The organism is Agrobacterium sp. 22-209-1 (assembly GCF_053522485.1).
On sequence record NZ_JBNWCH010000003.1, the window covers coordinates 1 to 449,592 of the forward strand.

The 449,592-nt window shown below is 59.5% G+C and carries 431 protein-coding genes, 5 tRNA genes, 2 other RNA genes, 1 pseudogene and 1 riboswitch; of the genes and pseudogenes, 180 read left to right on the plus strand and 259 right to left on the minus strand.

Going from position 1 to position 449,592, the window contains the following annotated elements:
- Positions 1 to 52 precede the first annotated feature (52 nt).
- The 6 genes from ACQZ48_RS07820 to ACQZ48_RS07845 all read right to left on the minus strand — a co-directional run bounded on the left by ACQZ48_RS07820 (position 53) and on the right by ACQZ48_RS07845 (position 4,435).
- Complete coding sequence (locus tag ACQZ48_RS07820) at positions 53 to 1,315, minus strand: hypothetical protein (RefSeq protein WP_448728716.1); 1,263 nt, start codon at positions 1,313 to 1,315, stop codon at positions 53 to 55.
- Positions 1,316 to 1,325: 10 nt separating this feature from the next.
- Positions 1,326 to 1,754: a hypothetical protein gene (locus ACQZ48_RS07825; protein WP_155737575.1), complete on the minus strand. Its 429-nt coding sequence runs from the start codon at positions 1,752 to 1,754 to the stop codon at positions 1,326 to 1,328.
- A 159-nt stretch (positions 1,755 to 1,913) separates the two neighbouring features.
- A complete protein-coding gene (locus ACQZ48_RS07830; protein WP_448728717.1) occupies positions 1,914 to 2,261 on the minus strand; it encodes a hypothetical protein in 348 nt (115 codons plus the stop codon).
- Between the two features lie 516 nt (positions 2,262 to 2,777).
- Positions 2,778 to 2,942 (minus strand): BRO-N domain-containing protein, encoded by a 165-nt coding sequence (locus tag ACQZ48_RS07835; protein WP_419188638.1) that lies wholly within the window; start codon positions 2,940 to 2,942, stop codon positions 2,778 to 2,780.
- A 413-nt stretch (positions 2,943 to 3,355) separates the two neighbouring features.
- Positions 3,356 to 3,481: a Rha family transcriptional regulator gene (locus tag ACQZ48_RS07840; RefSeq protein ID WP_448728818.1), complete on the minus strand. Its 126-nt coding sequence runs from the start codon at positions 3,479 to 3,481 to the stop codon at positions 3,356 to 3,358.
- Between the two features lie 333 nt (positions 3,482 to 3,814).
- On the minus strand, positions 3,815 to 4,435 hold the full coding sequence (locus ACQZ48_RS07845) for a recombinase family protein (RefSeq protein ID WP_448728718.1): 621 nt from the start codon (positions 4,433 to 4,435) through the stop codon (positions 3,815 to 3,817).
- A gap of 219 nt (positions 4,436 to 4,654) precedes the next feature.
- On the opposite strand from ACQZ48_RS07845, the gene ACQZ48_RS07850 reads away from it, so the two are divergent.
- The 4 genes from ACQZ48_RS07850 (at position 4,655) to ACQZ48_RS07865 (ending at position 7,884) form a co-directional block, all read left to right on the plus strand.
- Complete coding sequence (locus ACQZ48_RS07850) at positions 4,655 to 5,452, plus strand: toll/interleukin-1 receptor domain-containing protein (protein WP_063951246.1); 798 nt, start codon at positions 4,655 to 4,657, stop codon at positions 5,450 to 5,452.
- A gap of 36 nt (positions 5,453 to 5,488) precedes the next feature.
- Complete coding sequence (locus ACQZ48_RS07855; protein ID WP_448728719.1) at positions 5,489 to 5,887, plus strand: hypothetical protein; 399 nt, start codon at positions 5,489 to 5,491, stop codon at positions 5,885 to 5,887.
- A gap of 71 nt (positions 5,888 to 5,958) precedes the next feature.
- A protein-coding gene (locus tag ACQZ48_RS07860) for an IS630 family transposase (RefSeq protein ID WP_246666550.1) occupies positions 5,959 to 6,902 on the plus strand; the annotation gives its coding sequence in 2 pieces (ribosomal slippage) (positions 5,959 to 6,295 and positions 6,295 to 6,902; 945 coding nt in all).
- Between the two features lie 355 nt (positions 6,903 to 7,257).
- On the plus strand, positions 7,258 to 7,884 hold the full coding sequence (locus ACQZ48_RS07865; protein ID WP_448728720.1) for a glutathione S-transferase family protein: 627 nt from the start codon (positions 7,258 to 7,260) through the stop codon (positions 7,882 to 7,884).
- 73 nt (positions 7,885 to 7,957) lie between these two features.
- Here ACQZ48_RS07865 and ACQZ48_RS07870 read toward each other — a convergent pair whose 3' ends face one another.
- From ACQZ48_RS07870 to recA, 3 genes are all read right to left on the minus strand, one after another.
- A complete protein-coding gene (locus ACQZ48_RS07870; RefSeq protein WP_077982013.1) occupies positions 7,958 to 8,341 on the minus strand; it encodes a VOC family protein in 384 nt (127 codons plus the stop codon).
- 87 nt (positions 8,342 to 8,428) lie between these two features.
- Entirely contained in the window at positions 8,429 to 11,092 is a 2,664-nt protein-coding gene (gene alaS, locus ACQZ48_RS07875; protein ID WP_137410615.1) for an alanine--tRNA ligase, read from the minus strand.
- 234 nt (positions 11,093 to 11,326) lie between these two features.
- Complete coding sequence (gene recA, locus ACQZ48_RS07880) at positions 11,327 to 12,415, minus strand: recombinase RecA (protein ID WP_077983798.1); 1,089 nt, start codon at positions 12,413 to 12,415, stop codon at positions 11,327 to 11,329.
- Positions 12,416 to 12,661: 246 nt separating this feature from the next.
- Between recA and ACQZ48_RS07885 the strand changes: the two genes are divergently transcribed.
- Both ACQZ48_RS07885 and ACQZ48_RS07890 read left to right on the plus strand, forming a co-directional pair.
- On the plus strand, positions 12,662 to 13,603 hold the full coding sequence (locus tag ACQZ48_RS07885; RefSeq protein WP_142911472.1) for a carbohydrate kinase family protein: 942 nt from the start codon (positions 12,662 to 12,664) through the stop codon (positions 13,601 to 13,603).
- A 29-nt stretch (positions 13,604 to 13,632) separates the two neighbouring features.
- Positions 13,633 to 14,556, plus strand: coding sequence for a pseudouridine-5'-phosphate glycosidase (locus tag ACQZ48_RS07890; RefSeq protein ID WP_080790430.1), 924 nt, complete (start codon positions 13,633 to 13,635; stop codon positions 14,554 to 14,556).
- A 281-nt stretch (positions 14,557 to 14,837) separates the two neighbouring features.
- Here ACQZ48_RS07890 and ACQZ48_RS07895 read toward each other — a convergent pair whose 3' ends face one another.
- A complete protein-coding gene (locus tag ACQZ48_RS07895) occupies positions 14,838 to 17,015 on the minus strand; it encodes an OmpA family protein (RefSeq protein ID WP_448728721.1) in 2,178 nt (725 codons plus the stop codon).
- A gap of 337 nt (positions 17,016 to 17,352) precedes the next feature.
- On the opposite strand from ACQZ48_RS07895, the gene ACQZ48_RS07900 reads away from it, so the two are divergent.
- From ACQZ48_RS07900 to ACQZ48_RS07920, 5 genes are all read left to right on the plus strand, one after another.
- The gene (locus ACQZ48_RS07900) at positions 17,353 to 18,126 is read left to right on the plus strand and encodes an ABC transporter substrate-binding protein (RefSeq protein ID WP_077983801.1); all 774 of its coding nucleotides are present in this window, start codon (positions 17,353 to 17,355) and stop codon (positions 18,124 to 18,126) included.
- Positions 18,127 to 18,238: 112 nt separating this feature from the next.
- Complete coding sequence (locus ACQZ48_RS07905; protein WP_077983802.1) at positions 18,239 to 19,042, plus strand: ABC transporter permease; 804 nt, start codon at positions 18,239 to 18,241, stop codon at positions 19,040 to 19,042.
- On the plus strand, positions 19,039 to 19,869 hold the full coding sequence (locus ACQZ48_RS07910; protein WP_077983803.1) for an ABC transporter permease: 831 nt from the start codon (positions 19,039 to 19,041) through the stop codon (positions 19,867 to 19,869). The genes ACQZ48_RS07905 and ACQZ48_RS07910 overlap by 4 nt, the downstream gene beginning before the upstream one ends.
- A 169-nt stretch (positions 19,870 to 20,038) precedes the next feature.
- Positions 20,039 to 20,305, plus strand: coding sequence for an usg protein (locus ACQZ48_RS07915; RefSeq protein WP_077983841.1), 267 nt, complete (start codon positions 20,039 to 20,041; stop codon positions 20,303 to 20,305).
- 84 nt (positions 20,306 to 20,389) lie between these two features.
- Entirely contained in the window at positions 20,390 to 21,214 is an 825-nt protein-coding gene (locus tag ACQZ48_RS07920) for a class I SAM-dependent DNA methyltransferase (RefSeq protein WP_173989391.1), read from the plus strand.
- 220 nt (positions 21,215 to 21,434) lie between these two features.
- On the opposite strand, the gene ACQZ48_RS07925 is transcribed toward ACQZ48_RS07920, so the two are convergent.
- The 3 genes from ACQZ48_RS07925 to ACQZ48_RS07935 all read right to left on the minus strand — a co-directional run bounded on the left by ACQZ48_RS07925 (position 21,435) and on the right by ACQZ48_RS07935 (position 23,224).
- Entirely contained in the window at positions 21,435 to 21,923 is a 489-nt protein-coding gene (locus tag ACQZ48_RS07925) for an Lrp/AsnC family transcriptional regulator (RefSeq protein ID WP_003507846.1), read from the minus strand.
- A 70-nt stretch (positions 21,924 to 21,993) separates the two neighbouring features.
- Entirely contained in the window at positions 21,994 to 22,638 is a 645-nt protein-coding gene (locus ACQZ48_RS07930; protein WP_162520293.1) for a uracil-DNA glycosylase family protein, read from the minus strand.
- Entirely contained in the window at positions 22,631 to 23,224 is a 594-nt protein-coding gene (locus ACQZ48_RS07935) for a thermonuclease family protein (RefSeq protein WP_142911478.1), read from the minus strand. The genes ACQZ48_RS07930 and ACQZ48_RS07935 overlap by 8 nt, the downstream gene beginning before the upstream one ends.
- A 108-nt stretch (positions 23,225 to 23,332) precedes the next feature.
- Between ACQZ48_RS07935 and pdhS2 the strand changes: the two genes are divergently transcribed.
- A complete protein-coding gene (gene pdhS2, locus ACQZ48_RS07940; RefSeq protein WP_077983806.1) occupies positions 23,333 to 24,868 on the plus strand; it encodes a two-component system sensor histidine kinase PdhS2 in 1,536 nt (511 codons plus the stop codon).
- Between the two features lie 15 nt (positions 24,869 to 24,883).
- On the opposite strand, the gene ACQZ48_RS07945 is transcribed toward pdhS2, so the two are convergent.
- Together ACQZ48_RS07945 and cobT are read right to left on the minus strand one after the other, a co-directional pair.
- Positions 24,884 to 25,288, minus strand: coding sequence for a diacylglycerol kinase (locus tag ACQZ48_RS07945; protein WP_448728722.1), 405 nt, complete (start codon positions 25,286 to 25,288; stop codon positions 24,884 to 24,886).
- Between the two features lie 8 nt (positions 25,289 to 25,296).
- Positions 25,297 to 26,331 carry a nicotinate-nucleotide--dimethylbenzimidazole phosphoribosyltransferase gene (gene cobT / locus ACQZ48_RS07950; RefSeq protein ID WP_448728723.1) on the minus strand — a complete coding sequence of 345 codons (1,035 nt, stop codon included), beginning with the start codon at positions 26,329 to 26,331 and terminating at the stop codon, positions 25,297 to 25,299.
- Positions 26,332 to 26,483: 152 nt separating this feature from the next.
- Between cobT and ACQZ48_RS07955 the strand changes: the two genes are divergently transcribed.
- The 3 genes from ACQZ48_RS07955 to ACQZ48_RS07965 are packed head-to-tail and all read left to right on the plus strand — an operon-like array spanning position 26,484 to position 28,184.
- Positions 26,484 to 27,269: an adenosylcobinamide-GDP ribazoletransferase gene (locus tag ACQZ48_RS07955; protein ID WP_321186475.1), complete on the plus strand. Its 786-nt coding sequence runs from the start codon at positions 26,484 to 26,486 to the stop codon at positions 27,267 to 27,269.
- A gap of 19 nt (positions 27,270 to 27,288) precedes the next feature.
- The gene (locus tag ACQZ48_RS07960; protein WP_137410623.1) at positions 27,289 to 27,480 is read left to right on the plus strand and encodes a DUF1289 domain-containing protein; all 192 of its coding nucleotides are present in this window, start codon (positions 27,289 to 27,291) and stop codon (positions 27,478 to 27,480) included.
- Positions 27,477 to 28,184: a TIGR02281 family clan AA aspartic protease gene (locus ACQZ48_RS07965; RefSeq protein ID WP_077983810.1), complete on the plus strand. Its 708-nt coding sequence runs from the start codon at positions 27,477 to 27,479 to the stop codon at positions 28,182 to 28,184. Before ACQZ48_RS07960 ends, ACQZ48_RS07965 begins: the two co-directional genes overlap by 4 nt.
- A gap of 264 nt (positions 28,185 to 28,448) precedes the next feature.
- Here ACQZ48_RS07965 and ACQZ48_RS07970 read toward each other — a convergent pair whose 3' ends face one another.
- Positions 28,449 to 29,051 carry a hypothetical protein gene (locus tag ACQZ48_RS07970; RefSeq protein ID WP_443388336.1) on the minus strand — a complete coding sequence of 201 codons (603 nt, stop codon included), beginning with the start codon at positions 29,049 to 29,051 and terminating at the stop codon, positions 28,449 to 28,451.
- 283 nt (positions 29,052 to 29,334) lie between these two features.
- Positions 29,335 to 29,485, plus strand: a riboswitch (FMN riboswitch).
- Positions 29,486 to 29,605: 120 nt separating this feature from the next.
- On the opposite strand from ACQZ48_RS07970, the gene ribB reads away from it, so the two are divergent.
- Positions 29,606 to 30,247: a 3,4-dihydroxy-2-butanone-4-phosphate synthase gene (ribB, locus tag ACQZ48_RS07975; protein ID WP_077983812.1), complete on the plus strand. Its 642-nt coding sequence runs from the start codon at positions 29,606 to 29,608 to the stop codon at positions 30,245 to 30,247.
- A gap of 196 nt (positions 30,248 to 30,443) precedes the next feature.
- Here the strand turns inward: ribB and ACQZ48_RS07980 are convergent, their stop codons facing one another.
- The 4 genes from ACQZ48_RS07980 to ACQZ48_RS07995 all read right to left on the minus strand — a co-directional run bounded on the left by ACQZ48_RS07980 (position 30,444) and on the right by ACQZ48_RS07995 (position 34,888).
- Positions 30,444 to 31,232, minus strand: coding sequence for an SDR family oxidoreductase (locus tag ACQZ48_RS07980; protein WP_065115987.1), 789 nt, complete (start codon positions 31,230 to 31,232; stop codon positions 30,444 to 30,446).
- A gap of 14 nt (positions 31,233 to 31,246) precedes the next feature.
- On the minus strand, positions 31,247 to 32,725 hold the full coding sequence (locus ACQZ48_RS07985) for a sugar ABC transporter ATP-binding protein (RefSeq protein ID WP_448728724.1): 1,479 nt from the start codon (positions 32,723 to 32,725) through the stop codon (positions 31,247 to 31,249).
- A 119-nt stretch (positions 32,726 to 32,844) separates the two neighbouring features.
- The gene (locus ACQZ48_RS07990) at positions 32,845 to 33,774 is read right to left on the minus strand and encodes a sugar ABC transporter substrate-binding protein (RefSeq protein WP_173989411.1); all 930 of its coding nucleotides are present in this window, start codon (positions 33,772 to 33,774) and stop codon (positions 32,845 to 32,847) included.
- A gap of 133 nt (positions 33,775 to 33,907) precedes the next feature.
- Complete coding sequence (locus ACQZ48_RS07995; RefSeq protein WP_077983816.1) at positions 33,908 to 34,888, minus strand: ABC transporter permease; 981 nt, start codon at positions 34,886 to 34,888, stop codon at positions 33,908 to 33,910.
- A 439-nt stretch (positions 34,889 to 35,327) separates the two neighbouring features.
- Between ACQZ48_RS07995 and ACQZ48_RS08000 the strand changes: the two genes are divergently transcribed.
- From ACQZ48_RS08000 to ACQZ48_RS08020, 5 genes are all read left to right on the plus strand, one after another.
- Positions 35,328 to 36,137, plus strand: a complete 810-nt coding sequence (locus tag ACQZ48_RS08000) for a transketolase (RefSeq protein ID WP_448728725.1) — start codon at positions 35,328 to 35,330, stop codon at positions 36,135 to 36,137.
- A complete protein-coding gene (locus ACQZ48_RS08005) occupies positions 36,137 to 37,093 on the plus strand; it encodes a transketolase family protein (protein ID WP_448728726.1) in 957 nt (318 codons plus the stop codon). Before ACQZ48_RS08000 ends, ACQZ48_RS08005 begins: the two co-directional genes overlap by 1 nt.
- Positions 37,094 to 37,207: 114 nt before the next feature.
- Positions 37,208 to 38,677, plus strand: a complete 1,470-nt coding sequence (locus tag ACQZ48_RS08010) for an FGGY family carbohydrate kinase (RefSeq protein WP_448728727.1) — start codon at positions 37,208 to 37,210, stop codon at positions 38,675 to 38,677.
- Between the two features lie 20 nt (positions 38,678 to 38,697).
- Positions 38,698 to 39,657, plus strand: a complete 960-nt coding sequence (locus ACQZ48_RS08015; RefSeq protein ID WP_162520294.1) for a sugar-binding transcriptional regulator — start codon at positions 38,698 to 38,700, stop codon at positions 39,655 to 39,657.
- Between the two features lie 24 nt (positions 39,658 to 39,681).
- Positions 39,682 to 40,467 carry an SDR family oxidoreductase gene (locus ACQZ48_RS08020; RefSeq protein WP_191217963.1) on the plus strand — a complete coding sequence of 262 codons (786 nt, stop codon included), beginning with the start codon at positions 39,682 to 39,684 and terminating at the stop codon, positions 40,465 to 40,467.
- 155 nt (positions 40,468 to 40,622) lie between these two features.
- On the opposite strand, the gene ACQZ48_RS08025 is transcribed toward ACQZ48_RS08020, so the two are convergent.
- The 5 genes from ACQZ48_RS08025 to ACQZ48_RS08045 all read right to left on the minus strand — a co-directional run bounded on the left by ACQZ48_RS08025 (position 40,623) and on the right by ACQZ48_RS08045 (position 47,006).
- Entirely contained in the window at positions 40,623 to 41,384 is a 762-nt protein-coding gene (locus ACQZ48_RS08025; RefSeq protein ID WP_077983822.1) for an ABC transporter permease, read from the minus strand.
- Positions 41,381 to 42,307 (minus strand): ABC transporter ATP-binding protein, encoded by a 927-nt coding sequence (locus ACQZ48_RS08030; protein WP_077983844.1) that lies wholly within the window; start codon positions 42,305 to 42,307, stop codon positions 41,381 to 41,383. The genes ACQZ48_RS08025 and ACQZ48_RS08030 overlap by 4 nt, the downstream gene beginning before the upstream one ends.
- A 106-nt stretch (positions 42,308 to 42,413) precedes the next feature.
- Positions 42,414 to 43,235, minus strand: coding sequence for a sulfite exporter TauE/SafE family protein (locus tag ACQZ48_RS08035; protein ID WP_137410627.1), 822 nt, complete (start codon positions 43,233 to 43,235; stop codon positions 42,414 to 42,416).
- 496 nt (positions 43,236 to 43,731) lie between these two features.
- The gene (locus ACQZ48_RS08040) at positions 43,732 to 45,015 is read right to left on the minus strand and encodes an extensin-like domain-containing protein (protein ID WP_191217962.1); all 1,284 of its coding nucleotides are present in this window, start codon (positions 45,013 to 45,015) and stop codon (positions 43,732 to 43,734) included.
- Between the two features lie 176 nt (positions 45,016 to 45,191).
- A complete protein-coding gene (locus ACQZ48_RS08045; protein WP_191217961.1) occupies positions 45,192 to 47,006 on the minus strand; it encodes a methyl-accepting chemotaxis protein in 1,815 nt (604 codons plus the stop codon).
- Positions 47,007 to 47,248: 242 nt separating this feature from the next.
- On the opposite strand from ACQZ48_RS08045, the gene ACQZ48_RS08050 reads away from it, so the two are divergent.
- Positions 47,249 to 47,563 (plus strand): DUF1883 domain-containing protein, encoded by a 315-nt coding sequence (locus ACQZ48_RS08050; RefSeq protein ID WP_080790415.1) that lies wholly within the window; start codon positions 47,249 to 47,251, stop codon positions 47,561 to 47,563.
- A gap of 112 nt (positions 47,564 to 47,675) precedes the next feature.
- Here ACQZ48_RS08050 and ACQZ48_RS08055 read toward each other — a convergent pair whose 3' ends face one another.
- On the minus strand, positions 47,676 to 48,992 hold the full coding sequence (locus ACQZ48_RS08055) for a replication-associated recombination protein A (protein WP_077983826.1): 1,317 nt from the start codon (positions 48,990 to 48,992) through the stop codon (positions 47,676 to 47,678).
- Entirely contained in the window at positions 48,989 to 50,395 is a 1,407-nt protein-coding gene (locus tag ACQZ48_RS08060; RefSeq protein ID WP_077983827.1) for a DegQ family serine endoprotease, read from the minus strand. Before ACQZ48_RS08060 ends, ACQZ48_RS08055 begins: the two co-directional genes overlap by 4 nt.
- Before the next feature lie 175 nt (positions 50,396 to 50,570).
- On the opposite strand from ACQZ48_RS08060, the gene ACQZ48_RS08065 reads away from it, so the two are divergent.
- Entirely contained in the window at positions 50,571 to 50,921 is a 351-nt protein-coding gene (locus tag ACQZ48_RS08065; RefSeq protein ID WP_077983828.1) for a lysozyme inhibitor LprI family protein, read from the plus strand.
- Between the two features lie 15 nt (positions 50,922 to 50,936).
- Here ACQZ48_RS08065 and ACQZ48_RS08070 read toward each other — a convergent pair whose 3' ends face one another.
- Positions 50,937 to 51,938 (minus strand): serine hydrolase domain-containing protein, encoded by a 1,002-nt coding sequence (locus ACQZ48_RS08070; RefSeq protein ID WP_191217960.1) that lies wholly within the window; start codon positions 51,936 to 51,938, stop codon positions 50,937 to 50,939.
- 230 nt (positions 51,939 to 52,168) lie between these two features.
- On the opposite strand from ACQZ48_RS08070, the gene ACQZ48_RS08075 reads away from it, so the two are divergent.
- Positions 52,169 to 52,648 carry a GNAT family N-acetyltransferase gene (locus ACQZ48_RS08075; protein WP_077983830.1) on the plus strand — a complete coding sequence of 160 codons (480 nt, stop codon included), beginning with the start codon at positions 52,169 to 52,171 and terminating at the stop codon, positions 52,646 to 52,648.
- A 64-nt stretch (positions 52,649 to 52,712) separates the two neighbouring features.
- Here the strand turns inward: ACQZ48_RS08075 and ilvD are convergent, their stop codons facing one another.
- Positions 52,713 to 54,548 (minus strand): dihydroxy-acid dehydratase, encoded by a 1,836-nt coding sequence (gene ilvD, locus ACQZ48_RS08080; RefSeq protein WP_077983831.1) that lies wholly within the window; start codon positions 54,546 to 54,548, stop codon positions 52,713 to 52,715.
- A gap of 313 nt (positions 54,549 to 54,861) precedes the next feature.
- Here ilvD and msrP point away from each other — a divergent pair, with 313 nt between their 5' ends.
- Together msrP and msrQ are read left to right on the plus strand one after the other, a co-directional pair.
- Positions 54,862 to 55,803, plus strand: a complete 942-nt coding sequence (gene msrP, locus ACQZ48_RS08085; protein WP_142911490.1) for a protein-methionine-sulfoxide reductase catalytic subunit MsrP — start codon at positions 54,862 to 54,864, stop codon at positions 55,801 to 55,803.
- 2 nt (positions 55,804 to 55,805) lie between these two features.
- A complete protein-coding gene (msrQ, locus tag ACQZ48_RS08090; RefSeq protein WP_137410635.1) occupies positions 55,806 to 56,459 on the plus strand; it encodes a protein-methionine-sulfoxide reductase heme-binding subunit MsrQ in 654 nt (217 codons plus the stop codon).
- Between the two features lie 305 nt (positions 56,460 to 56,764).
- On the opposite strand, the gene rplQ is transcribed toward msrQ, so the two are convergent.
- From rplQ to rpsL, 32 genes are all read right to left on the minus strand, one after another.
- A complete protein-coding gene (gene rplQ, locus ACQZ48_RS08095) occupies positions 56,765 to 57,190 on the minus strand; it encodes a 50S ribosomal protein L17 (RefSeq protein WP_003521014.1) in 426 nt (141 codons plus the stop codon).
- A gap of 118 nt (positions 57,191 to 57,308) precedes the next feature.
- On the minus strand, positions 57,309 to 58,319 hold the full coding sequence (locus ACQZ48_RS08100; protein ID WP_003495228.1) for a DNA-directed RNA polymerase subunit alpha: 1,011 nt from the start codon (positions 58,317 to 58,319) through the stop codon (positions 57,309 to 57,311).
- 195 nt (positions 58,320 to 58,514) lie between these two features.
- Entirely contained in the window at positions 58,515 to 58,904 is a 390-nt protein-coding gene (gene rpsK, locus ACQZ48_RS08105) for a 30S ribosomal protein S11 (protein WP_003495225.1), read from the minus strand.
- Positions 58,905 to 59,041: 137 nt separating this feature from the next.
- On the minus strand, positions 59,042 to 59,410 hold the full coding sequence (gene rpsM / locus ACQZ48_RS08110; RefSeq protein ID WP_035263425.1) for a 30S ribosomal protein S13: 369 nt from the start codon (positions 59,408 to 59,410) through the stop codon (positions 59,042 to 59,044).
- A gap of 302 nt (positions 59,411 to 59,712) precedes the next feature.
- The gene (locus tag ACQZ48_RS08115) at positions 59,713 to 60,303 is read right to left on the minus strand and encodes an adenylate kinase (RefSeq protein WP_077983834.1); all 591 of its coding nucleotides are present in this window, start codon (positions 60,301 to 60,303) and stop codon (positions 59,713 to 59,715) included.
- Positions 60,300 to 61,640: a preprotein translocase subunit SecY gene (secY, locus tag ACQZ48_RS08120; protein ID WP_077983846.1), complete on the minus strand. Its 1,341-nt coding sequence runs from the start codon at positions 61,638 to 61,640 to the stop codon at positions 60,300 to 60,302. Before secY ends, ACQZ48_RS08115 begins: the two co-directional genes overlap by 4 nt.
- Positions 61,585 to 61,752 (minus strand): hypothetical protein, encoded by a 168-nt coding sequence (locus ACQZ48_RS08125; RefSeq protein WP_165691255.1) that lies wholly within the window; start codon positions 61,750 to 61,752, stop codon positions 61,585 to 61,587. Before ACQZ48_RS08125 ends, secY begins: the two co-directional genes overlap by 56 nt.
- A 218-nt stretch (positions 61,753 to 61,970) precedes the next feature.
- The gene (gene rplO / locus ACQZ48_RS08130; RefSeq protein ID WP_077983835.1) at positions 61,971 to 62,450 is read right to left on the minus strand and encodes a 50S ribosomal protein L15; all 480 of its coding nucleotides are present in this window, start codon (positions 62,448 to 62,450) and stop codon (positions 61,971 to 61,973) included.
- A 16-nt stretch (positions 62,451 to 62,466) separates the two neighbouring features.
- The gene (gene rpmD / locus ACQZ48_RS08135; RefSeq protein ID WP_003495212.1) at positions 62,467 to 62,673 is read right to left on the minus strand and encodes a 50S ribosomal protein L30; all 207 of its coding nucleotides are present in this window, start codon (positions 62,671 to 62,673) and stop codon (positions 62,467 to 62,469) included.
- A gap of 11 nt (positions 62,674 to 62,684) precedes the next feature.
- A complete protein-coding gene (gene rpsE, locus ACQZ48_RS08140; RefSeq protein WP_003495208.1) occupies positions 62,685 to 63,254 on the minus strand; it encodes a 30S ribosomal protein S5 in 570 nt (189 codons plus the stop codon).
- Positions 63,255 to 63,373: 119 nt separating this feature from the next.
- Positions 63,374 to 63,736, minus strand: a complete 363-nt coding sequence (gene rplR, locus ACQZ48_RS08145) for a 50S ribosomal protein L18 (protein ID WP_003516127.1) — start codon at positions 63,734 to 63,736, stop codon at positions 63,374 to 63,376.
- A 12-nt stretch (positions 63,737 to 63,748) separates the two neighbouring features.
- Positions 63,749 to 64,282 carry a 50S ribosomal protein L6 gene (rplF, locus tag ACQZ48_RS08150; protein WP_003495204.1) on the minus strand — a complete coding sequence of 178 codons (534 nt, stop codon included), beginning with the start codon at positions 64,280 to 64,282 and terminating at the stop codon, positions 63,749 to 63,751.
- Between the two features lie 42 nt (positions 64,283 to 64,324).
- Positions 64,325 to 64,723, minus strand: coding sequence for a 30S ribosomal protein S8 (rpsH, locus tag ACQZ48_RS08155; RefSeq protein WP_004442588.1), 399 nt, complete (start codon positions 64,721 to 64,723; stop codon positions 64,325 to 64,327).
- A 12-nt stretch (positions 64,724 to 64,735) separates the two neighbouring features.
- Positions 64,736 to 65,041, minus strand: coding sequence for a 30S ribosomal protein S14 (rpsN, locus tag ACQZ48_RS08160; protein WP_003507785.1), 306 nt, complete (start codon positions 65,039 to 65,041; stop codon positions 64,736 to 64,738).
- A 33-nt stretch (positions 65,042 to 65,074) separates the two neighbouring features.
- Positions 65,075 to 65,629 (minus strand): 50S ribosomal protein L5, encoded by a 555-nt coding sequence (gene rplE, locus ACQZ48_RS08165; RefSeq protein WP_003495201.1) that lies wholly within the window; start codon positions 65,627 to 65,629, stop codon positions 65,075 to 65,077.
- Positions 65,622 to 65,930 (minus strand): 50S ribosomal protein L24, encoded by a 309-nt coding sequence (rplX, locus tag ACQZ48_RS08170; RefSeq protein WP_003495200.1) that lies wholly within the window; start codon positions 65,928 to 65,930, stop codon positions 65,622 to 65,624. Before rplX ends, rplE begins: the two co-directional genes overlap by 8 nt.
- Before the next feature lie 12 nt (positions 65,931 to 65,942).
- Positions 65,943 to 66,311: a 50S ribosomal protein L14 gene (rplN, locus tag ACQZ48_RS08175; RefSeq protein ID WP_003495199.1), complete on the minus strand. Its 369-nt coding sequence runs from the start codon at positions 66,309 to 66,311 to the stop codon at positions 65,943 to 65,945.
- Positions 66,312 to 66,545: 234 nt separating this feature from the next.
- Complete coding sequence (rpsQ, locus tag ACQZ48_RS08180) at positions 66,546 to 66,782, minus strand: 30S ribosomal protein S17 (protein ID WP_077983837.1); 237 nt, start codon at positions 66,780 to 66,782, stop codon at positions 66,546 to 66,548.
- 11 nt (positions 66,783 to 66,793) lie between these two features.
- A complete protein-coding gene (gene rpmC, locus ACQZ48_RS08185; protein WP_003495193.1) occupies positions 66,794 to 66,994 on the minus strand; it encodes a 50S ribosomal protein L29 in 201 nt (66 codons plus the stop codon).
- Positions 66,995 to 67,006: 12 nt separating this feature from the next.
- The gene (gene rplP, locus ACQZ48_RS08190) at positions 67,007 to 67,420 is read right to left on the minus strand and encodes a 50S ribosomal protein L16 (protein WP_003507774.1); all 414 of its coding nucleotides are present in this window, start codon (positions 67,418 to 67,420) and stop codon (positions 67,007 to 67,009) included.
- A gap of 38 nt (positions 67,421 to 67,458) precedes the next feature.
- Positions 67,459 to 68,190 (minus strand): 30S ribosomal protein S3, encoded by a 732-nt coding sequence (rpsC, locus tag ACQZ48_RS08195; RefSeq protein ID WP_004442600.1) that lies wholly within the window; start codon positions 68,188 to 68,190, stop codon positions 67,459 to 67,461.
- Positions 68,190 to 68,579 (minus strand): 50S ribosomal protein L22, encoded by a 390-nt coding sequence (rplV, locus tag ACQZ48_RS08200; protein WP_065113658.1) that lies wholly within the window; start codon positions 68,577 to 68,579, stop codon positions 68,190 to 68,192. The genes rpsC and rplV overlap by 1 nt, the downstream gene beginning before the upstream one ends.
- Positions 68,580 to 68,581: 2 nt before the next feature.
- On the minus strand, positions 68,582 to 68,860 hold the full coding sequence (rpsS, locus tag ACQZ48_RS08205; RefSeq protein ID WP_003507772.1) for a 30S ribosomal protein S19: 279 nt from the start codon (positions 68,858 to 68,860) through the stop codon (positions 68,582 to 68,584).
- Positions 68,861 to 68,875: 15 nt separating this feature from the next.
- A complete protein-coding gene (gene rplB, locus ACQZ48_RS08210) occupies positions 68,876 to 69,712 on the minus strand; it encodes a 50S ribosomal protein L2 (protein WP_077983838.1) in 837 nt (278 codons plus the stop codon).
- Positions 69,713 to 69,755: 43 nt separating this feature from the next.
- Positions 69,756 to 70,049, minus strand: coding sequence for a 50S ribosomal protein L23 (locus tag ACQZ48_RS08215; protein ID WP_063948592.1), 294 nt, complete (start codon positions 70,047 to 70,049; stop codon positions 69,756 to 69,758).
- Positions 70,046 to 70,666 (minus strand): 50S ribosomal protein L4, encoded by a 621-nt coding sequence (rplD, locus tag ACQZ48_RS08220; RefSeq protein ID WP_003495173.1) that lies wholly within the window; start codon positions 70,664 to 70,666, stop codon positions 70,046 to 70,048. Before rplD ends, ACQZ48_RS08215 begins: the two co-directional genes overlap by 4 nt.
- Before the next feature lie 12 nt (positions 70,667 to 70,678).
- Positions 70,679 to 71,320 carry a 50S ribosomal protein L3 gene (gene rplC / locus ACQZ48_RS08225; RefSeq protein WP_077983839.1) on the minus strand — a complete coding sequence of 214 codons (642 nt, stop codon included), beginning with the start codon at positions 71,318 to 71,320 and terminating at the stop codon, positions 70,679 to 70,681.
- 204 nt (positions 71,321 to 71,524) lie between these two features.
- Positions 71,525 to 71,833, minus strand: a complete 309-nt coding sequence (rpsJ, locus tag ACQZ48_RS08230; protein WP_003507767.1) for a 30S ribosomal protein S10 — start codon at positions 71,831 to 71,833, stop codon at positions 71,525 to 71,527.
- A gap of 311 nt (positions 71,834 to 72,144) precedes the next feature.
- Positions 72,145 to 73,320, minus strand: a complete 1,176-nt coding sequence (tuf, locus tag ACQZ48_RS08235; protein WP_065113659.1) for an elongation factor Tu — start codon at positions 73,318 to 73,320, stop codon at positions 72,145 to 72,147.
- 65 nt (positions 73,321 to 73,385) lie between these two features.
- Complete coding sequence (fusA, locus tag ACQZ48_RS08240) at positions 73,386 to 75,485, minus strand: elongation factor G (RefSeq protein ID WP_065113660.1); 2,100 nt, start codon at positions 75,483 to 75,485, stop codon at positions 73,386 to 73,388.
- Between the two features lie 34 nt (positions 75,486 to 75,519).
- Positions 75,520 to 75,990 (minus strand): 30S ribosomal protein S7, encoded by a 471-nt coding sequence (gene rpsG / locus ACQZ48_RS08245; protein ID WP_003507761.1) that lies wholly within the window; start codon positions 75,988 to 75,990, stop codon positions 75,520 to 75,522.
- Between the two features lie 77 nt (positions 75,991 to 76,067).
- Positions 76,068 to 76,439, minus strand: a complete 372-nt coding sequence (rpsL, locus tag ACQZ48_RS08250) for a 30S ribosomal protein S12 (protein WP_003507760.1) — start codon at positions 76,437 to 76,439, stop codon at positions 76,068 to 76,070.
- Positions 76,440 to 76,965: 526 nt separating this feature from the next.
- On the opposite strand from rpsL, the gene ACQZ48_RS08255 reads away from it, so the two are divergent.
- The 3 genes from ACQZ48_RS08255 to ACQZ48_RS08265 all read left to right on the plus strand — a co-directional run bounded on the left by ACQZ48_RS08255 (position 76,966) and on the right by ACQZ48_RS08265 (position 78,804).
- Positions 76,966 to 77,259, plus strand: a complete 294-nt coding sequence (locus tag ACQZ48_RS08255) for a transcriptional regulator (protein WP_065655890.1) — start codon at positions 76,966 to 76,968, stop codon at positions 77,257 to 77,259.
- Between the two features lie 10 nt (positions 77,260 to 77,269).
- A complete protein-coding gene (locus ACQZ48_RS08260) occupies positions 77,270 to 77,620 on the plus strand; it encodes a VOC family protein (protein WP_191218663.1) in 351 nt (116 codons plus the stop codon).
- 98 nt (positions 77,621 to 77,718) lie between these two features.
- Entirely contained in the window at positions 77,719 to 78,804 is a 1,086-nt protein-coding gene (locus tag ACQZ48_RS08265) for a helix-turn-helix domain-containing protein (protein WP_191218664.1), read from the plus strand.
- A gap of 143 nt (positions 78,805 to 78,947) precedes the next feature.
- Here ACQZ48_RS08265 and rpoC read toward each other — a convergent pair whose 3' ends face one another.
- The 11 genes from rpoC to tuf (ACQZ48_RS08320) all read right to left on the minus strand — a co-directional run bounded on the left by rpoC (position 78,948) and on the right by tuf (ACQZ48_RS08320) (position 93,804).
- A complete protein-coding gene (gene rpoC, locus ACQZ48_RS08270; RefSeq protein ID WP_077981785.1) occupies positions 78,948 to 83,156 on the minus strand; it encodes a DNA-directed RNA polymerase subunit beta' in 4,209 nt (1,402 codons plus the stop codon).
- Positions 83,157 to 83,336: 180 nt separating this feature from the next.
- Complete coding sequence (rpoB, locus tag ACQZ48_RS08275) at positions 83,337 to 87,473, minus strand: DNA-directed RNA polymerase subunit beta (RefSeq protein WP_080790399.1); 4,137 nt, start codon at positions 87,471 to 87,473, stop codon at positions 83,337 to 83,339.
- Between the two features lie 262 nt (positions 87,474 to 87,735).
- Entirely contained in the window at positions 87,736 to 88,113 is a 378-nt protein-coding gene (gene rplL, locus ACQZ48_RS08280) for a 50S ribosomal protein L7/L12 (protein WP_077981787.1), read from the minus strand.
- Between the two features lie 59 nt (positions 88,114 to 88,172).
- On the minus strand, positions 88,173 to 88,691 hold the full coding sequence (gene rplJ / locus ACQZ48_RS08285) for a 50S ribosomal protein L10 (RefSeq protein WP_004442637.1): 519 nt from the start codon (positions 88,689 to 88,691) through the stop codon (positions 88,173 to 88,175).
- Positions 88,692 to 89,047: 356 nt separating this feature from the next.
- Positions 89,048 to 89,743, minus strand: coding sequence for a 50S ribosomal protein L1 (gene rplA / locus ACQZ48_RS08290; RefSeq protein WP_077981788.1), 696 nt, complete (start codon positions 89,741 to 89,743; stop codon positions 89,048 to 89,050).
- A gap of 2 nt (positions 89,744 to 89,745) precedes the next feature.
- Positions 89,746 to 90,177, minus strand: coding sequence for a 50S ribosomal protein L11 (gene rplK / locus ACQZ48_RS08295; RefSeq protein ID WP_003523723.1), 432 nt, complete (start codon positions 90,175 to 90,177; stop codon positions 89,746 to 89,748).
- A 144-nt stretch (positions 90,178 to 90,321) separates the two neighbouring features.
- Complete coding sequence (nusG, locus tag ACQZ48_RS08300; RefSeq protein WP_003523721.1) at positions 90,322 to 90,852, minus strand: transcription termination/antitermination protein NusG; 531 nt, start codon at positions 90,850 to 90,852, stop codon at positions 90,322 to 90,324.
- 45 nt (positions 90,853 to 90,897) lie between these two features.
- Positions 90,898 to 91,098, minus strand: a complete 201-nt coding sequence (gene secE / locus ACQZ48_RS08305; RefSeq protein ID WP_042618546.1) for a preprotein translocase subunit SecE — start codon at positions 91,096 to 91,098, stop codon at positions 90,898 to 90,900.
- A 184-nt stretch (positions 91,099 to 91,282) separates the two neighbouring features.
- Positions 91,283 to 91,358 (minus strand) — tRNA-Trp (locus tag ACQZ48_RS08310).
- A 125-nt stretch (positions 91,359 to 91,483) separates the two neighbouring features.
- Complete coding sequence (locus ACQZ48_RS08315) at positions 91,484 to 92,377, minus strand: NAD-dependent epimerase/dehydratase family protein (RefSeq protein WP_077981789.1); 894 nt, start codon at positions 92,375 to 92,377, stop codon at positions 91,484 to 91,486.
- Between the two features lie 251 nt (positions 92,378 to 92,628).
- Entirely contained in the window at positions 92,629 to 93,804 is a 1,176-nt protein-coding gene (gene tuf / locus ACQZ48_RS08320; protein WP_065113659.1) for an elongation factor Tu, read from the minus strand.
- A gap of 400 nt (positions 93,805 to 94,204) precedes the next feature.
- Here tuf (ACQZ48_RS08320) and ACQZ48_RS08325 point away from each other — a divergent pair, with 400 nt between their 5' ends.
- A complete protein-coding gene (locus tag ACQZ48_RS08325; protein WP_077981759.1) occupies positions 94,205 to 94,837 on the plus strand; it encodes a TerC family protein in 633 nt (210 codons plus the stop codon).
- A gap of 462 nt (positions 94,838 to 95,299) precedes the next feature.
- On the opposite strand, the gene ACQZ48_RS08330 is transcribed toward ACQZ48_RS08325, so the two are convergent.
- From ACQZ48_RS08330 to ACQZ48_RS08340, 3 genes are all read right to left on the minus strand, one after another.
- Positions 95,300 to 95,668 (minus strand): MliC family protein, encoded by a 369-nt coding sequence (locus tag ACQZ48_RS08330; RefSeq protein WP_137410637.1) that lies wholly within the window; start codon positions 95,666 to 95,668, stop codon positions 95,300 to 95,302.
- 124 nt (positions 95,669 to 95,792) lie between these two features.
- Complete coding sequence (locus tag ACQZ48_RS08335; RefSeq protein ID WP_448728728.1) at positions 95,793 to 96,017, minus strand: hypothetical protein; 225 nt, start codon at positions 96,015 to 96,017, stop codon at positions 95,793 to 95,795.
- A 279-nt stretch (positions 96,018 to 96,296) separates the two neighbouring features.
- Positions 96,297 to 96,746, minus strand: a complete 450-nt coding sequence (locus ACQZ48_RS08340) for a hypothetical protein (protein ID WP_077981757.1) — start codon at positions 96,744 to 96,746, stop codon at positions 96,297 to 96,299.
- A 241-nt stretch (positions 96,747 to 96,987) separates the two neighbouring features.
- Between ACQZ48_RS08340 and ACQZ48_RS08345 the strand changes: the two genes are divergently transcribed.
- Both ACQZ48_RS08345 and ACQZ48_RS08350 read left to right on the plus strand, forming a co-directional pair.
- Complete coding sequence (locus tag ACQZ48_RS08345; RefSeq protein ID WP_077981756.1) at positions 96,988 to 97,308, plus strand: BA14K family protein; 321 nt, start codon at positions 96,988 to 96,990, stop codon at positions 97,306 to 97,308.
- Positions 97,309 to 97,436: 128 nt separating this feature from the next.
- The gene (locus ACQZ48_RS08350; RefSeq protein ID WP_269823588.1) at positions 97,437 to 97,631 is read left to right on the plus strand and encodes a hypothetical protein; all 195 of its coding nucleotides are present in this window, start codon (positions 97,437 to 97,439) and stop codon (positions 97,629 to 97,631) included.
- A gap of 190 nt (positions 97,632 to 97,821) precedes the next feature.
- Here the strand turns inward: ACQZ48_RS08350 and ACQZ48_RS08355 are convergent.
- Together ACQZ48_RS08355 and ACQZ48_RS08360 are read right to left on the minus strand one after the other, a co-directional pair.
- Positions 97,822 to 97,895, minus strand: a tRNA-Gly gene (locus ACQZ48_RS08355).
- Positions 97,896 to 97,920: 25 nt separating this feature from the next.
- A tRNA-Tyr gene (locus ACQZ48_RS08360) sits at positions 97,921 to 98,005 on the minus strand.
- Positions 98,006 to 98,214: 209 nt separating this feature from the next.
- Between ACQZ48_RS08360 and ACQZ48_RS08365 the strand changes: the two genes are divergently transcribed.
- The 4 genes from ACQZ48_RS08365 (at position 98,215) to ACQZ48_RS08380 (ending at position 101,501) form a co-directional block, all read left to right on the plus strand.
- Positions 98,215 to 99,102, plus strand: coding sequence for a TrmH family RNA methyltransferase (locus tag ACQZ48_RS08365; RefSeq protein WP_374638337.1), 888 nt, complete (start codon positions 98,215 to 98,217; stop codon positions 99,100 to 99,102).
- Positions 99,103 to 99,178: 76 nt separating this feature from the next.
- On the plus strand, positions 99,179 to 99,571 hold the full coding sequence (locus ACQZ48_RS08370; RefSeq protein ID WP_077981754.1) for an acyl-CoA thioesterase: 393 nt from the start codon (positions 99,179 to 99,181) through the stop codon (positions 99,569 to 99,571).
- A 113-nt stretch (positions 99,572 to 99,684) separates the two neighbouring features.
- On the plus strand, positions 99,685 to 100,089 hold the full coding sequence (locus tag ACQZ48_RS08375; RefSeq protein WP_077981753.1) for a DUF2946 family protein: 405 nt from the start codon (positions 99,685 to 99,687) through the stop codon (positions 100,087 to 100,089).
- A 47-nt stretch (positions 100,090 to 100,136) separates the two neighbouring features.
- Positions 100,137 to 101,501 carry a PepSY-associated TM helix domain-containing protein gene (locus ACQZ48_RS08380; RefSeq protein WP_077981752.1) on the plus strand — a complete coding sequence of 455 codons (1,365 nt, stop codon included), beginning with the start codon at positions 100,137 to 100,139 and terminating at the stop codon, positions 101,499 to 101,501.
- A 67-nt stretch (positions 101,502 to 101,568) separates the two neighbouring features.
- Here ACQZ48_RS08380 and ACQZ48_RS08385 read toward each other — a convergent pair whose 3' ends face one another.
- Together ACQZ48_RS08385 and ACQZ48_RS08390 are read right to left on the minus strand one after the other, a co-directional pair.
- Positions 101,569 to 102,045 (minus strand): nuclear transport factor 2 family protein, encoded by a 477-nt coding sequence (locus ACQZ48_RS08385; RefSeq protein WP_077981751.1) that lies wholly within the window; start codon positions 102,043 to 102,045, stop codon positions 101,569 to 101,571.
- Between the two features lie 12 nt (positions 102,046 to 102,057).
- A complete protein-coding gene (locus tag ACQZ48_RS08390; RefSeq protein ID WP_374638339.1) occupies positions 102,058 to 102,669 on the minus strand; it encodes an NAD(P)-dependent oxidoreductase in 612 nt (203 codons plus the stop codon).
- A gap of 157 nt (positions 102,670 to 102,826) precedes the next feature.
- Between ACQZ48_RS08390 and ACQZ48_RS08395 the strand changes: the two genes are divergently transcribed.
- The 3 genes from ACQZ48_RS08395 (at position 102,827) to ACQZ48_RS08405 (ending at position 107,339) form a co-directional block, all read left to right on the plus strand.
- Positions 102,827 to 103,210 (plus strand): winged helix-turn-helix transcriptional regulator, encoded by a 384-nt coding sequence (locus ACQZ48_RS08395; protein ID WP_077981749.1) that lies wholly within the window; start codon positions 102,827 to 102,829, stop codon positions 103,208 to 103,210.
- 126 nt (positions 103,211 to 103,336) lie between these two features.
- A complete protein-coding gene (gene uvrB / locus ACQZ48_RS08400; protein WP_448728729.1) occupies positions 103,337 to 106,315 on the plus strand; it encodes an excinuclease ABC subunit UvrB in 2,979 nt (992 codons plus the stop codon).
- A 55-nt stretch (positions 106,316 to 106,370) separates the two neighbouring features.
- Positions 106,371 to 107,339: an alpha/beta hydrolase gene (locus tag ACQZ48_RS08405; protein WP_448728730.1), complete on the plus strand. Its 969-nt coding sequence runs from the start codon at positions 106,371 to 106,373 to the stop codon at positions 107,337 to 107,339.
- Between the two features lie 34 nt (positions 107,340 to 107,373).
- Here ACQZ48_RS08405 and ACQZ48_RS08410 read toward each other — a convergent pair whose 3' ends face one another.
- A complete protein-coding gene (locus ACQZ48_RS08410; RefSeq protein ID WP_077981746.1) occupies positions 107,374 to 107,799 on the minus strand; it encodes a DUF1801 domain-containing protein in 426 nt (141 codons plus the stop codon).
- A 163-nt stretch (positions 107,800 to 107,962) separates the two neighbouring features.
- Here ACQZ48_RS08410 and ACQZ48_RS08415 point away from each other — a divergent pair, with 163 nt between their 5' ends.
- Together ACQZ48_RS08415 and ACQZ48_RS08420 are read left to right on the plus strand one after the other, a co-directional pair.
- Positions 107,963 to 108,418 (plus strand): PRC-barrel domain-containing protein, encoded by a 456-nt coding sequence (locus ACQZ48_RS08415; RefSeq protein WP_077981745.1) that lies wholly within the window; start codon positions 107,963 to 107,965, stop codon positions 108,416 to 108,418.
- A 159-nt stretch (positions 108,419 to 108,577) separates the two neighbouring features.
- A complete protein-coding gene (locus ACQZ48_RS08420; RefSeq protein ID WP_173989445.1) occupies positions 108,578 to 109,186 on the plus strand; it encodes a DUF922 domain-containing protein in 609 nt (202 codons plus the stop codon).
- Positions 109,187 to 109,205: 19 nt separating this feature from the next.
- Here ACQZ48_RS08420 and ACQZ48_RS08425 read toward each other — a convergent pair whose 3' ends face one another.
- Complete coding sequence (locus ACQZ48_RS08425; RefSeq protein ID WP_077981744.1) at positions 109,206 to 109,808, minus strand: J domain-containing protein; 603 nt, start codon at positions 109,806 to 109,808, stop codon at positions 109,206 to 109,208.
- A 394-nt stretch (positions 109,809 to 110,202) separates the two neighbouring features.
- Here ACQZ48_RS08425 and ACQZ48_RS08430 point away from each other — a divergent pair, with 394 nt between their 5' ends.
- Positions 110,203 to 110,556 carry a nuclear transport factor 2 family protein gene (locus ACQZ48_RS08430; RefSeq protein WP_173989447.1) on the plus strand — a complete coding sequence of 118 codons (354 nt, stop codon included), beginning with the start codon at positions 110,203 to 110,205 and terminating at the stop codon, positions 110,554 to 110,556.
- A gap of 90 nt (positions 110,557 to 110,646) precedes the next feature.
- On the opposite strand, the gene ACQZ48_RS08435 is transcribed toward ACQZ48_RS08430, so the two are convergent.
- Both ACQZ48_RS08435 and ACQZ48_RS08440 read right to left on the minus strand, forming a co-directional pair.
- Positions 110,647 to 111,216, minus strand: a complete 570-nt coding sequence (locus tag ACQZ48_RS08435) for a hypothetical protein (protein WP_077981742.1) — start codon at positions 111,214 to 111,216, stop codon at positions 110,647 to 110,649.
- 227 nt (positions 111,217 to 111,443) lie between these two features.
- Positions 111,444 to 111,519, minus strand: a tRNA-Thr gene (locus tag ACQZ48_RS08440).
- A gap of 213 nt (positions 111,520 to 111,732) precedes the next feature.
- Between ACQZ48_RS08440 and ACQZ48_RS08445 the strand changes: the two genes are divergently transcribed.
- A complete protein-coding gene (locus tag ACQZ48_RS08445; RefSeq protein WP_191218470.1) occupies positions 111,733 to 113,472 on the plus strand; it encodes a GGDEF domain-containing protein in 1,740 nt (579 codons plus the stop codon).
- 9 nt (positions 113,473 to 113,481) lie between these two features.
- On the opposite strand, the gene ACQZ48_RS08450 is transcribed toward ACQZ48_RS08445, so the two are convergent.
- The 5 genes from ACQZ48_RS08450 to ACQZ48_RS08470 all read right to left on the minus strand — a co-directional run bounded on the left by ACQZ48_RS08450 (position 113,482) and on the right by ACQZ48_RS08470 (position 120,144).
- The gene (locus ACQZ48_RS08450) at positions 113,482 to 114,591 is read right to left on the minus strand and encodes an endonuclease/exonuclease/phosphatase family protein (protein ID WP_089153204.1); all 1,110 of its coding nucleotides are present in this window, start codon (positions 114,589 to 114,591) and stop codon (positions 113,482 to 113,484) included.
- Between the two features lie 269 nt (positions 114,592 to 114,860).
- Positions 114,861 to 115,889 carry an ABC transporter ATP-binding protein gene (locus ACQZ48_RS08455; protein ID WP_374638346.1) on the minus strand — a complete coding sequence of 343 codons (1,029 nt, stop codon included), beginning with the start codon at positions 115,887 to 115,889 and terminating at the stop codon, positions 114,861 to 114,863.
- Positions 115,877 to 117,571 carry an ABC transporter permease gene (locus tag ACQZ48_RS08460; RefSeq protein ID WP_443388896.1) on the minus strand — a complete coding sequence of 565 codons (1,695 nt, stop codon included), beginning with the start codon at positions 117,569 to 117,571 and terminating at the stop codon, positions 115,877 to 115,879. The genes ACQZ48_RS08455 and ACQZ48_RS08460 overlap by 13 nt, the downstream gene beginning before the upstream one ends.
- A 9-nt stretch (positions 117,572 to 117,580) precedes the next feature.
- The gene (locus ACQZ48_RS08465; protein ID WP_137410650.1) at positions 117,581 to 118,564 is read right to left on the minus strand and encodes an ABC transporter substrate-binding protein; all 984 of its coding nucleotides are present in this window, start codon (positions 118,562 to 118,564) and stop codon (positions 117,581 to 117,583) included.
- Positions 118,565 to 118,899: 335 nt separating this feature from the next.
- Positions 118,900 to 120,144: an aminotransferase-like domain-containing protein gene (locus tag ACQZ48_RS08470; protein ID WP_137410652.1), complete on the minus strand. Its 1,245-nt coding sequence runs from the start codon at positions 120,142 to 120,144 to the stop codon at positions 118,900 to 118,902.
- A gap of 273 nt (positions 120,145 to 120,417) precedes the next feature.
- On the opposite strand from ACQZ48_RS08470, the gene ACQZ48_RS08475 reads away from it, so the two are divergent.
- Positions 120,418 to 120,870 (plus strand): RbsD/FucU family protein, encoded by a 453-nt coding sequence (locus ACQZ48_RS08475; RefSeq protein WP_443388899.1) that lies wholly within the window; start codon positions 120,418 to 120,420, stop codon positions 120,868 to 120,870.
- A gap of 106 nt (positions 120,871 to 120,976) precedes the next feature.
- Positions 120,977 to 122,008, plus strand: a complete 1,032-nt coding sequence (locus ACQZ48_RS08480) for an endonuclease/exonuclease/phosphatase family protein (RefSeq protein WP_077981735.1) — start codon at positions 120,977 to 120,979, stop codon at positions 122,006 to 122,008.
- A gap of 68 nt (positions 122,009 to 122,076) precedes the next feature.
- Here the strand turns inward: ACQZ48_RS08480 and ilvC are convergent, their stop codons facing one another.
- The 3 genes from ilvC to ACQZ48_RS08495 form a co-directional block, all read right to left on the minus strand.
- Positions 122,077 to 123,096 (minus strand): ketol-acid reductoisomerase, encoded by a 1,020-nt coding sequence (gene ilvC, locus ACQZ48_RS08485; RefSeq protein WP_077981734.1) that lies wholly within the window; start codon positions 123,094 to 123,096, stop codon positions 122,077 to 122,079.
- A gap of 49 nt (positions 123,097 to 123,145) precedes the next feature.
- Entirely contained in the window at positions 123,146 to 123,799 is a 654-nt protein-coding gene (locus ACQZ48_RS08490; RefSeq protein WP_077981733.1) for a TetR/AcrR family transcriptional regulator, read from the minus strand.
- A 403-nt stretch (positions 123,800 to 124,202) separates the two neighbouring features.
- A complete protein-coding gene (locus ACQZ48_RS08495; RefSeq protein WP_077981732.1) occupies positions 124,203 to 125,111 on the minus strand; it encodes an AraC family transcriptional regulator in 909 nt (302 codons plus the stop codon).
- 190 nt (positions 125,112 to 125,301) lie between these two features.
- On the opposite strand from ACQZ48_RS08495, the gene ACQZ48_RS08500 reads away from it, so the two are divergent.
- Positions 125,302 to 126,348: an NAD(P)-dependent alcohol dehydrogenase gene (locus ACQZ48_RS08500; protein ID WP_077981731.1), complete on the plus strand. Its 1,047-nt coding sequence runs from the start codon at positions 125,302 to 125,304 to the stop codon at positions 126,346 to 126,348.
- Positions 126,349 to 126,416: 68 nt separating this feature from the next.
- Here ACQZ48_RS08500 and ACQZ48_RS08505 read toward each other — a convergent pair whose 3' ends face one another.
- Positions 126,417 to 127,682 (minus strand): NAD(P)/FAD-dependent oxidoreductase, encoded by a 1,266-nt coding sequence (locus ACQZ48_RS08505; RefSeq protein ID WP_448728731.1) that lies wholly within the window; start codon positions 127,680 to 127,682, stop codon positions 126,417 to 126,419.
- A gap of 72 nt (positions 127,683 to 127,754) precedes the next feature.
- Positions 127,755 to 128,510 (minus strand): pyridoxine 5'-phosphate synthase, encoded by a 756-nt coding sequence (locus tag ACQZ48_RS08510; RefSeq protein WP_191218464.1) that lies wholly within the window; start codon positions 128,508 to 128,510, stop codon positions 127,755 to 127,757.
- A 235-nt stretch (positions 128,511 to 128,745) separates the two neighbouring features.
- Between ACQZ48_RS08510 and ACQZ48_RS08515 the strand changes: the two genes are divergently transcribed.
- On the plus strand, positions 128,746 to 129,444 hold the full coding sequence (locus ACQZ48_RS08515) for a MerR family transcriptional regulator (RefSeq protein ID WP_448728732.1): 699 nt from the start codon (positions 128,746 to 128,748) through the stop codon (positions 129,442 to 129,444).
- Here ACQZ48_RS08515 and ACQZ48_RS08520 read toward each other — a convergent pair whose 3' ends face one another.
- Positions 129,445 to 130,572, minus strand: coding sequence for an ATP-dependent DNA helicase (locus tag ACQZ48_RS08520; protein WP_077981728.1), 1,128 nt, complete (start codon positions 130,570 to 130,572; stop codon positions 129,445 to 129,447).
- Positions 130,573 to 130,696: 124 nt separating this feature from the next.
- Here ACQZ48_RS08520 and ACQZ48_RS08525 point away from each other — a divergent pair, with 124 nt between their 5' ends.
- Both ACQZ48_RS08525 and ACQZ48_RS08530 read left to right on the plus strand, forming a co-directional pair.
- Positions 130,697 to 131,983 (plus strand): SDR family oxidoreductase, encoded by a 1,287-nt coding sequence (locus tag ACQZ48_RS08525; protein WP_448728733.1) that lies wholly within the window; start codon positions 130,697 to 130,699, stop codon positions 131,981 to 131,983.
- Positions 131,983 to 132,465: a DUF2269 family protein gene (locus ACQZ48_RS08530; RefSeq protein ID WP_137410657.1), complete on the plus strand. Its 483-nt coding sequence runs from the start codon at positions 131,983 to 131,985 to the stop codon at positions 132,463 to 132,465. The genes ACQZ48_RS08525 and ACQZ48_RS08530 overlap by 1 nt, the downstream gene beginning before the upstream one ends.
- Before the next feature lie 6 nt (positions 132,466 to 132,471).
- Here ACQZ48_RS08530 and ACQZ48_RS08535 read toward each other — a convergent pair whose 3' ends face one another.
- Both ACQZ48_RS08535 and ACQZ48_RS08540 read right to left on the minus strand, forming a co-directional pair.
- Positions 132,472 to 132,954, minus strand: coding sequence for an SRPBCC family protein (locus tag ACQZ48_RS08535; protein WP_191218462.1), 483 nt, complete (start codon positions 132,952 to 132,954; stop codon positions 132,472 to 132,474).
- On the minus strand, positions 132,951 to 133,310 hold the full coding sequence (locus tag ACQZ48_RS08540) for an ArsR/SmtB family transcription factor (protein WP_191218461.1): 360 nt from the start codon (positions 133,308 to 133,310) through the stop codon (positions 132,951 to 132,953). Before ACQZ48_RS08540 ends, ACQZ48_RS08535 begins: the two co-directional genes overlap by 4 nt.
- A gap of 148 nt (positions 133,311 to 133,458) precedes the next feature.
- On the opposite strand from ACQZ48_RS08540, the gene ACQZ48_RS08545 reads away from it, so the two are divergent.
- Genes ACQZ48_RS08545 through ACQZ48_RS08555 form a run of 3 tightly spaced genes read left to right on the plus strand, consistent with a single transcriptional unit; the run spans position 133,459 to position 135,159 of the window.
- Complete coding sequence (locus ACQZ48_RS08545) at positions 133,459 to 133,833, plus strand: COG4315 family predicted lipoprotein (RefSeq protein WP_170985530.1); 375 nt, start codon at positions 133,459 to 133,461, stop codon at positions 133,831 to 133,833.
- Positions 133,817 to 134,374 carry an RNA polymerase sigma factor gene (locus ACQZ48_RS08550; RefSeq protein WP_165691108.1) on the plus strand — a complete coding sequence of 186 codons (558 nt, stop codon included), beginning with the start codon at positions 133,817 to 133,819 and terminating at the stop codon, positions 134,372 to 134,374. The genes ACQZ48_RS08545 and ACQZ48_RS08550 overlap by 17 nt, the downstream gene beginning before the upstream one ends.
- The gene (locus ACQZ48_RS08555) at positions 134,371 to 135,159 is read left to right on the plus strand and encodes an anti-sigma factor family protein (protein WP_191218460.1); all 789 of its coding nucleotides are present in this window, start codon (positions 134,371 to 134,373) and stop codon (positions 135,157 to 135,159) included. Before ACQZ48_RS08550 ends, ACQZ48_RS08555 begins: the two co-directional genes overlap by 4 nt.
- 6 nt (positions 135,160 to 135,165) lie before the next feature.
- Here ACQZ48_RS08555 and ACQZ48_RS08560 read toward each other — a convergent pair whose 3' ends face one another.
- The gene (locus ACQZ48_RS08560) at positions 135,166 to 135,759 is read right to left on the minus strand and encodes a LysE family translocator (RefSeq protein WP_191218459.1); all 594 of its coding nucleotides are present in this window, start codon (positions 135,757 to 135,759) and stop codon (positions 135,166 to 135,168) included.
- Positions 135,760 to 135,923: 164 nt separating this feature from the next.
- Between ACQZ48_RS08560 and ACQZ48_RS08565 the strand changes: the two genes are divergently transcribed.
- Positions 135,924 to 136,769 (plus strand): aldo/keto reductase, encoded by an 846-nt coding sequence (locus ACQZ48_RS08565; RefSeq protein WP_191218458.1) that lies wholly within the window; start codon positions 135,924 to 135,926, stop codon positions 136,767 to 136,769.
- Positions 136,770 to 136,909: 140 nt separating this feature from the next.
- Here ACQZ48_RS08565 and ACQZ48_RS08570 read toward each other — a convergent pair whose 3' ends face one another.
- From ACQZ48_RS08570 to ACQZ48_RS08585, 4 genes are all read right to left on the minus strand, one after another.
- On the minus strand, positions 136,910 to 137,443 hold the full coding sequence (locus ACQZ48_RS08570) for an SRPBCC family protein (RefSeq protein ID WP_077981720.1): 534 nt from the start codon (positions 137,441 to 137,443) through the stop codon (positions 136,910 to 136,912).
- Positions 137,436 to 137,804 (minus strand): ArsR/SmtB family transcription factor, encoded by a 369-nt coding sequence (locus ACQZ48_RS08575; protein ID WP_191218479.1) that lies wholly within the window; start codon positions 137,802 to 137,804, stop codon positions 137,436 to 137,438. The genes ACQZ48_RS08570 and ACQZ48_RS08575 overlap by 8 nt, the downstream gene beginning before the upstream one ends.
- A 243-nt stretch (positions 137,805 to 138,047) precedes the next feature.
- Positions 138,048 to 138,620, minus strand: coding sequence for an acetolactate synthase small subunit (gene ilvN / locus ACQZ48_RS08580; protein ID WP_003507555.1), 573 nt, complete (start codon positions 138,618 to 138,620; stop codon positions 138,048 to 138,050).
- Positions 138,621 to 138,639: 19 nt separating this feature from the next.
- Positions 138,640 to 140,433 (minus strand): acetolactate synthase 3 large subunit, encoded by a 1,794-nt coding sequence (locus ACQZ48_RS08585; protein ID WP_077981719.1) that lies wholly within the window; start codon positions 140,431 to 140,433, stop codon positions 138,640 to 138,642.
- Between the two features lie 382 nt (positions 140,434 to 140,815).
- Here ACQZ48_RS08585 and ACQZ48_RS08590 point away from each other — a divergent pair, with 382 nt between their 5' ends.
- Positions 140,816 to 142,825 carry an ATP-binding protein gene (locus ACQZ48_RS08590; protein ID WP_077981718.1) on the plus strand — a complete coding sequence of 670 codons (2,010 nt, stop codon included), beginning with the start codon at positions 140,816 to 140,818 and terminating at the stop codon, positions 142,823 to 142,825.
- A 7-nt stretch (positions 142,826 to 142,832) separates the two neighbouring features.
- On the opposite strand, the gene miaA is transcribed toward ACQZ48_RS08590, so the two are convergent.
- On the minus strand, positions 142,833 to 143,729 hold the full coding sequence (gene miaA / locus ACQZ48_RS08595; RefSeq protein WP_137410663.1) for a tRNA (adenosine(37)-N6)-dimethylallyltransferase MiaA: 897 nt from the start codon (positions 143,727 to 143,729) through the stop codon (positions 142,833 to 142,835).
- Between miaA and serB the strand changes: the two genes are divergently transcribed.
- Positions 143,728 to 144,618: a phosphoserine phosphatase SerB gene (gene serB, locus ACQZ48_RS08600; RefSeq protein ID WP_077981716.1), complete on the plus strand. Its 891-nt coding sequence runs from the start codon at positions 143,728 to 143,730 to the stop codon at positions 144,616 to 144,618. The genes miaA and serB overlap by 2 nt on opposite strands.
- Entirely contained in the window at positions 144,615 to 145,178 is a 564-nt protein-coding gene (locus ACQZ48_RS08605; RefSeq protein WP_448728734.1) for a GNAT family N-acetyltransferase, read from the plus strand. The genes serB and ACQZ48_RS08605 overlap by 4 nt, the downstream gene beginning before the upstream one ends.
- A 25-nt stretch (positions 145,179 to 145,203) precedes the next feature.
- On the opposite strand, the gene ACQZ48_RS08610 is transcribed toward ACQZ48_RS08605, so the two are convergent.
- The 8 genes from ACQZ48_RS08610 to ACQZ48_RS08645 all read right to left on the minus strand — a co-directional run bounded on the left by ACQZ48_RS08610 (position 145,204) and on the right by ACQZ48_RS08645 (position 152,732).
- A complete protein-coding gene (locus tag ACQZ48_RS08610) occupies positions 145,204 to 145,953 on the minus strand; it encodes an SDR family oxidoreductase (RefSeq protein WP_191218456.1) in 750 nt (249 codons plus the stop codon).
- A gap of 91 nt (positions 145,954 to 146,044) precedes the next feature.
- Complete coding sequence (locus ACQZ48_RS08615; RefSeq protein ID WP_191218455.1) at positions 146,045 to 147,589, minus strand: Do family serine endopeptidase; 1,545 nt, start codon at positions 147,587 to 147,589, stop codon at positions 146,045 to 146,047.
- Between the two features lie 212 nt (positions 147,590 to 147,801).
- On the minus strand, positions 147,802 to 148,689 hold the full coding sequence (locus ACQZ48_RS08620) for a DMT family transporter (protein ID WP_191218454.1): 888 nt from the start codon (positions 148,687 to 148,689) through the stop codon (positions 147,802 to 147,804).
- Positions 148,690 to 148,821: 132 nt separating this feature from the next.
- A complete protein-coding gene (gene hflC, locus ACQZ48_RS08625) occupies positions 148,822 to 149,745 on the minus strand; it encodes a protease modulator HflC (protein ID WP_077981712.1) in 924 nt (307 codons plus the stop codon).
- Position 149,746: 1 nt separating this feature from the next.
- Positions 149,747 to 150,862, minus strand: a complete 1,116-nt coding sequence (gene hflK / locus ACQZ48_RS08630; protein ID WP_191218453.1) for an FtsH protease activity modulator HflK — start codon at positions 150,860 to 150,862, stop codon at positions 149,747 to 149,749.
- A 143-nt stretch (positions 150,863 to 151,005) separates the two neighbouring features.
- Positions 151,006 to 151,533: a dihydrofolate reductase gene (locus ACQZ48_RS08635; RefSeq protein ID WP_137410668.1), complete on the minus strand. Its 528-nt coding sequence runs from the start codon at positions 151,531 to 151,533 to the stop codon at positions 151,006 to 151,008.
- Positions 151,530 to 152,324, minus strand: a complete 795-nt coding sequence (locus tag ACQZ48_RS08640; protein WP_077981709.1) for a thymidylate synthase — start codon at positions 152,322 to 152,324, stop codon at positions 151,530 to 151,532. Before ACQZ48_RS08640 ends, ACQZ48_RS08635 begins: the two co-directional genes overlap by 4 nt.
- A gap of 99 nt (positions 152,325 to 152,423) precedes the next feature.
- On the minus strand, positions 152,424 to 152,732 hold the full coding sequence (locus ACQZ48_RS08645) for a DUF2853 family protein (protein ID WP_003522365.1): 309 nt from the start codon (positions 152,730 to 152,732) through the stop codon (positions 152,424 to 152,426).
- Positions 152,733 to 152,874: 142 nt separating this feature from the next.
- Here ACQZ48_RS08645 and ssrA point away from each other — a divergent pair.
- From ssrA to ACQZ48_RS08665, 4 genes are all read left to right on the plus strand, one after another.
- Positions 152,875 to 153,249: a transfer-messenger RNA gene (gene ssrA, locus ACQZ48_RS08650) on the plus strand.
- A gap of 229 nt (positions 153,250 to 153,478) precedes the next feature.
- On the plus strand, positions 153,479 to 153,991 hold the full coding sequence (locus ACQZ48_RS08655) for an SspB family protein (protein WP_077981708.1): 513 nt from the start codon (positions 153,479 to 153,481) through the stop codon (positions 153,989 to 153,991).
- 44 nt (positions 153,992 to 154,035) lie between these two features.
- A complete protein-coding gene (locus tag ACQZ48_RS08660) occupies positions 154,036 to 154,239 on the plus strand; it encodes a DUF4169 family protein (protein ID WP_077981707.1) in 204 nt (67 codons plus the stop codon).
- A 113-nt stretch (positions 154,240 to 154,352) separates the two neighbouring features.
- Positions 154,353 to 154,562 carry a ribbon-helix-helix domain-containing protein gene (locus ACQZ48_RS08665; protein WP_003522362.1) on the plus strand — a complete coding sequence of 70 codons (210 nt, stop codon included), beginning with the start codon at positions 154,353 to 154,355 and terminating at the stop codon, positions 154,560 to 154,562.
- 365 nt (positions 154,563 to 154,927) lie between these two features.
- Here the strand turns inward: ACQZ48_RS08665 and ACQZ48_RS08670 are convergent, their stop codons facing one another.
- The 4 genes from ACQZ48_RS08670 to ACQZ48_RS08685 all read right to left on the minus strand — a co-directional run bounded on the left by ACQZ48_RS08670 (position 154,928) and on the right by ACQZ48_RS08685 (position 164,595).
- On the minus strand, positions 154,928 to 158,647 hold the full coding sequence (locus ACQZ48_RS08670; RefSeq protein WP_448728735.1) for an AsmA family protein: 3,720 nt from the start codon (positions 158,645 to 158,647) through the stop codon (positions 154,928 to 154,930).
- 91 nt (positions 158,648 to 158,738) lie between these two features.
- Entirely contained in the window at positions 158,739 to 160,151 is a 1,413-nt protein-coding gene (locus ACQZ48_RS08675) for an FAD-linked oxidase C-terminal domain-containing protein (RefSeq protein WP_191217574.1), read from the minus strand.
- 131 nt (positions 160,152 to 160,282) lie between these two features.
- The gene (locus ACQZ48_RS08680; protein ID WP_191217573.1) at positions 160,283 to 163,432 is read right to left on the minus strand and encodes an efflux RND transporter permease subunit; all 3,150 of its coding nucleotides are present in this window, start codon (positions 163,430 to 163,432) and stop codon (positions 160,283 to 160,285) included.
- Positions 163,429 to 164,595, minus strand: coding sequence for an efflux RND transporter periplasmic adaptor subunit (locus ACQZ48_RS08685; RefSeq protein ID WP_077981703.1), 1,167 nt, complete (start codon positions 164,593 to 164,595; stop codon positions 163,429 to 163,431). Before ACQZ48_RS08685 ends, ACQZ48_RS08680 begins: the two co-directional genes overlap by 4 nt.
- A 238-nt stretch (positions 164,596 to 164,833) precedes the next feature.
- Between ACQZ48_RS08685 and ACQZ48_RS08690 the strand changes: the two genes are divergently transcribed.
- From ACQZ48_RS08690 to ACQZ48_RS08700, 3 genes are all read left to right on the plus strand, one after another.
- The gene (locus tag ACQZ48_RS08690; protein ID WP_077981702.1) at positions 164,834 to 165,244 is read left to right on the plus strand and encodes a carboxymuconolactone decarboxylase family protein; all 411 of its coding nucleotides are present in this window, start codon (positions 164,834 to 164,836) and stop codon (positions 165,242 to 165,244) included.
- Between the two features lie 101 nt (positions 165,245 to 165,345).
- Positions 165,346 to 167,820 carry an ATP-dependent helicase gene (locus tag ACQZ48_RS08695; RefSeq protein WP_217004216.1) on the plus strand — a complete coding sequence of 825 codons (2,475 nt, stop codon included), beginning with the start codon at positions 165,346 to 165,348 and terminating at the stop codon, positions 167,818 to 167,820.
- Between the two features lie 104 nt (positions 167,821 to 167,924).
- Positions 167,925 to 168,737 carry a glycosyltransferase family 25 protein gene (locus tag ACQZ48_RS08700; RefSeq protein WP_137410674.1) on the plus strand — a complete coding sequence of 271 codons (813 nt, stop codon included), beginning with the start codon at positions 167,925 to 167,927 and terminating at the stop codon, positions 168,735 to 168,737.
- Between the two features lie 193 nt (positions 168,738 to 168,930).
- Here the strand turns inward: ACQZ48_RS08700 and betI are convergent, their stop codons facing one another.
- The gene (gene betI / locus ACQZ48_RS08705) at positions 168,931 to 169,524 is read right to left on the minus strand and encodes a choline-binding transcriptional repressor BetI (RefSeq protein WP_077981774.1); all 594 of its coding nucleotides are present in this window, start codon (positions 169,522 to 169,524) and stop codon (positions 168,931 to 168,933) included.
- Between the two features lie 98 nt (positions 169,525 to 169,622).
- Between betI and ACQZ48_RS08710 the strand changes: the two genes are divergently transcribed.
- The 4 genes from ACQZ48_RS08710 (at position 169,623) to ACQZ48_RS08725 (ending at position 172,422) form a co-directional block, all read left to right on the plus strand.
- Positions 169,623 to 170,561, plus strand: coding sequence for a choline ABC transporter substrate-binding protein (locus tag ACQZ48_RS08710; RefSeq protein ID WP_191217571.1), 939 nt, complete (start codon positions 169,623 to 169,625; stop codon positions 170,559 to 170,561).
- Positions 170,558 to 171,421, plus strand: coding sequence for an alpha/beta fold hydrolase (locus ACQZ48_RS08715; RefSeq protein WP_137410676.1), 864 nt, complete (start codon positions 170,558 to 170,560; stop codon positions 171,419 to 171,421). Before ACQZ48_RS08710 ends, ACQZ48_RS08715 begins: the two co-directional genes overlap by 4 nt.
- Before the next feature lie 96 nt (positions 171,422 to 171,517).
- Positions 171,518 to 172,000: a DMT family transporter gene (locus tag ACQZ48_RS08720; RefSeq protein WP_137410677.1), complete on the plus strand. Its 483-nt coding sequence runs from the start codon at positions 171,518 to 171,520 to the stop codon at positions 171,998 to 172,000.
- The gene (locus ACQZ48_RS08725; protein ID WP_191217570.1) at positions 171,997 to 172,422 is read left to right on the plus strand and encodes a DMT family transporter; all 426 of its coding nucleotides are present in this window, start codon (positions 171,997 to 171,999) and stop codon (positions 172,420 to 172,422) included. Before ACQZ48_RS08720 ends, ACQZ48_RS08725 begins: the two co-directional genes overlap by 4 nt.
- A 61-nt stretch (positions 172,423 to 172,483) precedes the next feature.
- On the opposite strand, the gene ACQZ48_RS08730 is transcribed toward ACQZ48_RS08725, so the two are convergent.
- Entirely contained in the window at positions 172,484 to 173,770 is a 1,287-nt protein-coding gene (locus ACQZ48_RS08730) for a DUF2778 domain-containing protein (protein WP_191217569.1), read from the minus strand.
- 458 nt (positions 173,771 to 174,228) lie between these two features.
- Between ACQZ48_RS08730 and pncA the strand changes: the two genes are divergently transcribed.
- The gene (pncA, locus tag ACQZ48_RS08735) at positions 174,229 to 174,855 is read left to right on the plus strand and encodes a bifunctional nicotinamidase/pyrazinamidase (RefSeq protein ID WP_191217568.1); all 627 of its coding nucleotides are present in this window, start codon (positions 174,229 to 174,231) and stop codon (positions 174,853 to 174,855) included.
- Positions 174,856 to 174,954: 99 nt separating this feature from the next.
- On the opposite strand, the gene ACQZ48_RS08740 is transcribed toward pncA, so the two are convergent.
- Positions 174,955 to 175,191 carry a DUF2164 domain-containing protein gene (locus tag ACQZ48_RS08740; RefSeq protein ID WP_077981696.1) on the minus strand — a complete coding sequence of 79 codons (237 nt, stop codon included), beginning with the start codon at positions 175,189 to 175,191 and terminating at the stop codon, positions 174,955 to 174,957.
- A gap of 182 nt (positions 175,192 to 175,373) precedes the next feature.
- On the opposite strand from ACQZ48_RS08740, the gene ACQZ48_RS08745 reads away from it, so the two are divergent.
- Both ACQZ48_RS08745 and ACQZ48_RS08750 read left to right on the plus strand, forming a co-directional pair.
- Entirely contained in the window at positions 175,374 to 176,096 is a 723-nt protein-coding gene (locus ACQZ48_RS08745) for an AzlC family ABC transporter permease (RefSeq protein ID WP_077981695.1), read from the plus strand.
- The gene (locus ACQZ48_RS08750) at positions 176,093 to 176,407 is read left to right on the plus strand and encodes an AzlD family protein (RefSeq protein WP_374638364.1); all 315 of its coding nucleotides are present in this window, start codon (positions 176,093 to 176,095) and stop codon (positions 176,405 to 176,407) included. The genes ACQZ48_RS08745 and ACQZ48_RS08750 overlap by 4 nt, the downstream gene beginning before the upstream one ends.
- Here the strand turns inward: ACQZ48_RS08750 and ACQZ48_RS08755 are convergent.
- Positions 176,404 to 178,245 (minus strand): aminopeptidase P family protein, encoded by a 1,842-nt coding sequence (locus tag ACQZ48_RS08755; RefSeq protein ID WP_448728736.1) that lies wholly within the window; start codon positions 178,243 to 178,245, stop codon positions 176,404 to 176,406. The genes ACQZ48_RS08750 and ACQZ48_RS08755 overlap by 4 nt on opposite strands.
- A gap of 293 nt (positions 178,246 to 178,538) precedes the next feature.
- On the opposite strand from ACQZ48_RS08755, the gene ACQZ48_RS08760 reads away from it, so the two are divergent.
- Complete coding sequence (locus ACQZ48_RS08760) at positions 178,539 to 178,712, plus strand: hypothetical protein (RefSeq protein ID WP_003522343.1); 174 nt, start codon at positions 178,539 to 178,541, stop codon at positions 178,710 to 178,712.
- 147 nt (positions 178,713 to 178,859) lie between these two features.
- On the opposite strand, the gene ACQZ48_RS08765 is transcribed toward ACQZ48_RS08760, so the two are convergent.
- The 3 genes from ACQZ48_RS08765 to ACQZ48_RS08775 form a co-directional block, all read right to left on the minus strand.
- A complete protein-coding gene (locus ACQZ48_RS08765) occupies positions 178,860 to 179,738 on the minus strand; it encodes a 50S ribosomal protein L11 methyltransferase (protein WP_448728737.1) in 879 nt (292 codons plus the stop codon).
- An 80-nt stretch (positions 179,739 to 179,818) separates the two neighbouring features.
- Positions 179,819 to 180,427, minus strand: coding sequence for a cytochrome oxidase assembly protein Sco (sco, locus tag ACQZ48_RS08770; RefSeq protein ID WP_077981691.1), 609 nt, complete (start codon positions 180,425 to 180,427; stop codon positions 179,819 to 179,821).
- A 141-nt stretch (positions 180,428 to 180,568) separates the two neighbouring features.
- Positions 180,569 to 180,727, minus strand: coding sequence for a hypothetical protein (locus ACQZ48_RS08775; RefSeq protein WP_244614207.1), 159 nt, complete (start codon positions 180,725 to 180,727; stop codon positions 180,569 to 180,571).
- Between the two features lie 225 nt (positions 180,728 to 180,952).
- Here ACQZ48_RS08775 and ACQZ48_RS08780 point away from each other — a divergent pair, with 225 nt between their 5' ends.
- On the plus strand, positions 180,953 to 181,420 hold the full coding sequence (locus tag ACQZ48_RS08780; protein ID WP_004430791.1) for a chemotaxis protein CheW: 468 nt from the start codon (positions 180,953 to 180,955) through the stop codon (positions 181,418 to 181,420).
- Positions 181,421 to 181,455: 35 nt separating this feature from the next.
- Here ACQZ48_RS08780 and ACQZ48_RS08785 read toward each other — a convergent pair whose 3' ends face one another.
- From ACQZ48_RS08785 to gcvA, 3 genes are read right to left on the minus strand one after another with little or no spacing between them, the layout of a single operon-like run.
- Positions 181,456 to 181,947, minus strand: coding sequence for a CreA family protein (locus ACQZ48_RS08785; RefSeq protein WP_077981689.1), 492 nt, complete (start codon positions 181,945 to 181,947; stop codon positions 181,456 to 181,458).
- 46 nt (positions 181,948 to 181,993) lie between these two features.
- Complete coding sequence (locus ACQZ48_RS08790; RefSeq protein WP_077981770.1) at positions 181,994 to 182,602, minus strand: 3'-5' exonuclease; 609 nt, start codon at positions 182,600 to 182,602, stop codon at positions 181,994 to 181,996.
- A 43-nt stretch (positions 182,603 to 182,645) separates the two neighbouring features.
- Positions 182,646 to 183,548, minus strand: a complete 903-nt coding sequence (gcvA, locus tag ACQZ48_RS08795) for a transcriptional regulator GcvA (RefSeq protein WP_191217562.1) — start codon at positions 183,546 to 183,548, stop codon at positions 182,646 to 182,648.
- 197 nt (positions 183,549 to 183,745) lie between these two features.
- Between gcvA and ACQZ48_RS08800 the strand changes: the two genes are divergently transcribed.
- Together ACQZ48_RS08800 and ACQZ48_RS08805 are read left to right on the plus strand one after the other, a co-directional pair.
- Complete coding sequence (locus ACQZ48_RS08800; protein WP_165691106.1) at positions 183,746 to 184,675, plus strand: DMT family transporter; 930 nt, start codon at positions 183,746 to 183,748, stop codon at positions 184,673 to 184,675.
- 194 nt (positions 184,676 to 184,869) lie between these two features.
- Positions 184,870 to 185,403 carry a GNAT family N-acetyltransferase gene (locus tag ACQZ48_RS08805; RefSeq protein ID WP_191217583.1) on the plus strand — a complete coding sequence of 178 codons (534 nt, stop codon included), beginning with the start codon at positions 184,870 to 184,872 and terminating at the stop codon, positions 185,401 to 185,403.
- 6 nt (positions 185,404 to 185,409) lie between these two features.
- Here ACQZ48_RS08805 and ACQZ48_RS08810 read toward each other — a convergent pair whose 3' ends face one another.
- The 9 genes from ACQZ48_RS08810 to ACQZ48_RS08850 form a co-directional block, all read right to left on the minus strand.
- Entirely contained in the window at positions 185,410 to 186,303 is an 894-nt protein-coding gene (locus tag ACQZ48_RS08810) for an aminoglycoside phosphotransferase family protein (RefSeq protein WP_191217561.1), read from the minus strand.
- Between the two features lie 64 nt (positions 186,304 to 186,367).
- A complete protein-coding gene (gene ligA / locus ACQZ48_RS08815) occupies positions 186,368 to 188,542 on the minus strand; it encodes an NAD-dependent DNA ligase LigA (protein WP_191217560.1) in 2,175 nt (724 codons plus the stop codon).
- A gap of 114 nt (positions 188,543 to 188,656) precedes the next feature.
- On the minus strand, positions 188,657 to 190,330 hold the full coding sequence (gene recN / locus ACQZ48_RS08820; RefSeq protein ID WP_191217559.1) for a DNA repair protein RecN: 1,674 nt from the start codon (positions 190,328 to 190,330) through the stop codon (positions 188,657 to 188,659).
- 15 nt (positions 190,331 to 190,345) lie between these two features.
- Positions 190,346 to 191,212: an outer membrane protein assembly factor BamD gene (locus ACQZ48_RS08825; protein ID WP_077981683.1), complete on the minus strand. Its 867-nt coding sequence runs from the start codon at positions 191,210 to 191,212 to the stop codon at positions 190,346 to 190,348.
- 233 nt (positions 191,213 to 191,445) lie between these two features.
- Positions 191,446 to 192,405: a UDP-3-O-acyl-N-acetylglucosamine deacetylase gene (lpxC, locus tag ACQZ48_RS08830; protein WP_077981682.1), complete on the minus strand. Its 960-nt coding sequence runs from the start codon at positions 192,403 to 192,405 to the stop codon at positions 191,446 to 191,448.
- A gap of 271 nt (positions 192,406 to 192,676) precedes the next feature.
- Entirely contained in the window at positions 192,677 to 194,425 is a 1,749-nt protein-coding gene (gene ftsZ / locus ACQZ48_RS08835; protein WP_077981681.1) for a cell division protein FtsZ, read from the minus strand.
- A gap of 91 nt (positions 194,426 to 194,516) precedes the next feature.
- Entirely contained in the window at positions 194,517 to 195,848 is a 1,332-nt protein-coding gene (ftsA, locus tag ACQZ48_RS08840; RefSeq protein ID WP_191217558.1) for a cell division protein FtsA, read from the minus strand.
- A complete protein-coding gene (locus ACQZ48_RS08845) occupies positions 195,845 to 196,777 on the minus strand; it encodes a cell division protein FtsQ/DivIB (RefSeq protein WP_162520299.1) in 933 nt (310 codons plus the stop codon). The genes ftsA and ACQZ48_RS08845 overlap by 4 nt, the downstream gene beginning before the upstream one ends.
- Positions 196,765 to 197,691: a D-alanine--D-alanine ligase gene (locus tag ACQZ48_RS08850; RefSeq protein ID WP_080790320.1), complete on the minus strand. Its 927-nt coding sequence runs from the start codon at positions 197,689 to 197,691 to the stop codon at positions 196,765 to 196,767. The genes ACQZ48_RS08845 and ACQZ48_RS08850 overlap by 13 nt, the downstream gene beginning before the upstream one ends.
- 543 nt (positions 197,692 to 198,234) lie before the next feature.
- On the opposite strand from ACQZ48_RS08850, the gene ACQZ48_RS08855 reads away from it, so the two are divergent.
- The gene (locus tag ACQZ48_RS08855; RefSeq protein WP_448728738.1) at positions 198,235 to 199,539 is read left to right on the plus strand and encodes an MFS transporter; all 1,305 of its coding nucleotides are present in this window, start codon (positions 198,235 to 198,237) and stop codon (positions 199,537 to 199,539) included.
- 70 nt (positions 199,540 to 199,609) lie between these two features.
- Here the strand turns inward: ACQZ48_RS08855 and ACQZ48_RS08860 are convergent, their stop codons facing one another.
- From ACQZ48_RS08860 to ACQZ48_RS08950, 19 genes are all read right to left on the minus strand, one after another.
- Positions 199,610 to 200,419 (minus strand): GGDEF domain-containing protein, encoded by an 810-nt coding sequence (locus tag ACQZ48_RS08860; protein ID WP_077981677.1) that lies wholly within the window; start codon positions 200,417 to 200,419, stop codon positions 199,610 to 199,612.
- Between the two features lie 200 nt (positions 200,420 to 200,619).
- On the minus strand, positions 200,620 to 201,585 hold the full coding sequence (gene murB / locus ACQZ48_RS08865) for a UDP-N-acetylmuramate dehydrogenase (protein ID WP_448728739.1): 966 nt from the start codon (positions 201,583 to 201,585) through the stop codon (positions 200,620 to 200,622).
- Positions 201,582 to 202,997, minus strand: a complete 1,416-nt coding sequence (gene murC / locus ACQZ48_RS08870; protein WP_448728740.1) for a UDP-N-acetylmuramate--L-alanine ligase — start codon at positions 202,995 to 202,997, stop codon at positions 201,582 to 201,584. Before murC ends, murB begins: the two co-directional genes overlap by 4 nt.
- Positions 202,994 to 204,130, minus strand: coding sequence for an undecaprenyldiphospho-muramoylpentapeptide beta-N-acetylglucosaminyltransferase (gene murG / locus ACQZ48_RS08875; protein WP_191217555.1), 1,137 nt, complete (start codon positions 204,128 to 204,130; stop codon positions 202,994 to 202,996). Before murG ends, murC begins: the two co-directional genes overlap by 4 nt.
- A gap of 6 nt (positions 204,131 to 204,136) precedes the next feature.
- Entirely contained in the window at positions 204,137 to 205,291 is a 1,155-nt protein-coding gene (ftsW, locus tag ACQZ48_RS08880) for a putative lipid II flippase FtsW (protein ID WP_077981673.1), read from the minus strand.
- A gap of 5 nt (positions 205,292 to 205,296) precedes the next feature.
- Complete coding sequence (murD, locus tag ACQZ48_RS08885) at positions 205,297 to 206,706, minus strand: UDP-N-acetylmuramoyl-L-alanine--D-glutamate ligase (RefSeq protein WP_191217553.1); 1,410 nt, start codon at positions 206,704 to 206,706, stop codon at positions 205,297 to 205,299.
- A gap of 3 nt (positions 206,707 to 206,709) precedes the next feature.
- On the minus strand, positions 206,710 to 207,810 hold the full coding sequence (mraY, locus tag ACQZ48_RS08890) for a phospho-N-acetylmuramoyl-pentapeptide-transferase (RefSeq protein WP_003522196.1): 1,101 nt from the start codon (positions 207,808 to 207,810) through the stop codon (positions 206,710 to 206,712).
- Between the two features lie 23 nt (positions 207,811 to 207,833).
- Positions 207,834 to 209,267 (minus strand): UDP-N-acetylmuramoylalanyl-D-glutamyl-2,6-diaminopimelate--D-alanyl-D-alanine ligase, encoded by a 1,434-nt coding sequence (locus ACQZ48_RS08895; RefSeq protein WP_077981671.1) that lies wholly within the window; start codon positions 209,265 to 209,267, stop codon positions 207,834 to 207,836.
- Positions 209,264 to 210,733 (minus strand): UDP-N-acetylmuramoyl-L-alanyl-D-glutamate--2,6-diaminopimelate ligase, encoded by a 1,470-nt coding sequence (locus tag ACQZ48_RS08900; RefSeq protein WP_191217552.1) that lies wholly within the window; start codon positions 210,731 to 210,733, stop codon positions 209,264 to 209,266. The genes ACQZ48_RS08895 and ACQZ48_RS08900 overlap by 4 nt, the downstream gene beginning before the upstream one ends.
- A gap of 57 nt (positions 210,734 to 210,790) precedes the next feature.
- The gene (locus ACQZ48_RS08905) at positions 210,791 to 212,533 is read right to left on the minus strand and encodes a peptidoglycan D,D-transpeptidase FtsI family protein (RefSeq protein ID WP_077981669.1); all 1,743 of its coding nucleotides are present in this window, start codon (positions 212,531 to 212,533) and stop codon (positions 210,791 to 210,793) included.
- The gene (gene ftsL / locus ACQZ48_RS08910) at positions 212,533 to 213,090 is read right to left on the minus strand and encodes a cell division protein FtsL (protein ID WP_077981668.1); all 558 of its coding nucleotides are present in this window, start codon (positions 213,088 to 213,090) and stop codon (positions 212,533 to 212,535) included. The genes ACQZ48_RS08905 and ftsL overlap by 1 nt, the downstream gene beginning before the upstream one ends.
- A gap of 1 nt (position 213,091) precedes the next feature.
- Entirely contained in the window at positions 213,092 to 214,117 is a 1,026-nt protein-coding gene (gene rsmH / locus ACQZ48_RS08915; protein WP_448728741.1) for a 16S rRNA (cytosine(1402)-N(4))-methyltransferase RsmH, read from the minus strand.
- A gap of 14 nt (positions 214,118 to 214,131) precedes the next feature.
- Positions 214,132 to 214,572, minus strand: a complete 441-nt coding sequence (gene mraZ, locus ACQZ48_RS08920; RefSeq protein WP_077981666.1) for a division/cell wall cluster transcriptional repressor MraZ — start codon at positions 214,570 to 214,572, stop codon at positions 214,132 to 214,134.
- Between the two features lie 401 nt (positions 214,573 to 214,973).
- Positions 214,974 to 215,376, minus strand: an RNA gene (rnpB, locus tag ACQZ48_RS08925) — RNase P RNA component class A.
- 56 nt (positions 215,377 to 215,432) lie between these two features.
- A complete protein-coding gene (locus tag ACQZ48_RS08930; protein WP_448728742.1) occupies positions 215,433 to 216,623 on the minus strand; it encodes an NAD(P)/FAD-dependent oxidoreductase in 1,191 nt (396 codons plus the stop codon).
- 59 nt (positions 216,624 to 216,682) lie between these two features.
- On the minus strand, positions 216,683 to 217,870 hold the full coding sequence (locus ACQZ48_RS08935; protein WP_448728743.1) for an FAD-dependent oxidoreductase: 1,188 nt from the start codon (positions 217,868 to 217,870) through the stop codon (positions 216,683 to 216,685).
- A gap of 92 nt (positions 217,871 to 217,962) precedes the next feature.
- The gene (locus ACQZ48_RS08940; protein ID WP_077981663.1) at positions 217,963 to 218,502 is read right to left on the minus strand and encodes a lytic transglycosylase domain-containing protein; all 540 of its coding nucleotides are present in this window, start codon (positions 218,500 to 218,502) and stop codon (positions 217,963 to 217,965) included.
- A gap of 248 nt (positions 218,503 to 218,750) precedes the next feature.
- Positions 218,751 to 219,530: an N-acetylmuramoyl-L-alanine amidase gene (locus tag ACQZ48_RS08945; protein WP_137410699.1), complete on the minus strand. Its 780-nt coding sequence runs from the start codon at positions 219,528 to 219,530 to the stop codon at positions 218,751 to 218,753.
- Entirely contained in the window at positions 219,527 to 220,267 is a 741-nt protein-coding gene (locus tag ACQZ48_RS08950) for a J domain-containing protein (RefSeq protein WP_004430712.1), read from the minus strand. Before ACQZ48_RS08950 ends, ACQZ48_RS08945 begins: the two co-directional genes overlap by 4 nt.
- Positions 220,268 to 220,586: 319 nt before the next feature.
- Between ACQZ48_RS08950 and ACQZ48_RS08955 the strand changes: the two genes are divergently transcribed.
- From ACQZ48_RS08955 to ACQZ48_RS08985, 7 genes are all read left to right on the plus strand, one after another.
- Complete coding sequence (locus ACQZ48_RS08955; RefSeq protein WP_077981767.1) at positions 220,587 to 221,798, plus strand: pyrophosphate--fructose-6-phosphate 1-phosphotransferase; 1,212 nt, start codon at positions 220,587 to 220,589, stop codon at positions 221,796 to 221,798.
- 52 nt (positions 221,799 to 221,850) lie between these two features.
- Entirely contained in the window at positions 221,851 to 222,486 is a 636-nt protein-coding gene (locus tag ACQZ48_RS08960; RefSeq protein WP_269826295.1) for a LysE family translocator, read from the plus strand.
- A 136-nt stretch (positions 222,487 to 222,622) separates the two neighbouring features.
- A complete protein-coding gene (locus ACQZ48_RS08965; protein ID WP_448728744.1) occupies positions 222,623 to 223,693 on the plus strand; it encodes a transglycosylase SLT domain-containing protein in 1,071 nt (356 codons plus the stop codon).
- Positions 223,694 to 223,854: 161 nt separating this feature from the next.
- Complete coding sequence (locus ACQZ48_RS08970) at positions 223,855 to 225,105, plus strand: BtaA family protein (protein ID WP_374638379.1); 1,251 nt, start codon at positions 223,855 to 223,857, stop codon at positions 225,103 to 225,105.
- Complete coding sequence (locus tag ACQZ48_RS08975) at positions 225,102 to 225,821, plus strand: class I SAM-dependent methyltransferase (RefSeq protein ID WP_448728745.1); 720 nt, start codon at positions 225,102 to 225,104, stop codon at positions 225,819 to 225,821. The genes ACQZ48_RS08970 and ACQZ48_RS08975 overlap by 4 nt, the downstream gene beginning before the upstream one ends.
- A gap of 234 nt (positions 225,822 to 226,055) precedes the next feature.
- Entirely contained in the window at positions 226,056 to 226,835 is a 780-nt protein-coding gene (locus ACQZ48_RS08980; RefSeq protein ID WP_448728746.1) for a glycoside hydrolase family 25 protein, read from the plus strand.
- A 122-nt stretch (positions 226,836 to 226,957) separates the two neighbouring features.
- Entirely contained in the window at positions 226,958 to 228,184 is a 1,227-nt protein-coding gene (locus ACQZ48_RS08985) for a lytic murein transglycosylase (RefSeq protein ID WP_448728747.1), read from the plus strand.
- 465 nt (positions 228,185 to 228,649) lie between these two features.
- Here the strand turns inward: ACQZ48_RS08985 and metF are convergent, their stop codons facing one another.
- The 3 genes from metF to ettA form a co-directional block, all read right to left on the minus strand.
- Positions 228,650 to 229,543, minus strand: a complete 894-nt coding sequence (metF, locus tag ACQZ48_RS08990; protein WP_448728748.1) for a methylenetetrahydrofolate reductase [NAD(P)H] — start codon at positions 229,541 to 229,543, stop codon at positions 228,650 to 228,652.
- Between the two features lies 1 nt (position 229,544).
- Positions 229,545 to 230,558, minus strand: coding sequence for an ArsR/SmtB family transcription factor (locus tag ACQZ48_RS08995; protein WP_077981657.1), 1,014 nt, complete (start codon positions 230,556 to 230,558; stop codon positions 229,545 to 229,547).
- A 160-nt stretch (positions 230,559 to 230,718) separates the two neighbouring features.
- On the minus strand, positions 230,719 to 232,368 hold the full coding sequence (gene ettA / locus ACQZ48_RS09000) for an energy-dependent translational throttle protein EttA (protein WP_077981656.1): 1,650 nt from the start codon (positions 232,366 to 232,368) through the stop codon (positions 230,719 to 230,721).
- A 147-nt stretch (positions 232,369 to 232,515) separates the two neighbouring features.
- On the opposite strand from ettA, the gene ACQZ48_RS09005 reads away from it, so the two are divergent.
- The 7 genes from ACQZ48_RS09005 (at position 232,516) to ACQZ48_RS09035 (ending at position 238,921) form a co-directional block, all read left to right on the plus strand.
- Positions 232,516 to 233,466 (plus strand): alpha/beta hydrolase, encoded by a 951-nt coding sequence (locus ACQZ48_RS09005; RefSeq protein WP_191217541.1) that lies wholly within the window; start codon positions 232,516 to 232,518, stop codon positions 233,464 to 233,466.
- Positions 233,467 to 233,567: 101 nt separating this feature from the next.
- On the plus strand, positions 233,568 to 234,770 hold the full coding sequence (caiB, locus tag ACQZ48_RS09010; protein ID WP_191217540.1) for a succinate--glutarate CoA-transferase: 1,203 nt from the start codon (positions 233,568 to 233,570) through the stop codon (positions 234,768 to 234,770).
- Complete coding sequence (locus tag ACQZ48_RS09015) at positions 234,767 to 236,434, plus strand: thiamine pyrophosphate-binding protein (RefSeq protein ID WP_191217539.1); 1,668 nt, start codon at positions 234,767 to 234,769, stop codon at positions 236,432 to 236,434. Before caiB ends, ACQZ48_RS09015 begins: the two co-directional genes overlap by 4 nt.
- 189 nt (positions 236,435 to 236,623) lie before the next feature.
- A complete protein-coding gene (locus ACQZ48_RS09020; RefSeq protein ID WP_191217538.1) occupies positions 236,624 to 237,388 on the plus strand; it encodes a HugZ family pyridoxamine 5'-phosphate oxidase in 765 nt (254 codons plus the stop codon).
- A gap of 292 nt (positions 237,389 to 237,680) precedes the next feature.
- On the plus strand, positions 237,681 to 238,001 hold the full coding sequence (locus ACQZ48_RS09025) for a DMT family transporter (protein WP_077981763.1): 321 nt from the start codon (positions 237,681 to 237,683) through the stop codon (positions 237,999 to 238,001).
- Between the two features lie 53 nt (positions 238,002 to 238,054).
- On the plus strand, positions 238,055 to 238,429 hold the full coding sequence (locus ACQZ48_RS09030) for a multidrug efflux SMR transporter (protein ID WP_321186467.1): 375 nt from the start codon (positions 238,055 to 238,057) through the stop codon (positions 238,427 to 238,429).
- A 75-nt stretch (positions 238,430 to 238,504) separates the two neighbouring features.
- Positions 238,505 to 238,921: a MarR family winged helix-turn-helix transcriptional regulator gene (locus ACQZ48_RS09035; RefSeq protein ID WP_077981651.1), complete on the plus strand. Its 417-nt coding sequence runs from the start codon at positions 238,505 to 238,507 to the stop codon at positions 238,919 to 238,921.
- A 112-nt stretch (positions 238,922 to 239,033) separates the two neighbouring features.
- Here the strand turns inward: ACQZ48_RS09035 and ACQZ48_RS09040 are convergent, their stop codons facing one another.
- The 3 genes from ACQZ48_RS09040 to ACQZ48_RS09050 all read right to left on the minus strand — a co-directional run bounded on the left by ACQZ48_RS09040 (position 239,034) and on the right by ACQZ48_RS09050 (position 240,691).
- On the minus strand, positions 239,034 to 239,375 hold the full coding sequence (locus ACQZ48_RS09040; protein ID WP_003494829.1) for a RidA family protein: 342 nt from the start codon (positions 239,373 to 239,375) through the stop codon (positions 239,034 to 239,036).
- A gap of 47 nt (positions 239,376 to 239,422) precedes the next feature.
- Positions 239,423 to 239,761 carry a protein tyrosine phosphatase family protein gene (locus tag ACQZ48_RS09045; protein ID WP_046798035.1) on the minus strand — a complete coding sequence of 113 codons (339 nt, stop codon included), beginning with the start codon at positions 239,759 to 239,761 and terminating at the stop codon, positions 239,423 to 239,425.
- A gap of 96 nt (positions 239,762 to 239,857) precedes the next feature.
- On the minus strand, positions 239,858 to 240,691 hold the full coding sequence (locus ACQZ48_RS09050; protein WP_191217536.1) for an aldose 1-epimerase family protein: 834 nt from the start codon (positions 240,689 to 240,691) through the stop codon (positions 239,858 to 239,860).
- Positions 240,692 to 240,846: 155 nt separating this feature from the next.
- Between ACQZ48_RS09050 and ACQZ48_RS09055 the strand changes: the two genes are divergently transcribed.
- On the plus strand, positions 240,847 to 242,235 hold the full coding sequence (locus tag ACQZ48_RS09055) for a L,D-transpeptidase family protein (protein ID WP_173989766.1): 1,389 nt from the start codon (positions 240,847 to 240,849) through the stop codon (positions 242,233 to 242,235).
- Positions 242,236 to 242,299: 64 nt separating this feature from the next.
- Here the strand turns inward: ACQZ48_RS09055 and ACQZ48_RS09060 are convergent, their stop codons facing one another.
- The 8 genes from ACQZ48_RS09060 to ACQZ48_RS09095 form a co-directional block, all read right to left on the minus strand.
- Complete coding sequence (locus ACQZ48_RS09060) at positions 242,300 to 243,505, minus strand: MFS transporter (RefSeq protein ID WP_191217535.1); 1,206 nt, start codon at positions 243,503 to 243,505, stop codon at positions 242,300 to 242,302.
- Between the two features lie 46 nt (positions 243,506 to 243,551).
- Positions 243,552 to 244,199, minus strand: coding sequence for a TetR/AcrR family transcriptional regulator (locus ACQZ48_RS09065; protein ID WP_191217534.1), 648 nt, complete (start codon positions 244,197 to 244,199; stop codon positions 243,552 to 243,554).
- A 144-nt stretch (positions 244,200 to 244,343) separates the two neighbouring features.
- The gene (locus tag ACQZ48_RS09070) at positions 244,344 to 245,060 is read right to left on the minus strand and encodes a ParA family protein (RefSeq protein ID WP_077981649.1); all 717 of its coding nucleotides are present in this window, start codon (positions 245,058 to 245,060) and stop codon (positions 244,344 to 244,346) included.
- Between the two features lie 381 nt (positions 245,061 to 245,441).
- On the minus strand, positions 245,442 to 246,587 hold the full coding sequence (locus tag ACQZ48_RS09075; protein WP_137410714.1) for an iron-containing alcohol dehydrogenase: 1,146 nt from the start codon (positions 246,585 to 246,587) through the stop codon (positions 245,442 to 245,444).
- Complete coding sequence (locus ACQZ48_RS09080) at positions 246,584 to 247,972, minus strand: aldehyde dehydrogenase family protein (protein WP_191217533.1); 1,389 nt, start codon at positions 247,970 to 247,972, stop codon at positions 246,584 to 246,586. The genes ACQZ48_RS09075 and ACQZ48_RS09080 overlap by 4 nt, the downstream gene beginning before the upstream one ends.
- An 18-nt stretch (positions 247,973 to 247,990) precedes the next feature.
- Positions 247,991 to 249,358: a glutamine synthetase family protein gene (locus ACQZ48_RS09085; protein WP_191217532.1), complete on the minus strand. Its 1,368-nt coding sequence runs from the start codon at positions 249,356 to 249,358 to the stop codon at positions 247,991 to 247,993.
- A gap of 63 nt (positions 249,359 to 249,421) precedes the next feature.
- The gene (locus ACQZ48_RS09090) at positions 249,422 to 250,936 is read right to left on the minus strand and encodes an amino acid permease (protein WP_077981645.1); all 1,515 of its coding nucleotides are present in this window, start codon (positions 250,934 to 250,936) and stop codon (positions 249,422 to 249,424) included.
- A 224-nt stretch (positions 250,937 to 251,160) separates the two neighbouring features.
- Positions 251,161 to 251,934, minus strand: coding sequence for an N-formylglutamate amidohydrolase (locus ACQZ48_RS09095; protein ID WP_191217530.1), 774 nt, complete (start codon positions 251,932 to 251,934; stop codon positions 251,161 to 251,163).
- Between the two features lie 175 nt (positions 251,935 to 252,109).
- Between ACQZ48_RS09095 and ACQZ48_RS09100 the strand changes: the two genes are divergently transcribed.
- The 6 genes from ACQZ48_RS09100 to ACQZ48_RS09125 all read left to right on the plus strand — a co-directional run bounded on the left by ACQZ48_RS09100 (position 252,110) and on the right by ACQZ48_RS09125 (position 258,337).
- Positions 252,110 to 252,988, plus strand: a complete 879-nt coding sequence (locus tag ACQZ48_RS09100) for a MurR/RpiR family transcriptional regulator (RefSeq protein ID WP_077981760.1) — start codon at positions 252,110 to 252,112, stop codon at positions 252,986 to 252,988.
- A 290-nt stretch (positions 252,989 to 253,278) separates the two neighbouring features.
- Complete coding sequence (locus ACQZ48_RS09105) at positions 253,279 to 254,385, plus strand: ABC transporter substrate-binding protein (RefSeq protein WP_191217529.1); 1,107 nt, start codon at positions 253,279 to 253,281, stop codon at positions 254,383 to 254,385.
- Between the two features lie 101 nt (positions 254,386 to 254,486).
- Positions 254,487 to 255,371, plus strand: coding sequence for an ABC transporter permease (locus ACQZ48_RS09110; RefSeq protein ID WP_077981642.1), 885 nt, complete (start codon positions 254,487 to 254,489; stop codon positions 255,369 to 255,371).
- Positions 255,368 to 256,150 (plus strand): ABC transporter permease, encoded by a 783-nt coding sequence (locus ACQZ48_RS09115; protein WP_448728749.1) that lies wholly within the window; start codon positions 255,368 to 255,370, stop codon positions 256,148 to 256,150. The genes ACQZ48_RS09110 and ACQZ48_RS09115 overlap by 4 nt, the downstream gene beginning before the upstream one ends.
- A 12-nt stretch (positions 256,151 to 256,162) precedes the next feature.
- Positions 256,163 to 257,221 (plus strand): ABC transporter ATP-binding protein, encoded by a 1,059-nt coding sequence (locus ACQZ48_RS09120; RefSeq protein ID WP_191217528.1) that lies wholly within the window; start codon positions 256,163 to 256,165, stop codon positions 257,219 to 257,221.
- Positions 257,222 to 257,293: 72 nt separating this feature from the next.
- The gene (locus tag ACQZ48_RS09125; protein ID WP_077981639.1) at positions 257,294 to 258,337 is read left to right on the plus strand and encodes a zinc-dependent alcohol dehydrogenase family protein; all 1,044 of its coding nucleotides are present in this window, start codon (positions 257,294 to 257,296) and stop codon (positions 258,335 to 258,337) included.
- A gap of 44 nt (positions 258,338 to 258,381) precedes the next feature.
- Here ACQZ48_RS09125 and ACQZ48_RS09130 read toward each other — a convergent pair whose 3' ends face one another.
- Positions 258,382 to 259,023 (minus strand): hypothetical protein, encoded by a 642-nt coding sequence (locus tag ACQZ48_RS09130; RefSeq protein WP_448728750.1) that lies wholly within the window; start codon positions 259,021 to 259,023, stop codon positions 258,382 to 258,384.
- 334 nt (positions 259,024 to 259,357) lie between these two features.
- On the opposite strand from ACQZ48_RS09130, the gene ACQZ48_RS09135 reads away from it, so the two are divergent.
- A complete protein-coding gene (locus ACQZ48_RS09135) occupies positions 259,358 to 260,134 on the plus strand; it encodes an AAA family ATPase (protein ID WP_269826278.1) in 777 nt (258 codons plus the stop codon).
- 78 nt (positions 260,135 to 260,212) lie between these two features.
- On the plus strand, positions 260,213 to 261,544 hold the full coding sequence (locus ACQZ48_RS09140; protein ID WP_269823683.1) for an MFS transporter: 1,332 nt from the start codon (positions 260,213 to 260,215) through the stop codon (positions 261,542 to 261,544).
- 70 nt (positions 261,545 to 261,614) lie between these two features.
- Here the strand turns inward: ACQZ48_RS09140 and metH are convergent, their stop codons facing one another.
- Positions 261,615 to 265,388, minus strand: a complete 3,774-nt coding sequence (metH, locus tag ACQZ48_RS09145) for a methionine synthase (RefSeq protein WP_448728751.1) — start codon at positions 265,386 to 265,388, stop codon at positions 261,615 to 261,617.
- A 192-nt stretch (positions 265,389 to 265,580) separates the two neighbouring features.
- Between metH and ACQZ48_RS09150 the strand changes: the two genes are divergently transcribed.
- Complete coding sequence (locus ACQZ48_RS09150; RefSeq protein WP_137410726.1) at positions 265,581 to 266,828, plus strand: AGE family epimerase/isomerase; 1,248 nt, start codon at positions 265,581 to 265,583, stop codon at positions 266,826 to 266,828.
- A gap of 97 nt (positions 266,829 to 266,925) precedes the next feature.
- Here the strand turns inward: ACQZ48_RS09150 and ACQZ48_RS09155 are convergent, their stop codons facing one another.
- A complete protein-coding gene (locus ACQZ48_RS09155) occupies positions 266,926 to 267,486 on the minus strand; it encodes a dual specificity protein phosphatase family protein (RefSeq protein ID WP_137410727.1) in 561 nt (186 codons plus the stop codon).
- A gap of 208 nt (positions 267,487 to 267,694) precedes the next feature.
- Positions 267,695 to 268,147, minus strand: a complete 453-nt coding sequence (locus ACQZ48_RS09160; RefSeq protein WP_077983095.1) for a hypothetical protein — start codon at positions 268,145 to 268,147, stop codon at positions 267,695 to 267,697.
- 437 nt (positions 268,148 to 268,584) lie between these two features.
- Between ACQZ48_RS09160 and ACQZ48_RS09165 the strand changes: the two genes are divergently transcribed.
- Both ACQZ48_RS09165 and ACQZ48_RS09170 read left to right on the plus strand, forming a co-directional pair.
- Entirely contained in the window at positions 268,585 to 269,217 is a 633-nt protein-coding gene (locus ACQZ48_RS09165) for an outer membrane protein (protein ID WP_077983094.1), read from the plus strand.
- A 211-nt stretch (positions 269,218 to 269,428) separates the two neighbouring features.
- Positions 269,429 to 269,800: a hypothetical protein gene (locus ACQZ48_RS09170; protein ID WP_173989803.1), complete on the plus strand. Its 372-nt coding sequence runs from the start codon at positions 269,429 to 269,431 to the stop codon at positions 269,798 to 269,800.
- A gap of 103 nt (positions 269,801 to 269,903) precedes the next feature.
- On the opposite strand, the gene ACQZ48_RS09175 is transcribed toward ACQZ48_RS09170, so the two are convergent.
- Together ACQZ48_RS09175 and ACQZ48_RS09180 are read right to left on the minus strand one after the other, a co-directional pair.
- Positions 269,904 to 270,410 (minus strand): hypothetical protein, encoded by a 507-nt coding sequence (locus tag ACQZ48_RS09175; protein ID WP_191217523.1) that lies wholly within the window; start codon positions 270,408 to 270,410, stop codon positions 269,904 to 269,906.
- 40 nt (positions 270,411 to 270,450) lie between these two features.
- Positions 270,451 to 270,526: transfer RNA gene (locus ACQZ48_RS09180), tRNA-Ile, on the minus strand.
- Positions 270,527 to 270,704: 178 nt separating this feature from the next.
- On the opposite strand from ACQZ48_RS09180, the gene ACQZ48_RS09185 reads away from it, so the two are divergent.
- Positions 270,705 to 271,448 carry an SIMPL domain-containing protein gene (locus ACQZ48_RS09185; RefSeq protein WP_137410729.1) on the plus strand — a complete coding sequence of 248 codons (744 nt, stop codon included), beginning with the start codon at positions 270,705 to 270,707 and terminating at the stop codon, positions 271,446 to 271,448.
- Between the two features lie 166 nt (positions 271,449 to 271,614).
- Here ACQZ48_RS09185 and ACQZ48_RS09190 read toward each other — a convergent pair whose 3' ends face one another.
- Together ACQZ48_RS09190 and ACQZ48_RS09195 are read right to left on the minus strand one after the other, a co-directional pair.
- Positions 271,615 to 271,950: a hypothetical protein gene (locus ACQZ48_RS09190; RefSeq protein WP_191217522.1), complete on the minus strand. Its 336-nt coding sequence runs from the start codon at positions 271,948 to 271,950 to the stop codon at positions 271,615 to 271,617.
- Positions 271,951 to 272,101: 151 nt separating this feature from the next.
- Positions 272,102 to 272,524 carry a secondary thiamine-phosphate synthase enzyme YjbQ gene (locus ACQZ48_RS09195; protein WP_142911705.1) on the minus strand — a complete coding sequence of 141 codons (423 nt, stop codon included), beginning with the start codon at positions 272,522 to 272,524 and terminating at the stop codon, positions 272,102 to 272,104.
- Positions 272,525 to 272,776: 252 nt separating this feature from the next.
- Between ACQZ48_RS09195 and ACQZ48_RS09200 the strand changes: the two genes are divergently transcribed.
- Entirely contained in the window at positions 272,777 to 275,329 is a 2,553-nt protein-coding gene (locus ACQZ48_RS09200) for an HWE histidine kinase domain-containing protein (protein WP_191217521.1), read from the plus strand.
- A 20-nt stretch (positions 275,330 to 275,349) separates the two neighbouring features.
- Here the strand turns inward: ACQZ48_RS09200 and ACQZ48_RS09205 are convergent, their stop codons facing one another.
- From ACQZ48_RS09205 to ACQZ48_RS09220, 4 genes are all read right to left on the minus strand, one after another.
- The gene (locus tag ACQZ48_RS09205; RefSeq protein WP_170985535.1) at positions 275,350 to 276,273 is read right to left on the minus strand and encodes a DUF930 domain-containing protein; all 924 of its coding nucleotides are present in this window, start codon (positions 276,271 to 276,273) and stop codon (positions 275,350 to 275,352) included.
- Positions 276,274 to 276,469: 196 nt separating this feature from the next.
- Positions 276,470 to 278,524 carry an RNA polymerase sigma factor RpoD gene (gene rpoD / locus ACQZ48_RS09210; RefSeq protein ID WP_077983090.1) on the minus strand — a complete coding sequence of 685 codons (2,055 nt, stop codon included), beginning with the start codon at positions 278,522 to 278,524 and terminating at the stop codon, positions 276,470 to 276,472.
- A 393-nt stretch (positions 278,525 to 278,917) separates the two neighbouring features.
- Positions 278,918 to 280,903 carry a DNA primase gene (gene dnaG / locus ACQZ48_RS09215; protein ID WP_137410734.1) on the minus strand — a complete coding sequence of 662 codons (1,986 nt, stop codon included), beginning with the start codon at positions 280,901 to 280,903 and terminating at the stop codon, positions 278,918 to 278,920.
- Positions 280,904 to 281,289: 386 nt separating this feature from the next.
- A complete protein-coding gene (locus tag ACQZ48_RS09220; protein ID WP_173989812.1) occupies positions 281,290 to 281,742 on the minus strand; it encodes a GatB/YqeY domain-containing protein in 453 nt (150 codons plus the stop codon).
- Between the two features lie 335 nt (positions 281,743 to 282,077).
- On the opposite strand from ACQZ48_RS09220, the gene carA reads away from it, so the two are divergent.
- Positions 282,078 to 283,283, plus strand: a complete 1,206-nt coding sequence (gene carA / locus ACQZ48_RS09225; RefSeq protein WP_077983104.1) for a glutamine-hydrolyzing carbamoyl-phosphate synthase small subunit — start codon at positions 282,078 to 282,080, stop codon at positions 283,281 to 283,283.
- Positions 283,284 to 283,320: 37 nt separating this feature from the next.
- Here carA and ACQZ48_RS09230 read toward each other — a convergent pair whose 3' ends face one another.
- The gene (locus ACQZ48_RS09230) at positions 283,321 to 284,718 is read right to left on the minus strand and encodes an MATE family efflux transporter (RefSeq protein ID WP_191217519.1); all 1,398 of its coding nucleotides are present in this window, start codon (positions 284,716 to 284,718) and stop codon (positions 283,321 to 283,323) included.
- 329 nt (positions 284,719 to 285,047) lie between these two features.
- Here ACQZ48_RS09230 and mcpU point away from each other — a divergent pair, with 329 nt between their 5' ends.
- Entirely contained in the window at positions 285,048 to 287,138 is a 2,091-nt protein-coding gene (gene mcpU / locus ACQZ48_RS09235) for a methyl-accepting chemotaxis protein McpU (protein ID WP_191217518.1), read from the plus strand.
- 122 nt (positions 287,139 to 287,260) lie between these two features.
- Positions 287,261 to 287,740, plus strand: coding sequence for a DUF2938 domain-containing protein (locus ACQZ48_RS09240; protein ID WP_137410737.1), 480 nt, complete (start codon positions 287,261 to 287,263; stop codon positions 287,738 to 287,740).
- Between the two features lie 40 nt (positions 287,741 to 287,780).
- Here ACQZ48_RS09240 and ypfJ read toward each other — a convergent pair whose 3' ends face one another.
- Both ypfJ and ACQZ48_RS09250 read right to left on the minus strand, forming a co-directional pair.
- Positions 287,781 to 288,689, minus strand: coding sequence for a KPN_02809 family neutral zinc metallopeptidase (gene ypfJ, locus ACQZ48_RS09245; protein ID WP_137410738.1), 909 nt, complete (start codon positions 288,687 to 288,689; stop codon positions 287,781 to 287,783).
- Positions 288,690 to 288,786: 97 nt separating this feature from the next.
- The gene (locus tag ACQZ48_RS09250; RefSeq protein ID WP_191217517.1) at positions 288,787 to 289,275 is read right to left on the minus strand and encodes a DUF2306 domain-containing protein; all 489 of its coding nucleotides are present in this window, start codon (positions 289,273 to 289,275) and stop codon (positions 288,787 to 288,789) included.
- A 92-nt stretch (positions 289,276 to 289,367) separates the two neighbouring features.
- Here ACQZ48_RS09250 and ACQZ48_RS09255 point away from each other — a divergent pair, with 92 nt between their 5' ends.
- The 3 genes from ACQZ48_RS09255 to ACQZ48_RS09265 all read left to right on the plus strand — a co-directional run bounded on the left by ACQZ48_RS09255 (position 289,368) and on the right by ACQZ48_RS09265 (position 294,323).
- Positions 289,368 to 290,189, plus strand: a complete 822-nt coding sequence (locus ACQZ48_RS09255) for a LytTR family DNA-binding domain-containing protein (protein ID WP_137410739.1) — start codon at positions 289,368 to 289,370, stop codon at positions 290,187 to 290,189.
- Between the two features lie 157 nt (positions 290,190 to 290,346).
- The gene (carB, locus tag ACQZ48_RS09260) at positions 290,347 to 293,835 is read left to right on the plus strand and encodes a carbamoyl-phosphate synthase large subunit (RefSeq protein WP_448728752.1); all 3,489 of its coding nucleotides are present in this window, start codon (positions 290,347 to 290,349) and stop codon (positions 293,833 to 293,835) included.
- A 299-nt stretch (positions 293,836 to 294,134) separates the two neighbouring features.
- The gene (locus tag ACQZ48_RS09265) at positions 294,135 to 294,323 is read left to right on the plus strand and encodes a type II toxin-antitoxin system antitoxin (protein ID WP_031233516.1); all 189 of its coding nucleotides are present in this window, start codon (positions 294,135 to 294,137) and stop codon (positions 294,321 to 294,323) included.
- A gap of 79 nt (positions 294,324 to 294,402) precedes the next feature.
- On the opposite strand, the gene ACQZ48_RS09270 is transcribed toward ACQZ48_RS09265, so the two are convergent.
- The 3 genes from ACQZ48_RS09270 to ACQZ48_RS09280 all read right to left on the minus strand — a co-directional run bounded on the left by ACQZ48_RS09270 (position 294,403) and on the right by ACQZ48_RS09280 (position 298,374).
- Positions 294,403 to 295,542: a GGDEF domain-containing protein gene (locus tag ACQZ48_RS09270; protein WP_077983082.1), complete on the minus strand. Its 1,140-nt coding sequence runs from the start codon at positions 295,540 to 295,542 to the stop codon at positions 294,403 to 294,405.
- A 151-nt stretch (positions 295,543 to 295,693) separates the two neighbouring features.
- A complete protein-coding gene (locus tag ACQZ48_RS09275) occupies positions 295,694 to 297,142 on the minus strand; it encodes a UdgX family uracil-DNA binding protein (protein ID WP_448728819.1) in 1,449 nt (482 codons plus the stop codon).
- On the minus strand, positions 297,142 to 298,374 hold the full coding sequence (locus tag ACQZ48_RS09280; protein ID WP_077983080.1) for a putative DNA modification/repair radical SAM protein: 1,233 nt from the start codon (positions 298,372 to 298,374) through the stop codon (positions 297,142 to 297,144). Before ACQZ48_RS09280 ends, ACQZ48_RS09275 begins: the two co-directional genes overlap by 1 nt.
- 221 nt (positions 298,375 to 298,595) lie before the next feature.
- Between ACQZ48_RS09280 and greA the strand changes: the two genes are divergently transcribed.
- Both greA and ACQZ48_RS09290 read left to right on the plus strand, forming a co-directional pair.
- On the plus strand, positions 298,596 to 299,072 hold the full coding sequence (gene greA / locus ACQZ48_RS09285) for a transcription elongation factor GreA (protein WP_003522847.1): 477 nt from the start codon (positions 298,596 to 298,598) through the stop codon (positions 299,070 to 299,072).
- Positions 299,073 to 299,162: 90 nt separating this feature from the next.
- Positions 299,163 to 300,218, plus strand: a complete 1,056-nt coding sequence (locus ACQZ48_RS09290) for a glycosyltransferase family 4 protein (protein WP_077983079.1) — start codon at positions 299,163 to 299,165, stop codon at positions 300,216 to 300,218.
- A 33-nt stretch (positions 300,219 to 300,251) separates the two neighbouring features.
- On the opposite strand, the gene ACQZ48_RS09295 is transcribed toward ACQZ48_RS09290, so the two are convergent.
- Positions 300,252 to 300,719: an Lrp/AsnC family transcriptional regulator gene (locus ACQZ48_RS09295; protein WP_004430414.1), complete on the minus strand. Its 468-nt coding sequence runs from the start codon at positions 300,717 to 300,719 to the stop codon at positions 300,252 to 300,254.
- Positions 300,720 to 300,969: 250 nt separating this feature from the next.
- Between ACQZ48_RS09295 and trxB the strand changes: the two genes are divergently transcribed.
- From trxB to ACQZ48_RS09315, 4 genes are all read left to right on the plus strand, one after another.
- On the plus strand, positions 300,970 to 301,944 hold the full coding sequence (gene trxB / locus ACQZ48_RS09300; protein WP_077983077.1) for a thioredoxin-disulfide reductase: 975 nt from the start codon (positions 300,970 to 300,972) through the stop codon (positions 301,942 to 301,944).
- A 24-nt stretch (positions 301,945 to 301,968) separates the two neighbouring features.
- Positions 301,969 to 302,865: a LysR family transcriptional regulator VtlR gene (locus ACQZ48_RS09305; protein WP_046798419.1), complete on the plus strand. Its 897-nt coding sequence runs from the start codon at positions 301,969 to 301,971 to the stop codon at positions 302,863 to 302,865.
- 600 nt (positions 302,866 to 303,465) lie between these two features.
- Positions 303,466 to 303,756: an ArsR/SmtB family transcription factor gene (locus ACQZ48_RS09310; protein WP_010972127.1), complete on the plus strand. Its 291-nt coding sequence runs from the start codon at positions 303,466 to 303,468 to the stop codon at positions 303,754 to 303,756.
- A 122-nt stretch (positions 303,757 to 303,878) separates the two neighbouring features.
- Positions 303,879 to 304,991 carry an alkene reductase gene (locus ACQZ48_RS09315; protein ID WP_191217514.1) on the plus strand — a complete coding sequence of 371 codons (1,113 nt, stop codon included), beginning with the start codon at positions 303,879 to 303,881 and terminating at the stop codon, positions 304,989 to 304,991.
- 54 nt (positions 304,992 to 305,045) lie between these two features.
- Here the strand turns inward: ACQZ48_RS09315 and ACQZ48_RS09320 are convergent, their stop codons facing one another.
- Positions 305,046 to 305,435 (minus strand): DUF6220 domain-containing protein, encoded by a 390-nt coding sequence (locus ACQZ48_RS09320; RefSeq protein ID WP_077983075.1) that lies wholly within the window; start codon positions 305,433 to 305,435, stop codon positions 305,046 to 305,048.
- Positions 305,435 to 306,472: an NAD-dependent epimerase/dehydratase family protein gene (locus ACQZ48_RS09325; protein WP_448728753.1), complete on the minus strand. Its 1,038-nt coding sequence runs from the start codon at positions 306,470 to 306,472 to the stop codon at positions 305,435 to 305,437. The genes ACQZ48_RS09320 and ACQZ48_RS09325 overlap by 1 nt, the downstream gene beginning before the upstream one ends.
- 88 nt (positions 306,473 to 306,560) lie before the next feature.
- Here ACQZ48_RS09325 and ACQZ48_RS09330 point away from each other — a divergent pair, with 88 nt between their 5' ends.
- Positions 306,561 to 307,505, plus strand: coding sequence for a LysR family transcriptional regulator (locus ACQZ48_RS09330; RefSeq protein ID WP_077983073.1), 945 nt, complete (start codon positions 306,561 to 306,563; stop codon positions 307,503 to 307,505).
- 58 nt (positions 307,506 to 307,563) lie between these two features.
- On the opposite strand, the gene ACQZ48_RS09335 is transcribed toward ACQZ48_RS09330, so the two are convergent.
- On the minus strand, positions 307,564 to 307,830 hold the full coding sequence (locus ACQZ48_RS09335; protein WP_077983072.1) for a DUF2188 domain-containing protein: 267 nt from the start codon (positions 307,828 to 307,830) through the stop codon (positions 307,564 to 307,566).
- A 194-nt stretch (positions 307,831 to 308,024) separates the two neighbouring features.
- Between ACQZ48_RS09335 and ACQZ48_RS09340 the strand changes: the two genes are divergently transcribed.
- A complete protein-coding gene (locus ACQZ48_RS09340; protein WP_448728754.1) occupies positions 308,025 to 309,131 on the plus strand; it encodes a calcium:proton antiporter in 1,107 nt (368 codons plus the stop codon).
- A gap of 58 nt (positions 309,132 to 309,189) precedes the next feature.
- Here the strand turns inward: ACQZ48_RS09340 and ACQZ48_RS09345 are convergent, their stop codons facing one another.
- Positions 309,190 to 310,392, minus strand: coding sequence for a pyridoxal phosphate-dependent aminotransferase (locus ACQZ48_RS09345; RefSeq protein WP_077983070.1), 1,203 nt, complete (start codon positions 310,390 to 310,392; stop codon positions 309,190 to 309,192).
- A 211-nt stretch (positions 310,393 to 310,603) separates the two neighbouring features.
- Here ACQZ48_RS09345 and ACQZ48_RS09350 point away from each other — a divergent pair, with 211 nt between their 5' ends.
- The 4 genes from ACQZ48_RS09350 (at position 310,604) to ACQZ48_RS09365 (ending at position 313,703) form a co-directional block, all read left to right on the plus strand.
- Positions 310,604 to 311,530 (plus strand): EAL domain-containing protein, encoded by a 927-nt coding sequence (locus tag ACQZ48_RS09350; protein WP_077983069.1) that lies wholly within the window; start codon positions 310,604 to 310,606, stop codon positions 311,528 to 311,530.
- A 146-nt stretch (positions 311,531 to 311,676) separates the two neighbouring features.
- Positions 311,677 to 311,988 carry a hypothetical protein gene (locus ACQZ48_RS09355; protein WP_077983068.1) on the plus strand — a complete coding sequence of 104 codons (312 nt, stop codon included), beginning with the start codon at positions 311,677 to 311,679 and terminating at the stop codon, positions 311,986 to 311,988.
- Between the two features lie 151 nt (positions 311,989 to 312,139).
- Entirely contained in the window at positions 312,140 to 313,042 is a 903-nt protein-coding gene (locus ACQZ48_RS09360) for a DMT family transporter (RefSeq protein WP_077983067.1), read from the plus strand.
- 445 nt (positions 313,043 to 313,487) lie between these two features.
- On the plus strand, positions 313,488 to 313,703 hold the full coding sequence (locus ACQZ48_RS09365) for a cold-shock protein (protein WP_003494703.1): 216 nt from the start codon (positions 313,488 to 313,490) through the stop codon (positions 313,701 to 313,703).
- Between the two features lie 152 nt (positions 313,704 to 313,855).
- Here the strand turns inward: ACQZ48_RS09365 and ACQZ48_RS09370 are convergent, their stop codons facing one another.
- On the minus strand, positions 313,856 to 314,500 hold the full coding sequence (locus ACQZ48_RS09370) for an MBL fold metallo-hydrolase (RefSeq protein WP_077983066.1): 645 nt from the start codon (positions 314,498 to 314,500) through the stop codon (positions 313,856 to 313,858).
- A gap of 231 nt (positions 314,501 to 314,731) precedes the next feature.
- Here ACQZ48_RS09370 and ACQZ48_RS09375 point away from each other — a divergent pair, with 231 nt between their 5' ends.
- The 4 genes from ACQZ48_RS09375 to ACQZ48_RS09390 all read left to right on the plus strand — a co-directional run bounded on the left by ACQZ48_RS09375 (position 314,732) and on the right by ACQZ48_RS09390 (position 318,199).
- Positions 314,732 to 315,331 (plus strand): DUF1236 domain-containing protein, encoded by a 600-nt coding sequence (locus tag ACQZ48_RS09375; RefSeq protein WP_191217512.1) that lies wholly within the window; start codon positions 314,732 to 314,734, stop codon positions 315,329 to 315,331.
- 240 nt (positions 315,332 to 315,571) lie between these two features.
- Positions 315,572 to 316,072, plus strand: coding sequence for a MarR family winged helix-turn-helix transcriptional regulator (locus ACQZ48_RS09380; RefSeq protein ID WP_077983063.1), 501 nt, complete (start codon positions 315,572 to 315,574; stop codon positions 316,070 to 316,072).
- A 2-nt stretch (positions 316,073 to 316,074) separates the two neighbouring features.
- On the plus strand, positions 316,075 to 316,788 hold the full coding sequence (locus tag ACQZ48_RS09385; protein WP_077983101.1) for a response regulator: 714 nt from the start codon (positions 316,075 to 316,077) through the stop codon (positions 316,786 to 316,788).
- A gap of 31 nt (positions 316,789 to 316,819) precedes the next feature.
- Positions 316,820 to 318,199, plus strand: coding sequence for an ATP-binding protein (locus tag ACQZ48_RS09390; protein WP_077983062.1), 1,380 nt, complete (start codon positions 316,820 to 316,822; stop codon positions 318,197 to 318,199).
- A 15-nt stretch (positions 318,200 to 318,214) separates the two neighbouring features.
- Here the strand turns inward: ACQZ48_RS09390 and ACQZ48_RS09395 are convergent, their stop codons facing one another.
- The 4 genes from ACQZ48_RS09395 to ACQZ48_RS09410 form a co-directional block, all read right to left on the minus strand.
- Positions 318,215 to 318,556, minus strand: a complete 342-nt coding sequence (locus ACQZ48_RS09395; protein ID WP_003522868.1) for a tRNA-binding protein — start codon at positions 318,554 to 318,556, stop codon at positions 318,215 to 318,217.
- A 12-nt stretch (positions 318,557 to 318,568) separates the two neighbouring features.
- Positions 318,569 to 319,387 carry a pyrroline-5-carboxylate reductase gene (proC, locus tag ACQZ48_RS09400; protein ID WP_269826260.1) on the minus strand — a complete coding sequence of 273 codons (819 nt, stop codon included), beginning with the start codon at positions 319,385 to 319,387 and terminating at the stop codon, positions 318,569 to 318,571.
- A gap of 1 nt (position 319,388) precedes the next feature.
- Positions 319,389 to 319,889 (minus strand): type III secretion system chaperone family protein, encoded by a 501-nt coding sequence (locus ACQZ48_RS09405; RefSeq protein ID WP_004442934.1) that lies wholly within the window; start codon positions 319,887 to 319,889, stop codon positions 319,389 to 319,391.
- 426 nt (positions 319,890 to 320,315) lie between these two features.
- Positions 320,316 to 320,579 carry an accessory factor UbiK family protein gene (locus tag ACQZ48_RS09410; RefSeq protein ID WP_077983100.1) on the minus strand — a complete coding sequence of 88 codons (264 nt, stop codon included), beginning with the start codon at positions 320,577 to 320,579 and terminating at the stop codon, positions 320,316 to 320,318.
- 310 nt (positions 320,580 to 320,889) lie between these two features.
- Here ACQZ48_RS09410 and lgt point away from each other — a divergent pair, with 310 nt between their 5' ends.
- From lgt to ACQZ48_RS09440, 6 genes are all read left to right on the plus strand, one after another.
- The gene (lgt, locus tag ACQZ48_RS09415) at positions 320,890 to 321,702 is read left to right on the plus strand and encodes a prolipoprotein diacylglyceryl transferase (RefSeq protein WP_162520317.1); all 813 of its coding nucleotides are present in this window, start codon (positions 320,890 to 320,892) and stop codon (positions 321,700 to 321,702) included.
- A gap of 15 nt (positions 321,703 to 321,717) precedes the next feature.
- A complete protein-coding gene (locus tag ACQZ48_RS09420; RefSeq protein WP_448728755.1) occupies positions 321,718 to 322,818 on the plus strand; it encodes a class I SAM-dependent methyltransferase in 1,101 nt (366 codons plus the stop codon).
- A gap of 150 nt (positions 322,819 to 322,968) precedes the next feature.
- Positions 322,969 to 323,763, plus strand: a complete 795-nt coding sequence (gene pgeF / locus ACQZ48_RS09425) for a peptidoglycan editing factor PgeF (protein ID WP_080790157.1) — start codon at positions 322,969 to 322,971, stop codon at positions 323,761 to 323,763.
- 1 nt (position 323,764) lies between these two features.
- Positions 323,765 to 324,916 carry a M24 family metallopeptidase gene (locus ACQZ48_RS09430; protein ID WP_080790155.1) on the plus strand — a complete coding sequence of 384 codons (1,152 nt, stop codon included), beginning with the start codon at positions 323,765 to 323,767 and terminating at the stop codon, positions 324,914 to 324,916.
- Positions 324,917 to 325,005: 89 nt separating this feature from the next.
- Positions 325,006 to 325,740: a hypothetical protein gene (locus tag ACQZ48_RS09435; RefSeq protein WP_448728756.1), complete on the plus strand. Its 735-nt coding sequence runs from the start codon at positions 325,006 to 325,008 to the stop codon at positions 325,738 to 325,740.
- 220 nt (positions 325,741 to 325,960) lie between these two features.
- The gene (locus ACQZ48_RS09440) at positions 325,961 to 326,893 is read left to right on the plus strand and encodes a ribose-phosphate pyrophosphokinase (RefSeq protein ID WP_010972147.1); all 933 of its coding nucleotides are present in this window, start codon (positions 325,961 to 325,963) and stop codon (positions 326,891 to 326,893) included.
- A gap of 250 nt (positions 326,894 to 327,143) precedes the next feature.
- On the opposite strand, the gene ACQZ48_RS09445 is transcribed toward ACQZ48_RS09440, so the two are convergent.
- The 4 genes from ACQZ48_RS09445 to ACQZ48_RS09460 are packed head-to-tail and all read right to left on the minus strand — an operon-like array spanning position 327,144 to position 330,612.
- A complete protein-coding gene (locus ACQZ48_RS09445) occupies positions 327,144 to 327,992 on the minus strand; it encodes a phosphatase PAP2 family protein (RefSeq protein ID WP_137410753.1) in 849 nt (282 codons plus the stop codon).
- Complete coding sequence (locus tag ACQZ48_RS09450) at positions 327,982 to 329,490, minus strand: ArnT family glycosyltransferase (protein ID WP_448728757.1); 1,509 nt, start codon at positions 329,488 to 329,490, stop codon at positions 327,982 to 327,984. Before ACQZ48_RS09450 ends, ACQZ48_RS09445 begins: the two co-directional genes overlap by 11 nt.
- Complete coding sequence (locus ACQZ48_RS09455; RefSeq protein WP_031233742.1) at positions 329,465 to 329,752, minus strand: lipid-A-disaccharide synthase N-terminal domain-containing protein; 288 nt, start codon at positions 329,750 to 329,752, stop codon at positions 329,465 to 329,467. The genes ACQZ48_RS09450 and ACQZ48_RS09455 overlap by 26 nt, the downstream gene beginning before the upstream one ends.
- Before the next feature lie 20 nt (positions 329,753 to 329,772).
- Positions 329,773 to 330,612 carry a glycosyltransferase family 2 protein gene (locus ACQZ48_RS09460; RefSeq protein ID WP_077983054.1) on the minus strand — a complete coding sequence of 280 codons (840 nt, stop codon included), beginning with the start codon at positions 330,610 to 330,612 and terminating at the stop codon, positions 329,773 to 329,775.
- Between the two features lie 197 nt (positions 330,613 to 330,809).
- Between ACQZ48_RS09460 and ACQZ48_RS09465 the strand changes: the two genes are divergently transcribed.
- On the plus strand, positions 330,810 to 333,074 hold the full coding sequence (locus ACQZ48_RS09465) for a methyl-accepting chemotaxis protein (RefSeq protein WP_191217507.1): 2,265 nt from the start codon (positions 330,810 to 330,812) through the stop codon (positions 333,072 to 333,074).
- Between the two features lie 132 nt (positions 333,075 to 333,206).
- Here ACQZ48_RS09465 and adh read toward each other — a convergent pair whose 3' ends face one another.
- The 3 genes from adh to ACQZ48_RS09480 form a co-directional block, all read right to left on the minus strand.
- Positions 333,207 to 334,724: an aldehyde dehydrogenase gene (gene adh, locus ACQZ48_RS09470; RefSeq protein WP_077981587.1), complete on the minus strand. Its 1,518-nt coding sequence runs from the start codon at positions 334,722 to 334,724 to the stop codon at positions 333,207 to 333,209.
- A 173-nt stretch (positions 334,725 to 334,897) separates the two neighbouring features.
- The gene (locus tag ACQZ48_RS09475) at positions 334,898 to 335,857 is read right to left on the minus strand and encodes a helix-turn-helix domain-containing protein (protein WP_077981636.1); all 960 of its coding nucleotides are present in this window, start codon (positions 335,855 to 335,857) and stop codon (positions 334,898 to 334,900) included.
- A gap of 107 nt (positions 335,858 to 335,964) precedes the next feature.
- Entirely contained in the window at positions 335,965 to 338,046 is a 2,082-nt protein-coding gene (locus ACQZ48_RS09480; protein ID WP_448728820.1) for a putative bifunctional diguanylate cyclase/phosphodiesterase, read from the minus strand.
- 302 nt (positions 338,047 to 338,348) lie between these two features.
- On the opposite strand from ACQZ48_RS09480, the gene ACQZ48_RS09485 reads away from it, so the two are divergent.
- The 5 genes from ACQZ48_RS09485 (at position 338,349) to ACQZ48_RS09505 (ending at position 343,649) form a co-directional block, all read left to right on the plus strand.
- On the plus strand, positions 338,349 to 338,957 hold the full coding sequence (locus ACQZ48_RS09485) for a 50S ribosomal protein L25/general stress protein Ctc (RefSeq protein WP_077981585.1): 609 nt from the start codon (positions 338,349 to 338,351) through the stop codon (positions 338,955 to 338,957).
- Positions 338,958 to 339,265: 308 nt separating this feature from the next.
- A complete protein-coding gene (locus ACQZ48_RS09490) occupies positions 339,266 to 341,653 on the plus strand; it encodes a putative bifunctional diguanylate cyclase/phosphodiesterase (RefSeq protein WP_191217505.1) in 2,388 nt (795 codons plus the stop codon).
- 17 nt (positions 341,654 to 341,670) lie between these two features.
- A complete protein-coding gene (locus tag ACQZ48_RS09495) occupies positions 341,671 to 342,384 on the plus strand; it encodes a transporter substrate-binding domain-containing protein (RefSeq protein WP_191217504.1) in 714 nt (237 codons plus the stop codon).
- Between the two features lie 88 nt (positions 342,385 to 342,472).
- Entirely contained in the window at positions 342,473 to 343,189 is a 717-nt protein-coding gene (gene pth / locus ACQZ48_RS09500; RefSeq protein ID WP_142911731.1) for an aminoacyl-tRNA hydrolase, read from the plus strand.
- A gap of 7 nt (positions 343,190 to 343,196) precedes the next feature.
- Positions 343,197 to 343,649, plus strand: a complete 453-nt coding sequence (locus ACQZ48_RS09505; protein ID WP_077981581.1) for a GNAT family N-acetyltransferase — start codon at positions 343,197 to 343,199, stop codon at positions 343,647 to 343,649.
- A gap of 3 nt (positions 343,650 to 343,652) precedes the next feature.
- On the opposite strand, the gene clpS is transcribed toward ACQZ48_RS09505, so the two are convergent.
- Positions 343,653 to 343,967, minus strand: coding sequence for an ATP-dependent Clp protease adapter ClpS (gene clpS / locus ACQZ48_RS09510; RefSeq protein WP_416172486.1), 315 nt, complete (start codon positions 343,965 to 343,967; stop codon positions 343,653 to 343,655).
- 237 nt (positions 343,968 to 344,204) lie between these two features.
- Between clpS and ychF the strand changes: the two genes are divergently transcribed.
- From ychF to ACQZ48_RS09525, 3 genes are all read left to right on the plus strand, one after another.
- Positions 344,205 to 345,308 carry a redox-regulated ATPase YchF gene (ychF, locus tag ACQZ48_RS09515; protein ID WP_035260423.1) on the plus strand — a complete coding sequence of 368 codons (1,104 nt, stop codon included), beginning with the start codon at positions 344,205 to 344,207 and terminating at the stop codon, positions 345,306 to 345,308.
- Between the two features lie 298 nt (positions 345,309 to 345,606).
- Positions 345,607 to 346,080, plus strand: coding sequence for a MaoC family dehydratase (locus ACQZ48_RS09520; protein WP_080790123.1), 474 nt, complete (start codon positions 345,607 to 345,609; stop codon positions 346,078 to 346,080).
- On the plus strand, positions 346,077 to 346,544 hold the full coding sequence (locus tag ACQZ48_RS09525) for a MaoC family dehydratase (protein ID WP_077981578.1): 468 nt from the start codon (positions 346,077 to 346,079) through the stop codon (positions 346,542 to 346,544). The genes ACQZ48_RS09520 and ACQZ48_RS09525 overlap by 4 nt, the downstream gene beginning before the upstream one ends.
- A 44-nt stretch (positions 346,545 to 346,588) precedes the next feature.
- On the opposite strand, the gene ACQZ48_RS09530 is transcribed toward ACQZ48_RS09525, so the two are convergent.
- From ACQZ48_RS09530 to petA, 4 genes are all read right to left on the minus strand, one after another.
- Positions 346,589 to 347,131, minus strand: coding sequence for an adenine phosphoribosyltransferase (locus ACQZ48_RS09530; RefSeq protein WP_077981577.1), 543 nt, complete (start codon positions 347,129 to 347,131; stop codon positions 346,589 to 346,591).
- A 240-nt stretch (positions 347,132 to 347,371) separates the two neighbouring features.
- On the minus strand, positions 347,372 to 348,283 hold the full coding sequence (locus ACQZ48_RS09535; protein ID WP_077981634.1) for a cytochrome c1: 912 nt from the start codon (positions 348,281 to 348,283) through the stop codon (positions 347,372 to 347,374).
- A gap of 22 nt (positions 348,284 to 348,305) precedes the next feature.
- Positions 348,306 to 349,628 (minus strand): cytochrome b, encoded by a 1,323-nt coding sequence (locus tag ACQZ48_RS09540; protein WP_077981576.1) that lies wholly within the window; start codon positions 349,626 to 349,628, stop codon positions 348,306 to 348,308.
- Between the two features lie 14 nt (positions 349,629 to 349,642).
- Positions 349,643 to 350,221, minus strand: a complete 579-nt coding sequence (petA, locus tag ACQZ48_RS09545; protein ID WP_035220195.1) for a ubiquinol-cytochrome c reductase iron-sulfur subunit — start codon at positions 350,219 to 350,221, stop codon at positions 349,643 to 349,645.
- Between the two features lie 309 nt (positions 350,222 to 350,530).
- On the opposite strand from petA, the gene ACQZ48_RS09550 reads away from it, so the two are divergent.
- Positions 350,531 to 351,463, plus strand: a complete 933-nt coding sequence (locus ACQZ48_RS09550) for an endonuclease/exonuclease/phosphatase family protein (protein WP_448728758.1) — start codon at positions 350,531 to 350,533, stop codon at positions 351,461 to 351,463.
- A gap of 9 nt (positions 351,464 to 351,472) precedes the next feature.
- Here ACQZ48_RS09550 and ACQZ48_RS09555 read toward each other — a convergent pair whose 3' ends face one another.
- Together ACQZ48_RS09555 and ACQZ48_RS09560 are read right to left on the minus strand one after the other, a co-directional pair.
- Positions 351,473 to 353,341 carry an ABC transporter ATP-binding protein gene (locus ACQZ48_RS09555; protein ID WP_191217579.1) on the minus strand — a complete coding sequence of 623 codons (1,869 nt, stop codon included), beginning with the start codon at positions 353,339 to 353,341 and terminating at the stop codon, positions 351,473 to 351,475.
- A 122-nt stretch (positions 353,342 to 353,463) separates the two neighbouring features.
- Positions 353,464 to 355,314 carry an ABC transporter ATP-binding protein gene (locus tag ACQZ48_RS09560; RefSeq protein ID WP_191217502.1) on the minus strand — a complete coding sequence of 617 codons (1,851 nt, stop codon included), beginning with the start codon at positions 355,312 to 355,314 and terminating at the stop codon, positions 353,464 to 353,466.
- 379 nt (positions 355,315 to 355,693) lie between these two features.
- Here ACQZ48_RS09560 and ACQZ48_RS09565 point away from each other — a divergent pair, with 379 nt between their 5' ends.
- Positions 355,694 to 356,155, plus strand: a complete 462-nt coding sequence (locus tag ACQZ48_RS09565; protein ID WP_191217501.1) for a tRNA (cytidine(34)-2'-O)-methyltransferase — start codon at positions 355,694 to 355,696, stop codon at positions 356,153 to 356,155.
- 173 nt (positions 356,156 to 356,328) lie between these two features.
- Positions 356,329 to 357,981 (plus strand): Na/Pi cotransporter family protein, encoded by a 1,653-nt coding sequence (locus tag ACQZ48_RS09570; RefSeq protein ID WP_077981573.1) that lies wholly within the window; start codon positions 356,329 to 356,331, stop codon positions 357,979 to 357,981.
- 103 nt (positions 357,982 to 358,084) lie between these two features.
- Here the strand turns inward: ACQZ48_RS09570 and ACQZ48_RS09575 are convergent, their stop codons facing one another.
- Positions 358,085 to 358,360, minus strand: a complete 276-nt coding sequence (locus tag ACQZ48_RS09575; protein WP_077981631.1) for a hypothetical protein — start codon at positions 358,358 to 358,360, stop codon at positions 358,085 to 358,087.
- Positions 358,361 to 358,489: 129 nt separating this feature from the next.
- On the opposite strand from ACQZ48_RS09575, the gene hemF reads away from it, so the two are divergent.
- The 3 genes from hemF (at position 358,490) to ACQZ48_RS09590 (ending at position 360,100) form a co-directional block, all read left to right on the plus strand.
- Positions 358,490 to 359,401, plus strand: coding sequence for an oxygen-dependent coproporphyrinogen oxidase (gene hemF / locus ACQZ48_RS09580; RefSeq protein ID WP_077981572.1), 912 nt, complete (start codon positions 358,490 to 358,492; stop codon positions 359,399 to 359,401).
- A 123-nt stretch (positions 359,402 to 359,524) separates the two neighbouring features.
- Positions 359,525 to 359,794 (plus strand): hypothetical protein, encoded by a 270-nt coding sequence (locus ACQZ48_RS09585; RefSeq protein ID WP_077981571.1) that lies wholly within the window; start codon positions 359,525 to 359,527, stop codon positions 359,792 to 359,794.
- Positions 359,795 to 359,914: 120 nt separating this feature from the next.
- Positions 359,915 to 360,100: a DUF1059 domain-containing protein gene (locus ACQZ48_RS09590; protein WP_004442982.1), complete on the plus strand. Its 186-nt coding sequence runs from the start codon at positions 359,915 to 359,917 to the stop codon at positions 360,098 to 360,100.
- A gap of 26 nt (positions 360,101 to 360,126) precedes the next feature.
- On the opposite strand, the gene ACQZ48_RS09595 is transcribed toward ACQZ48_RS09590, so the two are convergent.
- From ACQZ48_RS09595 to ACQZ48_RS09605, 3 genes are read right to left on the minus strand one after another with little or no spacing between them, the layout of a single operon-like run.
- Positions 360,127 to 361,383 carry a CCA tRNA nucleotidyltransferase gene (locus ACQZ48_RS09595; protein ID WP_448728759.1) on the minus strand — a complete coding sequence of 419 codons (1,257 nt, stop codon included), beginning with the start codon at positions 361,381 to 361,383 and terminating at the stop codon, positions 360,127 to 360,129.
- Positions 361,380 to 362,012 (minus strand): NUDIX hydrolase, encoded by a 633-nt coding sequence (locus ACQZ48_RS09600; protein ID WP_448728760.1) that lies wholly within the window; start codon positions 362,010 to 362,012, stop codon positions 361,380 to 361,382. The genes ACQZ48_RS09595 and ACQZ48_RS09600 overlap by 4 nt, the downstream gene beginning before the upstream one ends.
- On the minus strand, positions 362,009 to 362,638 hold the full coding sequence (locus ACQZ48_RS09605; RefSeq protein WP_443388087.1) for a DUF1285 domain-containing protein: 630 nt from the start codon (positions 362,636 to 362,638) through the stop codon (positions 362,009 to 362,011). Before ACQZ48_RS09605 ends, ACQZ48_RS09600 begins: the two co-directional genes overlap by 4 nt.
- A gap of 138 nt (positions 362,639 to 362,776) precedes the next feature.
- Between ACQZ48_RS09605 and ACQZ48_RS09610 the strand changes: the two genes are divergently transcribed.
- The 5 genes and pseudogenes from ACQZ48_RS09610 (at position 362,777) to ACQZ48_RS09630 (ending at position 370,234) form a co-directional block, all read left to right on the plus strand.
- Positions 362,777 to 363,787: an AAA family ATPase gene (locus ACQZ48_RS09610; RefSeq protein ID WP_077981567.1), complete on the plus strand. Its 1,011-nt coding sequence runs from the start codon at positions 362,777 to 362,779 to the stop codon at positions 363,785 to 363,787.
- Positions 363,788 to 363,825: 38 nt separating this feature from the next.
- The gene (locus tag ACQZ48_RS09615; protein WP_077981566.1) at positions 363,826 to 364,752 is read left to right on the plus strand and encodes a DUF58 domain-containing protein; all 927 of its coding nucleotides are present in this window, start codon (positions 363,826 to 363,828) and stop codon (positions 364,750 to 364,752) included.
- A complete protein-coding gene (locus ACQZ48_RS09620; protein ID WP_448728761.1) occupies positions 364,749 to 367,559 on the plus strand; it encodes a DUF4159 domain-containing protein in 2,811 nt (936 codons plus the stop codon). Before ACQZ48_RS09615 ends, ACQZ48_RS09620 begins: the two co-directional genes overlap by 4 nt.
- A 1-nt stretch (position 367,560) precedes the next feature.
- Positions 367,561 to 369,645, plus strand: a complete 2,085-nt coding sequence (locus ACQZ48_RS09625) for a hypothetical protein (protein WP_137410770.1) — start codon at positions 367,561 to 367,563, stop codon at positions 369,643 to 369,645.
- An 89-nt stretch (positions 369,646 to 369,734) separates the two neighbouring features.
- Positions 369,735 to 370,234 (plus strand): annotated as a pseudogene (locus tag ACQZ48_RS09630) (GNAT family N-acetyltransferase).
- Positions 370,235 to 370,252: 18 nt separating this feature from the next.
- Here ACQZ48_RS09630 and ACQZ48_RS09635 read toward each other — a convergent pair.
- Positions 370,253 to 371,206 (minus strand): LysR substrate-binding domain-containing protein, encoded by a 954-nt coding sequence (locus tag ACQZ48_RS09635; protein ID WP_137410772.1) that lies wholly within the window; start codon positions 371,204 to 371,206, stop codon positions 370,253 to 370,255.
- 88 nt (positions 371,207 to 371,294) lie between these two features.
- On the opposite strand from ACQZ48_RS09635, the gene ACQZ48_RS09640 reads away from it, so the two are divergent.
- Positions 371,295 to 372,260: an MBL fold metallo-hydrolase gene (locus tag ACQZ48_RS09640; RefSeq protein WP_448728762.1), complete on the plus strand. Its 966-nt coding sequence runs from the start codon at positions 371,295 to 371,297 to the stop codon at positions 372,258 to 372,260.
- 59 nt (positions 372,261 to 372,319) lie between these two features.
- Here ACQZ48_RS09640 and ACQZ48_RS09645 read toward each other — a convergent pair whose 3' ends face one another.
- On the minus strand, positions 372,320 to 373,633 hold the full coding sequence (locus ACQZ48_RS09645) for an MFS transporter (RefSeq protein ID WP_191217496.1): 1,314 nt from the start codon (positions 373,631 to 373,633) through the stop codon (positions 372,320 to 372,322).
- 124 nt (positions 373,634 to 373,757) lie between these two features.
- Positions 373,758 to 374,327 (minus strand): GNAT family N-acetyltransferase, encoded by a 570-nt coding sequence (locus tag ACQZ48_RS09650; protein WP_077981559.1) that lies wholly within the window; start codon positions 374,325 to 374,327, stop codon positions 373,758 to 373,760.
- Between the two features lie 295 nt (positions 374,328 to 374,622).
- Here ACQZ48_RS09650 and ACQZ48_RS09655 point away from each other — a divergent pair, with 295 nt between their 5' ends.
- Positions 374,623 to 375,615, plus strand: coding sequence for a glutathione S-transferase family protein (locus tag ACQZ48_RS09655; protein WP_077981558.1), 993 nt, complete (start codon positions 374,623 to 374,625; stop codon positions 375,613 to 375,615).
- Positions 375,616 to 375,630: 15 nt separating this feature from the next.
- Here the strand turns inward: ACQZ48_RS09655 and ACQZ48_RS09660 are convergent, their stop codons facing one another.
- Positions 375,631 to 376,107 carry an NUDIX domain-containing protein gene (locus ACQZ48_RS09660; protein ID WP_210256824.1) on the minus strand — a complete coding sequence of 159 codons (477 nt, stop codon included), beginning with the start codon at positions 376,105 to 376,107 and terminating at the stop codon, positions 375,631 to 375,633.
- An 81-nt stretch (positions 376,108 to 376,188) separates the two neighbouring features.
- Between ACQZ48_RS09660 and ACQZ48_RS09665 the strand changes: the two genes are divergently transcribed.
- Positions 376,189 to 377,154, plus strand: coding sequence for a metallophosphoesterase family protein (locus ACQZ48_RS09665; protein WP_137410777.1), 966 nt, complete (start codon positions 376,189 to 376,191; stop codon positions 377,152 to 377,154).
- A gap of 42 nt (positions 377,155 to 377,196) precedes the next feature.
- On the opposite strand, the gene leuA is transcribed toward ACQZ48_RS09665, so the two are convergent.
- The 4 genes from leuA to ACQZ48_RS09685 form a co-directional block, all read right to left on the minus strand.
- Positions 377,197 to 378,906, minus strand: coding sequence for a 2-isopropylmalate synthase (gene leuA, locus ACQZ48_RS09670; RefSeq protein ID WP_191217494.1), 1,710 nt, complete (start codon positions 378,904 to 378,906; stop codon positions 377,197 to 377,199).
- 317 nt (positions 378,907 to 379,223) lie between these two features.
- Entirely contained in the window at positions 379,224 to 379,466 is a 243-nt protein-coding gene (gene brnA / locus ACQZ48_RS09675; protein ID WP_020808480.1) for a type II toxin-antitoxin system BrnA family antitoxin, read from the minus strand.
- Positions 379,423 to 379,716, minus strand: a complete 294-nt coding sequence (locus ACQZ48_RS09680; RefSeq protein ID WP_142911745.1) for a BrnT family toxin — start codon at positions 379,714 to 379,716, stop codon at positions 379,423 to 379,425. The genes brnA and ACQZ48_RS09680 overlap by 44 nt, the downstream gene beginning before the upstream one ends.
- A 36-nt stretch (positions 379,717 to 379,752) precedes the next feature.
- Complete coding sequence (locus ACQZ48_RS09685; RefSeq protein WP_077981630.1) at positions 379,753 to 380,931, minus strand: benzoate/H(+) symporter BenE family transporter; 1,179 nt, start codon at positions 380,929 to 380,931, stop codon at positions 379,753 to 379,755.
- A 277-nt stretch (positions 380,932 to 381,208) separates the two neighbouring features.
- On the opposite strand from ACQZ48_RS09685, the gene ACQZ48_RS09690 reads away from it, so the two are divergent.
- Positions 381,209 to 382,291: an esterase-like activity of phytase family protein gene (locus ACQZ48_RS09690; protein ID WP_448728763.1), complete on the plus strand. Its 1,083-nt coding sequence runs from the start codon at positions 381,209 to 381,211 to the stop codon at positions 382,289 to 382,291.
- 73 nt (positions 382,292 to 382,364) lie between these two features.
- Here ACQZ48_RS09690 and ACQZ48_RS09695 read toward each other — a convergent pair whose 3' ends face one another.
- The 3 genes from ACQZ48_RS09695 to ACQZ48_RS09705 all read right to left on the minus strand — a co-directional run bounded on the left by ACQZ48_RS09695 (position 382,365) and on the right by ACQZ48_RS09705 (position 384,340).
- Positions 382,365 to 383,009, minus strand: coding sequence for an NrsF family protein (locus tag ACQZ48_RS09695; protein WP_269825205.1), 645 nt, complete (start codon positions 383,007 to 383,009; stop codon positions 382,365 to 382,367).
- On the minus strand, positions 383,006 to 383,521 hold the full coding sequence (locus ACQZ48_RS09700) for a sigma-70 family RNA polymerase sigma factor (protein WP_162520318.1): 516 nt from the start codon (positions 383,519 to 383,521) through the stop codon (positions 383,006 to 383,008). The genes ACQZ48_RS09695 and ACQZ48_RS09700 overlap by 4 nt, the downstream gene beginning before the upstream one ends.
- A gap of 237 nt (positions 383,522 to 383,758) precedes the next feature.
- Positions 383,759 to 384,340, minus strand: coding sequence for an ATP-dependent Clp protease proteolytic subunit (locus ACQZ48_RS09705; protein ID WP_077981551.1), 582 nt, complete (start codon positions 384,338 to 384,340; stop codon positions 383,759 to 383,761).
- 235 nt (positions 384,341 to 384,575) lie between these two features.
- Here ACQZ48_RS09705 and ACQZ48_RS09710 point away from each other — a divergent pair, with 235 nt between their 5' ends.
- Positions 384,576 to 385,166: a HupE/UreJ family protein gene (locus ACQZ48_RS09710; RefSeq protein WP_448728764.1), complete on the plus strand. Its 591-nt coding sequence runs from the start codon at positions 384,576 to 384,578 to the stop codon at positions 385,164 to 385,166.
- A gap of 100 nt (positions 385,167 to 385,266) precedes the next feature.
- Complete coding sequence (locus tag ACQZ48_RS09715) at positions 385,267 to 386,013, plus strand: DUF2076 domain-containing protein (protein WP_173989906.1); 747 nt, start codon at positions 385,267 to 385,269, stop codon at positions 386,011 to 386,013.
- A 24-nt stretch (positions 386,014 to 386,037) separates the two neighbouring features.
- Here the strand turns inward: ACQZ48_RS09715 and queF are convergent, their stop codons facing one another.
- The 4 genes from queF to ACQZ48_RS09735 form a co-directional block, all read right to left on the minus strand.
- Positions 386,038 to 386,502 carry a preQ(1) synthase gene (gene queF / locus ACQZ48_RS09720; protein ID WP_137410785.1) on the minus strand — a complete coding sequence of 155 codons (465 nt, stop codon included), beginning with the start codon at positions 386,500 to 386,502 and terminating at the stop codon, positions 386,038 to 386,040.
- 16 nt (positions 386,503 to 386,518) lie between these two features.
- A complete protein-coding gene (locus ACQZ48_RS09725) occupies positions 386,519 to 387,433 on the minus strand; it encodes a cation diffusion facilitator family transporter (protein WP_448728765.1) in 915 nt (304 codons plus the stop codon).
- A 156-nt stretch (positions 387,434 to 387,589) separates the two neighbouring features.
- Entirely contained in the window at positions 387,590 to 387,991 is a 402-nt protein-coding gene (locus ACQZ48_RS09730) for a glyoxalase superfamily protein (protein ID WP_191217491.1), read from the minus strand.
- A 67-nt stretch (positions 387,992 to 388,058) separates the two neighbouring features.
- Positions 388,059 to 389,165, minus strand: coding sequence for a branched-chain amino acid ABC transporter substrate-binding protein (locus tag ACQZ48_RS09735; RefSeq protein WP_077981545.1), 1,107 nt, complete (start codon positions 389,163 to 389,165; stop codon positions 388,059 to 388,061).
- 285 nt (positions 389,166 to 389,450) lie between these two features.
- Here ACQZ48_RS09735 and ACQZ48_RS09740 point away from each other — a divergent pair, with 285 nt between their 5' ends.
- The gene (locus ACQZ48_RS09740; protein WP_077981544.1) at positions 389,451 to 390,626 is read left to right on the plus strand and encodes a DUF3095 domain-containing protein; all 1,176 of its coding nucleotides are present in this window, start codon (positions 389,451 to 389,453) and stop codon (positions 390,624 to 390,626) included.
- Positions 390,627 to 390,756: 130 nt separating this feature from the next.
- On the opposite strand, the gene ACQZ48_RS09745 is transcribed toward ACQZ48_RS09740, so the two are convergent.
- The 4 genes from ACQZ48_RS09745 to ACQZ48_RS09760 form a co-directional block, all read right to left on the minus strand.
- The gene (locus ACQZ48_RS09745; RefSeq protein WP_006314636.1) at positions 390,757 to 391,077 is read right to left on the minus strand and encodes an ArsR/SmtB family transcription factor; all 321 of its coding nucleotides are present in this window, start codon (positions 391,075 to 391,077) and stop codon (positions 390,757 to 390,759) included.
- Positions 391,078 to 391,620: 543 nt separating this feature from the next.
- Positions 391,621 to 392,667 (minus strand): choline ABC transporter ATP-binding protein, encoded by a 1,047-nt coding sequence (choV, locus tag ACQZ48_RS09750; protein WP_191217489.1) that lies wholly within the window; start codon positions 392,665 to 392,667, stop codon positions 391,621 to 391,623.
- Positions 392,664 to 393,515: a choline ABC transporter permease subunit gene (choW, locus tag ACQZ48_RS09755; protein ID WP_077981628.1), complete on the minus strand. Its 852-nt coding sequence runs from the start codon at positions 393,513 to 393,515 to the stop codon at positions 392,664 to 392,666. The genes choV and choW overlap by 4 nt, the downstream gene beginning before the upstream one ends.
- A 285-nt stretch (positions 393,516 to 393,800) precedes the next feature.
- Entirely contained in the window at positions 393,801 to 394,703 is a 903-nt protein-coding gene (locus ACQZ48_RS09760; RefSeq protein ID WP_374635826.1) for a choline ABC transporter substrate-binding protein, read from the minus strand.
- An 8-nt stretch (positions 394,704 to 394,711) separates the two neighbouring features.
- On the opposite strand from ACQZ48_RS09760, the gene ACQZ48_RS09765 reads away from it, so the two are divergent.
- The 4 genes from ACQZ48_RS09765 (at position 394,712) to ACQZ48_RS09780 (ending at position 397,621) form a co-directional block, all read left to right on the plus strand.
- A complete protein-coding gene (locus ACQZ48_RS09765) occupies positions 394,712 to 395,062 on the plus strand; it encodes a hypothetical protein (RefSeq protein WP_191217585.1) in 351 nt (116 codons plus the stop codon).
- 25 nt (positions 395,063 to 395,087) lie between these two features.
- Entirely contained in the window at positions 395,088 to 395,669 is a 582-nt protein-coding gene (locus ACQZ48_RS09770) for a thymidine kinase (protein WP_077981541.1), read from the plus strand.
- A gap of 113 nt (positions 395,670 to 395,782) precedes the next feature.
- Positions 395,783 to 396,235 (plus strand): pseudoazurin, encoded by a 453-nt coding sequence (locus ACQZ48_RS09775; RefSeq protein WP_077981540.1) that lies wholly within the window; start codon positions 395,783 to 395,785, stop codon positions 396,233 to 396,235.
- 234 nt (positions 396,236 to 396,469) lie between these two features.
- Positions 396,470 to 397,621: a DUF2333 family protein gene (locus ACQZ48_RS09780; protein WP_191217488.1), complete on the plus strand. Its 1,152-nt coding sequence runs from the start codon at positions 396,470 to 396,472 to the stop codon at positions 397,619 to 397,621.
- 30 nt (positions 397,622 to 397,651) lie between these two features.
- On the opposite strand, the gene ACQZ48_RS09785 is transcribed toward ACQZ48_RS09780, so the two are convergent.
- Together ACQZ48_RS09785 and ACQZ48_RS09790 are read right to left on the minus strand one after the other, a co-directional pair.
- On the minus strand, positions 397,652 to 398,368 hold the full coding sequence (locus tag ACQZ48_RS09785; RefSeq protein ID WP_137410790.1) for a helix-turn-helix transcriptional regulator: 717 nt from the start codon (positions 398,366 to 398,368) through the stop codon (positions 397,652 to 397,654).
- A gap of 100 nt (positions 398,369 to 398,468) precedes the next feature.
- Positions 398,469 to 398,990 (minus strand): TIGR00645 family protein, encoded by a 522-nt coding sequence (locus ACQZ48_RS09790; RefSeq protein WP_077981537.1) that lies wholly within the window; start codon positions 398,988 to 398,990, stop codon positions 398,469 to 398,471.
- Positions 398,991 to 399,332: 342 nt separating this feature from the next.
- On the opposite strand from ACQZ48_RS09790, the gene ACQZ48_RS09795 reads away from it, so the two are divergent.
- Entirely contained in the window at positions 399,333 to 401,573 is a 2,241-nt protein-coding gene (locus ACQZ48_RS09795; RefSeq protein ID WP_374635820.1) for a TonB-dependent hemoglobin/transferrin/lactoferrin family receptor, read from the plus strand.
- Positions 401,574 to 401,629: 56 nt separating this feature from the next.
- Here the strand turns inward: ACQZ48_RS09795 and ACQZ48_RS09800 are convergent, their stop codons facing one another.
- Positions 401,630 to 402,553: an extensin family protein gene (locus ACQZ48_RS09800; RefSeq protein WP_374635818.1), complete on the minus strand. Its 924-nt coding sequence runs from the start codon at positions 402,551 to 402,553 to the stop codon at positions 401,630 to 401,632.
- A 282-nt stretch (positions 402,554 to 402,835) separates the two neighbouring features.
- Here ACQZ48_RS09800 and ACQZ48_RS09805 point away from each other — a divergent pair, with 282 nt between their 5' ends.
- Both ACQZ48_RS09805 and ACQZ48_RS09810 read left to right on the plus strand, forming a co-directional pair.
- Positions 402,836 to 405,025 carry an anthranilate synthase gene (locus tag ACQZ48_RS09805; RefSeq protein WP_448728766.1) on the plus strand — a complete coding sequence of 730 codons (2,190 nt, stop codon included), beginning with the start codon at positions 402,836 to 402,838 and terminating at the stop codon, positions 405,023 to 405,025.
- Positions 405,022 to 405,534: a GNAT family N-acetyltransferase gene (locus tag ACQZ48_RS09810; RefSeq protein ID WP_170985537.1), complete on the plus strand. Its 513-nt coding sequence runs from the start codon at positions 405,022 to 405,024 to the stop codon at positions 405,532 to 405,534. The genes ACQZ48_RS09805 and ACQZ48_RS09810 overlap by 4 nt, the downstream gene beginning before the upstream one ends.
- On the opposite strand, the gene ACQZ48_RS09815 is transcribed toward ACQZ48_RS09810, so the two are convergent.
- Positions 405,531 to 406,478, minus strand: coding sequence for an HD-GYP domain-containing protein (locus tag ACQZ48_RS09815; protein ID WP_443388120.1), 948 nt, complete (start codon positions 406,476 to 406,478; stop codon positions 405,531 to 405,533). The two genes, ACQZ48_RS09810 and ACQZ48_RS09815, sit on opposite strands and share 4 nt — an antisense overlap.
- Positions 406,479 to 406,749: 271 nt before the next feature.
- Between ACQZ48_RS09815 and ade the strand changes: the two genes are divergently transcribed.
- Positions 406,750 to 408,444, plus strand: coding sequence for an adenine deaminase (ade, locus tag ACQZ48_RS09820; RefSeq protein WP_137410793.1), 1,695 nt, complete (start codon positions 406,750 to 406,752; stop codon positions 408,442 to 408,444).
- Positions 408,445 to 408,510: 66 nt separating this feature from the next.
- On the opposite strand, the gene ACQZ48_RS09825 is transcribed toward ade, so the two are convergent.
- From ACQZ48_RS09825 to bglA, 3 genes are all read right to left on the minus strand, one after another.
- The gene (locus tag ACQZ48_RS09825; RefSeq protein ID WP_448728767.1) at positions 408,511 to 409,062 is read right to left on the minus strand and encodes a hypothetical protein; all 552 of its coding nucleotides are present in this window, start codon (positions 409,060 to 409,062) and stop codon (positions 408,511 to 408,513) included.
- A gap of 305 nt (positions 409,063 to 409,367) precedes the next feature.
- Positions 409,368 to 409,826: an aminoglycoside 6'-N-acetyltransferase gene (gene aac(6') / locus ACQZ48_RS09830; RefSeq protein WP_448728768.1), complete on the minus strand. Its 459-nt coding sequence runs from the start codon at positions 409,824 to 409,826 to the stop codon at positions 409,368 to 409,370.
- Positions 409,823 to 411,487 carry a beta-galactosidase BglA gene (gene bglA, locus ACQZ48_RS09835; RefSeq protein ID WP_173989928.1) on the minus strand — a complete coding sequence of 555 codons (1,665 nt, stop codon included), beginning with the start codon at positions 411,485 to 411,487 and terminating at the stop codon, positions 409,823 to 409,825. Before bglA ends, aac(6') begins: the two co-directional genes overlap by 4 nt.
- A 156-nt stretch (positions 411,488 to 411,643) precedes the next feature.
- On the opposite strand from bglA, the gene ACQZ48_RS09840 reads away from it, so the two are divergent.
- Both ACQZ48_RS09840 and ACQZ48_RS09845 read left to right on the plus strand, forming a co-directional pair.
- Positions 411,644 to 412,564 (plus strand): sugar kinase, encoded by a 921-nt coding sequence (locus tag ACQZ48_RS09840; protein WP_191217480.1) that lies wholly within the window; start codon positions 411,644 to 411,646, stop codon positions 412,562 to 412,564.
- Between the two features lie 258 nt (positions 412,565 to 412,822).
- Entirely contained in the window at positions 412,823 to 413,872 is a 1,050-nt protein-coding gene (locus ACQZ48_RS09845; RefSeq protein ID WP_077981528.1) for a bifunctional monoglucosyl/glucuronosyl diacylglycerol synthase, read from the plus strand.
- A gap of 168 nt (positions 413,873 to 414,040) precedes the next feature.
- Here the strand turns inward: ACQZ48_RS09845 and ACQZ48_RS09850 are convergent, their stop codons facing one another.
- The 4 genes from ACQZ48_RS09850 to ACQZ48_RS09865 all read right to left on the minus strand — a co-directional run bounded on the left by ACQZ48_RS09850 (position 414,041) and on the right by ACQZ48_RS09865 (position 417,827).
- Positions 414,041 to 414,649, minus strand: coding sequence for a DUF2026 family protein (locus ACQZ48_RS09850; protein ID WP_191217479.1), 609 nt, complete (start codon positions 414,647 to 414,649; stop codon positions 414,041 to 414,043).
- Between the two features lie 203 nt (positions 414,650 to 414,852).
- A complete protein-coding gene (gene der, locus ACQZ48_RS09855) occupies positions 414,853 to 416,283 on the minus strand; it encodes a ribosome biogenesis GTPase Der (RefSeq protein WP_004443070.1) in 1,431 nt (476 codons plus the stop codon).
- Between the two features lie 132 nt (positions 416,284 to 416,415).
- Positions 416,416 to 417,087 (minus strand): tetratricopeptide repeat protein, encoded by a 672-nt coding sequence (locus ACQZ48_RS09860; RefSeq protein WP_448728769.1) that lies wholly within the window; start codon positions 417,085 to 417,087, stop codon positions 416,416 to 416,418.
- Between the two features lie 155 nt (positions 417,088 to 417,242).
- A complete protein-coding gene (locus ACQZ48_RS09865; RefSeq protein ID WP_077981524.1) occupies positions 417,243 to 417,827 on the minus strand; it encodes an NnrU family protein in 585 nt (194 codons plus the stop codon).
- 149 nt (positions 417,828 to 417,976) lie between these two features.
- Between ACQZ48_RS09865 and ACQZ48_RS09870 the strand changes: the two genes are divergently transcribed.
- A complete protein-coding gene (locus tag ACQZ48_RS09870) occupies positions 417,977 to 418,960 on the plus strand; it encodes a polysaccharide deacetylase family protein (RefSeq protein WP_191217477.1) in 984 nt (327 codons plus the stop codon).
- Between the two features lie 50 nt (positions 418,961 to 419,010).
- On the opposite strand, the gene bacA is transcribed toward ACQZ48_RS09870, so the two are convergent.
- From bacA to ACQZ48_RS09890, 4 genes are all read right to left on the minus strand, one after another.
- Positions 419,011 to 420,285: a bacteroid development protein BacA gene (bacA, locus tag ACQZ48_RS09875; RefSeq protein ID WP_173989937.1), complete on the minus strand. Its 1,275-nt coding sequence runs from the start codon at positions 420,283 to 420,285 to the stop codon at positions 419,011 to 419,013.
- 182 nt (positions 420,286 to 420,467) lie between these two features.
- Positions 420,468 to 421,658, minus strand: a complete 1,191-nt coding sequence (locus tag ACQZ48_RS09880; protein WP_191217476.1) for an MFS transporter — start codon at positions 421,656 to 421,658, stop codon at positions 420,468 to 420,470.
- Positions 421,659 to 421,954: 296 nt separating this feature from the next.
- Positions 421,955 to 422,707 (minus strand): type I methionyl aminopeptidase, encoded by a 753-nt coding sequence (gene map / locus ACQZ48_RS09885; protein ID WP_077981520.1) that lies wholly within the window; start codon positions 422,705 to 422,707, stop codon positions 421,955 to 421,957.
- A gap of 54 nt (positions 422,708 to 422,761) precedes the next feature.
- Positions 422,762 to 423,823, minus strand: coding sequence for an LLM class flavin-dependent oxidoreductase (locus ACQZ48_RS09890; RefSeq protein ID WP_374635802.1), 1,062 nt, complete (start codon positions 423,821 to 423,823; stop codon positions 422,762 to 422,764).
- A 220-nt stretch (positions 423,824 to 424,043) separates the two neighbouring features.
- Here ACQZ48_RS09890 and ACQZ48_RS09895 point away from each other — a divergent pair, with 220 nt between their 5' ends.
- From ACQZ48_RS09895 to ACQZ48_RS09915, 5 genes are all read left to right on the plus strand, one after another.
- Positions 424,044 to 424,820 (plus strand): 3-hydroxybutyrate dehydrogenase, encoded by a 777-nt coding sequence (locus ACQZ48_RS09895; RefSeq protein WP_142911772.1) that lies wholly within the window; start codon positions 424,044 to 424,046, stop codon positions 424,818 to 424,820.
- A 139-nt stretch (positions 424,821 to 424,959) separates the two neighbouring features.
- Entirely contained in the window at positions 424,960 to 426,429 is a 1,470-nt protein-coding gene (gene xdhA / locus ACQZ48_RS09900; RefSeq protein WP_374635800.1) for a xanthine dehydrogenase small subunit, read from the plus strand.
- Positions 426,430 to 426,432: 3 nt separating this feature from the next.
- Positions 426,433 to 428,772 (plus strand): xanthine dehydrogenase molybdopterin binding subunit, encoded by a 2,340-nt coding sequence (gene xdhB / locus ACQZ48_RS09905; protein WP_448728770.1) that lies wholly within the window; start codon positions 426,433 to 426,435, stop codon positions 428,770 to 428,772.
- A gap of 193 nt (positions 428,773 to 428,965) precedes the next feature.
- On the plus strand, positions 428,966 to 429,820 hold the full coding sequence (xdhC, locus tag ACQZ48_RS09910) for a xanthine dehydrogenase accessory protein XdhC (RefSeq protein WP_448728771.1): 855 nt from the start codon (positions 428,966 to 428,968) through the stop codon (positions 429,818 to 429,820).
- 237 nt (positions 429,821 to 430,057) lie between these two features.
- Positions 430,058 to 430,987, plus strand: coding sequence for a LysR substrate-binding domain-containing protein (locus ACQZ48_RS09915; RefSeq protein ID WP_077981515.1), 930 nt, complete (start codon positions 430,058 to 430,060; stop codon positions 430,985 to 430,987).
- Here ACQZ48_RS09915 and ACQZ48_RS09920 read toward each other — a convergent pair.
- Positions 430,963 to 431,301, minus strand: a complete 339-nt coding sequence (locus tag ACQZ48_RS09920) for a hypothetical protein (RefSeq protein WP_162520310.1) — start codon at positions 431,299 to 431,301, stop codon at positions 430,963 to 430,965. The genes ACQZ48_RS09915 and ACQZ48_RS09920 overlap by 25 nt on opposite strands.
- A 507-nt stretch (positions 431,302 to 431,808) precedes the next feature.
- On the opposite strand from ACQZ48_RS09920, the gene puuD reads away from it, so the two are divergent.
- The 4 genes from puuD to ACQZ48_RS09940 all read left to right on the plus strand — a co-directional run bounded on the left by puuD (position 431,809) and on the right by ACQZ48_RS09940 (position 436,614).
- Positions 431,809 to 433,071, plus strand: a complete 1,263-nt coding sequence (puuD, locus tag ACQZ48_RS09925) for a urate hydroxylase PuuD (RefSeq protein ID WP_448728772.1) — start codon at positions 431,809 to 431,811, stop codon at positions 433,069 to 433,071.
- The gene (gene guaD, locus ACQZ48_RS09930) at positions 433,068 to 434,378 is read left to right on the plus strand and encodes a guanine deaminase (RefSeq protein WP_191218297.1); all 1,311 of its coding nucleotides are present in this window, start codon (positions 433,068 to 433,070) and stop codon (positions 434,376 to 434,378) included. Before puuD ends, guaD begins: the two co-directional genes overlap by 4 nt.
- Positions 434,379 to 434,650: 272 nt before the next feature.
- Entirely contained in the window at positions 434,651 to 435,400 is a 750-nt protein-coding gene (locus ACQZ48_RS09935; RefSeq protein WP_170985541.1) for a sulfite exporter TauE/SafE family protein, read from the plus strand.
- A gap of 80 nt (positions 435,401 to 435,480) precedes the next feature.
- Positions 435,481 to 436,614: an alpha-hydroxy acid oxidase gene (locus ACQZ48_RS09940; RefSeq protein ID WP_191218298.1), complete on the plus strand. Its 1,134-nt coding sequence runs from the start codon at positions 435,481 to 435,483 to the stop codon at positions 436,612 to 436,614.
- A gap of 182 nt (positions 436,615 to 436,796) precedes the next feature.
- Here the strand turns inward: ACQZ48_RS09940 and ACQZ48_RS09945 are convergent, their stop codons facing one another.
- Both ACQZ48_RS09945 and ACQZ48_RS09950 read right to left on the minus strand, forming a co-directional pair.
- The gene (locus tag ACQZ48_RS09945; RefSeq protein ID WP_137410809.1) at positions 436,797 to 437,141 is read right to left on the minus strand and encodes a DMT family transporter; all 345 of its coding nucleotides are present in this window, start codon (positions 437,139 to 437,141) and stop codon (positions 436,797 to 436,799) included.
- The gene (locus tag ACQZ48_RS09950) at positions 437,141 to 437,722 is read right to left on the minus strand and encodes a TetR/AcrR family transcriptional regulator (RefSeq protein WP_191218299.1); all 582 of its coding nucleotides are present in this window, start codon (positions 437,720 to 437,722) and stop codon (positions 437,141 to 437,143) included. Before ACQZ48_RS09950 ends, ACQZ48_RS09945 begins: the two co-directional genes overlap by 1 nt.
- Positions 437,723 to 437,911: 189 nt before the next feature.
- Here ACQZ48_RS09950 and ACQZ48_RS09955 point away from each other — a divergent pair, with 189 nt between their 5' ends.
- Positions 437,912 to 439,177, plus strand: a complete 1,266-nt coding sequence (locus ACQZ48_RS09955) for a D-alanyl-D-alanine carboxypeptidase (protein WP_162520319.1) — start codon at positions 437,912 to 437,914, stop codon at positions 439,175 to 439,177.
- A 3-nt stretch (positions 439,178 to 439,180) separates the two neighbouring features.
- On the opposite strand, the gene ACQZ48_RS09960 is transcribed toward ACQZ48_RS09955, so the two are convergent.
- The 9 genes from ACQZ48_RS09960 to ACQZ48_RS10000 form a co-directional block, all read right to left on the minus strand.
- Positions 439,181 to 439,924 (minus strand): metallophosphoesterase family protein, encoded by a 744-nt coding sequence (locus ACQZ48_RS09960; RefSeq protein WP_191218300.1) that lies wholly within the window; start codon positions 439,922 to 439,924, stop codon positions 439,181 to 439,183.
- Positions 439,925 to 439,929: 5 nt separating this feature from the next.
- Positions 439,930 to 440,286 (minus strand): hydroxyisourate hydrolase, encoded by a 357-nt coding sequence (uraH, locus tag ACQZ48_RS09965; protein ID WP_077981507.1) that lies wholly within the window; start codon positions 440,284 to 440,286, stop codon positions 439,930 to 439,932.
- Positions 440,283 to 440,783 (minus strand): ureidoglycolate lyase, encoded by a 501-nt coding sequence (locus ACQZ48_RS09970; protein WP_191218301.1) that lies wholly within the window; start codon positions 440,781 to 440,783, stop codon positions 440,283 to 440,285. The genes uraH and ACQZ48_RS09970 overlap by 4 nt, the downstream gene beginning before the upstream one ends.
- A 3-nt stretch (positions 440,784 to 440,786) precedes the next feature.
- Positions 440,787 to 441,149, minus strand: coding sequence for a HepT-like ribonuclease domain-containing protein (locus tag ACQZ48_RS09975; RefSeq protein WP_077981505.1), 363 nt, complete (start codon positions 441,147 to 441,149; stop codon positions 440,787 to 440,789).
- Positions 441,146 to 441,436: a nucleotidyltransferase family protein gene (locus ACQZ48_RS09980; protein WP_035220685.1), complete on the minus strand. Its 291-nt coding sequence runs from the start codon at positions 441,434 to 441,436 to the stop codon at positions 441,146 to 441,148. Before ACQZ48_RS09980 ends, ACQZ48_RS09975 begins: the two co-directional genes overlap by 4 nt.
- A gap of 53 nt (positions 441,437 to 441,489) precedes the next feature.
- Positions 441,490 to 441,987: a 2-oxo-4-hydroxy-4-carboxy-5-ureidoimidazoline decarboxylase gene (uraD, locus tag ACQZ48_RS09985; RefSeq protein ID WP_137410812.1), complete on the minus strand. Its 498-nt coding sequence runs from the start codon at positions 441,985 to 441,987 to the stop codon at positions 441,490 to 441,492.
- Positions 441,987 to 442,910 carry an allantoinase PuuE gene (gene puuE, locus ACQZ48_RS09990; RefSeq protein ID WP_077981503.1) on the minus strand — a complete coding sequence of 308 codons (924 nt, stop codon included), beginning with the start codon at positions 442,908 to 442,910 and terminating at the stop codon, positions 441,987 to 441,989. Before puuE ends, uraD begins: the two co-directional genes overlap by 1 nt.
- 204 nt (positions 442,911 to 443,114) lie before the next feature.
- Positions 443,115 to 443,822, minus strand: a complete 708-nt coding sequence (locus ACQZ48_RS09995) for a DUF1045 domain-containing protein (protein ID WP_077981502.1) — start codon at positions 443,820 to 443,822, stop codon at positions 443,115 to 443,117.
- Between the two features lie 96 nt (positions 443,823 to 443,918).
- The gene (locus ACQZ48_RS10000) at positions 443,919 to 445,127 is read right to left on the minus strand and encodes an NAD(P)/FAD-dependent oxidoreductase (protein WP_191218303.1); all 1,209 of its coding nucleotides are present in this window, start codon (positions 445,125 to 445,127) and stop codon (positions 443,919 to 443,921) included.
- Between ACQZ48_RS10000 and mnmD the strand changes: the two genes are divergently transcribed.
- Complete coding sequence (gene mnmD / locus ACQZ48_RS10005) at positions 445,126 to 445,881, plus strand: tRNA (5-methylaminomethyl-2-thiouridine)(34)-methyltransferase MnmD (protein WP_191218304.1); 756 nt, start codon at positions 445,126 to 445,128, stop codon at positions 445,879 to 445,881. The two genes, ACQZ48_RS10000 and mnmD, sit on opposite strands and share 2 nt — an antisense overlap.
- A gap of 9 nt (positions 445,882 to 445,890) precedes the next feature.
- On the opposite strand, the gene ACQZ48_RS10010 is transcribed toward mnmD, so the two are convergent.
- Positions 445,891 to 449,565: a response regulator gene (locus ACQZ48_RS10010; protein ID WP_191218305.1), complete on the minus strand. Its 3,675-nt coding sequence runs from the start codon at positions 449,563 to 449,565 to the stop codon at positions 445,891 to 445,893.
- Positions 449,566 to 449,592: the final 27 nt, after the last annotated feature.

The window sequence follows — 449,592 nt, forward strand, 5'->3', positions numbered from 1 at the left end:
TGAGTTCGTAGCGGCGGCGTGTCATCATAGCTCCTAATTCGGAAGCCTTGAATCACGCGGAACGCAATGCGCCAAGAGAATTTATGAGTTTACCGCCTAGGATGACTTTCTTCGCCTGCTGTGCTTGCGCTTTCGCGCCTGCTTTCAACAATGCGTTGCTCTTGGCCTGCTTTGCGGTGAAGTCCTGCTGCTCAAGGCCTCGCCGTTCAGCTTCAGTAATGGCACCCTTGTTATCGGGGTTATCCCAGAACTCTTGCAGCCTATCTTTGTCGAGATTTCCGTTCTCAGCCTGCATCCAGAAGTCTTGCTTGGCGTAGGTGGTTTCACGGTCGCGAATTTTCCCATACTGGTCATCGGCGGCAGCTAGAAGCTTGGCGACATCGGGACCTAGTGCAGCGCTGTCGAGCAGCGTTCCAATCTTCGTGCCGTCCGACCCCGTTCGGTCTTGCGTCGCGATTTCTTTGATGACTTCCAGATAGCGTTTCGCGTTTCCGGGTTCGCGCTCCATCCCCATTGTGAGGGACTGCATGACACCGACCATCGCCTTGTCTTGGTCCTTGTAGTCCACAAAGAGAAGGTCTTTGTTGGCGTCATAGGACTGGCGCAAGGCGGTGGCGATAGCGGATGGATCATTACCAGCGGCGATACCCGCCTTCACGGTGCCTAGCCAAGAGCCGTGAACGGTTTCCTGAACGCGGTCTTCAGTGGCCTTGGTCTTGTAGCTTAGCTGCTGCTCTCTCAGTTTCCCGGCGATGGGGCCGAAGACTGTGCTGAACTCCTGCGCAAAGAACGGGTTGTTCGGATTTGCCTCAATGGCCTTACGCTGGGCTTCGTTCAAGAAGGCGTCAATGTCGCCGTTCTCCTTGTCGAAACCGTTCTCATACTGAGAGATAACGTTCTGCGCCACCTGCTCAGCAACCGAGCGGCCAGCATGAGATGCGATGAGGCGCTGGCCCATAGTGGACTTCATGTCCGGGTCGTTCTTCATCATCTCAAGCTGTTCTTCTGCAGTACGCCCGCTGTAACGCTGAGCAAGCCGTGCCGGGAGAAGTTCATCGTCCTGTTGCTTCTCAGCCTGAGCGTACCGCTGAAGGGCCGGATTAAGGGAGCCAAGAGCGTCCGCTAGGTCGGCCAAGCGGTTGTCGATCGGTGCACGCTCTGGGCGCGCATACATGTCCACCGGGGCCGCGACAGGGCGCAAGCCGGGAGTTCTGGGCGGCTGGTAATTTGTCACCACGCGGCCTGTGTTCGCCGTTGCGCCAGCACGTGCTAGAATATCATCATTACCGGAGAGGCCGGGTAGTTTGGTTGCCATCGTGTTTCCTTCAGGCGTCTAGTTCGATTTCAGATGATTTGATCAAGGACCATTCACGACCTTTCGCACCGCTGCGGCGGTCGGCCACGTAGATGTTTTTCCGGCGCAGGTTCAGCGCGCAGCCATCAAGATATCGGACGGTGAGGCCACGGAAGGGCACCGGACGGATAAGTCGGGCAATGGTCACGAGATTGCCAGTCCAGCCATTGGCGGCGGGCATATGGGCGCGCACATAGGGAAACTGACCAGCACCATCCAAGTTGAGAAACCAGTTCGGAGAAACCCCAAGGACTATGAGGCGATGGAAATCGTCAGCGTTCAGGACAGCAGAGTGGCCACAACGAAGGCCGACACGAACAACTTCTGTGCCCTCATCATCGGTGAAGAGAACAATGGGGCGCTTGGCAGATGGATACTTTTCGTTCAGAGAGGTGTGCATAGAATGCCCATAGATTGACCGCTCACGGCCCCGCGGAGGGCCGCGTTAGATGGCGGTTGAGGTTTTGATTGAGGGTGAAGGCAGGCCGTTTTTCGAACGCCTACTTTTCTATGGGTGGCGGCTAATGATGCCTCACTCCGGTCAATCCCCTGACTCTATTCAGGAAACGGTCTTTTCTATCTTCCGCTGCCAAGCTGCATCGTCCAATGCCTGAAGGGACGGATATTCGCTAATGCGCTGCTGAAGAATTTCCACGAAGCACCACGTCAGTTCGAACGGGTACGTATTCGGCCACACAGCGGGAATGTCAGGCATCGGCCGCAAAGGTTGCCCGCCCTGCGCAAAGTAGCGCATGCCGTTGTCGAGGGCGTACAGCATACCTTCTGCCCGTTCTCTTGGATTGCCTTCAAGGGTCTTGAGACCTAATCCACCGCGATACGCAATCAGCATCTGGAACGTTACCCACGAAGTCCAGCGGAGGACAGTCGCTAATTCCTTCCGGCTCATGTCTACCTGCGGTCTGAAAACTGGGTTCGCAGGGCGGCTGCAATACTGGTGTGCTGTTGCCGGAAATGGCATTGACCTAGACATGCGCGATACCTGCGAATAATTTGCGCAGTGCGCGGATGCCATGAAACTCCAGTACAAGGTGAACGTGCCCGCACCAAAGCGCGACACCATCATGTAGGAACTCAGCATCCATGAAATAGCCGGGACGCGATGAGCTAGCATCATTCGTGCAAAACCAGAAATCACACAGGTAGGGGATATTTCGGGAAAGGGTGAGAAGGGGCGTTTTATCGGTCGTTGACATGACGGAAACTCGGTTGAAGGAAGCGTTATTGCCTGCCTTGAGTGCCCTATAGATCAGTCTGCGCAACAAGTAAATTTAATAAAAACAACCACTTATGGGTTATTGCCGCATGTGGTTAGGTCATCCAAATTGGTACTGTTTCCATTGCGAAATTTTTTATATGCCTACCAAAAATAATTCTCACCATTCCGGATATCGGCGCTGTCGGCTCAAGCAAGCATGTAGCCACCTGTCTTGCGGATGGCCGGAAGGACTTCGCGAATAACCCAGTCTTGGAAGGCGATAGCTTCGGCCTTATCTAACCGCATGATGATTTTGTAGAGACCGCTTTCGGAGTTGATCATTGCTTTCGAAGAGCGCTTCTGCTCACCCACAATCAGATTGCGGTGAGGATTACTATTTGCTTTTCGTCATCACCTAGTCGGTGAGTGTGTCGGGCCGCTCCGCCTTGGAGGGTAAGACCAAAGTTGGCTCGACCAACATAGCTCCGCTCGTCAGTGGTCAAGCTTGGTTTTGATAGGGGTATGTTTCCGATAAATACTGGTGTCATCCCGCGTCAGCCGCCCACACAGCTAACGGGATGGTTGACTTTGATACTCGCTACCATAGCGTCAGGTATTTTAGAGGGGCAGGCTGAAATGACGATTGTGAAGTGGGGAAGCTGGTCGCTATTCTTCGGTCTTTGGCTCTTAATTGCGCTGGCACGGTGGCAAGCGCTCATGGCGGCGGCTGTTTTTGCGTTTGTCGGCGGCTATGTGGCTGGGAAGGTGAGAGCTTAAGGGTTTCGCTATGTGGCAGCTTTCGGGCCAGTGAAGCCCATTATAAGGAGCGTGAATCCGTCCTCGGCCATTTCAGATGGGCGGTACGTTTGGCCCTTCTGGGCGTGTGTGTAGGGGGCTTGCTGAAAATCCAGTACACCCCACCATTGAGCTTATCGATGTCAGCACGTGGTCATCATGACGCTTGCCGAAAAGCTCATCCACATCACCATAAAAAGGATTGATTCATCCCGTCATTCATAGACGCAAAAACTAAAATCGCGATATGGCACCATATACGTACCTTAAAGGTGACGTTAAAAGGAAGTTCATCTGTCATTGTGAGGGAGAGTCCATAAGATCATCATGATAGAAACATCTTCAGAATTTCTTTCCTGAACTCCACCTATCATACCCCTTATCTACACCATAGATGGTCTATTCCTATAGTGGCGGGTAATTGACGGCTATCTAGTGGCGGGTAATTGTCATGCGGTCTCGCTAGACCGTTTCGCCAGACGCGCCAACGTTGAACGGCTACAACCAGTGGCCGCCGCTATCCTGCTCCATGTGAGACCATTGGCAAGCATCTCAATAATTGCAGCATTCCGCGCCGTGTCTTCTGGTCTTCCTTTGTACGCGCCCGACGCCTTGGCCTTAGCTATGCCTTGGGCCTGTCGCCTACGCCTGTCCTCATAATCCTTGCGTGCTATGGCCGCTAACATATCCAGCATCATGCCATTGATTGCGTCCAACATTCGGCTTTGAATGTCGTCCGTCCCAGCCGTGGCGAGGCTCCACGATGTCGGCAGGTCCAGAGCGACTACGCGAACACGGCGCGACCTAATTTGGTCTTTAAGCCTCTCCCAGTCGGCGGCATTCAGGCGGCTAAGGCGGTCAACCTGTTCAACAAGAATGGTATCGCCCGGTTGGCAATCAGATAGTAGGCGGAAAAGCTCAGGCCGCTTCAGTGACGCGCCGCTCTCATTCTCAATATAGTACGCCGCAATCTTTAGCCCACGCTCGTCAGCGAAGCTCTGAAGGTCTGCTCTAGCGCGGCTCGCATCCTGCTCTTGAGTTGATGCGCGAAGGTAGGCACGGACGAACATATTAGACCTCTGCGGTTCGTTTTAGATGGTGTCATATTCAATGGTTCGATTTAGGTTGTCAACCTGGTATTTTGACACCGCTTCTCTAATGGTTCGCGAAAGGCATACCCAAAAAATGTAGTTTCCCGTGAAAATTCTTATCGCAGCAACTTACGCATGAGGTAAGTACTATGTCGCGGGCATCTGAGTGCCTGCGCAAGCCGATTCCAGAGAGATCCAATGTCCTATATCTTCTTAAGCCATTCTCACGCAGACAAGCCTTTTGCTAGGAAGCTCGCTGCTGACCTACGTTCGCACGGGCATTCGGTTTGGATTGATGAGGCGGAGATTAATATTGGCGACTCATTAATTGAAAAGATCAGGGAGGGCTTGGATAAGGTCGACTATGTTTGCGCAGTACTTTCCAAGTCATCGGTTGGAAGCGCGTGGGTGCAACGGGAACTAGACCTAGCAAGCAACAGAGAAATCGATGAGAAGCGTGTAGTTGTGCTCCCTGTGCTCATTGAGGATGTTCAGCTACCGGGGTTCCTGAAGGGCAAATTTTATGGCGATTGTCGGACGGAGGAAAAGTATCCTGATGTGGTATTATCACTGGTGCGCGCTGTGGGCGGCTCACTAGTTGTTGGCACCGCAGATAAGGATGAAATTGCAGCATTGAAGGAGGCATTGGAGCACGCGCGCAGACAAGCTGCTGCAAACCAACAAGCGGCGCAAAGGGCCGAAAATGCGGCATTCCGGTCTAAGTCTGACAAGGTGAAAGCCGCTATCGCTCAGGCAAATAAGAAGTTTCCTACCCACGCAGCAATCAACAATACCTACGCCTTTGAGATCAACGGCGATGGGATTCCCATCACTCTCGATTATCTTTTTTGGGCAATCTCCAAATCCATACGAAGAGGCGCGCCACATCCATTGGATGCGCTTCTCACCATCACTAACCAATGGCCTGATGCTGAAAACATGCTTTCGGCTTACAAGGACATGATCGACCAAGACGTTGCCCAAAAACGCGTATAGGGGCAGGTGGCGCGACCGCGTGCAAGGGGTGCATTGTTGATGATAAATGAAGGCAACTTACCCGAATCCATGATCGAACGCGCAACCATGCTAGAGGGCATCTTGGTTGACCGGGCTACAGGCGGCAGCGGTGAAAACGCTCTCTATGAATACCTCCGCCGCGAGTTTATGCAGAATGATGAATTCAAGAACCTACTGCCGAGTTTCGTCCGCACCTACCGCAACCTCTCCGCTTTCTGGGGTTGGATTAAGTATGAGGAAGAGACGTACCAAGGTAGACGAAATCTCATAGGCAAAGCATTCACGCCTCTGATGGATCACCTTGAAGGAAATGCAACCGTCCCGGCTGACGCGTCTGTATCTGACACCCTCGCCACGTTTGACGGGGAAGGCGTCCATGCAGTTTGGGTGAAAGCTCTAGAGCAGATCCTGTGATCGATGAATCGATTGTGAAGTGACGGGGCGAGCGGAAGCTGATTCAACATCCACTGCGAAAGAGGTGGATGATGGGACGAGCACTGAGCGATGATCTTCGACTACGCGTGTTAAAAGCGTCTGCGGCGGGCATGTCTGCGCGCCAGTCGGCGGCGCGGTTCGGGGTTGGGATTTCGACGGCGATCCGGTGGATCGCACGAGCGAGTGACGGTGAACCTACGTCCCGGCCGCAAGGCTGGCGACGGCCATCGGTCCTTGATGCACATGAGACGTTTGTCGTGGCCATGATCGACGACCGGAAGGACGTGACGCTCGATGAAATGGTCGAGCGTCTGTCTGTTGAGCGGCAGGTAGGTATCAGCCGAAGCGCGCTCGGTGCCTGGCTGCGGGGCCGCGGCTGGACGTTTAAAAAAAGTCCGCACATGCATTGGAGCAAGACCGGCCGGACGTCCTGAAACGCCGGCGAGCCTGGTTTGAAGGGCAGCTCGACCTCGATCCGGAGAAGCTGATCTTTATAGACGAAACCGGTCTCTCGACGAAGATGGCGCGTCTGCGAGGGCGTGCCATTCGAGGTGAGCGTTGCCGAGCTGGCGTGCCACATGGCCACTGGAAAACAACGACATTCACCGGCGCGCTCCGCCTCACCGGCATGACCGCACCCTTCGTTTATGATGGAGCGATGAACGGCAATGTCTTCCTGGCCTATGTCGAGCAAGTGCTCTCGCCGACCCTTCAGACCGGCGACGTCGTCGTTATGGATAACCTGCCGGCCCACAAGGCAGCCGGGGTGCGCGACGCCATCGAGCGCGCCGGCGCTAAACTCATGTTCCTGCCACCCTATAGTCCCGACTTTAATCCCATCGAAAACGCATTCTCGAAATTGAAAGCTATGCTACGGGCTCGAGCGGAGCGGAAAATCGACGCCCTATGGGATGCCGTCGGCACATTGATCCCCCGATTCACATCGGAGGAATGCGCAAACTACTTCAGGGCTGCAGGCTATGACCCGGATTGAGCAGGATCTGCTCTAGATAGCGAACAAACATCATCGAGTGCCAGAGGCGCCGAAATAGGAGAAAGAAGTCCGGCGCAATACCAGGTTTCTTTTTTGTTCACGGCACCTTGATTAGCCGTTGCACTAGGCGCAAAATTTGATTCCGCGTGCTTAGGGCCAGCACAACAATAAAACTAAGATAAACAGCATCTACTTGCACATAACTTGCCCGGCACAGTCAACCATTCACAGTAACATCCATGCGGCCCCAGGGAACATGCGAGGGATGTTGCGGACATAAAATGCGAAGCGCAGGCATGAAATTCTGTTGGGTTTTACACGATGCTTCGACGATTTTGCTTGGGGAGGCAAAAGCATGAGTGAACTGATCTTCTACACCAATCCCATGTCGCGCGGGCGCATTGCGCGATGGATGCTCGAGGAAGTGGGCGTTACCTATAAGACCGAAATACTTGGTTTCGAAACCTCGATGAAATCGCCCGCCTACCGGCTGATAAACCCGATGGCGAAGGTGCCGGCGATCAAGCACGGCGATACCATCGTCACCGAGGCGGCGGCGATCTGCGCTTATCTGGCTGACGCCTTTCCGGGCGCAAACCTTGCCCCGACGCCGAAGGCGCGCGGCCTTTATTACCGCTGGATGTTTTTCGCCGCCGGCCCCCTGGAAATGGCGGCAAGCATGAAGGCCATGGGTTTTGAAGTGTCCAAGGAGAAGTTGCGCATGGCCGGCTGCGGCAGCTATGCGGATGTGATGAATACGCTCGAACGCGCGGTCAGTGAAAACCGCTTCATCGCCGGTGATCTCTTTACCGCCGCGGATGTCTATGTCGGCGCGCATGTCGGTTGGGGGCTGCATTTCGGCACGATCGAAAAACGCCCGGCGTTTCTGGAATACATGGCGCATCTCACTGACCGACCGGCCTTCAAGCGCGCCGCCCAGCTTGACGAAGAGGCAGCGAAGGACTTGCAGGCGACGGGATAATCGCCCCTGTTTCGCCAAAAACAAACCATGGCCCGTCCGAAAATCACCCACAGGGTCGATCTTCGCGGCGGGTCTATACGTCGGACAGGCGGAGTGGCTCTCCGATCTCGATTGCATGCCCGTCCGGATCATAAAAGCGGAATACCCTCTGTCCCCAGGCCTGTTTCTGAACGGGATGGATGAGCTCCACATACGGCGCGATATTTCGAAAAGCCGCATCCACATCTTCATGCTCAAAGTAAAGCAGCAGGTTTCGCCTGCCATAGGGCTCTTCCGTGCCTGACGTTATCTGCCAGACAGTCTCCTCGAGCGAGCGTCCCTCATGGATGGCGAAGCCGCCCTCAAAGAGAACGAAACTTCCGAAATCCTGCAATATTTTGAGGCCGAGCCGGTCGCGATAAAACGCTCTGGAGCGGTCTATGTCGCGCGCAAAAGGGATGGGATTTACAAAGCGCATTACCTTCCCCGTCTTCCGTGCTCGCGAGCCTCAGCCTAGAATTAAAAAAGGCGGGGTAAAAGCCCCGCCCTCTTCAATTTTCTCGCATCAGGCAGCCAGTGCCGCCGCCACCGCTTCGATGGCCTCCTGCGCCTTGGCGCCGTCAGGGCCGCCGGCCTGCGCCATATCAGGGCGTCCGCCGCCGCCCTTGCCGCCGAGGGCGGCGGAAGCGGTGCGGACGATATCAACAGCGCTGAAACGGCCCGTCAGATCTTCGGTCACGGCCGCAACAGCACTTGCCTTGCCGTCTTCGGAAACGGCAATCAGCAGCACGACGCCGGAGCCGAGATTAGCCTTGGCCTCATCGGCAAGCCCCTTCAAATCCTTGGCATCGATGCCGGACATGGATTTTGCCAGGAAGTTGACGCCCGCGACCTGCTTGACGTCGCTTGCGCCGGCATCCGCCGAGCCGCCGCCCATGGCGAGTTTGCGGCGGGCATCGGCAAGCTCACGCTCAAGCTTCTTGCGCTCGTCCAGCAGGCCTTCAACGCGCGACAGAACATCGCCCGGCTGAACTTTCAGCGATGAGGCCAGCGCTTTCACTCGCTCATCCTGTTCAGAAAGATAGGCAAGCGCGCCCTGCCCCGTGACAGCCTCGAGACGACGAACGCCAGCACCGACGGCGCTTTCACCGAGGATGCGGATGAGACCGATCTGGCCGGTCGCGCCCACATGCGTACCGCCGCAGAGTTCGACCGAATAAGGACGGTTGGCTTTTGCGCCATGCAGGCCAGTGCCCATCGAAACGACACGAACTTCATCACCGTATTTTTCGCCGAACAACGCCATAGCGCCCTCGGCAATAGCGTCATCGACGCTCATCAGACGGGTGACGACTGGCGAGTTCTGCAACACGATTTCGTTGGCCATTTCTTCAACGACCTTCAACTCCTCGGCCGACATCGGCTTCGGATGCGAGACGTCAAAGCGCAGGCGCTCGGGCGCGACCAGCGACCCTTTCTGCGCGACATGGGTGCCGAGCACTTCGCGCAGCGCCTCATGCAGCAGGTGAGTGGCGGAATGGTTGGCACGCAAGCGCGAGCGGCGGTCATGATCGACCGTCAGCTGAACGGCGTCGCCCACTTTCAGACCACCCTTGGAAACGGTGCCCATGTGGACGAAGAGGCCTTCGCCCCGCTTCTGGGTATCGGAAACGGCAAAGGCACCATTATCGCCGGTGATAACGCCGGTATCGCCCATCTGGCCGCCGGACTCGCCATAAAACGGCGTCTGGTTGACGACGACCTGAACGGCCTCACCATCCGCAGCGCTTTCGACAGCCTTGCCGTCCTTGACGATCGCCTGCACAACGCCCTCTGCCGTTTCCGTGTCGTAACCGAGAAACTCGGTGGCGCCGAGCTTTTCCTTGAGCTCGAACCAGATCGTTTCGGTGGCCTTGTCGCCGGAACCGGCCCAATGCGAGCGGGCTTCCGCCTTCTGACGCTCCATCGCATCCGTGAAGCCGGAAATATCGACGCCGATTTCGCGGGCGCGCAACGCGTCCTGCGTCAGATCGAGCGGGAAGCCGTAGGTGTCATAGAGCTTGAAGGCGGTTTCGCCATCCAGCATGTCGCCCTTGTGCAACGTCGAAGTGGCATCGGACAGCAGCGACAGGCCGCGCTCCAGCGTCTTGCGGAAACGGGTTTCCTCAAGCTTCAGCGTTTCGGAGATCAGCGCCTCGGCGCGAACCAGTTCCGGGTAGGCGCGGCCCATCTGCTGCACCAGCGACGGCAGCAACCTGTAGATCAGCGGCTCGCGCGCGCCGAGAAGTTCGGCGTGGCGCATGGCGCGGCGCATGATACGGCGCAGAACATAACCGCGCCCTTCATTGGACGGCAGCACGCCATCGGCAATGAGGAAGGCGGACGAGCGCAGATGGTCGGCGATGACGCGGTGGCTGGCGCGCTTTTCGCCTTCGGCGGGAACGCCGGTCGCTTCGACGGAAGCGGCGATCAGTGCACGGAACAGGTCCGTATCGTAATTGTCATGCTTGCCCTGCAGCAGCGCGGAAATACGCTCCAGCCCCATGCCGGTGTCGATCGACGGGCGCGGCAGGTCGATGCGCTCTTCCTTCGTCACCTGCTCATATTGCATGAAGACGAGGTTCCAGATTTCGATGAAGCGATCACCATCCTCATCCGGCGAGCCGGGCGGGCCGCCCCAGATATGATCGCCGTGATCATAGAAGATTTCCGAACAGGGGCCGCACGGACCGGTATCGCCCATCGCCCAGAAATTGTCGCTGGTCGGGATGCGGATGATGCGGTCGTCGGAGAAACCGGCAATCTTCTTCCAGAGGTTAAAGGCCTCGTCGTCGGTGTGATAGACCGTGACCAGCAGACGGTTGCGGTCGATGCCGTATTCCTTGGTGATCAGGTTCCAGGCATGCGTGATCGCCTCTTCCTTGAAATAATCGCCGAAGGAGAAATTGCCGAGCATTTCGAAGAAAGTGTGGTGGCGGGCAGTATAACCGACATTGTCGAGGTCATTATGCTTGCCGCCAGCGCGCACGCATTTCTGCGCGGATGCCGCGGTGGAATAGGGACGGCTTTCAAGACCGGTAAAGACGTTCTTGAACTGCACCATGCCGGCATTGGTGAACATCAGCGTCGGATCGTTGCGCGGCACCAGCGGGCTGGAGGGCACAATCTCGTGTCCGTTCTTCTTGAAGTAGTCGAGGAAGGTCGACCGAATTTCATTTACACCGCTCATGCCCACACACCGCTCACAACTGGAGTCCATCACCGCCATCGGCAACGATGGCTATATTGCAAAATCAATGGCTTTTATCGTCCGTATCCAGCCCTGTCCAGCCATGGAGACCGGTGAAGGCGCAGCGACAAACAAAAAGGGCCACACGACAGAAATCGCACGGCCCATTTTGTTCAATCAATTCACATCAAGACAGGCGAACCTGCATCGGATTCCTGAAACTCAACGACAGGATCAACCCTCGTCACCGTCGCCGTCATCGCCGGCATCAGGACCGCCATTCTGCAGGAAACGATCCGCAATCAGGCCGGCATTCTGGCGCAGCGCCAGTTCGATCTCGTTTGCCGTATCCGGATTGTCGCGCAGGAAGGTTTTGGCGTTTTCACGCCCCTGCCCCAGACGCTGGCTGTTATAAGAGAACCAGGCGCCGGATTTCTCGACGATACCGGCCTTAACACCGAGATCGACCAGCTCACCGGTCTTGGAAACGCCTTCGCCATACATGATGTCGAATTCCACCTGCTTGAAGGGCGGTGCCATCTTGTTCTTGACGACCTTGACGCGCGTCTGGTTGCCGACAACCTCTTCACGTTCCTTGACCGCGCCGATACGGCGGATGTCGAGACGCACCGAGGCGTAGAACTTGAGAGCGTTACCGCCGGTCGTCGTTTCCGGCGAACCGAACATGACGCCGATTTTCATACGGATCTGGTTGATGAAGATGACCATGCACTTCGACTTGGAGATCGAAGCCGTCAGCTTGCGCAGCGCCTGGCTCATCAGACGCGCCTGAAGACCCGGCAGGCTGTCGCCCATCTCGCCTTCGATTTCCGCCCGCGGCGTCAGCGCCGCAACGGAGTCGACCACAAGAACGTCCACCGCGCCGGAGCGCACCAGCGTATCGGTGATCTCAAGCGCCTGCTCGCCCGTATCCGGCTGCGAGATCAACAGGCTCTGCAAATCCACGCCAAGTTTGCGGGCATAGACCGGATCGAGCGCATGTTCGGCATCGACGAAGGCGCAGATGCCGCCCTTCTTCTGGGCTTCCGCGATTGTCTGCAGCGCCAGCGTCGTTTTACCCGAGCTTTCCGGACCGTAAATTTCAATGATGCGCCCCTTCGGCAGACCGCCGATGCCGAGCGCGATATCCAGGCTGAGCGAACCCGTCGAAACGGTCTCCACCTCAACCACATTTTCATTGGAACCGAGCTTCATGATCGATCCCTTGCCGAACGACCGTTCGATCTGGGAGAGCGCCGCTTCCAGTGCCTTGCTTTTATCCACCGATTTATCCTCTACGAGACGCAAAGAATTTTGTGCCATCCGAACCACCTTTAGGTTATTGAAGCCGCACAGGCAATGAAGCAGTATGGAAACGGTATGTACTCTATTTGTTCTCATTTCACAAGGCTGAGCCAGCATATTGAAAACAAATAGTGATAAGTCGTTTGTTCTGCTTTCGTTTTTCTGTGCGTGGCCCATAGCCGCAAACCGGAGGCGAGGTCAGGAAGACGTCAGTTTAGGCCGAATCGTCCGGTCTTTCCATCCGCCAGAGAGGGAAACGCAAGCGTGAAGAAAATACTCGTTCTGGGCGGCGCGCATATCGACAGACGCGGCATGATCGAGACTGAAACGGCGCCGGGCGCCAGCAACCCCGGCTCGTGGATGGAAGAGGCGGGCGGCGGCGGTTTCAACGCCGCGCGCAATCTTTCCCGGCTCGGCTTTCAGGTCCGCATTATCGCGCCGCGCGGCGGCGACGTGACGGGCGAAGCGGTGGCGGAGGCCGCACGTCAGGCGGGCGTGGAAGACACGCCGTTCACCTTCCTCGACCGGCGCACGCCAAGCTACACGGCCATTCTGGAGCGCGATGGCAACCTCGTCATCGCGCTTGCCGATATGGATCTCTACAAACTCTTCACCCCGCGCCGCCTCAAGATACGCGCCGTGCGCGAGGCAATAAGGACGAGCGATATCCTGCTTTGCGACGCCAACCTGCCCGAGGATACGCTGACGGCGCTTGGCCTCATCGCCCGCACCTGTGAGAAGCCGCTGGCGGCCATAGCCATTTCGCCGGCCAAGGCTGTGAAGCTGAAGGCGGCGCTCGGCGATATCGACATCCTCTTCATGAACGAAGCGGAAGCCCGCGCGCTGACCGGCGAGACGGCGGCCAATGTCCGTGACTGGCCGGACATTCTGCGCAAGGCCGGGCTTTCCGGCGGCGTCGTCACGCGCGGCGCAAGCGAAGTCGTGGCCTTCAACGGGACGGGAAAAGCAATCCTCCACCCACCCCTTATCCGCGAGGTGAAGGATGTCACCGGCGCCGGTGATGCCATGGCCTCCGGTTATCTCGCCGCCATTGCCGAGGGAGAAACAATCTCGGAGGCATTGAGACGGGGGGCTGCGGCAGCGGCTATCACCGTGCAATCGCCCTTCGCCACCTCGCAAGACCTATCAAAAGACAGTGTCGATGCCATGTTGGGGCTTGTTCCCCAGGCTGAAATGCTGGCATGAACCCGCTTTTAAAAACTGGAACAGATGAAATGACCCGCCCCATCTCCCCGCTCCTGCCCATCGTCTATTCTCAGGAAGTCGCCGCCGCCAAGCAGCGCGGCGCGCCGATCGTCGCGCTCGAATCGACCATCATCACCCACGGCATGCCTTACCCCGGCAATATCGAAATGGCGGAAAGCGTCGAACAGATCATCCGCGATCAGGGTGCGGTTCCGGCCACCATCGCCGTCATTCACGGCACCCTCCATATCGGCCTTGAGAAAGACCAGCTCGAGGCGCTGGCGAAGACCACCGACGCCATGAAGGTCTCGCGCGCCGATATCGCCTTTGCGATCGCCGAGCGCCGGACAGGCGCGACCACGGTTGCAGCGACCATGATCGCCGCCGCTCGCGCCGGCATTCGCGTTTTTGCCACCGGCGGCATCGGCGGCGTGCACAAGGGTGCTGAAGAGACCTTCGACATCTCCGCCGACCTGACCGAGCTTGCCAAGACCGGCGTGATCGTCGTGTGCGCTGGTGCCAAGGCTATCCTCGACATCCCGAAGACGCTTGAAGTCCTCGAAACCAACGGCGTGCCGGTCGTAACCTTCGGCTCGGAAGAATTCCCGGCTTTCTGGTCGCGCTCCTCTGGCCTGCCGAGCCCGCTCTCGCTCAACAGCCCCGCAGCCATTGCCAATTTCCAGGCGACCCGCGAACAGCTGGGTATCGATGGCGGAATGCTGGTGGCCAATCCCGTGCCGGAAGAGGATGAAATTCCGCGCGAGGAGATGGAAATCTACATCAACCGGGCCATATCCCACGCCGAACGCGACGAAGTGACCGGCAAGGAAGTTACCCCCTACCTGCTTGGCGACATCTTCCGCCTGACGGATGGCCGCAGCCTGGAAACCAATATCGCGCTGGTGCGCAACAATGCGCAGCTTGCTGCGGAAATCGCCGTGGCGTTGAACTGAGGCCATTTCTGCCCTCTTCGTTCCGTTTGACAGCAGAGAGGCTTCGTCAAAATAAAGAAGAGTCGCGAGCTTTTGACTTTCCGGAAGTCGCAGGTCGCAAACTTCCCCTCCGTCATGCTCGGGCCTGTCCCGGACATCTGCGACGCCTCGTCCGGTGAGACGTGATTGGATCCTCGGGACGAGCCCGAGGATGACGTCGAGTTGCAGGAAAGACCCGTCACGACAACAAAAAGGCCCGGAGAGCTTACGCCTTCCGGGCCCTTTTTTTTATCAGAACCCAATCAGTTCTGAGCGACCGGCTTCACCAGCGGCGTCACGCGGCGGATGGTGACGCGGCGGTTCTGCTGTTCCGGGCCGAGCGTCTGGACCTTCAGGTAGCGCTCGCCGTAGCCCTGTGTCGCGAGGTTTTCCGGCGGAATACCGTAGACATCGGTCAGCACATTGGCGACGGAGGCGGCGCGCTCGTCGGACAGAACGAGATTGCTTTCATCCGAACCGACGGCATCGGTATGACCTTCGATCAGGAAGGTTTCACCCGGATTTTTATCCAGCGCCTTGTTGATTGCATCCGCCACCTTGCGCAGCGAACGGGCTTGCGCCATCGGAATTTCGGCGCTGCCGGTGGCGAAGGTGATGGTATCGAGGTCGATACGGCGCACCTTGTCGCGGATACGGGCCGAATACCGCACTTCATCCAGCGAATAGACCCGCTCCACCGGCTCGACCGGCGGCTGTTCCAGGAAGCGATAATAATCGCGGTCCGGATCGCTCGAGGTGTCGATGATGTAGTCCGTCACGGGAATGCGCAGGCGCATCGGCGGCAGGTCGAGGCCCGGATCGCGATAGACGTAGTCGCGGTCGGGATCTTCCATCAGTTCCGGCGCATAGAACAGCACATATTCGCGGCCGCGATCGTCGATGCGCGAGCGCTGGATCACGTCGCCATAACGGTTGCGGATCGTCACCACCTGCGTTCCGTCACGGCGCTCCACGGTTTCGCGGACACGGCCGCCGGGCAGACGCTCGTAATAGGGCTCGCCACCATCGCGGATGAAGCGCTGGCTGTCGTCGCCGCGCACCACGACGCGGTCGCCGAATTGCAGGATGATCGGCGCATTGCGGTCGCGATCACGCGGGCGGCCTTCGCGTGGCTGCCATTCGCGCACGCCTTCCGGCCGCTCATATTGCGGGCGACGGTCGACACGCTCGCCCTGCTGCGAGGTGATGGCCTCCATCTTGACGGGCGGCGGCGGAGCCTTGCCTTCGGCCGCGCCGGCGCGCTGCGCCTCCGCGTCGGAGGTCGGAACCTTCACGTCACCCGCCTGTTCGCGTTCACGGCGGCGCTCCTCGCGGGTCTGGCGATTGCCGGAACGTTCCACTTCCTTGTCGCTGTCGAGAACGGCGGCGCCCTTGTCGACCGGCAGAATGACGGTATCGGCGGTCTTGGACGGGTCCTTGGCGATTGCCTTGGCCTTGTCCAGCTCTTCCTTCGTCATCGGCGGCGCTTCCGTTTGTGGAATAGCGACCTGATTGGGAACGGCTTCTCCGGCCGGCGCCTGTCCGGTCGTCGCACCGCTTGGCGGCGGCGTCGGTGTGCCCGGCAGTGGGGCTGCGGGTTCACCCTTAACCGGTGGCTGCTCTGAAGGCTGCTGGCCGGGAGCGGGGTTGGGCTGTGCTTCGGGCGCAGGCGGGCGTGCGGGCATGGGCGCCTCTGTCGGAACCGGTGCTTCTTTCGCAGCCGGCTCGGGCGCTGCGGGTTTCTTCTCGGGCACGGGTTTTTCGGCAGGTGCCGCTTTCTGCTCCGGTGCTTTTTCTTCTACCGGCTTCTTCTCGGGCGCGGGCTTGGCAGGCTGCTCGGAATTTTCAGGCCGCGCGGCAGGCTGCTGCTCGGCGGCCGGTTCCTTCGCTGGCTCCCTGCGCGGGCGCTCGGGTCGCTGCTCGCCCTCTGCGGCCGGCTGTTCAGCGCGGGCGGGCTTGCGCGGGCGTTCCTGCGGCTGCTGTTCGGCAGGCGCTGCTTCCGGGGCTGCTTCGCGCTGGCGGGCCGGGCGCTGTTCGCCCTCGCCCTGCGGTTCCTTCGCGCGCTCAGGCGTGCGGGGACGCTCCTGCGGCTGCTCGGCAGGTACCGGTTCGGGACGCGCCTCACGCTGCTGCGGTTCTGGAGGCGCCTCGCGCTTTGGCTCCGGCTCGCGCTGGGGCTCCGGGGCGCGTTCCTCACGCTTGGGCTCGGCCTGGGGCTGCGCCTCCTCCGCCTGCTGACGCTTCTTCTTGAGTTCCTCTTCCGGGTTTTCCTGTGCCGGCTCCGCCTGCGCCAGAATGATCTGTCCGGGCGCTACCTGCGAGATCGGCGCCTGCGCGCGGGACGCACCGGCAAAGCCCGCCGCTGCTGGCTCGACCGCGATCGCGAGAGACATGAGCGGAAAAACCACCCCGGTCAGCAATGTGTTTTTCTTCTTCAGCATCAGTGCTTCCTCATCTGCCGTCATTTATGGGTCGCAAATTATGCGACGTCGTGGGCCCGGCTTGGCACGCAGGCGCTGTTCAACGCCTAACACACGCTCCGGTTCCCATGATGACCAGATGCTTCTGTACCGGAAATGAACAGATCAAGGCCTTTTCGTGGAAGCTCTGCGGCACAAACGCGATCACTAATATTGCAGTTGCATTTTTTGACCAACCGGATGAATAATCCCAATCGCGCTCAGGCGGCAGGCGGTACACCGCTGCGCCCGGCGCCCATGGCGTCCGCACTGAAAACAACAACAGACCGCGGATGAACGACCAAAAGAGAGGATCGAAATGCCTATTTCCACCCGTCTGCTCGCAGCCGTATCGATTGCCGCCATCTCGCTGTTTTCGGGCGCTGCGCTTGCGCAGGACAAGATCGTCATCGGCACGGAAGGCGCCTACCCGCCCTTCAACAATCTCGAAGCCGACGGCACACTGACCGGCTTCGACATCGACATCGCCAAGGCTCTGTGCGAACAAATGAAGGCCGAGTGCACCTTCGTCACCAATGACTGGGACGGCATCATTCCCGCCCTTCAGGCCAAGAAGTTCGACGCCATCATCGCGTCCATGTCGATCACGCCCGAGCGTCTCGAGAAGGTCGACTTCTCCAAGAAATATTACAACACCCCGCCGGCCATCGCCGTGCCGAAGGATTCTCCGATCAAGTCCGTCGACGATCTGAAGGGCAAGGCGCTCGGCGCGCAAGGTTCCACCACCCACTCCAACTATGCAGAAAAGCATTTCCCGGATGCCGACGTGAAGATGTATCCGACCGCCGACGAATATAAGCTCGACATCGCCAATGGCCGTATCGACGCCGTCATCGACGATATCGTCGTGCTGTCGGAATGGCTGAAGACGGATGCGGGCGCCTGCTGCAAGATCCTGACGCCGCTTCCGGTCGATGTCGAGATCAACGGCAATGGTGCGGGCGTCGCCGTGCGCAAGGGTGACACGGCGCTTGCCGACAAGTTCACCGCCGCCATCGCCGCCATTCGTGCCAGCGGCAAGTATCAGGAGATCAACAAAAAGTACTTCGATTTCGACGTTTACGGCGAGTAAGCCCGTTCGGCCTGTTGAAATCTCGTGGCGGAAGGGTTGCCCTTCCGCCATTTTTGTTTGAAAACGTCACAATAACAATCACGGCGGCTTAAGACCGCAGGGGAAAATTGGCATGAGCGGAGCATTTTCCGCCATAGGTGCGTTCTGGACCTATGTCTCGACACTTCTCGATCCCTTTTGCGGGCCGGTCGGTCTCTTCTCGCTTTTCGGAAACGGCACTCTCGTCGCCTGCGGCGATGCGGGCTGGGGCGATGAAATCGCCTTCGGCGTCAAGGTCACCATCTCGTTGGCGCTTGCCACCCTGCCCGTGGGGCTGCTGATCGGTTTTCTCATCGCGCTCGCCGCACAATCGGAAGAAAAATCGCTGCGGTTGGCGACCGGCATCTACACCACCATCTTCCGCGGCCTGCCGGAACTGCTGACGCTCTTCATCGTTTATTACGGCATCCAGATGCTGCTGCAATCGGCGGCCGGTTATGTCGGCTTCACCGGTCCGATCGAGATCAACGCCTTCGTGGCCGGCATGGTGGCGCTCTCGGTGGTGTTTTCGTCCTATGCGTCTGAAGTGCTGCTCTCCGCCTTCAAGGCCATACCGAAGGGACAATATGAGGCGGGTGCGGCGCTGGGGCTTTCGCGGGGCCGCACAATGGTGCTCATCATCATTCCGCAACTTGTCCGCATCGCCCTGCCCGGCATGACCAATCTCTGGGTCATCCTGCTCAAAGACACGTCCTATGTGTCGATCATCGGCCTTGCCGATATCGTTCGCCAGACGGGCATCGCCGCCCGCGTCAGCAAGGAAGCCTTCTTCTTCTACAGCATCGCCTGCCTGCTCTACCTCATCCTCGCGCTGCTATCCTCCATTGGCATAGGCTTCATCGATCGCTGGTCGCGCAAGTCGGAGGCGAGCAGATGAGCCATATTCAGGAACTCATCCCGCCCCGCCCCGCACCGGCCGTCGCGGACAAGCCGCTCAATATTTCGCGCATCGTCGGCGTCGCCGTCATCACGCTCTGGCTGTTGCTCGCCGCCGCGCTGATCTTCGCCATGATCGAGGGCTGGGACTGGGACAAATTCCAGCGCTACGGACCGCGCTATATCGACGGTCTCATCACCACCATCACCCTCGTCGGCAGCTCGATCATTCTCGGCGCCATTCTTTCCGTGCCGATCGCCTTCGGCCGCATGTCGGAAAACCGCATCGTCGGCGCGCTGGCCTATGCCTATGTCTATGTCTTCCGCAGCACGCCGCTACTGGCGCAGCTTTTCCTGATCTATTACGGCCTCGGCAGTTTCCGCCAGGGGCTGGAAACCGTCGGCCTGTGGTGGTTCTTCCGGGAGGCCTGGTATTGCGGCCTGTTGTCGCTCACACTCAACACCGCCGCCTATCAGGCCGAAATCCTGCGCGGCGCGATCCGCAGCGTACCGCGCGGCCAGCATGAGGGCGCCGCCTCGCTCGGCCTGTCGAAACTCGTCACTTTCCGCAAGATCATCCTGCCGCAGGCGCTCATCGTGGCGCTGCGTCCCTATGGCAACGAGATCATCCTGATGATCAAGGGTTCGGCCGTGGTCTCGATCGTCACGGTCTTCGACCTGATGGGCCAGACCCGTTACGCCTTCTCCCGCACCTTCGACTATCAGGCCTACCTCTGGGCCGCGATCTTCTACCTGGCGATCGTCGAAACGCTGCGGCATGTCTGGGCATGGCTGGAAGCACGCCTGACCCGTCACCTCAAGCGCTAGCCGCAAAGTTGGCAGCACTCATCAGGAGAGGCTGCCAACACTCTGAAAAATATAACAAATTTGTGACGTATCCATGTCTTTGGCAAGCTTGGGTTAACCATGACGTGTTCCCATATTCGATACAGCGGCAACGCTGTGATCGGCAATCATGGAAACGGGAACCGCCGTCATGAACAAGGACATGGAAATGATGCTGAGGGGCTACGGCCTCACCACCGCCCAGATATTTTATCGCCTGCCGGATCATCCGCTGGTTCTCCAGACCTATGTCTGGCAGGACTATGATCTTGCCCCAGACTTCCCCGAAATGCATGGCTTCCTCCAATTCTGGAAGGAAAAGCTCGACGGACCGCTGCACTCCGTCCGCTACGTGCACCGGCAGGTAATCTCGGCGCAGGAATGGCGCGCGCTCAAAGGGGAGTTCATCATCCACTGAGCCGTCGCACCACATAAACATTGCGCCCGTCCCCGATGCGGCTTACAGCAAACCTCAACTGAAGATGCTGACGGATAAGGCACGATGACGAAGAACCAGAAAATCGACGAAGAGGCGCTTGCCGAGGCCTATAACCGTGCGCTCGCGCTTGAAAAAGCCGGCGATGTGGACGCGGCGGTCAAGGCCTATGAAGAGGTTCTGGCCATCGATCCGGACGATCACGGCGGCGCGGCCGTGCGCATCGCCGCCATGGGCCGGGGCGAAACCCCGCCGAAAGCGCCTGACGCCTATGTCGAAACCCTGTTCGACCAGCACGCCGAAGCTTTCGAGGACATTCTTGTCGAGCAGCTCGGTTACGCCGTGCCGATGATGGTGCGCCAGCGGCTGCAGACGCTGAACCTCGGTCCCTTCAAGCGCCTGCTCGATCTCGGCTGCGGCACCGGCCTCACCGGCGAAGCGTTGCGCGATATGGCAGACGACATCACCGGCATCGACATTTCCGAAAACATGGTCGAAATCGCCCACGAGAAAGACCTCTACGAGACGCTCTACGTCGCCGAAGCCGAGGATTTTCTTGAAGACAATGACGACGAACCTTTCGACATCATCACTGCCACCGATGTGCTGCCCTATCTCGGCGCGCTGGAGCCACTGTTTTTCGGCGCCGCCGAAAACCTCAACGCCCGTGGCCTGCTGATCTTCTCGTCGGAAACCCTGCCCGAAGATACCCTGGCCGGACGTCCCTATATGGTCGGCCCGCACCAGCGTTTCGCCCATGCGGAAACCTATGTTCGGGAAAGACTGGCCGCGACCGGTTTCGAGGTCGTTGAAGTGACCGACATCAACGTGCGCATGCAGGACGGCAATCCGACGCCCGGCCATCTGATTATCGCCAAGCTCAAAGGCTGAGGCAGCGTCGCGGCATCTTTCTTCTCTCCGCCGGGGAGAAGAAACAAGCGGCGGACGCTCGTTTCAACGCCACGTCTGCTTCTTTGCTGAATCAATATCTCATCAAGACCACCCAGCGGCTTGAAGAGATTCGATTTTCCGTCACCTAAACCCGCAAAACGAAAAATGCCCTCCCCGACTACCGGAAAGGGCATTGCTCCAAAACCGGATTGGCGGCGGATCACTCCTCGCCGGATTTTGGATTGTCCAGCAGCATGTAATCGAGCGGCAGCTCGGTCGTATATTTGATCTGCTCCATCGCGAAGGCGGAGGAGACATCGCGAATTTCGATCTTGGCGATCATGCGCTTATAGAAGGCGTCATAGGCCGCAATATCGGGCACTACCACGCGCAGCAGATAATCGACATCGCCGCTCATGCGGTAAAATTCGACGACTTCCGGAAACTCGGAAACCACCTCGGAGAAACGCTTCAGCCACTCAATGGAATGGGAGGCTGTGCGGATGGAAACAAATACCGTGACCTTGGTATTGACCTTGACCGGATCGAGCAAGGCCACGCGCCGGCGGATGACGCCGTCTTCCTCCATCTTCTGGATACGCCGCCAACAGGGCGTCGTGGAAAGACCGACCTTTTTCGCCAGATCGGCAACGGCCAGCGTGGAATCCTCTTGCAGAATGCGCAAAATCTTACGGTCAAGGCGATCCAATGCGTCTATCCTCCTGAATTAATTTCCTTTCAATACACTAATTTTCGCAAAAAAACAGAAAATTGTTTCACTAAAGCCGCATTTCCACATATTGCCGCAGAACTGGCAGCAGTTCCGACGTGAACCACGGGTTCTTCTTCAGCCAGCCGGTATTGCGCCAGCTTGGATGCGGCAAGGGAAGAATTCCGGGACCGGAATTCGCGTGGAGATAGCTGCGCCAGTCCTGCACCGTTTCCGTCATGGTCTTGCGCCGCCTTTCCCCCAGGTGAAACGCCTGCGCATATTGGCCGACAGCGAGGATCAGCTCCACCTGCGGCATCGCCGCCATTACCCGCTCACGCCATTGCGGCGCACATTCGCGCCGGGGCGGCAGGTCGCTGCCCTTCTCGTCATAACCGGGAAAACAAAAGCCCATGGGCACGATGGCGAAACGATCCGGATCGTAGAACGTCTGCCGATCGACGTTCAGCCACAGGCGCAGCCTGTCGCCCGAGGCGTCGTTGAACGGCAGCCCTGTTTCATGTACGCGAAGCCCCGGCGCCTGCCCTGCAATCAGGATGCGCGCCTTGGTCGACATGACGACCACCGGCCTGGGTTCGTGCGGCAGGCGATCGGCCATTCCCTTGAGCGGCTTGTCGCGACAGAGCCGACAGCGCGCGATTTCGCCGCGTAATCCGTCCAGCCCGTCATCACGCACCGGCGCCAGCTCAACCATGATCCCACCCCAGAAGATGACGGACAATTGTGAGAAAACCCCACGGCGGCGTTTCCAGATCCGCGCCGCGATGCTCCCGCCGCCATTGCGACGGTTTTTCGAATTCTCCCGCCCAGATTCCGCGTTCCCGCCTGCGCGCCGCCGCCTGCTCGCTGGAAAACTGGAAATAACCGGATGCGACGGCAAAACCCGCCGACACCATTTCCGACGAGACATCCCTGCCGCCGGCGGAACAATAAACCAGCCGCCGCCCGTAACTGTCCCTGGAACTGCCGGAACAGGAAAAGTCGGCCACCCCGGCCAGCCTTTGCAGAACACGACGCGCCTCCTCGCCGCACGGCCAGCTTTCGCTGCCACGCAGGCATGTCTGCGCAAGCTCGGGTGCATCGATGCCAAGCAGCCGGAAACGTTCCTCACCCATCGAGAGCGTATCGCCGTCGATCACGAAGAAGCGGCCGTTATAGGTCTCGCTGTTGATCTGGTCGAGCTTGGCGGCAATCAGAATGCCGAGAAAAACCGTGGCGACAAAAAGTCCGCCATCGCGAAATGCAGAAAAACGCCTGCTCTTGCCTCCATTTCGTCTCATGTAACAACAAACCCTTGTCAGAAATGGCAAACAAATCCTTTCCGAGCAGCATCTTCTTAAGATTTTGCGCGTAGTCTGCAAGGGTTCATGTCACCCTGCGTTGTAACAATGAGTAAAAGCGTCAGCACGTCCACCGACAAGATCATCGTCGACCGGTCGAAAAAACACCGCAACAAGGCGGTTTTCGACACGGTGAAGACGACGCGTGAACGCCTGCAACAAGGGGCCGGCGCAAGCGACGCCTATGAACGCGAAATGCTGACCATGCACATCGCCGAAACCCTGCAGGGCGCGATGATCATGCCGCTTTTCATCGTGCTCGCCTCCATCATCGGCCTTTACATCACCCGCGACATCAGTCTGATCATCTGGTCGTTGATGGCGCTGAGCTTCCACGCTTTCTCTCTGCTCTTGGCCAAGCGTGCGGCAAAACAGGAAATCACGGCCGACAATCTTAAGCGCTGGAAAAGCCTCTTCCTCGGCATGCAGATACTCATCGGCTGCGCCTGGGCGATGTTTGCGCTGACCGAACCGGTTCGCAACGACCCGACGCTCGTCCTTTTCTTCAAGGGCTCGACGCTGCTGATCGCGCTTTCGCTCACCGCCATGGCCAATTTCATGCTGCGGCGGGCGACCTTCATGACCTTTTTGCCGGTGCTTGCGGCTCTCTGCATGACTTCGGCAATCTCGCGCAATCCTTTCGATGTCGGTCTCGCGCTGATGTTCGGCATGGCCATCCTCTTCTGTCATCGCATCACCAGCCGGCTTTACCAGACCAGCATCAAGCTCCTGTCATCTCAGACGGAGAAAGACGACCTGATCGCCGAACTCGAAGTCGCCAATTCGATGTCCGACGAGGCGCGGCGACGTGCGGAAGAAGCCAATCTGGCGAAATCGCGCTTTCTCGCCTCCATGTCGCATGAGCTCAGAACCCCGCTCAACGCCATTCTCGGCTTCTCCGAGGTCATGTCTTCAGAGGTGCTCGGTCCGCTCAACAATCCGCTCTACAAGGAATATTCCGGCGATATCCACCGCTCCGGCCAGCATCTGCTCGACCTCATCAACGAAATCCTCGACCTGTCGCGCATTGAGGCCGGCCGTTACGATCTCAACGAGGAATCCATCTCCATGCTGGAAATCGCCGAGGACTGCATCGGCATGATCCAGCTGCGCGCCCGCGCCAAGAATATCCGGATTTCCCAGCAGTTCGAAAGCAGCCTGCCGCAGGTCTGGGCCGACGAGAAATCCATCCGTCAGGTCATTCTCAACCTGCTCTCCAATGCGGTGAAATTCACCCCGCAGGGCGGCGAGATTCTGGTGAAGGCCGGCTGGACGGCGGGCGGCGGGCAATATGTTTCGATCAGGGATAACGGCCCCGGCATTCCCGAAGATGAAATTCCGGTGGTGCTGTCCGCCTTCGGTCAAGGATCGATTGCGATCAAGAGCGCGGAACAGGGAACCGGCCTTGGCCTGCCCATCGTCCAGGCCATCCTCGCCAAGCATGATGGCCAGTTCATCCTGAAATCGAAGTTGCGCGAAGGCACCGAAGGGATCGCCATCCTGCCGGCAAAACGTGTGTTGCAGAGCCTGCCGGCCGTGGAAGAAACCCACGCCATCCAGCCGCGCCGGCGCTCCTTCGCTTGAGCCGCAAAGACGCTTTTAGAAGAACAGCATCGTCACCAGCGAATACAGCACGAAAAGTCCGTTCGCCAGCAACAGGCAGAAGACGGCAAAGGAGCCGAGATCCTTGGCGTGCCGTCCGACCGAGGAGATTTCCGGCGAAATGCGGTCCACCAGCTCCTCGATCGCCGTATTCAGCGCCTCAACCGAAAACAGGAGCAGCATCAGCACCGTGAAAACGAGAAGATGCGCGAACGGCGCGCCGGCCACCAGAAGCAGCGCGAGCCCCACGCCGAAGGCGAGAACTTCGTGCCGGAACGCCGCCTCCTGCCACAGCCGGCCAAGCCCCTGCACGGAATAGCGGGCGGCGGCAAAAAGATGCCGCCAGCCTTTTTCCTTGCGAAAGACGGGTTCCGGTTGCGGTTTTTGCGGCGTCGCGTCCATTTTTGACCTCAATGCTCGGTGGGCGGGCTGATGCGGGTGTCCACACCCGCCGCTTCGAACGTCGCCATGCCGGAATGGCAGGCGGCGGCGGCCTTGACGATACCGGCGGCAAGCGCTGCCCCCGTGCCTTCACCGAGACGCATACCAAGCGCCAGGAGCGGCGTCTTGCCGAGCTTTTCGACGGCGGCCAGATGGCCGGGCTCGCCCGAGACATGGCCGATCAGGCAATGGTCGAGCGCCGAAGGATTGGCAGCCTTGAGGAGAGCGGCAGCAGCCGTCGCCACATAACCGTCGATCAGGACGGGGATGCGCTGCACGCGCGCCGCAAGGATCGCACCGGCAATCGCCGCGATTTCGCGTCCGCCGAGACGGCGCATGATTTCGAGCGGATCGGACAGATGGTCCTTGTGGAACTCCACCGCGGCCTTCACGGCGGCGATCTTGCGGGCCATGACGTCGCCTTCCGAGCCGGTGCCGGGACCGGTCCATTCTTCCGCCGTGCCGCCATAAAGCGCAAGATTGATCGCAGCCGCAATCGTGGTGTTGCCAATGCCCATTTCACCGACGCAGAGCAGATCGGTGCCGCCGGCAATCGCTTCCATGCCGAAGGCCATGGTGGCGGCACAGTCGCGCTCCGAAAGCGCCGGTTCGCAGGTAATGTCGCCGGTCGGATAATCCAGCGCCAGATCGAAAATCTTCAGGCCAAGATCGTTTGCAACACAGATCTGGTTGATTGCCGCACCGCCTGCCGCAAAATTCTCCACCATCTGCTGGGTAACCGATGTCGGATAGGGCGTAACCCCATGCCGGGTGACGCCGTGGTTGCCGGCGAAAATCGCCACCAGCGGACGGGTGACGGCGGGCGAACGGCCGGACCATGCGGCGAGCCACATGGCGATTTCCTCCAGACGTCCGAGCGAACCGGCAGGCTTGGTCAGCTGCGCATTGCGCTCCTTGGCCGCCACAAGCGCATGGGTATCCGGGCCGGGAAGCTCGCGCAGCAGCGCGCGAAAATCGTCGAAGGGCAATCCGCTCATGCTCATGATATCTGTCTCTCTCATCGCCGGGTTGGCTTTCGCATCGGCTCATGCGTCCGGAACTTGTGTTTTCCGGCAAATCGGTCTTTGTTGCGCCTCTCATAATCGCGGATGCGCCGCGGAACAACCGGAAATGCAGCGACGGCAACGGAGAGAGCATGAAGGCCGGGGATTTTATAACAGATGTCATGCATTCCGTTGCCTTTCTCAGCCGCCTGCCGGTTCCCTCACGGTTTTTCGACAATACCGACGGCGTGTCGATGCGTCGCACTGCCCGCGCCTTTCCAGCCGCCGGCCTGCTGATCGCCCTGCCCGCCGCTTTCCTGGTGGTGGTTTTCGCCGGTTTCGACGCGTCACCGCAGCTCACGGGCTGGCTTGCCATCGGCCTGACAGCGCTCATCACAGGCGCATTGCATGAGGACGGGCTGGCCGACACGGCTGACGGTTTCGGCAGCGGCAAGGACAAGGCCCGCACCCTTGAGATCATGAAAGACAGCCGCATTGGCAGCTATGGCACCATCGCCATGGTCCTGTCCTTCGCGCTGCGCGCCACGGCACTCGCATCGCTGGTCGAGACCCTGCCGGGAAAAACCGCCGCCGCCTGCCTGATTGCCGCACTCGTCCTCAGCCGCGCCCCGATGGTGTGGCACTGGCAGTCCCTGCCCGCTGCCAAAACCTCCGGAATCGCTGCCGGCGCCGGCCAGCCGGGAACAAACGAGCGCAACATCGCGCTGGTGATCGGGCTGCTGCTTTTCACACTCTTCACGCTGCACGCCCTGCCTCTTCTGTCGATTGCCCTTGTGCTGGCGGCAGCCTTTCTGGCGGCGGCGTTTTTCGGCAGGCTCTGCGACAGCAAGATCGGCGGCCATACCGGCGACACCATCGGCGCCTGCCAGCAGATCACGGAGATCGTGATTCTCGTCGCCCTTGCCCTTGCAGCGTGACGGCCTGATATAAATCATCATGGAAACACCCTGCATTCATATCTGCCGCCTCGATGAAACCGTGAGCCTCTGCATCGGCTGCGGCCGTACGCTGGATGAAATCGGCGGCTGGGCGGGATATAGCGACGAGAAGAGGCGCGAAATCATGGCGTTGCTGCCGCAAAGACTGGCAAACCTGCCCAAGACCGCCAAGGAGACACATACCGCATGAACAGGCTGACCATCGTTCTCCTTCTGCTGGCCGTCGGCCTTGGCCTGCTTCTCATCAATCACGACGGCGGCCGAACGCTCGGTATCGACAATGATCAATTCGCCCACGTGCTTTATCTTCTGCCGATTGCCGGCCTGTTATCCGCCGGCATTCTGGCGGGAAGACGCGGCAGCCTCAGTACCGTCATCCGCCAGCTCGCTGTCTGGCTCGTCATCATTCTCGGCCTCGTCTCGCTCTATCTCTATCGCTACGATCTGCAATCCTTCGGCGACCGGCTGCTCGGCGGCCTGATGCCCGGTCGTGCCGTGGTAGTGACGACATCAGGCGGTGAACAGGAGATCGTGCTGCATAAATCGATGAGCGGCCATTTCGAGGCGAATGTCACCGTCGAGGGCAAGACGATCCATATGCTGGTCGATACCGGCGCAAGCTCGGTGGTCCTCGCCAATGCGGATGCGGCAGCAATCGGCATCGACACCACAAACCTCCGCTATACCGTACCTGTCATGACCGCGAATGGCCGCACGGCGGCTGCCCCCGTTACGCTCTCCGAAATCGGCATCGGCCCCATAGCCAGACGCAACATCCCCGCCCTCGTCGCGCAGGATGGCCAATTGGGCCAGAGCCTGCTCGGCATGAGCTTCTTGTCGACGCTCGGCTCACTGCAGATGCAGACCGATGAATTGCGTTTGCGGGATCGGTAAGCTTCTCTCGGAGAAGGCTCTTATCTTGCGATCAAACGCTTTCATCACAATATATGTGAAGTAACGAGGGAAAGGTTGGCCGACACTGACCGCTGAAACCGGCGGCTTACTCGCAAATTTTGTCACTTCGGCAAATCATTGACATGCCACACTGATCATGAGACAAGATTACATATTCAACGCGGGAGTTCTCAACATGATCGGTCCAGATCCTATCCTACTTTGATCTAAGCGTGCTTCCACTGTAAGAAGCGAAGCGTCGAACTATGGTTTCGGCGCTTTTTGTTTTTTTGAGATGCCCGGCGAACGGATTTTTCGCTTTAGTTTGTATCCCCTGTATTTTCGTTCCATCGTCTGCAAAAGATTCTCGCCGGTTTTCTTTGCCTCTTCCGCGTGTTCGTAGAGGCTGCGAATGGCACTTTCTCGACCCTCGAGTGAAATATTGGTGAAACTCTTCCGGTATATTCCATCTATCTTGGCGCGAATTTTATCCAGAACACCATAGAAATAGACGACATCGCCAATATACTCTCTTCCAGTGGCCGATATTGAATCGATATTCTTCAGATAGAAATGGGTGTGTCGTGCATCTGTAATGTGCGGAACGAAATCTTTGTTTTCCATGATACGCTCCCTGAAAGTCACATAGGAAATAGGCGCGGCAAGAAAGATCGCCATATCGGCTGTATTAAAGTCGATCTCAGCATAGAGAGACCTAATAAATTTCTCTTTTTCTCGGGACTTTTTCCAGAATCCTACCCCCACCGCTACAAACTGTCCAAGTATCCACAGTGTAAAAGCAGTGGACGCCGCGACCATCGCGGCGAGCAATTGCGGACTTTCAGATATTTGCTGCGTCGCTGACATGCAACAATCCTTTTAAATATAAATTATATTTACTTTTAATAAATGAAATATAAAAATCACAAACAAAATTAACAATATAAATATAACAATTCAAATGGCGGGCAACGGTTTTTTACACCAATATCGGGCTTGTTTCGACGGAAATATTGAGCAGGAACTCGACCTGAACCACGCTGAAATAAAATGCTCGCAGGAACCATTTTCCGAGAGATTTCTTTCTGTGCGATTCTTGTTCGACGAACCATCGCCCCTTGATTCCTCCCCATTGGATAAATTATGTTGGTTCCGTTCTCAGGGCGGGGTGCAATTCCCCACCGGCGGTATCGGGATTTTTCCCGGAGCCCGCGAGCGCTTCCGGTCTCCAAAGCCGGAAGGTCAGCAGATCCGGTGAGAGGCCGGAGCCGACGGTATAGTCCGGATGGAAGAGGACAAGGCATAGGACGCACGCGCGTGAGCGGGCTCCGCATTGCATTGTTCGCCCAAGGGATATTTGGCGCTTCTCTAAGCGCGAAAATGCCGCAAAACGGCATAACCCTTGAAAGGCTTGAAAGAAAATGACCATTGCTAGAATTGAAGACGCCATCGAAGCCATTTCCCGTGGCGAGATGGTGATTGTCGTTGACGACGAAGACCGCGAAAATGAAGGCGATATCATCGCCGCCTCCGACAGCATCACCCCACAACAGATCGCCTTCATGATGAACCATGCGCGCGGGTTGATCTGCGTCGCCATGCCGGGCGAGCGTCTCGATGCGCTCGACATTCCGCTGATGGTGTCGCGCAATACCGAATCCCTCAAGACGGCCTTCACCGTCTCGGTGGACTATATTCCAGGCACCACGACCGGCATTTCCGCCGCCGACCGGGCAAAGACTGTTCGCGCGCTGGTCTCCGAGGAATCGCGCCCGGAAGATTTCGCCCGTCCCGGCCACATCTTCCCGCTGCGTGCCAACCCTCAGGGCGTCCTTGGCCGCACCGGTCATACCGAAGCCGCCGTGGACCTCTGCCGCCTCGCCGGAAAATACCCCTCCGGCACCATCTGCGAAGTCGCCAATGACGACGGAACGATGGCCCGCCTGCCCCAGCTCAAGGTTTTCGCCGAACGCCACGGCCTGCTCGTCGTGACCATCAAGGACCTTGTCGCTTACCTCAAGGGCGAGGTTGTCGAGGAAGTGGCGCAGAAGCAGGTTGCGTGAGCTGCTGCTCGTGTTGTGAGTACGAAAACGCCCGGCGCAAGCCGGGCGTGAAATCGGTAACTGAAGTGCTGAAACCTCCCAGCTCCGTCATCCTCGGGCTTGACCCGAGGATGACGTGGAGTGTGGTGAACCGTCGGTTGGCACGGACGTCCATGTTTATCAGACCAGGAAGCTCAATACTTCCGCGTCGAAAACCCTACCAGCAGCAGAAACCGCCATCCACCAGCAGATCCACGCCCGTCACGAAACTAGCCGCATCTGACAGCAGGAAGATCGCCGGACCGACCATCTCATCCACGCCCGCCATGCGCTGCATTGGCGTTTGCTCTTCGAACAGCTTGGTCTGGTGCACCATTTCCGGCCGCGTATTCATCGGCGTCGCCGTGTAGCCCGGCGAGATGGTGTTGACGCGGATGCCGCGCCCCACCCACTCCATCGCCATGGATTTCGACATGTGGATGACGCCTGCCTTCGAGGCATTGTAATGGCACTGCATCAGCCCGCGATTGACGATGACGCCCGACATGGAGGCAATGTTGACGATTGCGCCGCGGCCGTTTTTCAGCATGGCATTGGCTTCCGCCTGGCAGGAGAGGAAAACGCCCTTCAGGTTGATATCCATCATCGTCTGGAACTGGCTTTCTTCCATCTCCTCGGCCGGATTGGCATTGGCGATGCCGGCCGCATTGACGGCGAGCGAAAGTGCGCCGAGTTCTGCCTCCGTGCGGGCAACCGCTTCAGTCAGCGCCTGCTTGCTGGTGACATCGGCAGCAATCTGGATCGACTTGCGCCCGGCCTTGGCGATGAAATCAGCCGTCTGCGCCAGACCGTCATCGGTACGGCGATCGAGCAGCGCGACATTGGCGCCCGACTGGGCAAGCCCCATGGCAATACGCTGGCCGATGCCCGAGCCGGCGCCGGTGACAAGCGCCACCTGACCGGAAAGATCGAACAATTTCGGCGCGTTGAGGGTGATGGTGGACATTTTTATTTCCTTCTTCAGATCGTCGCCAGTTCCATGACAGAGACATCGTTTGCTTCGTCGCGGTTGAGGATGCCGGCCTGTTTTCCCTGCGCGAGCACGAGAATGCGGTTCGAAACGCCCAGCACCTCTTCCAGATCGGAGCTGACGACGATGACGGCCACGCCGTCTTTCGCCAGACCGACAATGATATCGTAGATTCCCGCGCGCGCGCCGACATCGATGCCGCGCGTCGGCTCGTCCAGCACCACCACGCGCGGATTTCGGGCAAGCCATTTGGCGATGACCACCTTCTGCTGGTTGCCGCCGGAAAGATCGGAGGCAGGCTGTTCGCTACGGCCCTTGACCCCAAATCTGGCGATGGCCTCTCTTGTAAAGGCGCGCTTGATGCGCGGCGTGATCCAGCCGGTGCCGACACGGTCGAGATTGGCATAGATCAGGTTTTCACCGATCTCGTGCTCCACCACCAGCCCCTGCAACTTGCGGTCTTCCGGCACCATGACGATGCCCTTGGCGATAGCGTCTGCCGGGCTTTTCAGCGTCAGCACCTTTCCGTCAAGCAGGACCTCACCTGCAAAAGTCGGATCGGCACCGGAAATGGCCCGCACCAACTCGGTGCGTCCCGCGCCGATCAAACCGGCAATACCAAGGATTTCACCGGCGCGGACGCTGAAGCTGATGTCGCGGAAAGCATTGTCCGCGCCAGTCAACCGTTTCACTTCCAGCACCGTCTTGTCCTGCGGCTCCGGCAGCGCCGGGAACAGGCGTTCCAGCGAGCGGCCGACCATGCTTTCAACAATGGTGCGCACCGGCGTCGCGCTGTCGGCAAATTCATGCACCCGCTCGCCGTCGCGCAACACGACGATACGGTCGGTAATCTGTTTGATCTCTTCCATGCGGTGGGAAATATAGATGATGCCCACGCCCTCGGCGCGCAGCTTGCGCACCTGCTCGAACAGCGCCTGCGTTTCCGCACCGCCAAGCGCGGCCGTCGGCTCGTCGAGGATCAGGAGTTTAGCATCCAGCGCCAGCGCCTTGGCGATTTCGATCAGTTGCTGGTTCGCGGTCGAGAGACCCGCCACCTTGCGGGTTGCGGGAATGTGGAGGTTGAGGCGCGCCAGCTGCTGCTGGGCTCTGCGCACCATCTCGGCGCGGTCGACAACCCCGTTTTTCATCGGCCAGCGGCCAATGAAGACGTTTTCGGCGATGGAAAGCTCCGGCAGAAGCTTCAATTCCTGATGAATGAGGACGACACCCTTGTCGATCGCCTCGCGTGGCGACGACGGCGCAAAGGGCTCACCGAGCCACGTCATCTTGCCCTCGGACGGCTCACGCGAACCGGCGATGATGCCGGACAGCGTGGACTTGCCCGCACCGTTTTCACCCAGCAACGCGACCACCTCGCCCGGATAGACGTCGAGATCGACCGCTTTCAGAACCTCGAGCGGACCGTAACGTTTGCTGATGCCACGGAGCGAAAGAACCGGCTCGCGCATGACGGGACCTCCCAGGACATAATCGCAGTGGCGATACACCACGGCTCCGTGTCCGAAATTGCGTAAAGACAAACCAATGAATGCCCCGCGCATCCAGTCGGACGCGCGGGGCATAGGGATCAGGGATGGTTGGCGATGAAGCCTTCGACATTTTCCTTGGTGGTCAGCGTCGCATCGGAGAGCTGCACCGCCGGAACCTTCTCGCCGCCGACGATCTTGACCGCCATGTCAACAGCCATGCGGCCCATCTTCTGGGTCTGCTGTGTCGCAGTCACGTCGAACACGCCGTTCTTCAGCGCCTCAAGCGCGGCCGTGTCACCATCGAAGCCACCGACGACGATCTTCTGCGAAGGGTTGGCGACCTTGATCGCCTGTGCCGCGCCGAGCGCCAGACCGTCCGCCTGCGCAAAGACGATCGAGACATCAGGATTGGCCTGCAGCATGTTCTGCATGATCTGGAAGCCTTCGTCCTGGCTCCACATGTTGGACCACTGTTCGGCAACGATCTTCACGCCGGAATTGGCATTTACCGATTCCATGCAGCCCTTGGTGCGGTCGACTTCCGGTGTCGTGCCCTTCTGGCCGTGAATGATGACCATCTTGCCCGAACCGCCAGCCTGCTTGATGATGTAATCGCAAACCGCCTTGGCGGAAGCGACGGAATCGGTGGCGAGGAAGGTATCGCCCGGCGCGCCATCGGCATTGCGGTCGATATTGATGACCGGAACGCCGGCGGCTTTGGCAAGCTTCACCGGAACGGTCGCGGCGGCGGCACCGGCCGGGATATAGATCAGCGCATCGATATTCTGAGTCAGCAGATCCTGGATCTGGTTGACCTGCGTCGGGCCGTCGCCCTTGGCGTCGACGGTAACGACGGCAATGCCGCGCGTCTTGGCTTCGGCTTCGACGGCCTGCTTGATCTGGTTGAAGAAGTTCGCCTGCAGATTGGCGACGGCAAGGCCGATCTTCTTGACTTCTGCGGCATTGGCAGAGCCGAGCGACAGGGCGAGAAGGGCGGCGGATGTCAGCAGAATGCGTGAAAATTTCATGATTATTCCTCCATTTGTTGATTTTTGACCTTCGGGCAGATCAAACCTCCTCCCCTCCGGCCGTTTTTTCACGCCTCCCATGCCGGGAGGGTCGTTTATTGCGCGGACGGCTCAGCACCGTCCGCAGGCAAATTCAGCTTCTGCGGCGACGCAATGTTTCAGCACCCACGGCCAGCACGATGACCACACCGATGATGACCTGCTGGAGAAAGGGAGAGACGTTGAGCAGGTTGAGGCCGTTGCGCAGCACGCCGATGATCAGCACGCCGATCAGCGTTCCGCCGATGCCGCCCGCACCGCCCGAAAGCGAGGTTCCACCGATGACAACGGCCGCAATCGTATCCAGCTCGTAACCGAAGCCGCTGGAGGGCTGAACCGAGTCGAGACGTGCGGCAAGAACGATGCCGGCAAGACCGGCAAGAACCGCGCAGGCGACATAAACGCAAATCGTCACTAGCGGCACGTTGATGCCGGCAAGACGTGCCACTTCCGGATTACCGCCCACCGCATAGACGGTACGGCCCTCGGAGCGGAAACGCAGGAAAGCCCAGGAAACCAGCACCACGATCAGCATCAGTAGCACGGTCGCGGTCAGCACGCCGAAATGGCGCTCAATCGCCAGCATCATGAACCAGTCGGGAAACCCGACGATCTGCTGTCCGTCCGTGATCATGTTGGCGAGACCGCGCGCCACAGACATCATGGCCAGCGTGGCAATGAACGCCGGCACCCGAAAGGCCGTAACCAGAATACCGACAACAAGGCCGCAGGCGGCAGAGGCGATCAGCGCCAGCACGATGGCCATGCCCATCGGCATGCCCGCGACATTGGCCGTCCAGCCCATGATCATCATCGACAGCGCCAGCACCGAGCCGACGGACAGATCGATGCCGCCGAGCAGGATCACGAAGGTCATGCCAACGGCCATGATGCCGAGAACGGTGATCTGGTCGAGAATGTTGAGACCATTTCTGAGCGAGAGGAAATTCTCGCTGGCGAAGGTCAGAAACACGCAGAGCAGCAGCAGGCCCAAAAGAGGTCCGGTCGCGCCGCTCAGCCAGGCAAGCGGGCTCCTGGTATGCGTGACCCCCTCGTTGCGTTCAATCGCGGACATGGCTCCTCCCGGTGACTGCCTTGCACTTTTTAAACCGATTAGAATAATTATTCATGACCGGTGAAACATGCATAAGCCAGTTCCGCGAAGCTTGTCAATAGGGCGTTAATGGCAGAAGGGACCCTGCGGAGGATGGCAAGGCGGTCGACTTACGTTCCTGTCCTCATTCCTGTGCCAGTCACAGGAAACCAGCCGACGCGCGTCTACGCGGCGGAAGGAATCCTTTCGACCCCAGGACTTTGGCTGGCGGAATCCCTGTTACAAATACGGGGATGAGGACGCCGCGAATATCCTTCCGTAAGAAAAATTCTGCGACACCGGAACAGAGCGGCTCGACCGAAACAAGACAATCCACAATTCCGGCTTGACAGAAACGCCATCTCTGCAATTATATAAACATCTGTATAAATATTCACACGCATGTTTTGAAGAGGATTCCATGCAGCCCCAGGAGCTAGAGCGCATTGCGCGCCAGATTCGCCTTCGCGACGTACAGGCTGTTTTTGAAGCGGGTGCGGGCCATGTCGGCGGCGAAATGTCGGCTATCGACATCATGACAGCCCTTTATTTCCGCGTCCTGCGCATCTGGCCGGATGATCCGAAGAACCCTACCCGCGACCGTTTCGTGCTTTCCAAGGGCCATACGGCCTGTGCGCTTTATGTGACACTGGCCAAGCGCGGCTTCATTCCGGAAGAGGAAATCTCGACCTTCCTGCAGCCGAATTCGCGCCTCAACGGCCATCCGAACTGCAACAAGGTGCCGGGTGTGGAAACCAATACCGGCCCGCTCGGCCATGGATTGCCTGTTGCCGTCGGCATGGCCAAGGCGGCCAAGCTTTCCGGTGCGGACTATCACACCTATGTCATGACCGGCGACGGCGAGATGCAGGAAGGCTCCAACTGGGAAGCCATCATGTCCGCAGCGCAGTTCGGCCTGAACAATCTGACGCTGATCGTCGACCACAACCGCTTCCAGCAGGGTGCGGCGCTCTCGGAAACCAATGATGTCGCGCCGCTCCGCCCGAAGCTCGAGGCTTTCGGCTGGGAAGTGAGCGAAATCAACGGCAACGCCATGGCGGACGTCGTGCCGGCGCTGGAGCATCGCGGCGACCGCCCGCATTGCATCGTCGCCCACACCAACAAGGGTCACGGCATTTCCTTCATGCAGGACAGTGTCGACTGGCACCATAAGGTTCCGAGCAGGGAACAATATGAAATCGCCGTCAAAGAACTTTCGGAGACATTGTGATGAACGCGCCCGTAACCGCCGCCAAGCTGTATGACTGCCGCGACGCTTTCGCCGAGACACTGGAAGCGCTGGCTACCAACAATGACAAGGTCGTCGCCGTTTGCAACGATTCGGTCGGCTCTTCGAAGCTCGGCGGCTTCAAGTCGAAATTCCCCGAACGCCTCGTCAATGTCGGCATTGCTGAACAGAATATGGTCGGCGTTGGCGCCGGCCTCGCCAATGGCGGCCAGCTGCCCTTCGTCTGCGGCGCATCCTGCTTCCTCACCGGCCGCGCGCTGGAGCAAATCAAGGCGGACCTTGCCTATTCGAACGCCAATGTGAAGCTGGTCGGCATCTCCTCCGGCATGGCCTATGGCGAACTCGGCCCGACGCATCATTCCATCGAGGACTTCGCCTGGACCCGCGTTCTGCCGAACCTGCCGGTAATCGCCCCCTGTGACCGTATCGAAACGGCAGCCGCCGTCAAATGGGCGGCGGACTATGCCGGCCCCTGCTTCCTGCGCCTGTCGCGTGTCGGCGTGCCGGACCTGCTGCCGGAAGGTCACGTCTTCGAACTCGGCCGCGCCAACCTGTTGCGCGAGGGTTCCGACCTGACGCTGATTGCCAACGGCACGCTGACGCACCGTATCGTCAAGGCCGCCGACATTCTGGCCAGCCGCGGTGTCAAGGTGCGCGTACTGAACATGGCAACGGTGCGTCCCATTGATGAGGCGGCCATCGTAGCAGCAGCAAAGGAAACCGGCGCGATCCTGACGGCCGAGGAACATTCGATCTTCGGCGGCCTCGGTTCAGCCGTCGCCGAAGTCGTGGTCGATCATGCACCTGTGCCGATGAAGCGTCTCGGCGTTCCCGGCGTCTTCGCCCATACCGGTTCAGCCGAATGGCTGCTCGATGAATTCGGCATGGCACCGTCCGCCGTTGCCGATGCCGCTGAAGCGCTGATCAAGAGAAAATAAGGTCTCCTCCCAGAGTCGTCGCGTGTCTTCGGATGCGCGGCGACACCCTTTCTGCAATATCGTCGTTGAATCGCCGCAAGGCAGAAACGAAAAACTGCCGACGAAAGACCCATCATGCGCGCTATTTTGTCCATCGATCAGGGCACCACCAATTCCAAGGCCATTCTTGTTTCAGAAACCGGCGAATTGCTGGCGCGCGGCTCATCGCCCGTCGGCATCACCTATCCGCAGCCCGGCTGGGTGGAACAGGAGCCGCAGCGCATCTGGGCCTCGGTCTGCGAGGCAATCTCCGCCTGCCTTGCCGCCGCGCCCTCCGCCGTCGATGTCGCAGCCATCGCCATTTCCAACCAGCGCGAATCCGTGACCATCTGGGACGGCGAAACCGGCGAGCCGCTCGGACCAGTGCTCAGCTGGCAATGCCGCCGCACGGCGCAGGACTGCGCCGAACTGATCGAAAAGGGCCATTCCAAGCGTGTGATGGCGCTGACCGGCCTGCCGATTGACCCGATGTTTCCGGGCGCAAAAATGCGCTGGCTGCTGAAGCGCGCGCCGCAAGGCCGCCAGCTCCGCCTCGGCACCATCGATAGCTGGCTCATCCATCGTTTCACAGGGGGCAAGGTCCATGCCTGCGATGCCTCCAACGCCGCCCGCAGCCAGGTGCTCGATCTCAACCGCCAGGTCTGGAGCGAGGAGCTTTGCGAGCTCTTTGGCATCGACATCAACACACTGCCAGACCTGCGCGACAGCAGCGGCGATTTTGGCGTCACATCAGGCGTTCTCGGCATCAAGGACGGTACGCGGATCCTCGCCGCCATCGGTGACAGCCACGCCGCCCTCTTCGGCCATGGCGCATTTAACCCCGGCGACGGCAAGGTGACCTTCGGCACCGGTTCTTCCGTCATGACGACGCTTCCGCATTTCATCGCGCCCGAACGCGGCATCACGACGACCGTCGCATGGCGGCTGGGCGGCAAACCAACCTTCGCCTTCGAAGGCAATATTCTCGTCTCGGCCGCCTCCCTGCCCTGGATGACGGATATCCTCGGCCTGCCCGATGTCGCGGCCCTTGTCGAGCTTGCCGCCACTGCCGAGCCAAACGGCCCCGGTTTCGTGCCGGCCTTCGTGGGTCTCGGTGCGCCCTATTGGGATACGAATGCACGTGCGCTTTTCTCTCAGATCAATTTCAGCACCACCCGCGCCCAGATGGCCCGCGCCGTCACCGATTCCATCGCCTTTCAGGTCCACGACGTATTCGCCGCCATGCGCGCGCAATCGCCTTCGGGCTTTGGACGGCTGTTCGTGGATGGCGGGCCGAGCCAGAACCGTTTCCTGATGCAGTGCGTCGCCAATATGCTGGAACACCCGGTCATCCAGCGCGATGCGCCGGAAGCCTCCGCGCTGGGTGCGGCCTATCTCGCCGGCCTCGCCCTCGGTTTCTGGAGCGATCTTACGGCCATCGCCGCCCTTGCCAGCCAAGGCAACACGATCGCGCCGGCAAACGGCGAAAGCCGGCAGCGGCTTGGCATCTGGCGCGATGCGATTGCCCGCTCGACCTTGCCTGTAACCTCGGGTAATGGTGAATAAAAATTCACCCTGGAGGGCTTATGGGCAGGCTAAACGAACTTCGAATGATTTCCCGCGTGGCGCAGATGTATTTCAGCGAGCATAAACGTCAGGCGGAAATCGCCCAGCATCTCAACCTTTCCCAAGCCACCGTCTCGCGCATGCTGAAGCGTGCGGAGGCGGAAGGCATCGTCCGCACCAGCATCATTCCCCCGCCCGGCACCTATAGCGATCTGGAGGCGCAACTGCGCGAACGTTTCGACCTGCCGGAGGCCATCGTTGTCGATTGCAGCGAGGACCGTGACGGCGCCATCATGGCCCGCATCGGTGAAGCGGCGGCGCACTTTCTCGAGGTGACGCTGTCGCAGAACGAGATCATCGGCGTTTCCAGCTGGAGCCAGACGATCTTCAAGATGGTGGAAAACATCCACCCGCTTAAAGGCGCCAAGGCGCGTTATATCGTCCAGACGCTGGGCGGCATGGGCGATCCCTCGGTCCAGACTCATGCGACCCAGATCACCACCCGGCTGGCGCGGCTGACGGAGGCCGAACCAAAGCTGCTGCCAGTACCCGGCGTCGCCACTTCGCGGGAAGCCAAGCTTCTGATGCTCGCAGACCCCTTCGTGCGCGAAACCATCGATCTCTTCGGGTCCATCACTCTCGCCATCGTCGGCGTCGGCGCGGTGGAGCCATCGGAACTTCTCGCCCGCTCCGGCAACATCTTTTCCGCCAAGGAACTGGCCGATCTCGCCCAGGCAGGCGCCGTGGGCGACATATCTCTACGATTCTTCGACAGGCAAGGCAAACCGGTAAAGACGCCGCTCGATGACCGGGTCATCGGCCTGCCGCTGGAAAACCTCTCGAATGTCGACCGTGTCATTGCGCTCGCCGGCGGCTCGAAGAAGACAGAGGCCATTGCCGGGGCGCTCAGAACCGGTGTGATCGATGTGCTCGTCACCGACAAATTCACTGCCGAACGACTGGTCGGTCAGGAAACATAGCCAAGTTCCCATAAAGGAGGAGACATGAGGCGCTTTGAAGGTCAATCCGTATTCGTGACCGGAGGCAACAAGGGCATCGGTTACGGCATAGCCCGCCGTTTTGCCGATGAAGGCGCAAAAGTCGCCATCGCCTCAGTCGACAAGGACACGCATGACGCCGCCAGAAAACTGGCGGACGAAACCGGCACCGTTACCCATGGCGTCATCCTCGATGTGCGCGACGCGGCAGCGGTGCGCGAGGCCTATGGCGCCGCCGAAGAGGCGATCGGCCCGCTTTCCATTTCCGTCCAGAATGCCGGCGTCATCACCATTTCGAAAATCGAAGAGCTGACGCAGGAACAGTGGGACTTCAATCTTGACGTCAACACCAAGGGCGCGTTCCTCTGCTGCCAGGAAGCGATCCGCCGCTTCCGCGCAAGCGGCACCAAAGGCCGCCTCGTCAACACCGCCTCGGGCCAGGCGCGTCAGGGATTCATCTATACACCGCACTATGCCGCCTCAAAATTCGGCGTTGTGGGCCTGACGCAAAGTCTTGCCAAGGAGCTCGCGCCTGAGGGCATTACCGTCAACGCCATCTGCCCCGGCATCATCCACACCGAAATGTGGGACTATAACGACCGCGTCTGGGGCCGGATGCTGGGTGAGTACAAGCCCGGCGAGCTGATGGCCGAATGGGTGCGCAACATCCCCATGCGCCGCGCCGGAACGCCCGCCGAAGTGGCCGCACTGGTGGCGTTTCTGGCTTCCGACGATGCGGCTTATATCACCGGCCAGACGATCAATGTCGATGGTGGGTTGATTATGTCGTAAAGGGGCTTGCTAAAGCCTCTCCTCCGTCATCCTCGGGCTTGTCCGAGGATCTAATCACGTCCAATAAAATCAATCGGTTGCAGATCCTCGGGACAAGCCCGAGGATGACGTAGCGTGTGAGGGGAAGCTTTCCGCTATCTCTAACGATTGAGCCGTCAGTTGCGCAGCCTATACCCCGTCTTGAAGATCCAGCTAACAACACCGAGGCACAGCGCCAGAAACAGCGTGATCATCGCAAGGCTGATGGCGGGATTGACGTCGGCGATCTCATAAAAACTCCAGCGGAAACCGCTGATGAGATAAAGCACCGGATTGAAATGGCTGACCGTCTGCCAGAAGGGCGGCAGCATGTCGATGGAATAGAAGCTGCCGCCAAGGAAAGTCAAAGGCGGCACCACCAGCATGGGAATAAGGTTCAGCTGCTCGAAATTCGTCGCCCAGATGCCGATGATGAAGCCGAACAGGCTGAAACTGACAGCCGTCAGCACGAAAAACAGCACCATCATGAACGGATGAGCAATCGTGATATCCACGAAGAAGGTCGCCGTTATCAGAATGATCGTCCCGATCATCAGGCCCTTGGTCGCCGCCGCCCCGACATAGCCGGCGACAATTTCCGTCATCGATACGGGCGCGGACAATATCTCATAGACCGTGCCGGTGAATTTCGGGAAATAAATGCCGAAGGACCCGTTGCCGATACATTGCGTCAGCAACGTCAGCATGATGAGACCGGGCGTTATGAAGGCGCCATAGGAAACTCCGCCAACTTCCTGAATCCGCGAACCGATCGCGGTTCCGAAGACGATGAAATAAAGGGAGGTGGAAATGACGGGCGAGACCACGCTTTGCAGCAGGGTGCGACGCGTGCGCGCCATTTCGAACAGATAGATGGCCTTGATGGCTTCGAAGTTCATTTCTGGCCTCCCACCAGCGAAACGAAAATATCCTCAAGCGAACTCTGCCGCGTGGAAATATCCCTGAAATGGATGTTGGCGGCGAAAAGGGCATTCAGAACATCCGCGATGCGGACCTGCTCGCCATTATCCTCGATTTCATAGGTGATGGTGGAGCGGTCATCGGAAAGCGTCAGACCGAAGGGCGCAAGACTGTCAGGCAATTGCTCCACGGGCTGGGCAAGCTCCAGGAAAAGCTGCTTGCGGCCGAGTTTTTTCATCAGCGCCGTCTTTTCTTCCACCAGCAGCAATTCGCCGCCATTGATGACGCCCACCCGGTCGGCGATTTCTTCCGCCTCTTCGATGTAATGTGTGGTGAGGATGATGGTGACGCCTTTGGCGCGCAGCTCGGAAACCACATTCCACATGTCGCGGCGCAGCGCCACATCCACACCGGCCGTCGGCTCGTCAAGGAACAGAACCTTCGGCTCATGCGCCAGCGCCTTGGCGATCAGCACGCGCCGTTTCATACCGCCGGAAAGCTCCCGCAGCATATTGTCCTTCTTGTTCCAGAGCGACAAGGATTTCAGGATACGCTCGATCAGCTCCGGGTTCTTCTTCTGCCCGTGCAGGCCGCGCGAGAAGCTGACGGTGTTCCACACCGTCTCGAACTGGTCTGTTGTCAGCTCCTGCGGCACGAGGCCGATCAGGGCGCGGGTCTGGCGAAAATCCTTCACCACATCGTGCCCGCCGACAAGCACCGAACCTTCACCCGGATTGACGAGACCGCAGACAATCGAGATCAATGTCGTCTTGCCAGCACCGTTCGGACCGAGAAGAGCGAGGATTTCCCCCTGTTTGATATCGAGGCTGACACCTTTGAGCGCCTGAAAGCCGTTTGCGTAGGATTTTGTCAGATTCCGTATCGAAACAATGGCATTCATGGCGAATTCTTTCGAAAAAACCGAGTAAGATGATCGCCATATAGACCGCAGAGGTTGCAAATGCCACCCCAGCGGACCGAACACTGCGTTCGGCAGAGACGGAAAATCAGCTGTAGATGCTATAGAAAAACTGCGCTGCGACGAAGACCAGAAATACCCCGAAGGCCCGCTCCAGCTGCTTTTTGCTGAGCGCATGGGCGAGCCTAGCGCCATAGGGCGCAACGACAAGCGTGATGGGGATCAGCAACACCACGGCGATCCAGTTGATGAAACCGGTGGAAAACGGCGGCAGGCCCGCATCACCCCAGCCAGCCCAGATGTAACCCAGAAGCCCCGGCAGCGAAATCAGCACGCCGACACCGGAAGAGGTGGCGACCGCCTGATGGATCGTGCGTCCGTAAAGCGTCATGAAGGTATTGTTCATCACCCCGCCGCCCACGCCCATCAGGCCGGAAAAGAGCCCGATGCCGGTGCCAACAAGAAAACGGCCCGGATTTTTCGGCAGGTCGGAGCCGAGATGCCAGCTCGCCCGGTTGAAGATCATCCGGAAGGCGAGCACCAGCGCGATGAAGGCGAAGATCAGCCGCAGCGCGACGCTCGAGGCATGGGCAGCAACCACGGATGCGAGGATGGCGCCGAGCGGCACGGCGACAATCCAGCCCTTCAGCAGATCGACATCGACCGCGCCCTTTTGACGATGCGCCAGGAACGAACGAATGGAAGTGGGCACGATGATGGCAAGCGACGTGCCAAGCGACAGATGCATGCGCACCGCCTCCGGCACATCCAGCAGCCCAAAGACCTGGTAGAAGACGGGCACCAGCACCGCGCCGCCACCAATGCCGAATAGCCCCGCCAGAAGACCGGCGACCACACCCGCTGCCGCAAGCGCCGCAGCAAAGACCATCAGCTCTGAAACAGGGGGCATAAAGGCAGGCTCCCGAAGGCCGTTGTCACAAACATGTGACCCTCATAGCGTATCTGAAAGGTGCGGCAAGCCATGTTGGCCGCAGGTCAGTACGGTGCGATGTCTTTTGCCGCTATCCGCGCCGGATGGACCACTCTATGGGATCGTTTTCCCATTGCATGCCCTTGCAAAGACGCCGATATCCCCCCGATAAGGCTGTCTTTTTCAACCGGCCTTCGGGCCGGTCTTTTTTTGGGGTGTGACGGGCGATTATCGAGTTAGCGGGTAGAGAAGCATCCTCAACCGTCGTCATTACGGCCTTATCCAAAAATCCGCCGCCTATGTCATCGGCGGCAGCCCGATAACAAGCCGCACTCCGTATTCGACGTCATCCTCGGCCTTTTGCCAAGGATCTGCCAACATATCGCCAATAACGACGTTGCAGTTACTCGGTACAGGCCCGAGCATGACGGCGGAGACGCTTTCAAACTCAGCCGTTAACGTCCACCAGCGCGGCCTAATCGCAATGCCTGTAACCTGACTTGCGCGTGCGCAAGTCGAAATGAAAATGGTTCCAGTGGTTGGGATCGCTGCCCGGCCCGAGAACGGTCGAGAAATATTTGCAGCTGTCAGACCTCACCGCCTTCAGCAGCGCTTTTTCGCGGAAGGCGAAGAAGCTTTTCTTGCGAACATCGATTTCCTTGCCGTTCTTCAGCGTGATGGTGCCGATATCGATGGCATTACCGCGTGCATGTTCTGACCACGGGTTGCTGGAGCGCGAATTCATCTTGCGGCAGGAATAACCGCCCATCGGCGTGATACGGCCGACGCCCGAAAGATAACGGAAGCGGGAGGATGGCACGAGCTCGAACTTCACCCATTTGGCGAAGGCAAGCGTGACCTGGCAATTGAGCTTTACTGCCGGCCGGACGGCGACACCACTGGCGAGGCCACTGAGTTCGATCGGATAGTCGATACCGCAGGTCGGACCGTCAGCAATACGCGCGACATCACGGAAAGCGACGCCGAGACGGCGAAGTTCGGAGCGGCAGGCAACTTCGGAAGGCGGCATGACGCCGGGCGGCATGGACCGGTTGCTTTGCAGCCCGCCGCCCGCCATCGGATTATCAGGCATCAGCATGGCCACTTCTTCCACCGGCTGGCGACGGGAAGAGGAGCCGAGCGGCGGCGGTGGGACGAGCCGCGATTGGCTGGCCCGTTGCGTCTGGCGGGCCGGAGAGACGGCGACGGGATTATCCGTACCGATACCATCCACCACCGGCTGCGCTGAAGCGCCTTCGGCGATATCCGCATCCTGTTCTTCGGCAAGTCCGCGAACCGGCTCCACGCCCAGCATGGAATCCATATTCACGCCGCCTTCACCTTCGGCGATCTGGTTGCTGGCCATCTGCTGCGCCGGCATCGCCTGGCCCTGCATGGTCTGCGCCGGCGCAGTTGTATGGCCGCTGGCCGCCATGCGCGCCTGATGCTGGGAATCGAGTGTCGAATAACCCTTCCCGCCCTGCGGCGATTGCAACAGGGGGTCCTGCGAAGCGTAAGGCTCCGGCATCGGCTGTGAGACGGCGGCAGGATAATCGGTAGCCTGCCCGGCCCGCTCGGCCTGATACACCGCACCAGCCGGCGCGCTGTAACCTTGCTGCCGCGAGGAACGGATGGCGCTGACGCGCGTGGTGCCATCCACCTCCGCCGGCGGCACGAGGCCCTCCGCCGAACACGACACCATGACCGTGGAAATCATCAGCAACGTCACAAGACGACGCGGAAGGGAAACATACGCCATACGAGAACCTGTACCTTCAGCGGCCGCAATTCGCGGCAATACAGGATAAATTTTAAAGAAATGAGGTAAACGAAACCTTATTGGTTGCCGGAAATAACGAATGGCTGGTTCTGAAGGCTCAAAACAAAAAGGCGCGGCCAGGACCGCGCCTTTCAATCAGATCTAGATGCCTGACATTACGCGGCCCGCGAAACCTCCCGCCCCGCACCATGTCCAAGTTCGAAACGCGAAAGCAGCGAGCGCAGCTGGCGGCTTTCCTCGGCGAGCGTCTGGCTGGCCGCCGTCGTTTCTTCCACCATGGCGGCATTCTGCTGTGTCATCTGGTCCATGTGGTTGACGGAGGTGTTGATCTCCTGCAGGCCCGTTGCCTGCTCGCGCGCGGCCGTGGCGATGGAGTTCACATGGCCGTCGACACGATTGACCAGCGCCACGATCTCCTCCAGCGCATCGCCCGTCGAGCGCACGAGTGCGACACCGCCGCCGACTTCTTCGGCCGAACGGTTGATAAGGGTCTTGATTTCCTTCGCCGCATTGGCGGAGCGTTGCGCCAGTTCGCGAACCTCCTGCGCCACCACGGCAAAACCACGCCCGGCCTCACCGGCACGCGCCGCCTCCACACCGGCGTTCAGCGCCAGAAGATTGGTCTGAAAGGCTATTTCATCGATGACCGAGATGATCTGGCCGATGCGTTTCGAAGATTCCTCGATACGGCCCATGGCGTCGACGGCATTGCGCACGATCTCGCCCGAGCGGCCGGCGCTGGTTTTCGTGTCCTGCACCATCTGCCGGGCCTCGTTGGCACGCTCGGAAGCGGTACGCACCGTGGCGGTGATCTCGTCCAGAGCAGCCGCTGTCTCCTCCAGCGCCGCCGCCTGCTGTTCGGTCCGGCGGGAAAGATTGCCGGTCGCACCGCTGATGTCGGAGGCGCTGTCATTGACCACATGCCCGGTTCTGGCGATCGCCTCGATCGCACCGTGCAACGCACCGACGGCACGATTGAAGTCCATGCGCAGCTTTTCGTAATCCTCGCCAATATCTCTGAGTGAGACGGTCAGATCGCCATTGGCAAGCGCTTCGAGCGCATTGCCCAATTGCTCCATGGCATGCGCCTGCCGTTCGGATGCGGAGCGTAGAACCATCTCGTTACCATGCCGCTCCTCCTCCAGCGCCCGCTGCTGATCCGCCTCCCGCGCCTGCAGCGCGCTGCGCTCATTGACGCTGTCGCGCAGTACCAGCAGCGTCTTGGCAATCGCGCCGATTTCATTGCGACGGTCGGCGAACTGGATATCTGCCGCGCCGTCACCATCGGCGATCCGTCGCATGCTTTGGCGGATGAGGTCGATCGGCCGCGTTACGCTCCGCACGACGGCTGCTGCCACGCCAATAACCAGAAGACCCGCGGCGATGCACAGACCGCCGTTAAAATAGACCTCGCGCCAGAACACCGATTCAAGATCGTCAACATAAACACCGGTGCCGACAATCCAGCCCCAGGGAGCGAAACCGGCGACATGGGAAAATTTCTCGACCGGCTCCGGCGCACCGGGCTTCGGCCAGTAATAATCGACAAAGCCCTTGCCGCCCGCCTTGACCGTGTTCACGAACTCGACAAACAGCGCCTTGCCGTTCGGGTCCTTGTTGGCGGTAAGGTCCGTGCCATTCATCTCGGGCTTGATCGGATGCATCACCATTTTGGGATGCATGTCGTTGATCCAGAAATAGCCGCTGCCATTGCCATAGCGCATGGCCGCAATGGTCGTCTTGGCCTGCTGTTGTGCCGCCTCCCGCGACAGGCTTCCGCCCTGCTCCAGCCGGTAATATTGATCGAGAATGGCAACAGCGGTTTCGTTCATGGCCGCGAGGCCGGATTTCCGTTCGCGCTCCATTTCACTGTAACCCTCAAACAGGCTGAATGTCAGCGCCGCGACCAATATTGCCAGAAACAATGCGACCAGCGCATAAAGGCGCATAGATATCGTTACGTTTTTCATGTTCCCCCTCGACGTCGCTGATGCACTTCGACCAGCTGATGTTAAAGGGAAAAACTTTATTATTATTAAATACACCTATTATACGTCGGTATTATTCTTCTATCCTCATATTCCTTGGCGTTTTTATGCCGGACAGGCACAGCACGCGTGAATTTTCAAACCAGCTGGCGGCATTTAAAGACACCGTTAACCGTGTGACTCCTATCTTCTTTGACCGAAATTACTTTACAGGGAGGCGCGCGATGGCCCGGCCGAATTTTCGCTATACGCATTATGACCTGAAGGAATTGCGGGCAGGCACCATCCTTGAAATATCCCTGTCCGCCGTCAACAATGTCCGGCTGATGACGGGCGCCAATTTTCAGCGTTTCACCGAACTGCTCGATTTCAAATATCTCGGCGGCGTCGCGAAAAAATCGCCGATCCGCATCGCCGTTCCCGAGACATTGCACTGGCATCTGGTGATCGATGCCGAAGGCCATAGCGGCCTGGCGGAATCCTCGGTCAAGATGCTGCCCGCGCAGCCCCAGGCGGCGCCACATCGCAAGGCGTCCTGATCGCATTTACAAACAATCAGTTACGCCCATTTTCCGACTCAATCTACCAGCGACTTGAATCTCTTTCTCAAGATCGCCCGCGGCGCACTTTCCGGCCGGGACGCCGCAAACCCTAGCGCGTCGCGCGCTCGCGACGCAGCTTCGCCCACCAGTCGAGGCGCTTGCGGATTTCCCTTTCGAAGCCTCGATCCGGCGGATCGTAAAAGGTCGTGCGCCCCATCTTCTCCGGGAAGTAATCTTGCCCCGAAAAAGCATCCGGCTCATCATGGTCGTAACGGTAACCATCGCCATAACCCTCGCCCTTCATGAGCTTGGTTGGCGCGTTCAGAATATGTTTCGGCGGCACCAGCGAGCCGTTTTCCTTGGCCGCCCGCATGGCCGACTTGAAGGCGGTATAAACGGCGTTCGATTTCGGCGCGGTCGCGAGATAGACGCAAGCCTGCGCCAGCGCCAACTCACCCTCGGGTGAGCCGAGATAGTCATAGGCGTCCTTGGCGGCGTTGCAGACGGTCAAAGCCTGGGGATCGGCAAGGCCGATATCCTCAACGGCCATACGGACCAGCCGCCGCCCAAGATAAAGCGGGTCCTCGCCGGCATCGAACATGCGCGCGAGATAATAAAGTGCCGCATCCGGGTCCGAACCGCGCACCGACTTATGCAGCGCGGAGATGAGATTGTAATGGCCGTCCTGGCTCTTGTCGTAAACGGGCGCACGGCGCTGCACGATGCGCGTCAGCCCTTCGGTATCGAAGGTCTCGTCCTTGCGCGCCGCGCGCCAGACCTCCTCGGCAAGCGTCAGCACGGCGCGGCCATCGCCGTCGGCCATGCGGATCAGGCTGGCCCGTGCCTCTTCCGTCAACGGCAGGGACTTGCCCTCCGCCTCCTCGGCGCGCTTGAGAAGCTCGCTCAGGCTATCCTCGTCATGCGAGCGGAATGTCAACACACGCGCCCGCGACAACAGAGCGGCATTCAGTTCGAAAGACGGGTTTTCGGTGGTGGCGCCCACCAGAATAATGGTACCGTCCTCCATGACAGGCAGAAAACTGTCCTGCTGGGCGCGGTTGAAGCGATGAATCTCGTCTACGAAAAGCAGCGTCTGCCGGCCATTCATCCGCCGTGTGCGCGCCGCCTCGAAAACCTTCTTGAGATCGGCGACACCGGAAAAGATCGCCGAGATTTGCTCGAAAGCCAGCCCCGCTTCGCCGGAAAGCAACCGGGCAACCGTGGTCTTGCCGGTGCCGGGCGGCCCCCAGAAGATCATCGACCCCAGTGAGCCGCTATCGATCATGCGGCGCAGCACGCCCTCCTCGCCCGTCAGATGCGGCTGCCCGCTCACCTCCGCCAGCGTCTTGGGACGCAGACGATCGGCAAGAGGCCGCCGGTTGGCGACCTCGACGGGCACTTGCGGGGCGAAGAGATCGTCGCTCATCGCAGGAACTGCCGGATGCGCTGCCCGTCACGCAGGATTTCCACCCGCCAGAAGCCGGGATTGTCGTCCAGCGCCTTCTCGACAGCGGCGGTGGTGCCGATATCCGCGCCGTTCAGCGACAGGATCACGTCTTTCGGCTGGAAACCGACACGATAAGCCGGGGAACCGCGCTTCACATCGGTAATGACAACGCCGGTCACCTGCGACGGCATACGCAATTCATCGGCAAGCTTTGGCGAAAGATTGGCGACAGTCGCGCCGGCGAAGGGATTGCGCCCCTCAATCAGCCGTTCATCGCGCGGTGCGGTTTCCGGCGCGGTATCGAGCGCGATGGTCACCTTCTTCTCTTTCCCCTTGTCCATGACGGTCAGTTCGGCGGATTTGCCGATGCCGGCGGTCGTCAGGCGATAACCCAGCGCATCCGGATGCTCCACCTCGAAGCCGTTGACGGCGGTAACCACCTGCCCCGGCTCGATGCCCGCCTTCTCCGCCGGCCCACCCTTGATGACGCTGACGACCAGCGCGCCACGGGCGCGATGCAGACCAAGCGCCTCGGCGACATCCGATGTCACCGGATCGAAAGTTGCGCCGATATAGGGCCGCTGGAAGCTTGCATCGCCACGCTCGGCGGCAGCGACGAAAACCCGGACAAGATTGGCGGGAATGGCGAAACCGATGCCGTTCGAGCCGCCGCCCTTGGAGAAGATGGCCGTGTTGATGCCAATCAGCTCACCCGCCATGTTCATCAACGCACCGCCGGAGTTGCCGGGGTTGATGGAGGCGTCGGTCTGGATGAAGAAACCGAAATCGCCCTGCGTCACCTGGTTACGCGCAAGGCCGGAAACGATGCCGCTCGTCACCGTCTGGCCGACACCGAAGGGATTGCCGATGGCGAGCACCAGATCACCGACCTCGATCTTGTCAGAATTTCCGAGCGACAGTACCGGGAACTGTTCCTTCGCATCGATCTGCAGAACGGCGAGATCGACGCGATCATCCTTTAGCAGCACCTTTGACGAAAATTCACGCCCATCCGCCAGCGCCACCTTGATGTCATCGGCGCCGTCGATGACGTGATTGTTGGTCACCACGAGGCCGCCGGCGGTCACGATGACGCCGGAGCCGAGCGATGACTGCTTCTCCGTACGGTTCGGCATCTGCTGGCCGAAGAACTGTTCGAAGAAAGGATCACCAGCAAACGGCGACAGACGCCGTTGCACGACGCGTTCGGCATAAACATTCACCACCGCGCCTGCGGTGCGCTTGACCAGCGGCGCGAAAGAAAGCTGCATTTCCGTGTGGCTCGACGGCACGGTCCTGTTATCCTGCGCCGCAGCACCCACGGGCAGGAGAATGAGCGCGGCGAGAAAGCCGGTGGACAGATACTTCAACACGCTTCGCATGTGATTCCTCATCGTCATCAGTATGATGGAGTTATAACGTCAAAGCCTGTAAAGCAAAGAGCGGCAAGATGATGGCCGTCCTTTTCCAGGCATGATATCGGCGGGCGACATTGGAACCAACAGCGCCCCTTTTCGGTTTCACCGGCACCTGACTGCCCTTTAAAAGAGACGACCCATGCATCTGAAACCGATCCTCCTTGCCTGCGGCATCCTTTTCACATCCTCCCTCGTTTCACCGGCCAGCGCGGCAAGCTTCGATTGCGCCAAGCCCGATCTGGCGGCGGATGAAAAAGCGATCTGTGACAACCGCGCGCTGAACGACCAGGATGTGAAGATGGCCACCACCTTCGACATTCTGACCCAGTTGATGGCGATGGGCGCGCGTGACACTTTGCGCGACGAACAGAGCCAATGGCTGAAGCAACGCCAGGAATGCGCAGCCGATGTGGCTTGCCTGACGCGTTCTTACGAGGAACGTATGAAGCGCCTCGGGGAAGCCTTCCAGAGCATCAATCGACCGCTCTGACCGTTAAGCCTGCCCTCAGACCGCACGAATGATGTTTTCCAGGAGGCCATGCAGCTGGTCGCGATAGCCGGTTCTGGCGGAAGGAGCATCTTCCCGCGAGGTCATGACCACGGAAAGTCGTCTGGCGGGCACGATATAGAGCATCTGCCCGCCATAACCCCAGGCGTAATAGACAATCTCCCCCGCCATCTCCTTGATGAACCAGCAATACCCATAACCATCGCCATTGAAGACGGAATTGGTGCGCTGCTGCCAGGACTGGCTGATCCATTCCTGTGAGATGAGCCGCTCGCCATCAGGCGTTACGCCGCCAAGACGATAAAGCTCGCCAAAGGCCAGCAGGGAACGCGCCGTCATCGCCATCTGGTTGCCACCGAGATAGATGCCCTGCGGATCGCGCTCCCACCCGCCGATCGCGAACCCCTCAAGTGGCCGGAACCAGTCTCGGGCGAGAGAAAGCGTCGAGCGGCCGGAAGCCTTGGTCAATATCGCCGAGAGCAGATGTGTTGATGCCGTGGAATAGAGCATGCCGCCGCCGGGCTCCCCGGCAAAACCTGAACCCAGCGCCATCCTCACCCAGTTGCGGCTGGCGACCCAGCGGCCGTAATTCGGACCGGACATGCGCTCCAGACCGGATTGCATCGACAGGAGATGACCAATGGTGATCCGCTCCAGCCGCGGATCGGGGTTAGGCGGAAAATCTCCGCGCAGTACGGTCGCGACCGGCTGATCGGCGCCCGACAGAATCTTGCGGTCGATCGCCATGCCGACCAGCGCCGAGATGACCGATTTCGACGCCGACTTGATATTGGTGGAGCCGTTGAGGCTGGCACCGTGATAGGCGCGGCTTGCCACCTCTGCGCCATCGATGCTGACGATCACCGCCTTGAGGCTGGAAAGCGCCTCCGCCTGCCTCAGCAAAGGATCGAAACGGATATTGTTTCCGGCGTCCTGCGCCTGGGCAAGCCGAGCAAAAGGCAGCGACGCGATAAGGGTGAGTGCGGTTCGTCTTTTCATGATGCTGAGCTAGGAAGCAATACGGCGATGAAAAGAGGAAACGCCGCCAATCACTCCAATGTGACCTTACTTCAAGCGCCGGATTTGCAGACTGTCACTCGTAAATATCGCAGAATCCCCATGAAAACAATGTGTTGCCACGCATTCCGGAATCGAGATGCGAAGCGCTTGAATCAGTTTCTGATCTTGAGGACTATCGCCCTGCCATAAATACAAAAGACTGGAGAAAGATGCAGCAACTGAAATCGTCACGCCTTATCCTGCGATTTTTCAAAATGACGGACTCGCCACCGCTTGCCCGGTTGACGAACGACCCACTCATTTTGCGCAATCTGCTGCGCACGGCCTACCCTTTCGAACCTGATGATGCCCGGCGCCTCATCAGGCGCATTGCTGAGCGTCGGCTACCGGTATGGGCGGTGGATGATGGCAGGCTGCTCGGTCTCATCGGCCTTTCAGGCGAATTCGGCCTTTGGCTTGATCGTCGTGTTTGGGGAAAAGGCTACGGAGAAGAAGCCGGACGCCTCGTCATCGATTATGCTTTTCAGCACATGAGTATCGAAACCCTGCTAGCCAATCCCCTGTTTGACAACAGGGCGTCGCATCGCCTGCTGGAAAAGCTGGGCTTTGCCGCAACCGGCCGCGGAAATGCCTTTTGCACACAACGTGGGAAAATCGTGCCAATTCGACGTTATCGGCTCGATAAATAATGACAGGCATAAAAAGGCCGCCGTTTATCAGCGGCGGCTCTTTATTATCCCGCAAATCCGGAAATCACTCCGGCAGAATCCGCACAGCACCTTTGTCCGCGCTCGACGCAAAGGCCGCATAGGCCTTCAGTGCCGTCGTGACATTGCGCTTGCGTGGTGCTTCCGGCTTCCAGCCCTTTTCTTCCTGCTCGGCACGGCGCGATGCCAGTTCGGCATCCGGCACGCTGAGGTTGATCGTGCGGTTCGGAATGTCGATCTCGATCAGGTCACCCTGACGCACGAGGCCGATGGCGCCGCCCTGTGCCGCTTCCGGCGAGGCATGGCCGATGGAGAGGCCCGAAGTGCCGCCGGAGAAACGACCGTCGGTGATGAGCGCGCAGGCTTTGCCGAGGCCTTTGGATTTCAGGTAGCTGGTCGGATAGAGCATTTCCTGCATGCCCGGCCCGCCCTTCGGCCCTTCGTAACGGATGACAACGACGTCGCCCGCCTTGACCTCGTTGCCGAGAATGCCCTTCACGGCCGCGTCCTGGCTCTCGTAAACGACCGCCGGACCGGTGAATTTCAGAATGGATTCGTCCACACCCGCCGTCTTTACGATGCAGCCGTCGAGCGCGATGTTGCCATAAAGCACGGCGAGACCGCCATCCTTGGAGAAAGGCTTTTCGACCGAGCGGATGACGCCATTATCGCTGTCGGTATCCAGATCGTCCCAGCGCGAGGACTGGCTGAAGGCAACCTGCGTCGGTACGCCGCCGGGGGCAGCCTTGAAGAATTCCCGCACCGTCTCGCTGTTGGTGCGGGTAATGTCCCAGCGGTCGATGGCGTCGCCCAGCGTCGCTTCGTGCACCGTATAGGTATCGCGGTTGATGAGACCGCCGCGCTCCAGCTCACCGAGAATACGCATGATGCCGCCGGCGCGGTGTACGTCTTCCATGTGCACGTCCTGCTTGGCGGGCGCGACCTTGGAAAGGCAGGGAACCTTGCGGGAAAGACGGTCGATGTCTTCCATGCCGAAATCGACGCCGCCTTCATGGGCGGCCGCCAGAATATGCAGAACCGTGTTGGTGGAGCCGCCCATGGCGATATCAAGCGACATGGCGTTTTCGAACGCCGCCTTGTTGGCAATGGTGCGCGGCAGGACGGTTTCGTCCTCCTGCTCGTAGTAACGGCGCGCCAGATCGACGATCAGGTGGCCGGCCTCGACGAACAGGCGCTTGCGATCCGAGTGAGTGGCAAGTGTCGAGCCGTTGCCGGGCAGTGACAGGCCGAGAGCCTCGGTCAGACAGTTCATGGAATTGGCGGTGAACATGCCGGAACAGGAACCGCAGGTCGGGCAGGCGGAACGTTCGATGACCTTGACGTCTTCGTCAGAAATCTTGTCGTCGGCGGCAGCCACCATGGCGTCGACCAGATCAAGCGCGACCGTCTTGCCGTGCAGAACGACCTTGCCCGCTTCCATCGGGCCGCCGGACACGAAGACGGCGGGGATGTTGAGGCGCATGGCCGCATTCAGCATGCCGGGGGTGATCTTGTCGCAGTTGGAAATGCAAACCATGGCATCGGCGCAATGGGCATTGACCATATATTCAACCGAGTCAGCGATGATCTCGCGCGACGGCAGCGAGTAGAGCATGCCGTCATGGCCCATGGCGATACCGTCATCGACCGCGATGGTGTTGAATTCCTTGGCAACACCGCCGGCCGCCTCGATTTCGCGGGCAACCAGCTGGCCGAGATCTTTCAGATGCACATGGCCGGGCACGAACTGCGTGAAGGAATTGACCACCGCGATGATCGGCTTGCCGAAATCGCTGTCCTTCATGCCGGTGGCGCGCCAAAGGCCGCGCGCGCCCGCCATGTTGCGGCCGTGGGTTGTCGTTCTGGAGCGATAGGCTGGCATGGTGTTTTCCTCGATCTCTTGGGCAAAGACGCGTCTTCCGCAGCGCGGTCAAAACGGCCTCGGCCCTAATTTGCGGTTTTTCTAGCGCAAACCGTGAGCCCTGTCACTGTCACCTTGAGGCAAAACAGTACGGTTCGGTACGGTACGCTTTCTCTTCAGCGTGCTATCTGGCCGCGCCTTTCATCACAAATGCGCGATTTCCGCCGCTCCACCGTTGTTTTTCCGCAGATCGCTGAAACATAACTGTGCAGCGGCCGTATTGGCTATCATAGTCGATTTATCGCCGATGCACCCGGCTTTTGTGGAGGTTCCAATGCCCGCCTATCGTCCGCCCATCATCTCGGCAAATGAAATCACGCCGAAGAATATCTACCTGTCCAGACGTGGCTTCCTCGGCACGGCGGCGGGGCTGGCGGCAATCGGGCTGGCCGGGCGTGAGGCTGTTGCCGCGCCGCTTTCCGCAAAACCCGGCGCCTACAAGCTCGATGAGAAGCTCACCCCGCTCGACGCCGTCACCAGCTATAATAATTTCTACGAATTCGGCGTCGGAAAATCCGACCCGAAGGAAAATTCCGGCAAGTTCAAGCCGACCCCCTGGACTGTGAAGGTGGATGGCCTCGTTTCCAAACCGCAGGAATTCGGCATTGAAGACCTGATGAAATATCCTCTCGAAGAGCGCACCTATCGCATGCGCTGTGTCGAGGGCTGGTCGATGGTCATTCCGTGGATCGGCTTCCCGCTCGCCGCCCTTCTCGACAAGGTGGAGCCGCTTGGCAGCGCGAAATACGTGTCCTTCGAGACGGTTGTGCGGCCGGAGGAAATGCCCGGCCAGAGCGGCTTGTTCCAGCCTCTTTCATGGCCCTATGTCGAGGGCCTGCGTCTCGATGAAGCGCGCCATCCGCTCACCATCCTCGCCGTTGGGCTTTATGGCGAAACCCTGCCGAACCAGAACGGCGCGCCGATCCGCCTCGTGGTCCCGTGGAAATATGGTTTCAAGGGCATCAAATCCATCGTCCGTATTTCGCTTGTCGAGAAACAGCCGGAAACGACGTGGAAAAACTCCAATGCCCGCGAATATGGCTTCTACTCCAACGTCAATCCGCATGTGGACCATCCCCGCTGGAGCCAGGCGACGGAACAACGCATCGGCGAAGGCGGCTTTTTCGGCACGCAGAACCGCCCGACCCTGATGTTTAACGGTTACGACGAGGTCGCAAGCCTCTATGCCGGCATGGACCTGAAAGCGAATTACTGACCATGGCCTTAGCGCTGCCTCTTCCCTCGCTGCCGAAGCGTTACCAACCGGCAGCCATCTGGGCGCTGTATATCGCCGGCCTTTCTCCCGGTGTCTGGTATTTCTATCTCGCCGCAACCGGCGGCCTCGGCTTTAATCCGGTCAAGGAATTCGAGCACCTGCTCGGCATCTGGGCGCTGCGCTTCCTGTGTATCGGCTTACTGGTGACGCCGATGCGCGATCTCTTCAACATCAACCTCATCGCCTATCGTCGCGCTCTGGGGCTGATCGCCTTTTATTATGTGCTCGCCCATTTCACCGTCTATCTGGTGCTGGATCGCGGCTTGATCCTCAGCTCCATCGCAGGCGATATCCTGAAACGCCCCTATATCATGCTCGGCATGGCCGGCCTTCTCATGCTCATTCCTCTGGCGCTCACCTCCAACCGCTGGTCGATCCGCAAACTCGGCAGCCGCTGGAACACGCTGCACAAGCTTGTCTACCTCGTCCTCATCGTCGGCGTGCTGCATTTCGTGCTGGCGCGAAAATCAATCACGCTGGAGCCGGTGTTTTATATCACGACGATGGTGGTGCTGTTGGGGTATCGGCTGGTGCGGCCGACGATCATGGCTCGGAAACGCAGCAGGAAGGCCGCTGGCAGGCCTGTGCATCAATAGTGCAAAATTTAAGGCGGCTCATGGCGAATGGAGTTGCGTGGGGCCTGCCCCCCTCTGCCCTGCCGGGCATCTCCCCCTCAAGGGGGGAGATCCGCAAGACGCTCTACCGCCACTTCATCCGTAACGGTTGATATACTAGAGACTTTGCGGTGTCTCGATCTCCCCCCTTGAGGGGGAGATGCCCGGCAGGGCAGAGGGGGGTCAGCCACACGCACCGCCCTCAATGCAAAAAACCGCAAAACAAAAAAAGCCGGGCGATCTCTCGCCCGGCTTTTTAACTCGCGACGCCGGAAAGGCGTCAGATATTATGCAGCTTCGGCAGCAGCAGCTTCTGCAGCGACGCGAGCCTTGTCGGCTGCGCCCTTGGCGTCAACGTCGCGCTCGACGAATTCGATGACGGCGAGAGCGGCATTGTCGCCCTGGCGGAAGCCGGCTTTCATGATACGCAGGTAGCCGCCATTGCGGTTTGCGTAGCGAGCTGCGATCGCGTCGAACAGCTTGCGAACAGCGTCCTGATCCTTGATCTGCGAGATCGCCTGACGACGAGCGTGCAGGTCGCCCCGCTTGCCGAGGGTGACGAGCTTCTCAACGATCGGGCGAATTTCCTTCGCCTTCGGAAGCGTGGTGACGATCTGCTCATGGGTGATGAGCGAAGCAGCCATGTTGGCAAACATTGCCTTGCGGTGGCTGGCAGTTCTATTGAGCTTGCGGCCTGAATTACCGTGGCGCATTGCTATTCTCCTTCTACGCAGGTTCCTTCTCTAAGGCCTGCCGTTTCCTGGCACATGCAGATGACTTATCTGCTGTTTGACGGGGAAAGGCAGTCTTTGAGGTCTGCCTTCTTGTTTGTTAGTACTGGTCTTCGTAACGCTTTGCGAGATCTTCGATGTTCTCAGGCGGCCATGCCGGCACTTCCATACCGAGGTGCAGACCCATGGAAGCGAGAACTTCCTTGATTTCGTTAAGCGACTTGCGACCGAAGTTCGGCGTGCGAAGCATTTCGGCCTCGGTCTTCTGGATCAGGTCGCCGATATAAACGATGTTGTCGTTCTTCAGGCAATTTGCCGAACGAACGGACAGCTCGAGCTCGTCGACCTTCTTGAGAAGCGCCGGGTTGAACGCAAGTTCGGTAACCGATTCTTCTTCTGCTTCCTTCTGCGGCTCGTCAAAGTTGACGAAGACGCCCAGCTGGTCCTGAAGAATGCGAGCGGCGAAGGCAACGGCGTCTTCGCCGGAAACCGAACCGTTGGTCTCGATCGTCATGATCAGCTTGTCGTAGTCGAGAACCTGGCCTTCACGGGTGTTTTCCACCTTGTAGGACACTTTCTTGACCGGAGAATAGAGGCTGTCCACCGGAATGAGGCCGATAGGGGCATCTTCCGCACGGTTGCGCTCAGCCGGTACGTAACCCTTGCCGTTGTTGACGGTGAATTCCATGCGGATTTCAGCGCCATCGTCCAGCGTGCAGATCACGTGGTCGGGGTTCAGGATTTCGATGTCGCCAACCGTCTGGATGTCACCAGCGGTTACGGCACCCGGACCCTGCTTGCGCACGACCATGCGCTTGGAATCATCGCCGTCCATCTTGATGGCGATTTCCTTGATGTTGAGCACGATATCCGTCACATCTTCCCGAACACCGGGGATGGAGGAGAATTCGTGCAGGACACCGTCGATCTGCACGGCCGTTACAGCGGCGCCACGCAGAGAAGACAACAGAACGCGACGCAGCGCGTTGCCGAGGGTAAGACCGAAACCACGCTCCAGCGGCTCGGCAACCAGCGTTGCCTTGGTGCGGCTGGACGAGGTGAACTCGACCTTGTTCGGCTTGATAAGTTCCTGCCAGTTCTTCTGAATCATCTTTAAACCTTCCGTTCGCCGCCACCATCCAATCGTGACGGACCGAGCATGAAAACACCGAGAGGAACCAAATTCAGGGGTTCATCGGTGGGTTCTTGAGCGCAAGTCCGTCGATCGAAATCGACGCGCACACGCCAGATACACGAAAATTCCGCCAGACCGAAGGAAAGGCGGAATTTCCGAACCACGGTCGCGTCAGACGCGGCGCTTCTTGCGCGGACGGCAACCGTTGTGCGGGATCGGCGTGACGTCGCGAATGGAGGTGATCATGAAACCGGCAGCCTGCAGAGCGCGAAGTGCCGATTCACGGCCGGAACCCGGACCGCAAACTTCAACTTCAAGCGACTTCATGCCGTGTTCCTGAGCCTTCTTCGCGCAATCTTCAGCAGCGATCTGGGCAGCGAACGGAGTCGACTTGCGCGAACCCTTGAAGCCCTTGGCACCAGCAGACGACCAGGCAATAGCATTGCCCTGTGCGTCGGTGATGGTGATCATCGTGTTGTTGAAGGTCGAGTTGACGTGCGCGACGCCAGACGTGATATTTTTGCGTTCGCGACGACGGACGCGTGCGGCTTCCTTGGCCATTTTATACCTTTCATTGATCTCTTCACCGCCGTAACACCAGCGGCTACACCGGCGATCAGCCCTTCTGGAGCCTTACGCCAAACTCAGAAAGGCTGGCGCGGACTGCACCAGCCTCCCCTTTCCGGAGACCCGGAAAATTACTTCTTCTTACCAGCGATAGCCTTCGCCGGACCCTTGCGGGTGCGGGCGTTGGTGTGCGTGCGCTGACCGCGGACCGGAAGGCCACGACGGTGACGCAGGCCGCGGTAGCAACCGAGGTCCATCAGACGCTTGATGTTCATCGAGGTCTCACGACGCAGGTCGCCTTCGACCTGGTAGTCGCGGTCGATGGCTTCACGGATCTGAAGAACTTCAGCATCCGTCAGCTGATGAACGCGCTTCTCAGCCGGAAGACCGACCTTGTCCATGATTTCCTGCGCGAATTTCGGACCGATCCCGTGAATGTAGGTCAGCGCAATAACAACGCGCTTCGCAGTCGGGATGTTGACGCCAGCGATACGTGCCACGTCTCTTCTCCTTGGTTCCAGTTGCCATCCGGCAAGTGGTGATTCCATTTGAGCGGCCGAAAGACCGCCAGTTCAAATTGGTGTCCGTGACAAGTCAAAACGACTGAACCCGGATCTCCCTTCCCTAAGGGAAATCCGCGCCAGTCGCTTGGGATGTCGCGAGTTGGCGCGGTGTTTAACGGAATCAGCGCAAAAAAGCAACCGGCTCCGCCAAGATTCTTTTACGATCCAGAGGATCAGCCGCCTTTCGGAAATGGAAGATGGGCAAGAACGTAACGGCCCTCACCCATTCATTCTCTCGATCAGGCAGAGGCTTTCTCGAGAACGCGCTCGATGGCCTCAGTGACGGCATCGACATCAGCCATGCCATCCAGCGCCACAAGCTCGCCCTGCTCGCTGTAATAGGCAGACAGCGGCGCGGTCTTCTCGCGATATTCCGTAAGACGCTTGCGGAAAGCTTCCGGATTGTCATCCGAACGGACAGTGCCGCCAGCCGCGATGGTCTCAGCGACGCGGTTTTCGATTCGGCGAATCAACGCCTCTTCGTCCACCTTGAGTTCGATGACGGCGTCGAGAACCAGGTTCTTCTTGCGCATGTTGTCGGCAAGAGCCTTGGCCTGCGGAACGGTGCGCGGATAACCGTCGAGAATGAAACCCTTGGCACAGTCCGGTGCTTCGATGCGCTCGGAAACGATCTGATTGACGATATCGTCGGATACCAGCCCGCCGGCATCCATGACGGCCTTGGCGCGCTTGCCGATTTCGGTGCCCGCGCTGACCGCAGCGCGCAGCATGTCACCGGTGGAAAGCTGCGGGATCCCGTACTTGTCCGTCAGCCGCTTGGCCTGGGTTCCCTTGCCCGCACCCGGCGGACCCAAAAATATCAGTCTCATCGTCCCCTCTTTCCTCCACGCAACTTCGACTTCTTGATCAGGCCTTCATACTGCTGGGCGATCAGGTGACCCTGAATCTGCGCAACCGTATCCAGAGTTACACTGACAACGATCAAAAGCGAAGTACCACCAAGGGCTAATGGAATGCCCGTCCGTGCGATAAGTGTCTCAGGAAGGATACACACGAAGACCAGATAAATCGCGCCGACCACCGTGATGCGGGTCAGGACGTAATCAATGTACTCCGCGGTGCGCTCGCCCGGACGGATGCCCGGAATGAAGCCGCCATGCTTCTTGAGGTTATCTGCGGTGTCCTTCGGATTGAAGACGATCGCCGTATAGAAAAACGCGAAGAACGCGATCAGCAGGCCGTAGAGCGCCATGAACAACGGCTGTCCGTGCTGCAGCGACGCAATGATCGACGTCGCCCAGCCCGGCAGGTTGGTGTTTCCGGCAAAACCCGCAGCCGTTGCCGGCAAAAGCAGCAGCGACGATGCGAAGATCGCGGGAATGACGCCGGCGGTGTTGAGCTTCAGCGGCAAATGCGAGGTATCGCCCTGGAACATCCGGTTGCCGACCTGGCGCTTCGGATATTGGATCAACAGGCGGCGCTGCGCGCGCTCCACGAAGACGATAAGCGCGATGACGCCGATAGCGATGATGACGACCATCAGAATGAGAGGGGTCGACAGCGCGCCGGTGCGGCCAAGTTCCAGCGTGCCGGCCAGCGCCTTGGGCAGGCCCGCGGCAATGCCCGCGAAGATGATCAGCGAAATACCGTTACCGATACCGCGCGAGGTGATCTGTTCGCCGAGCCACATGAGGAACATCGTACCACCGAGCAGCGTGATGACGGTGGAGATGCGGAAGAACATGCCCGGATCCACCACGAGACCGTTGCCGCTTTCAAGCCCGACCGCAATACCATAGGCCTGCAGCGTGCCGAGCAGCACCGTACCGTAGCGCGTGTACTGGTTGATGATCTTGCGGCCGGCTTCGCCTTCCTTCTTCAACGCTTCGAGCGAGGGCACGACCGAGGTCATGAGCTGCACGATGATCGAAGCGGAGATGTAAGGCATGATGCCGAGGGCGAAAATCGCCATGCGCTCGACAGCGCCACCCGCAAACATGTTGAAAAGACCAAGAATACCGTTGGCCTGACCGCGGAAGGCCTGCGCATAGGCTTCGGGGTTCAGGCCCGGAAGCGGAATATGGGTGCCGAGACGGTAGACGAGAAGTGCGGCAAGAGTAAACCAGAGACGCTTTTTCAGATCCTCCGCCTTAGCGAAGGTCGAAAAATTCAGGTTCGAAGCCAGTTGTTCCGCTGCTGAAGCCATAAATTTCTCCGAATGACCCTTGCCAGCCAGCAACACCGGCCAATGCGGAAAGGTCTAAAAGATACTGGTCAAAACCGGGCTTCGGACGAATGCAGCTCTTGGCCGCCATCATGCCTCACCCTGTTTTTTATGTCCTATCCCCTCCCCTACGGAAGTTCAAGAACTGTGAGGCTCTCCCTGCGGCACTTTCTGCCGCAAGCGGGGCCAAGAAAGCACACCGCGAAGAGATTGCCCTGATGCTCTATAAATCGATTTAGATCGAAAGCAACAGTGGCCAGGGAGCGCAAACGCCCGGAGCGACATGCGCACCGGGCGTCTGAAGTTTATATATTACTCGGCGGCTTCCGCTGCAACAGCGAGAAGCTTGATCGAGCCGCCAGCCTTTTCGATCTTTTCGATCGCAGGCTTGGAAGCGCCGGCAACTTCGAAAGCGACCTTTGCCTTCAGCTCGCCGTCGGCGAGAATGCGTACGCCGTCCTTGGCGCGGCGGATAACGCCGGCAGCCTTGAGAGCAGCGGCATCGATCGTTGCGGAAGCGTCAAGCTTCTTGGCGTCGATGGCGGTCTGAATGCGGCCGAGCGACACAACAGCATATTCGGAACCGAAAATGTTGTTAAAGCCGCGCTTCGGCAGACGACGGTAGATGGGCATCTGACCGCCTTCGAAGCCGTTGATCGCGACGCCCGAACGAGCCTTCTGACCCTTCACACCGCGACCACCGGTCTTGCCCTTGCCGGAACCGATACCGCGACCTACGCGGATACGATCCTTGGAGGCGCCTTCGTTGTCTCTGATTTCATTGAGTTTCATGATAGGTTACTCCGTCTCACTTCTCGTCAACGACGCGAACGAGATGCTGGACCGCACGGATCATGCCGCGAACCGCAGGAGTGTCTTCCAGGGTGCGCTGACGATGCATCTTGTTGAGACCCAGACCGACCAGCGTCTGACGCTGGATTGCCGGGCGGCGAATAGGGCTGCCGATCTGTTCGACCGTAACAGTCTTCTTGGCTTCAGTAGTCTTCTTGGCCATGATCCAGCTCCTTATTCTTCAGAAGCGTTGCCGGAAGCGGCACGGCGAGCCTGAAGGGTCGCATACTTCAGACCGCGCTGTGCAGCGATGTCCTTCGGGTGAACCTGATGCTTCAGAGCGTCGAACGTAGCACGAACCATGTTGTACGGGTTCGACGAACCGGTCGACTTTGCAACAACGTCATGAACGCCGAGCGTTTCGAAAACGGCGCGCATCGGACCACCGGCGATGATACCGGTACCGGCCTTGGCCGAACGCAGCAGAACCTTGCCTGCGCCGTGACGGCCATTGACGTCGTGATGCAGCGTGCGGCCATCGCGCAGCGGAACGAAGATCAGATCGCGCTTTGCGCTTTCCGTTGCCTTGCGGATCGCTTCCGGAACTTCACGAGCCTTGCCGTGACCGAAGCCAACGCGGCCCTTCTGGTCGCCAACGACGACGAGAGCGGCGAAGCCGAAGCGACGGCCACCCTTAACAACCTTTGCAACGCGGTTGATCGCGACCAGCTTGTCGACGAATTCGCTATCGCGCTCTTCACGGTTCTGGCGGTCGTCGCGAGAACCTCTTTTTTCCTGTGCCATTGTCCTTGTCCTTTTTCTTTTACGGGTGGAACGGCAAACGAAAAGACCAGCGGCCTCGAGAACGAGATCCGCATGGTCCGGTGAAATTCCGCCCGGATCGATGCCCGGGCGGAAAAAACTTAGAAGTTCAGACCGCCTTCGCGGGCAGCTTCAGCCACGGCCTTGATGCGGCCATGATAAATGAACGCGCCACGGTCGAATACGACATCCTTGACGCCGGCCTTGACGCCACGCTCGGCAACCAGCTTGCCGACAACAGCCGCTGCTGCAACGTCGGCGCCGGTCTTGAGCGAACCGCGCAGATCAGCTTCGAGCGTGGAGGCAGACGCAAGCGTCTTGCCAGCAACGTCATCGATGATCTGGGCATAGATGTTCTTCGACGAGCGATGAACCGACAGGCGCGGACGGCCGTTGGCAACCGCCTTGATCTGGCGGCGCACACGGCTCGCGCGACGTGCAAGTGCTTCTTTCCTGCTAGCCATTTCGCGTGATCCTTACTTCTTCTTGCCTTCTTTGCGGACAATACGCTCTTCAGCGTACTTCACGCCCTTGCCCTTGTAGGGCTCGGGACCGCGGTATTCACGGATTTCCGCGGCTACCTGGCCAACCTGCTGCTTGTTGATGCCGGAAACGATGATTTCCGTCGGCTTCGGAACGGCAATGGTGATGCCGACCGGAGGCTCGTAAACAACGTCATGGGAAAAGCCGAGAGCCAGCTGCAGGTTCTTGCCCTGCATGGCGGCACGGTAACCAACGCCGTTGATTTCGAGCTTGCGCTCATAGCCGTCCTTAACACCCTTGAAGATGTTCTCGATCATCGTGCGGGACATGCCCCACTTCGAACGAGCTTCCTTGGTGCCGTTAGCCGGCGTTACGGAAACGCCGTTATCTTCGAGCTTCAGCTGAATGTCGTCGTTAGCGACGAAAAACAGTTCACCCTTCGGGCCCTTAGCAGTAACCTTCTGGCCGTCGACATTGGCCGTCACACCTGCTGGAACCGGAACGGGCTTTTTACCGATACGAGACATTATTCAATCCTGTCTGTTCGTTATGGAGATCCTGCTCGGGTCTTAGAAGACCGAGCAAAGAACCTCGCCACCAACGTTCTGTTCGCGAGCCTGGTGATCGGCCATCACGCCCTTCGGGGTCGAAAGGATGGTGATGCCGAGGCCGTTCGCGACCTGCGGAATGGACTTTACCGAGACATAAACCCGGCGGCCCGGCTTGGAAACGCGGCCGATCTCACGGATCACCGACGCACCTTCGTAGTACTTCAGCTCGATGGTGAACTCGGACTTGCCGTTTTCAAAATCGACCTTGGAATAACCGCGAATGTAGCCTTCAGACTGCAGCACGTCGAGAACGCGTGCGCGCAGGCTGGAAGCAGGCGTGCTTACCGAAGACTTACGGCGAGCAGCACCATTGCGGATGCGGGTGAGCATATCACCCAAAGGATCAGTCATGGTCATGTGCCCGTCTCCTTACCAGCTCGACTTGACAATGCCCGGCACCTTGCCGGAATTGCCCAGCTCACGAAGCGCGATACGCGACATCTTGAGCTTGCGATAGAACGCGCGCGGACGGCCCGTTACTTCGCAGCGGTTGCGGATACGCGTCTTCGAGCCGTCACGCGGCAGCGAAGCGAGCTTCAGAGTGGCCTTGAACCGGTCTTCGATCGGAAGGGACTGGTTCATCACGATCGCCTTGAGAGCAGCGCGCTTGGCAGCCTGCTGGGCGACCGACTTGCGGCGGCGCTTGTTCTTTTCAACTGCGCTTGTTTTCGCCATATCGGAGTTCCTTTTCTACGCTCGTCGTTACGGTTAGTGACGGAACGGGAAGTTGAACTCTGTCAGCAGAGCCCGAGCTTCGTCGTCCGACGTCGCCGTCGTGCAAACGATGATGTCCATGCCCCACATCTGATCAACCTTATCGTAGTTGATCTCAGGGAACACAATGTGTTCCTTGATGCCCATGGCGAAGTTGCCACGGCCGTCAAAGCTCTTCGGGTTCAGACCCCGGAAGTCGCGAACGCGCGGCAGCGCGATGTTGACCAGACGATCAAGGAATTCGTACATGCGGGCGCCACGAAGGGTAACCTTCGCACCGATCGGCATGCCTTCGCGAACCTTGAAACCAGCGATCGAGTTGCGAGCGCGGGTAACGACCGGCTTCTGGCCGGCAATCGCAGCCAGATCACCGGCAGCGATCGTGGGCTTCTTGGAATCGGCAGTCGCTTCGCCAACGCCCATGTTGATCACGATCTTTTCAAGCTTCGGGATCATCATGACGTTTGCGTAGGAGAACTTCTCCTGCATGGCGCCACGGATACGGGAAACGTATTCCGTCTTGAGACGCGGCTCGTACTTATCAGCCATCGATCACTTCTCCCGAACGCTTGGCCACGCGGACCTTCTTGCCATCCACAACAGAGAAGCCAACGCGGGTCGGCTTGCCATCCTTGTCGACGATGGCGATGTTGGAGATGTGCAAGGATGCTTCCTTGTTGATGATGCCGGCTTCCTGAGCCTGGGTCTGGCGCTGGTGACGCTTCACCATGTTCACGCCACGCACAACGGCACGGTCTTCTTTCGGCATTACCTGGATTACTTCGCCGGTACGGCCCTTGTCCTTACCGGTCAATACGACAACCTTGTCGCCTTTACGAATTTTCTGCATCGCATACGCTCCTTACAGTACTTCCGGAGCCAGCGAGATGATCTTCATGTGGTTCTTGGCGCGAAGTTCGCGCGGAACCGGTCCGAAGATACGGGTGCCGATGGGCTCTTTCTTGTTGTCGATAAGAACGGCTGCGTTATTATCGAAACGGATGACGCTGCCGTCAGCGCGGCGGATGTCCTTGGCGGTGCGCACGACAACCGCCTTCATCACGTCGCCCTTCTTGACGCGGCCGCGCGGAATAGCTTCCTTGATGGAAACGACAATAATGTCGCCAACAGAAGCATATTTGCGCTTCGAGCCGCCCAGCACCTTGATGCACATGACACGACGTGCGCCGGAATTATCCGCCACGTCGAGGTTTGTTTGCATCTGAATCATGTCAGGTCGCCTTCTTGTTGTTACCGGAACGGTTGGGCAAACTCTCCCGAGCGAGCCCCCTGCCCCAGCTTATGAATGTCTCTTTTTTTGCGCGGAAAAATCGTGACAGGGTGGTTTCCCGAAGGACCTTCCGTGCGCATCAAAGCAAAAGACGCCCGGGTCACGAGCGTCCTTGCGCTGCTTCATACAGGAATTCGCGCCAAGTGCAAGACACAAGGCGCGATTCTGATGAAATTAAGCCTGGGCGGAAACGACCGTCCAGCGCTTGTCCTTGGAGATCGGTGCGCATTCCTCGATGGAAACGACATCGCCGACCTTATACTGATTGTTTTCGTCGTGTGCCTTGTACTTCTTCGAACGACGAACGGTCTTTTGCATGAGCGGGTGAGCGAATCGACGCTCAACCCGGACCACGACAGTCTTCTCGTTCTTGTCGGACACAACGACGCCCTGCAGAATGCGTTTCGGCATATTATTCTTCCTTAGGCCTTGGCTTCTGCCGCCTTCTGGCGGGCAATGGTTTTGACGCGGGCGATGTCCTTGCGGACTTCGTTGATGCGCGAGGACTTCTCCAGCTGGCCAGTCGCCTTCTGGAAGCGCAGGTTGAACTGCTCCTTCTTCAGATCGGCGAGCTTGTCCTTGAGCTGGTCGGCGCTGAGGCCGCGAACTTCATCGGCTTTCATGTGCCTTGCTCCTTACTCTGCGATGCGCTGTACGAAGCGCGTCTTGACCGAGAGCTTGGCAGCTCCGAGACGAAGCGCCTCGCGGGCGATCTCCTCGGTAACACCGTCGATCTCGAACATCATACGACCGGGCTTGACCTTGCATGCCCAGTAATCGACCGAACCCTTGCCCTTACCCATACGAACTTCGGTCGGCTTTGCCGTAACCGGAACGTCGGGGAATACGCGGATCCACACGCGACCTGCGCGCTTCATGTAACGCGTGATCGCGCGGCGGGCCGCTTCGATCTCGCGTGCATTCACGCGGTTCGGTTCCTGCGACTTCAAGCCGAATTCACCGAATGCCAGGTCAAAGCCGCCCTTGGCGACGCCCTTGATGCGTCCCTTGAACTGCTTACGGTACTTAGTACGCTTTGGCTGCAACATTTTCTTACTTCTCCGAGCTTATCTTTCGCCAGCGTCAATCAAGCGTTTTCGCGACGACGATCGCCACGATCGCCACGCTCACGGCTTGCAGGGCCCTGTGCGTCGCCTTCGAGACCGCGACGCTCAGAAGCCATCGGATCGTGCTCAAGGATTTCGCCCTTGAAGATCCAGACCTTGATGCCGCAGATGCCGAATGCGGTTTCAGCTTCAGCTGTGCCGTAGTCGATGTCCGCACGCAGCGTGTGCAGCGGAACGCGACCTTCGCGGTACCATTCGGTACGAGCGATTTCAGCACCGCCGAGACGGCCGCCGCAGGTGATCTTGATGCCTTCGGCGCCAAGACGCATTGCGGACTGAACAGCACGCTTCATCGCACGGCGGAAAGCCACGCGGCGCTCGAGCTGCTGAGCGATCGACTGGGCAACCAGCGTCGCGTCGATTTCCGGCTTGCGCACTTCAACGATGTTGAGGTGCGTTTCGGAGTTGGTCATCTCGGAAAGCTTCTTGCGAAGCTTCTCGATGTCTGCACCCTTCTTGCCGATGATCAGACCCGGACGAGCCGAGTGGATCGTGACGCGGCACTTCTTGTGCGGACGCTCGATGACGACCTTTGCGATACCGGCCTGCTTGAGTTCCTTGATCAGGTAAGCCCGGATCTTGAGATCTTCATGCAGCAGCTTGCCGTATTCTGCGGTGTCAGCGTACCAGCGGCTGTCCCAGGTACGGTTGATGCCGAGGCGGAAGCCGATCGGATTGATTTTCTGACCCATTATGCGGCCTCCCCTTTTTCCTCGACTTCACGAACAACGATCGTGAGGTGAGAGAACGGCTTTTCGATGCGGGAAGCACGACCACGGCCACGAGCGTGGAAACGCTTCATGGTGATGGACTTGCCAACATAGGCCTCGGCGACGACGAGAGCGTCGACGTCGAGGTCGTGGTTGTTTTCCGCATTGGCAATTGCAGATTCCAGCGTCTTCTTGACGGTGCCTGCAATGCGCTTGCGGGAGAATTCGAGCTCGGCGAGAGCGCGATCAACCTTCTTGCCACGGATAAGAGCGGCAACCAGGTTCAGTTTCTGGGGGCTGACGCGGAGCGTACGGGCAACGGCCTGAGCCTCGTTGTCCTTCAGCCGGCGTTCGGTCTTAGCCTTCGCCATGATTACTTCCTCTTTGCCTTCTTGTCCGCGCCGTGACCGTAATAGGTACGGGTCGGAGAGAATTCACCGAACTTGTGTCCGACCATGTCTTCGTTGACCGAGACGGGCACATGCTTGCTGCCGTTGTAGACGCCAAACGTCAGACCGACGAACTGCGGCAGGATCGTGGAGCGACGGCTCCAGATCTTGATTACTTCATTACGTCCGCTCTCGCGCACCTTCTCAGCCTTGGTGAGAAGATAGCCGTCAACAAACGGACCTTTCCATACTGAACGAGCCATGAGTGACTACCTCTCTTACTTCTTACGCTGATGGCGCGAGCGCATGATGAACTTGTCGGTCGACTTGTTCGAACGGGTGCGCTTGCCCTTCGTGGGCTTGCCCCACGGAGTAACCGGGTGGCGACCACCCGACGTGCGACCTTCACCACCACCGTGCGGGTGGTCGACCGGGTTCATGACGACGCCGCGAACGTGCGGACGCTTGCCGCGCCAACGCGAACGACCGGCCTTACCGTCGTTGATGTTGCCGTGGTCCGCGTTCGAAACAGCACCGATCGATGCGAGGCAGGAGCCGTGCACCAGACGCTGTTCGCCCGAGTTGAGACGCAGGATGGCCATACCGGCATCGCGGCCGACGAGCTGGACATACGTACCGGCGGAGCGAGCGATCTGACCGCCCTTGCCCGGCTTCATCTCGACGTTGTGGATGATCGAACCGACCGGAATGTACTGAAGCGGCATGGTGTTGCCGGGCTTCACGTCCACTGCCTTGTCGGAGGCGATCACCTTGTCACCAGCAGCAAGACGCTGTGGCGCGAGAATGTAAGCCTGTTCGCCGTCGGTATACGTAACCAGCGCGATGAATGCGGTGCGGTTGGGGTCGTATTCCAAACGTTCAACGGTGCCTTCAACGTCAAACTTGCGACGCTTGAAGTCAACCAGACGGTAGGTCCGCTTGTGACCGCCACCCTGGAAACGGACGGTGATCCGGCCCTGGTTGTTACGGCCACCCTTGGAGCTGAGGCCCTGGGTGAGAGCCTTTACCGGCTTGCCCTTGTAGAGCGAAGCGCGGTCCACGATAACCAGCTGACGCTGGCTCGGCGTGGTCGGATTGAAACTTTTCAATGCCATATTCTTGTTCCCTTTTGGGTCTTTGCCCGCTTGGGCCTAACCTTTAGAGTCCGGTGGACACGTCGATGGATTGACCTTCGGCGAGCGTAACGACGGCTTTCTTGACGTCCTTCAGCTTACCGGCGAACCCACGGAAACGACGGGTCTTACCCTTGCGGATAAGCGTGTTCACAGCCGTGACTTTGACGCCGAAGAGAGCTTCCACGGCAGCCTTGATTTCAGGCTTGGAAGCATCCTTGGCGACGTTGAATACGACCTGGTTCTGTTCGGATACCAGCGTCGACTTTTCCGTGATCGAAGGAGATACGATCACATCGTAGTGGCGAAGATCCGTCATTTGAACCGCTCCTCCAGAGCCTCTACAGCAGCCTTGGAAAGCACCAGCTTGCCACGGCGCAGGATGTCGTAAACATTGATGCCCTGCACCGGCAGAACGTCCACATTCGGGATGTTCTGAGCAGCGAGCTTGAAGTTGCCATCAAGTTCGGCGCCGCCGATTACGAGAGCGTTGGTCAGGCCAAGCGAAGCGAAGCTGCCCAGCAGAGCCTTGGTCTTTGCTTCGGACGCGACGAGCTGATCGACGATGATCAGTTCTTCAGCCTTCAGCTTTGCAGACAGGGCGTGACGCAGGGCGAGCGCACGAACCTTCTTGGGAAGGTCATGGGCGTGGCTGCGAACGACCGGGCCGTGGGCCTTGCCGCCGCCGCGGAACTGCGGTGCGCGAGCCGAATGGTGACGAGCGCGGCCCGTACCCTTCTGCTTGTACATCTTCGCGCCGGTGCGGGAAACTTCCGACCGGTTCTTGGATTTGTGCGTTCCCTGCTGCTTCTTTGCAAGCTGCCAGCGAACCATGCGGGCCAGGATGTCCTGGCGGGGGTCGAGGCCGAAGATCTCATCCGACAGAGAAACCTTGCCGGCGTCTTTTCCCTCGAGGGTCTTGACGTTCAATTCCATGATAAGGCTCCCTTACTTCGCAGCCGACTTGACGGCGTCGCGGACGATGATCCAGGAACCCTTCGAGCCGGGAACTGCACCCTTCACGAGGATGAGGCCACGGTCTTCATCAGTCGAAACGACTTCAAGGTTCTGGGTCGTAACGCGGGTCTGGCCCATATGACCAGCCATGCGCTTGCCCTTCCAGACGCGGCCCGGATCCTGGTTGGAACCGGTCGAACCGTGTGCACGGTGCGAGATCGAGTTACCGTGCGAAGCGCGACCACCACCGAAGTTGTGACGCTTCATAGCACCGGCGAAACCCTTACCGATCGTGGTTCCGGTGACATCGACCAACTGGCCGGACTGAAAATGATTTGCGGTCAGTGTTGCACCGATGTCGATCAGGTTCTCGGGGGAAACCCGGAACTCGACGAGCTTTGCTTTCGGTTCGACATTGGCAGCGGCAAAGTGACCGCGAAGAGCCTTCGTCGTGTTCTTGACCTTGGACTGGCCGGCACCGAGCTGAACTGCGGTGTAGCCATTCTTGTCTTCCGTGCGCTGGGCAACGACTTGTACGTTATCCAGTCGCAATACTGTTACAGGGATATGTTCACCTGCGTCGTTGTAGACGCGTGTCATACCCACTTTCTGTGCAATCACACCTGAACGCATTGGTTCATCCTCTTGCGAGCCTTGAAGGGAAAACCCTCTCTGGCCTTTGTTAAGGAGTGCCCTTCGACATCTCACGATGTTTCCGGTCTCCGGTTTGGAAGTCGTTGGATTGCTCCACGTACCTTCCTTGTTATTGGCCCTCACCCAAGAGTGAGGTCCGGCCTTGTTATTTCAGCCCTCACCTTGGACGGTTCGGGCCGGGTCTTAGAGCTTGATTTCCACGTCAACGCCAGCAGCGAGGTCGAGCTTCATCAGAGCATCGACAGTCTGCGGGGTGGGATCAACGATATCCAGAAGACGCTTGTGCGTCCGCATTTCGAACTGTTCACGGCTCTTCTTGTCAACGTGAGGAGAGCGGTTGACGGTAAACTTTTCGATGCGGGTGGGGAGCGGAACCGGGCCGCGAACGCTGGCGCCGGTGCGCTTTGCGGTCGACACGATTTCACGGGTAGAGGCATCGAGGATCCGGTGATCGAACGCCTTGAGGCGGATACGGATATTCTGGCCGTTCATTCGTCTTGTCCTTGTTCTTTGTTATTCGTTTCCGCACGCGGAAACACATGAACTTCTATTGATCGTGGCGCCGCAGATTTTCAAAAATCGAGAGGGATGCGCGTCACACCCCAATCATTTCGGTAGTCTGTATTGCTAAAAAAACCGCGTTTCGCAATCGCTTACGAATCCAGCGGTGATTGTGAGTGCGCGTTTACGCGCTTTCACCGAATTTTTCAAGCACTAAAAATGCAACGCCGCCAGGCTTTTTACCAAAAGTCCGGCGGCGGTGTTGTTCACACCGCCGCCAGTCAGAATTTCAAAGGTCGAAATTACTCGACGATCGAGGCAACGATGCCGGCGCCGACGGTACGGCCGCCTTCGCGGATAGCGAAGCGCAGCTTTTCTTCCATCGCGATCGGAACGATCAGCTCGACGTCAACGGTGACGTTGTCGCCAGGCATAACCATTTCCGTGCCTTCAGGAAGCGTAACGATGCCCGTCACGTCCGTCGTGCGGAAGTAGAACTGCGGACGGTAGTTCGTGAAGAACGGCGTATGACGGCCGCCTTCTTCCTTCGTCAGGATGTAGGCTTCGGCCTTGAACTTCTTGTGCGGCTTGACCGAACCCGGCTTGCACAGGATCTGACCACGCTCGACGCCGTCACGGTTAACACCGCGAACCAGTGCGCCGATGTTGTCGCCGGCCTGGCCCTGGTCGAGCAGCTTGCGGAACATTTCAACGCCGGTAACCGTCGTCTTCGACGTCGGACGGATGCCGACGATTTCGACTTCTTCACCAACCTTGACGATACCGCGCTCAACGCGACCCGTCACAACCGTACCACGACCCGAGATCGAGAACACGTCTTCGATCGGCATCAGGAACGGCTGGTCGATCGGACGCTCAGGCGTCGGGATGTAGGCGTCAACCGCTGCCATCAGCTCGCGGATCGCGTCTTCACCGATCTTCTTGTCGCTGTCTTCAAGAGCAGCAAGCGCCGAACCCTTGATGATCGGAATATCGTCGCCCGGGAAGTCGTAGGACGACAGAAGTTCACGAACTTCAAGCTCGACGAGCTCCAGAAGCTCGGCGTCGTCAACCTGGTCGACCTTGTTCAGGAACACGACGATCGCAGGAACGCCAACCTGACGGGCAAGCAGGATGTGCTCGCGGGTCTGCGGCATCGGGCCGTCAGCAGCCGAGCAAACCAGGATCGCGCCGTCCATCTGCGCTGCACCCGTGATCATGTTCTTCACGTAGTCGGCGTGGCCGGGGCAGTCAACGTGAGCGTAGTGACGGTTCGGCGTCTCATACTCAACGTGCGCCGTCGAAATCGTGATACCACGCGCCTTTTCTTCAGGAGCGGCGTCGATCTGGTCATACGCCTTGAACTCGCCGAAGAACTTCGTGATTGCCGCCGTCAGCGACGTCTTGCCATGGTCAACGTGACCGATCGTGCCAATGTTGACGTGCGGCTTCGTCCGCTCAAACTTGCTCTTTGCCATTAGTGGCTCTCCATTCTTGTCCCTTGACGGGAATAATCTTCAAAATTCGGTGGGGCGTACCCCGATCACTTCTGACCGGAGTACTTAGCCTGGATTTCCTGCGCCACGTTCGACGGAACCGGCGAATAGTGGTCGAACGTCATCGAGTACTGCGCGCGACCCTGCGACATGGAGCGCAGGTTGTCGACGTACTTGAACATGTTCGCGAGCGGAACATGCGCGTTGATGACGACGGCGATACCACGGCTTTCCTGGCCCTGGATCTGACCACGACGGGAGTTCAGGTCGCCGATAACGTCGCCGACATAGTCTTCCGGCGTTACGACTTCGACCTTCATCATCGGCTCGAGAAGCTGTGCGCCAGCCTTCTTCGCTGCTTCACGGAAGCAAGCGCGCGATGCGATTTCGAAGGCGAGAACCGACGAGTCGACATCGTGGAATGCACCGTCAACCAGCGTCGCCTTGACGCCGAGCATCGGGAAGCCAGCCAGCGGACCGGAAGACAGAACGCTTTCGATACCCTTCTGAACGCCCGGGATGTATTCCTTCGGAACAGCACCGCCGACGATCTTCGACTCGAACTTGAAGTCTTCGCCTTCGGGGTTCGGTTCGAAGATGATCTTCACGCGGGCGAACTGGCCGGTACCACCGGACTGCTTCTTGTGCGTGTAGTCTTCTTCGTGCTGACGGGTGATCGTTTCGCGGTAGGCAACCTGCGGCGCGCCGACGGTAGCTTCAACCTTGAACTCGCGACGCATGCGGTCGACGATGATGTCGAGGTGAAGTTCGCCCATGCCGGCAATGATGGTCTGGCCGGATTCGTCGTCGGTCTTGACGCGGAAGGACGGATCTTCTGCAGCCAGACGGTTGAGCGCGAGGCCCATCTTTTCCTGGTCGCCCTTGGTCTTCGGCTCGATCGCGATCTGGATGACCGGCTCGGGGAATTCCATGCGCTCGAGGATAACCGGCTTCAGCGGATCGCAGAGCGTGTCACCCGTGGTGGTTTCCTTCAGACCGGCCAGAGCAACGATGTCGCCTGCATAGGCTTCTTCGATGTCTTCACGGCTGTTGGAGTGCATCTGCAGCATACGGCCGACGCGCTCGCGCTTGTCCTTGACCGTGTTCATGACCGACGTGCCCTTTTCGAGCTTGCCGGAGTAGATGCGTGCGAAGGTGAGCGAACCGACGAAGGGGTCGTTCATGATCTTGAAGGCCAGCATGGACAGCGGCTCGGAATCGTCAGCGTGACGCTCGATTTCGGCTTCCGTCTTGGCGTCGATGCCCTTGATCGCCGGAATATCCAGCGGCGAAGGCAGGTAGTCGACGACGGCGTCGAGCAGCGGCTGAACGCCCTTGTTCTTGAACGCGGTACCGCAGAACATCGGGTGGAACTTCACGTCGATGGTGCCGCGGCGAACCAGTTCACGAATCTTGTCGTTATCCGGATAGTTACCTTCGAGGTAGGCTTCCATCGCTTCTTCGTCGATCTCAACAACAGTTTCGATCAGCTTTTCGCGATATTCTTCAGCCTTGGCCTTCATGTCCTCGGGGATTTCGACGACGTCCCACTGAGCGCCGAGCGATTCGTCGCGCCATACGAGAGCATTCATTTCGACCAGGTCGATGACGCCCTTGAACTCGGTCTCAGCGCCGATCGGCAGCTGCATGACGACGGCGGTAGCGCCGAGACGGGTCTTGATCATTTCTACCGAGCGGTAGAAGTCAGCACCGGTCTTGTCCATCTTGTTGCAGAAGATCATGCGCGGAACATGATACTTCTCAGCCTGACGCCAGACGGTTTCCGTCTGCGGCTCAACACCGGCGTTGGCGTCGAGCAGAGCGATCGCGCCGTCGAGAACGCGCAGCGAACGCTCGACTTCGATGGTGAAGTCGACGTGGCCGGGGGTGTCGATGATGTTGAAGCGGCGGGTCTTGCCGTCACGGCCTTTCCAGAAGGTCGTGGTCGCAGCAGACGTGATGGTGATACCACGCTCCTGCTCCTGCTCCATCCAGTCCATCGTGGCTGCGCCATCGTGAACTTCGCCGATCTTGTGCGACTTACCGGTGTAATAAAGAATACGCTCGGTGGTCGTCGTCTTGCCGGCGTCGATATGCGCCATGATACCGAAATTGCGGTAGTCTTCGATTTTATATTCGCGAGCCATAATGGACTGCCTTTCGATATGCGACCGGTTAAGATTACCAGCGGTAATGCGAGAATGCGCGGTTGGCGTCGGCCATCTTGTGCGTGTCTTCGCGCTTCTTGACAGCGGAACCGCGGTTGTTCGCAGCGTCCATGAGTTCGCCGGAAAGGCGATCGACCATGGTCGTTTCGTTGCGCTTGCGGGCAGCCGTGATCAGCCAGCGGATAGCGAGGGCCTGACGGCGCTCGGGGCGAACGTCGACCGGGACCTGGTAGGTTGCACCACCAACGCGGCGCGAACGCACTTCAACGTGCGGAGCGACGTTGTCGAGGGCGGAGTGGAACACGCCGAGCGGCTCCTGCTTCGTCTTGCCCTGAACGACGTCGAATGCGCCGTAAACGATGCTTTCTGCGACCGACTTCTTGCCGTGAAGCATGATGGCGTTCATGAACTTGGTGACGACCAGATCGCCGAACTTCGGGTCCGGGTTGATCTCACGCTTTTCTGCACTATGGCGACGGGACATATTCTTTGTCTCTCAATGTTATTGACGCTAAACCACGCGGAGAACCTCGCGCAGCGCCGGAATTTGTTTAAACCGAATTACTTCGGACGCTTCGCACCGTACTTGGAGCGGCGCTGCTTGCGGTTCTTGACGCCCTGGGTATCGAGAACACCGCGGATGATGTGGTAACGCACACCCGGCAAGTCCTTTACGCGGCCGCCGCGGATCATGACCACGGAGTGTTCCTGAAGGTTGTGACCTTCGCCCGGAATGTAGCCGATAACTTCAAAGCCGTTGGTGAGACGGATCTTGGCAACCTTACGCAGAGCCGAGTTCGGCTTCTTCGGGGTCGTCGTGTAAACGCGGGTGCAAACGCCACGCTTCTGCGGGTTTTCCTGAAGAGCAGGAACCTTGTTGCGCTTTACCTGTGCCTGGCGAGGCTTGCGGATCAGCTGGTTTACGGTAGGCATATAACCATCCCTTGCAAAAACTACTTTAGCCACCCTCACGGGTGGCGGCTATGCCGTTGCCGGCGACGATGCACGCATATATCCTCATGCGCAAAACGTGGCCCGATCCGTTTTCACGGATGGACCACCAAGAGCAGAGGACACCGGATGAGGCGTCTTGCGTGCAACATTCGTGTCTTCTACGTGCAATGGAGACCCGTTTGAGATGATGTTCGGGAAAAAGCTTACCGAACGGCCAGCACCCACAGAGGCTCCGATGGCGGGCGTACTACTGTTTTAGCCAGCTTTCGTCAAGGGTGAATCCACATTTTGCGCCGCCACCCCTGGCCGCAAAGCCCAAGCCCGGGGCATTTCCAACGCCCTTTAACATAAGTCTGCGCAGAAGGCAGCGATTTTAACCTCCGCGCTTTGGCTTTTCATAAAATCCGTCTATTGATTCCCTCAGGGCGGGCCGGATCGGTCTCGCCACCCGCGGGACCGATTCCATCGGCCCGCATGACAGCAACGATAGATCAAGGAACGCGTCATGAGCACCCTCCCCGACAACGACAACGGACGCGACGAGCCGATGGTCTTCATCGTCATCGGCAAGGCATATGAGACCGACAACTCCGAGGGTATCGACATTCACGTCATCCTCAGGGCGCCGGACGACGATACCGCCGTGCGCGAAACGCTGAACGCGCTTTCCGAGGAAGGCTTCATCGAAGCCGATCTCGACCAGATCGGCATGCTGACCGATATCCCGGATGAAGAGCCGCACGCCTCCGCCTATCAGGGAGCTCTCGAAGGCGAAGTCGCCATCATCCGCTTCGCCTGAGGTTCAAGCCATGGCGGTCAGACGTGTCGTCGCCAATATAGCAACGCCAGAGCCCGCGCGGGCTCAGGCGTTCTACGGTGACATTCTCGGCATGCCCGTCGCCATGGATCATGGCTGGATCGTCACCCATGCGAGCCCGCTCGAAGCGCGGGCTCAGGTGAGTTTCGCACGCGAAGGTGGCGCCGGCACGGATGTGCCGGACCTCTCCATCGAGGTCGACGATTTCGACGAGGTCCACGCCCGAATCCTGACGGCCGAGTTGCCGATCGAATACGGCCCCGCAGTCGAGGCGTGGGGTGTACGGCGCCTGTTCGTGCGCGATCCCTTCGGCAAACTCATCAATATATTAAGTCACTCATAGATTATATACTTTGGATACAATAGTATTAATTCTTTATACATTGAACATCTGGCCCGCATCAGCCTAGAATAGTTCCGACGCAAATTTTCGGTGGCGGGTTGGATACTATATCGTCGGCAGACATCATCGATAACATTTATGAAGCGGCGCTTTTTCCTGACCGCTGGATGCAGGTTCTGGTAGCTGTTTGCCGCCATCTGAATTTCTGGGGCGGCGCGATTACCTGGGGCAAGGGAGAAGACCAGGTCTGGCTTTACACGCCCAGCTTTCAGGAACTGATGAAGGACTTCGTGGCGGGCGGCTGGAACCATCGCAATGATCGCCTCAGCCGCATCGCGCGGGAAGGCCAATTCTCTTTCGCGCAGGATTTGGACGTCTTCAACCATGAGGAATGGGCCGAGTTGCCGATCGTTCGTGACTTTCTCGTGCCCCGCGGTCTGGGCTACGGCGCAGCAACGCAGGTCGCTCCACCCGGCCATCCGGAAATGACAGTGCTGTTTGAACGCAGGCTCGACGCAGGCGTCATCACGCCTGAGACCATGGCTGCACTCGGCGGACTGAGGCCGCATATCGCCCGCAGCCTCACCCTCGCAACACAGTTGCAGCGTCAGAAGGCTGATGCGATGACCTTTGGTCTCAACGCCATTGGCGCGCCGGCCGCCGTGCTGCAGACGAGCGGCCGCATCCTCTCGGCCAACGATCTGTTCCTGTCATTACAGAAATGCTTTTCCGCCCGCACGCGCGACAGGATCTCCATTGCCGATGAGGGAGTGAACCGACTGCTCTACAAGGCACTCTCCGGGCAAGACGCCGGCTCCTTCCCTCTCCCCGCCAGCGCTGACGGCGCCTGCATTCTTCACCTCATACCGCTGCGCAAGAGCGCAATGGATTTTTCACCCAACGGCAACGCCATCGTGCTCGTATCGCAACCGACGGGTGCCATTGCCGATGCAAACACATTGCTGAAGGGTCTCTACGATCTCACCAATGGCGAAGCGCGGGTAGCGCTGGAAATCATGAAGGGGCTTTCGCTTCCAGCCGTGGCGAAGCAACTGAAAGTCTCCCACGAAACCGTTCGAAGCAACGCCAAGTCGATCTATGCAAAGACCGGCAGCACCGGCAAGACCGATCTCGTTCGCCGGCTTTCCGTTCTCACCCGCTATAACATCCCCGGGCAGGGCTAACCCATCGCGCCGGGATGAATATCCGAGTTCACTGACGAGGGATGACCAACCCCGAATTCCGCAAAACAAAAAACGCCCGGATTGCTCCGGGCGTCTTGCTCTGAATTTCGGAGGGGCTTCGCAAAGCCCCTGCCCTTCCCGCCTTATTCGGCGGCCGGAGCCTGGTCCGTCATGTCCTGCAGCATCTGGTTCGCAGAGCCTGCGCCCGTACCCTTGCGGCGTTCCTCGAGAATGAGGTCGTCGCGCGAGGTGGCGATGCGGCGGATCTGCGTCATGGTGCCGCCGGTACCGGCCGGGATGAGACGGCCGACGATGACGTTTTCCTTGAGGCCCTGCAGCGTGTCCGTCTTGCCGGCAATCGCAGCTTCCGTGAGAACCTTGGTGGTCTCCTGGAAGGATGCGGCCGAGATGAAGGACGGCGTCTGCAGCGAAGCCTTGGTGATGCCGAGCAGAACCGGCTCGCCATACGCAGGCTTCTTGCCCTCTTCGATCAGACGGTCGTTCATGTCTTCCATCTCGATACGGTCGACATTGTCGCCAACGATATACTGGCTGTCACCGGCATCGGTGATCTCAACCTTCTGCAGCATCTGGCGAACGATCACCTCGATGTGCTTGTCGTTGATCACAACGCCCTGCAGTCGGTAGACTTCCTGGATTTCGTTCACGAGGTAGGAAGCCAGAGCCTCCACACCCTTGATCGCCAGAATGTCGTGCGGTGCCGGGTTACCGTCGAGGATGTATTCACCCTTTTCGATATAGTCGCCTTCCTGAAGGTGGAAGGGCTTGCCCTTCGGGATCAGGTATTCGACTGGCTCGACGCCGTCTTCCGCAGGTTCGATCATCACGCGACGCTTGTTCTTGTAGTCGCGGCCGAGGCGGATCGTACCATCGATCTCTGCGATGATGGCGTGGTCCTTCGGACGACGGGCTTCGAACAGTTCGGCAACGCGCGGCAGACCACCGGTGATGTCCTTCGTCTTGGCGCTTTCCAGCGGCGAACGTGCAAGCACGTCGCCCTGGGAGACCTTCGCACCCGGCTCGACCGACAGGATGGCGTCAACCGAAAGCTGGAAGCGGGCTTCGCCACCACGGGCAAGCTTCGCAACAGCACCGGACGCGTCCTTGATGACGATCGCAGGCTTGAGATCCGAACCGCGCGGCGTCGAACGCCAGTCAATGACCTGACGCTTGGTGATGCCGGTGGATTCGTCGGTCGCTTCCAGAACGGAGAGGCCGTCAACGAGGTCTTCGAAGTGAACGGTACCTTCCACTTCCGTCATCATCGGACGGGTGTAGGGGTCCCACTCTGCAAGACGCTGGCCACGCTTTACCTTGTCGCCATCGTCCACGAAGATCTTCGAACCATAAGCGACACGCTGCGTGGAACGTTCCGCGCCGCGCTCGTCAAGGATCGTAACGGACATGTTACGGCCCATGGCGATGAGAACGCCTTCGGAGTTCCGCAGGATGTTGCGGTTCTTGATCTGGATCGTGCCTTCATACGACGCTTCGAGGAACGACTGGTCGACCACGTTTGCCGTACCGCCAAGGTGGAAGGTACGCATGGTGAGCTGCGTGCCCGGTTCACCGATCGACTGCGCGGCGATGACGCCAACGGCTTCGCCCATGTTGACAGGCGTACCGCGTGCAAGGTCACGACCGTAGCAGACGCCGCAGACGCCGATCTGCACTTCGCAGGTAAGCGCAGAGCGGATGCGGACGGACTGGATGCCGGCCTTTTCGATGGTCGCAACGTCCGCTTCGTCGATCAGAGTCCCAGCCTTGACGATGTTTTCGCCGGTGACCGGGTTGTCGATATCGTCCAGAGCCGTACGACCGAGGATACGTGCGCCGAGCGAAGCAACGACCTGACCGGCATCGACGATGGCCGTCATGGTGAGGCCCTTGTCGGTGCCGCAATCCCTGGAGTTGACGATGCAATCCTGCGCGACGTCGACGAGACGACGGGTCAGGTAACCGGAGTTCGCGGTCTTCAGGGCGGTGTCTGCGAGACCCTTACGGGCACCGTGGGTCGAGTTGAAGTACTCGTTAACGGTCAGGCCTTCCTTAAAGTTCGAGATGATCGGCGTCTCGATGATTTCACCCGACGGCTTCGCCATCAGGCCGCGCATGCCGCCCAGCTGACGCATCTGGTTCGGAGAACCACGAGCACCCGAGTGGGACATCATGTAGATGGAGTTCATCGGCTTCTGGCGGCCCGTTTCCGGATCGAACTCGACAGCCTTGATGCGTGCCATCATTTCTTCGGCGACCTTTTCGGTAGCCTTGCCCCAGGCGTCGACAACCTTGTTGTACTTTTCGCCCTGGGTGATGAGACCATCATTGTACTGCTGTTCGTATTCCTTCACGAGAGCTTCGGTGTCGCCAACGATCTTCACCTTGCTGTCCGGAATGACCATGTCGTCCTTGCCGAACGAAATGCCGGCGCGGCAGGCGTGGCTGAAGCCGAGCTGCATGATGCGGTCGCAGAAGATGACCGTGTCTTTCTGGCCGCAATGACGGTAGACCGTGTCGATCATCTTGGAGATGTTCTTCTTGGTCATTTCCTGGTTGCAGACGTCGAAAGGCACGTTGACGTTCTTCGGCAGAAGTTCGCCGATGAGCATACGGCCAGGGGTTGTCTCATGGATCTTCGAAACCGGCTTGCCATCGGCATCCACGGTCTTGAAGCGTCCACGAATCTTAGCATGCAACGTCACGACCTTGTTTTCAAGCGCGTGATGCAACTCACCGATGTCGGAGAAGGCCATGCCTTCGCCCGGCTCGTTCTGGTTCATGATCGACAGGTAATACAGGCCGAGAACCATGTCCTGCGAAGGAACGATGATCGGGTGGCCGTTTGCCGGATGCAGGATGTTGTTGGTCGACATCATCAGCACGCGCGCTTCCAGCTGGGCTTCCAGCGAAAGCGGAACGTGAACAGCCATCTGGTCACCGTCGAAGTCGGCGTTGAAGGCCGTGCAGACGAGCGGGTGCAGCTGGATGGCCTTGCCTTCGACCAGCATCGGTTCGAAAGCCTGGATGCCCAGACGGTGCAGCGTCGGTGCGCGGTTCAGGAGAACCGGATGTTCGCGGATCACCTCGTCGAGGATATCCCAGACCTCAGGCTTTTCCTTTTCAACCAGCTTCTTGGCCTGCTTGACGGTCGAGGAGTAACCCTTGGCGTCGAGGCGGGCGTAGATGAATGGCTTAAACAGTTCGAGAGCCATCTTCTTCGGCAGGCCGCACTGGTGCAGCTTCAGTTCCGGACCGGTCACGATGACCGAACGGCCGGAATAGTCGACGCGCTTGCCGAGAAGGTTCTGGCGGAAGCGGCCCTGCTTGCCCTTGAGCATGTCGGAGAGCGACTTCAGCGGACGCTTGTTGGCACCCGTGATGACGCGACCGCGACGACCGTTATCGAAGAGCGCATCGACGGATTCCTGCAACATACGCTTTTCGTTGCGGATGATGATGCCAGGCGCACGAAGCTCGATCAGGCGCTTCAGACGGTTGTTACGGTTGATGACGCGGCGATAGAGATCGTTGAGGTCGGACGTCGCGAAACGGCCGCCATCCAGCGGAACCAGCGGACGCAGGTCCGGCGGGATCACGGGAACGACCTTCATGATCATCCATTCCGGGCGGTTGCCGGATTCCATGAAGTTCTCGACGATCTTCAGGCGCTTCATCAGCTTCTTCTGCTTGAGATCGGACGTGGTCTCAGCAAGTTCGGCACGCAGGTCGCCGGCGATCTTTTCAAGGTTCATCGAAGCCAGCATCTCGTAGATGGCTTCAGCGCCGATCATGGCGGTGAACTGGTCTTCGCCGAACTCGTCGACGGCAATCATGTACTCTTCTTCAGACAGAAGCTGGTTCTGCTTGAGCGAGGTAAGGCCGGGTTCGGTGACGATGTAGTTCTCGAAATAGAGAACACGCTCGACATCCTTCAGCGTCATGTCGAGCAGGGTCGAGATACGCGAAGGAAGCGACTTCAGGAACCAGATGTGGGCAACCGGCGCTGCGAGCTCGATATGGCCCATGCGCTCACGGCGAACGCGCGACAGCGTCACTTCGACGCCGCACTTTTCGCAGATGATGCCCTTGTACTTCATGCGCTTGTACTTGCCGCACAGGCACTCATAGTCCTTGATCGGTCCGAAGATACGCGCGCAGAAAAGACCGTCACGCTCAGGCTTGAACGTACGGTAGTTGATGGTTTCCGGCTTCTTGATCTCGCCGTAGGACCACGACAGGATTTTTTCCGGCGAAGCGATCGAAATCCGGATGGAATCGAAATGCTGCGCAGGCACCTGAGGATTGAAAAGATTCATGACCTCTTGGTTCATGCCTTGTCTCCTTGAGAGGCTAGCTGCTGCCCCTGTTTGCATCCGGACCGGCTTCTTCCCGGGTCGCCGTCCAGAGCTTTAAATACGGATTAACCGCATAATGCGGCGAAAGTGTCCCGAACCGGTCAATACCGTCCGGGAAACCGGCAGGCGCCCTTGCAGGCGCCCGCCTCTATCGTCTTATTCCGCCGCGTCGGGCAGCTGGTCTTCGGGCTGGTTCTCGATCTTCGAGTTTTCCAGTTCGACCGAAAGACCCAGCGACCGCATTTCCTTGACGAGAACGTTGAAGCTCTCCGGAATACCGGCCTCGAAGGTGTCGTCGCCACGGACGATCGCTTCGTAGACCTTGGTGCGGCCCGCCACGTCGTCCGACTTGACGGTGAGCATTTCCTGCAGCGTGTAAGCCGCGCCGTATGCTTCCAGAGCCCAGACTTCCATTTCCCCGAAGCGCTGACCGCCGAACTGCGCCTTGCCGCCCAGCGGCTGCTGGGTAACGAGCGAGTAAGGACCGATCGAACGAGCGTGGATCTTGTCGTCAACAAGGTGGTTCAGCTTGATCATGTACATGTAGCCGACGGTGACCTTACGGTCGAACGGCTCACCGGTACGACCGTCATAAAGAACGGACTGACCGGATTCATGCAGACCTGCCTTCTTCAGCATCGCGGCGACGTCAGGCTCATGCGCGCCATCGAAGACCGGGGTCGCGATGGAAACACCGCGCTTGGCTTCTTCGGCAAGCTTGACAAGCGAGTCGTCATCGAAACTCTGAACCTCGTCATTGGCTTCAGACGCGTAGATTTCCGTCAGCTCGCTGCGAAGCTCGCTGATGTCCATCGTCTTGCGATACTCTTCGAGCATCTCGCCGATCTTCTTGCCCATGCCTGCGCATGCCCATGCGAGGTGGGTTTCGAGGATCTGGCCGACGTTCATGCGCGAAGGCACGCCGAGCGGGTTCAAGCAGATGTCGACATGCGTGCCGTCTTCGAGGAACGGCATGTCCTCGACCGGAACGATGCGCGACACAACGCCCTTGTTGCCGTGACGGCCGGCCATCTTGTCGCCCGGCTGGATCTTGCGCTTAACGGCAACGAAGACCTTGACCATCTTCATGACGCCCGGAGGCATTTCATCGCCACGCTGGACTTTTTCGACCTTGTCCATGAAGCGCTGTTCAAGGCGCGACTTGGATTCGTCGTACTGGCCGCGAAGCGCTTCCAGCTCGGACTGAGCCTTCTCGTCTTCGACAGCGAACATCCACCACTGCGAGCGGGGATATTCGGAGACGACGGCGTTGGAGAGCTCGACGCCCTTCTTGAAGCCCTTCGGACCGGCAATCGAAACCTGACCACGCAGCATGTCGATCAGACGGCCATAGACGTTACGGTCGAGGATCGCCTGCTCGTCGTCGCGGTCCTTCGCCAGACGCTCGATCTCTTCGCGCTCGATAGCCATCGCGCGCTCGTCCTTCTCCACACCGTGACGGTTGAAGACGCGGACTTCCACGACCGTACCGAACGTGCCCGGAGGCATGCGCATGGAGGTGTCGCGAACGTCGGAAGCCTTTTCACCGAAGATGGCGCGCAGAAGCTTTTCTTCCGGCGTCATCGGGCTTTCGCCCTTCGGCGTGATCTTGCCGACGAGGATGTCGCCCGGCTGAACTTCCGCACCGATGTACACGATACCGGCTTCGTCGAGGTTCTTCAGCGCTTCTTCCGAAACGTTCGGAATGTCGCGCGTGATTTCTTCCGGACCAAGCTTCGTGTCTCGCGCCATCACTTCGAATTCTTCGATGTGGATGGAGGTGAACACGTCGTCGGAAACGATACGCTCCGACATCAGGATCGAGTCTTCGTAGTTGTAGCCGTTCCAGGGCATGAACGCGACGAGCGCGTTGCGGCCGAGAGCCAGATCGCCGAGGTCGGTCGACGGACCGTCCGCGATGATATCGCCCTTGGAGATGATGTCGCCGACGGAAACCAGCGGACGCTGGTTGACGCAGGTGTTCTGGTTCGAACGCTGGAACTTCTGCAGACGATAGATGTCAACACCGGACTTGCCGGCATCGAGGTCTTCCGTGGCGCGGATAACGATACGGGTCGCATCCACCTGATCGACGACACCGCCGCGACGGGACGCAATGGCAGCGCCGGAGTCACGGGCGACGATCGGCTCCATGCCGGTACCGACGAACGGCGCCTCGGCGCGCAGAAGCGGAACGGCCTGACGCTGCATGTTCGAGCCCATGAGAGCGCGGTTGGCGTCGTCGTTTTCCAGGAACGGAATGAGCGCCGCTGCGACCGAAACGAGCTGCTTCGGCGAAACGTCCATCAGGTTGATGTTGTCACGCGGTGCGAGCATAACTTCGCCCGAGTGACGGCAGACGACGAACTCTTCCGAGAACGAACCGTCTTCATTGAGCGGCGCGTTGGCCTGCGCGACGTAATACTTGGCCTCTTCCATCGCGGAAAGGTAGATCACGTCATTGGTCACCTTACCTTCGACGATCTTGCGGTACGGGCTTTCGATGAAGCCGTACTTGTTGACGCGGGCGAAGGTTGCAAGCGAGTTGATCAGACCGATGTTCGGGCCTTCCGGCGTTTCGATCGGGCAAATACGGCCGTAATGGGTCGGGTGAACGTCGCGGACTTCGAAGCCTGCGCGCTCGCGGGTCAGACCACCCGGTCCAAGAGCAGAAAGACGGCGCTTGTGGGTGATTTCCGAAAGCGGGTTCACCTGGTCCATGAACTGCGAAAGCTGCGAGGAACCGAAGAATTCGCGAACAGCGGCGGCCGCCGGCTTCGCGTTGATCAGGTCCTGCGGCATCACGGTGTCGATTTCGATCGAGGACATACGTTCCTTGATCGCACGTTCCATCCGCAGAAGGCCCAGACGATACTGGTTTTCCATCAGTTCGCCGACAGAGCGAACACGGCGGTTGCCGAGGTTGTCGATGTCGTCGATTTCGCCCTTGCCGTCGCGCAGTTCGACCAGCATCTTGACAACCGCGAGGATGTCTTCCTTGCGCAGCGTGCGCACGGTGTCTTCCGCATCGAGGTCGAGGCGCATGTTCATCTTGACGCGGCCGACGGCCGACAGATCGTAACGCTCTGCATCGAAGAACAGCGAGTTGAACATCGCTTCCGCCGATTCCATGGTCGGCGGCTCACCCGGACGCATGACGCGGTAGATGTCGAACAGGGCTTCCTGACGGTTCTCGTTCTTGTCCGCAGACAGCGTGTTGCGGATATAGGCACCAACATTGACGTGGTCGATGTTGAGGACCGGAATCTCGTCGAAGCCCGACTGCAGGATGAGACCGAGGGTCTTCTCGTCGATTTCGTCGCCGGCTTCGAGATAGATTTCACCCGTCTCGTAGTTGACGATGTCTTCGGCCAGATAGTTGCCGTAAAGGTCTTCGTCGGTCGCCTTCAGCGCCTTCAGGCCCTTCTCCGTCAGCTGGCGGATCAGGCGCGGGGTCAGCTTCTTGCCGCCTTCGACCACGACTTCGCCGGTATCGGCGTCGATCATGTCGGTGATGACCTTGGCGTTCTTCAGCGTCTCGGGCTGGAAGGGAATGCGCCAGCCGTCGCCGTCGCGCTCATAGGAAGCCTTGGTGTAGAAGGTCGACAGAATGTCTTCGCCGTCCATGCCAAGCGCCATCAGCAGCGAGGTCACGGGGATCTTGCGGCGGCGGTCGATACGCGCATAGACGATGTCCTTGGCGTCGAACTCGATGTCGAGCCAGGAACCGCGATACGGGATGACGCGGGCAGCAAACAGCAGCTTGCCGGAAGAATGGCTCTTGCCCTTGTCGTGATCGAAGAACACGCCCGGCGAACGGTGCATCTGCGAAACGATGACGCGCTCGGTGCCGTTGACGATGAACGTACCGTTATTGGTCATGAGCGGCATATCGCCCATGTAGACGGACTGTTCCTTGATGTCCTTGATGGACTTCGCGCCCGTATCTTCATCGATATCGAACACGATGAGACGCAGAGTCACCTTGAGCGGCGCTGCATAGGTCAGATCGCGCTGACGGCATTCCTCGACGTCGAACTTCGGCGCTTCGAATTCGTAGGACACGAATTCAAGCATGGACGCGCCCGAGAAATCGGTGATCGGGAATACGGATTTGAATACGGCATTCAATCCCTCGTCGGGACGGCCACCCTTGGGCTCGTCAACCATGAGAAACTGGTCATACGAAGCCTTCTGAACCTCGATGAGGTTCGGCATTTCCGCTACTTCTGGAATTTTGCCGAAAAACTTGCGTACGCGCCTGCGACCGTTAAACGAAAGGGTCTGAGCCATCGTCGCTCCTTTAAAATTGCATCCGGGCCTGCAACGGACGGGAACCGATGGCCAGTCGATCCCGTCAAGCAATGGGTATCATCAATCTCGTTCCACATCCCGGATCGATCAGGCCGGATTGCCTAGATGAGCCGGTTCGGAACCATTCTCTTGAAGAACCCATTACCCAAAAGCCATTTTCACGCGGCTTTTGGGTAATGAGTTTTAAAAACGATGACGACGGAAAGGGACATAAAGCCCCTTCCCGCCAGCAATCGCAAGATTACTTAACGTCAACCTTGGCGCCTGCGTCCTCAAGCTTCTTCTTGAGATCAGCAGCTTCAGCCTTGGAAACAGCTTCCTTGACCGGCTTCGGAGCGCCTTCGACGAGGTCCTTGGCTTCCTTGAGGCCGAGGCCGGTGATGCCGCGAACTTCCTTGATGACGTTGATCTTGTTGGCGCCAGCGTCAACCAGGATAACGTCGAACTCGGTCTTTTCTTCTTCAACAGCAGCAGCAACGCCAGCACCGCCAGCAGCAGCAACAGCTACCGGAGCAGCAGCGGAAACGCCCCACTTTTCTTCAAGAAGCTTCGACAGTTCTGCAGCTTCCAGAACGGTCAGCGAGGAGAGGTCTTCTACGATCTTTGCGAGATCAGCCATTTTGATAGTTCCTTTTGTTCAGTTCGAACCAGTTTGAATATTTACAGCGAAAAACCGCCTTAAGCGGCTTCGTCCTTCTTGGCGTAAGCCGAGAACACGCGGGCAAGCTGGCTTGCCGGTGCTGCAACAACCGTTGCGACGCGAGTTGCCGGGGCATTGAGAAGGCCCAGCAGCTTTGCACGCAGCTCGTCGAGCGAAGGCAGGGTCGCAAGCGACTTGACTGCTTCGGCGTTGAGCGTGGTTGCGCCCATGGCGCCGCCCAAAACAACGACCTTGTCGTTGGTCTTGGCGAAATCCATGACGACTTTCGGAGCGATCATCGGGTCAGTGCTGTATGCAATCAGCGTCTGTCCCTTGAAGAGATTGGTCATCCCTTCCGACTCCGTACCCTGAAGAGCGATCTTGGCCAGGCGGTTCTTCGCGACCTTGACGGTGCCTCCGGCAGCGCGCATCTTCGAACGGAAGTCGTTCATCTGCGCAACGGTGACACCAGCATAGTGGGCCACGACAACCGAACCGGAAGCCTTGAAGACTTCGTTCAGCTCCGTGACGAATTCGCGTTTTTCCGCTCTTTCCACTGTCTGTCTCCAGTAGACGGGACCACATGATTGTGAACCCGTCGGGTTTGCCTTTGCCCCAAGGGACCTTTTTTACAAAGATCCCGAGCGACGCTCGAGGATCCTGTCCCCCGCTCTGTCGCCGCAAACGGCTTCAGGCACAGGCACACCAGGTTCGAACCGGACAGTCAGGCATCGAAAGATGCCTCAAATCCAGCCTCACCCGTCTCATGCAGGCTAAACGATTAAGGCCAAATCCCGAAAGACAAGGCCACCCGCAATCTCGGACAGGAGTTCCGGGTTTCCCCGGAAATCTCCGGCTCCCTGGGAGCCGGAAATTCTTTTATTCACACTCCCCTGGGGAGCGCGAGAATTTATTAAGCGGTGACCGACGAAGGGTCGATCTTGACGCCCGGACCCATGGTCGAGGAGATCGCCACGCGCTTGACGTAGTTACCCTTGGCGCCAGCCGGCTTTGCCTTGATGACGGCATCGGCAAAAGCCTTGATGTTTTCTTCAAGAGCCTTGGCGTCGAACGAAGCCTTGCCAACGCCAGCGTGTACGATACCGGCCTTTTCGACGCGGAATTCGACAGCGCCGCCCTTGGATGCCTTGACGGCACCGGCAACGTCCATGGTCACGGTTCCGACCTTCGGGTTCGGCATCATGCCACGCGGGCCGAGTACCTTGCCGAGACGGCCGACGAGCGGCATCATGTCCGGGGTCGCGATGCAGCGATCGAAGTCGATCTTGCCGCCCTGAACGATTTCAACCAGTTCCTCTGCACCAACAACGTCAGCACCAGCAGCCGTGGCTTCATCGGCCTTGGCGCCACGTGCGAAGACGGCGACGCGAACGTCACGGCCGGTGCCGTTCGGCAGGTTGACAACGCCACGAACCATCTGGTCCGCATGGCGCGGGTCAACGCCGAGGTTCATCGAAACTTCAACGGTTTCGTCGAACTTGGCGACTGCACGTTCCTTGACCATCGAAATGGCGTCGGTGAGAACGTAGAGCTTGTTGGAATCCACGCCTTCGCGGATCTTCTGAATGCGCTTTGCTACCTTGGCCATGATCAACCTACCACTTCCAGGCCCATGGCGCGGGCAGAGCCCTCAACCATCGCCATTGCGCCTTCGATGTCGGCTGCGTTCAGATCCTTCATCTTGGCTTCAGCAATCGTCTTGACCTGAGCCTTGGTGATGGAGCCGACCTTGGCGCCCTTGCCGGGCGTCTTGGAACCGGAGGTGATCTTAGCTTCCTTCTTCAGCCAATACGTCATCGGCGGCTGCTTCATGACGAAGGTGAAGGACTTGTCCTGGTAATAGGTGATGACGACCGGAATCGGCATACCCTTTTCCATTTCCTGCGTGGCGGCGTTGAACGCCTTGCAGAATTCCATGATGTTAATGCCACGCTGACCAAGTGCCGGACCGATCGGCGGGGACGGATTGGCCGCCCCGGCCTTTACCTGCAACTTGAGCTGGCCTGCAACTTTCTTAGCCATATCTCTCTGCCTTTCAATTCAAACCGGTTACCCGGCTTCTCTCAAGCCGGATTGCTCCGGCGGCTGCGGTTGCGTGGTGCGGCGCCCTGCCCCGGCTTAAAGAGCCAGTTAGCCTTCCACGCGCTTGGGGCTTCACCCCGCCAATCAGACCTTTTCGACCTGATTGTATTCCAGCTCGACCGGTGTCGCGCGGCCGAAAATCGAAACTTCCACCTTCAGGCGCGAACGCTCTTCGTCGACATCCTGCACCACGCCGTTGAACGACGCGAAAGGACCGTCGGAAACGCGAACCTGCTCGCCGATCTCGAACGAAACCGAAGACTTCGGACGCTCGACACCTTCCTGAACCTGACCGAGGATACGCTCGGCTTCATAATCGGGAATCGGAACAGGCTTGCTGTCCGAACCGAGGAAACCGGTAACCTTCGGCGTGTTCTTGATGAGGTGATAGGCCTCATCCGTCAGGTTGGCGCGCACAAGCACGTAACCTGGAAAAAACTTGCGCTCGCTATCGACTTTGCGGCCGCGACGCACCTCGACCACCTTTTCGGTCGGCACGAGGATTTTCTCGAAAAGATGATCCAGACCCTTCTGACGGGCTTTTTCCTCGATCGACTCCGCGACCTTCTTTTCAAAATTCGAATATGCGTGAACGATATACCAGCGCGCTGCCATTTTTATTCTCCGTTCGATCCTTCTACCGGGCCCTTGAGCGTGCCGTTACCGGCCCACACTCAGCACCAGGCTGAGCAGCCAGCCGATGAGCTGGTCCGCAGCAAAGAAGAACAGAGCCGCAAAAATGACCATCACCAGCACCATAGCCGTCGAAATCATGGTCTCGCGGCGCGACGGCCAAGTGATCTTTGACGCTTCGGCGCGAACCTGCTGCAGAAACGTAAACGGATTGGTTTTGGATGCCATTGACTGCCCACGCAATTACGGCGCGTAAAGCCGATACTGATCAGCCCCACGCACCGCGTGTCTGTTTTGACCCTACATAAACATCGATTCCACTTTTAACAAGAGGAAATCGACATTCGGCGAAATTCGCCGGTAAACCGGCCCCATCTGCCATGCAGCGAAAACCGCGCTTGCGAATGGAAAGTGGCAGGGGCAGAGGGGCTCGAACCCCCGACCTGCGGTTTTGGAGACCGCCGCTCTACCAACTGAGCTATACCCCTTCATCACCTGAACCGGCCGCGAAATCGCTTGGCCAATTCGGTATGCGCTCCTTTAAGGTGCAGGGGAAAGAATGGCAAGTGTGTTTTTTGTTTTTTCCACTCCGCCCCCGAAAATCGTGCACCCGTCAGGGTTTGACGTATTTCCGCCAGTCATGTTCTTCCCTGAAACCCAGAACTTCGCGAATCTTGCGGTTGGAGATCAATCCCTCATGGTCCCCGATATCGCGACGAAATTGCACGCCAGGGAAATATGTCCGCGCAAGCTCTCGCGTGGGAACCGTCGCCGTCGCACTATCATTGACGGCGTTGAAGACCTGATAGCCGAGACCGTCCTTCTCGACGCACAAATGACAGATCTGACCGAGATCACGCGCGTCGATGTAACCCCAGGCATTGCGTTTACGCGTCTCAGGACGGGCAAAGAAGTCGGGAAATTTCTCATATTCATGAGGTTCGATGACATTACCGATTCGCAGCGCGTAAATGTCGTATCCGCTTCGCTCTGCAAAGGCCCGCGCGGTCTTTTCATTCACCACTTTCGACAGTCCGTATGAATCCATCGGATCGACGTCGTAGTCCTCCTCAAGCGGGAAATGATGGAAATCTTTATCGCCTTCGGCAAAGCAGACGCCATAGGTGGTCTCGCTTGATGCGATGACGATCTTGCGAATACCAAGCTTCACCGCGGCTTCGATAACATTGTAGGTTCCCATCGTATTGATGCGGAACGTCTCGTTATCAGGCTTTATCAAAATGCGGGGAACGGCGGCAAAATGGATCACCGCGTCATAGGGCAGAACGCCCTTCCCGCCTTCAAGCTCGGCAAAGTTGCTATGCATCGACAAGGCATTAAAGACCTGCCCGCTGTCGCTGATATCGACGATGAGATTGGTCACGCCCGGCCTGTCGAGAGGCACGAGATCGATGTTGTGAACCTCATACCCTTTGTCGATAAGCCAAGGAATAACATGCCTTCCCGCCTTGCCGGAACCGCCGGTAAATAGAATGCGCTTTTTCATGATACTCCCCATTATCTCCCCGGCAATGACGTAGCAGCCCGGAGAGAAGAACGAAAGCTATTCTCTCCTCTGAGCCGTGCGGCACAAAACAAAAAACCCCGCTGTCTCCAGCGGGGTTTTCTCAAATCCCTTGCGGGAAAAGATTACTCGACGATCGAAGCCACGATGCCGGCGCCGCGTGCAAATCGCGCTTGCGCGCCATTTGCACATCTTAATTGCCGTCGGCAGGCTTACGGCATCGTTAGCGATCGTTATTCAACGATCGAGGCAACGATGCCGGCGCCGACGGTACGGCCGCCTTCGCGGATAGCGAAGCGCAGCTTTTCTTCCATCGCGATCGGAACGATCAGCTCGACGTCAACGGTGACGTTGTCGCCAGGCATAACCATTTCCGTGCCTTCAGGAAGCGTAACGATGCCCGTCACGTCCGTCGTGCGGAAGTAGAACTGCGGACGGTAGTTCGTGAAGAACGGCGTATGACGGCCGCCTTCTTCCTTCGTCAGGATGTAGGCTTCGGCCTTGAACTTCTTGTGCGGCTTGACCGAACCCGGCTTGCACAGGATCTGACCACGCTCGACGCCGTCACGGTTAACACCGCGAACCAGTGCGCCGATGTTGTCGCCGGCCTGGCCCTGGTCGAGCAGCTTGCGGAACATTTCAACGCCGGTAACCGTCGTCTTCGACGTCGGACGGATGCCGACGATTTCGACTTCTTCACCAACCTTGACGATACCGCGCTCAACGCGACCCGTCACAACCGTACCACGACCCGAGATCGAGAACACGTCTTCGATCGGCATCAGGAACGGCTGGTCGATCGGACGCTCAGGCGTCGGGATGTAGGCGTCAACCGCTGCCATCAGCTCGCGGATCGCGTCTTCACCGATCTTCTTGTCGCTGTCTTCAAGAGCAGCAAGCGCCGAACCCTTGATGATCGGAATATCGTCGCCCGGGAAGTCGTAGGACGACAGAAGTTCACGAACTTCAAGCTCGACGAGCTCCAGAAGCTCGGCGTCGTCAACCTGGTCGACCTTGTTCAGGAACACGACGATCGCAGGAACGCCAACCTGACGGGCAAGCAGGATGTGCTCGCGGGTCTGCGGCATCGGGCCGTCAGCAGCCGAGCAAACCAGGATCGCGCCGTCCATCTGCGCTGCACCCGTGATCATGTTCTTCACGTAGTCGGCGTGGCCGGGGCAGTCAACGTGAGCGTAGTGACGGTTCGGCGTCTCATACTCAACGTGCGCCGTCGAAATCGTGATACCACGCGCCTTTTCTTCAGGAGCGGCGTCGATCTGGTCATACGCCTTGAACTCGCCGAAGAACTTCGTGATTGCCGCCGTCAGCGACGTCTTGCCATGGTCAACGTGACCGATCGTGCCAATGTTGACGTGCGGCTTCGTCCGCTCAAACTTGCTCTTTGCCATGTGAATTGCTTCCTGTGAACGTGAAGTAGTTTCCCCGGCGCACCGGTTTGGTGTCGCCGTTTAAGGCTTTGTAAGCGAATGCGCAAGACTTAATTGTGAAAGCGTCTTCGCGCGCGCCCAAAGCGTGCCTTGAGGCCCGTATATGGTATCTGATCTGCGACATTCAAACCGTCGCGAGGACGAAGCCGACGCCGGCCCGGCGGCTCCCTTCTACGGAATAGTCGATCACTAAATAAGATATTTCCATCACAACTTCTTTACCTGCACCGGCATGATGGCTTAAGGACATGTCATCGCCGGGGAGAGACGGGCGACTGGAATCCGTCGCGGGCGCGCCATCCACGCCATACCTCGATCCGTCGCCTCCTTCGCGACCTCTGCACCGCCTCAGGACCATCCCATGGAAATCTTCACAGCCGCCGGCTTCACGGCATTCCTACAGGTTATCGCAATCGACCTCGTGCTGGCGGGCGACAACGCCATCGTCATCGGCCTTGCCGCAGCCGGTCTGCCCGCTCACCTTCGCCGCAAGGCGATCCTGGTGGGCATCATCGCCGCCACGGTTCTTCGCATCGGTTTTGCCGCCGTCACCGTGCAGCTTCTCGCCATTGTCGGCCTGCAATTGTTCGGTGGCCTGCTGCTTGCCTGGGTGTGCTGGAAGATGTGGGTCGAACTGCGTGAGGCCGCAGGTTCCATCGAAGACGAGGTGACGGACGAAGAGGCCGACCTGACCAAGGGTCATAAGACTTTTTTCCAGGCCGCGACCCAGATCGTCATCGCCGATGTTTCCATGTCGCTGGACAACGTCCTTGCCGTCGCCGGCGCTGCGCAGGAACATGTGACGGTGCTTATCATCGGCCTCGTCGTTTCAATTGCGCTCATGGGCCTTGCCGCCAACTTCGTCGCCAAGCTGCTGCACCGCTATCGCTGGATTTCCTATCTCGGCCTAATGGTCATCATCTATGTGGCCCTTAACATGCTGTATCACGGTACGCTCGAGGTTCTGCCCCATCTCCAGACCTATCTGAGTTGAAACAGCTACCAGAAACGCTTCTACAGAAGGCCCGGAAACACCCGTTTCCGGGCCTTTTCCATGACTTGCGTCCATGAAGCCGCCTCACTGTCGAGGGACAGGAAGAATCAATCGAAGCACTTGCTGCAACATCGGGAGAGAACAGGAAAATCGTGAATTTTCGCCGATGGATTCTGGCAATTGAGGTCAGGCACGGGCAAGCCTAGGGAGCTAATCAATAAGTCATAATAATAAAAAGAAAGGTAAAGCTGCCAATGGCTTATGACTGGAGCGGCGGACGTACCCGCCGCCTTCGCAGGGTGAGGCTCGGCGTTGTCGCCAGTTCTCTCATCCTGCTGGCGCTTCTTGCGTCGCTCGTTCTTGGCTGAACGCGCCGCGCGCGCACTTCCACGCTGACCGGCGGCATGGCAAGGTTGTCACAAACCGCCCTGCCGCCGCTCCTTTGCGGAAACGAGCAGACGTTTAGGATTTTTTGGTCTCGATGCAATGAACCGGCTGCTTCATCTGCGGATCGGCCATCAGATCGTAAAGATCCGCCTCATCACCCTTCGACCACCAGACATACATGCCGCCCTGATATTTCGCTCCCGAGCCGGAAATGACATTTGCGGCAACGGTGACGCCATCCTTCAGCCCCAGCCGAACGAGGCTGATCTCACCGGCATTGAAATAGACGGCCTCCACCTTGTCGGCAGCGCATTGGTAGACGGTCTCAACCTTTTCGACCGTCGTGTCTTTCGGAAGAGGAATCACCAGGTCTTCAGCCATGGCGCCGGTCGCAATCGACGTAGAGAAAACTGCAAGGCATGTCGCGGCAACGGATTTTTTCATGATGACCCTTTCCTGATTTCACCGAACCATAGGGGCACGCCAGCAAAGCCGAAATGGGGCGGACGTCTCTCAACACCTCAAATTTTTTGGGAATATCGGCCTCATAGGCGAACCTGGGGCTTTCTCACCAAACAAGCCTTGCGGCAGTTTCATTCAGGCCGGCAAGCCTGGTGGAAACTATCGAAACAGCCAATAAACCACGCCAAGGATCACCGTCCACATCAACAGCGATATGGCCAGCACGGTGAGATAGTTTCGAAATCGTCTGGTCATCAGCCCACATTGCCAGCGAACCGTCATCGGACAGCCGCAGCCGTTGAATTGCTGGCTGCGGATCAACCCGCAGCATCAGATCTTTCTATCAAGAGACTGAATCGCAAGCCATTCGCAGATTTTACCCGCCCGAAAACGGGGTTGCTCCCAACCACGGATTTCCCACCGTCAAGGAACGGACTGATCCGCGACAAGTCTTGATCGCGGACAAGATGCGATATCCGCATCTGCCGGCCAATGGCGGCAGGGAAAAGGCCCAAGGGAAACGATCACGACCCAACGACTAATGCGTTATCCGAAGCCGTGTCGGATAACGCGCCAATGCCGGCGGTACTTGGCCAGCCGCCCGCCTGTCTCAGCTCTTCAGGGCCGTGTTGCACAGGCTCCAGTAGCCGCCGCCCTTCTGGATCCATTTCAGATCGCCGAGCGTGCCGTCATTCTTGTTCTTGTGGTAGGAGTCGGCACAGGTTTTCAGGCGTGCCTTTGCGGGCGTCTCGCTTGAATATTTCTTATCGACAGCACGCGGAAAAGCGACGCCCTTCGGGGCCTTTGTCGTCGCTTTTTCGGGTTCTTTTTCGGTGGTGGCCGCGACCTGCTTGTCGTCGGCCGCATCCTCGGCTGCCGCCTCGCTGCCGCAGAACTTGGCGCGATAGTCGTTCCACTTGACGTCCTTGGCAGACCCGTCGGCTTTCGCCGCCTGATATTTCGCGCTGCACTCCTTCATGGTGAGTGCGGCTGCGGGGGAGACAAACGCCGCCGATGTCAGCAGCGCAAAGGATGAGAGAATGACAACCCTGTTAAACATTGAAGGCTCCCGTTTGCATGATTGCCGGGCGACTATCCGACCGGATTTTGCGCTTGTCAACGAGCCGTGCGGCACGGATACAAAGTCCGGTTGAACGGGCATAAAACGCGCTCATCGCGGACAGCGTTTTACCGATGAAGCCGACGTCGCAGAATCACGTCTTCGTGTGACGTCAAGCCTCCAGCGGAACGAATTTCCTAAGTTTTCGTTAGCATACCGAACGAATAACGAGGATTTATCGATGTTGAGGATGCCGAAGACCATCTCCGCGCTCGCTCTTGGCGTCGCGATATCTGCCGCTGCGGTCGTTCCCGCCAACGCGCTGAGCCTCATACCGCCGGCCTACAAAGTTCAGGCACAGGCTTCAGATGAGCGAGGCTATCCCGCCTCTGCCTTTGCAGCGGGCAAAGGTGAAGAGGCCGTGTCCAACGGCTACGCCTTGTCGCCAGCCGAGATCAACCATATAAAATGGTGTGCGGCGCGTTACACGTCCTACCACCCCACGGATAACAGCTATATGGCGCCTGCCGGGACACGAACGCAATGCCGCTCGCCCTATTGAAAAGACCGAGGCCTGGGCTGGATCTCCAGCCGGGCCGATGCGGGGAAGATAAAATTTACCTTAAATTCTATTGATCTGAACCTTTATCCCTGCAAGCCGTTCATGCAGCTGCCAACGGGGAAAACGCGATGTTATGGAATCTGGAAAAGCTGGAGCAGGAGCGACTTGACCTGATCGAGGTGATTTCCGCCCTGCGCCATGTTGAGCGCCTGTCGCAAACGGACCGGACCTCGGTCTTTGAGGAAATTACGGCCCATATGGGACGGTTGAGCGAGCTGGACGCGGAAAAACTGCGAATCCAGTCTGCCCTTGAGGCATACTGAAGACGATTGAGCATGGCCAAAACCCACAGATGCAGTCAGACCCCATCGCAAAGCGCAGGCGGAACGCCATCCCACAGTTGAAAAGTGTCAACAGTCGAAAAGTGCCCAAAGACGGGCGCATGTTTCCGCCGAAAAAACAGGGCGACGAAATAAGCGTAAAAGAAGATCGAGTGATGATGGGAAGAGTCGCTGGAGCGGGTAGCGGGAATCGAACCCGCGTATTCAGCTTGGAAGGCTGCTGCTCTACCATTGAGCTATACCCGCGGTGGTGATTTCGATCCGTGCAGAATGGTGGAGGGAGTTGGATTTGAACCAACGTAGGCGTAGCCAACGGATTTACAGTCCGTCCCCTTTAACCACTCGGGCATCCCTCCAGCTTTCTGCTAGGATCGAGCGACCAAGCTCTTCAGATTTCGCTGCGGCGAAGCGCCGTTGCGTCGTCTGTGGCGCGTATATGACGGCCTCGTTCGTTTCTGTCAACACGCCCATTCACGAATTTTCGGGAAAAAATTCAAACCTCTTTACCGCCCTGTGGATTATCGCGGGGGCTGGTGCGCGCCTCGTCCCGGAGATATAAGGCGCCATGAGCAAAGACGATCCCAAGAACAAATCCACCCGCGACACGCACTATGCCAACCTGCGCCGCGCCGTGCGCGACGCCAAGCGCGAGCGCGGCGAAATTCCCACCCCGCAGCAGCCGAAGCGCAAGAACCGCGGCGCAGACGACTGGAAGCCGCCGCAGCTTGCGCCCGACCAGGTGCATCTTTACGGCCTGCATACCGTGCGTGCGGCACTCGCCAATCCCGAACGGCAGATCGTCAAGCTCTCCGTCACCCAGAACGCCTTTGCGCGGCTGGATATCGGCGAGGCGGATGCCCAGCCCTTCCCGGTCGAGATGGTCTCGCCTCAGGATATCGACCGTGTGCTCGGCCCCGAGGCCATCCACCAGGGCGTGATGCTGGAAACCCGGCCGCTGCCGGTCAAGCGTCTCGGCGCGCTGAAGGACAGCCCGCTCATCCTCGTGCTCGATCAGGTCACCGATCCGCACAATGTCGGCGCGATCATGCGCTCGGCGGTCGCCTTCAACGCCGGCGCCGTCATCACCACCATGCGCCACAGCCCGACCGAGTCGGGCGTGCTGGCGAAATCGGCCTCCGGCGCGCTGGAACTCATTCCCTATATCCAGATCACCAATCTGGCCGATGCGCTAGGCGAACTTCACAAGCTCGGCTTCTTCTCCGTCGGCCTGGATTCCGAAGGCCCCGCCCCTATCGAGCGGACCTTCAGCGGTGATAAAATCGCGCTGGTGCTGGGCGCCGAGGGCAAGGGCCTGCGCCAGAAAACGCGCGAAACCGTCTCGGCACTCGCCCGGCTCGATATGCCCGGCGAGATCAAATCGCTCAACGTTTCGAATGCGGCAGCCATCGCCCTTTATGCAACGCAGCAATTTCTGGGCAAAGCGTCGTCCTGACGCTTTCCCTTCCTTGCGAAATCGCAAAGCGCAACGCATGCTGCGCCTTTGTCATTCGCACGGAGCACATCTCAACATGACCGACCAGACCATCAAACCGACCGGCGAGCTGACGCTCAGAACGCTCGCCATGCCGGCCGACGCCAATCCGGCCGGCGATATTTTCGGCGGCTGGGTCATGTCGCAGATGGACTTGGCGAGCGGCATCCGCGCCGCGGAGCGTTCCCGCTGTCGCGTGGTCACAGCGGCGGTCAAGGAAATGGCCTTCGAGCTGCCGGTGAAGATCGGCGATACCCTGTCGATCTATACCGATATCGCCCGCGTTGGCCGCACCTCCATCACGCTGACGGTGGAAGCCTGGGCGCAGCGGTCGCGTTATGACAAGCTGGAAAAAGTCACCGCCGGAACCTTCATCATGGTGGCGATGGACGAGAACGGACAACCCACTCCCATTCCGGCAGCGGAATGATTGGCGGAGCGGCGCTGGGTCCAGCGCCGCTCCGCATGCTCGGCAAGCGCGCCAGCACCCTGCCGTCATTGTGTCGCGGTGACATTTCTCCGCAAATGTGACATTGCGACTGCATGGGATTCATTCGCATGATCATGCAAGACAGAAGTTCGGCTGGCGCCATCGCCATGCTGGCGGTTTTGCTTTTCCTTTTGCAGGGTCTCGCCAACGGTCTGACCAGCGGCAACATGGCGATGGCCGCGCTCGCAGCGGATGAAGTCATCTGCTCCAGCCATATGCCGGAAGGCGGCTCCGGCAAACAGAACCCAGCCGGCAAGATAGCCGACGATTGCTGCGGCACGCTCTGCCGTCTGGCTTCGGCCACGGCCGCCGCTCTTCCGGTTATTCCCATCGAGCGCGCGGACAATATTCTCCCCGCGGTCGAAGTCGCCTTCCTGAACGTCGACGCGGCGTTGCCGCCATCGCCGCCCAATCTGGAATCGCGCCCACGCGCACCTCCCTCCGCTCCGCAGCGCTAGAACACTGTCCGGCCTGCCGGAAAATCAATTCTCTTGCGGAGACATCCATGTCCGTTACGACCTCTTTCGAGGGCGAGCGTGCGCCTGCGCATTCCTCGTCCATAAATCTTTACCGCGCCGTATGGCGCTGGCATTTTTATGCCGGTCTTCTCGTCCTGCCCTTCATGATATCGCTCGCCGTCACCGGTGCGCTTTATCTCTTCCGGGATGAGTTCGATAATCTCATCCATGCGGACCTGAAGCGTGTGGAGGTGGTGCAAAACGCGCCGAAAGCCCTGCCTTCCGAGATCGTGGCCGCAGCGCTTGCGGCCGTTCCCGGCACAGCCGTCAAATATACCACTCCCGCCGATCCGGGCGCGTCGACGGAAATCACCGTCAATACGGCGGATGGAAAGCGGGCCGTCTATGTCAACACCTATACCGGAGAGGTGGCCGGTTCCCTCCCGGATCGCGGCACCGTCATGTGGACGATCCGCTACCTCCACAGCCTGAAATATTTCGGTACCTATGCCCGCTATCTGATCGAAATCGCCGCCGGCTGGTCCATCCTTCTTGTCGCTACCGGCATCTATCTCTGGTGGCCGCGAAAGCAGACCGGCGGTGTCGTGACCGTGCGCGGCACACCGAAAAAAAGGGTATTCTGGCGCGATACCCATGCCGTCACCGGCATTTTCGTCGGTTTTTTCATCGTTTTCCTTGCGGTCACCGGCATGCCCTGGTCGGGCGTCTGGGGCGCCAAGGTCAATGAATGGGCGAATGGTAGCAACTTCGGATATCCGGCGGGCATTCGCACCGATGTTCCGATGTCGGGAGACCATCTCGACCACGTCGCGAAGACGAGCTGGTCGCTGGAGCAGGCGAAAATACCGGAATCCACCCATTCCGCCGCAGGCCAGCCAATCGGGATCGACGAGGCGATAGCACGTTTCGACGCGCTCGGCCTTGCCGCCGGTTACGCTGTCGCCCTGCCAGGAAAACCGACGGGCGTCTATAGCGGCTCCGTCTATCCCGACGATCTGGCGCAGCAACGTGTCATCCATCTCGATCAATATAGCGGCAAACCGCTGATCGATATGAGCTACGCCGATTACGGCCCGCTCGGCAAGGCGCTGGAATGGGGCATCAACGTGCATCTGGGCCAGCAATATGGCCTTGCCAACCAGATCGTACTTCTGGCGGCCTGTATCGGCATTGTGCTGCTTGCCGTGTCTGCCGGCGTCATGTGGTGGAAACGCCGTCCGAAAGGGTCACTCGGCGTGCCGCCTTTGCCGCAGGAAAAACGCGTCCTGTACGGTCTGCTCGCCATACTCGCCATCGGCGGCGTCATTTTCCCGCTGGTGGGCGCGAGCCTGCTGGCCATGCTGGTGCTGGATTTGATCGTACAGTCGCGCCAGAAACGACGTGCAATCTGAAAATGAAAACAGCCGGGCGAAAATCCCGGCTGTTCCCCTGCTATTGGCAATGCGACGGCGACGGCCCTCAGAACATCGTATTATTGTTCGCCGCTGTTTCCGGAACAGGCTGGATCACGTCCCAATGCTCGGTGATCTTGCCATCGGTGACGCGGAAGATATCGACGATGGCCCTGCCGCGATCGCCTTCATTTTCCGTCGAATGGATGTGCAGATAGACCAGATCGCCATCCGTGGCGCTACGCACGATCCGCGCTTTCGACTGCGGGTTTTCCTTGAAGAAGCCGGTAAAATAATTAACGAACGGCGCCTTGCCATCCGGCACCATCGGGTTGTGCTGCTTGTAGCTGTCGACAAGGACGGCAGCTCCCTTCTCCACTTCATGCTTGTTGAAGACCGTGTCGTAAAACTCGATCACCAGCTTGCGGTTGGCCTCTTCCTGCGCGAAATCCCGCGTTGCGGTTTGCGCCAGAACCGGTGCGGCCAGCAGCGCGGGTGCAAGGGCAAGGGTGGCGACGGCAAGACGACGTGTCACAAAATTCATGGGCGATACCTCTCAATAACCGACGGTGAAACGCTGGCGGGAATGCTGCGGCTTCTCGATTTCATCGACAAGCGCGATGGCGTAGTCTTCGAAGGAAATGCGGCTGCCCTCATCGTTGCTGAGGAGACTATCCCTGCCGATGCGGAATTTGCCGGTTCTTTCGCCCGGCACGAATTCGGCGGAGGGCGACAGGAAGGTCCAGTCGAGCTGCTTTTCCTGTTTCAGGCGGTCCAGGAACTCCGCCCCCTTTGTCGCTTCGGCCTTATAGGCAGCCGGGAAATCCGGCAGATCGACCACACGCTTTCCCGGTTCGATTTCAAGGCTGCCGGCGCCGCCGACGACGAGATAGCGCTGAACGCCGGAGGCGCGCACGGCCTCGATCAGCGTTGCCGGATCGCTGGCGGTGAAATGCACCGAACTGATCACGGCATCGTGACCTTTGAGCAGTCCCGAAAGCCCTGCCTGATCGAAAACATCGCCCTTCTTTGCCACCACATTCGGCAGGCTGGCGATCTTTTCTGGATTGCGGGCGATTGCCGTCACCTGATGTCCCCGGTCGGAAAGTTCCTTCAGGATACGGGACCCGGCATTGCCGGAAGCGCCGATGAGCGCGATTTTAGCCATGGCTTCTTTCCTCTGCTGTTATCGTCATTAGTCTAAATAATAGACCGTAGAGCAAAGCTATGGTATAGCGAAGTTTACCGCAAGAAGTCAGCCGCCGGTGATCTGGTCACACGGCGATGACCTTGAAGGCACAAAAAACGGGCAAGGGGTAAGGACAATGCCGGATACGCAGACCAGGGAAATCTTCACTTTCGAGCAGCCCTGCCCCATCCGCGACGTGCTGGACCGCATCGGCGATCAATGGAGTCTGCTGGTTCTCGAAGCCCTCCAGGGCGGCGTTCTGCGCTTCAACGAGCTGAACCGGAGGATCAACGATATTTCCAAGCAGATGCTGTCACGCACGCTGAAGCGGCTGGAGGAAGACGGCTTCATTCGCCGCACGCTCTATGCGCAGGTACCGCCGCGCGTGGAATATGAGTTGACCAATCTCGGCCGCTCGTTTCTGGTGCCTATGCAATTGCTGGTGCAATGGGCCGATGAGAACCATGTCCGCATCTGCAAGGCGCGTTTGGAATATTCGGAAAACGACAATGGCGGCTGAGGCACGTCTCCAGCCGCCCCGCAACGCATGCATCCGAATTTCGTTCCGCCGCTTCGTTTCCTTTTTGTACTCATTTTTTCACCGCCTCCCCTTCACTTTGCGAAGGACTCCCTCCATATTTCGCCCATGGCCAGATCACCGAAAAACTCCACCTCCTCGCCCTCCGGCTTCGAGGAAGCTCCGCAATCGTCATTCGAAGGTGCGCCGCTCAGCGGCAGCGTCGCCGATTGGGTGAAGCAGCTCGAGGCTGAAGCCGAGGCCGGCTCGGTGGAAACCCAGCGCGAAATCGCTTCGAAGGCGGGCAAGCACCGCAAGAAGATCGAGATCGAGGCGCGCAAGGAAGCGCAGAAAGCCGCGTCGAAGACGGCCAAAAACACCACGGCCTCCAAGACATCTCGCGGCGTATCGATCGGCGCATCGAGCGATCCGAAAACCCGCGCCGCCGCCGGTCTCAATCCGGTCGCCGGCATGGACGTATCGCTGGAGGACGCGGCCAACCTCGCGCCGGGCGCCGTCACCGCAACCGTGGATGCATTGTCGAAGCTGATCGAGAGCGGCAATCCGCTGTTCAAGGACGGCAAGCTGTGGACGCCGCATCGGCCGGCCCGCCCGCCGAAATCCGAAGGCGGCGTCGCCATCCGCATGGCCTCGGACTACCAGCCCGCCGGCGACCAGCCGACCGCCATTGCCGACCTCGTGGAAGGCATCAATTCGGGCGAACGCAGCCAGGTCCTGCTCGGCGTTACGGGCTCGGGCAAGACCTTCACCATGGCCAAGGTGATCGAGGCCACACAGCGCCCGGCTGTCATCCTTGCGCCCAACAAGACGCTGGCCGCACAGCTCTATTCGGAGTTCAAGAATTTCTTCCCCGACAATGCGGTGGAATATTTCGTCTCCTATTACGATTATTATCAGCCGGAAGCCTATGTGCCGCGCTCCGACACCTTCATCGAGAAGGAATCCTCGATCAACGAACAGATCGACCGGATGCGCCACTCCGCCACCCGCTCGCTGCTGGAGCGCGATGACTGCATCATCGTCGCCTCGGTTTCCTGCATCTACGGTATCGGCTCGGTGGAAACCTACACCGCCATGACCTTCCAGATGCAGGTGGGCGACCGGCTGGACCAGCGCCAGCTTCTGGCCGACCTCGTGGCCCAGCAATACAAACGCCGCGACATGGATTTCCAGCGCGGCTCCTTCCGCGTGCGCGGCGATACCATCGAAATCTTTCCCGCCCACCTAGAGGATGCCGCATGGCGCATCTCGATGTTTGGCGACGAGATCGATTCCATCACCGAATTCGACCCGCTGACCGGCCAGAAGACCGGCGATCTGCAATCGGTCAAGATTTACGCCAATTCCCACTATGTCACCCCGCGCCCGACGCTGAACGGTGCGATCAAGTCGATCAAGGAAGAGCTGAAGGTCCGCCTCGCCGAGCTTGAAAAGGCCGGACGCCTGCTGGAAGCCCAGCGGCTGGAGCAGCGCACCCGCTACGACATCGAGATGCTGGAAGCGACCGGCTCCTGCGCCGGCATCGAAAACTATTCGCGTTATCTCACCGGCCGCAACCCCGGAGAGCCGCCGCCGACGCTGTTCGAATATATCCCTGACAACGCGCTCCTCTTCATCGACGAAAGCCATGTCTCCGTCAGCCAGATCGGCGGCATGTATCGCGGCGACTTCAGACGCAAGGCGACGCTGGCCGAATATGGCTTCCGCCTGCCCTCCTGCATGGATAACCGCCCACTGCGCTTTGAGGAATGGGACGCGATGCGCCCGCTCACCGTCGCGGTTTCTGCTACCCCCGGCTCATGGGAGATGGAACAGTCCGGCGGCGTCTTTGCCGAACAGGTCATCCGTCCGACAGGCCTGATCGACCCGCCGGTGGAGGTGCGCTCCGCCCGCAGCCAGGTGGACGATGTTCTCGGCGAAATCCGTGAGACGGCGGCCAAGGGTTACCGCACGCTCTGCACCGTGTTGACCAAGCGCATGGCTGAGGACTTGACCGAATATCTACACGAGCAGGGCGTCCGCGTCCGTTACATGCACTCGGATATCGACACGCTGGAGCGCATCGAGATCATCCGCGACCTGCGCCTTGGCGCTTTCGACGTGCTTGTCGGTATCAACCTCTTGCGCGAGGGTCTCGATATCCCGGAATGCGGTTTCGTGGCCATCCTCGATGCCGACAAGGAAGGTTTCCTGCGCTCGGAAACCTCGCTGATCCAGACCATCGGCCGCGCCGCCCGCAACGTCGACGGCAAGGTCATCCTTTATGCCGACAACATCACCGGCTCGATGAAGCGGGCGATGGAGGAAACCGCCCGCCGCCGCGAGAAGCAGATGGCCTACAACGCCGAACACGGCATCACGCCGGAATCGGTCAAGGCGAAGATTTCCGATATTCTTGATTCTGTTTATGAGCGCGACCACGTAAGGGCCGATATTTCTGGCGTTTCCGGCAAGGGCTTCGCCGATGGCGGCCATCTGGTCGGCAACAATCTGCAGGCCCATCTCAACGCGCTGGAAAAATCCATGCGCGACGCCGCCGCCGATCTCGACTTCGAAAAAGCCGCCCGCCTGCGCGACGAAATCAAACGCCTCAAGGCCGCCGAACTGGCGACCATGGACGACCCGATGGCGAAGGAAGAGGCCAAATCGCTCGAGGGTGGCGGCAAGTCCCGGAAAAGCGGAACGAGCGCCCGCCACGAGTCGATCTCCCCCCTTGAGGGGGAGATGTCCGGCAGGACAGAGGGGGGTAACGCCGCGAACGAAAGCAGCAACTCCCTCTTCGCCAAACCCTCTCTGGATGAAATGGGCCCTGGCTCGGATGCGGGAAAACCGCTGTTCCGCAGGAACACGCTGGACGAGATGACGGTGGGAAGAACCGAAAAGCCCGTGCGCGGCGCGGTGCCCGACAAGCCCGAAACCGAGGCCGGAAAACGCTTCTCACCGCTTATGGAGGGCCAGCCGGAACGGACCACGGACGATCCAAGACCGCTGGTCCGCGGCAAGATCGGTGCGGGTTCCTATGAGGATGCCGGGGAGCAGAAGCGCAAGAGCCGAACCAAGGGCAAGACGGGCCGGCCGGGGCGGTAAGGTGTATGCGAAGGTTGCAAGGATGCAGTTAACGACGCTGGAAGTGGGAAGGAATATGCATCGACATTACCTTGCCGCATCGTTCCTTCTCCTGTTCAGTAACTCAGCGCTTGCCGGCCAGATCGAAGACGCCACCTTCCACAGTGCGGCCCTGAACGCGCCGCTTCCCGTCAATATCTACCGCCCGGATGGTGTACCGCCCGAAAACGGCTGGCCGGTGCTCTATCTGCTGCACGGCCATGATGGCGACCAGAACAGCTGGCGTGATCTCGGCAATATTGAAAAGACCCTCGACACGCTCATCGCAGCAGGCGCCATTCGCCCGCTGGTGGTCGTCATGCCCGGTGTCAAGAACAGCTGGTACGTCGATTCCGCCGCTGTCGGCGGCCCCGGTGACTACGAAGCCGCGCTGACGGGTAACCTGCGCCACCAGATCGAAAGAACCCTGCCCGTGCGCAAGGACCGTGAAGGCCGCGCCATTGCCGGTCTCTCCATGGGCGGTTTCGGCGCCCTGCATCTGGCCTATGGCCATGAGGACCTCTATGGCGCCGTCGCCAGCCTGTCCGGCGCCATCTGGCAGAACGTCCCCGTCTCCGATCTCGACAAGACGCCCACCGAATTGAAGCTCATTCAGGACAGCGCCTTTTTCCATCAGGTCGACCGCACCACAATCACCAGCGGCATCGTGCTGCCGTCCACCGGCGACCATTTCTCCGGGGCCTTCGGCACGCCTTTCGATGCGAGGCTCTTTAACGAGAAAAACGTCTTCACCCTCGTCGCCCAGCATGTCGCCGAAAACGAGGATCTGCCCGCCACCTATTTGACCGTCGGCGATGATGACGGCTTCTTCCTCTGGCGCGGCGCCATCGCCCTGCACGAGACTCTGCAGGCCGACAAGCGCAAATCCGAGCTGCGGGTGACCGATGGCGATCACGTCTGGTCGGTGTGGAAGGTTTCGATCATCGATGCACTGAAGTTTATCGATGGGGAGTGGGACAAGGCTGCGGATATCGCCGGGGATTGAGGCGCGACCCACCCTTTCAAAAGAGACAGACCGATCATCTCATGGGCCGCTTCTTCCCGCTCTTTTCCGCAAGGTTCAACGCCACCGCAGCCCGTATCAACCCCGCCAACGCCTCCTCATTCACGACATCCCCGTCGTGAAAATCAATCGCCCGCCGCGTATTGCCTTCCAGGCTGGAATTGAACAGGCTGGCCGGGTCTTCAAGCGAAGCGCCCTTCATAAATGTCATCTTCACGGCGCTCTTGTAAGTTTCACCCGTGCAGAGGATTCCGGCATGTGACCAGACCGGCACGCCGCGCCATTTCACTTCCTCAATCACCCCTGGATCGGCCTTCAGGATCACCGCACGGATGCGTGAGAGTAGATCGCCGCGCCAGTCGGCCAGTTCCGCAATTTTTCGGTCGATGAGGTCGGAGGCCGCGATCTCCTCCGCGTCTTTTTCCGTAACCTTTTTTGCCATGATGCCCTCCTGATTTCGCCGCGAGGCCACTCCCGACCTGCTGTGCCTCTGTTCCGGCTTTCAACATAGACGAAATTTTCCTGTCCTCCCATGAGGAACCAAATCCGCCTCCCATCGTTTCCTCCCCGAACGCAACGTTCAGCATACAAAGGGAAGAAACATCATGAAAATCAATGTCATCGCTCTCGCTGCGGCAGCAGCGCTCTCCTCTTCCGTGGCTTTTGCCCAGACGGCCACGACTGCTCCTGCTGCCGGCGCGGACGCCGCTTTGTCCGGCCCCGGTATTACCATGGGCACCAAGGCCAGCGCCCCGCTGAAGTTCGTCAACGTTCAGAAGACCGACCTTACCGCCTCCCAGCTCGATGGCATGGACATCTATAACGCCCAGAACGAAAACATCGGTGAAATCGAAGATGTCGTCATCGGCGACGGCAAGTCGGTGATCGGCCTTGTGGCCAGTGTCGGCGGCTTCCTCGGCATCGACAAGAGCTATGTGGTGCTCGACCCGGCTTCCGTCGCTGTTCACAACGACAACGGCACCTGGAAGGCCTATGTCGACACCACAAAGGAATCGCTTCAGAACGCTCCGAAGCTCGATTACGACAAGCTGGACGACTGATTACCCCTGCAGTCCGCAAGCTTGTCCCCCCGCGCCCTGTCGCGGGGGTTTTCATATGTGGCGAGTTATCGGAAAACCCGGTGCTCCCCGCCGGACGGCACTTGCCTGACGGCGCGCCTCTCGCCTATCTTCGGCGCGCCAATCACCAAGGATCGTTGCGTGCCCGCCAATAGCCTCTTTTCCTTTGCCATCAGCACCATCATCGCGCTCTGCGCCCTGCCGCTGTCAGCGCAGGCGGCCGACTGGAAACCGGCCGAGCAGATAAAAACCTATGCCATCAGCGGCAATACGGGCGGTGCGCTTTATCAGTCGATCGGCGAGCGCGGTCCGACCGCCGGTGTGCAGGCGATTGCCCACACGACCTTCAAGCTGACATGGCGGCGGGACTATCGTCCGCAGCCGGATGGCGCCTGCGTGCTGGCCACCGCGAGGCCCAATCTCACCATCATCTACACCTGGCCGAAAGCGCCCGCCAATCTGCCGCCCGCCGTCGCCGCCAGCTGGAGGAGCTTCATTTCCGGCGTGGAGACCCACGAACGCGTCCATGGTGACCACATTCTCGACATGGTGAAAAAGATCGAAGCCTTCAGCATCGGGCTGCGGGCGGAGAACGATCCAAAATGCCAGAAGGTGCGCGCCGTTCTGCAACAACGCCTGGGTGAGCTTTCCAACGAGCAGCGCCAGCGCGGCCGCGATTTCGACCGGGACGAGCTTTCTCCCGGCGGGCGGGTGCATCAACTCATCCTCGCCCTCGTCAACGGCCCCTGAACGGCCCCTGAACGGTCGTCTATTCGGCCGCCTCGCCTTTCAGCAAGGGCTCGGCCAGCGTCACGCTTTCCAGCTCGTAGGAATAACCTTCAAGCATCGTATAGGCCTGCTCGATCGCCTCGATCTGGATTTCGGCATTGCGGATGGCTTCGGCGATGGACTGGCTGCGGGCACGCAGCATGGAACTCAGCACATCGGTTTCCGGCTTGCGGCCCAGACGGTCCATATGTTTGCGAACCCGGGTACGATGCCGTTCCAGCTCGAGAATATGGAAACGGCTTTTCAGAATATCGTCGGTCAGCTTGCGGCGCATGGCGGCCACGGGGTCGAAACTGCCGGGTTCGCGCTCATCCAGAATGAATTCATTCACCAGCGTTTCCAGCATCAGCAGGCCCTTGAGGTCCTTGGCGTCGGCAAGCTGCGGATCATAGCCAGTATCGTCGAATACCTTGCGACGCACCGGATCCTTCAGCAGCTCATAGGCCGTCTGCAGGCGCGCGAATTGCTCGCCATCGCCACCGCTGTCGGGATGGGCGGCCTTGGCCACCTTGCGGTAGGCCGACTTGATCGCCGCCTCGTCGGCATCGCGCTCCACGCCAAGCAAAACATAGGGATCAATCACAAAAACACCTTCAAACGCAAACTGTTACCCGCACGCCAACACCGCTCCCGTCTGGCACGCGGGCGGATCATAGGCCAATTCCGCCCGGCGCGGCACCCCGCCCCTGCGGTTAAACCGGCAAAGCCCACACAAAGCCTCGCGGCACGCCGCATCGCAACGGACGGAAAAGCCCTTGATGCCGAAATTTGTCCGACCCAAGGCGACTATAATGACAGGCGGGACAAAATTGTGGAAAGCCGTGCAAAACATGCCGCACGGTTTTGCACAGCGCCTGCCGCAACCGGCCGGAAAACACCACCGGGAGAAGCGTAACAGGCGCGTTTTCAGGGGGTTATGGTGGAAAGACGCCAACGGGTGTAAGCTTGGCTTTTGGATTGGGAGGGAGGACGATCCGATGCCGCAAACGATTACCCAGACCGTCACGGACTACATCCATGCCATGGCCTATGCGGATGAGAGCCTGATGCGCGACGTTTTCGATCCGCGCGCCAGCATCGTCGGAACCTTCGAAGGCGAAATCGAATGGTTGTCCCTGGAGGATTTTGTCGACCAGTTGCGCAAAAGCGAACGCGGCCTGCCCGATCACGATCCCGCTTTTGAAATCATGGGCATCGACAAGGAAGGCGACAGCGCTTCTGTGAAGCTGACGACCCGTTTCGACGGTATGGATTTTTACGAATATCTCTCCCTGCTGGAACGCGACGGCAACTGGTTTATCGTGCACAAGCTCTATCACATAAAGCCGTAGGCCTCGTCGAAACCGCCACCCCGCATTGTGCGCTTGCGCATTCAACTTGCAGCAGCGGCTCGCGATCCGGTTATTCTGCCGCTGAATGAACTAGAACAGGTCGCTGTAGATCGCCGTTATCCAGAGGGCGTTAAAGAAGAGCCAGATAACACCGAGCCACATGATTTTGCGGCTGCTATCGGTTCTCATCGCCACGACAGCAATCAGCAGACCGCCGACTATCCTTGCCAGATACCATGGCCCAAGCTGTTCGAAATGCTCCCTGCCCTTGATGTAGGTGTCCACCAGATCGAAGACGAACGAGGCGGCAAACAGGGCAAAGAACGCATGTCGCCTGCGCACGAAAAAACTTTCCCGTTCGGACAATTCCTGAATGTGATCGGGATAAAGCAGCGTGGACATCAAAAAGAAAAGCGACGTGTAGACCAGAACGAAGATGTATATCCAGAAATTCCAGTTCTGGATGAGCCGCAGGGCAAACTCCCACCACCAGAAATGGACAGCTCCAAGAAGAAGGGCAATCGACCATACGATCTGCGCATGCATACGGTCGGTTTTCTGCGGCTCTTGCAGCCTTCTGGAAAGTCCGGACAACACCCTGGTAATGGCCAGACCGAGGATGAGGCTTACCAATATCCGCAAATGACCATATGCATCCATTGAAAGCGCCCGCTGTTGCTCAACTTATCCGCCGAACAATATGCTTAAACCTTCGGGCTTTACAACTCTGGCGGACGCCCCGCCCTTGCCGATCTCGCCTTATGGTGGGAAGGACCGGCCTCCTGAAGCGAAAGTCCCGCGGGACTGGCAGGACGGAAGCCGCAAAGCCCGCCCGTCACGCGGCGCGTTCAAGCAAATAGATTTCAAGATAAAGGGATTGATTTTACTGGTGCCCCCGGCAGGGTTCGAACCCGCGACCCCCTGATTACAAATCAGGTGCTCTACCAACTGAGCTACAAGGGCAAGCCAGTGCCTTGCCAACTATCAGATTCTGACTTGGTGTAAAGCAAAAACTGACGCCATGGCATCGACAGACCGCTTTTCCACACCGTTGCCAGCCGGTCTGTTTGCATGATCGCGATTGTAGCAAAGGGCCCGGAAAATAAGCGAAGTATTTACGCAGCGTCACTAGAATGGCGATGAAACATGACCATTCCAGTGAGAACAACGCATCATATGCGCGCGAGCATACAGAAAATCCAGCTGACAGGCACGATCATCATCGCCGTAAGCTCAATCCTGCTGGCAACCCTTGCCGCGCTGCCCAGCGTCTACAATTATATACGTTATCGCACCAATGCCGCGCAGCTCACCCGCTTTGAAACCGCTCTCCAGTCCGCATGGCTGGTATCGGCAGAGCGAGGCCCCGCCAATAATCTGATGGGCGCATCCGTGCCGGATGAGGGGCTGATCGAAGGGCTTGCGACCGCGCGCAAGGCAACGGACGACAAGCTGTCGGAGCTGGAGAATTCCTTCACCGAAGATATCAGAACGCAGCCCGAACTGGCGAAGTCACTTGCTGAAACCCGCCAGGCTCTCGAACAATCGCGAGAACTGGTCGATCAGGTCGCCGCGCTCTCCCCTGACATACGCAACCACGGCGCGATGTCCAACGCGATTTCATCGATGTTCAGGGCGGCGGACAGCGTCAACTTGCTGCGCGGCAGGGCCGCACGCGCCATCATCAAGGCAACGCCCGACGTGGCGATCGACATCGCACTGACGGGTACGGCGGGCGTGATGCGGGACCGGATCGGCCGCCTCGGCTCTTATGTCATCATGAGTCTCAAGGCGAACAGGCAGGAAAAGCTCCGTTATCGCGCCAAGTTCGACACCGAGATGCAGAGCCTGCTGTCGCTGAAAGCATCGCTGACCAATTATACCGCCGCCTATCTGTCGACGCCGCGACTGGACGCGGCATTGCGCGATCTTGAAACCCAATATTTCAGTCAGGCTTTGCTTTACGCGCAGAATACGATCGTGATGGCCGTGCCATCCGCCCAGCCAAGCGCTCTTGAATTCTCCAGAAACTATATTGCAGGCATGCGGTCGTCCGACACGTTGCGCGACCTCATTCTGTCCGAAACGCGCGCGCGGATCGAAAGGAAAAAGCACGAGGCCCTGATCTACGGCGGAACGTCGCTCTTTCTCGCCGGCATTGCTGTGCTGGTGCTGTTGCGGCTGACATCGGTTTACAAAACCGCGCTGTTCCGGCCGATGCAATCCGTTCAGGCGCAGATCGCCGCCATCGCCGGCGGTGATCTTTCCGAGGGCAATCATGAGGACAGGGTTGCTCCGGAAGTGAAGAAGATGTTCGAGGAACTGGATTTCCTGCGCGAACAGCTTCGCCAGAAGGGCGAAATGGAAAACCAGCAGCGTGCGCTGGCCGAACAGTTGCGCACCCTTTCCGAAACCGATGCGCTGACGGGCGTTTTCAACCGCCGCGCACTCGAAAAGGCGGTTCGCTCCATATTGACGGGCGAGGAGCAATGTCAGTCGCTCGGCGTGATGATTGTCGATATCGACCATTTCAAATCGATCAACGACCGTTACGGCCATGCCATGGGTGACATCGCGCTTCAGAAGACCGCGAGCCTGTTGCGCAGCGCTTTGCGCAAGGATGATATTCTTGCCCGATATGGCGGCGAGGAATTCGTCGTCGTGTTGCAGAATGTCAGCCACGCCACGGCGACGGCGACGGCCGACCGTCTTCGCCGCCTGATCGAATCCCAGACCATCGACGCGCAAAGCGGCCTGTCACTGACGGCAAGTTTCGGCGTGGTCTGGCAGGAAGCACGCGCGATCAACAGTTGGGACGAGTTGATCGCCATCGCCGACGACCGGCTTTACGAAGCCAAGCGTGCGGGCCGCAACCGGGTCTGGGCAACCTATTTTCCAAAGGTCGCGAACGGCTAGGAGCATCGCCTAGATCAAATCCAGCGTCATGACCACGGGGCAATGATCGGAAGCCTTCGGGCGATCCCAGCCGGTGCGGGGATAACGTTCGACCTCTTGTCCCGGCGGGAATATCGTCCGGAAAGGCTGTCCATTGCGAATGATGTCGGGAACATGTGTGGCGTTCGTCTCCGCCAAACGCGGGGACAGCCAGATATAGTCGAGCTGGCACAGATGCTGTTCCTGCGGCCCGCGTGAATGGTAGAGCGTCCAGCGATCCATGACGTCACGGCGCGTCATCGGATTGACCACGAAACCATCGGCGGTGAAGATATCGAGCGCGCTGCGCTCCTCCTCGACGGGCTCGAAGCTGTAGCCACTGCGCCTGTCGCCGGAAATCGCGACACGCTCTTGATAATCATTCATATCGCCGCAGATCGCGAAATTCTTGTTGCGGGTACTGCCCACGCCCCAGCGGTTTTCAATGATGCGGCGCACGGCCATGGCCTCCGCCTCGCGGATGGGCATGGTGGCGATGCGGGCGTCGACCGCATCGCGGGCATTGGTCATGGATTTGAAATGCGTGACGTAAAGCGTCAGCGGCTTGCCGCCGATCCGCAGATCGATTTCCAGGCAATCCCGTTTGAAAATCTTGTCGTCGATCTGGTTTGTGGCGGCAAGCGCGGGATTGAAGAGATCGAGATTGCGATAGGTGAGCGCGGCATGGCTCTTGATATCGACCACCTCGATCCTGTCGCCGTCGCGCGTCTCCTCGCGCATGACGACGGCCACATCGATGCCGCGGCCGTCATTGCCCTCAACCAGATATTTCTGCAGGTAGCCATTGCCGACCATACGATAGAGATAACCATATTCGAAGGCCTGCAACGCGGCCATGTTGTCCACTTCCTGCAGGCAGAGAATATCCGCATCCGCATCCGCAATGGCGAGCGCCGAAAGCTGGCGCGTATCGTCGGTGGAAGCCACCATCCGCGCGCTTTCCAGCGCCTGATAGGTCGCCTCATCCCTGATATCGAAGAGCTGGATCGCCCTGTCGCGCCGCGTCTGGTTGCGAAAACCGGTGAAATCGAAACGGGTGAGAAGATTTTCGATGTTGAAAGTGGCAAGCCGAAGCGACATGTTTCATTCCTATTGCTGGACGGAAAGCTTAGCCGCTCCCGTTCGACCTCGCCAGTGATTTGGGGCATGGCGCGCTTTACCGGATTAGCCAAAGCGCGACGTCGGTTTTGGTGAGCCGCGTGCCGATGCTCCCCCACGTCATTCCTGTGCTTGTCACAGGAATCCAGTCGACGCGCGTCTGCGCGGCGGGAGGACTCTTTTCAGCACAAGGACTTGGGCTGGCTGGATCCCTGTGACAAGCACAGGGATGAGGAAGGCATCCTTTTTAGTTAAAGCCGCCAGCCCACACGAATGGCAACCGGAAGGCTATCACCGACAGCAACCGCCTCGCGCGAATAGGCCCGGAGCGCCTGCCCATCCGGCAGATCGAGACGAAGGGCATACCGCTCCCCCTCGTAGAGAACCGAGGTGACGGTGCAATCGATACCCTCGGCATCCCGCAACACATCCTGCGGCCGCACGAGAATATCCGCCAGCGGTAATTGCGCGCCGCTCTCCATCGCGGCCCGAAGCCCGGCCCAGTCGAGATCGCGCGATGCTCCGTCCGGCACCGGCAGGCGGAGGATAGCACCCTGCCCCACCAGCGAGCCGACGAGCCTGCCTTCAGGCCGCGCATAAAGCTCCGCCGGCGGCGCAATCTGCAGCAGCTTGCCCTGCGACATGACGGCGACATCGGTTGCCAGCGCCATGGCTTCGGCCTGATCATGAGTGACATAGATCATCGTCGCGCCGGAACGGATGTGAAACTCGCGGAATGTCTCCTCCATCTCCTGCCGCAGATGCCGGTCGAGATTGGCGAGCGGCTCGTCGAGCAGCACCACGTCAGGCTCGGTAACGAGGCAGCGGGCAAGCGCCACACGCTGCCGCTGGCCGCCGGACAATTCGGCGGGACGGCGCTCCGCAAAACTCTCGAGGCGGACAGCGGATAGCGCCTGGCGCACCTTCTCGCGATATTTCTCGCCCGAAATACCACGCACCTTCAGGGGATAACCGGCATTGTCGGCAACCGACATATGCGGCCACAGCGCATAGGACTGGAACACCATCGCCATATTGCGACGCTCCGGCGGTACCATGCTGCCGGCATCGGCCAGCACCCGCTCGCCGAGCAGGATGGAACCGTCGGTCGGTTGTTCGAAACCGGCGATCATGCGCAGCACGGTCGTCTTGCCGCAGCCGGAAGGCCCGAGCAGAGCGAGAAAACCGCCTTCCCGCACGGTAAGCGAAACATCGTCGACGGCTGGCTTTGAACCGGCATCGAAACTTTTCGACAGGCGGTTGAGGATCAGTTTCGCCAAGGGACCACTCCTTTCGGCAGATAGCGCCCCAGAATTTCCAGCAGAGCCATGAGGAAAATCACCATGATGACGACGAGCACCGAAAGTGCGGAGGCAAGATCGAAGCTGCCGCTGTCATCGAGATTGTAGATGAGCACGCCGAGCGTCTGCGTGCCGGCGGACCACAGCAGCGCCGACACCGTCAACTCGTTGCAGGCGATCAGGAAGACGAGAATGACCGAAGCGCCCGCCGCAGGCCCGACCAGCGGCAGGATGATATCCTTCAACCGCCGCCAGAAACCGGCGCCGGAGAGCCTTGCTGCCTCTTCCAGCGATGGATCGAATTGCAGGAAGGCGCTGACCATGGGTTTCAGGCTGACGGCGAAGAAGGAGGAGAAATAGGCGAGCAGAATGATCCAGATCGTGCCGTAGAGCGTGATGCCGACAAGCGGGATGGGAGCGGCGAAAAGCAGCACGAAGGAGACGGAAATCACCACCCCCGGCAACGCATAGGGAATATCCACCAGCGCCGAGAGCAGGAACATGAAACGGCTTTTGCCACGCACCAGGAAATAAGCCGTCAGCACCGTCACCGCAAGGAGACATAAGGATGTCGCCGTCGCCAGAAACAGCGAATTGCGGAACGCCGTGCGGGTCACGCTCTGCCGATAGAGCAACTCCTCATAGGCATGCAGCGTCGCCGTCTTGAGGCTGAGCGGCACGCCATAGGCGGGCGCAAGCGAGCTTGCCACCAACGCCGTCAGCGGCGCCACCAGCATGAAGAACAGCACAAGCCACAGGGCAAGCTCCGCTGGCAACCGCCACAGCCCAAGCCGGAATGTCGCCGCCTTGCCGGAAAGACCGATGATGCGATAGTCCCTGCCCTTCATCGCCCGTTCCTGAAGCGCAAGCCCGGCGACGGAGATGATGGCGATCATGGTGGAGAGAATGGCGATATCGCCGAATGTGCTGGTGCCGAAACTGGCAAAACGGCTGTAAATCAAGGTCGGCAAAGTGAAGATCGAGGCGGGGATGCCAAGGATCGCCGGAATGCCGAAATTGCCGACATTGGAGACGAAGGAGATCGCCGCCCCGGCGATCAATCCCGGCGTCGACAGCGGCAGGATAATATCGAACAGCACCCGGTACGGCGAAGCGCCGGAAAGCTTGGCAGCCTCGATGCCGTCCTGCGGCAAAGCCAGCAGACCGGCGCGCAGCGACAGATAGACGAGCGGCGCATGCTGCACACCGAGCAGAAGCGCGATGCCCGTAACCGAATAAAGCGGCTGCGGCGACCCCATCGCCGGCGCAAGGCCGATCGCCTTCAACAGCGTGCTCGACGGGCCGGTCATGCCGATCCACGACAGCGCCGTCACCTGCGGCGGGATCATCATCGGCAGCATGAACAGGAAACTTAAGATCGACTTGCCGCGGATGTCGCAGAGCGTCAGCGCAAGCGCAAAGGCGCCGCCGATGGCAAGTGAAATCAGCATGCCGAAAAACGAAGTGGAGAGCGTATTCAGCGACGCGCCCCAAAGAGCGGGATCGGCCAGAAGCCGCCATATATCACCATTCAGCGACGAGATAACGCCGGTATAGGCGAGCCGCCCGAGCGGCAGGGCGCTCAGCGCGAAAACGACACTCACTACAAAAGGAAACAGCCAGCGCGGCTGGCTGCTTCCATAGGCATTGGAACGGGGCATGCCGCTATATCAGCCCTTGGAGCCGAAGATGTCGGAGAAAGTCTTCAGGTCCTGTTCGGAATTCTTCAGCGCATCGGCAGCGTTGAGCGGCAGAACCTTGATCTTGTCGCGAGCCGGGAAACCTTCCGGCATGCCGGCATCGGCACGAACCGGGATGTAACCGAGCTTGACGAAGCCCTGCTGGCCCTTTTCGGACAGCACGTAATCGACGAACTTCTTCGCCGCCTCCTCGTGTTTGGTGCCCTTGATGATCGCGACCGGCTCGGTGACGGCCGAAACGCCCTCTTCCGGGAAGACGAACTCGACAGGCGCGCCCTTGGCCTTTTCGCGGATCGGCATGTAATCGACGACCACGCCATAGGCCTTTTCACCCGATGCAACGGACTTCAGAACCGCACCGTTACCGCCGCCGGCAATGGCTTCATTGGCCTTCAGCTGCTTGTAATAGTCCCAGCCGAGACCGTTTGCGGCGGCAAGCGTCTGCGCATGGATCAGCGCTGCACCCGAGGTAAGCGGGCTCGGCATGGTGACGAGACCCTTGGCGTCCGCCTTGGCCAGATCCTTCCAGCTCGTCGGTTTCATCGCGGCGGCGGTGTTGTACATGATGCCGGTCGTAATAAGCTTGGTGGAATAATAGAAGCCGTCCGCATCATACAGCGAAGCATCGATATTCTTGGCTTCGGGAGACTTGTGGGCCAGAAGCTGGCCGGCCTGCTTCATGCGCTCCAGCGTCACGGTGTCGGCGATCAGAAGCACGTCGGCAACCGGATTGCCGGCATTGATCTCGGCCATCAGCTTGGCCATGATCTTCGGCGTTCCGTCACGCACCCATTCGACGTCGAGACCGGGGTTGGCAGCCTTGAAACCGTCAACGGTCGCCTGCGCGTCCTCGTTGGGCTGGCTGGTGTAGAGCACCAGATCGGCGGCATTGGCGGCGGTGGCGATGAAGCCGAGCGATACGATGGCGGTGAAAGCGGAAAGCAGCGTTTTCATGGGTCCAGTCCCTGTTGTTTCGTGGGACCGCTAAAACATGATTGCATAACATGTATGTGACAGGCAGGATTTTTGGGGTGTGATCTCTTGGGGCCGTCAGGATTGAGAGTAACATTGCCCCTCAATACTCGCGGTTTACCCCCCTCTGCCCTGCCGGGCATCTCCCCCTCAAGGGGGGAGATCGATCTGTGGCTAGGCCTCGCCCATCTCGACGCTTGAGAGGGGAGTAACGGTAGAGCGTCTTGCTGATCTCCCCCCTTGAGGGGGAGATGCCCGGCAGGGCAGAGGGGGGTAAGCCACACCCTCCACCTTTCAAGGCCTCATCGCCAGCCCCCTCAAATTGCCGCAAGCACCTCACCCGTCTCCGCCTGCGCCGTCGCGATCAACCGCCCGAGCCGCTTCATGCCTTCCTCGATCATCGCCTCATTGGCGCAGGAGAAGCTGATGCGCAGCGTGTTCGTGCCGGAGCCATCCGCAAAGAAGGCGCGACCGGGAACGAAGGCGACCTTTTCCGTGGCGATGGATTTTGCCAGCAGTGCGGCGCCATCCATGCCCTCAGGCAACGTCACCCAGATGAACATGCCGCCTTCCGGCTTGGTCCAGCTGGTGGTCTTCGGCATGTACTTCTCGAGTGCCGCCAGCATCGCATCACGTCGTGCGCTGTAAGCAGCTTTGATCTTGGCGACCTGTTTGTCGAAGCCGCGCGAGGCGACACGTTCGATGGCGATCTGGTTGATGGTCGAGGAATGCAGGTCGGCGGCCTGCTTCATCAGCACCAGCTTGCGGATGACAGGCGCGGAAGCGACGATGTAACCGACGCGAAGGCCAGGTGCGAGCGTCTTCGAAAAGCTGCCGCAATAGATGGTGCGGGTGTTCTCGATGCCGCCAGAGCGGGCGATATCAAGCGCCATGATCGGCGGAACAGCTTCACCATCGTAACGCAGCGACTGATAGGCGGCGTCTTCGATGACGGCGATATCCAACTCGTCAGCCAGTGCCAGAACCTTTTCGCGGCCCGCGAGATCGACGGTTTCGCCGGTCGGATTGGAGAAATCGGCCGAGAGATAGGCGAATTTCACCGCGCCGCCGAGCTTGGCCGCCGTTTCGCGGTAAGCCTCGGGCGTGCGGTTACCGCCGGGGTTCAGCTGGTCGTAATTAGGCTCATAGGCGTTGAAGGCGGAAAGCGCGCCGAGATAGGTCGGCCAGGTCACCAGCGCCGTATCCTTCGGCGACAGGAACAACTTGCCGAGATAATCGAGACCCTGCTGCGAACCGGAAACGATAAAGACGTTGTCGGCGGTGCATTCGATGCCGATCTTGTCCATCTCGCCCGCCAGCCATTCGCGCAGCGGCTTGTAACCCTCGCTTACCGAATATTGCAGCGCCGAGTTGACCTGCGAACCGGAAAAAATTTCCGCGTAAGCCTGCTGAAACTCCTCTGCGGGGAAAAGGGCCGGGTCCGGAATGCCGCCGGCAAAGGAGATGATATCAGGCTGTTCGAGCAGCTTCAGCAGCTCACGGATTTCAGACGCTTTCATGCGCGAAGAGCGCGTGGCGAAAATTTGTTCCCAATCAAGCATGGGTACGTTTCCTCTTGTGTCGTTTTTATGCGTGCATCTTTACAGAAATGTCGATATGTCAGCAATACTGACTTATCAGTTTTTCGAATTATTTCTGCCTCCCTGCACATTGCCCGCAACCGACCTGCATCGACGCCCAGATTTGCGGACAAAGCCAAATACACCCTTGCGCAAAGCTTCACAATCACACCTTTGCGATTGACGCGGCATGGTTTTCCGGTTGGATTGCGCGCGCGCCGCAACCCGGCGAGAGCATCATGGGAGTTTAACGACATGCTGAAAAATATCGACCCGGCGCTGAACGCCGATGTTCTGCACGCGCTGCGCGCCATGGGCCATGGCGATACGCTGGTGATCTCGGACACTAATTTCCCTTCCGATTCGGTGGCCCGCCAGACCACCGTCGGCAAGGTGCTGCATATCGACAACGTCTCGGCCGCCTGCGCCATGAAGGCTATCCTGTCCGTTCTACCGCTCGACACGCCGCTGCAGCCCTCGGTCGGCCGCATGGAAGTGATGGGCGCGCCCGATCAGCTGGAACCGGTACAGGCCGAAGTGCAGAAGGAAATCGACGCGGCGGAAGGAAAACCCGCCCCCATGTACGGGATCGAACGTTTTGCCTTCTACGAAAAAGCCAAGCAGGCCTATTGCGTCATCACCACTGGCGAGACCCGGTTCTATGGCTGCTTCCTGCTGACGAAGGGTGTCATCCCGCCGGCAAAATAAGCCGGAGGCAGGAAATTTCGCTAGCCGCCGACCTTCATGACAATTTCAAGTTGTTGTGGCAAAAACTTCCACTAGGCTTGAAAACCTAACCGGAGGTGTGCGGATCATGACCCAATATGTCCTGGCGTTCTGGAATGTCGAAAACCTGTTTGCGCCGGAGGGTTATCCGGCGCGCGAGCCGTGGATTGCCGAGCGGCTGAAGAACGATCTGAAAGGCTGGACCGAGGATCTGTTCAAGACCAAGGTCAAACAGCTCGGCATCATCATCCGGCAGATCGGCGGTGCCGGGCCAGATCTGCTCGGCGTCTGCGAGGTCGAGAACCGTTTCGTCCTGGAGACGCTGGCAGAACATCTCAACGATCTCATGCCTGAGCGCGCCTATCGCGTCGTGCACGCCGATTCCAGCAAGGACCAGCGCGGCATCGACACCGCCTTCATCTATGACAGCAAAAAGCTGCTGATCAACGAAAACGAGATTTTCAGCCATTTCGTGATGCGCCGCACCGGCACGCGCGACATTACCCAATGCACCTTCATCACCAAGGGCGGACGCCAGCTCATTGCGCTTTCCAATCACTGGCCGTCGCGCTCGGGTGGCGCGGTCGAAAGCGCCGGTTTTCGAATGACCGCCGGCGAAACGCTCGGCTACTGGCACCAGCGTATTCGCGAGGAAAAAGGAAACGACATCGCCGTTATCGCTTTCGGCGACTTCAACGACGACCCGTCCGATGCCTCGCTGCGCTATCACGCCAATTCCACCCGCGAGCGCGACGATGTCGAAAATTCGCAATCGGCCATGTTCTACAATCTTGCCTGGAATTATTTGCGCCAGCCCGTGGTGGATTCAGTCGGCACGGCAAGGACGATCTATGGCACGCTCTATTTCAATGGCGACGCCAATATCTTCGACCAGATCCTCGTTTCCCGATCACTTCTGAGCGGCAGCAGCGGCTTCAGCGTGCGTGAGGAAACCGCGAAAGTCGAAGCCATCGCCGCCATGGTCAGCCATAGCAAGAACGAGGGGCCTATCCGCTTCGGCCTGTCGAAGGGCGATGCGGTCAAAAACGTCAATCTCGGCGGATTTTCCGATCACTTTCCCGTTTCCGTTATCGTAGAGGAAGACGACGCCATCATGTGAGGGCACACCGAAAACAAAAGGCCGGAGCTTTCGCCCCGGCCTCCAAAGTTTCCACCAAGCAATGAAGCTTAGTTGACGGCCTTGTCCACCAGCTTGTTCTTGCCGATCCAGGGCATCATGCCGCGCAGCTTTGCGCCGACTTCTTCGATCTGGTGAACGTCGTTCATGCGGCGGATACCCTTGAAGCGGGCCGCACCCGAGCGGTATTCCTGCATCCAGTCCGAGGTGAACTTGCCGGTCTGGATGTCGTGCAGAACGCGCTTCATTTCAGCCTTGGTTTCAGCGGTGATGATGCGCGGACCGGTGACGTATTCGCCCCACTCGGCCGTGTTGGAGATCGAGTAGTTCATGTTGGCGATGCCGCCTTCATAGATCAGGTCGACGATCAGCTTCACTTCGTGCAGGCACTCGAAATAAGCCATTTCCGGGGCGTAACCGGCTTCGACCAGGGTTTCGAAACCGGCGCGGATGAGCTCTACGAGACCGCCGCACAGAACAACCTGTTCGCCGAAGAGGTCGGTTTCGCACTCTTCCTTGAAGTTGGTTTCGATGATGCCCGAACGGCCACCGCCAACGCCGCAGGCATAGGAGAGAGCGAGTTCAAGCGCGTTGCCGGAAGCGTTCTGGTGAACGGCAACGAGGCAGGGAACGCCGCCGCCCTTCTGGTATTCGCCGCGAACCGTGTGGCCGGGGCCCTTCGGTGCGATCATGACGACGTCGAGCGATGCCTTCGGCTCGATGAGGCCAAAGTGAACGTTAAGGCCGTGTGCGAAAGCAATCGCCGCGCCATCACGGATGTTGCCGGCAATGTCGGCCTTGTAGATGTCGGCCTGCAATTCGTCAGGCGTCGCCATCATCAGGAGGTCGCCCCACTTGGCGGCTTCGGCAACGGTCATGACCTTGAAGCCGTCGGCTTCGGCCTTCTTGACGGTCGGCGAACCGGCCTTCAGAGCGATGACGACGTTCTTGGCGCCGGAATCCTTGAGGTTCAGCGCATGTGCACGGCCCTGGGAGCCGTAACCGACGATGACGACATTCTTGGACTTGATGAGATTGAGATCGGCATCACGATCATAATAAACGCGCATTTGATGGTCCTTCCCTAATGCTTGTCTCTCAGTTGTCTGAACCGGAACCTCAGGCGAGTTTGCCGCTGAGTTCCGAATGTACCTTTTCCGTCCCGTAAAGCGTCAGAAAGGCGACGACCGCCTTTTTTGCCCGGGCGGAAAAATCCTTGTCCGGCGCCTCGCCCAGAAGCATGCGCACATGCAGATCCGAGACGATGAGGCCGTAAAAACTGCGATATGCCTCCTCGGCATCATCAAAACGCAGATAGCCGGAACGGCGACCCGCTTCGATCAGTCCACGCGCCCGCCGGTCGATCTGGCGACGGCCGCGTTCGAGCAGCAGATCGCCGAGCTTGGAGCCGTCACGGCTCGCCTGGCCAACGGCGAGGCGGTTCAGCGCCAGCGACACGTCGCCCGCCAGAACATCGAGCAGATCATGCGCGAATACCTCGAGATGATCGGCAAGCTGCGGCGCGGAGACGCGGTCTCCCGCCTTCTCGAAGGTACGAACCTTGCTCTGCTGGAAGGTGATCATCGCTGCCAGCAGGCCATCGCGATCGCCGAACCACTTGTAGAGGCTTTCCTTGGAACAGTTGGCTGCACGCGCCAGCCCGGATGTGGTGAGCGCTTTCTCGCCGCCCTCGACCAATAGACGCAATGCCTGGTCCAGAACGGCGTTCTGGCGCGGCGAAAATTCCTGCGCTGTGATCGGGTCGGAAGCCAAGTCTTTTCATCTCCAGGGGCTAGATTGATGTACCGTACGGTACGGTTCGAGCGTCATTTAAGCGGAGGCTGCGTTGGGGTCAAGCGGATTCTTCAGGGGAGGACGAGAATTGACGCGGTGCGGCGGAGTGTGAAAGGGAGCTTGCGGGGAACTTCAGGGGGTTATACGTTGGCTAGCAGATAGACGGCGCGTGGAGCTTTACCCCCCTCTGCCCTGCCGGGCATCTCCCCCTCAAGGGGGGAGATCGGCAAGGGTCCCTTTTGTCGCTTCATTCCCAAGCTTCGAGATGGGCGAGACCTTGCCGCAGATCGATCTCCCCCCCTTGAGGGGGAGATGCCCGGCAGGGCAGAGGGGGGTAACGCCGCGCTCCGTAGGCAATGGAAAACCTTCCCAAAGAACCAATCTACCCGGCCGCGCTGATCTCCCGCGATGCATCAATATCGCGCGACGGCGACAGCCCGTAAAAGCGGCTATATTCCCGACTGAACTGCGACGGGCTCTGGTAGCCGACGCGATGGCCGGCGGTGCCGGCATCCAGCCGCTCCAGCAGCATCAGCCGCCGCGCCTCATGCAGGCGAAGCTGCTTCTGATACTGAACCGGCGTCATGGCCGTGATCGTCTTGAAGTGATGGTGGAAGGACGAGACGCTCATGCCGACCTGTTCGGCCAGTTCTTCGATCCGTAACTGGCGCGCGAAATTCTCGCGCAGCCAGGCGATGGCGCGGGCGATGCGATTGCCATGGCTGCCGGACGCGATGACGTTCATCAGCTGCCCGCCGGCCGGTCCGGTCAGGATGCGATAAAGTATCTCCTGTTCGATCAGCGGCGCCATGGCGGCGATGTCGGCCGGACGATCAAGCAAACGCAGGAGCCGTATGGCGGCATCGAGAAGCTCCGGTGTTGCCCTGTTGACGACGATGCCGCGCTGCGCATTCGTCGGCTCCACCGCAGGATCGATCGGTACACGCCGCATGAGATCGACCAGCTTCTCACTATCGACGGCAAGCGAGATGCAGAAATGCGGCACTTCCCTGCTCGCCTCCACCACCCGCCATGCAACGGGCAGATCAAGCGAGGTCAGAAGATAATCCCCCGCGCCGTAGTTGATGGTGTCCGTTCCGAGTTGAACGCTTTTCGACCCCTGGATCACCATGGCGAGACAGGGACGATAGCTGCCGTGGCAGGGAGCGCTCGGCGTCGTGCGCCGGCTGATGCCCAGCGATTCTATCGCCGTGCGCACCTCGCCGTCCTCCGTGACGTGCCGCGCGGCGATGGAGGCGATCTCCCGATAGACATTGAACGGCAAGGACATGGGAAAATCCCTTAACTGAAGGAAGAGATATATTGGATGTTGCTTATCTAGAAAGCCACCCGACATCCGCAAAGAGCACACGGGGCATTTTTTGCAGGATCGTGCAAAAAGCTCGGAGGATCGCTCTAACGCCGCCTCACGCTTCCATCGCATATTCCGCCGTCCCCAACCCCTCGATAAGGATATTCAGATGGCCATTGCTAGAGGTTATGCTGCGACCGACGCGTCGAAGCCGCTTACCCCGTTCACCTTCGAACGCCGCGAGCCAAACGATGACGACGTCGTCATCGATATCAAATATGCCGGCATCTGCCACTCGGACATCCACACCGTCCGCAACGAATGGAAAAACGCCGTCTATCCGATCGTTCCCGGCCACGAAATCGCCGGCGTCGTCCGCGCCGTCGGCTCCAAGGTCACGAAGTTCAAGGTCGGCGACCATGTCGGCGTCGGATGTTTCGTCGATTCCTGCGTCGGCTGCGCCACGCGCGATCTCGACAACGAGCAATATATGCCCGGTCTCGTCGGAACCTATAACTCCGTCGATAGAGACGGCAAGACCGCGACCCAGGGCGGCTATTCCGACCATATCGTCGTCCGGGAAGACTACGTCCTTTCCATCCCGGAAAACCTTCCGCTGGATGCCTCTGCGCCGCTTCTCTGCGCCGGCATCACGCTCTATTCGCCGCTGCATCACTGGAATGCCGGCCCCGGCAAAAAGGTCGCCATCGTCGGCATGGGTGGTCTCGGCCATATGGGCGTGAAGATCGGTTCGGCTATGGGCGCGGATATCACCGTTCTCTCCCAGTCCCTGTCGAAGAAGGAAGACGGCCTGAAGCTCGGCGCGAAGGAATATTACGCCACCAGCGATGCCTCGACCTTCGAGAAGCTCGCCGGCACCTTCGACCTGATTCTCTGCACCGTTTCCGCCGAAATCGACTGGAACGCCTACCTCAACCTGCTGAAGGTCAACGGCACGATGGTTCTGCTCGGCGTGCCGGAACATGCGATCCCGGTCCACGCATTCTCGGTCATTCCTGGCCGTCGTTCGCTCGCCGGTTCGATGATCGGCTCGATCAAGGAAACCCAGGAAATGCTGGATTTCTGCGGCAAGCACAACATCGTCTCCGAGATCGAAAAGATCGACATCAAGGACGTCAATGAAGCCTATGAGCGCGTGCTGAAGAGCGACGTGCGTTACCGCTTCGTCATCGATATGGCCTCGCTCGACGCGTGATACGCCTAGAGACGACCAAATGAACAAGGGCGGGAAGTCATGCTTCCCGCCCTTGTTGTTTTCAGGCGTCAGGCCTCGTCCTTCAGCGTCTCTTTCTGGGTAATCAGCCGCGCACTGTGTTGGCCGCTCAGGTAAATCCACAGCCAGCTCCAGGCCACGGCCAGCCGCGAGCGCGTTCCGATCAGGAAGTAGATGTGGGCAAGCCCCCATATCCACCAGGCCAGCACGCCCTTCAGCTTGAACCGGCCAAAATCGATCACCGCCGCGCGTTTGCCGATGGTGGCGAGATTACCCTGATGGCTATAGCGGAAGGGCGATGGCGACGGCTTGCCCTCCAGCCGCGCCTTGATGACCTTTGCCACATAGGCGCCCTGCTGCTTTGCCGCGGGCGCGATGCCCGGCACCGGCTTGCCGTTTTCCTGATTGACGGCGGCGGTATCGCCGATGACGAAGATATCAGCATCGTCTTCGAGATGAAGCTGCGGCCCGACGATGACACGCCCTGCCCTGTCGCCGGCGGCATTCAGCCACTTGGCGGCCGGAGATGCCTGCACACCGGCGGCCCAGACGACGGTGCGGCACGGATAATGGGTCTCGCCCACCGTCACGCCCTCATCCGTGCAGGCCGTCACCGGCGTGCCGAGCAGAACCTCGACGCCAAGCCTCTCAAGCGCTTGCCTCGCATAGGTCGAAAGATCCTCCGTAAAGACCGGCAGAACGCGCGGTCCTGCCTCCACAAGCAGAACACGGGCCTTTGTCGTATCGACATTGCGGAATTCCGCCGGCAGCGCCCTGTGGGCGAGTTCGGCGATCATGCCCGCCATTTCCACGCCGGTCGGGCCGGCCCCGATAATGACGAAGGTCAGCAGCGCCTGCCGCTCCTCCTCACTGGTGGCAAGTTCGGCCCTTTCGAAGGCCAGAAGCAGGCGGCGGCGGATTGTCGTTGCATCTTCCAGCGTCTTGAGGCCGGGGGCCGAACGTTCCCACTCGTCACGGCCGAAATAGGCGTGACGTGCGCCGGTGGCCAACACCAGCGTATCGAAGCCGATCACCTGTCCGGAATTCAGCTGCACGGTCCGCGCCGCCCGGTCCACGCCGGTCACCTCCGCAAGCAGGGTCGTCACCTCCTTGCGGTCGCGGTAAAGATGGCGGATCGGCCAGGCGATCTCGGATGTCGCCAGCGCCGTCGTCGCAACCTGATACAGCAGGGGCTGAAACAGGTGGTGATTGCGACGGTCGATCAATGTGATGCGGACAGGGGCCCCCTCCAGCCCGTGCACCAGTTGTAAACCGCCGAAGCCTCCACCCACGACGACAACATGATGTTCTTGCATATGTCTCTGCCTTCCAAAATCTGCGCACGGAGCATGCGCAAGGCAAAGCATAGGCGAAAAATTTGACTTTGGTTATGAATTAGGCTGACCGCAGGCCTGACAAAAACGCCGGACAGTTTCAGCCATGCCATATTCCATGGCATCTGCCGTCAGCCCGTGGCCGATCGAAACCTCGGCGAGATAAGGGATACGTTCCATCAGCTTGGGCAGATTTGCCACGGTGAGGTCATGGCCGGCATTGACAGCAAGTCCGAGCGCTCTGGCATGATCCGCCGTCTGCCCGAGCTTCTCGACGAGCACATCAGCCTTTTGCGGATCGTCAAAGCAGCCGCCATATGGGCCGGTGTAAAGTTCGATACGCGCCGCCCCCGTCTCGGCCGCCAGTTCCACCGGCTCGCGCTCACCATCGCCATCGGCAAAAAGCGAGACGCGCATGCCGCCGGACTTCAGGCGTCCCACCACGTCTTTCAGGAAAACGCCGTGCTTGCGGAAATCCCAGCCGTGGTCGGACGTCGCCTGCGACGGGTCGTCAGGCACAAGCGTCACCTGTTCCGGCTGGGTTTCCTCGCAAAGAACGAGGAAATCCTCGGTCGGATAACCTTCGATGTTGAATTCCGCGCCGGGAAAACTGTCGTCGATCAGGGCGCGCAGCACCGGCAGATCGGAAAAGCGGATATGGCGCTGATCCGGTCGCGGGTGTACAGTCAGCCCGCTTGCCCCCGCCGCCAGTGCAATATGCCCGAAATGCGCGACATCCGGCCATGGAAGATCGCGACGGTTGCGTAACATCGCAATTGCGTTCAGATTGACAGAAAGTTTTGCGGGCATGGCATCGAGGCTCCGGTTCGGAATTGACATCCTGTTTCACGCAGGTTGAGGCCAATCGCAAGGAGGCCGGCAAAATTTTTATTACTGCGGGAACGAAAACAGACAATACACGTTACGGTTCTGATGTAGCGTTTGGCATGAGGTTTTGATCGAAAAACATGCCCGTCTTGGGGGAACAAGTAACGGGCACCTTAAAAAGGCAGGCACGCTGTCAAAGAGCGCGAAGGGGGAGACAATGCAGGATGGCCGGATGCCGTTCGAAAGTCACGGCGACGAGGACAAACCCAATCTAAGGATCAGCAGCTTTCTACCGGATATAAGCCTGCCCTCCTCCCTGCCCGCAGAACCCGTGCCCATCGCCGACATGGCCAACATCTTCGGGGTGACCCACCGAACGCTGCATTTTTACGAAGAAAAGGCGCTGCTGACCTCGAAGCGCATCGGCCAGATGCGGGTCTATACCCACCGCAACGTCCAGCGCATGGCCGTCATTAACGTCTGTCGCGAAGTCGGCATATCCGTCGCAGCGATTACCGAGATCATGGAAAAACTCGTCCGTTCGCTCTCGCAGGAAGAAGCCGACGACATATTTCACGCCGCGTTGCGGCAGCGGAAGAGGGAATTGACCGCCGAGCTTTCCACCCTCCAGCGCCAGGCCCAGCAGATCGAGGAACTGCTGGTCGCCGACACGGACGCGGACGGCATGGACGGCGCGGAACGGGCGCCGGCAAAGGACATCGCACTCACCGACACCGAACGAAAATGCCTGGAACTGATGGCGGAGGGTTACGCCCCGGTGAGGCTCGCCCGCGCTCTTGGTCTTTCGGGCAGCGATCTCCATGTTCTCGAGGCGACGATCATCGGCAAGTTCAATGCCAGCAACCGCTTTCAGGCGGTCGCCAAGGCGGTTCTGGTCGGCGTCATCCGCGCCTGATCAACGCACGATCGTCAGGGTCTCCGCCGCGCGGGTAATGGCGGTATAGAGCCACCTTTCGCGCGAGTCCCGGAACGCATAGCTCTCGTCGAAGAGAACCACATTGTTCCACTGCGAACCCTGCGCCTTGTGCACGGTCAGCGCATAGCCGAAATCGAATTCATCATAACGCTTGCGCGTGGACCACGGAATTTCCGTCTCCACATCCTCGAAGGCCGCCTTCAGCAATTTGATCTTGGCAGCACCACGATCCATATCGTCGTCTTCGGGCCGGATCATCAGGTTGATGCCGGGTTTCACCGTCTCGCGCGAAGAGCTCATTACCTGCCATAGCGAGCCGTTGAGCAGCCCCTTGGCGGGATCGTTCCGGAGGCAGACCAGCTTGTCGCCGGATTGCGGATAATCGGCGGTAAAGCCCTTCAGCTCGCGAAGCCGCTGATTGTAGCGACGGCGGGTGCGGTTGGTTCCGACCAGCACCTGATCGGCATCGAGCACCAGCGACTGCGTCACCTCTGACTTGGAGATCACCTGCGCAGAACCATAGTCACCGCGCATGATCTCCCGGCCTTCCCGCACATCCATGGCAAGATGGATGATGGGATTGTCCTTGGCCTGGCGGTGGATTTCCGACAGCAGATAATCCGGCTCCTGTTCGGTAAAGAAGCCGCCGCCCGAAACCGGCGGCAACTGGCCGGGATCGCCGAGCACGAGGATCGGGGTGCCGAAACTCATCAGATCCCTGCCGAGCTGCTCGTCCACCATCGAACATTCATCGATGATGATCAGCGCCGCCTTGGCGAGCGGGCTTTGCCGGTTGATGGAGAACATCGGCGCAATCGAGGTCTTGCCGGTTTCCTCGTCTTCGACAGTTTCTTCGCCGCGCGGGCGATAGATCAGCGAATGGATGGTGCGGGCGTTGGTGGCGCCACGCGAACGCAGCACCTGCGCCGCCTTGCCAGTGAAGGCTGCAAACAGCACCTCGCCATCGACATTTTCCGCAAAATGCTTGGCAAGCGTCGTCTTGCCCGTCCCGGCATAACCGAACAGCCGGAAAACCGGCGTCCGGCCTTCCTTCAGCCAGCGGGAAACAGCCTTCAGCGCTTCGTCCTGTTGCGGTGAAAATAACATGCGCCCTCATCGCAGGATTCGAGCCTGATGCGCAACAGAAAAAGAACGAAAGATGAATCGCCGTGTGAGAATGCGGCAATAAAACGCGGCTGGTTTTTAAGCCGCGGTCGCTAGTATCCCTCGTATGAAGATATTGATTCTCGGCGCAACAGGTTTCATCGGTTCGGAGGTTCTCAAAAGCCTGCACCTCCGCGGGCATGCCGTGACGGGGCTGGCGCGTTCGGTCACCCGCGCCCGCGACAAATGGCCTTTCGCCAACTGGGTGTCAGCCGATCTTTCCAGGATGACGCACGCGACAGATTGGTCATCGCTCGTCCATGACCAGGACGTCATTGTCAATTGTGCGGGCGCGCTGCAGGACGGCCTGTCGGATGACCTTGCCGCGACGCAGGAAAAGGCGATGCTGGCGCTCTATGAAGCAGCGGCGCAGGCGGGCGGCAGACGGATAATCCAGATATCGGCCCGCACGGCGGGGGCCGCATCCGGCCTGCCCTTCCTCGCCACTAAACGCCGCGCCGATGAGGCGCTCGCTGCCAGCGGTCTACCTCACGTCATTCTGCGCCCCGCGCTGGTGGTTGGGCGAAACGCGCACGGCGGCACGGCACTCGTGCGCGCGCTTGCAGGCTATCCCTTCGTGGTGCCGCTCGTCAATGGACAAATCGCCGTCCGGACGGTCGCGGTGGAGGATGTGGCAACCGTGGTATGCGCGGCGATCGACAGCGAAATTGCGCAGGACAGCGATCTCGAACTCGCCGCGAAGGAAACGCTGACATTGCAGGACGTGGTCGCCAGACACCGGCAATGGCTGGGTCTGCCCCATGCTCAGGTCATAAATCTTCCCGCCGCCTTCATGCGCCCCGTCGGCCTCGTGGCGGATGCCGCAGGCAGACTCGGCTGGCGGTCGCCGCTGCGTTCGACCGCCATGACGGTCATGTCGGAAGGCGTCGTGACGGAGAATGAGGCAGGACCGGCGACGGTGTCACTCAAGAACCTGGAACAGACGCTGGCCGGCCACCCTTCCGGCGTGCAGGACCTGTGGTTTGCCAGATTATATCTGCTGAAACCCCTGATCGTTCTCTGCCTTTCTTTATTCTGGCTGCTATCCGGCCTCATGCCGCTGCTGAATATCACCGGAGCAGCGGCGCATTTCCTGCCCTTTATGCCGCAGACACCGGCTGTCATCCTCACGCTCGCCACCTGCCTCATCGATATAGGCCTCGGCATCGCCGTCCTGCTTCGACCGCTCACCAGAAAGGCGCTTGTCGCCATGCTGCTGGTCACCGCCGCTTATCTGGCCGGCGGCAGCCTGCTGGAACCGACGCTTTGGCTCGATCCGCTCGGTCCTCTGGTCAAGGTTCTGCCTTCCATCGCCCTGACACTCGTTGCCCTCGCCACGCTGGATGAACGCTGATGACGCTTGAGGAACTGCTGCGGCTTGCCCATGTCATCGGCGCAACGGTGCTGTTCGGCACCGGTGCAGGCATCGCCTTTTTTATGGTGATGGCACGGCGGACGGCCAGCCCGGTGCTGATCGCCCATGTCTCAGGCACCGTCGTCATTGCCGATACGATCTTCACCGCCACCGCCGCGATCATCCAGCCGGTGACCGGCTATTTTCTCGCCCGCGTCATCGGCTGGCCGCTCACCGAAGGCTGGATCGCCCTTTCGCTTGGCCTCTACGTCTTCACCGGTATTTTCTGGTTGCCGGTGGTATGGATCCAGATCAGGCTGCGCAATATCGCCCGAGACTGCGCCGCAACGGGACAGGCCCTGCCGGCGCAATGGTTCCGCCTCTACCGCATCTGGTTCGCCTGCGGTTTCCCCGCCTTCTTCGCCGTTCTCGGTATCATCTGGCTGATGCTCACCAAGCCGGATATTCCCCTGTTCGGTTGATGCGGCTCAATGCGCGGCCTGCTTCTCGACAAGCTGCGCCAGTTGCTCCGCAACCGTGTTCCAGCCATCGAAGAACCCCATCTGCGCATGCCTGTCGCGGTCGGCAAGATTGTTGTGCATGGCATAGGCCACATATTCCATGCCATCAGGATGATCGCGAAATGTCATCACGGCGGTGAGGAACGGCTGGGCGGAGGGGCGAAAACCTGCGGTCAGCGCATCGGTGAAGATGAGACGCTGCTCATGATCCACCGCCAGAAAACAGCCGCTGACATGCTGGCCAAATTCCTTGCCGTCTTCGCTGTAGCGCGTCTCGAAAGCGCCGCCGGGATAAAGCTCCATACGGTCGACCCGGCACTGACCGGGATGCGGCACCCACCATTGTTCGAGGCTGGCCTTGTCCGTCCAGGCATTCCAGACGAGCCGGCGTGGCGCCCTGATGATGCGTGAAATCTTCAGGTCAAGATCGGGATTGAAAGTCTCGGTCATTGCTCATTCTCCCCTTTGCTGGACATCCTGTCCTGTTGCGCCATGACGAATTGTTCGAGCCGGTCGGTGCGGCCTTCCCAGATGGCGCGTTGTTGCGACAACCAGCCATCGAGCATGGAAAACCTCTGTTTCTCCAGCGCGCAGAACCGGACACGCCCCTGCTTGCGCGTCACGATCAGTCCTGCCTCCTCCAGCTGCCGAATATGTTTCATGAAGGAAGGCAGAGCCATATCGAAGGGTTCGGCCAGCGTTCCGACGCTCGCCTCCCCGCCGCCCAGCCGCAGGATAACCGCCCTTCGGGTCGGATCGGCAAGAGACTGGAAGATGTCGTCGAGCGCGCCTGAATAGTTTTCCATAAGGCTAACTATCATATCAAAATAGTTAGCTCAATGGATAAGTTTAAAAATCGCAAAAATTCGTTGCCGCAGGGAATAATCCGTGGGGCTGCGGTGTCTCTTGATGTGCTGGCGGCTTCAGCCCGCCCGAACCCAGGAGGATATATCCATGAAGATCCGCTTTATCGTTCCCGCCCTCGTTCTGGCTTTTGCCGGAACGGCCTATGCCGCCCCTATGGTCGAAACCGTCAAGACCGCCAAGGGCGATGTGCTGGCGGGCGAAAAAGGCATGACGCTCTACACTTTCAAGAACGACAAGAAGGGCGTATCCAATTGTTATGACAAATGCGCCACGAACTGGCCGCCATTTTTCGCAGCCGCCAGCGACAAGGCCGAGGGCGCCTATTCCCTCGTGAAGCGCAAGGACGGCAAAATGCAATGGGCGAAGGATGGCATGCCGCTTTATTACTGGGTCAAGGACATGAAAAAAGGCGACGCCACCGGCGACGGTGTGAACGGTGTATGGGATGCCGCAAAACCCTGACGGCATGAAGGACGAAAAGCGGGGGAGTAATTCCCCCGCAGCCGGTAGCTTCGAAACGGAGATGCTGGCGCTGATACCCATGCTGCGCCGTTATTCCCGCAGCCTTTCCCGTTCCGATGCCGATGGTGAGGACCTCTTGCAGGACTGCGTGGAAAAGGCGCTGGCCAATAAAAGGCAATGGCGTGGAACGGCTTTGAAAACATGGGCTTACACGATAATGACGAATCTTTATCGCAACCGCCACCGCGCCGAGAAACGCCACCCGTCCGAAAGCCTGGACGGCCATGAGAGCATCGCTGGCGCGGAGACGTTCTCCGACACGCTGGAGAACGACCGGCTGCACGGCGCACTCGCCCTTCTTTCGCCGGACATGCGCGCCGTGCTGATGCTGGTGACGGTGGAAGGCTACAGCTATCAGGAGGCGGCAGAGACATTGTCGATCCCGCTCGGCACCGTCATGTCCAGGCTTTCCCGTGCCCGCGAAACCCTGCGCCAGCATCTGGCGGCGGATAATATCATACCCCTGCGGAGACCACGATGAAACGGCCGGACGCCATAACCGAAGACGATCTGCACGCCTATGTCGACGGACTTCTTTCCGACGACGAACGCGCGGCTGTCGAGGCCTGGCTGGCTGAAAGACCGGAGGAGCAGGCCCGCGTGGAGGCATGGAAAAAACAGGCCGACATTTTGCGCAATGCCTTCGCCTCCTATGCCGCCGCACATCCGCATGACGCATCGCTACTCAGCCCGCAAAAGAAGGATCGCGCATGGCGGCTGAAACCGGCCCTCCTCCAGACGGCTGCGGCCTTGCTGATCTTCCTGGCGGGCGCTGCAGCCGGCAGACTGCTGCCCCCATCTTTTTCGACACCACAGGACGTGACGCTGGCGTCGCTGAGGACAGATATTCCGGCACAGGCGAAATCCGCCTATCTCATCTATGCAAGCGAGGTGCGCCACCCCGTCGAAGTCGGCGCCGGAGAACGCCAGCATCTTGCAACATGGCTCGGCAAACGGCTCGGTTATCCCTTTGCCATCCCCGACCTGTCGAAGATCGGATACGACCTCGTCGGCGGGCGTCTCATCCCCGTCAGCGGCAAGCCGGGCGCGATGCTGATGTATCAGGACAAGACCGGCCGCCGGGTGACCGTGCTGATCGGCCACAACGAGGAAAACCGCACCACCAGCTTCCGCATGGCCAGCGCCGATGGCGTCGAGACCTTCTACTGGATCGACAATGAGCTGGGTTATGCCGTTTCCGCCGAACTGACGCGCGACGAGGTGCAGGCAATCGCCGAGGAATGTTACCGGCAGTTTCCGACGTGAGGTCTGTTATTTCAGCATTGGCCAGAGGCTGATGACAAGCAGGACAGCCATGGTGATGTTGAACCATTTAAGCCGAACGGGAACCGACAGCCAGTCGCGCAGCACAGAGCCGAAACCGGCCCAGGTGGAAACACTGGGAAGATTGACGGCCGCAAAGGCAAGACCGACGATCAGGACCGTGAGGAAATATTGGGCCTCGTCCGTATAAGTCGCCATCGCCGTCACCGCCATTACCCAGGCTTTAGGGTTGACCCATTGAAAGACGGCAGCGGCAAGGAAACTCATCGGCTCGGAAGCGGCCGAACCTTCGCTGAGGCTGCGCGACATCGCGATCTTCCACGCAATCCAGACGAGATAGAGCCCGCCCGCGAATTTCAGCCCCGTGTACAACGCGGGCACGGAATGCAGCAACGCGCCGAGACCGAAGCCGACCCCGATCAACAGCGACAGAAACCCGGCGCCAATGCCCAGCATATGCGGGATGGTTCGGCGGAAACCGAAATTCACACCCGACGCAAACAGCATCATATTGTTGGGGCCGGGCGTGATGGAGGTGGTGAAGGCAAACAGCACCAGCGCGGCGAAAGTTTCTATGGTCATGATCTCTCCTTGAGCCAAAACCCTATCCGCCGCCCTGCCGTCAAACCATCCCGACGCGTCGATGGGCGAGGTCAAATTTTTTGATGGATCAATCACTTCCACCATGGGTTTGAGAAGTCGACACAAAGGACTATTGTCCAATTGGCAACCGCTGGAGCAAAACCATGCATGAGGATATTCCTTCCGTCACCCTGCCCTCTGGAAGAGAGGTTCCAGCCCTCGGCCTCGGCACCTGGAACATGGGCGAGACGAGGTCATCGGCAGACCAGGAGGTTGAAAGCATCCGCAAAGCACTCGATCTCGGCATGACGCTGGTCGATACCGCGGAAATGTATGCGGACGGCCGGTCGGAAGAAGTGGTCGGGACGGCAATCGCCGGCCGCCGCGACGAGGTCTTTCTCGTCACCAAGATCTATCCGTGGAACGCCAGCGCCAGAGGCACGGCGGAGGCCTGCGAGCGCAGCCTCGCAAGGCTCGGCACCGATCACATCGACCTCTACCTGCTGCACTGGCGCGGCGAACACCCGCTTGGCGAAACCGTGGCAGCGTTCGAAAGGCTGAAGAGCGACGGCAAGATCGGTAACTGGGGCGTCTCCAATTTTGATACCGACGACATGGAGGAGCTTTTCGCGGTTCCCGAGGGCAAAAACTGCGCCGCCAATCAGGTGCTCTACAACCTCTCCCGGCGCGGGCCGGAATTTTCCCTTCTGCCCTGGTGCCAGCAGCACGGCGTGCCGCTAATGGCCTATTCCCCCATCGAGCAGGGTCGTATCCTGAAGAACCACGAACTCATCCGCATCGCCAAGGCCTATCAGGCGACACCGGCGCAACTGGCTCTGGCCTTTCTTTTGGACAGGGACGGTGTCATCGCCATTCCCAAATCCGCCAGCGTGTCCCGTGTCGTGGAAAATCGCGGCGCCACCGATCTTGAAATAACCGAGGAAGACTGGACCGCCCTCGACGCCGCCTTCCCGCCGCCGACGCGCAAGACGGCGCTGGAAATGCTGTGACGCAACAGGGCCTTAGCAGGCATTTCGGAATCAGGCTCTGAAGCGGTTGAAACGGAATGTGAGAACCGGGAACCGCCAGCTTTCGAAACCGCAATAACGGCGCGGCAAGCCGCGCCGTCGGTCAAATAGTACCCGGGGCTTTATGACGGTATGCGGGGTTCGTATTCCTCTTTCAACGCCAGCCACGTATCCCAGAAAGGTGCCGGTTCCTTTTCCTGAAGACGGGCGGCGAGAATATCGAGATGCACATGCCAGCCGGCGCTGACATCGAGCTTGGTCTTCCTGCCAACCAGCCGGCGATGAGTAAGCGTCAGAAGCACATCCTTGCCCAGAGCCTGAAGCTCGATTGACACCTCTCCGCCCTCGCCCCAACTGAAGACAAGGCGATGCGGTGGAACGACGGTAATGATGCGGGACGCCATCTTTTCCTCTTCGGAAAAGCCTTCCGGGCGATGGCCCGGCGGGTCGGAAAGCTCATCGTTACGCCAGACGAGTTCGAACGGCGCATCTGGCGCAAGCCGCATTTCACCGGAAGCCAGCCAGCGGCGGCGAAGCTCGCTTTGTGTCAGATAGGCCCATACCCGCTCGATCGGCCCCGGTAGCAGCCGTTCGATCTTTAAGGTGGTCGGCTCGACGAGACGGCCATAGGTTTCAGGCATTGCAATATCAGCCATTGTCATTTCCTCCATCTGCAAGGATTTTTCCCTGATCTTCCTCCCTGAGCATCTGCTCAAGAATATCGAGGCGGCTGCCCCAGAACTGCCGGTAGAAATCCAGCCATTCATACGCTTCTTCCAGCCGTTCCGGCGCAAGGCGGCAGACATGGATACGCCCCCTCACCTCGCGGCGGATGAGACCCGCGTTTTCCAGCGCCTTGATGTGCTTTGAAGCCGCAGCGAGCGATATCTCGAACGGCTGAGCCAACTGGCTCACCGTTCGCTCGCCACGCGAAAGATCGCGCAACATCGTGCGTCGCGTTGCGTCGCCAAGGGCGTGAAAAACAGTGTCGAGATGTGAAGCGGATAATTCAACCATGTTGTTGAATATAGCGTCCCAGCCGAGAAAGTCAACCATATGGTTGAATATCAATCCGCGAAGCGAATTCCATAAAAAACCCGCGGCGAACCGCGGGTCAGACTGCTGACAAAGGTTGAATATCTCTCATCCGTCATCCTCACCCTTGAGGCGAGGATCCACAGCCGTTGAAGGCATGGATCCTCGGGTCAAGCCCGAGGATGACGTCGGTTTAGCGAGAAGCCTGTCGCAAGCTTGCGTCGCTCACATCCCCTGCGAACCGCGGTTCATCGCGGCAATACCCGTGCGGCAAATCTCGATCAGGCCGAGCGGCTTGATGATGGCCACGAACTGATCGATCTTCGAAGACTTGCCGGTGATCTCGAAGATGAAATGCTCCACCGTCGCATCCACCACCTTGGCCTGAAACGCATCGGCAAGCCGCAGCGCTTCGGCGCGGACTTCGCCCGTGCCGGCAACCTTGATCAGCGCCACTTCGCGCTCGATCGGCCGTTCCTGCCCGAGTTCGCGGGCACGGACGGTGAGATCGAGAACCCGGTGCACCGGAACGATGCGTTCCAGCTGCGCCTTGATCTGCTCCAGCACGATGGGCGTGCCGCGCGTGACGATGGTGATGCGCGACAGATGTGCCTCATGTTCCGTTTCCGAAACCGTCAGGCTTTCGATATTGTAGCCGCGGCCTGAAAACAGGCCGATGACCCGGGCGAGGACACCCGGCTCGTTGCTGACGAGAACCGACAGCGTGTGATTTTCGACGGCGGCCGTTTCCTTCTGGATGAAATAGGCCGAGCCGGTGGGTTGTAGGTGTGCGTTCATGTCCTTTTCCTCTCCCGGCTCAGACTAGCTGACGGCCCTTGGCATCAATGGCGTTGGCAACGGCTTCATCCGTCGCCTCATCCGGCAACAGCATCTCGTTATGGGCTTTACCAGACGGGATCATCGGGAAGCAATTGGCAAGATTGGCGACGCGGCAATCGAAGATGACAGGCTTGTTGACCGCAATCATCTCGGCAATCTTGTCGTCCAGTTCCTTCGGATCGTCGCAATACATGCCAACCGCGCCATAGGCTTCCGCCAGCTTGACGAAGTCAGGCATGGCTTCGGTATAGGAGTTGGACAGGCGGTTGCCGTGCAGCAGCTGCTGCCATTGCCGCACCATGCCCATATACTGGTTGTTGAGAATGAAGATCTTCACCGGCAGACCATACTGGATGGCGCAGGACATTTCCTGAATACACATCTGGATCGAGGCGTCACCGGCAATGTCGATGACCAATGCTTCGGGATGCGCGACCTGCACGCCGATGGCCGCCGGCAGGCCATAACCCATCGTGCCGAGGCCGCCCGAAGTCATCCAGTGGTTCGGCTCCTCGAAGCCGAAGAACTGCGCGGCCCACATCTGGTGCTGGCCAACTTCTGTGGTGATGTAGGTGTCGCGACCCTTCGACGCTTCGTAAAGCCGCTGCAAGGCATATTGCGGCATGATGACATCGTTGGAATTCTTATAGGCGAAGGAGTTGCGGGCACGCCAGCGCTCGATCTGTGACCACCACTCTGCGGTCTGCGTCTTCTCCGGCTTCTTCGGCAGAGCACGCCACAGGCGCACCATATCTTCCAGGACATGGCCGACATCGCCGATAACAGGCACATCGACACGAACGGTCTTGTTGATCGAAGACGGATCGATATCGATATGGATCTTCTTGGAATTCGGCGAAAACGCATTGATGCGTCCGGTAATACGGTCGTCGAAACGCGCGCCGATGCAGACCATGACATCGCAATCATGCATCGTCATATTGGCTTCGTAGGAACCGTGCATGCCCAGCATGCCGAGCCAGTTCTTGCCGGACGCCGGATAGGCGCCGAGGCCCATCAGCGTCGACGTGATCGGGAAACCGGTCAGCTCGACCAGTTCGCGCAGCAGGCGGGTTGCCTCCGGACCGGAATTGATGACGCCACCGCCGGTATAGAAAACCGGCTTCTTTGCCTTGGACATCAACTCGATGGCGGCATGGATGGCATTGAGGTCGCCCTGAACCTTCGGCTTGTAGCTCTTCTGCTGAACGGCGGCGGAAGGCGGCGTATAGGTGCCGGTGGCGAACTGGATGTCCTTCGGAATATCGACAACGACAGGCCCCGGGCGGCCAGTCTGCGCAATGCGGAAAGCCTCATGGATGATGCCGGCCAGCTCGTTGACGTCCTTGACCAGCCAGTTGTGCTTGGTGCAGGGGCGCGTGATGCCGACGGTATCGCATTCCTGGAACGCGTCCGAGCCTATGAGCGTGGTGGGAACCTGGCCGGACAGGCAGACGAGCGGGATGGAATCCATCAGCGCATCCTGCAGCGGGGTGACCGCATTCGTCGCGCCAGGGCCGGAGGTGACCAGCATGACGCCGACCTTGCCGGTGGAGCGGGCATACCCTTCGGCCGCGTGGCCGGCACCCTGCTCATGACGCACGAGAATGTGCTGAATGTCTTCCTGCTGGAAAATCTCGTCATAAATCGGAAGAACGGCACCGCCGGGATAACCGAAGATGTGCTCGACGCCGTTATCCTTCAGCGCCTGCAGAACGATCTCCGCACCGGTCATGCGATTGCTGTTTTCCGTATTGTCCTTATCCGTCATTGCCTGTTTCCATCCCGCTTTGGCTTTGGATATCGAGGAGCCCGAGGGCCTGTTTGAAGACATAAAAAAAGGCCCCTAGAGGAGCCTCGTTCAGCGCATGGGTGCTTTCGCCGGATGGTTACACCATCCTGCCCATGCGCCGTCCCACCACGATAAGTACGTTAAGATTTTTCATGGGCCGGAGTGTTAGCCACAAACGCCCCAGCCGTCAACGCATATTGCGGGAAAAAATCACCGCCGCCTTCTTTTATTGCCCGAAAGCGGACTTTGGCGAAATTTTCGAACGCGGCCAATACACCTGTTGTTAAGCATAATCTTTTAGTCTCGAGAGCGCAGATGCTGCCCGAACCAACGCGATCATCCGCATGTACCGGGAAAAAATGTGAATAACGACACGTCTCATAACGCGTCCCGCATGGACGAAAACGAACGGCGATCCGGCGAGCAGCCGGCAAACCGCATGCTCGGCCGCGTCATCGCCTGCAACGGTGCGCAGGCCACAATTGCGGCCGAAACCGAACCGGGCACCACCGATGCGTCGCAGCTCTGGTCTGTCGGCCGCCTGATATCCATCGAAATGGGAACGAGCCGTGTCGCGGCCCTCGTCTTTGCCATGCGCACCGGTGAAGAATACTGGGCGGCGGACAGGCCGAACAGGCTGCTGATCGACGTTGAGCTGGTGGGCGAGGTCTATCGCACCGAGGACGGCAGCGAGCGCTTTTCCACCGGCATCTCCCGTTACCCTTATCTCGGCGCGGTGGCGCATCGCATCCGCACCAGCGATCTTGCCAAGATTTACGACAGCGGCAAGCGTGATGGCTGCGTCATCGGCAGGCTGACTCAGGACGATACGATCAACGCCACCATCAGCATTCCGCAGATGCTCGCCAAACATTTCGCCGTCGTCGGATCGACGGGCGTGGGCAAGACCACCGCCGTTTCGCTGCTTCTGAACAAGGCAATCGAGACCGACCCGAAACTACGCGTTCTCATTCTCGATCCGCATAATGAATTCGCGGCCGCTTTTCCCGATCATGCCGTCGTCATCGATACCGACACGCTGGACCTTCCCTTCTGGCTGATGCGCCTTGAAGAATTTGCGGAAGTGATTTTCCGCGGACGTAAACCCATGCCGGAAGAAATGGATGTCCTTCGCGACCTCGTTCCGGAAGCGAAAAAAGCGTTTCGCGGCACCGAGGGTTCCGCCGTGCGCCGCACATCTGACAAGAGCGCGATCACACCGGATACGCCGGTGCCCTACCGCATCGCCGATCTTCTCGCCCTCATCGACGAGCGTATCGGTCGACTGGAAGGGCGCAGCGAAAAACCCGCGCTGCGCTCTCTGAAAGGCCGTATCCTCTCGGCCATCAACGACACACGCTATAATTTCATGTTCTCCAGCAATACGATCAGCGACACCATTCTGGAGACGGTGGCGCATATTTTCCGTATTCCCGGGGAAGGCAAGCCGATTTCAGTATTCCAGCTTTCCGGCATCCCCTCCGAAGTGGTGAATTCGGTGGTCTCCGTCCTCTGCCGCATGTCCTTCGAACTGGCGGTGCTGGCGCGCGGCTCGCTGCATATGCTTGTCGTCTGCGAGGAAGCGCACCGTTATGTGCCCGCCGACCCCGAGCGCGGCTTTTTCCCTACCCGGCAATCCATCGCCCAGATCGCCAAGGAAGGCCGCAAATACGGCATTTCGCTCGGCGTCATCAGCCAGCGGCCAAGCGAGCTGGACCAGACTATCCTGTCGCAATGCTCGACCGTGTTCGCCATGCGGCTGTCGAACGAGATCGACCAGAAGATCATTCTCTCCGCCGTGCCGAACGCCTCGACCTCGACCACGAGCTTTCTCTCTTCCATCGGCAATGGCGAAGCCATCGCCTTCGGCGAGGCCGTGAATGTGCCGATGCGCATGCGTTTCGACCGCGTTGCCACCGCGAAATTGCCGAAAGCGAGCGGCACCATCAACCATACGAACCATGAAACCCCTGACACGGTCGATCTGAACAATATCGTCACCCGCATGCGCGCCACGCCGAAACCCGTCATCACCGGTTTCCAGCAAAGCGTCGAAGCGGCTTTCTCCGATCTCCCCGAACCGGCCCCGCCAAGCCGGGCAACGGACGAGATCGACAGCTGGAAGCGTGAACTGGGAACGCCCGCAGCTGAGGGGTATGAGCCCTATCGCCCGGACATGCTGCCCGGGCGGGCGCTGTCTGCGCCGCCCTCAAACGCTTCGACGGACCCCACTTCCGGCGCAGTCAACGAGTTGCGCAAGGCGGGTTTCCAGATGCAGGCGCAGAATGGCCCGTCGCCCGGTGAGACGCGCCCTTCGCTGCGCGAAAGCCTGTTGAAGAAGCCGCTCGGCAGCCTCTACCGCAAGGACTAGGCCCGTTTCAGGGCTGAATTCGCGTCCAGTCGTCGCCCATCTGGTTACGGAACCAGGTCATCTGCCGTTTGGCATATTGCCGGGTCGCGGCCGCCGACTTTTCGATCACCTCCGCCTGGCTCATGCGTCCCGCCAGCATATCGGCTATCTGAGAAACGCCGATCGCCTTCATCGCCGTTGCATCCGGTGCAAGATCAAGCGCGAGAAGCGCCTGCACCTCCTCCACCGCACCGCTGTCCATCATCGCCTCGAAACGGCGGTTGATGCGCTCATGCAGCACCGGCCTCTCCGGCAGAACGACGAATTTCTGCGCCCGGTCGGGATCGACGATCATCGGGCCGCTGGCGCGTTGAAAATCCCGGATCGACTTTCCGGTCGCCTTGATAACCTCCAGCGCTCGGACGATACGCTGGCCGTCTCCCGGCTGCAGCAAATCCGCCATGGCCGGATCGCGGCTCACCAATTCGGCGTGCAGCTTTGCCGCCCCCTCTTCGATCAACCGAGAGCGCAGCCCCTCGCGAATGTCGTCGGGAATGGCCGGCATCTCGGAGAGGCCGCCGGTCAGCGCCTTGAAATAGAGCCCCGTACCGCCGACGATGACGGGGAAACGCCCCTCACCCCGCAAATTCGCAAGCAGGCCGGAAATATCGCGCAGCCATTCACCGGTTGAATAGGGGCTACTAGCAGGCACATGGCCATAGAGACAGTGTGGCACGCCCTCCATTTCGTCGTCGGAAGGCCGGGCGGTCAGCACCCGCAAGGTGTCGTAAACCTGCATGCTGTCGGCATTGATGACCACACCGTTCCGCTCCCGCGCCAGACGAAGCGCAAGCGCGGACTTGCCGCTTGCCGTCGGGCCGGTTATCAGGATCGCATCAAAATTCTCATCAAGGTTTTTCATCATGGCTCTCGTTGCCACGCTTATCGCCAATCCGTCAAATCCCGTTCTGACACCGGCCCTCGGCGAAGCGGCCGCGAAGGCCGTCAACGCATCGGGCCTCTACTGGCTAGCCGATGGCATTGCCTGCGATATCGCCCTGCCCTCCGGCACCGCCGCCGAACAGGCACGCAGCGCTCTTGCCGCCGCGCTTGCCGGAAAACCGATCGATATCGCCATCCAGGAACAGGATCAGCGGCGCAAGAAGCTTTTGATCGCCGACATGGATTCGACCATGATCGGCCAGGAATGCATTGACGAGCTGGCCGCCGAAGTCGGGCTGAAGGAAAAAGTTTCCGCTATTACCGCCCGCGCCATGAATGGCGAGATCGCCTTCGAACCCGCATTGCGGGAACGTGTGGCGCTGCTGAAGGGCCTGCCTGTCTCGGTTATCGATGACGTCATCGAAAAGCGCATCACGCTGACACCGGGCGGCAGGGAACTGATCGCCACCATGAAGGCGAAAGGTTATTATACCGCCCTCGTTTCCGGCGGCTTCACCGTTTTCACCGGTCGCGTCGCCGCCATGCTCGGTTTTGACGAGAACCGCGCCAATCTGCTGGGCGAAGCCAATGGCGAACTTGATGGCACTGTTGCCGAACCCATTCTCGGCAAACAGGCCAAGGTGGATGCGCTGAACGACATTGCCGCAAAGCTTGGCATTTCCCCTGATGAGGCGATGGCGGTCGGCGATGGCGCCAACGATCTCGGCATGCTGCATGTGGCGGGTTCAGGCGTTGCCCTCCACGCCAAGCCGGCCGTCGCCGCCGAAGCGCAGATGCGTATCGACCATGGCGACTTGACAGCGCTCCTCTACATCCAGGGCTATCGCAAGACGGATTTTGTCATTCCATGATCATTCGTGAGACACAAAGGCTCATTCTGCGCGAGTGGAAGGAGAGCGACCGCGACCTGTTCCGCGAAATCAATGCGGATGAAAAGGTCATGGAATTTTTCCCCTTCCGCCGCAGCCATGCGGAAGCCGACGCGGTGCTGGAAACCATCAACGGCATGATCCGCGGCAGCGGTTATGGTTTTTATGCGATGGAACTGCGCGAAACCGGCGAGGTCATGGGCTTCTGTGGCATATCGCCCGTCATGAACCTCGATCCGCCCTTCCCGCTCGGCACCATGGAAATCGGCTGGCGGCTCGCCACCCGCTTCTGGGGGCACGGTTATGTCACCGAAGCCGCGCAATCGCTGCTCGTCATGGCATTCGATGAAAAGGAGACGCCGGAAATCGTCTCCTTTGCCGTCCACGATAATCACCGTTCGACGGCAGTGATGAAGCGCATTGGCCTGAAGCGCGACCCATCGCGCGATTTCGACCATCCGCGCGTGCCGGAAGAAACGCATCCGCATCTGCGACCGCACGTCACCTACGCGCTGACGCTGGAGGAATGGCGGGCGCGATAGGACGCCTGCCCGCCAGTTCCGAAGGTCACTTCACCGCCGCATTGCCGCCATCGGCAAACAGCGCCGCTCCGGCGACGAAGCTTGCCATCGGGCTCGCGAGGAAAAGAGCGGCCTGCGCGATTTCCTCCGGCTCGGCAATGCGCTTCATCGCATGCAGCCCGGCGGCCCAGTCCTTTTGCGCCTGATCACCGGCCATGGGCGTGTCGACACCGCCGGGCAACAGCGCATTGGCGCGAATGCCGCTCACGGCATAATCGGCGGTAATGCCTTTCACCAGACCCATCAGACCCGACTTCGCAGCGCCATAGGCGGACATGCCGGGGATGCCGACGCTGGTTCCGACGAAGCTTGAGGTGAAGACGATGGATCCGCCGCCTCGCCGCAACATCGCGGGAATCTGATAGCGCGCCCCCAGAAAGGCGGACGTCAGGTTGACGTTGAGGACATAGGCCCATTCGTCAGGCGAAATCTCCGCCATCGGCTTCGCCGCACCAACGCCGCCCGCATTGTTGACGGCGATATCGACCCCGCCGAACACGCTTGTAGCCGCATCTGTCAGCCGCGCATGGGTTTCCGCAACACCGGCGTCACCGACAACGGCGTGTACACGGCCACCGGCTCCACTGATCTCGCCAGCAACCTCATCCAGCGCCTTCTCGCCACGCGCATTGATGACGACGGCAGCGCCGTGAGCGGCAAACAGCGTCGCCGTCGCGCGACCGATGCCGGATGACGCGCCGATGATGATGGCAACTTTATTGTCGAGTAGTTTCATATCCTTGGCCTCCGTTGAATGGAGGCCAAGGGATAGGGAGATGACGAGGTTGCAGCCACCCGATTCCTGCCGGAGCGGGTGAAAAAGCGGCTTATTCCAGCGGCAGCGCCACGACACGCAGATTGCCCTGCGCATCCGCCACCATCATATGCGCATTTTTGCGGCCTTCGGATTTCAGCCCGTTGACACGGACCAGCACATCGCCCGGAACTTCCATGAAATCCTGACCGACTTCAACGATCACGTCGCCGGCCTTCATGCCCTTCTGTTCGGCCGGGGAACCGGGATCGACGCTGGCCACCAGCACGCCTTCCACGCTTTCGGCAATGCCCTTTTCGGTACGCAACTCGTTGCTCAGCACCACGAGGTTCATGCCGAGCACGCTCTGCGGCGCTTCACGAACTTCCGGCGTCTGGTCCTGTGCCTGATCGTCGCCACCGTCATTGTCTTCGGGCACAACCATGCCACCGTCGCCGTCTTCGCTCTGCTGGTCGTCGGTCGAGGCCTTTTCGTCGGCCGTATCCTGCAATTGACCAAGCTTGACCTTCACGGTCTCTTCCTTGCCGTCGCGATAGACAACAACATCGACTTCCTTGCCAACCGGGCTTTCTGCCACGATGCGCAGGAGATCACGCATCTCATTGATGTCCTTGCCGTCGAATTTCAGGACAACATCGCCAGCCTGGATTGGGCCGTTCTCCACCGGTCCGCCCTTGGCTACGCCTGAAATAAGCGCACCCTTGGCGCTATCCATGCCAAGGCTCGCGGCCACATCATCAGTGACCGGCTGAACGCGAACGCCGAGCCAGCCGCGGCGGGTCTCGCCGAATTCGATGAGCTGCTGCACGATATTCTGCGCAAGCTCCGTCGGCACCGCAAAGCCGATACCGATCGAACCGCCGCTCGGCGATATAATCGCCGTATTGATGCCGATGACCTCGCCCTTCATGTTGAAAAGCGGACCGCCGGAATTGCCCTTGTTGATCGCCGCATCCGTCTGGATGAAATTGTCATAGGGGCCGGCATTGATGTTGCGGCCGCGTGCGGAAATGACGCCCACGGTCAATGAGCCGCCAAGCCCGAAGGGGTTGCCGACGGCCATCACCCAGTCGCCGATACGCATGCTGCGCGAATCACCGAACTTGACGGCTTTCAAAGGCGCTTTCGGCTCCACTTTCAAGACGGAAAGGTCGGTCTTGGTGTCGGTGCCAACCAGCGTCGCCTTGAGTTTCGAACCATTCGGGAAAATCACCTCAATGGCATCGGCGCCTTCGATGACGTGGTTGTTGGTGACGACATAACCGGCCGGGTCGATCACGAAACCGGACCCGAGCGAACTGACCTTTTCGCCGCCCTCGGGCTTCTGGCTGTCGAAATAGTCCTTGAAGAATTCCTGGAAGGGCGAGCCCTCCGGCAGACGCGGCGGAACCGGGCCTTTGCCCGTGGTCTTGACGTTCTGCGATGTGGAAATATTCACCACCGCATCGAGCAGCGGCTCGGCGAGATCGGCCACCGATTCCGGCCCGTGGCTCTGCGCTCTTGCCGCAACCGGCGCCGAAAGGCTGCCCGCCACAAGCGCGATGCCCGCAACGGCGGCGATGCTGCTGCGAAAAGGCGAAAGAAGGGTCACGGCCATAAGCGTCCTCGCGTTTCAAATAGTCTTGCCCTGCATATATCGTCAAAGCATAAGGCGGAATGATGAAGTGTAAAAATACCTTTTCGTGAACAGGCAATTGATTCCGGAACCTCTTCGCGCGCCTCAAAGCCGTACAGAAAAGCGTGAGCGAGGCAAACACCTATTGTCAATTGTGATCATTTCCAGGAGAGAACACTGAAAATATGGGAACACTATCGCTCGGACGACGCTTTCCGGCTCGCCATCACCCCAACAACACCACTTGCGAGAACAAGAACGTAACCCAGCCACGACACCAGTGTCGGCTGCGCGGAGAAGAATAGGTAGCCGAATAATAAACTCCAGAACAGTTGGGTATATTGAACCGGCGCGATGAAAGAGGACTGCGCCATTCGAATCGAAAGCGTCAGGCATAGTCTTCCCACTGCAAGCAAAGCACCTGCCCCAACATAGAACAGCCACTCAATCGGTGTCGGTGCAATAAAGCGTTCGGGTAAAAGGGCTCCGGTGATGAGAACCAGGATGACGACAGGCAGCATGGTATCTGCCAGCGGCGTTGACTGGGCCCTCCACCGCCTCACCATAACTGTCGATGCGGATTGCGCCAAAGCGGCAGCAAAGGCCATGATAACGGCCAGGCTGTCCATCACGCCACTCGGCTGAAGAACGATCAGGACACCTGCAAGACCCAGAAAAGCAGAAAACCATTGAAGGCTGATGGGACGCTCTCTCAAAAACACCAAAGCCAGCAATATCGTGATGATAGGGCTCGTAAAGCGGATCGAATAAACGTCCGCAATCGACATACGCGAAATCGCATATAGTGTCAGCCATATCATGCCAGCGGACATGACACCCCGCGTGGACACCACTGCCCATCCCTTTGCCGAGTGAATCTTAAAGCCTCCCAACGGCTTGGAAAGCAACAAGCTGAAAATGACGGCAAAAACACCGGAGAAAAAAAGCACTTGAGGAAGAGAGTGTGAACTGCTGAGAGTTTTGGAAACAGCGTCCATCAATGAAAAGGCTGCGAAGCCAAGTACGGCGAAAACAAGGGCGACTGAGTAACTGTCTATATCATGCTGAAGCGCGCGCAGCATCTTCCGTTCTTCCAGATTGTGAAAACCGAAGATTAGTGTCGTTGACCCACAATTTTATGAATTTCAGAGTGCACACGCTCAAAAAGAAAGGGCCGGTAAAAACCGGCCCCTCCAAAATCAGTTGATCCGTTATCAGTTCGCCGGCGCTGGCGCAGGGGCGGCGGGAGCGGCAGGTGCCGCACCGTCGATATTGTTGAAATAACGGAAGAAGGTCGAATCCGGGGACAGGACCAGCGTCGTGCCGGTGCCGTTCAACGCATTGGCGTAGGCAGACATGGAGCGATAGAACTCGAAGAAGCTAGGATCGCGCTGGAAAGCCTCGCCGAACACCTTGTTGCGTTCGGCATCGCCTTCACCGCGCAGCACTTCGGACTGACGGCGGGCGTCCGACTCGAATTCGACGACCTGGCGGTCGGCGATGGCACGGCGGCGCTGTGCTTCTTCGTTACCGCGGGCACGGATCAGTTCGGCTTCAGCCAGACGTTCCGACTTCATGCGCTCGAAGGTCTGCTGCGAGACTTCCTGCGTGAGGTCCGTGCGACGGATGCGGACATCGACGATGCTGATGCCGAGCGATTCCGCATCGGGGCGCAGATCGTCACGCACTTCCTGCATCATCGATGCACGCGCATCCGAAAGCGCCGATTCGAAGCCGCGCAGACCGTAGACCCGGCGCAGCGACGCATCGAGACGGGTGCGCAGGCGCGATTCCGCCGACATCTGGTCACCCGAGACCGTCTGCCGGAAGCGGCGTGCATCCGTGATGCGATAGACCACAAAGGCGTCAACCTCGTAGAATTTGCCGCCGGAAACCTGAACACGGATATTGTCGTGATCGAAGCGCAGCGCCCGGTTCTCGACATATTGCACCCGGTCGGCATCCATGAAGGCGAAGGGCAGCTTGAAATACAGGCCAGGTGACGTTTTCACGTCCTGGATTTGACCGAAGCGGACGACGATGGCCTGCTGGCGCTCGTTGACCACGAAGATCGACGAATAACCGAGGAAAAGCAGGACGGCGAGACCGACAAGAACGGCCGTAAGACGGTTACCCATATCAGTTGCCTCCCTGCTGTGCTGCGCCCGGATTGTTGCGCATGATCTCGTTCAGAGGCAGATAAGGCACCACGCCCTGTTTCTCGTCGATGATGATCTTGTTGGAACCCTTCAGAACCTGCTCCATCGTTTCCAGGAACATACGCTGACGGGTCACGTCAGGCGCCGTGCGATACTGGTCGTAGATGGAAATGAAGCGCTGCGCCTCACCCTGTGCCTCGTTGACGACGCGCGATTTGTAAGCGTTCGCCTCTTCGAGGATCTGCGCGGCCTGACCGCGGGCGGCACCAAGCTTCTGGTTGGCGTATTGGTTGGCTTCCTGAACGAAACGGTCTTCGTCCTGTTCGGCACGCTGCACTTCGTCGAAGGCATCGGCCACTTCGCGCGGCGGCGCCGCATCTTCAATGGCCACGGCATTGATGGAGATGCCGGCACCATAACCGTCCATGGTGGACTGGATGATGCTGCGCACGTCAGAAGCGATTGCCTGGCGGTTGTCGCGGAAAATGTCCTGTGCCGGACGACGACCGACGACTTCACGCATGGCGCTCTCGGAAACCTGCTGCAGCGTTTCGGCCGGGCTGTCGACGTTGAAGAGATAGGATTTCGGATCTGAAACCGTATAGAGCACTGAGAACTGCACGTTGACGATGTTCTGGTCGCCCGTCAGCATCACGCCGCTCGACGAAGACGACGAGGCGCGCGAGCCGATATTCTGCTGCTGTTCCGTGACCTTGACGATTTCCACCGTCTCGATCGGCCACAGATGGAAATGCAGGCCGGGCATCGAGATTTCGTCCTTGGGACGTCCGAAACGCAGTTCCACACCGCGCTCATCCGGCTGGACGGTATAGATGGACTGGATGCCGAGAAAAACCAGCACGACGAGAACCACAATGGCGATTGCCCCGCCGTTGAAGCCGCCGGGCAACACATTCTTGAAACGGTCTTGGCTGCGCCGGATGATCTCTTCGAGATCGGGCGGGCCGCCATTGCCGCCGCCGCCGCGAGGCCGGTTAGGCCCCTGCCCCCAAGGGCCGCCGCCGCCGCCCTGGTTGTTTCCTCCACCGCCGCCGCCCCAAGGGCCGCCGCCGCCATTCTGATTGCTCCAGGGCATCAATACCTCTTTATAAAAGCCTCTCCCGGTTCCGTTCGAAAGCGATTGCTCGCGTGCGGCGGGAATATGGACCCGTTATAGGAAGGAGAAGCGTCCGTTTCAACGCAGAGGTGGTAACTAAATACCCGATCCGGGTAAATAGTTCACTTTGCCGCGGCTCTTCGCACATAAGTGGTAAACAGAACCGGATAATTGTCCTTTTCCCCCGCAGGAGCGGGGATTTCCTCGGTTTTCTCAAAAACGGCGGGATCGATTTCCGGAAAAAAAGTGTCGCCATCGAGTTTTACCGCCACATGGGTGACGGAAAGTTGATCGGCAAAGGGCATGGCCTGACGGTAAATCTCACCGCCGCCGGCGACAAAAACCTCGTCCACGCCCAGTTCCGAAGCCTTCGTCTTTGCAAGCCTGACGGCCTCATCCAGCGACGAGACGACATCGACACCTTGTGGTCGGTAATCGGCATTACGGCTGACGATGATATGCGGGCGGCCCGGCAATGGACGCTCGCCGACGGATAAAAACGTCTTGCGCCCCATGATGAGCGGCTTGCCCATCGTCGTCGCCTTGAAGCGCTTGAGGTCGGTGGAGAGTTTCCACGGCATGTCGAGGTCGCGGCCAATGACGCCGTTTTCGGATACCGCGACGATGATGGTGACGCGCGGCTCGCTCATACCGCGATCGGCGCCTTGATGCTTGAATCGGCCTCGTAGTTTTCCAGCGTAAAGTCCTCGAACTTAAAGGCGAAAAGGTCCTTCACATCCGGATTGAGTCGCATCGTCGGCAACGCCTTGGGCGTACGCGTCATCTGCAGCCTCGCCTGTTCGAAATGATTGGCATAGATATGCGCATCGCCGAGCGTATGGACGAAATCGCCCGGCTTCAGGCCGGTGACCTGCGCCACCATCAGCGTCAGCAGCGCATAGGACGCGATGTTGAACGGCACGCCGAGAAAAATGTCGGCCGAACGCTGATAAAGCTGGCAGGACAGCTTTCCATCGGAAACATAGAACTGGAACAGGCAATGGCAGGGCGGCAGCGCCATGTCGTCCACCAACGCCGGGTTCCAGGCCGAAACGATGTGACGGCGGGAGTTCGGATTGGTTTTCAGAGCCTCGATCAGAAGCGCGATCTGGTCGATATGGCGCCCGTCAGGCGCCGGCCAGGAGCGCCACTGCGCGCCATAGACCGGGCCGAGATCGCCGTTTTCGTCAGCCCATTCATCCCAGATGGAAACGCCGTTTTCCTTGAGATAGGCGATATTGGTGTCGCCCTTCAGGAACCACAGCAGTTCATGGATGATGGAGCGCAGATGCAGTTTCTTGGTGGTGAGAACCGGAAAACCTTGCGCAAGATCAAAACGCATCTGGTAACCGAACACCGAGCGCGTGCCCGTGCCGGTGCGGTCTCCACGGTCGGAGCCCGTTTCCATGACGTGCCGGAGAAGATCGAGATATTGTTTCATGCGTTCTGCCGCCGATTCCCTGATATCGAGGGAATATAATAGCACAGGGCGGCAGAACCAATCATCGGGGAAACGCTTATCCCCGCCTTTCACGAAAAATCAGAGGGATTGCAGTTTCCCGAGTTCCTTGGCGACCAGATAATAAAAGGTCACGCGCGACTTGGAGCGGTCCGCAGCCATGGCCTTGGCGACAGCATCGATTGCCTGATCGGCCGTACCGTCGGTCACGCCGAGCTTCTTGCCGCACCAGCTCGCCTTCACCCGTGCAAGCTCTTCCGGATCGGAAGCGGACACCAGCGAGGAATCCCGATTGCGCAGGGCAATGCCGAGATGCTTGACGATCTTGCCGACCACGGCTTCGTCGGCTGCTGCGTCGTATTTCTTCACATCTGCGAGATAGTCAGTCATGTCCACTCCTTCGTGTGTCCCCGGCGCCACGTTGCTTCTGCTGACCGGTTGCATGGAGAATGGGACAGCAATCTCTCGTCGTCAAGAATTGTCTAAAGTGCGGGCGGCAATCACGAAACCTTTTCATGGAATTGTCATCACCCCCCTTTTCTCAGGCGGTCGAAACGCCTATATGAACCTTGCCGGGGCAACCCGGCTATGGCGATAAACGGTCGGTGTAATAAACCTATTGGACCCGGGGGCGGTACCCGGCGCCTCCACCAAAAACCGGCGGACTTTCATGAAATGAAGGCCGGCTTTTGATGGGGGCGAAATAGGATCGACAAGGGCGTAAAGATCGAACTTTTGCTCGGCATGATACCGCCGTTATCGGGTCACAAGTGTAGTTGCAAACGACAACAACGCTAAGGAATATGCTCTCGCTGCCTAATGGCGGTGCGGGAATTCCGCTCTAAAGTCCTTACGGTTAGCCCCGTAAGGCGGGGTTCGGAGGTACCTGGCAACAGAAACCTCCACCTTCTCCATTTTGCCTGAATTGGTTATATGATAGCTGACTTGCGAACGGCGTCGGCTTTTCCGTTGCTGCCGTTCGGGACATTGCGTATACTTGGGTAACGCGTAAGCGTCAGGATCGGAAATGGTCCCGACTCAATGATTACGCGAAGATTCAAAGTGTTACAGCGTCCTTGGCGCGCAGGCCGCGCCGCACATGAAAAGACGTTCGAATAAGGGAAAGACAGGACCGCATGGGGCAGGATCATATCCGTTACGACATTCTCGCACAGGATGCCCTTCGCGGCGTTATTCGTAAGGTTTTGGGTGAAGTGGCCGCAACCGGCCGTCTGCCCGGCGACCACCACTTCTTCATCACCTTTCTGACCGGTGCGCCGGGCGTGCGGATTTCCCAGCACCTCAAGGCGAAATATGCCGAGCAGATGACTATCGTTATCCAGCATCAGTTCTGGGACCTGAAAGTCACCGAAACCGGCTTCGAAATCGGCCTGTCCTTCTCGGATACGCCGGAAAAACTGGTCGTTCCCTATAACGCCATTCGCGGTTTCTACGATCCTTCCGTCAATTTCGAGCTCGAATTCGACGTGCCTCTGGCCGAAGAGGCGGAAATCGAAGACGCGGAGATCACCGCTTATCCCGTTTCCCATGAAGCAAAGCCCGCTGCCGCTTCCGAGACGCCCAAATCCGGCGAGGAAAAGAAGGAAGGCTCGGTCGTTTCGCTGGATGCCTTCCGCAAAAAGCAATAACGGCTTTTACGCCGAGCTTACGAAACCCGAGGAGACATATCCCCATGGCGGCCGATATCGTCAATCTGCGACAGTTTCGGAAACAGAAAGCCCGTAGCGAAAAAGAAAAGCAGGCGGAACAGAACCGCCTGTCCTTCGGCCGCACCAAGACCGAAAAAAATCTCACCTCGGCCCTGAACGAAAAGGCCGAAAGGGCGCTCGATCAGGGGCGGCTCGAAAAAAACGATGACGGGACCGGCAAAGACTGACAGGTCGGCCGACCGTCGCGGATTTCGGGACTATCGGACAAGAATCGAAAAACAGGGACTTGCCGGGGAGACATGATTGAGACCTCCAACCGGTTTCACCGGAGACCGATCTGATGATCCGCAAGCACTCCGCGACGTTGCACGGTCACCGCACCAGCATTTCACTCGAGGACGCCTTCTGGGACGAGCTGAAAACCATTGCGGAAAGACGCAAGATCAGTTTCGCGGCGCTGCTCGCCGAAATAGACGACAACCGCTCCGCCGACAGCAATTTGTCCTCGTCACTGCGGGTTTATGTGCTGAACTGGCTGAAAACCCGCTGAGGTTTTCCGGCGTGAGTAAAGACACGCAATCGATCACGACCTGTGGATGCCTCTATCCGGATTTGTCCCCCGGGACTACAAAAATTACTGCCAAAAACTCGTAACGCCGTGAAAGCATTCATTAAACATTGGCGGCCTAGTGTGCGCTGCAAGGCATTTCCCGTATTGCGTAGCCTTGCATTCAAATACCGTTTTTCCAGACTTTTCTCATCCACCACGAAGCCTTCCCGGGTTCCCGCCGTAAGGGAGCGAGTTTGCCGAGAAATTCTCGACTCATGCTCGAGGATGATGCAACGTTCCGGGATCGGTTTCCCCACTTTCTCAATGTGAAGGCAGATAGCCTTCCCCTTCCCCTGCCCACAAGCTTACGGCGTGGCGGGAGCGTTTTCAGGCGCCAGTTGCCGGATCGCGTTTTCCGTCGGAGGTACCACCAGAACCGGCGCGGATTGCCGCTCGGGCGTCGGCTGTGGCTCCTGTTCCTGTTGCTGCTGTTGCTGTTGTAACCGCTCCTGCTGCTCCTTTTCCTGACGCAGACGTTCTTCGGCCGCAGCCTTCAAACGTGCCTCTTCTTCGGCCTTGGCCCTGGCCTCCGCCTCGGCCCGTTCTTTCTCGGCCTGCCGCTCGGCCGCCTGAGAGCGATAAAGCGCCACTTCGCGGCGCAGGCGCTGCTTTTCGAGAACGCTGGCCTGCATGGCCTCCACCCGGCGGCGCTCCTTTTCGAAAGCCCGGAGAGAAAGATAATTGCTGAGCGCCGCAACATCGGTCGTCAAAGCAGGGGCTGCAAGCGGACCGTTATAATTCAAGCGCACCGAAGGCTCGGCCCCCGCAACCGTTTCTGTGCCAGGATTGAACAGGAGATCGAGGTCGCCGTTCACCGTCGAAGCCGCAAGATCGACGGTCGCATCGGCCGTCAGCGTTACCGGATCGATCCCCGCACGCAAATTCTTGAAATGAAGCGCGCCGCCATTCAGCGAGAACGGCAAGGCCACATCGCCAAGCCCGATTTCACCCTGCCATAGGTTTTGGTCCACCAGCGGCCGCACCTTGGGCGCGTCGATCGGCTGCTGCAAACCATCGGCCGCCTGCAGGATCGGCGGCAAGGCTCCGGGATTAAGCCCCTTCACCACGAGCCCGCTGGCCCTGATTTCACCCGAGCCACCCGCCGATCTCAGCATTTCACCAACGCTTTTGCCGGTCGATTCGGCTGTGAGATCAATAGCAACCCGGCCTGTCGCAACAGGACCGTTGGCATTGGCCCACAGGATCGGCTCCGGATTTGCGTCGGTCACCGCGATCTTCGTGCGGAAAATGCCCGCACCCTCGCCCGTCGACATGGCAAGCCGTCCCGTAAGTTTGCCGCCCATGAAGGTGCCGGCAACATCGTCGAGCGAGAGGCTGCCCGCATCATGCGTGACCTTGGCCGAAACACCCGTGATCGTGCCGAAGGGGCCGGCCTCGAAGCTTTCCGCTTTCAAGGCAAGCGAAGCCTTGAGCTGCGGGAAAGCGGCCATGGCCAGCGGTTTGGCGTTGAGCGCCCCGGTTTCCGGATCGATCACCGGCCCATAGATCGCGTCACCCAGCCAGGCGAGATCGGCCGTTCTGACCGCAAGATCGCCGGTGACGGGATAGGGCGCGGCGCGCTGGAAAGAGAGGTTGCCCGAGAACGGATTTCCGCCGGCCTGCCCGCCTATAGAGGAAAGCACGATCTTTTGCCCATCCACCGCCACTTTGGCATTTGCCTTCAACGCCAAGCCGCCACCAAGCTGCGGCAGACCGACGGCGTTCATGATGAGATAGGGCTCGATGTCAGCGCTTTCGAGCGCCACGTCGGCGCTGCCCTCACCGAAATTGGCGGACGAAACGGCAAATGAACCGTTCATCGAAAAATGCGTGCGCTCCGTCGAGAAGCGCAGTTCCGTCTGGGCGGGCGAGCCGAGCGTACCGTTGAGCTTGATGGATAGAAGGCCCTCGCCATCCGCATCGAAGGGCAGCGGATCGAGCCCCGCCTGCCCGAACAGAATAGCCGTCGACTGGTTCTTCAGAACCGCTTCCAGCGACATGGCGGTATCATCGGTGATCGACAGGAAATCCGGCATCTTGGCCACAGCCGACAGCCGGCTGCCATTGACGGTGCCGGAAACGGCGACATTGGCGCCGCCTTTTTCGCTATTGACCGAAACATCCATTGAGAGATCGGAATTGGCGTACCAAGGCGCGCTCGCCGCCAGACGGCTGAGGAATGGATGGTTCGGCAATTTCTGCTGCAGCATGGTGAAGAACGGCTGCATATCCGCCGCATGCAGGTTCACCGTGCCCTTGCCCGCATATTTCAGCAGCGAGCCCTGCAGCTCGCCCTTTGCCCTGACCTCCGCACCGGCGATGTCTCCGGCCGTCATGTTTTCCAGCGAGAGAACGCCCCCCGCCATGGTGAAGGCGGTCTCGACATGATTGGCGGTTACACCAGCCATGTTGAACCGGTCAGCCTTGAATTTCGCCGTAATGCGGTGGTCGAGAACGGAACTGCCGACCTGATCGCCAAGCGCCAGACTGCCGAGCGCCTTCAGCGCATCGAGATCAATTTCGTTGCCGGCAAGATCAATGGAAAGATTGGAGGTCTTGCCGTCGGAGCGGCGCTCCAGCGCGCCCCTCAGCGACGCATCGCCGACTGCAAGCTCCAGATTGTCGAAACGCTGGTTGAGCGTGGTCAGCGAGACATCGGCGGAAAAACCGGCGGCATTGAGCTGGCGGATCGCCGGATCGACGGAACCGGAAAGCCAATTCGCCAGACCCGAAGGCTGGTTGGAGGCAAGCAGCAGATTGCCGTTGAAAGCGGGGCCGCCGAGAAGCGTCAACGATCCCTTGGCCTCGAGCTGCGTCCGGCCCGGCAGGGTTGCCACGGCATTCACAACCTGCCAGCCGCTGCCGTCCGGGCGCACATCCAGCCTGATGTCGCGAATGGTTGTGTCATCGGAAACCAGCGCCGGAAGGCTGATGCTGGCCTTGCCCGGCACCGGCGGCACCGGAATGCGGGCCACCATGGCCGCAAAGGCCTCGATGCGCTGTCGCACCGAGACGGTGGGCTGGCGTGAGGTCTTGCCCGTCTGCAAGACCGGCGGCGCGAAACGGGCGACATCGATCTGCTGGCCATCGGCCGTCAGCAGGAATTCCGGCTTGGCGCCGGTATCGAGCATCGCCTCACCGGTCACGACATAGGGATTCTCGCTGCCGCCGAGTTCCATACGGTAGTTCGGTATGCGCACGCTTTCATTGGTCAGTTCGAAATTGCCGCGGGTGCGCGGCGAGGAAAACAGCGATTGTCCGGCCTGCTGCTTTTGCTTTTCGTCCTCGCGGAAACTGAAGGAGAAAGAGCCGCTATAGGCTGGTTTTCCCGCCGTTGCGGCAATCGCGCCGTCGAGATCGACCTCGACCGGATGTTCGTCTGGCGACAGCCTTACCCTGAGCCCCATTCGGCCGGCGGCATAATCCGGCTCGCTGCTGGAGAGCGAGAAAGAACCCGGATGCCCGTCGACGGCGGCGCGTCCCTCCGCCTTCCACGGCCCGGCCAGCGAATTGGCGGACATATCGGCGTTGAGGCCGGTTACGACACGGTTGCGGCCGGATTGCTCGTCGATGAATTCTATCTGCCCGCCTTCGATCTGTACGCTTTCCAGAACCACGGTGCGGGCGGGAATTTCCGCCCGGCTGCCACGCATCCAGTCCAGCGTGCCGTCTTTCAGCAGCCTTATCTTGGCCTTGGGTTCCTCGATCCGCATATCGAAGATACGCGCCTCGCCGGAAAGGAAAGGCGCAAGCTCCGCATCCATGGAAAAACGGGCCACCTGAATGAGCGGCGATCCATCCGCATCCGTTCCGGCGCGCACATCATGCAATGTTACCGAAGGGAAAGGCAGGATACGGGCTTCGACGCGCCCATGGACCACCACCTTCTTGCCGAGAATACGGCTTGCCTGGTCCTCGAAATCGCGGCGGAAATCCGTCCAGTCGACGAAATAGGGAATAAGCAGCGCCGAAAAAAGCACCACGGCCAGCAGTCCGCCCAGAAAAACCAGAATACGTCCGAGCACTGACCTGCATCTCCCTTCGCGAACGCTGCAAACCTATCCTTTTTTGCCTTAACGGCAAGCAGCCATTTGTACCAATCAAATATGAGAATGATCAGACAAGACGGAACAACTTGCCCGGATTGAAGATATTATCGGGATCGAGCGACGTTTTGATGGCACGCATCAGATCCAGTGCATTTCCCGCTTCTTCGGCCAGAAAACTCATCTTACCCTGGCCGATGCCGTGTTCTCCGGTGCAGGTGCCGTCCATGGCGATGGCGCGGCGGTTGAGGCGGGCGACAAAGGCCTCGGTTTTCGCCACGCTTTCCGCGTCCTTGCCATCAAAGAGGATGAGGACGTGGAAGTTCCCGTCGCCCGCATGGCCGACGATCGGCGCCAGAAAGCCGTTTTCCTTGATATCCTGCTGCGTTTCCACCACGCAGTCCGCCAGCCGCGAAATCGGCACGCAGACATCGGTGGACAGCCCATCGAGCTGCGGCGCAAGCGCGCGGGAAGCCCAGTAAGCATCGTGCCGCGCCTTCCAGAGCTTGTTGCGCTCGGCCGCATCGCTCGTCCAGCGGAAATCGACGCCGCCGCATTCGGCGGCGATCTCGGCGAACTGCTGCGATTGCAGCGCCGCCGTCTCTTCGGTGCCGTGGAACTCCACGAACAGCGTCGGTTTTTCCGCGTAGTTCAGGCCGGAATAGGCATTGCAGGCCCGCACCTGCACTTCATCAAGGAGTTCGATGCGCGCAACCGGAACACCCATCTGGATCGTCATGATAACGGCGTCACAGGCCGCCTGAATACTGTCGAAGGTGCAGACGCCACCGGCGATCTTTTCCGGGATGCCCTGCAACCGCAGCGTAACCGAGGTCAGAACCCCAAGCGTGCCCTCGGCGCCGACGAAAAGCCGCGTCAGATCGTAACCCGCAGACGACTTGCGGGCGCGCCGTGCCGTGCGGATTTCCTCGCCATTGGCAACAACGGCGGTAACGGCCAGCACATTGTCCTTCATCGTGCCGTAACGCACCGCATTGGTGCCCGACGCCCGCGTCGAGGCCATGCCGCCGATAGAGGCATTGGCACCCGGATCGATCGGAAAGAACAGGCCGGTATCACGCAGATAGACGTTAAGATCCTCGCGCGTCACACCCGGCTCCACCGTCACGTCAAGATCTTCGGCATTCACCTCAATGATGCGATTCATCCGGCTGAAATCGATGCATATTCCGCCATCGGGCGCATTGACCTGCCCTTCCAGCGAAGAGCCAGTTCCGAAAGGAATGACCGGCACCTTATAGTGCGCGCAGGCTTTCACCACGGCCTTCACGTCATCGGCGTTCTCGGCAAAAACGACACCATCAGGCGCCTGCAAGGTCAGATAGGTGGTGGTATGGCCATGCTGCTCGCGAAACGCCTGCCCGGTCTGGAGCTTGTCACCCAGCTGCTGCTTCAGTACCGCCAGTGCCAGGGCAATGCCCTCGTCGTTGCGTTTTCCCGCCACCACATCTTTCAGCGCCATCGTCCGTCTCCACCGCAACATCTGCCCGTAACGGATTCGATCCGTTACGAAATTTCGTCAGGTGGTATGGGATAAGGTTAAGGCTTTGTCCAGCATCGCAATTGCGCCGGACGGTAATTGGCGGCACCCATTTACTCCGCAGCAAGCAGCGGCTTGTCCTCTTCCAGCGCCTTCCGACGTGCTGCAAGTTCCAGTTCGCGGTGGAGGCGGATTTCCTCATCCGCCTGCGGTTTGGCGAAACGGGCAATCAGCAGGTAGGATACCGGGGTGATGTAAAGCGTCACCAGCGTCGCAAAACCCAGACCGCCGACGATGACCCAGCCGAGTGCGATGCGCGCTTCCGCCCCCGCACCCTGCGCCAGCACCAGCGGCACGCCACCCAAAATGGTCGCGATCATTGTCATCATGACCGGGCGCAGGCGGATGCTGGTGGCTTTTTCGATGGCTTCGCGCACGGTGGCGCCCTGGTCTCGCAGATGGTTGGCGAATTCGACGATGAGAATGCCGTTCTTGGCCATGACGCCGACGAGCAGCACGAGACCGATCTGACTATAGACGTTGAGGCTCGATCCGGTGACCAGCAGCGCGATGACAGCGCAGGCAAGACCCAGCGGCACCGTGGACATGATGATGATCGAACTCAGCACACTTTCGAACTGCGCGGCCAGTACGAGGAAGATGATGGCGATAGCGAAACCGAAGGTCAGCAGCATGCCGCTCGAATTTTCCTCCAGCGTCGCCGCCTCACCGAGCGGCAGCAGACGCGCGCCTGGCGGCATCACGGATTGCGCAAGTTCGTTGACTTTTTGCAGCGCCTCGCCAAGCGAAACGCCGTCCTTCAGGTTGGCGGTAAAGCCGACGGAAGGAAGCTGCTGCTCGCGGTTGAGCTGCGGCGCAACCGCATTTTCCTTCAGCGTGGCGATCACCGACATCGGCACGATCTTGCCGTCGCCGGTTTTCAGAAAGACGTTTTCGAGATCGGTAGGGTCGTTGATCGGCCGCGTGGAAGACAGGAGGCGCACGGGGATCGCGTCGCCATCCACGAAGACATCCACAATCGAACGGCCTTCCAGCAGAGATTGCATCGCCCGTGACAGGCCGGTGATGTCGATGCCGAGATCGGACGCGCGCTCGCGGTCGATGGAGACGGATATCTGCGCCTGATTGGGCTCATTGTCGAAACGCGGCGTTACGAAAAGGCCGCTCTCTTCCATCGAAAGCAACAGCTTCTGCGTCGCCTCTGTCAGCGCTGCGTAATTGCTGCCGACCATCGCCATCTGCAGGCCGTTGCCGGCACCACGAATGCGCAGGCTGTTCGGCTGCATGGCATTGCCGCGCAAAGCCGGAACCCCGTTGGCGGCGGAGGTCACGTCAGCGGCAATCTGGTTCTGCGTACGCTCACGATCGGCCCAGGGCGCCAGCGTCAACACCATGAAACCGGTATTGGAGGAACCGTTCATGCCGGTGATCGAATAGATATTGCGGATTTCCCCACTATCGCGCAGCGGCTGCAGATTTTCCTCGATCCGCTGCAACTGGTCGCGTGTATATTCGAGACTGACGCCCTGCGGCGCCGTGACCCGCATCATGATCGAAGAGCGGTCCTCGCGCGGCGTCAATTCGTTCTGGATCATGCCGAAGGCGATCCACGACAGGGCGGAAAAACCAAGCGCCACGACGATGACGATCAGCGGATTGTTGAGGCAGGCCGCAAGGGTCATCCGGTAGGTGGAGGCAAAGACATTGCCGAACCATGCCAAAGGCCCCGTCGGTTCCTTCAACCCCTCTTTCAGCATGCGTGAGGCGAGCATCGGACAGAGCGTCAGCGCCACGATGGAGGAAAGGCCGACGGCGAAGGCCAGGACGAAACCGAATTCGCGGAAAAGGCCGCCAAGCTGACCGGGCAGAAACGACAGCGGAATGAAGACGGCGGCAAGCGTCGCCGTCGTTGCCAGAACGGCAAAGAACACCTCCTGCGTGCCCAGAACGGCGGCGGCACGCGGCCCCATGCCTTCCGTCCGACGGCGCACAATATTTTCCAGCACCACAATGGCGTCGTCCACCACCAGACCCGTCGCCAGAACGATGGCGAGAAGTGTCAGGATATTGACCGAGAAACCAACCATATAGATGGCGACGATAGTGCCGATCAGCGCCACCGGCATGGTGATCGCGGGAATGAGCGTTGCGCGCCAGTCACGCAGGAAGAGATAAAGCACCACCACGACAATGATCGCCGAGAGCCCGAGCGCCAGCTCGACTTCATGCAAGGCGCCCTGGATGAAAACGGCGTCATCGCTGGTGACGACGATGCGCGTGCCTTCAGGCAGGTTAGGCGTCATGGCGTCGACGGCCGCCTTGACACCGGATGAAATATTGAGCGTGTTGGACTGCGCCTGGCGGATGACGCCGAGGCCGACGCCCTGCACGCCGTTGGAACGCAAAGAGGTGGACTGGTCGTCCGCCCCTAGCATAACGGTTGCGACATCCCTGAGGCGGATATTGTTCTTGATGAGAAGATTGGAGAAGTCTTCAGGCGTCGTCAGGCTGGCCGTGGCGCGCACGACGATGTCCTGCGTCGTGCTTTTCAGCGATCCCGCCGGCACATCGAGGGCGGCGCTGGCAAGCGCGTTGGAAACATCCGTCACAGTCAGACCCCGGCTCGCCAATGCCGCCTGATTGAGATCCACCCGGAAAACCTTTTCCTGATCGCCGTAAAGCTCCACATCCGCCACGCCATCGACAGCGGCCAGACGGTCGATGATCTCGTCATCCACCAGCTTGGTCAGGTCTTCCATGCTGAGCGTGGACGAGGTGACGGCGAGACGCATGATCGGCTGGCTGTCGGAATCGGCCTTGATGATCTGCGGTTCGTCGGCATCGTCCGGCAACTGGTTGGTGACGCGGCCGATGGCGTCGCGCACATCGTTGGCGGCGACGGCCAGATCGACATTGTCGCCGAATTCCATCGTCACCCGGCTGGTGCCGAATTGCGAATTGGAAGAGATGGACTTCACGCCACTGACCCGCGCCACCGCACCTTCAATGGTCTGCGTCACTTCCTGATCGATAGTCTCGGGCGCCGCCCCCTCATAGGTGGTCCTGACACTGATGATTGGCCGGTCGACATCCGGCAATTCGCGGACTTCGACGCCAACCAGAGCTGCGAGACCGGCAACGACCAGCAGCGTGTTGAGAACCGCTGCCAGGATCGGCCGGCGCACGAACAATGCCGTGAAGGTGAGCTTGGAATCCTTAACCGGGGGCGGCTGCGTCGTCATTGGCTGGCAACCTCCTCGGGCTTGGGCTGATTACCGACGCGGACCGCGCCCCCTTCGCGCACACGCTGCAGGCCCTCGATCACGACAGGCTCACCATCCGCCAGCTCCGCCTTGACCAGAACGGCATCAGGATTGCGCTGCACGATCTGCACCCGCACCTTGTTCGATTTATTATCGGCCACACGCCAGACATAGGAGCCTTGCGCATCCCACTGCACGGCCAGCGGGTCGACCGAGGCATAGGTTTCCCCGGCAAACCGCATGGTGACGCCGAAGGACATGCCTGCCCTCAGCTCGTCCTTCTCATTGCCGAACTTCGCCCGGATGCGGATTGTGCGGCTCGCCTCGTCGACGCGGTTGTCGACGGCCTCGACCTCACCCTTGAAGGTCTCACCCGGCCGGGAAATCGACGTCGCCTCTACCGGCATACCGACCTCGATCGCGGTTGCGAACCGCTCGGGAGCCCAGAAATTGACGAGAATTTCGGACCGGTCGTCGATGCTGACGATGGTTGACTGCGTGGTGACGTTATCGCCTATATTGGCGGCGACGATACCCGCCACACCCTCTATCGGCGCAACGATGTCGCGGCGCTTGAGATTGAGTTCGGCAGTGCTCAAGGCAAGCTTGGCGGCTTCCTCGGCAATCTGCGCATCCAGCACATCGAGGCGGGAAACGGATTTCAGGTTCTTGTAGGAATTGGATTTTTCAACGGCGCTGCGCAGTGCCACCTGCGCCTTGTCGCGCTCGATCACCTGCTCTTCATCGTCGAGCCTCGCCAGCACCTGCCCTTTCACGACACGCGCGCCGGACGATGTGCGAATTTCGGAAAGCGTGCCGGAAGCCTGCGGCATGACGACAACCGACTGGATCGCCTCGCCATTGCCGATGGCGTTCAAACGGTCATTGACCGTGCCTTTCTTCACCGGGGCCGTCACCACCAGTGTGGCGCTGCCGTTGCGGCGCGCACCGCCGGCATTCTGCCCTGTGGACGCACCGGCCGCCGGGCCGCCGGTTGCGGCGACTTCAATCGCCCCGGCAGGCGTTTTGCCAAGCCCCATGCTGGCGAGCAGATTGCGGGCTTCGGGCGAATAGAAGCCCCAGAGACAGAGCCCCGCTCCGACCACGGCAACACTGACACCCACCTGTTTCCACACCCGCATATACTTCTCCGGTTGATCCACGCAGCATAAAGCATTCCCGCGAACACTCGTTCCGGGACAGAAACACTATTCCCGCTTGGCCAAGGCAAGGCAACGCACAAATCCGTTCCTTACGTAATTGTAATTTGGGCGCAAATGCCACCCGGAGCAGCCAATCCGCAATCCATCCGTGCATTCCTGTCGCAAATATCCGCCATTGGGCTAATCTGCCCCCGAGACGCCATAACCGGAGGAAGCGATGAGCACCGTAACGAAGACCGAAAACCCGGAAACCGATCCTCGCGTCAAAGCGGTGTTCGATGACATCCGCGCCACCCGCAAATCGGATTTCATCAACAATATGTGGCTCTACCTCGCCTTCGATGCCGATCTGCTTGAAAAGACATGGGGTGAGGTCAAGGCGGTGATGGCGACACCTTCGGCGCTCGATCCCGTCGTGAAGGAAATGCTTTACATTGCCGTTTCCGTCACCAATGGCTGTTCCTATTGCGCCCATTCCCACACGGCCGCCGCCAAAGCCAGGGGCATGACGACAGATCAGCATGCCGATTTACTGCGCGTCATCGCGCTTGCCGCCAAGACCAACCAGCTTGCGGTCGCGCTGCAAGTGCCCGTTGACGCCGCTTTCGACGCCGACAGACAGGCGTGATGCGAAAAAATGCCTTGGAATGGGCGTTTTGACTGATGATACCGGAATAAAAGCAGAACACGGTTCTGGCCTTTATATCCCGAATCACTACATTGGGCCGCATGAGCAACAGTTTTGACGATATGCCGTTCTTCGATGAGGAACCCACCGCACCGCGCAGGGCAACGAACAACGCCGGTGCGGAAAGCGGCGGCGGGCTTGGCATTGCCGCCCGCGCCATGGCGGCGCGCGATCAGACGCGTGCTGCACCCGACTATCTTTCCGGCCTCAACCCGGAACAGCGCGATGCCGTGGAAACGCTGGACGGACCCGTTCTCGTCCTCGCCGGCGCCGGCACCGGCAAGACCCGCGTTCTGACCACCCGCATCGCCCATATTCTCGCGACCGGCCGGGCCTATCCGAGCCAGATTCTTGCCGTGACCTTTACCAACAAGGCTGCCCGCGAGATGAAGGAACGTATCGGCGTTCTCGTTGGTGGCGCGGTCGAGGGCATGCCCTGGCTCGGCACGTTCCACTCCATCGGCGTCAAGCTGTTGCGGCGTCACGCCGAACTCGTCGGCCTGAAATCGGATTTCACCATCCTCGATACGGACGACGTGGTGCGGCTGATCAAGCAGCTCATCCAGGCCGAAGGTCTTGATGACAAGCGCTGGCCGGCAAAACAGTTCGCCGGCATGATCGACGGCTGGAAGAACAAGGGCCTGACGCCGCCGGATATTCCTGAAGGGGACAGCCGCGCCTTCGCAAATGGCAAGGGCCGTGAACTTTACACCGCCTATCAGAACCGCCTGAAAACGCTGAACGCCTGCGACTTCGGCGACCTTCTGATGCACCCGATCAGCATCTTCCGCCGCAACACGGATATTCTGAAGGAGTATCACCAGAAATTCCGTTACATTCTGGTGGACGAATATCAGGACACCAATACGGCGCAATATATGTGGCTCAGGCTTCTTGCCCAGCGCGCCAAGGGCGAGCCGCAAAACGTCTGCTGCGTCGGCGACGACGACCAGTCGATCTATGGCTGGCGCGGCGCGGAAGTGGACAATATCCTGCGCTTCGACAAGGATTTTCCCGGCGCCAAGGTGATCAAGCTCGAGCGCAACTACCGTTCCACCGAGCATATTCTCGGCGCTGCCGGCCATCTGATCGCCCACAACGAGGGCCGTCTCGGCAAGACGCTGTTTACTGAGCGCAGCAGCCCTGACGATGAAAAGGTCGTGGTGCACGCAGCCTGGGATTCCGAAGAGGAAGCCCGCGCGGTGGGCGAGGAAATCGAACAGCTACAGCGCAAGAACCACAAGCTGAACGACATGGCGATCCTCGTTCGCGCTTCCTTCCAGATGCGCGAATTCGAAGACCGTTTCGTCACGCTCGGCCTCAATTACCGCGTCATCGGCGGCCCGCGCTTTTATGAGCGTCTCGAAATCCGCGATGCCATGGCCTATTTCCGCCTCGTCTGCCAGCCGGCCGACGATCTGGCCTTCGAGCGGATCATCAACACGCCGAAACGCGGCCTTGGTGACACGACCATCCGCAACCTGCACGACTATGCCCGCGCCCGCGATATTCCGATGCTGGCGGCCGCGGCCGATATCATCGAAACCGACGAGCTGAAGCCGAAGGCGCGCAAGGCGCTGTTCGATGTGGTGCAGGATTTCCGCCGCTGGCAGGGCCTCTTGGAAAACACCGAACACACCACGCTTGCCGAGCAGATTCTCGACGAAAGCGGCTATACCGCCATGTGGCAGGCCGACAAGACGGCAGAAGCCCCCGGACGCCTTGAGAACCTGAAGGAACTCATCCGCTCGATGGAAGCCTTTGAAAGCATGCGCGGATTCCTCGAGCATGTCGCACTCGTGATGGATGCCGAGCAAAACGAAAATCTCGATGCCGTCTCCATCATGACGCTGCACTCCGCCAAGGGTCTGGAATTCGACACCGTCTTCCTGCCCGGCTGGGAAGAAGGCCTGTTCCCGCACCAGCGGGCGCTGGACGAAGGCGGGCGCTCCGGTCTTGAGGAAGAACGTCGCCTTGCCTATGTCGGTATCACCCGTGCCAAGAAACTCTGCCATATCTGGTTCGTGTCGAACCGGCGCATTCACGGGCTGTGGCAATCCACCCTGCCCTCACGTTTCCTCGATGAATTGCCGCCCGCCCATGTGGATGTCGCGGCATCCGATAGCAATTACGGCGGTTATGGCGGACGTGGCGGCTACGGCCAGTCGCGCTTCGACAAGGCCGATCCCTTCACTAACAACTACTCCACCCCCGGCTGGAAGCGCGCGCAGCAGAACCGCAGCGACGCCACCCGCGACAATTGGGGCACCCGCTCCGGCCATGCGGTGGAACGGATCGGTTATGGCGAAAGCGGCCCGCGCACCCGCACTATAGATGGCGAACTGGTGGCCAAATCCGTGGCTGACAAGCCCTCGAAATTCTTCGTCGGCGACCGCGTTTTCCACATCAAGTTCGGCAATGGCAATATTTCCGCCATCGAGGGCAACAAGCTGACCATCGACTTCGATCGCGCCGGCCAGAAGCGCGTGCTGGATGGATTTGTGGAAAAGGTTTGATTCGACAACCATGAATGCCCTCGGACCGCTTTTTCCATAGCCCACATCATTCTGTTGCAATAAAGGAGTTGCAATGGAGACATGAAAACCGGGCGAGGACTGCTTTGCATAAATTACCAAAAAGCCAGCGCACGCTTGCGGTTTTCCTGATCAATATGGACAGCGCCACAAAGCGCCTTGCCGACATGAACGCCCGCCTCGACGCCATGGGGCTGAAAGCGGAGCGTGTGCCCGGCGTCAATGGCAGGGAACTGAATTATCCCATCCCGGAATTCAGTGAGCTCTCCTACATGCTGATGCATGGCCGCCGCACCTCGCCGCCGGAAATCGGCTGTTATCTCAGCCATGTCGCCTGCGCCAATAAATTCATGGCGGGCGATGCCGATATCGCGCTCATCCTTGAGGATGACGTGGTCTTCGACGATGATTTTCTCAACGCCATCGACGAGGCGGTGTTGAACGGCGGTGACTGGGATTTGCTACGGCTCACGACGGTGAGCAATGGCCGGAAATTTCCGTTCCGCCCGCTTTCCAACGGTCGCTCTCTCGCCGTTGCGCTCACACGGGAAAAAGGATCGGGAGCCTATCTCGTCAACCGCCGCGCCGGAAAATGGATATCGAAGCTGATCCCCATGCGGCTCGCCTATGACATCGCATTCGATCTGGAATATCTAGCGGGGCTGAAGGCGGCCTTCCTCTACCCGCTCTGCGCGACGCAGGATGCGGACGGGGAGAGCCAAATCCAGAATAATCTGCGCATCTACCGCCTGCCGCGCTGGCGCTATTTCACCGTTTTGCCCTATCGCGCCTATCTGGAAACCAGCCGATTCTTGTTGCGCGGCATTCGCTTCGCCGTCGCCAAGGCGCGTGTTGCACTTGAAGGCAGAAAGCGAAAGACCTTACCCGCCGGCCATTGACCCGCCGGATCAGGCCTCTCCGGGCGTGAAGCCGATGAGATAAACCGCCGCGACCACGGCTGCGAGAATAAAAAGCGAAATGACGAAAATCGTCATCCTGTTCAATGGTTTGCGTGTCGTTTTCTTCATGCCGGAATAATGCGGAAGACGAAGGCTGGTTCCATCACAGCTCTTGCCTTTGGCACGGCGAGCCTTAGACGGCCGATTCCGGGTTTGGTAATCTGTGTGACAGGTAGTCATGCATTTGGGCCATCGCCTCCTCTCTCGACAGCCCTCCAGATTGCAGACCGGACCGCAGCCATAGCCCGTCGATCAGCGTGGTGATGCCCAGCGCGACGGGCTCACAGTCCTCTTGCGGCAAGAGATGCCTTAGTGCGGAGAGCAGATTCGAGCGCATGCGCGCATGGATCACCTTCTGGATGCGCGCAAGCTGCGGCTCGCGGGGAATCTCAGCGCACAGTGAAAGCCAGGCATGGCAGATCGATGGCTGGAAAAAGCTCTCGTCGAAATTGCCTTCGATAATCGCGTCGAGCCTTTCACGAGGACTGGAGGCGCGTTTGAGGCGTGCAACGACGACCTCCGCCAACTTCAAATTGGCCTCCCGCATCGCATGTTCGAACAGTTCCTGCTTGCTGGCGAAATAATGCAGCACGATTCCTTTGGAGGCGCCGGCTTGTGCCGCGACCCTCTCGAGCGTCGCCCCCGCCATCCCCTCTTTCTGCAGCACTTCAAACGCCGCGCGTCTCAGTTCGGCGCGGCGAATATCGCTTATTTTAGTGAGTCGCATTTCGATCTCCTTGCAAAAGCACATTGACAAATTTTCCGGAAAGATCAATTATTGTCCCACCGGTCAATTTAGTAACCGCTAAGATAAAAGGTTGCCTCATGAGAAGATGGGTGGAGTTTTTTTCGGCGGCGGCATTTGTTGCGGCGGGACAAAGCGCCGCTTTCGCGGCTGATCCGCAAGCCTGCAAAATCGTGCGCATGGCCGAACCAGGGTGGAATGACCTCGCCTTCACGACCGGTATAGCCACGACGCTTTTGAAGGCTTTGGGTTACGAGCCGCAAAGCCAGTTGCTCGGAATTGACGTCATCTACACCAGCCTGAAGACCAGGGACCTCGACGTTTTCCTCGGTTACTGGGATCCGGCGATGGTCAATTATTACAAGCCCTACAAGGAAGATGGATCGGTCGAAAAAGTCCGCACCAACCTCGTGGGCGCCAAGTACACCTTCGCCGTGCCGGCCTATGCCTGGGAGGCCGGCGTCAGGGACTTCACCGACCTGCAGAAATTTGCCGACAAGTTCGACAGAAAACTCTACGGCATAGAACCCGGTTCGAACCAGTTGATGCTGGACGCCGTCAACGATCCGTCGCTCGGCCTCAAAGACTGGGAGGTCGTTGAATCCAGCGAACAGGGCATGCTTTCCCAGGTAGCGCGCTTTAGCCGCAACAGGTCTTTCATCGTCTTCCAGGGCTGGGCGCCGCACCCGATGAACAGCAAATTCGACATGAAATATCTGACGGGCGGCGACAAATTCTATGGACCCAACTTTGGTGCGGCCACCGTCGATACCCAGGTCCGCAAAGGGTATACGCAGGAATGCCCCAATGTAGCCAAGCTGCTCCAAAACCTGGAATTTGATGTCGAATACGAAAATAAGGGCATGGATCTGATCATGAACGGCGGCCTGTCGCCGGAGGACGCGGCGGCACAGGCGCTCAAGGCGGAACCGCAACGGCTTGAGACATGGTTGAAAGACGTGTCCACCTTTGACGGTCAGAACGGTCTTGCAGCCGTCAAGGCGGGTCTCGGCCTATGACGTCGGTTTATCTTGACGATTGGGAAAAGCGCAAACGTTACATAGAGTTGCCGCGCAAGCGCCGACTGTCCTTTATAGACACCGGCGGCCCCGGCCCGGTGCTGTTGATGCTGCACGGGTTTTCCGACACCAGCCGCAGCTTTTCTGTCCTCGAACCGTATTTCCAGGAATACCGGCTGATTGCTCCTGACCTACCCGGCCACGGTGCATCCTCCTTGGGTCACGGTTTTCACGTCTCGGACTTCGCGGAAACGATAGATCACTTCCTGACGCTCATGGGCATCTCGCGCTTCTTTCTGCTTGGCCATTCCATGGGTGCGATGACGTCAATCGAACTGGCCTCTCGGCGGCCCCATTCCATCCGCGCGCTCACTCTGATCTCGGGTACGCTGGAACCCGACTTCGGTGCCGAAAGCAGGCTTTCCAGGGATATTCTTGCGCTGCGCGATCCAATCAAGCCGGCCGACGGTTTCCTAAGTGACTGGTATTCCTGCTGCCATCCCGTCAGCGACGAATTCCTCTCCTTCATGAAGCGGGACGCGGCAAATATGCCCGCATCGACATGGCATGGCGTTTTGAAGGCCTTCGGAGAAACGAACCTGCACCACAGCGCATCCAAAATAAATGCACCGATACTTTGCCTTTCCGGTTCTGAAGACCCTCTGTTCGACGAAACCCATCAGCGGCAACTCACCGAGGCGTTTCCCACCGCGCAAAGCGTGACGCTACCGGGCCATGGCCACAATCCACATTGGGAAGACCCGAAATGTGTTTCCACATTGATTACAGAGTTCCTCGCCGAAGTGATGACAGACGCCATCCCGGTTCGCAGCGTTGAGGCATCCGCTCGGGGGAGCTGACGCTCTCCGTATGAATTCAGGAAACATGGAGAATTCGATTTCGCTTGCGGCGCCGATGCGATAACGCTTCCGAGCGTGAACAAAATTCGGCCGGCCATGACAAACACGACGCATCCTCGCCTCAACCCGCTACATCTCACCGCCGCCTTCGCAAGCGGCTGTCTTTTGACATTGATGGTGCATTTCAACGGTCAGCTTGCCCATTACGGCAATGCGCTGTTTTCGTCCTGGACAGCGCATGGCACCGGCACGGTGGCAGCGCTGATCTATCTCGCCATCATGCGTCCGAAGAAAGACGCCGGCGCGGCAGAAAAACCGAAAGCGCCGTTATGGGCCTATTGCGGCGGGGTCGTGGGTGCGGCCATCGTCATTCTCACCTCCACCGCCGTCAATTCGCCTTTGGCGCTCTCCGGCACCATTGCGCTCGGGCTTGGCGGACAGGTGATTTTCAGCCTGCTGGCTGATCTCTTCGGCCTGTTCGGCCTGCCCAAAAGAAAGCCGGACCTGCGGGACATGGCGGCGGTGGCGCTCATTCTCTGCGGCAGCGCGCTTATCATCCTTGTCGGGAGAACGACATGATCGCCTGGATCGCCATGGCTTTTACCGGCGGCGTCTTCGTGGCGCTGAGCCGCCAGATCAACGGCCGCCTCAGCCTGTCAAACTCGCCGCTCATCGCGTCGTTCTGGAACCATATCGTCGGTTTCGCCGTGCTGACGGTCATCGGCCTCATCGTCGGCGGCCTCATTCCGCCGGGCGCGGCGGATGCGCCCTGGCTTGCCTTTATCGGCGGGCCTATCGGCGTCGTCTTCATCGCTTCGGGAAGCTGGCTCATTCCGCGCATCGGTGCGGTCAATACCGCCCTTCTGGTCATCAGCGGCCAGATGGTTTCAGGCGTGGTTCTCGATCTTTTCGGCGACCATCCGCCGAGACTCTGGGCAAGCGCACTCGGCATCCTGCTCATCATCGCCGGTATGGTGCTGACACAGCGGCGCGGCCGCTAGAGCATTTCCGACAGAAGTCGCAACGGCTCTACGCCCGGAGAATGCACAGAATCAGGAAAGCTCAAGAATCGCTGTCGCGCGAGAACATGCCGAGCAATGTCTTGCCGCCGCTTTTACCGCCGCTGCTCGCAAGTGTCGGGCGGTTGCCGTTCAACTTCGGCACCACGACCATGCGCTTGACTTCGCCACGCTTGAAGGCCGCCAGAAAGCGCGGGTAATCGCGAAATACCACGCAGCCATTCGATTCGCCGCGTTTCGCCAGCATGTAGGTATGCGCCAGAAGACCGTCACGGCCATGCGGGTTAACACCGTTTTCGGGCGTCAGGCGAATGGCTTCAACGCCGTGGAACCGCGCCTCGCGCATCGTCAGACGATAGCTGGAAGGCGGCGTCGAGCCGCGCATCTTCACATGCACGTAATCGGGATTGTCGCGCATCTTGCCAATGCCGGAATGCGCTTCGAGCTTCTCGCCATTCGGCATATGCACGATACCGGAGGAAATATCGTAGATCGCCGTGCCGTTGCCGCGATCCGGCCACGGAACCGCATCCATCTTGCTCGGTTCACGTATCGGATTGTCAGGCTTCGCAAAAGCGAGCATGGCGCCGGTGCTCTGCTTCGGCGGCGCAGGTGCCCTCAGGGGAACCGGCGCATCGAAAGCCGGTGCCGAAGCAACGGCCGGACCATGTTCATCGGTCTTGGACGGTGCCGCGGGACGCGGTGACGGTTCAACGGTCTGAGCCGTCGCAACCTCGGGACGGAAGCTCGGCAGCGGCACATCATCGGGCAGCAGGCTGCTTGCCTCTTCCTCGATCTGCGGCCGCGCCAGCGCCACTTCAAATGCCGGATGCTGCGGAACGGCGCCCTGATAGGCAACCTCGGAGGTGCGAGCCAGCGCCGAATCGACGATCGCCGACGGCTTGAGCGCGGCAAGCTGCGTCACCGTCGCCTGCCCTTTTGCATTGGCAGCCGCGCCAAAGCGCTCGCCGAATTCCTTCGCACCGATCTCGGGGAGGATGCCGGCGAGGCGAACCGCCTTCTGCTGGCCATGGCTGTGGTCGCTCAAACGGGAAAACTTGCGCACGTGAATATCCCGTCCGGCCGCGTGGGCAATTGCCGTCTCAGTGGAAGCGAATCGCGTCACCAGCGTCTTTTCAAACTGCCCGACACCATGCGAAGCGGCAGCCATGCTGTGCAGCGAGGCGAAGGCGGCAAAGGCGAAAAGGCTGGCAAAGGCGCCGCCGCCGAGAAGAGCGGACATTCGGCCGAACGAAAAGGATTTGCCTCTTTTGACGGAATACGAACCGGCAAGACCGGCGCCATTATAGGCCGCAGCAGAAAACGCCATGATACTCGTTACTCGAACCGTTCACGCACACCCGGCCGACGCCGGAGGGATTTTTGGACATCCGAAGGGCGGGCAAACACCACGCCGGTTTCGGAACTGACTGGTTCGAAGCATGACGAATTATGGTAACCAAAGTGTTTACGAGTCCCTGCAAAAATATTTCGTTAAGGTCTGCACATTGGAAGGCGAAGGCAAAACAATGACTTGCGCGGGTACTGCGTGCATCCGCACGGCATCGTCCCGGAAAATGCCCCTCAAAAGGGGCGTCATCGGCCCAAAAAATTTCCGCCGCCGCATTGTCAGGTAAGTTCCGACTTGGCCAGAAATTTGCTGCAAATGCGGCAGGACTGCGACAAGGCAAACAGCTGGCCGACGCACTTGTGGCGGCCGGATGGGTCGAAAGGGACTTGATCCGTCAAAGCCGGCTTGGCATCCTGCCCTGAAAAGGGAGGCACATCATGAAGGCGCTGCTGCTCATCGATATCCAGAACGGTTTTTGCCCGGGCGGAAATCTGGCCGTTGCCGATGGCGACAGGGTCGTACCCATCGCCAATGCCCTGATCGACAATGGCGGCTACGATCTCATCGTCGCCTCACAGGACTGGCACCCGGAAAATCACGGCAGCTTCGCGTCTCAGCATCCCGGCAAGAAACCCTTCGACATGGGTGAACTCTCCGGCAAACCGCAGATGATATGGCCGGACCACTGCGTGCAGGGCACGCCGGATGCGGAATTCCACCCTGACCTCAAAACGGACGCCTTCGATTATATTCAGCAGAAGGGCGAAAACCCCGCCGTCGACAGCTATTCCGCCTTTCGCGACAATGACCAGGGCGCGACAACGGGACTGGCGGACTATCTGAGCCGTCAGGGTGTCACACAACTCGACGTGTGCGGCCTTGCCACCGATTATTGCGTCAGTTTTTCGGTGCTCGATGCCCTCGACATGCTGCCTGGTGTGAATGTCCGTTTTATAGAAGATGCCAGCCGCGGCATCGATCCGCAGGGCATCAAGGCCGCGATTTCGACGATGCGGGAAAAAGGCGCGGCCATTCTCAAAAGCCGCGACATTTTGCGGGACTAGGGCCCGTCGGGTTCAAAAACCGAACGCTACCGGACAGGGCGGATCCCTTACTCCCCCTCCCTCCTGTGACGAGCACAGGGATGAGGAAGGAGAGCGCCATTAGCGCGGCTTCGGCTTCTCCAGCACGTCGATATCGCCTGCCGCATCCTCAAGGCGTCTCAAGATCGCGGCGTGTGCATCCCTGAGCCCCTCATTATAAAAAACATGCCCCAGCTCCTCGGCCAGAAAATCCACAAAGATTTCCGCCTGCAGCTGGCCGATCTCGGCTTCGGTCTCCCGGGCGAGATAAGCCCTGATGCGTGCGGCCAGATCGGCCTTGTCCTGCTTTTCCAGCATCGATCTTCCATCGTCTGACTATTGAGGGATACGGCAGGAAGGCCGTCAATCCGTCCGTCCGGCACCGGCCATATCGGGCGTTACCGTAACGGAAGCTTCAAGTTAATCAATCGATCCATTCATGCAATTCGTTTGCCAGCCGGACGGGACGGCGATAGAGCGGCGGCAAGGAGTTTCCAGACATGTTCAATGCAGATTTTCGCGAGGGATTGAAGAGCGGTTTCCCGATCGCCCTCTCCGCCGCCCCTTTCGGTGCGCTGTTTGGCGCGGTCGCAGTCGATAACGGGCTCAGCGTCACCGAAGCCACGATCATGAGCGGCACCGTCTATGCGGGCGCGAGCCAGCTCGTCGGTATCGAATTGTTCGGCCAGAAGGTTGCCCCCTGGCTGATCGTTCTATCTGTCTTCGCCGTCAATTTCCGCCATATCCTCTATTCCGCCGCCATTGCCCGGATGATCTCGAACTGGTCTTTCCTGCAAAAAGCCGCGGGCTTCTTCGTGCTGGTCGATCCGCAATTCGCCGAATCGGTCAGAAAATACGAAAATACCGGCACGGTCGGCTTTTCCTGGTACATGGGCTTTGCAGCGCCGGTCTATGTGCTGTGGCTGGCCATGACCATTCTCGGCGCATCGCTCGGCAATATGGTCGGCGATCCGAAAGCCATCGGGCTTGATGTGCTTTTGCCGATCTATTTCATGGGCATGGTCTTAAGCTTCCGCCAACGGGAGAATTTCTATCCGGTCATGCTGGCAAGCGCTGCCGGCGCGACGGTCGCCTATCATTTCGTCGGTTCGCCCTGGCATGTCAGCCTCGGCGCGGTTGCCGGAATTGTCGTTGCGGTCCTCTATCCGCCGAAACCAAACGGTGAAGCGGCCAATCCCGAAAGCAAGGCGGACACACCATGAGCGACATGCTGCACGCCGATACGATGATCCTGATCGCGCTCGCCGCCATCGCCACCTATCTCACCCGGATCGGCGGCTATGTGCTGATGACGCGGATGAAATCCATTCCGCCGCGCATGGAGGCCGGGCTGAACGCCGTGCCGGTTGCGGTTCTGACCACGCTCGTCGCACCCGCCTTCTTCGAAGGCGGATACGAGGTGAAGATCGGCATGGTGGCGGCCCTTCTGGTCTGCCTGCGCTTTCCGGGCCTGACGATGCTCGCCATCGGCTGGGCCATCGTCATCGCCATCAGGCACTTCTCGCTGTTTTAGGCGGCCCGCTCGAGCGGCTTCGTCGCGGCAACGAGCCACACCTTCACCTCTTCATCGGTGATGAGCGGAGAGAGCTTTTCCAGAACGTCGGCGTGGTAGGCGTTCAGCCAGTCGAGTTCCTCATCGGTCAGCAGGGACACGACGACCAGCCGGCGGTCGATGGGGCACCAGGTCAGCGTCTCGAAGGAAAGCATCGGCTGGTCGCCGCCGGCCACGTCTTCCGCCTCACGCACATAGACGAGGTTCTCGATGCGGATGCCGAAAGCGCCGGGACGGTAATAACCCGGCTCGTTGGACAGGATCATGCCGGGCAGCAGCTCCTGCGTCGAAAGCCTTGCAATGCGCTGCGGCCCCTCATGCACGGAGAGATAGGAGCCGACACCGTGGCCGGTTCCATGAGCATAATCCGCCCCCGCCTTCCAGAGCGCGATACGCGCCAGCGGATCGAGATCGCAACCGCGCGTTCCCTTCGGAAACCGTGCGGTGCTGATACCGATCATGCCCTTCAGCACCAGTGTGAAGAAACGCTTCTGCTCTTCCGGGACGGCGCCGATTGCAATGGTACGGGTGATATCAGTGGTGCCGTTGACATATTGGGCGCCAGAATCGACGAGGAACATCTCCCCCTCCGCAAGTGTGCGGTCGGTATCGGTGGTGACGCGGTAATGGATGATGGCGGCATGTTCGCCAGCGCCGGAAATCGTATCGAAAGACACGTCCTTCAGCGGGTTTTGCAGCCCCTGCCCCACCTTGACCCGAGCGGCTTCCAGCGCCTTGACGGCGGCGATTTCGGTGACGCTGCCCGGCTGCTGGCGGTCCAGCCAGCAGAGATATTCGACCATGGCCGCGCCGTCCTGCACGTGGGCGGCTGCCGAGCCGGCCAGCTCCGCCTTGTTCTTGCGCGCGCGCGGCAGGCGAACGGGATCGGCCTCCTCGATCAGCGAGCCGCCCGCCGCCGTGATTGCGCCGGTCAGCGCCACCGGGGTCAGGTCCGCATCCACCATGACGCGGCCCTTGGCGCTTGCAATGGCATGCAGACGGTCAGCGATCTTCGACGGCGGCAATTGTGTCGCGAGTTGCGCCAGATAGGCCTCGGTCTCGATGCCCGTCTTGCGCTTGTCGAGAAAAATATCTGCCCTGCCGTCGGCATAGATGATGGCGCGGGCGAGTGGATGCGGCGTGTGCGGCACGTCGTTGCCGCGAAGATTGAAAATCCAGGCGATGGAGGATGGATCGGTAACCAGCAGGGCGTCCGCGCTCTTTGCCGAGACCGTCTCCGCCAGCGAGGCGATCTTTTCTTTCGCCAGCCTGCCAGTAAAGGCCTCTGGCTGGATAACGACGGGCTCCAGCGGCTCGGAGGGACGGTCCTGCCAAAGGGCATCGAGCGGATTCTTTTCCAGGAGAACGACCGAACCGCCCCTGCCGGCAAGCGCCTTTTCCAGCCGCTTCAACTCCGCGCCGGTGTGCAGCCACGGATCGATGCCGAGCCGGAAACCCTGCGGAGCATGTTCGGCGAGCCAGACGGAAGGCGGCGCGCCAACCAGATCGCCGCCGCTGAAGATCGATTGATCGACCTGCGACTTGAGCTGCGTCGTATAACGGCCATCGACAAAAACCACCGCCTCCGTGCGCGTCACCAGCGCAATGCCGGCGGAACCGGTAAAGCCGGTAAGCCAGGACAGGCGCTCGGCACACTCCGGCACATATTCCCCCTGATATTCATCGGCGCGCGGCACCAGAAAACCGTCGATGCCAAGGGCATCGAAACCGGCGCGCAGCGCCTCGACGCGGGCCTTGCCAAATTGCGGCGCGGATTTGTTTTCGAAGGTCTGGAACATGGGCGTCTTTCGGGAACTGTCATGAGAAAAGCAGCAAGGTTGCGCCGTCAAATCATTGGCGCGCAACGACAATGCCACGCGGACAAAGCCGGTTTCAAGCCATATATGACAGATCGGATTGCGGCGACAAATTGTGCATATTTCGCAAAATAAGTAATACTCTAGGCGAAGCGACATGCATCAAACGCATATCTAACCTGACATATCCCCTCTAACTAAACAAAAACACATCGCTTATCTTCAGATCAACACAGCGAGAGAGACACTCTCCTGGCAAACAAGGATTTGAAGAAATGGCAAAATCTTTCCTCCGCACCGCCTTCGATCGCGTTGTTGAAGCACGCGAGCGTCAGGTCAGCCGCCATGTCAACGCCGCCCTTCTGAACCTCGACGACAAGTCGCTGGAAGCGCTCGGCATGAACCGCGCCGATCTGCGTCGCAAGGCAAAGTCCAGCTACGTATTCTGATTAATTCCGGCGCGGCGATCCTCCCTCCACCGCGTCTGATCAGGAATACGTCGACCCGCTTGAGCAAGCTCCTCCCATGCTCGCGGGTTTCCAGGCGGCGCGAAAGCGCCGCCTTTTCTTTTGTCGGAAATCAATGTTGCGAGAACTTCAGTCCTTGCGCAGATGCAGCGTTACCCAGCCATTGCGCCAGATGGTACGGACATGGGAAAGCCTTGCGCCATTGTATGCGGAAAGCACCTTCCAGCGCTGCGATGCGAGAATGCCCGACAGGATCACGGTGCCGCCTGGCGCCAGATGCGTGACGAGCTGCGGCGCCATCTTGATGAGCGGCCGCGCCAGAATATTGGCGATGATGAGATCGAACGGACCATGCTTGCGGAAGGCATCCGAGTGGAAACCCGGTGCGGTCTCCAGCGCCATCCCGGAAACAATGCCATTCAGCCGCACATTTTCCTTCGCCACCTTGACGGCGATGGGATCGATATCCGTCGCAAGCACGGGAATGGGACGCATCTTGCGCACAGCAATTGCCAGAACGCCGCTGCCAGTGCCGAGATCCAGCGCATTTCGCACGGTCCGCGCCCGCAGAACCTCCTCAATCATCTCAAGGCAACCTGCCGTCGTGCCGTGGTGGCCTGTGCCAAAAGCCTGGCCCGCCTCGATTTCAATCGCCAGATCGTTCGCCTGCACCTTGTCGCGATCATGCGCGCCATGCACGATGAAGCGCCCCGCCCGAACCGGCTTCAGCCCCTCGAGAGACTTGGCGATCCAGTCGACATCGGGAACGGTCTCCTTCTCGATGACGAGACCGGGAAATGCGGGAGCAAGCAGCGCGCTGACGCGCTCGCGGAACTCCTCTTCCTGATCGGCCATCAGATAAACCGAAGCTTCCCAGATATCGTGCTTCTCATCCACCTCGGTGGTGGCGATCGCGACATCCTCCTCGCCGAAATAGTCCGACATGAGATCGAGGATTTCACCCGCCTGGATTTCGGTCGTGGTGACGTAAAGTCGGATTTCGCTCACGGCGGGCTGCTTTCTCTGGCTAATAGTTCTGCGTCTGCCTTTGCCACAAAACCGCAGTCAGTCCAATAAGCTGCGCGTAATTAAACCTTCGTACCCTTCAGAAGATTCTGAAGTTTCTGCTCGGCGACGTCAGGGTTTTCGCCATAAGCGATCGTTCCTGCAAAGCGGCCGTTGGCATCAAGCAGGATCACGGACGCCGTGTGATCCATGGTGTAATCGCCATTCGGATCCTTCTCGTCCACCGGTACCTTCTTGGCATAGATGCGGTAGCCCTTCAGAGTCTCGGCAATCTTGTCGGCCGGGCCGGTGATGCCGGTGATCCGCTTCGAGACATTGGAGACATATTGCTGCATGATCTCAGGTGTATCGCGCTCGGGATCGACGGAGACGAAATAGGCCTGCAGCTTGTCGCCGGCCGGGTCCACCTTCTCCATCCAGCCGTTCAGTTCGAAAAGGGTTGTCGGGCAGACTTCCGGGCAATGGGTGAAGCCGAAGAACAGCGCTGTCGGCTTTCCCTGGAACGCCTTTTCGGTGATCGGCTGGCCATTTTGCGCCGTGAGTTGGAAGGGCACGCCATAGGCCGTCTCGACCATCTGCTCCCGGGTTTTCGTCATTTCGATCGTCAACCAGCTGACGACGCCGGCGAGAACGAGCACGACGGCCCACAATACGATGCGAATATTTCTCATTGTCCAATCCTACCCCGAAAGCCGGCGGCATGTCGCTGGCCCTGACAGACAGATAACGAAAGGCGACCGGGACGGCAAATCAACTGGGCGTATTTGCGGGAACCGCGCTGATTTGTCACAAATCCGCAGCCGGAAAGCACGTCACAGACACCATGCGATGCCGCTCTGCACCGTGGAAAGGAAAATATCCGTGCCGTGCCGCACCCAGCCGTCAAAGGCAAGAAGCACGACGGCAAGCGAGGCCAAAGCGGCAAGACTAGCCAGAATAAACTTCAGCGGCTGGGAAACGAGCGCGTTCATATGCCAATCATAACCTGTTTTCGTGGGCGCGAAAACCGCCAAAATACTGGGTTTTGCCGGCGGGGCAGCCGCAATTGTTAGGGAAAGTTTAAAATCTTGCTGTGCATTATGACCGTAGCGGTTTTCAAGCCTCGACATGATGTCTCCCGGTCAATTCTCCGGCCACCGCATAAAGCTCAATCCTGCGCGGGCCTGTTAGAGAGCCATCAGAGGAAACCTGCCGTCATGTCCAACGCCATAAAACAATCCGGCGCATATCTCGAAATCGTTTCCTTCCACCTGAGCGATCAGGAATTCTGCATCGACATCATGGCGATCCGCGAAATCCGCGGCTGGGCGCCGGTTACCCCGATGCCGCACACCCCGCCCTATGTTCTCGGCCTCATCAACCTGCGCGGCGCCGTCATTCCCGTCATCGACATGGCCGGCCGCCTCGGCATGAAAATGACCGAACCGTCCGAGCGCTCCGCTATCATCGTCACCGATATCGGCGGCAAGCTGGTCGGCCTTCTGGTGGAACAGGTCTCCGACATGATGACCATCCGCTCCGAAGACCTGCAGCCCGCGCCCGATATCATTCCGGAAGAGCAGCGCAGCTTCTGCCGCGGCATCGTGGCGCTGGAAAAGAGCATGGTTTGCTTCCTCAACCTCGACACAGTGATTGCGGACGAGTTGGCACGCGAAGCAGCCTGATCCAGGCATCTATAGCGCAACTGCGAGGGCGGGCCTTACGGCTTGCCCTTTTGCCATGTGACCTGCTGGTTATAGAGCGGCACCGTGGAAATCGCCATCTTGGCCGAACCGTCGGTCAGCTCCCGCGCATGCACCAGATAGATCAGTGTGTCATTCCCCTTGTCATAGACGCGGCTGACGACGAGCTTCTTCCAGACCAGCGACATGCCCTGCCGGAACACCTCTTCTCCGCCCTTCGACAGATCGATGTCGCCGATCTCAACCGGTCCCGTCTGGCTGCAGGAAATGGCGTTGTTGGAGGGGTCTTCGAACCAGTTGCCGTTTTTCAGCCGGTCGATCACACCGCGGTCGAAATAGGTAACGTGGCAGGTCACACCCTTGATCTTCGGATCGGCAATCGCCTCGATGACGATGTCGTTGCCAATCCAGTCGACACCGACCTCACCGACCACCTGCGAATGCGCCGCTGTCACTGGAAGCAACGCCAGAAAGCCCGCAAACAAACCCGACAGAGTTTTCTTCGTCATCGCATCTTCTCCGTTACGCTGCTTCAAACATAGGTGGAAGCCGCCGTTACGCAACCCGGGAGACGGTGCGTTTTTTCATGCTGCAGGGCTGGTAGCCGGTGGCGGTGAGACGCCCCGCGACCATGCCGATCTTTTCCGGAAGATCGCGAACATGGGCAACGCGAAGCGCCTTGGCGGCGGCAATAGACGCGGCCGCGCAGACGACGGCGTCTTCGGCGGCATTGTGATGCACGAAACGTAGCTGGAGATGGTGGGCGATGACATTCAGCTTGTGCGACGCCAGATTGGGCCAGACATGCCGGGCGATCTTGACGCTGCATAGATAAGAAAGATCGGGATAGGACTGCCGGTATTTATCGAAGGACGCCCGCATGACGCTGAAATCGAAGGCGGCATTATGGGCGATCATGGTGGCGCCGTAGAAGTCGTCGATGAACTCCTCCATCACCTCAGGGAATTCCGGCGCGTCCTCGACATCGTCAGGGCGAATCCCGTGCACGGCAATGTTGAAGGACGAAAACCGCATGTCCTTTGGCCGGATGAGACGCTCCTCGACGCGAACGATCTCGCCGTCCTCTATCCACGCAAGCCCGACGGAGCAGGCACTGCCCCGTTCCTCATTGGCGGTCTCGAAATCGATGGCGATTGTTTTCAAGAGTGATTCCCGTTGTTTCATTCCGGCATAAACCGGATTGACATCAAAGAGAACCGGCCTCGGCTGACCGCGCTTCCAAAAGCATCCAGTCGATGAGCGTCACCAGATCGGGATTATCGAGCATACGCCTGGGATAAACGAGGAAATAGGCAAGCGTACTGGCCATATCCTTGCCGAAGGGCGCGATCAATGCACCTTCCGCAAGCTCGCGGGAAACCAGCGAGCGCCGGGTCAGTGCAATACCATGCCCGGCCTTGGCCGCATCCAGCGCGCCGTTGCTGTCGATGAAGACGGTGCCGCCGGAGGCATCCACATCCGATGTTCCCGCCGCCTCCAGCCAGCGCCGCCATTCATTGCGGTTCTCATCGTGCAGGAGCGGAATGGATTTCAGGTCCCCCGCTTCCTGAAGCGGTCCATATTTTTCCAGAAGTTGCGGCGCACACACCGGCAGGGTGCTGTCATCAATGAAGCGGATGCTCTCCAGCCCTTCATACCGACCAAACCCGTGCCGTACCGCCAGATCGACATCGTCCCTCGAAAAATCCACCAATCGGTTCGTCACGCTGATGCGGACATCCACCTGCGGGTATTGCTGCTGAAAAGCAGGCAGTCGCGGCATCAGCCACTGCACGGCGAAAGTCGGCGTGCAGCTCAGCGTGAGCACCGTGATTTCGGAACGCGCCGTCAGTTCCGCCGTCGCCTCGCGCATCATCCGGAAGGCGGTGCGAAGCGCGCCGTAATAACGCTCCCCCTCACGCGTCAGCTGAATGCTGCGCGGCTTGCGGAAAAACAATTGCACGCCAAGCCGCGCCTCCAGCTCCCGGATTTGCAGGCTGACCGCGCCGGGCGTGACGTTCAGCTCGTTGGAGGCGAGCGTGACACTGCGATACCGCGCTGCGGCCTCGAAGGCCTGCAACCCTTTCAACGAAGGAAGTTCGGCTACCATGGTTTAGGTCACCTCAATTATCGCACGAGAAACAATCGTTTGAAAAAACCATAAAACAAGGAGTAGATAGACGCAATAAGACCTAAAACGCATTAAAAACCACCCATCTTCAACTTGAGATAAACTCAATCAATATCGGGTGGATGGCGGCCATCCCGCCTGCGATCATGTCCATATTCAAGCTTTGGGAGACGACGATGGCGATACAGAAACAGATGGATGCCGGTGAATGGGCGATGCTTGTCGCGCTTTCGCTTCTGTGGGGCGGATCGTTCTTTTTCATCGGTGTTGCGGTCAAGGAATTGCCGCCCGTCACCATCGTCACGCTGCGTGTCAGCCTGGCGGCGATCGCGCTTCTGATCGTCTGCCGCATCATGGGCCTTCACCTGCCGCGTGAATGGGCGGTGTGGCGTGCCTTTTTCGGCATGGGCCTGCTCAACAACATCATCCCCTTCTGCCTGATCGTCTGGGGCCAAACCCAGATCGCCAGCGGGCTTGCCTCGATCCTCAATGCCACGACGCCGCTCTTCACCGTCATCGTCGCGCATTTTTTGACCGCCGACGAGAAGATGACCGGCAACAAGCTGACCGGGGTCGTGATCGGCTTTGCCGGCGTGGCGACCATGATCGGCCCGGCCGCCTTCACCGGCTCATCCGGCCTCTGGGGCCAGATCGCCATTCTCGGCGCCGCCGTCTCCTATTCCTTCGCGGGCATCTTCGGTCGCCGTTTCAAGGCCATGGGCGTACCGCCGCTGATGACCGCCACCGGCCAGATCTCCTCCTCGACACTGATGCTCATCCCGGCCGCCCTCCTTATCGATAAACCATGGATGCTGGCCATGCCGGGCCTCGGCACCTGGGGCGCGCTTGTCGGCATCGCCCTCCTGTCGACAGCGCTCGCCTACCTGATCTTCTTCCGCATCCTCGCCAGCGCCGGCGCCACCAACCTCGCTCTCGTCACCTTCCTCATTCCCGTCAGCGCCATCCTGCTCGGTTCGCTCCTCCTCGGCGAGCAACTGGAAATAAAGCACTTCGCCGGCATGGCGATGATCGCCGCCGGTCTTGCGGCGATCGACGGCAGGCTGCCGGCAAAACTCCGAAGACTGTTGCGCAACGCGCCCGCTTGACAGGAACACGGGGCAAAAGCATTCTGCACGCATGATCGCAACGAAGCAGAATACCACCCCTCGCCATACCATCACCGGCCATTCGGCAGGGAAAGGTGTGTCGTCGCGTTAAGCGATCCATTTTTACCCTGCCAAGAGAGCAGGGTTCGCAAACCTGCTCCCCACACGCCCCCAATACGCCCAAGGAGACAGGCATGCAGAACTTGAAATTTGCCGATAATGAAGATTCGCAATTCAGCTTGAACGAAGTCATCCTGCGTGCGGCGCGCCTGGACGATGCCGAAGCCTTGACCGAAATGTTCAACCTGCCCGGCGTCCGTCACGGCACGCTTCGACAGCCGTTTCAGTCCGTTGAAAAGACACGGAAATCGATGGAAAACCGCGGCCCGAACGATATCGCCATCGTTGCCGAATGGCGAGGAAAGATCGTTGCCAATGCTGGACTGTTTCGCAGGGCGGGAAGGCAGTCCCACATTGCCGATCTTGTGATCAGTGTTCACGACGATTTTGCCGGTAAACGAGTGGGATCACACCTTCTCGCAGCGCTGATAGATACCGCCGACAATTGGCACGACATCAAGCGGATCGAACTCAATGTTTTCACCGACAATCTCCCGGCAATCAGGCTTTACGAGAAATTCGGCTTCGAACGCGAAGGCACCCTTCGCAACGACGCCTACCGCGATGGAAAATACGTCGATGCTCACGTGATGGCGCGTCTTAGATAGGAAACGTCAGTTTTCAAGGTGATCCGCGAACACTTCCCGAATGGTCCTTCGTGACCATTCGGCCATTTTTTTGTTACGTCCACGTTCGGCATCCAGAACGATCAAAGCCTTCCACAGCGCCCAGCCACGCCCCCGCTGCCATGTGGCGTCGTCCAAAGGCAGGGCGGCGCGGAAGGCCGCGCGGCTATCCCCTTCGAACAGGTTCCATGCAAGGACAAGGTCTGACGACGGATCACCAATGCAGCAACTGCCGAAATCGATGACGGCCGACAGGCGTCCGTCGCGGAATAGCAGGTTGCCGTCCGAAACATCGCCATGCACCCAGACCGGGGGCAGATGCCAGCGGCTGGACAATGCGCACTGCCAGATTTCCATTGCCAGCCCGGCATCGACCTCGCCGGCAAGCGTCTGCATGGACGCCCTCGCCTCTTCGTCATAGACGTGCAATGCGCCGCCGCGATGGAAATTATGTATGCCGGCCGGCGGTCCGTCGGAAGTATCGAGGGCGTGCAGGGCATTCAGGAAGGAAGCGACATCGGCCGCGACTTGGGAAAGATCAACCGAGGCCAGATGATTGATGAGCGGCTCTCCTTCCAGCCAGCCATAGACCGACCAGGGCCAGGGGTAATCCGCGCCGGGCTTTCCGCAGGCAAGAGGCGCTGGAACCGGCATCGGCAAATGGCTGGCGAAAAAGGGTAGCCAGCGATGCTCCTTTTCCACCTGCGCCACATAGCGCTCGGCACTCGGCAGCCGCACCAGCATGGCCTCGCCCAGCCGGAAACTGCGATTGGACCAGCCAGCATGATCGACAGGACTGACATCGAGCGCCGCCCAGTGCGGAAACTGGCAGGCGATCAGCGCCCGGACCTGCTCTTCGGACACAACGATACGGTCATCCAATGGCTCATCTCCTGATCAGAACCGGCCATGTAATCGCTAAAAACAACATTACCATGACGGAACCTCAACCGCCGATCAATGCCAGCCACTCATCCTCGTCCATGGTCTGCACGCCCAGTTCCGTCGCCTTGGCAAGCTTGGAACCGGCCCCCGGCCCCGCCACCAGAATATCGGTCTTTTTCGACACCGACCCCGCGACTTTCGCACCAAGACTTTCAGCGCGGGCCTTCGCCTCGTCACGGGTGAATTTTTCGAGCGAGCCGGTGAAGACCACAGTCTTGCCCGCTACCGGGCTGCCATCGGTCGAGGGCTTTTCGGCTTCCTTCGGGCGAAGCTCCCGTATCAGCCTGTCGATGACATCGAGATTGCGCGGCTCTTTGTAGAACTCGATGATGGCGCGCGCCACCACCTCGCCGATGCCATCGATGCTGTTGAGTTCAGCCCAGGCGTCACTTGCAGGATCAGCCGCCGCCTTCATCGCCTCCTCGAAATGCTCATAAGTGCTGTAAGAGCGCGCCAGAAGCTTCGCCGTGGTCTCGCCCACATGACGGATGCCGAGAGCGAAAATCAGCCGGTGCAGATCGATCTCGCGGCGGGCATCGATGGCGTCGAACAGCTTCTTGACGCTGACCTTGCCGAAGCCGTCGATATTTTCGAGCTTGGTCAGATGAGACGCCTCCTGTCGCGCCTTCAGCGTGAAAATGTCAGGCGCTGTCTTGATCGAGAGCGCAGGATCGTCGCTTTCGAAGAAGAAATCGATCTGCTTCGTGCCAAGCCCCTCAATGTCGAAGGCATTGCGCGAAACGAAATGTTTGAGATGCTCCACCGCCTGCGCCCGGCAGACGAAACCGCCGGTGCAGCGCGTGACCGAATCGAGCTTGCCGGTCTTTTCATTGCGCTCCCGCACCGCATGGCTGCCACAGACGGGGCATTTCTCCGGGAAGGCATATTTCACCGACTCAGTCGGACGCTTTTCCAGAAGCACATCCAGCACCTGCGGAATGACATCGCCGGCGCGCTGCACAATGACTGTGTCGCCGATGCGGATATCGTGGTCTTCCGGGCGGATGCGCTCGCCGCTATTGCCGATACCTTCGATATAATCGGCATTGTGCAACGTCGCATTGGTAACGACGACACCGCCAACGGTGATCGGTGTGAGCCGCGCCACCGGCGTCAAGGCGCCAGTGCGCCCCACCTGTATCTCGATATTCTCAACGGTGGTGAAGGCCTGCTCGGCCGGGAACTTATGCGCGGTGGCCCAGCGCGGGCTGCGCGAGCGGAAACCAAGCCGTTCCTGCAAATCGAGTCGGTCGACCTTATAGACGACGCCGTCGATATCGTAATCGAGATCGGGCCGCGCGACGCCGATTTCGTTATAATGTTCAAGCAATTGCTGGACCGAGGTGAATCGCTTCATCAACGGATTGACCGGGAAACCCCACTCGCGGAACTTCTCAACAATGCCGTATTGCGTATCGGCGAGCCGCGCCGGCTGGCCGCCATTCGAAACCTCGCCCAGCGCATAGGCGAAGAACCGCAGCTTGCGTTTCGCCGTGACATTGGCGTCGAGCTGGCGCAGCGAACCGGATGCCGTGTTGCGCGGGTTCACATAGGTCTGCTTGCCTTCGGCCTCCATCTGGGCATTGAGCGCCAGAAAGTCGCTCTTGGCCATATAGACCTCGCCGCGTACTTCCACCACATCGGGCGCATCGGCGGGCAGTTCGTCCGGAATTTCCTTGATGGTCCTGATATTGGCGGTGACATTTTCACCGGTCGTGCCGTCTCCTCGCGTCGCCGCCGTCTTCAGCCTGCGGTTCTCGTAGCGGATCGACATGGAAAGCCCGTCAATCTTCGGCTCGGCGGTAAAGGCGATGGAATCGTCCGGCAGATGCCCGAGGAAGCGATAGACGGAACTGACGAAATCCCGCAGATCCTCTTCCGAAAAGGTATTGTCGAGCGACAGCATCGGCCGCGCATGCACGATGGGCGCAAAGGTCGGAAGCGGCGCGAAGCCGACTTTTCTCGACGGGCTGTCGGCCCGCACCAGCGCCGGGAAAGCCGCTTCGATGGCGTCATTACGACGCTTCAGCGCATCATATTCGGCGTCCGTAATCTCCGGCGCATCCTTGCCGTGGTAAAGCGCATCATGCCGCGCAAGCTCGGCCGCCAGAAATGCAAGCTCGGAAGAGGCTTCAAGCTCGGTGAGGTTTTCGACGGATTTCTGGTCTTGCGACATGACGGCCTCTTTTCGGAATTACCGAACGCTTTTAGCCGAAAGAACAAACATTAAAAACAGTTTTGCCGTTGGACTCACAGGCCGCATCCGCTTGCGCAAGGCAACGGGTAGCCGTCAGTCCTTGGCCGCCAGCAGGCGAGCCGCCGCAGCCCTAGCCTCGTCCGTCACCGATGCGCCGGCCAGCATGCGGGCGATCTCTTCGGTGCGGTGCTTCGGCTCCATGGTGGCCACGCGCGTCGCGATACGCTCGCTGCCGTCGCCGGATGGACCCTTGGAAATGAGAAGATGAGTGGCCGCCCGCGCCGCCACCTGCGGCGCATGGGTGACGGACAGGACCTGCACGGTTTTCGACAGGCGGCGCAGCCGCTGGCCGATGGCATCCGCCACCGCGCCGCCAACGCCCGTATCGATTTCGTCGAACACCAGGGTCGGCGCCGAACCACGATCCGCCAGCGCCACTTTCAGCGCCAGCAGGAAGCGGGACAATTCGCCGCCCGAGGCCACTTTCATGATCGGGCCGGGGCGTGTGCCCGGATTGGTCTGGACGTGGAATTCCACCGTGTCGATACCGTCCGCCGTCGCTTGTTCGGGATCGGAGGTCACCTCGACGGTAAACCGCGCCCGTTCCAGCTTCAGCGCCGGCAGTTCTGCCATCACCGCGTTGGAAAGCGCTTCCGCCGCGTGGCGGCGTTTGTCGGAAAGCGATTGCGCGGCACGGTCGAAATCGGCCTTCACCACGCCGAGATTGGCCTCAAGCTTGCCGAGCTTTTCTTCGCCGGCATCGAGATCGGCGAGATCGGCCACCATTTTTTCGGCGAGAGCCGGCAGATCGGGTACGGCGATATTGTATTTGCGCCCGGCAGCACGCAGCGCGAACAGCCGCTCCTCCACCCGCTCCAGCTCACGCGGATCGAATTCGGTGCGGCGCAGGGCCGCCTCCACTTCCATCTGTGCGTTGGAGAGACTGTCCAGCGCGGCATCCAGCAATTGTACGGTGTCTTCCAGCAATCCCGGCGCTTCGTGGCTCTTGCGCTCCAGACGCCGCATCATCGACGCGATGACAGGCACAGGCGACGCATTGCCGTTCAGGAACTCGCTAGCCTCCGCGATATCGCCGGCAATGCGTTCGGATTTCTGCATCACCGCCCGGCGCTCGGCCAGCTCCTCCTCTTCGCCGTCGCGCGGCGAGAGCGTCTCCAGTTCCTCGACGGACGAGCGAAGGTAATCCGCCTCGCGCGCCGCCGCCTCCACCTTGGCGCGGTGCGTCTTCAGCGCACGTTCGGCGTCCTTAAAGGTGCGGTATAGGCCCTGAACAGCGCGAGCCTCATCGCTCAGCCCAGCAAAGGCGTCCAGCAGCGTGCGGTGCGCATCGGTATCGACAAGCGCGCGATCATCATGCTGACCATGAATTTCCACCAGCAATTGCCCGAGCTGGCGCATCATTTGCACGCTCACGGCCTGATCGTTGACATAGGCCTTGGTTCGCCCGTCGGCAGATTGCACACGACGAAAAATAAGGTCGCCATCGTCATCAAGGCCGTTTTCGCGCAGGAGAAGCCGGGTGGGATGATCATTCGGGACTTCGAAGGTGGCCGTCACCTGCCCCTTGTCCTCGCCGTGCCTCACAAGGCCGCCATCGCCGCGGCCACCAAGCGCCAGCGAAAGACTATCGAGAAGAATGGATTTGCCCGCACCCGTCTCGCCCGTCAACACGGAAAGGCCCGCCTCGAAACCGAGGTCGAGCCTTTCGATGAGAACGATATCGCGAATCGAGAGCTGGACCAGCATGGCCTATGCCCCGTCTCAAGCGCCGATGAGCTTCTTGCCGGCGCGCGAAATCCAGGACCCCTTGTTTTCACGCGGCTCCAGCCCCTGACCCTTCAGCAGCTTGTAGGAATCCGCATACCATTGGCTGTCAGGATAGTTGTTACCAAGAACGGCAGCCGCGGTCTGCGCTTCGTCCACCAGGCCCATGGCGTAATAGGCTTCGGTCAGACGCGCCAGCGCTTCCTCGATCTGGTTGGTGTTCTGGTACTGCTCGACGACGATGCGGAAACGCGAAACGGCGGCGAGATATTCCTTGCGCTCAAGATAATAACGGCCGACCTGCATTTCGCGGCCGGCGAGCTGGTCGCGGGCAAAACGGATCTTGGCCTGTGCGTCGGCGACATATTCCGAATCGGGATAGTCATTGACGACCTTGTTCATCGCCTCGACGGTGCGCTGTGCTGCGCGCTGGTCCTGTGTGACATCGGAAATCTGCTTCGAATAGGCAAGGCCGATCATGTACTGAACATAAGCGGCATCTTTCGCGCGCGGATATTGCCGCAGGAACCGGCTGCCAGTGGTAATCGCCACATCATTCTTGTTGGTGCGTGTGGCGATAAAAGTCTGCATCACCAGCGCCTTCTGGCCCCATTCGGTGAACGGATATTGCTTGTCGATCGCCTCGAACTTGCGTGAGGCTTCTGTCATGTTGCCAGCGTTCATGTTGGCAAGCCCCTGCTTGTACAGAACGTCAGGCGGATCGGTCTCGACGCCGAGCTTGGTGATGTCGATATCCGGATCGGACTGGCAGGCCGTGATGGCGACACTCGCGCCGACCAACATCAACGAAACGGCGATCCCCCGCATCGTACCCTTCATTGCACCAGACCCTACATGCTTCATTCGACAGTTCCCACTTCCCGCGCAAATACATAAGCATCGGCTTTGCAATGGCGTTCTAGCCATAAAAGCATCCGCAGGGCAACGCAATGATGACGCATTAACGCATTTTTATGGCATCCACCCATGCAATCGCATGAATATCAGACGATATAACGCAACTTCTTGTTCGCATCACGAAAAAGCCGCCCCAAAGGGAGCGGCTTTTTCTGTCAATTGATAGCCTGCGAAGGAACTCAAGCAGACCAGGGTGCGAATTCCGGCATGTTGACAGCAACGAATTCGCGGGCGCGAACCATCTGGTTGCGGGCTGCCGGCGCTTCGACGATCTCATAGGCCGTGCGGTCGCTCAAAAGCGCCTTCAGCGCATTCGCATTGACCTTGTGGCCGCCGCGGTAGGAGCGGTAGCAGCCGATGAACTGCGCACCGGCAAGCGCCAGATCGCCCACGGCGTCCAGCGTCTTGTGACGGACGAATTCGTCCTTGGCGTAACGCAGGCCTTCCATGTTGATGACGCTGTTGTCATCGGAAATGACGACCGAGTTCTCAAGCGAAGAGCCGAGCGCATAACCGGCGGCCCACAGGCGCTCCACGTCACGCATGAAACCGAAGGTACGGGCACGCGACAGTTCGTTCTTGAACGTTTCCGCCGTCAGGTCGCCCTTCCAGGACTGCTTGCCGATCAGCGGCGTGTCGAAATCGATATCCACCTCGAAGCGCGTACCGTCGTAAGGACGGAATTCCGCCCAGGAGGCGCCCGAATCGATACGCACCGGCTTCGTGACGCGGATATAGCGGCGCTTCACGCCGAGGTTCTTGATGCCGACGGATTCGATCGCCTCGATGAAAGGCGCCGAGCTGCCGTCCATGATCGGAACTTCCGGACCGTCGACCTCGATGATGAGGTTGTCGAGGCCCATGGCGTAGATGGCGGCCATGACATGCTCGATCGTCGCGACAGACTGCGTCAGCGAGCGGCCGAGCACCGTGCAAAGATCGGTGTTACCGACATTGGCGGACACCGCCTTCAGTTCGGTAACGCTGCCATTGTCATGAAGGCGATTGAAAACGATGCCCGTTCCAGCTTCTGCGGGCTGGAACGTCATCGAGACCGGATTGCCGGAATGCACGCCAATGCCTTTAAGCTGAACAGCATGTGCGATAGTTGTCTGAAATCCGAGCAGTCCGATGGTCATGCGAATATGCCTTGTTTTGCAAACCGCGCCGCTTGGGCCAGCGCCGTTCAAAGTTTTCAAGCCGGGTTTTAACGACCGGCAAAGTCAATCTGTTCCTTTACCCAGCCTCATACATACGCACATGTAGGTGCCACGACAAATCACTGTTCGTTTCGGATTGTTACATGCACAAGCCGTTGAAAATACGAATTAATTTAGTGTTAACACGTGAAATAAACATAACGCCCGGATCGTGTGATCCGGGCGTTTCAAGGGGATTATGGAATCGCCTTTAGTTAGACTGGCGACGCAGGAAGGCCGGGATTTCCAGCTGGTCATCATCGTGATGGCTGGAGGAGGCAGGCGTTGTGCGGCCGTGGTCGTCAAGCTGGCCACGACGCGGTGCGTAGAGGCTTGCTTCCGGCGAAAGCGGCGCGCGGCGCTGCTGCGGAGCCATGCTCGGTGCGTCCATCATGTCGGAGGGAACTTCTTCTTCTTCGCGGCGACCAAGCGAGTTGGTGATGCGCTTCAGAAGACCCATCGGGCCACGCTCTTCCTGGGCGGCAGGAGCGGCATGGGTGCGATGTTCCATCTCGGCCTTGACGACCGGCGGGAAGTCTTCGACCTTCGGCATGCGAACCGGCTCGGGCTGGCGCGCAACCGGTGCGGGCTCCTGATAGACGGGCGCCTGCGGCTGCTGCATGCGCGGCGCCGGAGCGGAAACCTGTTCCGGAGCATGATAGGCCGGAGCCTGGGCTACCGGAGCCGGAGCCGCCTGCTGAACTGGACGGAGAGCCGCCGGCGCTTCAGCCGGAGAAGATGCGAACAGCTTGCTCTGCGGACGGAAGTCCTGTGCCGGCTGCTGGTGTGCGGCGAAACCGAGTTCACGTTCCATTTCGGCTTCTGCCGAACGGATGGTCTGCGCGATCGGGTCTACGGCCTTCGGTGCCTGCGAGACTGCGGCAGGCTGGACTGCGGCCGGAGCGGGAGCAACGGCCGCGGAAGGACGGATAAGCGGCTTTGCAGCGGCGGCTGCGGCGCGCATTTCGGCAACGTTCTGCTCGCCGACGCCTGCAACGCGGTCAATACCGGTTGCAACGACGGAGACGCGGATGAGACCTTCCAGCGCTTCGTCGAATGTTGCGCCGAGGATGATGTTCGCATCCGGATCGACTTCTTCGCGGATACGGGTCGCCGCTTCGTCGACTTCGAACAGGGTAAGATCGCGACCACCGGTGATGGAGATCAAGAGGCCCTGTGCGCCCTTCATCGAGGTTTCGTCCAGCAGCGGGTTGGCGATCGCCGCTTCCGCAGCCTGCATCGCACGGCCCGGACCGGAAGCTTCGCCGGTGCCCATCATCGCGCGGCCCATCTCGCGCATGACCGAACGGACGTCGGCGAAGTCGAGGTTGATGAGACCTTCCTTCACCATCAGGTCGGTAATGCAGGCAACGCCGGAATAGAGAACCTGGTCGGCCATGGCGAAGGCGTCCGCAAAGGTCGTCTTGTCATTGGCAATACGGAAGAGGTTCTGGTTCGGAATGACGATCAGCGTATCGACGGACTTCTGCAGTTCCTCGATGCCCTGTTCGGCAAGACGCATGCGGCGGCCGCCTTCGAAGTGGAAAGGCTTGGTAACGACGCCGACCGTCAGGATGCCCTTGTTGCGGGCAGCCTGTGCGACGACGGGAGCAGCGCCCGTGCCGGTGCCCCCGCCCATGCCGGCGGTGACGAAGCACATATGGGTGCCGTTCAGGTGATCGATGATCTCGTCGATGCATTCTTCAGCGGCAGCGCGACCGACTTCCGGCTGCGAACCGGCGCCGAGGCCCTCGGTGACGTTGACGCCGAGCTGAATGACCCGATCTGCCTTCGTCATGGTCAGCGCCTGCGCATCCGTGTTGGCGACGACGAAGTCGACGCCCTGGAGGCCGGCCGTGATCATGTTGTTGACAGCGTTACCACCGCCACCGCCGACACCGAAGACGGTGATGCGTGGCTTCAGCTCTGTGATATCAGGCTTCTGCAGCTGTATCGTCATTTTAACATTCCTTCTTTCTCTGGCCGCATCGCCCCGCTGGCCGATTCTTGAAACTCAACTCTGAAACCTCCGGCTTGCGCCACGAGGCCACTCAAAAACTCTCTTTCAGCCATTGCCCCACCCGGGCTATCCGGCCGCTACCGTTGCCGAACGGCGAGAACATTCCGCCTTGCGCCGCATGAATTTCGATATCCGCCACCTGCGGATAGATCATCAGTCCGCACGCCGTCGAAAAGGCAGGGCCCTTTGCCGCGACCGGAAGACCGGCCACACCCATGGGGCGGCCGATACGAACGTTGCGGGCAAGGATGCGCCGCGCCGTTTCCGGCAGACCCGTCAGCTGGCTTGCGCCGCCGGTCAGGACGACGCGCTTGCCGACAATCGGGCTGAAGCCGGACTTCTGGATACGATCACGGATCAATTCCAGCGTCTCTTCGATACGTGCCCGCACGATGCGGGTAACAAGTGCTCTTGAAACTTGCAATGGTTGATCGCGATCGTCTTCGCCAATCGGCGGGATCGAAATCATGTCGCGCTCATCCGCGCCATTCAGCAAAGCCGAACCATGCACCACCTTCAGTCTCTCCGCATCTTCGATTCGTGTCGAGAGGCCTCGTGCAAGATCTGTCGTAACGTGATGGCCGCCAAGCCCGATTGCGTCGGTATGAATGAGCCGGCCTTCGGCGAAAACCGAGATCGTCGTGGTGCCGCCGCCCATGTCGATGGCCGCACAGCCGAGTTCAACTTCGTCATCCACCAGTGCCGCAAGACCGCTGGCATAGGGTGTCGCCACCATGCCCTCGACCGAAAGATGCGCGCGATTGACGCAAAGCTCGAGGTTCTTCAGCGCCGTGCGTTCGACAGTCACCACATGCATGTCGACACCGAGAAGATCGCCATACATCGACAGCGGATCACGAATGCCGCGCTCGCCATCCAGCGAATAACCTGTTGGCAGCGAATGCAGGATGGCCCGGTCCAGACGCATGGATTGCTGGCTTGCCGCCACCAGAACCTTGCGCAGATCGCTTGCTTCCACTTCCTGACCACCGAGATCGATGCTCGCGGTGTAGATATCGCTCGCCAGCCGGCCAGCCGACACATTGACGATCAGGCTGTCGACGGTAAGCCCCGCCATGCGCTCGGCCGCATCGACCGAAAGACGGATCACGCCTTCCAGCGCGTCGAGATCGGCGATCACGCCGGACTTCACGCCGCGCGAACGCTGGTGGCCAATGCCGATGATTTCGACCTTGTGGGTACGGCCGGGCAGGATTTCGCTTTCCTGGCGCGGCGTAAGCCGGCCGATCATGCACACGACCTTGGTCGAGCCGATGTCGAGCACCGAAACGATGTGGCTGCGCTTGGAAGACAATGGCTTCAGGCGAGGCAGGCCGAAATGGGAAGAACCGAAAAAGCTCATGTGTTCTTCTCCGCCTTCTTGAGAGCCTTGGTGCGCGCGTCGACAGCGGCCTGACGGCGCTCGGCGGCGCCCTCGGTCAGCTGGATCGTGGTGCGGTCCGACAGCCGCAGATCGACGGCGGCGACATCGCGCGACAGCACCTTTTCCTCGAGATCGAGCCGCGCCAGCAATTGCAACGCCTGCGGCAGGTTTTCTTCCGGCAGCTTGACGACGATGCCGTTATCGAGATGCAGATCCCAGCGGCGGCCGGCAATGCGGACATAGGCGCGAACGCGGTTGCGGATTTCCGGCCAGTCGGCCAGTTGCGCGACAAAACCGGCAGCACCCGTTTCCGCGTCGCGGCCGACGAAGAGCGGCAGGGAGGCGAATTTATTATCCCGCAACGGCGCAATCACGCTGCCATTTTTTTCGATCAACGACAGTTCTGTTCCGTGCTGCCAGATGCCGAAGGCCTGACGCTCCTTCAGCCGGACTTCCACGGTCTTGGGATACACCTTGCGGATATCGACATCTTCCACCCAGGGAAGCTGCACCAGCTTGCGGCGCGCCGCATCGATATCAAGCGCAATCAGCGAGGTGCTGCCGTCGAGGCCGAGAAGCTGGAATACATCGATTTCGGAGGTCTGCCGGTTGCCGGAGACCTTCACATCCTCGACTGCGAAACCGGCAGCCGAGGTCGTCGTCTGGGTGACGATATTGGTGTGGCCACCGAGCGACATGCCGTAAAGCCCGATCACCGCGTAAAAGGCGAAAGCCGAAATCGTGCCGGTATGGGCGGGAATGTGAATGCGTCCGGTCGCAAGGCTGACACCGAAACGCACGAAGCGACGCAGCGGACGCGGCAGCACCCTGCGATCGTCGGCATTGGCCGCCGCCGCATATTGCTCGCGCTGTTTTGCCGTCGACTTTTTGCCGGTCACCGCAAACACGAAGCGTCCTCCACCATCCAGCTGACAAGGTTACCAAAGGAGCGGCCAGCATGGGCCGCCATTTCCGGCACCAGGGAGGTCGGCGTCATGCCCGGCTGCGTATTCACTTCAAGCCAGATAACTTCGCCATCTTCTGAGAAACGGTCGTCGTAACGAAAGTCTGAACGGCTTACGCCACGGCATCCGATCGCCCGATGCGCCATAACCGCCAGTGTTTGAATTTTTTGGTAAATTTTCGGTGAAATTTCTGCGGGAATGACATGTTTCGAGCCACCAGCCGCATATTTCGCATCATAATCATAGAAGTTGTGACCGAGCGGCACCACTTCGGTGACGCCCAGCGCCTCGCCGTCGAGTACACCGCAGGTCAATTCCCGGCCGTGAATATAGCGCTCGACCATGACCTGATCGCCGTAACGCCATTCCGACGAGGTGAGAATCTGCGGCGGATGCGACTGGTCTTCCTTGACGATCACGACACCGAAGCTCGAACCTTCGCGCACCGGCTTCACGACGTAGGGCGGCGCAAGCGGATGTTCGCTGGTGAAATCGAAGCGGTTCATGACACGCTCGGCAGCCACCGGGATGCCGGCAGCCGCGGCAACTTTCTTGGCCTGCGCCTTGTCCATGGCAAGCGCGGAAGCCAGCACGCCGGAATGCGTATAGGGAATCGCGAGATATTCGAGGACACCCTGAATGGTGCCGTCTTCGCCGAAGGGACCGTGCAGTGCATTGAAGGCGACGTCCGGGCGCAGCTCGTCGAGTACGGCGGCGATATCGCGCCCCACATCGACCCGGGTGACCTTGTAGCCCTCGTCTTCCAGAGCCTGCGCGCAAGCGTTGCCCGACGACAGGCTGACCGGCCGCTCCGACGAAAATCCACCCAAAAGAACAGCTACGTGCTTGCCGCTCATCGAACCCTCTGACACCAACTCTCCGTTACGAACCACGCCCCGAACCGACCGGATTTGACGAACGGTGATTCTGGCACATGATCCTTGAGATCAGTTAAACGCCATTAAGGTTAATGAATCGTTTACTTTCGTTAACCGCCGCGTCCAACGTGCCGAGTTTCGTTAAAGAATCAGCACCGATCCGGATTCCCTCCTTGGAATCAGAGAGTTGCACGGATTGCAACATACAGGTTTTCAATGATCGAAAATAAAACGGCAGCCGCACGGCTCCTGCTCCGCGATAAAGGCAAGGTCGAAACGTTAACAGACGGGATTATTCCCCAGGGAAAATTATCTGGCGTTTCAGCGTTTTAAAACCGCGGCCTGAATCAGTCTCTCAATCGCCAAAGCATCCTCGAGAGGTATAACCACACGTGTCGCGCTGATAGATCACAATATCTGCATTATTTCTTTTTTAGCATTCCCTGAGCACAAAAATTACGTTAACGCAGTCATCGCCTCCCAAGGCATGACATTGAAATCATTCAAAATGGAACCAATACCATGACCGACGCGATATCTACGGTATCGCCGACGGCTGACAATTCGAACGTTGTAAAGACAAATTCGCCTGCACGAGTTCTCACTGCCAGTCTGGTCGGCACGACCATCGAGTTTTTCGACTTCTACGTTTACGCCACGGCCGCAGTGCTCGTGTTCCCCACCTTGTTCTTCCCGAACAGTGACCCGATGACGGCGCTTCTGGCGTCCTTCGCCACCTTTTCCATCGCTTTTTTCGCCCGCCCGCTGGGCGCTGTGGTCTTCGGCCACTATGGTGACCGTGTCGGCCGCAAGACCACCCTTGTCGCCGCTCTACTCACGATGGGCGTCTCCACCGTCGTGATCGGCCTCCTGCCATCCTATGAGACCGCCGGCGTTCTGGCCCCGCTGCTGCTCGCGCTTTGCCGCTTCGGCCAGGGTTTCGGCCTCGGTGGCGAATGGGGCGGCGCCGTCCTGCTCGCCACGGAAAACGCACCTCCGGGTAAGCGTAGCTGGTACGGCATGTTCCCGCAGCTCGGCGCACCGGTTGGCCTGTTCCTTTCGTCCGGCGTGTTCTGGATCCTGCTGCACTTCATGTCTCAGGAAGCGCTTTTGAGTTGGGGCTGGCGCATTCCCTTCGTCGCCTCGATCATCCTGATCGCGGTCGGCATGTGGGTTCGCCTGTCGATCACCGAAACGCCCGACTTCCAGAAGGCAATCGAAAAGGAAGAGCGCGTGGCCGTGCCGGTTGCGGAACTGTTCCGCAACCACAAGCGCAGCCTCGTGCTCGGCACCTTCGTGGCGCTGGCCACCTTCGTGCTCTTCTACATCGGCACCGCCTATCTGCTCTCCTACAACGTCAAGATTCTGAAAATCCCGTTCCTCGACGCGTTGGAAGTGCAGATCCTCGGTTCCATCGTTTTCGGCATCTTCATTCCGATCGCCGGCAAGCTCGCCGAAAAATTCGGTCGTCGTGAAATCCTGATCATCACGACGGTGCTGATCGGCCTGTTCTCCTTCCTGCTGCCCGGCCTGATGTCCGGTGGCGAAGGCTCGATCTTCGTCTTTGCTGCTCTGGCGATGATGCTGATGGGCATGACCTACGGCCTGATTGGAACAGCGCTTGCCGCGCCCTTCCCGACCCGGGTGCGCTACACCGGCTCGTCCATCACCTTCAACATGGCCGGCATTTTCGGCGCTTCGCTGGCGCCTTACATCGCCACATGGCTGCAGGTGAATTACGGCATGGGTTATGTCGGTTACTATCTTTGTGTATCGGCGCTCATCACGCTCGCCTGCATCCTTATATCCCGCAAGGACGAAGTCTGATCTGAGACGCTCGACGGCAAAAAAGCCCGCGAAACCTTCATTTCGCGGGCTTTTGTCTGTCAATTTCTGCTTAAGCCACCGACTGACGCCGCTCGACATGGCCCACCATGCAGACGCGATTGCGTCCGCCATCCTTTGCCCGATAAAGCGCAAGATCGGCATTGTGCATGACCTTGTCGAAAATTTCGGCGTCGCCGCGAAAAGCGACACCAATCGAAATCGTCACCGTGATCCGAAGGCCTTGATGCTCCACCGGCGTCGCCGCGACGGCTGCGCGCACCCTCTCGCACATCTGCAGGAAGGCCAGCCGGTTGGTCTCCTGGACGACCACAAATTCCTCGCCGCCCAGGCGCGCGACATGCGCTGGAGGATCGAAATGCTCCCTTATCCGGCGCGCAACACTTGAAATGACGAGATCGCCGACGAGATGGCTGTGCCTGTCATTCACCGATTTGAAATGATCGATATCGAGGAAGGCGACGCAGTAGTCGCTGCCGAGTTTATCACATGCCGCATAAAGGCCGAGCCGGTTGCTAAGGCCAGTCAGGGCGTCCGTATGGCTCAGATGCAGAAAGCGCTCGTGGGATTGCACGAGAATTTGCACTTCCCTCGCATTCAGCCAGCAGACTAGCAATGTCACCGTAAACGCCACGGCCCCGCCAAGTGTCACAGCCAACATGATCCCGTTGAAGAGATCGGTCACGAGCCCGAACTGCGCGAGAAGCGTCAGGCCACCCGTGCACATCAGAATAACAATGAGCGTGACGAGACACGCAATACGAATGGAGAATTCCATCGGCTGGAGCCGCCGCCGACCCTCGAGCGTCGCGACCGAAAAACTCATCATCTCGATCGTTTTTTTCCAAAGATCCAACATCATGCTCAAGGGCACCTAGATCACATATTTCCGTTAGAATTACCTAATAAAAAAACAATATAAAATTTAAAACCGAGACCTCGCCCGGGCCGATCAAGTATTTACCCCAAAAGATAGAGTAAAAAACATTGATCGACCGTTACGATACACGCAACAGTCGATCAAAAGCAAATTTTCTTGTAATATACGTTATTCACCGAGGTTTATGCCCCGAGGAACGGCTCCACTTCACGACCCGGCATGAAGAGGCCGAGGCGCTTGATTTCCCATTCCAGCCGGATGCCCGACTTCTCGAACACGCGCCTGCGGATGGTTTCGCCGAGATATTCCAGATCGTAACCGGTCGCATGGCCGGTATTGATCATGAAATTGCAATGCAGCGACGACATCTGCGCGCCGCCAATAACCAGACCGCGACCGCCCGCCTCATCGATCAGTTCCCACGCGGAATGACCTTCGGGATTCTTGAAGGTGGAACCACCGGTCTGCTCGCGGATCGGCTGCACTGTTTCGCGGTGGTGGCGCACGGCATCCATATCGGCGCGGATTTTCGCCTTGTCTTCCGGATAACCCTCAAACAGCGCGCCGGTAAAGATCAGGTCCTTGTCGGCGTCGGAATGGCGATAGCTATAGCCCATATCCGCGTTGGAAAGCACATGCTGGTTGCCCTGACGGTCGACCGCATAGACCTCCACAACACGTTCGCGCGTCTCGCCGCCATTGGCGCCGGCATTCATGCGCAGCGCACCACCGATGGAGCCGGGAATGCCGTAATAGAAATGGAAGCCGCCAATGCCATTGTCCATGGCCATGGCCGCAATATGCTTGTCCGGGCAGATCGCGCCCGTCTTGATGCGGTTTTCACCGGCAAGCTCCACCTGGCCGAACCCCTTGGCCGACAGACGGACGACAACGCCCGGAATGCCGCCATCACGCACCAGAAGGTTCGAGCCGACGCCGACCACGGTCAAGGGCACGTCTTCCGGCAGAATTTTCAGGAAGGCGATCAGATCGTCCGTATCGTGCGGCTGGAACATGACTTCAGCAAGACCGCCGGCTCTGAACCACGTCACGCGGTCCATGGGCGCATCCGGTGTCAGACGTCCCCGCAATTCCTTTACCCCGTCGCCGAGCCTCCCCAGCAATTTAACCCCATCGACCTGTCTCATTCAGACTTTCCCGATATGCTCTTCAATTCCGAAGGCAGTACTGCTGCCCATTGCGTGATATTTCCAGCCCCCAAGAGAACCACGAAATCACCCGGATTCGCAATGCCTGTAACCACTGAGGCGAGATCTTCCCGTTTCTCGAGAAAACGGGCGTCCCGGTGACCGGCGGCCTTGATGGCCGAAACCAGCGCTTCCGAGCTTGCGCCCTCGATCGGATCTTCGCCCGCGGCATAGACCGGAGCAAGGATAATCGTGTCGGCATCGTTAAAACAATGCGCGAAATCGTCGAAAAGGCTGGAAAGGCGGCTGTATCGGTGCGGCTGGTGCACGGCGATGATACGGCCCTTGCACGCCTCCCGCGCCGCCCTCAGCACAGCTTTGATCTCCACCGGATGGTGACCGTAGTCGTCAAAAACCTGCACCCCATTGGCTTCGCCCGTCAGCGTGAAGCGCCGCTTGACGCCGCCGAAGGAGGCAAGGCCCTTCTTGATGTCGGCTTCCGAAATGCCGAGACGATTGGCAACGGCAATCGCCGCCGTCGCATTCGAGACATTATGGCGGCCGGGCATCGGCAGGACGAGGTCCTTGAAGGAGAATATCCTGCCGGTGCGGCGACGGCGGATTTCCACATCGAACACCGAGCGCGTGCCGTCGATGCGCACATTCGAAAAACGCACGTCGGCCTGCGGGTTTTCGCCGTAGGTGATGACCTTACGGTCCTCGATCCGGCCGACCAGCGCCTGCACTTCAGGGTGATCGAGGCACATGACACCGAAACCGTAGAACGGCACGTTCTCGACGAATTGTCGGAAAGCCGCGCGCACGGCATCGAAATTTCCATAATGATCCAGATGTTCCGGATCGATATTGGTGATGACGGCCACATCGGCTGGAAGTTTCAGGAAGGTGCCGTCGGATTCGTCCGCTTCCACCACCATCCACTCACCCTCGCCCATGCGGGCATTGGTGCCGTAAGCATTGATGATGCCGCCATTGATCACGGTCGGATCGAGATTGCCGGCTTCCAGCAGCGTCGCGACCATGGAGGTGGTCGTGGTCTTGCCATGGGTGCCGCCAATGGCGATGGCATTACGGAAACGCATCAGCTCGGCCAGCATTTCGGCTCGGCGAACGATCGGCAGATGCTTTTCACGCGCCGCGATCAGTTCCGGATTGTTCTTCTTGATGGCGGTGGAAACGACCACCACCTCGGCATCGCCGATATTGTCAGCCGTGTGACCGACAAAAACCTCGATGCCCTTGTCGCGCAGGCGCTGCACATTGGCGCTTTCGGCCTGATCCGACCCCTGCACGCGATGGCCGAGATTGTGAAGCACTTCGGCAATGCCGCTCATGCCGATCCCGCCTATGCCGATGAAATGCACAAGGCCTATGGCTTTCGGCATCTTCATGCCCCAACTCCTTCATTCTTCTTCTTGAATTCCTGTACAGACCGGCCTTCGGCGATCGCCTCCACCAGATCGGCCAGCACATCCGCCGCATGGGGCTTGCCGGTCGCCTTGGCCGCTGCTGCCGTTGCCGAAAGACGATCCGGCTCGGCAAGCGCCGACGACAGCAGGCTGGAAAGCTTCTGCGGCGACAGGTCCGCCTGCTTGATGACGCTTGCCCCGCCCGCCGCCGAAAGTGCGGCCGCATTCGCCGCCTGATCATGATCCAGCGCATGGGGATAGGGCACGAGGATCGATGGTCGGCCGATCACCGAAAGCTCCGATACCGTCGAGGCGCCCGAGCGACTGATGACGAGATCGGCCTCACCGATACGCGAGGCCATGTCGCCGAAGAAGGGCGAAACGTCAGCCTTCACACCAAGCTTCTGATAGGAGGCGATGACGCTGTCCTTGTCTTCGGGGCGCGCCTGCTGGGTCACGACGATACGTTTGCGCTGCTCATCCTTCATCAGGCAGATCGCGGCCGGAACGGCGCTGGAAAAGAACTGCGCGCCCTGGCTGCCGCCGAAAACCACAAGCTGGAAAGTCTCGCCCGTCTGTGAGGGCGTATAGGGTATCTCCGATGCCGCCAGCACCGCCGGGCGCACCGGATTGCCTGTTGCCACCGTCTTGTCGGAATATTGGCCGTTGGCGGGCGGCAGGAAACCGCCGGCAATCGCCTTCACGCGTCCGGCGAGCGCCTTGTTGGCGCGGCCCATCACCGCATTCTGCTCGTGAATGATCGAGGGAACGCCAAGTCCGGTGGAGGCCAGAAGCGGCGGCACGGTGGGATAACCGCCGAAACCGACAACCGCGACCGGCTTCAGTTTCGTCACCAGCCGGCGGGCGGCACGCAGGCCCACCCACAGCTTCCAGAGCGAACGCACGACCGAAATCGGGTTCTTCGAGCCGATGGTGGCCGATGGCACAACGTGAATTTCATCGGCCGGAAACTTGCCGGCATAACGCTCGGCACGGCTGTCGGTGACGAGATGCACCTGATAACCACGCGCCTTCAGCGTATGCGCTAAGGCCTCTGCCGGAAACACATGGCCGCCGGTTCCCCCGGCGGCAAGCAGAACAATACCCTTGCTCATGATCGTTTACTCCGCAGGAACGCCGGAACCGACACGGAAGAAGCTGCGCTCCTGCGCCCGCTTTTCAGGTCTGTGGCGTGTCAGCGCCAGAAGGAAACCGGCGGTCACGCAGATCGCCATCATCGACGAACCGCCATAGGAGATTAGCGGCAGCGTCATGCCCTTGGCGGGCATCAGCTCCAGATTGACGCCGATATTGATCATCGACTGCATGCCGATTTGAAGCACTAGACCGGCCACGGCAAAACGGCAGAAATCGTCCTTCTCCTTGAAGGCGTGCGACAGGCCGCGCAGCACGATGAAGGCAAAGATGGCGACAAGGAACATGCAGAAAACGATGCCGAACTCTTCCGCCGCCACCGAGAAGATGAAGTCGGTATGGCTATCGGGAATGATACGTTTGACGATACCTTCGCCCGGTCCGCGCCCGAACCAGTCGCCGCGAATGATCGCCTCGCGTGCGGTATCAACCTGGAACGTATCGCCCTCACCCGTCCAAAACCGGTCGATACGGCCCGCGACGTGCGGCAACATGAGATAGGCTGTAATAATGCCGCCGACGCCGAGGCCGCCGAGCATGATGATCCAGAACCACGGCACGCCCGCCATGAAGAACATGCCGCCCCAGACCACCGATGTCAGGATCGTCTGACCGAAGTCCGGCTGGGCGATCAGAAGTGCAGCTACGATGCCGAATGTGATGATGGCGAAGAGATTGCCTGGAATTTCCGGGTGGCGTGCCCGCTCCGCAAAGAGCCAGGCGCAGACGATGACGAAGGCTGGCTTCATGAATTCCGAAGGCTGGATCGAGAATGTGCCGATGGAAATCCAGCGCCGCGCGCCCTTGACCTCGATGCCGAAGAACAGCGCGAAGATCATCATCAGCAGCGACGCGATCAGCATGATGACCGCCACACGGCGCACCTGGCGCGGTGACAGGAAGGAAAGGCCGACCATGATCGCCAGCGACGGCACCATGAACATCGCCTGACGCTCAACGAAGAAGAAGCTGTTGAGACCGATGCGCTCGGCAACCGCCGGCGACGCCGCAAAGGATAGCATCAGCCCGATGCCCATCAGCGCGATGAACGCCGCCAGAAAGAAACGGTCGATGGTCCAGAACCATTCCGCGACCGGACCGCGATCAACTCGGCTTACCATGGCCTTCAGTCCCCTTTTCCAGAGTGAACGAGCATCGTCATGCCATCGAGCGCCGCAACCTGCGCGACAAACGAATCACCTCTGATTTCAAAGTTCTTATATTGATCGAAGCTTGCGCAAGCCGGGGACAACATCACGATATTGCCGGCTGTCGCATCTTTTTCCGCATCCGCCGCCGCATGCTGCACGGCTTTGTCCAGCGTGCCGGATATTTCGTACGGCACCGCTTCGCCGAGCGTCGCTGCAAATTCCGCCGCCGCCTCGCCGATCAGATAGGCCTTGGCGATGCGCGGGAAGAGCGGCGCAAGGCTGGCAATACCGCCGGCCTTCGGCAGACCGCCCGCAATCCAGTAGATGCGTTCATAGCTCGACAAGGCCGGTGCTGCCGCATCGGCATTGGTGGCCTTGCTGTCATTGACGAAAGTGACATTGCCGCGCCGGCCCACCGGCTGCATGCGGTGCTTGAGGCCGGGGAAGGACTTGAGACCGGCGCGAACGTCTTCTTCGGAAACGCCGACCGCGAGGCAGGCGGCAATCGCTGCCGCTGCATTCTGGGCATTGTGGCTGCCGCGCAGGGTCTGGATACCATCAAGATCGACCAGCAACGAAGACGTGCCGCCATGCGCCCTGAATATCCGGCTGCCTTCGGCATAGAGACCTTCGGAAACGACATTGCGCTTGGAGATGCGCTCCACCTTGACGCCGGCGCGTTCGATACGGTCGGCAATCAGCGTCGAATAGCTGTCGTCAACACCGACGATGGCAGTGCCACTGCCGGCAACCAGCCGTTCCTTGACGTCGGCATAGTGCTGCATCGTACCGTGCCGGTCGAGATGATCAGGCGTCAGATTGAGCAGGATACCGGCGGTCGGATTGATCGTCGGCGCGAGATCGATCTGGTAGGACGAGCATTCCAACACGTAGAAACGTTGCGCCTTCGGCGGATCGAGGCTCAGCACCGCCGTGCCGATATTGCCGCCGAGCTGCGTATCGCGGCCCGAAGCCTTGAGAATATGGGCAATCAGCGCCGTCGTCGTCGATTTTCCGTTGGTGCCGGTAATCGCGATGAAAGGGCAATCCGGTGCATGCGCGCGCCGCTCGCGGATGAAAAGCTCGATATCGCCAATGATCTCGACGCCGGCAGCCTTCGCTAGGTCTACCGACCAGTGCGGCTTCGGATGCGTCAGGGGCACGCCCGGCGCCAGTACGAAGGAGGAAACGGAAGACCAGTCGATCGCGTGGAGGTCAGCAGTCGCAATACCCTCAGCCTCGGCCTTGGCGACGCTGTCGGGATTGTCGTCGAAAGCCACGACATCAGCACCGCCGGCTACCAGCGCCCGCGCGGTGACGAGACCGGAACCGCCAAGCCCGAAGAGAGCCACCTTCTTACCCCTAAACGACGTGACCGGGATCATCGCTCACCTCAGCTTCAGGGTGGCGAGGCCGAGCAGCGCAAGGCCCACGGAGATGATCCAGAAACGGATGACCACCTGGCTTTCCGTCCAGCCTTTTTTCTCGAAATGGTGATGGATCGGCGCCATCAGGAAAACGCGTCTGCCGGTGCGCTTGAACCAGAAGACCTGGATGATGACCGACAGCGTTTCCATGACGAACAGACCACCGACGATGACCATGACGATCTCGTGTTTGGTGGCGACGGCGATGGAGCCGATGAGACCGCCAAGCGCCAAAGAACCCGTATCACCCATGAAAATGGCGGCGGGCGGCGCGTTGAACCACAGGAAGCCAAGGCCCGCGCCAATGACCGCGCCGACGATGACGGCCAATTCACCCGTGCCGGGCACGAAATTGATCTGCAGGTAATTGGCAAAAACCGCGTTACCGGCGAGATAGGCGATCACGCCGAAGGTGGCGGCGGCGATCATGACCGGCACGATGGCAAGACCATCGAGACCATCGGTCAGGTTCACCGCATTGCCCGCGCCGACGATGACAAACGCGCCGAACAGCACGAAGAAATAACCGAGATTGATCACGAATTCCTTGAAGAAAGGAAAGGCGATGGAGCTGCCGAGCGTGCCGCCATGCGGTGCGGAGGCCAGCGCCATTTTCATCATGAAGAACACGGCAATCGCCGCGATCAGGAATTCGATGCCGAGACGGGCCTTGCCGGAGAAACCCTTGTCGCTCTGCTTCGTTACTTTCAGATAATCGTCGTAAAAGCCGATGGCGCCGAAACCGAGCGTCACCATCAGAACGGCAACGACATAGACATTCGACAGGTCACCCCAGAGCAGCGAACCGCCGAGAATGCCGGCGAGGATCATCAAGCCACCCATGGTCGGCGTGCCGGCCTTCTTGAAATGCGTCTGCGGTCCGTCCGCGCGGATCGGCTGGCCCTTGCCCTGGCGCACGCGCAGCGAGTTGATGATCGCCGGTCCGAACAGGAAGACGATCAACGCAGAGGTGAACATTGCAGCACCCGCCCGGAAGGTGATGTACCGGAACAGGTTGAAGATTTGAATTTTATCCGACAGTTCGACGAGCCAGATCAGCATAATTGCCCTTTCAAAAGGCTATTTCAGACTTGGCGTTCCGTCTCGGGGAATGCCGGATACTTGTCAAGCAGGGCGGCGACAATCTTGCCGAAACCGAGGCCAAGTGACGATTTTACCATCAGCGCGTCTCCCGGTTGCACCCATTGCAGGGCGAAATCGGTGAGCTCGGCCGTCGTCGGGAACCAGATGACGGTGACGCTATCAGGCAACGCGTCGCGCAATGCGGCCATCGCCTCTCCCGCAAGCCAGACATGTTCGATACCGGCCGCGAGCAATGGTCCGGCCAGTTCCTCATGCAGCTGCGCCGAAAACTCGCCCATCTCCAGCATGTCGCCTAAAACAGCGACGCGACGGCCATGGCCCTGCGTCGGCGTTTCCGCCAGCACGGCAATCGACGCCCGCATGGAGGCGGGATTGGCGTTGTAGCTTTCATCGATCAGCAGGAAGGAGCCGCCGTTGATCTGAAGGTGGTGACGCTGGCCGCGCCCCTTCACCGCCTCAAGCGATCCAAGCACCTCGAAGGCGCGATCAAGATTGGCGCCCGTGATCGCCACGGCGCCGAGCACCGCCATCGCATTGTCTGCAATATGCCGGCCGGGAATGTTGAGATGCAGCTCGCTGGTTTCGCCATTGAGGATCGCCCAGATCGTCGAACCGGTCGTTGTGCTCTCAAAATCGGCCAAGCGGAAATCGGCCTTGGCGTGCTGGCCGAAGGTGAGGATATGTTCGATACCCTGTTCCTGCGCCGCCTCTTCCAGCTGTTCGAACTGGGCGTTATCTCGGTTGAGGATGACCGAACCACCTTCTTCCACGCCTTCGAAAATCTCCGCCTTGGCGGCGGCGATCTCTTCGATATTCTTGAAATTGCCGAGATGGGCTGCCGCGATGGTCGTGATGATCGCCACATGCGGGCGCACCATCTTCACCAGCGGCCGGATTTCGCCGGAATGGTTCATGCCGATTTCGAACACGCCGAATTCCGTATCGGCAGGCATCCGTGCGAGCGTCAGCGGCACGCCCCAATGGTTGTTGAAGGACGCCACCGCCGCATGCACCCGGCCCGAAGGGGCCAGAGCCTGCCGCAGCATTTCCTTGGTCGTTGTCTTGCCCACCGAACCGGTCACCGCGATGATGCGCGCCGACGTTCTTTCGCGCGCGGCAAGGGCAAGCTTGCCAAGGGCTGCGAGCACATCTTCCACCACGATCATCGGCACGGTCAGACGACCGAGCGCCGGCAGCTTGGCTTCGGCAACGACCAGAAGTCCTGCCCCATTCGCAACCGCGAAACTCGTATAGTCGTGACCGTCCACCCGATCACCCTTGATGGCGAAGAACGCTTCGCCCGATTTGACCGTCCGGCTGTCGATGGAAATGCCGGTGATTCCGGTCGGCAGGTTGCCCACGGGGCGTCCTGCCGTGATGGCGATCATGTCGGCGACTGTCCATAACCAGCTCAAATCTTCGATCCTTCCAGCCCTGCCAGTGCAGAGCGCACCTGTTCATGATCGGAAAACGGCAGCGTCACGGAACCGACGATCTGCCCTTCTTCGTGCCCCTTGCCCGCGACGATTAGCGTATCGCCATGTGACAGCATCGACACCGCATGACGGATTGCCTCTGCCCGGTCGCCGATTTCCAACGCGCCAGCGGCGGCCGCCATCACCTCGGAGCGGATCGTTGCGGCGTCTTCCGAGCGCGGATTATCGTCCGTGACGATGACGACGTCGGAAAGCCGCGTCGCCACCTCGCCCATGATCGGGCGCTTGCCCTTGTCGCGGTCGCCGCCACAGCCGAAAACGGTGATGATGCGGCCCGAGGTGAAGGGCCGCACGGAGGTCAGCACATTTTCCAGCGCATCCGGCTTGTGGGCATAATCCACATAGGCAAGCGCGCCATTTTTCGTCTGGCCCACGAGTTCCAAACGACCGGCGGCGCCGATCAACTTTTCGAGCGCCTTCAGCGCCGTTGCCGCAGGAACACCCGTGGACATGGCGAGACCGGCAGCGACCAGCGCGTTAGCCACCTGGAAATCACCCGCGAGCGGGATGTCGACTTCATGGATGACACCGTCATGATGCACTTCGACCATCTGCTTATGACGAAAGTGCTCGACGCGCTTCAAAGTGAGATACTGGCCGTTGCGACCGACGGTGCGGACATCGAGACCTGCTTCCTGCGCTGCCCGGATCGCTTTGTCCGACCATGGGTCGTCGGCGAAGATCACGGCGGGAGCCCCTTTTTCCATCAGCGTATCGAAAAGCCGCATCTTCGCGGCCATGTAATCCTCGACGGTCGGATGGTAATCCATGTGATCGCGGCCAAGATTGGTGAAGCCGGCGGCAGACAGGTGGACGCCATCAAGGCGGCGCTGGTCAAGACCGTGGCTGGACGCTTCCATCGCAGCATGGGTGACGCCCTCGTCCGCAAGCTCGGCCAGAAGCGCATGCAGCGTTACCGGATCGGGCGTCGTCAGCGCGCCGTAATCCTCGCGGCCAGGAGCAATGACGCCGGTCGTGCCGATCTGGGCTGCGGCATGGCCAGCGAAAGCCCAGATTTGCCGTACAAAGGAAGCAACCGAGGTCTTTCCTGCGGTACCGGTAACGGCGACCATTATTTCCGGTTGTTTTCCATAAAAGCGGGAGGCCGCAAGGGAGAGATAAAGGCGTGGGTCGGTGACGACCAGAACCGGCACGTCGGCTTCCACCGCGTGCCCGGAAACAACGGCAACGGCCCCCTTGGCAACCGCGTCCTTCACATAGGTCGTACCATCGGCCTTGGTGCCAGAAACCGCAACGAACAGGCTGCCCGGCGCAGCCTTGCGGCTGTCTGCGGTGATCCCCCCGATTTCAATCGCCCCGATCTCAGACAGGAGCAATTCCTTCAATTCCGGAAACGCATTTCCGGATATATCTCGCAAATTCATCGACTGTGTCCGTCTTGTCCCCCCGGCGCGAATCGCCGGAACATCATAAGCTAACAATCAATAAGACACGAGCAAGGCCGAGCCATCCTTGCCGAACTTCGGCTTCACGCCCAGTACGGCCGCCGTGCGACTGATGATATCGTGCACCATCGGGGCTGCAGACGTGCCGGCGAGCGCCGCGCCATTGCCCTTGTCCGTCTTCGGCTCGTCGATGAACGACAGCACGACATATTGCGGATCGTCCATTGGAAAGGCCGACAGGAAGGCGTTGAAGTTCTTGTCGTGCACGTAGCGGCCGTTGACGACCTTGTCGGCCGTACCGGTCTTGCCGCCGACGTTGAAACCATCGACACGCGCATTGCGGCCGGAACCGTTGACGCCGTTCCATTCGAAGAGGAAGCGCATATCCTTGCTGGCGCCAGGCTTCAACACCTGCTTTGCCACCTGATCCGCCTGTTCACGGGTGCGCGGCAGGAAGGTCGGTTCGATCAGTTTACCGCCATTGACGAGTGCCGCACCGGCAACCGCCGTCTGCAACGGCGTCGTGGAAACGCCATGGCCGAAGGAAATGGTGATGGAATTGATCTTCTTCCATTCGCGCGGCTGCGATGGCATCGCCACTTCTGGCAGTTCGGTGTGCATGCGGGTGAGAAGACCAAGCCGCGTCAGGAATTCCTTGTGGCCTTCGGTGCCAACAGTGTCGGCGATTTTCGCCGTACCGATGTTGGACGAATACTGAAAGATTTCCGGCACCGAGAGCATGCGGCCCTTGCCGTGGAAGTCCTTGATGGTGAAGCCGCCGATGCGGATCGGATAACGCGCATCGAAAGTGTCACCGAGATGGACACGGCCCGAATCGAGGCCCATGGCAATGGTGAAGGACTTGAAGGTGGAACCCATCTCGAACGTGCCGTTCGACATGCGGTTGAGCCAGCCTTCCTTGGCGCCTTCGGCCGGGTTGTTCGGATCGTAGTCCGGCACGGAGGCCATGGCGAGAACCTCGCCAGTATGCACATCCAGAACCACAGCGCCTGCGCCGATCGCACGAAATTTGGCAATGGCGGCGGTTACAACTTCACGCACGATGGACTGCACGCGCAGATCTATCGAAAGCTTCACCGGCTCCAGCGGCTGGTCGCTGGTCATGCCGAGCGCCGTCAGATCGGCCAGGCCCTGGCTATCGACGTAACGTTCCATGCCGGCAACGCCGCGATTGTCGATATTGACGTGTCCGACGACATGGGCGGCAGTCGGCCCGCCGGGATAAAAGCGGCGCTTTTCGGGGCGGAAGCCGATGCCGGGAATGCCGAGCGCCAGGATCTGGCTCTGCTGCTTCGGCGTCAGTTGGCGGCGCAGCCACTGGAAACGCGAGTTGGAGGTAAGCTTCTGATAGGTGCTGCGCTGGTCGAGATCCGGCAGGACGGTGCGCAGCTTCTCGATGGCCTCGTCGATATCGACAATGCGATGCGGCTCGGCAAACAGCGAGACGGTGCGAATATCGGTGGCCAGCACCTCGCCGTTGCGGTCGAGAAGATCGGGACGCGACGCCATCAGCCGGTCTGCGGGCGCGATGCTCGATACCGTTTCCTGTTCCGCCATGCCATATTGCACGAGACGGCCGCCGACGACGGCGTAAAATGCGACGAAGCCAAAAATGAGAAGGCCGACGCGGCTTTTCGCCTGCGCCGCGCGCTTCTTGCGCGCGCCTTCAAACGCCGCATGGTCGGTATGGATACCGGTGGTGCTGGCTGAAAAATGAGCCTTGCTCTTCAAAACCATGACGCGGGAGAGAAAAGACATCAGCGGTTCACCGATCCTGTTATGGTTTCATCCATATCGCCGGATTCATCGCCGGCGGCGGAAGCGACCGGCACAGGCGCCGGCGCCGGACGTGAAACGCGCGCACGGGGCGTGGGCACTGGAACGCCGTTTACGGCAATCTGGCCCGCGGGCGGCGATTTGGGCTTGGAAGCGCCACCCAGCGTGGCCCCCGGCTTCGAGCCGTTGACAGCGGCGGCGATGACATCCTCGACGCTCATTCCTTCAGGCTCGGGCGGCTGCGGCAATTGCGAGCGCAGCATCGGCAGTTCACGCGGCTGTGCCAATTGCGTCGGCAGGGTCGGCGAAAGACCAAGTTCGTCCTGATAGGCATTCACGAGCCGGTGCAAACGGTTCGGCTGCGTCAGCAGCGCCCAGTCGGCCCGCAGGAGATCAATCGTATCTTTCTCAAGCTTGATCTCGGCCTCCAGCTTGCGGACCTCTTCAAGCTTCAGATCGGCCTTGTGCTTGATCGAATAGGTCACGACCGCCGCAGCGACCATGACCCCCATCAAGATGACATCGAAAGTGCGCAGCATATCAGCCTCCCATCTTTTCAAGGCTGGCGAGATCGGGAAGCTCGAAAATCGAGAAATCTGCAGCACGCGCCGGTGCCGTGGTGCGCAGGCCCGCACGAAGCTTGGCCGAACGGGCCCGCGGATTAAGCTCCGCCTCCTCGTCGCTGGCGGCGATCATCGGCTTGCCGATATTCTCGAAAATGGCGGGCTTGTCCTCCACCATCGGCAGATGCCTCGAACCGGCGGCCTTGCCCGAACGGTAGGAGAAGAATTTTTTGACGATACGGTCTTCCAAAGAATGGAAGGTAACGACGACCAGCCGGCCGCCGGGCTTCAGAACCTGCTCGGCGGCAAACAAGGCCTGCGCCAGTTCGCCCAGCTCGTCATTGACGAAAACACGCAGCGCCTGGAACACCCGCGTTGCCGGGTGAATCTTGTCTTTGGCTTTCCGCGGCGTGACGATCTCGATCAGGCCCGCCAGGTCGCGGGTGGTGCGGAAGGGCTCTTCCGCCCGCTTCTTCTCGATGGCGCGGGCGATGCGACCCGGCTGCTTTTCTTCACCGAGAAAACCGAAAATGCGAATGAGATCGCCGACCTTCGCACGATTGACGACATCGGCGGCAGAAACGCCGGAACCCGACATGCGCATGTCGAGAGGGCCGTTCTTCTGAAAGGAGAAACCGCGTTCGGCCTCATCGATCTGCATGGAGGACACGCCAATATCGAGAACGACGCCATCGAGGCCGCTTTCGGGCGCATGTTTTGCGAGATCGGAAAATTGCGATTGAATAAGCGAAAGCCTGCCGCCATTGGCCGCGACCATCGCCTGGCCACCGGCGATCGCGGTGGGATCACGGTCCAGCGCGATGACATTTGCGCCCTGATCGAGGATGGCCTGGGTGTAGCCGCCGGCACCGAAAGTGCCATCCAGAATGACCTTGCCGGGGGCGGGTTCAAGCGCGGTGATGACTTCGCGAAGCAGCACAGGAATATGGCGCTGAGGTCCGCCATCGGCATCAGAAGATCGTCCGCCAGAATTCGCCGCCATTGACTGTCCCCGTCCTAGGCGGGGCGAGCAGCCGAAAAACCGCGCCCCGCTCTTGCTTCCGCCTGCGCCGCCAAAAACGCATCCGGTTGCCAAAGCTGAAAATGATCCGCCCGCCCGACGAAGGTGACCTCGGTGGAGATGCCGGTAAATTCCCGCACAAAATCCGTCACCATCAATCGACCTTCCTGGTCGAGCTTCATGAAAACACCGCCGCCGTGAACCAGCAGCGACATTGCGTTTGCCTGCGGCGAGAAGGCATCCATGGACGCAATCTGCCGCTCGTAGCGCTCCAGCAGATCCGGACCGCCGACGCTGATTGCCGGAAACGCAAAATCCTGGAGACAATAAAGCTCCTGAATGCCGCGCTTCACCAGCACCGAACGAAACGGAGACGGAACCGAAACGCGCCCCTTGGCGTCGATCCTGTTCGTCACGTTCGATAAAAAGCGGTCCATTACTCAACTCGCCAAAACCGCATGCCCCAAAGCGATTCATCCGCTCCGCAGCCGACACCGGTACGCACGACACATCGCCAAGCGCCAGGGCGACATGCCCTGCAGCAGCCCCTTGCAGGCTCCTCGAACGTTTCAGCGATTGCGGGTCAAAAACACGACCCAATGTGGTGTGCATTTGGGATACCATGGGACACTATGGGCGTCAATGGGATGAAGCCGGCACGATACCGACTTCGCATCGGAAATTCATAAGCCGTTAAGTTTAACGAATGGTTTACTTTGTGCGCGAAGACGGCGGCTTACCGGCACAAAAATTGTCTTAAACCGATAATTTTCCGGTTTAAAAACAATATGATGATGAGATTTTTTAGAAGTTTCACGTCGAAGACGGAAAAGGAAAATTCGCCAGTTGGCCTGTAAGCCGGGTTCTGTATGGCTCCGGTTTGACCCGGAACGTGGCAGCCATTCATCTGGGACGGCATTTGCATGCCGCCTCGCGCAACCCACCCGGATGACGGGCCTGGAAACCGGCTGTGAACGGGCTTTCGCCCATCCCGTGTCATCCCTATTCGGTCTTGCTCCCGGTGGGGTTTACCTTGCCGCCGCTGTTACCAGAAGCGCGGTGGGCTCTTACCCCACCCTTTCACCCTTACCATGCGGGTGCATGGCGGTTTGCTCTCTGTGGCACTTTCCCTGGGGTCGCCCCCGCCGGACGTTATCCGGCACCGTATTTCCGTGGAGCCCGGACTTTCCTCACCTTACCGTCTTTCGACATTGGTAAAGCGCGGCTGCCCGGCCAACTGGCTTGGGCTGCATAACCATGTTCCGCAGCGAAAGCCACCGAAAAGCGACGGCCAAGATCAAAGAAATGCGGGTTTGAAATCCGTCGAGAAGGCACCGTCGGCGATTTGCCCGTCCCGCAGCAGCAGGGCACCCAGCCGCCCGATCTCATCGGAACTCTTGGCCGCCGTACCGTTACCGCCGGTCAGAACCGCAATGTGCGGCGACGCAGTGAAGCCGATGGCCGGATAGCCGCTCTGCGTTTTGGAGACGACGCAGGCGGCCATCGAGATGCGCGAGCGATCAATGGAAGGCACCAGCCTGCCCACGATCTCCGAAAGATGGTCACGCACATTTTCGCGTCCGCCGGAGCGGAACCAGTCGCGGATTTCCGGGTCACTGCTGACCCTCTTGTCGTCGGGATCACCGCCGATCTTCAGGTAAAATTTGCCGTCGGGATACCGCACCGGCGGCAGGAGATAGATATGTTTCGTGGTATCACGCGGCTCATAGATGAGAGACGGCATGTCTGCATATTGAGCGAGATCGCCCTCATCTATCTCGAAGAAAGCGACGGTGCGGGCATAAACATCAAGCCCGACAGGCTGCGGCAGCAAATCCCTGGTGATCGAGAAGCCACCGGCCGCCACCAGCACCCGGTCTGCGGTATAAATCGCGCCAGAAACCGTCTGCACCGAGGCCCGGCCACGCTCTTCCCGCGTCGAGACGACGATATCGTCGATCAGCGTAACGCCAGCCTTTTCCGCGAGGATAGCCTGCGCTTTCACCAGCGCGCGCGGGTTGACGTAACCGGCATTGTCCTTTTCGAATAAACCTTCGCAACCCTGTTCGAAGGAGAAATAGGGAAAGCGGCTTTTCAGGCTCTGGTCATCAAGCAGTTCCGTGGAAACGCCGAGCCGAGCCGCTGCCTTGAGGACATCATCGACAAAAGGATTCGCACCGCCCCGCTGCGGCCCCACCATCAGGCAGCCGACCGGCGCATAAAACTCGACACCGCTGCGTGCGGCAATATCGGCATAACGCGCGATCGAACGGTTGGCGAGCAACGCCCAGTCGGCATCGCCATCGATGGTGCGGGTAATCCGCGCTTCATCGTAGTGGCTCGCGAAGACGCCTTGATGGGTTTTGATATCAGCAGGCTCAACGGGACCGATCAGCGCCACACCCTCCGCCGTTTCCGCCAGATGGCGGGCAGCGGCGGCCCCCATCATGCCTCGACCGACGACGATATAATTGAAATGTCCCGACATGCCGCCCTCTTTTCCCTTTCCGTTCAGCCGCATTCTTGTAGCTGTTTGCCCGGGGAATGTCAGACGAAAATCGGCGACATTTCGGCAGCGAATTCATCCTCGGTGAGCTGGCCATTGAGAAGCAGCTGCGCGCCCAGTCGCCCGATCTCGTCCGAAGACTTGGCGGAGACGAAATTGCCGCCGGTCAGAACCGCGATATTGGAGGACTGCGTATAGCCGATATAGGGGTAGCCGCTACGGGTGATGGAGGCGATACAGGAGCCTGACGTGACGGGGCAGCCAGTCAGCGCCGGCATCAGCGACAGGGCTTTTTTCGTCAGGAACTCCACCTCATCAGGCGTGCCGTCCGAATGGAACCAGTCCATCGCGTCAGTGAGCGTTTCAAGCCTGCCCTTCTCGCTCTCCCCGCCAATCTTCAGATAGACCTTGCCATCGGGATAACGCACCGGCGGCAGGATATAGACGATGTCGTCCTCTGTTTCCGCGAGCACGATGGTGGAGGGCATCGCCCCAAACAACGCCTGATGCGCCTCATCCAGCTCGAAAAAGACGATGGTGCGGCCCGTGGCCGCCATATCGACGGGAGAAGGCAGAAGTTCCGCCATGTTGGTGAAACCGCCGGCCGCCACGATGACCTTTTCAGCGGTATGGACGGCCCCGTCGCGGGTCGAAACCTCTACGCCATGGGAGGTGTCGCGAATATGCGCCGCCGTCTCGCGCAGCAGTTTCGCACCCTGCACCTCGGCAATGGCGCACTGCGCCTTCACCAGGGCGCGTGGATTGACGTGGCCGGCATTCTGCGCCTCGAAATAACCGTCGTGATCCGCCGGCAGGGAGAACATCGGAAACCGGTCAACGAGCGCATCGCTGCCGAGTGTCTCTACACCAAGACCGAGACGGTCCGCCGATGAAAGGGCGCGCGAGACATAATCTCCCGCAAGACCCTTACCGTTGCCGGTGAACAGACAGCCTGCTTCGGTAAAAAAGCGAATGCCGCTTTTGGCCTCGATCTTCGCATAACGGCGGATGGAGCGTTGCGCCAGCTCCGCCCAGACCGGATCGCCGTCAAACCCGCGGGTGATGCGCGCCTCATCGTAATGACTTGAAAATACACCCTGATGCGTCTTGCGATCGGCGGGTTCGCCCGGCCCGATCAGCGCCACGCCATCCGTTTGCACGGAGAGATGTCGAGCCGCAGCCGCTCCCATCATTCCGGCCCCGACGACGATATATTTGAAATCCGGCATGCCATGCTCCGTATCAGCTTTGCTTCTGACTACAGCATGCCGGGCCGAACCGGAATCGCTTTTCGCAATTTAACAAGCAATGCAAACCGGCCTCAGCCGGCCAGCAACGCCTGCACCTTGCCACAATAGCGCTTGGAGACTGGGTTCATGCGGGTGGCGCCATGGCCGGCATTGTAACGCAGGATCGTGCCGCACACCTGACCGCCGCCCAGCTGATGCGCCGTCGCCAGATATTGCATGCCCCAGCGGATATTGGTCTCGGGATCGTAAAGCGCCTTGGTCGTGCCGCGATAGCCCATCATCCGCGCCGTGGCCGGCTTGATCTGCATCAGCCCGACCTCGCCCGCGCTGCCGCGGGCCTTGGGGTTGAACTTGCTTTCCACCGAAACGACGGCATGCGCCAGGTTGGTGGGAACGCCGTAACGCTTGGCATATTTGACGATCAGATCGGAATAGCCGTTCTTGAGAGTGGAAGGCAGGTTTTTTTCCGGAATGGGATAACCGGGCTTGCGGAAGAAGGTCTCCAGCGTCACGGTTTTGGTCTTGACGTCCTCGTCTTTGGCAAAAGCAATCCCCGCCTGCGAAGCGAGCATAATAACACTCGCCACGACAGCAACAACAACCCTGTTCATATGTAGAAAAAGTCTCCAGATCGGATGACCGGAACAATGAAGCGACACAAATAGTCTGCGCCCGGAAAGTCGATCGCGACCTTCCGCTGTCCGGTCTCCTTGATTGATATTGACGGCAGGCTCCCCTGAAGAACGACACCGCATGCAGTGACGTTCTTAAACTTCCTCAATGCGGATTAACTGTGGCACAAGAAAAAAAGCGACTTGAACTCGCGGAAAAAGCGGGAATGCTTTTCCAGAATTGGCGATTAAGCGCCCGAAAATCTCGGCAGGCTGGCGATCAGCCGGTGCAGCGTGTCGATGGTGGAGAAATCCGCGATACCATCCACCAAAGCGGGGCGGAAATGCCGCTGGAAAGCGGCCACGGCGCCTTCGGTTTTTTCGCAATAAGCGCCTGTAATTTCAACGCCATAACCATAAATAGACAGCATCGACTGCAGCGCTTCGACCGGTTGGCCATGGTCGCCGCGCTGAAAAAAGCGGCCGCCACGGATCGGAGCAGGCTCCACCCAATGGCCGACACCGTGCTGCGACAGGATGTCCCACGGAAATTTTTCACCCGGATCGACCTTGCGGATCGGTGCAACATCCGAATGCGCCAGCACCCTTTCTGGGGCGATAGACCAGCGCTGGCCGCAATCGCGACACAATTCGATGACGGCAGCCACCTGCTCTTTCGGAAATTCCGGCAGGCCGCCGGGATGGCCCTGATTGGCGATCTCGATACCGATGGAGCGGGAATTGATGTCCTGATCCCCCGCCCATATGCTTTTGCCCGCATGCCAGGCACGGCGGGTTTCCGGCACGAGCTGGATGACGCGCCCGTCCTCGAAGACGAAATAATGGCTTGAGACCTGGCTTTCGAGATTGCAGAGCCACGACAGTGCGCCGTCGGCCGTCGTCATGCCGGTATAATGCAACAGGATAATATCGGGGCCGGCTACATCAAGCCTTTCACCATGGTTAGGCGAAGGCGCAACGGTTGCGCCCCCAAAATCCGGGATAAAATCCGGCAGACATTCACTCATGCGACGCGGCGTTCTTTCTCGATGGCCGCATAAGCGGCGTTGAGAGCCGCCATACGCTCATTCGCGGCCGCATGCAATTCCATGGGAACGCCGCGGGCAATGAGCTTGTCAGGATGGTGTTCGGCAACCAGCGTTCGGTACCGCTTGCGGATATCCAGAAAATCGTCCGAAGGCGAAACGCCGAGCACGCGATAAGGGTCGCGCCCGTCCATATGGACATGCCGCGCCATGATCGTTTCGAAGTGATCTTCGGTGATACGGAAGATTTCCGCGATCCGGCCCAGGAAGGCGAGTTCCCGTTCGTGGATCAGCCCATCGGCCTTGGCGATGTGGAACAGGCCGTCGATGACGCTTTCCAGCATCTCGCAATTGGCGTGCCCGGAGCCGCAAAGACCAGCAAGCCGCTCCGCATAGGCCTCGTAACCGGCAACGTCCTGGCGGGCGAGATTATAAAGACGGGCGACGTTCTTGGCTTCTTCTTCCGGAAAATCGAAGATTTGCCGGAAGGCGCGCACTTCCGCGTCGTTGACGACACCGTCGGCCTTCGCCATCTTGGCGGAGAGCGCGATGATGGCCACGGAAAACGAAACCTTGCGGCGGGTTTCCGGGTCACCTTCGAAAAGGGTGCGGATGGCTTCCACCACGCGCCCGAGCGCACCGCCTGCCGCGTCGCCGATTGCGCCGAGCAGCCGTTCCCACAGGGATGAAATTTGCAGACAGGCGAAATCGAACATCATGCAACAAGCATGACGGGATATTGCCGCGAATGCAATATGCCTAGCGGGCCAGCGGCATTAACTTTTATTCATCTTTGCGACAGTTTTGCTTCAGGAACAAGAGTACGGCAGACGACGGAACCATGGTTTTCCACAGAGGGCGGAAAGCCGGCCGCCGGCGATGCCGATTGAAACGATTATATTACGCCACTTTGCTCAAGCCGCTGAAAACCCGCGAGAAATCGGCGTTCTTCTTCATAAATTCACTTTACACCAACACGCGGCTGTCGCATCCATTTGCCAGACATGTCTTTGGGTATATGTGAAAAGGAGAGCCATGATGGCCAAACAGAAAGTCGCAATGCTGACCGCGGGTGGCCTTGCGCCCTGTCTCTCTTCGGCCGTGGGCGGCCTGATCGAGCGTTACAGCGACATCGCGCCCGAGATCGACATCATCGCTTACCGCTCCGGTTACCAGGGCGTGCTTCTGGGTGACCGCATCGAGATCACCAAGGATATGCGGGAAAAGGCACATCTGCTCCACCGCTACGGCGGCTCGCCGATCGGCAACAGCCGTGTGAAGCTCACCAATGCCGCCGATTGCGCCAAGCGCGGTCTGGTCAAGGAAGGCGACAATCCGCTGCGCGTCGCCGCTGACCGGCTGGCGGCTGACGGCGTCACCATTCTCCACACGATCGGTGGCGACGACACCAATACGACAGCGGCCGATCTTGCCGCCTATCTTGGCGCTAACGGCTATGACCTCACCGTTGTCGGCCTGCCGAAGACGGTGGATAACGACGTGGTGCCGATCAAGCAGTCGCTCGGCGCCTGGACGGCCGCTGAAGTCGGCGCTTCCTTCTTCGACAATGTCAGCAACGAGCAGAGCGCTGCACCCAAGACCTTCGTCATCCATGAAGTCATGGGCCGCCATTGCGGCTGGCTGACGGCCGCCACCGCGCGCGCCTATATCCAGAAGACCAGCGGCAATGAATATGTCGAAGGCCTGATGATGAACACGCAGATGAAGAACATCGACGGCATCTACCTGCCGGAAATGGCCTTCGACATCGAGGCGGAAGCCAAGCGCCTGAAGGAAATCATGGACAAAAACGGCTATGTCACGCTGTTCGTGTCGGAAGGCGCCGGGCTTGATTCGATCGTTGCCGAACGCGAAGCCTCCGGCGAGGCTGTCAAGCGCGACGCTTTCGGCCATGTGAAGATCGACACCATCAATGTCGGCGGCTGGTTCCAGAAGCAGTTCGCCAGCCTCATCGGTGCGGAACGCTCCATGGTGCAGAAATCTGGCTATTTCGCCCGCTCCGCCGCCGCCAATGGCGACGACCTGCGCCTCATCCAGGGCATGGTCGATCTCGCCGTCGAAAGCGCGCTCAACAAGGTCTCCGGCGTCACCGGCCATGACGAAGACCATAATGGCAAATTGCGGACCATCGAGTTTCCGCGTATCAAGGGCGGAAAGCATTTCGACCTCTCTGCAAAATGGTTTACCGAAGTGATGGAACACGTCGGTCAGCCGTTCACAGCGGCCTGATTTTACGATAGGCTAAAATAATACTGCGACAGGGAGGGCAAGGAGGAAGAGAATGTCTGGACAGGCCTGGCTGATTTTTTGTGCAGCATGTGCCGTTGTGTTCGCACTCCCCTCTCCCCTTGTATTCTCTGTCGCCTCCTATGCCGCCATTCGCGGCAAAAAGACGATCTTCGCGTCCGTCAGCGGCGGCGCGCTCGGCATCGTCACGGCCATGACGATTTCCGCCATTCCGGTGGCCGGTCTCGTCTATCTGCCGCAATCCTTCGTGGAAATCGTGCAATGGGCCGGCATCGGCTGGCTGATGCTGTTTCTCCTGTGGACCTTCGCCACGCCTGCCGCCCAGGCCGCCAATGCCGATAATGACAATCTGCCCGGCAAATCCTGGAGCGGCATTTTCCGCGATTGTTACGCCATTGCCGCCTTGCGCCCGCGCTACTTCGCTTTATTTCTGGCGCTGTTGCCGCAATTCGTGTCCACTTCCGGCAATGCAATTGAAACGTTCGCCATGGCGCAGGCCGCCATTCTTCTTCAGGCGTTGGTGATTCTGACCGGGCAGGCGCTGTTTGCCGGGCCTACTCTGGCGATGGTGCGCCGCATGTCGGGCGATAAGAAAATCCGGCCGAAATACCGCACCCACTTTATTTCCGGCCGCGCCGTCAGTGCCGGATACAGGCGCATCGCGGCCTGAAAAACCGCCCGAAAGCCGGGGAGAAACGCACCGGCTTGCCGCTATCCTTACAATAGGTTAATGAAGGCTCGACGGGACACTGCCTGCTTCGCTCGACGCGGGGGTATCGAAAGACAGGCATAACGAAGGCGGCAACATGCGAAATTCCGGCAAATTCCGCGGAAGAAGTGCACTTCTTCTGTCTTCCACCGTGGGTCTGGCACTGGCATTGAGCGCATGTACCAGCGTCGAATATACCGCAAAGGAAGGACCGAACGGCCCGACGATCGCGACAGTCAATCCCGCGACCACTCCCGCGGAAACATCGCCGCAGCCGGCGACGGCCGAAGCAGCAACGGGCGTGACCCCGGCAGCAGCAGCAACGGTTAAGACCGCCGAAACCGCAACGTCTTCCCAGCCTGCGGCACTTCCCACCGCCGTCGCCGTCAAGGGCGGACGCGTGGCGCTGCCGCCGGCTTCTGAAATTGCTGCGGCCGCAGCCATCGCCGCCCAGATGCAACCGCAGCAGAACGAAGTCGCCCAAGCGAGTGTGACGACATCTGCGCCGACCACGGCCACGGCACTCGCACCGACAAGCGCCACTCCGGCGGCCGCAGCCATCGAAACGGCTGACATGGCGGCCAAGCCGGCTGCCCACAATGCCGCTGCCGATCTGCCGCAGGTGGTTGCCGTCAAGGGCAGCTTCCCGCCCGCGCCGCCGCCGCCCGGTTCGCCCTCCATCGGCACTGAACTGACGGCCGAACGCAAAGTCATTCCGCTGCCAAAGCCGGACAGCACGGTTCTGGCCTATGCAGCCGGCCCGACCAACGCCGCGCTTGCCGCTATCCGCCAGAACGAATCGATGGCGGCCCCGGTCGGACGCGAAAAGCTCAGCGGCCTTATTACCAAATACGCCACCATGTACGATGTGCCGGAAGATCTGGTTCATCGCGTGGTGCGGCGTGAAAGCATGTATAATCCCGGCGCCTATAGCAGCGGCAATTTCGGCCTGATGCAGATCAGGCATGCCACGGCCCGCTCCATGGGCTTCGATGGTCCCGCTTCCGGCCTGTTCGATGCCGAAACCAACCTCAAATACGCCGTCAAATATCTGCGCGGCGCATGGGTTGTGGCGGGTAACGACCGCGATAACGCGGTCCGGCTTTATGCGCGCGGTTATTACTACGACGCCAAGCGCAAGGGCATGCTGCACGTTCTGCGCAAGTGATGGCCTCCGGCTGCATTGGGAATGCAGTCTGGATTCGTGGCAACTTAGACGCCGATCGTTTCACAGCGTCTTTTCGTCTCATTGTTTTCACCCACAGCCCCTGTCATCAAACTGTAGTGTGACGGCTGTAGACGCCTCTCAATCGACTGAGAGGTGAACATATGACGAGTGCGGCACCCAAGACCGGCTTCAGCAAGAACACGAAACTGAAGTCTGCATTGCTCCAGCACAAGGCACTCTCCAAAAGCGGTCTGTCCGAGCGGTTCTTCGGCGTCCTCTTTTCCGGCCTCGTCTATCCGCAGATATGGGAAGACCCGGAAATCGACATGGAGGCGATGGAGCTTGGCGAAGGCCACCGCATCGTCACCATCGGCTCGGGCGGCTGCAACATGCTGGCCTACCTCTCCCGCAATCCGGCCAGCATCGATGTCGTGGACCTCAACCCGCACCACATTGCGCTGAACAAGCTGAAGCTCGCCGCCTTCCGCCATCTGCCCGCCCATCAGGACGTGGTGCGCCACTTCGGCCGCGCCAACCACCGCAGCAACAGCATCGGTTACGACCGCTTCATCGCCGAGCATCTCGACGCCACGACCAAGGCATACTGGTCGAAGCGCACCCTTTCCGGCCGGCGCCGCATCTCTGTCTTCGACAGGAATATCTATCGCACCGGCCTGCTCGGCCGCTTCATCGGCGCCGGTCATCTCATGGCCCGGCTGCACGGCGTGAAGCTCACCGAAATGGCCAACACCCGAACGCTGGACGAACAGCGCCAGTTTTTCGACAGCAAGGTCGCACCCCTTTTCGACAAGCCGGTGGTGCGCTGGCTGACGAAGCGCAAAAGCTCGCTTTTCGGCCTTGGCATTCCGCCGCGCCAATATGACGAGCTGGCCAGCCTTTCCGCCGATGGCACGGTTGCGTCCGTGCTCAAGGAGCGGCTGGAAAAGCTCGCCTGCAACTTCCCGCTCAGCGACAATTATTTCGCCTGGCAGGCCTTCGCGCGCCGTTATCCCGAACCGCATGAGGGTGCCCTGCCCGCCTATCTCAAGTCGGAATATTACGAAACGATCCGCAACAACACCGCACGCGTTGCCGTGCACCACGCCACCTATACCGAGCTTCTCTCCAAAAAGCCGGCAAGCGCCGTCGACCGCTATATCCTCCTAGATGCGCAGGACTGGATGACGGACACGCAGCTCAACGAATTATGGTCGCAGATCAGCCGCACCGCGGCATCCGGCGCGCGCGTCATCTTCCGCACCGCCGCCGAAAAGAGCGTCATCGAAGGCCGGCTTTCGCCTGACATCCGCAACCAGTGGGTCTATCTCGAAGAGCGCTCCAACGAGCTCAACGCCATGGACCGCTCGGCCATCTACGGCGGCTTCCATATCTACCAGAGGGCTATGGCATGAAAACCATCGGCGAGAATGTAGGCCTTGCAGACAGCGCGCATGCGAGCCTGATGGACCGCATGTATCGCCACCAGCGGCATATCTACGATATCACCCGCAAATATTACCTTCTCGGCCGCGACAGAACCATTTCCGGCCTCGACGTGCCGAAAGGTGGCACCTTGCTGGAAGTTGGCTGCGGCACCGGCCGCAACCTGCTGCTGGCCAGCCGCAAATTTCCGCAGGCGAAACTGTTCGGCCTCGACATTTCCGCCGAAATGCTGCTGACCGCAGCCGAAAATTTCGCCGGCAAGGCGGAACGCCCCATGCTGCGCGTGGCAGACGCCACTGCCTTCCGCGCCTCGGAATTCGGCCAACCCGAGGGCTTCGACCGCGTCATGATCCCCTATGCGCTGTCGATGATACCGGATTGGGAAAAGGCGATCGAACAGGCGCTCACGGCGCTGAAGCCCGGCGGCTCACTGCATATCGTCGATTTCGGCCAGCAGGAACAATTGCCGAAGTGGTTCCGCACCCTTCTGCAAGCCTGGCTCACCCGTTTCCACGTCACGCCCCGCGCCAATCTTCGCTATGTTCTGGCCAATATGGCCGGCCGTTTTGACGGCAATCTCGAATTCGAGGAAATCGCCCGGGGTTATGCCTGGCGGGCTGTCATCACGCTCCCGGTTGCCGAAGCGCAGCAGCCGAAAAACCACCGCATCTTGGCCGACGCCTGATTCCCGACGGATTGCAAAACCCACATGCGCGCATGCGACGTCGCCTTCAAGGCTTCGCCGGGCGAGGTTTCAGCAGTAAAAATCGCAAATCGCTGCAAATCCAGCGGCTTGCGAGATGCAAAAAGCACCTAGCCCCTTGCCATAACCGCTTGTTTACCATGTTATGCGTAAATTGAGAGATATGGCGCGCCGTTTTGCGGCCGCGGGATGGGCAACACTTTCATCAGGGTTTCAATGCGGCTGCGTTTATCGGCACTATTGTCGGCTTTGCTGTTGATCGGCGGCTGCACCTCTACCAGTTACGACCTGCTGGAAACCGCATCCGTTTCCAGGCCGAAATTTTCTGATACCGACCCGCAGGATTTCGGCGTCAACAACCCGCACCGCCACGAGGTACACGGCATCGACGTGTCCAAATGGAATGGCGACGTTGACTGGCAAACCGTGCGCAAATCCGGCGTCTCCTTCGTCTTCATCAAGGCGACGGAAGGGTCGGACCGTATCGATCCGAAATTCGGCGACCATTGGCGCAGCGCGGCGGCGGCCGATATTCTGCACGCGCCCTACCATTTCTATTATTTCTGCTCCACAGCGGACGCCCAGGCCGAATGGTTCATTCGCAACGTTCCGAAGAACGCCGTCACCCTGCCCCCGGTTCTCGACGTGGAGTGGAATCCTTCCTCCCCCACCTGCAAGACCCGCCCTGCCCCGGGTATCGTGCGCGCCGAAATGCAACGTTTCCTCGACCGCATCGAAGCCCACTACGGCAAGCGCCCGATCATCTATACCTCAGTCGACTTTCACCGCGACAATCTCGTCGGCCAGTTCAAGGACTACCATTTCTGGGTGCGTTCCGTTGCCGCCCATCCGGCCAAGATTTACGAAGATCGCAAATGGGCCTTCTGGCAATATACCGCAACCGGCGTCGTGCCCGGCGTGAACGGTCCCACTGACATCAATGTCTTCGCCGGAAGTGAGAAAAACTGGCGAAAATGGATTGCTTCCGCCAAATAACACGGCCAAGAAGCAACACTTTTGAAAAATCGGCGTTGTTCAGCCACGTCAGATCGCCCGATCCGTTTTTTTGTCGCAAACATATGGGTAAAGCGGGCTAACAACCTATCGAGGAAATTCCCATGCCCACGTTCCGGTCGCGCAGCATCGTTTTTGCCGCCGCTTTGTCGCTTCTTTCTACCGGCTCCGCACTCGCAACGCCGCCTGTCGCCTCGCCTGACGATCCCAAGCAGGTTGCCTGCGGCGGCGATCTCGGTGCATTTCTCGAAGGCGTGAAAGCCGACGCGCTTGCCAAGGGCATTCCGGCCGACGCAATCCAGAAGGCGCTCTCCGGCGCGCAGATCGACCCGAAGGTGCTCGCGCGTGACCGTGCACAGGGCGTCTTCCGCCAGACCTTCCTGGAGTTTTCCCAGCGCACCGTCAGCCAGGCGCGCCTCGATATTGGCCGCAAGAAACTGCAGGAACTCTCCTCCACCTTCGCCCGCGCCGAAAGCGAATACGGTGTACCGGCCGGCGTCATCGCCGCCTTCTGGGCCATGGAAACCGATTTTGGCGCCGTCCAGGGTGATTTTAACACCCGTAACGCGCTGGTGACCCTGTCGCATGATTGCCGCCGCCCGGAACTCTTCCGTCCGCAGCTGCTGGCGCTGATCGAAATGGTTCAGCACGGCGATCTCGACCCAGCCACCAATACGGGCGCATGGGCCGGTGAAATCGGCCAGGTGCAGATGCTGCCCAAGGACATCATCGCTTTCGGCGTCGATGGTGATGGCGACGGCCACATCAACGTCAAGAGCAGCGCGCCCGACGCCATCCTGACGGCGGCCAAATTCATCCAGCATCTCGGTTTCAAGAAGGGCGAACCCTGGATTCAGGAAGTTTCCCTGCCTGAAAACCTGCCCTGGGAAAAATCCGGCCTCGGCGGCACGCTGACCGCCGGTGAGTGGTTCGCGCTCGGCGTCACCCCGCGTGACGGCAACAAGAACTTCGCTTCCCTTCCCGCCGCGCTCATCATGCCGCAGGGGCGCAAGGGTCCGACTTTCATTACCTATCCTAATTTCAACATCTATCTGGAATGGAACCAGTCGTTCATCTACACGACCTCGGCCGCCTATTTCGCCACACGTTTGATGGGCTCCCCCGTCTATAACAAGGGCAACCCGGAGCCCGGTTTCGATGATGCGACCATGAAGCAGCTTCAGACCAAGCTCGAAGCGCGCGGACATAATGTCGGCAAGGTGGACGGCATTCTCGGTTCCGGTACCCGCGTCGCCATCCAGAAAGAGCAGCAGCGTCTCGGACTGCCCGCCGATGGCTGGCCTTCTGCCGCACTTTTGCAGGCGCTTTAATCAATCTTAACGCCGCCTTCCGGCCCTTCATCTGTCGGACGGAATCAAGGCAAAAATCATTAATCTCGACCTGATGACTGGGGATAACACCCCGGTCATTTACTTTTTTTAAACTTATGAAGCACTGCGTGATAGAGAAATAATCTTTTATTTTCAATAAATTACAGAAAACGCTTTTTTACGGCATGCCAGGCCTTGCTGCACTGCATCACAAAAACCGCTTTCCAACCGCCACAAAACGGTCATATTATCAAACCTGTCAACAACAGGAGGCACCCATGGGACTTACAAAATCTCTCAATGCCTTGGCAGTCGGTTTGGCGTTTTTGTTCGTAGCGATGATGCTTTTCATCTGACGAGACGTGAAGACCAAACGCAGATAAAAACCGTAGATGACACGAGTTTAAAAAGCGCAGGCCCTAAGGGACCTGCGCTTTTTTCATATCGGTAATCTGCTGTGTAAAATCACGCGGCGCTGCGGCGCAGACGCTCCAGCCCGAGATTTTCAAGCACCGCGTCAACCAGCGGCGCGCGGTTCATGGTGTAGAGATGGAACTCATTGACGCCACGACGCTGAAGATCGGCAATCTGTTCGGCGGCAACCTCCGCGGCCACGCGGGCGCGACCTTCCAGATCGTCGTCATAGCCTTCGAAACGCTCATCCAGAAAACCGGGAATGCTGGTGCCGCAGCGGCCGGCGAAACGCTTGAGTTGGGTGAGATTCTGGATCGGCATAATGCCCGGAACCACCGGAATGGTGATGCCCGCCGCCGTGACCCGCTCCATGTAACGTTCGAACACGTCATTATCGAAGAAGAACTGCGTCAGCGCCCGCGTCGCACCATTGTCGGCCTTGCGCTTCAACATGTCGATATCGATAGCCTCGCTTGCGCTTTCCGGATGTTTTTCCGGATAGGCCGAAACGGAAATCTCGAAATCGGCAATTTCACGCAGCCCCTTCACCAGAGCGGCAGCATTCTCATACCCTTCCGGATGCGGCTGGTAAGCCGTGCCGATGCCGGCGGAGGGATCGCCGCGAAGCGCCACGAAATGGCGAACGCCAGCATTGCGGAACTCTTCTACGACCTGATGCACCTCATCCCGGCTCGCATCCACGCACGTCAGATGCGCGGCAGTCGGCAGATGGCCGTCTGCGATCATACGGCGTACCGCGTCCAGCGTCGGCGCTTTTGTGGAGCCGCCGGCACCATAGGTGACGGAAACGAAATCCGGATTCCACTTCTTCAGTTCGTCGACCGTTTCCCAAAGCTGGGATTCCATCTCGGCGTTCTTGGGAGGAAAAAATTCGAAAGACAACCGGATGTCGCCATCACGGCGTGCGGTTTCTGACCTCAACATATCATGCCCTCCCGGAGCGAAGTAAAACCGCCTCTTGCGCCACATCGTCTGCCATCAGCAGCCGCTGGTCGCGGGCAACCCATATCGTGACGTCCAAAGCCTCGTCGGACGCTTTTTCAGAATGAAGATCGACGGCGCGCTCCAACGAAAGCCCGGCCTTCTTCAACCATTCTTCCATCAGCGGATGCGAGAAACCGAGCCGCACATGCGCGTGTTCATCACGCAGATATTCGAAGGAATGCGGTGCAAGGTCGATGACGATCAGCCGACCGCCGGGACGCAGCATGCGCGCAGCTTCCGAAAGCGCGATTTCCGGCTGGTCGAGGAAATGCAGGACCTGATGGATAACGATCAGATCGAAATCCTGTCCCTCGAGCGGCAGATTGAGAATGTCGCCATGGCGAACGGAGGCATTGACCACACCTGCCTTGTCGAGATTGGCGCGCGCCACCGACAGCATGTCGCGGCTGGCATCCACACCGATCGCGCGACGATAGATCCCGCTCAGAAGCTGCAGGATACGGCCGGTGCCGGTGCCAAGATCGAGAAGCGAATCGATCGGCGTGGTGCCCACCAGCTTCAGGAGCGCGCCTTCCACGGCCTCGTCGCTGACATGCAGACGGCGCAGCTCGTCCCATGCGGAAGCGTTGCGGCTGAAATAGTCCTGCGCCCGCTCCGCCCGCACCCGCTTGACGGTGGCAAGCCGTTCGCTGTCGCGCTGGAGAACCGCGTCAGACGGCGACGCGGCGCCAAGCAGCTGCCGAACGACGCCCGCAGGCTCACCATCCTGCCGCAGACGGAAATAGGCCCATGCGCCTTCCTGATAACGCTCGATCAGCCCCTCTTCCGTCAAAAGTTTGAGGTGACGGGAGATGCGCGGCTGCGACTGGCCGAGGATTTCGGTAAGGTCGGTAACCGTCAGATCGCCGGCCGAAAGAAGCGCCAGCAAGCGAAAACGCGTCGTCTCACCCGCCGCCTTCAGGAGATCCACCAATTTGTCCAGACCGAACGCCACTCTGCCGCGCCTCGCAAGCTAATCAAGATATAAAGATATCTTTATGTCGATGTGGCGTTCGATGCAAGCGTAAAGTGTCTCGGGACGCGATCATGTCCACTTATTACACGAAAAAAGGCCCGCTTTACGGCGGGCCTTTCTGGAGCGATGCTGAAAAGGATCAGCGCGTCAGGCGCTTGTAGCTCACGCGGCCGGGCTTGATGCTTTCCGGGCCGAGACGGCGGACCTTGTCCTTTTCGTAGTCTTCGAAGTTGCCTTCGAACCATTCCACATGGCTGTCACCCTCGAAAGCGAGGATGTGGGTGGCCAGACGGTCGAGGAACATGCGGTCGTGGCTGATGATAACGGCGCAACCGGCGAAGGCTTCCAGCGCTTCTTCAAGTGCTGCCAGCGTTTCCGTATCAAGGTCGTTGGTCGGTTCGTCGAGCAGCAGAACGTTGCCGCCGGCCTTCAGCATCTTGGCGAGGTGAACGCGGTTACGCTGACCGCCCGAAAGATTGCCGACCTTCTGCTGCTGATCGCCGCCCTTGAAGTTGAAGGCGCCGCAATAGGCGCGCGAATTCACTTCGAACTTGCCGAGCTTGATGATGTCGTTGCCGCCGGAGATTTCTTCCCACACGGTCTTGTCGCCCGCCAGCGCGTCGCGGCTCTGGTCGACGTAACCGAGCTGAACGGTGTCACCAACGGTCACGGAACCGCTATCAGGCTTCTCCTGACCGGTGATCATCTTGAACAGCGTCGTCTTACCCGCACCGTTCGGACCGATGACGCCGACGATACCACCGGGCGGCAGCTTGAAGGACAGGTTTTCAATCAGCACGCGGTCGCCATAGGACTTGGTGAGGTTGTCGGCTTCGATGACGACGCGACCGAGACGCTCTGCAACCGGAATGACGATCTGCGCATCGCCGGGACGGCGGTTTTCCGCTGCTTCCACCAGTTCGTCATAGGCCTTGATACGCGCCTTGGATTTCGTCTGGCGGGCCTTGGGGCTGGATGCGATCCATTCCTGCTCGCGGCTGATGGCCTTCTGACGCGATGCATCTTCGCGAGCTTCCTGCTGCATGCGCTTGGCTTTCGCCTGCAGGTAAGCGGAGTAGTTGCCTTCGTAAGGAATGCCGCGACCACGATCGAGCTCGAGAATCCAGCCCGTGACATTGTCGAGGAAGTAGCGGTCGTGGGTGATCATCATCACGGCGCCGGGATAGTCGCGCAGGTGCTTTTCGAGCCAGGCGATAGTTTCAGCGTCCAGATGGTTCGTCGGTTCGTCGAGCAGCAGCAGGTCCGGCTGCGACAGCAGCAGACGGCACAGTGCCACACGGCGACGCTCACCACCGGAAAGGCCGGTCACGGGCGAATCGCCGGGCGGGCAACGCAGGGCATCCATGGCCATTTCGACCTGATTTTCCAGATCCCAGAGGTTCTGGCTGTCGATCATGTCCTGAAGCTTTGCGCCCTCATCCGCCGTTTCGTCGGAATAGTTCATCATCAATTCGTTGTAGCGGTCGACGATCGCCGTCTTGTGCGCCACGCCTTCCATGACGTTTTCCATCACGGTCTTGTTTTCGTCGAGCTTCGGCTCCTGCTCGAGATAACCGAGGGTCGCACCTTCGGCGAGCCAGGCTTCACCGGTATATTCCTTGTCGAGGCCGGCCATGATTTTCAGAACGGTCGACTTACCGGCACCGTTCGGGCCGAGGATACCGATCTTGGCATCGGGGTAGAAGGAGAGATGGACGTTCTCCAGAACCTTCTTCGCGCCATAGGACTTGTTCAGCCCAGCCATGTGATAGATGAATTGACGTGCCATTGTAGCGAATGCTCCACATCGGATTTTTAAGAGTACGTATCGGGAAATTTGCCGCTATGTAGGGTAAATAGGACCTTGGGGCAACCTCTGGCACGATTATGACCCCATGATTATGACAAGCTGCGTGACGAGGCGATGGGTGCTGCCATGAATGAGACGACCGATAACTTCGCCTTCAGCCAGATTGAGAGGCTGGAAGCCCCTTCCGGCGCATCGATCGCCTTCCGTCATCAACCTTCCGCTCTATCCCCCGCCCGTGGCGTGCTGATGATCTGCCACGGCCTTGTCGAGCACGCCGGCCGCTACCGCCGTTTTGCCGATGTCATGGCGAAACAGGGTTTCGAGGTCTATGCCCATGACCATCGCGGCCATGGCCGCACGAGAGCGGCGGATGCGCCTCTCGGTCGCTTCGCCTGGAAGGACGGCGCGGAAAAGGTGGTTGCCGATGTCATGGCGATGCGCGTGATGATCGGGGAAAGACATCCCGGCCTGCCCGTGATCCTGTTCGGCCATTCCATGGGCGGCCTTGTGGCGCTGAACACCGCCGTCAGCCATCCGGATGCCTTCGATGGTCTGTCGATCTGGAATTCCAATCTCAATCCCGGCGTCATGGGCCGCATCGCACAGATCGTGCTCCGGCTTGAAAAGATGCTGAAGGGATCGGACGTGCCGAGCGCCATCCTGCCGAAGGCGACCTTCCGCGCCTGGAATGCAAAAATGCCGGAAAGGCGCACCCATGCCGACTGGCTGAGCCACGACAAGGCGGCTGTCGATGCCTATGTGGAGGACCCGCTCTGCCAGTTCGAGGCGAGCGTTTCGCTCTGGCAAGATGTTTTCGAACTCTCCTATCGCGCGCCGAAACTCATCGAGCGCCTGCCAAAAACGCTGCCGCTGTTACTGGTAAGCGGCGATCAGGATGCCGCCACGAATGATGGCAGGGAAATTGTGTGGCTAGCCGAGCGTTTCCGCCAGGCGGGCTTCAGTCATGTCGAACACACAATCTACAAGGGAATGCGGCACGAGACATTGAACGAGATCGGCTGGCAGCCCGTCGCGGCGGATTTCGCCGCCTGGTGCGGTCGGGTCGTTAAAGACTGAAGGCGCCTTTGCCGAAACGGAATAAGTCCATGAGATAAAATCACATGCGGCGCGGCAGGCAGCGGTCTATAAACCGGCAAGCAGAAAATCCCGGGGGACAGATGACCGACATGCCGAACAGGAAACCGCCGCTCGCAGGCATCCGTGTCATTGAACTCGCGCGTGTTCTGGCAGGTCCCTGGGCGGGGCAGATGCTGGCCGACATGGGCGCTGACGTCATCAAGGTCGAGAACCCCGAAGGTGGCGACGATACCCGCGCATGGGGACCGCCTTTCGTCGAAAGCGATGATGGGGAAAATCTCTCCGCCGCCTATTACCACGCCACCAATCGCGGCAAACGCTCCATCGTCGCCGATCTGAAGACCCCTGAGGGCTGCGAACTGGTGCGCCGGCTGGTCCGCACCGCCGATGTCGTCATCGAAAACTTCAAGCGCGGCGGGCTCGCGAAATACGGCCTCGATTACGAGAGCCTGAGGGTGCTCAATCCGAAGCTGATCTATTGCTCCATCACCGGCTTCGGCCAGACCGGACCCTATGCCGATTTCGCCGGATACGACTATATCGTGCAGGGCATGTCCGGTTTCATGTCGATAACGGGCGAGCCCGATGGCCAGCCGATGAAGGCCGGCGTGGCTGTTGCCGATATCTTCACGGGCATCTATTCCGTGTCAGCCATTCAGGCCGCGCTAATCCACGCCATGCGCTCAGGCGAAGGCCAGCATATCGACATGGCGCTTCTGGATGTGCAATCGGCCGTGCTGGCCAACCAGAACATGAATTACCTGATTTCTGGCAGGCCGCCCGTCCGGCTCGGCAACGCCCATCCAAATATTTCCCCCTATGAGGTGGTGCCGACGGCCGATGGTTTCCTGATACTGGCAGTCGGCAATGACGGCCAGTTCCGCCGCCTCTGCACCATTCTCGGCATTGGCGCGATTGCCGATGACGAACGTTATGCGACAAACAAGGCCCGCGTCGCACATAAGGTCGAAGTCCGGCAGATCGTTTCCACCGAAACGCTGAAATGGAATAAGCGCGATCTTCTGACCGCCTGCGAAACCAACGCCGTACCGGCCGGGCCGATCAATTCCATCGAGGAAATGTTCGCCGATCCGCAGGTTAAGGCACGCGGCCTGCGCGTCGATCTCGAGGCGCAGGATGGCACCGTCATCCCCGGGGTACGGACACCGATTATCATGTCAAAGACGCCGCTGCGTTATGAACGCCCGAGCCCGAAGCTCGGCGAACATCAGGCGCAGGTGCTGGCCGAACTGGAAACTATCGAAAGGACCACGACGCCATGAAAGCAGCCGGAATGAAAAGAACAGGCGGAGAACTGATCGTCGAAGCGCTGAAGGCCAATGGTGTCTCCCGCGTGTCCTGCGTTCCGGGCGAGAGCTATCTGGCGGTGCTGGATGCGCTTTATGAAAGCGGCATCGAAACCGTCGTCTGCCGCCAGGAAGGCGGCGCCGCCATGATGGCCGACACCTGGGGCCGGTTGACCGGCGAACCCGGCATCTGCATGGTGACGCGCGGTCCGGGTGCCACCAACGCCTCGGCCGGCCTGCACATCGCCCGGCAGGATTCCATTCCGATGATCCTGTTCATCGGCCAGGTGCAGCGCGAAGCCCGCGAACGCGAGGCTTTCCAGGAAGTGGAATATCGCCGCGCCTTCACCGAATTCGCCAAATGGGTGGGCGAGATCGACGATGCCCGCCGCATTCCCGAATTTGTTACCCGCGCCTTTGCCGTCGCCACCTCCGGCCGCCCCGGCCCGGTGGTGCTGACGCTGCCTGAAGACATGCTGGTGGAAGAAGTCGAAGCGCCCGAGGCAAAGCCCTACATGCCGGTAGAAGCCCATCCAGGCACATCGCAGATTGCCGCCTTCGCAAAAATGCTGGGCGAAGCGAAACGGCCGATCTTCATCGTCGGCGGCACCCGTTGGTCCGAGGAGAGCGTGGCGAGCTTCAGGGCATTTGCCGAAAACCACAAGCTGCCCGTCGGCTGCTCCTTCCGCCGCCAGATGCTGTTCGATCACCTGAGCCCTTCCTATGCCGGCGATGTCGGCATCGGCATCAACCCGGCCCTGGCGAAGGAGATCAAGGAAGCCGATCTGGTGGTACTGCTCGGCGGCCGCCTCTCCGAAATGCCCTCCTCCGGTTATACGCTCATCGACATCCCCTACCCGTCGCAGAAGCTGATCCATATTTATCCCGAAGCCGAAGAGCTTGGCCGCGTCTATCGCCCCGATCTGGCGATCTGCGCCGCCCCGGATGATTTCGTCGCCGCCCTCGCCTCGCTTACCCTTTCCGGCAACGCCGCATGGGCCGAGCGCACCGCCGCCATGCACGCAGCTTATCTCACCTGGTCGACACCACCGCAGACCGGCCCCGGTCCGGTGCAGATGGGCCCGATCATGGACTGGATCGAGGCCAATGTGGCCGACGACGCGATCTTCACCAATGGCGCCGGCAATTATGCCACCTGGCTCCACCGCTTCCACCGTTTCCGCCGCTTCAACACCCAATCGGCCCCGACATCAGGCTCGATGGGTTACGGCCTACCGGCGGCCGTCGCCGCCAAGCATCTGTTCCCGGAGCGTGAGGTGATCTGCTTTGCCGGTGACGGCTGCTTCATGATGCACGGGCAGGAATTCATCACCGCCGTGCGTTACGGTCTGCCGATCATCACCGTGCTGGTCAATAATGGCACCTATGGCACCATTCGCATGCATCAGGAGCGGGAATATCCCGGCCGCGTCAGCGGCACCGATCTCGTCAATCCGGATTTCAACGCTTTTGCAAAAGCCTATGGCGGCCACGGCGAAACGGTGGAAAGAACGCAAGACTTCGCCGCCGCCTTCGAGCGGGCGCGGTCCAGCGGCAAACCGGCCATCATCGAGGTGAAGCTGGATGCGGAAGCGATCACACCGACGCGTACCCTGACGCAGATACGGACCGGAAGCTGATATTACGCATGGACACGGCTCCGGCATGGTGTAAATCCTGACGCTCGCACGACGTCATCCTCGGGCCTGTCCCGAGGATCCAATCACGTATCGTAAAGTTCATCGGTTGCAGATGCTCGGGACAGGCCCGAGCATGACGAAGGAGGGGTCTCACACTTCTTTCAGCAGCCCTTTGGATCAGGAAACGACATGCCGGATGTTGCCCCTCCCGTCATCACCCCACGCGGCGCAAAAATCGAGCCCTCGGCGGGCGCACCTTTCGAGGCCGTGCGCGTGGCCCGCGATGTGCTGCACATTTCCCGCACCGCAGCGCTTGCGACCCTCGATCCCGTGAGCGGTTATCCCTATACGACCGCAACCAATATCGGCATCGAGCCGGATGGCACACCGTTCTTCTTCGCGGCGGGGCTGACGCTGCATGCCCGCAACATGGAGGCGGACGCGCGCATCTCACTGACGCTCGCTCCCTTCGGCAAGGGCGATGCGCTGACATTGCCGCGGCTGACACTGGTCGGCAAGGCGGAGCAAATCAGCCCGGATGAAGTGCCGCTTGCGAGACAGCGCTATATTGCCCGTTACCCCAAGGCGAAACTTTATCTGTCCCTTCCCGACACAAGGCTCTACCGGCTGCGGACGGAAGGCGTGCAGATCAATGGTGGCCCGACGCGAAATGCCAGCACCATCACACCCGGCGATCTGCGCACCGATCTGTCAGGTGCAGAAGAACTGATGGCTGTAGCGGAAAGCGAAGCGATCCGCCTCAACGCCATCAAGGGCGAAGCGGCTCGGCTTGCCGTTCTCGCTGGTGCCAAAACCGGACGCTGGAAAATCACCTCCATCGATCCTGACGGCATCGATCTGGCTTCGGCCAGCGATCTGGCCCGGCTTTGGTTTGCGGAGCGGGTGACAACGTTGAAGCAGTTTGAGAAACAATTGACTCAACCCGCAAGCTGAACCCGCCAAGGGCTTCAAAACAAACGAATACAGGCGACTCGTCGCAGGTTCAGCCTCGACCGGCATCATATACATGGTGTCTCGAACGGCCCTGTCACCGCGCCATCGTTTCCATGCGGAAGAAAACGACAAACATGTTGACCTCTTCTTTCATAAATAATATGCATGCACATGCAAATAAATAGTCGGCACGTCGAGACGACCATTTGTGACCCTGGCATGCTCAATCGACCACTCATCGGTCGGGAGACAGGGACAATCCTTCAAACAATCATCCTAACGGAGAATGACAATGCATTGGATGTATCTGGCAATCGCAGTGATCTTTGAAATCGCGGTAGCAATATCGGCAGGAAATGCCAAGGGTTTCTCTCATCCCTGGTGGACTGCCGCGACTTTGGTCAGCGGCGCAATCGCGACAGTTTTCCTTAGTTTTGCGCTTCTCACTTTCGACGTTGGTGTTGGCTACGCCATTTGGACCTCTACAGCAGGCGTCGGCATTGTCGTTCTGGGCGCGATTTTTTTCGAACAAAGATTGGACTGGAGGAAAATCGCTGGGATCGCCCTGGTAATCGGCGGGGTCATCGGACTTCGGCTCAGCGGCGCGGCATAAAAATAGAGCGACAACATCTGACGTCAGAACACCAGATCAGAAAGGATATGGATATGACAACGAACGCGAATACGGGGTGCGCGTGGTTCATGCTGCTGCTCGCCGGTCTCTTCGAAATCGGTTACGCGCTCAGCGTGAGCGGGAGCAGGGCTTTCACGATACCGAGTTGGTCCATCGCCGCCGCAATCTTCTTCCTGCTGACACTTTATTTTCTCAGCGTGTCCCTCAAGACCATCGACGTCGGGCTTGGCTACGCGGTTTGGGCAGGCATAGGCGCGGTCGGGGCGGCCGTCTGCGGTAGTCTCCTACTGGATCAGCCGTTGACTCTCACCCAGTCGTTCTGGCTGGCGATTATCATCGCCGGGGTCGTGTGGCTGAAGCTCGCCGACAGCGTCAAACTCCCCAAGGGAGAGACCGGGCTGTCATAGCGCCGTCCGCTTGAAGATGTTATTGTATGAGCATACATATGGGTTAGTATTTCCTTCCTCTAGGAGCTTGCCCATATGTCCTCCAAACACGATGCGTGGCTGAAACTTGCCCAAGCCGTCGGCAACGTCGAAGTCGACCTCGGAAAAACGATGCAAACCGCCTGCGGACTTGGCTTATCGGAATATCGTGCGCTGGAGGCGCTTTCCCGCTCACCCACCGGTGAATTGCGGATGCAGGATCTTGCCTCGCATCTTTGCCTCAACCAGAGTTCGGTTTCCAGGCTGGTGGAACGTCTGGAACGGACAGGCCTCACGGTCCGGGATCTTTGTCCGGACGACAAGCGCGGTGTGTATACCGTTTTGACCGATAGTGGGCGTACGCGCATCGATAGCGCCCGCACCTTTTATAAAACAGCACTGGATGCTGCAATAAAACAGCATGGCTGCGAAAAGGCGCTTGCAGCGCAATTCACTCCTTCAGCCCAAGCGTAGACGACCACCCGGTTCCGGCATCAAATGACTTTGCTTCCGACAGCATCGCCTCGAGAAAAAGGCCGGGCCGCATTCCGCAACCCGGCCTTTCCTTAAAAAATCAAACCATTGCTCAGAGAGCAGCGGTCACGATGAACTCAACCTTGTAGTCCGGCGTCGCCAATGGTGCGCCGCTAGTGGCGCGGGCCGGAGGGTTTGCCGGGTCGATCCAGCCTTCCCAGACGGCGTTCATTTCGCCGAAGGTGGACATGTCGGAGAGGTAGATGATGGTCTGCAGGATCTTCGACTTGTCGGAACCGGCAGCGGCCAGCAGGCGGTCGACTTCAGCGAGAGCGGACTTGCTCTGTTCCGTAACGCTCGTGCCTTCGCCAACCTGGCCGGCCAGATAAACGGTGTTGCCGTGAACGACGGCGCCGCTCATGCGCTTGCCCGGTTCGATGCGCTTGATGGTCATGGAAAACTCCTGTTGATTGGCATTAAAAATCGAAGATGCGCGGAAAATCAGCCGCGCAGGTGATGGGTCTTTTCGTAAATCGCCGTCGAGCGCGCGCCAGAGCGGCAATAGCCGAGCATCGGGCGCTGCAATTCGTCCAGCGCATCCACCATGCCGGCAACGGCATCGGCGTCGACGCCATAGCGGCCGACCGGCACATGCATGATGGTGAGGCCAAGCTGCTCGGCACGCTCGGCAATATCAGCAAAAAGCGGCTGGCCGTCTTCTTCGCCGTCAGGGCGATGGCAGACGATCGACTTGAAGCCGAGCGCCTTGACCTCGTCAAGATCAGCGACGCTGATCTGTCCCGTTACCGAATATTCGTCGTCAATGCGCCTGATATCCATGTCATGCCTCCGCTGGCCGTCACCCTTGAAATCCGCATCCGATGTAAGCGGTCAAAACCGCGGCGTCAATGACGGGCGATCTTCATTCGGTACGACTCAGAGGATGGAAAAGCGCAGGCCGAAGGAACGGCTTTCGCCCGGCTGGAGAATATTGAACTCGCCGGCAGCCTCAAGCTCGCTCCGCCCGACCCAGCGATGCGAAACCGGCTCGATGCCGAGCACATTGGCCGGCGCCTGCTGATTGCGCCACATCTGCAGATAGGGCAGCGTTTCCGTACGGAAACGCACGGTCAGCGTCTTCCCGCCGATGGCCGCGACCGGACCGAGCTTCAGTTCCGCCCAGTCATCATTGCCGGCAGAAACGCAGAAAACGCTGCCCGGCTCTTCGCCGAAACGCCAGCCATGGCCGCCGCCATGCAGCATCGCGCCCTCAAGCCGCACGGCATCGTCGAACAGCCGCGCGCCGATATTCATGTGATACATCAGGAACACCGGGATGGGCCGCTCGGACGTATTGACGATCCGGTCATCGAGGCTGACTTCGCCGCTTTCCCCGTCGATGCGCCATGTCCGTTCCAGAAGGGCCGTGCCACCATCGGCAAGCTTCACGGGAACCTCGACGCGCGCCAATGCATTGGACTCTTGAACATCGAACGCAATGACCGTCGCGGGATGCGAGGAAAAGGACCCATGCAGCGGATATCGACGTCCCTCATCGTCACCATCTAACGGCTCGGGATGGCGGATATGGTCGGGGCCGCAGGTGAACAGAAAGCCTTCCAGAGAGTGGTCGATGCGCGCATCGCCATCGTCGGGAATGGCGCGGCCGGGCGCGATGTCGATGCCATCGACGACGCAGGAGCCGATATCGAAAACGGAGGTTTCATCGAGGAAAATGCGTGGCGATTTGCCGGCCTGAAATGAACGCAAGACAACCTCCCTGTGGCAGCAAAAACGCATGGTTCACGGAAACGCTACTAACCGTGAAGGAAATTAAGATTGCATTAACCGCGAATTCACCTTTTTCACAATAGGGTCAAGATTGCGGTGTGTTTATCGGTGAACAAGCAAGGGATAGCAGAATCGTGAAACAGTTTCTTAACGCAGCTCTGGGTTTGACGGTCGCCGTGGCGTCGGTTTTCACCCCGCTACAGGCTGGCGCGCAGCAGCGTTATGGTTATGAGCAGCCGGTTCTGGTGACGCCGGACGGTCGCGTGCTCGATTTCGTTCCCGAACGCGGCGATATCGTCATCAGCCGCGACGCGATGGGACGCACGGTGTTTTACGACCAGTATGGCAATCTCCTCGCCACCGAAATGCCCTCCGGCTACCCGCAGCGGCAACAGGCGCGCCAGCGCGACACCACCTATTATCCGCCCGCCCCCGGCGGACGGTATCGTGAGCCGCAACGCGACTACGGCTACCAGGACAATGGCAGCGTGCGCGATTACCGCGAATATCGCGGCGACGGCTCCGACGAGAATTTCTACACCGGCTCCGTTCCCGCACCCGGTGCGGTTGAAAGCGGCCCGCTCGGCCAGCCGATGCCGGGCGAAAGCACCACGGCCGCGGTTCCGCAGCCGGAGCACCTGATCGAGCGCCACACGCCGGTGACAACGCCGGTCAATCGCTCGCGCCAGGAAATCGTCGCGCTCCAGACCTTCCTCGACCGTGAAGGCATCTCGCCCGGCGTTATCGACGGTAAGATGGGCGACAACGTCAACAAGGCGATTGCCGCCTGGCAGGACATGACCGGCGAAAAGCTCGATCCGAACAATTCCGACGATATTCTGGAGCGCCTGCGCGCTTCCGGCGGTATGCCTATTGTCGACTACACCATCACCGCCGCCGACGCCGCCGGCCCCTATGTCGCCTCCATCCCGGACGACTATGCCGAGAAATCGCAGCTGCCTGCCCTCTCCTTCACCTCGACTTCGGAAGCGCTCGCCGAACGCTTCCACATGGATGAGAACTACCTGAAGGAGCTGAACCCCGGCATCGATTTCTCCGTACCCGGCACCATTATCAAGGTCGTCAATCCGGGCGAGACGAAAAAGGGGCAGGTTGCCCGCATCGTTGCCCATAAGGGCATCAAGCAGGTCTTCGCCTATGGTCAGGACGGTAATCTGATTGCCGCCTATCCCGCCACCATCGGCTCCACGGATACGCCTTCACCAAGCGGCACTCACACGGTCGAGCGCGTCGCGCTCAATCCGGGCTACACCTATAATCCGAAGATCAACTTCAAACAGGGCCAGAACGACAAGATCCTGCAGATCCCGCCGGGTCCGAACGGCCCGGTCGGTACGGTCTGGATTGCCCTGTCTAAGCCGACCTACGGTATTCACGGCACCCCGGAACCGTCCAAGATCGGCAAGACTAACAGCCACGGCTGTATCCGCCTGACCAACTGGGATGCAACCGAGCTGGCGAAAATGGTCCGCCCCGGCGTCGTGGTCGAATTCGCCGAATAATCGAGCGCAAGAAAACAGAAAGCCCGGCGGTGTGATCCGCCGGGCTTATTTCGTTATTGGTGTTTCAGTCGCGCTTTTCCGTCAGGAAATACAGGAGCGCCGCTACCGGCAAGGCGAAGCCGATCCACGAGGCTGCTTGCCATTCACCGACGGCATAGGCCCAGCCACCCACGGCGGAGCCGATGGCACCACCCATGAAGAACGTCGCCATATAGATGCCGTTCAGGCGGCTGCGGAATTCCGCCCCCAGCGTGAAGATCGCCCGCTGGCCGAGCACCAGATTGGTGGTGACGCCGAAATCCAGAACGATGGCTGCGACGACCAGAATGGCGAGCGCCAGATGTGAACCTTCCGGCGCAAGATGCGTGACGGCGAAGGAGAGCGCCACCGCCGCCAAGGCAAAGAAGGTGGCCGCACGCGTCCAGCCACGATCGGCCATCCGCCCGGCGATCGGCGCGGCCACGGTGCCGGCTGCGCCCGCCAATGCGAAGAGCGCAATCTCTCCCTGGCTGAGATTAAAATGCGGCCCGCTCAGATAAAGCGGCGTCGTGGTCCAGAACAGGCTGAAGGCGGCAAACAGAAAGGCGTGATAGATCGCCCGCCGCCGCAGGATCGGCGTGTGAAGCGCCAGCCTGCCCATCGAAGCCATCAATGCGCCGTAGCTCAGGCGCGCATCGGGCATACGGGCGGGCAGAAGCCGGAAAAGCACCACAGCAAGAAGCGCCATGACGGCCGCCGAGGTCAGAAAGACGCCACGCCAGGACACCACTTCCGACAGCAGGCTGGAAACCGGCCGCGCCAGCATGATGCCGGCCATCAGCCCGCTCATGACGTTGCCGACGACTCGCCCGCGAATGGCGTGCGGCGCCATATGGGCGGCATAGGGAACGATGACCTGCACCGCCACGGAACTGACGCCAACCAGAAAGGCAGCAATCAGAAACGGCGCCGCATGCGGGGCAAACGCCGCGGCAGCGAGCGACAGCACGGCCATCGAGACGGAACTGACCACCAGCTTGCGATTTTCGATGAGATCACCGAGCGGCACGACGAACAGCAGGCCGATACCATAACCGATCTGCGTCAACGTCACGATCAGGCCGGTAGCACCCGCGGAAAGACCAAGCTCCGCCCCGATGATGCCTGCTAGCGGCTGTCCATAATAAAGATTGGCAGCGATCAACCCGCAGGCTGTCGCCAGCAAAAACGTCAGAGCCGGGGAAATGGATGTTGCCTCAACATCATCCCCATCGATTACACGCGTCGTCATCATTTTCTCCAATATGGAAACAAACGTTTCCTAAATAGTCACAAAATCAATCGGCAAGCTTCATGGCTATATCCACCACGGCCACCATGTCCTTGAGGCTGCGCCCGGTTTTTCCCACCACGCGCATGCCGTACATCATGCATAGCATCGCCCGGGCGAGATCATCCGGGTCGGCCTTCGACTGCACTGAACCATCCTTCTGCCCTTCGGTGATGATGCGAGCGACGATCCGTTCCCTCGCCTTCACGGCCCGCTCGACCACGACGGCAATGTCGTCATCCAGGGCGGCCAGATCGGCGGCGGCACCAACCACCAGACACCCGTCCGAACCTAAACCGCCATGGGATCGTTCGGCATAAAACATCAGCCCCGCCCTCAAACGCTCATAACCGGTCTCGAAGCCGGCCACTGCCGCTTCGAAACGCTCGGTCTGCACGATCCTGTAGCGCTCCATCGTGGCGATGAAGACAGCCTTCTTGTCCTTGAATGCCTTGTAGAGACTGCCCTGCGCCAGTTCCATCGCATCGGTGAGATCGCCAACCGAGGTCGCGTGATAGCCGCGCCGGGAAAAGACACGGATCGCGCCGTCAAGCGCACGATCGAGATCGAACTCGCGCGGCCGGCCGCGATGGCGCTGTTCCGGGGAATTGGACTGGCTGAAATTGCTCATGAGCGGAATATAGGGAACGATCATTTCCAAATCAAGCGAAAAATTTCGCGCCGTGAGGAGGCCATAGGAAGCGCCTCTTAACGGCGCCTCTCCTCCACATTTTGCGGGAAGCCAATTTCAGCCAAGGTCGCGTTCTCCCTGCAACGAGCGGGGAATCGCAAAACCGAGTCAGGCAGCCCTGCGGGTCACCAAACGCGCCAGGTGCGCAACGCGCCTTGGAAGTCTTTTCGGCAGGAGGCTGATGACTTCCTCGGCAAAGGCCGCCGCATTTTCGACCGCCTTGTCGATGTTGCTGACCTTCTTGCCATCCAGACGGAGAAGCGTGCCGCCATAATCGAAAATATCACGATAGGCCGCCCGCTCGACGATCGCCGTGTTGAGCACGGAGACGTTTTTTTCCGCCAGCAGCATCTTGACGAGCAAGAGCGAACGCGTCGCCACCATGGCATTGACCCGCGTCAGCACGATGGAATGGGCGATCTCCTTGCCCATCCTGCGGTTCAGGAATTCGATGTGATCGAGCACTTCCGCAGCACCCCGGGCATCCATGGCCGAGCCCTGAACCGGGATCAGCACATGATCGGAAATACCAAGCGCCATGGTCAGAAGCGGCGTTTTCGCGCCTGGCAAATCGATGATGAAACAGTCGGTATTGGCCCGGTTCTCGCGAATGTGCGCCTCAAGCGAAGCCATCGTCACATGCGAAATCACCGCCAGATTTTCTACCGAACCGGAAAGATCGTACCACCGGGAAATCCACAATTGCGGATCGGCATCCAGAACCGTCACGCGATGGCCGCTGCGGGCCAGTTCGGTTGCCAGAAGCAGCACGGCCGTGGTTTTCCCGGCACCGCCCTTGGTATTGGCAAAAGTGATGACTGACATGATACCCCCTGTTGGTCAGAGCCGTTTCATGCTCATTCACGCACCGACGTCTTCATGGTGCTTTCCATAATCTTAACGAACAGGGTTAATAAAAGGCTAAGAACGGTTATCCGGCGCAACAAAAAGCCCGCGATTGCTATCGCGGGCTTCATGAAATACAGGCAGTATCTTGGCTGTCCTAAGGCAGGACACGACATTGCCGCTCATTTCTTCTCCCCGCCGGGGAGAAGGTGGCCCGAAGGGTCGGATGAGGGGGCCGGCTCTCGGTATATCTCTACCCTCGCCCCCTCGTCCCGCTGCCGCGACCTTCTCCCCGGCGGGGAGAAGAAACACGCGGCACCCGCTCGACCCTTAAAAGCCCGGCGAATGCCAAGTCTTTATTCAGAAGCAGTCCTCGAACAACTTCTTCGTATTCTCGAGCGTCATCGGCACCGGATTGCCACCGCAGCTCGGATCCTTGATCGCTTCCGCCGCCAGTTCGTCGATGCGATCCGGCTTGATGCCCATGGCGGTCAGGTTTTCGGGCACGCCGAGTTCCCTGCGAAGCTCCAGCACATAATCATAAAAACCGTCGAAGCCGCCGGAAATGCCGAGATAGGCGGCCGCGCGGGCAATCTTGTCTTCGATGGCCGGACGGTTGAACCGCAGCACCGCCGGCATGACGACGGCATTGGTCATGCCGTGATGAGTGTTGTAGACAGCGCCGATCGGGTGCGAGAGCGAGTGGATAGCGCCGAGACCCTTCTGGAAGGCAACCGCCCCCATCGCCGCCGCCGCCATCATATTGGTGCGGGCTTCGATATCGGTGCCGTCCTTGTAGGCGCGCGGCAGGAATTCCTTGACGAGCCGCAGGCCCTCCAGTGCCACGCCGGCGCTCATCGGATGGAAGAACGGCGACGAATAAGCTTCGAGGCAATGGGCGAAGGCATCCATGCCGGTGCCTGCCGTGATGACCTTCGGCATGCCGACTGTCAGTTCCGGATCGCAGATGACGACGCCCGGCAACAGCTTCGGATGGAAGATAATCTTCTTCACATGGGTCTGCGAATTGGTGATGACGCTGGCGCGGCCGACTTCCGAACCCGTGCCCGCCGTCGTCGGAACGGCAACGATAGGCGCAATCTTGGAAGCGTCCGCCCGGGTCCACCAGTCACCGATATCCTCAAAATCCCAGACCGGGCGCGTCTGCCCGGCCATGAAGGCGATGGTCTTGCCGAGATCGAGGCCCGAGCCGCCACCGAAAGCCACGACACCGTCGTGACCGCCATCCCGATAGGCCTTCACGCCGGCTTCCATGTTGATTTCGTTCGGGTTTGGATCGACCTCGGCAAAGATCGCGCGGCCGAGACCCGCCTCTTCCAGCACGTCGAGCGCATGCGCGGTGATCGCCATATTGGCAAGGCCGCGATCTGTCACGAGCAGCGGCTTCCTGATGCCGAGCGTCTTGCAGGCTTCCGCCAGTTCCTTGATCCGGCCACGGCCAAGCTTCACGGCGGTGGGGTAGCTCCAGTTGGCGACGATATTCATTTCGTGACTTTCTTCAGATGGTAGGATTTCGGACGGGTCAGGTTCTGGAAACCGAGGACGGAAAGTGAACCGCCACGGCCGGTTTCCTTGACGCCGGTCCAGCAAAGGGCGGGATCGAGATAATCCGCGCGGTTCATGAACACGGTGCCGGTTTCGATCTCGCGGCCGATGCGTCCCGCCCGGGCGGCATCCTGCGTCCAGAGCGAGGCGGTCAACCCGTATTTGCTGTCATTCATCAGCGCGATGGCTTCGTCGTCATTCTTGACCTTCATGATGCCAAGGGCCGGGCCGAAGGTTTCTTCGGTCATGAACTCCATGGAATGATCGACATTGACGAGGATTTGCGGCGCGACATAAGCGCTCTCGCCGTCATCGGCGGGGAAAAGCTTGGGATCGACCAGCGCTTTGGCGCCCTTGGCAACGGCGTCAGCGATTTGCGCACGCACGACCTTGGCAAAACGCTTGTTGGCCATCGGCCCCAGCGTGGTTTCTTGCTCCAGCGGATTGCCGAGCTTGTAGTTGGACACCCACGCCACGGACTTCTCGACAAAGGCGTCATAGAGGTTTTCGTTGACGTAGATACGCTCGATACCGCAGCAGCATTGACCGGAATTATAGGTCGCACCATCCATCAACGTATCGACGGCGGCGTCCAGATCGGCATCCTCCATCACGTAGCCGGGATCCTTGCCGCCGAGTTCAAGCCCGAGACCGGTGAAGGTGCCGGCAGCGGCGCGTTCGATGGCACGGCCGCCTTCCACCGAACCGGTGAAATTGACGAAGTTGAACAGGCCCTCGGAAATCAGCGCCGAGGTCGTACCGTGGTCGAGGAAAACATTGATGAAGACATCGTCAGGCACACCGGCCTCCACAAAGGCCCGCACCATGCGCTCGCCCACCAGCAACGTCTGCGCCGCGTGCTTGATGACAACCGTATTGCCAGCCATCAGGGCAGGCGCGACGGTGTTGATCGCCGTCATGTAGGGATAGTTCCACGGCGCGATGACGAAGACCACGCCATGCGCCTCGCGCTCGATGCGTCGTTCGAAATTGCCGCTTTCCTCGATGACGAGTGGAGCCAGTGCATCGGCGGCAATGGACGCGACATAGTTGGAGCGTTCGTTGAACCCCTTGAACTCACCGCCATAACAAACCGGACGGCCCATCATATGCGCCAGTTCCGGCACGACGTCATCAACCATTTCGTTGAGTCGCGCGACACCCTTCAGAACCAGCTGAACGCGGTCCTCAAGCGGGCGTCGAGCCCAGTCTTTCTGCGCCTTGCGCGCCTTAGAAACGGCGGCCCGCGCCGCCTCCAGCGACATCGCCTCCCGCTCGGCATAAACCGAGCCGTCGATGGGCGAGATATTCTGGATCATGGTCATGATGTTTTCCCGTAATTATTAGGCTCGTTCGAAACCGCGCGCCACTTCCCAGTCGGTCACGCGGCGGTCGTATTCTTCCTGTTCCCACGCCCCGGCGCGGACGTAATGATCGATCACATCGTCGCCAAAGGCACTGCGCAGCATTGTCGATCCGTCCAGAAAAGCGGTGGCGTCACGCAGGGTCTTGGGTATCTCGCGCACGTCCTTGCCGCCATAGGCATCACCGACAAAAGCGGGCTCAAGTTCGAGTTTATTTTCGATGCCGTCAATGCCCGCCGCAAGCAAAGCCGCCATGGCGAGATAGGGATTGAGATCGGAACCGCCGACGCGGCATTCGATGCGGATGCCCTTCGTTCCCTCGCCGCAGAGACGATATCCGGCGGTACGGTTGTCGAGGCTCCAGATCGCCTTGGTGGGTGCAAAGGTGCCGGCCATGAAACGTTTGTAGGAATTGATGTAGGGCGCCAGGAAATAGGTGATCTCGCTGGCATGGGCGAGAAGGCCGGCAACATAATGCCGCATCAGTTCCGACATGCCATGCTTGGCGTCCTTGTCGAGGAACGCCGGCGTCTTGCCGTCCAGGCTCCACAGCGACTGGTGAATATGCGAAGAACTGCCGGCAGCATTGTAGTTCCACTTGGCAAGGAACGTCACCGCCTTGCCCTTCGACCAGGCGATCTCCTTGGTGGCGTTCTTGATGATGGCGTGCCGGTCGGCCATAGTCAGCGCCTCGGCATAACGCACATTGATTTCCGCCTGGCCGGCAGAGGCCTCGCCCTTGGAATTCTCGACCGGAATTCCCGCACCCTGCAGGCCCTTGCGCAACGCCCGCATGACGTCTTCTTCCTTGGTCGTCTGGAAGATATGGTAATCCTCATTATAACCGCTGGCGAGGTTCAGGTCTTTATAACCGCTGGCGCGCGCCGCGTCGAAAGTCTGGTCGAACAGGAAGAATTCCAGTTCCGTCGCCATAAAGGCCTTCAGCCCCATCGCCTCAAGCCGCGCCACCTGCTTTTTCAACAGCGCGCGCGGCGAATGCGGCACTTCTTCATGGGTGTGATGATCGAGCACGTCGCACAGCACCAGCGCCGTGCCTTCCAGCCATGGCACACGCCGCAACGTCGAGAGATCGGGTTTCAGCACATAATCGCCGTAACCCTTTTCCCAACTGGAGGATTTGTAGCCGGGAACGGTTTCCATCTCCATATCGGTGGCAAGCACATAGTTGCAGCTATGGGTTTCCTCAAAGGCGCTTTCGACGAAGAACTCGGCTTGAAACCGCTTGCCCATCAGACGCCCCTGCATGTCCACAAGGCAGGCCAGAACCGTGTCGATGCGGCCCTCAGCGACATCCATTTTAAGCGCGTCGAATGTGTAGCTCGTCATTTTGTCCGTTCCCTTTATTGTCGTGACCGGGCGGCCGGATAAGGCCGCCCGTTTGTTTGAGCATCAGACCTTCGCAGCCGCCGCTGCCATGGCAGCCTGCTTGTGCTCCAGCGCGAATTCCTCCTCCGGCGACAGGATGAGGCGATGACGACCGACGAGGCCGAAATAGGCAATCGCCACAGCAAACCAGACGGCAACCCAGAGCACGCCCTTCGTGAAGTTCGGATCCTGGATCTGGTAAAGCAGCGTGACGATGGCGATGATGATCGTCAGCACCGCACCCGGAATACCGAAGGGCGACCGGAACGGCCGCTCGATATGCGGCAGGTTCTTGCGCAGAAGAATGAAGGAAATCGCCTGCATGATATAGGAGAACATCGCACCGAAAACGGCCATGTTCAGAAGCACGCTGCCGATGATGCTGCCGCCCTGCTCCGCACCCAGCGAGAACCAGATGACCAGCATGACCGCGAGCCCGACTATGGCGCCGGTGATATTGGCCACGTATGGCGTGCGGTATTTCGAGTGGGTGATGGACAGCACGGTCGGGAAATAACCCGCACGCGACAACGAATAAATCTGGCGGCCCTGCGCATAAAGGATCGTATGGAAGCTGGCGATAAGGCCCGTCAGAGCCACGAGACCGAGCACCACCACGCCGCCATCGCCATAGATCGCCTTGAAACCGTCCAAAAGCGGCTCAAGCGACGAACTGAGATGGAAGGCGCCGACGCCCGGCAGCGACGGGTTGAGCAGCACGATCATAAAGGCCGAAACCATCAGCGTAACCATACCAAGGATGATTCCCTTCGGCATGTCGCGTTTCGGATCGACGGATTCCTCAGCCGCCAGCGGCAACTGCTCGATGGCGAGAAACAGCCAGACCGCGAAAGGCAGCGTGGCGAGAACGCCCGAAAAACCGAAGGGGAAGAAGGAGCCGCCGCCCTCCGGCAGTTCCACCGCCTTGCCGTCAGGTCCGACACCGATGTTGAGCGCAAAACGCGAAAAATCGATGTTGGGAATGGCGCTGATCCAGAAGAACACCAGAACGGCAAGCGAAATCAGCGTGATGACCAATGTCACCTTGAAGGAAAGCTCAAGTCCGAAGACGTTGAGCCCGAGGAAAATCGCATAAAAAACGATCCACACGAAAGGTGAATAGGCCGGATCGAGGCCGAGAATGGAGTTCACATAGGCCGTGATGAAGGTGACGACGACCGCCGGCGTCAGCACATATTCGACATTTTCGCAAAGCCCGGTGATGAAGCCTCCCCATGGCCCCATGGCCGTGCGGGCGAAGGAATAGGCCGCACCCGTATGCGGCAGGGCCGGGCTCATTTCGGCAATCGAAAATGTCAGCCCGAGATACATGATGGCGATGATGATGCCTGCCACCAGCATGCCGCCCCAGCCGCCGGTGGAAAAGCCGAAATTCCATCCGGAAAAATGCCCGGAAATGACCGCGCCGACGCCAAGCGCCCAGAGCGACCATACGCCCGCATAACGGGATAGTCCGCGTTTTTCGAAATAGGATGCATCAGCCTTCTTGTAGCTGACGCCTGACGATGAACTGTCCATGCCCTTCTCTCCTGAATAAGAAAAAAACAAGCCAGTCAGCCATTATTGGCCGATTGTGCCCCAGTTTCCGGCTTCACCCGGGTGTCTCCCGCGATTGGCCGCACGCACTTGCTGTTCCCTTGCCGCTTTGTTTTTTCGGCTGCATGGCCGGTTTTTATAAAATGGCGGCAGTCTTATCTATCGGCCGGCCCCGGTGTTTTCACCATCGGCCGGCCATAGCTCCCTCACTCATCGATTGATGAGAGCGCCTTCCCCATAAGCTCATGGAGAAACCCGGCGATTTCCGCCTGTTCTCCTTCACTGCTGATGAGATCGTTGCGGATCTCGATCATCACGTTCAAAAGCCCGTCCGGCAGCGCATGCAGTCGCAGCGTATGCGTCACGCCGTCTTCCGGGCCATAGGGATCGTTGCGATTGACCGTGAGCGAGCAGCCTTCCGCGCCCGCCAGCATCGCATCCGCAAGACGGCTGTCGGCATCGTGCAGGATGCCGATCTCAACCTTTCGGAACCGGCCGTGATAAACCGGCGTGAAACTGTGGATGGTCACCACCACCACTTTACGGCCGTCCGCCTGCCGCGCGGCGATGATCTCGCTCACCCGGTCATGAAACGGCACATAAAGCGCGGAGGTGCGGGCGAACCGCTCCGCTTCGCTGAGATCGAAATTGCCGGGAATATCGTAAATCTCGCTTTTCACCGGCATGGCGGAAGGCGATTCGGGCGGCCGGTTGCAATCATAGACGAGGCGCGAAAACCGCTGGTAGACAAGCGTGGCGTCAAACTTTTCCGAAAGCAGCCGGGCAACTGCCAGAGCGCCCGGATCCCAGGCCACATGGCTCGAAAGCACCTCCGGCGAAAGGCCCAATGTTCCGTATTTTTGTGGCATGGCAGCGGACGCATGTTCGCAGACGAGGAGGACGTCGCCCTTCGCCGCCGCATTCTCGATGCCGACGGCCTGCCCTTCCGCTTCTGTGAAAAACCGTGACCGCACCGTCATGCACGAACCCCGCCCGGAAACCCCGTCGCTCCGTCAATGTCGAAAAGAATTCTTCACATTATCGCGAGTGTCAAATGGAATTTTGAAATTTTCTCTTCATTTTCCCATTGACTCGATAGCGGGCGCGGATGTTTATTTTAGCCATGTACCGGCAGAAGACCGGAAGGGGAAAAATTTGCGCAGCACGACGGCGACCGTGTCGGATGTCATCCATGCCCATTACGACGCACTGACCCGTTCGGAAAAACGGCTGGCAGAGAGCCTGCTCGGCAACTACCCCGTTTCCGGCCTCGGCAGCATCACCACCATTGCGGAAAATGCCGGTGTTTCCACACCGACGGTGGCGCGCATGGTGCAGAAGCTCGGATATAAGGGCTATCCCGAATTTCAGGCGCATCTGCATCAGGAGCTGGAGGCGACGATCTCCGGCCCCGTCGCCAAACATGACCGCTGGGCAACCAATGCGCCGGGCCTGCACATTCTCAACCGTTTCGCCGATGCCATCACCGGCAATCTGCGCGACACGCTGAGCGATCTCGACACCGCCGTCTTCGACAATGCCGCAGCGCTGCTTTCCGACCGCAAGCGCAGCATCTATTTCGTCGGCGGGCGCATTACCGGTGCGATCGCCGAATATTTCTTCACCCACATGCAGGTGATCCGGCCGAAAACGACGCTGATGTCGTCCAATTCCAGCGCCTGGCCGCAATATATGTTGAACATGAGCGCCGGCGACGTGCTGGTTATTTTCGACATCCGCCGCTACGAGCACGACATGACGACGCTGGCCGAAGTGGCCAAGGCGAACGGTGTGCAGATCATTCTCTTCACCGATCAATGGACATCGCCGGTGGCGCGCCACGCGTTGCACATTTTCCGCGTCAGGATCGAAGCGCCCTCAGCATGGGATTCCTCGGTTGTCACGCTGTTCGTGGTCGAAGCGCTGATCGAAGCGGTCCAGAACGGCGCCTGGGATGAAACCAGGGAACGCATGAATGCACTGGAAGGCCTGTTCGAACAGACCCGGTTGTTCCGCAGGCCGGACAAAACATGAAACTACATAGCCGGCAACTTGCTTGACGCGGATGCCGCACGCTGATTGGATACCTGTCATCGCTGCCAGCACGATAAAACAGGATAAAAACCACGCTGGGGAACACATTTGGCCACCACGGATAATGAAAGGATACTCCCGCAATTGCAGGCAAAAAAGCCTGACGATGGCGGAAAAGGGGCGTAAAGTGACGGAATCCGGATAAATAGATTGCAATCCAGCCGTCACATTAGCTTCATCGAGAATCCGTATCAGCGTCCGCAATATGAGAACACGAAGAGGAGAAAAAAGTGATCTCTCACTGCCGCCGACTGCTTGCTACGACCACTGCGCTGGTCATCGCGTCCACCGCCATCGCCGCCGCTGAGCCGAGCGCCGAATTGATCGCCGCCGCCAAGAAGGAAGGCATGCTGACAACGATCGCGCTGCCGCACGACTGGTGCGGTTACGGCGACGTGATTGCCGCCTTCAAGGCGAAATATCCGGAAATCACCGTCAACGAACTGAACCCCGACGCCGGCTCCGCCGATGAAGTGGAAGCGGTGAAGGCCAACAAGGACAATAAGGGCCCGCAGGCGCCTGACGTCATCGATGTCGGCCTCGCCTTCGGCCCGCAGATGAAGGCCGAAGGCCTGCTGCAGCCCTACAAGGTTTCCACCTGGGACGAAATCCCTGACAACGTCAAGGATCCTGAAGGCTACTGGTACGGCGACTATTACGGCGTGATGTCCTTCTTCGTGAACAAGGACCTCGTCAATAACGCTCCGAAGGACTGGGCCGACCTGCAGAAGCCGGAATATTCCGGGCAGGTAGCGCTCGCGGGCGATCCGCGCGCTTCCAACCAGGCCATCCTAGGCGTTCTGGCCGCCGGTCTTTCCACCGGCGCAACGTCTGGCAAGGAAGCCGGTGAAGCCGGCCTGAAGTATTTCGCCGACCTCAACAAGGCAGGCAACTTCCTTCCGGTCATCGGCAAGGCTGGCACGCTGGCGCAGGGCGCGACCCCGATCATCGTCGCTTGGGATTATAACGCCCTTTCCTGGAAGAAGACGCTGAATGACAACCCGCCAACGGAAGTTGTCGTTCCTGAGAAGGGTGTTCTGGCCGGCGTCTACGTTCAGGGCATTTCCGCTTACGCGCCGCATCCGAACGCTGCAAAGCTGTGGATGGAGCATCTCTATTCCGACGACGGTCAGCTCGGCTGGCTGAAGGGTTATTGCCACCCGATCCGCTTCAACGCCATGGTCAAGGCCGGCAAGGTTCCGCAGGAACTGATCGACAGCCTGCCGCCGGCAGCAGCCTATGAAAAGGCCATCTTCCCGACACTCGAGGAAGTCGACGCCAACAAGGCTGCCGTGACCGGCGGCTGGGACAGCGTTGTCGGCGCGAACGTGAAGTAAACTGTTGAAAATGCACCCCGGCCGACCAAAAGCCGGGGTGCTTCTTTTATGATGTAGACCTTTATATACAGACCGTTTGAAAACGGCGTTTGGGGACAAGCATGCCATCAACCAACACCGGCGGACCATCCGACGCGGGCAGAAAGCTGCCGCTGCACTGGATTGGCGTTCTTCCTTTTGCCGTTTTTGTTCTGCTGTTTTTGATCCTGCCGACGATGAAGATCGTCATTGGCGCATTCCAGCATGCAGATGGCAGCTTCACGCTGGACAATATCGGTGGGCTTTTCACCTCCTCCATTCTGGCGGCCTACTGGATTTCGATCAAGATCAGCCTCGCTTCGGCGGCACTGGGTTGCCTGATCGGTTTTGCCGTCGCCGCCGCCGTGGTGCTGGGCGGCCTGCCGCAAGGCATTCGCGGACCGCTTCTGACCTTTTCCGGCGTTGCCTCGCAATTCGCCGGCGTGCCTCTCGCCTTCGCCTTCATCGCCACGCTCGGGCCGGTCGGTCTCCTTACCGTTTTCCTCAAGACGCAGATCGGCATCGATCTGAGGCTCCTCGGTTTCAACATCCTGTCCTTCTGGGGCCTCACCGTCACCTATCTGTTTTTCCAGATACCGCTGATGATCCTCATCATCACACCTGCGTTGGACGGACTGAAACGCGAATGGCGCGAGGCTGCGGAAATCCTCGGCGCAACAGGCCTGCAATATTGGCGCATGGTGGCTTTCCCCATCCTTTTGCCGTCACTGCTTGGGACCATGTCGCTGCTTTTCGCCAACGCCTTCGGCGCCGTCGCAACCGCTATTGCGCTGACCGGCTCCTCGCTCAATATCGTGCCGATCCTGCTTTTCGCACAGATCCGCGGCGACGTTCTTGGCAATCCGCATCTTGGTTACGCGCTCGCCTTTGGCATGATCGTCGTGACCGGCATCGCCAATGCACTTTATATCTGGCTGCGCGCCCGCAGTGAAAGGTGGCTGAAATGAAGCGTTTCTTCGCTTGGGGCGCGCTGGTCTTCGGCCTGCTCTATTTCGCCCTGCCGCTGATCGGCATGACCAACTTCTCGCTAAAAATGCGGCGCGCCGAATATTCCTTCGACGCCTATGCAAAAGTGCTGGGCGATCCGCGCTTTCAGGAGACTTTCAGCTATTCGGTGGTAATGGCGCTGTTCACCATCGTCTTCGGGGTTCTGCTGGTGGTGCCAACCGCCTATTGGGTGCGTCTGAAACTGCCAGGCCTGCGGCCCTATATCGAATTCATCACGCTTCTGCCGCTGGTCATCCCGGCCATCGTCATCGTCTTTGGTTACATCCGGCTTTACAACACCTCCAGCTGGCTGCCGCTGACGGGAACAAGTTTCGGCACCAACCTGCTTTTGATGTTCGGTTATGCGACGCTTGCCCTGCCCTATATGTACCGCGCCGTCGATACCGGTCTCAGGACCATCGATGTGGCGACACTGACCGAAGCGGCGCAGAGCCTCGGCGCGGGATGGACCATCATCCTGTCGCGCATCATTCTGCCCAATGTACTGGTCGCCGTGCTGTCGGGCGCCTTCCTGACCTTCGCCATCGTCATCGGTGAATTCACCATGGCGGCCCTTTTGAACCGCCCGGCCTTCGGCCCCTACATGCAGCTGCTCGGCGCCAACCGCGCCTATGAACCGGCCGCACTTGCCGTGATTTCCTTCGGCATCACCTGGGGTTGCCTGGGCCTGATCCAACTCGTTTCACGCTATCAGAAGGGCGCGCCTCCCAAGGCCTGAGGACACTATTTCATGAGCTTTTTGACACTTAGCAACATCAAGAAATCCTTCGGCTCCGTACAGGTCGTGCATGATTTCAACATGGCCATCGAAAAGGGCGAGTTCGTCTCCTTCCTCGGGCCATCGGGCTGCGGCAAGACAACCGTTTTGCGCATGATCGCCGGTTTCGAAACGCCGAGTGGCGGATCGATCGTCATCAACGGCAAGGACCAGACGGCGTTGCGCCCCAACCAGCGCAATATCGGCATGGTGTTCCAGGCCTATGCGCTGTTCCCGAACATGAATGTCTTCGAAAACGTCGCCTTCGGGCTCAAAGTCGCTGGCAAACCGAAAGCCGAGATCGATGCGCGCGTGAAGGAAATGCTCCAGCTCATCCATCTGGAGCATCTGGCGGACCGTTATCCCTATCAGATGTCGGGCGGCCAGCAGCAGCGCGTGGCGCTCGCACGCGCGCTCGCCCCGAAGCCGGAAGTGCTTCTGCTGGACGAACCGCTCTCCGCGCTCGACGCCAAGATTCGCGTGTCGCTGCGCGAGGAAATCCGCCAGATCCAGCAGAAACTCGGCATCACCACCATTTTCGTCACCCACGATCAGGAAGAGGCCCTGTCGATTTCCGACCGTATCGTCGTCATGAATGGCGGCCGCGCCGACCAGATCGGCTCCCCCTTCGATATCTACAACAAGCCCGCGACCCGCTTCGTCGCCTCTTTCGTCGGCACGTTGAACCTCATCGACGCCACCGTCGTGGATGCCTCTGCCAACGTCATCCGCGTCGGTGATCAGCAGATCACCCTGCCCCAGCCGGTGGAAGCGACCAATGGCGAAAAGATCACGCTGGCATTGCGCCCCGAAGCCGGAGCGCTCGGCGCGAACGCCAAGGGTGATGTCGCGATATCAGGCAACGTCACCTCCAGCCAGTTCCTCGGCTCCGTCATCCGTACCCGTCTCGATCTCGGGGGCTCAACCCTGTCTTTCGACATGTTCAACGATCCCGGAACGGCGCCCCCGGCGATTGGCGAGCAAGTAACGCTGAAATTTGCGGCCAATGATCTGATGGTGATCAAAGATTAAATCGCTTTCCTCCGCCAGGGGAAAACGTTAAGCAGGCCTCATATCGATCGGAAATGAAGATGTGAGGCTGCTATGCGTGCGCTGTTCTATGAACGTTTTGGCGAAACCCCTGTTATTGCCTCGCTTCCCGATCCCGAGCCGACAGAAAACGGCGTTGTCATCGCCGTGAAGGCGACCGGCCTCTGCCGCAGCGACTGGCACGGCTGGATGGGGCATGACCCGGATATCCGCCTGCCGCATGTTCCCGGCCACGAATTCGCAGGTGTGATCGCCGCCGTCGGCAGACACGTCACCCGCTTCAAGACCGGCGACCGCGTCACCGTGCCCTTCGTCTCCGGCTGCGGCCATTGCCATGAGTGCCGCTCCGGCAACCAGCAGGTCTGCGAAGCGCAGTTCCAGCCGGGCTTCACCCATTGGGGTTCCTTCGCCGAATATGTCGCCATCGACTTTGCCGATCAGAACCTCGTCCACCTCCCGGAATCGATGAGTTACGCCACTGCCGCGGGCCTTGGCTGTCGTTTCGCCACCTCGTTCCGCGCCGTGACCGATCAGGGACGCCTGAAGGGTGGTGAGTGGCTGGCGGTGCACGGCTGCGGCGGCGTCGGCCTTTCCGCCATCATGATCGGTGCTGGCCTCGGCGCACAGGTTGTCGCCATCGATATTGCCGAAGACAAACTCGAACTTGCCCGGCAGCTGGGCGCGACCGCCACCATCAACAGCCGCGCGGTTGCCGATGTTGCCGAGGCGGTTCGCGAGGTGACGGGCGGCGGTGCACATGTCTCTGTCGATGCGCTTGGCCACCCGCAGACCTGCTGCAACTCCATCAGCAACCTGCGTCGGCGCGGCCGTCACGTGCAGGTGGGGCTGATGCTGGCCGATCACGCCATGCCCGCGATCCCCATGGCCCGGGTGATTGCGCATGAGCTGGAGATCTATGGCAGCCACGGCATGCAGGCGTGGCGTTATGAGGACATGCTGGCGATGATCGAAAACGGCAGGCTCGCGCCGGAAAAGCTGATCGGCCGCCACATCACGCTTTCCGAGGCCGCAACCGCCCTGCCCGCCATGGACAGTTTCAGGGAAAGCGGCATCAGCATCATCGACCGGTTCGAATAGCGCAGGCTCCTGAGACCGCCTGAGGTTTAGGGGTTTTGCACCGCTCAGGCGCTCCTGCGTCCGAATGTCCGGACCGCAGCCGTTCCTCGGGCAGACGCATGGCCCGACGATGCTGCCGGGATACGCGCTGCGTGATCCGTCTGGCTATCGCTCCATTGACGGTTTACCAGCTGTTTCTTGCGGACCTCCAGCGGGTCGGGGGTCTCCTCCTCCTCCCGCGTACTTCCAGCAACTGCGGAGATCGTCGCCAGTCGCGAAATCCATCGCACGAGCTGCATGCTCTTGTGGACAAGCACAAAGATACCAACAATTGCGACCGCTATGATAATCACGAGGTTCCAAGGCGTTTCGCCGCCCCTCGCCGCCCGCTCCATGCGGTCTTTTGTCGTCGGATCAAAACCAAGCGTCGCCTTCAGCCTGGCTATATCCGCATCGCTAAGCCTGCTGTACCGCTCGCCACGATACAGCACATAACCGCTCCTATCCCCGCTGTTGAGATAACCGATGTCGAATACTTCCCCATCGCGAAGAAAAGGCTCGTTATCCGGCAGATCATAAACGAGATCGATTGTCTCGCCGCCTCCGAATCCGGGGACGGCAAAAAACCGGGACTTCCGCGCCTCAGCTTCGCTTACGAATATCGCGGAAAATAGAAACCCGACCGAAAAAAGCACAATATGCTTCATTCATTCTCTCCAATAACAACGAGAATGACAACAATTGGCATTACTGAATTAATTTGAAGTTTATACTTACTATAACATCTTAAATTTAAGATATATATTGTTTATATCTAATATTGATCGATTATTTCACCAATAATAAATTGCACTAATTTATAATAAACTGAACTTCTAACGATGCGGCATGACGTATCTCCGCCGACGCCGCAAACCATTGGCGCGAACAGCGCCCCACGTTAAGCCGCAATCACACGCAATTGCTTTGAGCATAACGCCGCGATGATGCGACACAGCGCAACGTCGGCGAACATGACGGATTAGATACAAGGAACGCGACATGCTGTTTCTCGATAGCGTAACCATGAAAGAGACCCCGGACGGAAGAGACGACTATCCCTTCTCCGTTCCAGCGCTGCGCCATCTGGAACGCATCGAATTCAAGACGCCGATCACCTTTTTTGCCGGCAACAACGGCTCTGGAAAATCGACGCTGCTGGAAGGGCTGGCAGCGGGAATGACGGCCTATGCCATCGGCAATCACGGCCAGGTTGCCGGCGACCTCTACCTTCAGCATGCCGAGACCGTGGCGAAGTCCTTCTATTTCGCCCGCAAGAAATATCCGAAAATCCGCATGTTCATGCGCGCGGAAGACGTGCTTGGTTATATCCGCCGGCAGAACGAGGACGCACTGGACGATTTTCGCTGGGAGCGGGAAAAGGCTCTCAAGAAGGGCGAAGACTTTCCTGAAGAAACCCCGGATACGTTTCGCAGGATCGTCAGGAACAATGTCATCGACCGGCGTTCGCATGGCGAAGGATTTCTCGATATCATGCAACAGCGGCTGCATGGCGCCGGCCTCTATTTTCTCGACGAACCGGAAAGCCCGCTTTCGCCGCAAAAGCAGCTAGAACTGGCGGCGATCATCCGCAACGCGGCCGATAGCGGCGGACAATTAATCATCGCCACCCATTCACCCGTGCTATTGGCCATTCCAGAGGCCACGATTTACTCTTTCGACGCAGACGGCATCACCGAGCGCCTTTATGACGAGCTGGAAAACATCAGTTTCCTGCGCCGCTTTCTTGATCGACCCTCGAAATACCTGAGCGATTGAGCGTCGATTAGGCTTGAAATCGCGCCCCGCTTGCCGCATGCCCATAAGTAATACGTAATTTAGAAAAGAAGCAGCCTCATGTCTCCCACCACCACACCGGCGGCAGCCCGGCCCCTCAACGGTCAGGATTACAAAACTCTTGGCCTTTCGGCCCTCGGCGGCGCGCTGGAATTTTACGACTTCATCATTTTCGTATTTTTCGCCACCGTCATCGGCCACCTGTTCTTCCCGCCGGAAATGCCGGACTGGCTGGTGATGATCCAGACTTTCGGCATCTTTGCCGCCGGTTATCTGGTCCGTCCGCTGGGCGGCATCGTGCTGGCGCATTATGGCGACCGTTACGGCCGCAAGCGCGTCTTTGCCTTCTCCATCCTGCTGATGGCGCTCTCGACGCTGGGCATGGCGCTGATGCCGACCTATGCAACCATCGGCGTGGCGGCTCCCATCCTGCTCATCATCCTGCGCATGCTGCAGGGTGCTGCCATCGGTGGCGAAGTGCCGGGCGCATGGACCTTCGTTGCCGAACACGTGCCCTTCCGCCGCGTCGGGCTCGCCTGCGGTTTTCTGACATCCGGCCTCTCCTTCGGCATCATGCTGGGATCGCTGATCGCCTTTGCCATCAACTCGCTCTTCACACCGGAAGACGTGGCCGGTTACGCCTGGCGCATACCCTTTCTGCTCGGCGGCATTTTCGGCCTGATCGCAGTTTATCTGCGTCGCTGGCTGGAAGAAACGCCGATCTTCATGGAAATGAAAAAGTCGAAATCGCTGACGGACAAGCTGCCGCTCGGGCTGGTACTGAAGCACCATATGCGCGGCGTGATAATCTCCGCCCTGCTCACCTGGGTTCTGTCAGCGGCCATCGTCGTCACGACGCTGATGACCGCCACCTTCCTGCAGAAGCTTTACGGTTACACCCCGACGCAGGCGCTGGCCGGCACCAGCTTCGGCACGCTGTTCCTGATCTTCGGCGTCATCATCGCCGGCGCGCTGATCGACCGCATCGGCTCCGGCCTCTTCTTCATGGGCGCCAGTATTTTCTTCGGCATCGCCACCTTCACCTTCTACAGCTATGCTGGCACATCGCTTCAAACCATGTTTGTGCTGTATGGCGTCATGGGCCTGTCGGTCGGCATGGCGGGTGCGGTGCCCTATGTCATGGTCCGCGCCTTCCCGGCCTCGGTCCGCTTCTCCGGCCTCTCCTTCGCCTATAACGTCTCCTATGCCGTCTTCGGCGGGCTGACGCCGATTGGCGTGACGACCGCGCTTGCGATCAACCCGATGGCCCATGCCTGGTATCTGGTCTTCATCGCCGTCCTCGCATTCGCGATCGGCCTCTACCTCTATCTGCGCGGCAGCGAAGTCGAAAGTCATGTCGGCATTGAGGAACTGGCGGCATTGCGGTCTTAATCTCAACTGAAAACACAAAAAAGCGCGGGCCAGACCCGCGCTTTTATTTGCCCCAGCGATGCGCGAAACATCATGCAGCGCTGTCGATTTTTTCCTCGCCGTTGGTCGGCACATAGTTGAGAACAGGCCCGAGCCAGCGCTCAACCTCCGTGACCGGCATATCCTTGCGGCGCGCATAGTCGAGAACCTGATCCCGCTCCACCTTGGCAACGCCGAAATAATAGCTCTCGGGGTGGCCGATATAGAGGCCCGAAACGGACGAACCCGGCCACATGGCATAACTCTCCGTGAGTTCCACGCCCGCCGCGTTGGTGGCGTCCAGCAGGGCAAACAGCGTTTTCTTTTCGGTGTGATCAGGCTGAGCCGGATAACCGGGCGCAGGGCGGATACCGGCATAGGCCTCGCCGATCAGCTCATCTCCGGCAAGAGCTTCTTCAGGCGCATAACCCCAGAACTCCTTGCGCACTCGCTCATGCATGCGCTCGGCGAAGGCTTCCGCGAAACGGTCGGCCAGCGCCTTGACGAGGATGGACGAATAATCGTCATTCGCCCGCTCGAAACGCTCGGCAATCGCCACTTCCTCGATACCCGCCGTCACCACGAAACCGCCGACATAATCGGCAACGCCGCTATCGACAGGCGCTACGAAATCGGACAGCGCCACATTGGGGCGGCCATCGCGCTTGGAAAGCTGCTGGCGCAGCGTGAAGAAGGTCGCCAACTCTTCGCCGCGGCTCTCATCCGTGAACAGGCGGATATCGTCGCCCACGGCGTTGGCCGGCCAGAAGCCGATCACCGCCCGCGGCCGGAACCAGTTCTCCTCAATGATCTTCTTCAGCATCGCCTGCGCATCGCTGTAAAGCTGCCGCGCCGCCTCGCCCTGTTTTTCGTCATCGAGAATGGTCGGGAAGCGGCCCTTCAGCTCCCAGGTCTGGAAGAACGGCGTCCAGTCGATGTAACGGGAAAGCTCTTCAAGGTCGTAAGTCTCGAACACCCTGGTGCCGAAAAATTGCGGCTTGACGGCGCTATAGGCCGACCAGTCAATCTTGTGCGCGTTCTCGCGGGCGCGGGAAAGCGGCAGACGCTGCTTTTCGCGCTCATTGCGGGCGTGCGATTCCGCCACCTTGGCATATTCGCTGCGAATACCGTCGATATAAGCCGGCTTCTGCTCTGCGGAAAGAAGCGCCGACACGACGCCCACCGCACGCGAGGCGTCGGTGACATAGATCGCCTGCCCCTGCTCGTAGCGCGGATGGATTTTTACCGCGGTATGCACGCGGCTGGTTGTTGCGCCGCCGATCAGGAGCGGGATGTCGAAACCCTGCCGCTCCATTTCGGCCGCCACATGCACCATCTCGTCTAGCGACGGGGTTATGAGGCCGGAAAGGCCGATCACATCCACCTTTTCGGCAATCGCCGTCTCGAGGATTTTCGTCGTCGGCACCATGACGCCGAGATCGATGATCTCGTAATTGTTGCAGGCCAGCACGACGCCGACAATGTTTTTGCCGATATCGTGCACGTCACCCTTCACGGTCGCCATCAAAACCTTGCCGGCGGCACTGCGCTCGGCCCCGCCATTCAGGCGCTTTTCCTCTTCCATGTAAGGCAGCAGCACGGCCACCGCCTGCTTCATCACGCGCGCGGATTTCACCACCTGCGGCAGGAACATCTTGCCGGACCCGAACAGGTCACCGACCACATTCATGCCGGCCATCAGCGGCCCCTCGATGACATGCAGCGGACGCTCCGCCTTCTGGCGCGCCTCTTCCGTATCGGCCTCGATATAGTCGGTGATGCCGTTGACCAGCGCATGCTCCAGCCGCTTTTCGACGGGAAGCTCACGCCAGGAGAGATCCTGCACCTTGGCTTGTTTTTCACCAGTACCTCGAAAACGCTCGGCCACTTCAAGCAGCCGCTCGGTCGCGTCGTCGCGGCGGTTCAGCACCACGTCTTCGCAGGCCTCGCGCAGTTCCGCATCGATATTGTCGTAAACCGCAAGCTGCCCGGCATTAACGATGCCCATATCCATGCCGACCTGAATGGCGTGGTAGAGGAACACGGCATGCATCGCCTCACGCACCGGTTCATTGCCGCGGAAGGAGAAGGACAGATTGGAAACACCGCCGGAAATATGCGTGAGCGGCATGGTTTCGCGGATGGTCTTGGTGGCTTCAATGAAGTCCACGCCGTAATTATTGTGCTCTTCGATACCGGTCGCAACCGCAAACACGTTCGGATCGAAGATGATGTCTTCCGGCGAAAGGCCCGCCTTTTCGGTCAGGAGCTTGTAGGCGCGCGCGCAGATTTCCACCTTGCGCTCGTAAGTATCGGCCTGCCCGACCTCATCGAAAGCCATGACCACGACCGCCGCACCGTAATTGTGGACAAGTCGCGCCTGCTGGAGAAACTTCTCCTCGCCTTCCTTCAGCGAAATCGAATTGACGATCGACTTGCCCTGCACGCATTTCAGGCCGGCCTCGATGATCTCGAACTTCGAACTATCGATCATCACAGGCACGCGGGCGATATCCGGCTCGGCGGCGATGAGGTTCAGGAACTCCACCATCGCCTTTTCGGAATCGATCAGGCCTTCATCCATGTTGATGTCGATGATCTGCGCGCCGTTCTCCACCTGGTCGCGGGCGACGGCCAGCGCCGCCGTATAATCGCCGGCGGTGATGAGCTTGCGGAAGCGGGCCGAGCCGGTGACGTTGGTGCGTTCGCCGACATTGACGAAGGGAATGTCTTTGGTCAGCACGAAAGGCTCAAGGCCCGAAAGCGACATGAAGGGCTTGTGCTCGGGGATCGGGCGCGGCTTGTAATCCTTGACCGCATCAGCAATCGCCCGGATGTGCTCTGGCGTCGAGCCACAGCAACCGCCGACGATATTGACGAGGCCGTCGCGGGCAAAACCCTGCACCTGACGCGCCATCATCTCAGGCGTTTCGTCATATTGGCCGAATTCGTTCGGAAGGCCGGCATTGGGATAGGCGCAGACGAAGGTATCGGCCACGTCAGACAATTCCTGCAGATGCGGACGCATGGCATCCGCACCCAGCGCGCAGTTCAGCCCGATGGTGAAGGGATTGGCATGGCGCACCGAATTCCAGAACGCAGACGGCGTCTGGCCGGACAGCGTGCGGCCGGAAAGGTCGGTAATCGTGCCTGAGATCATCACCGGCAGGCGGATGCCCTTGGCCTCGAAACGCTCCTCGCAGGCAAAGATCGCTGCCTTGGCGTTCAGCGTATCGAAGATCGTCTCAATGAGGATGATGTCGGCACCGCCATCGATCAGACCGTCGATCTGCTCGCCATAGGCGATACGCAGGTCGTCGAAACTGACGGCGCGGTAACCGGGATTGTTGACGTCAGGCGAAATCGAGGCCGTGCGGTTGGTGGGGCCGATGGCGCCGGCCACAAACCGGCGGCGGCCATCTTCCCGCTCGGCGCGCTGGGCGGCACGGCGCACGATCGCCGCACCTTCGCGGTTGAGGTCGTAGACGGCATTCTCCATCTCGTAATCGGCCTGCGCGATGCGGGTCGACGAAAACGTGTTGGTTTCGAGAATATCAGCGCCCGCCATGGCATAGCGGTAATGGATTTCCTCGATGGCATCCGGCTGGGTCAGGATCAGAAGGTCGTTATTGCCCTTCTGGTGACAGGCACAGCCGATAAAACGATCGCCACGAAAATGATCCTCGTCAAAACCCAGCCCCTGGATCTGCGTGCCCATGGCACCATCGAGAATGAGGATGCGTTCGCTGGCGGCATCGCGCAACGCCTTGAAAATTTCCGCGCCGTCACGCTTTGCCCCTTCAGGGCCGAACAGATCGTCAAACACGGGCACACTCCTCATTTCGATTTGCAAGATCGCAAGTCGTCAAGTCACATAAAGATATGTTTATGTCAATATATCTTCAAGGGACAGGCATGGCTTTGCGCAGTAGCAGCACGTTACGAAATATCGCTGACAGATGACAGGTTTATACGGCAAAGATATAAGCCGAAGCAGCAAACCGCATGGAGGACGAGAATGCCCGAGGACGATCACAACAGCCGCAACTGGAACACCCTGCCCTGGCATCGCCAATGGCTGGCAAAACAGGCCGAGGGACTTTTCGATTTCTTCCAGTATCGTGCCCTCAACCCTGCCGGCGGCTTCTTCGATCTCGACGCCAAGGGTGCGCCGCTGCAGCCAAACGACCCCGTGCGCGGCATTCACGCATCCGCCCGCATGGTGCATTGTTTCTCCATCGGCCATCTGCTCGGGCGTCCAGGCTGCGGCGATATCGTCGATCACGGCATGACCTATCTCTGGAACAGGCATCGCGACGGCGAACATGGCGGTTATTTCTGGCAGGTGAACGATGCCGGCCCAGTGGACGCCACCAAGCAGGGTTATGGCCATGCCTTTGTGCTTCTGGCCGCCTCTTCCGCGAAAACCGTCGGCCACCCTCTCGCAGACAAGATGCTGGCCGACATTACCGAGGTGCTCGAAACCCGGTTCTGGGAGGAAAAACACGGCGCCATCGCCGAGGAATTCCATCGCGACTGGTCGCCCATCGAGAATTACCGCGGCCAGAACTCCAACATGCACCTGACCGAAGCGCTGATGGCCGCCTATGAGGTGACCGGCGACAATAGCTACCTCAGCAAGGCGGAGCGCATCGCCGATCTCGTTATCCGCCGCCGCGCCGGCGAGCTGGATTTCCGCGTGCCGGAGCATTTCGATGAGAACTGGACGCTCGATAAGGAGTATCGCGGCAACGAAATGTTCCGCCCCTCCGGCTCCACCCCCGGCCACTGGCTGGAATGGGCGCGTCTCATCCTGCAATTATGGGTGCTGGGAGAACGCCGCCATGACTGGATGCCGGTGGCCGCAAAATCGCTGTTCGTGCAATCCATGGCGCTCGGCTGGGATCGGGAAAAGGGCGGCTTCTTTTATACGCTCGACTGGAACGACAATCCCGACAAGCGGGCAAAGCTCTGGTGGCCCATGTCCGAGGCGGCGGGCGCTGCCCACTTCCTCAACGAGAACCTGCCGGCGGACGACTTCTATGAAGACAGCTACCGCCGCATCTGGAGCACCATCGCCAACAACTTCATCGACCATGAGAATGGCGGCTGGCATGAGGAACTGACGGAAGATCTGGTTCCCGCCCACACGCTGTTCCCCGGCAAGGGCGATATCTACCACGCGCTGCAGGCCTGCCTCATCCCGCTTTTCCCGGCGACGGGAAGCCTGACGAAGGTGATCAGGGAAAGCGGCGGGGATTATTAAGGCGTTGCCCAACCGTCCGTCGTGCCGGCCTTAAGCCGGCATCCAGCCACGGCGCCTCTGCGCCGTAAAAGAGTCTTTCTCGATCTACAGCGGCATCTCAAAACCCGATGGTTTCCTCGAAATCATCCCAGGATTGGTACATTTCATAGCGACCGACACCGGGGATCGGCACATGCCCGTAATAGGGTGAAAGCTGAAACTCGGCGGCCGCCTCGCTCTTGCCGGCGACGGCCGCCACGTAAATGGCAGAGGCAAGCCCGGTACGGTTCGCGCCATGCTCACAATGGATGAGAACGGGCTTTTCCGCATTGCGCAGCACCGCCGCCAGCGTTTCCGAATCCTCCACCGAGACCTTTTCGCTTGAACTCAGCGGATAATCGACAAGCCGGAGACCGTTGTTTTTCGCCGCAAGGCTTTCGGCCTCGTACCATCCCTCACGCTTTTCATCGCGCAGGTTGATGATCGTCTTGATGCCATAAGCCTTGGCATAGGCCGCGATGTCCTTGCCGCTCGGCTGGGCCGAACGGTAAAGCTCTCCAGGAATGACTTCGTGAAAATTTCCGGTGAGCTGGCCGATGCCCATATGTGCGCCCGCCAGAACCGGCAGGGCGACAAGGCCAATGGCGGTTATTTTCAGAAACTTCAGAACAATACGCAAAACATCAACCCGCGACATTCATCGAATGGAGGGGAGATGGCATCGCAAATGGACGAAAACAAGTCAGCGGCTGTTCCAGCCGGTTTCGTTGCGGAGGAGGAGAATTCGCCTATCCGCCCGGATCTGCCGTGATGCCCGGACTTTCCGCCTTCGCTCCTCGGCGAGACAATTTTCAAAATGCCGTGATAACCGCAGCCGCGTGAGCCGCTCATTCGAATTCTGCGGAAATGACGGTAACGCGCCACTCCAGCCGTTGCGGCTCTACGCTTTCATTGTTGCGCATACGGAACGCCCGGCAGGCCGAAAAAGTCTCCCCGGCCTCGATGCGCCTTTCGCTCACCTGATAGGGATCGAAGGAAACGGAGGCGCGGAAGGCCGGTTCAAACCCTTCAAGCGTATAGGTGAGCCGCTGCACCGCGACGTCATTGTCATTGCGGAAGCTGACGCGGATCGGCAATGCCGCATCCGGGCAGACCGAATCGAATGCCGCGCTCGCGACGATATGGTCGAGCCGCTGGTTGCCGCGCCGCCAGTCATAAATCACAAAAGCGGCTGTGGCCGTCCAGATCAGCAGCAGGCAGATGACAACGGATTTGAGATGCCGCGGAAACGCAATGAGGGTGAGAAGAAGAATGGCGCTGAGAACGGCTCCGACAATCACGTCGCCCCTCCTCCGCTAAAATAAAGCCTCATGCGATCTCATCCTCCCATGCCCTTCCCATCCGCATCAATCCCCCTCACCGGGAGGCCGCAATGATGCAGTATCAACCGCAGCTTATGCCGCCGGCAATCCAACGCAAAGCGCCAGCGTCGTCTTCCACAACTCTATGGTCGCTCCCCCCGCTGTCAAGACAACCAAGCGTGACATCGACCGTCCACCGTACCGGACCTTTGCCCAAACGGCGAAGGGAACCAAACTCGGCTGAAGACGTTCGCCGCATCAGAACAGCATAGCGGGGAGATAAAAAGCCGCGATCCACGGCCGTACGGGCAGCAACGCCGGGGGACATGAGCGCCTCCTGGAACCACTGAACCGCGGCCCATATTAAAAGCAGCTAATCTATGCTATGGATGTCTGTCAGCTCAGGGAGAAAAACGATGAAAACGCTGATCGTAACGTCACTCATGGCCCTGTCGGCCAGCACCGCAATGGCCGCGGATGCCGTCTACGAGACGCCCGCACCTCCGGTCGCGCAGGAAACCCTGCCGGTCTTCACCTGGTCTGGCCCCTATCTTGGTATTCAAGGCGGCGCGGGCTGGGCAAATGGTGATTTTTCGGCGGGCGGCCCGGTCGCCTCGGATGATTTCAACGGCGGCATTCTGGGCGCCTTCGTTGGTTACAATTACCAGTTCGACAATAATCTGGTGCTCGGCATCGAAGGTGATGTCGATTATAACTGGAACGACAATGACTACGCTGGCGTCAAGATCGGCACCGACTGGCAGGGTTCCGTTCGCGGCCGTGTCGGTTATGCCTTCGACCATGCCCTGCTTTATGCCACCGCCGGCTGGACCGCGACACGCGGCTTCATCGAAACGCCCGGAGCCGGCAAGGACAGCACCACCTTCAACGGCTACACCGTCGGTGCGGGCCTGGACTATGCCTTCACGGACAATGTGTTCGGCAGGCTGGAATATCGCTACAACGACTATAGCGACAAGGACATCTTCGGCATCAATACCGATGTCGACCAGCACACTGTCAAGGTCGGTCTCGGCGTGAAGTTCTAATCGCGACCGGTCGATTTCGCTAAAAAGCCCGGCCATCTGCCGGGCTTATTTGTTGCTGAAAGCCTGCATCGGCCGCGATCTTCGCCGCCTGGGTTCAGGGAAATATGAACCGTGCAGAAATGAAATGTTCACAGGCCGTTCACCCGTCCCGTGCCATCATCCGGGCATAATGAGCCTCTATCTCCGCAGGCAGGCTTATGGAGTAGCCCCGATGAAAAAGATAATTCTTTCCACTGTTGCCGCGCTGATCGCCACGGGCAGCATTTTTGCATCCTATGGCACTGCTGCCGCGCAGGACTATCCCTATCGCCCGCGCTATGACCGTGGCTACGACCGCGGCGGCCCACCCCCACCGCCCTACCGCGAACACCGCCGCCACAATGACGGAGCAGCGATTGCCGGCGGCCTCGCCGCAGGCGTCATTGGCGGCCTGATCGGCGGCGCCATCGCCAACAGCAATAACGGCCCGCGCTACTACGAACCGCCACCGCCGCCCCGCCCCCGCTGCTGGTTCGAAGACCGCCGCGTGCCCAATTCCTATGATGGTGGCTGGCATACGGAAAGTATGCGGGTTTGTAACTGACGGCATAGTCGCAACAGACAAGGGCGCCGGGCGAAATGAACCGGCGCGCTATGCAGTCGACGTTTGCCCGGAAAAACATATGCCCCTTAGACACAATGTGCGGCTATATTTTCTCAGCAGCCTTCAAGGCGTTAGGTTGAGACGTTCGTTTGGGGACTCGCGCAGTATATGGCCTACCTCGGCTCGTGGTATAAATTGCGGCCCACATTTTCCCTGTTCGAATATCGCCAGTTACGTCTTCGCGAGGATGCGCCATCCCCGTCCATTCTTGTCCGGATCCGAGCATCGTAGGAATTATCGGCGGATGTCCAGGCATTTGAGGATGCAGAACCACAAACGTTTGGCTCGCTTTGTTGCGCCATTTCGCCCATATATTGGGGTACTCCAGTAAACAAAAATGGGTAATCGTAGTAGGAGCATCGCCACGGTTCACAGCGTTTACCACAAGCAAGTTAGTCTGCTCTACTCCGCCTTGGCCAATCAATGTCATATCAGGATTGGCACGCACAGAGATTTTGGGGCCGCTCTCAAACCAGCGTCTGATTTCCAATGCCAGCGCGCCTGTTGCTACAATCGCGGCATAAACTGCTGCCCAATCACTAGCGTTCATTTTTGAAGCCACCCCTTTTCATGACCCGGTTAAGGAGCGATGGTGGGCCCGGAGGGACTCGAACCCCCAACCAAGCGGTTATGAGCCGCCGGCTCTAACCATTGAGCTACAGGCCCCTTTCGGAAAATCAGTCCGAAGCACCGGTTCGCAATGGCTCGAATCCGGTGGGTCACGCTCTAACGTAATTTTTTGAGCCCGACAAGCCAATGATGCTTTCGCAAAGCAGCGCCGCCGTATTAGCTACACAATCTAAGGCAATACCCTTCAAAGGGACTCAATCAACGAGGAAACACCATGAAGACAAAAACGGCTCGCCTTTTCGCACTCACCGCAATGACCGCAGCAGCCATGATGCCGCTCGCTGCCCAGGTTTCTGCGCAGGAAGCTTCCCCGCGCGAAGCCACCATCAGTGTTTCCGGTGAAGGCCAGTCGGCCATTGCCCCCGACATGGCGATCCTGTCCTTCAGTGTCATCAAGCAGGCGGAGACCGCGGCTGCGGCACTGACCGAAAACTCCAAGGCGCTTGCAGATGTTCTAAAGGCGCTGAAAGAGGCCGCCATCGAGGACCGCGACCTGCAGACCAGCAACTTTTCGGTGCAACCGCTCTATAAGCACTATGAACCCAAGGACGGCGTCTATGTCGCGCCCGAGATCACCGGCTATCAGGTGTCCAACGGCCTGACCGTGCGGGTGCGCGACCTGAAAAAGCTCGGCGCGATCCTCGATACCTCCGTCAAGCTCGGCATCAACCAGGGCGGCGACATCACCTTCACCAATGACAAGCCGGAAGCGACGGTGACCGAGGCCCGCAAGCAGGCCGTCGCCGATGCTCTCGCCAAGGCGAAGACGCTGACGGAAGCGGCGGGCGTGAAGCTTGGCCGCGTCATTCAGATCAGCGAGAACTCGCAGCGCCCGATGCCGGTACCGGCGGGCATGATGCGTGCTTCGATGATGAAGGAAGCCGACAGCGTGCCGATCGCTTCGGGCGAGAACAGCTACAGCGTGGTGGTCAACGTCACCTTCGCTCTCGAGCAGTAAGATCGGCGGCGGGCGGTACTCCTGTGCCGCTCTTCGCCATCCGAAGTTTGGCCATTGGCATGATACAAAACGAAATGCCCCTCGCCTGTCTTTTTGGACAAGCGAGGGGCATTTTTTAATCGTTCCGCCGGACGGGGTATCAGCAGATCGATAAGGCTATACGCTGTTAGCGCCGGATCACCGGGCAACCGCGCTCATTGGCGAAAACGATGCGATCACGGCCGCGACGGTCGAAGCCTGCCACCACGACACGGCGCGGCGACACATCAACCACGCGGGCGCGGCGAAGACCCATGCGGCCTGCCTTTTCTTCCGCAAGCCAGGGCGAGCAGCCACGGCGCGGGCGATCCGGACGACCCCAGCCGGGGCGATGGCCATAACCATCCTGAACCTGAACCCTGAACTGAACGTCCGAGGCTGCGGAAGCCGCTGGCGCAGTAACGGAAATTCCACCGAGGGCGATGAGGGCAGCCAGGCCGGCTTTTGCGAAGGTGCTGAACATGAACTCACTCCGTTTGTTTCTTTGCCGACAGGGGAACATCCCCCGGCGATTGACGAGACCCTAGACCCGCCCGCCTGAATATTAACAGAACCGAATGTTCAGCAGGCGTTCAGGGTGCTTAACGCGAAGCATGGCGCTCTGGATCCGTATCTCAGGACGAGATATGCAGCACGATTTCGCGGCGATGCGGCTGGTCACGATGTTCAAAAAGATAAAGGCCCTGCCAGGTGCCGAGCACGAGCCTGCCGTCGCTGATCGGTACGCCAATGGAAACCGTGGTGAGCGCTGATTTGATATGGGCGGGCATATCGTCGGGACCTTCGAGCGTATGGATGATCCAGCGCATGGAGGGATCGTCGGAAGGCGGGACGAGGCGGGAGAAAAACGCCGTGAGATCGCGCCGCACATCGGGATCGGCATTTTCCTGAATGAGCAGCGAGCAGGATGTGTGCCGGACGAAGATCGTCAGCAAGCCTTCTTCCACGCCGGCGTGGCTGACGAACGCCTTGGCCTCGGATGTGAATTCATAAAGACCCTGCCCCCGGGTGGCGACGATGATTTTTCTCTGCGGCACATTTTTTCCTTCACTGAGCTGGAACAAAATCGGCGATGCCAACGTTTCAGCATGTCAATTTGTATCCGATGACGTAAGGGATACGACAATAGCGTGACGACGGCCCATAAAGCAGAACGGAACACCGGTGTCACAGTTGCAAAAAACGGGGAAGGGTTGGCACTGTCAGAATGAATTATCCAGGCTTACCCTTTTCTTTACGAACACAATGGTCCTCGTCCAAGACAGACACAGGGTGCGAAAGACTGATTCATGGCACCCAGTGATTATCATGTCGATCTGACCAATTGCGACCGCGAACCCATCCACATCCCAGGCTATATTCAACCGCACGGCTGCCTCATCGCCTGCGATAACGCCATGCGCATGGTGCTGCGGCATTCTGAAAACTGCCGCGAAATGCTGGGCGTCGAAGGCGACATCAACGGCAAAACCGCCGAGGAGGTGCTCGGCAAAAAACTTGTCCACGATCTCCGCAATGCGCTCACCGTCACCGGCAGAACTACGCGTCCCGCCATGCTGCCCGCCGTGGAAATGAGCGACGGTCGCGGCTTCGACATTTCGCTCCACCGCTACAAATCCACCACGATCATCGAATTCGAACCCTCCCGCAACGAGACGCAGCCGCTCGGCACCGCGCGCAAGATGGTGGACCGCATCCGCGAAGCGGACAGCGTCGAAAGCCTGATCTCCAGAACGACGCGGCTGATAAAGGCGACGCTCGGCTATGACCGGGTGATGATCTACCGCTTCGAGGAGGATGGCGCAGGCAAGGTCTTGTCGGAAGCGAAGCAGCCGGAGCTGGAAAGCTTTCTCGGGCAATATTTCCCCGCCAGCGACATTCCGCAGCAGGCCCGCGCGCTTTATCTCAAGAATACGCTGCGCATTATCTCGGATGCCAGCGGCGCCCGTGTTCCCGTCCTGCCGGTTGTCGATGCCTCCGGCGAGCCGCTCGATATGTCCTTCGCGCATCTGCGCAGCGTCTCGCCCATCCATTGCGAATATCTTCGCAACATGGGTGTTGCGGCTTCCATGTCGATTTCGGTGATTGTCGACGGTGCGCTATGGGGCCTGATCGCCTGCCACCATTATTCCCCGCGCGTGCTGACGATGCCAGTCCGGATCGCTGCGGAAATGTTCGGAGAGTTTTTCTCCATGCATTTGCAGGTTCTAAAGCAGAAGCGCAGGCTCGATACCGTCAACCATGCCCATGCCGCTCTTGACCGCTTCCTTCAGCTTGCCGCCCATCACGCCAACATTGAAGAACTGCTGGTCGACAGCTTTCAGGATTTTGCCGATCTGATGCCCTGCGACGGCGTTGGGCTCTGGGTCGATAACAACTGGCACGGCCATGGCGCAACGCCGCCGCACAATGCCATTCCAAGGCTGGCGCGTTTTGTGGCTTCGGCTTCGGAAGGCAAGGTCTGGGCGACGCATGCGCTATCGCAGGCCATACCGGAGGCGGAAATCTATGCCGGCACGGCAGCTGGAATGCTCGCCATTCCGCTGTCGCAGGTGAAAAACGACTATCTGCTGTTTTTCCGCAAGGAGATCGTGCAAAATCTGAACTGGGCCGGCAATCCTGAAAAATCCTATGAGACCGGCCCGATGGGCGACCGCCTTACCCCGCGCAAGAGCTTTGCGATCTGGAAAGAGACGGTCCGCTTGCAGGCGCAGCCCTGGTCGGAAGCCGACCGGGAGATCGCGGAAGCGGCGAGAATTGCGCTGGTCGAGGTCGCATTCCATCACAGCGAGCTGATGGCGGGCGAGAGGGAACGCGCGGAAGTGCGTCAGCGCATGCTGAACGAGGAGCTCAACCACCGCGTCAAGAATGTTCTGGCCATCATCAAATCGCTGGTCGGCAATCCCTCGCAGGAGGGCAAGACCTTGCAGGAATATGTGACCGCCCTGAAGGGCCGCATTCAGGCATTGTCCTTTGCCCATGACCAGATCATTCGCGGCGAAGGCGGCGGCGCGCTGCGCGACCTGCTGGATGCCGAACTGTCGCCGCATCGCTCTCCGGAAACGACGGTGAAGCTTGAAGGCCCCCAGGTCACACTCGATTCCCGCGCTTTCTCGGTGATGGCGTTGGTGCTGCACGAACTTGCGACGAATGCCGCCAAATACGGCGCGCTTTCGCAAAATGGCGGGCAATTGCATGTGCGCTGGGACATCAACGAGAACCGCGATTGCGAGATCGAGTGGCGTGAAATCCTGCCGACCAAACTGCCGACGCCGTCGCGCGCCGGTTTCGGTACGGCACTCATCAGCCGCAGTATTCCTTATGACCTCGGTGGGCGCAGCACCATGCGCTATCTGCCGGATGGGCTGGAGGCGGAAATTTTCCTGCCCTCCCGTCACGTCTCGTCGGCCACGGCAAGTACCGACACGCGAACCGAACTTGAAATTGCGCCGCAGCCCAGACGCTATAACCGGGAGGAGCCATTGAAAGTCTTACTCGTCGAAGACCAGATGCTCATCGCCATGGATGTCGAGAACATGCTGGAAGATAATGGCATCAAGGCAATCGAAACCGCGACCTCGTCGGCCATGGCACTTGAAAAGCTGAAAAGCTATGTGCCTGACGTCGCCATTCTCGACATCAATCTCGGCTCCGATACCTCGATCCCCGTCGCCCGCGAACTTCACCGCCGTGGCATTCCGTTCATGTTCGCCACCGGTTATGCGGATGGCAGCATGGTGCCGGATGAGTTCGGCGCCGTGCCTGTCATCAGGAAGCCTTATGATGAGGATGCGCTGATGGCGGGCATTGGGCTGCTGATGGGGGATGCGGAGCGGGTGTAGGAGATTGATGCGAACCAGCCCTACTGAAATCTTGTAAAGCCGCGCTTTTTCGCGTCTTCCGGGCTGACCTCATTCCCAATTTTAAACCGGAATTCCGTCACCGTGTAATTTTCCAGATCGACTTCACACTGGAACGAAACGTCATGCCAGCCATTGCCCGTGTTGAACGCGCCGCCGGAAGCATCGATTGAGTTACCGGAAATCCTGCCGCCCGTGTCCGAATAGGGGATCATGCCCCTGGCGGCAAATCCTGCGCTCTGAATCTGGGCCAGGGCTTCGGTGCTGCAAAGCTGAACGACGCGGCGACGTGGTGGCAGATCGCCAAACATCTGACGTCTCTGGGCCGGTGACAGCATGGACGAAGACAGGAGGTTTTTGGCCGCCGGAAGTTTTACGGGTTTCTTTTCCGTCACTTCCGCCGGCTTTTCTTCAGTTGGCTTGGCCTGCGGTACAGGCGGCTGATCGGGCTGCGTTTCTTCCTTCACGGGTGAAACCGCGATTTCCCCCTGTGCGGCGGAAGCCTGAAGATCGCTGTTGGCGGCAGGAGCTGCGGGCTTTTCCTCAGCCGTTTTTTCAGGCTGGCTTGCAGGCTCTTCGGAAGGCTCGGTCTTTTCCGCTTCCTCCGTCTTGCCCGGCTTGTCCTCGGGATCCGCCCGCGTTTCCTCAGGCCGCATGGCGATGGCCGGTAGCGTCGCCTGTGGCGGCGGCAAAGTTTTCGCGTCTTCTGCCGGAGGAGCTGGCGGCGGAGGTGGCGGAGGTTCTGGCTTTTCCTCTTTAGCCTTCTCTTCACCCGGCGAAGGGGCCTCTTCCGCCTTTTTTTCCTCGGGCGGCGGCACGAGTTCGACGCTGACGCTCTCCGGCTCCTGCGGTTCGGCTATCCGCTCCGGCAATTCAAAAAAGAACAGTGCGACAACGGCCAGATGCAGCAGCACGGAGATGGGCACTGCCCATCCCTTCCCTTTCCACCTGCTTGCCGAAACCTGTTGCATCAATCGAACCAAATCGAAACCGAGCATTTCCGGCAAAGCGGAAAGCGATATGTTTCACACATAGGGCTTGTCGCAGAGTTCGCCAGTGCGGGAAACAAAAAACCCGGCCAGAGGTGACTGACCGGGTTCAATTTTAAAAGAAATAAACAGCTTAGCTGTCGAGGAAGCTCCGGAGCTTTCGCGAACGGCTCGGATGCTTCAGCTTGCGCAGCGCCTTCGCCTCGATCTGGCGGATACGTTCGCGCGTCACCGAGAACTGCTGGCCGACTTCTTCCAACGTATGGTCGGTGTTCATGCCGATGCCGAAACGCATGCGCAGAACACGTTCTTCACGCGGCGTCAGCGAAGCGAGAACGCGGGTGGTCGTCTCGCGCAGGTTCGCCTGAATGGCGGCGTCGATCGGCAGCAGCGCGTTCTTATCCTCGATGAAGTCACCGAGATGCGAATCCTCTTCGTCACCCACGGGGGTTTCGAGCGAAATCGGCTCCTTGGCGATCTTCAGAACCTTGCGCACCTTTTCAAGAGGCATGGCGAGCTTCTCGGCCAGCTCTTCCGGGGTCGGTTCGCGGCCGATCTCGTGCAGCATCTGGCGCGACGTGCGAACGATCTTGTTGATCGTTTCGATCATATGCACCGGAATACGGATCGTGCGGGCCTGGTCGGCAATCGAACGGGTGATCGCCTGCCTGATCCACCAGGTCGCATAGGTCGAGAACTTGTAACCACGGCGATATTCGAACTTATCAACCGCCTTCATCAGGCCGATATTGCCTTCCTGAATGAGATCGAGGAACTGCAGACCACGGTTGGTGTATTTCTTCGCAATCGAGATCACCAGACGCAGGTTGGCCTCGACCATCTCCTTCTTGGCGATCCGCGCTTCGCGCTCGCCCTTCTGCACCATCGAAACGATGCGGCGGAATTCGGCGATGGAAATGCCGGTTTCCGTCGAGAGGTTCTGGATTTCCTGACGGATTTCCCGGATCGTGTTGCTTTCCTCGCGAGCGAATTCCTTCCAGCCGCGGGCGGCCAGATTGGCAATCGACTTCATCCAGTTCGGATCGAGTTCCGCACCGTGATACTGCTCAAGGAAGCTGTCACGCTTGACGCCATAGGATTCGGCAAGGCGCAGCAGCCGGCCTTCATTCTGCATCAGGCGCTTGGAAATGTCGTAGAGCTGCTCGACAAGGCTGTCGATACGGTTCTGGTTCAGCGACAGCGACTTGACGGCCGTAATCAGCTGATCCTTCAGTTCCTTGTACCGACGCTCCTGGCCGGAAGACAGGGTGCCGGTGCAGGCGAGACGCGCTTCCACCTGCTGATCCTGAAGCTTGCGCAGCTTCTTGTAGGTGTCGGCGATGGTGTCGAGCGTTTCCATGACCTGCGGGCGCAGTTCGGCTTCCATCGCGGCAAGCGAAAGATTGGACTCGTCGTCGTCCTCTTCTTCCTCTTCCGGCGGAAGGCCGTCACCACCCACATCCGTCACGTCATCGTCACCGGAAGGTGCACGCAGCTTGCGGGTCTTTTCCTTCTCTTCGGCGGCCTTGCGGTCGGCCTCGATCTTTTCCGGACTCTGGAACTGGGGCGCCGCCTTGGCTTCCGGACCGGAATAGGTGGTTTCGAGATCGATGATCTCACGCAGCAGCGTCGTACCTTCGTTGAGTTCGTCGCGCCAGATGATCAGCGCCTGAAACGTCAGCGGGCTTTCGCACAGGCCGGAAATCATAGTTTCACGGCCGGCCTCGATGCGCTTGGCAATGGCGATTTCGCCTTCGCGCGACAGAAGCTCGACGGAACCCATCTCACGCAGATACATGCGCACGGGGTCGTCAGTGCGGTCGGTCGGTTCTTTCTTCTTTGCGGTCGCAAGCGCGGTGCCGCCGGAAGGAGCGAGTTCGCCGCCCTCGGATTCCTCACCATCGGAATCGCCGTCGTCGTCACTGCCGGCAGCTTCCTCGGCGTCCTCGTCCTCGATGACGTTGATGCCCATGTCGGACAGCATCGCCATCGTGTCCTCGATCTGCTCGGAGGTCACCTCTTCGGACGGCAGGACGGAATTCAACTCGTCCATCGTTACATAGCCGCGCTTCTTGGCGGCCTTGATCATTTTCTTGACCGCGTCATCCGAAAGGTCGAGAAGCGGGCCGTCCGTCGCACCGTCGCGTTCGTTTTCTGCTTCTTCGTTTTCTTTGACTTTGGTTGCCATCTATCTCGTCGCTTTCCCTGACGCTAACACCTGTTCCGCAGCATCGCCGTCCGCCCCTTGAGCATCCAGCGTTTGCCGCGAATCACTGTCAGACACCTAACGGAGTGATCTTTAATTGCCGATTAACCACGGCAGCCTCAGGCAGAATGCAAAGACAGTGCACCCGGAAATGCTTGCTCATGCAATTTCTATCCGCCAAGGCTCATTCCACTTTACTATTCATGAAATGGTGATTCCCGCTATTTCCCGCCCCGTCAAGCCTTTAAGGGCGAGACAGCCAAGGAAATTCTTAAAAAGAGCCGCATTTTGCGGGTTATCACCAGACTAACCCCTATTTAGGACGCCTGCCGCAAAAGGCAACCCCACCCGCCTTTCAATTCTTGGCCAGGCCTCTCAGCCATGGCCGAAGGCCGGCCCCTTCACCCGGCCGGACATGACCCCGAAACCATCGATGATAGCCTCCTGATTTTCCATACGACCGATTTCAAGCTGAACTTCGGCCAGCGCCCGCACCAGAAGTGTGCCGCGCTCGTCGTCTGTCGCTTCGGCGATTTCGCGCTCCAGTTCCTTTTTTTGCCAGAGCAGGGATTTCGTCCTCTTATGCAGGGAAAGAGCCTGCACGTATCCCTCGCGCGCATCCTCCATCGCCGCCTGCTCCGTCGCCGTCCACAGGCGGGCATTGCGAACCTGCTGATCCATCGCCTTAAGAAGCACCTCGAAACCCTGTTGCGACAGGCGCTCGATCAACCCGGCCCGCGAAATATCCGCCGCACTTTCCGCCGCATATGTCAGCACCGTCGACCACAGGCGCTGCAGATCGCGGTTCTCGTAATCGATGGCGGCGATCTCATCATATTCCTCGAGCAGCAATTCGGGATGATTGACGATGGTGATGGCGAGAACGCTTTCCCGGAGCGAAGGCTTGGTCTGGTAACCCCTGACGAGACCCGATTGCGCCAGCCGGTCTGAAATGCTGCTGGCCGGTGCAGCCATCGCCCCGCCCCGCCCCGGCGCATTGCGCTGGAAACCGCGTCCCGCCGGCTGAGCGCCATTGCGACGGAAATTGCCGCCCTGCGCTCCGCCCTGCTGAAAACGCGGCTGGAAAAAGCCGTTCAGCCTCTCGCGCATATCCTGTTGGTAAAAGCGGCGCACCGTCTCGTCGCCGATCACGGCCACGATCTGCCGCAGCCGGCTTTCGAGCTGGGCGCGCTTTTCCGGCGTATCGAAAGTGACGCCGGAGGTCTCACGGCTCCAGATCATCGCGGCAAGCGGCTTGGCTTCCGAAAGCACCCGGTCGAAGGGCGCGCGCCCCTCCAGCCGCACGAGATCGTCCGGGTCCTTGCCATCGGGCAGAAGCGCGAAGCTGACGGAACGATCCGGCTTGATATGCGGTAAGGCGAGATCGGCCGCACGGTTGGCGGCGCGAATGCCGGCGCCATCGCCATCGAAGCAGAGGATCGGCTGCGGCGACATTTTCCAGAGAAGGTCGAGCTGGCTTTCGGTCAGCGCCGTGCCGAGCGGCGCGACGGCATTTTCCACACCTGCCTGATAGAGCGCGATAACATCCATGTAACCTTCGACGGCAATGACCGAACCGCCTGCCGCCTGCGAGGCGCGCCGTGCGCGGGCGAAATTATAGAGAACATTGCCCTTGTGAAAGAGCTCGGTCTCGTTGGAATTGAGATATTTCGCCACCGCATCCGCCGCCATGGCGCGGCCGCCGAAAGCAATCACCTTTTCCCGTGACGACAGGATCGGGAACATGATCCGGTCGCGGAAGCGGTCATAGGAGACCGGCACATTCTCATGCACCACCAGCCCGCAGGCTTCCATCTGCTCCTTCGTCACACCCTTGCTCGCCAAATGCTCCTTCAGCGCATTGCGGCTATCGGGCGCATAACCCAGCCGGAACGTCTCGATGGTGCGCCCGGTCAGCCCGCGATCGCGCAAGTAAGCCCGCGCCCGAGCGCCAAGCGCCGTTTGCAACTGATCCTGAAAGAACAGCGTCGCCATTTCCATGACGTCCTGCAGCGAGGTCCGCTCGCGTTCCCGCTTTTCCGCCTGCGGATCGGGCTGCGGCATGGAAATGCCGGCCATATCGGCGATCTGTTGAACGGCTTCCGGGAAACTTAAGCCCTCAAGCTCCGTCAGAAAGCGGAAGTGATCGCCGGAAACGCCGCAACCGAAGCAATGGTAGCGCCCCTTGCGATCCTCGCAATGGAAGCTCGGGCTTTTCTCGCCATGGAACGGGCAGCAGGCCCAATAATCCCCGCGCGACGTATTGGTTTTCTTCTTGTCCCAGGACACACGTCGGCCGATCACATCGGAGATGTTCACGCGGTCGCGTATCTCATCGAGGAAAGAATTGGAAAAGCGCATGGGTTACCTGTTCGAGGCCAGTCTTTCATATAAGCGCAGAAAGGCTTGAGCACCAACCTAAAGAAAGACAATACCCGATATTCACAGGCTACAGAGATGAAAACGATGCCGCCATTGCGCCAGCTTCCGGCAAATTTATGGCGGTGCAACATCACCAAAAATTATGTTTTTGTAATTTGAGCGACGTGTTGCGACGATGTAAAAACAAAACATAGTCAAAGGCAGTGTTTGAAATTTCCATGCATCTGCCGAAACCCGCAGGCACGTCCCCCCGAAAAAGCCTGCGTGGAAGAGCATTTTGATCCGCCGGAATGCATCTTCGTCGGCAGAAAAAAGGCAGGGTAGCCATGGCTGCCCTGCCTTTACTTTCTCAGAAATGGCGAAAACTACTTCAGCAAATCCTTGACGACGCCGGAAGCCTTCGCGAAGTCGATCTGGCCGGGATAACGCTCTTTCAGCGTGTTCATGCACTTGCCCATGTCACGCAGGCCGGCGGCGCCGGTCTCGGCGATGACGGCTTGGCAGAGTTCGCGCACCTTCTCGGCCGGGATTTCCTCCGGCATGAATTCCTTGATGATGACGATTTCCTCGCGCTCCTGAGCGGCAAGCTCGGGACGGCCGGCGCCTTCATAGATGTTTGCGGATTCTTCCCGCTGCTTCACCATCTTGGTCAGAATCTGCATGATATCTTCGTCGCTGACGGGGTCCTTGCCCACGCCGCGATTGGCGATATCGCGATCCTTGATGGCAGTCTGGATGAGACGCACGGTCGAGGTGCGGCGTGCATCACGACCCTTCAATGCGTCCTTCAAAGCGGTTGCGAACGTGTCGCGCATCATTTTTCTTCTCCTTGGGAAAGCGCTTTCCGCAGCGTCTTGATACGGAAACTTTCCACCTCATTTTGCGAAACGACATAAACGAGCAGACACGCTCAAGCAAATCAAATGCATAAGACCTTGAAAATACGGTGGTTTAATTCCGCGTAAATCTTGGCCCTGCGGTTGACCGCTTGGGCTGCTTTCGTTATTTTCCGGCACCTGCACGAGATTTTAACGAAGGGTCGGAACGCGAGCTTTATCGCGCGCCCCTTTATGTCACGAAGCCTGCGACAAAAATGGCCCCTTACCCCCTGCCTTTCAAGAGGCGGGGTGCGAAGCGGCAGAAACGGAACGAGATGACCGAGACAGCGCCCTGGACTACCCGCAAACCGACCGCAATGCTTGTTCTTGCCGATGGCACGGTGATTGAAGGAACGGGCATCGGCGCAACCGGCAAGGTTCAGGCCGAGGTCTGCTTCAATACGGCGCTGACGGGTTACGAGGAAATCCTCACCGACCCTTCCTATCTTGGCCAGATCGTTACCTTCACCTTCCCGCATATCGGCAATGTCGGCGCCAATGACGAAGACATTGAAGACCTCACACCCGCCGCCCGCCGCGGCGCCGTCGGCGTCATCTTCAAGGCCGATATCACCGATCCCTCGAACTTCCGCGCCGTCAAGCATCTGGATGCCTGGCTGAAGGCCCGCGGCGTCATCGGCCTCTGCGGCATCGACACCCGCGCGCTGACGGCCTGGATCCGCGAAAACGGTGCGCCGAACGCGGTCATCGCCCATGATCCGAACGGCGTTTTCGACATCGAGGCGCTGAAGGCGGAAGCCAAGGCATGGAGCGGTCTCGTCGGCCTCGATCTCGCGATCGAAGCGACATCCGGCCAGTCCTCCACCTGGACGGAAACGCCATGGGTATGGAACAAGGGTTACGGCACGCTCGGCGAAGCCGATGCGAAGTACCACGTCGTCTGTGTCGATTTCGGCGTCAAGCGCAACATCCTGCGCCTCTTTGCCGGTTTGGACTGCAAGGTTACGGTCGTTCCGGCGCAGACGTCTGCGGAAGACATCATGGCGCTGAAGCCGGATGGCGTGTTCCTCTCCAACGGTCCGGGAGACCCGGCTGCGACGGGCGAATATGCCGTTCCCGTCATCCAGAACCTCATCAAGACCGACCTGCCGATCTTCGGCATTTGCCTCGGTCACCAGATGCTCGGTCTTGCCGTGGGCGCAAAGACCGAGAAGATGCATCAGGGCCATCACGGCGCGAACCACCCGGTGAAGGACTTCACGACCGGCAAGGTTGAAATCGTTTCGATGAACCACGGCTTTGCGGTCGATACCAAGTCGCTGCCCGAGGGCGTCGAGGAAACCCATATCTCGCTGTTCGATGGCACCAATTGCGGCCTGCGCATCACCGGCAAGCCGGTCTTCTCCGTCCAGCACCATCCGGAAGCATCGCCGGGCCCGCAGGACAGCCACTATCTCTTCCGCCGCTTCGTCAACCTGCTGCGTGAAAAGAAGGGTGAGGCAGCGCTCGCCGAGCGCTGATACTTTTCCAATCCGGAAGTTACATACGGCCCGCTTCTCAGCGGGCCGTTTTCATTTCACGCTTCACAAGCAACACGAAGCGGATGGTGAGAAGAACGGCAGCCGTCGAAAGACCGATGACGAAGCCGAACCAGACGCCGCGTCCGCCGAAACCGAGCGGAAAGGCCATGGTCCAGGCAAGCGCCAGGCCGATCGGCCAATAGGAAATCAGTGCCAGCATCGCCGGTATGCGTGCATCCTTCAACCCGCGCAGCAGGCCCGCCGTGACCGCCTGAATACCATCCACCAGCTGGAAGATGCCGGCAATCACCACCAGACTGCTGGCATAGGCAAGCACTTCCGTCGCCTCGGGCAATTTCGCATCCAGGAACCATTTCGCCAGGAATTCCGGCACGGCCGCAAACAGGATGCCGCCGCAAATGGCGATGCCGCAGGCGATGGCGTAAATCATGATCGAGGCGCGGATGAGGTTCTTGAAATCCCCCTGCCCCCGCGCCACGCCCACGCGAACCGTCGCCGCCTGGGAAAGACCGAGCGGAATCATGAAGGCGATGGAGGCAAGCTGCAGGGCAATACCATGCGCCGCAAGCTGCACGGTGCCGATCTGCCCCATCAAAATGGAGGCTGCAGCAAACAGCGTCACTTCGGCAAGAATGGTGATGCTGATCGGCAGTCCAAGACGCAGCACTTCGAAAAGCGCATGCCAATCCGGTCGCCAGAAGCGCACGAAGAGCTCGTATTTCTTCGTTTCGTCACGCGTCTGCACATAAGCGACGATGAAGATGAAGCTGAAAGCGTTGACGATGACGGCAACGACGGCCGCGCCATTCATGCCCATGGCCGGCAGGCCGAAATGGCCGAACACGAGCGCGTAAGCCAATATACCATTCATGACGAGCATGATGATGGTTACATAAAGAATGACGCCAGCTCGGCCGATAGCGCTGACAAGCCCGCGCAGCACATAAAACAGCAATGCCGGTAGCAGGCCGAATTTGGCGATGGCAAGATAATGACCTGTCAATGCGGCCACGTCAGGGTTTTGCCCAAGCGCGAGCAAAATGCGCTCGGCATTCATGAAGATCGGGAGAGCCAGCAGCCAATAGGCGATCGCCACCCACATGCCCATGCGCAGCGATCGGCGCGCGGACGTTGCATCGCCCTGCCCGTAAGCCTGCGCTACCATCGGCACGACGGCGACGGAAAAGCCGGAGCCGAAAATGAAGACGACGAAAAAGAACTGCCCGGCCAACACCATGGCCGCCAGCTTCTCGGCTCCAAGCTGGCCGACGATGACCATATCCGTTGTATGGATGCCAAGCTGTGCGAGCTGCGCACCGATGAGCGGAATTCCGAGCGCAAGCGTAGCCTTAAAATGCGAAAACCACGACCCCGATCCGGAAGGAACGGTTCCTGCAACAACCGACGAAGACATTGTAATTCACCTGAACTTTGGCCGTTGCCCGCGAATTGCGCAACGGCAGCACAGGGATGAATAAAATAATCGCTGTCTGCATGCAACCGGCAGCAGTGCATGGTTAAAAATTACGCAGATCGCCAGCCAGGCGAAATCCGACCGTATTGCGCCCTGACGAAAGACAAATTTAGTCCAATTTTACCATTCGCCTCTATTTATTAGAACATCGGATAGTTCTTTAAAATCATAAGCTGCATGACGCAGAATATTCCCGCCTTTGAGGCATGTTTCCCCCATCAATGTTGAAGATGACCTCGACGGTACATCCGGCTTCAAGGATCTGTAGCTTGCCGAAGAAAACAAATCTCATGACGCGCATTCTTGTTGCCGCGTCATCTCTCGTCGTCGCAGCCTTTGCAGGCTTTTCCTATTACATCGACAGCCTACAGCATCGGGTTACGACCGAAGCAGTCGCGGAAAACATCGATTCCTCCGGCAAGCAGGCTGCGCAAAGCATCGCCAACTGGCTGAATGGCCGCATCATGCTGACGGAAACGGTGGCAGCGACCTTGGCCAAGCTCCCGGAGGACGACGCGAAGCTGCGGTTTCTGGAAAACGACGTGCTGACGGCACAGTTCATGTCGACCTATTTCGGCAATGCCGAGACAGGCACCTTCACAACCTTCCCGAAGACACCGCTGCCGGAAGGCTACGATCCGCGAAAGCGTCCGTGGTATCTGGATGCCGTGAAAGCCGGCAAGACGGTTCTGACCGAACCCTACAACGACGCCTCCACCGGCGGCCTCATCATCACCGCCGCCATTCCCGTTTCCATCGACGGCAAGCTTGCTGGTGTGACAGGCAGTGACTTCTCGCTGGATTCGCTGGTGAAGATGATCAAGTCGGTGGATGCCGGCACGGATGGATACGCCTTCCTCGTTAGCAAGGACGGCAAGATTCTCATCCATCCCGACCCAAAATTCGTCGACAAGCCGCTGGCCGATCTCTTCAAGGTCGACACGCCGGCGATTTCCTCCGCGATTTCAAAGACCGAGATCGACGGCAAGGGCAAGATCACCAGCTTCATTCCCGTAGCCGGCCTGCCTTCGGTCGACTGGTATCTCGGTTTCGTCGTCGATTCCGACGTCGCTTACAGCGCAATCGGCCAGTTCCGGCTGGCGGCAACCATCGCCACGATCCTCGCAGCCACGATCATGATCGGACTTCTCGCAACCGTCCTTTCCCGCTTCATCGTCCGCCCCGTCACGCAGATGACGTCCGCCATGGAAGGGCTTGCCGCCGGCAATCTCGATGTCGCCATTCCCGGTCAGGAACGCACCGACCAGATCGGCTCGATGGCCGCAGCCGTTGCCGTGTTCCGCTCGAACGCTATGGAACGCCTGCGCCTCGAAGACGACGCCGAGCAGAACCGCACGCTTTCCGAACAGGAGCGCAGCGACCGCGAGAGACTGGCGGCAAAAGATGCGGCGGACATCCAGTTCGCGGTCGACTCGCTTGCCAAAGGTCTGGCGCATCTTTCCGACGGTGATCTCAACTATCGCATCGACACGCCTTTCGTGGCCCGCATCGATCGCCTGCGCGACGATTTCAACAATTCCGTTGCCAAGCTGAACGCAGCGCTCAGCACCGTCGGCCAGAACGCCCGCGCCATCGACGCCGGCGCCGGCGAAATCCGCCAGTCCGCCGACGATCTCGCACGGCGCACCGAACAGCAGGCGGCGTCCGTGGAAGAGACTGCGGCGGCGCTTGAGGAAATCACCACCACCGTCAAGGATTCCGCCCGCCGTGCCGAAGAAGTCGGCCGTCTGGTCGACCGCGCCCGCAGCAACGCCGAACAGTCCGGCGTCATTGTCGAAGATGCGGTTCGCGCCATGGAGGGCATCGAAAAATCATCGTCCGAGATCAGCAACATCATCGGCGTGATCGACGAAATTGCCTTCCAGACGAACCTGCTCGCGCTCAACGCCGGTGTAGAGGCCGCCCGTGCCGGTGAGGCCGGCAAGGGTTTTGCCGTTGTCGCCCAGGAAGTGCGCGAGCTTGCCCAGCGCTCGGCCAATGCGGCAAAGGAGATCAAGACGCTGATCAACGCCTCGACATCGCAGGTGCAGTCCGGCGTCGATCTCGTCGGCAATGCCGGCAAGGCGCTGGAAACCATTGTCCGCGAAGTGCAGGAGATCAATCGCCACATCGACGCTATCGTGACCTCATCGCGCGAACAGTCGACCGGCCTTCAGGAAATCAACACAGCCATCAACACCATCGATCAGGGTACGCAGCAGAATGCCGCCATGGTCGAGGAACAGACGGCCGCAAGCCATGGGCTCGCCTCTGAAGCGGCAGCGCTCAACGAGCTGCTCGCACAATTCCAGCTTGCTACGGCAACCCAGCGGCAAGCGGAATATGGGCGGGCTGCGTGATGGCAAAAAAGAAAATGGCCGGAGCGATCCGGCCATTTTCTTGTCCGCCCCGGCAATAGCCGGTTTCCGCCACCGGCGCGATCCGCTAGAGCTTGATCGATCATGATCATGCGGAGGGATTCATGCTGGAACTGATTTGGCGCGGCATTGCCATGGGCATTGGCGGCACCGTGTTTATGGATATATGGGCAATCATACTGCACCGGTTTTTCGGCCAGTCCGCACCGAACTGGGCGCCGGTCGGCCGCTGGTTCTGGCACGTGCCGAAGGGCCGGATATTTCACGACAGCATCGCCACGGCGGCACCCTATGAGCACGAACTGGCGCTCGGCTGGATTTCGCACTACGCCGTTGGCATTCTTTACGGCGTCATTCTCGCGATGGTGGTTCCGGCCGCATGGTTTGCAAATCCGTCCTTCATTGAGCCGTGGATCGTCGGTATCGTCACCGTCGGCGCGGGCTGGTTTCTGCTGCAGCCGGGGCTGGGCATCGGCTGGGCGGCATCGAAGACGCCGAACCCTACAAAGGTCCGCTTTCTAAACCTTGTAGCCCATACGGTTTTCGCTCTTGGCATGTACGCCGTGGCGCTTTTGATGCGCTAAATAAAAAAGGGGGCTGAAAAGCCCCCTCGCCTGTTGGTTTTCAGATATCTGCCGAGAAAGTATCGCAATCCTCGACGCGGCCGCTCTGGAAACCGCGCTTGAACCATTCCATGCGCTGAGCCGACGTGCCGTGGTTGAAGCTGTCAGGCACCACATAGCCCTGCGTCTGCTTTTGCAGCGTATCGTCACCGATCTGGTGAGCCGCGTTCAACGCTTCCTCAAGATCGCCGGCCTCGAGAATGCCCTTCTGCTCGGTGAACTTGCCCCAGATGCCGGCATAACAATCCGCCTGAAGCTCGACACGCACCGACATCTTGTTGGCATCCACCTGGCTCATCGACTGGCGGCGGCGATTGAACTCCGGCAGGACGCCGGTCAGGTTCTGGATGTGGTGGCCCACCTCATGTGCAATCACATAAGCCTGCGCGAAATCGCCGGCCGCGCCGAAACGCTGGTCCAGTTCCTTGAAGAAGCTGGTATCGAGATAGACCTTGCGGTCACCAGGGCAATAGAACGGGCCGCTGGCAGCGGAAGCATAACCGCAGGCAGAAGACACCTGACCGGAGAACAGAACCAGCGTCGGCTTCTGATAGGTTTCGCCGGCGGACTGGAAGATGCCGCTCCAGGTATCCTCGGTCTCCGCCAGCACGGTGCGTACGAAGGCGGTCGTCTCGTCGGACGACTGGCCCTGCGGACGCGTGCCGGACTGCTGTTGCGTCGTTCCGCCGCCATCCATCGACAAATCGCCGCCGGTCAGCAGCGTCAACGGATTGATGCCAAGCACCCAGCTGATGAGCAGAATGACGAGAAGACCGCCAATCCCTATACCGCCGCCGCGACGCCCGACAGGTATGCGCATCCCGCCACGGGAAAAAGGATCGCCCGATCCCGCCGACATGCCGCGCCGGTCCTCGATATTGTCCGACTGGCGGCGCCCTCTCCATTCCATGCTCTTCTCCCGGCGGTTCCGCCTCAACAAGCTGCCTTATAACGGCACTATAATACATCTTGTTCCGGAAGAAAGCAGAGGTGGCAAACGGAGTCTCTCACGCAGTCCTGCGTCTTTGTTTCAGCACGATCACAAACAGGAAGGTAAACAGGACAGCGCCAGCCAAAAACGCCACAAATCCGGCTCTGCCATCACCAAAAGCAACCTCGTGCATGATGCGTCCCGGAACGAAGGTGAAACCTCCGGCAATCACGATGCCGCCGAGATAAACGCTCTGCATGATCCGCATGTGACGGGCGATATCGCCGCGGCGCGCAAAATGGACCGATTGCAAACATCCATAAATGGTGAAGACGGAGAGCAGGTGGATGGGGCTGAAACCGTAAAACATCTTCAGCTCATGGATGAAGAAGGTTGAAATGGAAGTCGTCGCCATCAGCATCACCCAGATCTTGCCGAGCAGCCGGTGAATGGCGTCGCCCTTGGGACGCAGGAAAATGAAGGCGCCGAGAATGGCCGCAGGAACGACAGTGGCGACATGGAATTGCACGGCAAGCGGTGCGTCTAACAATGGCTGAAGTGACATGGGCGCTGTTTCGGCTCGGTTGAAATCACCGGCAATTTCGGCAAAACATGCGCTCAGGAAAAACGGATTGACGCCAACCGCAGGAAAACTTCGTGGATCACCCGTATCTGCAGTCCACGCTTCGTGAAATGCACGCCATCCTGCAATCGTCCAGGCTATGGCTGACATTTCTCGCGGTGCTGGCGATCTTCATCGTGACCGGGCCTTTCGGCACGAGCGAAACCATGAGCTTCGCCGAGCGGCTGCTTTACTGGACAATCGTACAGGCCGGCGCCTGGATACTTGCCATATCCTTTTCCATCGTCGCCAACCGCGTCTTCGCCGATAATATCAGGAATATGCTGGCGCGCATGATGATCGGCTCGCTGACGGCCGCCCTGCCGATAGGGCTCCTGCTTACCATCACCAACCGGATCTTTTCGGGCACGGAAATGGGTTTCGGCCCATTTCTACAAAGCAGCCTGTCATCCCTGCCTCTTTGCGCCATCTTCTGCCTGCTAAGCTATCTCACCGCCAGCCAGTCGCTTGCAACAGCGCCAATCGCCATAATGGGCACAGGCAAAAACACCGGATGCGAGGTGAAAAGCACCGCGCCGCTGCTGGAGCGCCTGCCGCCGCAAAAACGCGGAGAATTGCTGCGACTGTCAGTGCAGGACCACTATACTGAAATCGTCACCACGCGCGGGCGTCATCTCGTTCTGCTGCGTTTCTCCGACGCGCTGAAGGAAATAGGCCATACGGAAGGCTTGCAGGTGCACCGGTCGCACTGGATTGCCGATGCCGACGTTACCTTGCTGCGCAAACGAGCCGGTCGCCTGCACGTGATCACGAAAGACGGTACGGAAATCCCCGTCAGCCGCTCCTATAGTGCAGCGGTCCAGGCCCGTTTCACCGCACATGCCCCTGCCCGTTAAGAGTTTCTGTCGATTCCGGAATTTATGGGGTTCCGTTCTCAAAAACATTTGCCTATAAGCCGCTTCTAGCCTGAAAACATTTGAATTGCGCTCCCCGGCCGGTGATCTTCCACCCTGGCCGGTGTTTTGCGCAACCAAAAAGCGGAACGAGAGAGCCATGCCGAAGCGCCAAGATATCAAGTCCATCCTCATCATTGGCGCAGGCCCGATCGTCATCGGTCAGGCATGTGAATTCGACTATTCCGGCACGCAGGCCTGCAAGGCGCTTAAGGAAGAAGGTTACCGGGTCATTCTGGTCAACTCCAACCCGGCCACGATCATGACCGATCCGGGCCTTGCCGACGCAACCTATGTCGAGCCGATCACCCCTGAAGTCGTCGCCAAGATCATCGCCAAGGAGCGTCCGGACGCGCTTCTGCCGACGATGGGCGGCCAGACGGCGCTCAACACCGCGCTTTCTCTCAAGCGCATGGGCGTTCTCGATCGCTACAACGTCGAAATGATCGGCGCGAAGCCCGAAGCCATCGACATGGCGGAAGATCGCGCGCTCTTCCGCGAGGCCATGGCCCGCATCGGCCTCGAAACCCCGCGCTCGATGCTGGCCAACGCCACCGAAATCAAGGATGCCGACCGCAAAAAGCACGAGGCCGCCCGCACCGAGCTGAAGAGCAAGCTTTCAGGCCCCGATCTCGACAAGGCGCTGGACGATCTCGAAAACCAGTGGAACCTCGGCGAAACCGACCGCAAGCAGCGTTATATGGCCCACGCCATGGCGATTGCCGCTCAGGCCATCGATCATGTCGGCCTGCCCGCCATCATCCGCCCATCCTTCACGCTCGGCGGCACCGGCGGCGGCATTGCTTATAACCGCTCGGAATTCTTCGATATCGTCTCGGGCGGTCTCGACGCCTCGCCGACGACGGAAGTTCTGGTCGAAGAATCAGTGCTCGGCTGGAAGGAATATGAGATGGAAGTCGTCCGCGACACCGCGGACAATTGCATCATCATCTGCTCCATCGAAAACATCGATCCGATGGGTGTCCACACGGGTGACTCGATCACCGTTGCACCGGCGCTGACCTTGACCGACAAGGAATACCAGATCATGCGCAACGCCTCGATTGCGGTGCTGCGCGAGATCGGCGTCGAAACCGGCGGCTCGAACGTGCAGTTCGCCGTCAATCCCAAGGATGGCCGCCTCGTCGTCATCGAAATGAACCCGCGCGTTTCGCGCTCTTCCGCTCTCGCATCGAAGGCAACCGGCTTCCCGATCGCCAAGATCGCCGCCAAGCTCGCCATCGGCTATACGCTCGACGAGCTGGAAAACGATATCACCGGCGGCGCGACGCCTGCCTCGTTCGAACCGTCGATCGATTACGTCGTCACCAAGATCCCGCGTTTCGCCTTCGAGAAGTTCCCTGGCGCCTCGCCGATCCTCACCACGGCCATGAAGTCCGTCGGTGAAGTCATGGCCATTGGCCGCACCTTTGCGGAATCGCTGCAGAAAGCGCTGCGTGGCCTCGAAACCGGCCTCACCGGTCTCGATGAAATCGAAATCCCCGGTTACGAAGAGGGCGAAGGCTCCAAGAACGCGATCCGCGCCGCCATCGGCACACCGACGCCGGATCGGCTGCGCATGGTCGCCCAGGCGCTGCGCATGGGCATGACCGAAGAGGAAGTCCACGAAAACTCCAAGATCGACCCGTGGTTTATCGCCCAGTTCAAGGCCATCGTGGATACGGAAGCCCGCATCCGCGAGCACGGCCTGCCGCAGGATGCCGAAAACCTGCGCATGTTGAAAGCCATGGGCTTCTCCGATGCCCGCCTCGCCAGCCTGACCTCCAAGCGCCCGAAGGAAGTGGCCGAGCTGCGCAACAGCCTGAACGTCCGCCCGGTCTTCAAGCGTATCGACACCTGTGCGGCCGAATTCGCGTCGCCGACCGCTTACATGTATTCGACCTATGAAATTCCCTTCGTCGGCGCAGCCCGCTCGGAAGCGCAGGTCTCCGACCGTAAGAAGGTCGTCATCCTCGGCGGTGGCCCGAACCGTATCGGCCAGGGCATCGAGTTCGACTACTGCTGCTGCCATGCCGCCTTCGCGCTGAAGGATGCCGGCTTTGAAGCGATCATGATCAACTGCAACCCGGAAACCGTTTCCACCGACTACGACACCTCCGACCGCCTCTATTTCGAGCCGCTGACGGCCGAAGACGTGATCGAGATCATGCGCGCGGAACAGGAGAAGGGCGAACTCGTCGGCGTTATCGTGCAGTTCGGCGGCCAGACGCCGCTGAAGCTCGCCGAAGCGCTGGAAAAGAACGGTATCCCGATCCTCGGCACCGCGCCTGACATGATCGATCTTGCCGAAGACCGCGACCGCTTCCAGAAGCTCTTGATGAAGCTCGATCTTGCCCAGCCGAACAACGGCATCGCCTATTCGGTCGAGCAGGCCCGCCTCGTCGCTTCGGAAATCGGCTTCCCGCTGGTGGTTCGCCCGTCCTACGTTCTGGGTGGCCGCGCCATGCAGATCATCCATTCGGAAGGCCAGCTCCAGACCTATCTGCTCGACACGGTTCCGGGCCTCGTACCCGAGGACATCAAGCAGCGTTACCCCAACGACAAGACCGGCCAGATCAACACCCTGCTCGGCAAGAACCCGCTGCTGTTCGACAGCTACCTGACCAACGCCGTTGAAGTGGACGTCGATGCGCTGTGCGACGGCGAAAGCGTCTTCGTCTCCGGCATCATGGAGCACATCGAAGAAGCCGGCATCCATTCGGGCGACTCGGCCTGCTCGCTGCCGGTCCGTTCGCTGTCGAAGGAAATCGTCGACGAGCTGGAGCGTCAGACGACGGCGCTCGCCAAGGCTCTCAATGTCGGCGGCCTGATGAACGTGCAATACGCCATCAAGGACGGCACGATCTACGTTCTCGAAGTCAATCCGCGCGCCTCGCGCACCGTGCCTTTCGTGGCCAAGACCATCGGCGCGCCGATCGCCAAGATCGCCGCCCGCGTCATGGCCGGCGAGAAGCTCGATCCGGCGATTGCCGCCTATGGCCAGAAGCCCGATCCGCGCAACCTCAAGCACATTGCCGTCAAGGAAGCTGTCTTCCCCTTCGCGCGCTTCCCCGGCGTCGACATTCTGCTCGGACCGGAAATGCGCTCGACCGGCGAAGTCATCGGCCTCGACACGGATTTCGCGCTCGCCTTCGCCAAGAGCCAGCTCGGCGCCGGCGTCGACCTGCCCCGCTCCGGCGCGGTCTTCGTCTCGGTGCGTGACGAGGACAAGGAAGGCGTTCTGCCGGCCATCCGCATTCTCGTGGAAAGCGGCTTCAAGGTGCTGGCCACCGGCGGCACCCAGCGTTTCCTCGCCGAAAAGGGCATCAACGCCGAAAAGATCAACAAGGTGCAGGAAGGCCGTCCGCATATCGAAGACGCCATCCGCAACCGTCAGGTCCAGCTCGTCATCAACACCACCGACAGCAACAAGGCGATTTCGGACTCGAAGTCCTTGCGCCGCGCGACGCTGATGCAGAAGGTGCCTTACTACACGACGATGGCGGGTGCGGAAGCAGCAGCGCTTGCCATCCAGGCGCTGAAGGCCGGCAATCTGGAAGTGAAGCCGCTGCAGAGCTACTTCCAGTAAGCTGCGGGAACCGCAGGTTCCAACGCTGAATGAAAACAAAGCGCCGCAGGTCACCATGCCCGCGGCGTTTTGCATTGCGTAATCCTGCTGCAATTCATTGCCGGTATCAAAACATCAGTTCGAACGAGGTCCATGATGTCCCTATTGCGCAATGACGGATCGCCCGCAGCCATTCGCCGCGCCGTTGCCGAAGCTGAGGTCAAACGCTCCATGAAGATGCTGAAGCGCCCCGCCACAGGGACCCAGCGATGGGAACACCTGGCCCTGATGGGCCAAAACACCGCCTTGAGGACCTGATCATGGCTGGACGTCCACCGGGACCGGAGCGGGTGGCTTTTCCGTTGCGGATCGAACCCGCAATATTGAACATGATCCGGCACACCGCGAGCGGCGAACTGCGCAGCGTCAATGCCCAGATCGAGGTTCTTCTGAAAGAGGCCCTGTCCCGCCGCGCCACGGCGGATGAAGCAGACAAGCCGCCCTTTTAGACCGCAGGGTGACAACGACGCTACAAGACACAAAGATGCGAGGCGGTCCTGCGGAAAGATCGCCGGCCCGCAGCCCCGCCTACGCCGCCAGCGCCTCGCGAACGCAATTGCGCCCCTCGGTCTTTGCCCGGTAAAGCGCACGATCTGCCTTTTCTGCGAGCGTCTGGAGATCGCAGCGCATGTCGCCGGTGGCGGCAACGCCGATGCTGATGGTCACCCCGACACGCAGACCGCCGCAATCGACCTCATTTATCGCAACCGCGTTACGAATGCGTTCGCCGATCATGCAGGCCTTGTCCACACCGGCGCCCGGCAGGAAGATGATGAATTCCTCGCCGCCATAACGCGCCAGCACGTCTCCGCCACGGATGCTGCCGCCGATGCGCCTTGCCACTTCCTGTAGCACACTGTCGCCGACGGCATGGCCGAAGCGGTCGTTGATCGACTTGAAGTGATCAATATCAAGCAGCATGGCCGCGTCGTTGGGATCGGGGGCGGCAGGCATCGTCTGAAAGAAGAAACGCCGGTTCTTGACGCCCGTCAGCGGATCGGTATTCGCCAGAACCAGCAATTTCCGCTCGGATCGCTCCGCCACCAGCATCATCACGAAGAGCGAGATGGCGAAGTTCAGCATGATAATGAAGAAGAACGCATTGACTAGGTTGATGCTGGCATAAGCGGGGAAAAGCACGCTTTTCATCACCGCAAGCGATATCAGGCCGGAGACGCCGGTAATCGCACCAAGCGCCAGCCGCGAAAGAAGCGGCTCTTTCCGCCACCGGGCAAAAAGCACGCCCGCCCCGCCAAGATAGGCCAGAGCCGCGCAGCCATTAAAAAGCGCCGCGCGAAACGCGTTGTTGCCGGCCACCTGCAACGCAACGCCAATCGCCAGCACTGCAATAAGACAGGTGAACAGGATGGTTTTGCGATTGACGAAACGTCCATCGCTCAATGTCTTCAGACCCAGCCAGATCAGCGCATATCCGGCAATACCGAACAAAACGCTGCCAAGCTCCCAAACGATCGGCGACAATATTTTCCATTCGCCATAACCGGCAAGCGTCGAACCGACCGTCATCGCCGCAAAACCCGCAGCAAGAGGAATGGGCCCCGGTAGACCGCGGCTACTCATTTTGAGATAGATAAAGCTTAACAGACCAACGATGTAAGAACATTTTTGCATCAGTATTACTGTCGCGAGGTCGAGCTCACCCAACATTATTTGTCCATACGGTGAATAAATTTAAAACTACCAAATACAATACCAATTATAAAATTTCAATAAAAATAACGGAAAACCAATCGTTAAACGATAATACCGGAAGTTACGGCTAAAGTTCTCAATAAATCTCCGATATACAAATCGAAATCTATTCGAATATTCTAATAAACTTTATATCATCGACGAACCGCGTCATTTCCGCCTCTTTCGCCCGCCCACCAGCAAGGCGCAGGAGATAGGAGGGGTGCACGGTGACAAAAAGCGTTCGGCCCTCCTCCATCGGTATAGGACGACCCCTGATCTCCGAGAGCCTTTCTTTGCCGCCGGTCAGCGCATAAAGCGCAGTTGCGCCCATGGCGACGATCAGTTTCGGCCGGACGAGCGCGATTTCCTGATTGAGCCACCAGCGGCATTGCTCCACCTCGCCTGCATTCGGCCGTTGATGGATGCGTCGTTTGCCGCGCGTTTCATATTTGAAGTGTTTAACGGCATTGGTGACGTAGAGCTTTTTGCGCTCAATACCGACATCGGCAAGAGTCCGGTCGAAAAGCTGGCCAGCCGGGCCGACAAAAGGCTTTCCGGCGAGATCTTCATGATCGCCCGGCTGTTCGCCAACGATCATGATTTCCGCATCCTCCGGCCCGGAACCGAAAACCGTTTGCGTGGCGCTGCAATGCAGGGGACAGCGGGTACAGTGGCCAGCCTGCCGCGCCAGCGACGCAAGCGTTCCGTCTGGCGCCAGTTGCGGCATCTCCCGTGCAGCGGCCGCAACCTGCAGGCGATGATGAAAGGGCTGCGGCTGGCTCGCCGTTCTGGCGGCCATTTCCAGTACCCGCGCCTCCGCGCCGAGAATGAGGTCGGGAATGAGATCGGCTTCCGGCAGGTTCTTCCAGTATTTCTTTGGCATCTCCGCCGTCATGGCCTTAATCTTCAAGCGGGCCGGATTGAATATATTGGCATAATAAGTTCGCCAGAGTTCATCCGTCTCGTCCGTCAGATCGGGCTTCGCCGCCGCCTCCCGAGAGGTTTGCAGCTCGCTTCCATCCCATCGGGCGGACCCTTTCGGCGTGGCGATCAGCCAGTCCATATCGGTAAACCGTCGCTGGAAAAACGCTGCCGTTCGCTCGACGATGAAATGATCCGGCTCGAACCAGGCCACGAACCGCCGTCGCCCGCCCTGCCCCTGCGGCAAGCACAACTCCTTGAAACGGACGAAGGCCGTCATCTTGTGACAATCCCGACGCACCGATTTCTCGAGCAAACGGGCCTCTGCAACATCCGGATCGGACTTGAACTGCAACAGGGCGCGATCCCGCTTCAGCCGCCACAACAAACGATAAAGCAGCGCAAACCGGCCGGGATCGCCATGGCAGATGACGGCCTGTGCCAGCGCCAAAAACGAAGCCGGAACGGAAACCTGCCCATTGCCGGCATCGACCATCGGTAATGGCTCACCTGCGAAATCCAGCAGCCCTGCCCCGTAATCCTGCAACCGCCAGTCAATCGTCTCCGGTCGAATATCGGCGGCAAGGGCCGCACGCGCGGCATCGCGCCACTCGCCGAAATCGCCCCGCCCTTCCAGCACCGGGCAGTACATCATAACAGCGACAATTGTTCGGGCTGCGGTGCAAACATCGCCCGCAAATCCGGCCGCTCGGTCAGCTTGCCCGGCGTCCAGCCCTCTGCGACGATAAAAGCCTTCACCTTTTTCAGGGAAACACCGAAACGCGCAATATCCTCCAGCCGCAGCCGCCGGAACCGCCGTGACGAGAGAACGGAGGCCACCGTCTTGGTGCCGAAACCGGGCACCCGCAGCAGCATTTCCCGATCCGCCGCATTGACGTCCACCGGGAAACGGTCGCGATGTTTCAGCGCCCAGGCCAGTTTCGGGTCGATATCGAGATCGAGCATGCCGTCACCCCCGGTCGCCGTTATCTCGCCAATGTCGAAGCCGTAAAAGCGGTAAAGCCAATCCGCCTGATAAAGCCGGTGCTCCCGCATCAGCGGCGGTTTGATGAGCGGCAGGTTTTTCGATGAATCCGGAATGGGGCTGAAGGCCGAATAATAGACGCGCCGTAAACCGTAGCTGCCATAAAGCCGGGCACTGGTGGAGAGAATGGTGTTATCGTCGGCGCCATCCGCCCCCACGATCATCTGCGTGCTCTGCCCGGCCGGCGCAAAGCGCTTGGTCTTTTTCGTCCTGACGGTCGGCTCCCCCGCCTCCTCAATCTTCAGGCGGATATCGGCCATGGAGCGGCGAATATTGGCGGGCTGCTTTTCCGGCGCGAAACGACCAATGCCGCTATCGGTCGGCAATTCGATATTGATCGAGAGACGATCCGCGTAAAGCCCCGCCTCCTCGATGAGCCTGGGCGACGCCTCCGGAATCGACTTCAGATGGATATAGCCTCGAAAACCATGCGTAACGCGCAGCTCGCGTGCAACCCGCACCATCTCTTCCATCGTATGATCCGACGACCGGATGATGCCCGACGATAGGAAGAGCCCTTCAATATAGTTGCGCCGATAAAACTCGAGCGTCAGCCACACCACCTCTTCCGGCGTGAAACGCGCCCGCTCCACATTGCTTGACGACCGGTTGATGCAATAGGCACAATCATAGATGCAGAAGTTGGTGAGCAGAATCTTCAAGAGCGAAATGCAGCGTCCATCGGGAGCATAAGCGTGGCAAATGCCCGACCCCTCCGTGGAGCCCAGACCGCCTGATGCTGCAGAGTTTCGCTTGGTCGTGCCGCTCGATGCGCAGGATGCATCGTATTTTGCCGCGTCGGAGAGAATGGCCAGCCGTTGCTTGATCGACTTCTTCATAGGTATGTTCACTATATGTTCTGACGACGAATGTCAATGAAACAGATTAAGTCATTGATTGTTAAAGGAAATATGCGCACCTCAAATTTGCTGGCATTTCGCTGCCGTCTTCTGATATAGTCGGCTCAGTTTTGATTTTGGCATGGTTCCGGAGTTCCTCTCCGGAACCTGTTTCTTTTTGTGTCTGCAAGTATAGCGACCGGAATGCGAAGGATAAAAAAATGGTAGAAAAAGTACCGATGACTCAGGGTGGATTCGTCAAGCTTCAGGAGGAGCTGCGCTGGCGCCAGCAGGAGGAACGCCCCCGTATCATCGAGGCGATTGCGGAAGCGCGCGCCCATGGCGACCTTTCGGAAAACGCCGAGTACCATGCTGCCAAGGAAGCACAGAGCCACAATGAAGGCCGCATCACCGAACTCGAAGACCTGACCGCGCGCGCGGAAGTCATCGATCTCTCCAAGATGTCGGGTTCGAAGATCAAGTTCGGCGCCACCGTCAAGCTGGTCGACGAGGATAGCGATGAGGAAAAGACCTATCAGATCGTCGGCGACCAGGAAGCCGATGTGAAGGCCGGCCGCATCTCCATCTCCTCGCCCATCGCCCGCGCGCTCATCGGCAAGGAAGTCGGCGACAGCATTGAAGTTAACGCTCCGGGCGGCGCCAAGGGCTACGAGATTCTCGCGGTTCAGTGGGGCTGACGCCCCCACATGCAATGCGCCCCATGCGGGCGCATTGCTTTTCTTGAAGTCTTCAATCCCCAAAATTAGCCGCAAAGACGGAAGCCCATCTTGTCCCACGTCAGTCTGAAAGATGTGCAGGTGCTTGCGCCGAACTTCAAACGCAGGCTCTCCGGCGTCACCTCAACCATCGTTCAGCTGATACCGGTGCAGAATCGGCTGGGACAGCAGGTCGCCGTCATCGGCCCCGGCCTGCCGCCGCATCTGCCGCATGTGCGCTTTCGTGATCTGTGGCGGCTCTGGCAGGACGGTCCGCAGGGCGGCCCGCGCATCTGGCATGCCCGGCGAAATCTTGAAATGTTGCCGGGTCTTCTCATGCGTGACGTGCTGCGCATGAAGGTGAAGCTTCTGTTCACCTCGGCAGCGCAGAGACGGCATTCCGCCTATACACGCTTTCTGATTTCGAAGATGGACGCCGTGGTTGCGACCAACGCGCGCTCCGGCTCGTTCCTGGAAGTGCCCCACCGCGTCGTCATGCATGGCGTCGATACCGAGCTGTTCCACCCCGCCACCGGCCCGGAAGACACGATCGCGGCAACCGGCCTGCCGGGGGAATATCTGATCGGCTGCTTTGGACGGGTGCGCCACCAGAAGGGCACTGATCTCTTCGTGCGCGCCATGATCGAGCTTCTGCCCCATTACCCGCAATGGACCGCTGTAGTTTCCGGCCGCATCACAACAGAACACAAGGCCTTTGGTGATGCGCTCAAGGCCGATGTGACCGCGGCCGGCCTCGCCGACCGTATCGTATTTCAGGGCGAAGTTGGCGACATCAAGCCCTGGTACCGGCGGCTGACGCTCTATGTCGCCCCATCCCGCAACGAAGGCTTCGGCTTGACGCCGCTCGAAGCTATGGCTTCCGACACGGCCGTTGTCGCCAGCAACGCCGGCGCTTATGAGGAAATGATCGTCACCGGCGAAACCGGGTCGGTTGTCGACGCGGGTGACTACGCCTCGCTCAGAGATGCGATAAAGACCTATCTCGCCGATCCTGCTCTGGCCAAAGCCCACGCAAGTGCCGGACTTGCGCACGTGCGCAGCACTTTTCCGCTGGAAAAAGAAGCGACAAGTCTCGGCGAAGTCTACGAGGCGTTGCGGCGGGGGTAATCCCCCCTCCGAAGTCGACGAAAAGCCGGCCGATCAGATTTCCACCAGACCGACGCGCTTCACCTGACGGATGGTGAGCATGGTGCGCACCGTATCGACATTTTCGTCCGCCGTCAGAACCTCGATGACGAAATCCTGAAATTCCGTCAGGTTTTTGGCCACGCAATGCAGCAGAAAGTCGCTTTCGCCAGACACCATCCACGCCTGCCGCACCAGCGACCAGCCAGCGGTTGCCGCCGCAAAAGCCTTCAGATTGCTGTCCGACTGGCGTTTGAGACCGATCATGCAGAAGGCGACGAGATCGAAACCGAGCTTCGGCGCGTTCAACATGGCGTGATAGCCCTCGATCACACCCGCCTCTTCCAGCTTGCGGACGCGCCTGAGGCATGGCGGCGCGGATATACCGACCCTTTCAGCCAGTTCCACATTGGTCATGCGCCCGTCGCGCTGCAATTCGCGCAGGATTTTCAGATCGATGGCATCGAGTTCGACGCTGGTCACGGAGGAGTACCTCGTTAAGCTGTAGAACTTCCTTGTACTATTCGGCGCGGGATTCGCAACATTATGCCACCGCCCGGTCACAAAATTGCGCGCGCATCCACAACTGCCTTGTTGGTAACGCAAGGCTGCCCTTGAATAAAGACACTAGACAACCTTAAATACCGGGCAACGAAGGGGTTGCGGCCCGTCCGCCGTCCTGCGGCTGGAAGGCCCTCGAGCGAAGACCCCGTTATTGAGAAGGAATATTTCCATGTCTGCCCGCCATACGAAGGTATTGATCATAGGCTCTGGTCCCGCCGGCTATACGGCAGCGATCTACGCGGCCCGCGCCATGCTGAAACCCGTGCTGATTGCCGGCATGGAACAGGGCGGGCAATTGATGATCACCACGGACGTGGAAAACTATCCGGGTTTCGCCGATCCGATCCAAGGCCCATGGCTGATGGACCAGATGCTGAAGCAGGCGACGCATGTGGGGGCGGAAATCGTCAGCGACCTCGTCACCGAAGTTGACACCACCGTACGGCCTTTCGTGGTCAAGACCGATTCCGGTCAGGTCTGGACGGCCGATACGCTGATCATCGCCACCGGCGCCAAGGCCAAGTGGCTCGGCATCGAAAGCGAACAGCAATTTCAGGGCTTCGGCGTCTCCGCCTGCGCCACCTGCGACGGCTTCTTCTATCGCAACAAGGACGTGATCGTGGTCGGCGGCGGTAATTCCGCCGTGGAAGAAGCGCTCTATCTCGCCCATATCGCCAAATCCGTGACAGTGGTGCACCGCCGCGACAGCTTCCGCTCGGAAAAAATTCTGCAGGAGCGCCTGTTCGCCAAGGAAAACGTCAAGATCCTCTGGAACACGGAAATCGCCGAAATCACCGGCGCACCGGCCAAGCCGCCCATGCCGCCTTCTGTCTCCGGCGTGAAGCTGCGTGATACCAAGACCGGCGCGATCAGCGAATTCCCCATCGACGGTGTCTTCGTCGCCATCGGCCATGCGCCGGCAGTCGAGCTGTTCAAGGGCAAGGTGAAGCTGAAAGACAACGGCTACATGTGGACCGCCCCCGATTCCACCGCTACCGACGTGGAAGGCATTTTTGCAGCCGGTGACGTCACTGACGACATTTACCGCCAGGCGATCACCGCCGCCGGCATGGGCTGCATGGCGGCGCTGGAAGCGGAACGTTATCTCACCGCGCAACAACCGCTCGCGGTCGCAGCGGAATAACCGAAAGGCAGGATAGGCATGGCAATGCCATTGGACTGGGATAAACTGCGCATTTTCCATGCCGCAGCCGAAGCTGGGTCTTTCACCCACGCTGCCGACAAGCTGCATTTGTCCCAGTCGGCCATCAGCCGTCAGGTCAGCGCGCTGGAGCAGGATGTCGGCGTCAAGCTGTTCCATCGCCACGCTCGCGGCCTCATCCTCACCGAACAGGGCGAGCTGCTGTATCGCACCGCTCATGACGTGCTGCTGAAGCTCGAAACGGTGAAGATGCAACTCACCGAAACGACGGAAAAGCCGAGCGGCAAGCTGCGCGTGACGACAACCGTCGGTCTCGGCCAGGGGTGGCTGACGGACAAGGTACAGGAGTTCCTGCAGCTCTACCCGGAAATGTCGATCCAGCTCATCCTCGACAATGAGGAGCTGGATGTGAACATGCGCCACGCCGATTGTGCCATCCGCCTGCGCCAGCCGCAGCAGTCGGACCTCATTCAGCGCAAGCTGTTCACGGTGCATATGCACGTCTATGCCGCACCGTCGTATATCAACCGTCACGGAGAGCCACAGTCGATCGAGGATCTCGACAATCACCGCATCATTTCCTTCGGTGAACCGGCGCCAAACTACCTGCTCGACGTCAACTGGCTAGAGAATGCCGGGCGCTCCTCTGACAACACGCGCATTCCACATCTGCAGATCAACAGCCAGACCTCGATCAAGCGGGCCTGTCTGCTGGGGATAGGTATCGCCTGTTTGCCGGATTATATCGTCGGTCGCGATCCTGGCCTCATCCAGCTGTCGCTCGCGGCAGATATTCCGTCATTCGATACCTATTTCTGCTATCCCGACGAGATGAAAAACGCTGCAAAGCTGAAGGCTTTCCGCGACTTCATCGTCGCCAAGGCGCGGAACTGGAACTTCTGACGTTAAAATAATCGACGTCAAAGAATAATCTTTCAAATTCAAAGCCTTACAAAGGCAGAAGCAAGAGGGGCGTACAGGCGCCCCTTTTCAGCTTTGCACATAAAATATACCGGAAATATCGAGGGCTGCGCGGCGCGCATGTCTGACCTGCACAAAAAAGAGTTGTTTCGTGCACAAAAAAGCACCATATCGCTCTCAGCTGATGCACACGGTGGCTTTTCCTCCCAGTTCCACCGCATCAGCTGTTCCCCTCTGGAGGTTTTTGACCTTCACACTTAAAGGGCCCTGGATCCATCCGGCGGCCCTCTTTTTTTACCCGCAAGAATTTTCTCCGAATTGGCGAAATATCGCACGATGCAACCTTGTTTTGCATTGTTCTCACACCCATATCTTAGTTGGCTGTCACGTTCGCCCAAGGCACGCGACAGCTGTTCCCCTCTGGAGGTTTTTGACCTTCAAACTTGTCAGGCCGCGGAGAGATCCAGCGGCCTTCTTTTTTGGAACAGCCTTTTCGTCCCCGCAACGTTCACAGAGACGTGACTTGTATATCGATAATTATCGATATAAATATCGGTCATGTCAGATATTAAAGAAGCACCGATGAACCCGGAGGAAGTCCTCAAGGCCCTTTCACACCCGGCACGGCTGAAATTCCTGGAATGGCTGAAAAACCCTGAAAGTCATTTCTGCCAGGAGCATCCGCTCAGCATGGGGGTGTGCGCCAACCAGTTCCAGATCAGCGGCCTGTCGCAATCCACCGTCTCGTCGCATCTGGCGGTGTTGCAGGCAGCCGGCCTAATCAGGTCGAAAAAAGTTGGGCAATGGGTGTTTTTCGAACGCAACGAAGAAACCATCGATGCCTTCCGCCATTATCTGCAAGCCAATCTCTGAGCCTCCCAAGCTTTGAGCCCCGGGGTGCCGGACTGGAGACCGCAGCGGTTTTCACGCCGGCACCCGAAAAACAAAGCGCGTCCACCGCGCAATTTCGCCAACCGACCAGAAAGTGAAGTCGCATGACCAGTCTTTTCGAACCGGCACAGGCCGGCGATATCGTGCTCGCCAACCGTATCGTCATGGCTCCCCTCACCCGCAACCGTTCGCCGGGCGCCATTCCCAACAATCTCAACGCTACCTATTACGAGCAGCGCGCCACGGCCGGGCTGATCGTCACCGAAGGCACGCCGATTTCCCAGCAGGGCCAGGGCTACGCAGACGTTCCCGGCCTTTACAAGCGGGAAGCGATCGACGGCTGGAAGAAGATCACCGACGGCGTGCATTCTGCCGGTGGCAAGATCGTTGCGCAGATCTGGCATGTGGGCCGCATTTCCCACGTCTCACTACAGCCGCATGGCGGCCAGCCGGTTGCTCCTTCCGCCATTCCGGCGAAATCGAAGACCTATATCATCAATGATGACGGCACCGGCGCCTTTGCCGAAACCTCCGAGCCGCGCGCGCTCACCATCGACGATATCGGTCTCATTCTCGAGGATTACCGCAGCGGCGCACGCGCAGCACTGGAAGCCGGTTTCGATGGTGTCGAAATCCATGCCGCCAACGGTTACCTGATCGAGCAGTTCCTGAAATCCAGCACCAACCAGCGCACGGATGATTATGGCGGCTCTATTGAAAACCGCGCCCGCTTCCTGCTGGAAGTCGTTGGTGCGGTTGCGGAGGAGATCGGCGCCGGCCGCACTGGCATCCGTCTTTCCCCCGTTACCCCGGCCAACGATATTTTCGAGGCCGACCCGCAGCCGCTCTACAATTACGTGGTGGAACAGCTCGGCAAGCGCAATCTCGCCTTCATCCATGTCGTTGAAGGCGCAACCGGCGGCCCGCGCGATTTCAAGCAGGGCGACAAGCCTTTCGATTACGCAGCCTTCAAGGCGGCTTATCGCAATGCCGGCGGCAAGGGCTTGTGGATTGCCAATAATGGTTATGACCGCGAGAGCGCCATCCAAGCCGTGGAGAGCGGCAAGGTCGATGCCGTCGCCTTCGGCAAGGCCTTCATCGCCAATCCGGATCTGGTCCGCCGCTTCAAGGACAACGCGCCCTTGAATGAACCGAACCAGCCTACCTTCTATGGCGGCGGGGCCGAGGGTTACACTGACTACCCGGCGCTCGCCTGATAAAGGATAAAACAAAGACGCCGCATTGCCTGAAAGCGATGCGGCGTTTTTCTCTCAGCACGGACTTCGCGCCTGCCGCGCGGCGAAGTCGGAAAACGCGCCCATGACAAAAGCGTTGGGCACATGCAGCGCCTGCAGAAAACCATTGCCCGTTTCCCTGCCAATGCTCATCAGCGCCACCTGAAAACAATAGAGACCGAGCAGGACCAGCGCGCGGCCAAGATTGGGCCGCAACTCGTCGTATCGCAGAGCGAGGATTACCAGTGACAGGATCGGAACCGAAATCAGGAGACCGAGCCCCTTGTGCAGCGAAATCAGCGATCCGTCATAATAGATGGATAGCCCGGCCAGCAGCACCTGCGCGAAAATGAGTAACGGCACACTTGCCGAGATCACGACAAACAGGCGACGCCAAACCGACACCCCAATCCCGACCGTCGCCATCACAACCTGCCCCCGGCATCGACCGGTTGAGCAAGGCTCGCCGCACCCTGCCTTTGCTCGAGGCAGCCGAGGCTCGCCAATGTCGTCGATATCGCGACATCAATCGGTGTTCTGGGCTCCGTTCCGAGGAAATCCGTAAGCTTGCGATTGCTCATCCGGATCGGCATATGCCAGAGATATTGCATTTCCAGTACTTCACGGAACAGGGGAACGAAGGGCGCGGCCAATTTGATGCCCGCCCAAGACAGCCGCCGCCTCTTGACCGGATGACCGACAACCCGCTCGATGGCTTCAACCAGTTGCAGCCCGTCGAAATCCCAGAAACCCTCCATGTGATAGACGGCAAAAGCCGGTAGCTCATCTGCCCGGTCCAGCAGCCGACCGATCGTCTCCGCCACGTCAGGCAGATAGGCCCATTGGTGTCCTGCATGAGGGGCGGCCGGATTCTGGACGCTGCGAACCGGCTTTCCGGGCTTCACCAGCATCTGCGAAAACCAGTTGTTTCTGGCATCCGGCCCAAAAAAATCCCCCGCCCGAACAATCAGCACCGGCACGCCACGCATCGACGCCATTTTCAGCCGCCGCTCCATCTCCGCACGCAACGCGCCCTTGCGCGTAAACGGCGTTTGCGGGCTCTCTTCGGTCAGCAGCGGAAAGGCGTCCGAACCGAAATTATAGACCGTACCGGGAAAGACTATCCTGGCGCCGCAGCTTTCGGCGGCGGCGATCGTGTTGTCCAGCATCGGCACGACCTGCTTCTCCCAATCGCTATAGCCGGGAGGATTAACCGCATGGACGATGAGCTGAGCGCCCTGCGCCGCCTTGAGAACATCCTGCCGGTCCATCGCATCGCCTGTCACGAATTCAATGTCGCCAGCGACTTCAGACGCTGGCTTTCGGCGAGTCATCGCCCTTAGCCGCCAGCCCCTTTGCAGCAGCATTCGCGAAACCTGGCCACCGACGCCGCCGTTCACTCCCAAGACGAGAGCCAGAGGCCGCGGATCCTGCACTGTACTTGCATCGTTCTCGATTGACATTTTCATACTCCTTTGTGTGTCTGGAGTATCGACCCGATGTGCGATATACGAAATTGTCGAAATCAGTGGAGCGGCTATACAAAATATTATGACGAAGAACCGCGATATCAGCTGGGATTTCTACCGCACCTTCCTCAGCGTGCTGAGCGACGGTTCATTGTCTGCCGCCGCCCGCGAGCTTGGCATCACCCAGCCGACGGCGGGACGCCATATCGGCGCGCTGGAGGAGGCCGTTGGTTTTCCGCTGTTCATCCGCTCGCCCCACGGGTTGATGCCGACGGAAGCAGCACTTGCGCTCCGTCCCTATGCGGAAAATCTGGCAGCGACGACCGCCGCCCTTATGCGCGCCGCCTCCGGCGAAGTCGGCAAGATCGAAGGCACGGTGCGCATCAGCGCATCCGATATCATCGGTGTGGAAATGCTGCCGCCGATCATTACCGCCATGCAGGAGGTTCACCCGCGGCTTGAAATCGAGCTTTCGCTATCCGATACGCTGGAAGACCTTTTAAGGCGCGAGGCGGATATCGCCATTCGCATGACCGAACCGCTGCAGGATGCAATCGTTATGCGTTACATCGGCAATTTCCGCCTGGGATTTCACGCGACGCGCGACTATCTGGCAAGAGCCGGCGCCCCGGCGAGCATGGAAGATCTGAACCGCCACCGGATGGTCGGTTTCGACCGCAAGACGCCCTTTATCCGAGCGGCCATCCAGCGAATGCGCTCGCTTGACCCCGAAATACCCGATATTGAAGAAATTTCCTTCGAAATCCGCGCCGACAGCAATCTCGCCCAGCTTGCCATGATCCGCGCCAGCGCGGGCATTGGCGTCTGCCAGATCGGCCTTGCACGCAAGGACCCACGGCTGGTTCAGGTTCTCCCAAACATCGATATCCCGCTCCACACCTGGGTCGCGATGCACGAAAACCTCAAGACCTCGCCGCGATGCCGTGCCGTCTTCAGCGCCCTCGTCGAAGGTCTCAAGGGGCATCTTAAGGAAACCGACCCAAGTGCTCCGCCCAAACGGCGCTAATGCCGAACAACTCTCGGCGAAGTGATCCCGGCTTTGCTGGAAATCCACGGATCGCGCATCAAAACGGTCTGGCCTGCTGCGTCGTCTTGTCGACCACCTCGGCTTCCGGCCGGTCGCCGCCCTGGCTGTATTCTTCATGCCAATGGCCGCTCTCATCCTGATAGCTGATTTCCTCGTCATCGCCGCCCACCTGCTGTTCGGCAGCGACAATACGCGCAGCCTCACGGGCATCGGCATAGGTGGGAAACGTCTCGGAATAAGCGCCGTTCATGCGGTAGGCGAAGCCTCCGTCATGTTCAACGATCTCGTACACCACTTTGGTCATGCATGGTCCTCCTGTATCGGTAGGCGACATGGCAACCACAACCGCGTTTCAAGCATTGCACCCAATGGGACAGCGCGGCATGAGCAGCATGTCCTGCGACACCACTATCCTACCAAAAGCATTCAAGCGCAAATCCTGCTTGATCTGAAGGACGATACGTCACAGCCTGAGCCGATCAGGGGGAAAGGAAATCAATGGCGGGTTCTATTCTGAAACAGGAGCGGATGCTCTTGCTGGCTATACCGGTGGCAATCCTCGCCTATCTGGCCGAACATGCAATATTCGAAGCTGGAAAGACGGCGGCGCTGATTGCCGCGATAGCGCTGATCGGGCTCATCGTCCTCGTCTCGATGCGGGTTGCCCATCACGCCGAAATCCTTGCCACCAAGGTCGGCGATCCTTACGGTACCATGATACTGACGTTGTCGGCCGTCGCGGTAGAAGTGCTGATCCTCGCCATCATCATGAGCGAGTCCGCTTCGCCCACTCTGGTGCGGGATACGATTTACTCCGCCGTGATGATCGACATCAACGGCATTCTGGGTCTTGCAGCACTTCTCGGCGGTCTTCGCCACGGCGAGCAGCCCTATAATGACGATTCCGGCAAGACCTATGGCGTAATGATCCTCACCGCCATGGGTATTTCGATGATCGTGCCGGAATTCATTCCCAAGGAAAGCTGGCATGTCTACTCCGCCTTCACCATCGTCGCGATGATCGCGCTTTATGCGCTGTTCCTCAAAATGCAGGTTGGCCCGCACAGCTATTTCTTCAGCTATGCCTATCCCCGGAAGGCACATCCGGCCGGCCAGACATCCGACGGCCACGCGGAAGAGGAGGACGAAGGCAGCGTGCCTCTTTCCATCGGTCTCATCGTCGCTGGCGTGGTGTTGATCGGCGTATTGGCGGAATTCATGTCGACCTTCCTGAGCGAAAGCCTTGAGGGCACAAGCGCGCCGCCGGCGCTGATGGCGGTGGTGGTGGCCACGATCTCGGCATCGCCGGAAATCCTCACCGCGCTCCGCTCCGCCTTGCGCAACCGCATGCAGGCCGTGGTCAATATCGCCATGGGCGCATCCCTGTCGACGGTCATCCTCACCGTGCCCGTCATGGAGGGCATCGCGCTCTATACCGGTCAGCCCTTCATCATGGCAATGACACCGGTTCAGACCGTCATGGTCTTCATCACCCTCATCGCCGCCGCCATCAATCTCAATGACGGCGAAACCAACGCGATTGAAGGAATGACACATTTCATCCTCTTCGCCACCTTCATCATGCTGCTGTTTCTGGGGCTTTGACCAAAACGAAAAAAGCCCGGCGTCGCTGCCGGGCTTCCTCATTTGAGATCATAACCGATCAACGGCAATCGGCACAGAAGCGCTGAATGCGCTTGCAGGCCTCTTCCAGCAGCGCTTCGGACGTGGCGTAGGAGATGCGGAAGTTCGGGCCGAGGCCGAAAGCCGATCCCTGCACAACGGCGACGCCTTCGGCTTCCAGAAGCTCGGACACGAAATCCGTATCGGTCTCGATGACCTTGCCCGACGGCGCGGTCTTGCCGATCAGGCCGGCGCAGGACGGATAAACGTAGAATGCGCCTTCAGGCGCCGGGCAGCTGATGCCCTTGGCCTGGTTGAGCATGGAGACGACGAGGTCACGACGGCCTTCGAAGATCTTCTTGTTTTCCGGAATGAAATCCTGCGTACCGTTCAGCGCTTCGACAGCCGCCCATTGGGCAATCGAGCTTGCGCCCGAGGTCTGCTGGCCCTGGATCATGTCCATGGCCTTGATCAGCGGCAGCGGGCCGGCGGCGTAACCGATACGCCAGCCGGTCATGGCATAGGCCTTGGAAACGCCGTTCATGGTCAGCGTGCGGTCATAGAGCGAAGGCTCGACTTCCACAGGGGTGACGAATTTGAAATCGCCATAGGTCAGATGCTCGTACATGTCGTCCGTCAGCACCCAGACATGCGGATGCTTGACCAGCACGTCCGTCAGCGCCTTCAGCTCGTCATGCGAATAGGCCGCGCCCGAGGGGTTGGAAGGCGAGTTGAACACGAACCACTTGGTCTTCGGCGTGATCGCCTTTTCCAGCGCTTCCGGCTTCAGCTTGAAATTGTCTTCCAGCGTGGCGTTAACGAAAACCGGTGTACCGCCGCAGATCGCCACCATTTCCGGATAGCTGACCCAGTAGGGCGCGGGAATGACGACTTCATCGCCCGGGTTCAGCGTGGCCATGAAGGCGTTGAAGAGAATCTGCTTGCCGCCGGTGCCGACAATCGTCTGCTCCGGCTTGTAGTCCAGGCCGTTTTCACGCTTGAACTTGTCGGCAATGGCCTTGCGCAGTTCCGGAATACCCGAAACCGGCGTGTATTTCGTTTCGCCGCGCTTGATGGCGTCGATGGCCGCTTCCTTGATGTTTTCGGGCGTATCGAAATCCGGCTCGCCGGCGCCAAGGCTGATCACATCGCGGCCCTTCGCTTTCAGCTCACGGGCTTTCTGGGTAACGGCGATGGTGGCGGATGGCTTTACGCGGGAGAGAATGTCGGCAAGGAAGGCCATTTTTAATCGGTCCTATTGGGGTTGACATCAGCAGAGGTTGGAAAACTTGTCATCTGCGGCATTTTCTATGTCGAAAGACAGGCCTTCTTTCAAGGTCAAAAGCCGGCTTATGTGCCGCAGCGGAGAATTTAAACCTTCCTTAACCCGGAAGTAACGCTTGATACGCTACATTGGCGAGCCTAGGGGTCGTGTCTCTATAGCTGGTTGAAAAATGGCGCCCAAAAGCATCTTTTCCAGTCTTGTCCGCGAGGTCGATGGCACATGGTCCACGGCCTATCGCACCTTCAACCTGAAATCGGCCCTGCAGCCGATTTTCCGCCGCACGGCAAGCGGCAGGCTCGACATCGATTCCTTCGAAGGTCTGGTGCGGCCGCACCGCAACGGCGAGCCGGTGACGCCAGGTGAATTCTTCTCGCTTGTGGCGTCTGAAGACATCGAAAATATCGATAGCATCCTGCGCACGATCCACATTCTCAACACCGGCAGGCTCAACCGGTCCCGCGCCCGCATCTTCGTCAATTTCCATCCGGGCCTGTTCCAGACGCCGGCCAAGATGCGCCAGGAAGTGGAGCGCATGCGTCTTGCCGCTCACGAGGCGGGCATGACGGCGGACCGCATCGTCTGCGAAATCTCCGAGAAAAAAGCCTCCGACACGCAGATGGTCGCTGACTTCGCCTATCACATGCACGATATCGGCTTTCGCGTTGCGCTCGATGATTATGGCGCCGGCGATTCCGACATTGACCGGGTAAAGCTCATCAAGCCGGACTATGTGAAATTCGAAGCCGGCTGGGTGCGCGATTTCATGCAGAATTCAGCGGGCGCCGCCCTTCTACGCGTCATCGTCAGCCAGTTTCGCGCCGATGGCATAGAGCCGGTCTTCGAGGGACTGGAAGCAGCATGGCAGGTCGATCTGTGCGAGGAACTCGGCGTCCTGCTGATGCAGGGCTACGTGCTGGCAAAGCCCGAACTTGCCCCCACCAGTTTCGACGCGCGTTTCCCGGAACTCGGCAGTGAATATCTCACCCCGCCCCGGGCGGAGAGGGGTCCTGCGCCACCGGCATTTTTCGGGGAAGAACGCCCGGCCGAGCCGCATCCACTGCGCCAGACCCGAACCTTCGGAAAACGTCGCCTCTGACGCCATGGGCGACCAAACGGCTTCCATATCAGGCTTAGCCACAATATTGCCGCAATAAATACCGCAGAACGCCAGAATTCCGTCTCCAAGCCGTCCATTTCGAAGCCTCTCTTATCCTTTAAGAACAGGGACAAGAGGCGATAGCCATGTTTACCAACGATCGGACTTCCGTTGAAAGGTTAAGGGCGCAGAGAACGCTGTTTTCCCTCTGGATGGCCGTTGCGGCTTTTCTCGTCATCGTCACCATGGCCGCCGGCATAGCAACCTCGGCGAACGCCGCCACGCAGGCGGTCGATACCCTGCATACGTCCGCCATCCCGCAGGTAGCCGCGACCACGCAGGCCGGGCCTCATATCCTGCTCATTGTCCTTTCGGCCGCAGCCTTCATCGGCCTTGGCGTCGGCGGCCTGATGCTCACCCGGCGCAGCCTGAAGGATGAGGCCCGCCGCTATAAATAAGCGGCCCTCCCCTCGACTTGCGGCCTCGGCATGTTGCTGCTAAAGCAGCCGGAAACAATCGTCCGGCTCGCGGATCGATATTTCAAAATTCCCCTGTTTACCACGGCCGCGACTGAATGATCTTCCGGCCCTGCTGTGCTGGTGCCAAATAATGACGCGTATTCAGGCCAATATGCTGCTTCTGCTCGCCGCAGCAATCTGGGGCGGCGGCTTTGTCGCGCAATCCTCCGCCATGGCCTCGATCGGCCCTTTCTGGTTCGTCGGCCTGCGTTTCGCCATCGCCGCCATCGCCGTGCTGCCCTTCGCGCTCATGGAAACACGATCGCTGAAATCGCCGCCGCGCCGGCGCGAAATCGGCAGTTTCATCCTCGTGGGACTTGCCCTGTTCGGCGGGGCCACTACCCAGCAGGTCGGGCTTCTGACCACGACCGTCACCAATTCCAGCTTCCTGACCGGGCTTTACGTGATCTTCGTACCCGTGATCGCGGTCGTGCTTTACCGCCGCCATCCCCACTGGATCGTCTGGCCGGGCGCGCTGATGATGTTGGGCGGCATATTCCTCCTCTCCGGCGGCGCTTTCGAGGCGCTGACCACGGGCGATATTCTCAGCATCATCTGCGCCTTCTTCTGGGCGATCCAGATCACGCTGGCCGGGCGCTTCGTCTCCGAAAGCGGAAGGCCGCTCGTGCTTTCCTGCACCCAGTTCGCCGTTTGCTCCCTTCTTAGTTGCATGATCGGTGTCGTGTTCGAACCGATCAGCATGGCCTCCATCGAAGCGTCGCTGGCGGAAATCCTCTATGTCGGCCTCGTCTCATCCGGCCTCGCCTTCGTGCTGCAGGTCATCGGCCAACGTTACACTACTGCCCCGCAGGCCGCGATATTCCTGTCATCGGAGGCGCTTTTCGGCGCTTTGCTGGCCTCGATTTTCCTGAATGAAACCATTTCCGGCGCCGGCTATGTCGGCTGTCTGATCATATTCGTCGCGATCCTGATCGTCGAACTGGTGCCGGAACTGACGCGAAAACGGCAAAAATCCATGGCCGGAGCGGCCTGACGTAAAAAGAACTCATTTTTCTCATCCCGCCCCTAAATCCGGGCGTTGCACTCAAATTTTGTCGCAAAATCCTGCGGAGAACGGCTTTTATTTCATCGATTATCACTTCTGCGGAAAAATTATGCGATTACGCGCCGTTATTCTACCGCAGGTTTTTTATCTGACAAAAAGCCCGTGAAAACTTTTGCTTGCCAATTTTCGATAAACGCATCACTCTACCGCGGTTCGGGCAATTTGCGAGCATGGGAAGGCCTATAAATTTGCGCACTGGGGACGCTATAAACCTCGGGCGGTGGGACGAAAAACGTTGGATGAGAACGCCATAACTTCCCGCTGCGAAGGTCCTTTTTCTCAATAGTCAAAAACTGCCTGCCAACGCCCACGCGGGGCAAAACTGTAATGCTGCCTGTAGCTGAACGCGGGCAGAGCGAAAAGGACCTGATGCATGGCCGAAACTGGCACCGTAAAATTCTTCAATACAGACAAAGGCTTTGGCTTCATCAAGCCAGATAATGGTGGCGCTGATATCTTTGTTCACATCTCTGCCGTACAGGCTTCCGGCCTGTCCGGACTTTCAGAAAATCAGAAAGTGAGCTTCGACACGGAACCGGATCGTCGCGGCAAGGGGCCGAAGGCAGTCAATCTGCAGATTGCTGGCTGACCCTAAAACGGCTTTCTTTTCTAGTTGAAGCCCGGCAGGAATGCCGGGTTTTTTTGTGCGGTCCCGCAGGCCTTTGAGCATTTCCAGGAAAAGTGGAATTCGGTTTTCCGTCCGGAAAGGCGCCAAAACAAAGAGTTCTAATAGGCCGGCGCTCAGAGCCCTTTGAGATAGGGGTTGGTGAGCCGTTCCTCACCCAGCCGTCCTCCCGGGCCGTGGCCGCAGATGAAACCGACATCGTCGCCCAGCGGCAGGAGCTTGTCGCGAATGGACGCCATCAATTGCTCGTGGTTTCCGCCCGGCAGGTCCGTGCGCCCCACCGATCCCGAAAACAGCACATCGCCGACATGGGCAAAGTTCTGGTCGCGGTTGTAATAGATGACGTGGCCGGGCGCGTGGCCCGGACAATGATAGACTTCGAAGACGTGGTCCCCGAAAGATACCCTGTCGCCGTCCTTGAGCCATTTGTCGGGCGCGACATTCCGAAGGCCGCTAACGCCGTATTTTTCGGCCTGCGCCTCAATCCTTTCGAGCAATGGACGGTCGTCCTCATGCGGCCCGATGACCGGTAGCGACAGCTTCTCACGCAGTTCGTCAGCACCGCCGGCATGGTCAAGATGCCCATGCGTCAGCCAGATTTCCTTCAGCGTGATGCCGTTTTCAGAAACGACCTGAAGAATGACGTCCACATCCCCACCGGGATCGACAACGACGCCCTCCTTGGTGTCCTGATCGAACAGGATGGTGCAATTCTGCTCGAATGGCGTGACCGGAACAATGCCCGCCTGCAACTTTCCCATATCCTGCGTCTCCTGTCTGAAAGCTCCCGCCTCCTATAGCCCGCGACCGGTTGCGGCACAATGGCGACAGGTGACGCCCATTTTCAGCCCACCAATTCGTTAAGAAAATCCCTATGCCATACAGGCAGATAGCACGAACACGCCCTGTCTGTAGGCATCATCTCGTCGAAAAATGTGGAACGCCCGGATGGTTGCGACGTTGTAGCACCAGTCTTGAAAGGAGTGAGACACATGGACAAGACGCTTAAAATGCTGATCGCTGGTGGCGCCTTTGCCTTGATGGCAGGCTATGCAAATGCCGCCATGGTCGCAACAACCGCCTCGGATATTTCTGTTCGTTCCGGCCCCGGTGAGGATTATCCCGAAATCGGCCTTGCCACGCGTGGCAGCAACGCCGTGCTTGATGGCTGCATGGATGGCAGCAGTTGGTGCCGCATCGAGGTGAACGGCCTGCGCGGCTGGGCTCATGCGGATTACCTGAACGTGATGTATGAAGGTTCGCCCGTCATTCTGAAGGAACGCCGCGCGGAACTGAGCGTGCCGGTCGTAACCTATGAAAAGACCTCAAGCGTTCAGGCGGAGCCTAACCCCGGTGACCCGAACCTTGGCCGTGTCGGTGAAGTCGATCCGCCGCAGTCGGTCATTACCTATATCGATGAACACCCTGCCGATACCGTCACCTATGACGGCGATATTGCCATAGGTAGCGTCCTGCCGGCCGATACCCGCCTTGTGGAGGTCCCTGACTATCAGTACAGCTATGTCCGGGTGAATGACGTGCCTGTTCTCGTAGAACCTTCGACCCGTCGTATTGTCTACGTTTACCAGTAACATCGTCATTACGACAAAAAATGAAGGAGAGCGCGGAGTTTCCGCGCTCTTTTCTATTCCAGGTAAGTGTCACTCAGGATTCCAGTTGCACCCGCACCCGCGCCATATTATCCACCGCAACAGAAAATGATCGGCGGCATTCTCCCGAGCGGACGCATTTTCGGCTATGTTTACAGAATATTGGCGCATCGACGCCTGTCAGCCTATGATCAGACAGCCGCAGGATATGAAGGAACCGCAGTGCCACCGCAATCGCTCAAAACCGCCGCCTCCAGGCAAACACCGGCACTCCCGAAGGTTGACGACGGCAAGATCGACTTCGACACGATCGAGGCGCTGTTTTTCGCCTATCGCGATTTCGTCTCCGATCCCGATGTCATTTTATCGAAACTGGAATATGGGCGGGCCCATCACCGGGTGGTCTATTTCGTCAGCCGGCAGCCGGGCATGACGGTGGCGGATTTGCTCGATACGCTGCAGATCACCAAGCAGAGCCTTGCCCGTGTGCTGAAGCAATTGATCGACGACGGTTACATTCGCCAGATGGCAGGTCCGGAAGATCGCCGTCAGCGCAGGCTTTACCCCACGCTGACGGGCCGCGAACTGGCGCTGGCGCTGAGCGAGCCGCAATCGCGCCGCATCGACCGCGCGCTGGAAGGTCTCGGGCCGGACGCCCGCGCCTGCGTGCGCAAATTCCTGGCGCAGATGCGCAGCCCGACGACGACCGTGGAGGACGAGTGACGATGGCGCAAGCACCGACAAAACGTCCACCGGCGGATGACGATGCGGCCCATCTCCTGATCGTTGACGACGACGCCCGCATTCGCGATCTCCTGCAGCGTTTTCTGGGCGACAAGGGCTATCGCATTTCCGTGGCGGCCGACGCGGCCGAAGCCCGGCGCAAAATGATGGGCATCCGTTTCGACCTGCTCATCCTCGACGTGATGATGCCCGGCGAGAACGGGCTTTCGCTCACCCGCTCGCTGAACGAGAACAAATCCGTGCCGGTCATCCTTCTGACTGCCCGTTCGGAGGCGGATTCGCGCATCGCCGGGCTTGAAGCGGGAGCGGACGATTATCTCGCCAAACCCTTCGACCCGCGCGAACTCGTCCTGCGCATCAACAATATCCTGCGGCGCAATACCTCGCCCGATACCCCCAAGATCGAACAGATCATGTTTGGCCCCTACAGCTTCTCCATCCCCAAGAAGGAATTGCGGCGCGGCCCCGAAACAATCCGCCTGACGGATCGCGAGCAGGAGATCATGCTGCTTTTTGCGCTGCGCGCCGGCGATACCATTCCCCGCCATGAGCTGGTGGAAGCGGAATCGGAAGTGGGCGAAAGAACCATCGACGTGCAGATCAACCGTCTTCGCCGCAAGATCGAGGACGACCCTGCCAATCCTGTCTATCTGCAAACGGTGCGCGGCATCGGTTACCGCCTGAGCGTGGACTGACGAGCAACCAACGAAGGGCGAACGCACGGTCATGGCGAGCCTCGATTTTCTGAGCACGGTCAAAAAAAGCGGCGTGGCCAGGGCCTGGCGTCTTTCCGGCAGGTGGTTGCGCCATTGGCTGCCCACCGGCCTTTACACACGCTCTCTGCTCATCATCATCCTGCCGATGATCTTGCTTCAGGGCGTGGTCGCTGCGGTCTTCATGGAGCGGCATTGGCAGCTGGTAACGGAACGCCTCTCCTCCGCCGTGACGCGCGATATCGCCGCGATCATTGAGCTTTTGCAAACGGACCCGGAGGAAGACGACTATCAGCGCGTCATCCGCATTGCCCGCGACAAGCTGGGGCTGAGCGTCTATATCGAACCCAAGGCGGATCTGCCTGCTCCAAGACCGGAACCGCTGTTTTCCATTCTCGACAGAATCCTGGCGGATCAACTCACCCAGCAGATCGGCAGGCCTTTCTGGATCGACACTTATGGCAACGGTTCGCTCGTGGAAATCCGCGTGCAGCTGGAAGACAAGACACTGCGCGTCTTTACCAGCCGCAGCGCGGCCTATGCCTCGAACACACATATCTTCCTTGTCTGGATGGTCGGCGCATCGCTGGTGCTGATCGCCATTTCGATCCTGTTCCTGCGTGGCCAGATCAAGCCGATCGAAGCCCTTGCCAAGGCGGCCGAAAACTTTGGCAGGGGCCAGAAGATCAGCGGTTATTCCCCACGCGGCGCGGACGAGGTGCGGCGCGCCGGCCTCGCCTTCATCCTGATGCGCGAGCGTATCGAGCGGCAGATGGAGCAGCGCACCGCCATGCTGAACGGCGTCAGCCACGATCTGCGCACCATTCTCACCCGTTTCAAGCTGCAACTGGCGCTCGCAGGCGAAAATCCCGATCTCGAGGGGCTCGACAAGGATGTCGAGGACATGCAGTCGATGCTGGAGGCCTATCTGACCTTCGCCCGTACCGATGTCGAAGAGGATGTCGGCACGCTGGAGCTTCCAGCCCTTCTTGAAAAAATCGGTCATGATTTCGAGCTGCACGGCAAGAAATTCAGCTACGAACTCTATAATATCGAGAGGATCATCGCGCGGCCCAATGCGCTGTCCCGGCTTGTCGCCAATCTGGCGGAAAATGCAAGGCGCTACGCCAGTAATCTCCACATCGATATCCGCAAGGCGCCGCGTTCCATCATCATGACATTTGACGATGACGGGCCGGGCATACCGGAGAACTCACGCGAGGATGTGTTCAAGCCGTTCTTCCGGCTGGACGAAGCGCGCAACCTCAATGCTTCGGGCACCGGCCTTGGCCTCTCCATCGTTCGCGACATCGCTCGCAGCCATGGCGGCGACGTGTCGCTGGATGAAAGCCCGATGGGCGGATTGCGGGTAATCGTCAAAATTCCGGCTTAGCGGCAAACGCACCGGTCAGCACATTTTCTCGCCGTTCGGCACCGGTCGCTCAACGGCGGCAAGCACGATATCGCCATTCGCATCGGCAAAACCGAGCGTCAGGACCTCGGACCGGAAAGGACCGATCTGGCGCGGTGGAAAATTCACCACGCCCAGAACCTGCCGGCCGACAAGGCTTTCCAGCGTATAATGCACCGTGATCTGCGCCGACGACTTCTTGACGCCGATCTCCGGCCCGAAATCGATCTTCACCTTGAAAGCAGGCTTGCGCGCTTCGGGAAAAGGCTCTGCTTCGATGATGGTGCCGACGCGGATATCGACCTTCTCGAAATCGGCATAGGAAATTTCACCGCTCATGACCTTGCCCCTTCAGCCCGCCAGCTCTTCGGCGCGGGCTTTTGCGGCAGCAACCGCCCGGTCGAAAAGGGGCTGCATGCCGTCATCGGCCATCAACACGGAGAGCGCCGCAGCCGTGGTGCCGCCCGGCGAGGTCACATTCTGGCGCAGGCGCGCCGCCTCGTCGGAGGACTGATGCAGCAGCTCGCCGGCGCCGGCCACGGTCTCACGCGCCAGACGCATGGCCACATCCGCAGGCAGACCGGCCTTGCGGCCGGCTTCGGCCATGCATTCCACTAGATAAAAGACATAGGCAGGGCCGCTACCCGAAACCGCAGTCACCGCGTCGATATCGCTTTCGGCATCCACCCATTCGACCGGGCCGCTGACTTTCAGCAGCCCGTCCACCACCGTTTTAAGCTCCGGCGTCACCAGTTCGTTGGCATAGGCACCCGTGACGCCACGGCCGACCATGGCCGGTGTGTTGGGCATGGCCCGCACGGCGGCAACCTTGCCGAAATGCGAAACGAACGTCCCGATGGTCGTGCCCGCCGCGATCGAAACAACGACAGTATCCGCGCCGAGCAGGGGTTTCAGCGAGGGCAGCACGGCTTCCATCATCTGCGGCTTCACCGCCACGAAAAGAATACCGGCTTTCACGCCCTCGGGCACGCTTTCGCTGTGGGCAGCTCCGGCTTCCGCAATCGTCGTCCGCATGGCATCGGAAGGGCGCGGATCGATGACCATGACCTGCGATCCCGGCACACCTTTTTTCAGCCAGCCTGAAAGCAGAGCGCCGCCCATATTGCCGGCGCCCACCAGGACGAGCGGCCCGGAAGCCTTATACGCCATCTTACGCTTCTCCGACGGTCTCGAACATGACCGCTTCGATTGCACTTTTTGCATCCAGCCCAGACCAGACGACGAACTGGAATGCCTGATAATATTGTTCGCAGGCCTCCAGCGCGCTGGAAAGCAGCACTTCCACCTGCTGGTTGTTCGGCTCGGCCCCCCCGGACAGAAGCAGGGACTGGCGGAAGATCACGACGTCTTCCTGCCGCCACAGATCGAAATGACCCATCAGTACCTGGCCGTTGACCTGCGACAACAGGCAAATGACTTCATTGACACGGTGGTCCGGCACCTTGATGTCGAAAGCACAGGCCAGATGCAGCGCCTCGAAATCTTCCATCCACGCAAACGAGACGTGATAGTCGGCCCAGTGACCAGCCACCGTCATGGCAATCTCGTCTTCGCCGGAACGCTCGAACGACCAGTCATTCGAGGCAGCGACAATCTCGATCATGTCGACTGGATTGGACTGACGCTCAATTTCAAATTCTATCAGACTCATGCGGCACCTTCTCAGCCGGTCAGAATGTCGTGTTTTGAACGCCGGGCACAAAACGCACATACAAACCGGGATAAACATTTGAGACGATTGCCCGACACCACCAGAATTACGCATTGACCCTGTCTGGAGCTTACCGGTCTTTTCGAATCATCATTTAAAATCAGTGTATAATGGCCGAGTCCTGCTGCCACCCCTTCCCCGCCATTTTTGCCTTTTGAACAGTGGATATCTCCTCCCCCATCACCTCAGGCGAGAGTCTTAAGCGACTCTGCCGATTGTGTTTTTTGGAAGTGTCCACAGGCCCAAAAAATTCGCGTCCGAGCACGACTTTCGGCAACCGGAGGTCAAGTCGGCCAAAGGGAGCCGAAAAACAAAAAGCCCCGGAATCGCCTGCGATCCGGGGCTTCTCAGAAAAGTGATGAAAAATCAGTCCTTGGCGGCCGAAAGCTTTGTTTCGAGGGCCTCGATGCGGGCGCGCAGCGCGTCGTTTTCATCCCGCGCCTGGATGGCCATCTCGCGGACCGCGTCGAATTCCTCACGGCGGACGACATCCAGGCTGTTCAGCCAGCGATCCGCCTGCGCGTGAAACGCCGCTTCGGCTTCCTTGCGCACACCCTGCGCGGCACCTGCCGCATCGGTCATCAGCTTGGCGAATTCATCCAGAAAACGATTGGTGCCTGTCGTGCTCATGGCGCTCATCCTTCGTCGGTTCAGGGGCATCGTGTTGCCCGCTGTTGCTAGCCTTCAGGTAGGCACTCCATCGCCACCTTGCAAGCGAAATCGAAAAATCACAAGAGCTTGCGTGACCCACGGTACCTTGAGCCGGAGCTTGAAGAATCACCTTGACCGCCGCCATCGCAATCGCCATTTTCCTTGGCGTCAGGGAGACCGGTGAGCATCATCGCCCGGCCCCTTGAGACAATGGCTCGTTCCGTTGTCCTCCCAACAACGATGACGGAATATATACGGATTGATAGCCGCTCCCACCCAACTCGCCATCATGCCCTTCCCCAATATCGATCCGGTGGCACTGTCCCTCGGCCCGCTCTCGATCCACTGGTACGGCATCGCCTATGTCGCCGGCATCATGCTCGGCTGGTTCTACGCCCGCCGCCTCGCCCGTACGGATCGGCTGTGGCCGAACGAAACGTCGCCGATCTCGGCGCAGCATCTTGACGATTTCATCCTCTGGGCAGCCGGCGGCATCGTGCTCGGCGGCCGCATCGGTTACATTCTGTTTTACGATCTCGCCGCTGTCGCTGCCAATCCCGTCAGGGCGTTCGAGATCTGGAACGGCGGCATGTCTTTCCATGGCGGCCTGATCGGCACCACCATCGCCATGATCCTTTTCGCCCGCAAGAACGGCATTCCGGTCTGGAGCATGTTCGACGTCGTTGCGGCCGTAGCCCCCATCGGTCTGCTGTTCGGCCGCATCGCCAATTTCATCAATGGCGAATTGTGGGGCCGCATTGCCGATGTGCCATGGGCGGTCGTCTTCCCGACCGGCGGCCCCTTTGCGCGGCACCCGAGCCAGCTTTATGAAGCGGGCCTCGAAGGGCTCGTGCTCGTCATCGTTCTGGCAATCGCCATCTATGCCTTCAGGGCGCTGAAGACGCCCGGCACCGTCACCGGTATTTTCGTCTGCGGTTACGCGCTGTCACGCATCTTCGTGGAATTTTTCCGCGAACCGGACGCCCAGATCGGTTATCTCGCCGGCAACTGGCTGACCATGGGCATGGTGCTCTCCACCCCGATGTTCGCCCTCGGCCTCTGGGCGGTCCTGCGGGCTCGCCGTGCGACAAAAAGCGCCTAAGCGGTATGATTGCCCATGACGACACCGCTTGCGCAACGTATCAAATCACTTATCCGGCTCAACGGTCCGCTCAGCGTTACCGACTATTTTTCGCTATGCCTCGCCGATCCTGAACACGGTTATTACAAGAGTCGCGAACCCTTCGGTCGTTCGGGTGATTTCATCACCGCGCCAGAGGTCAGCCAGCTTTTCGGCGAAATGCTCGGGGTCTTCGTGGTGCATGCCTGGCAACGGCATGGCGCTCCCGCACAAACGCAGCTGGTGGAAATCGGCCCCGGCCGCGGCACCATGATGTCGGATATGCTGCGCGTCATCCGCCGCATCGCACCGCCGCTCTATGCGACGATGCGAGTGCATCTGGTCGAAACCAGTCCCCGCCTTTCCGCCATCCAGAAGGAAACGCTGGCCGAACATTCAGGTCGGCTGACATGGCATGACAGTTTCGACAATGTGCCGGATGGCTTCCTGCTGCTTGTCGCCAACGAACTCTTTGACGCCATTCCCATCCGTCAATTCGTCAGGACACCGCAGGGTTTTCGCGAGCGCGTGGTCAACCTTGATGCCAATGACGAACTCGTCTTCTCAACGGGCCTTGCCAGCATAGACCCGTCCCTGCTGCCGCCGGAGCCCGAACGGCAGCCGCTCGGCACCATATTCGAGATTTCGCCGGCCCGCGAGGCAGTGATGACCGCGATCTGCCAGCGCCTCTCCGCCCATGGCGGCACGGCGCTCGCCATTGATTACGGCCATCTGGTTGCCGGTTATGGCGATACGCTGCAGGCCATGCGCAACCATGCCTTCGACCCGGCGCTTGCGCATCCCGGCGAAGCCGATCTGACCAGCCATGTCGATTTCGAAAGCCTCGTGAAAACAGCGGAAGCGACCGGCGTTCACGTCAACGGCGCGCTGCGACAGGGCGATTTCCTATATGGCCTCGGCCTCAAGGAACGGGCAGGCGCGCTTGCCGCCAAGGCGACGCCCGACCAGACGCTTGAAATTGCCGAAGCGGTCAATCGCCTCGCCGGCGAAGGCGCCGGCAAGATGGGGGAACTTTTCAAGGTCATCGCCGTTTCAAGTCCCGCGCTTCACCTTTTGCCGTTTCGAGCGGTGGATTGACAGCGCAATGGCCTCTGGGCCAACATCGCCGCGACACACGAAGCAGGCACACTGCATCACATCGCCGCGCAATGCCGCGGCAACAGGAAACATCTCGCTTAACCCTATTCCACTGGCCAACAGCGACATTCTCCAAGGAATTCCCACACCATGCAGAACGCAACGCTGCCGCTCCCGCTCCAGTCCCCCTTGCTCGCCGCGTCAGGCGAAAACCGTGTCCGCCACGGTTTCTTCACCCGGCAGGGCGGCGTTTCGGAAGGGCTTTATCAGGGCCTCAATGTCGGCCTCGGCTCCCATGACGAACCCGAAAAAGTGCAGGAAAACCGCCGGCGCGTAACGCAATGGTTCGGCCTGCCGCCGGGGCGCCTCGCCACCGTGCATCAGGTCCACTCCCCCGACGTCGTCGTTGTCGATGACAATTACGACGGCAACCGTCCGCAGGCCGACGCGATGGTCACGGCAACCCCCGGTTTCGTGCTGGGCGTGCTGAGCGCCGATTGCGGACCGATCCTGTTTGCGGATGCGGAAGCAGGCGTCGTGGGTGCGGCCCATGCCGGCTGGAAGGGCGCGCTCTTCGGCGTGCTCGAAAACACCATTGAGGCCATGACGAAGCTCGGCGCCAGCCGGGAGCGCATCGCCGCCTCGCTTGGCCCGTCTATCAGCCAGGATAATTATGAAGTCGGACCGGAATATGTGGCGCGCTTCACCGATATCGATCCGGCCTACGCGGATTATTTCGCCGGGACGGAAAGGCAAGGCCACGCCTTGTTCGACCTCAAGCAATTCACCGTCGACCGGCTGACGAAAGCCGGCGTGAAGGCGGAAAACCTCGGCCTCTGCACCTATCCCGACGAACATCGTTTCTATTCCTACCGCCGCACCACCCACCGCGCCGAACCCGATTACGGCCGGCAGATTTCCGCAATCGCAATTCTGGAGGACTGACATGGCCCTGCATTTCGAGCTTTCGGAATTCGATGCCCGCCGCGAGCGGCTGCTCGCAAAAATGGCCGAGGAGAAGCTGGACGCCCTTCTGCTTTTTGCACAGGAAAGCATGTATTGGCTGACCGGCTATGACACGTTCGGCTACTGCTTCTTCCAGACGCTGGTGGTGAAATCGGACGGCTCCATGACGCTGCTGACCCGCTCGGCGGATCTGCGGCAGGCGCGCAATACCTCCATCATCGAGAATATCCAGATCTGGGCCGACCGGCCCAATGCCGACCCGACGCTCGACCTCAAGAACCTGCTGAGCGATCTTGACCTTTTGGGTGCAAAGATCGGCGTCGAATATGACACACACGGCATGACCGGCCGCGTCGCCCGCCTGCTGGACAACCAGCTCGCCAGCTTTTGCCAGATGAGCGACGCTTCCTATTTGGTCAGCACCCTGCGGCTGGTCAAAAGCCCCGCCGAGATCGCCCATGCGCGCAAGGCGGGCCAACTGGCCGATGCCGCGCTCGACGCGGCGCTTCCGCTCATCAGGCCCGGCGCGGACGAGGCCGCGATCCTGGCAGCGATGCAGGGAGCGGTTCTGGCCGGTGGCGGCGATTACCCCGCCAATGAATTCATCGTCGGTTCCGGCGCGGATGCGCTGCTGTGCCGCTACAAGGCCGGCCGCCGCAGGCTCGACGCCAAAGACCAGCTGACGCTGGAATGGGCCGGCGTCAGCGCCCATTACCATGCCGCCATGATGCGCACGGTGGTGATCGGCGAACAGGATTTCCGCCAGAAGGAGCTTTACAGCGCCTGCCTGCAAAACCTCACCGCCATCGAAGAGGTGCTGCGACCGGGCAAGACCTTCGGCGATGTCTTCGACGTTCATGCCCGCGTGATGGATGAACGTGGATTGACGCGCCATCGGCTAAACTCCTGCGGTTATTCGCTGGGCGCGCGCTTCTCGCCATCCTGGATGGAGCATCAGATGTTCCATACCGGCAATCCGCAGGAGATCACCGCCGACATGACGCTCTTCGTGCATATGATCGTGATGGATTCCGATTCCGGTACGGCCATGACGCTCGGCCAGACCTATCTCACCACCGACGGCGCGCCGGAGCCGCTCTCGCGCCACAACCTCGATCTTCTCACAGCTTAAATCGCCGCCGGGTTTGACAGAGCGGGAAGACCGCCCTTACATTGCGCCACCTTGGGCAAGAAGGAGCGGAACATGAGAGGGAAAATCGCATGAGCCGGATGGGGTTTACCCCCCTTTTTCCAGCCATCATTGTTCCAGCGATGATGCTGGCCCTGTCAGGCTGCAACACGACGGAAGCGCTGACACCACAGGTGGATGTCGGCCATAACACCTCGCAATCGACACCCGTAACGCAGGGCGACCTCGACCAGATGGCCGCCGCCGCCGACCGCGCCCCCGCTGGCGCTCCGGCAACCGCGACATCCGTTCCTGCCTACGCACCGCAGAACTCGTTGCAGGCGCAGGCGCAAGCCCTGTCCAATGGCAGCCAATATGGCGAACCGCTTCGCCAGAGCCAGACCGCCGCCGCTCAACCCGCACCCGCACAGCAGACGGCGTCACTTGCGCCTGCGGCCTCCGGTAATTCCATCCGCTTCCTGCCGATCATCGGTGCACCGGTTCAGGCGGTCACGCCGCTGTCGCGCCAGCTCGGGGCCGAAGCGCGGGCGAAGGGGCTGACCATCCGGGCCTCCAACGACAATTCGGCTGAAAATATCCTGAAGGGATATTTCTCCGCCTTTGCCGATGGCGGCAAGGTCAACATCGTTTACGTCTGGGACATTCTGGACGCCAATGGTGTGCGGCTGCACCGCCTGCAGGGACAGGAAAGCGTCGTAGCAAAAGGCAGCGATCCATGGGCCGCCGTGACCGACAGGGTCATGCAGGATATCGCTGCAAAAACGCTGGGTGAGTATACGTCATGGAAGCAGTCTCAACGCGGATGAGGTGAAACGGCGGGAGAAGTCACAGAGATTTCACGAAAATCATTGCGAAAGCGCGGAGTCCTCTTGCAATCGGAAGCAACAGCGCTATTAAGGCGCGCATGGCAACAAGGCGTATCCGGCAAAGGCTTTTCAGCCGGATGTTCCTCCCCTTGAACGACGCTTGGTTACGGTGGATTGAGCCCCGTAATGCAAGGCGATGGCATGGAAACAGGCGGCCGCAATGAAGGTTTTCGCAGGCAATTCGAACCGGCACCTTGCCGAAGCGATCTGCAAGTATCTGAACGTTCCTCTCGGAAATGCCACTGTAAAGCGGTTTGCTGACCAGGAAATATTCGTAGAAATCAGCGAGAACGTGCGCGGCGAGGACGTTTTCATCGTCCAGTCCACCTCCTTCCCGGCAAATGATCATCTGATGGAACTGCTCATCATGATCGATGCCATGCGCCGCTCCTCGGCAAAACGTATCACCGCGGTGCTGCCCTATTTCGGTTATGCCCGCCAGGATCGCAAGGCAGGCCCCCGCACCCCGATTTCCGCCAAGCTCGTCGCCAATCTGATCACCGAAGCCGGCGCCGACCGAGTTCTCACCCTCGATCTCCATGCCGGCCAGATCCAGGGCTTTTTCGATATCCCCACCGACAATCTCTTCGCAGCGCCCATTCTCGCCCGCGACGTGAAGGACCATTACGACACCAACAATGTCATGGTGGTTTCACCTGACGTCGGCGGCGTGGTGCGCGCGCGTGCCCTTTCGAAGCGTCTCGACTGTCTTCTGGCCATCGTCGACAAGCGCCGTGACCGTCCCGGCGAATCCGAGGTCATGAACGTCATCGGCGACGTCTCCGGCAAGGATTGTATCCTCATCGACGACATCATCGATTCCGGCGGCACGCTCTGCAATGCCGCAGAAGCCCTGTTGAAAAAGGGCGCGACCAGCGTTACCGCCTATATCACCCACGGTGTACTTTCCGGCGGCGCGGTTGCCCGCGTTGCCTCCTCGAAGCTGCGCGAACTCGTCATCACCGACAGCATCCAGCCGACCACCGGTGTCCAGTCCGCGCACAATATCCGCGTGGTCAGCACTGCCGGCCTGCTCGGCGAGGCGATCAACCGCACCGCGCAGGAACAGTCGGTATCCGGCCTGTTCGACTGAGAAGCTGCGGCAAACCTCGGCAATCATTCTGCGGCCTGGCGAATTGCCGCCCGGTTCAGATTGTCGGGCAGGCTGCGGTCCATCTCGAAATCGCTGGTTGCCTCGACGTCATCCTCGGCCCTGTGCCGAGGATCTAATCGCGGTGAATAAAATCAATAGGCCGCGGATCCCCGGGACAAGTACGAGGGTGGCGCAGGAGTATCTGGCGCGCTCGCCATTCACCTCATTGAAGCGAACTTTGAAGTTCCTCTTAAGACGATGCCGCACCCGCGTCCGGCGGCCGCTGCAGACGTGAGGCTGCAGCCTTGATTTTCGGCCACCAGCGCCGAAGCCGCGTGAGGACAGCATGGCGACCATTGCGCCAGATGCTGACCGTATCGGCTCTGACCGCATTGACGGTGAACAGGTGACGGTGACGGTTTACCGCCAGCAGCCGATAGAGGAACAGGGTCGTCAAGGCGGAAAACAGGATCGACATCACCACATCGCTGAGGAAATGTCCGCCGGCCGCAATGCGCAAGCCGGACATAAGGACGATCATGCCGGCGGCGATGCTTCCCATCGCCAAGCGTCCGCGCCGTTGCAGCCGGGGCCAGACGAGCACGCAGAGCGGCAGGAAGAAACTGGCGATCAGCGCGGTTTCGCCGGAAGAAAACGAGCAGTTCGAATAACATTGCGCACTGTACTGGAAAGGCGGCGTGAAAAGCTGCTGACCGCCGAATTCGGTGACGCTGAATGGGCGGGCGCGACCGATAGTCGCCTTCAGCACACCATTGACGAGAAGCCCGGCACAAAGGATCACCGGCCCGCAAAGGAAGGCCCACACTCGCCAGCCGGTTCTTTGCAGCGTACCCAGCCGAAGATTGCCGACAAGGATCATGAAAGCCAGAAGAGTGGCAAGCTCCGTACCTTCGCGCAGCGTATCCCGCAACCATTCGGGAAACGGTTCACGGCCGGACCATGGCTGCTCGACGGGCGAGAAAAACAGGGCGGAGAAGCTGAGATCGATGGAGGGAAAGGTCGCGAACAGGATGACGAGCGCCAATGTCGCGAATGTCACCCAGATCGTGATCCGCATATGCGAAAGATCATTGTCCATTGCTGCCCTCCGGCATGCATCGCGGCAGCAGGCGCCAGAGGCCGATTTCCCTGCCCTCGAAGAAGCCCGGCCCGGCGGTCCAGCGGGCGACCGGCGCCTCACCGGCAAGGCACGCCGGCAGGCCATCCGCACTTGCCAGGAACAAGGGATATTTCGCCTCGCCGGGTTTCAGCGGGTAAAGAAGGGCATAATGGCTGGAAGGCACGCCGGTTTCGGGCAGTGCGCGCGTCTTCACCTGTTTTTCGTCCCGTAATTGATAAAAGAGTTCGGCGAGTATCGAACGGTCCGTAGCGACAATGGCGTCCGCCCCCGCCTCGCGCGCCCGTAACAGACCGGTCGACACCAGGTCGGCGCGCCCCAGATACCGCTTCATCGCCAGTTCACCACTCGGCAGGCGCAATTGCGTTCCGGCAATGGTCATCAGCGGCAGCGCCACGGCCACGATGCCGCCGAGCACGAGAGTGGACACGATGAGCCAGCGCCGCGACGCCAGGACCGGCACCGCCAGAAGCACGCCGGCCGCATAGGCCCCGACCGCCCAGTTGGCGAGCGCCCGCGACATCAAACCCTGCGCGGTGATCAGCAGAACAATCGGCACCGAAAGAGCGACCAGCGCCCGGGTTTCGGCATTCTTCGCACGAATTGTTGCGACGATCATGCCGACAAAAACGAATGGGCCGACCACGCCCGCCTGGGAGAAGAAGAATTCCAGCGCGGAACCGATCTTCAGCCGGACGCCATGCCAGTTCGCATTGTCCGCCGTATGGCGTGCGGTCATGAAATCATGCGCCGCGTTCCACCACAGATTGGGCGCGATGACGACAACGCAGACGAGCGCGGCAAATGCCGCGTCACGCAGCCGGATGCGCCACGCCTCGCAGAGCCAGCCGGCGGCGATGAAGCAGGGCAGAAAATAGATCATCGCATATTTCGACATCAGCCCGAGGCCGAAGCACAGCCCGAGGACGATGCTCCAGCCCGACGACGCCCTGCCCTCGTAGCGGGCGAGCGCAAGCTTGCGCATGGAGATCATCGACAGCACGATGAACAGCATCATCGGTGTATCGGTGGAGATCAGCAGGCTGCCGAGCGTTACCGCCGGCAAGGTCAGATAGATAAGGGCGGCCAGGGATGCCAGCCTGACATCATAGATCATGCGGCCGAGGGCAAGGATGGCCGCCGCCGCCACGCCATGCACCACGGGTGCGGCCAGCCGCACCTGAAAAGTGCCCTCGCCGCCGCCCAGAACGGTTGCCGCGCGGATAAGCCAGCCGATCAAGGGCGGCTTGGAATAGGCGCCGAACGCCATCTCCCTGCCCCATAGCCAATATTGCGCCTCATCGACGAAAAGGTCGGTCCGGTTGAAGGCCAGCGCAAGGACGCGCAGCGCCGTCACGAGGACGATCGCCGCGAATGCAAATGTCAGCCACCGACGCTCATCGCCTGCCTGCGCATAAGGCAGGGTTGTCGCCTCATGCATGCTGGCGGCGTTCTGCATGAATCAACCAGAGATTTCGGGCATAGATAAAAAGGCCGGACGCCTGGCCCAGAATGAAGACCGGATCGCGCCGCCAGATGGCGTAGGAAAGCAGCACCAGACCGCCGAGAACGGAAAAATACCAGAACGCCACCGGAATGACCGAGCGGTTTGCCCGTTCCGAAGAAATCCATTGAACCAGAAAGCGCATGGTGAACAGCATCTGGCCCATGAAGCCGGTGCAGACCCACAGAAATTCCTTCCAGCTGTTCACATGCAGCATGGACCATAAAGCCGGTGCGTTCACGGCGATGTCTCCGTTTTGAAAGTTTCAGCCCAGCTTGACCGCTTTCGCCGGCGCAGCAGCCAGGCGACGCCGATCAGATCGTGGATGCCGACAAGCGCGCGGCCGATATTGGTGTAATGGGAATTCCCGTGCAGCCGTGCCCGGTGCGTGACGTCGACATGGGCGACCTGCCAGCCATCGCGATTGAACAGCGCCGGGAAATAGCGATGGTGATGATCGAAATAGGGCAAGGCGAGATAGGCGTCGCGGCGGAAGGCCTTTAGCCCGCAGCCGGTGTCACGCGTGCCGTCCTTCAATATCCGCGCCCGAAGCCCGTTGGCAAAGCGGGAGGAAAGGCGTTTTCCGAGCGTATCGCGCCGGCCGACGCGCTGGCCGGCCACGAGACCGAGCCGGCTGGAGGCGCCTGCGGAGAGAAGCGGCGCAAGAAGTGCCGGCAGATTGTCCGGCGGGTTCTGCCCGTCTCCATCCAGCATGCAAATGACCGGCGCACGCGCCGCCTGCACGCCGCTGTGGATCGCCGCAGACTGGCCGCCCTGGCGATCGTGCCGGACGAGCCGCAGCATCGGATAACGGTCCCCGAGCGCAAGCACCGCGTCGACCGTGCCGTCGGAAGACGCATCGTCCACAACCACGATCTCGAAGGCGCCGACCGGCTGACAGGCGACGAAAATCTCCGCCACGAGCGTTTCCACACTCGCTTGCTCATTGTGCATGGGCACGACAACGGCGAAATCCGGCCTCGGTTTCACGCTGGCTCCGTCATATCCGTCTGCATTCAGTCCGCAGACATCATCGATAGTGGCGAGAGAAGGAGCGCGAAAAGCTTGCATGAACATGAACAGCCGTTGATCTTCGCTCGATATGCGCCTGTTCTATTGCAGTTTTATAACGGCACGTTTCGGTGGAACCTCGATTGCTGTCGAAGTTTTTCTCACGGCATGCGGGAAATAATCCTACAATTCGCAACCCTTTAACGCGACCGTAAGCAATTTTTGCCACCGTGCGGCTACGTTTTTTTGGGGGAGGGAACAGGATGCCGGGTGCAAATCCGACTGCTGTCAAAGCTAAATCATTGTCGATCAAGGCCAAATTCGCAGCGCTCGTCACGGGCGCGACGCTGGTCTCCTGCCTGTCCGTGGGGCTGTTATCCTACGAGATGGGCAAGTCGGGTCTTATAGACGCCAGCGAAATCAGGCTCGAAACGGTTGCAAGCAACCAGTCCAAGCAGCTCGATGCCTATACTCTGCGTGTCGAACAGAGCATCTCCGAACTGTCGCAGAATGCTGCAATCGCACAGGCGCTGGAAACGATGACCACCGTTGTGCCGACGGAAAAGGACGCCATCATCCAGGCTTTCCGCCGCGAGGGCGTTTCCGAGGAGGAGCGCGCCTCCTTCAACGGCGAAGGCCTGCGACTGCTTTACGCCATTCGCCACGCCACCATCAACGCCGCCATCGCCAGCGTCTGGCGCAACACCCGTGTCAGCGACATCTACGTGATCGACAAGACCGGCCTCATTATTTACACCGTGACCAAGGGGAAGAACTTCCTCACCAGCGTGACGGAACCGCAGAACGCTGCGATCAAGGAGCTGTTCGACCGCATCGAGGCCGGCAAGGACGGTGTCGTCAGCACCACCGGCTTCAGCGGTGGGGAAAATGATTCGGCCATGATCGGCATGCCGCTGGCCGTTTCCAACTGGGGCCAGATTCAGCGCAAGGGCGCCGTCATCATGCGCATCGCCGCCGACCGTATCGGCGCGGTGGTGACGCCCGAAGAAACCGGCAAGACAATTGATGACGCCGTTCTTCTGAGCGCGGATGGCAAACGCCGCGCCGGGATCCTCTCGGGCGGTGCGGATGCCACCGTTTCCGAAAATCTCGCGGCCCTGTCGGGCGCAAGCGATGCCGGAATGGTGATGGCGCAGACGCCTGCCGGTAACATCTTCTATGCCTATCGCCCAGTCTCCGTTTTCGGACAGAAACATCTTCTGGCCATCGGCCAGCAGGAAAGCAAGGTGCTGGCCGCCGCCAACGATCTCGCCTTCTGGGCAACCATCGCAACACTGGCGGTACTCGCGATCATGACGCTGATCGGTATTTTTGTGTCCGCCAGCCTCACCAAGCCATTGACCGGCCTTGCCGCATTGATGGAACGCCTGAACGGCGGTGATAGCAATATCGAGATCAAGGCCGTTTCCCGCGGCGACGAGATCGGCACCATGGCGCGCGCGCTGGAATCCTTCCGCCAGGGCATTCTGGACAAGCAGCGCATGGAAGAAGAAGCCCATCGCAAGGGCGAGGAACTGGACGAGGAACGCGCCCAGCGCGAGATGGAAAAGGCAAGAAGCGCCAAGGAACTGGAAGAGGCTGTCGACGCACTCGCCACCGGTCTTGCCAATCTTGCGGCCGGCAGGCTCGATCTCCGCATCGACAAATCCTTCGTGCCGTCGCTCGATCACCTGCGCGTCGACTTCAACAACTCCATGGCGGGCCTGGAAGCGACCATCTCCAACATCGGCGAAAGCGCCAATGCCATCCGCTCCGGCTCCGGCGAATTGAAAAGCGCATCGGAAGACCTGTCGCGTCGCACCGAACGCCAGGCCGCAGCCCTTGAGGAAGCGGCAGCAGCGCTCGGAGACATGACGCAGGCCGTCAATCTCTCGCTGTCGCGCTGCAATGTCGCCGTCGAGGCAACGGCCGGCACGATGCAGGACGCCCATAAATCCACCGCTGTCGTGAAAGAAGCGATTGTCGCGATGGAACGTATCGAGACCTCGTCGGCCAAGATCCGCCAGATCATCGACGTCATCGACCAGATCGCCTTCCAGACCAATCTTTTGGCGCTGAATGCCGGTGTGGAAGCCGCGCGCGCCGGGGAGGCCGGAAAGGGCTTCGCGGTCGTGGCGCAGGAGGTTCGTGAATTGGCCCAGAAATCGGCAGCCGCCGCGCGTGACATCACGACGCTGATCGCAACCTCTGCAGGCGATGTGGAAAGCGGCGTGGCGCTGGTGCTGAAGACCGGTGAAAGCCTCGAGCAGATCCAGAAACGCATCCAGTCGGTCAACGACCAGATCGGCGAGATCGCCACCGCATCGCGCGATCAGTCCGGCCGTCTCAGCGAAATCAACGCCTCCGTCAACGAACTCGACCATGTGACGCAGCAGAATGCGGCCATGGTGGAGGAAACGACGGCCGCCGCCTTCTCGCTGTCCAGCGAGGCCGACGGCCTGACCGAACAGGTGGGGCAGTTCTCGGTCGGCAGCCTCCGCCAACAAGACCAGCGTTACGCGGCATAAACCGCAACGAAAAAAGGCCGGAGGCAGAACCTCCGGCCTTTCTGTTTGAAGCCGGGTTCCCAGGGGCCGAAACCCCTGGGAACACGCCGGCGATCTGGCGCCACAGCCCCTCGCCGGCTTCCGGGGAGGACCTCAGAAGAAACCGACCTTGTTCGGGCTGTAGGACACGAGCAGGTTCTTGGTCTGCTGGTAGTGATCGAGCATCATCTTGTGGGTCTCGCGACCGATGCCCGACTGCTTGTAACCGCCAAAGGCAGCACCCGCCGGATAGACGTGATAGCAGTTCGTCCACACACGGCCCGCTTCGATGCCACGCCCGGCCCGATAAGCGATGTTCGTGTCGCGGCTCCAGACGCCCGCGCCCAGACCGTAAACCGTGTCATTGGCAATTTCGAGTGCTTCTTCCACCGTCTTGAAGGTGGTGACGGAAACGACAGGACCGAAGATTTCCTCCTGGAAAATCCGCATCTTGTTATTGCCTTCAAATACGGTCGGCTGGATGTAGTAGCCGTCCTTCAGGTCGCCCGTCAGCGTCTTGCGGTCGCCGCCGGTCAGAACCTTGGCACCTTCCTTCTTGCCGATCTCCAGATAGCTCATGATCTTGTCGAACTGTTCCTGCGAGGCCTGCGCGCCCAGCATGGTCGACGGGTTGAGCGGATCGTCCTGGCTTATGGCCTGAACGCGCTTGATCGCCTTTTCCATGAAGCGGTCATAGATCGATTCATGCACCAGCGCCCGCGAGGGGCAGGTGCAGACTTCGCCCTGGTTCAGCGCGAAGAAGGCGAAACCTTCGAGCGCCTTGTCGAGGAAGGCATCGTCCTCGTTCATCACATCGGCGAAGAAGATGTTCGGCGACTTGCCGCCCAGTTCCAGGGTGATGTTGGTGACGTTGTCGGCCGCATACCGCATGATTTCCTTGCCGACCGAGGTGGAGCCGGTAAACGCGATCTTGGCGATGCGGTTGCTCTGCGCCAACGGCTTGCCGGCTTCAAGGCCCGTACCGTTGACGATGTTGAGAACGCCGGGCGGCAGCAGATCTTCAATCAGCTCCATTACGATGAGAATCGAGGCAGGCGTCTGTTCCGCAGGCTTCAGCACCACGCAATTGCCGGCAGCAAGCGCCGGCGCAAGCTTCCACGCGGCCATCAGGATCGGGAAGTTCCACGGAATGATCTGGCCGACGACACCGAGCGGTTCATGGAAGTGATAGGCGACGGTATCGTTGTCGATTTCGCCGATCGTGCCTTCCTGAGCGCGGATGCAGCCCGCGAAATATCGGAAATGATCGATGGCGAGCGGAATATCCGCATTGGTGGTTTCACGCAGCGGCTTGCCATTGTCCCAGGTTTCTGCCCGGGCGATGAGATCGAGATTGTCTTCGATCCGCTGGGCGATCTTGAGCAGGATGTTGGAGCGCTCGGTTATGCTGGTCTTACCCCATTTGTCGCGCGCCTTGTGTGCTGCGTCGAGCGCGAACTCGATGTCGGACGCATCCGAGCGCGGCACTTCGCAGATCTTATGGCCGGTCACCGGCGAAAGATTCTCCATGTAGCGGCCGGACTTCGGCTCCACCCACTTGCCGCCAATGTAATTGCCGTATTTCAGCTTGAAGGGCGCTTCGCCCGCTTTCTGCTGAACCTGAATGTTCATGATTTCATCCTCCCTGATGAAAACGATCCTGAGCGGACCGCATGGGAGGAAGGTGGGCCTAGATGATGCGGTTCGGTAGAGGGGCGGCGCGGTTCCGCAGCGCACATTGTCTCACATCTGCGACAAAGACGCCGCGATCCGGCATGATTGGCCGGATCGCAACCGCGAGGACCTTAGTGCACGCCGAATTTCTTCATCTTGCGGTGAAGCGTGGCGCGGCTGATGCCGAGCAGCGAGGCCGCCTGCGTGACATTGCCGTTGGTGCGCGACAAGACGCGGCGAAGCGCCGAACGTTCCGCTTCCGCAAGGTCTGAACCGCTGTCGTGGCGCTGTTCCTGAAGAACATCCGCGGCGGGCAGTCCCTGCGCGATCCGGGCATCGTCCAGCTTCAGCGCAAGGCGTGCGGCGCGGGTCGCCCCCAGCACGAGATCGTCCTGATCCACGGCAAGCAGCGAAAGCGCCGCCCCGAAACCGCTCGGCACGACAACGATGCGCGCACCCGGAAAGGCCCGGCGGAAAAGATTACCCTCGATTCGCTGCGCCGCATCCTTCACCGCCTGGGTGACGAAGGAGAAGGTCATCTCGTTGATATCGTCGCGGCAGGTGGAAATATCGAGGGCGCCGGTCACCCGGCCGGTATGGTCACGGATGGGCGCTGTCGTGCAGCAGAGTTCGGTATTCGACGTGAAGAAATGCTGATCGCGGTAGACCACCACCGAGCGCTCATCAACGAGCGCCGTACCGATGCCATTGGTGCCCACGCTCGCTTCGCTCCAGACCGCCCCGGACCAGAGACCAAGCGCCCGGAAATCACGATCATCGCCCGAGGCACCACGCCGCTCCAGCGCAACGCCCTGTGCGTCGGTCAAAAGCAGGCAGCAGCCGGATTTGCCGACGCTTTGGAAAATGCGGTCGAGTTCATCCGTGCTTTCGGCAATCAGGCCAGCCGCACTCTCACGGGCGCGGCGGAATTCAACTTCGCTAAGAAAGATCGGCTTGCGGTTTTCCTCGGGTGCAAGGTGATGTTTGACCATGCAGCGACGCCAGGAGGCCACAATCGGAGAACTTGCGGCGGCAGAACGGTGTCGCGCGGTTTCATACACGCGTTCCGCATGGGCGATGTCTGTCGGCATACGCTCCTCCCAAAGCTTTTGTGCGATGGTGCGCTGGAAGCGGCCATGTTTCAACAAAAAAAATCGAGACTGGCCTTGCCGGGCGCAAGCGTGGCTGCGCCAGACTGTCAGACGGCCTTGAAATATCGCCGGCCGGCGGTCACTTCCGTTTCGTCCTCGGCCGAGAGGAAGGTGTCGTCCACGAGATTGGCAATCGAGGTCACCGGACCGGGCTTGCCGAAAAAGAAGCCCTGAACCTGCAGGCAGCCTTCACGCCGCAGGAACTCGATATGGGCCTTGGTTTCGACCCCTTCCGCAAGCACCGGAATATTGAGGCTGTGCGCCAGGATGAGCGTCGAGCGAACGATCGCCTCCGACTGCACGTTGGTCGAGAGGCCGTCAATGAAGGCACGGTCGATCTTGATCTTGTCGAAGGGGAAGCTCTGCAGGGTCGAAAGCGAGGAATAGCCCGTGCCGTAATCGTCCATGGCGATCTTGACGCCGAGCGCCTTGAGTTTGCGGATGGTGACGAGCGCGTGGCGATGATCGGCTATGATGCTGCCTTCGGTGATTTCAAGCTCCAGCCTCTCCGGCGCAAGCCCGGTTTCGGCAAGAATTCTCTCAACCTTGTCGGGGAAATCGTTGTCCGCAAGCTGCTGCGGCGCGACGTTTACGGCAATGGCGAGTGACTTTTTCCACCTCGCCGCCTGCGCGCATGCCTCTCTCAGAACCCACTCGCCCAATTCCACGATGAAGCCGGTCTGTTCGGCGATCGGAATGAATTCGACGGGAGAGACCATGCCGCGTTCGGGATGGTTCCAGCGCAAAAGCGCCTCGAAACCGACGATGCTGCCGCTTTTGGTGTCGTTTTGCTGCTGGTAATAAAGCTCGAACTCATTGTTGGCGAGGCCGCTGCGCATGGCGATGGCAAGTGCATTGCGCTCGCGCGCGGCCTCGTCCATGGATTTGTCATAGAAGCAGATCGTGTCCGAAGTACCGCTTTTTGCCCTGTACATCGCAACATCCGCCTGCGCCATCAAGGTATCGGCATCGATAGCACCAGTGTTACGCACAGAGATGCCGACGCTGGCGCCGACAGAAAATGTCTGGCCGTTCCACTCGACCGGCCTGCTGATTTGCTCGATCAGTCGTTGCGCGAATTCTGCCCCATCGGCCCGGGTGTAATAGGAATGGGTCATCGCCACGAATTCATCGCCGCCCATGCGCGCCAGGAACTCCCCGGCCTTCAGCACGGAACTCGCGCGGTCGGCGATGGCGCGCAGCACAGCGTCACCCGCCGCATGGCCATGCACGTCGTTGATTTCCTTGAAACGATCGAGATCGATCGACAGAAGCGCGGTATGCGCGCCTAACGAAATATGGAGTGTGCGGCGATTGAGATGTTCGATAAAGGCCGCCCGGTTGGGAATGCCCGTTAGCGGATCGTGCAACGAAAGATGACGATAGCGCGCGACCGCCTGCTGGGTGGACTGGGCATCGATGACATAGGTGGAAAGTCCGAGCGCCAGAAGCAGCAGCGTCACGGCGATTGCGCCCCCGCCCATGATGGCCGGCGGCAGCAGATTTTCCGGAATGACGATGCGCGGATCGAAAGCGAAGGACATGGAAGCCATGCCGGTATAGTGCATCGACGCAATGGCGAGGATGAGAAATGTCACTCCGCCATATTGGCAGAAACGGTTGAGAGGCCGGGCAATGCGATTGACTGCAAGGGCGCCAAGCGCTGCCCCGAGCAACAGCGAAGCGATGACATAAGCCTGATCCCAGAAGATCATGCCTTGAACATTGTAGGCCGCCATGCCGGTATAATGCATTGCCGCAATGCCGAGCCCGAGGATCATGCCGCCGGCTTCCACCAGCACGCTGCGCCCTCCATAGGCGGAAATGCCGAAGCCGGCAGTCGTTGTGGTAATGGCGATCAAAAGCGACAGCCCGGTCAGATAAGGATCATACCCCACCTCACCGGCCGCGACATAGCCCAGCATCGCCACGAAATGGGTGGTCCATATCGCCGCCCCGCCATTGACGCCCGCGAGGAACAACCAGTTGACCTTCTGCACACCCGTCGCCAGACGCGCTTTCGAAAAAAGGCGCATCGAAACGAAACTGCCCAGCATGCAGACGAAGACTGCTGCGGCAGTGTATCGATAGTCGTGATCTATGGTGAGGCACTCGAGAACTTTGAGCATTGTCATCTACGCAATTGGAATTTTGCATAGCCTTATCATTCGCCAAGTTTTCACCGGGTTTATGTGCATGGATAAGCATATATTAAAGGTTGCAACAAACGGGTGAATTAGTGAACTCTAATAAAATTACAAAGCGTCAGCAGCCAAAACCTGGCCACTCTTGTCTTTGTCTGCCGTTTGTATTATAGCGCCCGCACCCGTGTAGACACCCTTGGAGGCAACGCGGGTGGGATGGTGCTTGCACCTCCCCAGTTCAGCGCCCGCGGGCATGAACTCTCCATATAACCTCGAAAGGAATTGCCATGAGCAAAGAATCGTATGAGCTCAAGGCCGAGGCGCGCGAACGAGTTGGTAAGGGGTCCTCTCGTGAACTTCGCCGCAACGGTTTGATTCCCGCTGTCATCTATGGTGACAAGCAGGCCCCCATTTCCATCGCTCTGTCGACCAATGAAGTCACCAAGCGTATCCACGCTGGCGGTTTCATGACGACGGTTGCGACCATCGACGTCGACGGCAAGAAGATCAAGGTTCTCCCGAAGGATTACCAGCTTGATCCGGTCCGCGACTTCACCATGCACGTCGACTTCCTGCGCGTTTCGGGCAACACGCTCGTCAACGTTGAAGTTCCGGTTCACTTCGAAAACGAAGAAAAGTCGGACATCAAGATCGGCGGCGTTCTGAACATCGTTCGCCACACCGTGGAGTTCCACTGCCCGGCCAACGACATTCCGGAATTCATCACGGTCGATCTCGCTGGTCTGAAGATCGGCGACAGCGTCCACATTTCGAATGTGAAGCTGCCGAAGAACATCACGCCGGTCATCGCCGACCGTGACTTTACGATCGCAACGATCGTTGCTCCGGCTGCTGGCGTCGCTGAAGAAACGACCGAAGAAGCTTCCGAGGAATAATCGGCGGCCGCAAGGCCGTACGACCTTGGAGACAGCTTTGAAAAATGAGGCCCGTTCCGTATTCGGAACGGGCCTTTTAGTTTTCATGAACTTTAAAACCAGAAAGCTCGCCATCCTGACCTGATACGGAAACCGTTTCAGTGTCGATTAACACTTCCATGAAACGATACCCTCGCGCTGTCGTGGAACACCGGCCGGGCTGAGGAAATGCGTGGTGAAACGGGCTTTCGCCGGAAACCCTGCAAAACCCTCCGGGCGGACGAAACGCGGCGCAGCAAGTTTGGGGCAAAGGGTAGCTGCAATTTAACATGGCTCATTCCGTCGAAAGCCGCTTTATCGCGATAGTTTCCGGCGCACTTCTTACAGTGGTCGCCCCGCTCTTCACGCTTTTGCTGACGCTGTCCTATCACGAAGCCATTCGCAGCCAGCGTAACCACCTTGAGATTCTGCTGTCGACCAATGCGCAGGCGCTTGCACGACCACTGTGGGATCTTGATGACGACACCATAAACCAGATTACCGGAACGCTCATTTCCGACCCCGTGATCAGGATGGTCGAGGTCAGGGATACGTCCGGCCAACTCGATGTCGTCCAGACAGCCGGCAGCGACATCATTCAGGATGCAGCCTCGACGACGCGCGAAGTAACCTACAAGACCACGAAGGGCTCCGTCACCGTCGGCCAACTGACGATCTATTACGACAATGTCAGCCTTATGACCTCTTTGAGCCGCACCGAACTGGCTTTCATTACGATTTTCATCCTCGCCGTCCTCACTATCGTTCTCGCCGCCATCGCCGGCAACCGCTTCATGGTCATCCGTCCGCTGATGCGGCTTGCGGCGGCAATAGAAGCGACGCGGCGTCTCGGCTCGCGCCACCACGTCGACTGGCGTTCGAAAGACGAAATCGGCAGGCTGGCGAAAAGCTTCAACGAAATGCAGTCCCAGCTTGAAAAGGAAGAACTGGAGATCAAGAACGCACACGAGCGCAAGACGGAGATCTACAACCGGACGCCCGCCATGCTGTTTTCGCTCGACAGGCACGACCGCATTGCCGCCGTCAGCGACTATTGGGTGCAGGCGACGGGCTACGATCGTTCCCGGATACTCGGCCTGAACTTCGCCGATCTCATCCATCCCGATGACAGGCTTCTCTTCCAGCAGCGCAAGACCGCGCATCCCTTGCCCGATGCCTCGCATAGCGGCATTACCGTGCGTTTCCATTGCATGGATGGCGGCGTCATGGACGCTCTCATCCTGGAAAAGTCTCTTGATTCCGGCGATGCGGCCCATCAGAGCATCTGCCTCTGCGTCATGACCGACGTAACCGAACTGCGCCAGTCGGAAAAGCGCAACCGACAGCAAGCCATTTCAGACCACCTGACCGGCCTCTTCAACCGGCAGGGCTTCGAGGCGATTCTCGACGTGCAGATCCGCGATGCGGATCGCAATGGTAGCGAGTTGGCCTGCCTGTTCATCGACCTCGACCGGTTCAAGGCGATCAACGACAATCTCGGCCACGCTGCGGGCGATGCCGTGCTCAAACAATTCACGCTGAAGCTCGAGCCCATGCTGACGCCGCTGGACAGCGCATCGCGGCTCGGCGGCGACGAATTCGCCATTCTTCTGGCCGGTGACAAGGTGGAAGAGCGCGCCCTGCAATTCTGCGAGCGCATCTGCGCCATGCTGGACACGCCTTTCGAGATTGAAAGCAACAGCATCCGCCTCAGCGCCAGCATCGGCATGGCGGTCTATCCCCTGCACGCCGCCAGCGCCTCCGAGCTTCTGCAGAATGCCGACATGGCGATGTATACCCGCAAGCGCACCGGCAAGAACGGCTCGCAGGTCTTCGACAGCTCGATCATGGACCGGGCGCGCGAACATGCGGAGCTGGAGCGGGATATCGCGCAGGCACTTTCCGAAGACTGGTTCGAGGCCTATTTCCAGCCGATAGAAAACCTCGCCACCGGCCAGACGGCGGGTTTCGAGGCGCTGCTGCGTCTCAACCACCCGGACAAGGGCTTGCTTTCCCCGGCCGCGATCGTCAGCCTTGCGGAAGAAAACGGCACTATCCACCGCATCGGCAATGTCATTCTCGATCAGTCGATCGCCAATCTCGCCAGGCTGTCGCGCCTGCCGGGTATGGAACAGACCTATGTGGCGGTGAATTTCTCGCCGCTGCAATTCGAACCGGGATTGCCGACCCGCATCGCCGGCGTTCTGCACCGCCACGGCATTCTTCCGAAACGGCTGGTCATCGAGATCACCGAAGCCGTTATCATGAAGGACGATCCGCAAATCCGGGCGATCCTCAACGCCATCCACCAGCTCGGCTGCCGCATCGCGCTGGATGATTTCGGCACGGGTTATTCCTCGCTCAGCTATCTCAGCCGTTTTCCGGTCGATATCGTCAAGATCGACCAGTCCTTCACCCGCTCGATCTGCGACGACAGGATGGACATCAGGCAACGCAACCGAATGCTGGTCGAAGGCATCGCGGCCATTTCGCACAAAATGAACTGCGCTGTCATTGCCGAGGGTGTCGAGACGGAAGAACAGAAAGCGCTTCTGACCGACATAGGCGCTGATTTCGGACAGGGATATTTCTTCGCACGCCCGCAACCCGTGGAAAAACTGATCGCATCACTCGACACCGCGTCCGGGCAAGACCGAGCCGCGGCGCGACAAGCGTGAACCGCAGGGGGCCAGCCATGGGACTGATCCGCTTTTGCCTGATCTTCCTTGCGCTCGCCACTCCGGCCAGCGCCGCCAAGCTGTTTCTGACCACCGAGGTTTATCCGCCCTATAATCTGCAGGCCAGCGACGGCAGCGTGCGGGGTGTCTATTTCGACCAGCTCAGAACCGTGCTCGAAGACACCGGTACCAGCTACGAAGTCGCCGTCATGCCCTGGGCAAGGGCCATCGCACTGGCCAGAACGCAGGCCATGCACTGCGTCTTCGCCGCTGCCAGAACGCTGGAGCGGGAGAAGCAGTTCAAATGGGTCACGCCGATCCATATCGACCGCAACATTCTCGTGGCGCGCCGCGACGCGAATATCGAAGCCTTCAGCCTCGAGGACGCGAGGAAATATCGGGTGGGAACCCAGCGTGGAGATTACACCGAGGCGCTTCTCGAAAAGCTCGGTTTCCCGCAGGTGGATGTCGGCGCGGATTTCGAGATCACCCTTCACAAGCTGAATGCCGGCCGCATTGACCTGATGCCCATGTCGGAGAGCACCTTCAAAAGCCTGCCGGCCGACACGTTCAGGGAAGTGATAACCCTCTCACGGCAGCAGCTTGGCCTTGCATGTAACAAAAGCGTACCAGACGAGGTGATCGCAAAATTGCAGGCCCGGCTGGACAGGTTGATCGCCGATGGAACACAGCAGCGAATATTCGACCGCTACAATCTCGTCAGTCCCTGAACCATCCGAAACTCCATAAAAAGATTGACAGCCGGCGGTTTTCGGGGTGGTGACAACAGCATCATCAGGCAAAACGCGGACATGCCCCATGAAGATCATCGCAGGACTTGGTAATCCCGGTGCGCAATATGCGGGAAACCGTCACAATATCGGCTTCATGGCCGTCGATGCGCTGCAGCGCCTGCCGTCCTTTGCGCCCTGGTCTAAAAAATTCAAGGCGGAGATTTCCGAAGGCGAGATCGGCGGTGAAAAGGTTCTGCTCATGAAGCCGCTGACCTATATGAACCTTTCGGGTGAGTCCGTCGGCGATGCCATGCGCTTCTTCAAGCTTGCGCCGGCGGACATCATCGCCATCCATGATGAACTGGATTTGCCGGCCGGCCGCGCCCGTATCAAGACGGGCGGCGGCCATGGCGGCCATAACGGCCTGAAATCGCTCGACGCCCATTGCGGCAAGGACTATCGCCGCCTGCGCCTCGGCATCGGCCATCCCGGTGACAAGGAGCGGGTGCACAGCCACGTGCTCGGCGATTTCGCCAAGGCAGACCGGGTCTGGCTCGATCCGCTTCTGGACGCCATTGCCGACAATGCCGCCATGCTGGTGAAAGCCGAGGATTCGCAGTTGATGAACAAGCTGGCGCTGGCTACGGGCAGCAAGCCGGAGTCCGAAAAACCGGCCAAGGCAGCCAAACCCGCCGCGCAGTCCCATATCCATCAGGCACGCAACAGCGCCCAGCCGAAAAAGCTGCCGGAAACCGGCCCTATGGCCGAAATGCTAAAGCGTATGTTCAGCAAGAAGGACTAGATCGCGAATGTCTTCGAAGCCCATCGTCCTGCGCGCAGCCGGAGCCGGCGATCTCGCCGGTTTGCTTGAACTCTACCGGGCGCTCAATCCGTCCGACCCTGAAATGACGGCAGAAGAAGCGAGCGCGGCTTTCGCGGCCATGCTCGCCCAGCCCGGCCTGACCGTGTTTCTTGCGACCGAAGGCGAAGAAGCGGTCGCCACCGCCACGCTCCAGATCGTGCCGAACCTGACGCGCGCCGCCCGCTCCTATGCCCTTATTGAAAACGTGGTGACGCTCGAAAACCGTCGCGGCCATGGATATGGTCGCGCGGTGGTGTGCCATGCCGTCGAGGCCGCTTTTGCAGCGAATTGCTATAAGGTGATGCTGCTGACCGGGCGACAACGCCCGGAGGTCCATGCATTTTACGAAAGCTGTGGCTTTGTGCAGAACAAGACGGGTTTCCAGAAAAGGCAGGATTAACGCTCACTCTTCCGGCTCGGTGGTGAACATCAGCGGAAATCCCGCTTCCTTGCCGAGATCGGTCGCTTCCTTGGCCTTGGTCTCGGCGATATCGCGCTCGCAGACAACGACGACCGCACTTCCGAAGCGGTGCGCCGTCATCATCACCCGGTGGCCGGTATCCTCGCTCATGCGGAAGACAGCTTTCAACACCACGGTAACGAACTCACGCGGCGTATAGTCGTCATTCAGCAGAATGACCTTGTAGAGCTTCGGCCGCTCCAGCTTCGGTTTGACTTTCGGTTTCGGTTTGAGATCGACAGGACTGTCACCCATCATGGTCGCTCGTGCCTGTCGCTCATCGCGGTTGTTCATGGGAAAACCCCGTTGATGACGAAAGATCGGTCGCTTGACCCGCTTATATTGCGCCGCAACCGCGGCATCGGCAACCCTGCCAGAAATTCCGCACCATTAAAGGGGCTTTGCCCGCACAAATCCGCCCGCGGGCTTGACCTTGCCTTGCCGTTTCCGCAAAAGGCTCCTCAACGAATTCTTCAAACGGGCAGGTTTCAAGCCATGGGCTTCAAATGCGGTATCGTTGGATTGCCAAATGTCGGCAAGTCCACTCTCTTCAACGCGCTGACGAAAACGGCAGCGGCGCAGGCGGCCAACTATCCCTTCTGCACCATCGAGCCGAATACCGGCGAAGTGGCGGTTCCGGATGCGCGCATGAAAATCCTCGCCGACATTGCCGGCTCGAAGGAAATCATCCCCACCCGTATCTCCTTTGTGGATATTGCCGGCCTGGTGCGCGGCGCATCGAAAGGCGAAGGCCTCGGCAACCAGTTCCTCGCCAATATCCGCGAAGTGGACGCTGTGGTGCACGTTCTGCGCTGCTTCGAAGATGACGACATCACCCACGTCGAAGGCCGCATCAACCCCGTGGCCGACGCCGAGACCATCGAGACCGAGCTGATGCTTTCCGATCTCGAAAGCCTTGAGCGCCGCACGGAACAGACCCGCAAGCGCGCCACCGGCAAGGATAAGGAATCGCTGGCGCAGCTGCCGCTGATGGAGGCCTCGCTGAAGCTTCTGAACGAAGGCAAGCCGGTCCGCACCCTGCTCTCCACGCTGGATGCCGAGGAGCTGCGCATCCTTCAGGGCCTCAACCTCCTGACCGCGCATCCGGTCCTCTACGTCTGCAACGTCGCCGAAAGCGACGCCGTCGACGGCAACGAACACACGAAAGCCGTTGCCGAAATGGCCAAGGCCCAGGGCGCCGAATCCGTCGTCATCTCTGCGGCGATCGAATCCGAAGTCGCGCAGCTTCCCGATGAAGAGGCGAAGGAGTTCCTTTCGGCCCTCGGGCTCGAGGAAGCAGGCCTCGACCGCCTGATCCGCGCAGGCTACAAGCTGCTCGATCTCATCACCTATTTCACCGTCGGCCCGAAAGAATGCCGCGCCTGGACGATTGAGCGCGGCACCAAGGCCCCGCAGGCCGCCGGCGTCATCCACTCCGATTTCGAACGCGGCTTCATCCGCGCCAACACCATCGCTTACAACGACTATGTCGCCTTCAAGGGCGAAGTCGGTGCGAAGGAAGCCGGCAAGGCTCGCGACGAAGGCAAGGAATACGTGGTTCAGGACGGCGACGTCATCCACTTCCGCTTCAATACCTGATCTGGCCTTTGGCGGCCTCGATAGGGTCGCTGAGAAGGGTAAGCCGAACATCGCGGCACGGTTTCTTCTCCCCGCCGGGGAGAAGGTGGCCCGAAGGGTCGGATGAGGGGGCAAGCTCTCCGAATATCTCTACCCTCGCCCCCTCATCCCGCTGCCGCGACCTTCTCCCCTCGGGGAGAAGAAACAAGTAATACCGCCTCGCCCCATTCCTCTGCATTGCATCCTCGATTTGACCTTTACGTAAAGGGAAAAATCATTTTAGATGCCGCCGATATTGACTGTGCGAAGGGAGGACGCCATGACGCCGGTCGCGACTTATGCCTATGAGGATTTTCCCGTCGGACAGGAATTTCCCCTTGGACCGCAATCGATTTCCGCAGAGCAGATCGTTGCTTTTGCGAGTGAATTCGACCCCCAACCCATGCACCTGTCCGAAGAGGCCGGACGCCAGAGCATTCTCGGCGGGCTAGCGGCTTCCGGCTGGCACACTTGCAGCCTGCTGATGCGGATGATGGCGGACAGCTACATTTCGAACTCGACCTCGGAGGGCAGCCCGGGCATCGATTTCGTTGACTGGAAAAAACCGGTTTTGGCGGGCGATACGCTTGCGGGAAAATCCATTGTTCTGGAACAGCGGCCCTCCGCGTCGCGCCCCGGCATCGGCCTCGTGAAACTACGCCACGAGCTTTATAACCAACACGGCGTCCTGGTATCGCACGGCGAAAACACCGTGATGTTCCGCATGCGCGACAATGGGGGCGCTGCAGCATGAAACTGGCAGAACTTTCTCCTATCGGCGAACGCGTCACACTCGATACGCTGCATTTCTCCGCCGAAGACATTATCCGTTTCGCCCGCGATTTCGATCCGCAGCCCTTTCATCTCGACGCGGAAGCCGCAAAGAACAGCATTTTCGGCGGACTTTGCGCTTCCGGATGGCACACAGGTGCTGGCTGGATGAAGTGCTTCCTCTCCCACTGGGCCAAGGAGGTGAAGAGGCTGAAACTCCAGGGCCTTGAGCCGCCCAAACTCGGCCCCTCGCCCGGCTTTCGAGAACTGAAATGGAAAAAACCGGTCTTTGCCGGAGACGATGTCACCTATTTCGTGACCCTGCTCGACACTCGGGCGCTGGAATCCAGAGCCGGCGTCTGGCTGAACACTACATTTAACGAGGGCGTCAACCAGTCAGGAGAAACGGTGCTGACCTTCCGGAGCGGGGTTCTGGAATTCGAATAGAATGAGCGCCGGGGCAATAGCGTCACCATTGCCCCGCTACCATCTCAATGGCCGGAAAATTCCACCAGCGTCCGCACCTCGACACCAAGGTTTTCCAGCTTCTTGCGGCCGCCAAGATCGGGCAGATCGATGACGAAGCAGGCGGAAACGATCTCCGCTCCCATCTGCCGCAACAGCTTGACCGCACCTTCAGCGGTGCCGCCCGTGGCAATCAGGTCGTCGACCAGAATGACCTTCTCACCCGGCTGGACCGCGTCCACATGCATTTCCATTTCGTCCACGCCGTATTCAAGGCTGTAGGCGACGCGGACGGTGGTGTGCGGCAGCTTGCCCTTCTTGCGGATGGGCACGAAACCGGCCGATAGCTGATGCGCCACCGCCCCTCCCAGAATGAAGCCACGTGCTTCCATGCCGGCGATCTTGTCGATCTTCGTACCCGCATAGGGCTGCACGAGTTCGTCCACGGCGCGGCGAAAGGCGCGCGGGTTGCCGAGCAGTGTCGTGATGTCGCGGAAGATGATGCCCGGCTTCGGATAGTCGGGAATGGAACGGATGGCAGCGGAAAGCTCCGAAGCGATAACGGTCATGGTATTTCCAGTTGAGATAAGGGAAATGGATCAGAAGGTTCAGGCCACCCTATCAACTTGGCGGCTGCGGACCAACTAAAAAGGACCCGCGCTCATTCCCTGGCATTGCTGTGACCGGGGCTCCGGCCCTGCGGCGTCTCTCAGCCGGGCAACCGATGCTTGCCGTTATCACCAGCACCCATGAAAAGGCCCCCACGAAAGACCGTGGGGGCCAATGACTGACAGGCATCTGGATATCGATCAATGTTCCTTGTTGGCGTAGACCGATTTCTTGGTGAGATAGATCAGCGCCGTAAAGATGAACAGGAACACCATGACCATGAAGCCGGTGCGCTTGCGCTCTTCCAGATGCGGTTCTGCGGTCCACATCAGGAACGCCGCCACATCCTTGGAATATTGGTCCACGGTCTGCGGCGCGCCGTCGTCGTACGTCACCTGATCGGCGCTGATTGGCGGCGCCATCTTCAAGGAGGTGGCGCCGACGAAATAAGGGTTGAAGTGGGTGCCTTCAGGCACAGTGTAGTCCGAACCATCCGTGTTTTTAATGCCGGCCGGCGCGTCCTGATAACCAGTCAGCAGCGCGTGGATGTAGTCCGGCCCGCCTTCCTGATAACCGCCGATGATCGGGATCATGTCGATGATAAATTGCGGGAAACCGCGCTCTACGCCGCGCGCCTTGGCGAGCAGCGACATGTCCGGCGGGGCCGCCCCGCCATTTGCGGCTGCCGCCGCCTCATGGTTCGGGAAAGGCGAAGGGAAATGATCGGAAGGTACGGCCTTGCGATTATACATTTCACCATCGGCGTTCGGCCCGTCCTGCACTTCGTACTCAGCCGCGAAAGCCTTCACCTGGTCGTCCGAATAGCCGAGGTCACCCAGTGTGCGGAAGGAAACCAGGTTCATGGAATGGCAGGCGGAGCAGACTTCCTTGTAGACCTTCAGACCGCGCTGCAGCTGGCCCTTATCATATTTCCCGAAGGGACCGGCAAAAGACCAGTTCTGTTCCTCGGGCTTAATGATCGGGAAGTGGTTGCCGGCGATAGCATGCGTGGCCTGTGCGGCAAGATCATGGCTCTCTTCCGCCGCCGAAACGACGGTGACGGAACAGCCGATGGCGGCGAAAAGCGCGATGCTTGTTACAAGCTTCTTCATTGTCGTCATCCTTCCTTCGCGCTCAGACTTCGGCAGCCGCAGATGCGGCACCCGTCTTGGCGGCGTTCTTTTCGAGAACGGCCTCGGTAATCGAATTCGGAATACGCCGGGGCGTTTCGACCAGACCGAGGATCGGCATGATGACGAGGAAGAAACCGAAGTAATAAAGCGTGCCAAGCTGAGAATAGCCGACATAATTGCCTTTCAGATCGCCGGTGAGAAGACCAATCAGGCCCGTTCCTTCCGCCGGGCGCGAACCCAGCCAGCCGAGCATGATGGCATTCACCACGAAGACCCAGAAGAACATCTTGTACCAGGGACGATAAACGGCGGAGCGAACCTTCGACGTGTCGAGCCAGGGCAGGAAGAACAGCACGACGATCGCGCCGAACATCACGAGAACGCCGCCAAGCTTGGAATCGATGACCCAGATGTTGAAGGTGATGGCGCGCAGCATGGCGTAGAACGGCAGGAAGTACCATTCCGGAACGATATGCGCCGGCGTCTTCAGCGGATCTGCCATGATGTAGTTGTCGGGGTGGCCGAGGAAGTTCGGCATATAGAAGACGAACCAGGCATAACCGATCAGGAACACGGAAACGCCGAGCGCATCCTTCAGCGTCGCATAGGGCGTGAAGGGAACCGTGTCGGTCTTGCTCTTGACTTCAACGCCGGTCGGGTTGGTCTGACCGGTGACGTGCAGAGCCCAGATGTGCAGGATAACGACGCCTGCGATCATGAAGGGCAGCAGATAATGAAGCGCGAAGAAGCGGTTCAGCGTCGGCTGGTCAACGGCAAAGCCGCCAAGCAGGAACTGCTGGATCCATTCACCGATGGCGGGGAATGCCGTGAAGAAGCCGGTGATGACGGTCGCGCCCCAGAAGGACATCTGGCCCCAGGGCAGAACGTAGCCCATGAAACCCGTCGCCATCATCAGCAGGAAGATCACGCAACCGAGAATCCAGAGGATTTCGCGCGGCGCCTTGTAAGAGCCGTAATAAAGGCCACGGGCAATGTGCAGGTAAACCGCGATGAAGAAGAACGACGCACCGTTGGCATGCATGTAGCGCAGCAGCCAGCCATGGTTGACGTCACGCATGATCTTTTCGACGGAATTGAACGCGACCGTCGTTTCGGCGGCATAATGCATGGCCAGCACGACGCCGGTGAGGATCTGCACGATGAGCATGACGGAAAGCATCGCGCCGAACGTATAGGCGTAGTTCAGGTTACGCGGGACAGGGTAGGCAACGAAGCTGTCATAGATCATGCGCGGCAAGGGAAGCCGCGAATCGATCCACCTCTCGATGCCGGTGGACGGCTGATAACTGGAATGACCACTCATGAATATCTGTCCCCTTATCCGATCTTGATCACGGTATCGGATGTGAATGCAAATGTCGGGATGGCGAGGTTCTGCGGCGCCGGACCCTTACGTATGCGGCCCGCCGTATCGTAGTGCGAGCCATGGCAGGGACAGAACCATCCGCCGAAATCGCCGGCCTGGCCAAGCGGAACGCAACCGAGATGGGTACAGGAACCGACCATGACGATCCAGTTTTCCTTGCCCTGGCCGGCGGAGCGGTCGATATCCGTCGCCTGCGCGTCAGCGGCGATGTTGGCGTTGCGCGCCACGGGATCCTTCAGATCGCCGAGAGCGACGGCCTTGGCTTCCTCGATTTCCTTCTCCGTGCGGTTGCGGATGAAAATCGGCTTGCCGCGCCACTTCACGGTGAGCGACATGCCCGGCTCGACGGCCGCGACATCCACTTCGATCGAGGCAAGCGCCAGTGTCGATGCATCGGGACGCATCTGGTCAATAAAAGGCCATGCTACTGCGGCGGCACCAACGGCGCCCGCCATTCCCGTCACTAGATAAAGAAAATCGCGACGGGTCGGTTCACCCGAAGCGTCGTGATTGGTTACGTGCTCGCTCACCGCTACACCATCCTCTGCGCTGTTTTTGCCGTAAATCGCATGAGTCCTCCCGCTAAGATTTGATCCAGGACAAACTCCGTCCCACCGTCCTGGACACAACTGCGGCATCAAGAAACCGCGTCACTCTGTGTGATCGCAAAATATTGACCGACTTGGCAAGAGCAAAGCACACAAAGCTGCCGTAATTCTGCCGGAGGGGGCCAATTTGGCTCTCATTTTTTCGCCGTACTCGGCAGGCGGGCAACATTGTGCGCATCCGTGCACCATGTTAGGAGACTTCAAGGGAGAGCACGGAAAGCAGGGATTCGGATGACGGCGAAGCTCTCTTGCATGGTCTCCACGGCAGTGGCTGCCGTTCTTTTCGTCGCCAGCCTGCGCTACCTCACCGATTTCTGGCTTCTCGCCTTCGTCACCAGCTTTCAGCTCCATATCGCCATCGTCTGCATCCTGCTGTCATGCCTCGTCTTCTGGCTGACGCGCGATGCGGTTTCGGCGCTCCTCGTGGTCTGGTCGCTTGCGCTCGCCATCCACGCCATTGCCATGCTCCTGGAATTTCCCACATCCGCCGCCCCTGCGCCGGGCGCCAAACCTTTCCGGCTGCTGTCCTTCAACGTGCTGATGGACAATGCCGCCAATGCCGATGCAATTGCCGACAAAATTCTCGAATCGGGCGCGGATGCGGTCTATCTCTTCGAAGCAGCGGCGCTTGAATCGGCCCTGCCGCGACTGCAGCAAACCTATCCGCACAGGCTTGGCTGTTACGTCGGCACGCCCGGATGCGATCTGGTCATCCTGTCAAAAAGACCGTTGCTGGAAGGCCGTTTCCACAGCCTCAGCGATCTTCGGCGGGATCGGTTCGCCATAGCCCATATCGACCTCGACGGCACGGAACTGACGCTCGCCGCCGGGCATATCACCAAGCCCTATTTCGACGATTATCATCGCGACGAACTCGACGAAGTGAGCGAAATTCTCTTTCGTGTCACCGGGCCGCTCATTCTGGCCGGAGATTTCAATTCGGCCAGCATCGCGCCTGACATGCGCGCTTTCCTCGCCGCCAACGATCTGAAGAAGGCGACCTTCGAACCCGCCACATGGCCGACGGAGGCCGGTCGCTTCGGCATCGCCATCGACCACATCTTCACCCGCGAACCGGCGACGCTGATGAAAACCACCCGCCTGCCCGACAGCCTCGGCTCCAATCACTTTGGACTGATGGCGGATTTCATGATCGGGAAATAGCCGAAGGCCCTATTGCGCCGCTTCGTCCGCGGCAAGAAAACCGCCCGACTGCCGCGCCCAGAGTTCCGAATAAAGACCGCCCTGCATGACCAGATCGGAATGGCTGCCCTCCTCCACGATGCGCCCCTGATCCATCACGATCAGCCGGTCGAGAGCAGCAATCGTCGACAGCCGGTGGGCGATGGCAAGCACCGTCTTTCCCTGCATCAGCTCGTCCAGATTGCTCTGGATCGCCGCTTCCACCTCGGAATCGAGCGCCGACGTCGCCTCGTCGAGGACGAGGATCGGCGCGTCCTTCAGCATCACGCGGGCTATCGCGATGCGCTGGCGCTGGCCGCCGGACAGTTTGACGCCGCGTTCGCCCACATGTGCATCGAAACCTTTGCGGCCACGTTGGTCCTCAAGCCGTTCAATGAAATCATCCGCCTTGGCCCGCCGCGTCGCCTCCCGCAACTGTTCCTCGGTCGCATCGGTGCGGCCGAACAGGATGTTGTCGCGAATGGAGCGATGCAGCAGCGACGTATCCTGCGTGACCATGCCGATATGGGCGCGCAGCGATTCTTGCGTCACCCTGGCGATATCCTGCCCGTCGATCAGGATACGGCCTTTTTCGACATCGTAAAAACGCAAAAGCAGATTGACGAGGGTGGATTTTCCCGCCCCGGAGCGTCCGACGATGCCCACCTTCTCGCCCGCCCGGACATCGAGATTGAGATGGTCGATGACGCCGTTCGCGCGCCCGTAGTGGAAACTGACATTTTCGAAACGGATGCCCGGCTTCTTCACCTCCAGCACCGTCGCCTCCGGGGCGTCGACGAGACCGATCGGCTGCGAAATCAACTCGGCGGCATTCTGCACCGTGCCGAAATTGCGCATGATGCCGTTGAACTGCGTCATCAACCGGCCGAGCAGGAAGTTGAGGCGCAGCACCAGCGCCAGCGTGAAGGCGACCGCGCCGGAACTGATCTTGCCGGAAAGCCACAGATCGGTGCAGAGCGCGGCCATGGATGTGATCATCACGCCCGACAGAAGCGCCATGGAGGCGCGCACGCCGGTAATGAAGCGCGTGAACGTCATGGTCGCATGCTGGAAAATGTCGAAGCCCTGCCGCATATAGCGGTCATTGGCGTCGTCGCGCCCGAACAGCCGCAGCGTCTGGATATTGCTATAGGCGTCCACCATGCGGCCGGAAAGCATCGAGGCGGCTTCCGCCGTTTCCTTGGAGTGGTGGCGGATACGCGGCACGAAATACCGCGCCAGCAGCGAGAATATCCCCACCCAGACGATGACAACGACCGCAAGACGCCAGTCCAGCCCGCCAATCAGGAACAGCATGGACACGGAATAAATGCCGACGAACCACACGCTTTCCATCAGCGATGTAACGAGATCGCCCGCCGCCTGCCCGCCGGACCAGACCTTGGTCACGATGCGGCCGGAAAAATCGTTCTGGAAGAAGGTCAGCGATTGCCGCGCCACATGCATGTAGGATTGCCAGCGCACCAGATTGTAAAAACCGGGCGTGATGATCTGCTGATCCACCAGCGCGGTCACCATGGTGACGATAAAACGCACGACGGCGATCAGCACCAGCATGCCGACGAGTTCCCCGCCATGGGCCGCAAGCAGCCCCGCCCAGCCCTCTTCCGGCTTTACCGTCGAGAGAATATCAACGAGCCGCCCGACGAACCAGAACAGCGCCGCCTCGATGGCCGCCGTCAAACCGCCGAGCACCAGCATCGCGAAAAACGGCGCCTTGGCCTGCGAGATATAAAACCAGATGAAGGCAAATGTGCTTTCAGGCGGCCGCACATCGTCCTTGCGGGCGAAGGGCTTTATCCAGTTCTCGAAATACTCGAAGATGCGGGTAATGACCATGATCGGGATATAGGCGGATTCCCGACTTGGGAACAGCCGTAGCGGCTTCGGGAAAGATTATATTTCGGTAACATCAGGAAAATGAAAGAGGGCGGAGAATGTTCCCCGCCCTCTCGTTTTCCTTACTGCGCAGCCACTTCCGCCTCGTGGTCGGCAATGAAGCCGCCGGACTGGCGCCGCCACAGGTCGGCATATATGCCGCCCATCGCCGCCAGCTCCGCATGGCTGCCCGCTTCCACGATCCGGCCCTTGTCGAGGATGATGAGCCGGTCCATTTCAGTCAGCGTCGAAAGGCGGTGGGCAATCGCAATCACCGTCTTGCCTTCCATCAGCGCGAACAGGTTTTCCTGGATCGCCGCCTCGACTTCCGAATCGAGCGCCGAGGTCGCCTCGTCCAGCACCAGGATAGGCGCGTTCTTCAGGAAGACGCGGGCAATCGCAATACGCTGGCGCTGGCCGCCGGACAGCTTGACACCACGTTCGCCCACCTGGGCATCGAGACCCTGTCGGCCATGCATGTCGACAAGCGTTTCGACGAAGTCCCAGGCATTCGCCCGCTTCGCCGCCGCGATCACCTGCTCGTCCGTGGCCTCGGGATGGCCATAGGCAATGTTGTCGCGGATCGAACGGTGCAGCAGGGAGGTATCCTGTGTCACCACGCCGATCAGCTCGCGCAGGCTGTCCTGCGAGACCTTGGAGATGTCCTGCCCGTCGATGGTGATCCGGCCGCCTTCGAGATCATAAAAGCGCAGCAACAGGTTCATCAGCGTGGTCTTGCCCGCACCCGAGCGCCCGACCAGACCGACCTTTTCGCCCGGCTTGATGTCGAGCGTCAGCCCGTCGATCACGCCCTTGTTCTTGCCATAGTGGAAACGGACGTTGTCATAACGGATGGCGCCCTGCGGTGCGGCAAGCTCAGGCGCCTTCGGGACATCGACAATATCATGAGGTTTCGTCATCATCGACATGCCGTCATAGACAGTGCCGATATTTTCGAACAGCGACGTGACTTCCCACATGATCCACTGCGACATGCCGTTGACGCGCATGGCAAGGCTGATCGCAATGGCGACCGAACCAGCCGTGACCGAACCCTGCATCCAGAAATAAAGACCGAGCGCCGCCGTGGAAAACAGCACCACGGCATTGTTGAGGTCGATCAGGATGTTGAAGCCGGAAATCTTGCGCATCTGGCGGTGAACGGTTCCAAGAAACACGTTCATGCCCTCACGCGCATATCTTTCCTCGCGGCCGGCATGGGAAAACAGCTTGATCGTCGAGATATTGGTGTAACTGTCGACGATCCGGCCCGTCATCATCGAGCGCGCATCGGCCTGTTCCTGCGCCAGCCGGCCGAGTTTCGGCACGAAATAGGTGAGGATGCCCATATAGATGCCGAGCCAGACCAGCAGCGGAATGACCAGCCGCCAGTCCGCTGCAGCGACCATGAACAGCATCGAAACCACGAAGCTGATGGCATAGACGAAGACGTCGATCACCTTCAGCGCCACTTCGCGGATTGCCAGCGCTGTCTGCATCACCTTGGTGGAAACCCGGCCGGCAAACTCGTTGGCAAAAAAGTTCATGGAGTGGCGCAGCAGGAAACGGTGCATTTTCCAGCGCGCAATCATGCCGAAATTGCCGGCAAGCGTCTGGTGCATCGTCATGGTGTGGACAGCACCCATCAGCGGCAGCAGGAATAGCACCAGCCCCGCCATGACGATCAGATGCCAGCCCTCATCGGCAAAAAACGTCTCGCGATTGGCCGTGGAAAGCCAGTCGACGATATTGCCGAGGAATTTGTAAAGCATGGCTTCGGCAATGGCGATGCCCATCGACATCAGGCCGAGCAGCAGCAACCACGGCCAGGCGGGCTTCACATAGTGCCACAGGAACGGCAAAAGCTTCTGTGGCGCCACTGACGGCGCCGAAGCGGGAAAAGGATCGAGGCGTTTTTCAAACCAGCCAAACATAGGCCAAGCTCCGGCAATCAATCGCTCCATCGTCACAGGGTGAGCAGACACAAATATGGCTCACGACGGAACGGAAAAGTCTTTGAACATGGCCGCAACAGCCACATGGTGAATCAAACTATGGGAAACGCGGCAAGGCCGCGGGATACCACCTAAGCCAGCAGGCGAACCACTGGGGCCGGGAGGCGAATGCGAATGTCATTTGGCATGAGAACCTCCTTTGGCTGGTGTTGAAGACGCCGATCTTTTATCGCAAAAGAAGACGAAACACCAGCCGCCTGCCTCAAAAAAGTGCAACCGTATATCGGCACGGATTTGCCCGTTCGATTTTCCCGGCAGTGCGATCTGGATTTGCCCGCAAAACATGGATCAGGAGACCATGCAGACAATCAGGATCGCCCTCTACCAACCCGATATTCCAGGCAATACCGGCACCATCCTGCGGCTGGCCGCCTGTCTTGGCCTTGGCGTCGACATCATCGAGCCGGCGGGTTTCGATATTTCCGACCGCAATCTCAAACGGGCAGGAATGGATTACATCGCGGCGGCGGCGCTGACGCGCCATGTCAGCTGGGACCGTTTCGAGGAATGGCGGGCAACCACCGGCCGCCGCCTCGTTCTCGCCTCCACCAAGGCCGCCTTGCCCTATACGGATATCACCTATCGCGCCAACGATATCCTGCTGTTTGGCCGGGAAAGTGCCGGTGTGCCTGATCATGTGCATGACAAGGCGGATGAACGAATCATCATCCCGATGATGGCCGGACAGCGCTCGATCAACGTCGCCATGTCGGCGGCGATGGTCACCGGCGAAGCCCTGCGCCAGGTGGCATGGTCCTAATCTGCCATCTTTACAGCCAATTTTTCAGGCAAATATGAAAATTGAACGTTTTTACCGCGGAACTGTCGCAACCCGGCCTGTACCGAAGGCGTTCACGCTCCTATACTGATTAGCCGGACAACAAAAATCGTGCTCGCCGGAACCATCTGCCGGCGGGTGTGAGGAGACGTCGCATGCAATCCACCATTGTCATCGTCAACCTTCTCGGCGCCGTCGCGTTGCTGCTCTTCGGCCTTGCCCAGGTGAAGGACGGTGTCACCCGCGCTTTCGGCATGAAACTGCGAAGCGTGCTGGCCACAGGCACCCAGAACGGTCCGCGCTCCTTCTGTTCCGGCTTCTTCGCCACCGTCGCCCTGCAAAGTTCGACCGCGACGGCACTGACAGTCGCTTCCTTCGCGGAACGGGATCTCATCAAGCCACGCATGGCACAGGTCGTGCTGCTTGGCGCCAATGTCGGCACCGCCGTTACCGCATGGATCGTCGCCGCCGGCGTCGAGTGGCTTTCGCCGCTGCTGATCCTTGCCGGCATTATCCTGAAAAAAGGCAGTTCCAATGCCAGACAGGGCGGCGGAACCGCCGTCATCGGTATCGGCCTGATGCTTCTGTCGCTGCATCTCTTAAGCGGCGCCACCGAACCCATGCGCGCCTCTCCGGCGCTCGGCGTCTTCATCGGCCTGCTGGATGGCGCATGGCCAGTCGCGCTGATCTTTTCCGCCGTGCTCGCCTTCGTCTCCTCCTCCAGCCTCGCCGTCGTGGTGCTGATCCTGTCACTGGCCGCCACCGGCACCCTGTCCACCGGCCTCATCATCGTTCTCATCCTCGGCGCCAATCTCGGCGGCGCCATTCCGCCCGTCATTGCCACGCTGTCCGGCCCGGCATCGGCGCGGCGCATCACCATCGGCAATCTTGTCGTTCGCACCATCGGCTGCCTGGTTGCCATGCCGCTCGCCTCCTATGGCGCAACATATCTACAGCAATTGCCGCTTTCGCCCGCCAAATTGCCCGTCGACGCCCACCTGATCTTCAATGTCATCCTCGCGGCGCTGGCCTGGCCCTTCTCCGGCCTGATTTCCGACCTGATGACAAAGCTGGTGCCGGGTGATCCGAAAGCCGAAGACGGGCCGAATTTCCTCGACCAGCAGGCGCTGGATATGCCGGTCGTTGCGCTTGCCAACGCCACCCGCGAGGTCTTAAGCGTCGGCGACAGCATCGAGCGGATGCTGATCCGCGCCGAAAACGCCTTCAAGCACAATGATCTGGCGCCGCTTCAAGAGGTTTCCCTGCTCGAAAAGAAGGTCGACCGCCGCCAGCAGGAGGTGAAGGTCTATCTCTCGCAACTGGGCCGCAAAGGGTTGACCGACGAGGAAGCGCGTCGTTCGATCGCCATCATCGATTATGCCATCAACCTCGAACATATCGGCGATATCATCGAAAAGGGCATCTGCGAGCAGATCCGCAAGAAGGTGCTGAACAGCTTCAAATTTTCCGATGACGGTTATGAGGAGCTGAAGACCCTGTTCGACATGACCATCGAGAACCTGCGCGCCGCCCAGAGCATTCTGGTGACCGGCGACTTCGAGCTTGCCCGCCGGCTGATGGAAAGCAAGGTGGATATACGCCGCCTCGAAAAACAATCCTCCAACCGCCATCTGGAGCGGCTGCGCGACGGGTTGGCGGAAAGCATGCAGACCAGTTCGCTGCATCTGGACATGCTGCGGGATTTGAAGCGCATCAACGCCCATATCGTGACGGTGGCGCATCCCATTCTGGATGAAAGCGGCGTGCTGATCGAAAGCCGCCTGCGTTACGCCGAACCGCGCGCCTGAGCATTTCCAGGAAAAGTGGCCCCGGTTTTCCGTCCGGAAATGCGACAAACAAAAAATTTAGAGCGTTTTCGCGATTCGAAGAAAAGCGAAGACGCTCTAAAATTCAATCGGCAGAGGGCAGACGCCGCATGGTGAATTCGATGCGGTCGCCTTCCAGCTGCCGCCAGCTTTCCACTTCCGTCCAATAGGCCGCTTTGGGAAAGCTGTCGAACCATTCGCGCGCCTTGGCGCGGGCTTCCTCGCGGCCAAGACAGAAGGTCTGGCGCACGAACATGCCGTCGCGCTTTTGTTCACCGCCGGCGCTTTCACGTTCCCTGCGATGATTGGTGATCCTGCGCTTCAGCCCGTCGAGCGGCGGCGGTCCGGTAAATTTCGTCATGATATTCACCTCTGGCACCTACATCGATAAAGATAGTGCCCGCATGTGAACTTGGCGAGTCGAATTTGTGCGCGGGGCCTGCACCTGCTAGACGCGACAGGGAATCGACGTCACCAAAGGAGAATACGCATGGAACGGCCAATCTTGCCGAAGGGCTTGCCCGACGACATCGAGGACAAGAAGGCCCTTGCCCAAGCCTGGTTCCAGCATCTTCGCGACACCATCGTCGCCTCCTTCGAGACCCTCGAAAGTGACCTGACGGGCCCTCTTTCCGATCAGGAGCCCGGCCGTTTCGTCCAGAAAGACTGGCTGCGTGAAAATGGCGAGGGCGGCGGCGGGAAGATGTCGATGATGGAAGGCCGCGTCTTCGAAAAGGTCGGCGTCCACACCTCCACCGTCTATGGCGAATTCTCGCCGGAATTCCGCAAGCAGATACCGGGTGCGGAAGAAGACCCGCAGTTCTGGGCGTCGGGTATTTCGCTCATCGCCCATCCGGTCAACCCTCATGTGCCGGCCGTGCACATGAACACCCGCATGGTCGTCACCACCAGCCACTGGTTCGGCGGCGGCGCGGATCTGACGCCGGTGCTGGGACGCAGACGGACGCAGGAAGACCCGGACAGCCAACTTTTCCACCGCGCCTTCGAAATTACCTGCAACCGCCATCCGGTCGCCGACTATCCGCGCTACAAGACGTGGTGCGACGAGTATTTTTTCCTGAAGCACCGCAACGAAGCCCGCGGCATCGGCGGCATCTTTTTCGACTGGCTGCACCCACAGGAGGAAAATGGCGGCTGGGACGCCAATTTCGCCTTCGTGCAGGATGTCGGCCGCGCCTTCAATCTGGTCTATCCGAAAATCGTCCGCGCCAATTTCAACCAGAACTGGACGGAAGCGGACCGCGACGAGCAGCTTATCCGTCGTGGCCGTTACGTGGAATTCAACCTGCTTTACGATCGCGGCACGATCTTTGGCCTCAAGACCGGAGGCAACGTCGAATCGATCCTGTCCTCCCTGCCGCCGGTGGTGCGCTGGCCCTAAAGAACCTCACATAAATTTGACGCTTATCAGCCATTTCGTCGCAAATAGCGCAAATTAGGACTTATGGAAAAATCAAGGCAATGATAGTCTCCTCCTCGCAGACGTACTGGAGGAGCTATCGTCATGATTACTTCGAACAGCATGCCTATCTCTGCTTCCCCCGAGGGAGCACAGCAATCCATCGATACCCCGGAATTGATCGACCGCCTGGCAGCGGAAATGCGCGCCACGGGTGATCGCGAACTGCCGCATTCCTTTTATGTCGAACAGGTAAAACGCTCCCTTGCCGGACAAAACACGGCGCGGCGGGCGGACAATGACGAAATGCCTCGTACAAAAATTCCGGCAGCCGGCACATCCTCTGTTTTCCAGTGCTGGGCGATGCCCGAATAGGGGCTTGAATAAGGTCGAGGGACGCCGCTGTGGAACATAAGCGGTGAACTTTCGTTTCTTGTTGGAGGGACAGCAGGCAATTGGATTGCTGTCCCTCAATCAAAACAGGGAGGCAAGACCATGAGACTGTTTGAATGTGGAACGCTCGTGCCCGGCTGCGCCTGGCACACCCGCGCAGACGACGATGCCGAAGTCGTGCGCCGAACCGTTGAACATATGCGCTCGGCCCATGGCGAAACCGTCATCCGCGAAAATATGATCGAAAACATCAAGGCGCGCATCCGCGACGAAGCGAATGCGGCGTAAGCCGAAACGCCGCCACTATTGCGGCTTCAATTCTCCAGCATATCTTTCAGCCGGGCGGTCAACGCTGCCCGGTCCAGCGAGAAATTGACGTCGATCCACTTTTCCTCGAGGCTTTTCAGCACTTCGCCCACCTTCGGACCGGCCTCGACGCCAGCGGCCATCACATCCGCGCCGCTCAGAGGAAAGCCCGGTTTGTGGAATTTTTCCGCCCGCGCCAGCAAAGTCGAAAGCCGCGCCACTTTCCGCATGGCCGTGTCGCCAGCCGAAAGATCGGCGCGGGCCGAAGCAAGCGCTAGTTTCAGCCGCGTCTTCACGCCCTCCACACCCTGGCGATATAGCAGCCGGTCGAGCGCCGTCTCCTTCAACTCAGGGTCAGCCGCCGGAGCCGAGGCCCAGTGGTTAAGATAAGCCGCTTCGGCTTTCGACAGCCGGAGGCGCGCGGCAAGGGCAGCCAGCCTGTCCCTGTCCGGCGGCACGATGGCGGCAAGCCGCAGCATCGGGTCCACCGCCCAGCCGAGAGCCTGCTCCGTCGCCACCAGTCCATGAATGGCGTCGATGCCCCACTTTTCCGTTTCGGGAAGAATTTCCGCCAGAACGCCCGATTGCCGCATCCACAAAAGGGCGCGCGAAGGATCGCGGGCGGAAAGCAGCTTTTTCAATTCGCTCCACACCCGCTCGGCCGAAAGGGTGCCCAGCTTGTCCTTGGCCCGCGCGCTTGCCCGCAAGCCGTCCGCATCCGGGCGGCCAGAACCGTAATGGGCAAAAAAGCGGAAAAACCGGAGAATCCGCAGATAATCTTCCGAAATCCGCATCGCCGCATCGCCGATGAAACGCACTGTGCCGGTCTCGATATCGGGAAGACCATCGACAAGGTCGATGATCTCGCCCTTTTCATCGGCATAGAGGGCATTGATGGTGAGGTCGCGCCGCTCGGCATCGGTCTGCCAGTCGGTGCCGAAAGCCACCTGTGCGTGGCGGCCATTGGTCTCGACATCATGGCGAAGCGTCGTCACCTCGTAACCCTCGCCGTCGATGACCAACGTGACCGTGCCATGGTCGATGCCTGTCGGCACCGTCTTGATGCCCGCCGCCTTTGCACGCTCCACGACCACATCAGGGGTGAGCGTCGTCGCCATGTCAATATCGGCGACGGGCAGGCCCATCAGCGCATTGCGCACCGCGCCGCCGACGATCCGCACCTCGCCGCCATCGGCATTCAGAAGCGTAAAGATGCGCTTCAGCGCCGGTTTTTGAAACCAGTCCCGCCCGGCAAGGCTACTCATGAATAAAACCTCTCGTAAATCGTCCTGACGATGCCCGCCGTAATGCCCCAAATGTAGCGTTCGCCATAGGGCATTTCGTAGAAAAACCGCTCCTTCCCCTGAAAGATGCGGCTGCCGCGCCCGTGATTGGCCGGGTCCATCAGGAAGGACAACGGCACCTCGAAAACCTCGTCCACTTCAGTGGGATTAAGCGTCAAATCAAAGCCGGGGCGAACGACCGATAGCACCGGCTTGATGCGAAATCCCGTCCCGGAAATGTAATCCGGCAGACGCCCGACCGTCTCCACGAAAGACCGCGAAAGGCCGATTTCTTCTTCGGTCTCCCGCAACGCTGCCTCTTCCGGCGTGCGGTCCTCGGCATCAATGCCGCCGCCGGGAAAGGAAATCTGGCCGGAATGCTGGCGCAGGGTTGCCGTGCGTTGGGTGAAGATCACCCGCGCATCGTTGCCATCGTCGATGACAGGTATCAGCACGGCGGCATCCTTCAGCCGGATACCGTTGCCAGAAAGCACCACGCCCGGATTGAGCACATGGTCGCCATTTTCCCGCTCGGCCACGCCCTCGCCTTCCTGCAGCACCCGGCGGCGGAAATCGGCAGCGGTAAAACCCTTGAGTGCCGTCATTGTCATTGCGAAAGCCGTTCCAGTTCCTTGGCGGGCATCACGGGAAAGATCACCCCGCCCGAGCGCAGGGCAAACATCTCAACGCCATCCACGTCGATCACCTCGCCAAGGGCGACGAGATCATACATCACGGCCCGCGAGACGAGCGCTTCCAGCCTACCGCGCACCAGAAGATAGGGTTTCAATTCCCGGTTCTCACCGAAAACCTCGAACCGCAGCGGGTGCTCCGGCCCCGCCTCCACCACGTCGCCGACATTGGTGCGGAAGGTCAGCAGCGGCTGGCCATCGTCCTCACCCGCCGTCACCTTCATTTCCACGGCGACGAAAGGCGCGTCCACCACGCGGATGCCGACTTTTTCCACAGGAGTTACGAGATAGGTCTTCCCGTCCTCATCCTTGCGCAGAACCGTGGAAAACAGCCGCACCAAGGGCGCTCTGCCAATCGGTGTGCCGAGGTAGAACCAGGTGCCGTCGGCGCGGATTTCCATGTCTAGATCACCACAATAAGGTGGATTCCAGCGTTCCACCGGCGCCGGCCCGCGCTTCGCATCGCCGGTCTGTTCCGCGGCGCGGGAAATCATCGCCGCAAGCCCGGCCGCATCGCCTGCCGAATTTATCGTCTCCGCTGCCATATTCGAGTCTCGCTTTGCCGATAAGGAAATACTAAGTCACGACATAGTCATTCGAATGGCGCTTGTCAGCGGCCAAGAGAGCAATAAGCTGTAAGCGGGGCGATATAGGCCCGGTGGCGAAGGTATGAGGAGAGCGACATGGGCGTGATGAATACCGGCGAAACCCTTGATGAAAAGGCCATCGTCGCTGCGGCCGAAAAGGCGCTTTCCGACATTGCGGCCATCCGCACGGAAGTCTCCAAGGTCATTTTCGGCCAGGAAAAAGTGGTGCAGAACACGCTTCTTGCCATCCTCTCGGGCGGCCACGCGCTGCTCGTCGGCGTTCCCGGCCTCGCCAAGACCAAGCTCGTCACCACGCTCGGCACCGTAATCGGCCTCGATGCCAATCGCATCCAGTTCACACCGGACCTGATGCCGTCAGATATTCTCGGCTCCGAAGTCATGGATCAGGACGAGAACGGTCGCCGTTCCTTCCGCTTCATCAAGGGTCCGATTTTCGGCCAGTTGCTGATGGCCGACGAAATCAACCGCGCCAGCCCGCGCACGCAGTCCGCCCTTTTGCAGGCCATGCAGGAATATCACATCACCATGGCCGGCCAGACCTACGAGCTGCCGAAGCCGTTCCACGTTCTGGCCACACAGAACCCGCTCGAACAGGAAGGCACCTATCCGCTGCCCGAAGCCCAGCTCGACCGCTTCCTGCTTCAGGTCGATGTCGGTTATCCCGAACTTGCCGCCGAGCGACAGATCCTTCTCGACACGACAGGCGCCGCCTCGGGCGAAGCGCGCGGCGTGATCGATGCCGGGCGTCTGATGGAAATCCAGTCCCTGATCCGCCAGATGCCGGTCAGCGACAAGGTGGTGGATGCGATCCTTTCGCTCGTCCGCTCCGCCCGCCCCGGCCATGGCAACAAATTGACTGACAAGCACGTTGCCTGGGGACCGGGTCCGCGCGCCGGCCAGTCGCTGATGCTGACGGCCCGCGCCCGTGCTCTTTACGAAGGCCGGCTCGCTCCGTCGCTGGACGATGTCCATGCGCTGGCCGAACCGGTGCTGGAACACCGCATGGCGCTGACCTTTGCGGCCCGCGCCGAAGGCATGTCGGTGCGCGATGTCATCGCAGCGCTTGTGGAGCAGGCGAAGAACTGAACGCATCTCAGGCCTAAATTTTCGCGAAAGGACGGCATGTGGCATCCATCGGCCAGATCGTAGACAAGACGCCGGGTAGCGAAGTTCTGGCGCGTGCACGACAGCGCGCCGCCCTGGTGCCGGACTGCATGGTCGAGGCAAAGCGCATCGCCAACACCGTTATCGCCGGCTGGCACGGCCGCCGCAAGCGCGGCATCGGCGAAAATTTCTGGCAGTTCCGCCCCTATGCCGAAGGTGAGAGCCTGTCACGCATCGATTGGCGGCGCTCGGCCCGCGACGACCACACCTATGTGCGAGACCGGGAATGGGAAGCGGCCCACACCATCTGGCTCTGGGCCGACATGTCGCCGTCTATGATGTTCAAATCCACCCTTGGCTCTGTTTCAAAGGAAAGCCGGGCGCTGGTGCTGATGCTGGCGCTTGCGGAAATCCTCGCGCGCTCGGGTGAGCGCATCGGTTGCCCCGGCATCATGGAGCCTGTGTCGGCCAGAAACGCCGCCGAACGACTGGCCGCCGCCATCATGCACGCGCCGCTGACCACTGGCATGCCGGAAACGGGCATGATCCGCGGCGCGAGCGACATCGTGCTGATCGGTGATTTTCTCGATGATGCACAGACCGTGATGGAGCGCATTTCGCCGCTCGCGCGGCGCGGCCTGCGCGGTCATGTGGTGGAAATTGCCGATCCGGCCGAAGAGACTTTTCCCTATTCCGGCCGCACCGAATTCACCGATCCGGAAACCGGTGAAAAACTGGTGTCGGGCCGTGCCGAAACCATTCGCGAGGATTACACCCGCGCCTATCTCGCAAGGCGTGAGGCTCTGTCCTCCTCGTTGCGCCGTCTCGGCTGGAACTTCGTGTTCCACCGCACCGACCATCTCGCCTCCGAGGCGCTCGTCGCCGTTCACATGTATCTTTCCGGCGCGCCGGCACAGGGCGGTGGGCAAGGCGGTGGCCGTCGATGAGCGCATTGCCTTTCGTCTTCACCAGTCCCTATATCCTCTTCGGCCTGCTGGCGCTGCCCGCCATCTGGTGGCTGCTGCGACTGACGCCGCCGCGCCCCAAGGAGGAAGTGTTTCCGCCGCTGAAGATATTGGCGACGGTGCTGAAACGCGAGGAAACGCCCTCGAAAAGCCCATGGTGGCTGACCCTCCTGCGCATGGCGCTCGCTGCCGCCGTGATTTTCGCGCTCGCCGATCCGGTGGTGAACCCGCGCAACAACAGCATTGCCGGCAGTGGCCCGCTGGTGCTGGTGGTCGACAATAGCTGGGCCTCCGCGCCAGACTGGGAAAGACGCGTTGCAACCGCTGAGGCCCTGATCGGCGATGCGGAACGGGCCGACCGCCCCGTCTCCATCAGCTTCACCGCCGATGCAGAACATGACGCTGTACCGGGAACGGCAGGCGTTGCACTGGAAAAGCTCGCCGCAGCAAAGCCGAAGCCGCTCGTGCCGGACCGCGTGCGCACGGCAGAAGCCATCACAGAGGCGCTGAACGGCACGCCCCCCGGCACGCTCGCTTATATCGCCGATGGCGTTCAAACCGCGCAGGATGAAAGCGCACTGAGGACGCTCGCCAGCCTCTCACCCGCCGAATTCCGCATTGTGAAAGGCGACGGCAAGGCGATCAACGCCATTACCGGCGCCAGCAACAATGCCGATGCCATGAGCGTCACACTGTCACGGCTCGACACGGCCGAAGCCGCCCGGCTGACCGTCAATGCGCAGGACAGCCAGGGCCGCATTCTCGCCAACGGCATCGCAAACTTCGCGCCCGGCGCGGCCGAAACCACGGCGACGGTGGAAGCGCCCTTCGAACTGCGAAACGATTTCGCCCGTCTCTCCCTCGAAGGTGTTTCGACGGCAGGCGCGGTGCATCTTCTCGACGACGGCTTCCGCCGGCGTCGCGTGGCGCTGCTGGCCGGCGAAACCGGCAATGATTTCCAGCCGCTACTACAACCGCTTTATTATATCAGCCGTGCACTTCAGCCCTTCGTTGATCTCATTCCGCAGCGGCAGGCCGATCTCGCGCAGGCGATCCCGGAAATCCTGCAATCCAATCCTTCGGTCATCGTCATGGCCGATATCGGCCGCCTGCCGCAGGAAACCTATGAGCCGATGCAAAAATGGCTTTCGGGCGGTGGCACGCTCATCCGTTTTGCCGGACCGCGTCTTGCCGCAGCCCCGGCCGACGATCCGCTGGTGCCTGTAACACTCAGACAGGGCGAACGCGCGCTTGGTGGCGCGCTCTCCTGGGCCGAGCCGCAGCCGCTGGCCGATTTCCCGAATTTCGGCGCTTTCGCCGGCATGCCGAAGGCCGATGGCGTCCTCGTCAAACGCCAGGTTCTGGCCGAGCCGACACCCGATCTGGCTGAACGCACCTGGGCGAGCCTTGCAGACGGCACGCCGCTCGTCACCACCCGCAATGTCGAGGCAGGCCGCATCGTGCTCTTCCATGTCAGCGCCGAAGCAAGCTGGTCCGACCTGCCGATCTCAGGCCATTTCGTCGATATGTTGCGCCGTATCGTGCAATTGTCGAAGGCGGGCGGCGCTTCTGCCAACGCAAACGCCCCGGCCGCTGCCCTGCCCCCCTTCCGGCTGCTGACGGCCGAAGGCGCGCTTTCCGCCGAAATCGGCACTGCCCGGCCGCTGGAAATGCGCGCCGGCCAGCCGCCCCGCTCCGGTTTCGACAATCCCCCCGGCCTCTATGGCACAGAGGATGGTTTCGTGGCTCTCAATCTTCTGCCGGCTGGCGCCACGCTTCGCCCGCTCGATACTTCGGTCGCCGGTGTCAACACCACCAGCGAAGCACTGATCGGCGAAACGGCGAAATCGCTGCGCCCGGCCTTGTTCATCGCTGCCTTCCTGATGCTGATTGCCGACAGTCTCATCGTGCTCTTCATGAACGGCGCCTTCGCACGCCTGCCGAAAGCCCGCAGCGCGACCGCCGCCACCGTGCTTCTGGCGCTCGGCGCCTTTGCCGCCATGTCTCCAACGGACGCCCGCGCCGACGACCCCAAACCCGGTGACGAGCAGATTTTCGAGCGGCTGGACACGACGCATCTCGCCTATGTCCGCACAGGCGAAGACGATGTCGACCGCATTTCCGAGCAGGGTCTCCAAGGTCTCAGCGAATTCCTGACCTGGCGCACGACGCTGGAACCCGGCCAGCCTGTCGGACTCGATATTTCCAAGGATGAATTGTCCTTTTATCCCATCATCTACTGGCCGGTTTCGGCCTCCGCCCCGATGCCGTCTAGCGCCGCTATATCGCGCATCGATGCGTATATGCGTGCCGGTGGCACTGTTCTGTTCGATACGCGCGACCAGTTTTCTTCGCTCGACACCGGCGCGACCAGCCCTAACGGCGAACGCCTGCAGGCGATCCTCGCCAATATCGACATTCCGCCGCTGGAACCTGTGCCGGAAGACCATGTTCTGACGCGCTCCTTCTACCTGCTCACCAATTTCCCCGGCCGTTACAACGGCTCACCGCTATGGGTGGAATCGCGACAGGGAGCGGCGAAGACCACCTCCGGTCTCTCCTCCTCCGGCGATGGCGTGACGCCGATCATGATAACGGGCAATGATTTCGCCGGTGCCTGGGCCGTCGACGCGCAGGGCGCTCCGGTTCTGCCCACTGTGCCGCCAGACGAATTGCAGCGCGAACACGCTTTCCGCTCCGGCGTCAACATCATGATGTATATGCTGACCGGCAACTACAAGGCCGATCAGGTCCATGTTCCGGCACTTCTCGAACGGTTGGGGCAGTGACATGACATTGACCTTCGCCCCCTTCCTGCCGTGGATCGTGATTGCCGTTCTGGCTGTCGCCGCCCTTGTCCTCTCCTTCATCGGCCTGTGGCGCGGTGTCCGCGGCGCATGGCTGCGCGGGCTGGCGCTCGCCGCTTTGCTTGCCGCCATCGCCAATCCGCTTTTGACACAGGAGGAGCGCGAACCGCTTTCCACCATCGTTCCCGTCATCGTCGACCGCTCGCAGAGTCAGGATGTGCAGGACCGGCCGCAAATGACCGACACCGCCCTGAATGCGCTGCAAGACCGGCTGTCCCGCTTCCCGCGCATCGAGCCGCGCATCGTGGAAGTGCGTGACAATGGTGAGAGCGATTCACCCTCGACGCAGCTTTTCTCGGCCCTTTCCTCCGCCGTTTCGGATGTCTCGCCATCCCGCGTCGGCGGCGCGATCTTCCTCAGCGACGGCCAGATTCACGATATCCCGAATGCCCTGCCCAATGCCGAACAGGTGCTGGGCTTCCGCGCCCCCGTCCACGGACTGATCACCGGCAAGGCCGATGAATTCGACCGCCGTATCGAGATCGTCCGCGCCCCGCGCTTCGGCATCGTCAACGAGGAACAACAGCTGACCTTGCGCGTCTTCGATGACGGTCGCCCCGCCGGCGGCGGTGCTGCGGAAGTGACGGTGAAGATGAACGGTGAGGAAATCGCGACGCTTCAGGCGACACCCGGCCAGCCGACACCATTCAGTTTCAAGGTTCCGCGCGGCGGCAACAATGTCATGGAATTTTCCGTCGCCGAGCTTCCCGGTGAAGTGACGGCTGCCAATAACCGCGCCGTTCACCTGATCGAAGGCATTCGCCAGAACCTGCGCGTGCTGCTCGTCTCCGGCGAACCCCACGCCGGGGAACGGGCGTGGCGTAACCTCCTGAAATCCGATGCCTCGGTCGATCTGGTGCATTTCACCATTTTGCGCCCGCCGGAAAAGCAGGACGGCACCCCAATCAACGAACTCTCGCTGATCGCCTTCCCCACCCGCGAGCTGTTCGTCGAAAAAATCGAGGATTTCGATCTCATCATTTTCGACCGTTACCAGCATCGCGGTGTGCTGCCGATCCTCTATTACGATTACATCGCCCAATATGTCGAAAAGGGCGGCGCGCTGCTGATCGCCGCCGGTCCGGAACATGCCGGGCAGGATTCGATCGCAATGACACCGCTCGCCTCCGTGCTGCCGGCGCAGCCGACCGGGCAGGTGCATCAGGCTGCTTTCTACCCGCGCCTTTCGGAAGCGGGCAAAAAACACCCTGTCACCCGTGGGCTGGATGGATCTGGCGCCGAGCCGCCGCAATGGGGCCGCTGGTTCCGCACCATCAGCGTCGACCCGCCGCAGGGCCAGACGGTGATGCTGGGCGACGGGCAGGACCCGCTTCTGGTGCTGAACCGCCAGGGCGAAGGCCGTGTTGCCATGCTGCTGTCGGATCAGGGCTGGCTCTGGGCGCGTGGTTATGAAGGCGGCGGCCCGCATGTGGCGCTTTACCGCCGTATCGCCCACTGGCTGATGAAGGAGCCCGAGCTTGAGGAAGAGGCTCTGACAGCGCGTGCCAATGGCCGTACCCTGCAGATCACCCGCCAGACTATCGGCGACGATCCCGGTCAGGCAAGCGTGCGTTTCCCTTCGGGCAAGACGGAGAACATGGCCTTCACCAGCACCGAGCCCGGTCTTTACAAAATCGAGCGCCGCATGGATGAAACCGGCCTGTTCGAGATCAAGAACGGCGACTTCACCACTCTCGTTCATGTCGGCGCGGTGGATGCGCCGGAATTCAAGGCGATGATCTCGACGACCGAAACGCTGAAACCGCTGGCCGATGCCACCAGGGGCAGCGTGCACCGGGTGGCCGATAGTTCCGGCCGCATCGCTCTTCCCGATATATTGCCGGTGCGCGGAGATATCAGGGTTGCCGATGAGGATCGCATGCTGATACGCATGACCGACGAGACGGTGCTGAAAGGCGTCAACACCCTGCCGCTCTTTGCCGGTTTTGCCGGGCTTGGCGCGTTGCTGCTTGCCTTTTCCGCGCTTTGGTGGCGTGAGGGCCGGTAAGGGCGTTTCCAGCGCAGAGCTTAAGACGATTCACGTCTCGGAACGGAAAACGGGAAACGGCTGCCGCCCGGCGGCCCGGGAAGATGAACATGAATTTCGTTTTGAGCGATGTCGCGGATGCAGAGGCCGAAAAGGCCATTCGCGATCCGCTGGTGGCCTATAATCTCGCCCGTTTCGGTGAAAGCGACAAACGTGAACTCAACATCACCATCCGCGACGACGAAAACATCGTCACCGGCGGCCTGGTGGGCCACACCGTTTCGGTGAAAGCGACAAACGTGAACTCAACATCACCATCCGCGACGACGAAAACATCGTCACCGGCGGCCTGGTGGGCCACACCGCTCGCGGCTGGCTTTACGTCCAGCTTCTTTTCGTGCCGGAAACCATGCGCGGTCAGGGCATAGGCCCGAAGCTGCTTGCCATGGCGGAGGCGGAAGCCAGAAAACGCGGCTGCATGGGCGCCTATATCGATACGATGAACCCGGATGCCCTGAGAACCTACGAACGCCACGGTTTTATCAGGATCGGCTCGCTCGGCCCCCTCTCCAGCGGCCAGTCGATCACCTGGCTGGAGAAGCGCTTCTAGAGCATCCGCTAAGCGCCTCTAAGCGGCGATCCCCGATACCCCACCGTCGACCGTTCGGCCCATGGCCTCGCGGATTTGCTGGCGAAGCCACACGGCTCCGGCATCCGCGTCAGTCTGCAATGTCCAGACCATGGCGACGGGCGGGAAACTGAGCGTCACCGGCACGGGGCTTATTTCCAGCCCCAGCATTGGCGCATAACGAAGGGCGATGCGTGAGGACACGGTCGCCAGCACCGCTGAGGATCGCGCCGTCGCCAGAACCGAAAGGAAATCCGGCGCAGCCGCAACGACATCGATTTCCAAGCCGCTCAGTTCCAGTGCATCCTTGATGCAGCCATGCAGGCTGTCCGTCTGCGATATGACCGCATGTTTGGCCTCGATATAGGCGTCCAGTCCTACGGGATTGGGCAGATCGAGCAAAGCCGGGTTGAAGCAGCACAGCACGCTGGAGGAATAAAGCGGTTCGCAATGGTGGCGCTGCTCCTTCGAATAGGTGCATCCAACAGCCATGTCGATCACGCCCGTATCCAGCATCGCCGTGATCTCCTGCTCCTGCCCGCTGCGGGCCAGAATGCGGATGCCGGGCGCGATTTCGCGCAGCCGCGCCGTCAGATCCGGCAAAAGCAACAGCTCCACCTCGCTAGACATGCCCAGCCGGAACGTGCGGCGCTCGGTGGCCGGATCGAACACATCCGCCGTCAAAACCGCCGCCTGCGCCTGCCGGAGCGCCTGCCGCACCGGGCCAGCCAGATGGAGCGCCCGCGCCGTCGGCTTCATCTCCTGCCCCACGCGGATGAAAAGCTCGTCCTGAAACAGCGTCCGCAGGGTGGAGAGATTATGGCTCATCGCCGGCTGCTGGATTTTCAGCCGCCGCGCGGCGCGCGTAACGTTCATCTCCTCCATCATCGCATCGAAAGCGATGAGAAGATTGAGGTCGAAGGAACGGAGATTGAAATGATCGATAGTTTGCATAAGTCACATCGATTTGATTGCTGACCTGTCTACACTTAGCTGGAGTGCGGAAAGTTTCAAGACATTCCTTCAACCCAGGAGTCCCCCAATGCCGTCACGTCGCTCACTTCTAAAAGGCGCCGCCAGCGCCATCTTTGCAGCCCCTTTCATTGCGCCCTCCCTCGCCTTTGCCAAAGCGCCGCTCGCTGCCACACAGGCACCCGGCTTCTACAGGCTGATGGTCGGCAAGGTGGAAGTCACCGCGCTGTCGGATGGCGTCGTCGCGCTGCCGCTTGCAAAACTTTACAGCAACACGACACCGGAACACGCATCCAAGGTGCTGGAGGATGCCTTCCTGCCGGACGAGACGCCGACCTCCGTCAATGCGTTTCTGGTCAATACCGGCGACAGGCTGGTGCTGATCGATGCCGGCACCGGCACCTATCTTGGCGCGAGCCTTGGCAAGCTCGTCGCCAATATCGAAGCTTCGGGCTACAAGGCCAGTGAGATCGACGACATCATCCTCACACACATCCATACCGACCATTCCGGCGGACTGTCGGCGAATGGCAAACGCGTTTTTGCCAACGCGACCCTGCACGTCAACAAGCGCGAAGCCGCTTTCTGGCTGGATGAGGCAAAGGCGAAGGCAGCGCCCGAAGCGATGAAAAAATATTATGCCGAAGCGATAGAGAGCATCCAGCCCTATATCGATGCCGGCAAATTTGAGACCTTTACCGATAACGCCGCGCCGGTTCCCGGTCTTGGCTCGATCCTTTATGCCGGCCACACACCAGGCCACAGCGCCGTCATTCTGGAAAGCGAAGGACAGAAAATCGTCTTCTGGGGCGATATCACCCATGGCGATATTCTCCAGTTCGATGAGCCTGACGTGGCAATCGAATTCGACGTCGACCAGAAGGCCGCCGTCGTGGCGCGTGATCTGGCGTTCCGGCAGGCGGTGGAAGGCAGATATCTGGTGGCCGGCGCGCATATCGCCTTCCCCGGCATCGGCCATGTGCGCACCGACAGCACCAATTACGATTGGCTGCCGGTCAATTATACGGCGCTCTAAGGGGCGAAACAGCCTGGCCTGATCCTCAACGGGTCAGGCCTTTGCGCGGGAACGACGCGTCAGGTCAGCGCCACCTGCCGCGTTTCCGCATTGATCATCGTCGCGGCAATGGCGGCAAGCACCAGCAGACCGGCGAAAATGCCGATTGCGACGCCAAAACCCTGCGCTATGGCATAGCCAAGCAGAGACGGCGCCAGCAGGCCGCCCAGCCTTGCCATGGCGCCCGCAGCCCCCATGCCGGTTGCGCGCGATTCGGTCGGGTAAAGCTCCGGCGTAAAGGCGTAGAGCGCGCCCCAGGTGCCGAGAAGGGCAAAACTCATGATCAGCAGCGAAGCGGCAATCATGACGCCGCCGACCGCGAGTGTGAACAGCAGGCAACCGAGCGCCGAGAGCAGGCAAAAACCGATCAGCGTCGGCTTGCGACCCCATTTTTCAACGCCATAAGCGGCAAGCGCATAACCGGGGATCTGCGCCAGCGCCACCAGCACCAGAAACCCGTAACCGCGCACGAAACCGAAACCGTCGCCCGCCAGTTTCGCCGGCATCCAGGTGAAGACGCCGTAATAGGAAACAGAGACGAGGAACCAGATCGCAAGGATCATGAGGCTCCGCTGCCTGAGCGCCGGTGAAAATATCCCCTGGCCCTTAGCCACATCAGGCTGGAAAAGCGCCGTCCCGGCATCGAGCGGCGCGCGCCCATTCGTCACCAGCATGCGGTTGACGACGGCCTTGGCTTCCTCCAATCGCCCGCTGCGCAGCAGGTAAAGCGGCGATTCCGGCATCAGAAAACGTAAGCCCAGCCCCAGAACGGCCGGGAACGCCGTCACGGCAAAAATGTAACGCCAGGCATCGGCGACGCCGGCAAGGCTCGCGCCCCAGGCCGCCAGCGCCACAATCAGCGTGCCGACAGCCCAGAAACCCTCCAGAAAGACCAGCCAGCGGCCACGATTTTTGGCGGGCAGGAACTCGGCCATCATCGCATAATCCACCGGCAGCGTGCCGCCCACGGCGGCACCGGTGAGAAAACGCAGGACGAGCAGGATGGTAAAATCGGGAGCGAACACCGAAAGCACTCCGAACAGCGCATCGCAGGCCACGGTGACGATCAGCACACGGCGACGCCCGTAACGATCCGCCAGCCGCCCGAAACCGGCAGCACCCAGCAACATGCCGAAAAAGAACGCCGTTCCGGTCTGCAAGGCCTGCGGCACCGTCAAGCCGAAGGTTGCGGCAATCGAGGCGGCGGTGAAGCCGACGGCGAGAACCTGCATGGCATCCGCGGCCCAGACGAGGCCGAATATGCCCATCAGCCGCCGCTGATAGGCGCCTGCGCCCGCGCGCTCCAGCGCATCGTTCATGGTGATAGCCGTCATGCCCCGCCCCTTTGCAGAAATCGACTTTGACTTGCTATCGTATAGGGGAAGGAAACGGAATTGAATTCTGTGGAGGGTTTGCTCGGTTGGAACGAAATACACGCCGCAACGATAGGCGAACCCCTCAGCCGTAAACCCTGAGCGGCTCCTCAAAACCCTCATCTGCCGCCATGGCGGCCGGCATGACGGCCTGGCAATTGCGCCAGCCGATCTTGCCCTTCAGCCGCTGATGCACGTCGTCTCCAATTGGCACCACCAGCACCCGGCTCGGGTCCACCGGACCCGGAAAATCGAGCGCCGCATAAGCGACCTTCTCGAAACCGAGCGGCATGTAATAGGGCGGATCGCCAATCAGGATCACGGCTTCCGAGCCGTTGCGCCGGGCGGCGGCAATGGCGATCCGGACGAGTTCCCGGCCGATGCCCTTGTTCTTGTGCGAGGGCCGAACGGCAAGGGGCCCGAGCATATGGCCCTTCACCCCGCCGGCCAGAACCGGCGTCATGCGCACCGAAGCGATCGTCTCGCCATCATCGGCGCAGACGAAGGACAGCGACCGGTCATGCGGCCCCTGCTCGCGGATGCGCGCGGCCGCACGGGTATGCCGGCCGGGACCGAATGCTTCTTCGTTGATGACGTCGATGATGGCGTCGTGCGACGCGTCCTCGGTGAGGTAGACAAGATCGTGCTTGGACATGAAGAGACCGAAACTTCCAGAATACGGATGCGACAATAGATGACGGCTGCGCCGGTAAGGGCGTTCAGGAGCGTCAGCGTCGTCGGAGCATCCGTGGTTCGATCATAATCAAAAATTTCCTCAGAATTGTGAAAATCGCAATTATCAGGAAAATAACGGCCCGTCCAGAACAAATCGCTACGCCGTGCCATTCCCGCTATGCGAGGCGGAAACGCATTGTTCAACACCTGGCGGGTTCGCGCCTGACCGTGAAACGGGTAGGATCGGCCACAAGAAAACAACCAAGGAGATCATCATGGGTATGCTCGTGGAAGGCGTATGGAAAGACGTCTGGTACGACACCAAGGAAACCAAGGGGCACTTTAAGCGCAGTGCCTCGCAATTCCGCAACTGGATTACAGCGGACGGCGCACCCGGCCCTTCCGGAGAAGGCGGGTTCGAGGCGGGGAAGGACCGTTACCACCTCTACGTCTCCCTCGCCTGCCCCTGGGCGCACCGCACCCTGATCTTCCGCAAGCTGAAGAAGCTGGAAGACCTGATTTCAGTCTCCGTCGTCGATCCGCTGATGCTGGAAAACGGCTGGGAATTCAAGCCTGAGGGCGAGCGCACACCGGGCGCGACCGAGGATCACCTCTTCGGCTCCTCGGCGCTCTGGCAGGTCTACACCAAAGCAGACCCCAAATATTCGGGGCGTGTCACCGTGCCAGTGCTGTGGGATAAAAAACGCGGCACCATCGTCTCCAATGAATCGGCGGAAATCATCCGCATGTTCAACGTGGCCTTCAACGATCTCACCGGCTCGCAGGCCGATTACTATCCTGAAGCACTGCGCTCGGAAATCGACGCACTGAACGAGGTAATCTACGACACCGTCAATAACGGTGTTTACAAAGCCGGTTTCGCCACCACGCAGGATGCCTACCAGCAGAACGCCGTAAAGGTATTCGAAACGCTGGATATGCTGGAGGACCGCCTGAAGGATCGACGTTTCCTGTTCGGCGCGGAGCAGACGGAAGCGGACTGGCGGCTATTCACCACGCTGGTGCGGTTCGATCCTGTCTATGTCGGCCATTTCAAGTGCAACATCCGCCGCATCCACGACTATCCGCACCTGACGGCTTATCTGCGCGATCTCTACCAGACGCCGGGCGTACCTGAAACGGTCGATATGCGCCACATCAAGGAACATTATTACCGCAGCCACCGCACCATCAATCCGACCGGCATCGTGCCCGTTGGCCCGGAACTGGACCTGACCATGGCCCATGGCCGCGAGGCACTTGCCTGACGGAAGCGATAGCCGTTACCAGTGATCGGCAATCGCCGCTTTGCCGGAAAGTTCGGCAAGGCGGCGGCGGGTGGCGGGTGTCACATTTTCCGGCAGGTCTGAGAGATCGAAAAAACCGCTTTCAGTGATTTCATGATCCGGTTTTTTCGGCGTGGTCTGGGTGACCTGAAGCCGGTAGAGCGCCACATGATCGCGGTTACTGCCTTCCAGATTGAGGTAGACATGGACAAGCTCCGGCTTCGAGGAAGCCTCAAGATTGCCTTCCTCGCGAATTTCCTTGTGTAATGCCGCGAGCAGGGTTTCGCCGCGTTCCACCCCGCCGCCCGGCAGATACCAGCCGGGCAGATAGGTGTGCCGCACGAGAAAAATCCTGCCCTGTTCATCGTAGCAAGCGGCGCGCACGCCAAGGGTTGCACCGCGCGTGAACAGGAAAACGAAATGCAGAATGCGGATCAGCAGGCGCGTGTGGAACGGGCGGGCGTCCCGCCGCATTGTCTCATCACTCACTCTGGTTTCTCCCCGTCGGCAGGCTTTTGTTGGACGTGTGGCATATCATAGGTTATCTCTCCCGCCATGTTCAAACTTGCGCATATTTCAGACGTCCATTTGGGGCCTTTGCCGAAACTCACTTTCCGGGAACTTGCATCGAAACGGATCACCGGTTTCGTCAACTGGCATCGCAACCGCCGCAAGCATCTCTTCACCGATACGCTTGAAAAGCTGCTCGACGATCTCGAGACAAAATCGCCGGATCATCTGGCTATCACCGGCGATCTCGTCAATCTTGCGACCGGCATCGAAATCCGCGCCGCCGCCGATTGGCTGGAGGAAGTGGGCGATCCCGAAAAGACCTCCGTCGTTCCCGGTAATCACGACGCCTATGTGTCCGGCGCGCACGACAAGGCCATGCAGGCCTGGTATCCTTACGTGCGCGGTGATGGCGACCCTGCGGAATGGGATGATGACCGCAAGATTTTCCCCTATATGCGCGTGCGCGGCCCCGTCGCACTGATTGGCTGCTCCACCTCCATTGCCACACCGCCCTTCTCCGCAACGGGATATTTCGGTAACCGGCAGGCCCGCGCCACGGCGGAACTCTTAAAAAAAGCCGGTGAACAGGGCTTGTTCCGCGTGGTGATGATCCATCATCCGCCGATCCGGGGTGCCACTGCCGCCCACAAGCGCATGTTCGGCGTTCGCCGTTTTGCAGCGGCACTGGGCGTCGGCGGTGCGGAGCTGGTGTTGCATGGGCATACCCATTTGAACACGGTTTACTGGCTGAATACGCATCATGGGCTGGACCACATCCCGGTCGTCGGCATTTCCTCCGCGAGCCAGGGGCCGGGCGGCGAAAAACCGCGGGCGGCCTATAATCTCTTCAACATTTCCGGCGGTCCCGGCACCTGGAACGTTGCCTGCGAACGGCATAGCCTCAATGAGGCCGGCACGGGTGTGGCGCTTGAGGATATCAGGGTGTTTTATGAGAATGGTAGGCCGCTGGGCTTTTCGCGTCCTGCGGAGCAGAGTCCGGAGGAGTAAAGCGACGGAGGGTGGGGGGGTAAACCCACCCTCCAAGCAAGCTCACTTCGCCCGCTCTTCCAACACCCGGTTGGCCGCCGAAACGATTGCCTCCAGCGAAGCCGCCACGATATTCGTGTTGATCCCCGCGCCGAACAACTTACCACCCGGATGCTCCATCTCGACATAGGCGATGGCCGAAGCATTCGAGCCATGCTGCAGTGAATGCTCCGAATAATCGTTCACCGACAGATCAACCCCGAGATAAACCGACAGCGCATTGATGAACCCGTCGATCGGACCCGTTCCCTTGCCCTCGATGCGCTTCACCTCGCCATTGTCGGTGATCTCGGCGGCGACGATGCGCACGCCCTTGAAATCGCCGGCCGGATAGGTGTGGTGATCCACGAACTTGATGCGCGCATTCGGCTGTGTCACGTAGCGCTCGATAAAACGCTCGTAGATGCGCTTGGCCGGCAGCTCGACACCCTCTTCATCGGTGATGCGCTGGATGTCCTCACGGAACTCCACCTGCAAATTGCGCGGCAGGTTGATGCCGTAATCCTGCTGGAGAATATAGGCGATACCGCCCTTGCCGGATTGTGAGTTGATGCGAATGATCGCCTCATAGGAGCGGCCGACATCCTTCGGATCGATCGGCAGATAGGGCACTTCCCAAACGGGGTGGTTGGCGACCTTGATCGCCTTCATGCCCTTGTTGATCGCATCCTGATGCGAGCCGGAGAAGGCCGTATAGACCAGTTCGCCCACGTAAGGGTGGCGCTCCGGGATCGTCATCTCGTTGGAATATTCGTAGACATCCTTGATGCGCTCGATATCGCGGCAGTCCAACTCAGGATCCACACCCTGCGTATACATGTTCAGCGCCAGCGTCACGACGTCGACATTGCCGGTGCGCTCGCCATTGCCGAACAGCGTGCCTTCGACGCGATCCGCACCCGCCATCAGACCCAGTTCGGTCGCGGCAATGCCGGTACCACGGTCATTATGCGGATGCAGCGAGATGATGACGTTTTCGCGGTTGTCAATATTGCGGCACATCCATTCGATCTGGTCGGCATAGATGTTCGGCGTCGCCATTTCGACGGTCGAGGGCAGGTTCAGGATCAGCTTGTTGTCCGCCGTCGGCTTCACCACCTCGACCACGGCGTTGCAGATTTCCAGCGCCACTTCCAGCTCGGTGCCGGTAAAGCTCTCGGGCGAATATTCGAAACGATAACCGCCGCCAGCCTTCGCCGCCATATCGGTGATCATCTTGGCGGCATCGACGGCGATCTGCTTGATGCCATGCACATCCTTGCCGAACACCACGCGGCGCTGCAATTCCGACGTGGAATTGTAGAAATGGATGATCGGCTTGTTGGCGCCTTCCAACGCCTCGAACGTGCGGCTAATCAGCTCCGGGCGGCACTGCACCAGCACCTGCAGGGAGACATCGTCGGGCACGTTGCCCTCTTCCACGCACCAGCGGGCGAAATCGAAATCCGTCTGCGAGGCGGAAGGGAAACCGATCTCGATTTCCTTGAAACCCATTTCGAGCAGCAGCTTGAACATGCGTGCCTTGCGGTCGTGACCCATGGGGTTGACCAGCGACTGGTTGCCGTCGCGCAGGTCCACCGAACACCAGATCGGCGCCTTTTCGATGGTCTTGCCCGGCCATGTCCGGTCGGGGATATTGATGGTCGGGTAAGGGCGATACTTCACGCTAGCGTCAGCCATGCCCTTGGAAATAGTGGTGATCTTGCCGTCCATTTCGCTTCCTCCTTGCGCAGTCCGCGGGCGTCTTTCGCCATCGGCGGATGCGCGGCCCTTCAGGGCCTAAATCCAGTATAAAATGAGATTTCGAGATGAGGAGCGTTTGCGCCAGCGGGCTTTCGGCCGCCGGGCGCTCCTCACTGGACCCGGCAACCGCGTGTAAGGTCGAGGCTAAGAAGCGAGAGTGCACCGCACGGCGAAGCCTTCGCAGAAATCTGCGCGCTCATGCCAAAAATGATTGCGATGCTGTTGCTCATGGCGATGTGTATAAACAGCGGCTGGCGGTCTGACAAGTGATCTTGTGATGCGCAGGCTTATTTTGCTTGACGGCCAGTCTCCAGCCTTTCAGCGATCCACAATTTGACAAGCGATTGCCGGGTCACACCGAGACGACGTGCTTCGTTGTCGAGATCGTTGACGACCCACGTCGGAAAATCGATGTTCACGCGCTTGGGTTCGATGTTCAGATGGCGCGCCGTCGACCAGTCGAGATATTCGCTGATGTCTTCGCCGTCATCGGCCATCCTGTCGAATTCTTCTGCGCTTATTGTCTTCATAATGATACCTCTCTAATTCTCGGACACGTCGCACGGAAATGATGCGAATACGGCCACCCCGCACTGTATGGACAGCCAACCACAACTTCTCCCCGAGAAGTGCGATGAGGGCGAACCGCTCTTCTCCAATATTCTGCGCTGTAACCGTCAAACCGTATTTATCGTGCCACAATGCCTGTGCATCGACAAAATCGATGCCGTGTTTGTCTTTATTGCCAGCGCTCTTTATCGGATCAAATTCGAATACCATAGGAATATAATATAAAAACTATACCATTTCCACCATCTAACCACGCTTCACCACCCGCTGCAACGCCATCATCAGCCCGCCGCCGATCAAGCCCCAGAAGGCCCCGGAAATGCCGCCGAAGGAAAGGCCGGATGCGGTGATGAGAAAGGTAATGGCCGCCGCCTCGCGGGTTTCCGGCTCCCTGAAGGCTGCGACTGCGGAGCCGGAAAAGGCGCCGACCAGCGCCAGCCCCGCCACCGCCTGGATGAGGATGGGCGGCGCCAGCGCCACGAAGGCGGTGACCACGCCCGCCAGCAGGCCAAAAATAATATAGCCGACACCGCCGATGATCGCCGCCCAGTAACGCCGCGTTGGATCGGGATGGGCGTCCTCGCCCGCGCACATGGCCGCCGTAATCGCCGCGAGATTGACCGCATGCCCGCCAAACGGCGCAGAGAGCAGCGAGAAAAAGCCAGTCGAGGCGAAAAGCGGTCCGGGCTGCGGATTGTAATGATTGACCTTGAGCACCGCGATACCGGGAATATTCTGCGAGGCCATGGTGACGATGAAGAGCGGCAGCGCGATGGAAACAACCGCGTGGAGACTGAAGACAGGCGTTACCCACTCCATCGGCGGCGTCAGCGATTGCGCCACGCTGCCCAGCGCACCCGCCGGAATGTCGACGCCGAAAATCATCACCAGCACGAAGGCGGCAAGAGCGGCGGGCACAGCGAACAGCCGTTTGAAGGCTCCCACCACGATCCAGGCAAGGATGATGGGCAATCCAAGCGCCGGGTTGAAACCGATTGCCTTGATGGGCGCGAAACACAGGCCGATGATGACGCCCGAGAGCATGGCGTTGGCAAGCGGCGCAGGAATGGAGGCGACAGCCTTTCCCAGCGGCCTGAATAGGCCCGCGATGATGATCAGGATGGCGCAGATGATGAAACCGCCGACGGCCGCCGGAAAGCCGCCCTCAATGACGCCGGTGGTCGCAAGCAGCGCAGCGCCCGGCGTCGACCAGGCGATGCTGATGGGAAGCCGGGTGGCGGCGGAAAGGATAATGGCGCAAAGCCCCATTGCTACCGAAAGCGCCATCAGCCCCGACGCCGCCTCGAAATCCGTCGCACCGACAGCTTTCAGTCCCTGCAGCACGACGGCGAAGGAGCTGGCGAAACCGACAAAGGCGGTGAGGCAGCCCATGAACAGGCTCTGGACGGAAAAATCTTTCAGCATGAAGCACTCTGCGACCTGCTGCCTGTCGCAAACAACCGCAACGGTCCACATTGGCGACAGGCAGAAACAAAACTGAAGCGTGACGCGCGAATCCGGGGATGGCGACACGCTCTGGATGAAGCGTGATTATATTCAGGATCAAAAAAGACGCCGCTTGGCAAGATGAGCCGCCAGACTTCAGGTACGGCGGAGCGGAAAACGTCATCAAAGTTTAGCGGCGCGGCGCTAATCCTGCCTGCATCACGACCGATCATGCACAACAAGAGGGACCCTTGCCATGCTCCGCACCGTCACCATCGTCGCCTGCTGTTTTGCAGCTCTGCCGGCCGTAGCCCAGACCCCGCCGCCACCAGCGTTTCTGGGCCAGATCGTCGTTCCATCGGGTCTTTCCATTGATGGCGTTACCTTCGGCGGCATTTCAGATCTCGCCTTTGACAGCGAAACCGGACGTTATCTCGCAATTTCCGATGACCGCGTGGAAAAAGGGCCGGCCCGTTATTACGAACTGGAACTGGCCGTGACGGAAGGCGCCGCCACGCTCAACATCGCCGCCACGCACGAACTGAAGGATGAGACTGGCGCCGCTTTTGCGCCGAAGGGCATCGATGCGGAGGGCGTCGCGCTCGACCGCAAGGGCGGCAAGCTCTACTGGTCGTCCGAACGCGACCTGAAGAACCAGCCGGCTCTCTACGTCGCGGACCTCGACGGCAGCAATGTGAAGCGGCTGGAGCTGCCGGACGCCTATCTCGTCGACGACGCAAAGACCAAGGGCGTCCAGAACAACCTCGCTTTTGAAGGCCTGACCCTGATGCCCGGCCGGCTGATCGCCGCCACCGAAAATGCTCTCATCCAGGACGGCCCCAAGGCGACGCCGCAGGCGGGCAGCCCGGCCCGCATCCTCGTCATCGACACGGCGACGCTGAAGCCGGTCGCCGAGCACGTCTATGTCACCGAGGCAATCTCTAAGACGCCGACGGCCGCCGAGCCGAAATATAACGACAACGGCCTTTCCGCCATCGCCGCACTGCCGGATGGTCGTTTTGTCGCCGTCGAGCGCAATTTTGCCTCCGGCGTCGGCAACCACATCCGCTTCTTCATCGCCGACATGTCCCGCGCCGACAATATTCTCGGCAAGGACAAGATCGATCCGGCATCCGTGGCCGCCGTATCCAAATCACCCTGGTTCGAAATCAACGAAGGCGATTTCGGCCTCGATATCGACAATATCGAGAGCTTCGCCTTCGGCCCGGTGGTGGATGGCAAGCAGCTCTTCGTCATCGCCTCCGATGACAATTTCAACACGGGCAAGCAGTTCACCCAGTTTGCAGCTTTCGCAATTCCCGCCAACCTCAGTCAGTGAAATCCGCCAGAAGCGGAATGCCGGCTCTGAATCAGCTCAGGGCCGGCATCGGCAATTATTCCGAGAGGCGTCTTCACCAGCGAAGCAGACGTGAGCCGGCAAAAGCGCCAGCGATGCCGGTCACCAAGATGCCCAGCGAATACCAGATCAACACGAAAGCCATGCCGTTTTCGGTGCAGAACCACGAATAGACCCAAGCTCCGGCCGCACCCGCGGCAATGCCTGCGGCAAATCCCGCAAGCGTGGGATCAGCGGGAGCCGAACGCTTGAGAACCGCAAAATTCGCCATAAACAGCGGCAGTGCAAAAGCAACGATGAAAAACGGGCAATGCAGCGCCGACGACCCGATAATAAGGGTGCTGTAGGTGCCGGGCACGGCAAATCCGAGTTGAACGAGCGCGATAAGCGCCATGGCGACAAAAATCAGCGCAAGCCACACAAACAGGAAACCCCGCTCGCCTTCCGGCCGCGCAAGCCGCATGACGGCGAAAAAGGCAACCGTGGCAAGAACGGCGTTATAGGCGGATTTGACCCAGAAACCCGGTTCGGTCATGGCGTCACTCATGTCGACGCGAAGCCCCAGAATGGCCAGCATCAGCACCAGCGAAAAGCCGAGCGCAGGCAAGACGGCGAACGCCAACCTCCGCTCCAGCGCGAAAGCGGCAACAGGTTTCAGATCGTCCGCCAGTTGTTCGATGATGTCTTCCGTCTTCTTCACGTGTCCCCCCGCAACTTTGCCGCCAGGACTTTCAGCGTTCTGTGAATACCGACCCTCGCCGCAAGCTCGGTCTGGCCGGACTGTTGCGCCGCTTCGGCAATTGAGTGACCTTCTAGCTTCACCCTTCGAATGAGATCCCGTTGCCGTTCCGGCAGTTCGTCGAGCAGCCGCTCCACATCCATGCGGGCTGTGACCGCGTCAACAGACGGTTCCGCCTCCAGCGTTTCATCAAGTTCGACTTCCGCCAACAGGCGCGCACCCCGGCCCCGATAGTGATCGATGAGCTTGTAGCGCGCTATCGAAAAGAACCACGCCGTGAAAGGTCGCGCACGATCATAGGTCTCTCGTTTGGCGTGAAGCGACAACAGGGTTTCCTGCACAATATCTTCGACATCGCCTCTGGCGGCGGCGGCCATGCGCCTGCCGTAATAGGCGATCAGCAGCCGTCTCAGGGCATGAAGCAAATGCCTGTAGGCACCTTCGTCCCCATCGAGGGAACGCAGCATCAGCATTTTCAGTGTCTCTTCCGAAGGGCTGCCTGTCATCGTCACTATCGGGTTATTCGCGCTCAGGAGGATATTGTTACATGGTGACTCAAAAAAAATCTCGCTCGAACTTGCCCTCATAAGCACGTGAAGATGTAACGGCCGGCCCAAGGCCTGCGACATGATGAAATAACACCGACCTTAAACGAAAAGCCCGCACCGGCTTCCACCGATACGGGCTTTCTCAACTGAAAAATCGAAAGCTCAGAGTTCCGACTGGCTCTCGACGATCTTGCCGACGAGGCCGTAATCCCTGGCCTCTTCCGCGCCGAGCCAATAATCGCGATCGATATCCTTGGCGATCTTTTCTTCGCTCTGGCCGGTGGCCTTGGAGAAGATCTTGATCAGGCGCTGGTTCATCTTGATGATTTCGCGGGCCTGGATTTCGATGTCGGAGGCCATGCCGCGCGTACCGCCGGAGGGTTGGTGCAGCAGGAAGCGGGTGTTCGGCAGGCACAGGCGCCGTTCCTTCGGCACCGAAACGTAAATCAGCGCGCCGGCGGAAGCGACCCAGCCCGTGCCGATGATATAGACCTTCGGCTTGATGAACTTGATCATGTCATGGATGGAATCACCCGATTCGACATGGCCGCCCGGCGAATTGACATATACGCGAATGTCGTCGTCGCTGGCGGCGGCAAGGGCCACGAGCTGCGTGCAAACCTTCTGCGCCAGTTCCTGCGTGATGCCACCATAGATGAAGATCGAACGCGACTTGAAAAGATTCGCTTCCGTTTCCTTGCCGATCGGCAGTTCCTTGCTCTTGTCGTCTTCGTCTTCGTTCATCAACGGCTCTCTCCAGCAAAATTCGTGCATGCCCTTCGGACATAGTGCGACTTGTTACGTAAGGCAATGAGCGAAAAAGGCAAGGTTTGCCCTCCAACAATAAACAGCACCACCGGCAGATGACGCATGGACAGCCTGTCTGCCTTCGCGATATCGTTGACGCCTCATTACAGCGCCGCCGGCTGCGGGAAGCCCAAGATCCCGTTGCGGGCGGTCATAATCTCAAGAGGGAACCATGCTGAAAAGACTAAACCTCGCAGCCGCCGCACTGGGCGTTACCGCCCTGCCCGCTTTCGCCCATTTGAACCCGGAAGAACACGGCTCCTTCATGGCCGGCGTCTCCCACCCCTTCTTTGGTGCGGATCACATTCTGGCGATGGTGGCCGTCGGCATCTGGGCCTCGCAGATCGCCGTGGCGCAGAACGACCGCAAGGCGCTGTGGATAGTGCCTTCCGCCTTCGTCGGCACCATGGCCGCCGGCTTCCTGATGGCGGTCTACGGCATCGGGCTTCCCTTCGTCGAACCGGCCATTCTCGCCTCCGTCATCGGTCTCGGCCTGCTCGTTGCCATGGCGGCAAGGCTTCCCACGGCAGCCGCTGCTGCCGTGGTCGGCGCTTTCGCCCTTTTCCACGGCCACGCCCATGGCGGTGAACTCGGCAGCGCCGGCGCGCTTCAATTCGGCCTCGGCTTCATGATCGCCACCGCCATCCTGCATGCGGCCGGCATCGCGCTCGGCCTCGGCATTGCCCGTTTCGGTTCGGTAGCCAGCCGCACGGTTGGCGCGTTGACGGCGATTGCGGGTCTCTCGCTCGCCTTCGGCGGCTGACGATCATTACCGAAATTTAAAATTCGGGCCGCTTTGAAAAGCCGGAATTGAGGCCTACCTCCTTATCGTGGATTTTCGCTTCACGGTAAGGAGGCAGCATATGTCACCGGAAGAAAGTCAGCTTCTCAAGGGCCTGTTCGAAAGAACCAGGGCCGCATCCGCCACCCCGCGTGACCGCGAGGCGGAAACAATGATCGCAGACGCCGTGCGCGATCAGCCCGCGGCCCCCTATTATCTCGCCCAAGCGGTCATCGTTCAGGAAAAGGGACTGGAAGCGGCCGCAGCCCATATCAAGCAGCTCGAAGACCGTATCCACGCGCTGGAAAGCGGCAATAGCGCCCCACAGGCCGCAGCGCAGGGCGGCTTTCTGAGTTCCATCTTCGGAACCGGCCAGTCACAGCCGCCAGCACCGACACCCGTCCCTGCCCCGCAAGCCTCATGGCGCAACGATACCGCCGGCCAGACGGCGGGTCCCTGGGGATCGCCCGCAGGCCAGCAACCCAGCGGCCCCTGGAGCCAGCAGCCCGCCGCATTCGGGCGCACATCAGGCGGTGGTTTTCTACAGGGGGCGCTCGGAACCGCCGCGGGTGTCGCCGGCGGCATGCTGCTCGCCAATTCGTTGAGCGGCATTTTCGGCGGCCACATGTCGTCGCTCGGCCTTGGCTCGCCCTTCGGCGGCAATAGCGGCATCGGCAACGCGCCAGTCGAGGAAACCGTCATCAACAATTATTATGGCGACAGCGCCAGCCCGCAAAACAACGACGATGACGATATCCAGCAGGCCGATTACGACGACAACGTCGACGATGCGGATTTCGATTCAGGCGACGACGGTTCGTTCGCCTGAATCATCGATCCCGACAAAGCCGGATCAGCCGCGACCGCGATAGGTGGGAACGCCCTGATCCGGCAGCCACACACCTTCAGGCGCCGGTCCGGTCTGCCAGAAGACGTCGATCGGAATGCCGCCACGCGGATACCAGTAAGCGCCGATGCGCAGCCATTTCGGCTGCAGCAGCTCCACCAGCCGCTTGGCAATATAGACCGAGCAATCCTCATGGAATGCGCCGTGGTTGCGGAAGGACTGCAAAAACAGCTTCAGCGACTTGGATTCCACCAGGAAATCACCCGGAATATAGTCGATGACGATATGGGCGAAATCCGGCTGGCCGGTCATCGGGCAAAGCGATGTGAATTCGGGCGCAGTGAAGCGCACGACATAATCGGTGCCGGCATTGCCGTTCGGCACTTTTTCGAGCACGGCCTTTTCCGGGCTCTCAGGCGTATCGACCTTCGTGCCCAGCTGCGACAGGCCGGAAACATCCGTCACGGACATGGAAAACTCCTGTTTTTCAAACAATCACTTTGACGCCATGCGCCTTTTCGCCCTCAGGCTCGACGTGAATGGCAAGGCTGGCGCCGGGTATGACGTCCCTTATGGCATCTTCGAGGCGGTCGCAAATATCATGCGCCTCCCGCACCGTCATGACAGCAGGGACCACGACGTGAAAATCGATGAAGGCGGCAGAGCCGGCGCGACGTGTCCGCAGATCGTGTACGCCAATCACACCGCCGGCATGTTCGGCGATGGCCTTCTTGATCGCCTCGTCCTCTTCCGGCTCCACGGCCCGATCCATCAGCCCGCCAAGCGAATGCAGAATGACCTTCGATCCCTGGAACAGGATGTTTATAGCCACCAGAATGGCAAGCAGCGGATCGAGAATGGCGTAGCCCGTCAGCAATGCAAGGACAAGGCCGACGAGAACACCCGCCGAGGTAACGACATCCGACATGATGTGGTGGCCATCGGCCGCAAGCGCGGGTGAGGAATGTTTTTTGCCGACGCGAATCAGGATTATCGCCCAGACAGCATTAACGATACCGGCCACGGCATTGATCGCAAGGCCAAGCACCGGCGCTTCCGGCAATCTCGGATTGAACAGAGCGCCCCAGGCCTCCTGCACGATCAGGAGCGCGGCAACGACGATGAGTACACCCTCCACGACCGCGGAAATATATTCCGCTTTATGGTGGCCGAACTGGTGGTCGTCATCGGCCGGCTTCTGCGCATAGCGAATGACGAAATAGGCGATGAAGGCCGCGACCACGTTCACGGTCGATTCCAGACCGTCCGATAAAAGCGCGACCGAGCCCGTGACCCACCAGGCCACGAGCTTCAGGCCAAGGACGCCGAAAGAAAGCGGGATGCCCCAGAATGCGAGCTTGCGGACCAGCGCCCCGCCCGGCATATTGCCTTCATTGTTCATTTTCTGCCCTCGTGCGGATGCGAACGAATTGCATCATCAAGTGCCAAAACGCACGAACCGCGCGCACGGGGTCTCCGTGCGCGCGGTTCGCTATTTGCGCGTTCTATCCTTCAAACGGAGAACAAGGTCAAGGGCCTTGAGCCCTCGTCCAAAACGTCATGCTTCGCTTTTTTGCTCGCAGAAACGAATGCGGTTGCCAAACGGATCGGTCACTTCCATCACATCGCCCCATGGCAGTTCTTCAACGCCCGGCTTCATGAAGCGATAGTCCTTCGCCGCCAGTTCCTGTTGATAGGCGTGAACGCCGTGCATGGTGACAAAGATGTTGGAACCCGGCGTCGCATCCCCATGATGGCCGCTGAGGTGAAGCCCCATTCCGGCTCGTGAAACCTGCATATAGAGCGGGAAATTTTCGCCGAATCGGTGTTCCCAATCGACCCCGAAACCGAGAAACTCGACATAGAACTCCCGCGCCTTGGCCTCGTCGAAGATCCGGACAATCGGGAACGTCCGTCCGAAGCCGATGTCTCCAAAAATCTGTTTCCCGGCGTCGCCCATGCTGCCTTGACCCAATTTCGGCCGCAAAAATGAAACCGGCCGCACAGGTGCGGCCGGTAGGATCAGCTTATTCGGCTGCGACGATCTTGCCGTCCTGCCACTTGAAAAGCGAGAAGGCCTGCGAGGTCAGGTCGCCGTTTTCGCCGTAGGTCACCTTGCCGATTGCGGTCGGGAAAGCATCACCGCTTTTCAGGGCCGTGGCGACGGCTTCGGAATCCTTGGCGCTTCCGGCCTTCTCTATGCCGGCCTTCAGCACTTCAACAGCGGCATAGGCGTTGAGCGTGAAGGCTTCCGCCGGAATGTTGGCGGCCTTCAGCGCTTCGGCAGCGGCCTTGGAATCGTCGTTCTTCAGCGCGTCGGAAGCGTTGGTGAAGATCGTGCCTTCGCCAGCCTGCGAGCCGATGTTCCAGAACTCGCTGTTCGACAGGCCGTCACCGCCGATAACGGCAGCCTTGGAACCGATATCCTTCAGCTGACGCACCAGAAGACCCGCTTCCGGATGGTAACCGCCGAAATAGACGATGTCGACATTGTCGGACTTCAGACGGGCCGTCAGCGCGCCGAGATCCTTTTCGCCGGGCGTCAGCGCGTCGTAGAGAACTTCGGTCACGCCGCCGGCGTTCAGCGTGGTCTTGAAGGCGTCTGCCAGACCTTTGCCGTAAGCGCCCTTGTCGTGAATGATGGCGATCTTCTTGTCCTTGAGGTTGGCGAGAACATATTTCGCCGCAACCTCGGCCTGCTGGTCGTCACGACCGCAGGTGCGGAAAACGTTGGAAAGGCCGCGGTTGGTCAGGCCCGGCGCGGTCGCCGTCGGCGTCACCATCAGCACGCCGTTTTCGGCAAAGACATCCGATGCCGGAATGGCGACGCCGGACGTCACAGGACCGACGACGAAGTGGATGCCCTCGGCAACAAGCTGGTTGGCCGCGGAAACGCCCTGCTTCGGCTCACCGCCGTCATCGGCAAGCTTCAGCACGACCTGTTCGCCGAGGATGCCGCCCTTCTTGTTGATTTCATTGACTGCCGTCTGGGCGCCGTTCTTAACCTGGTCGCCATAGGCGGCGACAGGACCGGTGAGCGGCGCAATCAGGCCGATGACGATCTCGGCATGAGCAAGGGGTGCGAATGCGAAGGACGCTGCAAGCGTCACGCTGGTCAATGTCTTCAGTTTCATCCTGGTGTCTCCTTAAAGGGGGTCGCGGGACCCGGTGAGCGCCATGGGCGCCGACCGAATGAAACTATCGGACGCCTCCCGGCGAAAACTCGTTCCATTTTTGAATTCCGAGCCTTCCACTCAACTCATACGGAAGGTTTGATGATTTATGCAAGTCACCTTTGCTGGATTAGCTCTATTAGCGGTAAATCAATCGCCGGATCGACCGTGATTGCGCCATCGGAAAGGACGCATCGGCTTTCCGTAAACGCTTGGCGTTTGGTCGCCGCTGGAGGATAATACGCCATGATCGCAGCAGATGAAGAATTTCTGACGGGCCTGCCCGTCTTCCGGCATTTTGAAGATGTGGCCGACCCGACGCTTTATCGCGCCCTGCCGCCGGGATGGGGGCTGGCCATCGCCGATATCGTCGATTCGACTTCGGCCATCGGCACCGGCCGCTACAAGGCCGTCAATATGGCGGGTGCGGCGGTCATATCAGGCGTATCGAACAGTCTCGGGCGTCACGACCTGCCCTTCGTTTTCGGCGGCGATGGCGCCGCCGTCACGGTGCCGCCCCAGGGGCTGCCTGTCGCACGAACGGCACTTTCGAATGTGCAGCGTTGGGTAAAGGACGATCTCGATCTTGCCATGCGCGTGGCGCTGGTTCCCATCGAGGATATTCGTGAAAATGGTTTCGATATTCGCGTCGCGCGCTTTCAGGCAAGCGAGGATGTTTCCTACGCCATGTTCTCAGGTGGCGGCAACAGCTGGGCGGAAGCGCGGATGAAGGACGGGCAATATGCCCTGCCCGCCGCAGAAACGGGCGAACGCCCCGATCTCACCGGTCTTTCCTGCCGCTGGAACCCCATTCCGGCAACCCACGGCAAGGTGGTGTCGATTATCGCCGTGCCGGGACCGTCGCGGGACATGCCGGCATTCCGTCAGCTGGTCATCGATCTCGTTGATCTCGCCGAGCAGGATGCAAGACACGGCCACCCCGTGCCGGAGGATGGGCCGAAACTCGGTTTCGTGCGCGAGGGTCTTAGCCTCGAAGCCCGGGCCGGCGCTGCCTATCACGATGCCTGGGGCAGGATGCGCCGCTCGTTTCGCATCCTGGGTGAAAGCTTCCTCGTCAATCTCCTCGGTTTGACCAAACTGTCGCTTGGACGATTTAATGCGGATCGTTACAGACGCTCGGTCGCCAGCAACACCGATTTCAGGAAATTCGACGACGGTCTGAAGATGACCGTTGATATCGACGCCGCCCGACTCGAAAATATCCGCGCGCGGCTGGAACAGGGGCGCCTGTCGGGAAGCTGTTATTACGGCCTGCACGAACAGGATGCCGCATTGATGACCTGTATTGTTCCATCTCCGCTTTCGAGAGACCACATGCATTTCGTGGATGGCGCCGACGGCGGATATGCCGCTGCAGCAACCCGCCTCAAACAACAGATACAAACGGCTGCGCCGGTATGAAAACCGCGCTAATACGCAGCCCCGATCCCTGTGCCGGATGCAGCCGCGGGAAGGCCGCTGAAAAGAAAAACCGGCGTCGTGCGCCGGTTTCAATTGGGTGATGCTGCCGGGCCTTAACAGGACCTTGGGATCAAGCCGCAGTCTTGCTGCTTTTCTGCGCCTGGCAGTAGATGTCCTCGAGTGAAGCAAGGATCTTCTTCACGGATTCGGAGTTGCTGGAGTAATAGATGGTCTGCGCATCCCGTCGTGTCTTCACCAGTCGCTGCGCACGCAATTTCGACAAATGCTGCGAGAGAGCGGACTGACTGAGGCCAACCTGAGAAGCGAGAACACCAACAGGCACTTCCGTATCCACCAGCGTGCACAAGATCATCAGGCGCTTTGGGTTCGCCATCGCTGAGAGCAAGTCTGCAGCGGCGATGCTGTGTTCCGACAGAGATTGATTATCCATACGCTCAAGTCTCCTGATGACAGTCCGAGAGACGGTCATGGTGGCAATAATAGGTGTTCTAAAGGTGTTTTTATAATTCGGTCGATACGTTGTATATACCTAAATCTTGCTTATATCGCGCCCCTTCCAAAGACTATTCTTGACCGATTATTTACTTAATAAATTGTGATTAATTTATCGGCGTTTCGCCTGATTTTATGAAAAATATAATAAAATTATGTATTAGAAATAGCATCCATAAGAAATAAGAGATTAAAAATTGAGCACTTCAATACCAACACTCGATGCCGGATTTTGACGCCACAATCTATTACCACCTTAAATTTGATAGCGAACCAAAGAATCTAGATTAACATTGCGCAATTTTCGCCGAATTTGCAATATGATTTTTATTAGTAATTATTTTAATGCATAACTTGTGAGGTCAAAAAATATTCTTTGCTGCCGTGGGAAGGTATAATTTGCGCCGCAGAGACCTCCCGGAAAAGACGAAGGGCCCTCCACGACGGAAGACCCTTTCTTTTTTGAGGGAGAGGCGAATCGCTATTTCTTGCGGTGACGCGTCAGCCCCGCCACAACTTCATCGGCGGAAATCGTGCCGACGATCGCACCATTGTCGACAACGCCGATCGCGCCGGAATGTTTTGACAGCGCATCAAGAATATCGATCAGCGGCGATGACGGACGGGCGGTGGCGGCGACTGCCATCTGTCCATTGCGTTCGTCCACGCCCCTTTTCATCACATCGGCGGCGGTCAGCATGGAGATCGGGTTCATGTTCTGCACAAAATCCGCGACATAGGGCGTGGCCGGCTGCTTGACGATCTGCTGCGGCGTTCCGCACTGGATGATGCGTCCGCCTTCCATCATGGCGATACGGTTACCGATGCGGAAGGCCTCGTCCAGATCGTGGCTGACGAAGAGAATCGTTTTCTTCAGCCGGCTCTGGAATTCCAGAAGTTCGTCCTGCAGGCGGCTTCTAATGAGGGGATCGAGCGCCGAGAACGGCTCGTCCATCAACAGGATCGGCGCGCCGGTGGCGAAGGCTCTCGCCAGCCCCACGCGCTGCTGCATGCCGCCGGAAAGCTCGCCCACCTTGCGGTCGGCCCAGGCGGAAAGATTGACCAGTTCGAGCTGCTCGGCGACCATGCGCTTGCGCTCGGCTTCCGGCACGCCGGAAAGCTCAAGCCCGAAGCCGACATTGTCGGCCACATTGCGCCAGGGCAGCAGGCCGAATTGCTGGAAGACCATGGAGACCGTGTGCATGCGCAGGTCACGCAACGTTTTCGCAGGGCAGCGATAGGGATCGACATAACCCGAACTGGTCTTCACGCCGACATTGCCGCGCACCACGGGCGCAAGCCCGTTGACGGCCCGGAGCAGCGTCGATTTGCCGGATCCGGAAAGCCCCATGAGGACGAGAATCTCGCCTTCCTTGACGGACAGCGAGGCATTGGCGACACCGAGCACCAGCCCGGTTTCGGCATTGATCTCCTCACGCGTACTGCCCTTGTCGATCAGCGGCAAAGCAGCATCGGGCCGGTTGCCGAAAACGATATCGACATTTCCGAAGATGATAGCATCACTCATAGATCATCCTCCGCGCCGGGAAGTCGGAAAAGTCGGTCGAGAACGATCGCCAGTATGACGATGCACAATCCCGCTTCGAAGCCCATGGCTATATTGACGGTATTGAGCGCGCGCACCACCGGCACCCCCAGGCCATTGGCGCCCACAAGCGCGGAAATGACCACCATCGACAGCGACAGCATGATCGTCTGGGTGAGACCGGCCATGATCTGCGGCGCGGCGAAGGGAAGCTCCACCTTGCGCAGAACCTGCGATGGCGTGGCGCCAAAGGCGACGGCCGCCTCCACCAGCGCCGGCGGGGTCGAGACGATACCGAGACGGGTCAGCCGCACGGGAGCTGGAATGGCGAAGATGACGGTGGCGATGAGCCCCGGAACCATGCCGAGACCGAACAGCACCAGCGCCGGGATGAGATAAACGAAGGTGGGGATGGTTTGCATCAGGTCCAGCACCGGGCGCATACCGGCATAAATCCATTTGCGCCTTGCCGCCAATATGCCGAGCGGTATGCCGATGATCATGCACACGGTGCTGGCGGCGATGACAAGCGCCAGCGTCTCCGTCGTCGCCTTCCAGTAGCCAAGATTGATGATGAGCAGCAGGCCGAGCGCGGTGAAGACGGGCATGCCGACGGAGCGGCGCGTCCAGGCCGAAAGCGCCGTCAGGATCGCCACGATGATAAGCGGATGCGGCGCCTGCAACACATAAAGCAGGGCGTTGATGACACCTTGGAAAATGAAGGAAAGCCAATCGAAGAAAAAAGCGAGATTGCCGGTCAGCCAGTCGATGGCCTCCTTGGCATATCGGCCGACGGGCAGGCGGTTTTCAGAAGCGCTGAGCCATTCCACGGTAAGAAAAGACCTTTCGTGAACTAAAACAATTCCGGCAAAACTGCAGAGCGGTTTTGCCTCCGGAATTGCGCAGACAACAAAGAAATAGAGCATCGTCATCCCGTTTCACCGGGATTGCTCCAATGCAAAAATGACGGCCGGCAACAAAACTGCCGGACGCGGTGCTGGCGCATGACCTTCAATGTCTGAAAATTCACAGGCAAGGTCATGCATGGGCATCGTTATTTCCCGCTGATCCGGCCTGCCGCGCAGGCCGGATACAGTCATGCATCGTCTTGCGGCTTAGAGGCCGAGAGCTTTCTTGGCGGCAGGCAGGGCATCAGCGCTGCCGTCCTTGGTCTTGACATTGGCGAGCCAGGGCTCGATCGCCGTCGGATTGGCCTTCAGCCAGGCGGTTGCAGCCGCCTCACCCTCAAGGCCGTCATTCAGGATCTTGCCCATGATCTCGTTTTCCATGGGCAGGGAAAATTGCAGGTTCTTGAGGAAGGCGCCCACATTCGGGCATTCCTCGACGTAGCCCTTGCGGACATTGGTATAGATCGTCGCGCCACCGAGATTGGGGCCGAAGACATCGTCGCCGCCGGTCAGATAGGTCAGTTTGAAATTCGCATTCATGGGATGCGGTTCCCAGCCGAGGAAGACGATGGGCTCGCCGGATTTTTCAGCGCGGGCCACCTGGGAGAGCATACCCTGTTCGGACGACTCGACCACCTCGAACGACTTCAGACCGAAACTGTCCTTGGCCACCATGTCGAGAATCAGGCGATTGCCGTCATTGCCCGGCTCGATGCCATAGATCTTGCCGCCGAGTTCGGCGCTGTGGGTGGCGATGTCCTTGAAGTCCTTGATACCGAGTTCGGCGCCCTTGGCGTTGGTCGCCAGCGTGTATTTCGCGCCGGTCAGGTTTTCCCGTAGCGTCTCGACGGATTTGTCTTCGCGATAGGGCGCGATATCGCCTTCCATGGTCGGCATCCAGTTGCCGAGGAAGACGTCGATGTCCTTGTTTTTCAGGGATGTGTAGGTAACGGGTACGGAGAGAAGTTTGACGTCAGTTTCATAGCCAAGGCTTTTCAGAAGCACGGTGGCGGTCGCCGTTGTGGCGGTGATGTCGGTCCAGCCGACATCGGAAAAGCGCACTGTGCCACAGCTTGCCGGTTCCGCAGCACCGGCCGCACTGAACGTCATGGAGGAGATTGCTGCGGCCAGGGCCAGACAGCGGCTTCTATTTGCAAACATATGGCTTGCTCCCTGTTTTTCGTTCCCTTGCCATTATCAATATCTGCCGGACACAATCAACTCGCGCGCATTTGCGTGCTTTGGCGCACCGTTTGCGACAAAATCGTGAAAATGTCGGTATTCAGCGGAGCAATGTCGAAAAAGGACAGACCGTAGAAATCTGTGTTTTTCACATAGCCATACTTTTCAACCCGCCTCTTCGCCGTCAAAAGACGCTGAATGCAGCATTGGCTGGAAATCCGGGACCGATTGTGAAACACGGTGTGCCGATTGATGAGGCCGGAGCATTCAAACGCACGTCGGAATGATGAAACGGTGCTCCTGGAGTGGATAATGGCAAAACTCTATTTCAATTATTCGACGATGAATGCCGGCAAATCGACCATGCTGCTGCAGGCCTCCTATAATTATCAGGAGCGCGGCATGCGCACGCTGATTTTCACCGCTGCCTTTGACGACCGGGCCGGCGTCGGCCGTGTTGCTTCGCGCATCGGTCTGTCCTCCGACGCCCTGACCTTCGATGACAAAACCGACCTGTTCGCCGAGGTATCGGCCCTCACCGCCGAAGCGCCGGTCGCCTGCGTTTTTGTCGATGAAGCCAACTTTCTCTCCGAACACCATGTCTGGCAGCTTGCCGACATTGTCGACAGGCTGAACATCCCGGTCATGACCTACGGCCTGCGCACGGACTTTCAGGGCAAGCTCTTCCCCGCCTCGAAAGAACTGCTTGCCATTGCCGACGAGCTTCGCGAAATCCGCACCATCTGCCATTGCGGCCGCAAGGCGACGATGGTGGCCCGCTTCGACAGTGAAGGAAAGGTCGTGACGGAAGGCGCGCAGATCGATGTCGGCGGCAACGAGAAATATGTTTCCTTCTGCCGCCGCCACTGGGTGGAGACGTTCAAGGGGGAGTGAACATCTGCGTCCGGTTGCCGCATTTGATTTTCCGCAAAGATGGCCGCCCTGCTCCCGGGCTAAGACGACGGCGACACATTCGCGTGGATGTGCTTTCTCTCAGGAGCAAAACTATGCAGAACAGAACTGCCAAATTCGCCGGCCTCGCCATTCTCGCAGGTCTTTTCGCCTTTCCCGCCCTTGCTGCCGAAATCGAAGTGAAGATGCTCAACAAGGGCAGCGACGGCCAGGCGATGGTCTTCGAACCCGCAACCGTCAAGGCCGCCGTCGGCGACATCATCACCTTCGTCCCGGTCGACAAGGGCCATGATGCGGCCGCCGTGAAGGACATGATCCCCGAGGGCGTCGCAGACTTCAAGGGCAAGATGAACGAGACGGTGAAGGTGATCGTCGAGAAGGAAGGCGCCTACGTCGTCAAATGCACACCGCATCTCGGCATGGGCATGATCGCCCTTGTCGTCGTCGGCGATGCGGCGCCGGCCAATCTTGACGCCGTCAAGAACGGCAAACTGCCGAAAAAGGCGCGCGACCGCCTGAATGACGAGATCGCCAAGCTCGGCCTCTAACCACATATGCCTTCGGTTCCGCGGCGGCTGTTCCACAATCCGTGTGAAAAGCCATGACGGCCGGCGCGGACCGCAGGTTGAGAAAAGTTTCGCAATCATGTTGTATCCCGGTTGACCGGGACATATCTGGAAGACAGTAAATGACCGCGGCTTATACCAAGCGCCGAAGGGTGCGCGCGGACCGAGGTCTTTCTTCCGGCGTCCAGCCCCACGGGCAGAGGAGACTATGACGACATGATCGACCGGATCACCACCTGGATTCAGGCAGCCTTCAGCGCCATCGGCAGGACCGCCGGTCTTCTCGTCGCCTGGCTTCTGTGGCCCTTCATGGCCGCCCACGGCTGGTACAGCGGCCGCAACTGGCTCATCAAGGGCCCGATCGCCCTCATCGTCATTCTTCTTGCCGGCTTTTACGGATATTTCATCTGGCAAACCCAGGTCTGGACGAATTTCGACCCGGATTACGTCGCGCGCTACAAGCTTGAAGAGCGCACCGTGCCTGCCGGGCAGGAATTGCCGGCCGCCGCCCCGGCGGGCGGCGCAACGGGCGCCGCCGCAAACACATCCGCGCCGGTCTGCCAGCGTTCGGCCATCGTTGACGCGGCCGCCGACCTTACCGACTTCAACGTCAACCAGAATGCATGGATTTCCTCCATGCTGCTCTATCGCCTCGGCCTCTTCGGCATGGACTGGGACAGCACGCCGTTTCTGGACAACAAGGCGTCGTTCCAGCGCGGCGTAAACCAGGCCGTGCGCCGCACCTCGGTGGAACTGGTGGATACGCTCGGCCGCGTGCGCGGAACCTCCGGCATCAACAACAATCTCCAGGAAGCACGCGGGAACATGCAGTTCAGCGAATATTCCTGGTATTTCGGCCTCGATCCCTTCGGCCCGAAGACGCCGACCCCCAGCTATTACCGCGCCGCCATCCGCAGCTTCCAGGCCTTCAACGGCGAACTCACGGCCTGCAAGGCGGTTTTTGACACCCGCGCCGACAACCTGATCCAGTTCATCGACCGTATCGCCGGCGACATCGGTTCGACTTCGGCGATCCTTCGCGAACGTTCGGAAAACTATAATGGCGGCTGGTTCGATACCCGCGCCGATGACCGCTTCTGGTTCGCCTATGGCCAGCTTTACGGTTATTACGGCGTGCTTTCCGCGGCCGGATCGGACTTCGCGCAGGTCATCCGCGAGCGCAACCTGACCAACCTGTGGAACGACACGCTGTCGCAGACCCGCGCAGCTCTGCGCATACAGCCGGCGATCATTTCCAATGGTGAGGAAAGCGGCTGGATCATGCCCTCGCACCTCGCCACCATGGGATTTTACGTTTTACGGGTGCGCTCGAATCTCGTCGAGCTTCGCTCGGTTCTCGACCGGTAAGGCGAGGCCTGCCGGGAACGACAGGATCGATCAGTCTATCAGGCCAAGGCGTATGGTCTTGGCCACCAGCTGGGTGCGGTTGACGCAGTCGAGCTTGCGGATGGCGTTGTTCATATAGGCATTGACGGTATGTTCCGAGATGGACAGAAGCTCGGCTATCTCCACGGAGGTCTTTCCCTGCGCCGTCCAGCGCACCACATCGAGTTCACGCTTCGTCAGCGGCGATGGGCCTTTTGAGTTGGTGCGGCAAAGCCGGTCATAAACCTCCAGCGCATGCAGCACGATCATGCCCAGCTCGTTGAGCGCGGCTTGCGGCAGGAGATCGCGATCGCCCGCGAAATTCATCAGATGCCGGTTGCCGTACATGCCATGCACCGGCACCATCAGACCGGACGTAATGCCCATGCTGCTCAGCGAGGCCGCCGCATCCACCAGCGGTCCGCAGGCAATATCCGGATCCTGCAGCGACCAATATTGCGGCATCATCGACGACGCGCCGCGCTTGATGACGGGACAGTCCCCAAGCGCGCCATCCCTGGTCATTGCATTCACGACCCAGATGGGCAGGCTGCTTTCGACAACCGTCGGCAGGGCATAGGCATTCTGGCCGTCGGGCAACCGCAACAGGGTCACATAGGCGTAACCGAAGGCGCGCATCACTTCCCGCAGCGCCTCCAGCCATTGGGATTTGTCGGCGGCAGCCGACAGATCGCTGCAAAGCCTGGCCTGACGCTCCGTCTTCACCATTCACACACCCCCGCCACCCCGGGACGCAGCGCCCGGAGCGAGAAACATGCTGCATGGCCAGAACGGGGTTGCGACCTTCATATCGGCTGGACCACCCTGATCAAAGCACCGGCTTTTCGGATTTGCCTTTCGGCTTGGCCATCAGTTTTTCCAGGAAACCGAGCATGACCGCCGAGACGACAAAAGCCAGATGAATGATGGTGAACCACATCAACTTGCTGTCCGAATATTGACTGGCGTTGAGGAAGATTTGCAGCAGGTGGATCGACGAGATCGCCACGATCGACGACGCGACCTTGATCTTCAGGCTGCCGGAATCGAGCTTGCCCAGAAAGGAAACCTCGGCATCGGCATCGTCGAAGCGGCTGACGAAGTTCTCGTAACCGGAAATCATCACCATGACGATCAGGCTGGCAACCAGCGCCGCATCGATCAGACCCAGCATGGCGAGGATCATGTCCGCTTCGTCATAGGTGAAAACGTTCTTGGCAACTTTCAGAAACTTGAGCGCGAAGGAAAACGCATAAACCGCCAGCGCCGCGACGAGCCCGAGATAAAAAACGACGAGCAACCAGCGGCTGGAGAGGATGATCCGCTCAACGAGCAGTTCAAGAGACTTCATTTCCGTATCCGATTAATAGTCCATTTATTGTACCGCCATGTAAACTGGCTGCGAATGTCCTAGCAAGCCGCCATGTCCGGACTTTGACCATACCGTGGCGTTTTCGCACCTATTCACCGATCAGGTCCGAGAACGGATAAGCGTCATATTTTTGCAACATGCCGTTATGCTTTAAAACATGATTGGAAAAGTCATATATAATATGTTGACAGTTATCATCATGTTTTTTAGTCCTCGCTTATCGGCTCGCCCGTAACAATCAAAACAGTTTCAGCCGCAGCGGCAAGTGCGGCGTGCCTTCGCACGCCGCGGCCCGTTCGCGCGCCTACCTGGGGGTAATTAATGTCCATTTCGCGCACGCATTCCGCGCTGCTTTTGTGCACTGCCATCTCTCTTCTGCCGCTTGCCGGCCCCGCCCTGGCACAGAATGCCGCGTCGCAGGCGGACGGCGCCACCACGCTTGAAAGGATCGTCGTCAAGGGCAAGCGTGTCAAAAGCGTCAATGCCGCCGCTGACACGCCGCTGGCGAGCCAGACGACAGCGGAAGACATCCGCAAAAAAGACATCGGCAGCATCAAGGACCTCGGCAACAGCACGGAACCGGGCGTCGATTACGTCGATGCCAAGCCCGGCCGGCCCGGCGGCCTGTTCATTCGCGGCCTCGGCGGCGCGCGTGTCGTCACCTTGATCGACAATATTCCCGTTCCCTTCTTCGAAAACTTCGCCCGGCGGGGTCAGGCCACGACCACCCTCAGCAATACGAATTCGAGCTTCGATTTTTCCTCGCTCTCGACGGTCGATGTGGTGCGCGGTGCAGATTCCAGCCGTATCGGCTCCGGTGCTCTCGGCGGCGCGCTGGTGCTGCGCACGCTCGAGCCGGAAGACCTGATCGGCGAAGGCAAGGACTGGGGCGGTGTGGCAAAGACCACCTATGACAGCGAAGACAGAAGCGTGGGCGGATCGCTCGCTGTCGCCAAGAAGATCGAGAATACGTCAGTTCTGTTCCAGGGCTCCTACAAGCGCGGCAACGAGACAGACAACAAGGGCACGGCCGATATCTACGGAACACGCCGCACCAAGCCAAACCCCGCCGACACCTACGAAAGCAACCTGATGTTCAAGATCCGGCAGGATCTGGAGGGCGGTCACAGCATCGGTCTGACGGCCGAGCGTTATTCGCTGCGAAACCGCAGCGACATGAAGACGCTGCAGGGCGTGAGCGTTTCAGGCTCGACCTACCGGATCGGCGACTACCGGGGCTACGAGGATACTGAGCGTGATCGCGTATCGCTCGATTACGAATACGAAGCGCCCTCGACCGACGGCGTGATCGACGCCGCCAATCTTTCGCTCTACTGGACGCGTCTTTCAAAGGAATCCGGCGCCGGTGACCGCCTGACCAATAATTCGCTCTATATTCGCGAAGACAGCATGCGCAACAGCGCCTTCGGCATCGTCGGCGGCCTTGAATCCGGTTTCGAGCTTGGCGGCGTGCAGCACACGGTCCGTTACGGCGGCAATGCCATGACCACCGATTTCAGCCAGGAACTTTACGCCAACACGGCCGGCGTGACGTCTTCCTCCCAGTCGGACATGCCTGACGTGAGCGGCAAGAGCCTCGGCCTTTATCTCGATGACGAAATCGCCTTCGGCAACGGCTTCCGCCTGACCCCCGGCCTGCGCTTCGATTCCTATGACTACGACCCGGACGGCTCGGTTTCGAGCAACAGCGGCTACAGAACGTTTGGCCTGCCGACCGGCAATAGCGGCTCGCGCTTCTCGCCGAAGCTGCTCGCGACCTATGACGTCACGCCGGAACTGCAACTCTTCGCCCAATGGTCGATGGCCTATCGCGCCCCAACGATTAACGAACTCTACCTGAACTTCTCCAACGTCAGCTCCGGTTACGCGGTGGTCGGCAATTCCGCCCTCAATCCCGAGACCAGCAACGGTTTCGAAATCGGCGCGAACTACGCCTCCGGCGACCTGACGGGAAGCCTGACGCTATTCCACAACAAGTACAAGAACTTCATCGAGCAGTACACGACCTCGACGACGCTCTTCCCCGGCTTCGGTGGCAGGGGCAACGGATCGCTCTTCACCTATCGCAACCGTAACAACGTCGAAATATCAGGTGTCGAAGCCAAGGTCCGCAAGGATCTCGCAAACGGCTTCTTCGCCCATGCTTCGCTCGCTTACGCCTATGGCAAGGACACCGACACCAACGAATTCATTCGCACGGTCGCGCCCTTCAAATCCGTTGTCGGCATCGGCTACGAGCAGGACGTCTGGGGCACGGAACTGACCGGTGTCTTCTCCTCCGGCATGCGTGACGACAGGGTGGCCAACACCTTCGACGCCCCCGGCTACGGCGTCTTCAACCTGACCGGCTGGTGGGAACCGGAACAGACCAAGGGCCTGCGCATCCAGGCCGGCATCTACAATCTGTTCGACAGGAAATACTGGAATGCCGTCGGTGTTCGCGACGTGAACCCGAATTCCGTCAGCACCGTCAACCAGCCGGTGGACTTCTATACGGAAGCCGGACGCACCTTCAAAATCTCTCTGACCCAGAAATTCTAAAACCGGGCAGAAACATCATCTCCAGTCGGGGCGGCCTTCGGGTCGCCCCTTTTTTGTCAGCGGCAATAGAGATAGCCGCCTTTTCGCTCCAGCACGTCGAGATGCAGGTGATCCTGATGGGTGGCGTCGCTGCCGGGAGAAAGAACCGTGCGGAAGAATAGGCAGGCGGCGGCGGTAATCGTGCGCTGGAAAGCGCCTTCCGGCGTCCCGTCCTCGACCCGCGGCTTCATCACCAGCGGCTCGCCCTTATCGAAGGCGATCGTGGAAATATCGACGGCATTGCCCTTGGCATGTTCGGAAATCTTGCCGTTTTCCGCGCTGTTGCGGTTGCGGCAGATATAGGTCGAGGCATTGGCGATAGACGTCACCTTTTTTTCCGGCATTGCCAGAGCCGCAGCCGGCAGCATCATCTCCTTTGTCCAGCGGGAAAGGGCAAGCGCGGTTTCGCAGCGCATGGTGCCCGAAGGTTCCAGCTTGATGCCGGGCAGAACCACGGAAAGCTCGACAGGCGCTTCGATGCCGCACCCCGGCTCCGCATCGCGGATCGGCTCAAGCTGTTTGAATTCCGCACCGATATCCTTCAACGCGCCAAGGCATGCCTGAAGCGCGGCCGGATCTTCCGGCCTCACCGGCTCGGGCGGCTTCTCTTCCGGTTTTGCGGCGTCACCATCCGGTTTCCGTTGTTCGCCCTCCTCTTTGCTCTCACCCGCCTTGTTCTCCACGCCTTTCTTGCTGTCATCGGGTCCCTTGTCTTCCGGCGTCATGCCGTCATCCGGTTTCCGCTCTTCCGGGACCTGCGGCTTCGGGGCCGGTTTCGGCGCTTCCGCCGGGCTTTGCGGCGGCTCGTCCGATGGCTTTTCCGAGGGAGTGGCAGGTTGCCCCTCACCCGGTTTCGGTTGCGGCACCGGCACCTGCGCCGGCGGTTCAGAGGCGGAAATCAATGCGAGGGTGGTTACCAGAAGACAGAGGCGATGAAGCATTTTATGGGGCACTCCTGACCGTTTCGGCAGGAGTGCAACGCCGCCACGGCCCGTAAGGTTCATTCCCTCACCGAAATCCGCTTGCAAAGGCGGATCGTGCGCGCTAACAATTTTCCTATGAACCTCGTGTCTAAGAACATTGCTAACTGGTGGTGGGGCAGCTTTTCGCGGCCTTGACCAGTCATGTCTTTAGACAAAGTCCAAGCCGCCCGAATTTTCAGGCGGCTTTTTTGTTATTATGCCGCCTGTCATCGGGCCTGAACAACGGGAAGTATGAGAGAAATGGTAACGATCATTCAGGATGACGGAGCGGAAACCTACGAGACGAAAGGCGGCATTAAGGTCAGCCGAAAGCGTCGGCCCGCCGATTACGCCAGCGCCATCGATAATTATATCGAAAAGCTCGATTCCCATCGCGGCGCGGTTTTTTCGTCCAACTATGAATATCCAGGCCGTTACACCCGCTGGGATACAGCCATTATCGATCCGCCGCTCGGCATTTCCTGTTTCGGCCGCAAGATGTGGATCGAGGCCTATAATGGTCGCGGCGAAGTGCTGCTCGATTTCATCACGGAAAAGCTGAAGACAACGCCCGACCTTACCCTCGGCGCCGCCTCGACCCGCCGCCTTGATCTCACCGTCAACGAACCGGACCGCGTTTTCACCGAAGAAGAACGCTCGAAAATCCCGACCGTCTTCACCGCACTGCGCGCCATCGTCGACCTCTTTTATTCGAATGCGGATTCGGCCATCGGCCTGTTCGGTGCCTTCGGTTACGATCTCGCCTTCCAGTTCGACGCGATCAAGCTGTCGCTGGCGCGGCCGGAAGATCAGCGCGACATGGTGCTGTTTCTGCCGGACGAAATCCTCGTCGTTGACCACTATTCTGCCAAGGCCTGGATCGACCGCTACGATTTCGAAAAGGGCGGCGTGACGACGGACGGCAAGTCCTCCGACATCACACCCGATCCGTTCAAGACCACCGATACCATCCCGCCCAAGGGCGATCACCGTCCGGGCGAGTATTCCGAACTGGTCGTGAAGGCCAAGGAAAGCTTCCGCCGCGGCGACCTGTTCGAGGTCGTGCCCGGACAGAAGTTCATGGAGCGCTGCGAAAGCAATCCGTCGGCGATTTCGCGTCGTCTGAAGGCGATCAACCCCTCGCCCTATTCCTTCTTCATCAATCTCGGCCATCAGGAATATCTGGTCGGCGCTTCGCCGGAAATGTTTGTGCGCGTCTCCGGCCGCCGCATCGAGACCTGCCCGATCTCAGGCACCATCAAGCGCGGCGACGACCCGATTGCCGACAGCGAGCAGATCTTGAAGCTGCTCAATTCGAAGAAGGACGAATCCGAACTCACCATGTGCTCGGATGTGGACCGTAACGACAAGAGCCGCGTCTGCGAGCCGGGTTCGGTGAAGGTTATCGGCCGCCGCCAGATCGAGATGTATTCGCGCCTCATCCACACGGTGGACCACATTGAAGGCCGCCTGCGTGACGATATGGACGCCTTTGACGGCTTCCTCAGCCACGCCTGGGCCGTCACCGTCACCGGTGCCCCGAAACTCTGGGCCATGCGCTTCATCGAAGGCCATGAAAAGAGCCCGCGCGCCTGGTATGGCGGCGCAATCGGCATGGTCGGCTTCAACGGCGACATGAATACGGGGCTCACGCTGCGCACCATCCGCATCAAGGACGGCATCGCCGAGGTGCGCGCCGGCGCGACGCTGCTCAACGATTCCAATCCGCAGGAAGAAGAAGCCGAAACCGAACTGAAGGCGTCGGCCATGATATCGGCCATTCGCGATGCAAAAGGCGCCAACTCCGCCGCCACCAAGCGCGACGCCGCCAAGGTGGGCACCGGCGTGAAGATCCTGCTCGTCGACCACGAAGACAGTTTCGTGCATACGCTGGCGAATTATTTCCGCCAGACGGGTGCCACGGTCTCGACCGTCAGATCACCGGTCGCAGCCGACGTGTTCGATCGCTTCCAGCCCGATCTCGTCGTGCTCTCTCCCGGACCGGGCAGCCCGACGGATTTCGACTGCAAGGCGACGATCAAAGCCGCCCGCGCCCGTGACCTGCCGATCTTCGGCGTCTGCCTGGGTCTTCAGGCACTGGCGGAAGCCTATGGCGGCGAGCTGCGCCAGCTGGCCGTGCCGATGCACGGCAAGCCCTCGCGCATCCGTGTACTTGAGCCCGGCCTCGTCTTCTCCGGTCTCGGCAAGGAAGTGACGGTCGGTCGTTACCATTCGATCTTCGCCGATCCCGCCACCCTGCCGCGTGATTTCATCATCACCGCGGAAAGCGAGGATGGCACGATCATGGGCATAGAACACGCCAAGGAGCCGGTGGCCGCCGTTCAGTTCCACCCGGAATCGATCATGACGCTCGGCCAGGACGCCGGCATGCGCATGATCGAAAACGTTGTGGTGCATCTGACCCGCAAGGCGAAGACCAAGGCTGCATGATGCCGGCTGGCGACGCCATCAGCATCGAACCCATCCGGGCAGAGCACGTTGAAAGCTTTCACCGTGCTCTCGATGCGGTGTCGCGCGAGCGGAAGTACCTGAGCTTCCTGGAGGCGCCGCCGCTCGAAGCGGTCCGCACCTTCGTTCTCGACATGATCGAAAACGACCATCCGCAATTCGTGGCGATTGCGGATGGCAAAGTGATTGGCTGGTGCGATATCCGCCGCCAGGACAGAGCGACCCGCGCCCATTGCGGCACGCTCGGCATGGGTATCCTGCCTGCCTATCGGGACAAGGGACTGGGTGGACGACTGATGCGGCGGACGCTCGATGCCGCCCGCGAATTCGGGCTGCATCGTGTCGAACTGAGCGTGCATGCGGACAACGCGAGAGCCATTGCACTTTATGAAAAGATCGGCTTTGTGCATGAAGGCCGGGCCCGGGATGCCGTTCTGATCGACGGACGTTACATCGACAGCCTCAATATGGCGATCATCTTCGGCAACTAACCCCTCGGCAGCGAGGCGGAAATGCACAGCGCGAATTTCTTCAGCAGCTGAATGTCGAAATGCCCTTCCCGACGCAGCATCCAGGTTAACGCATCATTCGCAGTCCACGGCTTCTTGTAGGGCCTGACCGAGGTGATGGCGTCATAGACGTCGCAAATCGCCGCGATACGCGCATAGAGGCTGATCTGGCTGCCCGCACGGCCGCTCGGATAACCGCCCCCATCCATCCGCTCATGATGATTGAAACAGACATCGAGCAGCATCTCCGGCATCTGCGCGTTGCGCGACAATATATCTCGGCCGAATGCGGGGTGGAGATTGATGATTTGCCGCTCGCTGGCGCTCAACCCTTCCGCCTTGTTGAGGATCGATGAAGGAATTTCCACCTTGCCGATATCATGTAGCAACCCGCTGATACCGAGCAGATTGACAGTTGCCCTGTCGAGCCCGAGATAATTTCCGAAAAGGATCATCAGCCCGCTGACGGAGACGGAGTGCACAAACGTCGTTTCGTCTTTGGATTTCAATCGGGTGACCCCGATGAAAATCGCCGGGTTCGACTGCACGGCGTCGGAAATCCTACCCGCTGCCGTCGCCATGCTTGTCAACGAGACACCGCCACCGGTTTCCGCAACCGCAAAGATTTCCGCAACCGCATCGGCTGCCAAACGCACGGCATGGCTGATCACAGCGGTGGTCTCTGGGGAACTGTCCGTTTTCATTGTCGCCGGTCCGCCAACACCCGACCTTGCTTCGACATCGTTTCCCCTGGCGGTATTGATGACGATGCTTTCCGCGCCGCTCGCTTTCAGCTGGCGCACCCCATCCTCATGCCGCAGGAGAAAGCGATGTCGTTGCATAATCTGCCGGTTCGACGCCGTTCCCTCGACCGCCTCGATAAACATGCCAACAGTTAATTGCCGGGTGGAAATTCGCTTCAACATCAGACGCTTTTATTTTCCTTCCCGGGAATGTTAACGTGGCCCGCTATTGATAAAGGCCGACATAAACCAGCCTCCAGATGGACAAATATAAGCCCGTTAAAATATTCAAGTATGCAACACTAAACATAACATAGCACAAATATGAAAATTATTTACTCAGGATATATTTAAAATACGAAGAATCAATACGAACACACCAAGAAACAACCCAAGAATGTAAATACTGAAAATTCTCGCATATGACGCAAACCAGAAGTCGAAGAAGAGCCGCATGAATTCGAAACTTGAAACGCGCATCGATCAGGGTACGGGCCGCGAACCGGCAGATATGGTTCTCAAAGGCGGGCGATTCTTCGACCTGGTGACCGGGGAACTTGTTGCTTCGGACATTGCTATTTGCGGCGATACTGTCGTTGGCACATGTGGAGACTACAAGGGTCGGCGGGAAATCGATATTTCCGGCAAAATCGTCGTTCCCGGCTTCATCGATACGCATCTCCATATCGAATCGTCGCTCGTTACACCGCATGAATTCGACCGCTGCGTTTTACCCTATGGCGTTACCACCGCCATTTGCGACCCGCATGAGATTGCCAATGTTCTCGGCGTTGAGGGGCTTCAGTTCTTCCTCGACAGCGCCATGGAAACCATCATGGACATCCGGGTGCAGCTCTCCTCCTGCGTGCCCGCCACCCACCTTGAAACCGCTGGCGCCGATCTGCCCATCGAAAAACTGCTACCGTTCCGAAATCATCCGAAGGTCATCGGGCTTGCCGAATTCATGAATTTTCCGGGCGTCATCCACAAGGACCCGGTGTGCATGGCAAAGCTGGAGGCCTTTCAGGGCCAGCATATCGATGGGCATGCGCCGCTTCTCTCCGGCACGGCGCTGAACGGCTATCTTGCCGCCGGCATCCGCACTGAACATGAATGCACGAGCGCGGCTGAGGCGTTGGAGAAAATCCGCAAGGGCATGCATATTCTGGTGCGCGAAGGCTCGGTCTCGAAGGACCTGCACGCCCTGATGCCGATCATCACCGAGCGCCTCTCGCCCTATCTGGCGCTCTGCACAGATGACCGCAACCCGCTCGATATCGCCGAACAGGGCCATCTCGACTATATGATCCGCACGGCGATCGCCAGCGGCGTGGAACCGCTCGCCATCTACCGCGCCGCCTCGATTTCCGCCGCAAAAGCCTTTGGCCTGCGCGACCGCGGCCTTGTCGCACCGGGGTGGCGCGCCGATCTCGTGGTCATCGACAGCCTGCAGAACTGCAAGGCCAGCATGGTGCTTTCCGGCGGCCGGATCGTCGATGACGCGCTGTTTGCCACCCGCAAACCGGTCGCACCCGTCGGCCTTGACAGCGTCAAGGCAAGACCCGTTCTCGCCTCGCATTTCGGCGTGCCGGTCACAGAGGGCGAAAGCCCCGTCATGGGCGTGCTTCCCGGCAAGATCATTACCGAACACCGCCGCTACAAGCTGCCAACGGACGGCAACCAGACCACCGTCGATCTTGCGAACGACATCATCAAGGTCGCCGTCATCGAACGCCACGGCAAGAACGGCAATCACGCCAATGGCTTCGTTCAGGGCTTCGGCCTGAAAAAAGGCGCCATCGCCTCCACCGTCGGCCATGACAGCCACAATATCTGCGTTGTCGGCGTCAGCGAAGACGACATGGCGCTGGCCGCTAACCGGCTCGGCGAAATCAAGGGCGGCTTCGTGGTGGTGGAAGACGGCCGGGTGACGGGCGAGATCGCTTTGCCCGTCGCCGGGTTGATGAGCCTAGAACCCTACGAGACCGTTCGAGATACGCTGCACACGCTCAGAAAAGCAGCCTATGCGCTCGGCACGACACTGGAAGAACCTTTCCTGCAGGTCGCCTTCCTGCCCCTGCCCGTCATCCCGCATCTGAAGATTTCCGATATGGGTATGGTGGATGTGGACAGGTTTACACTGATCTGACGGAGGCTTGCCGACCGGAGACAGCGGAAAGCGCTCAATCCGCGTTTCGAGGCCGCGAGAGCGGCCTCATGCTTTCGTCTCCGAAGGCCAGGTGACGTAATAATATTTGCCCGCGACCCTGCCAAAATAGGCGTGTTTTCCTGTCGAATTGTCGACATAGCTGCCGCTTCCATCCCTGGAGAGCGCGCCGTCTTCGCTGCGCTTCAGCTGCGTATTGAGAAAATCCACCCAGTTGGTCTTGGCAATGTCAGTGGCTGTCGTCGGTTTGCCGTTTTTCTGGTTCGGGTCCCACGCATTGATCGTTTTGCCCTGAGTGGGGTTCGAAACCTGCAAGGCCCCACGCTCGAGAGCACTCATCATCGACCGGGCGCGCAGATATTGCGCCGGATCGTCCCCCGCCAGGGAAAGCTTGGCCCTCAGATTCCGCATGAAGTCGGGCGATGCGATATAGTCGGCTGACGAGGTTTTGGGGGCTGGTTTCGGTGTTGATGCGCGGGCTGCCGATTGTCCGGAAAGGAAGACCTCTCGGATGGATGGAGGCGCGGCCTTGGCTTTGGCGCGCGACGAGGTGGAATTCGCGGTATTGGGCTGATTGAAATTCTTGATTGAAACGGACATGACAATCCCTGCTTCACCTTATGGGTGGAGACCGAAAAATCTGTAGGTTTCAATAATTAATACTGGAAGCTTGCCCAAGGCTCGCCAACAGCGAAGTAAATGTGAAAAAATTAATGAAAAATTTTCATTAATACGAATATATTTGTGTTTTAATATTTAATTAGTTCAAATTTAACCCATCATATATTAATCAATACTTAAATATTACTATTCACCATCCAAAACGCGATCATGGCGCCGCATTTGATCGTCAGAACGCACCCGCAATGTCTGATATTATTCCATCGCCGAAGAGCGCAGGGAGGTCATGAACCCAAAGGCAGGGACTTGCGAAAATAAACCACCCGCTGCGTTTCCTCAAATCCCAGCGCCGCATGCATGCGGTGTGAATCGACATTGGAAATGTCGGCATCGGAAGCAAGTTCGCTCACACCCTTGCTGGTCGCCCAACGGGTTACTTCGGCAATCAAAGCAGCCGCAACGCCCTGTTTGCGAAAGGCCTCTTCCACATAAACGCCTTCGAGAAACGCCACGGGTGAGGTGTCGCATCCGTTGACATAATCATGCCGCAGGCTGGCTTCGGCAAAACCGATGGCCATGCCCGCCGGATCATAGGCAATAAATCCAACTTCATTGTCGGAGATGTCCTGCAACTCCACCCGGTGTTCGGCGGGTGAAGCATCCGGCCACAAGCGGTGCCGCAGAAGCGACCACTCATCGAGCGATGCTTCGCCAGCCGCCTCGATGGCAAATTGCCCGCTCATGCAACGACCCCGCAAAACACATCCAGCCCCTCGAGCTTCACGATCCCCGCATCGAATAACGGTGCGAAACCCGGCATCGGCAGTATATCGGTGACCCGCATGGCCTTCGGTATCGGGAATTCCACCGCCTCACGGGTGAGGTTGAAAACGAAGAGCAGTTTTTCATCGCCCTTCTGGCGCGTGAAGGCCAGCACGTCGAGATTGGTCTTGATAAAGTGCATATCGCCATCGCGCAGTGCGCCGTGACCTTTGCGGAAGGACAAAACCGCGCGGTAATGGTTCAGAACCGAGTCCGGCTTGCGCTCCTGCGCATCCACAGCCTGCATGGCATGAACATAGGGCACCGGCAGCCACGGCTTTTCAGCGCTGGAAAAACCGGCATTCGGCTTGCCTGTCTCCCACACCATCGGCGTGCGGCATCCGTCCCGCCCCTTAAAGGCGGGCCAGAAGCGGATGCCGTAGGGATCGCGCAGATCCTCGAAAGCAAGTTCCGCCTCGGTCAGACCCAGCTCCTCTCCCTGATAGAGACATATGGAACCGCGCAGGCTGGCGAGAACGCAGATGGCAAGCTTCGCCACCCGCACCTGCTCCTCCGCACTTTCGGAAAAACGGCTGAGGTGACGCACCACATCATGGTTGGAAAAGGCCCAGCACACCCAGCCATCCGTCACCACCTTGCCGAAGGTCTCGACCGAGGCGCGCAGATGCTTCGCGCTGAAATCCGGCCCCAGCAGGTCGAAAGTGTAGCACATGTTGAGCTTGTCATTGCCGGACGTATAGGCCGCCACCGTCTTCAGCGACCGCGCCCCGTCTCCCACCTCACCCACCGTGGCGCGGCCCTCATAGTCGTCGAGCAGCGCGCGAAAACGCTTGAGGAAGGCCACGTTTTCCGGCCGCGTCTTGTCGTACAGATGGTCCTGCATGCCATAGGGATTGACGTCGGAAGCATCGAGACCGAAACTTTCCTCGTCGAAAAGCGGCGGGTTGTCGCGCAAAAGCCTGTCATGGAAATAATGGTTGACGGTATCGAGCCGGAAACCGTCAACGCCGCGATCCAGCCAGAAACGCACGGTTTCGAGAAGCGCATCCTGCACATCCGGATTATGGAAATTGAGATCCGGCTGCGAGGCGAGGAAGCTGTGCATGTAATATTGCTTGCGCACGCCGTCCCATTCCCATGCCGGCCCGCCGAAGACGGAAAGCCAGTTGGTGGGTGCGGTGCCATCCGGCTTGGGATTGGCCCAGACATACCAGTCGGCCTTGCTGTTGGTGCGGCTCGCTCGGCTGTCCACGAACCAGGGATGCTGGTCCGACGTGTGCGAGATGACCTGATCGATGATGACCTTCAGCCCCAGCCGGTGCGCCTCGGCCATCAGCGCGTCGAAATCGGCAAGCGTGCCGAACATCGGATCGACATTGCAATAATCGGAAACGTCATAGCCCATATCGGCCATGGGCGAGGTGAAGAAGGGCGAGAGCCAGATGCCATCGACGCCGAGCGAGGCGATATAGGGCAGACGTTTCGTCACTCCGGCAAGATCGCCATAGCCGTCGCCGGTCGTATCCTGAAACGAGCGCGGATAGACCTGATAGATCACCGCTCCCTTCCACCAGTCCGATTGTGCTTGAGATTTGTGGACCGGGGCATGGGGCAGTGTCATCGGCGATCTCCTGAGGGCGTCACGCCGGGAGAATATAAAGCCCTTGCGCCCGCGTAAACCGGAACTTCGCACATGCACAAACGGCGACAACCGCCCTTGTCAGCGGCGCGCACTCGTCGTAAGCCGCATGGCTGGAAAAAACGGGAGGATGACGGCGTGGGCGGACGGTTTCTGTCGATTGGCGAATGCATGGTGGAACTGTCGCAGGCCGGCAACGGGCTGCTGCGCAAGGGTTTTGCCGGCGATACGTTCAATACCGCCTGGTATGCCCGGGCTTGTCTGCCGCAAGACTGGTCCGTCGATTATTTTACCGCGCTCGGCGACGATCCGCTTTCGGAAGACATGCTCACCTTCATCGCGGATGCCGGCATCGGCACGGAGACAATCCGCCGCATCAAGGGCGGCACGCCCGGCCTTTACCTCATCAACCTGAAGGACGGCGAGCGCACCTTCAGTTACTGGCGCAACGCCGCCGCCGCAAGGCAGCTTGCCACTGACGCGGACCACCTGCGCAAAACGGTCGAGAGTGCCGATGTGGTCTATTTCTCCGGTATCACGCTCGCCGTTCTCGCCTCCGCCCATGATGTCGATACGTTCCTCGCCGAACTGCGCCGCGCCAAGGCGGCGGGCAAGCTGGTGGTCTTCGATCCCAACATTCGCCCGCGCCTGTGGGCGGACAGGGATACGATGCTCGAAACCATCTCCAACGGTGCGCGCGCCGCAACGCTTGTCATGCCGAGCTTCGATGACGAGGCCAGCCATTTCGGCGATGTGTCCGTGGAAGCGACCATCGACCGCTACCGTTCACTTGGCGTTGAAAACATCGTCGTGAAGGACGGCGCCAAGGGCGCGACGCTCGATTTCGGCGGCAGTCGCACTCACGCCCCGGCGGTGAAAGCCGTGGACGTGGTGGATACGACAAGCGCCGGCGACAGCTTCAACGGCGCCTTCCTCGCCCGTTACGTGACCGGCAGCTCTTCCGAAGAGGCCGCCACCTTCGCGGCAAGGGCTGCGGCAACCGTCATCGGCCACCATGGCGCGCTGATCAGCCCCGAGTTGCTTCCACTGGTGGGATAGGGCTCGCCACACTGCGCGAACGTGGATTTTCGCATGCAGCCACCTCGGGTTCCCTCATTCCTGTTCCCCGGAACAAGTCCGAGGAACAGGGATAAGGACAGAAGGCAGCGCCGCCGACAACAGCAAAATTTTGAGCGCAACCACGATTCCCCACCGCCATACACCCTGACATGATCCTGTAACACGCACGCCGCATATACGGGCAGAAGCCGGGCAATGGGGATTCGCCCGCGCGCAGATGAGCAGGATCAGTGTTTCATGACGAGAATCACGATTGTCACAGATGCCTGGCACCCGCAGGTCAACGGCGTGGTTCGCTCCATTGAAAACACCAATACCGAACTCGCACGGCTCGGCGTCGATGTGCACATGGTCACGCCACAGAGTTTTTACAGCATCCCCTGCCCCACCTATCCGGAAATCCGCCTGTCGGTCGCCGGTTATCGTCGTGTGGCGGCGGAGATCGAAAAAAGCCAGCCCTCCTTTGTGCATATTGCCACGGAAGGGCCGCTGGGCTTCATGGCCCGGCGCTGGTGCGTGAAGAACCGTATGCGTTTTTCCACCAGCTACCACACCCGCTTTCCCGAATATGTAGCCGCCCGGTTCCCGGTCCCGGAAAGTTGGCTCTACGCCTTCGTGCGCTGGTTCCACAATGGCGGCAACACCTGCATGGTGGCCACGCCGAGCCTTGAGACCGAACTGGAAGCCCGCGGCGTGCGCAATCTGAAACGCTGGAGCCGCGGCATCGACGCCGAGCTTTTCCATCCCCGCCCGAAAACCAAGCTGCCTTTCGATCTGCCGAGACCGATCTTCATGACCGTGGGACGTGTGGCGGTGGAAAAGAACCTGCCGGAATTCCTGGAACTCGACCTGCCGGGATCGAAGATCGTCGTTGGCGACGGTCCCGCCCGCCATGAATTGCAGGAAAAATACCCTGATGTTCTGTTCACCGGCATCAAGACCGGTGAGGAGCTGGCCGATGCCTATGCGCAGGCCGATGTCTTCGTTTTCCCCTCGAAGACCGACACCTTCGGCAACACCATTCTCGAAGCGCTGGCCAGCGGCGTTCCAGTTGCCGCCTTCCCCGTGACCGGACCGATCGACATTCTCGGCGGAAACCCCGCCGCCGGTGCGCTGGACACTAATCTGCGCGACGCCTGTCTGGCGGCGCTTCACTGCTCACCACAGGCAGCGCTTGCCCTTTCCAAAAGCTACAGCTGGGAAAAGGCCTCGCGACAATTCCTCGACAATGTCATCCATGCCGCCGGAAAATCACTGCCGCTTCTGTCGCGCTCGCGGCTTGCATGAGGCAATCCCCGAGATTTGTGCGGGAATGAGTGGACGAAACGGTACGGGAGTGTCACAAGGCGATCAGGACGCGACTGCCGTTATCTTTAGAACGGGGTCGGGCTGCTGATTGACGTCAGGCGGCTGCCGCGAGATTACGCTGGCCGTCCTTTTATCAGATCGACCCCCTCACCAGTTACCAGTGAGAGACTGGCCCGTCAGCGGCACGGTCCGCGCCTTGCCGTCGCTGTCAGTCACCGAAAGCGATGCCGCCATCTGCTTGGGGGATTTGCGGAACCAGTTGGCGGCAACGCTCGCCATATCGCCGATCATGGCCTGTTTGTGCCAGTCGGCAAAACGTCTGGCCGACGCTTCCGGCTCGGAACGGTAGAAGAAATCGCCGGATTGGCCGAGATCATTGATGGACGCCGCCATGGCCGACAGCGGCCGCTGGAACATCTTTGCCGGCACCGCAAGCGCATCGGCACCTTCGGAAAAGGCCGGCGCCATGAAATCGATCGCCCAGCCGTCCGCCTCGACCCAGCAATGGAAATTCTCGCCTGCACCCGTCACGTAACCATCTTCCCGATGATCTGCGAACAAGAGAACCGTTCCGCCGAGATTATAGGCGGCAAGCCCGCCCTTCGGCACCGCCTTCACCTTGTAGTGCTGCTGCAGAATGAAGGCGCCGAAGGTGCTGAAATACATGGAGGCCGAGGCGGGATCGGCATTCTGGCTGATGAGCAGGCTGTTGATGACGCGGTAAATCCTGAAATAGTCGGTCTGCTTGATCAGCATGGTCTTTTACTCTTCAAAGCCGGACAGTGAAATTGGAACGAGCGAATGCCGCTTGTTTCGTCTCCCCGCCGGGGAGAAGTCCGCGGCAGCGGGATGAGGGGGCGAGAGTATAGATATTCGGAGAGCGAGCCCCCTCATCCGACCCTTCGGGCCACCTTCTCCCCGGCGGGGAGAAGAAACCGTCGCGACGCCTCACGTCAAAATCAACGCCGCTTCTTCGCCTTGCTCTCGAACGGATTGTCCGAACCACGATAATGCACACGGATCGGCACGCCCGGCATGTCGAAATCCTTGCGCAGGCCGTTGACCAGATAACGCGTATAGCTTTCCGGAATGGCTTCCGGCCGGGTGCAGGAAATCATGAAGGCCGGCGGGCGGGCCTTGACCTGGGTCATATATTTCAGTTTCAGGCGGCGGCCGGAGACGGCCGGCGGCGGATGCTGCGTGGTTTGCGCATCCAGCCAGCGGTTGAGACGGGCCGTGGAAATGCGGCGGTTCCAGACCTTGTCGGTATCGATGATGTTCTGCATCAACCGGTCGAGGCCATAACCCGTCTGGCCGGAAATCGGCACGGCGCGAATGCCGCGCGCCTGCGGCAGAAGCCGCTCGGTCTTTTCGCGCAGATCGGCCAGATAGGCCTGCGGGTCTTCGACCAGATCCCATTTGTTGAAGGCAAGCACGGCGGCGCGGCCTTCACGGATGACGAGGTCAACCAGCTGCAGATCCTGCTTTTCGAAGGGGATGGTGCTGTCGAACACGATGACGACGGTTTCCGCAAAGCGGATGGAACGCAGCGAATCCGCGACCGAAAGCTTTTCCAGCTTCTCCGTCACCTTGGCCTTGCGGCGCATGCCGGCCGTGTCGAACATCTTGATGGTGCGGCCGCGCCAGTCCCATTCGACCGAGATGCTGTCGCGGGTGATGCCGGCTTCCGGGCCGGTCAGCAGCCGGTCTTCACCGAGGAAACGGTTGATCAGCGTCGACTTGCCCGCATTCGGCCGGCCAATGATGGCGACGCGCAGCGGCTTGGTCTCGTCATAAACCGGCTCTTCGTCTTCTTCATCCTCGCTGCCCGGTTCGCTGCGCGGCAGAACGATATCCGTCTCCGCCTCATCCACTTCCGGCGGGAAAGCCACGTCCTCGCCGATTGCCTCAACAATGGCGTCGCGCAGGTCGATCATGCCCTGACCGTGTTCGGCCGAGATCGGGCAAGGGTCGCCTAGGCCGAGCGTGAAGGCATCGTAGAAACCGGCATCGGAACCGCGCGCTTCAGACTTGTTGGCCACCAGTACGACAGGCTTGCCGCGACGGCGCAGCATTTCGGCCAGCGTCTCGTCGGCCGGCGTCAGGCCCGCCTTGGCGTCCACAACGAACAGCGTCACATCGGCATCGTCAATCGCCGCTTCGGTCTGCGCCCACATGCGGCCCTGAAGCGTTTCCGGACCGGATTGCTCCAGACCGGCGGTATCGATGATGGTGAAACGCAGGTCGACCAGCTTCGCCTCGCCGGGGCGACGATCACGGGTCACGCCCGGCGTATCGTCCACCAGCGCCAGCTTCTTTCCAACCAGACGGTTGAAAAGCGTGGACTTGCCGACATTGGGGCGCCCGACTATGGCGACGGTGAAGCTCATTGATCCTGGTTCCTTAAAGCACGTCTGCCCAAAACACTACCTGTTTTGGGCAAAGGACATGCGTAAAATAATGAGTTGGATCGCTTTGGCAATGCGGAGAATGCCGGCGCGATCTCGCGTGGCGAAGCGACCTTAAGCAGCCTTGCCTGAAGCGGTGATCTTGTCGAGCATGATCTGCGCCCGGTTCGTCACGTTGCGCGGCGCCTGCGCGTCGCTCACGATCTGCTCGAACCATTGTTTGGCCTTGGCGAAATCGCCGGCCTTGTAGGCGGCGAGACCCAAAGCCTCGCGGGCGGAAGCCTTCATGGTCTGGCCTTCGCCGCTGAGCGGCTCCGCCAGCGCCGCGACCTGATCATAGGTGCCGTTATCCACCAGCAGCCACGCCGCGCGCACCTTGGCGGTATCGCGGAAGACCTGCGGTGCGGAGGTGTCGTTGCCGATGGCGGTGAAGGCAGCGATGGCGCCGGCCGCGTCACCCTTCTGCGAAAGCAGCGTGGCCGAGCGGAACTTCGCCAGAACAGGGTAATTGCCGTGACCGGAAGTTTCGAGATCGGCGAAGGCCTTCAGAGCCTCATCCGTCTTGTTTTCCGAAGCAAGTTTCAGCGCCACGAGGAACTGATCGCCCGAATTGGAAGCGCGGCTGGTGTTCCAGTATTCGTAGATACCGGCACCGGCGGCACCGAGAACCACCAGAACGGCCGCACCCACGACCACGATACCGTAACGGCCCCAGAAGCGCGACAGCTGCTCGGAACGGATCTGCTCGTTCACTTCGCGGATAAAGGTATCATTTTCGTTTGCCATCAAATTCTCCGTTACCCGCGTGGAGATCGTTGCCGATCCATCCGTCCGCGGACATACCAAGCCGCTTACCCGGGTCAGCGAAAGTCAGGCCAACCGGGTCTTGGTCGGCCTTCTAGCCTATTTTGCCTGATATGTAAGGGGGAAACGTCGATTTCCTACATCGCAATGGGCTGAACGCCGATCAACCATTCGTGCAGTTTCAGGATGAAAGCGCCCCACAGAACGATGCCGCCGACAATGGCGATAAGATCATAGCGGCTTGAAACGAAGTCACGGACCACTTTTTCACCAGCGCGTTCGCGACGCTTCAGCGAAATCCGCATCACCACGCCCCAGGCGAGGAACGATGCGAAGAGCAGGATCGAGGATGTCTCGCCATTGGCCAGAAGATGCGCCAGCGCCCAGATTTTGACCGAGAGGATGAGCGGATGTTTCGTCTTCGTTGCGATATGGCCAGCCGGGATGAAGCTGGCGACAAGACAGATCATCGCGAGCAGCATCAGGGTGACGGCGATATGGCTCATCCAGACCGGCGGATACCACAACATGCCGGTCTCCTGCCGTGCTTCACCGAAGGCATAGATGACGAGGCCGAGCGTGACGAGGCTGACAACGGAATAGACGCCCTTGAAAGGCCCTTCGCCCATCGTCGCGATCATGCGGGCGCGAAATTGCGGCGCGACCACCTTCAAAAGATGCGTCAGCAGGAACAAGGCAAGACAGAGTGCGAGAAAAAGCATGGAATACGGTCCCCCGGTGGAACGAAGCGGCCCTATCACCGCGGTTGATAACAGGAATTAGGCCGAAAGCCATGAAAACGCCAGCCACTTCAAAGCTTCGCCTTATTCCACCCGCAAAAGGCCACGGTGTTTCATATGACGGATGACTGATGTTTCGCCCCTTTGCCGCTTTTTCCCTGTCGCTTCTCACCGCCCTTCCCGCTTTTGCGCAAGAGGCTGAGAAGCCGAAGCAGCTCGTGATCGTCTCCTTCGACGGCGCGGGCGACAATATGCTGTGGGAAAGAAGCCGGGCGACGAGCAAGCAGGTCGGCGCTCATTTCACCTATTTCCTCGCCTGCACGCTTGTCATGGACAGGAAGACCAGCGCCAAGACCTATCAGGGACCTGGCCAGAAGGCCGGCCGTTCCAACGTCGGTTTCGGCCAGTCACCGGAAGAGGTGGAGACAAGGCTCAGAAACATCTGGGCCGCCTATCGCGAGGGGCACGAGATTGGCAACCACACCTGCGGCCATTTCGATGGCGGCCAGTGGACCGCGGAACAATGGGACGGCGAATTCACCACCTTCACCAGTACGCTGGAAAATGCCTGGCAGATGATCGGCAAGAAGGGCGAGGAGCCCGAGGGCTGGCGCGAGATGGTCAAAAACATCAACGGTTTCCGTGCGCCTTATCTGTCGCAGGGTCCGGCGCTGACTGCCGCCCAGAAAAAGCACGGTTTCGTTTATGACGCCACCAGCATCACCAAGGGGCCGGAATGGCCGGTGGAGCGCGACGGCATAGAGCATTTCGGCCTGCCGCTCATTCCCGAAGGTCCGGGCAACCGCCCGATCATCGCCATGGACTACAATCTCTTCATCCGCCACTCCATCGGCGTCGAGACGCCGGATCGTTCGAAGGAATTCGAGGAGCGCGCCTATACGGCCTTCCGCAATGCATTCGACAGGCAATATGATGGCGAGCGCATTCCGCTACAGATGGGCTTTCATTTCGTGAAGATGAATGGCGGCGCCTATTGGAACGCTTATGAGCGGCTGCTGCGCGAAGTCTGCCGGAAACAGGATGTGGCCTGTGTGAGCTATGCCGAGGCGATGCCGATGATCGAGGCGCGCAGGAAGCAGAAGACCGAGGGCTAAAATCTCTGAACTTATGAAAAAGGCGGCCAATTGGCCGCCTTCTTGTTTGCTCAGGGGCGGTTGGCATTCAACTCGCCGGCTTTGGCTTCTCGCAGTAGATATCGCTGGTCAATTTCGGGAAGCTCCTGCCCCTCGATCGCCGCTTCGAAGGCTTTCAGACGTTTGTAGATCGACAGGAGTTCGACAATGGTCGTCCAAGAGTTCACGAGATACTGGAACGAGCCGCGCACCTGTTCGAAAACATTCAGGACCTGGTTCATAAGTCCGAGCGTGACCTTGCCGGCGACGATCGACGGGATGAGAACCAGCGTGCCAAAGATGTTGTCCGCCTGCAGATAAAAAATGCGGGCGACGTTGAAGTACAGATAGTGGAAATAGAGGCGGAAATAATTCTTCCGCACATTGGCAAACAACTCGCCGATCGTCAGAGGATCCGCGCGCTCTTCATGGTCTTCGCCATAGACCAGCTCCTTACGATAGGCAGCCTCCACGCGCTGATTGCGGAACTCCAGCCCGGGCAGCTTGATACCCACGAGCGCGAGAAAAACCGTGCCGAACACTGACCAGACGATGGCGGCCCACACGAGAGCATGGGGCACGGCTCCGAAAAGCGGCAGGTCCGTAATCGTTTCCGAGAATGTGAACAGCACCGGCAGGAACGCGATCAGCGTCATGATCGCCCGCACAAACCCCACACCCAGTCCTTCGACGGTGGAAGAGAAACGCATGGTGTCTTCCTGCACACGCTGCGAGGCGCCCTCGATGTGGCGAAGCCGATCCCAGTTCGACATATAAAATTCGTTCATCGCCGTGCGCCAGCGGAAGATATAGTGGCTGACGAAAAACAGATTGAGCACACCGACGAAGATGGCGACGAAGGCGATACCCGCAAAACCGAGCGACCCCATGTAGAGTTGTTCGGCCGTCACAGGCGCCGTCCGCGCCAGAGCCTGCTGGATAAGGTCATAAAACGGCCCATACCAGGCATTCACTGCAACACTCACCTGCACGGAAAAATAGGTCGCGAAGATGATCAGCGCCGATCCAAGAACCGACCAGTTCTGCCAGCGATGCGGATGATACCAGAACCAGAACGCGGAAAAGATCAGCGCGGCAACGGCATAATAAATATAGAACCACAAGAACGGGGTGGACCAGAAAACCGAAACGCCGATGACCGGCTCTTGTCCGGCAGGCAGAGGCGGCAGACCAATTATGGCACCCCAATTGCGGCCGCCGGCGTACCACACGCCGATCATGGCCATCGCCCAGACGAAGGCCGACGTGAAGAACAATTTCGGTTTGGGAAAGAAGCAATGAAACACGTTTCGAACTCACGCGCGTTTGAAATCAGCCATTATTGGCGAAGCACTAGATGGCCCGAACCTAGGGCAGAAATTTGTGCACAGCAATGAAGAAGCACTGACCTTAACAAGATGTAAGGCGCAGACGGCGGGCGACGCCCCCCGGAAACAGCGAATGAAAGGTGGAAGAGACGGTCAGCGGCCTAGCGCTGCCGCTCCGTGGCGAGCACCGGCAACATCAGCAGAATGCTGACAACGAGCACGGCGGAAGCGAGAATGCTGGGCGCGGTAAAACTTCCCGTCACCTCGGCAATCCAGCCGGCGGCAAGCGGCCCGACGATCTGGCCCGTGCCGAAAGCGGCCGTCATCAGCGCAAAGGCGCGACGTGGGCTCGGGCCTGCAAATTCCCGGCCGAGTTGCAGGCCATAAGCGGTGATGACCATGAAGGTCAGCCCGAGAAGCAGGCCGCCGGCGAGAACGCCCGGCACCGGCGGCAGCATCACCGAAGCGAAGACACCGACAGCTTCCAACGCCAGCACGATAACGAAAGCGCGCTTTAGCCCCTGCGATTTCAACACCGGTTTCCACAGGAACAGCGAAATGGCAGCTGCGCAGCCGGTGATGAACCAAGCCAGAAACTCCACGAAAGCACCGGCAGCGGCCATCCGGGCAATCGCCACGATAAAAGTGGCGGTGATGACGTAACCGAAGCCGAAAAGCCCATAAGCGAGCGTCGTCAGAAACAGGGGCCTTGTCCAGACAAGCGGCGGTTCCGCCGCCGAAGATGCATGCCGCGGCGGGCCAGCGGGAAGCACGCGAAAGACAAGGAGAAAGGTGAGAAAGGAAAAGACCGCACCGGCAATCCATTCCTCTCTCCACGAGGAGCCGCCGCCGTCAAAAACGACGCCAATCAGATAGACCGCAAGCGAGGAGATCGCGATACCGGCCCCGACACCGCCATAATGCAGCGCCTGAACGCTGTCCCTGCCCGCCTTGACGGCATGGCCGATAACGATCTGCGAGGTGAAGATCATGGTCATCGCACTGGCGACGCCGGCCAGAAACCGGATGACGGTGAAGGCCGCGACGGAATTGAAAGCCGCCATGGCAAGCAACAATGCCCCGGTGGAAAACAGGCCGCAAAGCGCCACCAGCCGTTCCCGCCCCGATCCCCACGAATAGGCCGCCAGAACCGCCCCGGCCAGATAACCGGCGAAATTCCCGGCCGCCACGATCCCCGCATCCCCCGCCGAAAGCGGAACGTCGGCCATCATGCCAGGCAGGATGGGCGTGAAGGAAAAACGGCCGAAACCCATGGCGGAGGCCATCATCAGCGCCCCGGAAAATCCGAGTGCAGTCAGATGTCTGGCGGAAAGTGGCTTGTCGATGCTCATGCATGGCTTATCGCAACCGGGCGGATAGGCGACAAGCGAGTTATTTTGATCGGCGTTATAAGCGGTCGTTATCGTTCACTCGGTGAGCGGCGCTGCGTTCCGAGGGTGCCGTGTATTCTTCTCCCCGAGGGGGAGAAGGTGGCCCGAAGGGTCGAATGAGGGGGAACGTTGCCGGACTTCGGAGAGCTTGCTCCCTCATCCCGCTGCCGCGGACTTCTCCCCCTCGGGGAGAAGAAACAAGCGGCACGCGCTCGCTCCGACCTTAAAAGTGAGGGTGACGGAGGCAGATGTAGCCGTCACTCCGCAAGCGTCAGCACCAGCGGCCCGTTTTTCGTCGCCACCACGGTATGCTCATATTGAACCGTCGGCGCGCTCGGGTCACTATAGAGCGTCCATGGATCATCGTCGCCGTCCTCGGCCCAATAGGCCCCCGTCGAAAGAAACGGCTCGACAGTGAATACCATGCCTTCCTGCATGATGCGGCGCTCGTCCTTGTCCGGCCAGGTCGCCAGTTCCTTTGGCTCCTCATGCAGGGAACGGCCAATGCCGTGGCTGGCGAGATTGGTGATCAGCGTGTAGCGGTTCTTTTTGGCAAAGGCACCGATGGCATTGCCGATATCGGCGAAGGGCCGACCGGTTTTCACCTGCTGCAGGCCTGTCCACATGGCGCGCTTGCCATCGCGGCAAAGCCGCTCGATTTCCTTTTTGACAGGCGGCACGGCGAAGGACGAACCTGTATCGCCGAAAAAGCCGTTCTTCACCGCCGAGACATCGATATTGACGAGATCCCCCGCCTTGATGATGCGCGGGCCGGGAATGCCATGGGCCACTTCCTCGTTGACGCTGATGCAGGTCGCGCCGGGAAACTTGTAGCAGAACTCCGGCGCCGATTGCGCACCGTTATCCTCCAGCACCTTACGGCCGATGGCGTCCAGCTCGGCCGTGGTGATGCCCGGTTCCAGCGCGTCCGCCATTGTCTGCATGGCAACGGCGCACAAGCGGCCGATATCCTTCAGCAGATCAAGTTCTTCTTCGGTGGAAATGACCATGTCTCTGTCCGTTATTGTGTATGGCGGGTCTCGAAACGCCCACCCTGGTAATCATCAGGCCGTGGCTTTCACCGGATCGGCGCTCCCCGTCAATTCTTTTCTGACGAGTGGGGCGACTTTCGTACCATAAAGCTCAATGCCGCGCATGATCTGGTCATGCGGCATCAGGCCGATGGCCATCTGCAACAGAAAGCGATCATTCCTGAACACGCCATGCGCCTTGATGATCTTTTCCGCCACCAGTTCCGGTTCGCCAAGGAAGAGATTACCCTCCGGCCCGCGTGCCGCATCGAAATGCGCGCGGTTCGTCGGCCCCCAGCCGCGTTCGCGGCCGATGCGGTTCATCACCTCCGCCTGCGGTCCGTAAAATTGGTCCGCCGCCTTGTCGGTGGTGTCGGCAATGAAGCCGTGCACATTGATGCTGGTGCGCAGCTTGGTCTTTTCCTGGCCCGCCCGGCGCGCGGCCTCGTGGTAAAGATCGAACAGCGGTGCGAAACGGCGATATTCACCGCCGATAATGGCAAGCGCCACCGGCAGGCCCATGGCGCCCGCCCGCGCCACCGATTGCGGCGTGCCGCCAACCGCGATCCAGACCGGCAGACGCTCCTGCAACGGACGCGGATAAACACCGCGACCATTGATGGCCGGATGTTTGGTGCCGGACCAGGTGACGATTTCCTGTTCGCGCAGCGCCAGCAGCAGATCAAGCTTTTCGGAGAAGAGCACGTCGTAATCTTCGAGATCGTAACCGAAAAGCGGGTAGGATTCGATGAAAGAACCGCGCCCGGCCATGATCTCGGCACGGCCGTTCGAGAGGAGATCGACGGTCGAGAACTGCTGGAACACGCGAACGGGGTCATCTGAACTCAGCACCGAAACGGCGCTCGTCAGTCGAATATTCTTCGTCTTTACCGCCGCCGCCGCCAGCACGGTGGAGGGAGAGGAAACGACATAATCCGGACGATGATGCTCACCCAGGCCAAAAACATCGAGCCCGACCTGATCGGCAAGCTCGATCTCTTCGATGAGTTCCCGCAGCCGGCGTGCTCCCTCCGGCCCGCGGCCATCGGCGGGGTTGGGATTGACATCCGCGAATGTGTAAAGACCGAGTTCCATAAACGATACCTCTGTTTGCTTGCCTCAGAGATAGGGACGGGAGCCCCCGCAGGCAAACGCAAAATCTGCCGCAAAATCTGGATGCTTGGCGTCGAAAAAATCGATGGTCGCACCCACACGAGCCGCCTTGCGCGCTCAATCCTAAATGGCGATTGCCAGCCTGCCCCCTTTGGGCATAGGCTGCTTAAATATGTGCGAAGTAATGCAAAAAGGGGAAAGCATGCATCGGACAGTTATCGTGACAGGCTCCACAAGCGGCATCGGCCTTGGCATTGCCCAGCGATTTGCGCGCGATGGCGCCAATATCGTGCTGAACGGCTTCGGCGATGAGGACGAAATTGAGAAGTTGCGTCTGCTGCTGGAGGCCGAAAGCGGCGGGCGCGTGCTTTATCACCCTGCCGATATGACGAAACCGGACGAGATCGCCGATCTCATTCAATCCTCGCACGAAAAGCTCGGCTCGGTGGATGTGCTCGTCAACAATGCCGGTATCCAGCACATCGCGCCCATCGAAGAATTCCCGACGGAAAAATGGGACTGGATCATCGCCATCAATCTGACCAGTTCCTTCCATAGCATGCGCGCTGCGATACCGCTGATGAAGAAGGCCGGAAAAGGCCGTATCATCAACATCGCATCCGCCCACGGCCTTGTCGCCTCGCCGTTCAAATCGGCCTATGTGGCGGCCAAACACGGCATCATGGGCCTGACGAAAACGGCGGCGCTGGAGCTTGCGCAGACCGGCGTCACCGTCAACGCCATTTGTCCCGGTTATGTGCTGACCCCGCTGGTTGAAAAGCAGATACCTGAGATGGCCAAGGTGCGTGGCATCAGCGAAGAGGCGGTGAAGAACGATGTGATGCTGGAGTTGCAGGCAACCAAGCAATTCGTCACCGTCGACGATGTGGCCGCCGCGGCCGTATTTCTGGCAAGCGATGCCGCAAGCAACATTACCGGCACGCATATTTCCGTGGATGGCGGCTGGACGGCGCAATAATTACCGAACTTTCTTTCCGTTTTGGAAATAATGAATTGCCAAAACGGAAATCGATATGCGCGCGGCGGCGTGCATATGATGCGCAGGGATAATGACAAGAAACCGGCTCGGCAGCCGGTCAAAAAAAGCAGGGCATTGCATGAACGACGCGATCAGTTTCATCCTCAACAGCGAAACCATCTCGCTGAAGGGTTTCGGACCGACAGACACGCTTCTCGATTATCTCCGCATCAACAAGCGGTTGACCGGGACCAAGGAAGGTTGCGCCGAAGGCGACTGCGGCGCCTGCACGGTGCTGGTCGGGCGGCTGCTGGACGGTTCTCTGCGATATGAAAGCGTCAATGCCTGCATCCGCTTTTTAGGTTCGCTGCACGGCGCCCATATCGTCACGGTGGAGCATCTGGCCGCGCGCGACGGCACGCTGCACCCCGTGCAGCAGGCGATGGTGGATTTCCACGGCTCGCAATGCGGTTTCTGCACGCCGGGCTTCATCATGTCGCTCTACGGCCTGTGGCTTTCCAGTGAAAACCCCGGCGGCGCCGACATCGAAAAGGCGCTGCAAGGCAATCTCTGTCGATGCACGGGTTACGAGCCGATAGTCCGCGCCGCCGAAAAGATCGCCGCCGCGCGCCCGAGCGCCCTCTTCGACCCGCTGCAACGCGACCGCACCGATATCATGGCAAGGCTCTGGGCGATCCGCGCCAATGAAACGATCACCGTCACCCACGGCGAGGGCCGCACCATCATTCCAGCGACGCTGGCCGAGCTGACCGAGATTTACGCTGCCGAACCGAAGGCGACCATCGTCGCCGGCTCCACCGATGTCGGCCTGTGGGTAACAAAGCAGATGCGGGCGCTGAACCCTGTCATCTTCATCAACAATCTCGGCGACCTGCAGACCATCACCGTGGGTGAAGAGGGCGTGACACTGGGCGCTGGCGTCACCTACAGCCAGGCCTTCAAGACCATCGCGGAGCACTTCCCGCCGCTTGCCCGGTTGTTTGATCGGCTCGGCGGCGAACAGGTGCGCAATATGGGCACCATCGGCGGCAATATCGCCAACGGCTCGCCCATCGGCGACACCCCACCGGCGCTGATCGCCCTCGGGGCCACGCTCACCCTGCGCTCGTCCTCCGGCAGCCGCACCGTGCCGCTGGAAAGCTACTTCATCGATTACGGCAAACAGGACCGGCTGAGCGGCGAATTCGTCGAGAAACTCTTCATTCCGTTTCAGACGCCGGAAAGCCACTACGCCGTCTACAAGATTTCCAAGCGCCGTGACGAGGATATTTCCGCCCTCTGCGCCGCCTTCAATCTGACGCTCGATGCCGATGGCGCAGTCGACGACATCCGCATCGCCTTCGGCGGCATGGCCGGCACGCCGAAACGCGCCGCGCATCTGGAAGCAGCGCTCCTCGGGAAAGAGTGGTCGCAGGAAACGATCAACGCGGCGCGCGATGCGCTGGATGAGGATTTCACCCCGCTGACGGATTGGCGCGCGACCGCCGAATATCGCCAACTGACGGCGAAGAACCTGCTGATACGATTCTTCCTGGAGACATCAGGCGAAAAGCAGGAACTTGCGCGTTTCACGCTGGAGGAGGCTTGAACCATGGACACCACAAGCTTCGACAAGACCAAGACCGAAATCGACGGCTCGATGCACACCTCGCTCCGGCATGATTCCGCCCACAAGCATGTGACCGGCAGCGCCGAATATATCGATGACATTCCCGAACCCGCCGGCCTCGTCCACGGCGCACTCGGCCTTGCCGACCGTGCTCACGCGGAAATCATCACGATGGACCTCTCCGAAGTGGAGGCCACACCGGGCGTACTTTGGGTGATGACGGGCAAGGACGTGCCCGGCGAAAACGACATCTCCTCCGGCGGTCGTCACGATGAGCCCCTGCTCGCCGAGACAAAGGTCGAATTTCACGGCCAGCCGGTCTTCGCCGTCTTTGCCGAAACCCGCGATATCGCCCGCAAGGCCGCCCGCAAGGCAAAGATCACTTACAAAGACCTGCCGCATTTCACAGATATCGATACCGCAATCGAAAACGGCGGCGCGCTCGTCATCGACCCGATGACGCTGAAACGTGGCGATGCGAAGATCGAGATGGATGTCGCGCCACGCCGCCTCACCGGCACGATGCGCATCGGCGGGCAGGAGCATTTTTATCTCGAAAGCCATATCGCCATGGCCGTGCCGGGTGAAGATGACGAAGTGACGCTGTGGAGCTCCACCCAGCATCCAAGCGAAATCCAGCACATTGTCAGCCATATCCTGCAGGTGCCATCCAATGCCGTCACGGTGCAGGTGCGCCGCATGGGTGGCGGTTTCGGCGGCAAGGAAACGCAGGGCAACCAGTTCGCAGCCCTTTGCGCCATCGCCGCCAAGAAGCTGAACCGGGCCGTAAAAATCCGCCCCGACCGCGACGAGGACATGAGCGCCACCGGCAAGCGCCATGATTTCCGTGTCGATTACGAACTTGGTTTCGATGAGGAAGGCCGCATCCACGCTGTCGATGCCACCTATGCCGCACGCTGCGGTTTTTCCTCCGATCTATCCGGGCCGGTCACCGACCGTGCGCTGTTCCATGCCGATTCCAGCTATTTCTACCCGCATGTGCATCTGACCTCGCGGCCGCTGAAAACCCACACGGTCTCCAACACCGCCTTTCGCGGCTTCGGCGGCCCGCAGGGCATGCTGGGGGCGGAACGTTTCATCGAAGAAATCGCCTATGCCGTCGGCAAGGATCCGCTCGATATCCGCAAACTGAATTTCTACGGCGAGACCGGCTCCGGCCGCACCACAACGCCCTATCATCAGGAAGTCGAAGACAACATCATCGCCCGCGTCGTCGAGGAACTGGAAACCTCCAGCGACTATCGTGCGCGCCGGCAGGCAATCGTGGATTTCAACAGGACAAGCCCGATCATCCGCAAGGGTATCGCGCTCACCCCCGTCAAGTTCGGCATCTCCTTCACCATGACCGCCTTCAATCAGGCGGGCGCGCTGGTGCATATCTATAATGACGGCTCCATCCACCTGAACCATGGCGGCACCGAAATGGGTCAGGGCCTTTACACCAAGGTGGCGCAGGTGGTGGCAGATGCCTTCCAGGTGGATATCAACAGGGTGAAAATCACCGCCACGACGACGGGCAAGGTGCCGAACACGTCGGCCACCGCCGCCTCCTCCGGTACGGACCTGAACGGCATGGCCGCTTATGACGCCGCCCGCCAGATTCGTGAGCGCCTCGTCAAATTCGCCGCCGAGAACTGGAACGTGCCGGAAGACGAAGTCGTCTTCCTGCCGAACCGCGTGCGCATCGGGCTTGAAGAAATCGCCTTCAACGATTTCGTAAAAAAGGCTTATTTCGCCCGCGTCCAACTATCGGCCGCCGGCTTCTACAAGACGCCAAAAATCCACTGGGATCGCGCCGCCGGCCGTGGCACACCGTTTTATTATTTCGCCTATGGCGCGGCCTGTTCCGAAGTGTCGATCGACACGCTGACTGGCGAATATCTGATGGAACGCACCGATATCCTCCACGATGTCGGCAAGTCGCTGAACCCGGCCATCGATATCGGCCAGATCGAAGGCGCCTTCGTGCAGGGCATGGGCTGGCTGACCACGGAGGAACTGTGGTGGGACGGCAAGGGGCGGCTGCGCACCCATGCGCCTTCCACCTACAAGATCCCGCTTGCCTCCGACCGGCCGAAGAGCTTCAACGTCAGGCTGGCGGAATGGGCGGAAAATGCCGAACCGACCATCGGCCGCTCAAAGGCCGTGGGTGAGCCACCCTTCATGCTGGCGATCTCGGTTCTCGAAGCGCTCTCCATGGCCGTCGCCTCCGTCGCCGATTACAAGGTCTGCCCGCGGCTTGACGCGCCGGCAACGCCCGAGCGGGTGCTGATGGCGGTAGAACGGTTGAAGAAGGTGTGAGGGGGAGTATCCATGTGGCCGAGCCCCCTCATCCGGCCCTTCGGGCCACCTTCTCCCCGGCGGGGAGAAGAAACATGCCGCGCCGTCGCAAATTTCCGCAAAGTTGGTAATGTAAGCGAAAACATCGCTCCGGGTTTCTTCTCCCCGCCGGGGAGAAGGTGGCGCGCAGCGCCGGATGAGGGGGCCAGCCCCAATGCCTGACGCCTCCCTCTCCGCCTTCCTCGCCCGCCCTGCCCCCACCATCCTCGTGGAAATCGAGGCAGTGAAAGGCTCATCCCCGCGCGAGGCTGGCACCTTCATGCTGGTCAGCCAGGAAGCCCTCTGGGAAACCATCGGCGGCGGACAGTTCGAATATATGGCGATAGACCACGCCCGCGCCATGCTGCGAACAGGGACGACCGAAGACCGCATGGATATTCCGCTTGGGCCGGAAATCGGCCAATGCTGCGGCGGGCGTACCTTGCTCCGGTTCCGGCTGATAACGGCGGAGATATCAGCCACGCTTGAGGCGCGGCTGAAGGGCGAAGCCGAGCGGCAGCCCGCCGCCTTCATTTTCGGCGCAGGCCATGTCGGCAAGGCGCTGGCAGATGCCCTGTCGCTGCTCCCCCTCACACTCACGGTGGTGGAAACCCGTGAAGGCGAGCTGCGCGATCTTTCACAGGCGGTGGCGTCGGTACTCACCCCCATGCCGGAAGCACTCGTTGCGAAAATCCCGGCAAACGGCGCGGCGATCATCGTCACCCACGATCACGCGCTCGATTTCCTGATTGCGAAGGAAGCGCTTGCCCGCGACGATCTCGCCTATGTCGGCATGATCGGCTCGAAGACCAAACGCGCCACCTTTTCCCATTGGCTGGAACGGGAAGGAGAGCCCCCTTGCCGCCTTGCAAAGCTCACCCTGCCCATCGGCGGCAATAGCGTCAGGGACAAACGGCCTGCGATCATAGCGGCCCTTGTGGCAGCCGAGTTACTGCAAGCATTTTCCGCTGCCGAAATCCGTCGCAACGAAAATCGACACGGCCATCCTCAAGGCCAAGATCACGCCTGAGCCCATCCGGCAGGCTTTCATCCGCCAGATTGTCGGGTTGAAGGCTTTCAAGGGTAAACCGTTCCGCTGTCCGCAGACCCGCACACAGGCGGGACCACGCGCGCAAGAGTGCTGTGCGCATGTTCGTCTCCATTCAAAAATGTCAGAAGCTCAGTTGATGAATTGAGCTAAAAATGCTCTGTTTTCCGGAGAAAAACCAATGAAACCTTCGGCAATTGGCATAAAGAGAACTTATCCATGAAAATGTCGCGCCAGTTCCCGCTGAACGCCCTGCGGGTGTTCGAAGCCGCCGCAAGGCATCTCAGTTTCACCAAGGCCGGTGAGGAACTGGGCATGACGCAGACGGCGGTGAGCTATCAGGTGAAACTGCTGGAAGAGAATATCGGCGAACCGCTCTTCATCAGAAGGGCGCGGCAGGTTTCGCTGACCGAGGCCGGGCAGAAACTCGCGCCGAAAGTCGCCGAAGCTTTCAATACGTTACAGGAGGCCGTAGATAATGTGCGTGACACGCCTGACGCCACCTTGACCATCCATTCCACGGCCACCTTTGCTTCGCGCTGGCTCTCGCGGCATCTGGGAGCTTTCCAGCTCGAACATCCTTCCATCGCCGTGCGGTTGGAAACGTCGGGGACATTGATCGATTTTTCCCAATCCGATTGCGATGTCGCCATTCGCTGGAGCAAAGATAACGGCAAAGGGCTTATCTATCATCAATTGCTGCGCGGCGTTTATACGCCGATGCTGCATCCGAGCCTTGCCGAAAGCATCGGCGGATTGCACAAACCGGAAGACCTGCTGCGCCTGCGCATCATCGATCCCGGCGATATCTGGTGGAGCCAATGGTTCCAGGAAGTCGGCGTCGAAAATCCCGGCCTAAATCGTTATCCTCGCAGCCGCCTCAATGTACAGGCCTTCGAAGCCGCCGCCGCGATCGCCAGCCAAGGGGTGGCCATGCTCACCCCTGAACTCTATGCCGATGAGATTGCCCTCGGCCGCCTTTACCAGCCCTTCGAACACCTCAGCAGCGAAGGCAAGAACTATTGGCTGGTCTACCCCGAAAACCGCAGGAACATCCGCAAGATCAAACTGTTTCGCGACTGGATATTGAAGCGGATCGAAGAAAGCCATCCGCAGCAACCGCCTCAAAACCCCATGTCCGGCGCGTAAAAACAGCGCGGCGTATCCTCATCCGGAAACAGGCAGAGATGATATTCGCCATCTTCGGATCGTCTTGCCTCGCGCTGCGACCAGTTGAAGACGTGGCGTCGCGTGACCATGCGGTGATCGCCGGGCGCGAGCGAGACCTCGTAACCGTCGGACGTGACACGAACACTGCGCGTGGGGATCATCTGGCAGTCGCCGGTTTCGGCGTCGCCATTGCAGCAATAGCTTTCATATTTAAACCCCTTGTGGGATTCATGGGCAAGCGCGGTGGCGCTGAACGCCAGAGATAGGAAGAGGACCGTCAGAACAAGGCGCATCGGCATGGTCTCCGTTGAAACAACGGCGGCAGCCGGAAGATCATTGCGTCCCTTTATTCAAATTTCACATCAACACTTACCCGGACACAACGGCGCCGGGAACTGCGATACCTGCCCCCTGATCTGCCCCCACCCAGGGTTCGCAGCGCCCGCTTCCGGAAGAACCGCCAGCGAAACATGTCATGGAAGCCCTGCGTATCGCGCATAAAACCGGAATGGATTTCCGGCAAGACGCCCTACAGGACTCCGCAGCCTTATATTTTAGCACATCAGCAGACTGCACAAAGGATAATAGCTGAGTCGCGTTAGCCAGCTAAGCACAAACGATGCGACAGGAATGAGCTAGTGCAACTTTACTGGGCCAACCCATGCGAAAGGATACAACAAACTGATATTGCAGACACAAGAGCATCGGATTGTGAACAATCGCGCCCCAAGCTTTGCTTTCCCCTTCCCTAAAGGCCAAATTTCTCGCAAGGTGCGCTGCACAAGGATCAGGGGAACCGCATGTACGAATACGCCATTGCGTGGGAATGGATGGCCTTTGCCGTCCGCTGGCTCCACGTCATCACCGCCATCGCCTGGATCGGCTCATCCTTTTATTTCATCGCGCTCGATCTCGGGCTGGTCAAACGCCCGGATATGCCGCCGGGTGCCTATGGCGAGGAATGGCAGGTGCATGGCGGCGGCTTTTACCACATCCAGAAATATCTGGTCGCCCCTGCCCGCATGCCCGAGCACCTGACATGGTTCAAATGGGAAAGCTACGTCACCTGGCTTTCCGGCTTCGCCATGCTCTGCATCGTTTATTATGGCGGCGCCGATCTCTTCCTCATCGATCATTCGGTGCTGGCGCTCACCCAGTTCCAGGCCATCGGCCTGTCGCTTGCATCGCTGGCCATTGGCTGGCTGTTTTATGATTTCCTCTGCAAATCGCCGCTCGGCAACAATACCTGGGGCCTGATGGTCGTGCTCTATGTCGCGCTGGTGGCGATGGCCTGGGGTTATACGCAGGTCTTCACCGGCCGCGCCGCGTTCCTGCATCTCGGCGCGTTTACCGCCACCATCATGTCGGCGAATGTGTTCTTCATCATCATTCCCAACCAGAAGATCGTCGTCGCCGACCTGATCGCCGGGCGCACGCCGGACCCGAAATACGGTCGCATTGCCAAACAGCGCTCACTACACAACAACTACCTGACGCTGCCCGTGATCTTCTTCATGCTGTCGAACCATTATCCGCTGGCCTTTGCGACCCAGTTCAACTGGATCATCGCAGCGCTGGTGTTTCTGATGGGCGTCACCATCCGCCACTGGTTCAACACCACCCACGCCCGCAAGGGCAAGCCGACTTGGACCTGGCTCGCGACCGCGCTCATCTTCATCGTCATCATGTGGCTTTCCACGGTGCCGAAGGTGCTGACCGGCGAAGAAGAACAGAAGGCAGCGACGCTTTCGCCGATGCAGCAGCAATTCGTCACCGACACCCATTTCGCCAAGGCCCGCGATGTGGTTCAGGGCCGCTGTTCCATGTGCCATGCGGCCGAGCCGGTGTGGGAAGGCGTGCCCTTCACACCGAAATCGGTGAAGCTCGAAACCGACGAACAGATCGCCGCCCATGCGCGCGAAATCTATTTGCAAGCCGGCCGCAGCCATGCCATGCCTCCCGGCAACATCACCGCCATCACCCCGGATGAGCGCAAGCTGCTGACCGCATGGTATGAAAGTGCGGTTTCCGGGGCTGGAAAAGCCGAAGGAAAAACCGAATGAGCATGGTTCTGCTGCGTGGCCGTCTGCTGAGCTTCCGCCGCGCGCCGCTCGCAATCGACGATACGCAAAGCTATGTCTATATCGAAGACGGTGGCCTGCTGATCGAAGACGGCAAGATCGCTGCCATTGGCGACTATGCCGATATCCGCAAGCAAGCCCCCGAAAACGTCGAGGAAAAGGACCACCGCCCGCATCTCATCGTGCCCGGCCTCATCGACATGCACCTGCATTTCCCGCAGATGCAGGTCATCGGCTCCTATGCCGCCAATCTCCTGGAATGGCTGAACACCTATACCTTCCCGGAAGAATGCCGTTTCGTCGAAACTGCCCACGCCCAGCGCATCGCCACGCATTTTTACGACGAGCTTCTGCGCCACGGCACCACCACCGCCGTTGCCTATTGCTCCGTGCACAAGACCTCCGCCGACGCCTTTTTCGCGGAAGCTCTGAAGCGCAACATGCTGATGGTCGGCGGCAAGGTGATGATGGACCGCAACGCCCCGCAAGGCCTGCTCGACACGCCGGAAACCTCCTATGACGAGACCCGGCAAGTGATCTCCGACTGGCACGGCAAGGGCCGCAACCACGTCGCCATCACGCCGCGTTTCGCCATCACCTCCACGCCGAAGCAGATGGAAGCAGCACAGGCGCTGGCGCAGGAATTTCCCGATCTCTTCATCCAGACGCATCTTTCCGAAAATCTGGATGAGATCAAATATACCTGCGAGCTTTACCCTGAGGCGACCGACTATACGGATATCTATGTGCGCTACGGCCTGATGGGCGAAAAGACCCTGCTCGGCCACGCCATCCACCTCTCTGACCGCGAGGCAGATGTACTCTCGGAAACCGGCGCGGTCGCCGTACATTGCCCCACCTCGAACCTCTTCATCGGCTCCGGCCTGTTCCCGATGAAAAAGCTGCAACGGCGCGAAAAGCCTGTTCGTATCGCGGTTGCCACCGATATCGGCGGCGGATCGAGCTATTCCATGCTGCGCACCATGGACGAGGCCTACAAGATCCAGCAATTGCTGGGCGAACGTCTCAACCCGCTGGAAAGCTGGTATCTGATGACGCGAGGCAACGCCGAAGCCCTCTCCATGGTCGATCGCATCGGCACGCTGGAGGCCGGCACGGACGCCGACATCACCGTGCTGAACGCCTCCTCGACACCCGCCATGGCGCTGAAGATGGAAGTGGTGAACAGCCTGACGGAAGAACTGTTCCTGATGCTGACCATGGGTGACGACCGCACCGTCGTCGAAACCTACGTGGCCGGTAAGGCGATGAAGAGCGTGCTTGCATAGTTCGGGCGGGGCCGAAACATCCGGTCACGATCTCGCTTAAACCAATATCTATGGAGCGAGCGGATGCCCCTTGTTTCTTCTCCCCGCCGGGGAGAAGTCCGCGGTAGCGGGATGAGGGGGCAACGTCGGCGATATTCGGAGAGCTTGCCCCCTCATCCGACCCTTCGGGCCACCTTCTCCCCGGCGGGGAGAAGAAACCGTGCCGCACCCGCTCGCTTCCTATGACTGGCTGGCGTCACCGGCCGAAATGCGAATGACCTCTGGAGTGCCCCATGCCGGATCTAGACCCAACCACCCTGCTCATGATCCTCGCGACCTTCATCGTTGCCGGCATCGTCAAGGGGGTGACCGGCATGGGACTGCCCACCGTCGCCATGGGCGTGCTCGGCCTCTTCATGCCGCCGGTCATCGCCGCCGGCCTGCTCATCCTGCCCTCCTTCATCACAAATATCTGGCAATTGCTGGCTGGGCCTGATTTTCGGGCCATCGTGAAGCGGCTGTGGCCGATGATGATAGCCATTGTGCTTGGCACCCTCATCGGCATCCGGCTGATGACGGCGGGCACCGGCGTCTGGACCACCTCGGCGCTCGGCCTGTGCCTTGCGGTTTACGCGACGTATAGCCTGCTTGCCAGACCGGTCTCGATTCCGGCAAGGCTGGAACCAAAACTCTCACCCGTCATGGGGCTGGCGACGGGCCTTCTGACCGGCGGCACCGGAATTTTCGTCGTGCCCGCCGTCCCCTATGTTCAGTCACTCGGATTTAACCGCGACGATCTCGTGCAGGCGCTCGGCCTTTCCTTCACCGTTTCAACCATTGCACTGGCTACCGGGCTTGCCTCGCAGAATGCCTTTCACGTCGAGCATCTGTCACTTTCCGCGCTGGCCGTCCTGCCAGCCCTTGCCGGCATGTGGCTCGGTCAGAAGGTTCGCCACATCGTCAGCCCGGCGACGTTCCGGCGTTGGTTTCTCATCTGCCTGCTTCTGCTCGGCTGCGAACTGTTCCTGCGCGCATTTTGGTAACAGTACGGCGACGATTTTGATGTCGCCACCACGCCATCCATGATATGTGAAGCCATCATTCAAATGTGAAGGCTTTATCCATGGGCAAAATCCTGACCATAGCGGACCTGAAACAACAGGCTCAGCGCCGTGTGCCGAAAATGTTTTTCGACTACGCCGACAGCGGCGCATGGACGGAAGGCACCTACCGCGCCAATGAGGAGGATTTTTCCAAGATAAAGCTGCGCCAGCGCGTGCTGGTCGACATGACCGACCGGTCGCTTGCCACCGAAATGATCGGTGAGAAGGTTTCGATGCCAGTGGCTCTTTCCCCCACCGGCCTGACCGGCATGCAGCACGCCGATGGCGAGATGCTGGCGGCACAAGCAGCCGAAGAATTCGGCGTACCCTTCACGCTTTCCACCATGAGCATCTGCTCCATCGAGGATGTCGCCTCGGTCACCTCGAAACCCTTCTGGTTCCAGCTCTATGTGATGAAGGACCGCGACTTCGTCAACAATCTGATCGACCGGGCGAAGGCCGCCGGGTGCTCGGCACTGGTGCTGACGCTCGATCTGCAAATTCTCGGCCAGCGCCACAAGGATCTGCGCAACGGCCTCTCGGCCCCGCCAAAATTCACCCCGAAACACATCTGGCAGATGGCGACCCGGCCGAAATGGTGCCTGGACATGGCGCGCACCAAGCGGCACAGCTTCGGCAACATCGTCGGCCACGCCAAAAACGTCTCCGACCTCTCCTCGCTCTCCTCCTGGACGGCGGAACAGTTCGATCCGCGCCTGTCGTGGAAAGACGTCGAATGGATCAAGCAGCGTTGGGGCGGCAAGCTTATCCTCAAGGGCATCCTTGACGAGGAGGATGCGCGCGCTTCGCTCGATACCGGCGCCGACGCCATCATCGTTTCCAACCATGGCGGCCGCCAGCTTGATGGCGCGCATTCCTCCATCGCCATGCTGCCGAAGATCGTCGACGCCGTCGGTGACAGGGTCGAGGTGCATATGGATGGCGGCATCCGCTCCGGTCAGGATGTGCTGAAGGCCGTGGCGCTCGGCGCCAAAGGCACCTATATCGGCCGCCCCTTCCTCTATGGCCTCGGCGCCGATGGCAAGCGGGGCGTAACCACGGCGCTGGAGATCATCCGCAAGGAGATGGATATCAGCATGGCGCTTTGCGGCAAGCGGCTGATTACGGATGTGGATCGCAGCATTCTGGCGTGATGGTGATAACTCAGAGCCAGTGTCTCAGAACGCCCCGTCGTACTTTGCCTCCCTCATCCCTGTGCTCGTCACAGGGAGCCAGCCCAAGTCCTTGGGCCGAAAGGACTCTCCCCGTCGCGCAGACGCGCGCCGGCTGGATTCCTGTGACGGGCGCAGGAATGAGGAAGGGTGCAGGGGTGCCGTTAATGCCCCACCGTCTTCGAAAAAACATTCACAATCACCACCCCCGTCACGATAAACCCGAGGCCGATGACGGCGGCGATATCCAGCGTCTGGCGGAAAACGAAATAACCGATCCCGGAAATCAGCACGATGCCAAGCCCGCTCCAGATCGCATAGGCCACGCCGACCGGCATGGCCCGCAGTGTGAACGACAGCAGATAAAAGGCCGCTCCGTAAAACAGCGCCATCAGCACCGTCGGCAAAAACCGGGAGAATTGCTGCGACTGCTGCAGAAAGGAGGTCGCGATGACTTCGCAGACGATGGCGGCGACGAGCGCTCCATAGGTCAAGACAGCTGCATTCATCACCCTGCATCCTTCTTCGTCTGCGCGATCATGCGCGCTCTGAGAGCCGCCCTGTCGCCACCTGCCCTGCCATCATCGGCCAGAAGATCGGCGAACCAGATGCCGTCAGCGGCAAGCCGCACCAGCTCCAGTACCACCCCATTATCCGTTTCCTTATGACGGGCAAGCCGCCCCTCGATCCAGCTGTTCCACATGCGTCGAAGCGACGGTTCACCGACCATGGAAACCGAAATCGCGGCCCACTGTTTCCCCGAATCCCTGCCCCGATCCGAGAAAACTGCATTCACATAGGCCCTCGTGAAGCGTCCGAAAGCTTCACAATCCTGTGAGAGGAGGTCATCGATTTCACAGTCCAAAGCCGCCAGAAGGTCCGCCATGACCGCTTCCAGCAGCGCCTGCTTGGATGGGAAATGATGGAACAACCCGCCTTTCGTCACCCCGGCCGCGTCCGCAACCGCCTGCACCGAGAGCGCCGCAACACCCTGTTCAGCAGCGAGTCTGGCCGCGCAATCGAGAAGATTGCGGCGCACGAGTTCGGGTTGCTTCTTGCGCTCATATGCATTTGTCATGACATTAAACATACCGGATGGTTGGTTTCTTTTCAAGGAAATAGCAGGGCCGCCCGCCAGCTTGAAATTCATACTTAATTAAGCATGAAAGCGATCTCTAAAGTTTTAGCGGTTTTGTTGCCGGAAAGTGTCAGTAAAACTTCGCCCATCGCGGCGATCGAACAAAAGGGGTGAATTATGTCGGGAACGGTCAAACGGGGAATGGCGGGTGCATGGGTCTTCGCGCTCGCCTTCTTTTGCGCGATCCTCTCATTGCAGGCGTCGCCTGCGCAGGCGGGTTATGCCCATTTCATCATGGACGCCAATACCGGCAAGGTTCTGGCCGCTCGCAACGCCGATGTGCTCAACCACCCCGCATCGCTCACCAAGATGATGACGCTTTACATGACCTTCGAGGCCCTGCATTCCGGGAAACTGCGCTGGGACCAGAAGATAAAGATGTCAAAGAACGGCGCGTCGGTCATCCCCTCGAAGCTCTATGTACGCCAGGGCCAGACCTTCACCGTGCGCGAGGCCGTCTATGGCATGATCGTCAAATCCGCCAACGACATGGCGGAAGGCATGGGCGACCATCTCGGCGGCTCGGAGGCGCGCTTTGCCCAAATGATGACCCGCAAGGCCCGCCAGCTAGGCATGACGAAAACGGTGTTCCGCAACGCCTCCGGCCTGCCCAGCAAATCGCAGGTGACGACAGCGCGCGACATGGCGAAACTCGGCCTGGCGCTGCAGCGTGACTTTCCCAAGGAATACCGCCTCTTCGCCATGGAATCCTTCAGCTTTCGGGGAAAACGCATCCGCGGCCACAACAATCTGATGTATCGCTACAAGGGCATGGACGGCATCAAGACCGGTTACACCAATGCCTCCGGCTTCAACCTCGTCAGCGCCGTCAATCATAATGGCCGCCGTGTCGTTGGCGTCGTGCTAGGCGGCAAGACTGCCCGCAGCCGCGATGCCCAGATGGCCGCCCTTCTCGACAAGGCCGTGCCGCAGGCATCGAGAAGCCGCAATACCGAACAGCTCGTCGCCAGCGCGAGTGTCAGCCGTACCTTCGATGTGCCGCCCGCAGCCGTGCCGCTGCCCATGTTTGCCGAACGCCGCCGCGCAGATCCGGTCGCCATGCAGATCGCCACAGCGAACGATCAGGTGGCCGACATGATGCAGGTTTCAGCCATTCCGCGGCCGGCACCCGCTGCAGCCTCCGTCGGCCAGCGCAGCCGCTGGGAAGTGCAGATCGCCGCCACCGACAGCGAAGCCGCCGCCCGCTCGCTGCTCGCCAATGCCCGCTCCAACATCGCCAGAAACCATGCCGGGATCGCTCCCTATACCGAAGCGGTGCAAAGCGGATCGGCAACGCTTTACCGCGCCCGGTTCACCGGCTTCGAAGACCAGTCTTCGGCGGTTGCCGCCTGCAAGGCGCTGAAGGCGCAGTCCTATGCATGCGTGGTGATGACCAGTGAAGGGTGATCCTTACCGCTTCAGCCAGCCGTTCTCCAATGCATCAGCCAGATAGGGAATGCCGTTGACCCTCGCCATTTCCGACATGGCCAGATTGTCGTAGCGGATATTCCGGAAATAGACCTGCCAGCCGCGCCCGGTCTCTTCCAGCACGGCATAGGTGGCGAGCGCATGGCCCGCCTCGACATGATGATCGAAAGGCGTGTCGTCCTTCCAGCCGGGGCAACCGACGCTACCGGGATTGACGATCAACCGGCCGTTGGAAAGCTGTACCGCACGGGGAATATGCGTGTGCCCGCACAGCATCAGCGGCTGGGAGATACCTTCCGCCCGCTCCTCTATTTCGGTCAGCGGCCGCAGTTTCAGCACGCCTTCCGGCGACAGCGTTTCCAGCCAGTAGTCGAGATCACCAAGCGGCGAGCCATGGCAACAATAGGCGAGATCCTTGAACACCATGCTGAAGGGTAAGGTTTGCAACCAGTCCAGATGGGCGGCGCTCAGCTGCGCATGCGCCGGTCTTTCCCAGCTTCCCATCTCCTCCGGCGCGCGCTCGATCAGTTCCCGGTCATGATTGCCGCGAATGCTGGGAATCCAGTTGCTAACAAGCACGTCGCCGGTAAAACCCGCTTCCAGCGGGCCGCTGAAACAATCGCCGAGATTGACGATGTCCTTGATGCCAAGACGGGCGATATCCTCCAGCACGGCTTCAAGTGCTGCGCAGTTTCCGTGAATATCGGCAATGGCGGCAAAGATCATGGCAATCAGCTTCCTCGATAGGTGGAATAGCTATAGGGCGAAAGCAGAAGCGGCACATGGTAGTGGCCGCTCTCGTCGGCAATGCCGAAACGGATCGGGATAATGTCGAGAAAGGCCGGCTCCGCCAGCACCACGCCCTTGCCGCGCAGGTAATCGCCGGCATGGAAAACCAGCTCGTATTCGCCGGCCTTGAAACTGTCGCCGACGAGCAGCGGCCCCCCATCGACACGGCCGTCGCTATTGGTCTGCACCGTCTTCAGCTTTTCGCGGCGATCGCCGGAGAGCCGGTAAAGCTCGATCGTCAGCCCTTGCGCGGGCGTGCCATGGGCGGCATCGAGGACATGGGTGGTCAAACCGGTCATGGCTTGGGCTCCGCGATCATATAGGGCTCATCGAAAAAATACTCTTCCAGATTGTTACCCGGCCCATCGCGGTCGGCAACCAGAAAATCCGAAACCGCCTGCAACGGCATCAGCGGATAGTGCCAGACATTGCGGCGATAGTTCACGCCCTGATCGCCCCTCGCCAGAAACACCTGCGGCCGGCCGGGCCGGCCGCCATCGTCATCGGCGACGACCACGAGGAAAGGCCGGCCGGAGAGCGGCGAAAAACTCTGGCTGCCGAGCGGATGCCGCTCCATCATTTCAATCTCGTGCGGAAAGACCCGCGGCTGCCCGCGGAAAATATTGAGGATGACACGCGCACCCTCGCCCGCAGCCTCCGGCGCTGCAAGCGCATGGTGCCGCTCGGTCTGGCCGCCATTGATGTGCCGCATGGAAAAGGGTGTCGTTTCGATCACATCGCCAAAGGATGCGAAAGCCTCTTTGGTGAGAGGTTTTATGTCGAGAAAATCAGTCAAATGTCATTCACCTTGGGCATGCCAGTTTCGGAGAAGGGAGAGACGCGCCTGCAAATCCGGAATGCTCTGCGTTATCGTTTTCCAGACGACCGAGAGTTCCGCCCGGAAATAATCATGCACGATTAGATTGCGCATACCCTTCATCTTGATCCAGGGGATCTCCGGGTGCTGCTGTAAAAACGCGGGGTATTGCTTATCCAGCTTGGCGACCGCCTCGCCAATCACGGCAAGACCCATCATGACCGCCATCTGCGTCCGCGTGTCGGAAGAAAAAGCGGCCTCATCCATATCGTGAACGAAATCACGTATTCTGGAGGCGGCAACATCCATCTCCTTCAGATAGAGCAGAAGCCGATCCGTACTCATACCGCTTTGGCTTCCTTCAGAACCCGCGCCCGTATGTCCGAATGCAGGCCGCCTGAGGTGACGACGTCGACCTCCACACCAAGCAGCGCCTTCAATTCCTCCAGCAAGCCGCCAAGGTCGAACAATGTCGTGCCCGGCAGCGCATCCACCAGAATATCGAGGTCGCTGTCCGGCCGGTCCTCGCCGCGGGCGACGGAGCCGAACACGCGCGGGTTCGCCGCGTTGAAGCGTTTCGTCGCTTCGCGGATCGCTTCCCTGTTCTTTTCCAGCACCTCGGAAGGTCTCATGATCTTCATCTCCAGACGGCACGATTCTAGCAGAACGGCCACCGCTCGCCAATTCAGCCTTCCGGCAGCATCGAGGAAAGGCGCAGCCAGGCGATCTTCTCCACCTGCGCCATCGCCGTCTCAAATTCTTCGGCCGCGCCGTTGCCGATGCGCGTCTCGAAGGCGGAAAGAATATCGTGCCTGTTCAGCCCCTTGACCGCGATGATGAAGGGAAAGCCGAATTTTTTGGTATAGGCGCCGTTCAACGTGGTAAAGCGGGCGTGCTCTTCGGGGGTAAGCCGATCCAGCCCGGCGCCGGCCTGTTCGTTGCGGCTGTCGGCCGTCAACTCGCCCGCAATCGCCAGCTTGCCGGCCAGATCGGGATGCGCCCGCAATACGCCGAGCCTCTCCGCCTCCGAAGCCGCGCGAAACTGAGCGCTGAGCACGGCGTGAACAGCCTTGGCCGTTAGCTCCAAACCCGCTCCGCCGGCGTCATAGGCCCGTTCGGCTATGAAGGGCGAATGTTCGAACACGCCCCCGAATCGGGTGACAAAGTCCTCGCGCGTCACCATCAAAACACCTCCGGCCTGTGATGTTCATGCCAGTGACGGGCGATCTCGATGCGCTGCGGGATCCACACTTTCTCATGACCGAGCACATATTCGATGAAACGGCGAAGTGCCGCCGCGCGCCCGGGACGGCCGACAAGACGGCAATGCAGGCCGACGCTCATCATCTTCGGCGCGCCCTCGACACCTTCCTGATAAAGCACGTCGAAGGCATCCTTCAGATAGGTGAAGAACTGGTCGCCGGAATTGAAGCCCTGCGGCGTGGCAAACCGCATATCGTTGGTTTCAAGCGTATAGGGAATGATGAGGAAAGGCTCTTCCTTCGGACCTTTTACCCAATAGGGCAGATCGTCGGCATAGGAATCCGACGAATAAAGGAAACCGCCCTCTTCCATGACGAGGCGCAGCGTATTGTCGGAAGGCTTACCCTGATACATGCCGTAAGGGCGCTCGCCGGTAACCTCCGTGTGCAGACGCACGGCCTCAACGATGTGCTTGCGCTCTTCCTCTTCGGAAAAATCCTTATATTCCAGCCAGCGATAACCATGGCTGGCGATTTCCCAACCCGCTTCCTTCATCGCCGCTACGGCCTCGGGGTTACGGGCCATGGCGGCGGTCACGCCGTAAACGGTGGTGGTGACGCCAAGCCCGGTGAACATGCGCCACAGCCGCCAGAAACCGGCGCGCGAGCCATATTCGTAGATCGATTCCATGTTCAGGTTGCGCTGGCCCGGCCACGGCTGCGCGCCGACGATTTCCGAAAGCAGCGATTCCGACGCCTTGTCATTGTCGAGAATGCAGCTCTCGCCGCCCTCCTCGTAATTGATGACGAATTGCACGGCGATGCGCGCGCCGCCCGGCCATTTCGGATCGGGAACATTGCGGCCATAGCCCACCAGATTACGGGAGTAATTTTCGGAAATCATTCAGCCACCCAGACCATCTCTCCCAAGGCGGAAACCGATTTCGGGAGACATAAAACAGACCTCCGAAGCGCGATGACCCGCAACGGGCACAACACACGCTTCAGATATGCGATATCCGAACGGTAGCATCCGCTTCCGGAATGTCGAGATCAATTTTGCTGACATTCCGATGCTTTTTTGTATACGATTGTGCCGTTGCGCTCTTCAGGCGATCTTTCGGGCGGAAACACGGCCCATGGGGTGAAGCGAGTGCACCCGGAAAGGCGCGCCCGGTTCATCTTCGATGAAAAGCGCAAGGCTGGAAAACTGCAGGGATCGGGTGAGCAGCGGCTCGAAAACCTTGCGCACGGCCCGCTCTATCCTCTGGCTGCTGGACGCTTCCACACCGCCGGTCAGCGACATCTGGAAACGGAACTCATCCATCACATGCGGACTACCCCAGCGATGCAGATTGGTGAGCTGCGAGGCCGACAGCCGGTCGGGATCCGCCCGCTCGATTTCCGCGTCGGAGAGCGGCGCCCGATAACGGTCGAATTCCTGCACCACGCGGGCGGCGAAAAAATGCAGCACTTCACAGGGACGCTCGGGAACGAGACTGAAGACATTCTCCTGTCTCGCCACCACAAGTTGCGGCAACATGAAAGGCTCATGCTTGCCGGAAAAATACATCAGGTCGCGCAAAAGCGCGGCCTCGGAATGGCCTTCGGCAAGGCGGAAGGGAGCCTTGATCGTGCCATGGAAACCATACCTGCGCGGCAGGGCCGTATGGTAGGAAATCTCCTGCATGCCGAGGTCGATCGTGCCGGGAGGTTCCACAGCCTGACCTGAATAGACATCGCGCCCCAACCACGCGGCCGCCGCCTGCGTCAGGGGGTCATTGGGGGAAGGCGTGAAATGAATGGCGTATCGCATGCACTGTCACCTCGCCGCAAATGCGGACAAACCGGCCTCTTTGCAGGCCAGCAAATAAGTGATTTGCGTGACAGATTAACGACGTGGGCGGCCCGGTCAGAACTTTCTAAAGGCCGCGACGGCAATACTCACGTGTTGTTGAAGGTGAAAGCCCGAGGGGATGACAGGCGTGTGACCGCACACGGTTTGCAACGCCGCATCGGCAAGAAAATGCGCCAGCCCGAAGCTGACCTTGAAGCCGCCGGTGAGCGCAACGAGCCTCGGATGGCCGGGGATCGCGCCCACCATCGGGTCCCTCCCCACCGCTTTCGGGCGCAGCCCCGCCCAGCGTTCCAGCACCGGCGCGCGGACAAGCGAGGGAACAACGGCAGACGCATCCGCAAGCAGTTTTTCAAGTTTTTCATCGGTACTTAAGGGATCGGAAAAACAATCTTCGCTGGTACTGCCGATCGCAACAGTGCCGTCTTCATGCGGCACGATATAAAGACCGTTCAGAAACACCACCGGCATCGCCGCGTCGGCCGCCGCATCGAGAAGCGCCGCCTGCCCCTTCACCGCCTGCCCGAGCGTCACACCGGCATCCAAACCGAGGGCGTCGCGGATAAGGGGAAAAGAACCATGGCCGTTGGCGACAATGACATGGCCGAAAGAAACCTCCTCGCCCGAAGACAGCACCGCCCGCCCGGCATCCGCATCGAGCAAAAGAACGCCACGACCTTCCGCCAGCCGCACATGCCGCGCCTTGCCGAGAAAAGCCGAAAGAAGGGCGATCAGCGCACGCGGCGAAACCCGCGCCGCCAGCGTATCGAACACGAAACCCGCCTCACCCGCCGCATCATCCACCCAGCCCGCGACCGAAGGGCTGTCGCCGACATGCCAATGGAACCGGCGCTCACCCGAAACCCAGTTCTCCAGCGCATCCCGTTCGTGTCGCTCGGCAATGGCGCGCAGATGCGGCTTCGGCAGCGGAATGATCCGGCCTGAGCGACGGTAGCCGGCGGAAAGCCCGGTCTCCGCCTCCAGCCCGGCAATCTCTTTTTCCAGGGCAACGAGAGCGTCAAACTGGAACTGCTTCTTGTCCGACCAGCGGTCCGGCATATGCGGCATCAGTGCGCCCAGCAACCCGCCGCTGGCGCCGCCGCCGGTGCGATCCGCCTCCACCAGCAATGTCTCGATGCCGAGCCGTTCCGCCTTGACGGCGGCCCACAGCCCCATGATGCCGCCGCCGACGACGAGGAGCGGCACGGAAGCCGGCAATCTTGGAGATTGACCCTTTTCGAAAGCAGGATTATCGGCTTTAGCCATGAAACATTCCAACGAAAATATCACAGAGACCGGCGCAGCGGCCGGTTCATCGGTCGGGGAAGCCTCGACCGCGCTCGACTGGCGTGAAGGGGATATGCCCTATTCACTGGCCTTTGACGACCATTTTTATTGCCAGACGGATGGCCGGCTGGAATGCGGCCATGTCTTCCTCTCCGGAAACGGCCTGCCGGAGCGCTGGCTCGAACGCGAGGGCGTCTTCCGCATTGGCGAATTGGGCTTCGGCACCGGGCTTAACCTCTGCGAGACATGGCGCCAATGGAAAGAGATGCGCAACGGCCGCTCCACGCTGCATTTCATCTCCTTCGAACTCTACCCGATGAAGGCGGAGGAAATCGACCGGGCGCTTTCCCGCTGGCCGGAAGTGGATGCCGAACGCAAGGCGCTCACCGCCCTCTGGCCCGCCGAGCCGAAAGGACGGGTCGAAATCCGGCTCGATGACGAAACGCGCCTGACAGTGGTTTGCGGCGAAGCGCTCACCGGCATTTCCGCAAGCGAGGAAAATTTCGACGCCTGGTTTCTCGATGGCTTCGCACCCGCGCGCAATCCGGACATGTGGTCGCTGGAAATCATGCAGGCGCTTTTCGCAAAGACGGCGCCCGGTGGCACATTCGCCACCTATGCCGCCGCCGGCTTCGTTCGCCGCAACCTCATCGCCACCGGTTTTGAGCTGGAGCGTCGGAAAGGATTTGCCGGAAAGCGGGAGATGCTCTGCGGCATAAAACCATTCGGCTGACGGCAGCAGTCAGACGCGCGGCGCATCGCGGCGCGGCATGTTTTCGCCCAGCCATTGCGCGATCTTGTCTTCCAGCGTTTCGGGGCTAATGGGCTTCGACAGATAGTCATCCATACCCGCCTCCAGGCATAGTTCACGGTCCGCCTCCTGCGTATGGGCGGTTACGCCGATGATCGGCACATGTCGGCCGTCGGCGGCGGTCCGTTCCGCGGCGCGTATGGCCTGCGTCGCCTGATGCCCGTTCATGACCGGCATCGAGACATCCATCAGGATAAGTGCGGGATTATTCTCCTGCCACGCCTGCACGGCTTTCTTGCCATTGCCGACAATCAGAAAGCGCAGACCCGCCTGCTGCAGTATCTGGCTGAAGACTATCTGGTTGACGTCATTGTCTTCCGCCACCAGCACATCGACCAGATTGGACCGATGCCGTAAAGGCACTGCCGTGGCTGTGTCAGCCCGCTGTTTCCTCACCACGGGGCCGTTTTCCGGCCGGACGGCGCGCGCATCGCGGCCTGCCTCACGTAGCGCCGGAGCCTGGCGAGCGCGTTTCAGCCGCACATCCCGCACCACATCGAACAGGGTGGAACGGAGCAGCCGCGCCCGTGCCGGCTTCATCAGATGCGCCTGCACGTTGAGATCGGTGAACAGCGTCTCGTCACCGACGACATCCATGGAGGTCAGGAAAACAATGGCGATATCGTCAAAACGCGCATCCGCCCGGATCCGCTCCACCACATCCAGCCCGTTCATGACGGGCATGTGATAGTCGAGAATGACGGCGTCGATGGCAAATCCAAGCGCCACCGCCTCCTCCAGCACCGCAATGCCAGTAGGTCCGTCACCCACCGCGTGGCCGTCTATGCCCCAGCTTCTCAACTGCTCCGTCAAAATACGGCGGTTGACGTCGTTATCGTCAATGACGAGCACGCGAATATCGTCGATCGCCACGGAAAGAAACGGGAGATCGCGCTGTCTCTCGGTCACCTGAAACGGAATATTGACCTCGAAAGTCGATCCCTTTCCAACGTCGCTGACGACATTGATCGCGCCATCGAACAAACCGACGAGCCCGACCGTAATCGCCAGCCCCAGCCCGGTTCCCTCGTGCCGGCGCGTGGCGGAACCATCGACCTGGCTGAACTTGTCGAAGATGGTTTCAAGCTTGTCGGCCGGAATGCCGATCCCGCTGTCTTCGACGCGCAATGACAGAATGGCCTCGGACGTTTCCGCCGACCGCGCCGAAAGCTCAACCAGCACATGCCCCGTTTCCGTAAACTTGACGGCGTTTCCAACGATATTGGTGACGATCTGCCGAAAGCGGCCGGCATCGCCGATAACCTTGCCGAAGACAGAAGCATCGATCCGGACGATCAGCTCAATGTCCTTTTCAAGCGCCGCCGAGGACAGGAGCGACACCACATCCTCGACCGCCTCCGCCGGATCGAAGGGCACGCTGCGCAGCCTCATCTGCCCGGCCTCGATCTTCGAAAAATCGAGAATGTCGTTGATGATCGTCAGAAGCGCATTGCCGGATTTGACGATGATATCGGTAAAGGTCTTCTGCCGCGTATCGAGATTGGATTTGGCCAGAAGCTCCGCCATGCCGAGAACGCCATTCATGGGCGTGCGGATTTCGTGGCTCATATTGGCCAGGAATTCCGATTTGGCCCGATCCGCCGCTTCCGCGCGTGACAGAAGCCGCTGCAATTCCTCTTCACGCAGCTTCATCTCGGTCACATCGGTGACGATGATGAGCCAGTAATTGCCGGAACTGTTGGTGGCTTCCAGATTGAGCCAGCTTTTGCCGGCGACATGGATGAGCCACGAAAACGGCCGGTTGGCGGCAATATTCTCCCTCCAGGCGCGCAGCGTCTCGGCAGCCTCCTCGGCCGTGCCGAAATCGCCGCGGCCGGCGCAATGGGCGAAGAAACCCGACCAGTTGCAGCCCTTTTCCAGGAGATGCGGCGGAACGTCGAACATGCGCGCCATCGCCTCGTTGGACATGATGATCGTGCCCTGCTCGACCAGCACCAGCCCCTGCGCCATGGCGCGCGTGGCTCCCTGCATATATTCGCCGACCCGCTCCAGTTCGGCCTTCGCCTTGCTGATCTCGACATCGCGCATGCGCACATCGGTGACATCGGCATAGGTGCTGAGGATTTTCCCGCCTTCGAGCCGGGTTTTCGAAATGACCGTGACCTTGCCGCTTTTGCTTCGCACCTCACGGGGCGCAAAGACCTCCTCCTTTAAAAGCCGCTGCACCCGCTCGCCATAGACCTCATCGAAAGGCCTGTCGCCATAGTCATAAAGGCCGCTGTCGAAATTCATCTCCATGAATTCGCGATAAGTTTTGCCGACAAGCGACTTTTCGCCGCCGATCTCTCCCCAGACCTCATAAAAGAACGGATTGACATATTCGATGACGAGATCGGCGTCGAGCAGTAGCACGCCCACCGGCAGGGCATGAAGAACCGCTTCAAGCTGGCGGTGCAGCTTCTCGGCTTCGGCCTGGGCGGCGATCAGCGCCTTTTCCCGCTCCTGCAAAAGGCTGACATCGGTAACGGAACCCACCAGATAATATTCGTCATCCGGCGTCGCAACCCGGCCGAGCCGGGTGATGACGGGAATGGCCTGTCCGTTGCGCTGAGGCATGTTTCCCGTGCGTTCGAGCGCCTCTCCGGTCTGCAAAATCCGTTCGTTTTCCTGCTGGAACTGGGAGCCGTTCTGCGGGAACATTTCGGATTCGGTCTTGCCCATATAGTCGGCGAGATTACCGCCCAGGAATGTATCGTAGGCGGCATTGGCGTAGGTCAGCCGCCTGTCCTGATCCCTCAGGAACACGCCGACCGGCAATTGTTCAAGCGCAGCGCGCAGCAGCCATGTCTCGCGGATTTGTGTGCTCAGAAGAGTCTCATGCGCCTTGAACTCGGTCACATCTACCCTGAGCCCGACAAGCATGCCGTTTTCCAGCCGCTTGTTGATCATGCGCACCCAGCGGCCGTCGGCAAACTGTTCGACCCTTTCGAGATAGGGGAGGGAAAAATCACGCAGCTGCTTCTGCATCCAGTCTTCGAAAGACGGCGCGTCACCCTCCAGAAAACGATATCCGCTCGAAAAATAGAGCGTTTTCATCAATGCTTCGAGCCGGATGCCGGGTTTCAGCTCGATGTCGAGATCACCGTAAAACTCTGCGAAGCGCGCGTTACAATAGACCAGCCGATTATCCCGGTCATAAACGACGATGCCGGCATCGATGAAATCCATGACGCCGCTGCTGAACAAAATATCCGACGTACCGCCCACGGCCGTGCATTTGCGCGAAACAGCCGACGGCGTCTCCTCGAACATTTCGAACAGGAAAAGATTGCCGTCTTCCCCCACGAAGCGTTCGCAGCGAAGCAGGGACGATTCCACGCTGGTCGGGACATGACAGGCTATCGTCTCGTCAGTCGCAAAGACCAGCGAACGACGCTCACGATCCTCCCGCTCTGCATCGCGAATGTCGGCGGAGAGGGAAAGAGTGGTATGACCTTCAAATGCTGAAGGCTCTTGCCCCATGACCCGGGCATAGGCGGCATTGACCACGACATAGCGCAGCTCGCTGTCCTTGATGCACGCGGGCAGGTCGAGGGCGGCAACAGCCTTGCAAGCCTTTTCCAGCAACCCGCAGCCTTCGGTCAATCGATACTCCACACCTTGCAGTCCATC

Excerpts from the sequence above, each read along its gene's own strand:
- ACQZ48_RS08565 (WP_191218458.1), top strand. The coding sequence starts at position 135,924 with ATGCATGAGGATATTCCTTCCGTCACCCTGCCCTCTGGAAGAGAGGTT.
- ACQZ48_RS09805 (WP_448728766.1), top strand. The coding sequence starts at position 402,836 with ATGGTAACGATCATTCAGGATGACGGAGCGGAAACCTACGAGACGAAA.
- rplA (WP_077981788.1), bottom strand. The coding sequence starts at position 89,743 with ATGGCCAAGGTAGCAAAGCGCATTCAGAAGATCCGCGAAGGCGTGGAT.
- ACQZ48_RS08750 (WP_374638364.1), top strand. The coding sequence starts at position 176,093 with ATGAGCGACATGCTGCACGCCGATACGATGATCCTGATCGCGCTCGCC.
- ACQZ48_RS08550 (WP_165691108.1), top strand. The coding sequence starts at position 133,817 with ATGCCGCAAAACCCTGACGGCATGAAGGACGAAAAGCGGGGGAGTAAT.
- ettA (WP_077981656.1), bottom strand. The coding sequence starts at position 232,368 with ATGGCACGTCAATTCATCTATCACATGGCTGGGCTGAACAAGTCCTAT.
- ACQZ48_RS09005 (WP_191217541.1), top strand. The coding sequence starts at position 232,516 with ATGAATGAGACGACCGATAACTTCGCCTTCAGCCAGATTGAGAGGCTG.
- ACQZ48_RS08405 (WP_448728730.1), top strand. The coding sequence starts at position 106,371 with ATGCATCGACATTACCTTGCCGCATCGTTCCTTCTCCTGTTCAGTAAC.
- ACQZ48_RS09665 (WP_137410777.1), top strand. The coding sequence starts at position 376,189 with ATGTTCAAACTTGCGCATATTTCAGACGTCCATTTGGGGCCTTTGCCG.
- ACQZ48_RS09375 (WP_191217512.1), top strand. The coding sequence starts at position 314,732 with ATGGACAAGACGCTTAAAATGCTGATCGCTGGTGGCGCCTTTGCCTTG.
- ACQZ48_RS09125 (WP_077981639.1), top strand. The coding sequence starts at position 257,294 with ATGCGTGCGCTGTTCTATGAACGTTTTGGCGAAACCCCTGTTATTGCC.
- adh (WP_077981587.1), bottom strand. The coding sequence starts at position 334,724 with ATGAACATTCAGGTTCAGCAGAAAGCGGGCGAAGCGCCCTTCAAGCTG.
- ACQZ48_RS09950 (WP_191218299.1), bottom strand. The coding sequence starts at position 437,722 with ATGTTTAATGTCATGACAAATGCATATGAGCGCAAGAAGCAACCCGAA.
- ACQZ48_RS08025 (WP_077983822.1), bottom strand. The coding sequence starts at position 41,384 with ATGAACTTCGAAGCCATCAAGGCCATCTATCTGTTCGAAATGGCGCGC.
- ACQZ48_RS08635 (WP_137410668.1), bottom strand. The coding sequence starts at position 151,533 with ATGAGCGAGCCGCGCGTCACCATCATCGTCGCGGTATCCGAAAACGGC.
- ACQZ48_RS09075 (WP_137410714.1), bottom strand. The coding sequence starts at position 246,587 with ATGAATATCGTCGCCAACTGGAGCTACCCCACCGCCGTGAAGCTTGGC.
- ACQZ48_RS09495 (WP_191217504.1), top strand. The coding sequence starts at position 341,671 with ATGGGACTGATCCGCTTTTGCCTGATCTTCCTTGCGCTCGCCACTCCG.
- ACQZ48_RS09770 (WP_077981541.1), top strand. The coding sequence starts at position 395,088 with ATGGCAAAACTCTATTTCAATTATTCGACGATGAATGCCGGCAAATCG.
- ACQZ48_RS09645 (WP_191217496.1), bottom strand. The coding sequence starts at position 373,633 with ATGACGGCTATCACCATGAACGATGCGCTGGAGCGCGCGGGCGCAGGC.
- ACQZ48_RS08470 (WP_137410652.1), bottom strand. The coding sequence starts at position 120,144 with ATGCTTGATTGGGAACAAATTTTCGCCACGCGCTCTTCGCGCATGAAA.
- ACQZ48_RS09920 (WP_162520310.1), bottom strand. The coding sequence starts at position 431,301 with ATGCGCCTTGTTCTGACGGTCCTCTTCCTATCTCTGGCGTTCAGCGCC.
- ACQZ48_RS08950 (WP_004430712.1), bottom strand. The coding sequence starts at position 220,267 with ATGATGTTCGATTTCGCCTGTCTGCAAATTTCATCCCTGTGGGAACGG.
- hflK (WP_191218453.1), bottom strand. The coding sequence starts at position 150,862 with ATGCCCTGGAGCAATCAGAATGGCGGCGGCGGCCCTTGGGGCGGCGGC.
- ACQZ48_RS07870 (WP_077982013.1), bottom strand. The coding sequence starts at position 8,341 with ATGCGCTTTGTAAATCCCATCCCTTTTGCGCGCGACATAGACCGCTCC.
- gcvA (WP_191217562.1), bottom strand. The coding sequence starts at position 183,548 with ATGGTAGCCGAACTTCCTTCGTTGAAAGGGTTGCAGGCCTTCGAGGCC.
- ACQZ48_RS08345 (WP_077981756.1), top strand. The coding sequence starts at position 96,988 with ATGTTGAGGATGCCGAAGACCATCTCCGCGCTCGCTCTTGGCGTCGCG.
- ACQZ48_RS07990 (WP_173989411.1), bottom strand. The coding sequence starts at position 33,774 with ATGAAATTTTCACGCATTCTGCTGACATCCGCCGCCCTTCTCGCCCTG.
- ACQZ48_RS09420 (WP_448728755.1), top strand. The coding sequence starts at position 321,718 with ATGACGACACCGCTTGCGCAACGTATCAAATCACTTATCCGGCTCAAC.
- ACQZ48_RS08685 (WP_077981703.1), bottom strand. The coding sequence starts at position 164,595 with ATGCGGGTGTGGAAACAGGTGGGTGTCAGTGTTGCCGTGGTCGGAGCG.
- ACQZ48_RS08760 (WP_003522343.1), top strand. The coding sequence starts at position 178,539 with ATGGCAAAATCTTTCCTCCGCACCGCCTTCGATCGCGTTGTTGAAGCA.
- ACQZ48_RS08545 (WP_170985530.1), top strand. The coding sequence starts at position 133,459 with ATGAAGATCCGCTTTATCGTTCCCGCCCTCGTTCTGGCTTTTGCCGGA.
- ACQZ48_RS08720 (WP_137410677.1), top strand. The coding sequence starts at position 171,518 with ATGACAAACACGACGCATCCTCGCCTCAACCCGCTACATCTCACCGCC.
- ACQZ48_RS08665 (WP_003522362.1), top strand. The coding sequence starts at position 154,353 with ATGATCCGCAAGCACTCCGCGACGTTGCACGGTCACCGCACCAGCATT.
- ACQZ48_RS09390 (WP_077983062.1), top strand. The coding sequence starts at position 316,820 with ATGGCGAGCCTCGATTTTCTGAGCACGGTCAAAAAAAGCGGCGTGGCC.
- ACQZ48_RS08430 (WP_173989447.1), top strand. The coding sequence starts at position 110,203 with ATGCCGCAAACGATTACCCAGACCGTCACGGACTACATCCATGCCATG.
- ACQZ48_RS08570 (WP_077981720.1), bottom strand. The coding sequence starts at position 137,443 with ATGGCTGATATTGCAATGCCTGAAACCTATGGCCGTCTCGTCGAGCCG.
- ACQZ48_RS08460 (WP_443388896.1), bottom strand. The coding sequence starts at position 117,571 with ATGCCCCGTTCCAATGCCTATGGAAGCAGCCAGCCGCGCTGGCTGTTT.
- ACQZ48_RS09610 (WP_077981567.1), top strand. The coding sequence starts at position 362,777 with ATGGGCGTGATGAATACCGGCGAAACCCTTGATGAAAAGGCCATCGTC.
- ACQZ48_RS09025 (WP_077981763.1), top strand. The coding sequence starts at position 237,681 with ATGCATTGGATGTATCTGGCAATCGCAGTGATCTTTGAAATCGCGGTA.
- ACQZ48_RS08680 (WP_191217573.1), bottom strand. The coding sequence starts at position 163,432 with ATGACGACGCAGCCGCCCCCGGTTAAGGATTCCAAGCTCACCTTCACG.
- ACQZ48_RS09880 (WP_191217476.1), bottom strand. The coding sequence starts at position 421,658 with ATGAGCATCGACAAGCCACTTTCCGCCAGACATCTGACTGCACTCGGA.
- ACQZ48_RS08395 (WP_077981749.1), top strand. The coding sequence starts at position 102,827 with ATGCCGGATACGCAGACCAGGGAAATCTTCACTTTCGAGCAGCCCTGC.
- secE (WP_042618546.1), bottom strand. The coding sequence starts at position 91,098 with ATGGCATCCAAAACCAATCCGTTTACGTTTCTGCAGCAGGTTCGCGCC.
- ACQZ48_RS08125 (WP_165691255.1), bottom strand. The coding sequence starts at position 61,752 with ATGATGGCGGCCAAGAGCTGCATTCGTCCGAAGCCCGGTTTTGACCAG.
- xdhA (WP_374635800.1), top strand. The coding sequence starts at position 424,960 with ATGAACGACGCGATCAGTTTCATCCTCAACAGCGAAACCATCTCGCTG.
- ACQZ48_RS09020 (WP_191217538.1), top strand. The coding sequence starts at position 236,624 with ATGCCGGATGTTGCCCCTCCCGTCATCACCCCACGCGGCGCAAAAATC.
- ACQZ48_RS08585 (WP_077981719.1), bottom strand. The coding sequence starts at position 140,433 with ATGACGGATAAGGACAATACGGAAAACAGCAATCGCATGACCGGTGCG.
- ACQZ48_RS08390 (WP_374638339.1), bottom strand. The coding sequence starts at position 102,669 with ATGGCTAAAATCGCGCTCATCGGCGCTTCCGGCAATGCCGGGTCCCGT.
- ACQZ48_RS08505 (WP_448728731.1), bottom strand. The coding sequence starts at position 127,682 with ATGCAAGAACATCATGTTGTCGTCGTGGGTGGAGGCTTCGGCGGTTTA.
- ychF (WP_035260423.1), top strand. The coding sequence starts at position 344,205 with ATGGGCTTCAAATGCGGTATCGTTGGATTGCCAAATGTCGGCAAGTCC.
- ACQZ48_RS09540 (WP_077981576.1), bottom strand. The coding sequence starts at position 349,628 with ATGAGTGGTCATTCCAGTTATCAGCCGTCCACCGGCATCGAGAGGTGG.
- ACQZ48_RS08905 (WP_077981669.1), bottom strand. The coding sequence starts at position 212,533 with ATGTCTTTTCTCTCCCGCGTCATGGTTTTGAAGAGCAAGGCTCATTTT.
- xdhB (WP_448728770.1), top strand. The coding sequence starts at position 426,433 with ATGGACACCACAAGCTTCGACAAGACCAAGACCGAAATCGACGGCTCG.
- ACQZ48_RS08450 (WP_089153204.1), bottom strand. The coding sequence starts at position 114,591 with ATGTCGCTTCGGCTTGCCACTTTCAACATCGAAAATCTTCTCACCCGT.
- ACQZ48_RS08555 (WP_191218460.1), top strand. The coding sequence starts at position 134,371 with ATGAAACGGCCGGACGCCATAACCGAAGACGATCTGCACGCCTATGTC.
- ACQZ48_RS07965 (WP_077983810.1), top strand. The coding sequence starts at position 27,477 with ATGAACAGGCTGACCATCGTTCTCCTTCTGCTGGCCGTCGGCCTTGGC.
- ACQZ48_RS09040 (WP_003494829.1), bottom strand. The coding sequence starts at position 239,375 with ATGACCATCAAGCGCATCGAACCGGGCAAGCGCATGAGCGGCGCCGTC.
- ACQZ48_RS08480 (WP_077981735.1), top strand. The coding sequence starts at position 120,977 with ATGACCCAATATGTCCTGGCGTTCTGGAATGTCGAAAACCTGTTTGCG.
- ACQZ48_RS09530 (WP_077981577.1), bottom strand. The coding sequence starts at position 347,131 with ATGACCGTTATCGCTTCGGAGCTTTCCGCTGCCATCCGTTCCATTCCC.
- ACQZ48_RS09525 (WP_077981578.1), top strand. The coding sequence starts at position 346,077 with ATGAAACTGGCAGAACTTTCTCCTATCGGCGAACGCGTCACACTCGAT.
- ACQZ48_RS08975 (WP_448728745.1), top strand. The coding sequence starts at position 225,102 with ATGAAAACCATCGGCGAGAATGTAGGCCTTGCAGACAGCGCGCATGCG.
- ACQZ48_RS09865 (WP_077981524.1), bottom strand. The coding sequence starts at position 417,827 with ATGCTTTTTCTCGCACTCTGTCTTGCCTTGTTCCTGCTGACGCATCTT.
- ACQZ48_RS08610 (WP_191218456.1), bottom strand. The coding sequence starts at position 145,953 with ATGAAACTACTCGACAATAAAGTTGCCATCATCATCGGCGCGTCATCC.
- caiB (WP_191217540.1), top strand. The coding sequence starts at position 233,568 with ATGACCGACATGCCGAACAGGAAACCGCCGCTCGCAGGCATCCGTGTC.
- clpS (WP_416172486.1), bottom strand. The coding sequence starts at position 343,967 with ATGATGGGTGACAGTCCTGTCGATCTCAAACCGAAACCGAAAGTCAAA.
- murG (WP_191217555.1), bottom strand. The coding sequence starts at position 204,130 with ATGAGCAAGGGTATTGTTCTGCTTGCCGCCGGGGGAACCGGCGGCCAT.
- ACQZ48_RS08060 (WP_077983827.1), bottom strand. The coding sequence starts at position 50,395 with ATGCGAAGCGTGTTGAAGTATCTGTCCACCGGCTTTCTCGCCGCGCTC.
- ACQZ48_RS08780 (WP_004430791.1), top strand. The coding sequence starts at position 180,953 with ATGTCCAACGCCATAAAACAATCCGGCGCATATCTCGAAATCGTTTCC.
- ACQZ48_RS09440 (WP_010972147.1), top strand. The coding sequence starts at position 325,961 with ATGAAGGTTTTCGCAGGCAATTCGAACCGGCACCTTGCCGAAGCGATC.
- ACQZ48_RS08075 (WP_077983830.1), top strand. The coding sequence starts at position 52,169 with ATGCAGCAACTGAAATCGTCACGCCTTATCCTGCGATTTTTCAAAATG.
- ACQZ48_RS08785 (WP_077981689.1), bottom strand. The coding sequence starts at position 181,947 with ATGACGAAGAAAACTCTGTCGGGTTTGTTTGCGGGCTTTCTGGCGTTG.
- ACQZ48_RS09935 (WP_170985541.1), top strand. The coding sequence starts at position 434,651 with ATGCCGGATCTAGACCCAACCACCCTGCTCATGATCCTCGCGACCTTC.
- ACQZ48_RS08100 (WP_003495228.1), bottom strand. The coding sequence starts at position 58,319 with ATGATTCAGAAGAACTGGCAGGAACTTATCAAGCCGAACAAGGTCGAG.
- ACQZ48_RS09975 (WP_077981505.1), bottom strand. The coding sequence starts at position 441,149 with ATGAGTACGGATCGGCTTCTGCTCTATCTGAAGGAGATGGATGTTGCC.
- ACQZ48_RS09735 (WP_077981545.1), bottom strand. The coding sequence starts at position 389,165 with ATGAAACTGAAGACATTGACCAGCGTGACGCTTGCAGCGTCCTTCGCA.
- cobT (WP_448728723.1), bottom strand. The coding sequence starts at position 26,331 with ATGAGCATGAGCGGATTGCCCTTCGACGATTTTCGCGCGCTGCTGCGC.
- ACQZ48_RS09800 (WP_374635818.1), bottom strand. The coding sequence starts at position 402,553 with ATGCTTCATCGCCTCTGTCTTCTGGTAACCACCCTCGCATTGATTTCC.
- ACQZ48_RS09330 (WP_077983073.1), top strand. The coding sequence starts at position 306,561 with ATGACGAAGAACCGCGATATCAGCTGGGATTTCTACCGCACCTTCCTC.
- ACQZ48_RS09995 (WP_077981502.1), bottom strand. The coding sequence starts at position 443,822 with ATGCGATACGCCATTCATTTCACGCCTTCCCCCAATGACCCCCTGACG.
- ACQZ48_RS08730 (WP_191217569.1), bottom strand. The coding sequence starts at position 173,770 with ATGGCGTTTTCTGCTGCGGCCTATAATGGCGCCGGTCTTGCCGGTTCG.
- mraY (WP_003522196.1), bottom strand. The coding sequence starts at position 207,810 with ATGCTGATCTGGCTCGTCGAACTGTCGGATAAAATTCAAATCTTCAAC.
- ACQZ48_RS08335 (WP_448728728.1), bottom strand. The coding sequence starts at position 96,017 with ATGCTGCGGGTTGATCCGCAGCCAGCAATTCAACGGCTGCGGCTGTCC.
- murD (WP_191217553.1), bottom strand. The coding sequence starts at position 206,706 with ATGATCCCGGTCACGTCGTTTAGGGGTAAGAAGGTGGCTCTCTTCGGG.
- ACQZ48_RS08000 (WP_448728725.1), top strand. The coding sequence starts at position 35,328 with ATGCAGCCCCAGGAGCTAGAGCGCATTGCGCGCCAGATTCGCCTTCGC.
- ACQZ48_RS09030 (WP_321186467.1), top strand. The coding sequence starts at position 238,055 with ATGACAACGAACGCGAATACGGGGTGCGCGTGGTTCATGCTGCTGCTC.
- ACQZ48_RS09460 (WP_077983054.1), bottom strand. The coding sequence starts at position 330,612 with ATGTTCATGCAAGCTTTTCGCGCTCCTTCTCTCGCCACTATCGATGAT.
- greA (WP_003522847.1), top strand. The coding sequence starts at position 298,596 with ATGGTAGAAAAAGTACCGATGACTCAGGGTGGATTCGTCAAGCTTCAG.
- ACQZ48_RS09200 (WP_191217521.1), top strand. The coding sequence starts at position 272,777 with ATGGCACCCAGTGATTATCATGTCGATCTGACCAATTGCGACCGCGAA.
- ACQZ48_RS09960 (WP_191218300.1), bottom strand. The coding sequence starts at position 439,924 with ATGATCTTTGCCGCCATTGCCGATATTCACGGAAACTGCGCAGCACTT.
- ACQZ48_RS09065 (WP_191217534.1), bottom strand. The coding sequence starts at position 244,199 with ATGATCGTTCCCTATATTCCGCTCATGAGCAATTTCAGCCAGTCCAAT.
- ACQZ48_RS09365 (WP_003494703.1), top strand. The coding sequence starts at position 313,488 with ATGGCCGAAACTGGCACCGTAAAATTCTTCAATACAGACAAAGGCTTT.
- uraH (WP_077981507.1), bottom strand. The coding sequence starts at position 440,286 with ATGACCGGTTTGACCACCCATGTCCTCGATGCCGCCCATGGCACGCCC.
- ACQZ48_RS09815 (WP_443388120.1), bottom strand. The coding sequence starts at position 406,478 with ATGTTGAAGCGAATTTCCACCCGGCAATTAACTGTTGGCATGTTTATC.
- ACQZ48_RS08605 (WP_448728734.1), top strand. The coding sequence starts at position 144,615 with ATGATCATTCGTGAGACACAAAGGCTCATTCTGCGCGAGTGGAAGGAG.
- ACQZ48_RS08970 (WP_374638379.1), top strand. The coding sequence starts at position 223,855 with ATGACGAGTGCGGCACCCAAGACCGGCTTCAGCAAGAACACGAAACTG.
- map (WP_077981520.1), bottom strand. The coding sequence starts at position 422,707 with ATGGTCATTTCCACCGAAGAAGAACTTGATCTGCTGAAGGATATCGGC.
- ACQZ48_RS08560 (WP_191218459.1), bottom strand. The coding sequence starts at position 135,759 with ATGACCATAGAAACTTTCGCCGCGCTGGTGCTGTTTGCCTTCACCACC.
- hemF (WP_077981572.1), top strand. The coding sequence starts at position 358,490 with ATGGAACGGCCAATCTTGCCGAAGGGCTTGCCCGACGACATCGAGGAC.
- ACQZ48_RS08065 (WP_077983828.1), top strand. The coding sequence starts at position 50,571 with ATGCATCTGAAACCGATCCTCCTTGCCTGCGGCATCCTTTTCACATCC.
- ACQZ48_RS08370 (WP_077981754.1), top strand. The coding sequence starts at position 99,179 with ATGACCGACCAGACCATCAAACCGACCGGCGAGCTGACGCTCAGAACG.
- ACQZ48_RS09955 (WP_162520319.1), top strand. The coding sequence starts at position 437,912 with ATGGCGGGTGCATGGGTCTTCGCGCTCGCCTTCTTTTGCGCGATCCTC.
- ACQZ48_RS09430 (WP_080790155.1), top strand. The coding sequence starts at position 323,765 with ATGGCCCTGCATTTCGAGCTTTCGGAATTCGATGCCCGCCGCGAGCGG.
- trxB (WP_077983077.1), top strand. The coding sequence starts at position 300,970 with ATGTCTGCCCGCCATACGAAGGTATTGATCATAGGCTCTGGTCCCGCC.
- ACQZ48_RS09780 (WP_191217488.1), top strand. The coding sequence starts at position 396,470 with ATGATCGACCGGATCACCACCTGGATTCAGGCAGCCTTCAGCGCCATC.
- rplF (WP_003495204.1), bottom strand. The coding sequence starts at position 64,282 with ATGTCTCGTATCGGTAAAAAGCCCGTTCCGGTTCCAGCAGGTGTGACG.
- ACQZ48_RS09655 (WP_077981558.1), top strand. The coding sequence starts at position 374,623 with ATGGGTATGCTCGTGGAAGGCGTATGGAAAGACGTCTGGTACGACACC.
- ACQZ48_RS08495 (WP_077981732.1), bottom strand. The coding sequence starts at position 125,111 with ATGTCCTTGCCGTTCAATGTCTATCGGGAGATCGCCTCCATCGCCGCG.
- rpmD (WP_003495212.1), bottom strand. The coding sequence starts at position 62,673 with ATGGCCAAGAAGACTACTGAAGCCAAGAAGACTGTTACGGTCGAACAG.
- uraD (WP_137410812.1), bottom strand. The coding sequence starts at position 441,987 with ATGGTGACGCGCGAGGACTTTGTCACCCGATTCGGGGGCGTGTTCGAA.
- ribB (WP_077983812.1), top strand. The coding sequence starts at position 29,606 with ATGACCATTGCTAGAATTGAAGACGCCATCGAAGCCATTTCCCGTGGC.
- ACQZ48_RS09605 (WP_443388087.1), bottom strand. The coding sequence starts at position 362,638 with ATGGCAGCGGAGACGATAAATTCGGCAGGCGATGCGGCCGGGCTTGCG.
- ACQZ48_RS08985 (WP_448728747.1), top strand. The coding sequence starts at position 226,958 with ATGCCCACGTTCCGGTCGCGCAGCATCGTTTTTGCCGCCGCTTTGTCG.
- ACQZ48_RS09275 (WP_448728819.1), bottom strand. The coding sequence starts at position 297,142 with ATGTACTGCCCGGTGCTGGAAGGGCGGGGCGATTTCGGCGAGTGGCGC.
- ACQZ48_RS08935 (WP_448728743.1), bottom strand. The coding sequence starts at position 217,870 with ATGCCGGATTTCAAATATATCGTCGTCGGGGCCGGAATGATGGGAGCG.
- ACQZ48_RS08055 (WP_077983826.1), bottom strand. The coding sequence starts at position 48,992 with ATGAGCGACGATCTCTTCGCCCCGCAAGTGCCCGTCGAGGTCGCCAAC.
- recN (WP_191217559.1), bottom strand. The coding sequence starts at position 190,330 with ATGCTGGTCCAGCTCTCGATTCGCGATATCGTTCTCATCGAAAGGCTC.
- ACQZ48_RS09640 (WP_448728762.1), top strand. The coding sequence starts at position 371,295 with ATGCCGTCACGTCGCTCACTTCTAAAAGGCGCCGCCAGCGCCATCTTT.
- ACQZ48_RS09745 (WP_006314636.1), bottom strand. The coding sequence starts at position 391,077 with ATGGATAATCAATCTCTGTCGGAACACAGCATCGCCGCTGCAGACTTG.
- ACQZ48_RS09810 (WP_170985537.1), top strand. The coding sequence starts at position 405,022 with ATGATGCCGGCTGGCGACGCCATCAGCATCGAACCCATCCGGGCAGAG.
- murC (WP_448728740.1), bottom strand. The coding sequence starts at position 202,997 with ATGAAGATGCCGAAAGCCATAGGCCTTGTGCATTTCATCGGCATAGGC.
- ACQZ48_RS09150 (WP_137410726.1), top strand. The coding sequence starts at position 265,581 with ATGCCCGAGGACGATCACAACAGCCGCAACTGGAACACCCTGCCCTGG.
- rplN (WP_003495199.1), bottom strand. The coding sequence starts at position 66,311 with ATGATTCAGATGCAAACAAACCTCGACGTGGCGGATAATTCCGGCGCA.
- ilvN (WP_003507555.1), bottom strand. The coding sequence starts at position 138,620 with ATGAACGCACACCTACAACCCACCGGCTCGGCCTATTTCATCCAGAAG.
- ACQZ48_RS09090 (WP_077981645.1), bottom strand. The coding sequence starts at position 250,936 with ATGGACAGTTCATCGTCAGGCGTCAGCTACAAGAAGGCTGATGCATCC.
- ACQZ48_RS08960 (WP_269826295.1), top strand. The coding sequence starts at position 221,851 with ATGTCTGGACAGGCCTGGCTGATTTTTTGTGCAGCATGTGCCGTTGTG.
- ACQZ48_RS08940 (WP_077981663.1), bottom strand. The coding sequence starts at position 218,502 with ATGAACAGGGTTGTTGTTGCTGTCGTGGCGAGTGTTATTATGCTCGCT.
- leuA (WP_191217494.1), bottom strand. The coding sequence starts at position 378,906 with ATGGACGGCAAGATCACCACTATTTCCAAGGGCATGGCTGACGCTAGC.
- ACQZ48_RS07970 (WP_443388336.1), bottom strand. The coding sequence starts at position 29,051 with ATGTCAGCGACGCAGCAAATATCTGAAAGTCCGCAATTGCTCGCCGCG.
- ACQZ48_RS09115 (WP_448728749.1), top strand. The coding sequence starts at position 255,368 with ATGAAGCGTTTCTTCGCTTGGGGCGCGCTGGTCTTCGGCCTGCTCTAT.
- ftsA (WP_191217558.1), bottom strand. The coding sequence starts at position 195,848 with ATGAGCTTTTTCGGTTCTTCCCATTTCGGCCTGCCTCGCCTGAAGCCA.
- ftsL (WP_077981668.1), bottom strand. The coding sequence starts at position 213,090 with ATGCTGCGCACTTTCGATGTCATCTTGATGGGGGTCATGGTCGCTGCG.
- ACQZ48_RS09725 (WP_448728765.1), bottom strand. The coding sequence starts at position 387,433 with ATGAACAATGAAGGCAATATGCCGGGCGGGGCGCTGGTCCGCAAGCTC.
- rplQ (WP_003521014.1), bottom strand. The coding sequence starts at position 57,190 with ATGCGCCACGGTAATTCAGGCCGCAAGCTCAATAGAACTGCCAGCCAC.
- ACQZ48_RS08525 (WP_448728733.1), top strand. The coding sequence starts at position 130,697 with ATGAAGATATTGATTCTCGGCGCAACAGGTTTCATCGGTTCGGAGGTT.
- ACQZ48_RS08215 (WP_063948592.1), bottom strand. The coding sequence starts at position 70,049 with ATGACGGATCTTCGCCACTACGATGTGATCGTATCTCCTTCGATCACG.
- ACQZ48_RS08340 (WP_077981757.1), bottom strand. The coding sequence starts at position 96,746 with ATGTTTAACAGGGTTGTCATTCTCTCATCCTTTGCGCTGCTGACATCG.
- ACQZ48_RS09650 (WP_077981559.1), bottom strand. The coding sequence starts at position 374,327 with ATGTCCAAGCACGATCTTGTCTACCTCACCGAGGACGCGTCGCACGAC.
- ACQZ48_RS08945 (WP_137410699.1), bottom strand. The coding sequence starts at position 219,530 with ATGAGTGAATGTCTGCCGGATTTTATCCCGGATTTTGGGGGCGCAACC.
- ACQZ48_RS08330 (WP_137410637.1), bottom strand. The coding sequence starts at position 95,668 with ATGAAAAAATCCGTTGCCGCGACATGCCTTGCAGTTTTCTCTACGTCG.
- ACQZ48_RS08465 (WP_137410650.1), bottom strand. The coding sequence starts at position 118,564 with ATGAAAACGCTGCTTTCCGCTTTCACCGCCATCGTATCGCTCGGCTTC.
- proC (WP_269826260.1), bottom strand. The coding sequence starts at position 319,387 with ATGGCGTATAAGGCTTCCGGGCCGCTCGTCCTGGTGGGCGCCGGCAAT.
- ACQZ48_RS08645 (WP_003522365.1), bottom strand. The coding sequence starts at position 152,732 with ATGACTGACTATCTCGCAGATGTGAAGAAATACGACGCAGCAGCCGAC.
- ACQZ48_RS08575 (WP_191218479.1), bottom strand. The coding sequence starts at position 137,804 with ATGGTTGAATTATCCGCTTCACATCTCGACACTGTTTTTCACGCCCTT.
- ACQZ48_RS08260 (WP_191218663.1), top strand. The coding sequence starts at position 77,270 with ATGGCGGTCAGACGTGTCGTCGCCAATATAGCAACGCCAGAGCCCGCG.
- ACQZ48_RS07900 (WP_077983801.1), top strand. The coding sequence starts at position 17,353 with ATGCCTATTTCCACCCGTCTGCTCGCAGCCGTATCGATTGCCGCCATC.
- ACQZ48_RS10000 (WP_191218303.1), bottom strand. The coding sequence starts at position 445,127 with ATGGCTAAAGCCGATAATCCTGCTTTCGAAAAGGGTCAATCTCCAAGA.
- pncA (WP_191217568.1), top strand. The coding sequence starts at position 174,229 with ATGAAGGCGCTGCTGCTCATCGATATCCAGAACGGTTTTTGCCCGGGC.
- ACQZ48_RS07830 (WP_448728717.1), bottom strand. The coding sequence starts at position 2,261 with ATGAGCCGGAAGGAATTAGCGACTGTCCTCCGCTGGACTTCGTGGGTA.
- ACQZ48_RS09575 (WP_077981631.1), bottom strand. The coding sequence starts at position 358,360 with ATGACGAAATTTACCGGACCGCCGCCGCTCGACGGGCTGAAGCGCAGG.
- ACQZ48_RS07865 (WP_448728720.1), top strand. The coding sequence starts at position 7,258 with ATGAGTGAACTGATCTTCTACACCAATCCCATGTCGCGCGGGCGCATT.
- ACQZ48_RS07910 (WP_077983803.1), top strand. The coding sequence starts at position 19,039 with ATGAGCCATATTCAGGAACTCATCCCGCCCCGCCCCGCACCGGCCGTC.
- ACQZ48_RS08050 (WP_080790415.1), top strand. The coding sequence starts at position 47,249 with ATGGCCCGGCCGAATTTTCGCTATACGCATTATGACCTGAAGGAATTG.
- ACQZ48_RS08020 (WP_191217963.1), top strand. The coding sequence starts at position 39,682 with ATGAGGCGCTTTGAAGGTCAATCCGTATTCGTGACCGGAGGCAACAAG.
- ACQZ48_RS09535 (WP_077981634.1), bottom strand. The coding sequence starts at position 348,283 with ATGAAGAAGCTTGTAACAAGCATCGCGCTTTTCGCCGCCATCGGCTGT.
- ACQZ48_RS09560 (WP_191217502.1), bottom strand. The coding sequence starts at position 355,314 with ATGTTTGGCTGGTTTGAAAAACGCCTCGATCCTTTTCCCGCTTCGGCG.
- ACQZ48_RS08380 (WP_077981752.1), top strand. The coding sequence starts at position 100,137 with ATGTCCGTTACGACCTCTTTCGAGGGCGAGCGTGCGCCTGCGCATTCC.
- ACQZ48_RS09700 (WP_162520318.1), bottom strand. The coding sequence starts at position 383,521 with ATGCTGATGCTGCGTTCCCTCGATGGGGACGAAGGTGCCTACAGGCAT.
- tuf (WP_065113659.1), bottom strand. The coding sequence starts at position 73,320 with ATGGCAAAGAGCAAGTTTGAGCGGACGAAGCCGCACGTCAACATTGGC.
- ACQZ48_RS08010 (WP_448728727.1), top strand. The coding sequence starts at position 37,208 with ATGCGCGCTATTTTGTCCATCGATCAGGGCACCACCAATTCCAAGGCC.
- ACQZ48_RS09385 (WP_077983101.1), top strand. The coding sequence starts at position 316,075 with ATGGCGCAAGCACCGACAAAACGTCCACCGGCGGATGACGATGCGGCC.
- ACQZ48_RS09890 (WP_374635802.1), bottom strand. The coding sequence starts at position 423,823 with ATGGAACTCGGTCTTTACACATTCGCGGATGTCAATCCCAACCCCGCC.
- ACQZ48_RS09370 (WP_077983066.1), bottom strand. The coding sequence starts at position 314,500 with ATGGGAAAGTTGCAGGCGGGCATTGTTCCGGTCACGCCATTCGAGCAG.
- ACQZ48_RS08710 (WP_191217571.1), top strand. The coding sequence starts at position 169,623 with ATGAGAAGATGGGTGGAGTTTTTTTCGGCGGCGGCATTTGTTGCGGCG.
- ACQZ48_RS08410 (WP_077981746.1), bottom strand. The coding sequence starts at position 107,799 with ATGGCAAAAAAGGTTACGGAAAAAGACGCGGAGGAGATCGCGGCCTCC.
- ACQZ48_RS08725 (WP_191217570.1), top strand. The coding sequence starts at position 171,997 with ATGATCGCCTGGATCGCCATGGCTTTTACCGGCGGCGTCTTCGTGGCG.
- ACQZ48_RS08030 (WP_077983844.1), bottom strand. The coding sequence starts at position 42,307 with ATGAATGCCATTGTTTCGATACGGAATCTGACAAAATCCTACGCAAAC.
- ACQZ48_RS08660 (WP_077981707.1), top strand. The coding sequence starts at position 154,036 with ATGGCGGCCGATATCGTCAATCTGCGACAGTTTCGGAAACAGAAAGCC.
- ACQZ48_RS09600 (WP_448728760.1), bottom strand. The coding sequence starts at position 362,012 with ATGACAATGACGGCACTCAAGGGTTTTACCGCTGCCGATTTCCGCCGC.
- ACQZ48_RS09660 (WP_210256824.1), bottom strand. The coding sequence starts at position 376,107 with ATGCGGCGGGACGCCCGCCCGTTCCACACGCGCCTGCTGATCCGCATT.
- ACQZ48_RS09585 (WP_077981571.1), top strand. The coding sequence starts at position 359,525 with ATGATTACTTCGAACAGCATGCCTATCTCTGCTTCCCCCGAGGGAGCA.
- ACQZ48_RS08535 (WP_191218462.1), bottom strand. The coding sequence starts at position 132,954 with ATGACCGAGACTTTCAATCCCGATCTTGACCTGAAGATTTCACGCATC.
- ACQZ48_RS08510 (WP_191218464.1), bottom strand. The coding sequence starts at position 128,510 with ATGCCCGCAAAACTTTCTGTCAATCTGAACGCAATTGCGATGTTACGC.
- ACQZ48_RS08825 (WP_077981683.1), bottom strand. The coding sequence starts at position 191,212 with ATGAAGCATGTAGGGTCTGGTGCAATGAAGGGTACGATGCGGGGGATC.
- rpsJ (WP_003507767.1), bottom strand. The coding sequence starts at position 71,833 with ATGAACGGCCAGAATATCCGTATCCGCCTCAAGGCGTTCGATCACCGG.
- brnA (WP_020808480.1), bottom strand. The coding sequence starts at position 379,466 with ATGAAGACAATAAGCGCAGAAGAATTCGACAGGATGGCCGATGACGGC.
- ACQZ48_RS09870 (WP_191217477.1), top strand. The coding sequence starts at position 417,977 with ATGTTTCGCCCCTTTGCCGCTTTTTCCCTGTCGCTTCTCACCGCCCTT.
- ACQZ48_RS09730 (WP_191217491.1), bottom strand. The coding sequence starts at position 387,991 with ATGGGCGACGCCGGGAAACAGATTTTTGGAGACATCGGCTTCGGACGG.
- guaD (WP_191218297.1), top strand. The coding sequence starts at position 433,068 with ATGAGCATGGTTCTGCTGCGTGGCCGTCTGCTGAGCTTCCGCCGCGCG.
- carA (WP_077983104.1), top strand. The coding sequence starts at position 282,078 with ATGACCGAGACAGCGCCCTGGACTACCCGCAAACCGACCGCAATGCTT.
- ACQZ48_RS08445 (WP_191218470.1), top strand. The coding sequence starts at position 111,733 with ATGCGCGCGAGCATACAGAAAATCCAGCTGACAGGCACGATCATCATC.
- ACQZ48_RS09475 (WP_077981636.1), bottom strand. The coding sequence starts at position 335,857 with ATGCCGACAGACATCGCCCATGCGGAACGCGTGTATGAAACCGCGCGA.
- ACQZ48_RS09520 (WP_080790123.1), top strand. The coding sequence starts at position 345,607 with ATGACGCCGGTCGCGACTTATGCCTATGAGGATTTTCCCGTCGGACAG.
- ACQZ48_RS09635 (WP_137410772.1), bottom strand. The coding sequence starts at position 371,206 with ATGCAAACTATCGATCATTTCAATCTCCGTTCCTTCGACCTCAATCTT.
- ACQZ48_RS09310 (WP_010972127.1), top strand. The coding sequence starts at position 303,466 with ATGAACCCGGAGGAAGTCCTCAAGGCCCTTTCACACCCGGCACGGCTG.
- ACQZ48_RS08475 (WP_443388899.1), top strand. The coding sequence starts at position 120,418 with ATGCTGAAAAATATCGACCCGGCGCTGAACGCCGATGTTCTGCACGCG.
- rplD (WP_003495173.1), bottom strand. The coding sequence starts at position 70,666 with ATGGAATTGAACGTCAAGACCCTCGAGGGAAAAGACGCCGGCAAGGTT.
- ACQZ48_RS08805 (WP_191217583.1), top strand. The coding sequence starts at position 184,870 with ATGCAGAACTTGAAATTTGCCGATAATGAAGATTCGCAATTCAGCTTG.
- ACQZ48_RS08855 (WP_448728738.1), top strand. The coding sequence starts at position 198,235 with ATGACCGACGCGATATCTACGGTATCGCCGACGGCTGACAATTCGAAC.
- ACQZ48_RS09570 (WP_077981573.1), top strand. The coding sequence starts at position 356,329 with ATGCAATCCACCATTGTCATCGTCAACCTTCTCGGCGCCGTCGCGTTG.
- ACQZ48_RS09140 (WP_269823683.1), top strand. The coding sequence starts at position 260,213 with ATGTCTCCCACCACCACACCGGCGGCAGCCCGGCCCCTCAACGGTCAG.
- ACQZ48_RS09555 (WP_191217579.1), bottom strand. The coding sequence starts at position 353,341 with ATGGTCATTACCCGCATCTTCGAGTATTTCGAGAACTGGATAAAGCCC.
- ACQZ48_RS09795 (WP_374635820.1), top strand. The coding sequence starts at position 399,333 with ATGTCCATTTCGCGCACGCATTCCGCGCTGCTTTTGTGCACTGCCATC.
- rplE (WP_003495201.1), bottom strand. The coding sequence starts at position 65,629 with ATGGCTGATAAGTACGAGCCGCGTCTCAAGACGGAATACGTTTCCCGT.
- ACQZ48_RS07820 (WP_448728716.1), bottom strand. The coding sequence starts at position 1,315 with ATGGCAACCAAACTACCCGGCCTCTCCGGTAATGATGATATTCTAGCA.
- ACQZ48_RS07995 (WP_077983816.1), bottom strand. The coding sequence starts at position 34,888 with ATGTCCGCGATTGAACGCAACGAGGGGGTCACGCATACCAGGAGCCCG.
- ACQZ48_RS08800 (WP_165691106.1), top strand. The coding sequence starts at position 183,746 with ATGGCGATACAGAAACAGATGGATGCCGGTGAATGGGCGATGCTTGTC.
- murB (WP_448728739.1), bottom strand. The coding sequence starts at position 201,585 with ATGAGACAGGTCGATGGGGTTAAATTGCTGGGGAGGCTCGGCGACGGG.
- ACQZ48_RS09760 (WP_374635826.1), bottom strand. The coding sequence starts at position 394,703 with ATGACGTTCAGTGCGGCCGGTGCTGCGGAACCGGCAAGCTGTGGCACA.
- rplX (WP_003495200.1), bottom strand. The coding sequence starts at position 65,930 with ATGCAGAAAATTCGTAAAGGCGACAAGGTTGTCGTATTGACCGGTAAG.
- ACQZ48_RS09060 (WP_191217535.1), bottom strand. The coding sequence starts at position 243,505 with ATGACGACGCGTGTAATCGATGGGGATGATGTTGAGGCAACATCCATT.
- ACQZ48_RS09485 (WP_077981585.1), top strand. The coding sequence starts at position 338,349 with ATGAGCAAAGAATCGTATGAGCTCAAGGCCGAGGCGCGCGAACGAGTT.
- ACQZ48_RS09360 (WP_077983067.1), top strand. The coding sequence starts at position 312,140 with ATGACGCGTATTCAGGCCAATATGCTGCTTCTGCTCGCCGCAGCAATC.
- ACQZ48_RS08745 (WP_077981695.1), top strand. The coding sequence starts at position 175,374 with ATGTTCAATGCAGATTTTCGCGAGGGATTGAAGAGCGGTTTCCCGATC.
- ACQZ48_RS09335 (WP_077983072.1), bottom strand. The coding sequence starts at position 307,830 with ATGACCAAAGTGGTGTACGAGATCGTTGAACATGACGGAGGCTTCGCC.
- ftsW (WP_077981673.1), bottom strand. The coding sequence starts at position 205,291 with ATGGTAAGCCGAGTTGATCGCGGTCCGGTCGCGGAATGGTTCTGGACC.
- ACQZ48_RS09410 (WP_077983100.1), bottom strand. The coding sequence starts at position 320,579 with ATGAGCACGACAGGCACCAATCGTTTTCTGGATGAATTCGCCAAGCTG.
- ftsZ (WP_077981681.1), bottom strand. The coding sequence starts at position 194,425 with ATGACGATACAGCTGCAGAAGCCTGATATCACAGAGCTGAAGCCACGC.
- ACQZ48_RS08385 (WP_077981751.1), bottom strand. The coding sequence starts at position 102,045 with ATGAATTTTGTGACACGTCGTCTTGCCGTCGCCACCCTTGCCCTTGCA.
- ACQZ48_RS08520 (WP_077981728.1), bottom strand. The coding sequence starts at position 130,572 with ATGTTATTTTCACCGCAACAGGACGAAGCGCTGAAGGCTGTTTCCCGC.
- ACQZ48_RS09505 (WP_077981581.1), top strand. The coding sequence starts at position 343,197 with ATGTCTTCGAAGCCCATCGTCCTGCGCGCAGCCGGAGCCGGCGATCTC.
- ACQZ48_RS09220 (WP_173989812.1), bottom strand. The coding sequence starts at position 281,742 with ATGATGCGCGACACGTTCGCAACCGCTTTGAAGGACGCATTGAAGGGT.
- ACQZ48_RS09445 (WP_137410753.1), bottom strand. The coding sequence starts at position 327,992 with ATGGACAATGATCTTTCGCATATGCGGATCACGATCTGGGTGACATTC.
- ACQZ48_RS08040 (WP_191217962.1), bottom strand. The coding sequence starts at position 45,015 with ATGGCGTATGTTTCCCTTCCGCGTCGTCTTGTGACGTTGCTGATGATT.
- ACQZ48_RS07895 (WP_448728721.1), bottom strand. The coding sequence starts at position 17,015 with ATGCTGAAGAAGAAAAACACATTGCTGACCGGGGTGGTTTTTCCGCTC.
- ACQZ48_RS09620 (WP_448728761.1), top strand. The coding sequence starts at position 364,749 with ATGAGCGCATTGCCTTTCGTCTTCACCAGTCCCTATATCCTCTTCGGC.
- ACQZ48_RS08540 (WP_191218461.1), bottom strand. The coding sequence starts at position 133,310 with ATGGAAAACTATTCAGGCGCGCTCGACGACATCTTCCAGTCTCTTGCC.
- fusA (WP_065113660.1), bottom strand. The coding sequence starts at position 75,485 with ATGGCTCGCGAATATAAAATCGAAGACTACCGCAATTTCGGTATCATG.
- ACQZ48_RS08115 (WP_077983834.1), bottom strand. The coding sequence starts at position 60,303 with ATGAGACTGATATTTTTGGGTCCGCCGGGTGCGGGCAAGGGAACCCAG.
- ACQZ48_RS08620 (WP_191218454.1), bottom strand. The coding sequence starts at position 148,689 with ATGCTGCGCGCGCTTCAGCATGATATAGACAGTTACTCAGTCGCCCTT.
- ypfJ (WP_137410738.1), bottom strand. The coding sequence starts at position 288,689 with ATGGAATGGAGAGGGCGCCGCCAGTCGGACAATATCGAGGACCGGCGC.
- ACQZ48_RS09350 (WP_077983069.1), top strand. The coding sequence starts at position 310,604 with ATGGCGCCCAAAAGCATCTTTTCCAGTCTTGTCCGCGAGGTCGATGGC.
- ACQZ48_RS08930 (WP_448728742.1), bottom strand. The coding sequence starts at position 216,623 with ATGTCGGGACATTTCAATTATATCGTCGTCGGTCGAGGCATGATGGGG.
- miaA (WP_137410663.1), bottom strand. The coding sequence starts at position 143,729 with ATGATGAAAAACCTTGATGAGAATTTTGATGCGATCCTGATAACCGGC.
- rplO (WP_077983835.1), bottom strand. The coding sequence starts at position 62,450 with ATGAAACTCAATGAAATCAGAGACAACGAAGGCGCCTCCAAGGATCGT.
- ACQZ48_RS07955 (WP_321186475.1), top strand. The coding sequence starts at position 26,484 with ATGAAGGCCGGGGATTTTATAACAGATGTCATGCATTCCGTTGCCTTT.
- queF (WP_137410785.1), bottom strand. The coding sequence starts at position 386,502 with ATGTCCGTGACGGATGTTTCCGGCCTGTCGCAGCTGGGCACGAAGGTC.
- ACQZ48_RS08070 (WP_191217960.1), bottom strand. The coding sequence starts at position 51,938 with ATGAAAAGACGAACCGCACTCACCCTTATCGCGTCGCTGCCTTTTGCT.
- rplK (WP_003523723.1), bottom strand. The coding sequence starts at position 90,177 with ATGGCTAAGAAAGTTGCAGGCCAGCTCAAGTTGCAGGTAAAGGCCGGG.
- ACQZ48_RS08690 (WP_077981702.1), top strand. The coding sequence starts at position 164,834 with ATGAGCACCGTAACGAAGACCGAAAACCCGGAAACCGATCCTCGCGTC.
- ACQZ48_RS09315 (WP_191217514.1), top strand. The coding sequence starts at position 303,879 with ATGACCAGTCTTTTCGAACCGGCACAGGCCGGCGATATCGTGCTCGCC.
- rpmC (WP_003495193.1), bottom strand. The coding sequence starts at position 66,994 with ATGAAAGCCGATGAAGTTCGCGGCCTCAGCGCCGACCAGCTCAAGGAC.
- ACQZ48_RS09825 (WP_448728767.1), bottom strand. The coding sequence starts at position 409,062 with ATGTCCGTTTCAATCAAGAATTTCAATCAGCCCAATACCGCGAATTCC.
- ACQZ48_RS09230 (WP_191217519.1), bottom strand. The coding sequence starts at position 284,718 with ATGTCTTCGTCGGTTGTTGCAGGAACCGTTCCTTCCGGATCGGGGTCG.
- rpoB (WP_080790399.1), bottom strand. The coding sequence starts at position 87,473 with ATGGCTCAGACCCTTTCGTTTAACGGTCGCAGGCGCGTACGCAAGTTT.
- ACQZ48_RS07845 (WP_448728718.1), bottom strand. The coding sequence starts at position 4,435 with ATGTTCGTCCGTGCCTACCTTCGCGCATCAACTCAAGAGCAGGATGCG.
- rpsN (WP_003507785.1), bottom strand. The coding sequence starts at position 65,041 with ATGGCGAAAACAAGCGCAGTTGAAAAGAACAAGCGCCGCCGCAAGTCG.
- ACQZ48_RS09170 (WP_173989803.1), top strand. The coding sequence starts at position 269,429 with ATGAAAAAGATAATTCTTTCCACTGTTGCCGCGCTGATCGCCACGGGC.
- ACQZ48_RS09095 (WP_191217530.1), bottom strand. The coding sequence starts at position 251,934 with ATGACGGTGCGGTCACGGTTTTTCACAGAAGCGGAAGGGCAGGCCGTC.
- ACQZ48_RS09565 (WP_191217501.1), top strand. The coding sequence starts at position 355,694 with ATGCAGACAATCAGGATCGCCCTCTACCAACCCGATATTCCAGGCAAT.
- ilvD (WP_077983831.1), bottom strand. The coding sequence starts at position 54,548 with ATGCCAGCCTATCGCTCCAGAACGACAACCCACGGCCGCAACATGGCG.
- ACQZ48_RS07945 (WP_448728722.1), bottom strand. The coding sequence starts at position 25,288 with ATGGACGCGACGCCGCAAAAACCGCAACCGGAACCCGTCTTTCGCAAG.
- ACQZ48_RS09045 (WP_046798035.1), bottom strand. The coding sequence starts at position 239,761 with ATGGATATCAGGCGCATTGACGACGAATATTCGGTAACGGGACAGATC.
- ACQZ48_RS09120 (WP_191217528.1), top strand. The coding sequence starts at position 256,163 with ATGAGCTTTTTGACACTTAGCAACATCAAGAAATCCTTCGGCTCCGTA.
- ACQZ48_RS09710 (WP_448728764.1), top strand. The coding sequence starts at position 384,576 with ATGCTGAAAAGACTAAACCTCGCAGCCGCCGCACTGGGCGTTACCGCC.
- ACQZ48_RS07960 (WP_137410623.1), top strand. The coding sequence starts at position 27,289 with ATGGAAACACCCTGCATTCATATCTGCCGCCTCGATGAAACCGTGAGC.
- rpoD (WP_077983090.1), bottom strand. The coding sequence starts at position 278,524 with ATGGCAACCAAAGTCAAAGAAAACGAAGAAGCAGAAAACGAACGCGAC.
- ACQZ48_RS08615 (WP_191218455.1), bottom strand. The coding sequence starts at position 147,589 with ATGGCCGTGACCCTTCTTTCGCCTTTTCGCAGCAGCATCGCCGCCGTT.
- sco (WP_077981691.1), bottom strand. The coding sequence starts at position 180,427 with ATGAGAAATATTCGCATCGTATTGTGGGCCGTCGTGCTCGTTCTCGCC.
- bglA (WP_173989928.1), bottom strand. The coding sequence starts at position 411,487 with ATGACACTGCCCCATGCCCCGGTCCACAAATCTCAAGCACAATCGGAC.
- ACQZ48_RS09165 (WP_077983094.1), top strand. The coding sequence starts at position 268,585 with ATGAAAACGCTGATCGTAACGTCACTCATGGCCCTGTCGGCCAGCACC.
- ACQZ48_RS09790 (WP_077981537.1), bottom strand. The coding sequence starts at position 398,990 with ATGAAGTCTCTTGAACTGCTCGTTGAGCGGATCATCCTCTCCAGCCGC.
- ACQZ48_RS09270 (WP_077983082.1), bottom strand. The coding sequence starts at position 295,542 with ATGTTGGGTGAGCTCGACCTCGCGACAGTAATACTGATGCAAAAATGT.
- ACQZ48_RS09980 (WP_035220685.1), bottom strand. The coding sequence starts at position 441,436 with ATGAGACCTTCCGAGGTGCTGGAAAAGAACAGGGAAGCGATCCGCGAA.
- ACQZ48_RS08500 (WP_077981731.1), top strand. The coding sequence starts at position 125,302 with ATGGCCATTGCTAGAGGTTATGCTGCGACCGACGCGTCGAAGCCGCTT.
- ACQZ48_RS07890 (WP_080790430.1), top strand. The coding sequence starts at position 13,633 with ATGACCCGCCCCATCTCCCCGCTCCTGCCCATCGTCTATTCTCAGGAA.
- ACQZ48_RS07985 (WP_448728724.1), bottom strand. The coding sequence starts at position 32,725 with ATGCGCGAGCCGGTTCTTTCGCTCCGTGGCATCAGCAAACGTTACGGT.
- ACQZ48_RS08675 (WP_191217574.1), bottom strand. The coding sequence starts at position 160,151 with ATGGCGCTGAAAGATGTGGTGGCGGGAAAACGCAACGACGAGGGCATT.
- ACQZ48_RS07980 (WP_065115987.1), bottom strand. The coding sequence starts at position 31,232 with ATGTCCACCATCACCCTCAACGCGCCGAAATTGTTCGATCTTTCCGGT.
- ACQZ48_RS09340 (WP_448728754.1), top strand. The coding sequence starts at position 308,025 with ATGGCGGGTTCTATTCTGAAACAGGAGCGGATGCTCTTGCTGGCTATA.
- ACQZ48_RS08740 (WP_077981696.1), bottom strand. The coding sequence starts at position 175,191 with ATGCTGGAAAAGCAGGACAAGGCCGATCTGGCCGCACGCATCAGGGCT.
- rplL (WP_077981787.1), bottom strand. The coding sequence starts at position 88,113 with ATGGCTGATCTCGCAAAGATCGTAGAAGACCTCTCCTCGCTGACCGTT.
- ACQZ48_RS08035 (WP_137410627.1), bottom strand. The coding sequence starts at position 43,235 with ATGCCCCCTGTTTCAGAGCTGATGGTCTTTGCTGCGGCGCTTGCGGCA.
- ACQZ48_RS09685 (WP_077981630.1), bottom strand. The coding sequence starts at position 380,931 with ATGCTGAAAGATTTTTCCGTCCAGAGCCTGTTCATGGGCTGCCTCACC.
- ACQZ48_RS09080 (WP_191217533.1), bottom strand. The coding sequence starts at position 247,972 with ATGACCATGATCCAGAATATCTCGCCCATCGACGGCTCGGTTTATGCC.
- ACQZ48_RS09845 (WP_077981528.1), top strand. The coding sequence starts at position 412,823 with ATGACGAGAATCACGATTGTCACAGATGCCTGGCACCCGCAGGTCAAC.
- ACQZ48_RS07905 (WP_077983802.1), top strand. The coding sequence starts at position 18,239 with ATGAGCGGAGCATTTTCCGCCATAGGTGCGTTCTGGACCTATGTCTCG.
- tuf (WP_065113659.1), bottom strand. The coding sequence starts at position 93,804 with ATGGCAAAGAGCAAGTTTGAGCGGACGAAGCCGCACGTCAACATTGGC.
- serB (WP_077981716.1), top strand. The coding sequence starts at position 143,728 with ATGGCTCTCGTTGCCACGCTTATCGCCAATCCGTCAAATCCCGTTCTG.
- ACQZ48_RS09715 (WP_173989906.1), top strand. The coding sequence starts at position 385,267 with ATGTCACCGGAAGAAAGTCAGCTTCTCAAGGGCCTGTTCGAAAGAACC.
- ACQZ48_RS08965 (WP_448728744.1), top strand. The coding sequence starts at position 222,623 with ATGCGAAATTCCGGCAAATTCCGCGGAAGAAGTGCACTTCTTCTGTCT.
- ACQZ48_RS09250 (WP_191217517.1), bottom strand. The coding sequence starts at position 289,275 with ATGTCACTTCAGCCATTGTTAGACGCACCGCTTGCCGTGCAATTCCAT.
- ACQZ48_RS08015 (WP_162520294.1), top strand. The coding sequence starts at position 38,698 with ATGGGCAGGCTAAACGAACTTCGAATGATTTCCCGCGTGGCGCAGATG.
- rpoC (WP_077981785.1), bottom strand. The coding sequence starts at position 83,156 with ATGAACCAAGAGGTCATGAATCTTTTCAATCCTCAGGTGCCTGCGCAG.
- hflC (WP_077981712.1), bottom strand. The coding sequence starts at position 149,745 with ATGGGTAACCGTCTTACGGCCGTTCTTGTCGGTCTCGCCGTCCTGCTT.
- ACQZ48_RS08755 (WP_448728736.1), bottom strand. The coding sequence starts at position 178,245 with ATGTTCCAGACCTTCGAAAACAAATCCGCGCCGCAATTTGGCAAGGCC.
- rpsS (WP_003507772.1), bottom strand. The coding sequence starts at position 68,860 with ATGGCTCGTTCAGTATGGAAAGGTCCGTTTGTTGACGGCTATCTTCTC.
- ACQZ48_RS09395 (WP_003522868.1), bottom strand. The coding sequence starts at position 318,556 with ATGAGCGGTGAAATTTCCTATGCCGATTTCGAGAAGGTCGATATCCGC.
- pdhS2 (WP_077983806.1), top strand. The coding sequence starts at position 23,333 with ATGAGTAAAAGCGTCAGCACGTCCACCGACAAGATCATCGTCGACCGG.
- ACQZ48_RS08375 (WP_077981753.1), top strand. The coding sequence starts at position 99,685 with ATGGGATTCATTCGCATGATCATGCAAGACAGAAGTTCGGCTGGCGCC.
- ACQZ48_RS07935 (WP_142911478.1), bottom strand. The coding sequence starts at position 23,224 with ATGAGACGAAATGGAGGCAAGAGCAGGCGTTTTTCTGCATTTCGCGAT.
- ACQZ48_RS09595 (WP_448728759.1), bottom strand. The coding sequence starts at position 361,383 with ATGAGTAGCCTTGCCGGGCGGGACTGGTTTCAAAAACCGGCGCTGAAG.
- ACQZ48_RS09860 (WP_448728769.1), bottom strand. The coding sequence starts at position 417,087 with ATGGCAAACGAAAATGATACCTTTATCCGCGAAGTGAACGAGCAGATC.
- xdhC (WP_448728771.1), top strand. The coding sequence starts at position 428,966 with ATGCCTGACGCCTCCCTCTCCGCCTTCCTCGCCCGCCCTGCCCCCACC.
- ACQZ48_RS08415 (WP_077981745.1), top strand. The coding sequence starts at position 107,963 with ATGAAAATCAATGTCATCGCTCTCGCTGCGGCAGCAGCGCTCTCCTCT.
- ACQZ48_RS09480 (WP_448728820.1), bottom strand. The coding sequence starts at position 338,046 with ATGCTCAAAGTTCTCGAGTGCCTCACCATAGATCACGACTATCGATAC.
- lgt (WP_162520317.1), top strand. The coding sequence starts at position 320,890 with ATGCCCTTCCCCAATATCGATCCGGTGGCACTGTCCCTCGGCCCGCTC.
- ACQZ48_RS09320 (WP_077983075.1), bottom strand. The coding sequence starts at position 305,435 with ATGGCGACGGTCGGGATTGGGGTGTCGGTTTGGCGTCGCCTGTTTGTC.
- ACQZ48_RS09435 (WP_448728756.1), top strand. The coding sequence starts at position 325,006 with ATGAGCCGGATGGGGTTTACCCCCCTTTTTCCAGCCATCATTGTTCCA.
- ACQZ48_RS09085 (WP_191217532.1), bottom strand. The coding sequence starts at position 249,358 with ATGACGAGCTACACATTCGACGCGCTTAAAATGGATGTCGCTGAGGGC.
- ACQZ48_RS09915 (WP_077981515.1), top strand. The coding sequence starts at position 430,058 with ATGAAAATGTCGCGCCAGTTCCCGCTGAACGCCCTGCGGGTGTTCGAA.
- puuD (WP_448728772.1), top strand. The coding sequence starts at position 431,809 with ATGTACGAATACGCCATTGCGTGGGAATGGATGGCCTTTGCCGTCCGC.
- ACQZ48_RS09455 (WP_031233742.1), bottom strand. The coding sequence starts at position 329,752 with ATGCTGCATGTGAACAGCTGGAAGGAATTTCTGTGGGTCTGCACCGGC.
- ACQZ48_RS09680 (WP_142911745.1), bottom strand. The coding sequence starts at position 379,716 with ATGGTATTCGAATTTGATCCGATAAAGAGCGCTGGCAATAAAGACAAA.
- ACQZ48_RS08435 (WP_077981742.1), bottom strand. The coding sequence starts at position 111,216 with ATGGATGCATATGGTCATTTGCGGATATTGGTAAGCCTCATCCTCGGT.
- ACQZ48_RS08655 (WP_077981708.1), top strand. The coding sequence starts at position 153,479 with ATGGGGCAGGATCATATCCGTTACGACATTCTCGCACAGGATGCCCTT.
- uvrB (WP_448728729.1), top strand. The coding sequence starts at position 103,337 with ATGGCCAGATCACCGAAAAACTCCACCTCCTCGCCCTCCGGCTTCGAG.
- ACQZ48_RS09110 (WP_077981642.1), top strand. The coding sequence starts at position 254,487 with ATGCCATCAACCAACACCGGCGGACCATCCGACGCGGGCAGAAAGCTG.
- ACQZ48_RS09135 (WP_269826278.1), top strand. The coding sequence starts at position 259,358 with ATGCTGTTTCTCGATAGCGTAACCATGAAAGAGACCCCGGACGGAAGA.
- nusG (WP_003523721.1), bottom strand. The coding sequence starts at position 90,852 with ATGGCAGCGCGCTGGTATATCGTTCACGCATATTCGAATTTTGAAAAG.
- rplC (WP_077983839.1), bottom strand. The coding sequence starts at position 71,320 with ATGCGTTCAGGTGTGATTGCACAGAAAGTGGGTATGACACGCGTCTAC.
- ACQZ48_RS07915 (WP_077983841.1), top strand. The coding sequence starts at position 20,039 with ATGAACAAGGACATGGAAATGATGCTGAGGGGCTACGGCCTCACCACC.
- rpsH (WP_004442588.1), bottom strand. The coding sequence starts at position 64,723 with ATGACCATGACTGATCCTTTGGGTGATATGCTCACCCGCATCCGCAAT.
- ACQZ48_RS07850 (WP_063951246.1), top strand. The coding sequence starts at position 4,655 with ATGTCCTATATCTTCTTAAGCCATTCTCACGCAGACAAGCCTTTTGCT.
- ACQZ48_RS09280 (WP_077983080.1), bottom strand. The coding sequence starts at position 298,374 with ATGAAGAAGTCGATCAAGCAACGGCTGGCCATTCTCTCCGACGCGGCA.
- ACQZ48_RS09690 (WP_448728763.1), top strand. The coding sequence starts at position 381,209 with ATGCTCCGCACCGTCACCATCGTCGCCTGCTGTTTTGCAGCTCTGCCG.
- rpsE (WP_003495208.1), bottom strand. The coding sequence starts at position 63,254 with ATGGCACAGGAAAAAAGAGGTTCTCGCGACGACCGCCAGAACCGTGAA.
- ACQZ48_RS09850 (WP_191217479.1), bottom strand. The coding sequence starts at position 414,649 with ATGCTGATCAAGCAGACCGACTATTTCAGGATTTACCGCGTCATCAAC.
- alaS (WP_137410615.1), bottom strand. The coding sequence starts at position 11,092 with ATGAGCGGTGTAAATGAAATTCGGTCGACCTTCCTCGACTACTTCAAG.
- ACQZ48_RS08715 (WP_137410676.1), top strand. The coding sequence starts at position 170,558 with ATGACGTCGGTTTATCTTGACGATTGGGAAAAGCGCAAACGTTACATA.
- ACQZ48_RS08315 (WP_077981789.1), bottom strand. The coding sequence starts at position 92,377 with ATGAAAAAGCGCATTCTATTTACCGGCGGTTCCGGCAAGGCGGGAAGG.
- ACQZ48_RS09190 (WP_191217522.1), bottom strand. The coding sequence starts at position 271,950 with ATGTTCAGCACCTTCGCAAAAGCCGGCCTGGCTGCCCTCATCGCCCTC.
- ACQZ48_RS09490 (WP_191217505.1), top strand. The coding sequence starts at position 339,266 with ATGGCTCATTCCGTCGAAAGCCGCTTTATCGCGATAGTTTCCGGCGCA.
- ACQZ48_RS09325 (WP_448728753.1), bottom strand. The coding sequence starts at position 306,472 with ATGTCAATCGAGAACGATGCAAGTACAGTGCAGGATCCGCGGCCTCTG.
- carB (WP_448728752.1), top strand. The coding sequence starts at position 290,347 with ATGCCGAAGCGCCAAGATATCAAGTCCATCCTCATCATTGGCGCAGGC.
- ACQZ48_RS08045 (WP_191217961.1), bottom strand. The coding sequence starts at position 47,006 with ATGAAAAACGTAACGATATCTATGCGCCTTTATGCGCTGGTCGCATTG.
- rplV (WP_065113658.1), bottom strand. The coding sequence starts at position 68,579 with ATGGCGAAGGCTAAGACCGAACGCCGGCTGAAGGACAACGAGGCTCAG.
- ligA (WP_191217560.1), bottom strand. The coding sequence starts at position 188,542 with ATGTCGCAAGACCAGAAATCCGTCGAAAACCTCACCGAGCTTGAAGCC.
- rpsK (WP_003495225.1), bottom strand. The coding sequence starts at position 58,904 with ATGGCCAAGGAAGCCGCACGCGTCCGTCGTCGCGAACGCAAAAATATC.
- puuE (WP_077981503.1), bottom strand. The coding sequence starts at position 442,910 with ATGATTTCCGAAAATTACTCCCGTAATCTGGTGGGCTATGGCCGCAAT.
- ACQZ48_RS09240 (WP_137410737.1), top strand. The coding sequence starts at position 287,261 with ATGCTGGAACTGATTTGGCGCGGCATTGCCATGGGCATTGGCGGCACC.
- lpxC (WP_077981682.1), bottom strand. The coding sequence starts at position 192,405 with ATGACCATCGGACTGCTCGGATTTCAGACAACTATCGCACATGCTGTT.
- rplR (WP_003516127.1), bottom strand. The coding sequence starts at position 63,736 with ATGGCTAGCAGGAAAGAAGCACTTGCACGTCGCGCGAGCCGTGTGCGC.
- ACQZ48_RS09740 (WP_077981544.1), top strand. The coding sequence starts at position 389,451 with ATGATCGCAGCAGATGAAGAATTTCTGACGGGCCTGCCCGTCTTCCGG.
- ilvC (WP_077981734.1), bottom strand. The coding sequence starts at position 123,096 with ATGCGCGTTTATTATGATCGTGATGCCGATCTCAATCTCATCAAGTCC.
- rplP (WP_003507774.1), bottom strand. The coding sequence starts at position 67,420 with ATGTTGCAGCCAAAGCGTACTAAGTACCGTAAGCAGTTCAAGGGACGC.
- ACQZ48_RS09775 (WP_077981540.1), top strand. The coding sequence starts at position 395,783 with ATGCAGAACAGAACTGCCAAATTCGCCGGCCTCGCCATTCTCGCAGGT.
- ACQZ48_RS09175 (WP_191217523.1), bottom strand. The coding sequence starts at position 270,410 with ATGAACGCTAGTGATTGGGCAGCAGTTTATGCCGCGATTGTAGCAACA.
- ACQZ48_RS09405 (WP_004442934.1), bottom strand. The coding sequence starts at position 319,889 with ATGAGTCTGATAGAATTTGAAATTGAGCGTCAGTCCAATCCAGTCGAC.
- ACQZ48_RS09450 (WP_448728757.1), bottom strand. The coding sequence starts at position 329,490 with ATGCAGAACGCCGCCAGCATGCATGAGGCGACAACCCTGCCTTATGCG.
- recA (WP_077983798.1), bottom strand. The coding sequence starts at position 12,415 with ATGGCACAAAATTCTTTGCGTCTCGTAGAGGATAAATCGGTGGATAAA.
- ACQZ48_RS09345 (WP_077983070.1), bottom strand. The coding sequence starts at position 310,392 with ATGGCCTTCCTTGCCGACATTCTCTCCCGCGTAAAGCCATCCGCCACC.
- rpsC (WP_004442600.1), bottom strand. The coding sequence starts at position 68,190 with ATGGGTCAGAAAATCAATCCGATCGGCTTCCGCCTCGGCATCAACCGT.
- ACQZ48_RS08365 (WP_374638337.1), top strand. The coding sequence starts at position 98,215 with ATGAGCAAAGACGATCCCAAGAACAAATCCACCCGCGACACGCACTAT.
- ACQZ48_RS08325 (WP_077981759.1), top strand. The coding sequence starts at position 94,205 with ATGGAAATCTTCACAGCCGCCGGCTTCACGGCATTCCTACAGGTTATC.
- rpsG (WP_003507761.1), bottom strand. The coding sequence starts at position 75,990 with ATGTCCCGTCGCCATAGTGCAGAAAAGCGTGAGATCAACCCGGACCCG.
- ACQZ48_RS09015 (WP_191217539.1), top strand. The coding sequence starts at position 234,767 with ATGAAAGCAGCCGGAATGAAAAGAACAGGCGGAGAACTGATCGTCGAA.
- ACQZ48_RS09305 (WP_046798419.1), top strand. The coding sequence starts at position 301,969 with ATGCCATTGGACTGGGATAAACTGCGCATTTTCCATGCCGCAGCCGAA.
- ACQZ48_RS07920 (WP_173989391.1), top strand. The coding sequence starts at position 20,390 with ATGACGAAGAACCAGAAAATCGACGAAGAGGCGCTTGCCGAGGCCTAT.
- ACQZ48_RS09070 (WP_077981649.1), bottom strand. The coding sequence starts at position 245,060 with ATGTCAGTCATCACTTTTGCCAATACCAAGGGCGGTGCCGGGAAAACC.
- ACQZ48_RS09705 (WP_077981551.1), bottom strand. The coding sequence starts at position 384,340 with ATGAACGAAGACGAAGACGACAAGAGCAAGGAACTGCCGATCGGCAAG.
- rsmH (WP_448728741.1), bottom strand. The coding sequence starts at position 214,117 with ATGGCGGCGAATTCTGGCGGACGATCTTCTGATGCCGATGGCGGACCT.
- rplB (WP_077983838.1), bottom strand. The coding sequence starts at position 69,712 with ATGGCATTGAAAAGTTTCAATCCGACCACGCCGAGCCAGCGTCAGCTG.
- msrQ (WP_137410635.1), top strand. The coding sequence starts at position 55,806 with ATGGCCTTAGCGCTGCCTCTTCCCTCGCTGCCGAAGCGTTACCAACCG.
- ACQZ48_RS08775 (WP_244614207.1), bottom strand. The coding sequence starts at position 180,727 with ATGAACGCGCTCGTTTCCCAGCCGCTGAAGTTTATTCTGGCTAGTCTT.
- ACQZ48_RS08900 (WP_191217552.1), bottom strand. The coding sequence starts at position 210,733 with ATGAATTTGCGAGATATATCCGGAAATGCGTTTCCGGAATTGAAGGAA.
- ACQZ48_RS08980 (WP_448728746.1), top strand. The coding sequence starts at position 226,056 with ATGCGGCTGCGTTTATCGGCACTATTGTCGGCTTTGCTGTTGATCGGC.
- ACQZ48_RS08515 (WP_448728732.1), top strand. The coding sequence starts at position 128,746 with ATGCAGGATGGCCGGATGCCGTTCGAAAGTCACGGCGACGAGGACAAA.
- ACQZ48_RS09130 (WP_448728750.1), bottom strand. The coding sequence starts at position 259,023 with ATGAAGCATATTGTGCTTTTTTCGGTCGGGTTTCTATTTTCCGCGATA.
- choV (WP_191217489.1), bottom strand. The coding sequence starts at position 392,667 with ATGAGTGATGCTATCATCTTCGGAAATGTCGATATCGTTTTCGGCAAC.
- ACQZ48_RS09550 (WP_448728758.1), top strand. The coding sequence starts at position 350,531 with ATGACGGCGAAGCTCTCTTGCATGGTCTCCACGGCAGTGGCTGCCGTT.
- ACQZ48_RS07930 (WP_162520293.1), bottom strand. The coding sequence starts at position 22,638 with ATGGTTGAGCTGGCGCCGGTGCGTGATGACGGGCTGGACGGATTACGC.
- ACQZ48_RS09185 (WP_137410729.1), top strand. The coding sequence starts at position 270,705 with ATGAAGACAAAAACGGCTCGCCTTTTCGCACTCACCGCAATGACCGCA.
- ACQZ48_RS08530 (WP_137410657.1), top strand. The coding sequence starts at position 131,983 with ATGACGCTTGAGGAACTGCTGCGGCTTGCCCATGTCATCGGCGCAACG.
- ACQZ48_RS08955 (WP_077981767.1), top strand. The coding sequence starts at position 220,587 with ATGGCCAAACAGAAAGTCGCAATGCTGACCGCGGGTGGCCTTGCGCCC.
- betI (WP_077981774.1), bottom strand. The coding sequence starts at position 169,524 with ATGCGACTCACTAAAATAAGCGATATTCGCCGCGCCGAACTGAGACGC.
- ACQZ48_RS09265 (WP_031233516.1), top strand. The coding sequence starts at position 294,135 with ATGGCTGGACGTCCACCGGGACCGGAGCGGGTGGCTTTTCCGTTGCGG.
- ACQZ48_RS09465 (WP_191217507.1), top strand. The coding sequence starts at position 330,810 with ATGCCGGGTGCAAATCCGACTGCTGTCAAAGCTAAATCATTGTCGATC.
- ACQZ48_RS08005 (WP_448728726.1), top strand. The coding sequence starts at position 36,137 with ATGAACGCGCCCGTAACCGCCGCCAAGCTGTATGACTGCCGCGACGCT.
- metF (WP_448728748.1), bottom strand. The coding sequence starts at position 229,543 with ATGTTGAGGTCAGAAACCGCACGCCGTGATGGCGACATCCGGTTGTCT.
- ACQZ48_RS09590 (WP_004442982.1), top strand. The coding sequence starts at position 359,915 with ATGAGACTGTTTGAATGTGGAACGCTCGTGCCCGGCTGCGCCTGGCAC.
- ACQZ48_RS07825 (WP_155737575.1), bottom strand. The coding sequence starts at position 1,754 with ATGCACACCTCTCTGAACGAAAAGTATCCATCTGCCAAGCGCCCCATT.
- rpsQ (WP_077983837.1), bottom strand. The coding sequence starts at position 66,782 with ATGCCGAAACGCATTCTGCAGGGCGTCGTTGTGTCCGACAAGAACGAG.
- der (WP_004443070.1), bottom strand. The coding sequence starts at position 416,283 with ATGAGCTTCACCGTCGCCATAGTCGGGCGCCCCAATGTCGGCAAGTCC.
- ACQZ48_RS08850 (WP_080790320.1), bottom strand. The coding sequence starts at position 197,691 with ATGAGCGGCAAGCACGTAGCTGTTCTTTTGGGTGGATTTTCGTCGGAG.
- ACQZ48_RS09895 (WP_142911772.1), top strand. The coding sequence starts at position 424,044 with ATGCATCGGACAGTTATCGTGACAGGCTCCACAAGCGGCATCGGCCTT.
- ACQZ48_RS09035 (WP_077981651.1), top strand. The coding sequence starts at position 238,505 with ATGTCCTCCAAACACGATGCGTGGCTGAAACTTGCCCAAGCCGTCGGC.
- pth (WP_142911731.1), top strand. The coding sequence starts at position 342,473 with ATGAAGATCATCGCAGGACTTGGTAATCCCGGTGCGCAATATGCGGGA.
- ade (WP_137410793.1), top strand. The coding sequence starts at position 406,750 with ATGAATTCGAAACTTGAAACGCGCATCGATCAGGGTACGGGCCGCGAA.
- dnaG (WP_137410734.1), bottom strand. The coding sequence starts at position 280,903 with ATGCGCTTTTCCAATTCTTTCCTCGATGAGATACGCGACCGCGTGAAC.
- mraZ (WP_077981666.1), bottom strand. The coding sequence starts at position 214,572 with ATGGACCGCTTTTTATCGAACGTGACGAACAGGATCGACGCCAAGGGG.
- ACQZ48_RS09625 (WP_137410770.1), top strand. The coding sequence starts at position 367,561 with ATGACATTGACCTTCGCCCCCTTCCTGCCGTGGATCGTGATTGCCGTT.
- ACQZ48_RS08255 (WP_065655890.1), top strand. The coding sequence starts at position 76,966 with ATGAGCACCCTCCCCGACAACGACAACGGACGCGACGAGCCGATGGTC.
- ACQZ48_RS08640 (WP_077981709.1), bottom strand. The coding sequence starts at position 152,324 with ATGAAACAATATCTCGATCTTCTCCGGCACGTCATGGAAACGGGCTCC.
- ACQZ48_RS08860 (WP_077981677.1), bottom strand. The coding sequence starts at position 200,419 with ATGATGTTGGATCTTTGGAAAAAAACGATCGAGATGATGAGTTTTTCG.
- pgeF (WP_080790157.1), top strand. The coding sequence starts at position 322,969 with ATGCAGAACGCAACGCTGCCGCTCCCGCTCCAGTCCCCCTTGCTCGCC.
- ACQZ48_RS09945 (WP_137410809.1), bottom strand. The coding sequence starts at position 437,141 with ATGAATGCAGCTGTCTTGACCTATGGAGCGCTCGTCGCCGCCATCGTC.
- rpsL (WP_003507760.1), bottom strand. The coding sequence starts at position 76,439 with ATGCCTACCGTAAACCAGCTGATCCGCAAGCCTCGCCAGGCACAGGTA.
- ACQZ48_RS09355 (WP_077983068.1), top strand. The coding sequence starts at position 311,677 with ATGTTTACCAACGATCGGACTTCCGTTGAAAGGTTAAGGGCGCAGAGA.
- mnmD (WP_191218304.1), top strand. The coding sequence starts at position 445,126 with ATGAAACATTCCAACGAAAATATCACAGAGACCGGCGCAGCGGCCGGT.
- ACQZ48_RS09940 (WP_191218298.1), top strand. The coding sequence starts at position 435,481 with ATGGGCAAAATCCTGACCATAGCGGACCTGAAACAACAGGCTCAGCGC.
- msrP (WP_142911490.1), top strand. The coding sequence starts at position 54,862 with ATGCCCGCCTATCGTCCGCCCATCATCTCGGCAAATGAAATCACGCCG.
- secY (WP_077983846.1), bottom strand. The coding sequence starts at position 61,640 with ATGGCTTCAGCAGCGGAACAACTGGCTTCGAACCTGAATTTTTCGACC.
- ACQZ48_RS08695 (WP_217004216.1), top strand. The coding sequence starts at position 165,346 with ATGAGCAACAGTTTTGACGATATGCCGTTCTTCGATGAGGAACCCACC.
- ACQZ48_RS08350 (WP_269823588.1), top strand. The coding sequence starts at position 97,437 with ATGTTATGGAATCTGGAAAAGCTGGAGCAGGAGCGACTTGACCTGATC.
- ACQZ48_RS09785 (WP_137410790.1), bottom strand. The coding sequence starts at position 398,368 with ATGGTGAAGACGGAGCGTCAGGCCAGGCTTTGCAGCGATCTGTCGGCT.